The sequence below is a fragment of the Euzebya tangerina genome (assembly GCF_003074135.1).
GTDB classification, from domain to species: Bacteria; Actinomycetota; Nitriliruptoria; order Euzebyales; family Euzebyaceae; genus Euzebya; species Euzebya tangerina.
This window is the reverse complement of the sequence record NZ_PPDK01000003.1, coordinates 56204-484950: the sequence shown is the minus strand read 5'-3', so window position 1 is coordinate 484950 and position 428747 is coordinate 56204. Positions and strand designations below refer to the sequence as shown.

Annotated in this window: 400 protein-coding genes and 7 pseudogenes (1 of these 407 cut by a window edge); 234 read left to right on the top strand and 173 right to left on the bottom strand. The window is 68.9% G+C overall.

What is annotated here, in order from left to right:
* The 24 genes and pseudogenes from C1746_RS20670 to map all read left to right on the top strand — a co-directional run.
* The coding region (locus C1746_RS20670; RefSeq protein WP_476702727.1) for an EF-Tu C-terminal domain-related protein at window positions 1-157 on the top strand (157 nt) is incomplete at its 5' end.
* A gap of 168 nt (window positions 158-325) precedes the next feature.
* Window positions 326-634, top strand: coding sequence for a 30S ribosomal protein S10 (gene rpsJ, locus C1746_RS20665; protein WP_116716647.1), 309 nt, complete (start codon window positions 326-328; stop codon window positions 632-634).
* A 29-nt stretch (window positions 635-663) separates the two neighbouring features.
* Entirely contained in the window at window positions 664-1335 is a 672-nt protein-coding gene (gene rplC / locus C1746_RS20660) for a 50S ribosomal protein L3 (RefSeq protein WP_116716646.1), read from the top strand.
* Window positions 1335-2066, top strand: coding sequence for a 50S ribosomal protein L4 (gene rplD / locus C1746_RS20655; RefSeq protein ID WP_116716645.1), 732 nt, complete (start codon window positions 1335-1337; stop codon window positions 2064-2066). Before rplC ends, rplD begins: the two co-directional genes overlap by 1 nt.
* A complete protein-coding gene (gene rplW / locus C1746_RS20650) occupies window positions 2066-2356 on the top strand; it encodes a 50S ribosomal protein L23 (RefSeq protein WP_116716644.1) in 291 nt (96 codons plus the stop codon). The genes rplD and rplW overlap by 1 nt, the downstream gene beginning before the upstream one ends.
* A 2-nt stretch (window positions 2357-2358) precedes the next feature.
* Window positions 2359-3186 (top strand): 50S ribosomal protein L2, encoded by an 828-nt coding sequence (gene rplB / locus C1746_RS20645; protein ID WP_116716643.1) that lies wholly within the window; start codon window positions 2359-2361, stop codon window positions 3184-3186.
* Between the two features lie 16 nt (window positions 3187-3202).
* Window positions 3203-3490 carry a 30S ribosomal protein S19 gene (rpsS, locus tag C1746_RS20640; RefSeq protein ID WP_116716642.1) on the top strand — a complete coding sequence of 96 codons (288 nt, stop codon included), beginning with the start codon at window positions 3203-3205 and terminating at the stop codon, window positions 3488-3490.
* Window positions 3490-3966, top strand: a complete 477-nt coding sequence (rplV, locus tag C1746_RS20635; protein WP_116716641.1) for a 50S ribosomal protein L22 — start codon at window positions 3490-3492, stop codon at window positions 3964-3966. The genes rpsS and rplV overlap by 1 nt, the downstream gene beginning before the upstream one ends.
* Before the next feature lie 3 nt (window positions 3967-3969).
* A pseudogene (rpsC, locus tag C1746_RS23295) lies at window positions 3970-4973 on the top strand (30S ribosomal protein S3).
* Window positions 4974-5044: 71 nt separating this feature from the next.
* On the top strand, window positions 5045-5458 hold the full coding sequence (gene rplP, locus C1746_RS20625; RefSeq protein ID WP_116716639.1) for a 50S ribosomal protein L16: 414 nt from the start codon (window positions 5045-5047) through the stop codon (window positions 5456-5458).
* Window positions 5455-5676, top strand: coding sequence for a 50S ribosomal protein L29 (rpmC, locus tag C1746_RS20620; protein WP_414627973.1), 222 nt, complete (start codon window positions 5455-5457; stop codon window positions 5674-5676). The genes rplP and rpmC overlap by 4 nt, the downstream gene beginning before the upstream one ends.
* Window positions 5673-5975: a 30S ribosomal protein S17 gene (gene rpsQ, locus C1746_RS20615; protein ID WP_116716638.1), complete on the top strand. Its 303-nt coding sequence runs from the start codon at window positions 5673-5675 to the stop codon at window positions 5973-5975. Before rpmC ends, rpsQ begins: the two co-directional genes overlap by 4 nt.
* Window positions 5976-6023: 48 nt before the next feature.
* Window positions 6024-6392, top strand: a complete 369-nt coding sequence (rplN, locus tag C1746_RS20610) for a 50S ribosomal protein L14 (RefSeq protein ID WP_116716637.1) — start codon at window positions 6024-6026, stop codon at window positions 6390-6392.
* A gap of 5 nt (window positions 6393-6397) precedes the next feature.
* Window positions 6398-6718, top strand: a complete 321-nt coding sequence (rplX, locus tag C1746_RS20605; RefSeq protein ID WP_116716636.1) for a 50S ribosomal protein L24 — start codon at window positions 6398-6400, stop codon at window positions 6716-6718.
* On the top strand, window positions 6718-7401 hold the full coding sequence (gene rplE / locus C1746_RS20600) for a 50S ribosomal protein L5 (RefSeq protein ID WP_116716635.1): 684 nt from the start codon (window positions 6718-6720) through the stop codon (window positions 7399-7401). Before rplX ends, rplE begins: the two co-directional genes overlap by 1 nt.
* Window positions 7402-7485: 84 nt before the next feature.
* Complete coding sequence (rpsH, locus tag C1746_RS20595; protein ID WP_116716634.1) at window positions 7486-7884, top strand: 30S ribosomal protein S8; 399 nt, start codon at window positions 7486-7488, stop codon at window positions 7882-7884.
* Between the two features lie 8 nt (window positions 7885-7892).
* The gene (gene rplF, locus C1746_RS20590; RefSeq protein WP_116716633.1) at window positions 7893-8429 is read left to right on the top strand and encodes a 50S ribosomal protein L6; all 537 of its coding nucleotides are present in this window, start codon (window positions 7893-7895) and stop codon (window positions 8427-8429) included.
* A 5-nt stretch (window positions 8430-8434) separates the two neighbouring features.
* Window positions 8435-8797, top strand: coding sequence for a 50S ribosomal protein L18 (gene rplR / locus C1746_RS20585; RefSeq protein ID WP_116716632.1), 363 nt, complete (start codon window positions 8435-8437; stop codon window positions 8795-8797).
* Between the two features lie 45 nt (window positions 8798-8842).
* Window positions 8843-9472 (top strand): annotated as a pseudogene (gene rpsE, locus C1746_RS22870) (30S ribosomal protein S5); the annotation flags it as partial.
* Window positions 9473-9567: 95 nt separating this feature from the next.
* Window positions 9568-9744, top strand: a pseudogene (rpmD, locus tag C1746_RS23290) (50S ribosomal protein L30); the annotation flags it as partial.
* A gap of 300 nt (window positions 9745-10044) precedes the next feature.
* Window positions 10045-10491, top strand: a complete 447-nt coding sequence (gene rplO / locus C1746_RS20570) for a 50S ribosomal protein L15 (RefSeq protein WP_116716629.1) — start codon at window positions 10045-10047, stop codon at window positions 10489-10491.
* A gap of 97 nt (window positions 10492-10588) precedes the next feature.
* Window positions 10589-11878 carry a preprotein translocase subunit SecY gene (gene secY, locus C1746_RS20565; protein WP_116716628.1) on the top strand — a complete coding sequence of 430 codons (1290 nt, stop codon included), beginning with the start codon at window positions 10589-10591 and terminating at the stop codon, window positions 11876-11878.
* A gap of 54 nt (window positions 11879-11932) precedes the next feature.
* On the top strand, window positions 11933-12508 hold the full coding sequence (locus C1746_RS20560) for an adenylate kinase (RefSeq protein ID WP_116716627.1): 576 nt from the start codon (window positions 11933-11935) through the stop codon (window positions 12506-12508).
* A gap of 46 nt (window positions 12509-12554) precedes the next feature.
* Window positions 12555-13394 (top strand): type I methionyl aminopeptidase, encoded by an 840-nt coding sequence (gene map / locus C1746_RS20555; RefSeq protein ID WP_116716626.1) that lies wholly within the window; start codon window positions 12555-12557, stop codon window positions 13392-13394.
* 44 nt (window positions 13395-13438) lie between these two features.
* Here map and C1746_RS20550 read toward each other — a convergent pair whose 3' ends face one another.
* The 3 genes from C1746_RS20550 to C1746_RS20540 all read right to left on the bottom strand — a co-directional run bounded on the left by C1746_RS20550 (window position 13439) and on the right by C1746_RS20540 (window position 19244).
* Window positions 13439-16960: a glycoside hydrolase family 9 protein gene (locus C1746_RS20550; protein ID WP_116716625.1), complete on the bottom strand. Its 3522-nt coding sequence runs from the start codon at window positions 16958-16960 to the stop codon at window positions 13439-13441.
* 137 nt (window positions 16961-17097) lie between these two features.
* Window positions 17098-18309 (bottom strand): ABC transporter permease, encoded by a 1212-nt coding sequence (locus tag C1746_RS20545; RefSeq protein WP_116716624.1) that lies wholly within the window; start codon window positions 18307-18309, stop codon window positions 17098-17100.
* The gene (locus C1746_RS20540; RefSeq protein WP_205712022.1) at window positions 18306-19244 is read right to left on the bottom strand and encodes an ABC transporter ATP-binding protein; all 939 of its coding nucleotides are present in this window, start codon (window positions 19242-19244) and stop codon (window positions 18306-18308) included. The genes C1746_RS20545 and C1746_RS20540 overlap by 4 nt, the downstream gene beginning before the upstream one ends.
* Window positions 19245-19386: 142 nt before the next feature.
* On the opposite strand from C1746_RS20540, the gene C1746_RS20535 reads away from it, so the two are divergent.
* From C1746_RS20535 to truA, 8 genes are all read left to right on the top strand, one after another.
* Window positions 19387-20682: a sensor histidine kinase gene (locus C1746_RS20535; RefSeq protein WP_162868026.1), complete on the top strand. Its 1296-nt coding sequence runs from the start codon at window positions 19387-19389 to the stop codon at window positions 20680-20682.
* Window positions 20679-21332, top strand: coding sequence for a response regulator (locus tag C1746_RS20530; RefSeq protein ID WP_205712021.1), 654 nt, complete (start codon window positions 20679-20681; stop codon window positions 21330-21332). The genes C1746_RS20535 and C1746_RS20530 overlap by 4 nt, the downstream gene beginning before the upstream one ends.
* A 152-nt stretch (window positions 21333-21484) precedes the next feature.
* Complete coding sequence (gene rpsM, locus C1746_RS20525) at window positions 21485-21856, top strand: 30S ribosomal protein S13 (RefSeq protein WP_116716621.1); 372 nt, start codon at window positions 21485-21487, stop codon at window positions 21854-21856.
* 137 nt (window positions 21857-21993) lie between these two features.
* Complete coding sequence (gene rpsK, locus C1746_RS20520; protein ID WP_116716620.1) at window positions 21994-22395, top strand: 30S ribosomal protein S11; 402 nt, start codon at window positions 21994-21996, stop codon at window positions 22393-22395.
* 88 nt (window positions 22396-22483) lie between these two features.
* Window positions 22484-23098 carry a 30S ribosomal protein S4 gene (gene rpsD / locus C1746_RS20515; protein ID WP_116716619.1) on the top strand — a complete coding sequence of 205 codons (615 nt, stop codon included), beginning with the start codon at window positions 22484-22486 and terminating at the stop codon, window positions 23096-23098.
* 74 nt (window positions 23099-23172) lie between these two features.
* A complete protein-coding gene (locus C1746_RS20510) occupies window positions 23173-24135 on the top strand; it encodes a DNA-directed RNA polymerase subunit alpha (RefSeq protein ID WP_116716618.1) in 963 nt (320 codons plus the stop codon).
* 48 nt (window positions 24136-24183) lie between these two features.
* A complete protein-coding gene (gene rplQ, locus C1746_RS23080; RefSeq protein ID WP_116716617.1) occupies window positions 24184-24945 on the top strand; it encodes a 50S ribosomal protein L17 in 762 nt (253 codons plus the stop codon).
* Between the two features lie 270 nt (window positions 24946-25215).
* Window positions 25216-26025: a tRNA pseudouridine(38-40) synthase TruA gene (gene truA / locus C1746_RS20500; RefSeq protein WP_162868025.1), complete on the top strand. Its 810-nt coding sequence runs from the start codon at window positions 25216-25218 to the stop codon at window positions 26023-26025.
* Window positions 26026-26049: 24 nt separating this feature from the next.
* Here truA and C1746_RS20495 read toward each other — a convergent pair whose 3' ends face one another.
* Window positions 26050-26532, bottom strand: coding sequence for a winged helix-turn-helix transcriptional regulator (locus C1746_RS20495; RefSeq protein ID WP_116716615.1), 483 nt, complete (start codon window positions 26530-26532; stop codon window positions 26050-26052).
* Between the two features lie 20 nt (window positions 26533-26552).
* Window positions 26553-27050 carry a tautomerase family protein gene (locus C1746_RS20490; protein ID WP_116716614.1) on the bottom strand — a complete coding sequence of 166 codons (498 nt, stop codon included), beginning with the start codon at window positions 27048-27050 and terminating at the stop codon, window positions 26553-26555.
* A 228-nt stretch (window positions 27051-27278) separates the two neighbouring features.
* On the opposite strand from C1746_RS20490, the gene rplM reads away from it, so the two are divergent.
* The 3 genes from rplM (at window position 27279) to glmM (ending at window position 29595) form a co-directional block, all read left to right on the top strand.
* Entirely contained in the window at window positions 27279-27707 is a 429-nt protein-coding gene (gene rplM, locus C1746_RS20485) for a 50S ribosomal protein L13 (RefSeq protein ID WP_116716613.1), read from the top strand.
* Window positions 27708-27738: 31 nt separating this feature from the next.
* Complete coding sequence (rpsI, locus tag C1746_RS20480; RefSeq protein WP_116716612.1) at window positions 27739-28188, top strand: 30S ribosomal protein S9; 450 nt, start codon at window positions 27739-27741, stop codon at window positions 28186-28188.
* A 66-nt stretch (window positions 28189-28254) separates the two neighbouring features.
* Entirely contained in the window at window positions 28255-29595 is a 1341-nt protein-coding gene (gene glmM, locus C1746_RS20475; RefSeq protein WP_116716611.1) for a phosphoglucosamine mutase, read from the top strand.
* A gap of 25 nt (window positions 29596-29620) precedes the next feature.
* Here glmM and C1746_RS20470 read toward each other — a convergent pair whose 3' ends face one another.
* The 3 genes from C1746_RS20470 to C1746_RS20460 are packed head-to-tail and all read right to left on the bottom strand — an operon-like array spanning window position 29621 to window position 34421.
* Window positions 29621-30748: an ATP-binding cassette domain-containing protein gene (locus C1746_RS20470; RefSeq protein WP_116716610.1), complete on the bottom strand. Its 1128-nt coding sequence runs from the start codon at window positions 30746-30748 to the stop codon at window positions 29621-29623.
* A complete protein-coding gene (locus C1746_RS20465; RefSeq protein ID WP_116716609.1) occupies window positions 30745-31767 on the bottom strand; it encodes an FtsX-like permease family protein in 1023 nt (340 codons plus the stop codon). Before C1746_RS20465 ends, C1746_RS20470 begins: the two co-directional genes overlap by 4 nt.
* 56 nt (window positions 31768-31823) lie before the next feature.
* Entirely contained in the window at window positions 31824-34421 is a 2598-nt protein-coding gene (locus C1746_RS20460) for a bifunctional FO biosynthesis protein CofGH (RefSeq protein WP_116716608.1), read from the bottom strand.
* A 178-nt stretch (window positions 34422-34599) separates the two neighbouring features.
* Here C1746_RS20460 and C1746_RS20455 point away from each other — a divergent pair, with 178 nt between their 5' ends.
* Both C1746_RS20455 and C1746_RS20450 read left to right on the top strand, forming a co-directional pair.
* Entirely contained in the window at window positions 34600-35724 is a 1125-nt protein-coding gene (locus C1746_RS20455) for a Coenzyme F420 hydrogenase/dehydrogenase, beta subunit C-terminal domain (RefSeq protein ID WP_116716607.1), read from the top strand.
* Window positions 35725-35735: 11 nt separating this feature from the next.
* Window positions 35736-36461, top strand: a complete 726-nt coding sequence (locus C1746_RS20450) for a hypothetical protein (RefSeq protein WP_162868024.1) — start codon at window positions 35736-35738, stop codon at window positions 36459-36461.
* Between the two features lie 110 nt (window positions 36462-36571).
* Here C1746_RS20450 and C1746_RS20445 read toward each other — a convergent pair whose 3' ends face one another.
* The gene (locus C1746_RS20445; protein ID WP_116716605.1) at window positions 36572-37021 is read right to left on the bottom strand and encodes a hypothetical protein; all 450 of its coding nucleotides are present in this window, start codon (window positions 37019-37021) and stop codon (window positions 36572-36574) included.
* A gap of 114 nt (window positions 37022-37135) precedes the next feature.
* Here C1746_RS20445 and C1746_RS20440 point away from each other — a divergent pair, with 114 nt between their 5' ends.
* The 3 genes from C1746_RS20440 to C1746_RS20430 all read left to right on the top strand — a co-directional run bounded on the left by C1746_RS20440 (window position 37136) and on the right by C1746_RS20430 (window position 39507).
* Window positions 37136-38320 carry a PQQ-dependent sugar dehydrogenase family protein gene (locus C1746_RS20440; RefSeq protein WP_162868023.1) on the top strand — a complete coding sequence of 395 codons (1185 nt, stop codon included), beginning with the start codon at window positions 37136-37138 and terminating at the stop codon, window positions 38318-38320.
* Between the two features lie 69 nt (window positions 38321-38389).
* A complete protein-coding gene (locus C1746_RS20435) occupies window positions 38390-39298 on the top strand; it encodes an SPFH domain-containing protein (RefSeq protein WP_116716603.1) in 909 nt (302 codons plus the stop codon).
* Between the two features lie 20 nt (window positions 39299-39318).
* Window positions 39319-39507 carry a type II toxin-antitoxin system antitoxin gene (locus C1746_RS20430; protein ID WP_116716602.1) on the top strand — a complete coding sequence of 63 codons (189 nt, stop codon included), beginning with the start codon at window positions 39319-39321 and terminating at the stop codon, window positions 39505-39507.
* 10 nt (window positions 39508-39517) lie between these two features.
* On the opposite strand, the gene C1746_RS20425 is transcribed toward C1746_RS20430, so the two are convergent.
* Together C1746_RS20425 and C1746_RS20420 are read right to left on the bottom strand one after the other, a co-directional pair.
* A complete protein-coding gene (locus C1746_RS20425; protein WP_162868022.1) occupies window positions 39518-40657 on the bottom strand; it encodes a DUF1700 domain-containing protein in 1140 nt (379 codons plus the stop codon).
* A 40-nt stretch (window positions 40658-40697) separates the two neighbouring features.
* Window positions 40698-41033, bottom strand: coding sequence for a PadR family transcriptional regulator (locus C1746_RS20420; protein ID WP_116716600.1), 336 nt, complete (start codon window positions 41031-41033; stop codon window positions 40698-40700).
* Window positions 41034-41119: 86 nt separating this feature from the next.
* Between C1746_RS20420 and cofD the strand changes: the two genes are divergently transcribed.
* The 11 genes from cofD (at window position 41120) to C1746_RS20365 (ending at window position 52978) form a co-directional block, all read left to right on the top strand.
* Window positions 41120-42049: a 2-phospho-L-lactate transferase gene (cofD, locus tag C1746_RS20415; RefSeq protein ID WP_116716599.1), complete on the top strand. Its 930-nt coding sequence runs from the start codon at window positions 41120-41122 to the stop codon at window positions 42047-42049.
* Complete coding sequence (gene cofE, locus C1746_RS20410) at window positions 42046-43071, top strand: coenzyme F420-0:L-glutamate ligase (protein WP_116716598.1); 1026 nt, start codon at window positions 42046-42048, stop codon at window positions 43069-43071. Before cofD ends, cofE begins: the two co-directional genes overlap by 4 nt.
* A 62-nt stretch (window positions 43072-43133) precedes the next feature.
* Window positions 43134-44039: a DUF3105 domain-containing protein gene (locus C1746_RS20405; RefSeq protein ID WP_162868021.1), complete on the top strand. Its 906-nt coding sequence runs from the start codon at window positions 43134-43136 to the stop codon at window positions 44037-44039.
* Window positions 44040-44107: 68 nt separating this feature from the next.
* Window positions 44108-45940: a glutamine--fructose-6-phosphate transaminase (isomerizing) gene (gene glmS / locus C1746_RS20400; RefSeq protein WP_116716596.1), complete on the top strand. Its 1833-nt coding sequence runs from the start codon at window positions 44108-44110 to the stop codon at window positions 45938-45940.
* A gap of 6 nt (window positions 45941-45946) precedes the next feature.
* Window positions 45947-46378, top strand: coding sequence for a holo-ACP synthase (locus C1746_RS20395; protein ID WP_116716595.1), 432 nt, complete (start codon window positions 45947-45949; stop codon window positions 46376-46378).
* A complete protein-coding gene (locus tag C1746_RS20390; RefSeq protein WP_116716594.1) occupies window positions 46371-47894 on the top strand; it encodes an NAD(P)H-hydrate dehydratase in 1524 nt (507 codons plus the stop codon). The genes C1746_RS20395 and C1746_RS20390 overlap by 8 nt, the downstream gene beginning before the upstream one ends.
* 27 nt (window positions 47895-47921) lie before the next feature.
* Entirely contained in the window at window positions 47922-49061 is a 1140-nt protein-coding gene (alr, locus tag C1746_RS20385; RefSeq protein ID WP_116716593.1) for an alanine racemase, read from the top strand.
* A 94-nt stretch (window positions 49062-49155) separates the two neighbouring features.
* Window positions 49156-49929 carry an enoyl-CoA hydratase-related protein gene (locus tag C1746_RS20380; RefSeq protein ID WP_116716592.1) on the top strand — a complete coding sequence of 258 codons (774 nt, stop codon included), beginning with the start codon at window positions 49156-49158 and terminating at the stop codon, window positions 49927-49929.
* Window positions 49930-49980: 51 nt separating this feature from the next.
* Entirely contained in the window at window positions 49981-50865 is an 885-nt protein-coding gene (locus tag C1746_RS20375) for a P1 family peptidase (RefSeq protein ID WP_116716591.1), read from the top strand.
* A 50-nt stretch (window positions 50866-50915) separates the two neighbouring features.
* The gene (locus C1746_RS20370; RefSeq protein WP_116716590.1) at window positions 50916-51212 is read left to right on the top strand and encodes a hypothetical protein; all 297 of its coding nucleotides are present in this window, start codon (window positions 50916-50918) and stop codon (window positions 51210-51212) included.
* A gap of 131 nt (window positions 51213-51343) precedes the next feature.
* Window positions 51344-52978 (top strand): ABC-F family ATP-binding cassette domain-containing protein, encoded by a 1635-nt coding sequence (locus C1746_RS20365; RefSeq protein ID WP_116716589.1) that lies wholly within the window; start codon window positions 51344-51346, stop codon window positions 52976-52978.
* Here C1746_RS20365 and C1746_RS20360 read toward each other — a convergent pair.
* The 5 genes from C1746_RS20360 to C1746_RS20340 all read right to left on the bottom strand — a co-directional run bounded on the left by C1746_RS20360 (window position 52966) and on the right by C1746_RS20340 (window position 58210).
* Window positions 52966-54858, bottom strand: coding sequence for a monovalent cation:proton antiporter family protein (locus C1746_RS20360; protein WP_116716588.1), 1893 nt, complete (start codon window positions 54856-54858; stop codon window positions 52966-52968). The genes C1746_RS20365 and C1746_RS20360 overlap by 13 nt on opposite strands.
* Before the next feature lie 113 nt (window positions 54859-54971).
* Window positions 54972-56012: a LysM peptidoglycan-binding domain-containing protein gene (locus C1746_RS20355; protein ID WP_116716587.1), complete on the bottom strand. Its 1041-nt coding sequence runs from the start codon at window positions 56010-56012 to the stop codon at window positions 54972-54974.
* Window positions 56005-56562, bottom strand: a complete 558-nt coding sequence (locus tag C1746_RS20350; RefSeq protein ID WP_116716586.1) for an RNA polymerase sigma factor — start codon at window positions 56560-56562, stop codon at window positions 56005-56007. Before C1746_RS20350 ends, C1746_RS20355 begins: the two co-directional genes overlap by 8 nt.
* Before the next feature lie 33 nt (window positions 56563-56595).
* Window positions 56596-57417: a class I SAM-dependent methyltransferase gene (locus C1746_RS20345; protein WP_116716585.1), complete on the bottom strand. Its 822-nt coding sequence runs from the start codon at window positions 57415-57417 to the stop codon at window positions 56596-56598.
* Window positions 57418-57454: 37 nt separating this feature from the next.
* On the bottom strand, window positions 57455-58210 hold the full coding sequence (locus C1746_RS20340) for an enoyl-CoA hydratase (RefSeq protein WP_116716584.1): 756 nt from the start codon (window positions 58208-58210) through the stop codon (window positions 57455-57457).
* A gap of 92 nt (window positions 58211-58302) precedes the next feature.
* On the opposite strand from C1746_RS20340, the gene tsaE reads away from it, so the two are divergent.
* Genes tsaE through C1746_RS20315 form a run of 5 tightly spaced genes read left to right on the top strand, consistent with a single transcriptional unit; the run spans window position 58303 to window position 62012 of the window.
* Window positions 58303-58869 carry a tRNA (adenosine(37)-N6)-threonylcarbamoyltransferase complex ATPase subunit type 1 TsaE gene (tsaE, locus tag C1746_RS20335; RefSeq protein ID WP_162868020.1) on the top strand — a complete coding sequence of 189 codons (567 nt, stop codon included), beginning with the start codon at window positions 58303-58305 and terminating at the stop codon, window positions 58867-58869.
* The gene (gene tsaB, locus C1746_RS20330) at window positions 58869-59600 is read left to right on the top strand and encodes a tRNA (adenosine(37)-N6)-threonylcarbamoyltransferase complex dimerization subunit type 1 TsaB (protein ID WP_116716582.1); all 732 of its coding nucleotides are present in this window, start codon (window positions 58869-58871) and stop codon (window positions 59598-59600) included. The genes tsaE and tsaB overlap by 1 nt, the downstream gene beginning before the upstream one ends.
* Complete coding sequence (rimI, locus tag C1746_RS20325) at window positions 59597-60121, top strand: ribosomal protein S18-alanine N-acetyltransferase (RefSeq protein ID WP_162868019.1); 525 nt, start codon at window positions 59597-59599, stop codon at window positions 60119-60121. Before tsaB ends, rimI begins: the two co-directional genes overlap by 4 nt.
* Entirely contained in the window at window positions 60121-61146 is a 1026-nt protein-coding gene (gene tsaD, locus C1746_RS20320; protein ID WP_205712020.1) for a tRNA (adenosine(37)-N6)-threonylcarbamoyltransferase complex transferase subunit TsaD, read from the top strand. The genes rimI and tsaD overlap by 1 nt, the downstream gene beginning before the upstream one ends.
* A gap of 2 nt (window positions 61147-61148) precedes the next feature.
* Window positions 61149-62012 (top strand): GNAT family N-acetyltransferase, encoded by an 864-nt coding sequence (locus C1746_RS20315; RefSeq protein ID WP_116716580.1) that lies wholly within the window; start codon window positions 61149-61151, stop codon window positions 62010-62012.
* Between the two features lie 21 nt (window positions 62013-62033).
* Here the strand turns inward: C1746_RS20315 and C1746_RS20310 are convergent, their stop codons facing one another.
* On the bottom strand, window positions 62034-62510 hold the full coding sequence (locus C1746_RS20310; RefSeq protein ID WP_116716579.1) for a transcriptional regulator: 477 nt from the start codon (window positions 62508-62510) through the stop codon (window positions 62034-62036).
* A 338-nt stretch (window positions 62511-62848) separates the two neighbouring features.
* Here C1746_RS20310 and groES point away from each other — a divergent pair, with 338 nt between their 5' ends.
* A complete protein-coding gene (gene groES / locus C1746_RS20305) occupies window positions 62849-63157 on the top strand; it encodes a co-chaperone GroES (RefSeq protein WP_116716578.1) in 309 nt (102 codons plus the stop codon).
* An 18-nt stretch (window positions 63158-63175) separates the two neighbouring features.
* Window positions 63176-64810 carry a chaperonin GroEL gene (gene groL / locus C1746_RS20300; RefSeq protein ID WP_116716577.1) on the top strand — a complete coding sequence of 545 codons (1635 nt, stop codon included), beginning with the start codon at window positions 63176-63178 and terminating at the stop codon, window positions 64808-64810.
* On the opposite strand, the gene C1746_RS20295 is transcribed toward groL, so the two are convergent.
* Window positions 64807-65031, bottom strand: coding sequence for a hypothetical protein (locus C1746_RS20295; RefSeq protein ID WP_116716576.1), 225 nt, complete (start codon window positions 65029-65031; stop codon window positions 64807-64809). The genes groL and C1746_RS20295 overlap by 4 nt on opposite strands.
* A gap of 105 nt (window positions 65032-65136) precedes the next feature.
* Between C1746_RS20295 and C1746_RS20290 the strand changes: the two genes are divergently transcribed.
* A complete protein-coding gene (locus C1746_RS20290; RefSeq protein WP_116716575.1) occupies window positions 65137-66204 on the top strand; it encodes a hypothetical protein in 1068 nt (355 codons plus the stop codon).
* Between the two features lie 307 nt (window positions 66205-66511).
* Here the strand turns inward: C1746_RS20290 and C1746_RS20285 are convergent, their stop codons facing one another.
* Entirely contained in the window at window positions 66512-67054 is a 543-nt protein-coding gene (locus C1746_RS20285; protein WP_205712019.1) for a DUF4916 domain-containing protein, read from the bottom strand.
* Window positions 67055-67379: 325 nt separating this feature from the next.
* Between C1746_RS20285 and C1746_RS20280 the strand changes: the two genes are divergently transcribed.
* The 7 genes from C1746_RS20280 to C1746_RS20250 all read left to right on the top strand — a co-directional run bounded on the left by C1746_RS20280 (window position 67380) and on the right by C1746_RS20250 (window position 77059).
* A complete protein-coding gene (locus tag C1746_RS20280) occupies window positions 67380-68279 on the top strand; it encodes a hypothetical protein (RefSeq protein WP_116716574.1) in 900 nt (299 codons plus the stop codon).
* Between the two features lie 94 nt (window positions 68280-68373).
* Window positions 68374-70023 (top strand): PP2C family protein-serine/threonine phosphatase, encoded by a 1650-nt coding sequence (locus C1746_RS20275; protein WP_162868017.1) that lies wholly within the window; start codon window positions 68374-68376, stop codon window positions 70021-70023.
* Complete coding sequence (locus C1746_RS20270; RefSeq protein WP_116716572.1) at window positions 69983-70990, top strand: hypothetical protein; 1008 nt, start codon at window positions 69983-69985, stop codon at window positions 70988-70990. Before C1746_RS20275 ends, C1746_RS20270 begins: the two co-directional genes overlap by 41 nt.
* A 13-nt stretch (window positions 70991-71003) precedes the next feature.
* Entirely contained in the window at window positions 71004-73103 is a 2100-nt protein-coding gene (locus C1746_RS20265; RefSeq protein WP_116716571.1) for a DUF4012 domain-containing protein, read from the top strand.
* A 46-nt stretch (window positions 73104-73149) separates the two neighbouring features.
* On the top strand, window positions 73150-74892 hold the full coding sequence (locus tag C1746_RS20260; protein ID WP_116716570.1) for a tyrosine-protein kinase domain-containing protein: 1743 nt from the start codon (window positions 73150-73152) through the stop codon (window positions 74890-74892).
* A 20-nt stretch (window positions 74893-74912) separates the two neighbouring features.
* A complete protein-coding gene (locus C1746_RS20255; protein ID WP_116716569.1) occupies window positions 74913-76235 on the top strand; it encodes a UDP-glucose dehydrogenase family protein in 1323 nt (440 codons plus the stop codon).
* Between the two features lie 149 nt (window positions 76236-76384).
* A complete protein-coding gene (locus tag C1746_RS20250) occupies window positions 76385-77059 on the top strand; it encodes a sugar transferase (protein WP_116716568.1) in 675 nt (224 codons plus the stop codon).
* 5 nt (window positions 77060-77064) lie between these two features.
* On the opposite strand, the gene lhgO is transcribed toward C1746_RS20250, so the two are convergent.
* Window positions 77065-78273, bottom strand: coding sequence for an L-2-hydroxyglutarate oxidase (gene lhgO / locus C1746_RS20245; protein WP_116716567.1), 1209 nt, complete (start codon window positions 78271-78273; stop codon window positions 77065-77067).
* A 104-nt stretch (window positions 78274-78377) separates the two neighbouring features.
* Between lhgO and gmd the strand changes: the two genes are divergently transcribed.
* Genes gmd through C1746_RS20220 form a run of 5 tightly spaced genes read left to right on the top strand, consistent with a single transcriptional unit; the run spans window position 78378 to window position 83987 of the window.
* Entirely contained in the window at window positions 78378-79433 is a 1056-nt protein-coding gene (gene gmd / locus C1746_RS20240) for a GDP-mannose 4,6-dehydratase (RefSeq protein WP_116716566.1), read from the top strand.
* Between the two features lie 24 nt (window positions 79434-79457).
* Window positions 79458-80228: a WecB/TagA/CpsF family glycosyltransferase gene (locus tag C1746_RS20235; protein ID WP_116716565.1), complete on the top strand. Its 771-nt coding sequence runs from the start codon at window positions 79458-79460 to the stop codon at window positions 80226-80228.
* Window positions 80225-81457 (top strand): glycosyltransferase, encoded by a 1233-nt coding sequence (locus tag C1746_RS20230; protein WP_116716564.1) that lies wholly within the window; start codon window positions 80225-80227, stop codon window positions 81455-81457. The genes C1746_RS20235 and C1746_RS20230 overlap by 4 nt, the downstream gene beginning before the upstream one ends.
* Window positions 81454-82617: a glycosyltransferase family 4 protein gene (locus C1746_RS20225; RefSeq protein ID WP_162868016.1), complete on the top strand. Its 1164-nt coding sequence runs from the start codon at window positions 81454-81456 to the stop codon at window positions 82615-82617. The genes C1746_RS20230 and C1746_RS20225 overlap by 4 nt, the downstream gene beginning before the upstream one ends.
* The gene (locus tag C1746_RS20220; RefSeq protein WP_116716562.1) at window positions 82617-83987 is read left to right on the top strand and encodes an O-antigen ligase family protein; all 1371 of its coding nucleotides are present in this window, start codon (window positions 82617-82619) and stop codon (window positions 83985-83987) included. Before C1746_RS20225 ends, C1746_RS20220 begins: the two co-directional genes overlap by 1 nt.
* On the opposite strand, the gene C1746_RS20215 is transcribed toward C1746_RS20220, so the two are convergent.
* The 3 genes from C1746_RS20215 to C1746_RS20205 all read right to left on the bottom strand — a co-directional run bounded on the left by C1746_RS20215 (window position 83905) and on the right by C1746_RS20205 (window position 89119).
* A complete protein-coding gene (locus tag C1746_RS20215; protein ID WP_162868015.1) occupies window positions 83905-84897 on the bottom strand; it encodes a glycosyltransferase family 2 protein in 993 nt (330 codons plus the stop codon). The two genes, C1746_RS20220 and C1746_RS20215, sit on opposite strands and share 83 nt — an antisense overlap.
* 79 nt (window positions 84898-84976) lie before the next feature.
* Entirely contained in the window at window positions 84977-86554 is a 1578-nt protein-coding gene (locus C1746_RS20210) for a right-handed parallel beta-helix repeat-containing protein (RefSeq protein WP_162868014.1), read from the bottom strand.
* 153 nt (window positions 86555-86707) lie between these two features.
* Complete coding sequence (locus tag C1746_RS20205) at window positions 86708-89119, bottom strand: cell wall-binding repeat-containing protein (protein WP_162868013.1); 2412 nt, start codon at window positions 89117-89119, stop codon at window positions 86708-86710.
* Between the two features lie 181 nt (window positions 89120-89300).
* On the opposite strand from C1746_RS20205, the gene C1746_RS20200 reads away from it, so the two are divergent.
* Together C1746_RS20200 and C1746_RS20195 are read left to right on the top strand one after the other, a co-directional pair.
* The gene (locus C1746_RS20200) at window positions 89301-90854 is read left to right on the top strand and encodes an oligosaccharide flippase family protein (protein WP_162868012.1); all 1554 of its coding nucleotides are present in this window, start codon (window positions 89301-89303) and stop codon (window positions 90852-90854) included.
* Window positions 90855-90874: 20 nt separating this feature from the next.
* Window positions 90875-91765 carry a glycosyltransferase family 2 protein gene (locus C1746_RS20195; protein ID WP_116716557.1) on the top strand — a complete coding sequence of 297 codons (891 nt, stop codon included), beginning with the start codon at window positions 90875-90877 and terminating at the stop codon, window positions 91763-91765.
* On the opposite strand, the gene C1746_RS20190 is transcribed toward C1746_RS20195, so the two are convergent.
* From C1746_RS20190 to C1746_RS20180, 3 genes are all read right to left on the bottom strand, one after another.
* On the bottom strand, window positions 91762-92940 hold the full coding sequence (locus tag C1746_RS20190) for a glycosyltransferase (protein WP_116716556.1): 1179 nt from the start codon (window positions 92938-92940) through the stop codon (window positions 91762-91764). The two genes, C1746_RS20195 and C1746_RS20190, sit on opposite strands and share 4 nt — an antisense overlap.
* Window positions 92898-93869, bottom strand: coding sequence for a GDP-L-fucose synthase family protein (locus C1746_RS20185; RefSeq protein ID WP_116716555.1), 972 nt, complete (start codon window positions 93867-93869; stop codon window positions 92898-92900). Before C1746_RS20185 ends, C1746_RS20190 begins: the two co-directional genes overlap by 43 nt.
* 93 nt (window positions 93870-93962) lie before the next feature.
* Window positions 93963-94589, bottom strand: coding sequence for a class I SAM-dependent methyltransferase (locus tag C1746_RS20180; protein WP_205712018.1), 627 nt, complete (start codon window positions 94587-94589; stop codon window positions 93963-93965).
* A 54-nt stretch (window positions 94590-94643) separates the two neighbouring features.
* Between C1746_RS20180 and C1746_RS20175 the strand changes: the two genes are divergently transcribed.
* Window positions 94644-95066, top strand: coding sequence for an SCP2 sterol-binding domain-containing protein (locus tag C1746_RS20175; RefSeq protein ID WP_116716554.1), 423 nt, complete (start codon window positions 94644-94646; stop codon window positions 95064-95066).
* A gap of 89 nt (window positions 95067-95155) precedes the next feature.
* Here C1746_RS20175 and C1746_RS20170 read toward each other — a convergent pair whose 3' ends face one another.
* On the bottom strand, window positions 95156-95710 hold the full coding sequence (locus tag C1746_RS20170) for a TetR/AcrR family transcriptional regulator (RefSeq protein WP_116716553.1): 555 nt from the start codon (window positions 95708-95710) through the stop codon (window positions 95156-95158).
* Between the two features lie 114 nt (window positions 95711-95824).
* Between C1746_RS20170 and cysC the strand changes: the two genes are divergently transcribed.
* The 4 genes from cysC to fahA all read left to right on the top strand — a co-directional run bounded on the left by cysC (window position 95825) and on the right by fahA (window position 100713).
* A complete protein-coding gene (gene cysC / locus C1746_RS20165; protein WP_205712017.1) occupies window positions 95825-97228 on the top strand; it encodes an adenylyl-sulfate kinase in 1404 nt (467 codons plus the stop codon).
* Window positions 97229-97374: 146 nt separating this feature from the next.
* Entirely contained in the window at window positions 97375-97863 is a 489-nt protein-coding gene (locus tag C1746_RS20160) for a hypothetical protein (RefSeq protein WP_116716552.1), read from the top strand.
* 70 nt (window positions 97864-97933) lie between these two features.
* Window positions 97934-99475, top strand: a complete 1542-nt coding sequence (guaA, locus tag C1746_RS20155; RefSeq protein ID WP_116716551.1) for a glutamine-hydrolyzing GMP synthase — start codon at window positions 97934-97936, stop codon at window positions 99473-99475.
* On the top strand, window positions 99466-100713 hold the full coding sequence (gene fahA / locus C1746_RS20150; RefSeq protein WP_116716550.1) for a fumarylacetoacetase: 1248 nt from the start codon (window positions 99466-99468) through the stop codon (window positions 100711-100713). Before guaA ends, fahA begins: the two co-directional genes overlap by 10 nt.
* 28 nt (window positions 100714-100741) lie before the next feature.
* Here fahA and C1746_RS20145 read toward each other — a convergent pair whose 3' ends face one another.
* Window positions 100742-101212 carry a DUF6069 family protein gene (locus C1746_RS20145; RefSeq protein WP_116716549.1) on the bottom strand — a complete coding sequence of 157 codons (471 nt, stop codon included), beginning with the start codon at window positions 101210-101212 and terminating at the stop codon, window positions 100742-100744.
* A 121-nt stretch (window positions 101213-101333) separates the two neighbouring features.
* Here C1746_RS20145 and pcrA point away from each other — a divergent pair, with 121 nt between their 5' ends.
* Window positions 101334-103583, top strand: coding sequence for a DNA helicase PcrA (gene pcrA, locus C1746_RS20140; RefSeq protein WP_116716548.1), 2250 nt, complete (start codon window positions 101334-101336; stop codon window positions 103581-103583).
* A gap of 85 nt (window positions 103584-103668) precedes the next feature.
* On the opposite strand, the gene C1746_RS20135 is transcribed toward pcrA, so the two are convergent.
* The 3 genes from C1746_RS20135 to C1746_RS20125 form a co-directional block, all read right to left on the bottom strand.
* Window positions 103669-104709: a hypothetical protein gene (locus C1746_RS20135; protein ID WP_116716547.1), complete on the bottom strand. Its 1041-nt coding sequence runs from the start codon at window positions 104707-104709 to the stop codon at window positions 103669-103671.
* A 172-nt stretch (window positions 104710-104881) separates the two neighbouring features.
* Window positions 104882-105835 (bottom strand): esterase/lipase family protein, encoded by a 954-nt coding sequence (locus C1746_RS20130; protein ID WP_116716546.1) that lies wholly within the window; start codon window positions 105833-105835, stop codon window positions 104882-104884.
* Window positions 105836-106018: 183 nt separating this feature from the next.
* On the bottom strand, window positions 106019-106639 hold the full coding sequence (locus tag C1746_RS20125; RefSeq protein WP_116716545.1) for a hypothetical protein: 621 nt from the start codon (window positions 106637-106639) through the stop codon (window positions 106019-106021).
* 127 nt (window positions 106640-106766) lie between these two features.
* Here C1746_RS20125 and sucC point away from each other — a divergent pair, with 127 nt between their 5' ends.
* The 6 genes from sucC (at window position 106767) to C1746_RS20095 (ending at window position 115092) form a co-directional block, all read left to right on the top strand.
* Complete coding sequence (sucC, locus tag C1746_RS20120) at window positions 106767-107930, top strand: ADP-forming succinate--CoA ligase subunit beta (protein WP_116716544.1); 1164 nt, start codon at window positions 106767-106769, stop codon at window positions 107928-107930.
* 6 nt (window positions 107931-107936) lie between these two features.
* A complete protein-coding gene (gene sucD, locus C1746_RS20115) occupies window positions 107937-108854 on the top strand; it encodes a succinate--CoA ligase subunit alpha (protein WP_116716543.1) in 918 nt (305 codons plus the stop codon).
* Between the two features lie 162 nt (window positions 108855-109016).
* A complete protein-coding gene (locus C1746_RS20110) occupies window positions 109017-110372 on the top strand; it encodes a peptidylprolyl isomerase (protein WP_162868011.1) in 1356 nt (451 codons plus the stop codon).
* A gap of 153 nt (window positions 110373-110525) precedes the next feature.
* The gene (locus C1746_RS20105; protein WP_116716541.1) at window positions 110526-112319 is read left to right on the top strand and encodes an ABC transporter ATP-binding protein; all 1794 of its coding nucleotides are present in this window, start codon (window positions 110526-110528) and stop codon (window positions 112317-112319) included.
* A complete protein-coding gene (locus C1746_RS20100; protein ID WP_162868010.1) occupies window positions 112309-114045 on the top strand; it encodes an ATP-binding cassette domain-containing protein in 1737 nt (578 codons plus the stop codon). Before C1746_RS20105 ends, C1746_RS20100 begins: the two co-directional genes overlap by 11 nt.
* Before the next feature lie 57 nt (window positions 114046-114102).
* Window positions 114103-115092 (top strand): malate dehydrogenase, encoded by a 990-nt coding sequence (locus C1746_RS20095; protein WP_116716539.1) that lies wholly within the window; start codon window positions 114103-114105, stop codon window positions 115090-115092.
* 7 nt (window positions 115093-115099) lie between these two features.
* On the opposite strand, the gene C1746_RS20090 is transcribed toward C1746_RS20095, so the two are convergent.
* From C1746_RS20090 to trhA, 3 genes are all read right to left on the bottom strand, one after another.
* Window positions 115100-116296, bottom strand: a complete 1197-nt coding sequence (locus tag C1746_RS20090) for a winged helix DNA-binding domain-containing protein (protein ID WP_162868009.1) — start codon at window positions 116294-116296, stop codon at window positions 115100-115102.
* A 119-nt stretch (window positions 116297-116415) separates the two neighbouring features.
* Window positions 116416-117888, bottom strand: coding sequence for an adenosylhomocysteinase (gene ahcY, locus C1746_RS20085; protein WP_116716537.1), 1473 nt, complete (start codon window positions 117886-117888; stop codon window positions 116416-116418).
* Between the two features lie 295 nt (window positions 117889-118183).
* The gene (gene trhA, locus C1746_RS20080; RefSeq protein ID WP_116716536.1) at window positions 118184-118861 is read right to left on the bottom strand and encodes a PAQR family membrane homeostasis protein TrhA; all 678 of its coding nucleotides are present in this window, start codon (window positions 118859-118861) and stop codon (window positions 118184-118186) included.
* Window positions 118862-118993: 132 nt separating this feature from the next.
* On the opposite strand from trhA, the gene purN reads away from it, so the two are divergent.
* From purN to C1746_RS20060, 4 genes are all read left to right on the top strand, one after another.
* Window positions 118994-119593 carry a phosphoribosylglycinamide formyltransferase gene (purN, locus tag C1746_RS20075; protein ID WP_116716535.1) on the top strand — a complete coding sequence of 200 codons (600 nt, stop codon included), beginning with the start codon at window positions 118994-118996 and terminating at the stop codon, window positions 119591-119593.
* 112 nt (window positions 119594-119705) lie between these two features.
* Window positions 119706-121265, top strand: a complete 1560-nt coding sequence (purH, locus tag C1746_RS20070; protein ID WP_116716534.1) for a bifunctional phosphoribosylaminoimidazolecarboxamide formyltransferase/IMP cyclohydrolase — start codon at window positions 119706-119708, stop codon at window positions 121263-121265.
* Between the two features lie 59 nt (window positions 121266-121324).
* Window positions 121325-122656: a protein kinase domain-containing protein gene (locus tag C1746_RS20065; protein WP_116716533.1), complete on the top strand. Its 1332-nt coding sequence runs from the start codon at window positions 121325-121327 to the stop codon at window positions 122654-122656.
* A gap of 44 nt (window positions 122657-122700) precedes the next feature.
* Window positions 122701-123294, top strand: coding sequence for a septal ring lytic transglycosylase RlpA family protein (locus C1746_RS20060; RefSeq protein WP_162868008.1), 594 nt, complete (start codon window positions 122701-122703; stop codon window positions 123292-123294).
* A 31-nt stretch (window positions 123295-123325) separates the two neighbouring features.
* Here C1746_RS20060 and C1746_RS20055 read toward each other — a convergent pair whose 3' ends face one another.
* A complete protein-coding gene (locus tag C1746_RS20055) occupies window positions 123326-124183 on the bottom strand; it encodes a bifunctional 5,10-methylenetetrahydrofolate dehydrogenase/5,10-methenyltetrahydrofolate cyclohydrolase (protein ID WP_116716531.1) in 858 nt (285 codons plus the stop codon).
* A gap of 67 nt (window positions 124184-124250) precedes the next feature.
* Between C1746_RS20055 and acs the strand changes: the two genes are divergently transcribed.
* Window positions 124251-126212, top strand: coding sequence for an acetate--CoA ligase (gene acs / locus C1746_RS20050; protein ID WP_116716530.1), 1962 nt, complete (start codon window positions 124251-124253; stop codon window positions 126210-126212).
* Window positions 126213-126316: 104 nt separating this feature from the next.
* Here the strand turns inward: acs and C1746_RS20045 are convergent, their stop codons facing one another.
* The 5 genes and pseudogenes from C1746_RS20045 to C1746_RS20025 all read right to left on the bottom strand — a co-directional run bounded on the left by C1746_RS20045 (window position 126317) and on the right by C1746_RS20025 (window position 136129).
* Window positions 126317-131482, bottom strand: a complete 5166-nt coding sequence (locus C1746_RS20045; RefSeq protein WP_116716529.1) for a cell wall-binding repeat-containing protein — start codon at window positions 131480-131482, stop codon at window positions 126317-126319.
* Window positions 131483-131601: 119 nt separating this feature from the next.
* Entirely contained in the window at window positions 131602-134028 is a 2427-nt protein-coding gene (locus C1746_RS20040) for a putative bifunctional diguanylate cyclase/phosphodiesterase (RefSeq protein ID WP_116716528.1), read from the bottom strand.
* A gap of 11 nt (window positions 134029-134039) precedes the next feature.
* A pseudogene (locus tag C1746_RS23285) lies at window positions 134040-134144 on the bottom strand (hypothetical protein); the annotation flags it as partial.
* 154 nt (window positions 134145-134298) lie between these two features.
* Window positions 134299-135213: pseudogene (locus C1746_RS22630) on the bottom strand (S8 family serine peptidase); the annotation flags it as partial.
* A gap of 136 nt (window positions 135214-135349) precedes the next feature.
* Window positions 135350-136129 carry an ABC transporter permease gene (locus tag C1746_RS20025; protein WP_116716526.1) on the bottom strand — a complete coding sequence of 260 codons (780 nt, stop codon included), beginning with the start codon at window positions 136127-136129 and terminating at the stop codon, window positions 135350-135352.
* Between the two features lie 138 nt (window positions 136130-136267).
* Here C1746_RS20025 and C1746_RS20020 point away from each other — a divergent pair, with 138 nt between their 5' ends.
* The 6 genes from C1746_RS20020 to proX (C1746_RS19995) all read left to right on the top strand — a co-directional run bounded on the left by C1746_RS20020 (window position 136268) and on the right by proX (C1746_RS19995) (window position 144125).
* Window positions 136268-136786: a Uma2 family endonuclease gene (locus C1746_RS20020; RefSeq protein ID WP_116716525.1), complete on the top strand. Its 519-nt coding sequence runs from the start codon at window positions 136268-136270 to the stop codon at window positions 136784-136786.
* A 208-nt stretch (window positions 136787-136994) separates the two neighbouring features.
* The gene (locus tag C1746_RS20015) at window positions 136995-138128 is read left to right on the top strand and encodes a cell wall-binding repeat-containing protein (protein WP_162868006.1); all 1134 of its coding nucleotides are present in this window, start codon (window positions 136995-136997) and stop codon (window positions 138126-138128) included.
* Window positions 138129-138173: 45 nt separating this feature from the next.
* Window positions 138174-139151: a tryptophan--tRNA ligase gene (trpS, locus tag C1746_RS20010; RefSeq protein WP_116716523.1), complete on the top strand. Its 978-nt coding sequence runs from the start codon at window positions 138174-138176 to the stop codon at window positions 139149-139151.
* An 88-nt stretch (window positions 139152-139239) separates the two neighbouring features.
* Window positions 139240-140997: an ABC-F family ATP-binding cassette domain-containing protein gene (locus C1746_RS20005; RefSeq protein WP_116716522.1), complete on the top strand. Its 1758-nt coding sequence runs from the start codon at window positions 139240-139242 to the stop codon at window positions 140995-140997.
* 180 nt (window positions 140998-141177) lie between these two features.
* Window positions 141178-143046 carry a BCCT family transporter gene (locus C1746_RS20000; RefSeq protein ID WP_116716521.1) on the top strand — a complete coding sequence of 623 codons (1869 nt, stop codon included), beginning with the start codon at window positions 141178-141180 and terminating at the stop codon, window positions 143044-143046.
* Window positions 143043-144125 carry a glycine betaine/L-proline ABC transporter substrate-binding protein ProX gene (gene proX / locus C1746_RS19995; protein ID WP_116716520.1) on the top strand — a complete coding sequence of 361 codons (1083 nt, stop codon included), beginning with the start codon at window positions 143043-143045 and terminating at the stop codon, window positions 144123-144125. Before C1746_RS20000 ends, proX (C1746_RS19995) begins: the two co-directional genes overlap by 4 nt.
* A 39-nt stretch (window positions 144126-144164) precedes the next feature.
* Here proX (C1746_RS19995) and proX (C1746_RS19990) read toward each other — a convergent pair whose 3' ends face one another.
* Window positions 144165-146273 (bottom strand): glycine betaine/L-proline ABC transporter substrate-binding protein ProX, encoded by a 2109-nt coding sequence (gene proX, locus C1746_RS19990; RefSeq protein ID WP_116716519.1) that lies wholly within the window; start codon window positions 146271-146273, stop codon window positions 144165-144167.
* Window positions 146274-146385: 112 nt separating this feature from the next.
* Here proX (C1746_RS19990) and C1746_RS19985 point away from each other — a divergent pair, with 112 nt between their 5' ends.
* Genes C1746_RS19985 through C1746_RS19955 form a run of 7 tightly spaced genes read left to right on the top strand, consistent with a single transcriptional unit; the run spans window position 146386 to window position 153308 of the window.
* Window positions 146386-147081, top strand: a complete 696-nt coding sequence (locus tag C1746_RS19985) for a corrinoid protein (protein WP_116716685.1) — start codon at window positions 146386-146388, stop codon at window positions 147079-147081.
* A gap of 4 nt (window positions 147082-147085) precedes the next feature.
* Window positions 147086-147730: a DUF1638 domain-containing protein gene (locus C1746_RS19980; RefSeq protein WP_116716518.1), complete on the top strand. Its 645-nt coding sequence runs from the start codon at window positions 147086-147088 to the stop codon at window positions 147728-147730.
* Entirely contained in the window at window positions 147727-148056 is a 330-nt protein-coding gene (locus tag C1746_RS19975; RefSeq protein WP_116716517.1) for a virulence factor, read from the top strand. Before C1746_RS19980 ends, C1746_RS19975 begins: the two co-directional genes overlap by 4 nt.
* Window positions 148053-148949 carry a dihydropteroate synthase gene (locus tag C1746_RS19970; RefSeq protein ID WP_116716516.1) on the top strand — a complete coding sequence of 299 codons (897 nt, stop codon included), beginning with the start codon at window positions 148053-148055 and terminating at the stop codon, window positions 148947-148949. Before C1746_RS19975 ends, C1746_RS19970 begins: the two co-directional genes overlap by 4 nt.
* A complete protein-coding gene (locus C1746_RS19965) occupies window positions 148936-150978 on the top strand; it encodes an ASKHA domain-containing protein (protein ID WP_170124924.1) in 2043 nt (680 codons plus the stop codon). Before C1746_RS19970 ends, C1746_RS19965 begins: the two co-directional genes overlap by 14 nt.
* The gene (locus C1746_RS19960) at window positions 150975-152534 is read left to right on the top strand and encodes a trimethylamine methyltransferase family protein (RefSeq protein ID WP_116716515.1); all 1560 of its coding nucleotides are present in this window, start codon (window positions 150975-150977) and stop codon (window positions 152532-152534) included. Before C1746_RS19965 ends, C1746_RS19960 begins: the two co-directional genes overlap by 4 nt.
* A 27-nt stretch (window positions 152535-152561) precedes the next feature.
* Window positions 152562-153308 (top strand): IclR family transcriptional regulator, encoded by a 747-nt coding sequence (locus C1746_RS19955; protein WP_116716514.1) that lies wholly within the window; start codon window positions 152562-152564, stop codon window positions 153306-153308.
* A 45-nt stretch (window positions 153309-153353) separates the two neighbouring features.
* Here the strand turns inward: C1746_RS19955 and C1746_RS19950 are convergent, their stop codons facing one another.
* From C1746_RS19950 to C1746_RS19925, 6 genes are all read right to left on the bottom strand, one after another.
* Window positions 153354-153920, bottom strand: a complete 567-nt coding sequence (locus C1746_RS19950; protein WP_116716513.1) for a DUF2087 domain-containing protein — start codon at window positions 153918-153920, stop codon at window positions 153354-153356.
* A 107-nt stretch (window positions 153921-154027) separates the two neighbouring features.
* Complete coding sequence (locus C1746_RS19945; RefSeq protein WP_205712016.1) at window positions 154028-154441, bottom strand: PIN domain-containing protein; 414 nt, start codon at window positions 154439-154441, stop codon at window positions 154028-154030.
* Window positions 154428-154679: a hypothetical protein gene (locus tag C1746_RS19940; protein ID WP_116716511.1), complete on the bottom strand. Its 252-nt coding sequence runs from the start codon at window positions 154677-154679 to the stop codon at window positions 154428-154430. Before C1746_RS19940 ends, C1746_RS19945 begins: the two co-directional genes overlap by 14 nt.
* 51 nt (window positions 154680-154730) lie before the next feature.
* Complete coding sequence (locus C1746_RS19935; RefSeq protein WP_116716510.1) at window positions 154731-155720, bottom strand: electron transfer flavoprotein subunit alpha/FixB family protein; 990 nt, start codon at window positions 155718-155720, stop codon at window positions 154731-154733.
* On the bottom strand, window positions 155717-156493 hold the full coding sequence (locus C1746_RS19930; RefSeq protein ID WP_116716509.1) for an electron transfer flavoprotein subunit beta/FixA family protein: 777 nt from the start codon (window positions 156491-156493) through the stop codon (window positions 155717-155719). The genes C1746_RS19935 and C1746_RS19930 overlap by 4 nt, the downstream gene beginning before the upstream one ends.
* Window positions 156494-156499: 6 nt before the next feature.
* Entirely contained in the window at window positions 156500-159031 is a 2532-nt protein-coding gene (locus tag C1746_RS19925) for a GcvT family protein (protein WP_205712015.1), read from the bottom strand.
* A 77-nt stretch (window positions 159032-159108) separates the two neighbouring features.
* Between C1746_RS19925 and C1746_RS19920 the strand changes: the two genes are divergently transcribed.
* The 3 genes from C1746_RS19920 to C1746_RS19910 are packed head-to-tail and all read left to right on the top strand — an operon-like array spanning window position 159109 to window position 160492.
* On the top strand, window positions 159109-159777 hold the full coding sequence (locus C1746_RS19920; RefSeq protein ID WP_116716508.1) for a GntR family transcriptional regulator: 669 nt from the start codon (window positions 159109-159111) through the stop codon (window positions 159775-159777).
* Window positions 159778-159818: 41 nt separating this feature from the next.
* A complete protein-coding gene (locus tag C1746_RS19915; protein ID WP_162868005.1) occupies window positions 159819-160079 on the top strand; it encodes a type II toxin-antitoxin system HicB family antitoxin in 261 nt (86 codons plus the stop codon).
* Entirely contained in the window at window positions 160076-160492 is a 417-nt protein-coding gene (locus C1746_RS19910) for a type II toxin-antitoxin system VapC family toxin (protein WP_116716506.1), read from the top strand. Before C1746_RS19915 ends, C1746_RS19910 begins: the two co-directional genes overlap by 4 nt.
* A gap of 74 nt (window positions 160493-160566) precedes the next feature.
* Here the strand turns inward: C1746_RS19910 and C1746_RS19905 are convergent, their stop codons facing one another.
* From C1746_RS19905 to C1746_RS19895, 3 genes are all read right to left on the bottom strand, one after another.
* A complete protein-coding gene (locus C1746_RS19905; RefSeq protein ID WP_116716505.1) occupies window positions 160567-161091 on the bottom strand; it encodes a hypothetical protein in 525 nt (174 codons plus the stop codon).
* Window positions 161092-161323: 232 nt separating this feature from the next.
* A complete protein-coding gene (locus C1746_RS19900; protein ID WP_205712014.1) occupies window positions 161324-163021 on the bottom strand; it encodes a formate--tetrahydrofolate ligase in 1698 nt (565 codons plus the stop codon).
* A gap of 47 nt (window positions 163022-163068) precedes the next feature.
* Complete coding sequence (locus tag C1746_RS19895; protein ID WP_116716503.1) at window positions 163069-164013, bottom strand: methylenetetrahydrofolate reductase; 945 nt, start codon at window positions 164011-164013, stop codon at window positions 163069-163071.
* 145 nt (window positions 164014-164158) lie between these two features.
* Between C1746_RS19895 and orn the strand changes: the two genes are divergently transcribed.
* Window positions 164159-164722, top strand: a complete 564-nt coding sequence (gene orn, locus C1746_RS19890; protein WP_116716683.1) for an oligoribonuclease — start codon at window positions 164159-164161, stop codon at window positions 164720-164722.
* Window positions 164723-164740: 18 nt separating this feature from the next.
* Here the strand turns inward: orn and C1746_RS19885 are convergent, their stop codons facing one another.
* Complete coding sequence (locus C1746_RS19885; protein ID WP_116716502.1) at window positions 164741-165316, bottom strand: YceI family protein; 576 nt, start codon at window positions 165314-165316, stop codon at window positions 164741-164743.
* 206 nt (window positions 165317-165522) lie between these two features.
* Here C1746_RS19885 and C1746_RS19880 point away from each other — a divergent pair, with 206 nt between their 5' ends.
* From C1746_RS19880 to C1746_RS19870, 3 genes are read left to right on the top strand one after another with little or no spacing between them, the layout of a single operon-like run.
* Window positions 165523-166326 carry a succinate dehydrogenase cytochrome b subunit gene (locus tag C1746_RS19880; protein ID WP_116716501.1) on the top strand — a complete coding sequence of 268 codons (804 nt, stop codon included), beginning with the start codon at window positions 165523-165525 and terminating at the stop codon, window positions 166324-166326.
* A gap of 3 nt (window positions 166327-166329) precedes the next feature.
* Window positions 166330-168270, top strand: a complete 1941-nt coding sequence (locus C1746_RS19875) for a fumarate reductase/succinate dehydrogenase flavoprotein subunit (RefSeq protein WP_116716500.1) — start codon at window positions 166330-166332, stop codon at window positions 168268-168270.
* Between the two features lie 13 nt (window positions 168271-168283).
* Window positions 168284-169024, top strand: a complete 741-nt coding sequence (locus tag C1746_RS19870) for a succinate dehydrogenase/fumarate reductase iron-sulfur subunit (RefSeq protein ID WP_116716499.1) — start codon at window positions 168284-168286, stop codon at window positions 169022-169024.
* 83 nt (window positions 169025-169107) lie between these two features.
* On the opposite strand, the gene C1746_RS19865 is transcribed toward C1746_RS19870, so the two are convergent.
* The 7 genes from C1746_RS19865 to scpA all read right to left on the bottom strand — a co-directional run bounded on the left by C1746_RS19865 (window position 169108) and on the right by scpA (window position 178092).
* Window positions 169108-169722, bottom strand: coding sequence for a GTP-binding protein (locus tag C1746_RS19865; RefSeq protein WP_116716498.1), 615 nt, complete (start codon window positions 169720-169722; stop codon window positions 169108-169110).
* The gene (locus tag C1746_RS19860) at window positions 169703-170110 is read right to left on the bottom strand and encodes a DUF742 domain-containing protein (RefSeq protein ID WP_116716497.1); all 408 of its coding nucleotides are present in this window, start codon (window positions 170108-170110) and stop codon (window positions 169703-169705) included. The genes C1746_RS19865 and C1746_RS19860 overlap by 20 nt, the downstream gene beginning before the upstream one ends.
* A gap of 7 nt (window positions 170111-170117) precedes the next feature.
* Window positions 170118-170528: a roadblock/LC7 domain-containing protein gene (locus tag C1746_RS19855; protein ID WP_116716496.1), complete on the bottom strand. Its 411-nt coding sequence runs from the start codon at window positions 170526-170528 to the stop codon at window positions 170118-170120.
* Window positions 170525-173386 carry a sensor histidine kinase gene (locus C1746_RS19850; protein WP_116716495.1) on the bottom strand — a complete coding sequence of 954 codons (2862 nt, stop codon included), beginning with the start codon at window positions 173384-173386 and terminating at the stop codon, window positions 170525-170527. Before C1746_RS19850 ends, C1746_RS19855 begins: the two co-directional genes overlap by 4 nt.
* A gap of 74 nt (window positions 173387-173460) precedes the next feature.
* Window positions 173461-174885, bottom strand: coding sequence for a diguanylate cyclase domain-containing protein (locus C1746_RS19845; RefSeq protein ID WP_116716494.1), 1425 nt, complete (start codon window positions 174883-174885; stop codon window positions 173461-173463).
* Between the two features lie 31 nt (window positions 174886-174916).
* Window positions 174917-175936 (bottom strand): methylmalonyl Co-A mutase-associated GTPase MeaB, encoded by a 1020-nt coding sequence (gene meaB / locus C1746_RS19840; RefSeq protein WP_116716493.1) that lies wholly within the window; start codon window positions 175934-175936, stop codon window positions 174917-174919.
* Between the two features lie 41 nt (window positions 175937-175977).
* Entirely contained in the window at window positions 175978-178092 is a 2115-nt protein-coding gene (gene scpA, locus C1746_RS19835; RefSeq protein WP_116716492.1) for a methylmalonyl-CoA mutase, read from the bottom strand.
* Window positions 178093-178222: 130 nt separating this feature from the next.
* On the opposite strand from scpA, the gene C1746_RS19830 reads away from it, so the two are divergent.
* The 3 genes from C1746_RS19830 to C1746_RS19820 are packed head-to-tail and all read left to right on the top strand — an operon-like array spanning window position 178223 to window position 180265.
* The gene (locus C1746_RS19830; protein WP_116716491.1) at window positions 178223-179155 is read left to right on the top strand and encodes an ABC transporter ATP-binding protein; all 933 of its coding nucleotides are present in this window, start codon (window positions 178223-178225) and stop codon (window positions 179153-179155) included.
* Window positions 179155-180009 (top strand): ABC transporter permease, encoded by an 855-nt coding sequence (locus tag C1746_RS19825; protein ID WP_116716682.1) that lies wholly within the window; start codon window positions 179155-179157, stop codon window positions 180007-180009. The genes C1746_RS19830 and C1746_RS19825 overlap by 1 nt, the downstream gene beginning before the upstream one ends.
* Window positions 180010-180028: 19 nt before the next feature.
* Window positions 180029-180265: a helix-turn-helix transcriptional regulator gene (locus tag C1746_RS19820; RefSeq protein ID WP_116716490.1), complete on the top strand. Its 237-nt coding sequence runs from the start codon at window positions 180029-180031 to the stop codon at window positions 180263-180265.
* Here the strand turns inward: C1746_RS19820 and bsaP are convergent.
* Complete coding sequence (bsaP, locus tag C1746_RS19815) at window positions 180243-180455, bottom strand: biotin synthase auxiliary protein BsaP (RefSeq protein WP_116716489.1); 213 nt, start codon at window positions 180453-180455, stop codon at window positions 180243-180245. The genes C1746_RS19820 and bsaP overlap by 23 nt on opposite strands.
* Window positions 180456-180506: 51 nt before the next feature.
* Between bsaP and C1746_RS19810 the strand changes: the two genes are divergently transcribed.
* Both C1746_RS19810 and C1746_RS19805 read left to right on the top strand, forming a co-directional pair.
* Window positions 180507-181208, top strand: coding sequence for a response regulator transcription factor (locus tag C1746_RS19810; protein WP_116716488.1), 702 nt, complete (start codon window positions 180507-180509; stop codon window positions 181206-181208).
* A complete protein-coding gene (locus tag C1746_RS19805) occupies window positions 181205-182575 on the top strand; it encodes a sensor histidine kinase (RefSeq protein ID WP_205712013.1) in 1371 nt (456 codons plus the stop codon). The genes C1746_RS19810 and C1746_RS19805 overlap by 4 nt, the downstream gene beginning before the upstream one ends.
* A gap of 6 nt (window positions 182576-182581) precedes the next feature.
* Here C1746_RS19805 and C1746_RS19800 read toward each other — a convergent pair whose 3' ends face one another.
* From C1746_RS19800 to C1746_RS19780, 5 genes are read right to left on the bottom strand one after another with little or no spacing between them, the layout of a single operon-like run.
* Window positions 182582-183385, bottom strand: coding sequence for a class I SAM-dependent methyltransferase (locus C1746_RS19800; RefSeq protein ID WP_116716487.1), 804 nt, complete (start codon window positions 183383-183385; stop codon window positions 182582-182584).
* Window positions 183386-183437: 52 nt separating this feature from the next.
* On the bottom strand, window positions 183438-183878 hold the full coding sequence (locus C1746_RS19795; protein ID WP_116716486.1) for a PPOX class F420-dependent oxidoreductase: 441 nt from the start codon (window positions 183876-183878) through the stop codon (window positions 183438-183440).
* Between the two features lie 14 nt (window positions 183879-183892).
* Complete coding sequence (locus tag C1746_RS19790; RefSeq protein ID WP_116716485.1) at window positions 183893-184888, bottom strand: lysylphosphatidylglycerol synthase transmembrane domain-containing protein; 996 nt, start codon at window positions 184886-184888, stop codon at window positions 183893-183895.
* Between the two features lie 3 nt (window positions 184889-184891).
* Entirely contained in the window at window positions 184892-185956 is a 1065-nt protein-coding gene (bioB, locus tag C1746_RS19785; protein WP_116716484.1) for a biotin synthase BioB, read from the bottom strand.
* A 23-nt stretch (window positions 185957-185979) separates the two neighbouring features.
* Window positions 185980-186639, bottom strand: coding sequence for a methyltransferase domain-containing protein (locus C1746_RS19780; RefSeq protein ID WP_116716483.1), 660 nt, complete (start codon window positions 186637-186639; stop codon window positions 185980-185982).
* Between the two features lie 80 nt (window positions 186640-186719).
* On the opposite strand from C1746_RS19780, the gene ppk1 reads away from it, so the two are divergent.
* The gene (gene ppk1 / locus C1746_RS19775) at window positions 186720-188813 is read left to right on the top strand and encodes a polyphosphate kinase 1 (RefSeq protein WP_205712012.1); all 2094 of its coding nucleotides are present in this window, start codon (window positions 186720-186722) and stop codon (window positions 188811-188813) included.
* 5 nt (window positions 188814-188818) lie between these two features.
* Here the strand turns inward: ppk1 and C1746_RS19770 are convergent, their stop codons facing one another.
* Window positions 188819-189490: a phosphate signaling complex PhoU family protein gene (locus C1746_RS19770; RefSeq protein WP_162868003.1), complete on the bottom strand. Its 672-nt coding sequence runs from the start codon at window positions 189488-189490 to the stop codon at window positions 188819-188821.
* A 183-nt stretch (window positions 189491-189673) separates the two neighbouring features.
* Between C1746_RS19770 and C1746_RS19765 the strand changes: the two genes are divergently transcribed.
* The 3 genes from C1746_RS19765 to nth are packed head-to-tail and all read left to right on the top strand — an operon-like array spanning window position 189674 to window position 192395.
* Window positions 189674-190357 carry a response regulator transcription factor gene (locus C1746_RS19765; protein ID WP_116716679.1) on the top strand — a complete coding sequence of 228 codons (684 nt, stop codon included), beginning with the start codon at window positions 189674-189676 and terminating at the stop codon, window positions 190355-190357.
* Window positions 190358-190385: 28 nt separating this feature from the next.
* Window positions 190386-191606, top strand: a complete 1221-nt coding sequence (locus tag C1746_RS19760) for a sensor histidine kinase (protein WP_116716481.1) — start codon at window positions 190386-190388, stop codon at window positions 191604-191606.
* Between the two features lie 48 nt (window positions 191607-191654).
* Window positions 191655-192395 (top strand): endonuclease III, encoded by a 741-nt coding sequence (gene nth, locus C1746_RS19755; protein WP_116716480.1) that lies wholly within the window; start codon window positions 191655-191657, stop codon window positions 192393-192395.
* A 122-nt stretch (window positions 192396-192517) separates the two neighbouring features.
* Here nth and C1746_RS23280 read toward each other — a convergent pair whose 3' ends face one another.
* The 5 genes and pseudogenes from C1746_RS23280 to C1746_RS19735 all read right to left on the bottom strand — a co-directional run bounded on the left by C1746_RS23280 (window position 192518) and on the right by C1746_RS19735 (window position 205265).
* The gene (locus C1746_RS23280; protein WP_414627944.1) at window positions 192518-193108 is read right to left on the bottom strand and encodes a cell wall-binding repeat-containing protein; all 591 of its coding nucleotides are present in this window, start codon (window positions 193106-193108) and stop codon (window positions 192518-192520) included.
* A gap of 293 nt (window positions 193109-193401) precedes the next feature.
* Window positions 193402-195246, bottom strand: a pseudogene (locus C1746_RS23275) (fibronectin type III domain-containing protein); the annotation flags it as partial.
* 450 nt (window positions 195247-195696) lie between these two features.
* The gene (locus C1746_RS19745; RefSeq protein WP_116716478.1) at window positions 195697-198825 is read right to left on the bottom strand and encodes a cell wall-binding repeat-containing protein; all 3129 of its coding nucleotides are present in this window, start codon (window positions 198823-198825) and stop codon (window positions 195697-195699) included.
* Window positions 198826-199088: 263 nt separating this feature from the next.
* Entirely contained in the window at window positions 199089-202073 is a 2985-nt protein-coding gene (locus tag C1746_RS19740; protein WP_162868001.1) for a cell wall-binding repeat-containing protein, read from the bottom strand.
* A gap of 129 nt (window positions 202074-202202) precedes the next feature.
* Entirely contained in the window at window positions 202203-205265 is a 3063-nt protein-coding gene (locus tag C1746_RS19735) for a cell wall-binding repeat-containing protein (RefSeq protein WP_162868000.1), read from the bottom strand.
* Between the two features lie 198 nt (window positions 205266-205463).
* Between C1746_RS19735 and C1746_RS19730 the strand changes: the two genes are divergently transcribed.
* On the top strand, window positions 205464-207074 hold the full coding sequence (locus tag C1746_RS19730; protein WP_205712011.1) for a bifunctional AfsR/SARP family transcriptional regulator/alpha/beta hydrolase: 1611 nt from the start codon (window positions 205464-205466) through the stop codon (window positions 207072-207074).
* Here C1746_RS19730 and sigJ read toward each other — a convergent pair.
* From sigJ to C1746_RS19695, 9 genes are all read right to left on the bottom strand, one after another.
* On the bottom strand, window positions 207071-207934 hold the full coding sequence (sigJ, locus tag C1746_RS19725; RefSeq protein WP_116716475.1) for an RNA polymerase sigma factor SigJ: 864 nt from the start codon (window positions 207932-207934) through the stop codon (window positions 207071-207073). The genes C1746_RS19730 and sigJ overlap by 4 nt on opposite strands.
* A gap of 5 nt (window positions 207935-207939) precedes the next feature.
* Complete coding sequence (locus tag C1746_RS19720; RefSeq protein WP_162867999.1) at window positions 207940-208872, bottom strand: NAD-dependent epimerase/dehydratase family protein; 933 nt, start codon at window positions 208870-208872, stop codon at window positions 207940-207942.
* Window positions 208873-208984: 112 nt separating this feature from the next.
* Window positions 208985-209692 (bottom strand): hypothetical protein, encoded by a 708-nt coding sequence (locus C1746_RS22270; RefSeq protein WP_162867998.1) that lies wholly within the window; start codon window positions 209690-209692, stop codon window positions 208985-208987.
* Window positions 209693-209705: 13 nt separating this feature from the next.
* Entirely contained in the window at window positions 209706-211211 is a 1506-nt protein-coding gene (locus tag C1746_RS19715; RefSeq protein ID WP_116716473.1) for a TrkH family potassium uptake protein, read from the bottom strand.
* Between the two features lie 3 nt (window positions 211212-211214).
* Window positions 211215-211376: a hypothetical protein gene (locus C1746_RS22265; protein WP_162867997.1), complete on the bottom strand. Its 162-nt coding sequence runs from the start codon at window positions 211374-211376 to the stop codon at window positions 211215-211217.
* The gene (locus C1746_RS19710) at window positions 211373-212053 is read right to left on the bottom strand and encodes a potassium channel family protein (protein ID WP_116716472.1); all 681 of its coding nucleotides are present in this window, start codon (window positions 212051-212053) and stop codon (window positions 211373-211375) included. The genes C1746_RS22265 and C1746_RS19710 overlap by 4 nt, the downstream gene beginning before the upstream one ends.
* Entirely contained in the window at window positions 212054-212707 is a 654-nt protein-coding gene (locus C1746_RS19705; protein ID WP_116716471.1) for a potassium channel family protein, read from the bottom strand.
* A 112-nt stretch (window positions 212708-212819) separates the two neighbouring features.
* Window positions 212820-213236 (bottom strand): Hsp20/alpha crystallin family protein, encoded by a 417-nt coding sequence (locus C1746_RS19700; protein ID WP_116716470.1) that lies wholly within the window; start codon window positions 213234-213236, stop codon window positions 212820-212822.
* 116 nt (window positions 213237-213352) lie between these two features.
* Entirely contained in the window at window positions 213353-213661 is a 309-nt protein-coding gene (locus C1746_RS19695) for an EthD family reductase (protein WP_116716469.1), read from the bottom strand.
* 66 nt (window positions 213662-213727) lie between these two features.
* On the opposite strand from C1746_RS19695, the gene C1746_RS19690 reads away from it, so the two are divergent.
* The 3 genes from C1746_RS19690 to C1746_RS19680 all read left to right on the top strand — a co-directional run bounded on the left by C1746_RS19690 (window position 213728) and on the right by C1746_RS19680 (window position 217520).
* Window positions 213728-214699: a 4-hydroxy-3-methylbut-2-enyl diphosphate reductase gene (locus tag C1746_RS19690; RefSeq protein ID WP_205712010.1), complete on the top strand. Its 972-nt coding sequence runs from the start codon at window positions 213728-213730 to the stop codon at window positions 214697-214699.
* An 11-nt stretch (window positions 214700-214710) separates the two neighbouring features.
* Window positions 214711-216048, top strand: coding sequence for a hypothetical protein (locus C1746_RS19685; RefSeq protein WP_116716468.1), 1338 nt, complete (start codon window positions 214711-214713; stop codon window positions 216046-216048).
* Window positions 216049-216131: 83 nt separating this feature from the next.
* Window positions 216132-217520 (top strand): PepSY-associated TM helix domain-containing protein, encoded by a 1389-nt coding sequence (locus tag C1746_RS19680; RefSeq protein WP_162867996.1) that lies wholly within the window; start codon window positions 216132-216134, stop codon window positions 217518-217520.
* A 28-nt stretch (window positions 217521-217548) separates the two neighbouring features.
* On the opposite strand, the gene C1746_RS19675 is transcribed toward C1746_RS19680, so the two are convergent.
* The 4 genes and pseudogenes from C1746_RS19675 to C1746_RS19660 form a co-directional block, all read right to left on the bottom strand.
* Entirely contained in the window at window positions 217549-217800 is a 252-nt protein-coding gene (locus C1746_RS19675; RefSeq protein WP_116716466.1) for a DUF7218 family protein, read from the bottom strand.
* Window positions 217801-217846: 46 nt separating this feature from the next.
* Window positions 217847-218413: pseudogene (locus C1746_RS19670) on the bottom strand (redoxin domain-containing protein); the annotation flags it as partial.
* 129 nt (window positions 218414-218542) lie between these two features.
* Window positions 218543-219694, bottom strand: coding sequence for a ribonuclease D (locus C1746_RS19665; protein WP_162867994.1), 1152 nt, complete (start codon window positions 219692-219694; stop codon window positions 218543-218545).
* Window positions 219684-220559, bottom strand: coding sequence for an alpha/beta fold hydrolase (locus C1746_RS19660; RefSeq protein ID WP_116716463.1), 876 nt, complete (start codon window positions 220557-220559; stop codon window positions 219684-219686). Before C1746_RS19660 ends, C1746_RS19665 begins: the two co-directional genes overlap by 11 nt.
* Here C1746_RS19660 and C1746_RS19655 point away from each other — a divergent pair.
* The 6 genes from C1746_RS19655 to C1746_RS19630 all read left to right on the top strand — a co-directional run bounded on the left by C1746_RS19655 (window position 220558) and on the right by C1746_RS19630 (window position 224520).
* The gene (locus C1746_RS19655) at window positions 220558-220974 is read left to right on the top strand and encodes a RidA family protein (protein ID WP_116716462.1); all 417 of its coding nucleotides are present in this window, start codon (window positions 220558-220560) and stop codon (window positions 220972-220974) included. The two genes, C1746_RS19660 and C1746_RS19655, sit on opposite strands and share 2 nt — an antisense overlap.
* Before the next feature lie 10 nt (window positions 220975-220984).
* On the top strand, window positions 220985-221854 hold the full coding sequence (mshB, locus tag C1746_RS19650; RefSeq protein ID WP_116716461.1) for an N-acetyl-1-D-myo-inositol-2-amino-2-deoxy-alpha-D-glucopyranoside deacetylase: 870 nt from the start codon (window positions 220985-220987) through the stop codon (window positions 221852-221854).
* Between the two features lie 64 nt (window positions 221855-221918).
* Window positions 221919-222443, top strand: a complete 525-nt coding sequence (locus C1746_RS19645) for a GNAT family N-acetyltransferase (RefSeq protein WP_116716460.1) — start codon at window positions 221919-221921, stop codon at window positions 222441-222443.
* Between the two features lie 131 nt (window positions 222444-222574).
* A complete protein-coding gene (locus tag C1746_RS19640; RefSeq protein WP_116716459.1) occupies window positions 222575-222982 on the top strand; it encodes a hypothetical protein in 408 nt (135 codons plus the stop codon).
* 18 nt (window positions 222983-223000) lie between these two features.
* Window positions 223001-224059, top strand: a complete 1059-nt coding sequence (locus C1746_RS19635) for an HNH endonuclease signature motif containing protein (RefSeq protein ID WP_162867993.1) — start codon at window positions 223001-223003, stop codon at window positions 224057-224059.
* A gap of 86 nt (window positions 224060-224145) precedes the next feature.
* Window positions 224146-224520, top strand: a complete 375-nt coding sequence (locus C1746_RS19630) for a hypothetical protein (RefSeq protein ID WP_116716457.1) — start codon at window positions 224146-224148, stop codon at window positions 224518-224520.
* A 319-nt stretch (window positions 224521-224839) separates the two neighbouring features.
* On the opposite strand, the gene C1746_RS19625 is transcribed toward C1746_RS19630, so the two are convergent.
* The 4 genes from C1746_RS19625 to upp (C1746_RS19610) form a co-directional block, all read right to left on the bottom strand.
* A complete protein-coding gene (locus C1746_RS19625; RefSeq protein WP_116716456.1) occupies window positions 224840-225610 on the bottom strand; it encodes a cell wall-binding repeat-containing protein in 771 nt (256 codons plus the stop codon).
* A gap of 125 nt (window positions 225611-225735) precedes the next feature.
* Entirely contained in the window at window positions 225736-226929 is a 1194-nt protein-coding gene (locus C1746_RS19620; protein WP_116716455.1) for a hypothetical protein, read from the bottom strand.
* On the bottom strand, window positions 226926-227468 hold the full coding sequence (locus C1746_RS19615; protein WP_116716454.1) for a sigma-70 family RNA polymerase sigma factor: 543 nt from the start codon (window positions 227466-227468) through the stop codon (window positions 226926-226928). The genes C1746_RS19620 and C1746_RS19615 overlap by 4 nt, the downstream gene beginning before the upstream one ends.
* Window positions 227469-227530: 62 nt before the next feature.
* Window positions 227531-228154 carry a uracil phosphoribosyltransferase gene (upp, locus tag C1746_RS19610; protein ID WP_116716453.1) on the bottom strand — a complete coding sequence of 208 codons (624 nt, stop codon included), beginning with the start codon at window positions 228152-228154 and terminating at the stop codon, window positions 227531-227533.
* 172 nt (window positions 228155-228326) lie between these two features.
* On the opposite strand from upp (C1746_RS19610), the gene C1746_RS19605 reads away from it, so the two are divergent.
* The 4 genes from C1746_RS19605 (at window position 228327) to C1746_RS19590 (ending at window position 233960) form a co-directional block, all read left to right on the top strand.
* Complete coding sequence (locus C1746_RS19605; RefSeq protein WP_162867991.1) at window positions 228327-229610, top strand: BMP family lipoprotein; 1284 nt, start codon at window positions 228327-228329, stop codon at window positions 229608-229610.
* 152 nt (window positions 229611-229762) lie between these two features.
* Entirely contained in the window at window positions 229763-231334 is a 1572-nt protein-coding gene (locus C1746_RS19600) for an ABC transporter ATP-binding protein (RefSeq protein WP_116716451.1), read from the top strand.
* Entirely contained in the window at window positions 231331-232608 is a 1278-nt protein-coding gene (locus C1746_RS19595; RefSeq protein ID WP_116716450.1) for an ABC transporter permease, read from the top strand. Before C1746_RS19600 ends, C1746_RS19595 begins: the two co-directional genes overlap by 4 nt.
* A 5-nt stretch (window positions 232609-232613) precedes the next feature.
* The gene (locus C1746_RS19590; RefSeq protein ID WP_116716449.1) at window positions 232614-233960 is read left to right on the top strand and encodes an ABC transporter permease; all 1347 of its coding nucleotides are present in this window, start codon (window positions 232614-232616) and stop codon (window positions 233958-233960) included.
* Here C1746_RS19590 and C1746_RS19585 read toward each other — a convergent pair.
* The 3 genes from C1746_RS19585 to C1746_RS19575 all read right to left on the bottom strand — a co-directional run bounded on the left by C1746_RS19585 (window position 233936) and on the right by C1746_RS19575 (window position 236160).
* On the bottom strand, window positions 233936-234175 hold the full coding sequence (locus C1746_RS19585; RefSeq protein ID WP_162867990.1) for a hypothetical protein: 240 nt from the start codon (window positions 234173-234175) through the stop codon (window positions 233936-233938). The two genes, C1746_RS19590 and C1746_RS19585, sit on opposite strands and share 25 nt — an antisense overlap.
* A gap of 82 nt (window positions 234176-234257) precedes the next feature.
* Window positions 234258-235199, bottom strand: coding sequence for a sortase domain-containing protein (locus C1746_RS19580; RefSeq protein ID WP_205712009.1), 942 nt, complete (start codon window positions 235197-235199; stop codon window positions 234258-234260).
* A gap of 139 nt (window positions 235200-235338) precedes the next feature.
* Window positions 235339-236160 carry a fasciclin domain-containing protein gene (locus C1746_RS19575; protein WP_116716447.1) on the bottom strand — a complete coding sequence of 274 codons (822 nt, stop codon included), beginning with the start codon at window positions 236158-236160 and terminating at the stop codon, window positions 235339-235341.
* A 141-nt stretch (window positions 236161-236301) separates the two neighbouring features.
* Here C1746_RS19575 and pyk point away from each other — a divergent pair, with 141 nt between their 5' ends.
* Window positions 236302-237744, top strand: a complete 1443-nt coding sequence (gene pyk / locus C1746_RS19570) for a pyruvate kinase (RefSeq protein ID WP_116716446.1) — start codon at window positions 236302-236304, stop codon at window positions 237742-237744.
* 11 nt (window positions 237745-237755) lie between these two features.
* Here the strand turns inward: pyk and C1746_RS19565 are convergent, their stop codons facing one another.
* Both C1746_RS19565 and C1746_RS19560 read right to left on the bottom strand, forming a co-directional pair.
* Complete coding sequence (locus C1746_RS19565) at window positions 237756-238013, bottom strand: putative acetyltransferase (RefSeq protein ID WP_116716445.1); 258 nt, start codon at window positions 238011-238013, stop codon at window positions 237756-237758.
* On the bottom strand, window positions 238010-238684 hold the full coding sequence (locus C1746_RS19560; RefSeq protein WP_162867989.1) for an alpha/beta hydrolase: 675 nt from the start codon (window positions 238682-238684) through the stop codon (window positions 238010-238012). Before C1746_RS19560 ends, C1746_RS19565 begins: the two co-directional genes overlap by 4 nt.
* Window positions 238685-238750: 66 nt before the next feature.
* Here C1746_RS19560 and fdxA point away from each other — a divergent pair, with 66 nt between their 5' ends.
* Window positions 238751-239071: a ferredoxin gene (fdxA, locus tag C1746_RS19555; protein ID WP_116716443.1), complete on the top strand. Its 321-nt coding sequence runs from the start codon at window positions 238751-238753 to the stop codon at window positions 239069-239071.
* 94 nt (window positions 239072-239165) lie between these two features.
* Here the strand turns inward: fdxA and C1746_RS19550 are convergent, their stop codons facing one another.
* From C1746_RS19550 to C1746_RS19540, 3 genes are all read right to left on the bottom strand, one after another.
* Entirely contained in the window at window positions 239166-240602 is a 1437-nt protein-coding gene (locus C1746_RS19550) for a serine hydrolase domain-containing protein (RefSeq protein ID WP_116716442.1), read from the bottom strand.
* A 251-nt stretch (window positions 240603-240853) separates the two neighbouring features.
* On the bottom strand, window positions 240854-241969 hold the full coding sequence (locus tag C1746_RS19545) for an Mrp/NBP35 family ATP-binding protein (protein WP_205712008.1): 1116 nt from the start codon (window positions 241967-241969) through the stop codon (window positions 240854-240856).
* An 88-nt stretch (window positions 241970-242057) separates the two neighbouring features.
* Window positions 242058-244121, bottom strand: coding sequence for a GspE/PulE family protein (locus C1746_RS19540; RefSeq protein WP_116716441.1), 2064 nt, complete (start codon window positions 244119-244121; stop codon window positions 242058-242060).
* Between the two features lie 29 nt (window positions 244122-244150).
* Here C1746_RS19540 and C1746_RS19535 point away from each other — a divergent pair, with 29 nt between their 5' ends.
* On the top strand, window positions 244151-244927 hold the full coding sequence (locus C1746_RS19535; protein ID WP_162867988.1) for a hypothetical protein: 777 nt from the start codon (window positions 244151-244153) through the stop codon (window positions 244925-244927).
* Between the two features lie 8 nt (window positions 244928-244935).
* Here C1746_RS19535 and C1746_RS19530 read toward each other — a convergent pair whose 3' ends face one another.
* From C1746_RS19530 to C1746_RS19525, 3 genes are read right to left on the bottom strand one after another with little or no spacing between them, the layout of a single operon-like run.
* Window positions 244936-245523: a GNAT family N-acetyltransferase gene (locus C1746_RS19530; protein WP_116716439.1), complete on the bottom strand. Its 588-nt coding sequence runs from the start codon at window positions 245521-245523 to the stop codon at window positions 244936-244938.
* Window positions 245520-245738 carry a hypothetical protein gene (locus C1746_RS22260; RefSeq protein WP_162867987.1) on the bottom strand — a complete coding sequence of 73 codons (219 nt, stop codon included), beginning with the start codon at window positions 245736-245738 and terminating at the stop codon, window positions 245520-245522. Before C1746_RS22260 ends, C1746_RS19530 begins: the two co-directional genes overlap by 4 nt.
* On the bottom strand, window positions 245735-246163 hold the full coding sequence (locus tag C1746_RS19525) for a hypothetical protein (RefSeq protein ID WP_116716438.1): 429 nt from the start codon (window positions 246161-246163) through the stop codon (window positions 245735-245737). Before C1746_RS19525 ends, C1746_RS22260 begins: the two co-directional genes overlap by 4 nt.
* A 116-nt stretch (window positions 246164-246279) precedes the next feature.
* Here C1746_RS19525 and C1746_RS19520 point away from each other — a divergent pair, with 116 nt between their 5' ends.
* Window positions 246280-246882, top strand: coding sequence for a TetR/AcrR family transcriptional regulator (locus tag C1746_RS19520; protein ID WP_116716437.1), 603 nt, complete (start codon window positions 246280-246282; stop codon window positions 246880-246882).
* Between the two features lie 19 nt (window positions 246883-246901).
* On the opposite strand, the gene C1746_RS22625 is transcribed toward C1746_RS19520, so the two are convergent.
* Both C1746_RS22625 and C1746_RS19510 read right to left on the bottom strand, forming a co-directional pair.
* Window positions 246902-248545 carry a haloalkane dehalogenase gene (locus tag C1746_RS22625; RefSeq protein WP_162867986.1) on the bottom strand — a complete coding sequence of 548 codons (1644 nt, stop codon included), beginning with the start codon at window positions 248543-248545 and terminating at the stop codon, window positions 246902-246904.
* A 51-nt stretch (window positions 248546-248596) separates the two neighbouring features.
* Window positions 248597-249682: a hypothetical protein gene (locus tag C1746_RS19510; RefSeq protein ID WP_116716436.1), complete on the bottom strand. Its 1086-nt coding sequence runs from the start codon at window positions 249680-249682 to the stop codon at window positions 248597-248599.
* A 224-nt stretch (window positions 249683-249906) separates the two neighbouring features.
* Here C1746_RS19510 and C1746_RS19505 point away from each other — a divergent pair, with 224 nt between their 5' ends.
* On the top strand, window positions 249907-250827 hold the full coding sequence (locus C1746_RS19505) for a DMT family transporter (protein WP_162867985.1): 921 nt from the start codon (window positions 249907-249909) through the stop codon (window positions 250825-250827).
* Between the two features lie 55 nt (window positions 250828-250882).
* Here C1746_RS19505 and C1746_RS19500 read toward each other — a convergent pair whose 3' ends face one another.
* Entirely contained in the window at window positions 250883-251299 is a 417-nt protein-coding gene (locus C1746_RS19500) for an NUDIX hydrolase (protein WP_162867984.1), read from the bottom strand.
* Window positions 251300-251317: 18 nt separating this feature from the next.
* Between C1746_RS19500 and C1746_RS19495 the strand changes: the two genes are divergently transcribed.
* The gene (locus C1746_RS19495) at window positions 251318-252454 is read left to right on the top strand and encodes an acyl-CoA dehydrogenase family protein (RefSeq protein WP_116716434.1); all 1137 of its coding nucleotides are present in this window, start codon (window positions 251318-251320) and stop codon (window positions 252452-252454) included.
* Window positions 252455-252464: 10 nt separating this feature from the next.
* A complete protein-coding gene (locus tag C1746_RS19490) occupies window positions 252465-254822 on the top strand; it encodes an amino acid permease (protein WP_205712007.1) in 2358 nt (785 codons plus the stop codon).
* Window positions 254823-254824: 2 nt separating this feature from the next.
* On the opposite strand, the gene C1746_RS19485 is transcribed toward C1746_RS19490, so the two are convergent.
* Window positions 254825-255556, bottom strand: a complete 732-nt coding sequence (locus tag C1746_RS19485) for a class I SAM-dependent methyltransferase (RefSeq protein WP_116716433.1) — start codon at window positions 255554-255556, stop codon at window positions 254825-254827.
* Between the two features lie 63 nt (window positions 255557-255619).
* Between C1746_RS19485 and C1746_RS19480 the strand changes: the two genes are divergently transcribed.
* Complete coding sequence (locus tag C1746_RS19480; RefSeq protein ID WP_116716432.1) at window positions 255620-256474, top strand: PHP domain-containing protein; 855 nt, start codon at window positions 255620-255622, stop codon at window positions 256472-256474.
* Entirely contained in the window at window positions 256468-257046 is a 579-nt protein-coding gene (locus C1746_RS19475) for an FHA domain-containing protein (RefSeq protein ID WP_162867983.1), read from the top strand. The genes C1746_RS19480 and C1746_RS19475 overlap by 7 nt, the downstream gene beginning before the upstream one ends.
* A 340-nt stretch (window positions 257047-257386) precedes the next feature.
* On the opposite strand, the gene C1746_RS19470 is transcribed toward C1746_RS19475, so the two are convergent.
* The 5 genes from C1746_RS19470 to C1746_RS19450 all read right to left on the bottom strand — a co-directional run bounded on the left by C1746_RS19470 (window position 257387) and on the right by C1746_RS19450 (window position 263015).
* On the bottom strand, window positions 257387-258511 hold the full coding sequence (locus tag C1746_RS19470; RefSeq protein ID WP_116716430.1) for an NAD(P)/FAD-dependent oxidoreductase: 1125 nt from the start codon (window positions 258509-258511) through the stop codon (window positions 257387-257389).
* Complete coding sequence (locus tag C1746_RS19465; protein WP_116716429.1) at window positions 258508-259788, bottom strand: MFS transporter; 1281 nt, start codon at window positions 259786-259788, stop codon at window positions 258508-258510. The genes C1746_RS19470 and C1746_RS19465 overlap by 4 nt, the downstream gene beginning before the upstream one ends.
* On the bottom strand, window positions 259785-260378 hold the full coding sequence (locus C1746_RS19460) for a winged helix-turn-helix domain-containing protein (RefSeq protein WP_205712006.1): 594 nt from the start codon (window positions 260376-260378) through the stop codon (window positions 259785-259787). The genes C1746_RS19465 and C1746_RS19460 overlap by 4 nt, the downstream gene beginning before the upstream one ends.
* A gap of 169 nt (window positions 260379-260547) precedes the next feature.
* Window positions 260548-262098: a cell wall-binding repeat-containing protein gene (locus tag C1746_RS19455; protein ID WP_116716428.1), complete on the bottom strand. Its 1551-nt coding sequence runs from the start codon at window positions 262096-262098 to the stop codon at window positions 260548-260550.
* Between the two features lie 50 nt (window positions 262099-262148).
* On the bottom strand, window positions 262149-263015 hold the full coding sequence (locus C1746_RS19450) for a sigma-70 family RNA polymerase sigma factor (protein WP_116716427.1): 867 nt from the start codon (window positions 263013-263015) through the stop codon (window positions 262149-262151).
* A 291-nt stretch (window positions 263016-263306) separates the two neighbouring features.
* Here C1746_RS19450 and C1746_RS23035 point away from each other — a divergent pair, with 291 nt between their 5' ends.
* The 4 genes from C1746_RS23035 (at window position 263307) to C1746_RS19430 (ending at window position 265833) form a co-directional block, all read left to right on the top strand.
* On the top strand, window positions 263307-263978 hold the full coding sequence (locus C1746_RS23035) for a response regulator transcription factor (RefSeq protein ID WP_116716426.1): 672 nt from the start codon (window positions 263307-263309) through the stop codon (window positions 263976-263978).
* Between the two features lie 37 nt (window positions 263979-264015).
* Entirely contained in the window at window positions 264016-264531 is a 516-nt protein-coding gene (locus tag C1746_RS19440; protein ID WP_116716425.1) for a hypothetical protein, read from the top strand.
* A gap of 83 nt (window positions 264532-264614) precedes the next feature.
* The gene (locus C1746_RS19435; RefSeq protein ID WP_116716424.1) at window positions 264615-265403 is read left to right on the top strand and encodes a ParA family protein; all 789 of its coding nucleotides are present in this window, start codon (window positions 264615-264617) and stop codon (window positions 265401-265403) included.
* Between the two features lie 46 nt (window positions 265404-265449).
* Window positions 265450-265833 (top strand): hypothetical protein, encoded by a 384-nt coding sequence (locus C1746_RS19430; RefSeq protein ID WP_116716423.1) that lies wholly within the window; start codon window positions 265450-265452, stop codon window positions 265831-265833.
* A gap of 20 nt (window positions 265834-265853) precedes the next feature.
* Here the strand turns inward: C1746_RS19430 and C1746_RS19425 are convergent, their stop codons facing one another.
* The 10 genes from C1746_RS19425 to clpS all read right to left on the bottom strand — a co-directional run bounded on the left by C1746_RS19425 (window position 265854) and on the right by clpS (window position 274513).
* Window positions 265854-267707, bottom strand: a complete 1854-nt coding sequence (locus tag C1746_RS19425) for a DEAD/DEAH box helicase (protein ID WP_116716422.1) — start codon at window positions 267705-267707, stop codon at window positions 265854-265856.
* A 68-nt stretch (window positions 267708-267775) separates the two neighbouring features.
* Window positions 267776-268090: a rhodanese-like domain-containing protein gene (locus C1746_RS19420; RefSeq protein ID WP_116716421.1), complete on the bottom strand. Its 315-nt coding sequence runs from the start codon at window positions 268088-268090 to the stop codon at window positions 267776-267778.
* A 126-nt stretch (window positions 268091-268216) separates the two neighbouring features.
* Window positions 268217-270391, bottom strand: a complete 2175-nt coding sequence (locus C1746_RS19415; protein ID WP_116716420.1) for a cell wall-binding repeat-containing protein — start codon at window positions 270389-270391, stop codon at window positions 268217-268219.
* Entirely contained in the window at window positions 270388-270873 is a 486-nt protein-coding gene (locus C1746_RS19410) for a hypothetical protein (protein ID WP_116716419.1), read from the bottom strand. Before C1746_RS19410 ends, C1746_RS19415 begins: the two co-directional genes overlap by 4 nt.
* Window positions 270874-270889: 16 nt before the next feature.
* On the bottom strand, window positions 270890-271477 hold the full coding sequence (locus tag C1746_RS19405) for a hypothetical protein (protein ID WP_116716418.1): 588 nt from the start codon (window positions 271475-271477) through the stop codon (window positions 270890-270892).
* Between the two features lie 80 nt (window positions 271478-271557).
* The gene (locus tag C1746_RS19400) at window positions 271558-272346 is read right to left on the bottom strand and encodes a hypothetical protein (protein WP_116716417.1); all 789 of its coding nucleotides are present in this window, start codon (window positions 272344-272346) and stop codon (window positions 271558-271560) included.
* 44 nt (window positions 272347-272390) lie between these two features.
* The gene (locus C1746_RS19395) at window positions 272391-272921 is read right to left on the bottom strand and encodes a MauE/DoxX family redox-associated membrane protein (protein WP_116716416.1); all 531 of its coding nucleotides are present in this window, start codon (window positions 272919-272921) and stop codon (window positions 272391-272393) included.
* Between the two features lie 88 nt (window positions 272922-273009).
* Window positions 273010-273606, bottom strand: coding sequence for a TetR/AcrR family transcriptional regulator (locus C1746_RS19390; protein ID WP_116716415.1), 597 nt, complete (start codon window positions 273604-273606; stop codon window positions 273010-273012).
* Window positions 273607-273646: 40 nt separating this feature from the next.
* A complete protein-coding gene (locus C1746_RS19385) occupies window positions 273647-274198 on the bottom strand; it encodes a DUF2017 family protein (RefSeq protein ID WP_116716414.1) in 552 nt (183 codons plus the stop codon).
* An 18-nt stretch (window positions 274199-274216) separates the two neighbouring features.
* Window positions 274217-274513, bottom strand: a complete 297-nt coding sequence (gene clpS, locus C1746_RS19380) for an ATP-dependent Clp protease adapter ClpS (protein ID WP_116716413.1) — start codon at window positions 274511-274513, stop codon at window positions 274217-274219.
* A 27-nt stretch (window positions 274514-274540) separates the two neighbouring features.
* On the opposite strand from clpS, the gene C1746_RS19375 reads away from it, so the two are divergent.
* Window positions 274541-274999 (top strand): hypothetical protein, encoded by a 459-nt coding sequence (locus C1746_RS19375; RefSeq protein ID WP_116716412.1) that lies wholly within the window; start codon window positions 274541-274543, stop codon window positions 274997-274999.
* Between the two features lie 13 nt (window positions 275000-275012).
* A complete protein-coding gene (locus C1746_RS19370) occupies window positions 275013-275933 on the top strand; it encodes a DMT family transporter (RefSeq protein ID WP_116716411.1) in 921 nt (306 codons plus the stop codon).
* On the opposite strand, the gene ligD is transcribed toward C1746_RS19370, so the two are convergent.
* Together ligD and C1746_RS19360 are read right to left on the bottom strand one after the other, a co-directional pair.
* Window positions 275926-278553 (bottom strand): non-homologous end-joining DNA ligase, encoded by a 2628-nt coding sequence (gene ligD / locus C1746_RS19365; RefSeq protein WP_162867982.1) that lies wholly within the window; start codon window positions 278551-278553, stop codon window positions 275926-275928. The two genes, C1746_RS19370 and ligD, sit on opposite strands and share 8 nt — an antisense overlap.
* A 46-nt stretch (window positions 278554-278599) precedes the next feature.
* Window positions 278600-279394, bottom strand: a complete 795-nt coding sequence (locus tag C1746_RS19360; RefSeq protein WP_205712005.1) for a mycofactocin-coupled SDR family oxidoreductase — start codon at window positions 279392-279394, stop codon at window positions 278600-278602.
* Between the two features lie 118 nt (window positions 279395-279512).
* Between C1746_RS19360 and mftD the strand changes: the two genes are divergently transcribed.
* The 3 genes from mftD (at window position 279513) to C1746_RS19345 (ending at window position 282825) form a co-directional block, all read left to right on the top strand.
* A complete protein-coding gene (gene mftD, locus C1746_RS19355) occupies window positions 279513-280688 on the top strand; it encodes a pre-mycofactocin synthase MftD (protein WP_116716409.1) in 1176 nt (391 codons plus the stop codon).
* Between the two features lie 249 nt (window positions 280689-280937).
* Window positions 280938-282158 carry a GAF domain-containing sensor histidine kinase gene (locus tag C1746_RS19350; RefSeq protein ID WP_162867981.1) on the top strand — a complete coding sequence of 407 codons (1221 nt, stop codon included), beginning with the start codon at window positions 280938-280940 and terminating at the stop codon, window positions 282156-282158.
* A 19-nt stretch (window positions 282159-282177) separates the two neighbouring features.
* The gene (locus C1746_RS19345) at window positions 282178-282825 is read left to right on the top strand and encodes a response regulator (protein ID WP_205712004.1); all 648 of its coding nucleotides are present in this window, start codon (window positions 282178-282180) and stop codon (window positions 282823-282825) included.
* Window positions 282826-282914: 89 nt separating this feature from the next.
* Here the strand turns inward: C1746_RS19345 and C1746_RS19340 are convergent, their stop codons facing one another.
* Entirely contained in the window at window positions 282915-283550 is a 636-nt protein-coding gene (locus tag C1746_RS19340; protein ID WP_205712003.1) for a TetR/AcrR family transcriptional regulator, read from the bottom strand.
* Between the two features lie 60 nt (window positions 283551-283610).
* Here C1746_RS19340 and C1746_RS19335 point away from each other — a divergent pair, with 60 nt between their 5' ends.
* Window positions 283611-284309, top strand: a complete 699-nt coding sequence (locus tag C1746_RS19335) for an NAD(P)-dependent oxidoreductase (RefSeq protein ID WP_116716407.1) — start codon at window positions 283611-283613, stop codon at window positions 284307-284309.
* Here the strand turns inward: C1746_RS19335 and C1746_RS19330 are convergent.
* Entirely contained in the window at window positions 284299-285954 is a 1656-nt protein-coding gene (locus C1746_RS19330; protein ID WP_205712002.1) for an AMP-binding protein, read from the bottom strand. The genes C1746_RS19335 and C1746_RS19330 overlap by 11 nt on opposite strands.
* A gap of 199 nt (window positions 285955-286153) precedes the next feature.
* Between C1746_RS19330 and C1746_RS19325 the strand changes: the two genes are divergently transcribed.
* Window positions 286154-298381, top strand: coding sequence for a putative Ig domain-containing protein (locus tag C1746_RS19325; protein WP_116716406.1), 12228 nt, complete (start codon window positions 286154-286156; stop codon window positions 298379-298381).
* Window positions 298382-298477: 96 nt separating this feature from the next.
* Here the strand turns inward: C1746_RS19325 and upp (C1746_RS19320) are convergent, their stop codons facing one another.
* The 3 genes from upp (C1746_RS19320) to C1746_RS19310 are packed head-to-tail and all read right to left on the bottom strand — an operon-like array spanning window position 298478 to window position 301584.
* On the bottom strand, window positions 298478-299050 hold the full coding sequence (gene upp, locus C1746_RS19320) for a uracil phosphoribosyltransferase (RefSeq protein ID WP_116716405.1): 573 nt from the start codon (window positions 299048-299050) through the stop codon (window positions 298478-298480).
* A 54-nt stretch (window positions 299051-299104) separates the two neighbouring features.
* Window positions 299105-300334: a DUF1688 family protein gene (locus C1746_RS19315; RefSeq protein ID WP_162867980.1), complete on the bottom strand. Its 1230-nt coding sequence runs from the start codon at window positions 300332-300334 to the stop codon at window positions 299105-299107.
* Window positions 300331-301584 (bottom strand): GTP cyclohydrolase II, encoded by a 1254-nt coding sequence (locus C1746_RS19310; RefSeq protein ID WP_116716403.1) that lies wholly within the window; start codon window positions 301582-301584, stop codon window positions 300331-300333. The genes C1746_RS19315 and C1746_RS19310 overlap by 4 nt, the downstream gene beginning before the upstream one ends.
* A gap of 187 nt (window positions 301585-301771) precedes the next feature.
* Here C1746_RS19310 and ku point away from each other — a divergent pair, with 187 nt between their 5' ends.
* From ku to C1746_RS19290, 4 genes are read left to right on the top strand one after another with little or no spacing between them, the layout of a single operon-like run.
* Window positions 301772-302626, top strand: a complete 855-nt coding sequence (gene ku / locus C1746_RS19305; RefSeq protein WP_162867979.1) for a non-homologous end joining protein Ku — start codon at window positions 301772-301774, stop codon at window positions 302624-302626.
* Complete coding sequence (locus C1746_RS19300; RefSeq protein ID WP_116716401.1) at window positions 302626-303204, top strand: FxsA family protein; 579 nt, start codon at window positions 302626-302628, stop codon at window positions 303202-303204. The genes ku and C1746_RS19300 overlap by 1 nt, the downstream gene beginning before the upstream one ends.
* A 22-nt stretch (window positions 303205-303226) precedes the next feature.
* Complete coding sequence (gene rsgA / locus C1746_RS19295; protein ID WP_162867978.1) at window positions 303227-304255, top strand: ribosome small subunit-dependent GTPase A; 1029 nt, start codon at window positions 303227-303229, stop codon at window positions 304253-304255.
* Window positions 304252-305238 carry a PD-(D/E)XK nuclease family protein gene (locus C1746_RS19290; protein WP_116716399.1) on the top strand — a complete coding sequence of 329 codons (987 nt, stop codon included), beginning with the start codon at window positions 304252-304254 and terminating at the stop codon, window positions 305236-305238. The genes rsgA and C1746_RS19290 overlap by 4 nt, the downstream gene beginning before the upstream one ends.
* Here the strand turns inward: C1746_RS19290 and C1746_RS19285 are convergent.
* A complete protein-coding gene (locus tag C1746_RS19285; protein ID WP_116716398.1) occupies window positions 305226-305882 on the bottom strand; it encodes a sensor histidine kinase in 657 nt (218 codons plus the stop codon). The two genes, C1746_RS19290 and C1746_RS19285, sit on opposite strands and share 13 nt — an antisense overlap.
* A 41-nt stretch (window positions 305883-305923) precedes the next feature.
* Here C1746_RS19285 and C1746_RS19280 point away from each other — a divergent pair, with 41 nt between their 5' ends.
* Window positions 305924-306859, top strand: coding sequence for an HAD family hydrolase (locus C1746_RS19280; RefSeq protein WP_116716397.1), 936 nt, complete (start codon window positions 305924-305926; stop codon window positions 306857-306859).
* 13 nt (window positions 306860-306872) lie between these two features.
* A complete protein-coding gene (locus tag C1746_RS19275; protein ID WP_116716396.1) occupies window positions 306873-307949 on the top strand; it encodes a Fic family protein in 1077 nt (358 codons plus the stop codon).
* 6 nt (window positions 307950-307955) lie between these two features.
* On the opposite strand, the gene C1746_RS19270 is transcribed toward C1746_RS19275, so the two are convergent.
* A complete protein-coding gene (locus C1746_RS19270; RefSeq protein WP_162867977.1) occupies window positions 307956-308696 on the bottom strand; it encodes an alpha/beta fold hydrolase in 741 nt (246 codons plus the stop codon).
* Between the two features lie 77 nt (window positions 308697-308773).
* Here C1746_RS19270 and C1746_RS19265 point away from each other — a divergent pair, with 77 nt between their 5' ends.
* The gene (locus C1746_RS19265; protein WP_116716395.1) at window positions 308774-309739 is read left to right on the top strand and encodes a helix-turn-helix transcriptional regulator; all 966 of its coding nucleotides are present in this window, start codon (window positions 308774-308776) and stop codon (window positions 309737-309739) included.
* Here the strand turns inward: C1746_RS19265 and C1746_RS19260 are convergent.
* The 8 genes from C1746_RS19260 to C1746_RS19220 all read right to left on the bottom strand — a co-directional run bounded on the left by C1746_RS19260 (window position 309736) and on the right by C1746_RS19220 (window position 318134).
* Entirely contained in the window at window positions 309736-310239 is a 504-nt protein-coding gene (locus tag C1746_RS19260) for an SRPBCC domain-containing protein (protein WP_162867976.1), read from the bottom strand. The two genes, C1746_RS19265 and C1746_RS19260, sit on opposite strands and share 4 nt — an antisense overlap.
* On the bottom strand, window positions 310232-310585 hold the full coding sequence (locus tag C1746_RS19255) for an ArsR/SmtB family transcription factor (protein ID WP_116716393.1): 354 nt from the start codon (window positions 310583-310585) through the stop codon (window positions 310232-310234). The genes C1746_RS19260 and C1746_RS19255 overlap by 8 nt, the downstream gene beginning before the upstream one ends.
* A 66-nt stretch (window positions 310586-310651) precedes the next feature.
* The gene (locus C1746_RS19250) at window positions 310652-312736 is read right to left on the bottom strand and encodes an ATP-dependent helicase (RefSeq protein WP_162867975.1); all 2085 of its coding nucleotides are present in this window, start codon (window positions 312734-312736) and stop codon (window positions 310652-310654) included.
* A gap of 62 nt (window positions 312737-312798) precedes the next feature.
* The gene (locus C1746_RS23030; RefSeq protein ID WP_273701425.1) at window positions 312799-313323 is read right to left on the bottom strand and encodes a UGSC family (seleno)protein; all 525 of its coding nucleotides are present in this window, start codon (window positions 313321-313323) and stop codon (window positions 312799-312801) included.
* A 25-nt stretch (window positions 313324-313348) separates the two neighbouring features.
* Window positions 313349-314791 carry a thioredoxin gene (locus C1746_RS19235; protein WP_116716389.1) on the bottom strand — a complete coding sequence of 481 codons (1443 nt, stop codon included), beginning with the start codon at window positions 314789-314791 and terminating at the stop codon, window positions 313349-313351.
* 78 nt (window positions 314792-314869) lie between these two features.
* Window positions 314870-316519: an ABC transporter permease subunit gene (locus C1746_RS19230; protein WP_116716388.1), complete on the bottom strand. Its 1650-nt coding sequence runs from the start codon at window positions 316517-316519 to the stop codon at window positions 314870-314872.
* Window positions 316519-317412 (bottom strand): ABC transporter ATP-binding protein, encoded by an 894-nt coding sequence (locus C1746_RS19225; protein ID WP_116716387.1) that lies wholly within the window; start codon window positions 317410-317412, stop codon window positions 316519-316521. Before C1746_RS19225 ends, C1746_RS19230 begins: the two co-directional genes overlap by 1 nt.
* Window positions 317409-318134: a TetR/AcrR family transcriptional regulator gene (locus C1746_RS19220; protein WP_162867974.1), complete on the bottom strand. Its 726-nt coding sequence runs from the start codon at window positions 318132-318134 to the stop codon at window positions 317409-317411. The genes C1746_RS19225 and C1746_RS19220 overlap by 4 nt, the downstream gene beginning before the upstream one ends.
* Before the next feature lie 144 nt (window positions 318135-318278).
* Here C1746_RS19220 and C1746_RS19215 point away from each other — a divergent pair, with 144 nt between their 5' ends.
* Window positions 318279-319562: an alpha/beta fold hydrolase gene (locus tag C1746_RS19215; protein ID WP_116716385.1), complete on the top strand. Its 1284-nt coding sequence runs from the start codon at window positions 318279-318281 to the stop codon at window positions 319560-319562.
* Window positions 319563-319567: 5 nt separating this feature from the next.
* Here C1746_RS19215 and C1746_RS19210 read toward each other — a convergent pair whose 3' ends face one another.
* Genes C1746_RS19210 through C1746_RS19195 form a run of 4 tightly spaced genes read right to left on the bottom strand, consistent with a single transcriptional unit; the run spans window position 319568 to window position 322099 of the window.
* Window positions 319568-320143: a hypothetical protein gene (locus C1746_RS19210; RefSeq protein WP_162867973.1), complete on the bottom strand. Its 576-nt coding sequence runs from the start codon at window positions 320141-320143 to the stop codon at window positions 319568-319570.
* Window positions 320144-320190: 47 nt separating this feature from the next.
* Complete coding sequence (locus tag C1746_RS19205; RefSeq protein ID WP_116716383.1) at window positions 320191-321204, bottom strand: NADP-dependent oxidoreductase; 1014 nt, start codon at window positions 321202-321204, stop codon at window positions 320191-320193.
* Window positions 321205-321237: 33 nt separating this feature from the next.
* Window positions 321238-321774 carry an HAAS signaling domain-containing protein gene (locus C1746_RS19200; protein ID WP_414627943.1) on the bottom strand — a complete coding sequence of 179 codons (537 nt, stop codon included), beginning with the start codon at window positions 321772-321774 and terminating at the stop codon, window positions 321238-321240.
* Window positions 321767-322099: a PadR family transcriptional regulator gene (locus tag C1746_RS19195; RefSeq protein ID WP_116716381.1), complete on the bottom strand. Its 333-nt coding sequence runs from the start codon at window positions 322097-322099 to the stop codon at window positions 321767-321769. Before C1746_RS19195 ends, C1746_RS19200 begins: the two co-directional genes overlap by 8 nt.
* A gap of 45 nt (window positions 322100-322144) precedes the next feature.
* Between C1746_RS19195 and C1746_RS19190 the strand changes: the two genes are divergently transcribed.
* The 10 genes from C1746_RS19190 to C1746_RS19145 all read left to right on the top strand — a co-directional run bounded on the left by C1746_RS19190 (window position 322145) and on the right by C1746_RS19145 (window position 334296).
* The gene (locus C1746_RS19190; RefSeq protein ID WP_116716380.1) at window positions 322145-322600 is read left to right on the top strand and encodes a hypothetical protein; all 456 of its coding nucleotides are present in this window, start codon (window positions 322145-322147) and stop codon (window positions 322598-322600) included.
* Between the two features lie 151 nt (window positions 322601-322751).
* Window positions 322752-323093, top strand: a complete 342-nt coding sequence (locus C1746_RS19185; protein ID WP_116716379.1) for a DUF5655 domain-containing protein — start codon at window positions 322752-322754, stop codon at window positions 323091-323093.
* Window positions 323094-323143: 50 nt separating this feature from the next.
* Window positions 323144-325213: a cell wall-binding repeat-containing protein gene (locus C1746_RS19180; protein WP_116716378.1), complete on the top strand. Its 2070-nt coding sequence runs from the start codon at window positions 323144-323146 to the stop codon at window positions 325211-325213.
* A gap of 151 nt (window positions 325214-325364) precedes the next feature.
* Window positions 325365-325964: a hypothetical protein gene (locus C1746_RS19175; RefSeq protein ID WP_116716377.1), complete on the top strand. Its 600-nt coding sequence runs from the start codon at window positions 325365-325367 to the stop codon at window positions 325962-325964.
* Window positions 325964-327514: a peptidoglycan-binding protein gene (locus tag C1746_RS19170; protein WP_116716376.1), complete on the top strand. Its 1551-nt coding sequence runs from the start codon at window positions 325964-325966 to the stop codon at window positions 327512-327514. The genes C1746_RS19175 and C1746_RS19170 overlap by 1 nt, the downstream gene beginning before the upstream one ends.
* Window positions 327511-328236: an ABC transporter ATP-binding protein gene (locus C1746_RS19165; protein ID WP_116716375.1), complete on the top strand. Its 726-nt coding sequence runs from the start codon at window positions 327511-327513 to the stop codon at window positions 328234-328236. The genes C1746_RS19170 and C1746_RS19165 overlap by 4 nt, the downstream gene beginning before the upstream one ends.
* Entirely contained in the window at window positions 328233-329447 is a 1215-nt protein-coding gene (locus tag C1746_RS19160) for an ABC transporter permease (RefSeq protein WP_116716374.1), read from the top strand. The genes C1746_RS19165 and C1746_RS19160 overlap by 4 nt, the downstream gene beginning before the upstream one ends.
* 22 nt (window positions 329448-329469) lie before the next feature.
* Complete coding sequence (locus C1746_RS19155) at window positions 329470-330168, top strand: response regulator transcription factor (protein ID WP_116716373.1); 699 nt, start codon at window positions 329470-329472, stop codon at window positions 330166-330168.
* Complete coding sequence (locus C1746_RS19150; RefSeq protein ID WP_116716372.1) at window positions 330165-331526, top strand: sensor histidine kinase; 1362 nt, start codon at window positions 330165-330167, stop codon at window positions 331524-331526. The genes C1746_RS19155 and C1746_RS19150 overlap by 4 nt, the downstream gene beginning before the upstream one ends.
* Window positions 331527-331629: 103 nt before the next feature.
* Window positions 331630-334296 carry an efflux RND transporter permease subunit gene (locus C1746_RS19145; RefSeq protein ID WP_116716371.1) on the top strand — a complete coding sequence of 889 codons (2667 nt, stop codon included), beginning with the start codon at window positions 331630-331632 and terminating at the stop codon, window positions 334294-334296.
* Here the strand turns inward: C1746_RS19145 and C1746_RS19140 are convergent.
* Both C1746_RS19140 and C1746_RS19135 read right to left on the bottom strand, forming a co-directional pair.
* Complete coding sequence (locus C1746_RS19140) at window positions 334212-336311, bottom strand: thioredoxin domain-containing protein (protein WP_116716370.1); 2100 nt, start codon at window positions 336309-336311, stop codon at window positions 334212-334214. The two genes, C1746_RS19145 and C1746_RS19140, sit on opposite strands and share 85 nt — an antisense overlap.
* A gap of 29 nt (window positions 336312-336340) precedes the next feature.
* Window positions 336341-337177, bottom strand: a complete 837-nt coding sequence (locus C1746_RS19135) for a DMT family transporter (protein ID WP_162867971.1) — start codon at window positions 337175-337177, stop codon at window positions 336341-336343.
* 131 nt (window positions 337178-337308) lie between these two features.
* On the opposite strand from C1746_RS19135, the gene C1746_RS22250 reads away from it, so the two are divergent.
* Window positions 337309-337893 carry a helix-turn-helix domain-containing protein gene (locus tag C1746_RS22250; RefSeq protein WP_240599072.1) on the top strand — a complete coding sequence of 195 codons (585 nt, stop codon included), beginning with the start codon at window positions 337309-337311 and terminating at the stop codon, window positions 337891-337893.
* Window positions 337894-337902: 9 nt separating this feature from the next.
* On the opposite strand, the gene C1746_RS19120 is transcribed toward C1746_RS22250, so the two are convergent.
* Window positions 337903-338844, bottom strand: a complete 942-nt coding sequence (locus C1746_RS19120; protein ID WP_162867969.1) for a potassium channel family protein — start codon at window positions 338842-338844, stop codon at window positions 337903-337905.
* Window positions 338845-339005: 161 nt separating this feature from the next.
* Between C1746_RS19120 and C1746_RS19115 the strand changes: the two genes are divergently transcribed.
* A complete protein-coding gene (locus tag C1746_RS19115) occupies window positions 339006-340487 on the top strand; it encodes an AMP nucleosidase (protein ID WP_116716665.1) in 1482 nt (493 codons plus the stop codon).
* 40 nt (window positions 340488-340527) lie between these two features.
* Here C1746_RS19115 and C1746_RS19110 read toward each other — a convergent pair whose 3' ends face one another.
* Both C1746_RS19110 and C1746_RS19105 read right to left on the bottom strand, forming a co-directional pair.
* Window positions 340528-340998 carry a MaoC family dehydratase gene (locus tag C1746_RS19110; protein ID WP_116716366.1) on the bottom strand — a complete coding sequence of 157 codons (471 nt, stop codon included), beginning with the start codon at window positions 340996-340998 and terminating at the stop codon, window positions 340528-340530.
* Window positions 340999-341011: 13 nt separating this feature from the next.
* A complete protein-coding gene (locus tag C1746_RS19105; protein ID WP_116716365.1) occupies window positions 341012-341512 on the bottom strand; it encodes a hypothetical protein in 501 nt (166 codons plus the stop codon).
* A 115-nt stretch (window positions 341513-341627) separates the two neighbouring features.
* Between C1746_RS19105 and C1746_RS19100 the strand changes: the two genes are divergently transcribed.
* The 3 genes from C1746_RS19100 (at window position 341628) to C1746_RS19090 (ending at window position 344565) form a co-directional block, all read left to right on the top strand.
* Window positions 341628-341801 carry a CsbD family protein gene (locus C1746_RS19100; RefSeq protein WP_240599069.1) on the top strand — a complete coding sequence of 58 codons (174 nt, stop codon included), beginning with the start codon at window positions 341628-341630 and terminating at the stop codon, window positions 341799-341801.
* A 150-nt stretch (window positions 341802-341951) separates the two neighbouring features.
* A complete protein-coding gene (locus tag C1746_RS19095) occupies window positions 341952-343436 on the top strand; it encodes a glutamate-cysteine ligase family protein (RefSeq protein WP_116716363.1) in 1485 nt (494 codons plus the stop codon).
* Between the two features lie 16 nt (window positions 343437-343452).
* The gene (locus tag C1746_RS19090) at window positions 343453-344565 is read left to right on the top strand and encodes a M14 family metallopeptidase (protein WP_162867968.1); all 1113 of its coding nucleotides are present in this window, start codon (window positions 343453-343455) and stop codon (window positions 344563-344565) included.
* 2 nt (window positions 344566-344567) lie between these two features.
* On the opposite strand, the gene mca is transcribed toward C1746_RS19090, so the two are convergent.
* From mca to C1746_RS19075, 3 genes are read right to left on the bottom strand one after another with little or no spacing between them, the layout of a single operon-like run.
* Window positions 344568-345476: a mycothiol conjugate amidase Mca gene (mca, locus tag C1746_RS19085; protein WP_205712001.1), complete on the bottom strand. Its 909-nt coding sequence runs from the start codon at window positions 345474-345476 to the stop codon at window positions 344568-344570.
* 60 nt (window positions 345477-345536) lie between these two features.
* Complete coding sequence (ppk2, locus tag C1746_RS19080; RefSeq protein ID WP_116716361.1) at window positions 345537-346385, bottom strand: polyphosphate kinase 2; 849 nt, start codon at window positions 346383-346385, stop codon at window positions 345537-345539.
* Window positions 346386-346406: 21 nt separating this feature from the next.
* The gene (locus C1746_RS19075; RefSeq protein WP_116716360.1) at window positions 346407-347252 is read right to left on the bottom strand and encodes a competence/damage-inducible protein A; all 846 of its coding nucleotides are present in this window, start codon (window positions 347250-347252) and stop codon (window positions 346407-346409) included.
* 20 nt (window positions 347253-347272) lie between these two features.
* On the opposite strand from C1746_RS19075, the gene C1746_RS19070 reads away from it, so the two are divergent.
* From C1746_RS19070 to C1746_RS19060, 3 genes are all read left to right on the top strand, one after another.
* A complete protein-coding gene (locus C1746_RS19070; RefSeq protein WP_116716359.1) occupies window positions 347273-348145 on the top strand; it encodes a hypothetical protein in 873 nt (290 codons plus the stop codon).
* A gap of 225 nt (window positions 348146-348370) precedes the next feature.
* Entirely contained in the window at window positions 348371-350050 is a 1680-nt protein-coding gene (ettA, locus tag C1746_RS19065; protein WP_116716358.1) for an energy-dependent translational throttle protein EttA, read from the top strand.
* Window positions 350051-350055: 5 nt separating this feature from the next.
* The gene (locus tag C1746_RS19060) at window positions 350056-351024 is read left to right on the top strand and encodes a GXWXG domain-containing protein (protein WP_116716357.1); all 969 of its coding nucleotides are present in this window, start codon (window positions 350056-350058) and stop codon (window positions 351022-351024) included.
* Between the two features lie 86 nt (window positions 351025-351110).
* On the opposite strand, the gene C1746_RS19055 is transcribed toward C1746_RS19060, so the two are convergent.
* Together C1746_RS19055 and C1746_RS19050 are read right to left on the bottom strand one after the other, a co-directional pair.
* A complete protein-coding gene (locus tag C1746_RS19055) occupies window positions 351111-353054 on the bottom strand; it encodes a cell wall-binding repeat-containing protein (protein WP_116716356.1) in 1944 nt (647 codons plus the stop codon).
* Between the two features lie 331 nt (window positions 353055-353385).
* Window positions 353386-354270: a formate dehydrogenase accessory sulfurtransferase FdhD gene (locus tag C1746_RS19050; RefSeq protein WP_116716355.1), complete on the bottom strand. Its 885-nt coding sequence runs from the start codon at window positions 354268-354270 to the stop codon at window positions 353386-353388.
* A 76-nt stretch (window positions 354271-354346) separates the two neighbouring features.
* Here C1746_RS19050 and C1746_RS19045 point away from each other — a divergent pair, with 76 nt between their 5' ends.
* Complete coding sequence (locus C1746_RS19045) at window positions 354347-355228, top strand: haloalkane dehalogenase (protein WP_116716354.1); 882 nt, start codon at window positions 354347-354349, stop codon at window positions 355226-355228.
* A 15-nt stretch (window positions 355229-355243) separates the two neighbouring features.
* On the opposite strand, the gene C1746_RS19040 is transcribed toward C1746_RS19045, so the two are convergent.
* On the bottom strand, window positions 355244-355687 hold the full coding sequence (locus C1746_RS19040) for an SRPBCC family protein (protein ID WP_116716353.1): 444 nt from the start codon (window positions 355685-355687) through the stop codon (window positions 355244-355246).
* Between the two features lie 154 nt (window positions 355688-355841).
* Between C1746_RS19040 and C1746_RS19035 the strand changes: the two genes are divergently transcribed.
* The gene (locus C1746_RS19035; protein WP_205712000.1) at window positions 355842-356420 is read left to right on the top strand and encodes a biotin transporter BioY; all 579 of its coding nucleotides are present in this window, start codon (window positions 355842-355844) and stop codon (window positions 356418-356420) included.
* A 106-nt stretch (window positions 356421-356526) separates the two neighbouring features.
* Complete coding sequence (locus tag C1746_RS19030) at window positions 356527-357564, top strand: GGDEF domain-containing protein (protein WP_116716352.1); 1038 nt, start codon at window positions 356527-356529, stop codon at window positions 357562-357564.
* Between the two features lie 59 nt (window positions 357565-357623).
* Here the strand turns inward: C1746_RS19030 and C1746_RS19025 are convergent, their stop codons facing one another.
* Window positions 357624-357968 (bottom strand): GNAT family N-acetyltransferase, encoded by a 345-nt coding sequence (locus tag C1746_RS19025; protein ID WP_116716351.1) that lies wholly within the window; start codon window positions 357966-357968, stop codon window positions 357624-357626.
* A gap of 12 nt (window positions 357969-357980) precedes the next feature.
* Complete coding sequence (locus C1746_RS19020) at window positions 357981-358562, bottom strand: YdeI/OmpD-associated family protein (protein ID WP_205711999.1); 582 nt, start codon at window positions 358560-358562, stop codon at window positions 357981-357983.
* Window positions 358563-358724: 162 nt separating this feature from the next.
* Here C1746_RS19020 and C1746_RS19015 point away from each other — a divergent pair, with 162 nt between their 5' ends.
* The 3 genes from C1746_RS19015 to C1746_RS19005 are packed head-to-tail and all read left to right on the top strand — an operon-like array spanning window position 358725 to window position 361735.
* Window positions 358725-360326, top strand: a complete 1602-nt coding sequence (locus C1746_RS19015) for an FAD-binding oxidoreductase (RefSeq protein ID WP_162867967.1) — start codon at window positions 358725-358727, stop codon at window positions 360324-360326.
* Between the two features lie 42 nt (window positions 360327-360368).
* Window positions 360369-360929, top strand: a complete 561-nt coding sequence (locus C1746_RS19010; protein ID WP_162867966.1) for a TetR/AcrR family transcriptional regulator — start codon at window positions 360369-360371, stop codon at window positions 360927-360929.
* A complete protein-coding gene (locus C1746_RS19005) occupies window positions 360926-361735 on the top strand; it encodes a crotonase/enoyl-CoA hydratase family protein (protein ID WP_116716348.1) in 810 nt (269 codons plus the stop codon). The genes C1746_RS19010 and C1746_RS19005 overlap by 4 nt, the downstream gene beginning before the upstream one ends.
* A 6-nt stretch (window positions 361736-361741) precedes the next feature.
* On the opposite strand, the gene C1746_RS19000 is transcribed toward C1746_RS19005, so the two are convergent.
* The 3 genes from C1746_RS19000 to pdxH all read right to left on the bottom strand — a co-directional run bounded on the left by C1746_RS19000 (window position 361742) and on the right by pdxH (window position 364049).
* On the bottom strand, window positions 361742-362326 hold the full coding sequence (locus C1746_RS19000; protein WP_162867965.1) for a TetR/AcrR family transcriptional regulator: 585 nt from the start codon (window positions 362324-362326) through the stop codon (window positions 361742-361744).
* Window positions 362327-362339: 13 nt separating this feature from the next.
* Window positions 362340-363230: a crotonase/enoyl-CoA hydratase family protein gene (locus C1746_RS18995; RefSeq protein WP_116716346.1), complete on the bottom strand. Its 891-nt coding sequence runs from the start codon at window positions 363228-363230 to the stop codon at window positions 362340-362342.
* Window positions 363231-363341: 111 nt separating this feature from the next.
* On the bottom strand, window positions 363342-364049 hold the full coding sequence (pdxH, locus tag C1746_RS18990; protein ID WP_116716345.1) for a pyridoxamine 5'-phosphate oxidase: 708 nt from the start codon (window positions 364047-364049) through the stop codon (window positions 363342-363344).
* Window positions 364050-364139: 90 nt separating this feature from the next.
* On the opposite strand from pdxH, the gene C1746_RS18985 reads away from it, so the two are divergent.
* From C1746_RS18985 to C1746_RS18970, 4 genes are all read left to right on the top strand, one after another.
* On the top strand, window positions 364140-365540 hold the full coding sequence (locus C1746_RS18985) for a threonine synthase (protein WP_205711998.1): 1401 nt from the start codon (window positions 364140-364142) through the stop codon (window positions 365538-365540).
* 99 nt (window positions 365541-365639) lie between these two features.
* Window positions 365640-366758: an NDMA-dependent alcohol dehydrogenase gene (locus tag C1746_RS18980; protein WP_116716343.1), complete on the top strand. Its 1119-nt coding sequence runs from the start codon at window positions 365640-365642 to the stop codon at window positions 366756-366758.
* Between the two features lie 30 nt (window positions 366759-366788).
* Window positions 366789-367730, top strand: a complete 942-nt coding sequence (locus C1746_RS18975; protein WP_116716342.1) for an AAA family ATPase — start codon at window positions 366789-366791, stop codon at window positions 367728-367730.
* Between the two features lie 131 nt (window positions 367731-367861).
* Window positions 367862-368659 carry a vWA domain-containing protein gene (locus C1746_RS18970; RefSeq protein WP_205711997.1) on the top strand — a complete coding sequence of 266 codons (798 nt, stop codon included), beginning with the start codon at window positions 367862-367864 and terminating at the stop codon, window positions 368657-368659.
* Window positions 368660-368749: 90 nt separating this feature from the next.
* Here the strand turns inward: C1746_RS18970 and C1746_RS18965 are convergent, their stop codons facing one another.
* A complete protein-coding gene (locus C1746_RS18965) occupies window positions 368750-369052 on the bottom strand; it encodes a DUF1905 domain-containing protein (RefSeq protein WP_116716341.1) in 303 nt (100 codons plus the stop codon).
* 74 nt (window positions 369053-369126) lie between these two features.
* On the opposite strand from C1746_RS18965, the gene C1746_RS18960 reads away from it, so the two are divergent.
* The 3 genes from C1746_RS18960 (at window position 369127) to C1746_RS18950 (ending at window position 374096) form a co-directional block, all read left to right on the top strand.
* Window positions 369127-370857: a phospho-sugar mutase gene (locus tag C1746_RS18960; protein WP_116716340.1), complete on the top strand. Its 1731-nt coding sequence runs from the start codon at window positions 369127-369129 to the stop codon at window positions 370855-370857.
* A 106-nt stretch (window positions 370858-370963) separates the two neighbouring features.
* Window positions 370964-372496 (top strand): cell wall-binding repeat-containing protein, encoded by a 1533-nt coding sequence (locus C1746_RS18955; RefSeq protein WP_162867964.1) that lies wholly within the window; start codon window positions 370964-370966, stop codon window positions 372494-372496.
* Between the two features lie 22 nt (window positions 372497-372518).
* Window positions 372519-374096: a cell wall-binding repeat-containing protein gene (locus C1746_RS18950; protein ID WP_116716338.1), complete on the top strand. Its 1578-nt coding sequence runs from the start codon at window positions 372519-372521 to the stop codon at window positions 374094-374096.
* Here the strand turns inward: C1746_RS18950 and C1746_RS18945 are convergent.
* Window positions 374093-374422 carry a (2Fe-2S) ferredoxin domain-containing protein gene (locus tag C1746_RS18945; protein ID WP_162867963.1) on the bottom strand — a complete coding sequence of 110 codons (330 nt, stop codon included), beginning with the start codon at window positions 374420-374422 and terminating at the stop codon, window positions 374093-374095. The two genes, C1746_RS18950 and C1746_RS18945, sit on opposite strands and share 4 nt — an antisense overlap.
* Window positions 374423-374468: 46 nt before the next feature.
* On the opposite strand from C1746_RS18945, the gene C1746_RS18940 reads away from it, so the two are divergent.
* Window positions 374469-375155: a Rieske (2Fe-2S) protein gene (locus tag C1746_RS18940; protein WP_116716336.1), complete on the top strand. Its 687-nt coding sequence runs from the start codon at window positions 374469-374471 to the stop codon at window positions 375153-375155.
* Between the two features lie 130 nt (window positions 375156-375285).
* The gene (locus C1746_RS18935) at window positions 375286-376056 is read left to right on the top strand and encodes an SDR family NAD(P)-dependent oxidoreductase (protein WP_116716335.1); all 771 of its coding nucleotides are present in this window, start codon (window positions 375286-375288) and stop codon (window positions 376054-376056) included.
* 7 nt (window positions 376057-376063) lie between these two features.
* On the opposite strand, the gene folP is transcribed toward C1746_RS18935, so the two are convergent.
* Window positions 376064-376924: a dihydropteroate synthase gene (folP, locus tag C1746_RS18930; RefSeq protein ID WP_116716334.1), complete on the bottom strand. Its 861-nt coding sequence runs from the start codon at window positions 376922-376924 to the stop codon at window positions 376064-376066.
* Window positions 376925-376958: 34 nt separating this feature from the next.
* Between folP and C1746_RS18925 the strand changes: the two genes are divergently transcribed.
* The 6 genes from C1746_RS18925 (at window position 376959) to C1746_RS18900 (ending at window position 382624) form a co-directional block, all read left to right on the top strand.
* Window positions 376959-377285, top strand: coding sequence for a hypothetical protein (locus tag C1746_RS18925; protein WP_116716333.1), 327 nt, complete (start codon window positions 376959-376961; stop codon window positions 377283-377285).
* A gap of 9 nt (window positions 377286-377294) precedes the next feature.
* Window positions 377295-378212 (top strand): hypothetical protein, encoded by a 918-nt coding sequence (locus C1746_RS18920; RefSeq protein ID WP_116716332.1) that lies wholly within the window; start codon window positions 377295-377297, stop codon window positions 378210-378212.
* Window positions 378212-378886 (top strand): DUF4129 domain-containing protein, encoded by a 675-nt coding sequence (locus C1746_RS18915; protein WP_116716331.1) that lies wholly within the window; start codon window positions 378212-378214, stop codon window positions 378884-378886. Before C1746_RS18920 ends, C1746_RS18915 begins: the two co-directional genes overlap by 1 nt.
* Window positions 378883-380187, top strand: a complete 1305-nt coding sequence (locus C1746_RS18910) for a DUF4350 domain-containing protein (protein WP_116716330.1) — start codon at window positions 378883-378885, stop codon at window positions 380185-380187. Before C1746_RS18915 ends, C1746_RS18910 begins: the two co-directional genes overlap by 4 nt.
* Complete coding sequence (locus C1746_RS18905) at window positions 380184-381221, top strand: AAA family ATPase (RefSeq protein ID WP_240599068.1); 1038 nt, start codon at window positions 380184-380186, stop codon at window positions 381219-381221. The genes C1746_RS18910 and C1746_RS18905 overlap by 4 nt, the downstream gene beginning before the upstream one ends.
* A 77-nt stretch (window positions 381222-381298) precedes the next feature.
* Window positions 381299-382624: a DUF58 domain-containing protein gene (locus tag C1746_RS18900; RefSeq protein ID WP_162867962.1), complete on the top strand. Its 1326-nt coding sequence runs from the start codon at window positions 381299-381301 to the stop codon at window positions 382622-382624.
* Between the two features lie 86 nt (window positions 382625-382710).
* Here C1746_RS18900 and C1746_RS18895 read toward each other — a convergent pair whose 3' ends face one another.
* Complete coding sequence (locus C1746_RS18895) at window positions 382711-383718, bottom strand: stage II sporulation protein M (RefSeq protein ID WP_162867961.1); 1008 nt, start codon at window positions 383716-383718, stop codon at window positions 382711-382713.
* A gap of 60 nt (window positions 383719-383778) precedes the next feature.
* Here C1746_RS18895 and C1746_RS18890 point away from each other — a divergent pair, with 60 nt between their 5' ends.
* On the top strand, window positions 383779-384747 hold the full coding sequence (locus C1746_RS18890) for an RDD family protein (protein WP_162867960.1): 969 nt from the start codon (window positions 383779-383781) through the stop codon (window positions 384745-384747).
* Here C1746_RS18890 and C1746_RS18885 read toward each other — a convergent pair.
* Together C1746_RS18885 and C1746_RS18880 are read right to left on the bottom strand one after the other, a co-directional pair.
* Complete coding sequence (locus tag C1746_RS18885) at window positions 384731-385039, bottom strand: hypothetical protein (protein ID WP_116716326.1); 309 nt, start codon at window positions 385037-385039, stop codon at window positions 384731-384733. The two genes, C1746_RS18890 and C1746_RS18885, sit on opposite strands and share 17 nt — an antisense overlap.
* A 135-nt stretch (window positions 385040-385174) precedes the next feature.
* Window positions 385175-385948, bottom strand: coding sequence for an alpha/beta fold hydrolase (locus C1746_RS18880; protein WP_162867959.1), 774 nt, complete (start codon window positions 385946-385948; stop codon window positions 385175-385177).
* Window positions 385949-386017: 69 nt separating this feature from the next.
* On the opposite strand from C1746_RS18880, the gene C1746_RS18875 reads away from it, so the two are divergent.
* Entirely contained in the window at window positions 386018-386491 is a 474-nt protein-coding gene (locus C1746_RS18875; protein ID WP_162867958.1) for an SRPBCC family protein, read from the top strand.
* 3 nt (window positions 386492-386494) lie between these two features.
* Window positions 386495-387211, top strand: coding sequence for an SAM-dependent methyltransferase (locus C1746_RS18870; RefSeq protein ID WP_116716323.1), 717 nt, complete (start codon window positions 386495-386497; stop codon window positions 387209-387211).
* 24 nt (window positions 387212-387235) lie between these two features.
* On the opposite strand, the gene C1746_RS23315 is transcribed toward C1746_RS18870, so the two are convergent.
* Window positions 387236-387748, bottom strand: coding sequence for a hypothetical protein (locus C1746_RS23315; RefSeq protein ID WP_240599067.1), 513 nt, complete (start codon window positions 387746-387748; stop codon window positions 387236-387238).
* Between the two features lie 68 nt (window positions 387749-387816).
* On the opposite strand from C1746_RS23315, the gene C1746_RS18855 reads away from it, so the two are divergent.
* Window positions 387817-388203, top strand: a complete 387-nt coding sequence (locus C1746_RS18855; protein WP_116716320.1) for a RidA family protein — start codon at window positions 387817-387819, stop codon at window positions 388201-388203.
* A gap of 65 nt (window positions 388204-388268) precedes the next feature.
* Here C1746_RS18855 and C1746_RS18850 read toward each other — a convergent pair whose 3' ends face one another.
* The gene (locus C1746_RS18850; protein WP_205711996.1) at window positions 388269-389240 is read right to left on the bottom strand and encodes a GNAT family N-acetyltransferase; all 972 of its coding nucleotides are present in this window, start codon (window positions 389238-389240) and stop codon (window positions 388269-388271) included.
* 250 nt (window positions 389241-389490) lie between these two features.
* Between C1746_RS18850 and thrS the strand changes: the two genes are divergently transcribed.
* The gene (gene thrS / locus C1746_RS18845) at window positions 389491-390738 is read left to right on the top strand and encodes a threonine--tRNA ligase (RefSeq protein ID WP_116716319.1); all 1248 of its coding nucleotides are present in this window, start codon (window positions 389491-389493) and stop codon (window positions 390736-390738) included.
* Between the two features lie 45 nt (window positions 390739-390783).
* Here thrS and C1746_RS18840 read toward each other — a convergent pair whose 3' ends face one another.
* Both C1746_RS18840 and C1746_RS18835 read right to left on the bottom strand, forming a co-directional pair.
* Window positions 390784-391200, bottom strand: coding sequence for a DUF3052 family protein (locus C1746_RS18840; protein ID WP_116716318.1), 417 nt, complete (start codon window positions 391198-391200; stop codon window positions 390784-390786).
* Window positions 391197-391634 carry a DUF3151 domain-containing protein gene (locus C1746_RS18835; RefSeq protein ID WP_240599065.1) on the bottom strand — a complete coding sequence of 146 codons (438 nt, stop codon included), beginning with the start codon at window positions 391632-391634 and terminating at the stop codon, window positions 391197-391199. The genes C1746_RS18840 and C1746_RS18835 overlap by 4 nt, the downstream gene beginning before the upstream one ends.
* A gap of 233 nt (window positions 391635-391867) precedes the next feature.
* On the opposite strand from C1746_RS18835, the gene C1746_RS18830 reads away from it, so the two are divergent.
* Genes C1746_RS18830 through lysA form a run of 3 tightly spaced genes read left to right on the top strand, consistent with a single transcriptional unit; the run spans window position 391868 to window position 395200 of the window.
* Window positions 391868-392227: a response regulator transcription factor gene (locus C1746_RS18830; protein ID WP_116716317.1), complete on the top strand. Its 360-nt coding sequence runs from the start codon at window positions 391868-391870 to the stop codon at window positions 392225-392227.
* Between the two features lie 40 nt (window positions 392228-392267).
* A complete protein-coding gene (gene argS, locus C1746_RS18825) occupies window positions 392268-393929 on the top strand; it encodes an arginine--tRNA ligase (RefSeq protein ID WP_116716316.1) in 1662 nt (553 codons plus the stop codon).
* A complete protein-coding gene (lysA, locus tag C1746_RS18820) occupies window positions 393926-395200 on the top strand; it encodes a diaminopimelate decarboxylase (protein WP_116716315.1) in 1275 nt (424 codons plus the stop codon). Before argS ends, lysA begins: the two co-directional genes overlap by 4 nt.
* A gap of 20 nt (window positions 395201-395220) precedes the next feature.
* Here lysA and C1746_RS18815 read toward each other — a convergent pair whose 3' ends face one another.
* Both C1746_RS18815 and C1746_RS18810 read right to left on the bottom strand, forming a co-directional pair.
* Window positions 395221-397563 (bottom strand): EAL domain-containing protein, encoded by a 2343-nt coding sequence (locus C1746_RS18815; RefSeq protein WP_116716314.1) that lies wholly within the window; start codon window positions 397561-397563, stop codon window positions 395221-395223.
* Window positions 397564-397635: 72 nt separating this feature from the next.
* Entirely contained in the window at window positions 397636-398316 is a 681-nt protein-coding gene (locus C1746_RS18810) for a nucleoside/nucleotide kinase family protein (RefSeq protein ID WP_116716313.1), read from the bottom strand.
* A 151-nt stretch (window positions 398317-398467) separates the two neighbouring features.
* Between C1746_RS18810 and C1746_RS18805 the strand changes: the two genes are divergently transcribed.
* The 9 genes from C1746_RS18805 to C1746_RS18765 all read left to right on the top strand — a co-directional run bounded on the left by C1746_RS18805 (window position 398468) and on the right by C1746_RS18765 (window position 408747).
* Window positions 398468-399772, top strand: coding sequence for a homoserine dehydrogenase (locus C1746_RS18805; RefSeq protein WP_116716312.1), 1305 nt, complete (start codon window positions 398468-398470; stop codon window positions 399770-399772).
* Window positions 399773-399831: 59 nt separating this feature from the next.
* Entirely contained in the window at window positions 399832-401052 is a 1221-nt protein-coding gene (locus C1746_RS18800; RefSeq protein ID WP_116716311.1) for an NAD(P)/FAD-dependent oxidoreductase, read from the top strand.
* A 350-nt stretch (window positions 401053-401402) separates the two neighbouring features.
* Window positions 401403-402329: a homoserine kinase gene (gene thrB, locus C1746_RS18795; protein ID WP_162867955.1), complete on the top strand. Its 927-nt coding sequence runs from the start codon at window positions 401403-401405 to the stop codon at window positions 402327-402329.
* 241 nt (window positions 402330-402570) lie between these two features.
* Window positions 402571-404268 carry a transcription termination factor Rho gene (rho, locus tag C1746_RS18790; protein WP_116716309.1) on the top strand — a complete coding sequence of 566 codons (1698 nt, stop codon included), beginning with the start codon at window positions 402571-402573 and terminating at the stop codon, window positions 404266-404268.
* Complete coding sequence (locus C1746_RS18785; RefSeq protein ID WP_116716308.1) at window positions 404265-405314, top strand: DUF1385 domain-containing protein; 1050 nt, start codon at window positions 404265-404267, stop codon at window positions 405312-405314. The genes rho and C1746_RS18785 overlap by 4 nt, the downstream gene beginning before the upstream one ends.
* Entirely contained in the window at window positions 405311-406396 is a 1086-nt protein-coding gene (gene prfA / locus C1746_RS18780) for a peptide chain release factor 1 (RefSeq protein ID WP_240599063.1), read from the top strand. Before C1746_RS18785 ends, prfA begins: the two co-directional genes overlap by 4 nt.
* 87 nt (window positions 406397-406483) lie before the next feature.
* Window positions 406484-407089, top strand: a complete 606-nt coding sequence (gene wrbA, locus C1746_RS18775; RefSeq protein ID WP_116716307.1) for an NAD(P)H:quinone oxidoreductase — start codon at window positions 406484-406486, stop codon at window positions 407087-407089.
* A gap of 94 nt (window positions 407090-407183) precedes the next feature.
* On the top strand, window positions 407184-407921 hold the full coding sequence (locus tag C1746_RS18770; RefSeq protein ID WP_162867954.1) for a N5-glutamine methyltransferase family protein: 738 nt from the start codon (window positions 407184-407186) through the stop codon (window positions 407919-407921).
* Window positions 407922-407955: 34 nt separating this feature from the next.
* Window positions 407956-408747, top strand: a complete 792-nt coding sequence (locus tag C1746_RS18765) for an L-threonylcarbamoyladenylate synthase (RefSeq protein WP_116716305.1) — start codon at window positions 407956-407958, stop codon at window positions 408745-408747.
* Between the two features lie 3 nt (window positions 408748-408750).
* Here C1746_RS18765 and C1746_RS18760 read toward each other — a convergent pair whose 3' ends face one another.
* Together C1746_RS18760 and C1746_RS18755 are read right to left on the bottom strand one after the other, a co-directional pair.
* Window positions 408751-408960 (bottom strand): hypothetical protein, encoded by a 210-nt coding sequence (locus C1746_RS18760; protein WP_116716304.1) that lies wholly within the window; start codon window positions 408958-408960, stop codon window positions 408751-408753.
* Between the two features lie 91 nt (window positions 408961-409051).
* Window positions 409052-409978 (bottom strand): SDR family oxidoreductase, encoded by a 927-nt coding sequence (locus C1746_RS18755; RefSeq protein WP_162867953.1) that lies wholly within the window; start codon window positions 409976-409978, stop codon window positions 409052-409054.
* Here C1746_RS18755 and rpiB point away from each other — a divergent pair.
* Window positions 409977-410435, top strand: coding sequence for a ribose 5-phosphate isomerase B (gene rpiB / locus C1746_RS18750; RefSeq protein WP_116716302.1), 459 nt, complete (start codon window positions 409977-409979; stop codon window positions 410433-410435). The two genes, C1746_RS18755 and rpiB, sit on opposite strands and share 2 nt — an antisense overlap.
* A 74-nt stretch (window positions 410436-410509) precedes the next feature.
* The gene (locus C1746_RS18745) at window positions 410510-411772 is read left to right on the top strand and encodes a serine hydroxymethyltransferase (protein WP_116716301.1); all 1263 of its coding nucleotides are present in this window, start codon (window positions 410510-410512) and stop codon (window positions 411770-411772) included.
* Window positions 411773-412002: 230 nt separating this feature from the next.
* On the opposite strand, the gene C1746_RS22240 is transcribed toward C1746_RS18745, so the two are convergent.
* Complete coding sequence (locus C1746_RS22240) at window positions 412003-412482, bottom strand: hypothetical protein (protein WP_162867952.1); 480 nt, start codon at window positions 412480-412482, stop codon at window positions 412003-412005.
* 126 nt (window positions 412483-412608) lie between these two features.
* Here C1746_RS22240 and C1746_RS22235 point away from each other — a divergent pair, with 126 nt between their 5' ends.
* The 12 genes from C1746_RS22235 (at window position 412609) to atpC (ending at window position 422243) form a co-directional block, all read left to right on the top strand.
* Window positions 412609-413001, top strand: coding sequence for a hypothetical protein (locus tag C1746_RS22235; protein ID WP_162867951.1), 393 nt, complete (start codon window positions 412609-412611; stop codon window positions 412999-413001).
* Between the two features lie 410 nt (window positions 413002-413411).
* Window positions 413412-414629 carry a glycosyltransferase family 4 protein gene (locus tag C1746_RS18735; RefSeq protein ID WP_116716299.1) on the top strand — a complete coding sequence of 406 codons (1218 nt, stop codon included), beginning with the start codon at window positions 413412-413414 and terminating at the stop codon, window positions 414627-414629.
* Between the two features lie 130 nt (window positions 414630-414759).
* Entirely contained in the window at window positions 414760-415047 is a 288-nt protein-coding gene (locus C1746_RS18730; protein ID WP_205711995.1) for an AtpZ/AtpI family protein, read from the top strand.
* 62 nt (window positions 415048-415109) lie between these two features.
* Window positions 415110-415580, top strand: a complete 471-nt coding sequence (locus tag C1746_RS18725) for a hypothetical protein (protein WP_116716298.1) — start codon at window positions 415110-415112, stop codon at window positions 415578-415580.
* Complete coding sequence (gene atpB / locus C1746_RS18720; RefSeq protein WP_116716297.1) at window positions 415577-416392, top strand: F0F1 ATP synthase subunit A; 816 nt, start codon at window positions 415577-415579, stop codon at window positions 416390-416392. The genes C1746_RS18725 and atpB overlap by 4 nt, the downstream gene beginning before the upstream one ends.
* A gap of 78 nt (window positions 416393-416470) precedes the next feature.
* The gene (atpE, locus tag C1746_RS18715; protein WP_116716296.1) at window positions 416471-416692 is read left to right on the top strand and encodes an ATP synthase F0 subunit C; all 222 of its coding nucleotides are present in this window, start codon (window positions 416471-416473) and stop codon (window positions 416690-416692) included.
* A 12-nt stretch (window positions 416693-416704) separates the two neighbouring features.
* Window positions 416705-417247, top strand: coding sequence for a F0F1 ATP synthase subunit B (gene atpF, locus C1746_RS18710; RefSeq protein WP_116716295.1), 543 nt, complete (start codon window positions 416705-416707; stop codon window positions 417245-417247).
* A gap of 24 nt (window positions 417248-417271) precedes the next feature.
* Window positions 417272-417805 (top strand): ATP synthase F1 subunit delta, encoded by a 534-nt coding sequence (gene atpH, locus C1746_RS18705; RefSeq protein ID WP_116716294.1) that lies wholly within the window; start codon window positions 417272-417274, stop codon window positions 417803-417805.
* A 97-nt stretch (window positions 417806-417902) separates the two neighbouring features.
* Window positions 417903-419525 (top strand): F0F1 ATP synthase subunit alpha, encoded by a 1623-nt coding sequence (atpA, locus tag C1746_RS18700; protein WP_116716293.1) that lies wholly within the window; start codon window positions 417903-417905, stop codon window positions 419523-419525.
* 47 nt (window positions 419526-419572) lie between these two features.
* Window positions 419573-420457, top strand: coding sequence for a F0F1 ATP synthase subunit gamma (locus C1746_RS18695; protein WP_116716292.1), 885 nt, complete (start codon window positions 419573-419575; stop codon window positions 420455-420457).
* A gap of 35 nt (window positions 420458-420492) precedes the next feature.
* The gene (gene atpD, locus C1746_RS18690) at window positions 420493-421944 is read left to right on the top strand and encodes a F0F1 ATP synthase subunit beta (RefSeq protein WP_116716291.1); all 1452 of its coding nucleotides are present in this window, start codon (window positions 420493-420495) and stop codon (window positions 421942-421944) included.
* A 2-nt stretch (window positions 421945-421946) separates the two neighbouring features.
* Window positions 421947-422243, top strand: a complete 297-nt coding sequence (gene atpC, locus C1746_RS18685) for an ATP synthase F1 subunit epsilon (RefSeq protein ID WP_116716290.1) — start codon at window positions 421947-421949, stop codon at window positions 422241-422243.
* A 6-nt stretch (window positions 422244-422249) separates the two neighbouring features.
* Here the strand turns inward: atpC and C1746_RS18680 are convergent, their stop codons facing one another.
* Window positions 422250-422678, bottom strand: coding sequence for a PPOX class F420-dependent oxidoreductase (locus C1746_RS18680; protein WP_162867950.1), 429 nt, complete (start codon window positions 422676-422678; stop codon window positions 422250-422252).
* Between the two features lie 52 nt (window positions 422679-422730).
* Here C1746_RS18680 and C1746_RS18675 point away from each other — a divergent pair, with 52 nt between their 5' ends.
* Entirely contained in the window at window positions 422731-424809 is a 2079-nt protein-coding gene (locus C1746_RS18675; protein WP_162867949.1) for a cell wall-binding repeat-containing protein, read from the top strand.
* 46 nt (window positions 424810-424855) lie between these two features.
* Here C1746_RS18675 and C1746_RS18670 read toward each other — a convergent pair whose 3' ends face one another.
* Window positions 424856-425194 carry a putative quinol monooxygenase gene (locus tag C1746_RS18670; protein ID WP_116716288.1) on the bottom strand — a complete coding sequence of 113 codons (339 nt, stop codon included), beginning with the start codon at window positions 425192-425194 and terminating at the stop codon, window positions 424856-424858.
* Window positions 425195-425304: 110 nt separating this feature from the next.
* On the opposite strand from C1746_RS18670, the gene C1746_RS18665 reads away from it, so the two are divergent.
* Both C1746_RS18665 and C1746_RS18660 read left to right on the top strand, forming a co-directional pair.
* Window positions 425305-426237, top strand: a complete 933-nt coding sequence (locus C1746_RS18665) for a GlxA family transcriptional regulator (protein ID WP_116716287.1) — start codon at window positions 425305-425307, stop codon at window positions 426235-426237.
* A gap of 99 nt (window positions 426238-426336) precedes the next feature.
* Window positions 426337-427644 (top strand): hypothetical protein, encoded by a 1308-nt coding sequence (locus tag C1746_RS18660; RefSeq protein WP_162867948.1) that lies wholly within the window; start codon window positions 426337-426339, stop codon window positions 427642-427644.
* Window positions 427645-427740: 96 nt separating this feature from the next.
* On the opposite strand, the gene C1746_RS18655 is transcribed toward C1746_RS18660, so the two are convergent.
* Window positions 427741-428274 carry a dihydrofolate reductase family protein gene (locus C1746_RS18655; RefSeq protein ID WP_162867947.1) on the bottom strand — a complete coding sequence of 178 codons (534 nt, stop codon included), beginning with the start codon at window positions 428272-428274 and terminating at the stop codon, window positions 427741-427743.
* A gap of 293 nt (window positions 428275-428567) precedes the next feature.
* Window positions 428568-428747, bottom strand: partial view of a 4a-hydroxytetrahydrobiopterin dehydratase gene (locus C1746_RS18650; RefSeq protein WP_162867946.1) — the 3' portion only. Its footprint extends 123 nt past the window's final position; the window shows 180 of its 303 coding nt (coding positions 124-303); the start codon falls outside the window, past its right edge; it ends in the stop codon at window positions 428568-428570.

The window sequence follows — 428747 nt, the reverse complement described above, 5'->3', positions numbered from 1 at the left end:
GTTGCCGGGTGGCACTGAGATGGTGATGCCGGGTGATAACACCGAGATGACGGTGGAGTTGATCCAGCCCATCGCGTTGGATGAGGGTCAGCGGTTTGCCATCCGTGAGGGTGGCCGCACCGTTGGGGCCGGCCGGGTCACCAAGATCCTCGAGTAGTTGGTTTCGGTTGTCGTGGCTCCGGTCGGGGTCGGTGGCACTCGGCGCTCCAGCAAGGGCTTTTGAGCTTCCGCGCCTTGAGCACCACCGCCCCCTCCCTCCGCCACGACAACCTCTTCGCTAGACCGCACACGAAGACCGAACCGGGCTTGAAGAGAGAAGTAGGAAATGGCTGAACAGAAGATCAGGATTCGCCTCAAGGCGTATGACCACGAGGTCATCGACCGGTCGGCGCGCAAGATCGTCGACACGGTCGAGCGCACGGGTGCCCGCATCACGGGCCCGGTGCCGTTGCCGACCGAGAAGAACGTGATCTGCGTCATCAAGAGCCCGCACAAGTACAAGGACAGCCGCGAGCACTTCGAGATGCGCACCCACAAGCGGCTGATCGACATCCACGAGCCGACCCAGAAGACGGTGGACAGCCTCATGCGGCTGGACCTGCCCGCTGGTGTCGACATCGAGATCAAGCTCTAAGCGATCTCACCTGAAGGACGAGACTTCCAATGAGTCACGCAAACAGCACCAAGGCGATCCTTGGCACGAAGTTGGGGATGACCCAGGTCTTCGACGACGACGGACGCGTTGTCCCCGTCACCGTCGTGAAGGCCGGTCCCTGCCCCGTCGTGCAGGTTCGCACACCCGACCGGGACGGCTACGCAGCTGTCCAGCTGGGCTTCGGCGCCACCAAGAAGGTGAACAAGCCGCTGGCCGGGCACTTCGCCAAGGCCGGCGTCGAACCGACCCGGCGGCTGATGGAGGTCACGCTTGCGGGGGAGCACGAGCCCGGCGACATCGTCACCGTCTCGCAGTTCTCCACCGGCGAGTACGTCGATGTGACCGGCAAGAGCAAGGGCAAGGGCTTCACCGGTGTCATGAAGCGGCACGGCTTCTCCGGCCTCGGTGCCGGCCACGGGGTGCACAAGGTCCACCGTGCTCCCGGTGCCATCGGCGCCTGCGCCACCCCCGCCCGCGTCTTCCCCGGCATGCGGATGGCCGGTCGACACGGCAATGCCCGTGTCACCGTGCAGAGCCTGCTGTTGGCCGGCGTGGACGCCGAGCGCAACCTGCTGCTGATCCGCGGTGCCGTCCCCGGGTCCAACGGCTCGATGGTCCTGGTCCAGAACGCCGCGAAGAAGCCGGACAGCGCCGTGATCCGTGAAGGAGCTGACGCCTGATGCCAAGCGTTGACGTATACGACAGCACCGGTTCCACGTCCGGAACCGTCGACCTGAGCGATGACCTCTTCGGCATCGAGCCGAACGTCGCCGTCATGCACCAGGTCGTCACCGCGCAGCTCGCTGCCGGCCGGCGTGGCACCTCCAAGGTCAAGAGCCGAGGAGAGGTCCGCGGTGGTGGCCGCAAGCCATGGCGCCAGAAGGGCACCGGTCGTGCCCGGCAGGGCTCGATCCGCGCGGTCCAGTGGGCTGGTGGTGGGGTGGCCCACGGTCCCTCCGGCGAGCAGAACTACACCAAGCGGGTCAACAAGAAGCTGAAGCGGCTGGCCCTTCGATCAGCGCTCTCGGACCGGACGGCCTCCGGTGACCTGCGGGTCATCGACGGGTTCTCGTTCGACGAGCCCAAGACCGCCACCGCCGTCAGGTTGCTGGCCGACCTCGACCTCAGCGACCGAAAGGTGCTGCTGGTCCTGGCGCGGTTCGACGCCAACGTCATCAAGAGCTTCCGCAACCTCCAGACCGTCCACATGCTCACCGTCGACCAGCTGAACACCTACGACGTGTTGGCCAGTGATGTCGTCGTCATCGAGTCCGACGCGATCGAACTGATCGGCACCGGCCGGCGCGCGGACACCGTCGAGAGCACCTCGACCGCCGACACCGACACCGACACCAGCGCCGACACCGACACCAGCGCCGACACCGACACCAGCGAAGGAGCTGAAGCCTGATGCGGTTCGCACGAGACGTCATCATCGCCCCGGTCGTCAGCGAGAAGAGCTACGGCCTGATGGACGAGGGCAAGTACACCTTCGTGGTCCACCCCTCGTCCAACAAGACCGAGATCAAGAAGGCCGTCGAGGAGATCTTCGGCGTCAAGGTCCGCAACGTGAACACCATGGTCCGCAAGGGCAAGGCGAAGCGCTTCGGACTCACGATGGGCCAGCGCAAGGACACCAAGCGCGCCATCGTCACCCTCGCCGACGGCGAGGAAATCGACATCTTCGCAGGAGGGCTGTAAGTATGGGCGTTCGCCGCTACAAGCCAACGACGCCGGCCCGGCGTGGCATGAGCGTGTCCGACTTCGACACGGTCACCACCGACAAGCCGCTGAAGTCCCTCACCGGACCCAAGCCGAAGCAGGCCGGCCGGAACGTTCACGGGCGCATCACCACCCGCCACCGCGGTGGTGGCCACAAGCAGAAGTACCGCGTCATCGACTTCCGCCGGAACAAGGACGGCGTACCGGCCAAGGTCGCCGAGATCGAGTACGACCCCAACCGGTCCGCTCGCATCGCCCGGCTCCACTACCTGGACGGCGAGAAGCGCTACATCCTGGCGCCCCGCAACCTCCAGGTCGGTGACCTGGTCGAGTCCGGTCCCGAAGCCGACATCCGGCCCGGCAACGCCCTGCCGCTGGTCAACATCCCGGTCGGTACCTCCATCCACGCCGTCGAGATGCGGCCTGGTGGCGGTGCCAAGCTGGGTCGCTCGGCCGGCGTCAGCGTCCAGCTGCTCGCCAAGGAGGGCGAGACCGCAGCCCTGCGCCTTCCCTCCGGCGAGATCCGGCTGGTCCGCAACGACTGCCGCGCCACCATCGGCCAGGTCGGCAATGCCGAGCACGACCTCATCGAGGTCGGCAAGGCCGGTCGCAGCCGCTGGAAGGGCAAGCGCCCCAGCGTCCGCGGTGTCGTCATGAACCCCGTCGACCACCCCCACGGTGGTGGCGAGGGCCGGACCTCCGGTGGACGCCACCCCACCAACCACAAGGGCAAGCCCGAGGGCAAGACCCGCAAGCCCCAGGCCTCCGACAAGATGATCCTCCGTCGTCGCGGCAAGCGTCGCCGCTAGGGGAGAAGGAACACCCATGCCACGCAGCCTTCGCAAAGGCCCCTTCACCGACCACCACCTTGCTCGCAAGGTGGAGAAGCTGAATGAGGCCGGTCAGAAGCGGGTCATCAAGACCTGGTCCCGCCGCTCGGAGATCTCTCCGGACATGGTGGGTCACACCATCGCCGTCCACGACGGCCAGAAGCACGTCCCCGTCTTCATCAGCGAATCCATGGTCGGGCACAAGCTCGGCGAGTTCGCCCCGACCCGCGCCATCAAGTGGCGTGGGGCTGGTGAGAAGCAAGCCACAAAGGGCAAGCGATAATGCGCATCTCATCCCCCGACCAAGCACGTGCCGTGTCGCGGCACGTCCGGGTGTCCCCGTACAAGGCGCGCCAGGTGGCCACCGGCCTGCGCGGCATGAGCGTCGAGGCAGCCCAGCGCCGCCTCGAGTTCACCGAGAAGAACGCCGCGACGCCGGTGCTCAAGACGCTGAACTCCGCGATCGCCAACGCCGAGAACAACCAGGACCTCGACGCCGACGACCTCTTCGTCCTCGAGTGCAAGGTCGACGAGGGGCCGACCCTCAAGCGGTTCCAGCCTCGCGCGATGGGTCGTGCCTACCGCATCCGCAAGCGCACCTGCCACATCACCATCACCGTCGGCCTGCCGCCGCGTGATGTCACCACCACTGACATGACCACATCCGACAGCGCCGCCGACGTCACTGCTGACCCCTCCGCAGACAACGCCGACGACGAACCATCGACTCCCGTCACCGCGGCGACGGAGGAGAGCTAACCCATGGGCCAGAAGATCCACCCCTACGGCTTCCGCCTGGGCATCATCAAGGACCACAAGTCCAAGTGGTATGCCTCGAAGAAGGACTACGCGGCCTACGTGGAGGAAGACCACAAGATCCGCATCTACATCAAGGAGCGGGTCCGCCACGCCGGCATCAGCCGCGTGGACATCGAGCGCACCCGCGATCGGGTGACCGTCGACGTGCGCGCCGCACGACCGGGCATCGTCATCGGTCGTCGCGGCACCGAGGCCGACGCGATCCGCGAGGAGCTGCAGAAGCTGACCGGCAAGCAGATCAAGTTGAACATCAACGAGGTCAAGAACGCCGAGCTCGACGCACAGGTGACCGCCCACAACGTCGCCGAGCAGCTGAAGGGCCGCGTGTCCTTCCGCCGAGCCATGAAGCGCGCAACCCAGAACGCCATGAAGGCCGGTGCCAAGGGCGTCCGGGTCCAGTGCTCGGGTCGCCTCGGTGGCTCGGAGATGAGCCGGACCGAGTGGTACCGCGAAGGTCAGGTCCCGCTGCACACGCTCCGTGCCAACATCGATTACGGCTTCGACGAGGCCCGGACGACCTACGGCCGCATCGGCGTCAAGGTCTGGATCTACACCGGTCTGGTCCTGCCGCAGGGCGAGGACCGCGAAGAGCGCCTGGCCCGCGCCCGCGCTCGTCGTGAGCGTGAGCGCATCGAGGCCGAGGCCCGCGCCGCCCAGGCCGCAGCCCAGCAGGCGGCTGCCGAGCAGGTCTCGGCCCAGGTCGCCCAGCAGATGGCCGCAGCCGAGGAGCAGGCCCCCGACGGCACCACGCCGGCCGGTCCCGATCCGACGACGCCACCGACGATCGAGCTGCCGACGGACCAGTCGTTCGCCGACGTCCCCCAGGCCGGCCCCGAGAACGAGGAGGCGGCCACGCCGGCTCCGATGCCGCAGCAGGCGACGGCCGACGCACCGCTCGAGGGGACGACACCGCCGACCACCGAAGGCGCCGTCGACCACTCCGGTGAGGGCAAGGCGGTCGACACCGCCAGCACCGACGAGTGGTCCGACGCCCTGGACGAGGACTGAGAGGACGCAGATGCTTTCCCCGAAGCGAGTCAAGTACCGCAAGCCGCACCGCGGCCGCAAGCGCGGCCTGGCCAAGGGTGGATCCGACGTCACGTTCGGCGACTACGGCATCCAGGCCCTCTCGGCCGGATGGGTCACTGCACGCCAGATCGAAGCCGCCCGAATCGCCATGACGCGATACATGAAGCGTGGCGGAAAGGTGTGGATCAACATCTTCCCCCACAAGGCCTACACCAAGAAGCCCGCCGAGACCCGCATGGGCTCCGGCAAGGGTGCTCCCGAGGGCTGGGTCGCCGTGGTCAAGCCCGGCCGGGTCATGTTCGAGATCTCCGGTGTCGATGAGGAGATCGCCCGTGAGGCGATCCGACTGGCCGGCAACAAGCTGCCCGTCAAGTGGCGCTTCGTCGTCCGGGATGGAGGGTGAGAACCGTGATTGCAGAAGAACTCCGCGAACTGTCCGACAGCGAGCTCGACGAGAAGCTCGAGGAGTACAAGTCCGACCTGTTCAACCTTCGGTTCGAACTGGCCACCGGACAGCTGGACAACTACAAGCGCCTCAAGATGACTCGCCGCGACATCGCCCGCGTCATGACGGTGCAGCGCGAGCGTGAACTGCGCGCCGCAAGTGAGGAAGACGCATGAGCAACGAAGACACCACCACCGAGCCGGGGTCGATGACCGACGGGTCGGAACGGGGCGCCCGGAAGATCCGTGACGGCATCGTCGTGTCCGACAAGATGGACAAGACCGTCGTCGTCCAGGTCGAGCGGCGCGTGAAGCACCCGAGGTACCACAAGACGGTGACCAAGTCGAAGCGCTACAAGGCGCACGACGAGAACAACGACGCCGGCGTGGGCGACCGCGTCCGGATCGTCGAGACCCGGCCGCTGTCGAAGAACAAGTACTTCCGGCTGGACACCATCCTCGAACGCGCGAAGTAGCCCACGGGGCACGCGCCCACCCAAAGACCACAGGAAAGTTGAAGTCCGATGATCCAACAGGAATCACGCCTCCGTGTCGCCGACAACTCCGGCGCACGTGAAGTGCTGTGCATCCGCGTGCTCGGCGGCTCCGGTCGTCGGTACGCCGGTGTCGGCGACGTGATCGTCTGCACCGTCAAGCACGCCATTCCCCAGGCAGGTGTCAAGAAGGGGGACGTGGTGAAGGCCGTCGTGGTCCGGACCCGCAAGGAGCGTCGTCGCAAGGACGGCAGCTACATCCGCTTCGACGACAACGCCTGCGTCCTCATCGACGCCAACAACAACCCGCGCGGGACACGCATCTTCGGGCCGGTCGGTCGCGAGCTTCGCGACAACCGGTTCATGCGGATCGTGTCCTTGGCGCCGGAGGTGATCTAACGCTCATGCAGCGTGTGAAGAAGGACGACCAGGTCGTCGTCATCAGCGGCAAGGACAAGGGCAAGACCGGCCGCGTCGTCAACGTCTACCCCAAGGCCGACAAGGTCATGGTCGAGGGCGTCAACATCGCGACGCGTCACCGCCAGATCTCCATGACCTCGCGAGGTGCTCGCGAGGGTGGCATCGAGCACGTGGAGGTGCCCGTGCACCTCTCGAACGTCATGCCGGTCTGTCCGAAGTGCGACGAGCCGACCCGGGTCGGCGTCCGCTTCGTCGACGGCGAGAAGATGCGGTTCTGCCGCAAGTGCGATTCGGAGTTCAGCTGATGGCCGAAGATTCACAGACCGACGACGTGACCGAGATCAAGACCACCACGGAGACCACCGCCGACGGCGAGACGGTCCAGTACCGGCCGCGCCTGAAGGCGCTGTACAACGATGTCCTCCGCGACGAGCTGAAGGACCAGCTGTCCATCGACAACGTGATGGACGTCCCACGACTGACCAAGATCGTCGTGAACGTGGGCGTCGGCGAGGCCGTCGGTGACTCCAAGGTCGTCGAGAAGGTCATGACCGATCTGGCCACCATCACCGGCCAGAAGCCGCAGATCCGGCGCGCCAAGAAGTCCATCGCCACGTTCAAGCTGCGGGAGGGCATGCCCGTCGGTGCCCGGGTCACCCTGCGCAACGAGCGCATGTGGGACTTCCTCGACCGCCTGCTGACCTTGGCCATCCCCCGCATCCGCGACTTCCGCGGACTGCCGGAGAAGCTGGACGGCGGCGGCAACTACACCCTCGGCATCACCGAGCAGCTGATCTTCCCCGAGATCGACTACGACTCCATCGATGCCATCCGCGGCATGGACATCACGTTCGTGACCACAGCCACCAACGACGAGCACGGCCGTGCGCTGCTGGAGGCGTTCGGCTTCCCCTTCCGCCGGCCCGAAGGCGCCCCTGCTCCCGAGGCCATGCAGCGACTCGTCGCCGCAACCGCCGACGTCAGCTAGAGCGCCCCTTCCCCGAACTCCACACCAAACCACGACTGGGCAGTGGCGGGCAGGTCCCGCTAATCCCAAGGAGAAGCACCCGACATGAGCATGACCGACCCGGTCGCCGACATGTTGACCAGGATCCGTAACGCGAACATGACGCACACGGAACTGATCGAGATGCCGTCGAGCAAGCTGAAGGCGTCGATCGCCGAGATCCTCAAGCAAGAGGGCTACATCCGCGACTTCGTCGTCGAGCCGACCACCCCCCAGGCCACCTTGCGCCTGGCGCTGAAGTACACCAAGGAGCGCGATCGCGTCCTCACCGGGATCCGCCGCATCTCCAAGCCGGGCCTGCGGGTGTACGCCAAGTCCGACAACCTGCCCCGCGTGCTCGGCGGCCTGGGCATCGCCATCGTCTCCACCTCGAAGGGGCTGGTGACCGACCGTGACGCCCGCAAGGCTGGCGTCGGCGGTGAGGTCCTGGCCTACGTCTGGTAGGAACCACCATGAGTCGTATCGGAAAAGAACCAGTCGAGATCCCCAGCGGTGTCGATGTGTCGCTCGCGGGCGACACGATCACCGTGAAGGGTCCTAAGGGCACGCTGACCCAGGCAAGCCACGACCGCGTCAACATCGCGGTCGAATCTGGCCAGGTCGTCGTCACCCGGCCTGATGAGGAGCGGGACGCCCGTGCCCTCCACGGTCTGTACCGCAGCCTGATCGCCAACATGGTGACCGGGGTCACCGAGGGCTACTCGAAGACCCTCGACATCGTCGGCGTCGGGTACCGCGCTGCCATGCAGGGCAAGGGCCTGAAGCTGCAACTCGGCTTCAGCCACGACGTCATCATCGACGCGATCGACGGCATCGAGTTCAGCGTGCCGTCGCAGAACCAGGTCGTGGTGTCCGGTGCCAACAAGCAGCAGGTCGGCCAGGTGGCCGCCAACATCCGCAAGCTGCGGCCGCCGGAGCCCTACAAGGGCAAGGGCGTCAAGTACGCCGACGAACAGATCCTTCGTAAGGCTGGAAAGGCGGCAGGGTAGGAATCATGGCAAAGACTGATGCACGCCGGAGCGGACGAAACCGCCGTCACTACCGCCTGCGCAAGCGCGTGGCCGGTGACGCGAGCCGTCCTCGCCTGGCCGTCTACCGCTCCAACACCCACATCTACGCCCAGGTCATCGACGACCGCGCCGGCACCACGCTGGCCTCCGCCTCCTCCGCCGAGGGGTCGTTCGCTCCCGACGGTGACGGCAAGGTCGGCGCGGCCAAGGCGGTCGGCCAACTGGTTGCCGAACGCGCCAAGGAAGCCGGCGTCTCGCAGGTCGTGTTCGACCGCGGCGGGAACCGCTATCAGGGCCGGGTCCAGGCCCTCGCCGATGCCGCCCGCGAGGCCGGGCTGGACTTCTAGACGCGCCGCCCAGCGGCGCGACACTCCCAAAAGGACTGACACGTTATGGCTTACAACCCCCCAAACAACCCACGCGGTGGCCGCGACGGCGGCCGCGGTCGTGGCGGTCGCGGCGGTCGCGGTGGACGCGATCAGGACCGCAGCCCCTACGAGGAGAAGGTCGTCGCCATCAACCGCGTCGCCAAGGTGGTCAAGGGTGGCCGCCGGTTCTCCTTCACGGCGCTCGTCGTGGTCGGTGACGGCAAGGGCAACGTCGGTGTTGGCTACGGCAAGGCCAAGGAAGTGCCTGCCGCCATCCAGAAGGGTGTCGAGATCGGCAAGAAGAACCTCTTCGCCGTCCCGATGATCCAGAAGACCATCACCCACGAGGTCCTCGGCATCCACGGCGCCGGTCGTGTCGTGCTGAAGCCGGCCGCACCCGGTACCGGCGTCATCGCCGGGGGCCCGGTGCGCGCTGTGCTCGAGGCAGCTGGCATCACCGACGTGTTGGCCAAGTCCCTCGGCACGCCGAACGCGATCAACGTGGTCCACGCGACCGTGGCCGGCCTGCAGTCCCTCAAGCGTCCCCAGGACGTCGCCAAGATGCGCGACCTGGAGATGGAGGACTTCATGCCGCCGAAGATGTTCGAGAACCTGACGGGCAAGAAGCCGTCCTACGTCACGGCAGCAGCCGCGCAGGAGCGCGACGACGACACCGACGCCAGCAGCGGTGCCGGGACGCCCGACGGCGTTCCGACCGTGGTTGCGGGCACCGGGGCAGGTGAAGGCTGATGGCTCTGCAAGTCACCCAGGTCAAGTCCGCCAACGGCGCCAAGCGCAACCAGCTGGCGACGCTGGCCACGCTCGGGCTTCGTCGCATCCGTCACACCGTCGTCGTGCCCGACCGGCCGGAGTTCCGCGGCATGGTCGCCACCGTGAACCACCTGGTTGCGGTCGCCGAGGTCGACGACGACACCACAGTCGCACCAACAGCCAGCCGTGCCCTGACCCCCGCCGACGCCGGTGAGCCCGGCGTCGTGGGCGACGAGGGCGGCGCGTCCGCCGCAGCCGAGGAACTGCTCGAGGAGCAGGACCTGATCGGCGAGGGCGTCGACAACCCGAGCGACGTGGTCCAGAACCCGCGTCAGGCGATCCCTGACGACATGGTCGTGAAGGCGCCGACGGGCAACGAGTTGGATCCCGACGACGTCGACCCCGACCTCACACCCGCCGAGCCCTTCGAAGCCGGCGAGGAGGAGTAGCACCTCATGAAGCTCAACGAACTGAAGCCCGCACCGGGCTCGACCAAGCGCAAGACCCGCAAGGGTCGTGGTGAGGCGGCAGGCAAGGGCAAGACCGCCGGCCGCGGGACCAAGGGGACGGGCGCACGCAAGAACGTGCCGCTCGGCTTCGAGGGTGGCCAGATGCCGCTGCAGCGACGGCTGCCGAAGCTGCCCGGGTTCAACTCGCGCAACCGCGTCGAGCACACCGCCGTGAACGTCTCCGCCCTCGAGGAGGTCTTCGACGCCGGCGATGAGGTCACCCCGGAGCTGATGGCGGAGGCCGGCCTGATCCGGTCGGCCACCACCCCGGTGAAGATCCTCGGCGACGGCGAGATCACCATCGCGCTGACCGTGACGGCGAACTCGTTCTCGAAGTCGGCCGAAGCCAAGATCACCGAGGCTGGCGGTTCGGTGCAGACGGTTGGCGCATAAGGCGCCTCACGTCGTCATCAACCGTGTCAGCATGGGACGGTGTGCGCCTCCGGCAGCCCGGATGAGCACACCCGACGCCCCCGGCTAGGAGCCCTGCATGTTCCGCGCGTTCGCGAATGCCTTCAAGATCCCCGACCTCCGGGGCAAGATCCTGTTCACGCTCGGGATCATCGCCGTGTACCGGCTGGGCTCCGTGGTCCCGATCCCCGGGATCGACTACGGGGTCCTGCAGAACATCCTCGAGCAGGCCGAAGCTGGCGGTGTCGCCCAGCTGCTCAACCTTTTCAGCGGCGGTGCCCTCACCCAGCTCGCCGTCTTCGCGCTGGGCATCATGCCCTACATCACCGCCAGCATCATCATGCAGTTGCTGGCCGTGGTCATCCCGAAGCTCGAGGAGTGGCAGAAGGAAGGCGCCACCGGCACGGCCAAGATCACCCAGATCACCCGCTACGTCACCGTCGTGCTCGCGGTGCTCCAGTCGACCGGGCTGATCGTGCTCATCGAGTCCGGCCAACTGTTCGGTGGTCAGATCCCCACCACGGGGCTGATCCCGAACGACGGGTTGCCGATCCGGGCCCTCATGATCCTGACCCTCACCGCGGGTACGGCGTTCATCATGTGGCTGGGTGAGCTGATCACGCAGCGCGGCATCGGCAACGGCATGTCGCTGATCATCTTCGCGGCGATCATCGCCGCGCTGCCCGGCCAGTTCACCGCGATCTACCAGCAGAACCAGGTGCTGTTCGCCGTGTTCCTGGTCGTCGGGTTGATCCTGATCGTCGGCGTGGTCTACGTCGAGCAGGGGCAGCGGCGAATACCCGTCCAGTACGCCAAGCGCCAGGTGGGGCGCCGCCAGTACGGCGGCCAGCAGACCTACATCCCGCTGAAGGTCAACCAGGCTGGTGTGATTCCGATCATCTTCGCAAGCTCCTTGCTCTACCTGCCATCGCTGGCCGGGTCGATCATCGACAACGACCGGGTCACCCAGTTCATCAACACCTACTTCTCGACGGGGGCGCACCCCGTCTACATCCTGACCTACCTGGCGATGACGATCTTCTTCGCCTACTTCTACACCGCCATCACGTTCAACCCGATCGACGTGGCGGACAACATGAAGAAGTTCGGCGGGTTCATCCCGGGCATCCGGCCGGGGCGGCCGACCGCCGAGTACCTGGACCGGATCCTCACCCGGATCACCCTGCCGGGGTCGATCTACCTGGGCGCGTTGGCCGTGCTGCCGCTGGTGGTGCTGAGTGTGGGGAACATCCAGTTCCCGCTGGGCGGGGCAACGCTGCTGATCGTCGTCGGCGTGGGCCTCGAGACCATGAAGCAGTTGGAGAGCCAGTTGATGCAACGGCACTACGAGGGCTTCATCCGCCAGTAGGGCCGCGGGCTAGACTCTCGACTTCCCAGACGCCATCACGAAGGGAACGACGACGTGCGACTCATCCTCCTGGGCCCACCCGGAGCCGGAAAGGGCACCCAGTCGGAGGCGATCTCGGCGACGTTCGGGATCCCCCACATCTCGACCGGCGACATCTTCCGCGCCAACGTGGCTGGCGAGACGCCGCTCGGCAAGGAGGCCCAGGGGTACATGTCGCGGGGGGAGTTGGTGCCTGACGAGCTCGTGAACCGCATGGTCGCCGATCGTCTGCGGCAGGATGATGCCGAGACGGGGTTCCTGCTCGACGGGTATCCCCGCACGGTCGGTCAGGCCTTCACCCTGGCCGGGATGGTTGCGATGCTGGACGCCTCGATCGACGCGGTCCTGCACTTCAAGGTGGACCTCGAGGAGCTCGAGTCCCGCATCGCCAAGCGCCAGGAGGAGGAGGGCCGGGACGACGACTCCGCCGAGGTGTTCGAGCGCCGCATGCGTGAGTACCGCGATCAGACCACCGACCTCATCCCGCACTACGCCGGCATCGGCCTGCTGGTGGACATCGACGCCGTCGGGACCATCGAGGAGGTCCGGGAGCGAGTGCTGGCCGCCTGCAGGGAGGCGGCCGACGAGTAGTCGGGTCACCGAACGCGTCCAGCAGGGGCCGGGCTAGCCTGGTCGCATGATCATCCGGAAGTCCCCCGCCGAGCTCGAGATCATGGCCCGGTCGGGCAAGATCATCGCCGACATGCACGAACTCGTGGCCGAAGCGGTCAAGCCGGGCGTGTCGACGGGCGAGCTGGACCGTCTGGCCGAGGACTACATCCGGGCCCAGAACGCCGTGCCCGCCTTCCTCGGCTACGGCGGGGACGGCTCGCGGATCCCGTTCCCGGGAACCCTGTGCGCCTCGGTGAACGACGAGATCGTCCACGGGATCCCCTCACGGGAGCGGATCCTCGAGGAGGGGGATCTGTTCAAGGTGGACGCCGGGTGTGTGCTCGAGGGGTACTACTCCGACTCGGCCTGCACCTGGATGGTCGGCGGGGAGGACGCGGTCCCGCCTGAGGTCGCCGAACTCGTCCGCGTGACCCGCGAGGGGCTGTGGGCGGGTCTGGTCGAGGCGAAGGTCAAGCGCCGCATCGGCGACATCTCGAGCGCCGTCCAGCGGGTGGGGGAGCGGTTCGGCTACGGCATCGTGCAGGAGTACGTGGGCCACGGGGTCGGCCGCTCGCTGCACGAGGACCCGCAGGTCCCCAACCACGGACGAGCCGGACGGGGCCCGAAGATGGCTGCCGGTCTGGTCCTGGCCGTGGAGCCCATGTTCAACCTCGGCACCGAGGACACCGTGACCCTCGAGGACGAGTGGACCGTGGTGACCGCTGACGGCGGCCTCTCCGCGCACTGGGAGCACACCGTCGCCATCACCCCGGACGGCCCATGGGTCCTGACAGCGCGCAGCGACGAGACCGCCCACCCGCTGCAGGAGCCCTCGAAGATCCCGGTGGCCCTGGCTGCGGTGTAGGCCACGTCAGGGTCCGCAGGTTCACGAACCGAGGCCAACGGGGCCTAGTCCAGGAGATCCACCGCCGCGTCACAGGCGGCCTCGGAGGCCGCGCAGATCACCGTGATCTCCCGATCGGCAGCGCCGGCCAGCACCTGCTCCGTTGCATCCGGCAAGGTGTCTCCGTTGGCCAGCACGATCGGGGCGTCGAACAGGGCAGCTGATCTGGCGGCCACGAAGCCAGCCGCCCAGCCCGTGTCCGTCTGACCCTCGATGAGGATGATGGTCGTCGGTGCGCGGGTCTCGAAGCCCCGAGCGATCGACACCGCTGCCGCCGTGTCGAAGCGCGTTGCGCCGGCGACGCGCCCGGGAGCGGCGCCCGTGACCGCCTCGACCTCGTCGGCGACCGCTGCGGTGAGGGCGTCGGTGCCGCCGATCAAGACCGTGTCCGCAGCATCCTCGAGAGCATCTGCAGTTGTGGTCGAGAGGCGGTCGGACTCGGTCAGCAGCACGGGAGCAGCGTCAGCCGCCGCCCACCCGCCGGCGGCCAGCGCGTCGGCGAACGCCTGGGTGGCATCAGTCGTTCCGGCGTAGGCCCTGGTGATCAGCGGGTCGACCTCGTCGTCGCCGACCTCGGCAGCGACCGCAACCGCCGTCTCCAGCCGGGTTGGACCGGCAGACCGCTCGACCGCAAAGCCGGCAGCCTCGACCGCGGCCTGGACGTCGGCCGACACGGCGTCGACGCCACCGAGGATCCGTACGGTCGCCGGGCCCAGGCGGTTCAGCTCGGCGAGGACGACGTCGGGGAGCTCGTCGGGGTCGGTGAGCAGCAGGGGACTGTCTCCCTGCAGGGGGCCCGACGCCAGCGCGTCGGCGAACACCTCGGCCGAGGCCAGCAGCACCTCATCGACGTCCGAACCGTCACCGTCGGGGCCCGCGCCGACCCGCAGAGGGGTGGAGTCCGTCTCGGTGTCGGTGTCCGTCCACGTGTCGGTACCGGAGTCGGTCAACATCGAGAAGGCCACGGACAGCTCCGCGTGGTTGGTTCCGTCGCCCGGCTCGATGCGGATGACCTCCACCGCGTCCTCTCCGCCCGATCCATCTGGACCGGCAGTGGGCTCCAGTTCGTCCTGATCAGCCAGGAAGGACGCGATCCAGGCCATCGGGGCGTTCCAGTTGATGGTCAGCTCGTTGGTCGACCACGACTGGATGTCGTCCACGTAGCACTGCTGCGGCGGGCAGTCTGCGGCCGGGTAGAGCGAGGAGATCACCGGATCCCAGGTCTCCGAGGTGGAGTTGGGGCCACCGGAGATGACACCGGGCGGTGGGTTCGGCGAGCTGCCGACCAGCTGATCGGCCCACCACCGCGAGTGCTGGTTGACCGACGTGAAACCCTCGGCCCCGTACCCCGTCAGGTACGACCACCCCAGCGCGTTGCGGCCCAGCAGGTAGTCCATGCTCTCGGCCACAGCTGCTCGCAGTTGCTCGTCACCGCTCAGATCGAAGCCGGTCGCCATCACGATCTGGGTGTTGAGCACCGCGCTGTTGGAGCCCCACACGAAGTCCCCGTCCTCATCACCCGGGTAGGCCTGGCCGAACGGCTGGGCCGCCTGGTCGTCCGCGTAGGCGCCGGCCGCCATGACCACGGACTCGACGATCTCGTCGTGGTCAGGGATGTCGCTGTCGACGGTCGCCAGATCCATCCGTGCCAGAGCAGCGACGTCACCCCAGGCGAACCCGCCCGACACGAACGGGTCCTCGGCACCGTTCAGGTGGAACGGGCTCTCCTCGACCGCAGTCAGGTACGCCGACGCGCCGGTGGTCAGGTACAGCTCAGCCGCTGCCCAGTAGAACTCATCGGTGACGTCGTCATCGTCGTAGGGACCACCCCCGTCCTGGCCGTCCGCGGCCGTGGCGTAGAGATCCGGCACGCGGTTGGCGGCCGCCCAGGCCGTCTCGGCGGCTGCGAGCAGCTCGGCTGCGAAGTCGGGGTCGTAGGGCTCGAACAGTCGCGCGCCCTGCGCGGCAGCCGCTGCCAGGTTCAACGTGGCTGCGGTCGAGGGCCGGTGCAGCGAGCGGACCTGCGGGTCGTCGACGGGTGCCAGCGGCAGCCCCGTCCAGCCCTCATCGTGCACCTTGTGGTGGACCAGCCCGGACAGGTCCACGGCCTGATCGCCCACCATGAAGTCGGGGGTGCCGGCCGGCACCTGCATCCGCAGTAGGAACTCCAGTTGCCAGCGCGCCTCATCCAGGACATCCGGCACGCCGTTGTCCTGCTCTGGAATGGCCAGCGTTCCATCAGCCAGGGCATCCGCCTCCGTGTCGGCCGTCAGCGTCCGCTCGTGGATGCTGAGGACCTGGGCGACGGAGATGCCGCCGTTGACGACGTACTTGCCGTGGTCGCCTGCGTCGTACCAGCCGCCGATGACGTCCAGTCGGTACGCATCCGGGCAGGTCCAGAACCCCTCGTCGTAGACCGGCTGCCCGCCCTGGGTCTGGTTGTCGATCGACTGGCAGCCCACGTCGTAGTCGCCCGTGTTCGCCGTCTCGCTGGAGGGGCGCGCTGCGGGGTCCCGGTCGGGATCACCATCAGGGAGTGCCGAGCCGAGGTGACCGGCGGCGCGGCTGTAGGAGTCCCCGCCGATGTCGGTTGGCGCCAGCTCATCGGTGTCGGTGATCTCGATGCCGCTGCGCGTTGGGTAGTAGTAGTCGAGCGCGTCGGTGCGGAGTTGGTCGTACACGTCGGCAACACCGATCGCGAAGGGGTGGCTGGTCTCGCCGTCGGCGGTCAGCGTGAACCCCTCGCCGGTCTCGGAGACGTCGGAGAAGTCGATGGTGTGCACGGCCAGTCCGGCAGTCGGGTCCGTCCCCTCCGGCGTGGTCTGGCCGGAGGCGACGACCTCGTCGTCCGCGCCAGCCAGCTCCCAGGCGATCGGCCCGCTGGCATCGGTCACGACGGTCGCGTTCTTCGGCCCCTCGGCGAAGTAGCCCACCTGGTTGACCCGGACACGCGGGCCGGTCTCGGGCTGGTAGGCGATCGGCTCCGCACCACCGAGCAGCTCGACGTCGTCGACGCAGACCACGTAGGCCTCGACGTTGTCCTGCGGCTGCTGGACGATAGCCGCCAGGACGGGGTCCTGGTCCTCGGCTGCGGTGAAGGTGAAGGAGAACGCCTGTGGAGTGGTGCTGAGCTGCCCCGCGATGGCCTGCTCGGGCAGGTACTGGGTGAACGGGTCGACGTTCAGTTGGACGACCGTCCGGATCGCGTCCGGAACGCCGCCGCCCGCCAGCTTGGCCGTGAAGTTCAGCTCGTAGGTCTCACCGGCCTCCATGGCGACGTTCTGTCCGATCAGCGTCGCGTAGGCGCCAGCTCCTGCCGCAACGTCGATGCAGCCGAACCCGTCGGCGTCGATGAACGGCGCAGGGAAGGCCTCCCACCCGTTCAGGCCGTCGTCGAACCCGCCGTTGGTGATCTGATTCACCGGCTGGGCCTCGGCAGCCGGTTGTGGCATGACGGCGACGAGCAGCACCAGGGCGAGCAGCGCGACGGCGGTCCGGTAGGTGGCGATGAGGGGACGAGGGGACACGGAAGGCTCCTCCGTTCGGCGATGGGCTCGCAAGGCCGGAGCGATGTTGAGAGCGCTCTCAAGACCTTGTGCGACGGAGCATCCCCCACCCCGAGGGACTTGTCAATCCCCCGGGGGTTTACGTCCCGGGGGATTCGTCAGCGGCCCTCGACGGTGGAGAACGCCTTCTTGAAGCTCACCCGGTTGCTGAAGCTCAGCAGTCCACCGGCGTAGACCCGGGCAGCAAGTCGGATGAGCAGCCCCACGGTCAGCAGGGTCACGAGAATCGAACCGGCGTACTCGATCGCCGTGATCTCCGAGAACGCCACCCGGACAGGAACGACGAACGGCGAGATGAAGGGGACGAACGTGGTGATCTGGGCCACCAGCCCCGACGGGGAATCGAGGACGTTCAGTGACACGATGAACCCGACGATCACCACCATCGTGATGGGGAACGACACCGACTGGGCGTCCTCCATGCGGCTGACCAGCGAGCCGACCATCGCGTACAGCACCGAGTAGACGGCGTAGCCGAGGACGAACCAGACGAGCAGCGCGACCGCCGAGTCGACCGGGATGGCGGGCAACGGGAGCGAGTCGGTCACCCGGAGCAGCAACAGACCCCAGCCGACGGTCAACGCGAACTGCGCCAACCCGAGCAGCCCGATCCCGAGCACCTTGCCGGTCAGCAGGTGCCACGGCTTCACCGCGGCGAGCAGGACCTCGACGATCCGGCTGGCCTTCTCCTCCGCGATGCCCTGCAGGGTCCAGTTGCCGTACAGCAGGATCGCCATGTACAGCAGGAACATGCCGACGTAGGCGATGAGGCTGCGGGCCGCCTCCTCGTCGGCGTTGGACTCACCGATCAGGGAGCTGACCGGCAGCGGCTGACCGGACAGGGCGCCGGCGACGGTGGCTGGATCGGCGGAGCTGCCGGCCAGATCCCCCTCCAACTCCACGATGGCTGCTGCACGCTGCACGTCGTCCTGGGCGTCCGAGCCGCCGAAGCCGGTGCTGCCCTCACGCAGCACCTCCGACCCGTCGATCAGGACGAACTCGACCTCGCCGGCCTCGAGCCCGGCGACGGCCTCGTCCCGCGAGCGGTACTCCGTGACCTCCAGCGAGAAGCCGTCCTCTCCCGCGTTCTCGGCCGCGATGGTCTCGGTGACCTCGAAGATCGCCTGGTTGCCCTCACCGAGGGACCCCAGTTCGTAGACCGTCTCACCACCCCCGAGCAGGGTCGGCACCACGACGATGCCGGTGACGATCACCAGCGTGAGCCCCGCGGAGAGCAGATAGGCCTTGGTCCGGCCGCGCTCGATCAGCTCGCGGACCGTGATCAGCTTGACGATGTCGAAGGAGCTCATGCGGTTACCTCGCTCGGGGCAGCACTGGTGGTGGAGACGGGGGAGTCGTCTGACACGGCCTCGCGGAACAGGTCGGTCAGGGACGGGGTCGTGAAGACGAAGTGCGAGGATCCGGCGCTGGTGTCGACCGACCGCAGCAACTGCTGGATGTCGATGTCGTCGCGGACCTTCAGGACGTGATGGCGTCCGTTGAACGAAGACTCGAGCACACCGTCGAGCTGTCCCAGGACCTCCGCCTGCGTGCCGGTCAGGTCCAGCTCAACTCGCCGGTAGGGGGCCTGGTCCTTCAGGTCCTGCACCTCGCCGGTCCGGCGGATGGACCCCTCGTGGATGATCGCGACGTCCTCGCAGAGCTCCTCGACCACCTCCAACTGGTGTGAGCTGAAGACCACGGCCGTCCCGGCCGCGGACCGCTCCCGGAGCACCGACGCCATCGTGTCGGCGCCCAGCGGGTCCAGCCCGTTGAAGGGCTCGTCCAGCACGAGCAGCTCCGGATCGTGGATCAACGCGGCGGCCAACTGGACCCGCTGCTGATTGCCCTGCGAGAGGTCCTCGACGGGGTCACCCATCCGTTCCTCGAGGCCCAGCTTCGTCAACCACATCTCCGACGCAGCAGTGGCCTGAGCCTTCGTCATGCCGTGCAGACGGCCCAGGTAGGCCAGCTGGTCACCTGCCCGCATCTTCGGGTACAGGCCTCGTTCCTCGGGCATGTATCCGAACCGGGCCAAGTCCGCCTCGCCGACCGGCGTGCCGTTCCAGCGGACCTCACCCGAGTCAGGCGTGAGCAGGCCGAAGATCGCCCGCATGGTGGTGGTCTTCCCGGCGCCATTGCGCCCCAGGAAGCCCAGCATGCGGCCGGGACGAACCGTGAAGGAACACCCGTCGAGGGCGGTGATGTCCCCGTAGCGCTTGTGGAGGTTGTCGATCTCGAGCACAGCTGACTCTCCGTTCGTCGGGCTGAGGTGATGAGTGCACCGTATGGAGCGGTCGCTGACCTGTCCTCCCTCCCCGGGGTGATTCGGAACCTCCGCCTGACGACGGAGTGACCGCAACCGGCGGTGGACTAGCCTGCTGTGCGTGAGCGACCACGACGCGCCGCCGGTGCCGGAGGACGAACGACGTCCCGGTGTACCCGACCTGATCATCGTCGGGCTCATGCTGCTGTTCGGGTCGCTCAGCATCTTCCTGCACCAGACGAGCGAGGAGTCCGCCGACTTCGTCCCGCGGCTTCCGGCATGGGGCAACTACCTGTCCCTCGTCCTCCTCGTGATCCCGGTCGCGTTCAGGCGGATGGCGCCAGCAGCGATCTGCCTCGGCGTCGGCGTCGGATTCGCCGTCTTCCGGATCCTCGAGGTGCCCGAAGGGTTGGCGTCGTCGGTCGCCGTGTTCCTGGTCATCCACGCGGCCGGCGCGTACGTGGCGCAGGCACGGACGCGCAACCTGGTCCGCGCCGCGGCCTTGATTGCGGGAGCGGTCGCGTACGTGCGGTCGGTGGCAGCCGAGATCGAATTCGTCTCCGTCGACCTGGTGCTGGGCCTCAGCCTGGGCATCGGCATCAACATCGCCTTCTACGTGGCCGCGTGGCTGCTCGGCGATGGAACCCGTCGGCGTCGGGTCGACGCCGAGGAGTTGGCGCGGCGTGCCGCACTGCTCCAGGCCGAGCAGGCCAAGACCGCACAGCAGGCCGTGACGGAGGAACGGGTCAGGATCTCGCGCGAACTCCACGATGTCGTCGCACACCACGTCAGCGTCATGGGGATCCAGGCCGGTGCCGCCCGGCGGGTCATGGAGCGCAACCCAGGGATGGCGCAGGAGGCGTTGGAGCAGGTCGAGCGGTCCGGGCGCCAGGCGATCGACGAACTCCACCGCCTGGTCGGGTTCCTGCGCAGCAGCGGGGATTCGACCGGTGAGGTGGTCGATGCGCCGCAGCCGACGCTGGCGGGGCTCGAGGATCTGGTGGAGGCGGGCACCGCGGCAGGCCTGACCGTCGACCTGCGGCGCATCGGTCGGGTCGGATCCGTCCCGGACTCAGTCGAGCTGTCGGCCTTCCGGATCGTGCAGGAAGCGCTGACCAACGTGATGAAGCACGCCCCGGGGTCACGGGTCACGGTGGTCGTGTCGAGTCTTGCCGACGCCGTGCAGATCGAAGTGGTCAACGGCCCCTCCGATGGCACTGCCCCACCGCGCGCCCGAACAGCCGCCGGCGGCGGGCGTGGCGTGGTCGGCATGCGCGAGCGGGCGGTGCTGCTCGGCGGCTCCTTCACCGCCGGTCCCCACCGCGGTGGCTTCCGGGTCCGCGCTCGACTGCCGATCCCCGATGCCGACGCCGGTCGTCGTGCCCGCGTCGGCTCGAGCACCTCGGGTGCCCCGTGAGCGACCTCATCGAGGTGGTGCTGGTCGACGATCAGCAGTTGGTCCGCTCCGGCTTTCGGATGATCCTGGAGGCAGAGCCGGATATCACCATCACGGGTGAGGCTGAGAACGGCGAAGCGGGACTGGATCTGATCAGACGGGTCAACCCGCACGTGGTCCTGCTCGACATCGAGATGCCCCGGATGGACGGCATCGAGGTCACCGCCGCGCTCGGAGCACTGCCGGAGCCGCCGAGGGTGGTCGTGCTGACGACCTTCGAACGCGACGACTACGTCTTCCGGGCGCTGCGCAACGGCGCGAGTGGCTTCCTGCTGAAGAGTTCACCGCCGGAGCAGTTGGTCGAAGCCGTCCGGGTGGTCGCAGCCGGTGAGTCGCTGCTCGCGCCCTCGGTCACCCGACGGATGATCGAGGCGTTCGCCAGCGGCGAGGGGACTCCACCGACGCCGGATCCGGCCTTGGACCGGCTGACCGATCGGGAACGTGAGGTCCTGGCCCTGATGGCCCAGGGCTTGTCCAACACCGAGATCGCCGAGCGGCTCGTCGTCGGTGAGGCGACGGTCAAGACCCACGTGTCGAACACGCTGACCAAGCTCGGGGTTCGGGACCGGGTTCAGGCCGTGGTCTGGGCCTTCACCAACGGTGCGACGTAGGCGCACCCGCGCTACACTCCCCTGTCCCCGCCTTCTCGCGGGTCATTTCTGCTGTTCCCCGTCACGGCACGCATCAACGGGCGTCGTGCGTGGGCGCCGAGCAGCAGTGTAGACGAACGCCACATCCGAACGAACGAAAGCGCGCGCACCCGATGGCCAGAATTGCCGGAGTCGACCTGCCACGCCACAAGCGTGCAGCAATCGGCCTCACCTACATCTTCGGTGTTGGACGCACCCGCGCTGCGGAGGCCCTCGAGGCCTGCAACGTGAACCCGGACACCCGCGTCGGCGAGTTGTCCGACGGCGAGCTCCAGGCGCTGCGGACCTACATCGAGAACGAGTACCAGATCGAAGGTGACCTCCGTCGTGAGGTTGCCCAGAACATCAAGCGCAAGGTGGAGATCGGGTCCTACCAGGGCATCCGCCACCGTCGCGGGCTTCCCGTCCGCGGGCAGCGCACCCACACCAACGCCCGGACCCGCAAGGGCCCGAAGCGCACGGTCGCCGGCCGCAAGAAGGCCTAGGCAACCACCTCACAGGTCCCTGATCAGCCGGTCGGGTCAGGAACCGCACATGCACCGTCGACAGCTGTCGATGGATGAAGACCGGGGCGGATCACGTGACCGCGTGGTCCAACGGCTAACCAGGAGAACCAAGCCTCATGGCGCAGGGTAAGAAGGCCCGTCAACGCGGGAAGAAGAAGGAGCGTCGGACGATTCCGCACGGGATCGCCCACATCAGCTCGTCGTTCAACAACACGATCATCTCGATCACCGACATGCAGGGCAACGTGATCTCATGGGCCTCTGCCGGCAACGTCGGCTTCAAGGGCTCCCGCAAGTCCACGCCCTACGCCGCCCAGCAGGCAGCCGAGAAGGCGGCCCGCGTGGCCGTCGACACCTTCGGCATGCGCAAGGTCGACGTCCGGGTCAAGGGCCCGGGCTCCGGTCGTGAGACGGCGATCCGGTCGATGCAGGCCGCCGGGATGGAGGTCAGCGGCATCCGCGACGTCACCCCCATCCCGCACAACGGCTGCCGTCCCCCGAAGCGCCGCCGCGTCTGAGGCATCCCGCGGCCGACACGTCCCGCGGGCGTGTTGGTCTCCCCGCCGTTAGGCGGTCACCTGGTTTCAAGAAAGAAGGTCACCCACCATGGCCCGTTACACCGGACCAATCGCCAAGCAGTCGCGCCGTGAGCGCACTGTCCTGCACGCCAACGTCAAGTCGGCCCGTGCACTCGAGAAGCGCCCGTACCCGCCGGGTGAGCACGGCCGAGGCCGCATCAAGGAGAGCGAGTACCTCCTGCAGCTTCGCGAGAAGCAGAAGGCCCGCCGCATCTACGGCGTGCTCGAGCGGCAGTTCCGCAACTACTACGACCGCGCCAGCCGGTCCCAGGGCCTGACGGGTGAGAACCTGCTGGTCTTCCTGGAGACCCGGTTGGACAACGCGGTGTTCCGTGGAGGTCTGGCCCGCACCCGCCGTGAGGCGCGTCAGCTGGTCAACCACAAGCACTTCCGAGTCAACGGCCGCACGGTCAACATCCCCTCCTACGAGGTCAAGGCCGGCGACGTGATCACCGTCCGCGACCGCTCCCGCAACATCCAGCCGGTCATCGGTGCCCTCGAACTCATCGGCAACCGCAACCAGCCGGGCTGGGTGTCCCTCGACCAGGACAAGCGCCAGATCAGCATCCTCTCGACGCCCGGTCGTGAGCAGATCGACGTCCCCGTCCAGGAACAGCTCATCGTCGAGCTGTACTCCAAGTAAGTCCTCCCGCACCTCGGTGCGGACCCCACCCCACCCCCCCACATTCCCCAACGCCCCGGGAGGCGACCACCACCGTGTTGATCGTTCAGCGCCCCACGATCGTCGAAGATGTCCAAATCGAGGGCCTGCGCTCTCTGTTCACCATTGACCCCCTCGAGCCCGGCTTCGGCTACACGCTGGGCAACAGCCTGCGCCGCACCCTGCTCTCGAGCATCCCCGGCGCTGCCGTCACCAGCGTCCGCATCGAGGGTGTCCTCCACGAGTTCTCATCGGTCGAAGGCGTCAAGGAGGATGTCACCGACATCGTCCTCAACCTGAAGGACCTGGTCCTGCGCTGCCACTCCGACGAGCCCGTCGAGATCTTCCTGGGTGGTGAAGGCCCCGGTGAGATCACCGCCGACTTCATCACCGCCCCGAGCGAGGTCGAGATCCTCAACCGGGACCTGCACATCGCCACGCTGAACCGCAAGGGCCGCGTCGAGATGTACCTGACCGTCGAGCGCGGCCGCGGGTACGTGACGGCCGAGCGGAACAAGAAGCCCGACACCCCGATCGGTGTCATCCCCGTCGACTCGATCTACTCGCCGGTCACCCGTGTGACCTACCGGGTCGAGGCCACCCGTGTCGAGCAGATGACCAACTACGACAAGCTGGTGCTCGACGTCGAGACCAACGGCTCGGTCACCCCGGCTGAGGCGCTGTCCTCCGCCGGCGAGACCCTCAAGGACCTGTTCGACCTGTTCAGCGACTTCGAGGAGGGCGGTCCTGGCGGTCTCTCCATCGGCGCCGGCAACGTCGAGCCCGTCGGTCCGCTGTCCCCGAACCTGGCGCTGCCCATCGAGGACATGGACCTGTCCGTCCGGTCCTACAACTGCCTCAAGCGCGAGGGTGTCTCCACGGTGGGCGAGCTGGTCACCAAGACCGAGCAGGACCTGTTGGACATCCGCAACTTCGGCCAGAAGTCGATCGAAGAGGTCAAGCAGAAGCTGATCGACATGGGCCTCAGCCTGGCGGACTACGGCGGGTACGGCGGCTAGTCCGCCTCCTGCCGCCTTCCACGACGAGATCCCGAAAGCGCTCATCCCATGCCTACACCGAAGAAGGGCACCCGCCTCGGCGGCTCGCCCAGCCATCACAACATGATCGTGTCGAATCTGGCCACGGAGCTGTTCCGTCACGGCCGGATCAAGACGACCAAGACCAAGGCCAAGACCATGCAGCCGGTGGCCGAGCGCATGATCACCTTCGCCAAGCGGGGTGACCTGCACGCCCGTCGGCAGGTGCTCACGGTCATCCGCGACAAGGACGTCGTCCACAAGCTGTTCGCCGACATCGGGCCGGCCGCTGCCGACCGCAACGGTGGGTACACCCGCATCGTGAACCTGGGCAACCGCAAGGGCGACAACGCCCCGATGGCCCTGATCGAGCTGGTCGACATCACTGAGGACGAGGACGGCGAGTCCACACTGACCGAGGCGCCCACGCGCCGCTGGAGCCTGCGTCGTCGCCGCAACAACATGTCGCGTGCCGCACGTGAGCGGGAAGAGGCGATCATGGCGGCAGAGGACGCCGGGCTGGACGAGTACGAGGACCCGCACTTCGACGAGGACCTCGTCGACGAGGACGACAGCGGCGACGACGCCCTGGCGGCAGCCCAGATCACCGAGCGCGAGCTGGCAGCCCGGTCCTCCGACGATGCCGACGACGACGGTGACGGCCCCGAGGTCAGCCCGGAGGAGGTCGAGGCCCGTCTGGCTGAGACGTCCGATGAGGACGAGGAGGCTGCCGACGAGGTGGCTGACGCTGACGACGCCTCCGACGACGAGGGTGCAGACGAGGAGGAGTAGCTCTCCTGCTGCAGAACGAAAGCACGACCCCGTGACCGCTCGCGGGGTCGTGTTGTTGGTGGTGACCCGCCACGGCTTGTGCACGATCGGGGCCTGACCCGCGTATTCGCGTGTTTCTGCACGATCGTGGTCCGACGGTCGGCGGCCCTTCGGCACGATCGGGGCCTGACCCACGCATGTGCGGGTTCCTGCACGATCATGGCTACCACGCCGTCCGGACCCGAGTTCGTCCATGATCGGGCGCCCAGACCCGCCTACTACAGTTCCGGCGTGACCACCACCCGGCTGCGGATCGACCTGGCCTACGACGGCTCACCCTTCGCGGGCTTCGCCCGGCAGCCCGATCAGGTCACGGTCCAGGGGGAGGTGGAGTCGGCCCTCACCCGCGTCCTCGGTGGCGCTTCCGTCGACACCACCTGCGCCGGACGGACCGACCGGGGCGTTCACGCCGAGGCTCAGACCGTCCACGTCGACGTCCCCGTCGACTGGCCCCGCCTGGGCGACCTGCCTGGCCTGGCAACGACCCTGGACCGCATGGTCGGTCGGGCCATCACGATCTGGCGGATCCGGCGGGTCCCGGACAGCTTCGACGCACGCTTCTCCGCAACCGGCCGTCGGTACCGGTACCGGATCTGCGACGACGTGGCCATGCGGCCCCTCTGGCGCCATGACACCTGGCACGTCGGTCCTGACCGGTCGGCTCCCAGTGGTTGGCGCCTGGACACGGAGGCCATGGAGGAGGCTGGCCAGGCCCTGGTGGGGGAGCACAACTACGCATCGTTCTGCCGCAGGCGCCTGGTCCGACGAGCCGACGGCACCGAGGTCGAGGGGACGATGATGCGCCGAATCGACCGACTGACGGTCCGACGGAGCCGGCCCGCCGGCCTCGTGCTGGTCCGACTGGACGGTGCTGCCTTCTGCCATCAGATGGTCCGTTCCATCACCGGCACGCTGGTCGAGGTCGGCACGGCGCGTCGTCGACCGGCCTGGGTGGTTGAGGTCCTCGAAGCGCAGGACCGACAGGCGGCCGGACCGGTCGCGCCACCCGAGGGGCTGTCGCTGATTGGCGTCCGGTACTAGACGGGGTGTGCACGCACTCTGACGTCACGAACCGCGCTGTGCCCGTCGGTCCCGATCGGCCATGGCCGCGGCGGTCAGTGGCTTCACCGTGATGCTGCTCGGTATCGGCTCGCCGGTATTCGCGTCGACGACGAGCGGCTGGATCCGCTCGCCGGTTTCGGGGTCGATGACTTCGACCGGCGGCCCGTCCTCGGCCAGCCAGGTGTCGCCCCACCGCATGATGGCCAGCAGGACGGGAAGCGTGTCTCGTCCCATGTCGGTCAACAGGTACTCCTGACGTCCGGCATGATCGGCAAGTGGCCGTGTGGAGAGAAGGCCGTGCTCCTGCAGGTCGTGGAGCCGGCGTGACAACGTGGCGCGATTGATCCCGAGATGGTCGACGAACTGGTCGAATCGCCGAGACCCGTAGAAGGCCTCGCGGAGTATGAGCAGCACCCACGGGTCGCCGAGCAGGTCGAGTGATCTCGCAACAGAACACGGCCAGTGACCTGTCGGCGTTCTCGGCATACAGTGATGGTAGGCGCGGCCTAGGAGAAGATGGCCTCTCGCTCTGCCTTCCTGCTGGCGAGCCGCCGCTGGGCGTGGGCACGGCCGGCTTCCGGGTCGCCGAGGACGAATGACGAGATCTCGGCCAGCCCGAAGATCTGCCCGGCGCCACCCCAGGTCCCCTCTGGGATCTCGCCAGCGAACACCCAGACGCGGAGCTTGTCCCCATCGCTGTCAGGTCCCTCGGCGGCCAGAACGGCGTCGGTGACCCGGGCGACCATCGATTGACGGCGCTCGCGGTCCAGCTGACCTTCGGGGACGGAGACGTTGATCTGATAGCGCGGCCTGTCTGGAACCGAGCCGCCGACCAGTTGCAGTGCTGGACGGTGAATGCTGACCCAGGCAATCGAGCGGGCCTGCTCGTTGCTCGGGTCCGCGCCCTCCTCCTCGAGGAGGATGTCGGTGAGCTGTCGGGCGAGTGCCAGTTCCGCATCGGGATCGAGCGCGCCCTCGGGGATGTAGGCATCGAGCTTGGGCATGGTGTGCTCCTTTGAGTTTATTGAGTAAACTCAATCTCTCACACCGCATAGCTCACCGCAAGGAGCGACTCGTGGTCCCCCCCAATCCAGCGCCCGGAGATCTGAGGTCGGTTGCGGCCCGCCCCTCCCACGGGCAGACTTGTCCGTCCGCGTCGTTCGCGGCGTGACCTTGTGTTGCGCGCCGACCTCTGCCAGGCGCCGCCACCCCGATTCCCTAGGTTCCCTTACATGCGCACGTTCTCCCCAACTCCCGCCGACATCGACCCTCAGTGGCACATCATCGACGCCGATGGCATGGTCCTCGGCCGTCTTGCCACCCGGATCGCGACGGTCCTCCGCGGCAAGCACAAGCCGACCTTCGCCCCCCACATGGACATGGGTGACTTCGTCGTCGTCATCAACGCCTCGAAGATCCGCCTGACCGGCAACAAGGGCCGTGACAAGTGGACCTGGACCCACTCCGGCTTCCCCGGCGGGATCAAGGGCCAGCCGATCGGCAACGTCCTCGAGAACAACCCCGAGAAGCTCCTCGAGGACGCCGTCAAGGGGATGTTGCCCAAGAACACCATCGGCCGGAAGCAACTGCGCAAGATGAAGGTCTACGCCGGCTCCGAACACCCGCACGGCGCGCAGAACCCGCAGCCGCTGGCCGTCTGACGACGCACCGACTCCAAGAACTGAGCACTCCATGAGCAGCCTTGAATCCCTCGAGAACTTCGAGCCACTGGCCGACGACACGGCCCCCGTCGGTCGGACCCGGGACATCTTCACGGGTCGCCGCAAGCGGTCCGTCGCCCGCGTGCGCATCGTCCCCGGGAGCGGCCAGTTCCTGCTGAACGGTCGCACGATCGACGACTACTTCCCGACCGACATCCTCCAGATGGTCGTCAACGAGCCCTTCAAGGCCACAGAGACCGAGGGTCAGTGGGACGTCATCGCCCGCATCCACGGCGGCGGTGTCAGCGGGCAGGCCGGTGCCCTCCGTCACGGCATCGCACGGGCCCTGGTCGGGCACGAGCCGACCTATCGCGCCGTACTCAAGAAGGCCGGCCTGCTCACCCGCGACGACCGCATGGTCGAGCGCAAGAAGTACGGCCTCAAGAAGGCCCGCAAGGCCCCTCAGTTCTCCAAGAGGTAGAGCGCGCCGGTCGGCGCACCTCTCGGGTTCGGCCAGCGCGGCTGGTCCCGGAGGTATAACCAAGCAATGGGCCAGTACTTCGGCACGGACGGCGTCCGCGGAGTCGCCAACGAGGACATCACCCCGGAGTTGGCGCTCGGGATCGGCCGGGCGCTCGTCCGCACCCTGCGGGAAGAGGGTGCGCCTCGGCCGCGCGTCATCATCGGCCGTGACCCCCGGGCCAGCGGTGAGATGCTCGAGTCGGCCGTCGTGGCCGGCATCTGCTCCGCTGGCGGCGACGCCGTGGTCCTCGACGTCCTGCCCACCCCCGGTGTCGCCTACCTGACCGCCTCGCTGGGCGCCACGGCCGGCGTCATGATCTCGGCCAGCCACAACCCGGTCGCCGACAATGGGATCAAGCTGATCGGCCCGACCGGCCACAAGCTGAGCGACGATGAGGAGACGCGCGTCGAGGAGCTCCTGCAGCGCTTCGACTCCGACCGGCCGATCGGCACCCGGATCGGTCGCAAGCGTCACGTCGCGGGTGCGGTGGAGGGCTACATCGCCCACCTGGTCGCTGCCGCGGGGGCCGTCGATCTCCGCGGCGTGAAGATCGTCCTGGACTGCGCCAACGGTGCGGCCAGCATGGTCGGCCCCACGGTCCTGCGTCGCCTCGGTGCCGAGGTCACGGCCATCGCCGCCATCCCGGACGGCACCAACATCAACGACGGTGTCGGCTCGAACCACCCGGAGCACCTCCAGGGCGCCGTCGTCCGGAACGGTGCGGACCTGGGCATCGCCCACGACGGTGACGCCGACCGGATCGTGGCCTGCACCAGCGACGGCACCATCGTCGACGGTGACGCGATCCTGGCGATCCTGGCCGCGCACGCGAAAACCACCACGGGCATCGACGGCGTGGTCACCACCGTGATGACCAACCTCGGCTTCATGCATGCCATGAAGGATCTCGACATCCCCGTCATCCAGACCAAGGTCGGCGACCGCTACGTGCTGGAGGGGATGCACGAGTCCGGCTACGTCCTCGGTGGCGAGCAGTCCGGCCACATCATCGCCAGCGAGTACGCGACCACCGGTGATGGGGTCCTGACCGCCGTGCTGCTGCTCAAGGCCATGGCCGAGCAGGGCCGCACCCTGGACGAGTGCACAACGGTGATGACCCGGCTCCCACAGGTCCTGATCAACGTCACCGGCGTGGACAAGTCTGCGCTGGACGACGCCACCAAGGTGTGGGACGCGGTCAAGGCTGCGGAGGTCGAGTTGGGCGACTCCGGTCGGGTCCTCCTCCGACCCTCCGGCACGGAACCGATCGTCCGGGTCATGACCGAAGCCGCGACAGCCGACGCCGCCCGTTCACACGCCGAGACGTTGGCGGGCGTCGTCAAGGACGTTCTACCGGCGGGCTAGGCCCTCGCTGCAGGAACCCCCAAACCTACGGGGGAGGAGGAGGGACATCGGGGCTGCCGGTCTCGTCTGCTGCCGCAGACGGCTCGGCCACCAGCGTGGGAAGCTCCTCCGATGGCGGCGGGACCACGGCCGGGGCCTCCTCCGCAGGCGCGGCGACGATGGTGGGCTCGTCGTCGGATGACGCCGTCTCGACCTGGGCGGACTGCAGCTTCTCGAAGTCCACCACGGAGTACGAGATCGCTCGGACGGCTGTTCTCGCCCGCGCCGTCGACGCCCGGGGGAAGCCCAACCGGGGACTGACCGCACCAACGTGCCCGGGAGCACCAACAGCGGTGATCAGCTCCTCCGACCCGTCGGCCAGCTGGTTGAGCACCTCAACCTCGCCGCTCTCCAGGACGTAGACCCGGTCCCCACGCGAGCCCTGCCAGAAGATCGTCTCGCCCGGGTCGAACGTGACCGTGGTCGGCGCACCCATCGACGACGACAGATCCGGGACCATGTGCACCGTCTGGTCGGCGACGGGCACGAACCGCGGGTCATGGGTGGCAACGATCACCGTGCGGCCATCGCTCGCCAACGACTGCAGCAGTGTGATCATGGTCTGCGCGCCGATGTGGTCCAGCCGGGCCGTCGGTTCGTCAGCCAGCAGCAGCGGTGGATCGGCGATGAGTGCCCGGGCAACGGAGACCCGCCGCTTCTGTCCGCTGGACAACTCGTCGGGCCGTCGGTCCAGCAGTGACAGCAGCTCCACTCGTTCCATGACCGAGGTCGCGGACGCCAGAGCGTCGCGCCGCGGGACCCCCTTGACCAGCAGCGGGACAGCCACGTTCTCGACGGCGCTGAGTGACGGCACCAGGTTGGAGCGACGGAAGACGTACCCGACCTGGTCGTGACGGAAGACGTCGAGCTGCAACGCCGTCATGGCGGTGAGCTCGGCGTCGCCGACGCGGATGCTCCCCGAGGTCGCGGACCGCATGCCGCCGATGATGCTGAGCAGCGTCGACTTGCCGCACCCGGATGGTCCGAGGAGGATCGCGAGCTCACCGGGGCGGACCTGGACAGAGAAGTCCTCCAGCGGCGTGACCGCCGCCGCTCCGCTGTCGTAGCGGACCGTGACCGCGTCGACCGCGACGGCTGTTCCTGTAGCGGTCATCGGTCGTCGAGGGCGTCGGTTGCCCGCACGCCGAGGATGTGACGCAGGCCGACCAGGCTGGCAGCAGCGGCACTGATGACGGTGATGACCGCCAAGGTGAGGTAGTCCGCACCGTCAACCGATACGGCCATCGGGAACGCGCCGCTCAGCAACACCTCGAGCACCACGGCGATGAACGATCCGATCGTGGCGATGACCAGCGCCTGCGTCAGGACCCCGACCATGAGTCGCCGCCCGCGCGCACCGACCGCCTTCAGCAGGGCGAACTCACGACGGCGTTCCAAGGCTGAGACGTAGACGACGGCGCCGATCAGGATCGCGGCCACCAGCAACAGCAGCACCCGCACGATGGCGATCGTGTCGTTGGCGTCGGATACGGAGCGCAGGGAGTCCGCGATCACGGCGTCACGGCTGAGGACGGCGAAGCCTCTCGGTGCCGGGACGGGACGGCCGCTGAGGAACGCCGCTGTGGCGACGTCCGCCCCTTCGAACACGGCGGCCTGCACGAACGGCAGCGGGGCGATCACGATCGGCGTTCCGGCGAAGAGCGTCAGCCCGGGAACGCCGTCCGCCACGTTGGCAAGCCTCCCACCGACCGTGATCTCGCTCCCACCCTCGAAGCCCGCCTCCTCGCTGGTGATCAGCAGCTCCGATACCATCTGGCCGCCCACGATCGTCCCAACCGGGAGGCCGATCAGCACGACGTCCTGCGAGACGGCGTTCTCGTCCAGCGCAACCGACCGGGTGATGGCGGTGGGGGTGGCCTCGACGTCCGGTGGCAGGTCGCCAAGCTCGGACACGGGGAACGCCGAGGCGGACGTGAAGGGCCCCGTGACGCCCTCGGGCAACAGCCACGGGCCCTGGTGAAGCGTCGTGACGGTGTCTCGCGCGGCCGCATCGAACCCCCCTGAGATCCCGGTGACGATCAGGACCATGGTGAGGACCAGTCCGGTCCCGAGGCTGGTCAAGATGATCCGAGACCGCCGGAAGCGCAGGTCTCTCACGAGGAGCAGCCACATCGGGGCCTACGATAGATCACGCGGGACGAGGTGTTCGCCCCGACACCGCGTCCGCGTCAGGTCGGTGACACGAGCTGGTACCGAATGCCGCTGGGCTCGATGCGGCTGTAGTCGGTCGTGCGTTCGGCGGCTGGCCGGCCGGCCGCGGCGGCGATTGCTCGCAGCTCCTCCGGGTCCTTGCGGACGCCGTGGTCCGCCCCGGCCATCCGGCTGATGGTCTCCTCCATCAGCGTGCCGCCGAGGTCGTTCACCCCGGCGTTCAGCAGCTCGACCGCACGTTCGGTGCCGAGCTTCACCCACGAGAGCTGGACGTTGTCGATGGCCCCTTGCAGGACCAAGCGGGCGATGGCGTGGACCTTCACGGTGTCGGTCCAGGAGGGGCCCGGTCGGGCCACACCCGCCAGGTAGATGGGGGACTGCTCGTGGACGAACGGCAGCGGTACGAACTCGGTGAACCCCCGGTGGCCGGCCCCGTGGCTCTCCAGCTGCAGCCGGCGGAGGAGCCACAGGTGCGCCGCCCAGTGCCGTGGCTCATCGACATGGCCGAACATCATGGTGGCGGTCGAGCGGATGCCCTGGGCGTGGGCCGCCTGCATGACCTCGATCCAGGCGGACGTCGGCAGCTTGCCCTTGGTCAGCACCCAGCGGACCTCATCGTCCAGGATCTCCGCGGCGGTGCCGGGGATGGTGTCCAGGCCGGCGTCGGCCAGCTCCTTGACGAAGACGGGGATCGACACGCCCGAGCGGGTGGCTCCGGTCACGACCTCCATCGGGCTGAAGGCGTGGACGTGCATCTCGGGGACCCGGTCCTTGACGGCCCGGATGATCTGGGCGTAGTGGTCCGTCGGCAGGTCCGGGTGGATGCCGCCCTGCATGCAGACCTCGGTGGCACCGAAGGCCCAGGCCTCCTCGGCCCGGTCGGCGACCTCGTCGAGGGACAGGGTGTAGGCGTCGGGGTCGTCCCGGCGTTGGGCGAAGGCGCAGAAGCGGCACCCGACGTAGCAGACGTTGGTGAAGTTGATGTTGCGGTTGACGACGTAGGTGACGGTGTCGCCGACGCGGTCTCGGCGGACCTGGTCGGCCGCCCGGACGACGGCGTCGAGTGCCTCCCCCTCGGCTGCGAAGAGCACCTCCGCCTCGTCCTGCGTCGGTGGGGTCCCGGCGGTCGCGCGGTGGAGGATGGGCTGGATCTCGGCGAGGCTTGACGCGCGATCGCGCAGTCCTTCGGCTCTGGCCGAGGAACTCCACGATCGCGCAGAATCTCGCGGCGGTCGAGCCGCGCTCAGGGTCTCGGCCGCGATCAGCCCGGTGTCCCCGTAGACGTCCCCGGCATCGGGTCTGAGGGTCCCCTGGCCGCGGGACCAGCCGGTCACGCCGTCTCCCGCCTCGGCGGCCGTCCAGCGGTCGTCAGCACCCGCCGCCAGCATGTCCGGTGCCTGCCACGTCTGGGGAGAGGGCTGGTGTCCCGTCCGTGCCAGTCCCTCAGGCGTCGCCAAGTCCTGCACCGGCACGCGCATCTGCCCGGCCAGCCATGGGTCGGGCTTCCGCACGAACTCCGGGTAGACGCAGAGCCGCTCGGTCAGGACCTTCCCGGCCTGCGCGGTCCGGTCCGTCAGGTCGTCCAGGTGCGGCCAGGGCGCTTCGGGGTTGACGTGATCCGGCGTTACCGGGGACACGCCACCCCAATCGTCGATCCCGGCCGCAGCGATCCGCGCCTCGTCGGCCGGCGAGAGGTTGGGCGGGGCCTGCAGGTGCACCTTGGTCGGCAGCAGCAGCCGTGCAACCGCGATCGTGGCGAGCAGGTCATCCAGCGACGGCTCGGGTGCACGCCGCATCGCCGTGTCGGGCTTGGCCCGGAAGTTCTGGACGATGACCTCCTGCAGGTGGCCGTAGCGCTTCGCGGTCGCGGCCAGCGCCAGCAGGGCCTCGACCCGCTCGGTCGCCGTCTCGCCGATCCCGATCAGGATCCCCGAGGTGAAGGGGATCGCGTGCTTCCCGGCATCCTCGAGCACCTGGAGGCGGACCGCGGGAACCTTGTCGGGACAGTTGTGGTGCGGCATGCCCTTCTCGTGCAACCGCAGCGAGGCCGACTCGAGCATGATCCCCATCGACCCGCTGACCGGCTTCAGGGTCGCAAGCTCCGTCCAGGTCATCACGCCCGGGTTGAGGTGCGGGATGAGCCCCGTCTGTTCGATCACGGCGATCGCCGCGGCGCGCAGGTAGGCCAGCGTCGAGTCATACCCCCGCTCATCAAGCCACTGCCTGGCGGCCGGATACCGCTCCTCGGGCTTGTCGCCCAGGGTGAACAACGCCTCCTTGCACCCAGCGGCCTGCCCCTGTCGCGCCACCTCGACGACCTCGTCGATGGACATGAACGCGGGGATGTCGCCCTTCGGTGGCCAGGCGAACGTGCAGTACCCGCAGGTGTCGCGGCAGAGATGGGTGAGGGGGATGAACACCTTTCGGCTGTAGGTGATCCGATCACCGAATGCCTGGTCGCGGACCCGCGACGCGATCCCCATCAGCCGGTCCAGGTCCTCGCCGCGGGCGCCGATCAGGACCGCACCCTCAGCAGTGTTCAGGGTCTTGCCCGCGTCAGCCCGCGCCAGCGCCCGCCGCATCGAGTCGGGCGAAGGTAGGCGTGGCTGACTCATGGCCGACAGGCTACCGAGGTATCACCACGACGAGGAATCATGGCTGGTGTCAACAGGGGGACCTGCTGGACACCACACCCGCGGGAGCGTGGGCCCGACCAGCGAGGCGCTCGGTTCGCGCGGAGCCTCCTCGCCGTGCAAGGATTCCCGCGACGGGCCGAGATGAGGACACGAGCACATGGCAACCACACCCCAATGGCGGGAGCTGTACCACGAGGTGGTCCAGACCAACCTCTGTACCGGCTGCGCTGCCTGCATCATGGCCTGTCCGCGCAACGTGCTGGACTACCGGGTCGCCGACTACCACCCGGTCCAGATCGGTGAGGGGATGGGCACCGACGAGTGCTTCCACGGCGACCGCGGCTGCGACATCTGCACCAGGGCGTGCCCCCGCTTCCGCGCCTGGGAGTCCGAGCTGGACACCGCCCTGTTCGGCCGGGAGCGGACCGTGGACGAGGTGTCGGGCATGGACCGCTCACGCCTGCTGGTCCGGGCGCGGGACACCGAGGTCTTCAACGCCGGCCAGGACGGAGGCCTCGTCTCGGCCATGCTCATCTGGGGGCTCGAGACCGGCAGGATCGATGGTGTGGTCACGTCCAAGTTGACCGAGGGGCGCCCGTTCGATGCCGAGCCGGCCCTGGTCACGGACCGGGAGGGCGTCATCGCCACCGCCGGCTCCCGCTACACCTACGCCGCCAACCCACTGGCCATGCGAGAGGCCGATGAGCAGCGGCTGAAGCAGGTTGCCCTGGTCGGCATGAGCTGCCAGGCCTCCATCAACGGGTCGGTGCTGGCCCGCAACGTCGCGAAGTACCAGCGCAAGATCGCCCTGACCCTGGGCTTGCTGTGCTCCAAGACCTTCACCTACGACGGCCAGGCGGAGGTGTTCGCGAGCCACGGCATCGACATCGCCGACGTGACCAAGGTCAACATCAAGGGGCGGGTGATGGTGTGGCATGGCGAGGACGGGTACGACGAGCTTCCGCTCAAGGAGTTCCACCCGCACACCCGGCCAGGCTGCAAGCAGTGCCCGGACTTCGCTGCCGAGCACGCCGACATCTCCACCGGTGGGATCGGCAAGAGCAACGACTGGACCCTCACGATCGTGCGGACCGCTCGCGGGGAGGAGTGGTTGCAAGGTGTCATCGACGCCGGCCTGGTCGACGTCCGCCCGGCCGAGGAGGACGAGGTCGCCATGAACCTGCTCGAGCGGCTGTCCACGGTGTCGCGCAAGCGTTGGCCGGTGGACGCTGTGCCCGAGGGTGATCGGCGGCCGGCGCTCCTCCCGGTGGTGTCGGCGTGAGTGGTGGCGGCGTGAGTGCTGTCGGCGTGAGTGGTGAGGCGGAGGGTGGGGACGGCGGGCGGATCGTCGTGGTGACCGGCAGACAGGAGGGTGTCCTGCTCACGGTGCTCGCCGAGCGGGGTCGGCCGACCCAGGTGGTGTCCTCGGCCGTCGGAGTGACCGATTCGGCCGACGGCGTGCGGGGGATCGCGGTGCTGCCTGACGCTGCCGAGGACCTCCTCGCCGCCGCAGGGCCGCTGCTCCGGGCGTGCCACGAGGCCGAGCTCCCGACCATCGCCGTCGGCACGGCCGCAGGTGCACTGGCCGAGGTGCTGGGCTGTGCGTTCGACGGCTCCTCGGAACCGGGGCTGACCACGGTGACGGTGACCGAGCAGGCCGACGAGGACCCGATGATGGCCCCCACCCCGTCAGGTGTGGCCTGGGTGGTCCGCGGTTCGTTGCGGCCATCGGACGGCACAACGGTCCTGGCGACGGCCGGGGATGACCCGGTGGTGGTCGTCTCGGGCGAGAGCTACCTGGTAGCCCTCGATCCCATGGTGGCCGACGACGAGATCGACGCGATGGTCCAGGCCGAGACCCTCAGCGCTGCCGGCGGGAGCTTCCTGCGGGCACACGGCGCGGCGCTGCTGGGCCGCTGGGTCGACCTGGTGGTCGGGCGAACCGAGGAGGAGATGCCCTGGGGCCGTCGCGGTCCGCAACCGGTCGCCGCACCCGGGCTGAGCCTGAACCCCGCCTGACCCTGCGCGCCGGAGGCGTTCGGACACGCGGCGCACGCGCGGGCCGGCGGCTGACCGTTCGTGTCAGCCACAGGCGGTTCAACGGCCGTGGTGATGGCCGAGATCAGGGGCTACGAGGCGCCCTCTCGTCGGAGGACCGCGGTCGTGACGTGCCGCTCCCCGTCGTCGCCGCGCAGCACGTCGCCGTCTCCTCGAAGCGCAGTCGGCGTGAGCAGATCACCGTCCTGGTGCTGGCGCACCACCTCAGCCGCCTCGCGGTCCCGCCAGACGTTCACCCACGTGACCGCCGCCCGCCCCTCCGAGCCCAGGGAGGCGAGGGTCGTCCAGCAGACGGAGCATCCCGGCTTCCAGAAGACGATGACGTCATCAGGGCTGGCCTCCTCCTGAGCGCGCGAGAGCGGGGTGTGCAGCACCGGACAGAGGGGTGAACTGACGACGCCGACGCCGACCACGATCAGCCCGATGACGGCCAGGACAGGCGTGACGCCGGAACTCAGGAGGAGGCCAGCACCGATGGTGCAGGCGACCAGGCCGCTCCAGCGCTCGACCAGTTCCCGCATGCCGTCCACGGTATCCAAGTACGGCTGCGCCCGGGTCCGCGCATCGTGGGGAGGGTTGGTGTGCGGAGCGAGCGGGTGCAGGCCCGGACGGCGCCTCCGTGCCACCATCGAGACGTGCGCCAAATCCTCCGAGTCCTCGTGGCCGTCGTTCTCGTCAGCCTCCTGACCACCGCCTGCACCACGCCCGCCGAGGAGGAGACGGCGGGCAGCACCACCAGCCAGCCGTCGACCGCCCTCCCGTCGACCGCCTCTGCCGAGGAGAGCGAACAGCTCGATCTCGAGGTCCTGGTCGAGGGGCTCGAGGGTCCCACCCAGATCTCCCCACACCCCGACGGCGGATTCCTGCTCGCGGAGCTCGGGCCCGGCGGGGAGGGCGAACCGACCGGCCGGATCAGCCGGATCAACCTCGACGGCCCGGATGACCGCGAGGTGCTGGTCGACGGGATCAACACCCCGACCGGCGTGACCGCGGCTGGGGATCTGCTGTGGATCATGGAGCCCGACCGGCTGCTGGTCGCGCCGCTGGACGGCGGCGAGCCCGAGGTCGTCTTCGCCGACATGCCCAACAACGGCCGCTCGAACGGCACCATCACGACCCTGGCGGACGGGACCATCGTCTTCGACACGGCCGGCCGGCGCTCCGGCAACGAACCGGCTGAGCACAGCGGGATTCTTTGGGCACTCTCCCCGGACGATCGTGATCGGCTCGGCTGGGCTCATGACAGCTTCCCGCAGAACCCCAGCCCGGTCCCCGACGGCGAGATACCAGAAGATCCGGGTCAGCCCACGGAGGAAGGCCCGTACGGCCGGATACTGCTGGATGGCATGAAGCACGCCTACGCTGTCGCCGAGTTTCCTGATGGCCGCCTGGCCGTCACCGAGATGAGCGACGGGACCTACGACGGCGAGGGCGCACCGGACGAAGTGCTGGTGATCACGCCCGATCCGCAAGGGATCCTTCGGGGCGGCTGGCCGCGCTGCATCGGCAACCGCCAGCCGGTCCAGGAGTACGACGGCTCGGCCGAACAGTGCGAGGCCACCGTGCCCTCCCGCGCGGTCTTCGACGTTGCAGCCACACCGACCGGCGTCGCCATCGCGCCCTGGGACCCCGAGCTCTTGCTGGTCACCAACTGGACCCTCGGCATCATCCAGGGCGTCGACCTCGACCCGATCCCACCGGTCGACGCCGAGCCGCTGCTGGAGGGTCTGAACCAGCCCCAGCACCTGCTGGCTGACGGGGACCGGGTCCTCGTGACGGTCCACGGCGACGGCCAGATCGCCGCAATCACCCGCCCCTGATGACCGCCGCCTGGGGCCAGGACCTTCATGATATTGTAGTGATATCACTTTGAGATCAGATCGGAGATCATGATGCAGGTCGAAGAACGCGTTCCGGTGGTCGAGCGGGCCGCTCGAGCGCTCCCCGGTGTCCCCACGGCCATAGCCGCCGTCGTCGCGCTGTTCCTCACGGTCGTGGTGTTCATCGGCGCGGCCGCGAACTCACAGCCGGGCCTCGCCGGCCTCGCCGGCTTCGCGTTCGTGGTCATCCTCGTCCTGTGCACCGGCTTCTACATGCTGCCGCCGAACACCTCCGGAGTGCTGACGCTGTTCGGCGACTACCGAGGCACGGACGACACCACCGGGCTGCGGTGGGTCAACCCGTTCATCTCGGACCAGAAGATCTCCTTGCGCGTCCGCAACTTCACCACGCAGACGTCCAAGGTGAACGACTCCAACGGCAACCCCATCATGATCGCCGCGGTCGTGGTGTGGCAGGTCGTCGACACCGCCAAGGCTGCCTTCGCCGTCGACGACTACGTGGATTATGTGACGGTCCAGTCGGAGGCTGCTGTTCGGCATATGGCTCGCAGCTACCCCTACGACGCCTTCGACGACACCCACACCATCACGATGATCGACGACGTGGACACCGTGAACCAGAGCCTCGAGCAGGAGCTCACCGAACGTGTTCAGGCGGCCGGAGTGCGGATCGTCGAGGCCCGGCTGACCGACCTCTCCTATGCGCCGGAGATCGCCGAGGCCATGCTCCGCCGCCAGCAGGCGGCCGCCGTCGTCGCCGCACGCAAGAAGATCGTTGAGGGAGCGGTGTCCATGACACCCGACGCCGTCGCACAGCTGCAGGCCGGTGAGGACGACGCCGAAGTCATCGAGCTCGACACCGATCGTCGCGCCACCTTCGCCTCGAACCTGATGACCGTGATCGCCTCGGACCAGCCGACCAACCCGATCGTCAACGTCGGCACGCTCACGCGGTAGGAGCTGACCCAACCACCGTCATGCCATCCCGAAAGCAGTTCCCGCTTCGGATACCGCAGGAGCTCTACGACGTGTACGAGCAGTGGGCAGCCGATGAGCTCCGCAGCGTGAACGCACAGATCGAGGTGGCGCTCAGGGATGCGGCACGCCGCGCGGGACGCCAGCCACGTCGGCGGGGCGAGGACATCTCTGGCAAGACCATCGAGTGACCTCGGCGGGCTACTCGTCCTGGTCGTTCCCCGAGCGATCCGAGTCGAGATCGGGGACAACCACGTCAGGGACGGGTCGAGGTCCGATCGGGCGTTCTCGCTCGTCGCCCATCCCTCCAGTTGCCTCAGGTCCGAACGGCTGTTGGACAACGGGAGCCACCGAGTCCTCGACCTGTGGCAGCAGCGCGGGGTCCACGGTGAACTGGTCGAGCGGGTAGAGGTTCGGGATGACCCGGCCACGCTCGTCCCGCTCGTAGTCGGTGGACACGCCGAAGGTGTCGAACGGGTGGTCATCACCATCTGGTGCGATCTGCAGCGTGATCGGATTGCCGACGCCGTCGTAGAGCAGGACCCCGTCGAGTGCGTTGCCCTCTCGGTCGAAGGCATAGATGTTCGTGACCGGTTGACCGTCTGGCATCGTGAGCACCTCCGGCGGTTCCGGCGGCAACGGGTCCACGAACACCGCCTCGTCCATCGGGACCATCGCAGGCCGGTCCACCGCAAACAGCAGGAGTGACCACCCCGCCGCAGCTGACAGGACTCCCACCCCGATGCGTTGCCATCGGGTTGCGGGAGCCCGGCGTCCCGAACCGATCTCGACGCTGGCGTAGACCAGGGCCGCGGTCACGAGGAGGCCGAGCAGCGGGCTCCCGAACACATTGGGCACCAGCGCCACAGTGGCGGCGAAGGACGTGATGGCCCCCACGCCGATGGTCAGCCCGTAGCCCCGGGCCACCCACCACGCAGGCTTCAGCTGTGCCGCCCACGTGCGGAGGCGCGCGGTGCGGGACAGCGCAGCATCGGCGGCGCGCCAGATGGTCGCCAGCCTGGCACGTATCCCAGGTCCGGAGGTGCGGTCGCCTGACGATGGTGGCACGCCGGCAGACAGCAGCAGCTCTGCGGCGAAGGCCTCGGGCGTCCCGAGGTGTCGGGAGAGCGAGACATGGTCGCCCACGCCGTGGGCCATCTCCTCGACCTCGAGGAGCGCATCGATGTGAGCGACCAGGTCCTCGCGCAGTTCGTCGCGCTCCTCTTGGTCGAGGTGGCTGAGCAGCTGCTCGACCTCCGCCAGGTATCGGCGTGCCGATACGGGCCAGTCGTCAGTTCCCGGTGGGATGTCTGAGGGGGTCGGCGACTCCGGGGGGCTCAAGGTCGACATGGTGCGGTTGGCCTTTCGGGGTTGACGGGGACTAGGTCGAGGGCGGTGTGCCGGCGCCGAGGATCGTGTCCATGTGGTCGGTGAAGGCCCGCCAGCTCTTCTCCGACGATTGCAGTTGGTCCTTGCCAGTCGCCGTGAGGGCGTAGTACTTCCGGTTCGGTCCTGCATCACTAGGCACGACGTAGCTGGACAACGCCCCGGACTTGAAGAGGCGGCGGAGGGTGCCGTAGACCGAGGCATCTCCGACGTCCTCCAGGCCTGCGTCCCGCAGCCGACGGACCACGTCGTAGCCGTACGCGTCGTCCTCGGCCAGGACCGCGAGCACGGCCAGGTCCAGGACACCTCGAAGCAGTTGCGTTGTCTCCACTGTGCACAACACAGTACTACGCCTCGCGTAGTAGTCAAGGCGAGGCGTTCCAGATGGTTCCGGTCCGACCGATACCCTCCCCCACCATGAACGTCGTCGCGCTGGCAGGAGGAATCGGGGCGGCCCGCTTCCTGCGAGGACTGGTCCAGGTCGTCGACCCCGCCCGGCTCACGGTCATTGCCAACACCGGGGACGACATCACGCTGCACGGCCTGCACGTCTCACCGGATCTCGACACCATCACCTACACGCTGGGCGGCGGGATCCACCCGGAACAGGGGTGGGGACGGGCGGACGAGCACTTCACCGTCGCCACCGAACTTCGCGGGCGCTACGGGGCCCCCGACTGGTTCACCCTGGGCGACCGCGACCTGGCAACCCACCTCATCCGGACCGAGATGCTGCGAGACGGCGTGTCCCTCAGCGACGTGACCGGCCGCATCGCCGACGCCTGGGAGCTGCCCTTCACCCTGGTTCCGATGACCGACGACCCGGTTCGGACGATCATCGAGACCGACGACGACCGACGGATGCACTTCCAGGAGTGGTGGGTGGGCGAGCAGGCGGCCAGCGGCGTCGCGGGCCTCTTCCTGGACGGCGTGGCGGACGCCACCCTCGCGCCGGGCGCGGCGACGGCGTTGGAGCACGCCGACCTGGTGGTGCTCTGTCCCTCCAACCCGGTGGTGTCGATCGGGACCATCCTGCAGGTGCCCGGCGTGCGCCACCGGCTGCGCGACCGCCCCGTGGTCGGGGTGAGCCCCATCGTCGGCGGCCGCGTGGTCCGTGGCATGGCCGACAAGCTGCTGCCTGCCGTCGGGGCCGAGGTCTCCGCCGCGGGTGTCGCCGCCCTCTACCGGGGCTTCCTCGATGGCTGGGTGATCGACACCGCTGACAGCGGCGATGCGCAGCGAATCCGGGACACGGGGGTCAGCGTCGGGGTCACCGACACCATCATGTCCAGCATCGACGTGACGACTGCTCTGGCCCGAACCGCGGTCGAGCTGTTGGTGCCATGACCGGCGCCGTGCACCTCATCCCGCTGACCGGGATGGGGGAGATCCGGCGAGGAGACGACGTCGGACGCGCCATCCGCGACGCCCTCGAGCAGCACGATCCGACGACGGGGGACGGCGCGCCACACAGCCGACTGGCGGACGGCGACGTCGTGGTCGTCTCGTCCAAGATCGTGGCCAAGGCCGAGGGGCAGACCGTCACACCACGCTCGGGAGAGTCCGTCGCGGAGGCCCGCGAGCGCCTGACGCTCGAGCACGAGGTCCTGGTCCAGACGCCGTTCGTCACGGTCGTGCGGACGCCGAGCGGACTCGTGTGCGCCAACGCCGGCATCGATGCCTCCAACGTTGCCGAGGGGTCGCTGCTCCTCCTGCCGACCGACCCTGATGCGAGTGCGGCACACATCCGCGACGGCCTGGCCGACCTGGCCGACGTCGGGGTGGTCATCTCCGACACCTTCGGTCGGGCGTGGCGCGACGGACAGACCGACGTAGCCATCGGCGTGGCCGGGCTCCCGGCGCTGCGGGACGAACGGGGGAACGTCGACCGAGGTGGCCGGGTCCTGGACGTCACCCTCATCGCGCTCGCCGATCAGATAGCGGGCGCCGCCGATCTCGTCCGCGACAAGGCGGCCGGTGTCCCCGTGGTCGTGGTCCGGGGCCTCGCCGTGGACGGAGCGCCCGGCACCTCCCACGACCTCATTCGAAGTCCCGCGCAGGACCTCTTCCCGCACGGACGGGGCTGGCTCGCCCGGCGACTGGCCACCGGCGAGGGTGTCCCCGTACGGACGACAGAACCGACGGAGTGGGAGTGGGCCCTCGTCGTCCGTGCCACCGGCGGCCGACTTGAGGACCGGACCACGCTGCGGGTCACGACCGGCTACGCGGCCGGGCTGGCCGAAGCCGCGCTGCTCGACTTCGGGTTCGCCGTCGTGGTGGAGCAACACGAGCAGGTGTGGATCGTCACCGCGAGCGGTGCTGCCGGGCCGTCGGACACGTCGAACCACGGCGATACACTTCGTCGTTGACCGGGCAGCCGTGGGGGGTCGCTCGGACGAACCTACCCATCAGCCAGGGAGTCACTGAGATCGTGTCAGACGAGCAGATGTCGAAGCGGGAACGCCAGAAGGCTCGCCGCGCGGAGCGGATCGAGCGAGAGGCGCAGGCTGCCAAGAAGGAGAGCACTCGCCAGACGGCGGTCAAGGCTGGTGCCGGACTCCTGGTCGTGGCGCTGGTGGGCGGGCTGGTGTTCACCCAGATCCGGTCTCGTCAGCAGGAAGCCGAGCAGGCCGAAGAGGTCGCTTCCCGGCTGACCGAGCTCGGCTGCACCGAGGACACCCGGATGCCGGACCTCGGCGGCGGCCACATCCCTCCGGCCAACCTCGCCGCCGAGGCTCCCGACCTCATCTACACGGGCGACGATGCGATCCCCGGTCAGCCACCTTCGTCCGGACGGCATCTCGGCCAGGTCGTGGCCACGGGGGTGTACGACGTCCCTGTCGACCCGCGTCTGACCACCCACAACCTCGAGCACGGCTACATCGTGGCCCACTACGGCCCCGACGCCCCTGCGGATCAGGTGGAGGAGCTCAAGGCCTGGGCCGAGGACGCCATCGACGGTGACTTCTCCAAGGTCGTGGTCACCGAGTACTTCCAGGACCTGCCGAACGACGCCAACTTCTCCTACACGGCCTGGTTCCAGCGGCAGCTGTGCGAGACCTTCGACGCCGACGTCGCCGATGTCTTCACCCGAGCCCACTACGACATCGACGGTGAGGGCCCCGAGCGGGGGATCCCCAGCCACAGCGTCGGCGCAACCGGTGTCCTGGATCCTGAGGGTGAGCCACTCTTCCTCCCCCCCCTGGACGCCGAGTTCGGGACGGGCGTGGACCTCGAGGAGGTCGAGGACGCCGGCGATGCGACCGACGGCGACCCGGACACCGAGACCGACCTGGAGGACGCTCCCGAGGACGAGGACGCCGACACGGAGGAGTAGCTGGACCCGGCAAGGCGGACGGTGGCGGCGACAGGCCACCATCAGCCGCAGCCCGTAGCCTGGCCCTCATGTGCGGAATCATGGGTTACACCGGTCGGGACGACTGTCTCGGCACCATCGTGAACGGCCTCGCCCGGCTGGAGTACCGCGGGTACGACTCGGCCGGGGTGGCGGTCATCTCCCCGGACGCCGAGATCACGATCCACAAGAAGGCGGGGAAGCTGGCCAACCTGCGCGACACCCTGCCGGAGGGTGGCGTCGCCGGCACCTGCGGCATCGGCCACACCCGCTGGGCCACCCACGGTGTGCCCAACGACGTCAACGCCCACCCGCACCTCGATCCCACCGGCACGCTGGCCGTGATCCACAACGGGATCATCGAGAACTACGAGCAGATCAAGTCCGAGCTGCGAGAGCGACGTGGCGCGGTGTTCACCAGCGACACCGACACCGAGGTCATCGCCCACCTGGTCGCCGCGCTGTACGAGGGGTCCCTACCGGCCGCGGTCCGGGCCGCGACGAAACGCTTCGAGGGTCAGTTCGCCTTCGCCGTGGTGGACATCCGACAGCCGGACGTGATCGTGGCCGCCAAGCGGTCGGCACCGATGATCCTCGGCCATCTCGAGGACGGCTCGATGCTCTCCAGCGACGTGGCCGGGCTGATCGAGCACACCCGAGAGGTCGAGGCGCTGCTGGACGATCAGATCGCGATCCTGACGCCCGAGGGGATCACCGTCACCGACCTCGACGGTGCCGCGAGTGAGGGCCACCGCTACACCGTCGACTGGGACGTCGAAGCCGCCGAGAAGCAGGGCTACGACACCTTCATGCTGAAGGAGATCCACGAGCAGCCACAGGCGGTCTCCGACACCCTGCTGGGGCGGGTCGACGCCGACGGTCGCATCGTGCTGGACCAACTCGACTTCGACCCGGCCCTGCTCCGCGCCACCGACAAGATCTACGTAGTCGCCTGCGGGACCAGCTACCACGCCGGGATGGTCAGCAAGTACGCCATCGAGCACTGGGCCCGCATCGGCGTCGAGGTCGAGTTCGCCAGCGAGTTCCGCTACCGCGACCCGATCCTGACCCGCTCGACGCTGGTGGTCGCGATCTCCCAGTCCGGGGAGACCGCCGACACCATCGCCGCCGCGGAGTACGCCAAGGCCCAGGGGGCGCGGGTCGTCGCGGTCACCAACATCGTGGGCTCGACGCTGGCCCGCACGGCGGACGCCACCGTCTACACCCGCGCCGGCCTGGAGGTCGCGGTGGCCTCGACCAAGGCCTTCACCACCCAGATCATTGCGCTGTCGGTCCTGGCCCTGTTCCTGGCGCAGGAGCGCCGCGAGATGTTCGCCGAGGAGTGCCGCGACATGCTCGACCGCATGGAGGCCCTGCCGGCCCTGATGCACCAGGTGCTCGAGCAGGAGGAGCACATCGCCGAGCTCGCACGCCGCTGGGCAGACGCCCAGTACGTGATGTTCATCGGTCGACAGGTCGGCCTGCCACTGGCGCTCGAGGGGGCGCTCAAGCTGAAGGAGATCAGCTACATCCACGCCGAGGGGTTCGCCTCCGGGGAGATGAAGCACGGCCCGATCGCCCTGATCGACGAGGGTGGGCCCGTCATCGCCCTGGCGACGGAGGGGCACGTCAAGTCCAAGGTGGTCTCCAACATCCAAGAGGTCCGCGCACGAGGTGCGCAGGTCCTGCTCGTGGCCACCGAGGGCGACACCGAGGTGAAGGCACACGCCGACCACGTGATCTACGTCCCGGACGTCCACGAGCTGCTGTACCCGGTCCTGACCGTGCTGCCGCTGCAGCTCATCGGCTACCACATGGCCGTGGAACTCGGACGCGACGTCGACCAGCCACGGAACCTGGCCAAGACCGTCACCGTCGAGTAGCGGCCCATGATCGTCGGGGTCGGCATCGACCTGATCGAGATCGAACGGGTCCGCACTGCGCTGGCCCGGACCCCATCGATGCACGATCGGCTGTTCACGCCGGGGGAGCAGGCGTACTGCGACGGCCGCGTGAGTTCACTGGCTGCGCGCTTCGCCGCCAAGGAGGCCGTCTCGAAGTCGTTGGGGAGTGGCATACGGGGGTTCACGTTCCTCGAGATCGAGGTCACCAACGACGAGCTGCGGCGGCCCTCGGTGGTGCTCCACGGCCGCGCGGCGGAGGTGGCCGCGGACTTGGAGGTCGACCGGGTTCACCTCTCGATCTCCACCTCCGACACGATCGCGGCCGCCTACGCGGTGGCCGAACGGGACGTCGCGAGCCCGGGTTCGAGCCACGGCCTGAGCCCGGCTCGATCAGGGTCGGTGGACCGCGATGCGTGACCTCTACCTCCCCGAGCAGGTGCAGGCGATGGACCAGCGGGCCTTCGACCGCGCGGTTGACCCGGCTGAGCTGATGGACCGTGCGGCGGGGCTCTTGGCCCGGGGTGTCCTGGCGGTCGCGAACCGGCGAGCCGGACTGCGGGTCGTGCTGCTCTGCGGCAAGGGCAACAACGGCGGGGACGGCATCGCGGCGGCCAGACATCTGGCCGATCGGGAGGCGGAGCCGGTGGTGGTGCTGGTCTCCTCGCCCGACCAGCTCGGTGACGACGCCTCCCGTGAGCTGTCCACCTGGCAGGGCCGGTCGGGGGCGACGATCGTCCTGGACGACGACCCGGGGGCCGCCCTCGCCGAGGTCCTGGCCTGGGCGGACGTGGCGGTCGACTGCCTCCTCGGGACGGGCGCGTCCGGCGCGCCCCGCGGTGTGATGGCCGACGTGGTGGAGGCGCTGGGAGACTTCCCCGGTCCGGTCGTGGCCTGTGACATCCCGACCGGGGTGGACGGCGCGTCCGGAGCCGTGCCAGGACCCGCGGTCCGTGCCGACCTGACCGTGACGCTCGGTGCCCACAAGCGCGGCCTGTCGCTGTCGCCCGGGCAGGACTTCACCGGCCGAGTGGTGCTCGGCGAACTGGACGTCGTCGACGGGCAGGCGGAGCCGGTTGCGCAGGTCCTGGAGCCCGACGACCTGCAGAGCCTGCTTCCCGCCATCGGTGCCCAGGCCGAGAAGCGGCAGCGGGGCGTCGTCGTGATCTACGCAGGCGCCGAGGGAACCTCGGGGGCGGCCATCCTCACTGCTCGCGGCGCGCTCCGCGCGGGTGCGGGCCTGGTCACGGTCGCCACACCCGCCGCGGTCGCGCCCATCGTCGCCGGCGCCGTTCCCGAGGCCATGACGGTGGCGCTACCAGCCGACGTCGCCGGCATCGTGCGGATCGTTGCTGACGCCGTGGCTCGCGCTGACGTGCTGGCCCTCGGCCCGGGCCTGGGGTTGGCGGACCAGACCCAGCGAGCGGTCAGGGAGCTCGTGGCCACCGTCCAGGCGCCCGTGGTGCTGGACGCTGATGGCCTGAACGCCTTCCGCGGACGCGCCGACGACCTGGCCGACGCCGCCTCCGACACCCTCGTCGCGACCCCCCATCAGCGAGAACTGGCCCGGCTGGCCGGTGTGACGGCCGAGGACGTCGAGGCCCGCCGCGCGGACATCGCGGCGGAGCACGCGGCCAGCTGGGGTGTGACGGTGATGGCCAAGGGGCCGGCCACGGTGATCGCCGCCCCGGATGGACGGGTGTGGATCAATCCGACCGGTGGGCCGGCACTGGCGACCGGGGGGACCGGGGACGTGTTGGCCGGGGTGACCGCTGCGTTGGTCGCGGGGCGTGCCCGTCCCGAGTCGGCAGCCTGTGCCGCGTACCTGCACGGCCTGGCCGGCGATCTGGCGGGCGAGAGCGTTGGTGTGCGCGCCACCACGGCGGGCACGGTCATCGACCACCTCGGACCCGCGGCGATGACCGTCGGCGTCTGAGACGCGGCTCGCCGGTAGGCTGCCTGCATGCCCCTCCATCGACCGGTCCGGGCCGAAGTCGATCTTGGTGCGATCCGCCACAACGCGGCTCTCCTGCGAGCGCACGCCGACCCCGCAGAGCTGATGGCCGTCGTGAAGGCCGACGGATACGGCCACGGTGCGGTGCCGAGCGCGCAGGCGGCGCTGGACGGCGGCGCCACCTGGCTTGGTGTCGCGCTGGTCGAGGAGGGTGAGCAGCTCCGGGCGGCCGGGATCCGAGCACCGATCTTGGTCCTGTCCGAGCCGCCGCCGGCCGCCGCAACCGCCATGCTGGAGGCGGATCTGACCCCGACGGTGTACACCCACCGCTTCGTCCAGGCGCTCGTGGCCGCGGGGCGGGACCGAGGCTCGGGACCGGTTGCCGTGCACCTCAAGCTGGACACCGGGATGCGCCGGGTCGGCCTCATCGAGCCGCTGTGGGACGAGGTGTTCGGGTACCTCGCCCGTTCGGCTGACATCACCGTGACCGGGATCTGGTCGCACCTGGCGGTCGGGGACGAGCCCGGCAACCCCTACACGGTCCAGCAGACCAGCCTGTTCGCCTCCGGGGTCGAGCGTGCCCGGGCCGCGGGGCTGGCCCCGGACCTGGTGCACCTGGCCAACTCGGGCGGCACGCAGCTCGGGGCTGGCGTTGCCGGGGAACAGGCCGTCGGCGTCCACCACGACCTGGTCCGGACCGGCATCGCGGTGTACGGGCTGGAGGCCGCGCCCGGTATCCGGCTCGACGGCCTGCGCCCGGCGATGTCCCTGCGGTCGGAGTTGACGCTGGTCAAGCCGGTGCTCGCCGGGCAGCAGCTGTCCTACGGGCTGCGCTTCACCGCGGCCCACGACACCGTCATCGGTACCGTCGCCGGTGGCTACGCCGACGGCATCCGTCGAGGCTTGACCAACACCGGGCAGGTGTGGGTCGGTGGTCGACGCGTCCCCATCGTCGGCACGGTCTCGATGGACCAGATCACGATCGATCTGGGGCCGGAGGCGACGGACACCGCCGGTGATGACGTCTGGCTGTTCGGCGGGCCGGACGAGACCTGCGTCACGGTGGAGGAGTGGGCGAGCTGGTTGGACACCATCACCTATGAGGTCACGTGTGGCATCAGCGCCAGGGTCCCACGCGTCTACCGCTGACTCGCGGCACGATCGTGCACGTTTGGGCCGTGGCGTGGGTCAGCCCCCGATCGTGCACCAAGTACGCTGAGGGTCGAGCAGCCCAGGAGGCCCCATGACCGAGCCACTCGTCCGCACCACGCGCAGCGACTGGTACGCGACCATCACGATGGCCATACCCCAGCGGCGCAACGCCCTCTCGCTCAAGGTGATCACCCAGCTGACCCAGGCGCTCGAGGATGCGGGTGCCTCGGATCTGGCTGGGGTCATGATCGCCGGCGAGGGGCCGGTCTTCTCCAGCGGCCACGACTTCGCCGACATGGCCGGCCGACACCTGGGTGAGATGCGCGCGCTCCTGCGGGCCTGCGCCGACATGATGCTGCTGATCGGCGAGCTCCCCCAGGTCGTCATGGCCAGGGTCCAGGGGCCGGCGTTGGCTGCTGGCTGCCAACTCGTCGCCGCCTGCGACCTCGCCGTCGCCGTCGACTCGGCCACGTTCTCGCTGCCCGGTGGGAAGGGCGGCTGGTTCTGCCACACCCCCTCGGTCGCCGTCGCGCGGGCGATCGGACGCAAGCAGATCATGGAGATGGCCTTGACCGGCGACCCGATCGACGCCCGGACGGCGGTGGACTGGGGGCTGCTCAACCGAGCGGTGCCCGCAGAGGAGCTGGACCAGGCCAGCGAGGACCTGCTGGCACGAGCGACCCGCGGCAGCAAGCTGTCGAAGGCCATGGGCAAGCACACGCTGTACCGGCAGATGGACCTGGAGCTGCGTGAGGCCTACGACTACGCCACCGAGGTCATGGCCGCGTCCAGTCAGACCCGCGACGGCCAGGAGTCGATGACCAGCTTCATCGAACGCCGTCCCGCCAAGTTCGTCGAGCGGTAGCCCGGGCGTCCGGCGAGGCGTCCCGCAGCCTGCGCTACGCTGCGTGCCCGTATGGCGCTTGGTCTGGACGATGTGCTGGTCGGTCACTGGACCCACCCAGGCGGTCACACCGGCTGCAGCGTGGTCCTGCCACCCGCGGGGAGCATCGGGGCCTGCTCCGTCCGTGGCGGGGCGCCGGGAACTCGTGAGGCGGCCGCACTCGGGCCCGGCGGTCAGGGCACGGAGTGCCACGGCATCTTCCTCAGCGGAGGCTCGGCCTTCGGGCTGGCGGTCGGCGACGGCGTCGCCCACTGGTGTGAGGAGCAGGGCCGGGGATACGACCGCTTCGTCACCCCGGTTCCCGTGATCGGCGGCGCCATCGTCTTCGACCTCCGGGAAGCCGGCGCCGGTCGTCCTGATGCGGCGGCTGGCCGGGCCGCCTGCGCGGCGGCCACCACCTCCGACCCAGCGATGGGGCGTGTCGGCGTGGGTGCGGGCTGCACGGTGTCGAAGATCGCTGGGTTCGAGCACCTGCAGCCGGGCGGCCAGGGCTGGGCCGTGGCCACCGGTGGTGGGATCACCGTCGGCGCCTTGATGGCCGTCAATGCCCTCGGCAACGTCCTGGCCGAGGACGGATCGCTGCTGACCGGCGTGGACACCAGGGAGGCTTACCCCTACCGCGACATGACGCCGCCGCCGCAGACCAACACGGTGATCGGGTGCCTGGTCACCGACGCGGTGCTGACCAAGGCCGAGGCTGTCCGGGCGGTCGACCTGGCACACACGGGCATCGCCCGCAGCGTGGACCCACCGCACACCACCATGGATGGTGACGCGCTGTTCCTGCTGAGCACCAAGCGCACCACGGTGACGGCGCCGATCGACCTGGTGGCAACGCTCGGGGCACAGGCCGTGGCTGCGGCGATCCGCGCATCGGTCCGGGCCGCAGCCGCTTGAGCCGTCTCGCGCGGCCCTGCCCGCGTGGCCCATCTACTCTCGGGGCCGTCATGAGCACCGGTGAGACAGGCGACGCGGAATTGTACGGCGACCCCCGCCAGATCGATGGGCTGGAGGCCTACCCCTACGCCAGCATCCAGGCGGAGAAGCGGATCAAGTCCATCAGTGGTCTGCTCTCGGTGGTGACGGTCGGCTTCCTGGTGGCCGGCCTGTACCTCGCGCTGTTCAGCCCGCAGGTCGGATTGGGTGGGCTGCTCACGCTGGTCGGCTTCATCGGGCTCATGGTCGTCCCGGTCGTGGCCAAGCGGATGCGGAGAGCTGCCCTGGCTCGCGAGTCCGGCGGCTAGGGTTCGATCCCAGTTGGAGGTCTGCTAAGATCCACGGGGACATGAAGAACTGATCTGCCAGCGCCCGCGCCCGAGGCACCTCCTCGTCTGAGGCACCCGGCGGGCCCCGCTCCACTCAAGCCGGAGCAGCCGTGTCAGATCGTGTCACATTCAACTGCACCGACATCTCGGTGTCCTTCGGAACCCAGTTCGGCCGCCACGTCGTGCTGGACGACCTCAGCCTGGACGTCGACCGTGGCCAGCGGGTCGTGCTGGTCGGGGAGAACGGCAGCGGGAAGTCCACGCTGCTGCGCGTGCTCGCTGGAACGCTCCGCTGTGACCGAGGGCAGGTCGACCGCCCCGCAGGCCGCATCGCGATGATGACCCAGGTGCCGCCCTGGTCCCCGGACACCACCGTAGAGGCGGTGATGGACGCCTCCATCCGGTGGGCAACCAGGCTGACCACCGCCGTCGAGGAGGCCGGCGCCGCGCTTGCCGACCGGCCGGGCGACCCGGCAGCCGAGCGGGACCTCTCTGACGCGTTGGCCGCCGCAGAGGCGGCGGACGCCTGGAGTGCGGACACGACCCGTGACGCGGCCGTCGGGCACCTGCTCCCCGGCATCGACCCGGGCCTGCGCATCGGTGAGCTGTCAGGAGGTCAGGTCGGTCGATTGCAGATCGTCGACCTCCTCGCCCGGCAGCCGTCCGCTCTGCTGCTCGATGAGCCCACCAATCACCTCGACGCCGACGCCGTCGACGTCCTCGTGGGTCACCTCCGTGGCTTCGTCGGGCCGGTCGTCGCGGCCTCACACGATCGGCAGTTCATCGAGGACGTCGCCACGGGTGTCCTGGATCTGGACCCCGGCCGCGGGTCACCGAGGGTCGTCCCCGGCGGCTGGACGGCGTACCGTGCGGCCCGCAGCCTGGCGCAGGAACAGTGGCGGGAGGACTTCGCGGCCCACCGCACGGCCGAGGCTGTCGTCGGGCAGCGCCGACGCGAGGCCGCCCGCGACCGCCGGATCCCGCCCCCTCGGGACAACGACAAGTTCATACCGAAGGCCAAGGCCCAGCAGGCTGACCGCACCCGAGCGGCCCGACTGCGACGCGCCGACGTCGACCGAGCACGCCTGGCCGCCGACCGGGTCCCGAAACCGCCCCGACCGCTGCACCTCCGAGCCGAGGTGCTGACCGCAGCCGGACCTCAGGGTGTGCTGCTCTCGGCCCAGCGCGTTGCCGTCGCAGCTCGCCTCTCGGCCACCCGCCTCGACGTCACGCACGGCGACCGGATCCTGGTGGTCGGGCCGAACGGCGCCGGCAAGTCGACGCTCCTCCAGGTGCTGGCTGGCACGCTCGCGCCGAGCAGCGGCGAGGTGTTGAGGCAGCCCGGCGTCCGCGTCGGCCACCTGGACCAGGACCCTCCACCGATGGATCCGAACCTCTCACCGCGTCAGTGGTTCGACGGGGTTCGACGGCCGGAGGCCACACCGGAACTGGTCGAACTCGGCCTGATCCGGCCGCGTGACCTCGACCGGCCGGTGGGCGAGCTGTCTGCCGGGCAACGCCGTCGGTTGGCGCTCGCGGCCACGATCGCCCGACCGCCCCACGTCCTGCTGCTGGACGAGCCGACGGACCATCTCTCCCTCAGCTTGGTCGAGGAGCTGGAGGCGGCGCTGCTGTCCTCGCCCGGTGCCGTGGTGGTCGCGTCACACGACCGCTGGTTGCGGTCGCGCTGGGACGGCGAGGTCAATGAGCTCGCCCCCGCGCATTCCCGCCCTCACATCAGTTGACTGGCGACCTCGCGAAGCTCTCCCGGCTCTCCGATCATGGTCAGGTCATCACCGCGCTTGATGGTGGTGAACCCGTCCGGCGAGATGACCGTCCCGCGGCGTCGCAGCGCGAGGAGCAGGATGCCGTCGGGAAGCCGGAGATCCCGGACGGGGCGCCCATCAGCCGACGCGGCCTTGACCTTGATCTGCATGACCTCACGGTTGGGATCGGCGTGGAGGACCAGTTCAGCTGCGTCGGGTGTGCGGACGGCGTCCTCGATGAGCGCTGTGGCCGCGCTGGTCGGGTCGATGACGAGCGTACCGATGTCGTGGAAGTCATCCAGCAGGTCGGGATGGGACATGCGGGCGACCGTGCGCTCGATGCCAGCCTCGACAGCAGCACGACAGAGGTCCAGATTGGCATCATCGTCACCGCCCATGGCCACGACGGTGTCGGGGAGTTGGTCGAGATCGGCGAAGAACTGTTCGGCATCTTCCAGCACGAGGATGGTCCGGGACCGCTCAGCCTGCTCGGCCTCCGCCACGTGGTCGTGCTCGTCGTCCGCCAACGTCGTCGCCCATCCGGCAGCTTCGAGTCGTTCGGCGAGTTGGAGGGCGTTGCGGTCGACGCCGTAGATCAGCGCGCGGCGGCCATCACCCTGACCGACCTCGTCGACCCGGTTCAGGATGTACTTCAGCAGCATGGGCCCGAAGATCTCGTTCAGGACGATGACCGCGACGATGAGCGTGGCGAACGCGTCGCCGAGCGAGGGGAACTGGATCGAGGCCTCGCGCGCGAGCCCCAGGGCGATGCCGGCCTGGGTGATGAGGGCCAGCCAGCTCTTGCTGGCGATGTGGCCGGTCTCCCGGGCCAGACGCGCGCCCGTGGTCGTGCCGACCGCGATGGCCACGATGCGGACGACGAACAGGACGGCCGCAACCGGCAGGACCGCCAGCAGGGTGTCCAGCTTGAGCGAGACACCGGTGAGGGTGAAGAAGGCGACGTACACGGCCGGTGAGACCTTGTGCAGCACGTGCTCGAAGGTGTGTCGCTGGTCGGTGAAGTTGGTGACGACGGTCCCGGCGATGAGCGTTGCCAGGAGTGGCTCCAGGTAGATCTCGAAGCCCACGGCGTCCACGGACCACTCCGAGACGAAGTCGGCCGCCTCGTAGATGCCGAAGCCGATCGACAGGACCACCGCGGCGTTGACCACCAGCGGCAAGCCCAGCCGGAGGTAGGCGGCGATGACCTTGCCGACAGTGAAGCCGATGATGCATGCCAGCGTCAGGTCGAGGAGGAGGATCGGGATGAAGCTCAGTTGCAGCCCGCCGTCACCGAGCAGCGCACCGGCAACGCTGGCGGAGGCGGCAAACGCGACGACCACAACAACATCCATCACGATCGTCAGGGACAGCGCAGTCGAGGTGAACCGGCCGCGCGCGCCGACCTCCTTGATGACGGCGATCGTGGAGGGTGGGGACAGCGCAAGCAGGACGGTGCCGCCGAGAACCGCCATGGCCACGATCTCGGCGCCGCCGAGTCCATCGCCGAAGCTGGCCACGGTGGCAAGGCCGCCGACCGTGCCCCCGATGATGGCCAAACCGGCCACCGAGATGGCCCCTGCCATCGTGAGAATCGTCCGAACACGGTCGCGGAGCTCGGGGATGTAGAGCTCGCTGCCTGCCACGAAGGCGATGAGCCCGAGTGAGATCTCGTCCACGAATCGGAGTTCCACCTCCGCACCGACGGGCAGCAGTTCGAGGACGAACCCGCCGGCGACGGCGCCTGCGGCCAGGTACCCGGTGATGTAGGGGAGGCCGATGGCCGTGAACCACTTGCCGATCCGGTGAGAGGCGATGCTGACCAGCGCGAAGATCGCCAGGAGTTCGAAGGTGGTCATGACGTCGATCTGACGAAGGCCATAGAACTCACGAGTTTGCCACGCGCCGACCTGGCGGACGCCGCACCGATCCCCGGATTCGTGCGTCGCGTCAGATCAGTTCGGCTCCCAGGCTAATCGCTCGTCGCAGCGCGGATGCCCGACAGCCAGGGAATCAGGTCCCCGGCGAGGTAGTCGAGCGCGACATCCAGCTCGGGATCCGCTCCGGTGACGGCCGGGTTGCCGGTCACCTGCAGCAGCCGGCCATCCTCGAGTGCCAGGAAGAGCGGTCCGACCTCCGGCCAGGCCGGCCCACGGTTCCGCAACGCGGCGGTGGAGCCGTCCCCGACGTCGACCTCGCCCGCGCCCCGTCGGATCTCCTGCTCCACGAACGCCGCAGCGCTCTGACCCTGGGGCGGGAGGGCCAACTGGAAGGCGATGCGTTCCCCCCGGGCCTCCCACACGCTGGCGTCGGCCTCGGCAGGTGAGGGGACAGCGGCCCATGGCGGCTGCGCGGAGGCCACGATGGCCTGGTCGAGTTCCTCGTCGAGCGGCTGTGTCGCCAGCGTCGGCGGCGCAGGGAGGCCGGCGGAATCGTGCGGCGGGATCACGAGCTCCTGGCCGACCTGCAGGGGGGTGTCGCCGGCGAGGTCGTTGGCGTCCGCGATGATCCCGAAGGCGGTGGGGTCTCCGTACACGGACCTCGCGATGTCGGCGAGGTTGTCACCAGGTTGGACGACCCAGATGTCGTAGTCGACGTCCGGGCCGCCGTCGATGATCGGGAAGTCGCCGTCGGGCACACCCGGATCGAGCATGGAGTACTCGGTCCCGCTCGGTGTCGGGACCACCATGGGGGACGGCGTCGGCGCGGGCGCCGGCACCGCCGGTGCCGACATGGTCGGGTTGGGGAGGAGGGGGGTCGTCGGGCTCGGAGTGGGCTGTGTGGGTGGGGCGTGAGCCACGTCGAACTCAACCGTTGCCGATTGGTTCCCCAGGGGGCCGAGGGCGAGGACGCCGACCGCCAGCACCACCACACCGGCTAGCGCGCCGAACATGAGACGCGCTCGTCGCTGGTCGGTTAGGCGAATCTCACCAGCCCGACGGTTGATCTGGTGGATCGGAACTGGCGGGGCGTGATCGATCTTCTGGCGGATTCGCTCTCGGATGTCAGACATTCGGCTGCACCTCCGCTGCCGTTGCGGTCGGGGCGGTGGACGAGGGGTGCCAGGCCAGATCGGGGCTCGCCTGGAGCGACTGGGTCGCCTGATGGCACAGGGCCCGGACCGTTCCCGGGCGGCACCGCATCGCCGCGGCCGTGTCCGAGACCGACAGGTCACCCAGATACCGGAGCGCCACAGCCAGTCGCTGTCGGGGCGGCAGACGGCGGAGCGCGTCGGCCAGAGCCAGTCGATCGGCCACCGCCTCGTCGTCGGGCACGCTGGGCCGAGTGGTCGCCGCGCTCTGAACCGATACCGCGGGCCGTTGCTCCCGTGCCCGCCGCCGCAACGCGTCCTTGGCCGCGTTCACCCCGACCCGGTAGGCGTATCCCTTCGGCGACGCCATGCGGCTGACCCGTGCCCAGCGGGCCACCACGGTGGCGAGCGCCTCCTGCGCCGCATCCTGACCCAGAGCGTCGTCACGACACATCAGGCTCAGCGCACGGACCAGATCCGGCCACACCTCGCGGCAGAACACCTCGGGGTCCTCGCCCTGCTCCACTCCCATCACCCTCCCAACCGTCGAGACTGGCGTCGGCGTTTAGTCGGACCGCCGCAGGACGAAGAACTGATACCCCACGGCCGAGGGACCACCCGCGTCGTAGACCGCGAACTCCCGCTCGTGAGCGGCCACCGCCTCCGACATGCCAGGGTCGCCCGGGTCGGCGAGCTCGGCCACACGATCGCGCAGTGGGCTGTAGTAGGCCTCCCAGTCCGACGGGGGCAGCGAGAAGTCGCCGATCCGCCGGTACCCGGCTTGAAGCGCCTGCGCGCGCCGTCGCTGCACCGGCTGCATGTCCGGGTACTCGCTGGTCCAGAAGTCCGAGACCACCTGCGGCACGGTTGGCGCCGCCCACACCGCCTCGCTCACCGCCAGCACCCCACCGGGCCGGAGGACCTCACGCCACGCCCGCAAGGCCACGTCGAAGCCGATCGAGTAGGCAGCGGCCTCGGACCAGACCAGGTCCACGGGGGCTGGGGCGACGGCCTGTGGCTCGGTCATGTCGCCGACGACGGCCGTGACCCGGTCGGCGACCCCGGCAGCAGCGGCCCGCCGCTCCACCTCCTCGATGAAGGGTGGATGGAGGTCGACGGCGACGATGTGGGCGTCCGGCAGCGCCTCGGCCAGCGTGATCGTCTGCGCTCCGGGGCCGCAGCCGAGGTCGAGCACGCTGAGTCCACCGGATGCACGATCGTGCCCCGGCCCCGGCATCTGTGGGTCAGGCCCCGATCGTGCCGAATCGGCGGTGCCGGACGAGGCCAGACCGGTCAGTCGCAGGGCCCGGAGGGTGGACTCGGGAGACCCCGGCCCCTCCCGGTCCAACCCAGCGTGGATCCGGACGAACGCCTCCTCGGGCGTCACCGGCGACCCCCTCTCCCGCCCCACCGCGCCGACGGGATCACGAGGAGAACTTCGCCACCCACTGCTGCAGCTGCTCCGAGGTGGCCGAGGACGCCTGCGCCCAGGACTCGTACTCCAGCACCGCACCCAGGTCGTCGGTCTCCACGGCGATGCCGACCGAACGCTTGATGTGGCGGGCCAGCTGCGGGTCCACGTCGGCGAACCGGTGGGCCAGTTCGCCCGCCACGGCCACACAATCCTTCTCCGGCCCCTCGGCCAGACCGAGCTCCACCGCCTCCTGCACATCCAGCAGGTCACCGAGCAGCAACGTCCGGAGCGCTCGGGACGCTCCCATCGCCCGGACCAGGAACCAGGTGCACCCCCCACCCGGGTGCAGACCGATCTTCGCGAACGTCGCACCGAACGTCGCGTACGTCCCGGCGATGCGGATGTCGCAGGCCATGGCCAGGTTCAGGCCGGCTCCGACCGCAGCGCCGTTGACGGCAGCGATGGTGGGGAACGGCAGCTCGTGCACGGCCAGGAAGGCCTGGTAGTACCCCTGCAGCTCCTCACGCATGTCGGCGACGCCGCGCTCCGGATTGCCGAACAGCTGCGGCAGGTCGGCTCCGGCGCAGAAGCCCTTCCCCTCGCCGGTGATGACCAGGGCCCGGATGTCACGATCCTCGTGCAGGTCCGCGACGGCGGCGATCATCTCTCCAGCCATCTCGTGGCCCATCGCGTTTCGACGGTCCGGGTCGGTCAGGGTCATGGTCGCAACGCCTTGGGCGTCGACGGCAACAGTGAGCTTGCTCATGGGATCTGACGCTACACGTATGATCCGGATCCCCATCTGCTCGTGCAGGCAGATTCCGTCACCGGGCAAGAGGCACGATCACGAACGTCGAGTTGGTCACCACCAGCCCCGCACACACCCAAGCGGTTGCCGGGGTGCTCAGTCCTGTGCTGCGGGCGGGGGACGTCGTCGCACTCACCGGCGAGATCGGCGCCGGGAAGACCTGCTTCGTCCAAGGCGCCGCCGCAGCCCTCGGCGTCACCGACCGGGTGACCAGTCCCTCCTTCATCCTGCGCAAGGAGTACCGCGGGGAGCAGCTTGACGTGCTCCACATGGATGTCTACCGACTGGAGAGCCTGCAGGAGGTGCTGGAGGTCGGCTTTGCCGAGGTCGGGACTGCCTCCGCCGTCGTCTTCGTCGAGTGGGGTGATGCCATGGCCCCACTCCTCCCCGCCGACCACCTCGAGGTCGAGTTCCGGTTGCCGCCGCTGGATGAGGCGACGCCAGCGGCCTCGGCGGCGGACTGGCAGCCGGAGCCGCGCACGCTCCACGTCCGCGCCCACGGACACGACTGGGCTCGGCGTCTGATCGAGGTCCGCGACCAGCTCATCGCTGCCAGCTCGTCGGCCCAGCTGAGCGGTGCCGGGCCCGGCGCCGAGTCGACGGGGGAGGGGCAGTGATGCTGGTCCTCGGCGTCGAGACCTCGACATCTGCGGCCAGTGTGTGCCTGGCGACCCGCGACGGCATCGCCGCGAACGCCCAGATCGGTCCCGGCCTGCCGCACCTGACGCGGGCTCACGGCTCGTTCGTGGCTCCTGCCATCCAGTACTGCCTGGCAACCGCCGGGGTCGAGGCGTCCGCGGTCACCGGTGTCGCGGTGTCGCTCGGTCCCGGTCTGTTCACCGGGATGCGTGTGGGCATCGCCACCGCACAGGCCTTCGCCCACGCTCGCGGGTTGCCCGTGGTCGGCCTCGCCTCCCTCGATCTGCTGGCCTTCCGCTGGCGGCACGTACCAGGTCTGGTGTGCAGCGTGCTCGATGCCCGGCGCGGTGAGCTGTTCTGGGCGACGTACCGGGCGGTGCCGGGTGGCATCCAGCGGGTCGGGGAGTTCCACTGTGGACGCCCCGACGTCCTGGCTGCCGAGATCGAGGCCACCGCCGAAGACACTCTCTGCGTCGGTGACGGTGCCGCCCTCCACCGCGGCCTGCTGGCCAGCGCCGGGGCCGATGTGATCGACGGAGCGGCCGTGCACCCGAGCGCGGCAGCCCTGGCCAAGCTCGCAATGCCGAAGTTCATCCGTGAGGACACCACCCGTCCCGAGCTCCTGCAGCCGATCTACCTGCGACAGGCCGATGCCCAGATCAACTGGTCCAAGCGCGGCGCACTCTTCGGCGGACGGGGGGAGGGGTGAGGTCCGCACCAACCCAGCCGCTGTCGCTACGGGCGATGACGGCCGCCGACCTGGATGACGTCGTCAGCCTCGAGGCTGAGGTCCAGGTCACGCCGTGGTCGGCTGCCCTGTTCGCGCGGGAACTCGGCCAGCCTGACCGCCAGTACGCAGTGGTCCGGACCGACACCGGAGACCTGGCTGGCTTCGGCGGGCTCTGGCTGAGCCTGGAGGACGCCCACATCACGACGCTTGTCGTCGCGCCGGCTCATCGACGTCAGGGCATCGGGAGCGCGCTGGTGGATCAGCTGCTCCAGCTCGCCGTCGAGATGGGCGCCGGCGCTGCCACGCTCGAGGTGCGGGCCGGCAACACCGCTGCCATCGAGCTGTATCGGGGCTTCGGATTCGCGCCCGTCGGCGTACGGCCGCGCTACTACCCGAGCGGATCGAGCGAGCAGGACCGGGAGGACGCGATCATCATGTGGCTGCACGACCTGCCGGACCGCGACCCCGGCCGTCGCACCATGAGCGAGGAGGTGGCCTGATGTTGGTCCTCGGCATCGAGACCTCCTGCGACGAGACGGCTGTCGCCCTGGTGGAGGACGGCGTGACGGTCCGCTCGAACGTCATCGGCTCCCAGATCGACCATCACCGCCCCTTCGGCGGGGTCGTCCCCGAGATCGCCGCCCGGGCACATCTGGAGATGATGTTGCCGACCATCGGACAGGCGCTGGTCGAGGCCGGGGCGACCTACGACGACCTCGAGGGCGTGGCCGTGACCGCTGGGCCGGGTCTGGTCGGTGCGCTGCTGGTCGGGGTCGCGGCCGCCAAGTCGATCTCGCTTGCCCACGACATCCCGCTCATCGGTGTCAACCATCTCGAGGGGCACGTCTGCGCCACGCAGCTGGAGCACGGACTGATCGACCCGCCGATGCTGGCGCTCATCGTCTCCGGTGGCCATACGAGCCTGGTCCTGCTCGACCGGGAGGGAGGCTTCACCAGCATCGGCGCCACCATCGACGACGCGGCCGGTGAGGCGTTCGACAAGGTCGCGAGGTTCATCGGCCTGCCCTTCCCCGGTGGGCCGGAGATCGACCGCCTGAGCCGCGATGGCGACCCGACCGCGATCGCGTTCCCGCGGGCGATGCTGAACAGCGGCAACTACGACTTCTCGATGTCTGGTCTCAAGACCGCCGTCATCCGGGAGCTTCGACGCATGGACGCCGTGGGGGAGGAGATCGTGTTGGCCGACGTCGCCGCTTCCTTCACCGAGGCCATCACCGACGTCCTCGTCACCAAGACCATCCGGGCCGCCGAGGAGCATGATGTCGAGCGGGTGACCCTGGTCGGCGGTGTGGCTGCCAACTCGAGGCTGCGGGAGGCGCTGGCGGATCGCTGCCGCGCGGCCGGCCGTCGCCTGCTCCTCCCTCAGCCGGTGCTGTGCACGGACAACGGTGCGATGATTGCCGCCGCCGGGTTCAACCGACTTGCCGCAGGCCAGACGACTGCGGTCGATCTCGATGCCGACCCGTCGCTTGGCCTCCACGCCATGCCGATAGCCCACACCTGATCATGACCACGACACCCCGGCGAGTTGGCGCACGGCGCATGCTCCCCCAGGACCTCGGGGAGGTCATTCGCGCCGTGGAGTCAGACTTCGGCCGACTGCCGGAGGGGCTCTGGGACCCCCGCCACCACTACCTGCTGCACGCCCTGGACCGTCGGGAGGTGGACCGCTTCGTCATCTGGGGTGATGACGCCACTCGCGCCGTGGCACACATCGGGCCGACCGGCACCGTCGTGACGGCGGGGTGGGCCGAGGCAGCGACCGACCTCTCGGAGTACGTGGAGCGGGCCCGCTGGCGCATCCTCATCGGCGACGAGGCGATCACCGGGGGCGTGCTCCGAGCGTCGCAGCGGTCCTTCTTCCGCCGTCGACCGACCAGTCGGATCCAACGCTTCATGGTGCTGGACCGGGAGTCGCAGGTTCCGGGTGAGCCGCTCACCGGGTTTCGGCGTGGCTGGCGTCATGACCTCGACGTGCTCGAGGAGTTCGCGTGTCGTCTCCACGTGGAGGACGAGATGGGCACACCGCTGACCGGCAGTTCGCGCGCCGGTGTGCGACAGCGCATGGCCGACAGTGTGGACCGGGGTACCACCTGGGTGGTGCAGCGTGACCGGCACGTCGTCGCGAAGTTGGATCTGTCGCTGCACTCCGGCCGCCGGGGGGCGCAGATCTCCGGCGTCTACGTGCGGTCGGACCACCGGGGGCAGGGCATCTGCCGTGGGATGGTCACGACGCTGTGCGCGCAACTGCTCGACGACGGTCTGCCCGTGGTCAGCCTGCACGTGCGAGACGACAACGAGCCCGCGATCCAGGCCTACTCGCGGGCGGGATTCCTCCCGCGTGGACGGTGGGTCCTGGCGCTGCGCTAGTGACTCAGGCCACCAGGCCGATCAGGCCTGCGCGAGGACGCCCTCGTCCTCGAGGCGGATGACGAGGTCCTCGGGGTCGGTCCCGTAGATGACGGAGAGGGCTCGGAGGTCCTCACCCCGAATCGTCAGCACGTTGCCGTTGAAGTCCCCGCGCTGCAACTGGATGGTGTGAGCGAAGCGGGAGACGGGCCGCAGTTCCGGATCGAGGTCCGCTCGGGAGAGCTTGCGCAGATCCAACATGATCTTGGATGCGGCATTGGTGGCCGAGGTCGGCAGGTCCTCCTTCGGCAGCAGCTCCGAGACCGGCACGTTGTAGAACTCGCTCAGCTCGGCCAGCTTCGCCACCGAGACTGCTCGGTCGCCGCGCTCGTAGCTGCCGACGACAACGGCCTTCCAGCGACCGCCGGACACCTCCTCGACCTGTTGCAGCGTCAGACCCTGCTGCTGCCTGATCGCCCGTAGACGAGCGCCCAAACGCCTCTGGTACTCAGTGGCCACGCGTTTTCTCCTTGTGCCGCGCTTCGGGGGAGTTGCCCTCACGCGCTGTGACATTCGACTGGTGAAGTGTCTCCACAATAACACAGAGTTACTTCGAGAGAAACACTTTCTGTGGAGATTTCCAAACAGAATGTGTGCTTGGGGTGAATCTGAGCCCAACAGGCTAAGATCTTGATGTTTAGGCTTTGCACTGCCTTGGCTAGAGTGCTAACGTCACCGCATTGGCACTCGGGGGTACAGAGTGCCAACGCACCACACCACACACCACAGCAGATGTCGGGACCAAGGCGGCGCACACGGATGCGTCTGCTGCGGTCGAAGACACAAGGAGGCGCACGATGGCGACCGCTACAAAGGTTGCACTCCAACCGCTCGAGGACCGCGTTGTTGTTCAGGCCAATGAGGCCGAGCAGACCACGGCCAGCGGGCTGGTCATTCCGGACACCGCGAAGGAGAAGCCCCAAGAGGGCACCGTCATCGCGGTCGGCCCCGGCCGTTTCGGCGATGACAACGAACGGGTCCCGATGGATGTCGCCGAGGGCGACGTGATCATCTACTCGAAGTACGGCGGCACGGAGATCAAGCTGGCGGGTGAGGAGTACATCATCCTCAACGCCCGCGACATCCTCGCCAAGGTCAACAAGTAGGAGAGGTAGGAACACCACATGGCTAAGCAGCTGAAGTTCCACGAAGACGCACGGCGCAAGCTCGAGGCGGGTGTCAACACGCTGGCCGATGCGGTCAAGGTGACGCTCGGACCGAAGGGCCGCAACGTCGTCTTGGAGAAGAAGTGGGGCGCCCCCACGATCACCAAGGACGGCGTGACCGTTGCTCGCGAGGTCGAGCTCGAGGACGCCTACGAGAACATGGGTGCCCAGCTCGTCAAGGAGGTCGCCACCAAGACCAACGACGTCGCTGGTGACGGCACCACGACCGCGACGGTCCTGGCCCAGGCGATGGTGAAGGAGGGTCTGCGCAACGTTGCCGCAGGCGCCAACCCGACCATGCTGCAGCGGGGTATGGCCTCTGCTGTCGAGCGTGTCGTCGAGACCATCGGGACGATGTCCCGTGACATCGAGACGCAGGAGGAGATCACCAACGTCGCGGCCATCTCCGCCAACAACGACCCCGGCATCGGCGAGGTCATCGCCGAGGCGATGGACAAGGTCGGCAAGGATGGCGTCATCACCGTCGAGGAGTCCCAGACCTTTGGCCTGGAGCTTGACTTCGTCGAGGGGATGCAGTTCGACAAGGGCTACATCTCGCCGTACATGGTCACCGACACCGACCGCATGGAAGCGGTGTTCGAGGACCCCTACATCCTGATCGCGAACCAGAAGATCGGTTCGGTCCAGGACCTGCTCCCGATCCTCGAGAAGGTCATGCAGGGCGGCAAGCCGCTCGTGATCATCGCCGAGGACCTCGAGGGCGAGGCACTGGCCACTCTGGTCGTCAACAAGATCCGCGGAACCTTCCAGTCCGCCGCGGTGAAGGCCCCTGGGTTCGGTGACCGTCGCAAGGCCATGCTGCAGGACATCGCGATCCTGACCGGTGGCCAGGTCATCTCCGAAGAGGTCGGCCTGAAGCTGGACGGCGTCACGCTGGACCTCCTGGGTCGTGCCCGCAAGGTCACGATCACCAAGGACAACACCACCATCGTGGAGGGTGCTGGCTCGCAGGAGGACATCGACGGTCGCATCAAGCAGATCAAGGGCGAGATCGACAACACCGACTCCGACTGGGACCGCGAGAAGCTTTCCGAGCGCCTCGCGAAGCTGTCGGGCGGCGTCGCCGTCGTCAAGGTCGGCGCGGCCACCGAGGTCGAGCTGAAGGAGAAGAAGCACCGCATCGAGGACGCCCTGTCCGCGACGCGTGCCGCGGTCGAGGAAGGCATCGTCGGAGGTGGGGGTACTGCCCTCATCCAGGCGGCCTCCTCGCTGGACAAGTTGGACCTCGAGGGCGACTACGCCACCGGTGCCAACATCGTCCGCTCCGCGCTCTCCTCGCCGCTGTACTGGATCGCCGCGAACGCGGGCCTCGAGGGCTCCGTCGTGGTCGAGAAGGTCCGCAACATGGAGGCTGGTCAGGGCCTGAACGCGCTGACCGGTGAGTACGGCGACCTGATCTCCTTCGGGATCGTCGACCCGGCCAAGGTGACCCGCTCCGCGCTGCAGAACGCAGCCTCGATCGCTGGCATCCTGCTGACGACCGAGTCGCTGATTGCCGACAAGCCCGAGCCCCCTGCTGCGGCTCCGGCCGGTGGCGCAGACCACCACGGCATGGGCGGCATGGACTTCTAGTCCAGCCCGAACAGTCGCGCGAAGGCGGTCCCTCCGGGGACCGCCTTCGTCGTTGCTGGTCCCGAACGCACTCGGCAGGCCCGCGTGGTCTGGGGGACGGCCTTGCCATGGTGGGTGGACTTGACCTGCCTGAGGGCTGCAAGGTCCACCCACAGGGTGCCCCCGCTGCGCTGGGGGCCGTGGTGGGTGGCCTTTGCCAGCCAGGACGGTGTGAAGTCCACCCACCGGATCGTGCCCCCGGTGCGGCCGGTGACGTCCGAGGCGCTTATCCACAGGCGAGACGAGTTAGCACTCCTGAGACGTCAGCGGTCGGTCATGGTTGAGGGATGGACCCACGCGACGGCATCAGTGACCTCAGCCGGTACCGGGAACTCGGCAGGCTTGCTGAGCACCAGGCTGGCTGCATCGCCATCTGGCAGGCCTCGCTCGTCGGGTTGGAGCCGCGTCGACTGGACGAGCGGGCTCGGCGAGAGGGGTGGCGACGGCCACATCGCTCCGTCTACCTGCTTCCCGGCGTACCGAGCTCGGCACGCACGTCGCTCTGGGCCGGCCTGCTGGCGGTGGCTGACATCTCGGTTGCCGGACGAGGGAGGGCCCTGGCGGGCGATCCCCTCCGAACCGCACGGGAGAGCGTCGGCGCCTCCGTGGCCGTCACCGGCTGGTCGGCTGCGTGGGAGTACGGCTTCCGCGGACGCAAGGTCGCGGTGCCGCAACTCCTCGGGGCGCACCGGACCACGACGAGTCGCGACCGGATCCGTCTGATTCGAAGCCGTCGGGGAATCGAGGGCATGTGGACGTGGCGCAACGGGTTGCCGCTGGCCACGCCGGTTCGGGTCATCTGGGATTGTGCACACCTGGGTCGCCGGGATCCCCGTGCGGTCTCGGGCATCGTGGACCTGGCCGTGTACTTCGACAGGACTCGGACCATGTCGGTGGATGAGTTGATCCTGATGGCCGAGGACCCGACGGCTCTTGGATTCTCGCTCCGCCCCCCGCCGGCTGTACGCGCGGCCGCGAATCGGCTTCGTCCGGGCTTCTCGCACTCGCGGACCGAGGCACGAGCACGGGCGATCGCCGCCGACGTGTGCCGGGAGTTCGGCGTGACCCTCCACCCCCGTCCCTACCCCGTGCGGTCTGGCGGACGGATCGTCGCCGAGATCGATCTGGCCGTTCCCGAGTTGCGGTTCGGGGCCGAGATCGACGGTCCCCATCACCAGTCGGCAACCGCGGCGGCCTGGGACCGCACGCGGGACCGCCAGCTCCGCCAGGGCTTGGACTGGGTTGTCCACCGCTACGCCACTGGACGACTGGATGCGGCAGATGGTGCTGACTGGTTTCGAGCGTCGTTCAGGCGGGACCTTGCTCGTCGTCTGCGGATTGACAGGGCAGCCTGACCCCGTCGTATCGACCGCGACGCGTGAGCTGGTCGACCGCGACGGGTGGGCCGGTCAACCGCGACGGGTGCCCTGCTCGCTGACGGCGGTCACCAGGCCAGTGGGTGGACTTCATGTCGGTCAGGCGCGAGAAGTCCACCCACCCCACGACCGGGGCGCGCCAGGACCGGTCAGAATCGGTTCCCGGCCCTCGGCGCCCACGGCGCCGCACGTCGGGCGGGTGGACCTTGGCCATGCTCGGCGGGGTAAGTCCACCCACCGGGCCAGGCAGGCACCGACCCTCCCCCCGCTCTGGGAGTTGAGGCAGCTAAGGCAGGCAGCCCACGTGCGCCATCGCCATCGTGATCAGCCGGTCCTGACCTCCCGACATCTCCGTCGCCACCAGCGGGGACGTGGCCTCCGCGACACTCATCCAGCTGAACTGCAGCGCCTCCTGCGACGGCACGCACTCGCCGGTCACGGGCACGATGAACACCAGGCTGACCGCGTGCTGCCGTTCGTCGGTGAACCCCGTCCGGTCCGGGGTCGGGAAGTACTCCGCGACCGTGAACGGTGCGACGGTCGCCGGCACCAACGGCTCCGCATCCGGACCCAGGTCCTTCGTCAGGTGCCGCCACAACGCCTCTCGGACCGTCTCCCCGTACAGCACCCGCCCGCTCACGATCGACCGGGTCAGGGTGCCGTCCGGCCGCGCCGTCAACAGCAGCCCGACCTTCTCCACCACGCCGAGGTGGTCGGTGCGGACCGGAATCGCCTCGACGTAGACAGTCGGCACGCGCTCTCGGACGAACGACAACTCCTCCTCGGGCAACCACCGGGTGGAGGTACTCAGCGTCTCTTGGTCATTCACGTCACAGCTCGCTGTCTGGTCGGTCCGGGCGATCTTCGCGGGGAGTGTCGCACGGCTCAGGTTGGTGCTGCGACTCGGGACCTCCGAAACGGCCGTCAGGTGAGGGCCGGAGCACTCGTGGTCTGTCTCTCGATCAGCTGTTGTTCCCGCGCCCCCGCGTCACCGCTGGACAGCGCGACGCACTCATCGCTCATGCCTGCGTTCCCTGCGTCATGGAATGAGCGAGGAGTCCTTGGGTTGCGCTCGCTTGCAGGACCCGCCGTGCGGCGCAGGACCACGGGCAATCGCCGGCCAATTCTCGAACAGACCACTAGGGTCTGCACCGATGACGCGTCCGGCCGGTACGGCAAGAGCGCCCTCTCTGGGGAGGGATGCCCTGAGCGGCCGGCTGGAGACCTCCCTGCGCGACCTGGACCAGCGGGACGGGCCTGTCACCCAGTGGAAGCGGGCCTGGCTGCTGACGGCCCTCGGACGATATGGCGATGCTCTGGAGGCCTGTGACCAGGCCGCTGCCGGGTCACCTGACATCCAGGCCTGCTCCCAGATGACCCGGGCGATGCTGTACCGCCAGATCAGCCTGCACCACCTCGCCGAGGAGACCGACGCCGACGCCCTCGACCTGCTGCAGTCGGCCACGGTCCGTGTCCCCTCGATCCGCGCTGCCATCCGGATCGGCCAGGTCGCCGACGCCGTCGGCCTCGGGCTTGACGCCACGGTCATGTCCCGGCGCCTTCAGGTTGCTGCCGCCGCGGTCACGGCTGCCGGCTCATGGCGTCAGGGCGTCCGGCTGACCTGGGTCCGAGGTGAGGTCCACATGGTTCGGGGCCAGTTCAACCGCGCGGCCAGGGTCTTCGCCGGTGGCGCCAAGGTGGCCTCCGGCCAGGGGGCGGTCCGCCACCAAGCCAAGTCCATGATCTTCCTGGCGGCCGCCCGGGCTGGTGCGGGTGAGCAGGACGAGGCGCTCCGGATCGCGGAGCGCGGGCTCCAGTTGGCTGCTCGATGTGGTGCCGCCCCGCTGATGTGGCCGGCCGAGCTGATCCTCGCCGAGGTGGATCCCGACCGGGCCGAGACGCACCTGGCTCGTGCGCGGCAGTTCTTGGAGGGCATACTCGACACGCTTCCCTCCGAGCTTCGCGACGAGGCACTCCGGCAGAGCCCGGCCAACTGGCTGGTGGCCGGAGCGCCACCGAGCGGCTCGGGGCCAACCCCCGCCACCGACGCCTGAAAACCAACTCCCCCTGATCGATCCGTTGCTGTCTGACCACGCCAGGACCAGCCCCCGGGGGGCTGCCGCAGACCTCACTCGACTGCTGGACCTCGTGACCGCGATCCAGCAGGAGAGCGACCCCGACGTGATGCTCGGACAGTTGCTCACCACCGCTCTCAGGAGCTCCGGCGCGACCAGCGCAGCCGTTCTCGAGCGTGGCGTGGGGGAGACGCTTCGCCCGGTGCAGGAGGTCTGTTCGGTCCACGGAGCCGTCACGGCGACGTCGACCCTTCCGAGCCAGATCGGCATCGGCGATCTGCGGTCACCGCTCTGGACCGTCCTGCTGGGCCGGGCGACGCTGCGCTGGACCACGCCGGAGGAGGGGCCCGCTCCGATGAGCCAGACGTCCGGTTGGCACAGCGGGGTGGTCCTGCGCATGAATGCGCGCCGCGGGGCGACGCGCGTGCTCGCGCTCGGCGGGCTCCCCGAGTCCGAGGAACCCGACATCGCCCTCCTCCAAGGTCTGGGCGATGTCGTTGCCGGCTCACTCGCCGGACTCGAGCTCACGCGCGCGGCGGAGCGGTCCGACGCCGTCCTGACGACCATCACCGATCTGGCGGGTGAGCTGGGCGCTGCCGTCAGTCCCCAACAGCTGCTCGTCGCGATCACACGTGGGCTCTCCGAACTCGAGAGCGTCGACGGCGCTCGTATCTGGGAGGTCACCGCCACGGGCGAGCCACGGCTGGTGGCAGGGGAGTACGACGGCGACCTGCCCGGCAGCGAGCTCACGGAACGGCGGCTGGAGGGGTTGGCGTCCCCGGATGTCACGCCGTCGGTGCGAGCCCTGCTCGAAGCCGAGTCACGCGGCTACAAGGACGGCCCGCTGGTGACGCTCGCGGTGCTGACGTCGGAGCCGACCCGGGTGCTGGGCATCGCCCACGCCGAGCCGCTGGATGACCTGTCGCGGTCGGTCGTCCGCTCCCTGATCGGAGCCATCGAGCCGGCCATGCGCAAGGTCGGCCTGGCTGCGGAGCGCCGCTCGCTGCTGTCCCGCTACACCGAGTCGCTGATGCCGCGTGGCCGGCCCGGTGACCTCGACATCGCCGTCGAGTTGCACGCCAACACCCGTGCAACCGGATCCTTCGGTGGCGACTTCTACGATTGGTTCGAGTTGCCCGACGGGCGCGCGGCGGTTGCACTGGGCGACGTGGCCGGCAAGGGACTGGTTGCTGCCGGTGCGTCGAGCATGGCCGTGTGGTCGCTCCGAGCGCTGGTGAGTGGAACGCTCGGGATGGCGGATCTGGTCGAGACCCTGGACCGTGTCGTCCAAGATCAGCTGGACAGCGAACGGTTCGTCACGCTGGCGCTAGTGGCCGTGGACCCCACGACGTGGCACGTGGAGCTGGTGCTGTCCGGCCACCCACCTCCGATCGTGGTCGGTGGCGGCGCGGGCCACCCGGTGGAGGCCGCACCCACACCCCCACTCGGGCTGATCGGCAGACCGATCGACGAGGTCACGAGCTTCTCCCTGGAACCCGGCGAGATGCTGGTGCTCTACACCGACGGCGTCACCGATGCGACAGCGGAGAACAACCAGCGGTACGGCGCAGAGCGGGTCCTGTCGAACGCCGCGCGCCTCTCCGCCACGCCCGGGATCAGTGCCGAGGAACTTGCCGCGGAGCTGTGGTTCAGCGTGCAGACTTGGGCCGGTGGTGCTCCGGATGACGACTGCGCGCTCCTGGTCGTCGCCCGACCGGCCTGACCTCCCACCGCGTGGACGGGGATACCTGCTGCTCGTCGTCCTGGCAGCCCTCGCCGTCGGGTGTGTGCCGACCGTCGACGATCAGGCTGGTGACGGCGGCGCTGATACCAACACCGCCACGAGTGACACCGGCACCGCCACCACCCCGGGGGAGGGCGTCGTGGTCACCGTCGACTCTGGCTCGGACGACTCTGTCACCGACAGCGCTGCCGGCGGCGGCGTGGCACCGCCTGACCTCGGCGCGAGCACGCCGACGCAGCAGCTGCTGGGCCCGCCGATCGTCGAGTTGGCCGAGGTGACCCTCGACCTCGCCCGGCGAGCCGACTTCCTCCGCCACACGGTGGACCGCGGCCAGCCACAGCAGGACGCGCTGGCCGCGCTGGTCGGGGTCCAGGCCCGGCTCGACCGCGCGGTGCTGGACCTCGACGACGCATTGGCGGAGGCGCAATCGGACGCGGTCCCCGTTGCCGCCGAGGACGCCATGACCCAGTTGATGCTGGAGGCACGTGACGTGGCTGCCGATGTTCAGAGGGACGTGAACGAGCTTGATCCCTACATCGCCTTCGACGCCTCCCTGGAGAACGTCGTGACGGCGTGGGCCGCACGCGGCTCGCGCAGCGACTTCGAGACCCGACTGGAGGAGCTCGTGGTGCAGTCCGACGGCATCGCAGCGGTGGCCCGCCGGCTGCCCGCCACCCCGGATGGCTGCACGGACCTGCGGACCAACCGCATCCGCTGGGCGACCGTGGTGCAGGAACGAACGGTGGCACTCCGCGACGTCGCCGTCGGCGGGGACGGGACGGCCTATGACGAGCTGCGGGACCGCTACGACCGGGCGCCGTACGGCGAAGATCGGACGGTGGCCGACGCTGAATCCCGGGTCTGCTGGCTGGACCGCACCACCCTGCCTGAGGTGCCCACCCGAGTCGATGCGCTCCTCACGACCATCGAACAGACTCTGATGTGATGGAGGGTCGAGCATGAACAGCGAGCCGTTCGACGTGGACGAGCTCCACGAGATCTTCGACGACGACGAGGATGCAACCGACGCTGGCCCCGTCGAGCAGTTCGACATCGACGATGCAGCTGGACTCGAGACCGTCGATCTGGAGGACGACGTCGGCGATGTGGCCCCGCTGCCGTCACAGCGCGTCTACGGCGGCCAGCGGAGTTCCCGCCGACGGCGCCCATGGGGTTGGGTTGCCGCACTGGGTGCGTTGATCCTCGCCGCGCTCGGCGTCTGGGGCTGGCTGGCCTACGATGAACTCACCGGCGTTCGTGACGGCGTCACAGCCGCGCGTTCGGATCTGATCGCCGCCCGCGACGCGCTGACCGCGGGGGAGTTGCCCGCGGCCGAGGCCCGCTTCGCCAGCGCGTCGCAGAGGCTGGCTGAGGTCCCCGACGCGCTGTCGGGCCCCACGGTCGCCCCGGTCCGGTTGATCGCCACCTACCGCCGCACCCTGGATGCGGTCGGTGATCTGGCTCTGGCCGCCACGCTCGTCTCCGACGCGGGAGGAGCCGTCACCGCGCAGTTGGACGCGGGCGACGGCGGCTTGGGGGCACTGGCGCCGACCGACGGCCGCATCCCCGTCGATGCGCTCGCCGATCTTGCTCCGGTCCTCGAGGAGGCCGCAGAGGACGTGGCTGCCGCTCAGGCCATCGTCCTCGACGTGCCGAGCTCCGGCATCGACGCGCAGGTGCGCGATGCCCGCGCCGAGTTCCTGGCCCTGCTCGAACCAGCCGAGGGACAGCTGCGAACGGCGAGCGGCGTTGCTGAGGTCCTCCCGGCGCTGTTCGGGGCCGAGGGCCCCCGTCGCTACCTGGTGGTGGCGTCCAATCCGACCGAGGCCCGCGGCACCGGCGGATTCTTCGGGGCCTACCTGCTGATGGATGCCGACGACGGGCAGCTGTCCTTCACACCGACGACCGATCTGTACGAGTTGCCGTCGCTGCCGCGCGGGACGCTCGAGTGGCCCGACGAGAGCCTCGAGGAGCGCTACGACATCTACGGCGGCAGCGGTTTCCTGCCGAACATAAACATGACCCCGGACTTCCCCTCCGCCGCGACGCTGCTCGAGAACTACTTCCGCGAGAGCCAGGACAGCACGCTCGACGGGGTGCTGGCCATCGACCCGTTCGCGTTCGAGTCACTGCTCCGGATCTCCGGACCCGTCGAGCTCGAGGGCCTGGGGCAGATCGACGCCGACAACGTCGTCGAGTTCGTCTCGCACGGCGCCTACTCCGAGCTGACCGACCCGGACGAGCGCAAGCGGCTGATCGGGGCTGTGGCCCAGGCCTCGTTGCAGGGCTTCCTGGCCAACCCCGGCGGCACCTCGGCGTCGGTGGTCATCAGCTCCCTCGCCGAGATGGTGGCCCGCCAGAGCCTGCTGGTCTACGCCTCGGACTCCGAGGAGCAGGCCATCATCACCGAGCTCGGCCTGGCCGGACGCCTGTCTGACGGCGACACCGGCGACTTCCTCGGCATCTTCCTGAACTCCGGCGCCAGCTACAAGATCGACTACTTCCTGCAGCGGACCGTCGACTACGACGTCGTGCTCGGTCCCGACGGCGTGGCCGTCAGCACACTGCTGACCGGGTTCGACAACCAAGCGGTGCTGGAGGGTGAGCCGGGCTACATGATCGGGTTCGGCGATCCGCCACTGGACGTCGGCGACGCGCTGTCGTTCATCAGCGTCTACTGCGCACCGGGATGTGACTTCTTCGAGGTGCCTGACAACGGGTTCGAGGGCCTCGAGACCGAGGAGGGGATCGAGCTCGGCCATCCCGTGCGCTCGACCTGGATGCTGACCCCGGCTGGCCAATCCCGGCAGTTGGCATGGTCCTACCAGACCCCCGACGCCTGGACCTCGCGCGGGGCCGACCGGGTGTACACGCTGCGCTACCGCCACCAGACGACCATCCGGCCTGTCGAACTGCACGTCACCGTGGCGATCCCCGACGGCTTCGAGGCGTCAGAGCTCCCCGAGGGGGCCTCGGTCGAGGACGGCGCCGTCGACCTGCGACTGGACGCCACACGCGACCTCGACCTCCAGATCGTGTTCAGCCCGGTGCCGGCGTGACGTCGGGGCCGCCGCTCGAACCGCGCCCACAGGTACCCTCCAGCCGGTGAACGAATCCCTTCGCGCCGGCCCGACGCTGCTCGAATCGCTGTGGCGATATCGACTGCCGGTGGTCCTGTTCCCCCTCGTGATGGGCGTGATCGGCTTCTTCGTCACGTCGGCGCAGCCGCCGAGCTACGACGCCACCGCGGTGCTCTTCCTCACCAACCCGGGAACGCTGCCGGGCATGGGAATCGACTCCCGCCCCCGGATCAGCCCGCAGGAGTTCGTCCCGCAGCAGGCAGCACGTGCGTCCTCCCGGTCGGTCCTCGAGGCCGCCCGCGAGTCGCTCGAGAACGCGCCGTCGATCCAGGATCTGATCGACCACACCAGCATCGACTCGAACATCGAGGACCTCCTGCTGCGGGTCAACGCCACGGCGGACACCGCCGAGGAGGCCGCTGAGATCGCCAACGCGATCGCGACCGCCTACATGACCCAGAACCGCGAGCGGGAGCGAGCTGACGCCGCCGCGGCCGTGTTCGAGGTCAACGAGCAGATCAGCAGCCTCGAGGCCAGCCTCGAGCAGGTCCAGTCGCAGCTGAACGACGACCCCTCGAACCTCGCGCTGCAGAGCCAGATCCAGAGCCTGTCCGCCCGCCTGATCGAGCTCGAGTCCACGGTGTCAACGGTGGAGGCGCAGGCCCAGCTCCGCGGCGACGGGGTCGACGAGTTGGAGGAGGCCCGACCGCCCGAGCTGCCGGCTCGCCCCCAGGTGCGACTTGGTGTTGCGATCTGGGGTTTCCTGTCCGGGATCGCCGCCGCGATCTGGGCCTACTGGTACGCCGGTCGCTCGCAACGCGTCCTCAACCGCACCGACCCAGAAGACGTGCTGGGCGTCCCCCTGCTGGGCGAGATCCCGCTGTACCGCGCCGAGGCCGACGACGAGCTCACCGGGCTGCTGCAGCTGGACCCTGCGGCCGCCGAGGCCTACGAGTTCGTGCTCTCCTCCATCGAGTTCGCCCTGGGCGACACCGTGGGTGGGAAGTCGCTGATGGTCACCTCGACCCTGCCAGGCGACGGCAAGACCACCACCAGCCTGCAGTTGGCCATCGCGGCGTCACGTGACCGCCGGCGGGTGATGATGGTCGACGCCGACATCCGGGCCAGGGGTCTGACGACGGTCTTGCGGGCACAGGACCGACCGGGCCTGTCCGACATCGCCGCCGATGGAGTCAAGGTCGCTGACGTCGTGCGGCGCTACCGGTTCAGCGAGAGCTCGCAGATCCCGGTGGTGACCGCGGGGCAGCGACGTGGTGACCCCGCCGCACTGCTGCGCACCAACGTCTTCCGGAAGACGATGAACGAGATCAGGGCCTCCGCCGAACTGGTCATCATCGACTCCTCGCCGCTGCTCGCGGTGGCCGATGCGGTGATCGTGTCCGGCTCAGCCGACGGTATGGTCCTGGTGGTCAGTCACGGCACGCCGGTCAGTGAGCTGCAGAAGGTCCGTGAGCGACTCAAGTTCGTCTCGACCCCACTGCTCGGCTATGTCTTCAACCGCTCGGACGCCACCACAGCAGCCGCCTACGGGTACGGCTACGGCATTGCCGAGGACACCGACGGCCAGCGCCGCCTGCTCCCGAAGACCCGTCGCGCCAAGGAGCGCAGTCGACCGGAACCCGAGCCGCGACGTCACCTGGTCGCCCGTCCCAGTGAGCGATACGAGCCGGACGTCGAGGATGTCTCCAACAACGGTGGGTCAGAGGCAGCCGAGCGCGCACAGGTCACCGACCACGAAGAGCTCTAGATCTGGAGAGGAACAGCACAATGAAGGTCAGCGTCATCGGGATCGGCCACGTCGGTCTGGTCACCGCCGCCTGCATGGCGGAGTGGGGCCACGACGTCATCGGCTTCGACAACGACCCGGCCAAGATCACCTCGGTGGAGAACCGTCAGGTCCCGTTCCACGAGCCCGGCCTCCGCGACCTGGTCCTCACGGGGGTCGACGCCGGCCGGATCACGGTGACCGGCGACCCCTCCGTGGCCCTGGACGACCGCGATGTGGTGTTCATCTGCGTGGGCACCCCCAAGGGGAAGGACGGTGCGCCGAACCTGACGTACGTCCAGGCTGCGGCGGCCATGGTCGCGACCCACGCGACGAAGCCGACCGTCGTGGCCGAGAAGTCGACCGTGCCGGTGCAGACGGGGGAGCGGATCAAGCAGGCCCTTGGCCTCCAGGCCAAGAGCACGGGCGGGAGCACCCAACACGCCGTGGTGTCGAATCCGGAGTTCCTGCGCGAGGGGTCCGCAGTCCAGGACACCCTGTTCCCGGATCGTGTGGTGGTCGGAGCCGACGGCGAGGCGCCCCACCGCATCATGCGGGAGCTGTACCAGCCGCTGCTCGACGGCCACGACTGTCCCTACGTCGCCACCGACGTCAAGACGGCCGAGCTGATCAAACACGCCTCGAATGCGTTCCTGGCCACGAAGATCTCCTTCATCAATGCCGTGGCCCGGGTCTGCGAGATGACCGGGGCAGACGTGCACACCGTCGCCGATGCCATGGGTCACGACGCCCGGATCGGACGGGCGTTCCTCAACGCAGGCCTCGGATACGGCGGATCGTGCTTTCCCAAGGACGTGGAGGCCTTCATCCACATCGCCGCCGACCTCGGCTACGACTTCGGGCTGCTCCGCGAGACGGAGCGGATCAATCGCGAAGCCAAGCTGTGGCCGGTCGTCCAACTGCGGCGGCTGCTGTGGAACATCGGCGACAAGGAGGTCGCCGTACTCGGCCTGGCCTTCAAGCCGCACACCGATGACATCCGCGAGGCGCCAGCCCTCGAGGTCATCGAGTCCCTGATCGAGGAGGGCACCCAGGTCCGTCTGCACGATCCCGTGGCGCTGCCGCAGGTCGCCGACCGCTGGGGTGACAAGGTCCGGCTCTGCGAGACCGCGGAGGAGGCGGTCCGAGGAGCGCACGCCGTCGTCACCTGCACCGAGTGGCCGGAGTACGCCGAGATCACCGCCCCGCAGCTTGCCGAGTGGTTGGAGTTCCCCGTGGTCGTGGATGCCCGGAACGTCTGGGATCCGGAGGGCTTGGTGGCGGTGGGGATCCAGCTGGCCAGCGTCGGTCGGCGAATGCCCTGACAGTCGGCGTATACTCTCCGCGATCTGGCTGCGCGTCCTGCTGATCACCACACGGTGTCGCCCCAACCCGGCGTCCCGAATGGCTCAGCGGCGTGGACTCCATCAGCCGAACGCGCGGCTCACAACGGGACGGGTGAGACAAGACAGCCATGGCAACCACCACACGACGACATGCGACACCGGTCGTCCTGACCCCCGTAGAACTCGGCGCACCCGTCAGCTCGACCTACGTCAGGCTGGTCAAGCCGGTCATCGATCGCCTGGTTGCGCTGCTGGCCCTGATCCTGCTCCTCCCCCTCTTCGCCGTGGTCGCCATGGGGGTGTACACCAGCCTCGGAGCGCCGCTGATCTTCGGCCAGGAGCGTGTTGGACTCGGCGGACGCAGCTTCACCGTCTACAAGTTCCGCTCGATGAACGCGGACCGCCGACGGACCGCTGCCACCTTCGATGGGTTCGACCGCCGGCGGACGCACAAGAGCGAGCAGGATCCCCGCCTGACGCCCACCGGCCGATTGATCCGCCGTCTCTCACTCGATGAGCTGCCGCAGCTCATCAACGTGCTGCGGGGTGACATGAGCCTGGTGGGTCCGCGCCCCGAACTGCCCGGCATCGTCGAGGAGCACTACGCCGAGTGGATGCACCGTCGTCACGCGGTGAAGCCAGGGATGACCGGCCTGTGGCAGGTCTCCGAGCGCGGCAACGGCATGATGCACGAACACGTCGACGTCGACCTCGACTACGTCGACCAGGTCGGGTTGGGGACCGACATGCGCATCCTGGCCAAGACCCTGCCCGCGGCGCTGCACACCAACCAGGGCGTCTGATCCGGCTAGCCGAGGCGCTCGACGACCGCGGCACCGAGTCGCTCGCCGATCGACAGACAGGACGTGGCAGCAGGGCTCGGTGCGTTCAGCACGTGCAGCGTTCGAGCGGTCTCGTGGAAGACGAAGTCGTCCGCCAGTGAGCCGTCGGCGTACAGCGCCTGCGCCCGCACGCCCGCCGGGTACGGCGCGAGGTCCGTTGTCGTGATGTCCGGGGTCATCTTCTGCAGGGCCTTGACGAATGCGCCGCGGTTCAGCGACCGCCACATCTCTCCGAGACCGGTGCGCCAGTGTTCGCTCGCCAGTCGACGGAGTCCGGGGCTCGCCGCCAACCGCTTGAGGGTTGCCGGGTCGACGTCGCGCCACCGGTAGCCCTCGCGGGCCAGCCCCAGCACCGCGTTGGGCCCGGCCAGCACCCGGCCGGATATGTGCCGGGTCAGGTGCACGCCGAGGAAGGGGAAGCGCGGATCGGGCACCGGATAGATCAAGGTGCGGCAGAGCTGCTCCGCGTCCTCGGTGAGCTGGTAGTACTCGCCGCGGAAGGGGACGATCTGCAGCGGCAGGTCGGTGACGCCGAAGGCCCGCGCCACGAGATCGCTCTGCAACCCGGCGCAGGTCACGACGGCATCGGCCTCGAGATCACCGGCAGTGGTGGTGAGCCGGACGACGTCACCGCGCTCCTCACCCCGCTCCACCGCGGTGTCGGTGAGGATCGTGCCCCCGGCCTGGGTGATGGCGTCCGCCAGCGTCCGCGCGACCGCCGGGTAGTCGATGATGCCGGCATCGGGGACGTGCAGGGCTGCGACGCCGCGGACGTGTGGTTCCAACTCGGCCAGCTCGGCCAGGTCGATCGATCGCGCAGCCACACCGTTGGCCTTGCCGCGCCGCTCGATCTCGGCCAGCGGCCCCCGCTCGCTGTCCTCGGTCGCCACGATCACCTTGCCGCACAGGTCCATGTCGATGCCGTGATCGGCTGCGAAGTCGAGCAGGAGCGCGCGGCCCTGCCGGCAGTTCGTGGCCTTGGCGGACCCCGGCGTGTAGTAGACACCGGAGTGGATGACACCGGAGTTGCGACCGGACTGGTGCTGGGCGAGCTGGGGCTCCTTGTCGATCACCGTCACGCGGACGTCAGGCCGCTGGCGGCTGAGCGCTGCGGCGGTGGCCAGGCCGACCAAGCCGCCGCCGACCACAACACACCGACCCGAGGAGCTGCTCATCCAAGGCCGAACCGTAGCCCGTCACGTCAACGAGCCGTCAAGCTGACGCGACGGTGGGCCGGTTACCATGCCGGGCTGACCCGACCGCAACCGCTGGACACTCCATGACCGAACCGAAGAAGGCCTTCCTCACCGGCATCACCGGTCAGGACGGGTCCTACTTGACGGAGCTGCTCCTGGACAAGGGGTATGAGGTCCACGGTCTGGTGCGACGCGCCAGCACCTTCGGGACCGAACGGATCGATCACCTCTACCTCGACCCGCACCTGGACAGCGCTCGCATGTTCCTGCACTACGGGGATCTGTCCGACGGCAACTCGCTGTCCCAGCTGCTGCAGGACATCAGGCCGGATGAGGTCTACAACCTGGGTGCCCAGTCACACGTGGCGGTCTCCTTCGCCAACCCGATCTACACCGTCGACGTGGATGCACTCGGGACCCTTCGCCTGCTGGAGGCGTGTCGGCAGCTCGGGGACGAGATGCCCCGCTACTACCAGGCGTCCTCCTCGGAGATGTTCGGCAAGGTCCGTGAGGTGCCCCAGTCCGAGACGACGCCGTTCCACCCCCGCAGCCCGTACGGCTGCGCGAAGGTGTACGGGTTCTGGCAGACCGTCAACCATCGTGAGTCGTACGACATGTACGCCTGCAATGGGATCCTGTTCAACCACGAGTCGCCCCGGCGGGGGGAGACGTTCGTCACCCGCAAGATCACCCGGGCGGCGACCAGGATCAAGCTCGGGCTGCAGAAGAAGCTCTATCTGGGGAACCTCGATGCGCAGCGCGACTGGGGCTTCGCGGGGGACTACGTCGAAGCCATGTGGTTGATGCTGCAGCAGGAGGAGCCTGACGACTACGTCGTGGCGACGGGGGAGATGTTCTCCGTCCGCGAGTTCGCCGAGAAGACCTTTGCGATGCTCGACCTCGACTGGGAGCGCCACACCGGGACGGACGAGCGGTACATGCGGCCCGCCGAGGTGGAGCAGCTGCTGGGTGATGCGAGCAAGGCACATCGGGTCTTGGGCTGGAAGCCCCGACACACCTTCGACGAGCTGGTGGCGATGATGGTCGAGTCCGACATGAAGCTGGCGCTGAAGGAGAAGGCCCTGGTCGACGCGGGCCTGGAGACCATCGAGTGGGAGGCCGGCCGTCGGCATGAGTAGCGGTCGGGCCAACCTGGTGACGCCGTGACCCTGCTCCCGGACCGGACCGACGTCGTGGGCACGACGATCTCGGCGACCAGCTACGAGGAGGTCATGGACCTCCTGCTGCACCCGCTGCCCGACCGCGCTCGCACGGTGATGTTCTGCAACGTCCACTCCGTCATGGTGGCCAGACGGGATCCGGAGCTGCGGCGCGCCATCGAGGCGGCCGACCTGGCCACCCCTGACGGTGTGCCGTTGGTGTGGACGCTGCGGCGACTGGGGCACCCGACTCAGCAGCGGGTCTACGGCCCGGACCTGATGGAGATGGCCCTGCCCTGGGGGCGGGCACACGACCTGCGTCACTACCTCTACGGCGGGTCGCCCGAGACACTCCGGGCGCTGCAAGGACGTATCGCCGCACTGGCACCGGGAGCCGCAGTCGTCGGAGCCCACTCGCCACCGTTTCGGCAACTGACCAGCGAGGAGGAGCAGCAGCGACTGGCCCACATCAGGGACAGCGGGGCCGATGTCGTGTGGGTTGGCCTGGGGATGCCCAAGCAGGAGCTGTGGATGCACCGCGTTGCGCCCGAGCTGCCGGGGACCGCGCTCATGGGCGTCGGTGCGGCGTTCGACTTCCTGGCCGGCACCGTTGCCCAGGCCCCGGATGTGCTCCAGCGGGCTGGCCTGGAGTGGCTGTACCGGCTGCTGCGGGAGCCCCGTCGGCTGTGGAAGCGGTACGCGGTCAACAACCCCCAGTTCCTCTGGTACGTCGCGCGTCAGCTGGTCGGCCGCGACGCCAGGACGGCCCGGTGACGACCCGACAGGTCCTGATCTCCGCGTACGCCTGCGCGCCGGGGCACGGGTCCGAGGCTGAGGGTGGGTGGAACTGGGTCCGCTGGACGGCCGAGGCCGGCCACGCGGTGACGGTGCTCACCCAACCGCAGTTCGCGGGGCCGCTCCGGCATGCCGTCGGCGGGGCGGTGCGCGTGGAGGTGGCGAAGCCAGCCGCATGGGCCAGCGTCGTCCGCGGACACCCGCGGGTCTACGCCGACTACCTGGCCTGGCAGGCCAGCAGCGCCGAACTGGCCAGGCGTCTGACCACCTCCGCCACCTTCGATCTGGTCCACCACGTCTCCTGGGGCAGTCTGATCTGGGGCACACCACTGCACCACCTCGATGTCCCGCTGGTGTTCGGTCCCGTCGGTGGCGGGCAGGTCGCGCCCCCGGCGTTCAAGGCCTACTTCGGTGACAGTTGGGCCAAGGAGGCGCTCCGGACTCTGCTGGTGACCCGCGCACTGCCACGGAACCCGCGCACGCGCGCCACGCTTCGCGGGGCCGCCGTCGTCGCCGTCACCAACGCCGCGACCGAGCGCGCCGTCCGGTCGATCGGGGCCCCCCAGGTGCTGCAGATGCTCGACACCGGCCTCAGCCCGGGTGATGAGGCAGAGCCACCCGGACCAACGAGCCGGCCGCCCGGACGCATGGAGCTGCTCTGGATCGGACGGCTCCTGCCCATCAAGGCCCTGCCACTGGCACTGGAGGCCGTGGCAGCCGCCGCCCGAACGGCGGAGGTCCGCCTGACCGTCGCCGGGGGCGGCCCACAAGCACACGACGTCGAGGCGTGGACCCGCCGGTTGGGTCTGCAGGACCGGGTCTCCCTGCTGGGCCACGTGCCCCACGAGCAGATCCGACCGCTCCTGCGGCGTTGCGATGCGCTGCTGTTCACCTCCCTTCGCGAGAGCTTCGGGGCGCAGATCCTCGAGGCGGCAGCCCAGGCCCGGCCCGCGGTGAGTCTGGACCTGCATGGCGTGGGGACGCACCTGCCGCACACGGCGGGCTACCTGGTCCCCGCAACCGATAGGCGGACGACGGTGGCGGCACTTGCGGCGGCCATCGTGACCGCAGCGCTCGATCCGACCGAGCGCGCCCGTCGGGGACGGGCGGCCAGGCGGTGGGCGTTGCAGCAGCGCTGGCCGGCGCGCGTGGAGGCCATCCATCGAGCGCTGGGCAACCCAACCCGGCCGACTGGAGCCGCGTTGTGAGGGTCGGCCTGGTCGGGCCCTGGACCAGAGGGGGGCTGGGGCCGTGGCTGCCGGCCGGAGCGCCGTTGCCGGAGGGCAATCGTGGACTGGTGGTCTCGCTCTTGGCCGAGTCGCTGCTGGACCGCGGCCACCAGGTGACCTACGTGGGCCTCGACGAGGACGTGGCGCACCCGACGACGGTCAGCGGGACGTCACTCTCGGCCGTCCTCCTGCCACGACGCCGTGGCGGTCGGGGCCGCGATGCCTACGCGGTCGAACGCGGCCTGCTGCGCCAGTCGCTCGCTGCCGTGGACGTCGACATCCTCCACGTGCACTGGTCCTACGAGTACGCCCTCGCCAGCAGGGGACACCCGGCACCGCGGCTGGTCACCGTCCACGACTGGGCGCCCGCCGTGCTGTGGTACACCCCCGATCCCTATCGACTGGTTCGGCTCGGCATGTTCGTCGGTGCCCTGTGGTCACGCCCGCCACTCACCGCGCCGTCGCCACAGATGGCCCGGCGGTTGCGCATGATCGGCATGCCACACGTCGCTGTGGTCCCCAACGGGCTGGACACGCGTCTGCTGGGGCCCGGTCCGAGGGACGGGCCGGGGCCAGGCCGGCTGCTGGCGGTCGCTGACGGGTTCAGCCGCCTGAAGAACACCCGGGCGCTGATCGATGCGATGCCGCAGATTCGCGCTCGCGTCCCCGCGGCAACACTCACCCTGCTGGGGCCGCAGCACGAGGCCGATGGACCTGCCGCGGCCTACGCTGCGGCGCGTGGGGTCGACCGGTACATCACCTTCCTCGGGTACCAGCCGCACGACCGCGTCCTCCAACTCATGCGGGAGGCCGACGTGCTCGTGCACCCCGGCCGGGAGGAGTCGTTCGGGATGGTCCTGATCGAGGCGATGGCGCAGGGCACCCCCGTGATCGGTGGCCGTCGGTCCGGCGCGGTGCCGTGGGTCCTCCGCGGCGGCCGCATGGGCCGACTGGCCGACGTGCGATCAGCCGGCGCCATCGCGGAGGCGGCCACCGAACTGCTCACCGATGACGCGGCGTGGCGGCTGATGTCGCAGCAGGGATTCGAAGGCGTCGAGCGCCGCTTTACCATGGACGTCGTGACCGACCGGTACCTCGAGGTCTACCAGCAGACGATCGACCGCAGTCGCAGCTCCTGATGCGAGCACTTCTGCCCTACCTGCCCCTCGTCCTGCTCATGGGTGTGGTCGGCGTCTACCTGATCGACCAGTGGTTGCGCCGCCCCACCTTTGCCATCGAGGTCCTGACCGCAGCATCCATCGCACTCGTGACCGTCTTCGGGCTCGTCGGGCTGCTGACCGGGTCCCCGGTGACCCAGGAGAACGTCGAGCTCAACCTGCCCATGCAGCTGGTGGCAGCCGGCGGCAACGTGCTGCTCTTCGGAGGCCCACTGTTCGGTCTCATCCGGCAGGGCCCCGAAGGACCGGGCCGATTGATCTGGGCGGCGGTCTTCACCTTCTCGACCTTCGCTGGCTTCGCCCAGCTGGTCAACGACGGCCCGGTGCTGCAGGTGTTCGTGTTCCTGCCGCTGACGACGTACCTGCTGTGGCGCTCACCAGGCACCACGGTGGCCAACGTCGTGCGGACGGGGAAGGTCGGCTTGTGGGGGCTGACGCTGACCTGTCTGGCCGTCATGCCGCTGTCCACCGCCTGGCTCGCCACCGGCGGCTCGCTGATCGGCCTCGACATCCGCTTCGTCGGCGTCACACGGCACCCCAACCAGTTGGGTCCGTTCCTCGTGCTGCTGCTGCTCCTGAACGTGATCGAACCGCCGGCACGACGCTGGGCCCTGCCGGCGTGGGGCATCCCTGCCGTCCTGCTCGTCCTCACCCAGTCCAAGACGGCCGGGGCAGGGTTGATCCTGGGCGCCGCGGCGCTGTGGTGGTACCGCGTCGGGAGTGATCTGGTGGCGCGGTTCCGCTGGTTGCCGGCCGTGGCCATCGTCGCCGTCACGGGTGGCCTGGGGCTGGTCGCCACCGCAGTGCCGGCTGAGGAGGTGCTCGCGCCCGAGCGAGCCGAGGAGCTGGTCACCCTCACCGGACGGACCGACATCTGGGGCGCAGGCATCGAGGAGTTCCTCGCCAACCCCATCTTCGGTGCGGGCAGCGACGTCTACCAGCGCTACGCGGAGGAGACCGGCCAGACCTGGGCCGGACAGGCCCACAACGAGTTCGTGCAGACCATCGCCGCAGAGGGGTTGGTCGGCTTCACGGGCCTGATGGCCTACCTGGCCGTGCTGGTCTTCCTGGGCATCCGGCTGGCCCCGATCAGCGGGGGCGCATCGCTGGCTCTGACCGGTGCGTTCCTGCTGCGCTGGATCACGGAGACGCCGGCCCGCGAGGTCAGCTTCGAACAGGTCCTCGTGATCGCGCTGCTGATCGCATGGGCACGCGTGGCTCCCGAGCGGGCACGGCTGCAGTCCCTGTCTAGGGACGCAGCAGTTGCGCCATCGTCTCGTGACGGAACACCTGACGCTGAGCTCGCTCGAACGGGACCCACACGTCCATGACCAGCGCGCGGAGCATGGCTGCAGCGCCCGCGAGGTAGCGGCCGTTGGCCAAGGCCCCGCCAGCACTGCGATACAGGCTCTGGGCCATCCACGACCGCAGCAGTCGCCGGTACACCGTGGGGTGGCTCCGCAGGACATCGAGGAACTCCAGGTGGGAGAGCTCCGGCAGTTCCAGGTGACGGCGTCGGGCATTGGCCTTGACCCGCTGGGTGTTGAGCAACCCCTTGATCATCTTGTGATCGGAGACGCTGTGGCCGTGCACCCGATAGTGCACCAGAGGCTCCTCCAGGTTCAGGATCAGACCGTGCTCGGCCATGCGCGTCCACAGGTCGACGTCCTCCCCGGGGAAGTAGTCCTCCCGGTAGCCGCCGACCAATTGGAACACATCCCGACGGAAGATCGCGGAGGAGTTCAGCAGGTAGAAGACGTCGCTGCTCGCCCGGGCGTTGTCGTAGGCCGCCTCGTCGTGCAGTCCGACGTCGAAGAACCCGCGAACCCGACCCTCGGCGTTGATGTGATGGCCGGAGGAGCCCAGCGCAACCAGGCCGTCGGCGTCCGCCGACGAGGAGTGGTGCTGCAGGACCGCCATCTGCCGCTCGAGCTTCTGCGGCAGCCAGACGTCGTCGGCATCACAGATCGCCAGCCACGCCGCACGGCTCACGTCGATCGCGAAGTTGCGACCCACCACTGGACCTCGGTTCCGCACCGAGCTGAGGACCCGGACACGATCGTCCTTCGCCGCGAACGATTGCAGCAACTCGGGAGTGCGGTCGGTCGAGCCGTCGTCCCAGACGACGACCTCGAAGTCGGTGAAGGTCTGCGCGCCGATCGAACGGAGCGCGTCGAGAAGATGATCCTCCTCGTTGTGCACCGTCATGATGACGCTGACTGCAGGTGTGTGGGTTGACATGGGGCTCTGGTCGCTGTGGTCGTCCCGCGGGGCCGAGTCTAGGACGATGCCCATCTCCTCGGCGTGACAGGCATGGCCCTCACCGGACGATCGTGTCGCTCGAGACCTCTGACCACCGCACGTCGTCGACGATGCCCTCCGCGGTGGCGAAGACCAGCGTGTGCGGACCATCCAGGACAACGGTGTTGTCGGCAAACGTCAGACCCGACAGGGGGGCGGGGGAGTGACCGCCGGGCCGGCTGTCCTTGGCGCCGTAGGCACCGGCTTCCCAGCTCGTGTTGATGGTGATGTGGTTGTCCCGCACGGTGACGTCGGACAGGCCGTGCTCCTCGCCGGTGTCGACCAGGGTCAGCTCGTGCCGGCCGCCGCCCGAGATCGTGTTGGTGTGGACCTCGACGTTGGTGGAGTTCACGATCTGGATGTTGCCGAAGGACTCGGTCACGTCGCCGGAGGTGTGGTTGTCCACGACGACGTTGTCGTGGATCTCGGCGTCGAAGGAGATCTCGTAGAGGATGCCGGTCTGGCCGGAGCGCTCGACCCGGTTGTGGGCGATCGTGGCGTTGCGGTTGAAGCCGTCGAACCACAGACCCTTCGAGGCGTTGTCGTGCACCCAGTTGTGGGTCACCACGGCGTCGTGGGTGAACAGGACCTTCATGCCGCCGGCCTCGAAGCCGGGCTGGACGCCGAGCCAGGCGTTGTGGCTGATCTCGTTGCCGGTCGCGACGAAGGAGGTGTTGTCGGCCTGGCCGCCGATCCCGATGTGGCCGTTGTCGGTGATGAGGGAGTTGGTGATGGTGGTGTTCTGGCCGATGCGGATGCCGTAGCCGTGGCTGCCAGCCACGACCACGCCGTCGATCGTCCAGCGGTTGCCGCCGTAGGCATCGATGGTGCCGTGCTGGGCGGGGGTGGCGTAGTTGCGCAGCGTGATCCCGGCGATGGTCACATCCTCGGCACCCCAGCCGGCGAAGGCGAAGTCGGCCGTGGCGAAGGCCAGTTCGGTGTAGTCGCCGGCCGTGGTCAGGGCGTCCGTCTCACCGTTGTAGTGGAACGAGCCGGGCGCGACGTCCTCTGGCGCGTTGACGTGGCGCAGGCGCTGCCCATCGGCGAACAGCATCTCGGAGCGGAAGACCTCCTGCTCGTGGCCACAGATGGCCATGCCGCCCTCGAACCACGGGGCACATGAGGGCCCGGTGATGGCCGTCGCGGCGTCGGACTCGACCCCTTGGTACTGGCGCAGACCGTTGCCGGCCTCGGCGTAGCGTGTGGTGTTGAGCGGGACGGCAGCGTCGAGGACGGCACCCGGCTCACCCAGGTAGGTGTCGCCGGTGCGGACGTTGATCTCAACGGCCCGGTGCACTCCCGAGGTGAACACGAAGGTGCTGCCGGCCGGTGTGGCCGCGACGATTGCGGCGGCCGAGTCCTGCGGGGTGATCGCAATCGCGTCGGCGGGGATGTCGACGACCGCGGGCGCAGCCACGGGCACCGGCGGTACCGCCTCGGCTTGGCGGGGGGTCGGGTTGGCGGGTGGGTTGGCGGGGCGCGCAGGAGCAGCGTCCTCTCGCCCGTCGTGTGGAGCGGCGCTCACGGGCAGTTCGCCGCGGACGAAGTGGCCCTGCGCAGCAGCCGGCGTGCTGGTCAGGAGGGCGGCCAGAGCCACGAGCGCAACTACAGTGAGCGCGGCGGGCGTACGGGCGGTGAGGTGCATGCCCTGGGGTATCGGGCAGGACCCCCACAATCTTGACTACTAAATGCTACATTTCGGGCCGATAGCTGACCGTATGTAGTGTGACGGTCAGTTCGCCGTGCCCACTCAGCGGCGTAGCTCCACGACCTCGTTCGGGTGGACCGCCAGCCAGTCGTCCAGCGTGACGAGCTGGGTCTCCCAGGCGAACGGGCGCTCCGGCAGCTCCAGGATGCGAAGTCGGTTGTTCTCGAAGACGAGACCCTGCAGCGGCACGGACTGGTCGGCGCGGAGATCCTTGACGCCGTACGTTCCCTCGTTCCACGTCGTCTCGAACGTGATGTCGTTGTCGTAGACCCGGATGTTCTCCACGCCCGGGTAGAGGTCGGTGTGGTAGATCGTGAACTCCTGGCGGTTGCCGCCGCTGAGAGTGTTCTCGTAGACGTCGACGTCGACGGCATTGACGAGTTGCAGGTTGCCGTAGGAGTCCGAGATGTCGTCGGTCGTGTGGTTGTCGATCAGGGTGTTGCCACGGACCTCGCCACCGAAGGACAACTCGTAGAGGATGCCGGTCTGGCCCTGCCGCTCGACCAAGTTGTTGTTGATGGTCACGTCCCGGCACAGTCCGTCCACCCACAACCCCTTGGCATCGTTGTCGTGGACGTAGTTGTTGGTCATCCACACGCCGTGGGCGTGCGTGACCTTCACGCCGCCGACCTCGTAGTTCCGCTGGAAGCCGAGCGCACCGTTAAACGCGACCTCGTTGTTCTCGATCCGCACGGAGCTCTCACGGGCGCTGCCGCCGGCTCCCAGCTGGCCATTGTCCAGCAGGCGGGAGTCTCGAATGATGGTGTCCACGCCGATGCGGATGCCGTAGCCGTGGCCCTGTGACACCTCGACGTTCTCGATGATCCAGTTCCGGGTGTCCAACGCATCGATGACGCCCGTGCGCGCCGCGGAGCCGTACCGCCGGATGGTCAGTCCCGAGATCATGACGTCCTCGGTCTCGAAGCCGGCGAAGGCGGTCGAGATCTCACTCATCCGGACCACTTCGTCGGCTGGGTTGTCGTACATCCAGACGCGGCCGCCCTGCACGTCGTAGAACCAGGTCCCTGATCGCTCAACCCCGTCCAGTGAGTTGACGTGCCGCAGACGGCTGCTGCCCTGGAAGAGCTGTTCGCTGCGATAGATCTCCGCCTCGTGGCCGCACAGGGCGAACTGCTCCTCGTTGTCGAGCCACGACTCGCAGCCATACTCACCGGCGGTGGGAAGGTCGATGTCGATGCCGTCGAGCACCCACAATCCCCGCTCCTGACGCCACGCCGACGCCGGCAGCTCCCGCGACCCGTCGAGGATGGCGCCGGGCAGGCCCAGGTAGGTGTCCCCGGTCCTGACCACCAACTCCACATCTCGGTGCGTACCCGGGGTGAAGGCGAAGGTCGTGCCGGGCTCAGAGCGGTCCACGACGGCCTGCGGGTCGTCACCGGGCTGCAGCAGCACCGCGTCGTCGGGGACAACCATCCCATCGAGGAGAGCGCGGATCGTTTCGAGCAGTCCATCGTCCAACGCGCTGCCGGCCAGACGGATCGCCCGGATCCGGTCGCGGTTGTCGACGATGAACTGCCGGACCGGCTGATTGGAGAAGTTGGGCGAGTCGGTGAGGAACATCACCCCGCCCAGGTGCGCTGCGGCCGGGCCCGCGATCAGGGGGTCGGCGAAGTTCCCACCACTGGCCACCCACAGCTCACCGGGCTTGGCGCCCTCCTCCAGCAGCGCTGCGGTGACCGCGGCCGAGGTCTCGTAGCGGTTGCTGCCGGCCAAGCGGTCGACGAAGACCCCGAGCGCCTGCACCTCCTCAGCCACGCCCTGGCTGATCGCCGCCGTGCCACCGATGATCGTGATGCGCTCGTACCCGAGTTCGCGGATGACCTCGGCGGTCTCGACCGGCAGCCGGTCGGGGGCCGTGAGCAGCGTGGCCCGACCGGTGAAGCCGGCCAGGCTGGACACGCCGACCGCGTCGGCCCAGGCTCGCGTCGGCTCGGGGTTGCTGCCCAGGGCCAGGTAGGCGTGCAGATCCTCCGACTTCCGGGAGTTCAAGGTCCGAGCAACCGCGGCGGCAGTCGCGAACCGGTTGGCGCCTTCGGCGCGGGAGACGTCGGCCACGCCGGCGTTGCGGATGGCTTGACCGGCCTCGTCGGAGATCGCGTTCGAGCCGCCCAGCAAGATCACCCGTTCTGCGCCCAAGCGGACGATCTCGTCCAGCGTCTGCTGCGGCATGCGATCTCGGTTGGAGAACAGCAGTGGTGCGTTGTCGGTCTCAGCGAGACCGGCGGCGCTCAGGGCGTCAGCGAAGTCCTCGACGCTGGCGACGAGAACGGCGTCCGCGCCACCTGAGAAGGCGATCTTGGAGGCCTCGACGGCCGTCACGATCGGGTCAGCGTTCCCCACGCGGCTGACCAGCTCGAGCGGCTTGGCGTCGACGTCCTCCTGAGCCTGTGCGGGTGCCGCCTGCAGCAGCGACGCGAGGAGCAAAAATGCCATGGCGAAATAGGAGCTCGTTCGACGAACGGTCATCGGGTGTCATCCAGGGGAGGGGGCCAGGGGTAACTGCAATAGAGTAGTTGGGTGCCAGCCCATCCCGGTGGACCTAGGGTTGCCCCATTTGACAGGTGGCAGCGATTGACGGACCGGTATCGGTCGTGTCACGCAGAGTGGGTCGGGCGTGGCTGAGGAGGCGGAGACGAGCCTCGGCAAGCAGACCCTCGCCGGTCTGAAGTGGGTCTACATCGGCACCGCGAGCGGTCTGATCCTCCAGATCCTCTACACCTCGGTGATGAACCGGCTGTTGACGCCGGTCGAGTTCGGACTCGTTGCCAGCGCCCAGGTGGTGTTGCGCTTCGGCAAGTACGCGTCCGAGTTGGGGCTCGGACCTGCCCTGGTCCAGCGCCCCACGTTGTCGAGTGGGGACATACGGGCCGCCGTGACCTCCTCGACCCTGCTCGGCCTCGCCCTCGCCGCCGGGATGGCGGTCTGTGCCCCGCTCCTGGAGGTCTTCTTCGACAGCCCCGACGTCGTTCCCGTGTTCCGAGCGCTCTCGTTGACGCTGCTGCTCAACACGATGACGATCGTGCCGAAGTCGCTGCTCAGCCGGGCACTGCGGTTCAAGGCGCTGGCGCTGGCCGAGTTGATGTCGTTCGTCCTGGGATATCTGGGTCTCGGTCTCGGCTTCGGGTATGCGGGTGCGGGCGTCTGGAGCCTGGTGGCTGCGGCCATCGGGCAGTTGGTCATCATGGTCGCGGCCGCGTACGCGCTGACCCGGCATCCACTTCGCCCCTCCTTCGCCTTCGGCGCGGTGTCCTCGCTGTACACCTTCGGCGGCAAGGTCTCGGTCATCACCCTGATGGAGTACGGGCTGGCCGTCTCGCCGGCCGCCATCGTCGGCCGCTACAGCGGCATCGCGCCCCTCGGCCAGTTCAACCGCGCCACGCTGGTGGTCGAGTTGCCCCTGGTCAACTTCTCGCATGGGCTGTCCAAGGTGCTCTTCCCGGCGCTCAGTCGGATCCAGGACGACCGGGTCAAGGTGCGCGAGGCGTACCTCTCGGCGATGCGGACCAGTGGGGCCGTGATCGTGCCGGTGGCCGTCGGAGCGGCCGTAGCAGCACCTGAGCTGGTCGAGCTGCTGCTGGGACCGCAGTGGGACGTCGCCGCCTCCCTGGTGCCTGCGCTCTCGGCGGCTGCTGCGTTCGCGTTCATGTCGCACTACGGCGGTGTCGTGTGCGAGGCCCTGGACGTCCTGAACACGAAGCTGGTGCTGACCGCCGTGATGCTCGGGTCGCTGGTCGGCGGCCTGCTGGTGGTGCCGGACGGTGAGCTGATGGGGTACGCGCTGGTCCTCGTGGCGGTCCAGGCCGCCGGCACCCTCGCCTACGCGCTGCTGATGTCCCGTGAGCTGTCGATCACCGCGGCCGAGCAGGTAGGGGTGTACGTCCCGGCGGTGATCAGCGGCGGGTTGGTCGGTGGGTCGATCTGGCTCGTGACCCAGGTGGGGACCGCTGTCTCGCCGCCGCTCGTCGTCCTTGTGGGCCTGCAGATCATCACCGGGGCGGCGGTGCTGTGCGTGCTGGCCTGGTACGGGCCGCTCCGGCCGATGCGGCTGGATGTCCTGGACCGGATCGAGCGCGCGGGGTACACGGCTGATCAGTCCCGCGCCGTTGGCATGCTGATGGCCTTGCTGCGGATTGGCGGGGTTCCGGCCACGGTCGAGTCGCACGGCTGAGCGAGTACGGTGACCGCCAGATGAGGTCTGGTTCTGCTGACGTCGCCCCCGAGTTGCGTCGGTCCCCTGTCCGCGTCACCGCGGTGCTCACCGTGCACAACCGCAAGCCCCTCACGGTGCGGTGCTTGGACGCCCTGGCTGCGCAGCGGCTGGAGGGTGCGGTACTGGACGTCGTGCTCTTCGACGACGGGTCGACGGACGGAACGTCGGAGGCGGTGCTCGCCCAGCATCCGGGGACCACAGTGCTCCGCGGTGATGGCTCGTTCTTCTGGAACGGCGGCATGCGGGTGGCGCTTGCGCACGCGATGGCCGCTCGACCGGACTTCCTGCTGTGGATGAACGACGACACCGTCGTTGAACCGGATGCGGTCGCTCGCCTGCTGGCCGTCCACCGGTCGCTCAGCAAGCGCGGACAGCCCGGCCTGGTCAGCGCCACGGTGGTCGACCCGGACACCGGCGAGGTGAACTACACCGGTCGGCGGCAGGATCGCTGGCGACCGATGGCGTTCCACCCCGTCGTGGCCGACGCTCGGCCAGAGCCGGCCGACACGATGAACGGCAACTGCGTCCTGGTGCCACGAGTGGTGTTCGAGGCCGTCGGCAATCTCGAGCGGACGTTCCAGCACTCCATGGGTGACTACGACTACGGACTACGGGCGAGGCGGGCTGGCTTCGGTGTCTGGGTCGCCCCGGGTGTCCTCGGCACCTGCCCGAGCAACCCCGGGTTCGTCCCCTCCAAGGACGAAGATGTCCGAGCCGCGTTCGGCCGCCTCCGCGACACCAAGCACCTGCCACCGGGGGAGTGGCTGACGTTCGTCAGGCGGTGGGGTGGGCCGCTCTGGCCCCTGTTCTGGGCGTTCCCGTACCTCCGTCGCCTAGGCTGGATCGTGCGGAGTCGGATCGGTGGCTAACCCTCAGCCGGGCCGCTCGCCGCGCGGAGCAGCGCAGCGGCCGTCGCCGCGGGCGTCAGACTCCCGATGCGGCGCAGGGCAGCCCGCCCCAGTTCGTCGGGGTCGGACTCCCGGACCACCTCACCCAGACGAGCGGCGAATGCGGTGCTGTTCGTCGGGTCGACCAGGACGCCGTCCACGCCGTCGGTCAGGATCTCAGACACTCCGGCGTGGATCGAGCAGATGACCGGCGTGCCCACGGCCATGGCCTCGGCAGCGACCATCCCCCAGGTGTCCTCGAGGGTCGGGAAGGCCAAGAAGTCGGCCGCCGCAAGATGTGCACCCAGGTCGGGGTAGGCGACCCAGCCCAGCCAGCTGACCCGGCCGGCGACACCCAGTCGCTCCGCCGTCGCGCGAAGGGCCGGCTCCTCCTCGCCGGTGCCGATCACGGCCAGGGACCAGGGGGTGCTGTCGCCCAGCGCTGCCAGGGCCCGCAGCAACGGGTCGATGCCCTTGCGCGTCTCCAGCCGGCCGACGACAAGCAGCCGGGGCGCCGGTAGGTCCGCGATCGCCGGTGCGCGGTCCGCGCCAGCCGTCAGTGCAGCGACCGAGGGCACGAGCAGCGGGTGGACGTCGACGGTGTCACCGGGGGCACCGAGGTGGTCCACCAGATAGTCGCGCGAGCGATGGTTGCTGGTGATGAGACGGTCTGCCAGTCGTGCCATCACCGCACGGATCCGTGTGCGCAGGGCGGAGTCGCGGTGGTCGACGCCGGGTGAGCTGCCCTCCCACATCAGCACCACCCGCCAGCGGAGGAATGGCTTCAGCAGCAGAGCGAGAACGGTCCACAGGCTGAACCCCATCGTGTACACCGCAGCCGGTCGCAGGCGCAGCAGCGGCACCACGACCCGGACGGGCAGGACCATCACCCCCCCGCCGTAGGCCTTCGCGTCGGCATCGGTGCTGATCCGACGGGCCGTCCCGACGATCGTGACGAGGTCGGCCGTCGGGTCCTGCTGCCAGTTCGGCCAGCCGTGCGCCGTCAGGAGTCGGGCCTCTCCGCTCATCCGGTCCAGCTCGCGGATCACCGGTCCCCAGTACGCACCCAGCTCGACGGAGGGGAGCAGGACGGCGACCGGGCCGTCGAGACGGGTCACGCCGGCGTCTGCACGACGTCCCGCTGATGGGCGCGCCACCAGGCGATGGTCGCGGCGATCCCCTCGTCGAGTGGGATCTCGCTCTCGAAGCCGAATCGCTCCTTGGCGCGCCGCGTGTCCAGCTTTCGTCGTGGTTGGCCGTCGGGCTTGGAGGTGTCCCACTCGATCTCGCCATCGAAGCCCGTGAGATCCTTGATCGTCTCGACCAGCTCCCGGATCGTCACCTCTTGACCGGCGCCGATGTTGACCGGGTCGGGGTCGTGGTAGGCCTCGGTGGCCATGACGATCCCGCGGGCGGCATCGTCGACGTGGAGGAACTCGCGACTGGCCGATCCGGTGCCCCACACCTCGGCGGCGGTCGCCCCCGAGTCCTTCGCGGCCACGAACTTGCGGATCAGCGCCGGGATGACGTGGGAGGAGTGGAGATCGAAGTTGTCGCCCGGGCCGTAGAGGTTGACGGGCAGCAGGTAGATGCCATCCATGCAGTACTGGTCGCGGTAGGCCTGCAACATCACCAGCAGCGCCTTCTTGGCGACCCCGTAGGGCGCGTTGGTCTCCTCCGGGTAGCCATCCCAGAGGTCGTCCTCCACGAACGGGACCGGGGTGTGCTTGGGGTAGGCACAGACGGTGCCGACCTGCACGAAGCGGTTGACACCGGATGCTCGGCACGCCTCGATCAGGTGCATCCCCATGGCCATGTTGGCGTAGAAGTATCGGCCGGGGTTGTCCCGGTTGGCGCCGATCCCGCCGACCTCGGCCGCCAGGTGCAGGACAGCATCCGGGGCCGTCTGTGCGATGTAGCGCTCGGTCGCGTCCTGACGGGTGAGATCGACGTCGGCTCGTCGCGGTACCAGCGCCGTCACGCCCCGATGCTCCAGCCGCTCGACGACCTTGCGTCCCAGGAAGCCGGCACCGCCGGTCACCACGATCCGCTGTCCGTCCAGCGGGCGGTCCTCGGGTTGGGGCACGTCGGGTCCTTGGTGGGGCGGGGTGACGGACGGCCCTCGAGCGTACCCTCCGGCTGTGCGTCCGATCGGTCGCGACGGGGGGCGCGTCCTCCCTTACTCGACCCGGCGGAACAGGTAGGCGAAGGGAGACCTCGTGTAGGCGACGCCGCGACCCCGCTCGCGGAGCCACGCGGGCGTCAGGTCCTGCGCCGTCTTCTGGACGAGGTAGGCGTCCAGGTTCCGCGCGCTGACGGCGTACTCACCTCCGCGTGAGCGAACCACCGCCTGCAGCTCGTAGCGCGGGTCGATCGAGGCCATCGCGACGTCGCCGTGGCTCGGGTTGACCAGCAGATGGCCGCCCGGACGGAGGAACCGGGTGCAGGGGTCGGAGATGAACCCGGCGTAGAGGGAGATCAGCAGATCGAACTCGCCGTCGGCCAGGTCCAGATCAAGGTGGTAGTCGGCCTGCAGGAACCGAACCTGGCGAGCGGCCGGGTCGGCACCGTGTTCGGTGAGCAACTCGTGGACGCCGTCGACGTCGTCGAAGAACTGCTTGGCCCGTCGGTCCACGTCGACGTAGGTCACCGCCGGCCAGACGAACGATGGGGCTATGTCCACGAACGAGCCGGGGTACAGCACCCGGCTCGCGTCGATCGCCCGGGCGACGGCTGCGAACAGACGGTGCCGGTCGCCGAGGTGTCGGTTCTGCAGGTCCCACAACCGTCGTGTTCGATCCAGCACTTCAGGCCTCCTTCCTCGAGATCGTGTCGGACCCGGACTCTGTACGGTAGGGACATGAGCTCCACCTCAGGGGCAGGCGCGCCCTTTCCCAGCCTGGAGTGGATGCAGGCCTACGCCGACGAGGTCGGCAGACACCCTCGTGCCGACCAGATCGCCGCCGATCTCCAGGGGCGGTATCGCTTCATCATCGACCCGGGTGGCGGGTTTCGGCGTCGCGAGGCCTACGACTTCGTCGTCGCCGAGGGGAGCTTCGACGCCGTCACCGCCACCGACAAGCCGGCGATGATGGTGGTCACCGCGTCCTACCCCCGCTGGAAGAAGCTGCTGACCGGGCAGTCCAACGTGATGCTGTCGCTGCTGATGCGCCAGATCACCGTCGAGGGAGACATGGGCGAAATCACAGGTCTCATCAGCGACACCCGACCGCTGCTGGACTGCCTCTCACGAGTCAGGACCCACTTCCCGCACGCAGCCTGACTCTGCTGACCGCCTGACTCTGCTGACCGCCTGACTCTGCTGCCCGCCTCACTCCTGAGGGACCTCAGACCGCGCCCCACCACTCCAGCTCAGCCCGGGCTCAGGCCGGAGGTCAGCAGGTGGGCCAGGTCGGCCGCGACCTCCTCAGCGGGTCGATCGGGAGGGTGCAGGGCGTAGGAGAGCAGGATTCGAGCCACGACGTCGGCGGCCGCGTCGGCCCGACCCTCGTCGGCGACGTGGCTGCGCACGATGTCCCGGACGGCTCGTGTGGCCACGTCGAGGACGGGTGCCGTGCCGCTGATCAGGAACGGCAGCACGGCGGCCGGCTCCCGGTGCAGCAGGTGGTGCAGCAGTGGATGTCCAGCTGCCCACTCGAGCAGCGTGGCAGCGGTCGCCTGCAGCACCTGTCCCACCGACGTGGCCGTAGCCGTGGCGGCCGCGATCTGGTCGAGGAGCTGTTCCTCCTCGCGTAGCACGGTGGCTCGGATGAGGCCATCCCGGTTGGAGAAGTGCCGGTACACCGTCTGACGGGAGACGTCGGCGGCGGCCGCAACCTGTTCCAGTGTGAGACCAGACAGGCCGACCTCGCCGAGCACGTCGAACGCGGCGTCCAGAATTCGGCGGTGGGTGGTGTCTGCAGTCACGTCGCGGCGGCAGGATACGTCGCGCAGCCACTACGGTGTGGCGGCGATGAGTGATCAGGAATCCCACGGCCCGACAATCGTGCGGCTCGACCGCCGCCACGGCGGGAGTGACCGATGACCGCGCCCGCCGCCACGTGGCCGGACGTTGTCCTCTCCGCCACTGAGATCGCCTCCCTGGAGCTCTTGGCCCGGGGGCTTCTGGCGCCGCTCGAGACCTTCATGGGTCAGGTCGAGGTCGAGGCAACCCAAGCGGGCGACCCGCTGCCTGACGGATCGCTCGTGCCCGTGCCGGTTGTCCTGGCCTCCCGCGGCCACGAGGTGGGGACGACCGTCGCCTTGCGGACGCCCGAAGGTGACCTCTTGGCGGGGCTGACGATCACGGAGGTGTTCGAGGCTGCGGTCGCCGAGGCGGCAGAGGTCGAGGCGGCGGCGTCCGGGGACGGGGGCCTCCAACAGTTGGCCTCGGGTCCCCTCATCGCCCCCGTGGTGCCGACGCACTACGACCTGACCGAGCACCGCCTGCAGGAGGAGTTGCCGGTCGACGACGAACTGGCCGTCGTCATCGCCGATCGGCCGCTGGACACCGCCCAGCTCCGGTCGCTCACCCACCCCTGGCACGCCCTCGTCGGTGACCGTCTCGGCGGTCCGGATCAGGTCTCGACCGCGACGCTGGTGCGCAGCCTCGAGGCAGCCGGTGCCGCCTCGGTGACCGTGATCCCGCAGCCGCCCGGAGACCGGGTCGCACCCTGGGCTGCCGTGCTCTCGGCCAACCTCGGGCGGAGCCTGACCACGGCCCGCCCGACAGGTGAGGCCGGGCGCATCGAGGATGCGGACCTGGCCGCACATCTGGGGCGCCGGCAGCTGCCTCGCGTCGACGCCGCGGAGACACCGCTGTGGCCACCCGCCGTCGCCGAGGTGCTGGAGCAGGAGTTCCCACCGCCCGGTCGGGTGGGCTTCACCGTCTTCTTCACCGGTCTGTCCGGATCGGGGAAGTCCACGGTTGCGGCCGCGCTGGCTGCCCGCCTCCGAGGCGCCTCCCACCGCTCCCTCACGCTGCTCGATGGTGATCTCGTGCGGCAGCACCTCTCCTCCGAACTCGGCTTCTCCCGTGAGCACCGGGACCTCAACGTCACACGCATCGGCTTCGTGGCCGCGGAGGTGACCCGTCACGGTGGCATCGCCATCTGCGCGCCGATCGCGCCGTACGCCGCGACGCGGGCGACCGTGGCCCGCATGGTGGGTGCGGTGGGCCGGTTCGTGCTGGTGCACGTGGCGACACCGCTGGCGGTCTGTGAGCAACGTGACCGCAAGGGTCTGTACGCCAAGGCACGGGCGGGGCTGATCAGCGAGTTCACCGGAATCAGCGATCCGTACGAGGTCCCGGAGGCTCCCGACGTCGTCATCGACACCTCCGCCGGAACCGTCGCGGATGCCGCCAGCACGGTTTTCGACTATCTTGTCGCCCAGCAGTTCATTGACCTTCCCCGAACGACCGAGTCAAGAAGTGCGCACATATGAATAGTCCGGCACGAGTCTGCTGCCGGACAACTGGGCTATGGCACGTCAGTTGACGGGGACCTACGGGACCACATACCGTGCCCAGTCGTGACCACGTGCCGCGGAAGGGGCAGACCTCCGTGGCTGATGTTGGAGAAGTTGTTCACATGACCACAATCATCCGTCGAGGGATCATCCTGTCCCTCTCGATCCTCGTCATGCTGACGTCCGTCGTCGGTGTCGCATCGGCCCAGGACCCCGAGTGCTACCCCGTCCCGCCCGGCGGCTGCGAAGAGCCGACCGAGGAGCCCACGCCGGAGCCGACAGCCGTCTCCTGTTCCGACATCATCGCCGCCATCGGGTCCGGCGACACCGACCTCGACCAGAACGGTGATGGCGCCATCGACGCCGCGGACCTCCCCGCCGTCTGCACTTGCGCCGAGATCGAGGCGGCCGTTGCCGCTGGTGATCTGGACGAGAGCGCCTTACCAGCCGACTGCGTCGAACCGCAGAGTGACTCCCAGACCAACGAGCCGGAGCCGGAGACGTTGGCTGCCACTGGGATCGACTCCGGTCCCCTGGCGCTGCTGGCCCTCGCCGGTCTGTTCGGCGGTGTCCTGTTGGTCGCCGTGAACCGCAAGTCGGTCAAGGCCTAGCACCCCACCAGTACATCCAGCACGCCCCGGCCCTCGGCCGGGGCGCCTGTCATTCCCAGGAGATCGCCTCATGACCACCCATGACACGGTGCTCGTCCTCGACTTCGGCGCCCAGTACGCCCAGGTCATCGCGCGCCGTGTCCGTGAGGCAGGGGTGTACTCCGAGATCGTCCCGCACGACATCTCCGCCGCCGAGATCGCCGAACGGGCGCCGGCGGCCGTCGTGCTGTCCGGTGGCCCGAAGTCGGTGCACGTCCCCGACGCCCCGATGATCGACCCCGCCATCCTGGACCTGGACGTGCCCACGCTGGGCATCTGCTATGGCCACCAGGTGATCGCCCAGACCATGGGGGGCCGGGTGGCCAGGACCGATGCGCCGGAGTTCGGCCGGACCGAGTTCGTGACGGAGGACGGGTCGACCCTGCTGGCAGGACAGCCCGATCAGCAGATCGTGTGGATGTCCCACAACGACGCGGTCGTGGTGGCCCCGGACGGTTTCCGGGTCATCGGTCGCACCGCTGACGGGCAGCAGATCGCCGCCATGGAAGATCCCACCCGTCGGATGTTCAGCGTCCAGTACCACCCGGAGGTGACGCACACCCCGGAGGGGCAGCGGGTCTTCGATGCGTTCCTGGCTGCCGCCGGCGCGACCCGCGACTGGACGGCCAGCAACGTGGTGACCGAGTCCGTGGAGGCCATCCGGGCCCAGGTCGGCGAGACCGCGGAGGTGCTCTGCGGGCTCTCCGGTGGCGTCGACTCGGCGGTGGCTGCGGCGCTGGTCAACAAGGCCATCGGTGACCGCCTGACGTGTGTGTTCGTCGATCATGGCCTGCTCCGTCAGGGTGAGGCCGAGCAGGTCCAGCTGGCCTTCGGTGACCACTTCGACACCAAGCTCGTGACCGTCGATGCACGCGAGCGGTTTCTCGATGCCCTGGCGGGTGTGACCGAGCCGGAGGAGAAGCGCAGGATCATCGGTCGTGAGTTCATCCGGGTGTTCGAGGAGGCTGCCCGAGCGCACGCCGGTGACGCCAAGTACCTGGTGCAGGGAACCCTCTACCCGGACCTGATCGAGTCGGGGCACGGCACGGCGGCGACGATCAAGAGCCACCACAACGTCGGTGGCCTGCCCGACGACCTCCAGTTCGAGTTGGTGGAGCCGCTGCGCTGGCTGTTCAAGGACGAGGTCCGGGCGGTGGGTACCGAGCTGGGATTGCCGTCGGCGATGGTGTGGCGGCAGCCGTTCCCCGGCCCGGGCCTCGGCGTCCGGATCATCGGGGACATCACCGCCGAGCGGCTGGACCTGCTGCGCGCGGCGGATGCGATCGTGCTGGCGGAGCTGAAGGCGGCGGGGCTCGACCGCGAGATCTGGCAGTCCTTCGCGGTGCTGCCGACCATCCGGTCCGTCGGCGTCCAGGGTGACGAGCGGACCTACGGCCACCCGATCATCATCCGGGCCGTGACGAGCGAGGACGCGATGACGGCCGACTTCGCCCGGATCCCCTACGACGTGCTCGAGCGGATCGCCGGCCGGGTGATCAACGAGGTGCCGGGCATCAACCGAGTGGCCTACGACGTCACCTCCAAGCCGCCGGGGACCATCGAGTGGGAGTAGCTGCCTCCTGGGTGGAGGGTGCCGAGGGCTCGGGCTTCGACCTCGCCCACCTGCCGTACGGGGTGGTGCTGGTCGACGGCCGCCCGACGCCAGCCGTCCGGATCGGCGATCAGGCCCTGGACCTGCGAGCCTGCCATGAGGCCGGGATGTTGCCGGAGGGGGCGTGGACCACCGTGGGTTTCCTCGACCAGTTCGTGGCCGGCGGTGGCGACCTCTGGGCGCGAACCCGGGCGACGGTGACCCAGATCCTCACCGCTGCTCGACCTGCGGACCTGCCCCCCATGGCGGTCGTGGCACTCCGGGACCTTCCGCCGCCCCTGCTGCCGTTCACCGTGGCCGACTACGTCGACTTCTACTCCTCCATCCACCACGCGACCAACGTGGGCCGGATCTTCCGACCGGACGCCGACCCACTCCTGCCGAACTGGCGACACCTGCCGGTGGGCTATCACGGACGGTCCGCCACGGTGGTCGTCGACGGGACCGATGTGGTCAGACCCGCTGGTCAGCTCGGCCTGGGGGACGACGGGACGGTCCGGGTCGGCCCTAGCGAGCGGCTCGACATCGAACTCGAGCTCGGCTTCGTGGTCGGCGGCACGCCGAACCCGGCAGGGGTCCCGCTGACGATGGACGAGGCACGCCAGCGCCTCTTCGGCGTTGTGTTGCTCAACGACTGGTCAGCGCGCGACATCCAGGCCTGGGAGTATCGCCCGCTCGGGCCGTTCCTCGGGAAGTCGTTCCAGACGTCGATCGGGGCCTGGATCACGCCGCTGGCGGCGCTGGCTGAAGCTGCCGTCGAGCCACCGAGCCAGGACCCGCCAGTTGCGCCTCACCTCCGGGGCGACCGGCGAGGTGGTCTGGACCTGAACCTGTGGGTCGAGCTGCAGCCAGCCGGCTCGCCCGAGGCTGCGACCGTGTCACGCGTCAACGCCGCAGATCTCTACTGGACCGCCACGCAACAACTCGTGCACCTGGCGTCCAACGGGGCTGTCGTCCGCTCCGGGGAGTTGTTCGGATCAGGCACGATCTCCGGGCCGGATCGGGGAACCGAGGGGTCGCTGCTCGAGCTCACGGTCGGTGGGTCCCAGCCGCTCGACCTCGCGGGTCATCAGCGGACCTATCTGGAGGACGGCGACACCGTGACCTTGCGGGGTACCGCGCCGACTGCCGGTGGCGGCCGACTCACGCTGGCATCGGTCACCGGAACGGTGCGGCCGGCACCCGTCCTCTCGGGCTGAGCTGGCGTCAGGCGTTAGGCGTCTGGCGTCAGGTGTCGCGGTGGAGCGGCTCGGCCGCCTGACCGTTGAACAGGGTCGGGATCAGCACGACGGCAACGCCGAGGTGGAGGACGAACAGCGCCCATTTGCCCTCGACTGGCACGTCGAGCGGCAGGATCGGTGCCAGGGAGAGCACGAACACCGCAAACGCGGCGAAGGTCCAGATCCGGCGACCCTGCTCCGGACCCAGGAAGCGCTCGAGGGCCATGACGCTGAGCCAGCCGGCCAGTGCCACCACGAGCGTGACGACCGTCGTCTGGAGGAGGGGCAGGCTGACCAACGTCGTGGAGCCCGGTGACTCGGGGACCTGCACGTCGATCCCGAACGGTCCGACCAGGATGACGTGGAGGGTGGCCGCGACCGCAGGTGCCAGCAGCACCCCCGCCAGCCGGTACCCGATGGCGGCCGGTGGCGGCGGGACAAGGTCTTCCTGGGTCTGAACGGGACTGGCGCCGGCCATCGGGTACTCGTCTCTCGTCGGGCGTCGCGGGCGGCTGTCTGCTGGATGGCGACGCGGTATCGGGTCAGGACCGCCCGCAGGGTACCGCGTGTCTCACCCACCCATAGACTGCGGGGGCACTGTGACTGTTGTCTCCCTCCCGCTCGATGGCCTCAACCCGCAGCAGCACGAGGCAGTGGTCCATGACGACGGGCCGCTGCTCGTGGTGGCCGGCGCCGGCTCGGGCAAGACCCGGGTGCTGACCCACCGCATCGCCCGGCTGATCGCCGACGGGGTCCACCCCTACGAGATCCTCGCGATCACCTTCACCAACAAGGCCGCCGGGGAGATGAAGGACCGCGTCGGACGCCTGGTCGGCGACGACCTGGTGGGCATCCGCCGCGACGAGGCGGGGCAGCCGATGCGCACCCGCTGGGGCGGGATGTGGGTGCAGACGTTCCACTCGGCCTGCGCGCGGCTGCTGCGCGCTGAAGCCCCGCGTCTGGGGTATCAGAAGCACTTCAGCATCTACGACACCGGCGACTCGGGTCGTGTCATCCGCGACGTGATCCGGGACCTCGGCCTCGACACCAAGAAGATCCCGATCCGCGCCGCCCACCACGAGATCTCGCGGGCCAAGAACGAACTGCTGGACTTCGAGAGCTACGCCGAGGCGGCGAGTGGCTGGTGGGAGTCCCAGGTCGCCGACATCTACAAGGCGTACGCCGCGAAGCTGCACGCCGCCTCCGCCATGGACTTCGACGACCTGCTGGTCAAGACCGTCGAGATCTTCATGCTCTTCCCGGACGTTTTGGAGCGCTACCAGCGCCAGTTCGCCCACGTCCTGGTCGACGAGTGGCAGGACACCAACCGAGCGCAGTACGAGATGGTGAGGATGCTGGCGGCCGAGCATCGCAACGTCTGTGTCGTGGGCGACTCCGACCAGTCCATCTACGCCTTCCGCGGCGCCGACATCCGCAACCTGCTGGACTTCGAGAGCGACTTCCCGGACGCCACGCGGATCGTGCTGGACCGCAACTACCGGTCGACCCAGACGATCCTGGATGCCGCCAACGCGGTGATCTCCCACAACACCCAGCGCATGGCGAAGGACCTCTGGACCGACCTCGGCGCCGGCGAGCAGGTCGTGCGCTACACCGCCGAGAACGAGCACGACGAGGCCGCCTTCGTCATCGAGGAGATCCGGCGCCTCGAGTCCGAGCACGGCATCTCACCCGGGGACTGCGCGATCTTCTACCGCACCAACGCCCAGTCGCGGGTGCTCGAAGAGGTCCTGCTCCGCCTGGAGATGAACTACCAGGTCATCGGCTCGACCCGCTTCTACGACCGCAAGGAGGTCAAGGACGCCCTGGCGTACCTGACCGTCCTGGTCAACCCCGACGACGACGTCGCCGTCGGACGGATCCTCAACGTCCCACGCCGCGGCATCGGGGACAAGAGCGCCGGTGCGCTGGCCCAGTTCGCTGCACGGGAGCGAGTGTCCCTGCTCGAGGCAGCCCGGCAGGTCGGACGGATCACCTCGCTGACCTCCCGATCACAGGGGTCCATCGAGGGGTTCGTCGGTCTGATGGACCGACTGCGGACGGCGTGGATCGAGGAGGAGCTGTCCCCCCGAGAGGTCCTGGCCCGGGTGCTGGACGACTCCGGATACCGTGCCGAGTTGGAAGCCGATCGAAGTCCCGAGTCCGAAGGCCGCCTCGAGAACCTGGCAGAGCTGGAAGGCGTCGCGGAGGACTACGCCGCCCTGGTCGGAGAGGACACGCCCGGCGTCGGACTGCTGGCCGAGTTCCTGGAGCGGGTGCAGCTGACCAACGAGCAGGACGCCCTGAGCGACACCGGGGCCCCGGTCACCCTGATGACGCTGCACAACGCCAAGGGCCTCGAGTACCCAGTGGTCTTCCTGGTGGGGATGGAGGAGGGGATCTTCCCGCACAGCCGCACCCTCTCCGAGCCCGCGGAGATCGAGGAGGAGCGGCGGCTCTGCTACGTCGGGATGACCCGGGCGGAGCGGCGGCTGTACCTGGCGTCGGCGTGGAGCCGGACCCTCTTCGGCGGCACCCAGTCGAACCCGCCCAGCCGGTTCCTGGGTGAGGTGCCGCCCGAGATGATCGACGACCGCTCAGCGGACCGTGGCGGACCGTCCCGCCGGGCCCTGGCCACCGCAGGGGTGCGGACCCAGTACCGGCGCCGGTCCGAGCCCGATGAGGATGAGGACTTCAAGGCCGGCGACCGGGTGCTGCACACCCGCTTCGGCGAGGGTCGGATCCTGGAGATGACCGGCAGCCCGGGGGAGGAGGAGGCCGTCATCGACTTCGACGATCTCGGCCCGAAACGGCTGGTCTTGGCCTACGCCCCGCTGATTCGGGCCTGATCCCTGTCCCGGCTGCGTGTCCCCTCTGTCTGCTTACCGGGATCATGGGGACACGCAGACCTGCGGAGGCCCGTTGGTCTTCCGCTCAGGCGGCCGCGTCGCGCCGTCGCAGCGACACGATCCGATCCAAGTCGGTGGCAACCGATGCCTCGAAGTCGGTGAGGCTCTCGTCCAGCAGTTCGGTCGGATATCTCGAGGTGATCCAGTCGATCCCCGTAAGGCCTTGGTCGCGCCGTCGATCCCGCCGCTGAACGGCCAGGAAGCTGTGGTGTGGCCCGTCGATCTCGATGTCCCAGCGGAGGGACTCGATGGCGATGTCGGCCTCAGCGACGATGCGGCCATCTTTCCGGATGGGCACCGGCCTGGATGACGCGACCAGGCCACGCGCGGCGGCAACTCGCTGGACGACCTGGCGCGCCCGTGCCTCGGTCCGCGAGTGGGAGAAGCCGGGTGACAGCAACTCCGCCGTTCGCCGCAGGGCCCTCGGAACGCGGCGGGGCAGACCATCAAGGACGGGCTCGTCGACGGTGGCGAGGAACTCGGCCACGGCGAACACGCGGGTACGGTCGAGGAACACTGCGAAGTCGTGAAGAGTCTTGGCGACGCCGCCGCTCTTGCGGCCGATCCAGGCCGCGTCCCAGAGCACACGCGCTGGCGGAGCACACGGCAGGCCATCACGGAGGACGTGATCCGGGAACAGCCGCGTGCGTGTGACGTGGATACCAGAACGGGCGTTGCGCGTGTCCTGCGGCAGGAGGAGCTGTGGGCGAGCGGGAGGTGGCCGCTCGAACCCGTACAGCTTGGCCGCTGACCAAGCCGTCACCAGCGCGTGCGGGCTGAGCGTGAGACCGAGGGGTGGGTTCAGCTGGCCGGAGACCTGCGCCGACTCGACCGTCTTCCGAGCCCGCGGGGCTGCTGTGGAGAGCAGCGCTGCCCAGAGGTCACCGGTCCAGCTGCTTGGGACGCCGGGGAGCCGGTACACGCCCTCGTGGACGACGCTCCAACCGCGGCGACGGCGCTGCTCATGAACCCACTGGTTGGGGATCCCGATGACGCGGCACTGCCACGCGGCGACATGTCCACCCTGCGACGCCGCGAGCTGGGCGAGGCGCTCGTATCGATCCATGCCCGCAGGGTGCCAATCAGGACGCGATGGTCGAGCAGAATGCTGCCGTCCCTGTGGATATGTCGCCGTCCCTGTGGATATGTGTCCGTCCAACGGCCGACTCGGCGGTCCCGGAACGTGTCCGTTCAGTCCGGCTATCCGGATCAGGGGGACACGCAGCGAGGGAGACGACTCAGCCGTCGGCCGTGAGCGCCGGGACGACTCGGAGCCCGGACGGCGGGTGCGCCTCCGCCGAGGCGGCCTCGGCCATGGACGGCGGCAGTGCGGGAGGTCGGTTGAGCGTGCGGTCGGACAGGTGGGTCACCACCGCGCGCATCACCTCGCCCGACAGCAGCAGCGAGAGATGGCCGAGGTCGGAGACTCGGACGTTGTGGGCTCGAAGCGCGGGGTGGACCAGCTTGGCGTTCGCCGCGGGCAGGATCAGCAGGTCCATGTCGGAGTAGATCGCAACCCACCGCACCGCGCTCGGTCGTGCCGTCTCCTGCAGTTGCCGGAGGAAACCACTTCCCGGTCGCATCTGCGGTGCGGCCGCCCCGGGCCCGAGGTAGGCGGCGTAGGTGCCGCGGTGTGGGGTGCCGAGCGTGATGACGGTGTCGATCCGCTCATGCCCACCGAGCTGCTGGATGTAGTACCGCGTCACCAGCCCGCCGAGCGAGTGGCCCACGATCATCGCCTGCTCGGCGCCGGTGATCGACAGCACCCGCTCGACCTCGGCGGCCAACATCCCGGCGATCTCCGGGATGTCGTAGACCAGTGGGTTGTAGTCGAAGGCGTGGATGTGCCGGAATCCGTGACGACGGAGCACACGGCTGGTTCCGAGGAACGCACTGCGATTGTGGACCCAGCCATGGACCAGGATCACGGGGATGGCCGCGGTCTCGCTGTCGGCTACGAGGTCGGTCAGGTCGAGCTCGTCCGCCGCCTCCTCCTCGAGCATCGCGGTCGATCGGCGGTTGGCGTCCCGGGCGATCCCGAACGGGTAGGCGGCGGCGTGGACGGCGGTCAGCGCCACCTCCCTGGCGGTGCCGATGTAGGTCCCGGGCCGCAGGAGGCTCCGAACGGCGATGCTGGCCTGGCGGCGCAGCAACGCTCGGTCGTCGTACTCCATCTCGGCACTGAGGGTCACGCGGAGAGCACTCCTGGTCGGTGAGGCAGTTCGTCTGTACCCAGCATCAAGCCTATCGACCGTTCAAATCAAAACACTTGAGTGAATTGGCTCGGAGTGACTACTCCGCCGGCACACCGTGGCGCTGCCCACCGCCCGGGTGCTGGGACCGGTGAGCGGTCCCGGCGGGACCCATTCGTGTCCTCAGCAGCCCAGTTGCTCCTGACCCACGTTCGGCGGCAGCGGCTCGGCCGGCTCCTCGATGTTGACGAACAGCCGGTCCTCGAATGCCGAGACCGCAACGGGTCGCAGGGATGAGCCTTCGCCGACGACCAGCCGGCCCTGCACGGTCCAGGCCCGTTCGCCGTCCTCGATTCGTCGTGAGGCGGGACAGAACGCCGCCCCCTCCGATGCGTCCAGGAACGCCAGCAGGCTGCCGGTGCCGCGCACCACGAGCACCTCGGCTGCTCCGGCGTCAAGGAACGCGCTGCCGGCCGCCGGGACGGCGTCGATGGCGCCGACGTCGACGAACGGCGCCTCGGGCTCACCGCCGGAGGACAGCACCAGGGGCAGGGTGATCGCCACGATCGCGAGGCCGGCGACGACGGCGGCGATGGGCCATCCCACCCCCATCTGTTCCCGGAGCACGATCTTTCGCGCCCGCGCCGCCGCCCGCGGTGGGAGGTACCCGCCCGGTCCGTACTCTGCCTCCCCGATTGCGTCTGCCTCCCGGGCTTCGTCCCCCTTCCCAGCTGCGTCTGCTTCCCCGGCAGCGTGTGCGTCCGGTCCTGCGTCTGTCCCCTCCGGTGGGTCCACGGTCGCCATCCCCGCCAATGCTGCCCAGGCACCGGGGATCGCGCACCTCGATTGGGTTAGCGCCCCCAGCTGTGGGCTAGGCTCCCGGCGAGGGTCCTCCAGTGACCCCACGACCGCTACGAGTAAGGACAACACCGTGGATCTCATGGAGTTCCAGGGCAAGGACGTCTTCCGCGCCCACGGCATTCCCACCACCCCCCAGGGCCAGATCGCCACCACCGCTGAGGAGGCGCACCGGCTGGCCACGGAGTACGGCGCTCCGGTCATGGTCAAGGCCCAGGTCCTGACCGGCGGACGGGGCAAGGCCGGCGGGGTGACGTACTGCCCGGATGCCGCTGCCGCCAAGGAGGCCGCCGAGGCGATCCTCGGCCTGGACATCAAGGGCCACGTCGTCCACAAGGTCTTGGTGGAGAAGGCGAGCGACATCGCCGAGGAGTACTACCTCTCCCTCCTCCATGACCGTGTCTCCAAGGGCTACCTGGCCATCTGCAGCGTCGAAGGTGGCGTCGAGATCGAGGAGGTCAACCGGACCCAGCCGGAGAAGGTGGCCAAGGTCACGATCGACCCCACCGCCGGGATGACCGATGAGCTGGCGAACCAGATCCTCGACTCCGGTGCCATGCCGGCCGAGACGCGGGATCAGCAGGTCGACCTGCTGAAGACGCTGTACGACGGGTTCGTGGCGGCCGACGCGACGCTGTTCGAGATCAACCCGCTGATCAAGACCACCGACGGGCGGATCATCGCCCTGGACTCCAAGGTCTCGATCGACGACAACGCCCTGTTCCGCCAGCCCGAGATCGAGTCGCTGGAGGGGCCGGTCCCACCGGGCGAGATGGGTGACGACCTCGAGGCCAAGGCCAAGGAGCAGGACCTCCAGTACGTCAAGCTGGACGGCGACATCGGCATCATGGGCAACGGCGCTGGACTGGTGATGAGCACCCTCGATGTCGTAGCTCAGGCCGGCGGCGAGGCAGCCAACTTCCTGGACGCCGGTGGCGGCGCGACGGCCGAGTCGATGGCCGGCGGCATCGCCTTCGTACTCGGTGACCCGGCCGTGAAGGTGATGATGATCAACATCTTCGGTGGCATCACCCGGTGCGACGACGTGGCCAACGGTGTCCTCGGCGCCCTCGACATGCTGGGTGACGTCACTCAGAAGCTCGTGGTCCGGCTGGATGGCAACTCCGCCGACGAGGGCCGGCGGATCCTGGAGGAATCAGGTCATCCGAACCTGGTGTCGGCAAGCGGCATGATCGAGGCGGCCGAGAAGGCCGTTGCGCTCGCGAAAGAGGCGTAGAACCACATGGCAATCATCATCGACGAGACCACCAAGGTCCTCATCCAGGGGACCGGCGGTCAGGGCACGTTCCACGGCAAGCGCAACAAGGACTACGGCACCAAGGTCGTGGCCGGCACCCATCCGAAGAAGGGCGGCCAGAACTGGGAGGGCGTGGACGTCCCGATCTTCTCGACCGTTCAGGAGGCAAAGGACGAGACCGGCGCGAACGCCAGCATGGTCATGGTTCCAGCGCCGTTCACGAAGGACGCGATCCTGGAGGCCTACGAGGCCGGCATCGAGGTCATCGTTGCGATCACCGAGGGCGTCCCGGTCCACGACATGGCTCAGGTCTACAACACGCTCTACCACCGGAACGAGGACGGCACCTTCGACATGAGCAGCGGGCCGGTCCTGATCGGCCCGAACTGTCCCGGACTCATCTCGCCCGGCAAGTCCAACATCGGCATCATCCCCGAATCGATCACCAAGCCCGGCACGGTCGGTTTGGTGTCCCGGTCCGGGACCTTGACCTACCAGATCATGCACGAGTTGAACCTGGCCGGAATCGGCATCTCCACCTGCGTCGGCATCGGCGGTGACCCCATCATCGGCTCCAACTTCATGGACATCGTCCCCAAGTTCGCCGAGGATCCCGAGACCGAGGCGATCGTCTTCGTCGGTGAGATCGGCGGGACCGAGGAGCAGAAGGTCGGGCGCTGGATCGCCGAGAACATCCCGGACACCCCGTGTGTGGCCTATGTGGCCGGGTTCTCGGCACCCCCGGGCAAGCAGATGGGCCACGCCGGCGCCATCGTGAAGGAAGGCTCAGATGGCGGGGAGACCGCAGCAGACAAGAAGGCGGCCCTGGAGGAGATGGGCATCAGCGTCGGGATCAACCCCAGCGAGACCGCACAGCTGATGATCAAGCGCCTGAACGCCTGACAGCGGCGACTGGCCCGTCGGGTCGTCGGGGCCGAGTCATCCCGGTGCTCAAGCTGGTGGGTGGACTACGCCCCTTCAGGAGGGGGGAAGTCCACCCACCAGGCCAGCCGCGTGGTCGCCCGGACCCCTGTCCTCGGGACCGCGGCGACCTACGTTGGCCGGGTGCCTGAACCTGACGACCACGAGCCGACCAAGCCCGAGCGGACGGACGAGCCCGACCCTGACCCTGGACACGACCCTGACCACGGCGCGGTCACGGGTGAGGGTGATCATCAGGCTGCCTCCACGTCGCCGAGCTCATCGACCGTCGAGGATCCGGAGGATGAGGAGCCTTCCACGGCACTCGATCAGGCGGAGACCTCTGAGGCGTCGGACGAGCGCGATCCAGAGGCGCCGGACGAGGAGGATCTCGCGGATGAACCAACGCCCGCCTTCTCGCCACCAGCCGACGCCCACGCGTCGACCGAGCAACCGGACACCAGCCGGCGTGCTGTCCTCCTCGTCGGAGTTGTGCTCGTCGTGCTGCTCGGGGCGCTGGCTGCGGTGACCTTCCTCGGCGGGTCGACGGAGCCCGTCTACACCGTGTTCGGAGAGGAGACGACCCGGGACGAGTTGGCGGAGCGCCTGGAGGGCGTGGTGGACCAGCAGACCATCGAGGCGATGCGCGACATCGAGAACGCGTCCGCCGAGGAGCGATCGGTTCTCTCCCGCGTGATCAGCGACTTCATCACCCAGGACGCCATGACCGCGGCGGCCGCCGAGGAGGGGATCGAGATCACCGATGCCCAGGTCGACGAGCAGGTCGACGAGATCATCGAGACCGGCTTCGAGGGTGAGCAGTCCCAGTTCGAAGAGGCGCTGGAGGAGTCCGGCCAGAGCCTCGAGCAGGTCCGTGTCCAGTTCCGGACCGCGCTGTACGCGGAGGCGATCGTGGGCGAGCCCGCGGAGGTCACCGACGAGGACCTCCAGCAGTTCTACGACGCCAACTTCACCGCCCCCCTGGTATCCCACCTTCTGGTCCAGACCGAGGAAGGGGCCGAGGCCGCACTGGCGCGGATCGATGACGGGGAGTCCTTCGCCGACGTGGCCCGGGACGTATCCCTCGATGAGCAGAGCGCCATCCAGGGTGGCCGGCTGGGGCCGCTGGAGCCCGGCGGGTTCGTGGAGCCGTTCGAGGAGGCGGCCATGGCCCTGGAGTTCGGCGAGGTCAGCGATCCTGTCCAGACCGACTTCGGGTGGCACGTCATCACGACCGAACCACCACCTGAGCTCGACGCCGTCGAGGACGAGTTGCGCGCGCAGATCGAGCAGAACCGGGTGAACGGACTGTTCCTCGAGTTGGCGGCACGGCTGGATGAGGAGGCGATGATCACGGTCGACGAGGCATTCGGGAGTTGGCAGGGGCTGAACGGCGGCGGCCTGGTCCCGGCCGGCCTCGAGGTCGACCCACCCCAGCCGGTTCCACCGGTGGATCCGGCGCCGGCTGACGACCTGCCCGACGTCGACCCCTCCGAGTAGCCTGCCCGCCCCGCGGTCCGGTCCCGCCTCACTGCGGGGAGGGTTGGCGCAGGGCTCCCCGGCCGGACCGTGAGGCTCCCACCGGGGACCGTCAGGCTCGCCGACCGAGTGGCTCATGCGCGGGTTGACGCGGCGAGGTAGCGTCAACCGGCTGTGGACGCGCCGGAGGAGGGCGAGAGCACCCAGCAGCGCTCCGACCTGACGCTGCTCCTCGCGTACCTGCGCCCGGAGCGGAGGGCGCTCGCGCTGCTCACCCTGCTCCTGCTGGTCACCATGGGTCTCCCGGTGCTCGCGCCGGTTCTGCTGGGCCAGATCGTCGACGGCGCGCTGGCCGGCCTGCCGACCCAGGACCTGCTGGCCCTCGTCGCCACGTTCCTCCTGATCACCCTGACGGCGGACTCGCTGCAGCTCGTGGTCACCTACTGGTCGGTCAAGCTCGCCTGGCGGGTCGGCAACGCCATCCGGCTCGACCTGGCCGGCCACACCCTGGCGCTCGACCTCACCTGGCACGGCAGCCACAGCCCCGGCCTGCTGATCGAGCGGATCGACGGGGACATCGATGCCGTCGTCACGTTCGCCTCGACGGCCGTCCTGAACCTGCTGGGCAACGCGATCCTGCTGACCGGAACCCTGGTCGCCGCGCTCATCATCAACGTCCGGGCCGGGGCGCTGATCGCCGTGGTCACCATCGTCGCGGGTCTGATCCTGGCTCGGCTCCGCCGTGTCGCCGTGCCGGCCTACGATGCCGAGCGCGAGATCCAAGCGCAGATGTACGCCGACCTGGAGGAGCGGCTGGGGGGACTCGAGGACATCCGGGCCAACGGCGCGGCGGCCTACGTCGTCCACCGACTCCAGGCCACGCAGTCGCGCTGGTGGGACACCGCCCGGCGGGCCTCGGTCCGTGGTGAGAGCGCCTACGCAGCCGCCGCGGGTGCGTTCACCCTGGGCTCCGTCCTCACCCTGGGGCTTGCCATCTACCTCAACCGCCAGGGCCAACTCACGCTGGGATCCACCCTTGCGCTGTTCCGCTTCGCCCAGATGGTCCGGCAGCCCCTCGAGGCCATCGCCGAGCAGATCACCGAGTTCCAGCGCGCGCTGGCCGGATCCACCCGCGCCGCACGCCTGCTGGCCACCGAGCCGCGGCTGACCGACGGCCCCGGAGCGGACCTGCCGAGTGGTGCGCTGGCCGTCGACTTCCGCGACGTGCACTTCGCCTACCCCGACGAGCCCGACCGGCCGGTGCTCTCGGGGGTCGACCTCCACCTGGCGGAGGGGACGATCCTGGGTGTCGTGGGCCGCACCGGGTCGGGCAAGACCTCGCTCGGCCGGCTGCTGCTCCGCTTCTGGGACGTGACCGGCGGCTCGGTGGCCATCGGCGGCGTCGACGTTCGCGAGTTCACGCAGGCCCAGCTGCGCCGGCGCGTCGGGGTCGTCACGCAGGAGGTCCAGATCCTGCGGCAGACCCTCCGGGAGAACCTCACTCTCCTCGGCGCAGGTCCGGCAACCGATGACGACCTGCGGCAGGTCATCGTCGCGGTGGGCCTCGCGGAGTGGTTCGCCGGGCTCGGCGAGGACCTCGACGCCGTCGTCGATGGCAGCGCAGCGCTGTCCGCTGGCGAGGCCCAACTGCTGGCCTTCGCGCGCATCCTCCTGACCGACCCCGGCATCGTGGTGCTGGACGAGGCAACCAGTCGACTGGATCCCGAGACCGAGGAGTTGGTCACCCGCGCCGCGGACAGGGCCCTGGCGGGCCGGACGGTCGTCATCATCGCCCACCGTCTGGCGACCCTCGACCGGGCGGACCGGATCGCCGTCGTCGACCAGGGCCGCATCGTCGAGTCCGGCCGGCGAGCGGACCTGGCCGGCGACCCTTCATCGCGGTTCGCTCGGCTCCAGGCACAGCTTGCGCTGCCGGGTGCTGCGGCGGAAGTGCCCCGTGGCGAGTGACTCGATGCCGCCGACTGCGACGGGCACCGCCTGGCGAATCGTCCGACAGGAACCGGTCGCGTATCTGATCGCCCTCGTGGCATGGACCACGTTCCAGATCATCCCGGTCTTCGCAGGTGTGCTGCTCAAGGTCGTGCTGGACCAGGTGCAGGCGGATGGCGAGGCGCGGCTCATCATCGGCGCCCTGGTGGCGTTGGGTGGGATCGAGGTCGGGCGTTGGCTGGTCTACGTGTTCAGCGCCTGGCAGTGGTTCGGCCAGTGGATCTTCTGGCACACCGTTCCGATGGTGAACATGCTGCGATCGCTGGTGGCGGCCCCGGGGCCGGCCGCGGGACGACTGCCCGAGTCCCCCGGCGAGGCGATGAGCCGCTTCCGCGACGACACCAAGCACCTCGCCTTAGTGGCCGACGTGTGGCTGGACATGTCTGCCGTGGCCGTCTCGTCGGTCACCGCAGCCCTGATCCTGATCGCCGTGGACTGGCGGGCCGGCGTCCTGGTCATCGCGCCGGCCGGCGTCGCCCTCGCGCTGACCCGAGGCATGGCCGGCCGGCTGAAGGAGTACCGCATCGTGGAGCGGCGCGCCACGGCCGCGGTCACGGGCTTCATCGGTGACACCTACGGCGCCATCACAGCGATCAAGGCCGCGGGCGCGGAGGGCGCGGTACGAGGCCGGTTCGACGCCCTCGGTCGTGACCGTGCGGCGGCGGCCCTGAAGGACCAGGTCGCCACCCAGACCCTCCAGACGCTGTCCGGTGCGACCGGCAACCTCTCGACCGGTCTCGCCCTGCTCCTCCTCGCGCCGGCACTTGCGGCCGGGGAGGCCACCGTCGGGGACATCGGTCTATTCGCCAGCGCCGCGATCGTCATCGCGGGCGTCCCGCGTTGGGTTGCCAGGATGGGGACCTACACACGTCAGGCGGAGGTCAGCGTCACGCGGATGCAGCGGCTGATGGCGCCTGCGAGCCATGCGGAGCGGCTGCTGGACCGCCTCGATGCCCCCCTCGCGTCCTCGCTGCGTGACGGTCCCGGCCGCTTCGACGACCGGACTCGCCGGCGGAGCGAGCTGCCGCCACTGGAGACGCTCTCCGTTCGCCACCTCCGCGTCGACCTCGGCGAGACGACCGGGCTGCTCGATCCCATCGACGTGGAGATCCCCGCCGGCTCGCTCACCGTCGTCACGGGCGCGGTCGGGACCGGCAAGAGCACGCTGCTCCGGGCGCTGCTCGGTCTGGTGGACAGCGAGGGTGAGATCCTCTGGAACGGCCACCCGGTCGCGCAGCCAGCGCTCGACATGGTGCCACCGCGTGTTGCCTACGTGCCACAGGTGCCGCGGCTGTTCAGCGAGACCTTGCGCGAGACGATCCTGCTGGGAACCGGGACGGGCCTGCACGACGCGATCCACATCGCGGCGCTCGCGCCGGACCTGGCGACCATGACCGACGGACTGGACACCATAGTCGGCCCCAAGGGGGTCCGCCTGTCGGGCGGTCAGATCCAGCGGGCGGGAGCGGCCCGTGCCTTCGCCCGGCAGCCGGACCTGCTGATCGTCGACGACCTCTCCTCGGCGCTCGATGCCGACACCGAGGCCATCGTCTGGGAACGGCTTCTCGCCGCGAAGGCCCGCCAGACCCTGATCGTGGTCAGTCATCGCGAACGCATCCGCGCCGTGGCCGACCAGGTCATCGTCCTGGGAGCCGCCTCGACCGGCGACGAGGAGGCTGGGTAGGCTGCCGGGCGCCAACTCAGTTCAGCCAACCCCGTCCAGCCGAGCAGGGAGTCAACCGTGAGCAAGCCGCCCGTCCGTGTCGCCGTCACCGGAGCCGCCGGTCAGATCGGGTATCAACTCCTCTTCCGGATCGCCAGCGGCGGGATGCTCGGTCCCGACCAGCCCGTGATCCTGCAGATGCTCGAGATCCCACCTGCGATGGACGCGCTGAAGGGTGTGGTGATGGAGCTCGACGACTGCGCCTTCCCGCTCCTGGCCGGAACCGTGCAGTCCGATGATCCGGCTGTGGCGTTCGCCGATGCCGACTTCGCGCTGCTCGTCGGCTCGCGGCCACGTGGCCCGGGCATGGAGCGGGCCGATCTGCTCGAGGCCAACGGCGCGATCTTCACCGGTCAGGGCAAGGCCCTCAACGATCACGCCTCCCGCGAGGTCAAGGTGCTCGTCGTCGGCAACCCGGCCAACACCAACTGCCTGATCGCGATGAACAACGCCCCTGACCTTCCCGACGAGCAGTTCACCGCCATGACCCGGCTCGACCACAACCGGGCCATGTCCCAGCTCGCCGCCAAGACCGGCGCCAGCGTCAACGACATCACCAAGATGACGATCTGGGGCAACCACTCGGCCACGCAGTACCCCGACCTGTTCCACTGCCAGGTCGACGGTCAGATCGCCGCCGAGCGCGTGGACGATCAGGCGTGGCTGGAGGACACCTTCATCCCGACGGTTCAGAAGCGCGGCGCGGCGATCATCGAGGCGCGTGGAGCGTCGTCAGCTGCGTCGGCTGCCTCCGCGGCGCTGGATCACATGCGGGACTGGGCGCTGGGGACGCCGGAGGGTGACTGGGTCAGCATGGCCGTCCCGTCCGACGGCAGCTACGGCGTGCCCGAGGGGCTCATCTCCTCCTTCCCATGCACCACGAGCGACGGCGCCTGGAGCATCGTCCAGGGGCTGGATCTGAACGAGTTCAGTCGTGGTCGGGTCGACGCGACTGTCGCCGAGTTGGCTGACGAGCGGGACACCGTCGCCGGGCTCGACCTCATCTAGCCGCGCGCTACGCCTCCAGGCGCTTCTGCAGCGGGGTCGGATAGCGCCAGTTCACCCTGACCTCCCCGATCCAGGCCTGCAGCCGCTCGGCCTCGTCCTCCACAGCACGGCGAACTGCCGCATCGACGTCTTCCAGATACCCCACGGCCACCTGCCCGTCCGTGCGTTGGGTCCACCCGCCGATGATCCGCCCGCCCCACCAGACCGTGGGTCCGATGTTGCCGTTGCGGTCGAACAGCTCGTCCTCGAGTCGACCCAGGAACCAGTCGCGCTCCTTGCAGCCCATCGGGGTGGCGTCGAGTCCGGGCAGCAGGGCGGCCGCTGGCTCGTGCCCGACCGGCGTCAGGTCGTCCTCCGGCAGCACGTAGCCGACGGCGCCGTCCTCCCGCTCCACCTCCTCCGCCTCGATCGTGGCCAGTGCGGTCTTGACCTGCCCCTTGGGCAGACCGGTCCACCAGGCCAGGTCGACGACGCTTGCCGCCGGGAGGGAGGTCAGCCTGACGGTGAGCAGCTTGGCGAGCGACGGCTCAGGATCCGGCGTGCCGAGTCCGTCCGGGATCCAGCCCGTGACTGGCGCGTAGCTCCACGCACCTGAGGTCCAGTCCTCGCCACGAGGCCGGTTGCGGGCGATGCGCCCCTCTGCGATGAGGATCTCGAGGACCTTCGAGGTGATCCTGATCGGCTTGCCGTAGGACTTGCCCGGCGCCGGTTCGACCACGGTCCCGAGTTCCGGAACGGCCGTGCTCAGGTCACCGCCCGAGGGTTCGTCCAAATCGGTGACGGCGGCCACGACCCGGTCTTCGACCTCCGCCAGCCAGGCCGCCGCGTCGCCCTTCACGTCCGGACACGCGTCCAGCCACTTGACCAGCTGCCCTCGCAGCGTCGGGAGCATGCGGTAGTTGTAGGCCCCGTGCGCCGCGGCGGCGACGTCGGGCAGGAGCAGGTGGACGGTCCGCCGGAGGGTGGTGTGGCGGAGCAGTTCCCGATCCTCGTACAGCGCTTGGTCGATGTCCCTGGGCGAGACGTCGGCCCGGGCCGCGATCTGCAGGTAGGCGGAGGAGGGATCGGTGGAGTGCAACGGCCCCACGGCCGCCGCGACGTCCACAACCCCGCGGTCGCCCCATCCCGACGAGGCGGCTCCTCCGAGCAGCTGCCGCTCGGCCAGCAGCGCCCGTCTGCTCTCATCGCTGATGGGTCTCCGCATGCGTGAGTTGTACCGCCCTGACCGGGTCAACTCACGCATGCGTGCGGACAGCAGGCACCGAACGGGGCCTGGCACGGAACGGCCGGCCCGAAGGCCGGCCGTTGATCAGGGTCGAGGTGCTAGTAGCGGTAGGCGTCCGGCTTGTAGGGGCCGTCGACGTCCACGCCGATGTACTCGGCCTGGGCCTTGGTCAGCTCGGTCAGCTTCACCCCGAGTGCGTCGAGGTGGAGGCGCGCGACCTTCTCATCCAGGTGCTTCGGGATCGTGTAGACACCCAGCGGGTACTCCTCGGTCTTCGTCCACAGCTCGATCTGGGCGATCGTCTGGTTCGCGAAGGAGTTGGACATGACGAACGACGGGTGACCGGTCGCGTTGCCCAGGTTGAGCAGCCGACCCTCCGACAGCACGATGAGGTTCTTGCCGCCCTCGAAGGTCCACTCGTGCACCTGCGGCTTGATCTCGGTCTTGGTGATCCCCGGGATCCGGGCCAGACCGGCCATGTCGATCTCGTTGTCGAAGTGGCCGACGTTCCCGACGATGGCCTGGTGCTTCATCTGCTTCATCAGCTCGGCCGAGATGATGTCCTTGTTGCCGGTGGCGGTGATGAAGATGTCAGCGGTGTCGATGACCTCCTCGAGCGTTGTCACCTGGTAGCCGTCCATGGCGGCCTGGAGCGCACAGATCGGGTCGATCTCGGTGATGATCACGCGGGCACCCTGGCCGCGGAGCGACTCCGCCGAGCCCTTCCCGACGTCGCCGTAGCCACACACCACGGCGGTCTTGCCGCCGATCAGCGTGTCCGTCGCACGGTTGATGCCGTCCACCAGTGAGTGGCGGGTGCCGTACTTGTTGTCGAACTTCGACTTCGTCACCGCGTCGTTGACGTTGATCGCAGGGAACAGCAAGGTCCCGTCGCGCTCGAACTCGTACAGGCGCATGACCCCGGTCGTGGTCTCCTCGGTGACACCCTTGATGCCAGCGCCCATCTCCGTGAAGCGGCTCGAGTTGCTGTCCAGCGAGCGGCGCAGGAGGTCGAGGATGACGGCGTACTCCTCGCTGTCGTCCTCGTTGGTCGGTGGGACCACCCCGTTCGCCTCGAACTCGGTGCCCTTGTGGATCAGCAGGGTGGCGTCGCCGCCGTCGTCCAGGATCATGTTCGGGCCGCGAACGTCCGCGTCATCTGACGCGCTGGCGAAGTCGAGCATCTGCTCGGTGCACCACCAGTACTCCTCCAGCGTCTCGCCCTTCCAGGCGAAGACGGGGATGCCCTGCGGGTCCTCCGGCGTGCCCTCGGGACCGACCACGACGGCTGCTGCTGCGCCGTCCTCGGTGGAGAAGATGTTGCACGAGCACCAGCGCACATCGGCGCCGAGGGCCACGAGGGTCTCGATCAGCACCGCGGTCTGGGTGGTCATGTGCAGCGAGCCGCCGATGCGGGCGCCGGCCAGGGGTTGCGCCTCGCCGTACTCCTCGCGGATCGCCATCAGGCCGGGCATCTCGTGCTCGGCCAGGCGAATCTGGTGCCGGCCGGCCTCGGCCAGCGAGAGATCGGCGACCTTGTAGGTCAGGTGATTGGTGCGGTCAACGTTCATTCGTTGGTTCCTCCATCAGGTGCGGCCAGGCGATGTCAGTGCGGCCGCGGTAGCGATCGACGGGCCCGCTGTGCGGGTCCGTTTGGGTGATGGATGCGAGTGCAGCGGACGCGGATGTGATGATGCGTCTCCTCGCGATCTGTCACGGGCGGCGCGACCCATCTGGGTCTCGCACTGCGACGCCGACCGCCGAAGCCAAGAGTACCCACACCCCCGTGAACAACTCGTGGACGGTCGGGCACGTGTGACCGGCCATTGAACACGCTGGTCCCGGCCCCGACGCGCGGCCGAAAGCTTAGGCCACGTAGCGCAGGATCGCCACGTAGTGACAGACCGAGGCGGCGACCACGAAAAGGTGGAAGATCTCGTGGTACCCGAACCACTCCGGAGCGGGGTTCGGACGCTCGCGGGCGTAGACCACACCGCCGAGGGTGTAGAGCACCCCGCCGAGGACGATCAGCAGCGTGCCAGCCAGTGGCAGGCTGGCTGCGATCTTGAACATCGGGACGACCATCAGCCAGCCGATGGCCACATATCCGAAGGTCCGGAGCCAGCGGGGCGCCGTGACGGGTGAGATGGCCAGGCCGGCGCCGACCAGTGCCACGAGCCAGGCGATGATGAGGCTCCAGAACCGCCACTGCCCGTCGAGGGCGCTCCAGGCGATCGGGGTGAACGTCCCGGCGATGAACAGCACGATCATCGCCGTGTCGACCCGTCCCCACAGCATGCGCACACGCCCGGTCCAGGCCGGCACGTGATAGCTGCCCGAGATGCTGTACAGCCCGACCAGGAGCACACCGAAGACCCCGGTCGTGATCCGACCGACACCACTGGCGTTCCAGACGAGGGCCACGGCCATCACCGCGGCGACCGGAGCCATGACGAGGTGGCTGATGCCCCGCAATCGGGGTCGGCTGGCCACATACTCAGGCGTGTGATGCGCCTGCAGGCCATCAGCCTTGTCTCGTGCCACTGCCACTCCGTGGGGTCGTACCGCTCATGCACCGGGAAGACTCCCGGGTCTGCACGGCTAGGGTACGGGGCCAGGGATGATGATGTACCGGTGGGTCAGGCAACCGAGGCTACCAAACCGTCGGGTTCTGTGATGGCAAAACCACGGATCGTAGTGCTCATCAGTGGGTCGGGATCCAACCTCCAGGCGCTGCTGGACTCTCCCGACCTGGGCGGGGAGATCGTCCTCGTCGCCTCGGACACCCCAGACGCCGGTGGCCTGGCCCGTGCGGTGGACGCCGGTGTTCCGGCCACCAGCGTGCGGCTGGCTGACCACCCTGACCGCCGCACCTGGGAAGCGGCCCTCCAGGACCAGGTGGCCGCGGTCCGCCCCGACCTGGTCGTGCTCGCCGGATTCATGAAGATCCTCTCCGGCACCTTCGTGTCGACCTGGCCTACGGTGAATGTCCACCCCTCCCTGTTGCCGGCCTTCGCCGGGGCACACGCCCCCGCCGATGCGCTGGAGTGGGGCGTGAAGGTCAGCGGTGTCACGGTCCACTACGTCGATGAGGAAGTGGATCACGGTCCGATCATCGCGCAGCGGGCCGTCCCGGTCCTGGACGACGACACGGTCGCTACGCTGCACGGGCGGATCCAGCAGCAGGAGCACATCCTCCTCCCCGAGGTGGTCGCGGCGATCTGCGCCGGCCGGGTGACGCGCACCGGCCGACGGGTGACCATCGCGCCAGCCTGACGCCGCCCTACCGCCCTGGTGGGCCGCACGTCCGCCAGACACCACGCCACCACCCAGACCCACCCCTGCCACCACCCAGCCAGACCACCGCCACCCACGGAGCAGCACAGCGATGACACCCGACGCCCAGAACACCGACGTCACACAGGTCCGGCGAGCCCTGATCAGCGTCTACGACAAGACCGGCCTGGAGATAATGGCCACCAGCCTCTTCGGCGCCGGTGTCGAGATCGTGTCCACCGGCTCGACCGCCGCCCGCATCCGGTCAGTCGGCATCGAGGTGACGGAGGTCGCCGACGTGACCGGCTCACCCGAGATGATGGACGGGCGGGTCAAGACGCTCCACCCGGCCATCCACGGCGGGATCCTGGCCGACCGCGACAACGAGTCGCACCGCCAGGCCCTCGACGAGAACGGCATCACCCCGGTGGACCTGGTGGTCGTGAACCTCTACCCGTTCCGGGACACGGTCGCCGACCCCGATGTCACGCCCGCCGCCGCCATCGAGATGATCGACATCGGTGGCCCGACCATGGTCCGTGCCGCCGCGAAGAACCACCGGCACGTCGGTGTCGTCACCTCGCCGGCCGGCTACGAGGCCATCATCGCCGAGATCAACGCCACCGGCGGATTGTCGGGTGAGACGCGACGGAACCTGGCCGCCCAGGCGTTCGCGCACACCGCCAGCTACGACGCCGACGTGTCGGCCTGGTTCGCCCGCGACGTGGCGTTCCCCGAACGTCACGGGCCGGTCTACGCCAAGGCCCATGGCCTTCGCTACGGCGAGAACCCGCATCAGGGCGCCGCCTACTACGTGGAGCGCGGGCAGCCGTGGGGGCTTGGAAGCGCGACCGTGCTCGGTGGCAAGGAACTGTCCTACAACAACATCCTCGACACCGACGCGGCACTGGGGATGGCCCTCGACTTCGACGACCCCTGCATCGCCATCATCAAGCACACCAACCCCGCCGGCCTGGCCGTTGCGGACACCCTTGCGGCGGCATACCCGCTGGCCCGGGCCGGCGACCCGGTGAGCGTCTTCGGCGGCATCGTCGCCGCGAACCGCACGATCGACCGTGCCACCGCGGAGCAGATCGTCGAGGTGTTCACCGAGGTGGTCGTCGCGCCGGGGTTCGACGACGACGCGCTCCACGTCCTTCGAGGCAAGAAGAACCTGCGCATCCTCGCGGTCGAGCGCCCGACCCGCCCCGGAGGTGACCGCGTGATCCGCTCCGTCAGTGGTGGGCTGCTGGTCCAGGAGCCCGACAGTGCGCCCGAGACACCCGACACCTGGACCACACCCACGCAGGCCAAGCCGGACGAGGCGACGTTGGCCGAGTTGGCGTTCGCCTGGACCGTCTGCAAGCACGTGAAGTCCAACGGCATCGTCCTGACCAGCAACCGGGCCGTGGTGGGGGTCGGCGCGGGGCAGATGTCCCGGGTCGACTCGGTGAACCTCGCGGTCGCGAAGTCCGAGGGTCGGCACGAGGGCTCCGTCCTGGCCAGCGACGCCTTCTTCCCCTTCCGCGACGGGCCAGACGCAGCCATGGACGCCGGCGTCCGCGCCATCGTCCAGCCCGGCGGGTCAGTGCGTGATGACGAGGTGGTGGCAGCGTGCAACGAGCGCGGCATCCCGATGGTCTTCACCGGGCGTCGGCACTTCCGACACTGACCCGAACGGCGGGGCGGGACGTCGGATCGGTGCCGCCACGGCGCTACCGTCGGAGTCGTATGGAGGTCGGGCCCGGAGATGTGATCGCCGATCGTCGTCTGGTCTCGCTGCTCGGCAGCGGCGGCGAGGGGGATGTGTGGTGCGCAACCCGTCCCGACGGGACCTCGTGTGCCCTGAAGCTGGTCCGTCCTGCGGTGCTCCCGGCCCCCGAGGAGGTGCGGCGTCGGGGTGCCTGGCTGGTCCGCATCGACCACCCTGCGCTCGTTCAGGTCAGTCGAGGCGGCCGCTTCACGGCAGGCGACCTCGCTGGCTGGGGGTTCGTCGAGATGGACCTGGTCGAGGGCCCGTCGCTCCAGTCGGTTGGCCCCATCCCGGATGCGCTCGAGCGCCTGGCCCCCATCGCCGAAGCACTCGATCTGCTGCACGCCGGCGCCTGGTCCGAGGGCGTCCCGCTGATCCACCGCGACGTGAAGCCGGGCAACCTGATCGCCTCCCGGGATGGGCTGGTACTGGTCGACCCCTCCACCATGCGGGGGTTGGACACGCGGGATCTGACCCGCGTCGGCACGCCCGCCTACGTCGCTCCCGAGGTCCACTCCGGTCACTTCGGCCCGCTCGCCGACGTCTACTCGCTGGCGGCGACGGCAGCCGCGCTGCTCACCGGTCGACGTGGCGGCTCGCTCGTGCCCGTCCTCCGCGACCCCTGGGCGCACGACCTCCCTCGCGCCGTGTGTGCCGCGCTGGACCCCGACCCGGCCGCGCGGCCGCTGCGCTGCACCGACCTGACCGATCCACGGCCCGTCACGGCCGATCCCCCGACGCCGGTACGGGGCGAGCAGGACCTGGCCACCCGACTGGTGCCACCGCTCCGACATGACCCGCCGGAGCGGCTGATCGGCGGGCCCCGATGGGCGCTCGTCGCACTGACGGCCGTGACGGTGATCCCGGCGACGGTCTGGGCTGCCCGGCAGACCCAGCCCTCCCTCATCGACGCCACGCTCGTGCGGTCGGTGCTCATCGGCGCCGTTGCTGCCCACCTCCTCACCCACGTCCTGACCCGCCGGGCGGCCCTCGGGCTGTTCGCGCCGCCGTGGGCGTGGAGTGAGCTGCTCTCGGGACGCCAGGCGTACGGCGACCCGCGGGCCACCTGGCTGGCGGACGTCATCGCCGGCCTGATCCTGGTGGCAGTCGGCGGTGTGGCACTGGCCGTGACCAGCCAGGCCGCGGCCGTGGTCCCGCTGGTCGTCGTGGTGACGCTTGCGCTGATCGGCACGGCGAGACGGCTGGTGCACGTCCGACGTCGCTCGGCCTGGACCCTGGTGTGGATGATCGGCTTGATCCCTCGCATCCTCGGTGGCCTGCCACGGCTGGTGGTGACTGGCGGGGGCTGAGCGTTGTGAGCCGGTCGGGGGCTCAGCCGCTACGGTGCCGCCCTGTGATCGACCCAGACGCCCGCCGTCCTGACCTGCAGCACATCGCCGACCGCATCGAGTCCGGCGCCCGACGGATCGGTCTGGTGCCTGACGGCACCCGACTGACCGAGCGCGGCGTCATCGTCTACGCGGTGCTGCTCGTGCTCACGGCCCTGCTGGTGCTCTGGTTGCTGATCCGGGTGCTGGTCGGTGGTGACGCCGATGCCCCTGAGTCATCTGCAACCGAGTCTGGGACCGCGACCACGGACCAGAGCACCGCGCAGGGCTCCGAGGCCGCAGGACAGCGTGAGGTGGTCGAGGCGTTCGACGCCACGGCGACGGTGTACGGACCGGGCATCACGAGCACGACCACGGCCAGCGGCGACACCTTCGACCCGCAGGGCCCGACCGCCGCCCATCCGACCCTGGAGTTCGGCACCGACGTCCGCGTGACCAACCTGGCGACTGGGCTGCAGACCGTCGTCACGATCAACGACCGGCTGCCCGATGCCGGGTTCGACCGGATCGACCTGACGGTCGGGGCGGGTCAGGTCATCGGGATCACCGTCGACTCGGGACCCACGCTGGTCACCCTCGAGGTGCTGGCGCCTGGCTAGCGCGACCGTGGCGACCCGGCTCCACATCGGCTCAGTGCACGCGGCGCTCCGCGGCAGCGACCGTGTTGTTGAGCAGCATCGCCACGGTGGTCGGCCCGACACCGCCAAGACGGGGGGTGATCCAGGAGGCGACCTCGGCGACCGACTCGTCCACGTCAGGCAGCAGCTTCCGCCCCTCCCAGGTGATCCCACCGCTCACCACGACGGCGCCGGGGCGGACCATGTCGGGCTGGATGATGTTCGGCACGCCCACCGCGCCGATCACGATGTCGGCGGCACGCGTGTACTCGGCCAGGTCTGGGACGCGGGAGTGAACAACCGTCACCGCCGCATCGCCGCCCGCGCCCTTGTTGGACAGCATCAGCGCCATGGGACGTCCGAGCGTCGGGCCGCGGCCGACCACGACGACGTTCTTGCCCGCCGTGTCGATTCCGTAGTGGGTGAGCATGGCCTGGATGCCTGCCGGGGTGCAGGGGACCGGCCCCGGCTCCTGCAGCACCAGCCGTCCCAGGTTGGTCGGGTGCAGCCCGTCCGCGTCCTTCTGCGGGTCCATCCTGGCCAGTGCCGCGTTGAAGTCGAAGCCGTCGGGCACCGGGTGCTGGATGATGTAGCCGTCCACCTCGTCGTTGCCGTTGAAGGCGTCCACGGCCTCGAGCAGGGCCGTCTGACCCGCCCCCGCCGGGATCTCGATGTTGAACGAGGCCAACCCGATCCGCTCGCACGCCTCGTGCTTCTTCCGCACGTAGCCGGCCGAGGGCCCGTCGTCGCCCACGAGGATCGTCCCCAGCCCCGGCGTCACCCCCTGCTCCGCCATCTCGGCGACGCGTGCTGCGGCAGCATCGAGAACGGCTTCGGCGACCGGCGTGCCTTCCAGGAACTGTGCAACCATGCGTTTGTAGGCTAGATCACCGACCGACACGCCACTCGATCATCCAGCGATACGGAGCCGCGTTCCCATGAGTCACGAAGCCGCCATCGAGAACCTCTCCCGCGAGGAGCGGACCTTCCCGCCCACGGAGGCGTTCGCCGCCCAAGCCAACCTCAGCGACCCGGCTGTCTACGAGGAGGCGGACGCCGACTTCGAGGGCTGGTGGGCCGGCCACGCCGAGAAGCTGCGGTGGATGAAGCCGTGGGACACGGTGCTCGAGTGGGAGGCGCCGCACGCCAAGTGGTTCGTCGGCGGCACCTTGAACATCAGCGACAACTGCCTGGACCGCCACATCGAGTCCGGCGCGGGCGACAAGGTGGCCTACCACTGGGAGGGTGAGCCAGTCGGTGAGACCCGGACCATCACCTACAGCCAGCTCAAGGACGAGGTCTGCCAGTTCGCCAACGCGCTGAAGGCCCACGGGGTCGGCAAGGGCGATCGGGTCGCGATCTACCTCCCGATGATCCCCGAACTGCCGGTCGCCATGCTGGCCTGCGCCCGCATCGGGGCGATCCACTCCGTGGTCTTCGCTGGCTTCTCCAGCCAGTCATTGGCCGACCGGATCGACGACGCCGACGCCAAGATGGTCATCACCAGTGACGGGGCCAACCGTCGCGGCAAGCAGATCCCCCTCAAGTCCGCGGTGGACGAGGCCATCGAGAAGGCCTCGGGCGACTCCGTCGAGACCGTGGTGGTGGTCGATCGCACCGGGCTCGCCATCTCCATGCAGGACGGACGCGACGTCTGGTACCACGAGGCCATCGCTGGCCAGTCCACCGAGTGTGCCGCGGAGGAGATGGACGCCGAGGACGTCCTCTACATCCTCTACACCTCCGGCACCACCGGAAAACCGAAGGGCATCGTGCACACCACGGGTGGCTACCTCACCCAGACCACCGCGACCCAGCGCCTTACCTTCGACCTCAAGCCCGACACCGATGTGTACTGGTGCGCCGCGGACATCGGCTGGGTGACCGGTCACAGCTACATCGTCTACGCGCCGCTGGCGAACCAGACCACCAGCGTGATGTACGAGGGAACGCCGGACTTCCCGGACAAGGATCGCTTCTGGGACATCGTCGAGCGGTACGGCGTCACGATCCTCTACACGGCACCGACCGCCATCCGAGCGTTCATGAAGTGGGGCGCGGAGTACCCGGAGTCGAAGGACCTGTCCTCCCTCCGCGTGCTCGGGACGGTCGGTGAGCCGATCAACCCCGAGGCGTGGATGTGGTATCGCGAACACATCGGCCCCGAGGACGCGCCCATCGTCGACACCTGGTGGCAGACCGAGACCGGTGGGCACATGATCACCCCGCTGCCGGGCATCACGGCCAGCAAGCCGGGGTCGGCGATGCGTGCCTTCCCAGGGATCAAGGCCGTCGTGGTGGATGACCTCGGTGACCCGGTGGAGCCCGGGCAGGGCGGCTACCTCACGATCCAGCGGCCGTGGCCGTCGATGCTTCGGACCATCTGGGGTGACGACCAGCGCTTCAAGGACACCTACTGGGCGCGCTTCGGCGGTGACACCTACTTCGCAGGCGACGGCGCCAAGCTGGACGAGGACGGCGCGATCTGGGTCCTGGGACGCGTCGACGACGTCATGAACGTCAGCGGGCACCGCATGTCCACGACGGAGATCGAGTCGGCCCTGGTGGACCACGAGTCCGTGGCTGAGTCGGCCGTGGTCGGCCGTGCGGACGACCTGACCGGTCAGGCCATCAGCGCCTTCGTCACGCTGGTCGGCGGGTACGAGGCGTCGGATGAGCTCGAGGCCGAGCTCAAGGTCCACGTCGGCGAGCAGATCGGCAAGATCGCCCGTCCGGCGGAGGTGTATTTCACCCCGGACCTGCCGAAGACCCGGTCGGGCAAGATCATGCGGCGTCTGCTCAAGCAGATCGCCGAGGGGACCGAGCTCGGGGACGCCACCACGCTGGCCAACCCCGACATCGTGACAGCGCTGCAGGAGGCTGCGGCTAAGCGGTCCTAGATAGGGCGGGTGGACTTCCCGCCGCCTAGCGGCAGGAAGTCCACCCACTCAGAACCACAGACGGCCGCCCCGAATCGGGGCGGCCGTCGTGCTTCCGGGCGTGACTAGCTGTCGCAGCCCTCCCCGCTCAGCCGGTCGGTGAAGGCGTCCTCGACGCTCTCATCGATCGCGGCCGTACCGCCGTAGATGAAGCCGTCAGCTGGGCCGGTTCCGCAGATGTAGGCCTCCACCTCCGGGTGGAGCAGGTCGGTGGGGGTCAACAGGACCGGTCCGCCAGAGAGTGCCGCATGAGCGCCACCCGTCAGCGCGTCGGCGAAGTTGTTGCCGACGGCCAGGCCAATCGTGGTCGGGTCGTCGAAGAACTCCTCGGCGACGAGTCGTGCTGTGGCCTCCCGGCCCGTTCCGCTGATCGCGGTTGCGTCAGGGAAGACACCGGCGGCAGGCCCGCCGATGGCGAACACGTCGGTGTCCGGCCGGTCCTCCAGGTAGGCGACGACGGCGGGGTGTGCGCTGGCCTCGGGTGAGAGCAGCACCAGACCGTCGGCCTGGGCTGCCGCCGCACCACCGGTCAGCGCGTCCGGGAAGTTGTCGGCGCTGGCGATCAGGATGGCATCCGGATCACCGATGAAGTCGGCCACGTCGAGCGCGGTCTCCACACGGGTGGGACCGGACAGTCGGGTGACGTCGCCCTGCGCGGCAAGTTCGGCCTCCACCTCGGCGGAGAGCGCGGCCGTGCCACCGAGCACGATCACCTGGCCGTCGTCAGCCAGCACGCGCTCGATCTCCGCCAACGTCGCGGGGTGCAACTCAGCCGTCGGGCTGAGCAGCAGCGGGCCGTTCAGCTCCGGTGCCAGCGGCGTGGATGCGAGGGCATCGAAGGGGATGTCGGCCCGAGCGATGATCACCGCGTCGGCACTCCCGTCCTCGGGGAAGAGGTTCTGGGAGATGGCGACGGCCGTCTCGATCCGGCTGAGTCCGGCCAGACGCTCCACCTCACCTGTCGGGGGGTCGGTCGGCTCGGTCGGTGGGTCGGTGGGCTCGGTCGGGGGGTCGGTGGGCTCGGTTGGCGGGTCCGTTGGCTCCGTCGGGGGGTCCGTCGGCTCAGGGCGCGTGTCGGTCACCTCGACCGAGGCGCTGGTCGGGACCAGCTGGCTGAACGGGTCAGCCGTGTCGATCGAGATGGCCTGGTTGGTCACTGTGCCCTCCACACCCTCGGCCACCGTGGCGTCGAAGGTGAGGACCGTCGGGTCCAAGGACGGGCCCACGTAGTCGAAGCAGAAGGTCGCGCCGTCGACGATGTCATCGACGCCGTCACCCAGGCTCGAGATGGCGGTCCCGATGGTGCCCGTGGTGTTCTCGACCCCGACGGTTGCCGTCTCTGACAGGTCGCCAACGGTCTCGAACCCGATGCCGAACTCGTAGACGCCAGGGGCGTCGGAGACACCGCGGACGCCGGTGAACTGGAAGGTCGACGGGGCTCCGCCACCCGCAGGGGCGACGGTGTCGTAGTCGACGATCCACAGCGCGCCCGGCGTGTCGCCGGTCGACGCCAGACGGATGCCCGTCTGCGATCCCGGGGTCAGATCCGCCGAGACCACCAGGTCCTGCATCAGCAGCGCGGTGATGCCGTTCGGGTCCGCCGGATCGGGGATGGTGGCGCCGTCGAAGACGATGCCGTCGTAGGTGTAGTCGAGGTAACCATCGGAGGTGAAGACCACACCCGGGTAGGCGTCCTCGTAGAACGGCAACGGCTCACCCGTGGCGAAGGCGGTGAAGGCGAACAGGTCGCCGTCGAAGTCAGGACCGGGTGGAATGCCGAACGCGGTGAGGTCCAGGTAGCTGAAGTTGTTGAAGCAGGAGATCTCGAGGTCTGAGCCGGCGGGGTCACCGACCACCACCTCGTAGGTTCCGTCCAAGCCGACCAGCGTCGGCTGGGTGGGGGTCCAGGTGATGGTGTTGTCGTCGACCGACACCTCATCGCCGGGGTCTTCCCCGTCGACCTGGATCGAGTCCTCCACCAACTCCATGCCGTCGGGCAGCTCGTCGACTATCTCGTACTCGATGTCGGTGTCGGTGACGTTGTCGAGCACCTCGATGGTGTAGCTGACGGTGTCACCGGTCTCGGCTTCCTCGACGTTCGCCGTCTTGACCACGTCGTCCTCGAAGCGGTTGATCGTCACCGGGATGGTCCCGATGAGGTTCTCATCCGAGCTGAGGGTGATCGTGCCGTAGTAGCTGCGGCCTGGTTCCATCTCCTCGTCGTAGGCGACGGTCAGGTCGTAGGGGACACCCAAGTCGGGCGACTCCACGGACGGGATCACGGCGAGGTTGCCCTCGTCGCCGCCGACCAGGACGGTCGACAGGGAGTAGGCGTCCACGGCATCGGGTGCCGAGGCGGTCCAGTTCTGGACCAGGATCCAGTAGGTGCCGGCCTCCGGATCAGTCAGCTCGCAGAACTCCGCGGCCGTGGCCGAGGTCGACCGGCACAACTCCGTCTCGGCAGACGGAGTGTCACCGGTCCCGACGAAGAGGTCGAGGTCCGGCGCTTCGGAGTCCACGATCTCGGCGATGAAGCGACTGGTGCCCGCAGGTACCTCGACGACGGTGGTCTCGGTGCCGCTGTCGGTGTCGTAGATCTCGTCGTTGGTCGGGTCCTGCGGGACCGCACCCTCGGTGACGTCGCCGGCGACGAGGCCGGTGACCTCGATCTCGAGCGGGTCGGCCGCGATGGTCTCCAGGCCCTCCTCGACGACGCTGCCCGCGTCACGACGGGTGTCGGCGACGATCTCGTCCGGAACCACTCCGGCGGAGGGGATCACGGCGACGGTCAGGTGGGCATCCGGGACCGACGGGTCGTCGGCATCGAAGACGACGCGCCCGAACAGCGGCTCCCCGACCGGTGCGCCGGTCACCGAGGCGGTCACCTCGATGTCGAAGTCGGTGTCCGGTGTGGTGCTGACCTCCACGCCATCGGCGCTCGTGGTCAGGTCCAGTCCGTCATCGCTCACGACAGACACCACCCAGTCGCCCTCGATGAGCGGCGTCATGGTCCGGGTCCAGCTGCAGCTGTCCAGGCAGTCCTGGTTCGACAGCGAGGCGTGGTTGAGGTCGGTCGGGTCGCCACCCTCAGCCGGGTTGGCGTCGGTGTACTCGATCAGCGGCGCATCCATGATCAGACCGGTGTCGTTGGCAGAGTCGACGTCGACGTAGCCGGCCCCGTGGTCGTACGGATCACTCGGCGTGGCGTTGTCCTCCTTCAGGAGGCCGTCGTACCGCGCCGTCAGCATCAGAGCGGACTGGATCTCGGCTGGCGTCCACTCGGGGTGGGCGGCAGCCAGCAGGACACCAGCGCCTGCGACGTGCGGTGAGGACATCGACGTTCCCGAGAGGAAGCCCCACTCCACCGGTGCGTTGTTGGCCGCGGTGGCGATGCCGATCGCGGCGATGATGTCGACACCGGGAGCGGTGACGTCCGGGGTCAGGTAGTCCACGCCGCGGTTCGGCCCGCGGGAGGAGAACGAGGCCTGCAGCAGACCGAAGTCGTCGTCGATGACGGCCTCGGTCGGGCTGATCGTCCCCTCGACCGCGCCGGCGGCGACCAGGTCCTTCAGGGCACCACCATCGACGTCGGTCAGGTGGATGCCGGGCAGTGCGAAGGCGTCGCCGCTCAATGACGCGGAGTTGACGGGGTCGTTGACGTGGATGAAGCCGACGGCACCGAGTTCAGCGACGTTGACGCTCTTCTGGACCCGGCCGATCTCGCCGCGGTCACAGATCACGATCTGGCCGGAGAAGTCGGTGCCGGGCTCGAAGTCCTCGGGGATGCACAGCGGACTACCGAAATCGCCGGCGTAGACGATCGGTGCAGCATCGGGCAGACCGGGTGTGAAGCCCTTGCCGGTGAAGCTGTCGACCACCGTGGATCCCTCGATGACGTCGAGGGTCTGCAGGTAGGACCGGCTGTGCTGGCTGGCACCGACGCTGGTCATCCAGGGCGTGCCGGCAGGAGAGCCGACGGTCGCCGGCAGCGGTCCCGAGTTGCCGTTGGAGGTGGCGACGAAGATGCCGGCCGCGCGAGCGTCGAGGAAGGCCAACGTGTCAGGGTCCTCCCAGGGCCGAGCCGGTGCGCTCGAACCGATGGAGTAGTTGATCACGTCGACGATGCCGTCGAGCACCGTCTGGTTGATCCCGGCCAGGATCGCCGAGCCGGGGCAGCCCCCGATGTCGCAGACGCGGTAGGAGATGATGTGGGCGTGGGGAGCCACACCGGAGATGGTGACCTGCGTCTCGGTCTCGGTGTCACCGATGGTGGCGAGCACCTGATTTCCGGCGGTCGTCGAGGCCGTGTGCGACCCGTGACCGTCGTCGTCGCGGGCGCCGAACTCCGACTGGGCCACCGGTACGAAGTTCCAGGCACCGATGAGCTTGTCGTTGCAGAACGGGTCGGGCAGGTTCAGCGGGTCCGAGCTGTCGTTCGTCGGGTCGCAGACCCCGAGGTAGTCGCCGTCGTAGGTGTGGACGTAGCCGTCGCCGCCGTCGGCGACCGGGACGCTGGCCGCGAAGGAGGGGTTGGCGGGCGAGATGCCGGAGTCCAGGATGCCGGCGACCATCCCCTCACCCAACGTGCCCGTGCCGGTGTCGGTCTCGATCAGCGGCGAGACCACGTCGTCGACGTACTCGAGGGCGTTGATGTAGGAGGGACCGACATCTGAGGTCAGCTGGCGGACGAAGTCGGGCTGCACGCTGGCAACGCCCGGAAGCGCTGCGATGCTGCTGGCCTCGTTCGCCGACACCTCGACGGCGAATCCGTTGAAGGCTGCGGTGTAGCGGTAGGCCACCTCCACCTCACGCTCGAGGACATCGGTGACGCTCTCCAGCACCACGTCCTGGCGGCTGGTCAGCTGCTGGGAGTAGGCCACTGCGGCGTCGGAGTTCGCGTCCAGGCGGGCACCGTTCGCCCCCTCCTGCTGGAACTCGGCCCGCCCCTCGGCGTGGGCGGCCAACGAGTCCTCCGTCAGTCGGACGATCCACAGGCCGGTCTCGCTCTCACCTGGGATGAACTGGTTCACCCCTGCGGCGGGGACCGCACGAGCGCCGGCCTCCTCGAGTTGGTCTCGTTGATCTGCGACGGTGGTCTCGGTGCGCTCGTCTGCGGATTGCGCGGACTCGGCGAGACCGGGGATGGCAGGCATCAGAGCCAGGATCATGGCGATGACGCTGCCGAGGAGGAGCACGTGTCGATGTGCTCGGGAAAGACGGGTGTGTCCCATGCGCGAAGTGGTTCCTTCTGATCGGCGATATGGCGGCGGCTGGACAGTCGCTCCCCGTTAGGATCTGACTAGTCCAGCTGGCCGGATCCTATACACCTCGCCTGAGGAAAAACCAATCCCTAGTAGGTCGGCTCCGGCGTGGCGTCCGATGCGTTGCGGTCACGGGCTCGCGACCAGTCGGGCAGATGCTGTGGAGGCATGGGGAATGCGATGTGGAATCCCTGCCCTCGATCACACGCCATGGTCTCCAGGGTCAACTGGATCGCGGCGGTCTCGATGCCCTCCGCCACCACCTCGAAGCCGAGCTCATGGCACAGTCGCAGGATCCCGCCGACCAGCGGCGTGCTGCTGTCCGGATCGGCTGCGATCGGCAGCACGAAGGACTTGTCGATCTTGATCTCGCGAACGGGCAGCCGCTGCAGGTAGGCCAGCGAGGAGTACCCGGTCCCGAAGTCGTCGATCGACAATCGCACGCCCAACTCGGCCAGCTCGTTGAGGACGATCAACGACCGTCCCGGATCGCTGATCACGCTGCTCTCCGTGATCTCGAGTGTCAGGTTCGTGGGGTCCGCGCCATGGTGTGCCAGCAGCCGATCGACACGGCGTGGCAGCCCGATGTCGAGCAACGAGCGGGGGCTGACGTTGACCGAGACGGGGACGTCCAAGCCCTCTCGCGCCCACTCGCAGTGCCAGTGCAGCGCGTCGTCGAGGACCACATCGGTCAGCTCCTGTAGCAGGCCGGACTGCTCGGCGACCCGGATGAACTCCTCGGGCAGGACCTGACCCAGCTCGTTGTCGTGCCACCGTGCCAGCGCCTCGACGCCCACCAGTCGACCCGTCTTGAGCTCGATCTGAGGCTGGTAGGCGGCGATGATCTCACGGTCGCCCAGGGCGTCGCGGAAGCGGGTGCTGACCTCCAGCTGTCGAAACGCCCGACCGGCTGCCGCCGCGCCGAACGTCACCACCTTCTCGCTGCTGGCCTTGGCGTCGTACATGGCCAGATCCGCGTGCTTGAGCAGCTCGACCGCGTCCTTGCCGTCCTCCGGGTACATCGCGATGCCGATCGAGCCGTCGACCTGGAGGCTGTACTGACCCACACGAACCGGACGGCGCACCTCGCGCAGGATCCGCTGGGCGGTCCGACGAGCGACCGCCTCATCCCCGGCCACCAGGACGGCGAACTCGTCACCACCCAGTCGCGAGACCAGCAGCAGGTCCTCGGCCATCGGCTGGAGGCGCTTCGACACCTCGATCAGCACGTCGTCGCCGGCGGAGTGCCCCAGCGCGTCGTTGATCTCCTTGAAGTTGTTGAGGTCCATGAGGAGCGTCGCGAAGGGCATCTCGGCCGACAGGATCTTGGCTATCTCCTTCAGCAGGGCCGAGCGATTGGGCAACCCGGTCAGCGAGTCGACGAGGGCCCGGCGGGCAGCATCCTCGGCCTGTTCGCGGAGCGCAGCCGACTTGGAGGCGTTGCTGAGCGCGACGGAGGCGTGGTTCACGATCTGTGAGATGGTCCCGGCAAGGACGCTGGAGGAGGGGCCGTCGGGGTCGGTCTGGACGATCAACGTGAACGCGCTGTTCTCGCCGAGCGGCCACGTGAGCGTGGTGGTGCGGTCGGACTCCGAGATCGTCCCCTCCAGCAGGTTCTGGGCCTGCCGATCGCCGAAGTCACCGATCGTTGAGAGGACCTGCCCGTCGGCGGTGTGCGCCACGATCCCCGCTCGGTGGACGCCCCCCAGATCTCGTGTGGTGCCCAGGACCTGTGCCAGGACCGTGTCGTCCCCGTCACCGCCGCTGGTGTCCCGCGTGAAGGTGAGCACCTGACCGAGCCGCTCGTGAAGATGGATCAGGTCGATGTGGCTGCGATAGCCGAGGTACAGCACGATGACCGTGAGGAGCGGGGCCCAGGTGAGCCACGGTGACGCTTCCCAGATCGCCAGCGTCAGGAGGCCGAACGCAGCACTGGCGAAGGCGGGGCCGAAGGTCTGGTAGAGGACGGAAGCCGGCCGGATCACCTTCAGCTGTCCCCGATAGGCCGAGACGGCGGCGGACATGGCCGCCGTGCTGCCGAAGGCGGTGATGATCGCGACCAGCAGGACCACGACGGAGACGCGGAGGGCGTCGCCCACGTCGGAGGGGGCGACGAGTTGGAAGGCGACGACGCACAGGAGCGTCTCGAGCCACATGAAGGCCGCGTTGTAGGCGGCCTTGAACGGCTGCTGCCGTATCACCAGCAGAGAGCTGATGAGGACCGAGAGCACCCGTGAGACGACCAGGACGACGGGGCTGACGATGAATAGGCCGATGACCAGGGGGATCTCGCTGAGGGTCAGGCTGGTGGTCTGCTTCGCCAGTCGAATGGAGATGGTCTGCCACTCGAAGATGACGAACGCACCGGTCATTGCGGCCAGTGACAGGAACGTCTGGCTGGTCTGTGCTGGCGTCGGGAGCGTGCCGGTCCCGAGTAGGGCGACCAGGGTCAGGGCAGCGCTGAGCAGCCAGATGCGCCGTGCTCCGGCATCACCACCGCTGCTGGTCTGGGACATCGCTCCCTACATCATCGACTTGTGCGCTCGGTATCTGAGCGTACCGCCAAAGAACTAGTCCCAGCGTTGGCCGTCCCAGCGTTGGCCGTCCCAGCGTTGGCCGTCCCAGCGTTGGCCGTCCCAGCGTTGGCCGTCCCAGCGTTGGCCGTCCCAGCGTTGGCCGTCCCAGCCTAGGTCCGGCCCCTCGTCGACTGAAGATGCCCCGATGGCCGCCAGGGCCGCCTCGACATCGATCACGCCGGCCGTGCTCCCATCGATCGCCGTGCTGGTCCGGACCAACACACTGGCGACCTCGTCGGGGGAGAGCGAGGGGGCCACCTCGAGGAGCAGCGCTGCGGCCCCGCCGACGATGGCAGCCGACTGCGACGTGCCAGTCCCCCGGAACAGGCCACGTCCGCGGTCCGCCACCGGGTTGGCCTCCGACAACCACGATCCTGGCACGCCGGTCGACACCACGCGTGTCCCCGGCGCCAGAACGTCCGGTCCACGCAGCGCCGTCCCGACGGGGGAGTACGCCGCAACCGCGTCGTCGGACGCCTCGGCCGTCTGCCATCCCTCGACGGCGCCGACCGCGATGACCCGGTGGCTGCTGGCCGGATGGGACACCTCCGGCGCCTCGGCCCCATGGTTGCCGGCCGAGACGACCACGACGATGCCTGCTTCAGCAGCGGCGTCAACGGCCTCGACCAGTGCCTCGGCATTCGGATCGCGGTCCTCGGTTCCGTACGCCAACACCAACACATCGATTCCGTGGCTGGTCCGATTCGCCGTCGCCCACTCGACAGCCTGGATGACCTGCTCGGTCTCGACCGAGCCGTCGGAGGCCCCGGCCTTGATCGACACCAGTCGCGCATCGGGGGCGACGCCCGGCGCGTCAGGACGGTCCGACGTGATCAGACCGGCCAGGTGCGTCCCGTGCCCGAAGGCGTCGAGGTCGCGAAGAGCCGGAACGGTTTGATCCGATGACACGTCGGTCCCGAAGACCACGTCCTCGAGTCCCGCAACCGGGCTGACACCCGTGTCGATCAACGCCACACCGACGCCCAGACCCGTCGCGCTGCCACCGTTGATGCCCAGCGTCGTGACAACGTCAGCCGCCACGGCATGATCGTGCGCCTTGCCCACGGAGAGCCCCGGGTCCTGCGGCGGCGTGTCGCCCAGCGCAATGCCAGGACCAGCAACCATTAGTGACACTACAGAAACGACTGTCGAGAGCACTCTTAGTAGTATTGGCATGGTGCTGAATTTCGTCGAGTGAGCGCTCACCTTGAGCCCTTAAGGCCGCCGGACCACCGAGTTGAGCCGAAAGGACTAGTCGGCCCTACGCGTCTCCAACGACGTCTCGACGTGGCCGCCAGTCGGCGGTGAAGAGCTGGCGGCTGATCACCAGGGCAATCACACTCGTCGAGGTCGCGACCGCTCCGAGGACCAGGTACATCACCACGATCTGGACCAGCACCGCGTCAACCGGTTCCACGCCGGCCAGGATCAGCCCTACCATCGCGCCGGGGAGGGACACGATCCCGACGGTCCTGGTGCGCTCGATCTGCGGTGAGAGGGCATCCCGCAGGACCAGGCGCAGCATGGGTTCGACCGCTTGACCTGGCGTCATCCCGAGCGCAAGGCCGGCCTCGACCTGTCCGATGTCGCTCACGAAGCGCTCGGTCATCGTCCTCGCGGCCACGATGGTGGCCGTCATGGAGTTGCCCAGTGCCATCCCGGCCAGCGGGATCAGCGTCCGCCCCTCCAGCGGAAACACCCGGAGCCCGAAGAGGACGCCCAGCGACACCGCGGCTGTGGCGCCGAATGCGAGCGCTGCTGCCACGGTGACACCGGGGGCGTGTGGCACCCGGCTTCGGACGGTCCACACGGCGGCACCGATGATTCCGACGACCCACACCCAGCTGTAGGCGATGGGCTGCTCGGGCGCGATGATCAAGCCCAGCGCCGAGCCGACGATGAGCAACTGGACCAGCGCGAGAACGGTCGCCCCACCCAGGTCGCGGATCAGGCCCAGCCTGAACCGCCACGACACCCCTGCTGCCACGAGGATGAGCACCAGCGCCACGGCGACGCCGATGGGCTGGACGTCGCCGCTCATCGGCCTGCTCCGTGCGTCCCGGGCACCCGGCGTCGCCAGCCGACTCCGCTCCGCTGGAACGGCCCTGTGGACAACCGATCAGGCGATCGAGGCACGTGGAGTACGGTCATCCGCCCATGGAGGATACGATCGATTCCGATGCGGACAGTCCTGATCGAGACACCCCCGCTCGTCGCGGAGTGGCTCGAAGAGCGGCGCGTTCGTGGTCTGGACACCTATGACGAAGTCTGGGCGGGGGTGCGACACGTGGCCCCGGCGCCGAGCGGTGCGCATGGCGACCTCGATCACCAGCTGAGCCGGGTGCTCGGGCCACTCGCTGACGCGGTGGACCTCGTCGGGTTCGGCCCCATCAACATCGGCCAGCCCGATGACTACCGAGTGCCGGACCAGGCGTTCCTCACCGTGCGGTCGTCCGCCGTCTTTCATCCGACCGCCGAGATCGTCGTCGAGATCGTGTCTCCAGGCGATGAATCCTGGGAGAAGCTCGAGTTCTACGCTGCACACGGCGTCCAGGAAATGCTCATCGTCGATCCGCGTACGAAGGGCATCCAGTGGTTGCACCGCTCTGGGGACACCATGACCGCAGTGGGCGGGAGCCAACTCCTCGCCATCGACGGCGCCGGGCTCGCGCAGCAACTGGAGTGGCCGACGATCTGACTGCGGGATGGTTCCGACGGATCCAGTGGGAACACGGCGGCCCCGCGTGGCGTCCAAGAGACGTCGCAACCCTCCCCCTCTGTTTGGAGCCTGAGTAATGCACCCGCCGCCAGTCCACCCGCGAGGCCGGAGACCATCGGCCGCCCGATGGCGGTCACTCACCGTCCTGAGTCTGGCGGTCCTTGTACTGGCGGGCGCTGCAGCGTCCATGGCCGAGACCCGTCAGAGCAGCGACCGACTGGCGGGTGAGACCCGGATCGACACGGCCGTGGCCATCGCCCAGCGCGCGTTCCCGGACGGAGCCGATGTCGCATACTTGGCCAACGCAGACAACCCCGTGGACGCCATCGTCGGCGGAACGCTGACAGACGGCCCGATTCTGCTGGTGCCAGGCTGCAACGATCTGCCCGTTCAGGTTGCTGAGGAGGTTCGTCGGTTGGACGCCACGACGGTGATCGCCCTGGGCGGGGAGGCCGCGGTGTGCGAAGCTGTGCTGGACGAGGCGCAGGTTGCACTCCAGCCGACTCCGCCACCGTCTGCATCCGACGTGATCAACATCAGGGTCTCCATCGAACTGTTGGCGCTGGATGGCCAAACGCCCGCCGACGCTCCTTACACGGTCTCGGTCACCCGTCCGGACCGGTTCGTGGAGGGCGGTGAGGCACGGCACGATGTCATCTTCACGTCCAGCGACGGTGATCTGCTGCTGGACGACCCACGCTTCGTGGGCATCACACAAAATCGCTTCGGTGAGGGTCAACTCGTGACGTCTGGCCGAGGGTGTGGCGCCCAGTACGACCCCGAGCGCGACGAGGTGGTCATCCCCTGTACCACCGATCTTCGCTACGTCGAGCTCACCGAGGATGAGTCCGCGTCCCGCCTCGTCCGCATCCAGACCGACGATGCAGCGGTTGGTCCGACTCCGGTCTTGACGGGCCGGTACGTGCTCGACCAGGTCGTCCGCTGGGCCCGGCCGTCGACCCAAGGCGAACCTGAGTTCTCCGAGGGCGACATCGTGCGAATCACCTACGAGGTCGAAGCTGTCGATCAACCTCGCGACGGATACCTGGACCGGTGCGCCGGAGGGAGTTGGGGCATCGACGGACTACTTGATCAGGGCGGTGCATACGCCCCGGACGCGGAGACGGTGCTCCGGGAGCAACTTGAGCCGTATCGGGATACCTACGGCGGCGAGATCGTGATCTCGGCGGACGGAACTCGAGCAACCCTGGTGCTGCGGGGCAAGGAGGTCGTGCAGGCCAACGCCACGGGACGAGGGGGCGGATGGGCCGTCGACAGCGTCGCCGGTTGTGACCCGCCCGTCCCACCACTCGACGGGTAGCTACGCTCGAAAGCTCGACGCACCTCACATTCAGGAGAGACGACCGTGCCCCGCGTGTTCTCAGGCATCCAACCGACCGGCGACCCGCACCTGGGCAACTGGATCGGGGCGATCTCGCGCTGGGCCGACGAGCAACAGCCCGACCACGTCTTCTGCATCGTCGACCTGCACGCCATCACCATCCCCAAGCCGCCGGGCGAGGTGCGCGAGAAGACCCTCGACCTTGCGATGTGGCTGTTCGCAGCAGGCCTGGACCCCGAGGTCTCGACCGTCTTCGTGCAGTCCCACGTCCGCCAACACACCGAGCTGGCCTGGATCCTCGCGTGCACCACCCAGATGGGCGAGCTCAACCGGATGACCCAGTTCAAGGAGAAGTCCGACGGCAAGGATGGGGTCAGTGCCGGCCTCTACACCTATCCGACGCTCATGGCCGCCGACATCCTGCTGTACCAGACGGACGAGGTCCCCGTCGGCGATGACCAGACCCAGCACATCGAGCTCACGCGCGACGTGGCGCAGCGCTTCAACGCCCGGCATGGCGAGACCTTCGTCATCCCCAAGGCCACGATCCCAAGAGCCGGCGCTCGTGTGATGGACCTGCAGCGCCCCGAGGACAAGATGTCCAAGTCGGCCGAGAGCCAGTCTGGAGCGATCCTGCTGGCCGAGACCGAGAAGCAGACGGCCAAGAAGATCATGCGGGCCGTCACCGACTCGGGCTCGGAGGTCGTGGCCGGCCCGGACAAGCCTGGCGTGACCAACCTGCTCGACCTGCTGAGCGCCGTGACCGGCAGGGACATCCCGACCCTCGAGGCCGACTTCGAGGGCAAGATGTACGGGGATCTCAAGAAGACGGTCGCCGAGGCCGTGAACGACTTCGTCCGACCGGCCCGTGAGCGCTACGCCGAACTGGAGAAGGACCCGGCCGAGGTGAGGCGGATGCTGGCCGCTGGGGCCACGAAGGCCGGCGAGGTGGCGGAGCAGACCATGGCCGACGTCCGCGAGGCGGTCGGCTTCCTCCAGTGATGGGGGCCGTCACCCTCCCCGCCATGCCGGTAACCCTCCCCGCCATGTCGGTAACCCTCCCCGCAGGACGGGGGATCAGCGACGCCCGATGAACATCGTCAGCCTGGAGAACGTCCGGAAGCAGTACGCCGAGAAGGTCCCACTCGACGGCGTCAGCCTGGGCCTGGACGACGGCGACCGTGCCGGCGTCATCGGGATCAACGGCAGCGGCAAGTCGACCCTGCTCAAGATCATCGCCGGCCTCGAGCCCGCGGACGATGGGCGGGTCGTCCACCGCGGCGGCCTGCGGGTCCGCTACCTGGACCAGGACCCCGACCTGCCTTCCGGTCACACGCCCCTCGAGGCAGCCGGTGGCTCACGACAGGCCGAGGCCTACCTCGACAAGCTGGGGCTCGGCGACGTCACCCAGCCGGTCGGGACCCTGAGCGGCGGGCAGCGCCGCCGGGTCGCCCTGGCCACCGTCCTCGCGGACGATCCCGACCTGCTCATCCTGGACGAGCCGACCAACCACCTCGACCCCGACGTCATCGAATGGCTGGAGGGTCTGCTCCTCAGCCGCCCCGGCGCCCTGCTGTTCGTCACCCACGACCGCTACCTGCTCAGCCGCGTCGCCGACCGGATCATCGAGGTCCACGAGGGCGAGGTCTTCACCCATCACGGCTCGTACGCGGAGTACCTGGAGGCGCGAGCCACCCGGGTGGAGCAGGCCCAAGCCGAGGCTCGCAAGCGTGCGAACCTTGCCCGGACGGAGCTCGAGTGGCTGCGCCGTGGACCGAAGGCCCGAACGTCCAAGGCCAAGTACCGGGTCGATGCTGCGAACGAGCTGATCGAGCAGACGTCCATCAGGGTCGAGGAGCGCGAGCTGTCGATCGACTTCCCCTCGCGCCGTCTGGGCTCGACCGTCGCGAACGCCACCAACGCGGGGAAGTCCTATGACGGCCGAACCGTCCTCCAGGACGTCGACCTGCTCGTGGCGCCGGACGCCCGCTGGGGCTTCGTGGGACCCAACGGCTCGGGCAAGTCCACGCTCCTGCAACTCCTGGCTGGCCGGCTGGAACCCGACACGGGATCCGTTCGGCTCGGCGCGACCGTCCACGTGGGCTGGTACGGCCAGGACCCGGCCAGGCTCGCCCCGCGAACTCGGGTGATCGACGCGGTGCGCGAGGTGGCCGAGGAGGCCTCCACCATCGACGGCCTGGTCGTCAGCGCGGGCGATCTGCTGGAGCGGTTCCTGTTCACCAAGCCGGCTCAGCGGGCCTACGTGGAGGAGCTCAGCGGCGGCGAGCGGCGACGGTTGGAACTGCTGCGGGTCCTGGCCGACGCCCCCAACTACCTGATCCTGGACGAGCCGACCAACGACCTGGACCTGGACACGCTCACCATGCTCGAGAGCTACCTGGACAGCTGGCCGGGCGCCCTGCTGGTCGCATCCCACGACCGCCACTTCCTCGACCGCGTGTGCACCGACCTCTACGCCATCCAGCCCGACGGCCGTCTGCAGCACCAACCGGGTGGGTGGACTGCCTACCGCGAGCAGCAGAAGGAGCAGGCACGTATCGCCAAGCTCTCGCGGCAGGCGCACCAGACGGAGTCGAGCGGAGGCTCCGAAGAGCCCGCGGTGTCCCGTCAGAAGCTGACGTACAACGACAAGCGTGAGTACAAGCGGCTGGAACGGCGCATTCCTGAACTCGAGGCCAGACGGGAGGCGTTGGAGGCGCAGTTGGTGGACGCAGCTGATGACTACGTCGTCGCCGCGAGCCTCGCCGAGGATCTGTCGGCGGTGAACACCGAGTTGGACTCGGTCGAGACACGCTGGTTGGAGCTCGCCGAACTCGCGGAGTCCTGATTGCGCCTCACCCGCCGACCCCCACAGCCGGGACTGACGGACGACCTGTAGGCGATGTTCCACCATGTGGGATAATCCCAAAGGGTGGACCGGCGGTTTGATAAGGTCCCGCCGACTCAACCCGCCTCGGGAGGCTCAGGTCGTCCGCCGTCCTCCCGGCGTGACACTAGGGAGTGCTGGATGGCCGAGAACGATTCGCACCACGATGACCTGACAGACGAGGTCGCCGAACATGACGCCGTGGAGGCCGAGGAGCGCCACAGACGGCACGCGGCCATCCACGAGAGAGCCAAGTTCGAGGGTCTGCAGATCGATCCTGACATCGACTTCTACCCCGAGGTGGCAGACCGCGAACCCGGCGACACCAACATCGTCAAGTGGGGCTTCGACCTGCACCCGCAGGTGACCTTCTGGTCGGGCGGCATCCTCGTCGCCTTCGTCGCCCTCACGTTGATCTTCCAGGAGCAGGCGTCGAGTGCCTTCGACACCGTCCTCAACTTCGTCGGCAACACCTTCGGCTGGCTCTACATCATGGCGGCCAACATCTTCGTCCTGGCCTGCGGGTTCTTCGCCTTCAGCCGCTACGGCAAGATCCGGATCGGTGGACCGACCGCCCAGCCGGAGTTCTCCTCCGGCGCCTGGTACGCGATGCTCATCAGTGCAGGCATGGGGATCGGTCTGATGTTCTGGTCCGTCGCCGAACCGATCTATCACTTCACCGGCCCCGCGCCGCTGTTCGGGGTCGAGGGTGGCACGGGGGAGGCCGGTAACGCCGCCCTGGCCACGACCTTCTTCCACTGGGGCCTGCACCCCTGGTCGATCTACGCGCTGGTCTCGCTGGCACTCGCCTTCTTCGCCTACAACCGCGGCCTCCCCCTGACGTTCCGCTCGGTCTTCTACCCGATCCTGGGGCCGAGGATCTACGGCACGTGGGGCAATGTCATCGACATCCTCACCGTCCTCGCCACCCTCTTCGGCCTGGCCACCTCACTCGGGTTCGGTGTCGGTCAGGCCGCCGCCGGTCTCGGATTCCTGTTCGGGACCCCGACGGGTACCGGGTTCCAGGTGCTCCTGATCGCGGTGATCACCGGGATGGCCACCATGAGCGTCGTCGCCGGGCTCGATGGCGGCGTGAAGCGACTCAGCCAGATCAACATCTATCTGGCGATGGCCTTCATGATCTTCATCATCGTCGTGGGGCCGACGCTGTTCATCGCCAGCGTGTTCGTGGAGAGTCTCGGCGAGTACATCACGGTCCTGCCACGGCTGTCCTTCTGGAACGAGGCGTTCACGGCAGGCGAGTGGCAGGGATCGTGGACGATCTTCTACTGGGGCTGGTGGATCTCGTGGTCGCCATTCGTGGGCATGTTCATCGCCCGCATCTCCAAGGGGCGCTCGGTCCGTGAGTTGCTGCTCGGCGTCGTGGCGTTCCCGACACTGCTGTCGGCGCTGTGGATGTCGGTCTTCGGTGGCACGGCGATCAACCTGCAGCTGAACGGTGTCCGCGACGTCGCAGCGGCAGTCAACGAGGATGTCGCGACGGCGCTCTTCGACATGCTCGAGGCGTTCCCACTCACCTCGGTCACCTCGATCCTCGGCATCCTGTTGGTGACATCGTTCTTCGTCACCTCCTCCGACTCGGGGTCGCTGGTCGTGGACCACCTGACCTCCGGCGGCAAGCTGGACTCCCCAGTCCCGCAGCGCGTCTTCTGGGCGATCATGGAGGGGCTGCTGGCCGCGGTGCTGCTGATCGGTGGTGGCCTGGATGCCCTCCAGACCGCCGCGATCACGACCGGGCTGCCGTTCGCCATCGTCCTGCTGATCATGTGCTACAGCCTCTACATCGCCTTCAACGAAGAGCTCGACCTGCTCGGGGCGCACTACGACGCTGCGCTGCATCGAGCCCAGCACACGGGGCTGTACGAACGGGTTGACCCGGGTGGCGAGGGCGGTGTGCCGGATGGCGACGCCGCGGTGGAGTCGACTGACCAGCCCGCAGCCGTCGCCGTGGCCGACAAGCCGAGCGCCGACGACGAGAAGGACGCGTGATCACTGTGGCCAGGACGCGCTTTCAACCTGATCGCCACCTGGCAGTGCTGGTCGTGCTGCTGCTGGCGTTGGCTGGCTGCAACAGCACCGACGACGGGACTGCCGATGGCGGGCCCGCTGCAGGGGAAGGAGGTGGTGGCGCCAGCATCACGATGGCCCGTGCCACCTGGGATACCGGCTGGATGCAAGCCGAGATCTACCGTCAACTGCTCGAGGAACTGGACTATGAGGTCAGCGACCCCGCCGACCTCACCCGCGATGCCGCCACGTTCTATCCGGCTCTTGCGCAAGGACAGGTCGACCTCTGGGCCAACGGCTGGTTCCCGCTCCACGACATCTACTTGAGCCGCCCGCTCTTCACCGGGCAGGAGATCTCGGAGTCGATCGAGGTCGTCGGCACCCAGGTCGAGGGAGGAGCCGTCCAGGGCTACCTGATCGACCGGGCCACGGCGGAGGAGATGGGCATCACGTCGATGGATGACCTGTCCGATCCAGCCGTCGCGGCCGTCTTCGACATCGACGGCAACGGTCGGGCTGACCTGCAGGGCTGCAACGAGGGGTGGGGCTGCAACCTCGAGATCACCTCACAGATCGAGGAGCTCGGGTGGGGGGACAACGTCGAGCAGGTCGTCGGCGAGTACAACGACCTGCTCGAGGACGTCCAGAGCCGCGTCGAGGAGGGCGAGCCGACGCTGTTCTACACCTGGACCCCGAACTGGACGATCGACGTGCTGCAGCCCGGTGAGGATGTCGTCTGGCTGGAGTCGACGGCACGGGAGGACGTCGAGGAGTCGACCGAGGTCGACATCGAGGGTTGTGCGGGCGAGGAGCCCTGCGACCTCGGTTGGGTGGTCAACGACATCCGTGCTGTCGCCAACCCGGACTTCCTGGACGACAACCCGGTGGTGCGACGACTGCTCGAGGTCGTGGAGATCCCGTTGCAGGACATCGCCGACCAGAACGCCCGGATGAACGAAGCGGGCGAGTACACCGACGCCCAGGTCGCCCAGGACGCGGCGGACTGGATCGAGGACAACCGCGAGCTCGTGGACGGGTGGTTGGAGACGGCACGAGGCTGACGCGGCCCCGACGAGGGCGCTCACCGATTGGTCACACGATCAATCGGCGAGCGCCCCGAACCACTGGTCGTGCAGCTGGTCGTAGACACCGCTCTCGATCACGTCGAGCAATGCCAGGTTGATCTGCTCGCGGCGATCGGCGTCGTCCCCGACGGCGATCCCGTAGCGGACGTCTTCGAACACCGGCCCGACGGTGCGGAACCGTCCGCTGCCCTCCCGGGCCGCGAAGAACTGCAGGATCGGGGCGTCGAAGACGATGGCGTCGACCTCACCCTCGTCGAGCAGTTCGTAGGCCTCCGGCAGGTCTCCGACCAGCACCGGTCCGATGCCCTGCCCGTTCAGGTACGCCTCGGCCGGGGAGTTCGGGAGCGTGGCCACGACGTGGTTGGGAAGGTCTGACGGTCCGGCGATCGAGCCCTGCAACTCATCGACGGCCAGCGAGGACGTGATCGATGCGGTGAACGAGGCGAACACGAAGTAGCCGGCGATCATCCACAGCAGCGCGAAGCCCCGCCCGGCGACGCCCTTCGGTGCCTTGTCGCCGTACCCGACCGTGGTGATCGTCACCGCCGACCACCAGAAGGAGTCCCAGATCCCGCGGCCGTACAGCTCGGGGAAGTCGGGGTTGTCCCGCCGTTCGAGCCACCAGATCATGTGCGCCGCGAGGAGCAGCACGAGCACGAAGGCCAGGATCAGCCATGGCAGTTCGGTGGTGAAGATTGCCCCCGCCAGCGACCGGATGCGATCACCGATCCCACGGCCCTGGTCAGCAGGAACCAGGATGGTCAGACCGGTGTCGAACACCGGCAGGGAGAAGTCGATCCCGGCCTCCCGGTCGGCGGTGATGCTGATGCCGGAGAGGGCGAGATCGGCGGCGCCGCGTTGCACGTCGTCGATCTGCTTGGCGACGCTGTTGACCCCGTAGTACTCGACCTCGACGCCCATCCGCGCGGCGAGGAGTTCGGTCAGCTCCACCGAGAACCCGCCATAGACACGGTTCTCGTAGGTGACGAACGGTTCGAAGGTCCGCACCGCGACCTGCCAGGTCTCGCCCGTGCCAGCCGGGCCCGTTCCTCGCTGCTGGTCGAGGGGCACGGCATCCGGGTCGGCCAGGTTCAGCCACTCCTGGACGGTGGCCTCATGTTCAGCCACCCACTCCTCGGCGTGTCGGGCGATGTCGGTGCTGTCGCCCTCGCCGTCGACCATCCGCGCGTTCTGACGCTGGATGTCGGCAAGCGGGATCTGCACCTGCTCCAGCAGCGTCTCGACCTGTGGGTTGGCGTCGAGGAACGAGGCGCCGGCCACCGCCCGGATGTCGTTGGGTGCCCAGCCGGTCTGACAGGGATCATCGGCGCAACCGGGCACGTCCGCCAGCGTCATCGAGTCCAGCACCGACGGGTCCGGAGACGGCTCGGGCAGGCTGGGGAAGGGGGTCTGCAGCCAGGCGACGTCCTCGCCGGGCTCCAGGAACGCCGGGATCCAGTTCGGGGTGAACGTGTAGTACAGCACCGGCTCGCCGGCCTGGAAGCGTCGCACCGTCTCCTCCATGAGCGGCGAGTAGTCGCCCGAGACCTGTTCGACCGTGTCGGTCAGCTCGTACGCGGTCAGGTGGTGCTCGACGATCTCGTGACAGGCCCACTCGAGGTTGCAGCCGATCAGGTCGGCACGTCCGTCCTCGTCAGTGTCGAACCGCGCGGCGATCTCGGGATCGGCCAGGTCACCGAGCGAGGTGATCCCGACCTCCTCGGCCGTGGCGAGGTCAGTGAAGTACCCCTGGAGGGCACCGTCGTCCACTTGGGTTCCGACGATGCGGACGTCGTCGTCATCGCCGAGGAGTGGGCCGTGGAGCGGGAACCAGCCGTTGGCCCACAGATCGATGTCGCCACGGGCGACCGCATCGTAGAAGGCCTCGTTCTCCATGGTCTGTGGGCCGTCGACCGCGAATCCCAGGCGTTCCAGGAGGATGCGGTTGATCTCCGCCTGGAACCAGCCGGTGTCCCAGGTGGGACGCGCCAATCGCACCGTCGGCACCTGGTCGTCGGCAGACGGGGGCTGCTCGGACTGAGCCTCAGCAGGGGAGATGGTGACGATGAGGAGGCAGAGAAGGCCGATCGCCGCGACGATGTGCCTGTGAAGAGGTCGATGCACCAGTGCCTCCTGGCTCGGGCCTGAATCCTAGCTCTCGACTCCGCACGAGAGAATTGCTAGAATGCCACCTGGTAGAACAGTACCGCATAGCGGAACAACCCTGGTGGTGACGATGGAGCAAGACGACGACCTGGACCTCTCGGCGCTCGACGACGAGGAACTCGTCGCCCAGATGCACGACGACCTCTACGACGGGTTGGCCGAGGAGATCGCGGAGGGGACACAGATCCTGCTCGATCGCGGCTGGGATGCGCAGAAGGTCTTGGCGGACGCACTCGTGGAGGGCATGCGCATCGTCGGGATCGACTTCCGGGACGGGATCCTGTTCGTCCCCGAGGTCCTCCTGGCCGCGAACGCGATGAAGGCCGGCATGGAGCTGCTGCGGCCGCTGCTGGCCGAGACCGGAGCTGAACAGGTCGGCAAGATCGTCATCGGCACCGTCAAGGGCGACATCCACGACATCGGCAAGAACCTGGTGGGGATGATGCTCGAGGGCGCCGGGTTCGAGGTCATCGACATCGGCATCAACATCGAAGCCGAGACCTACATCGCCGCGCTGGAGGAGCACAAGCCCGACGTCTTGGGCATGTCCGCACTGCTGACCACCACGATGCCGTACATGAAGGTGGTCATCGAGGAGATGAAGAAGCGCGGCATCCGGGACGACTACATCGTGCTGGTCGGGGGCGCGCCGCTGAACGAGGAGTTCGGGGCGGCCGTCGGGGCCGACGCCTACTGCCGCGATGCCGCGGTTGCGGCGGAGACCGCGCAGGCACTCGTCACCGCCCGCCGACTGGCGGCTGCGTGACCTGATGGGCGGGACCGTCTCACCGCCCGACACCCTGGTGATCGCCTGTGGCGCCCTGGCACGCGAGCTGCGCGCCGTGATGACCGCCAACAGCCTGGACACGGTGCGCTTGGAGTGCCTGCCAGCCGAGCTCCACAATCGGCCGGGGGAGATCGCCGAAGCCCTGGAACGGCGGCTGCAGCGCGTGGCCGGTCCGTACTCCACCGTGTTCATCGGCTACGCCGACTGCGGCACGGGCGGTGCTGTGGACCGGGTCGCACGCCGATGGGGAGCGGAGCGTCTGCCGGGGGCTCACTGCTACCAGTTCTACGCCGGGGCGGACACCTTCGCGGAACTGCACGACGCGGAGCCGGGCACCTTCTACCTGACCGACTACCTGGTGCGGTTCTTCGACCGGTGGGTGTGGCAGGGCCTGTGGCTCGACCGGCATCCCGAGCTTCGCGACGCCTACTTCGGCAACTACACGCGACTGCTGTACCTGTCACAGGAACCCACGGAGACGCTGCTGACCACGGCACGCGAGGCTGCCGAGCGATTGGGGCTCCGATTCGAGCACCAGCACGTCGGCTACGGCGAGACGGTCCCGCAGCTCGTGGCACTGGGGCAGCGACCTCCGTCGTCGGCGCCGTCGGCCCTCCCAGCCGCATGAGCCGCCGGTCCCGGGGCCCTGAACTCACCGTGATCGAGTGGCGGGGCATTCCGGCTCAGGTCACCGCGCGACACGGGCGCGCGATTGAGAAGCTCGAACTGCCGCTGCGCTTCCAGCGCGCCATCGATGTGCTGTCCATGCGGCTCGGGCTGGACGGGACCGATGACTACCTGGACGCCTGGGAGCGGCGGACGCGGCCCTGCGGACCGGACCTGGTCGCAGAGGTCCGGGCCGAGGCCGAGCGACTCGAGGGCGCCTTCGACGCCACGACACTGCGCACGATGAGCGGCGCAACACCTGATGAGAAGGGATCACCCACCGCATGACCGACACCATGATCAGCTCGGCGACGAGAGAGACCGTCATCGGGTTCGACCGCCCGTTCGTCATGATCGGCGAACGCATCAACCCGACCGGCCGAAAGGCGCTGGCCGAGGAGATGAAGAACGGCGACTTCAGCCGGGTCGAGGCGGATGCCCTGGCGCAGGTGGCAGCGGGCGCGCCCGTTCTGGACGTCAATGCCGGAATCCCGTTGGCCGACGAGCCGGCGATCCTCGCCGACACGATCCGGCTGGTCCAGTCCCTGGTGGACGTGCCGCTGTCGATCGACTCCTCGATCGTCGCTGCCCTGCAGGCCGGGCTGGAGGCGTATGAGGGCAAGGCCTTGGTCAACTCCGTCACCGGCGAAGACGAGCAGATGGAGCAGGTCCTCCCCCTGGTCGCCAAGCACGGCGCCGCCGTCGTGGCCATCTCGAACGACGAGACCGGCATCTCGGAGGATCCGGACGTTCGCTTCGCCGTCGCCCAGAAGATCGTCAACCGGGCGGCCGACCACGGCATCCCCGCCTCCGACATCGTCGTCGACCCGTTGGTCATGCCCATCGGCGCCATGGCGACGGCAGGCCAGCAGGTGTTCCAGCTGGTGCGGCGGCTTCGCAACGAGTTGAAGGTCAACACCACCTGCGGCGCGTCCAACGTCAGCTTCGGTCTGCCGGAGCGGGCGGGAATCAACAGCGCGTTCCTCGCCATGGCCATCGCCGCCGGCATGACCTCGGCCATCACCAATCCCCTGGAACCCGAGATCGTCCGTGCCATCCGTGCCGCGGACGTGCTGGCCGGCCACGACCCGGACTGTGCGACCTGGATCAGCACCTACCGGCCAGTCGAGACCGAGAGCCGGGGCCGACGTCGAGGTGGCCGCCGACGTGCCACCGCCTGAGCCGGGCGGCGACTCGACCGTCGCGATCACGTTCAGCCCCTCGGGCCGCCGCGGCCGCGTGGCTCCGGGGACCACGGTGCTGGACGCCGCCCGGGCCCTGGGCGTGGACCTCGACAGCGTCTGCGGGGGCCGGGGGCTGTGCGGCCGCTGCCAGATCGGCCTGGGCGAGCAACCCGGCGTCGGGGCCGACCCGTCCCATCTCGGCGCGGTCACCTCCACCGAACGCGCCTATCGGGGGCGACGGCCCTTGCTCGAAGGCCGACGCCTGGGCTGCGCGGCGATCGTGGAGGGCGACGTCGTCATCGCTGTGCCGCCCGAGAGCCAGGCCCATCGACAGGTCGTGCGCAAGGCGGCCGGCGACCGACCGGTCGACGTCGACCCGGTGGTGGTCCTGCGCTACGTGGAGATACCCCCCGCGACCATGGAGGACCGTCGCGGTGATCTGCAGCGACTTCGGGATGCGCTCGCGCACAGTTGGGGTGTCGCTGAGGCAACGGTGGACCTTGCCGCCCTGGCGGAGCTCGGGCCCGCCATCGCACAGCACGGGGGCGGCGTCACCGTCGCGCTGCGCCGGGAGGACGGTGCAGCCCGGATCGTGGCGGTGTGGCCGGGCTTGAAGGACGCGGTCTACGGGGCTGCCTTCGACATCGGTTCGACCACCGTCGCCGGCCACCTCTGCCATCTGGGATCCGGGGAGGTGCTCGCGTCAGCCGGCCGGATGAACCCGCAGATCGCCTACGGCGAGGACCTCATGAGTCGGGTCTCCTATGTGATGATGAACGCCGACGGACGTGAGCGCCTGACCGCCGCCGTGCGCGGGGCGCTGGCCGACCTGGTGCAGGACCTGTCGCGCGACGCGGGTATCGACCCCGACGACATCCTGGAGGTCTGCCTGGTCGGCAACCCGATCATGCACCACCTGGTCCTCGGGCTCGATCCGACCCCCCTGGGCAGCGCCCCGTTCGCGCTGGCCACGACGGAGGCCATCACCGTGCCAGCCGCCGAGTTGCGCCTCGGCACCCATGCGGGTGCACGCGTCTACCTGCCACCGCTGATCGCCGGCCACGTCGGCGCGGACGCCACCGCGATGGTGCTGGCTGACGCGCCGGACCAGCGCGACGAGCTGACGCTGTTGGTCGACGTCGGCACCAACGCCGAACTGGTCCTGGGCAACGCCGATCGGCTGCTGGCCGCCTCCTCACCCACCGGTCCGGCGTTCGAAGGGGCCCAGATCAGCAGCGGCCAGCGAGCGGCACGAGGTGCCATCGAACGGGTTCGGATCGACCCGATCACGCTGGAGCCGCGTCTGCGCGTCATCGGCTCGGAGCTCTGGTCGGACGACCCGGGCTTCGCTGCCTCGATCCAGACGACCGGCATCACCGGCATCTGCGGGTCGGGGATCATCGAGGTCCTGGCAGAGCTGTTCCTGGCCGGCGTCATCACCGCTGATGGTCGGCTGCAGCCGCGTGACGGCGACGCCGGCCACCCCCGGCTGGTTCGTGACGAGCGGACGTGGCGCTACCGGCTGGTCGAGGGTGACCCGGGCCGGGGCCAGATGGCCGTGGACATCACCCAGAACGATGTCCGAGCGATCCAACTCGCCAAGGCGGCGCTGTACGCCGGGGCCCGACTGCTGATGGACCGACTGGGGGTCGACGCCGTCGATCGAGTCCATCTGGCTGGCGCGTTCGGCAACCACATCGACCCGCTCCGGGCGCTGGTCCTCGGACTGGTGCCCGACTGCGAACCGGCCCACGTCACCTCCGTCGGCAATGCGGCCGGCCATGGCTCGCTCATGAGCCTGCTGTCGGTCGCGGCCCGGCGACGCGGGGAGCAGTTGGCCAGCAGCATCGAGAAGGTCGAGACGGCGATCGAGCCGAGGTTCCAAGAGCACTTCGTCGCGGCCATGGGCTTCCCGCACACCACCGCCACCTACCGCCACCTGGCCGAGCACGTGGCCCTCCCGGCACCGACGACGGGTCCGCCCGCTGCGCGGACGAGCGGACGACGAACAAGGAGCAGACGATGAGCCGCGAGACGTCCTCGAGCCGCACTCCGGGGCGCAGGCGTGGGGGCGGCAGGGCTGCGCGACAGGCGGAACGCCTGGCCAAGGCCGTGGAGTCGGTTCCCTACCTGACCCGCAAGCTGGCGCCCACGGAGGTGCTGTCCACCGAGGGATTGGAGCTGATCGAACTCAACGCCGACATCCTGCTCGAGACTGTCGGGGTCGACGTGGTCGACTTCCCTGAGGCGACCGAGATCTTCGCAGCGGCAGGGGCGGAGGTCGACGGAAGTCGAGTGCGATTTCCGCGCGGGATGTGCCGGGACCTCATCACGGCGTCGGCACCCGCCGTCTTCACCCAGCACGCACGCAACCCCACGAAGAGCGTTCAGATCGGCGGAGATCACACCGTCTTCGCACCCACGTACGGACCCCCATTCGTACGGGATCTGGTGGGGGGTCGCCGCTACGCAACCTTCGCGGACTTCACCAACCTGGTGAAGGTTGGGCAGATGACCTCGGCCCTGCACCACGGCGGAGGGACGCTCTGCGAGCCGACGGACCTGCCTGTCAACAAGCGGCACCTCGACATGGTGTACGCCCACCTGCGGTACGCCGACAAGCCGTTCATGGGCTCGGTGACGGCACCTGAGCGAGCCGAGGACACGGTGGAGATGGCTCGGATCGCGTTCGGGGCCGAGCGGCTCGAGTCTGACTGCGTGCTGGTCAGCCTGTGCAACGCCAACTCCCCGATGTCGTGGGACTACGCCATGCTGGGCTCGGCCAAGGCCTACGCCGAGGCTGGCCAGGGCTGCCTGATCACACCGTTTATCCTGGCCGGCGCGATGGCCCCGGTGACCATCGCCGGTGTGGCCACCCAGTCACTGGCCGAGGCGATGGCCGGCATGGCGTTCTGCCAGATCGTGCGGCCGGGTGCACCGGTCATCTTCGGCTCGTTCGCCTCGTCCATGTCCATGCAGACCGGGGCGCCGACCTTCGGAACGCCCGAGGCCCAGCTGATGCTGATGGTCAACGCGGCCCTGGCTCGCCGACTGGGGGTGCCGTTCCGTAGCGGGGGCAACCTGACGTCGGCCAAGACGGCCGACTACCAGGCTGCCTACGAGAGTGCGATCACGTTCCTGGCCACCATCCAGGCCGGAGTCAACTTCGTGCTCCACAGCGCCGGCTGGTTGGAGGGCGGGTTGGTCATGGGCTTCGAGAAGTACATCCTCGACGCCGACCGGGTCTCGATGGCCGGCACCTACACCGACGGGGTGTCCCTGGACGACAACGCCCAGGCGATGGAGGCGCTGACCACCAACCCGCCGGGCCAGCACTTCCTGGGACACCCGCACACGCTGGCCAACTTCGAGACGGCGTTCTGGTCGTCAGCCGTGGCCAATCACGACAGCTACGAGCAGTGGGCGGAGGAGGGGGCCAAGGACGCTGTCGCCACGGCCAGCGAGACGTGGACGTCCCGCCTGGGCGAGTACCTCGACCCAGGGCTCGATGACGCCGTCGACGAGGAGTTGCAGGAGTGGATTCGCACGCGCAAGGCTGCCGTTCCTGATTCGGACATCTGAGTGACCGCAACAGGTAGCGTCGGTCGCATGTCTCTGGTCCAGTCGGTCGAGCGGGCCTTCACGATCCTGTCGGTGTTGTCCGGCGAGGCCATGCCGCTGACGGCGATCGCCGCCCAGACCATGCTGCCGAAGTCGACGGTGGCACGCCTCCTCACGACACTCGAGGCGCTGGGGGCCGTCGAGCGGGAGGACGACGGGTGGAACTACCGTGTCGGTCCGGCCATCGCCGAGATGGCCCGCGCCACGGACCTGGACGCGCGACTGGTCAGCATGGTCACGCCGCACCTGAAGAACCTGACCATGGCGGTCGGGGAGGCAACGGGCTTCGCGGTGTTGGAGGGCTATCGCGTCCGCTTCATCGCTCACGTCGAGAGCCCGACACCGGTGCAGATCCGCGACTACACCGGGACGGTCTGTCCGGCCCACGTCGGTCCGAGTGGTCTGTGCATGATGACGGCGTGGCCGGCGGAGGAGCTGTCGCGATACCTGGAGCGACCGCTCGGCGCATTCACGCCGAGCACGGTCACCGATCCGGAGGAGATCCGCAAACGCCTGGAGCAGATCGAGGAGGACGGCTACCTCTGGATCCACGACGAGTTCGCCGAGGGCATCTCCTCGGTGGCGGCCCCCGTCCAAGACACGGACGGTGTGATGGTCGGCGCGGTCCATGCTCACGGGCCCAGCTACCGGTTCCCTGCCTTCGGCCAGGCCGAGGGAATCGGTGAGGTGGTGCGGGATGCCGCCGCCTACATCCGCATCGGCGGTCGCGCCTGAGTCCTGGCCGGCGAGCCTCCGCGGTGCACACCGGACGAGACGGGTTCAGCCACCAGGCAGGCCTATGACGCGGCCGCCGCTGCGCCAGTACTCCGCGCCACCGGCAGCTGGCTGCCGGTCGAGGAAGCCCTCGTCGACCAGAGCGCGGCGCAAGGTCGACCAGTCGGTTGAGAAGGGGAGGAGCATGGCGTTGACCTCGGACTCCGGGTAGCGCCGGCCGACGTCGAACTCCAGGGCCACGCGGGCCAGCACGATGACCCGCTTGCTGCGCTGTGTCGGCAACCGCAGCAGCGTGCGACCACTGAAGTAGTGCTCCAGCACCTCGCGTTCGTCCTCGGTCATCCCGAAGCCGATCACCGGGTCCATGGGTATCTCGGCCTCAGCCTGCTCCCGGGCACCCTCCTGCAGCCGCCCGACATCGAGCTCGTACCTGCCCGCCCGCTCGTGCACGAGTCCCACCGCGCGCAGCTGGCCCAGGGACGTCAGCACGGTTCGGCGGTCGCGGCGGGAGACGTCCACCAGCTCCTCCGAGGTCATCGGGCGAACGGCCAGCGCCCCGGCGACAGCCAGGCGATCGTGGTCGAGCAGCACGGAGCCGATCGAGGTTGCCATCGGTTTCCAGTGAAGCATCTCAGTGGCGTGGCCGACTCCAGGCCAGCGCGGAGAGCGTTCGCCCGCCCGTTGCCGGGTGTGGCGCGCGGCCAGCCCGTCGAGCTCCCTCAGTCCGCGTCGAACGAGTTGACGACGGTGACACCCGAGTACGACTGTCCTGCGTTGAGGTCCTCCGAGATGACCGTCTCACAGCCCAACTCACGGGCCGCCTCGATGATCGCCGCGTCCCAGTAGGAAACCTGATGACGGGCCACCGCCTCCATGGCCGCATCGACCACCCCCGCAGTGATCGGCTGAACCGCGAACCGTTGGAACGACCGGACCAGCCGTACGGCCTGGTCCTGGGAGATGCGGTCAGCGCGCGACGGTCGAGTGGCCTGCACGTAGAACTCGCCGAGCACCTGGGTGGACAGCCCCAGATCCCGGCCGGTCAACAACTCTCGGGCCGCTGCGCTCTTCGTGGCTTCTGCGGGATCGGTCGAGATGACGTACAGGAGGACGCTGGTGTCAACGAACTGCACGGTGATGGACATCCTCGCGTGACAGCCGGTCTGCAGCCGAGAACGCGGTGCCCTGCGCCCTGACCTCGGCGATCACCTCGCCCTGGAGCGCCTGCAATCGCTCGAACTCGGCATCCCGGTCGTCCGTCCCCGCCAGGAACTCGGCGACCATGGCGCTGACCGACGTCCCGCGTTCAGCGGCCCGGATGCGTGCCGAGCGATACACCGCATCCGGCACACTCACGGTGATGTTGGCCATGTGTCACACAGTAACACAGCTTCACAGCCACAACTCTGGCGGAGGCGGACTTCAGCCGCGCGCCTTGATGGCCGCCACGATCGCCGGGACGACCTCGTGCAGGTCGGCGATGACGGCGTAGTCCGCGCGGCTGACCATGTTGGCCTCGGGATCGGTGTTGATGGCCAGGACGTGCGACGCGCCCTTCGCGCCGGCCCAGTGCTGGATGGCGCCGGAGATCCCGCACGCGATGTAGATCTTCGGTGCGATCGCCGTCCCGGTCTGCCCGACCTGGTCGGCGTGTGGTCGCCAGCCGTTGTTGGTCACCACCCGCGAACACCCGACCTTGCCGCCGAGCAACTCTGCCAACTCCTCCAGCGGCGCGAAGCCCTCGGCAGAGCCGACCCCGCGGCCCCCGCCCACCACAACTGGCGCCTCGGCCAGCGTCACACCCTCGGCCGTGACAACCCGGTCGACGACGCGACTGCGCACGAGTCGGTCGTCCAGGTGGACCACGAGGGGCTCGACCTTCGCCTCGATCGGATCGTCGACCGTGCTGGCCGCGCCGATGGCGTGGGGCGCCGTGGTCACCATCGGGACCCGAGCCGATAGCTCCGCGTGCTCTAGGAGGGATCCGCCCCACCGCACCCGCGTCAGCTGCCACAGGTCACCACTGGTGTCGCGGAACTCCGTCACGTTGGCCACCAGCGGGGCATCGGCGATCGCCGCGGCGTGGGCCATCACCTCCGACCCGCGGTCGGAGGCGGCTGCCACGACCGCAGTCGGCTCCAACGTCCGCACCGCGTCGGCAAGGGTGGCACCCCACAGCTCCGGCCCGTACTCGCTCAGCACGTCGGCACCAGCGATGTGGATGACCTCGGCGCCGTGCCGGCTCAGGTCGTCAGCGACCGGGGCGCGCTCGACGCCGCTCGACTCGATCAGCAGCGCGTGGACCGGCCAGCCATGCTCAGCCGCCACGACACGCGCCGCGGTCACGGCCTGACGGGACAGCTCGGTCAGCGCAGCGCCGGTGCCGTCCGTCTCGACGAAGGTCAGGATCATCGCAGTACCTCCAACTCCTCCAGGATCTCCACGACCCGGTCGGCAGCCTCCGGGCCGGTGCCGATGACCTCGGTCTCGGTGACCTGCTCAGCGGTCTGGACCAGCCGGACCATCCGTTGACCACCGGCTTCTGGCTGCTGTTCGGCAGACTCCACCGCAGCCTTCTTGGAGGTCAGGCGACCCTTGAAGGTCGGATACCGGGGCAGGTTCAGCCCCTCCCGGACGCCGACCGCGGCGGGCAGCGGGAGCCGGTAGACCTCGTCGGCGTCACCGGCCGGTCGGGTCAGCGTCACCTCGCCATCGCCGAGTTGCAGACCCTTGATGCCGTTCACGATGGGCCGGTCCAGCGCGTGCGCGACCCGCACGCCCACCTGGTAGCCACCTGAGTCCGCCGACTCGTTGCCGAACAGGATCAGGTCGAAGGGGCCATCGCGGTCCTCGAGCATGCGAATTGCCGCGGTCAGGGCGCGAGCGGTGGCCTGCGGGTCGGTGTCGGTGCCATCGGTCGGCACCAGGACGCCCTGGCTCATCCCAAGCGAGATGGCGTAGCGCACCTGCTCCTCGGCCTCGGCGGGTCCCATGGTGAGCGCAACGGCCTCACCGCCGTGCGCCTCGCGCAGCCGGACCGCCTCCTCGACCGCACACTCCTCGTGGGGGCTCATCGTGAAGCCCAGGTGAGCGGTCTGGACGGCCTGACCGTCGTCGGTGACGGCGATCTTGGCGCCCGGGATCGGCACCCGCTTCAAGCAGACCAGGGTCCGGAGCTCAGCCATTGCCGTCTACCCCTTCATCCGCTTGTTGTCGGGGTCGAAGGCCGGGCGGGAGCCGGCGACGGTGACGACGACCGGGAACAGCTCGTTCATGTACATGACCTGCAGTTCGCGTCCCTCGACTGCGTGCTCGGGTGGCAGGTAGGCCATCAGCAGGTAGCTGCCGAGCGATGGGGCGTTGCCGGCGGTGGTGACCCGTGAGACCCGGCCCTTCGCGTCCAGGATCCGTTCGCCGTCCAACGTGAGGATTGGCTCGTTGCCGCCCGTCGGGTACCGCTTGGTGCCGTCGGCGGCCGTGTGATCGGTCATCGTCAGGGTGCACAGGATTGCCGCCGGCTCCTCCTCCCGGGCCGCCAGGTAGGCCTCCTTGCCGATGAAGTCGGCCTGCTTGACCAGGCGTCGGGCCAGGCCGGCCTCGACCGGGGTGTACTCGCTCTCGAGCTCCGCGCCCATGAGGCGATAGCCCTTCTCGATCCGGCCGGTCGTGCCGTACACGCCGATGCCGACGGGTCGGACGTCGAGGTCGGCACCGGCCTCGGCCAGGATGTCCCACAGCGCCAGACCTTGCGGCGCGTCGGTGTAGACCTCCCAGCCGTTCTCGCCGACGTAGGAGATCCGGAACAGCGTGACGTTGATCCCCTGGATCATCGCCTGCTGCACGGTGGCGTAGGGAAAGGCGTCCTGGGACAGGTCGGTCTCGGTGACCGTGGCCAGCAGGTCGCCGGCGTCCGGCCCCCAGACCCCGATCGTGCAGATCGCGTCGGAGTTGTTGACCATCTGCACCGAGCCGTCGGTCGGCAAGTGGGAGCGGAACCAGAAGTCGTCACGGCCGCCGTCGAACACGCCGGTCACGACCCGGAAATGGCGCTCGCCCAGGCGGAGGACCGTCAGGTCGGACCGGAACCCGCCGCCGGGGGTGAGGATCGGGGTGTAGATCGAGGAGCCGACCGGCTTGTCGCACTTGTTGACCGTCATCTTCTCGATGTAGGAGACGACCCCGGGGCCGGTGAAGTCGAGGATCTGGAAGGCCGAGAGGTCGACCATCGCGACGTGGTCCCGCATGTGCAGGTGTTCGGCGGTGATGATCGGCGACCACCAGCGGCGGTCCCACTCATGGTCGCGGTCCGCCACGTCGTAGCGCTCGACCAGATCGCTGTTCGAGGTGTACCACTGGGGCCGCTCCCACACGCGGGCCCCGTAGTACTCCGCCCCCAGGGCCTCGGTGCGGGCGTGGAAGGGCGACCGCTTGATGCCTCGCTCGGAGGCCCACTGCTCCCGCGGGTGGACGATGCCGTAGGTCTTGTTGAAGTGCTCGGCGCACCGCGCCTCGATGTGGTGGACGGACCGCTCCTGCGGGTACAGCCGCGCGATGTCCGAGCCGTGCGGGTCGCACATGTGGGGGTAGCCGTGGGTCATCCACTCCGCGATCAGCTGGGCGATGCCCGGGCCCTCCTTGATCCAGACCGCGGCTGCCGACCAGAGGCCGTCGACCTCGGTGGTGGGGCCGAGGACCGGCATGGCATCCGGGGTCAGGGACAGGAGTCCGTTGATGGCGTAGCGGATCTCGGCCTCCTCGAGGATCCCGCCCATGATCTCCAGGGCATCCTCCAGTTGGGCGTCGAAGTCCTCGTCGGTGAAGGGCATCTCGGTGGGGGAGAGAGCCGCCTCCTCGTTGGAGGGGATCTCGTCCGGCCGGTGGAAGATCGGGCGGTGGGCGTAGGAGCCGACCTCCATGGAGCCGGCGGACTGCCGCTCGTACATGAAGGTGTCCATGTCCCGGATGATCGGGTAGCCGATCTCGTTGCCGGTCTGTTGCAGGATGTCGATCGGCCCGACGTCGGCCATCTGGTGGACGGCCGGGGTGAGGGGGATGGTTGCGCCCGCCATCTCGGCGATCCGCGGCGACCAGACGCCGCAGGCGACCACGACGGTCTCGGCCTCGATCCGGCCGCGGTCGGTCACCACCGCGGTGATCCGCGGACGGCCGAAGTCCGTGGGTGTGGTCTCCAGGTCCAGCACCTCGGTGTTGGCAAAGACTTGCAGGTGGCCGGCATCCTGGGCCTTCTCACGCATCAGGGTGCCGGCCCGGAGTGAGTCGACGACCGACACCGACGGCGTGTGGAAGCCGCCCAGGATCACGTCGTCCTCCACGAATGGGACCAGCTCTTGGACCTGCTGCGGCGTCAGCAGTTCCGCGTCGATCCCGTAGGTCTTGGCCGACGTCATCCGCCGTCGGAGCTCCTCCATGCGCTCCTCGGACCGAGCCACCTCGATACCCCCGCAGGTGGTGTTGACGCCCATCTCCTCGTACTGCCGCTGGCTCTCGAGCGTCAGGAAGGCCATCTCCTTGTTGTGGTCCACCGGGAAGATGAAGTTGGAGGCGTGTCCGGTCGAGCCACCGGGGTTGGGCAGCGGTCCCTTGTCGAGCTGGACGATGTCGGTCCAGCCCATGTCGGAGAGATGGCCGACCAAGCAGTTGCCGACGATGCCGGCTCCGATGACGACGCACTGGGCTTGGGTGGGGAGCTCTTGCTGGGACACGGCGGTCCTCCTGATGTTCGACTGGTCGATGACTGATCGACAACTGATATACCAGTCATGCTAGACTGCGGACCCTCATGTCGGCAACACCTGATCTGCTGTCCACTGCGGAGCCGCCACCGTCGCAGGCGCATGCGGCGTACGAGGCGCTGCGCGACATGCTCGTGACCCTTGAGATACGCCCTGGTGAGCCCATCTCCGAGGCGGTCCTGATGGAGCGACTGGGGGTCGGCCGGACCCCGCTGCGCGAGGCGGTGAACCGTCTGACCGAGGAGCGGCTGGTCCAGAAGTATCCGCGCCGCGGGACGTTCGCGGCTGAGATAAACCTGGCGGACCTACCGCTGTTGACCGACCTGCGGCGGGAGATCGAGGCGCTGGCGGCCGGGCTGGCGGCCTACTCGGCGACCGAGTCGGACCGCGAGGCGCTGCGGGCACTGTCGCCACAGGAGGGGGACGTCCGGCCCGGGGGTGACCCGGCCGAGCAGATGCGCAAGGACACCGCCATCCACCGCCACATCTACGAGGCGACGCACAACCACTTCCTGATCGAGACCGCGAGTCGGTACCACGCCCACTCGACTCGGCTCTGGTACCAGTTCACCGATCGGCTGACGGACCTCGGGTCGCACGTCGACGAACACCGTGCGCTGATCGCCCACATCTGTGCCGGCGAGGCGGATCGGGCGCGGGAGGTCGCTCGCCACCACGTCGACAACTTCGCCCAGGCGGTCCGAGACCTGATCTAGTCCCGTCCGCCAAAAGTATGTGGTGGTATGGTGTCAACACCATGAGTATTCGAATGCAGGTCACGATCTCGGAGGACGATCACCTGCGTGCTGCAGAACGGGCTGCCGCGCACGGGATTTCGTTGGCTGAGTACCTGCGGCGCTTGGTCCGGTCCGACCTGGCGGACGATGCCGAGGAGGATCGCCCGGACGTGTCTGAGCTGTTCGGTATTGGTGACTCTGGTGGATCCGACGTTGCGGTGCACAAGGACGACTACCTCGCGGACGCCATCGGGTCGGCGAAGACGTCGCCGCGCCAGTGACGCGGCGGTTCGTCGACACGTCAGCGTGGTACAGCGCGATGGACTCGGCGGACCGAAACCACAGGGCCGCCACCGCGCGTCTGGCCGAAGGAGGCCGGTTCGTCCTGACCGACCACGTGCTGGTGGAGACCTGGCGCCTGGCCGCCCACCGCTTGGGTTGGCACGTAGCGGAGCAGTTCTTCGGCACCATTCGACGTGGCGCGGCGCACGTCGAAGGTGTGACACCGGCAGACCGCGAACATGCCTGGGCGACGGGCATGGCGTTCTCGGATCAAGGGTGGTCTTTGGCTGACCGAACCTCCTTCGCGGTGATGGAGCGTCTCGGCCTCCACACCGTCGTCACCTTCGACGACGACTTCGCCATCTACCGCTTCGGACGCGATCGGGGCCTCGCGTTCACCGTCCAGCGCTGACGGCCTTGGCCCGACGCCCGACGATCAGCGCGACCGGGTCGTCAGACCGGCACCGGCCCCTTCGAGGTCGTCAGCTACTGACTGGCCCAGCTCACACCAATGATCTTCAGGCAGAGGGACACGAGGACAAGCGCGGCGGTCGGTAGGCGCCGCATCGCCCACATGGCTGAGTGATCACCGGTCGGTCGGCCGGCTCGCGCGGTCCCCAGCACGTCCACCAACAGGTACCCGGCGCCGAGAAGCAAGGAGGCGATCAGCAGCGTCGTCGATGCTCCGTCCAATCCCACAGCAATGAGGGAGGCGGCTGCGGCCACAGCGAGCACCGTCTCAGCCCCAAGGCCCGCAGCCACGTACAGCCACGCCGCATCACCGGACGGGTTGAAGCGCTGGAAGGCGGCCTGATAGCCCGGTTCGTCGGGTGATAGCCAGGTGTCACCGTCCCGGAGAGCGACGTGCGCCGGTGGGCTGGACAGTTCGACGCGAATGTGATCGGCAGGCACGCCGAGGCTGCGCCCGGCGAACACGTGGCCGTACTCGTGCACGACCACGAGGAGCCAGACGAACCCGATACCAGCCAGCAGGTTCCCGACGACGGCCACGGCTCCACCAGATCAAACGGCCAGACGCGCGTCAAGCGGCCGGGCTGGGACCTGTCGAGTCAGATCCGGTCGGAGATGTCCACCCGCAGACCGCGGGGGATCTCGCGCTTCTCGTCCTACGCGGGCAAGGTCCGTCTGGACGGCGCCCCGTGTACGGCCGTCTGTGCCTGCCACCTCAGCGTCCGTGCCGGGGCCCAGGTCATTGTCGTCGAGGCGGGCCCGCCGTGGCCGCTCAGGACAGCCCCGAGATGGTGCCGTCGTCGTCCACGTCCACGCGGAACGCCGCCGGCGAGGAGCCAAGACCGGGCATCGTCCGCATGTCGCCGCAGAGCGGGTAGATGAACCCGGCCCCGACCGAGGCGCGCACCTCGGTCACCGGCAGGCGCCAGCCCGTCGGAGCGCCGAGCAGGGTTGGGTCCGACGAGATCGACAGGTGGGTCTTGGCGATGCAGACGGGGAGGTGGCCGAAGCCGTTGGCCTCGTAGGTGTCCAGCGCCTTCGCCGCCTTCGCGGAGTAGTCCACCCCCTCGGCGCCGTACACCCTGGTCGCCACGGCCTCGATCTTGTCGCGCAGTGGGGCGTCGTCCGGGTAGAGCAGGGTGAAGTCGGACGGCTCCTCGGCCGCCTCGGCGACCGCCTCCGCCAGGTCGGTGGCTCCCTTTCCGCCGTTGGTGAAGTGGTGGGAGAGAGCCACGCGGGCGCCCGCCTCCTCAGCGATCTGCCGGATTGCGTCCCACTCCGACTCGTGGTCGGTCGGGAAGGCGTTGATGCACACGACCGGCGAGACGCCGTGCAGGCGGACGTTGTCGATCTGCTTGCGCAGGTTCGCCCCTCCCTGGAAGACCTCATCCGGATTCTCGGCCAGCAGGTCGTCGGGGAGTGGACGGCCGGCGACGATGTGATGGTTGCCGCTGTGGGCCTTCAGGGCGCGGACGGTTGCCACGAGCACCGCGGCATCGGGCACCATCCCGGACTGCCGACACTTGATGTTGAAGAACCGCTCGGCCCCCATGTCGGCACCGAAGCCAGCCTCGGTGATCAGGAAGTCGCCGGTGTGCTGCCCGATCCGGTCGGCGATGACCGATGAGTTGCCGGTGGCGATGTTGCCGAACGGACCGGCGTGGACCAGGACCGGGGTGCCCTCCAGCGTCTGCAGCAGGTTCGGCTTGACGGCATCGCGCATGATCGCCGCCATCGCGCCGGCGGCCTGGAGATCGTCGGCGGTCACCGGTTCGCCGTCGGGGGTGTAGCCGACCACGAGACGGGCCAGCCGCTGCTTCAGATCGCCCAGGTCGGAGGCCAGGGAGAGGACCGCCATGACCTCGCTGGCCGCCGTGATGTCGAAGCCGGTCTGGCGGGTGACCCCGTCCATCTTCCCGCCGAGGCCGACCACGATGTTGCGGAGGGCCCGGTCGTTGACGTCGAGCACCCGACGCCAGGTGATGTTGTCCAGGTCGAGCCCGGACTCGTTGCCTCGGAAGAGGTGGTTGTCAAGCATCGCCGCCAGCAGGTTGTGCGCGGCAGTGACCGCGTGGAAGTCCCCGGTGAGGTGCAGATTGAGCAGCTCCATCGGGATGACCTGGCTGTAGCCGCCACCTGCCGCCCCGCCCTTGATGCCGAAGGTCGGCCCCATGGACGGTTGGCGCAGCGTGATCGTGGCCCGTCTCCCGATGTGGGTCATGGCCTGCCCGAGACCGACCGTCGTCGTGGTCTTGCCCTCGCCGAGCGGGGTCGGCGTGATCGCGCTCACCACGACGTACTTGGCCCTCGGGACGTCGGCCAGCTCATCGATGGCGCGCAGCTTGATCTTGGCCAGGGAGTCGCCGTAGGGCTCCAACAGGTCGGTTGGCAGGCCCATGACCTCCGCGATCTCGGTGGGCGGCCGCAGTGTCGCCTCCTGGGCGATCTCCAGGTCACTCATCATGGCCACAGCAATGCCTTTCGTCGTGCCGTCGGGGGGTCACACGTCGTGGTCGGTCAGCCCCGCCGGCTGGGGGTGATCAAGCGGTTCTCGCGGTCGAGGCCGGCCTGTCCGGACTGGACCTCGGCCGCCCAGGTGAGTGTTCGGTCGAGGGCGCCGAACGGGAAGAAGTGGAAGGCCTGGAAGAGACTTGCTGGGTCCGCGTCTGCGGCCGAGGCCACACCGAGGACGGTGGCGTCGGGGAACTGCGGCGTCATCGACGCGAGTTGCAGCAGGCGCCGCGACTGCTTCTTCAGCACCGACAGGGACGGGCCGACCCCGCAGCGGATCCCGAACCGGATGAGCGTCTGGGCCGCGGCTGCACCCGGCAGGCCGACGTGGATGGGCAAGGAGCTGCCGGCCGCACGCAGCCGGCGCTCCCACGCGATGGTCGGCTCGGGGTCGAAGGTGAACTGCGTGACCAGGCGTACGGCGGTTCCGGTCTCGACGGCGTAGGCGTTCTTCAGTGCGATGGCGTCGGCCAGCTCGGATTCGGCGATGTCCGGGGCCCCCTCTGGATGGCCTGCAACGCCCAGCGAGGTGATCCCGTGCTCAACCAGGACCCCCTCGCGCAGCAGGTCGAGGCTCGATGTGAACGGCCCGACCGGGTCCACGCCGCCGGCGATCAACAGCACGTCGTCGACGCCTGCGTCACCGCGCAGTGACCGCAGCGCCTGGTCGAGTTCCTGGCGGCTTCGCAGGGAGCGGGCCGCGATGTGGGGCACCGGTCGGAGACCTGACGCGCGAAGCGCGACGGCGACCTCCAGTGAGGCCTCGAGTGGCTGTCCAGGGAGGTGGGTGATGTAGACCGACGCTCCGGACGGCAGCCGCCGCCGCAACACCTCGACCGCGTCCACATCGCGCGGCGTCACCTCGACGCTGGCCCCCGCCATCAGCCGCGCGAGCGCGGTCTGGATCCCCGTTGGAACCACCACGACCATGTCTTCTGCGGATGGGGCCATCGCCCTCACGGACAATTCGCCACCTCACCAATCCCAGATTCAGAAAGTCTCACCATGCGGGATAATGCCATATAGCAGAACATATCACATCCGACGGATGGCTGTCCACGGACACGTCGTGCCGCGGTCCGACTACGCTCAGGCGATGAGCGCACTGCAGGACCTGCATGATCCACTCATCTGGGTCGACCTCGAGATGACCGGACTGGACCCGGCGACGGAGGTGATCGTCGAGATCGCCGTCATCATCACGGATGGCCAGTTGGACACCCAGATCGAGGGGCCGGAGCTGATCATCAACGCACCGGAGGAGGTGCTGGACGCGATGCACCCCGTGGTGGTCAAGATGCATGAGAAGTCCGGCCTGACGACTGCGGTTCGGGAGAGTGATGTCACGGCCCGACAGGCGGAGCAGGTGGTGCTCGACTTCCTGCGCGAGCACATCCCCGAGTCAGGCGTGGCACCGCTGGCAGGGAACTCGGTGCACGCTGACCGGGCCTTCCTCAAGGCCTACATGCCAGAGCTCGAGGCGCACTGCCACTACCGCAACGTGGATGTGTCGACGGTCAAGGAACTGGCCGCCCGCTGGTTCCCGGAGGCCAAGGAGGCGGCTCCGAAGAAGGGTGGGGACCACCGAGCCCTGGCCGACATCCAGGAGTCGATCGACGAGCTGCGCTACTACCGCAAGGCGATCTTCCAGGACCGGTGACGCACCCCGTGCGGACGGCTACTCCTGACCCTGCAGCGCGGCCTGGATCTCGAGCTCGATCTTGACCTCCTTGCTCACCAGGACGCCGCCCGCCTCCATCGGCGCGTTCCAGGTGATCCCGAAGTCCTCGCGATTGATCGTGGTGGTCGCCTCGAAGGCAGCGATGGTGGGGCCCATCGGGCTCTTGTGCGTGCCCAGGTACTCGGTGTCGAGGACCACCGAGCGGGTCACACCGGCGATCGTGAGATCCCCGGTCACCCGCCACCCCGGTTCCACGGATGTGGAGCGGAACGTGATCTCGGGAAACTGCTCCACGTCGAGGAAGTCGCCGCTGCGGAGGTGGGCGTCCCGGTCGGCGTTGCGCGTGTCGACGGTGGACGCGGCGATGGCGATCTGCACGCCGGAGCGGGTGGGCTCCTCGGCCACCGTGATGGTGCCGGCGAAGTCGGTGAAGTTGGCGCGCACCTTGCTGACCTTGAGGTGGCGCACGATGCCCTGAACCTGGGAGTGGGCGGCGTCGATCTCGTAGGTCCCGACGGCCGGGAACGGCTGGCCGTCGACGCTGCGGTCGAGGGTTGCGGTGGCGGTGGTCATGACGATGCTCCTTGATTAGTTTGAAATCTAACTTGTCGGAGCTACAACGGACTCGACCCGCGGATATTCCCCCGCCTCCGAGAATCTGTGACGCCGCTCGTGAATGTCACCCGAGCCGACACGTGCGGTCGCTCGATGCCAGGCCACAGCGGCCCCGCTGATACCCTTTCGCTGTTCGGTTCCTTCCTTCCAGGAGACAGCGACAGATGAGTACGGCGACCCCTCCACGCAGCTCGATCGATCCTCTGGGCAAGGCGCCGAAGCCCAGCATCGAACGCTCGCGCTTCTGGATCGTGGACTTCTACCGGTCGGCCATGGGCAAGAAGTACGTGATGGCCCTGTCGGGCATCATCGGCCTCGGCTTCATCGTCGTCCACGCGCTCGGGAACCTCCACGTCTACGAGGGAGCCGTCAAGTTCACGGAGTACGGCGAGGGGCTTCGTGAGATCGGCGAGCCCCTGGTCCCACGCACCTTCTTGCTGTGGATCGGCCGGCTCGGACTGCTCGGTGCGCTGCTGGTCCACGTCCACGCGGCCTACACCCTGACCTGGCAGAACCGCAAGGCTCGGCCGGTCAAGTACCAGTCCGCGCGCTCCTACATCACGGCCGACTACGCCTCGCGGACCATGATCTACACCGGGACGATCCTGCTGGCGTTCATCGTGTTCCACCTGGCGGATCTGACGTGGGGGTGGACCACGGACGAGTACGTGCGCGGGGCGATCACCAACAACCTGACCGCCAGCCTCTCCCGGATCCCCGTCGCCCTGTTTTACATCCTGGCGGTGCTCGCCCTGGGCACGCACATCTACCACGGCACCTGGAGCCTGTTCCAGACGCTGGGACTGAACAGCACCCGGTTCAATGCGTGGCGCAGATATCTGGCCATTGGTCTGACCGTCGTCGTAACGGGTATCAATCTGACGTTCCCACTCGGCACCCTGTTCGGGGTCATCGAGTGCAACACCGAGTGCGAAGCCGTCGTCGAAGAGTTTGAGGAAGAGGAGTAGCCCATGACCACCCTCGAAGCCCGCAGCGTTCTCGACTCCAAGGTCCCTGACGGCCCGCTGGCCGAGAAGTGGACCCAGCACAAGTTCGACATGAAGTTGGTCAATCCGGCCAACAAGCGGAAGTACGACATCATCGTCGTCGGAACCGGTCTGGCGGGCGCCTCGGCAGCTGCCACGTTCGGTGAGCTCGGCTACAACGTCCAGGCGTTCACCTTCCACGACTCGCCGCGCCGGGCCCACTCCATCGCCGCGCAGGGCGGGATCAACGCCGCGAAGAACTACCACGGCGACGGCGACTCCGTCTATCGGCTCTTCTACGACACCATCAAGGGTGGGGACTACCGCGGCCGGGAGGCCAACACCTACCGCCTGGCCGAGGTCAGCAACAACATCATCGACCAAGCCGTCGCGCAGGGTGTGCCCTTCGCCCGGGAGTACGGTGGCCTGCTCGACAACCGCTCGTTCGGTGGTGCGCAGGTCTCGCGCACCTTCTACGCCCGCGGGCAGACCGGCCAGCAACTGCTGCTCGGTGCCTATCAGGCTCTGGCCCGACAGATCGAGCTCGGCACCGTGCAGATGCACATCCGCACCGAGATGCTCGACATCGTGGTCAAGGACGGCCAGGCGGTGGGCATCGTCACCCGTGACCTGCTGACCGGTGAGATCCGGTCCCACTCCGCTCATGCCGTGGTCCTGGCCACCGGTGGGTACTCCAACGCCTACTACCTCTCCACCAACGCGATGGCGTGCAACGTCACCGCGGCGTGGCGGGCGCATCGCAAGGGCGCGTTCTTCGCCAACCCCTGCTACACCCAGATCCACCCCACGGCGATCCCCTCCAGCGACGAGTTCCAGTCCAAGCTCACCCTGATGAGCGAGTCGCTTCGCAACGACGGTCGCATCTGGGTGCCGAAGGACGCCGACGACACCGGCAAGCCGGCGTCGCAGATCCCCGAGGCCGAGCGCGACTACTACCTGGAGCGCAAGTACCCGGCCTTCGGGAACCTGGTCCCGCGTGATGTCGCATCCCGCAACGCCAAGACCATGATCGACCAGGAGAAGGGCGTCGGGCCGCTGAAGAACGGGGTCTACCTCGACTTCGCCGACGCCATCGACCGCCTCGGCAAGGACACCATCGCCGCCCGCTACGGGAACCTGTTCGACATGTACGAGCGGATCACCGGCGAGAACCCCTACAGCCAGCCGATGCGGATCTATCCCGCCCCGCACTACACCATGGGTGGGCTCTGGGTCGACTACGAGCTCCAGACGACCGTGCCGGGCCTGTTCGCCATCGGCGAGGCGAACTTCAGCGACCACGGTGCCAACCGTCTGGGCGCCTCAGCGCTGATGCAGGGCCTCTCCGACGGCTACTTCGTCATCCCCTACACGATCGGCAACTACCTGGCGCCGAAGCTGGGTGAGTCGGTGGTACCGACCGACGACCCCGTGTTCCGGCAGGCCGAGTCCGAGGTCACCGACCAGATCGACCGGTACCTGGCCGTGAAGGGCACCCGGACGGTCGACTACTTCCACCGCGAGCTCGGCAAGATCATGTGGGACTACTGCGGGATGTCCCGGTCCCGTCAGGGCCTCGAGAAAGCACTGTCGGAGATCCCCGCCCTCCGCGAGGAGTTCGAGTCCGACGTCAAGGTGCTCGGCTCCGCGGCGACGCTCAACCAGTCCCTCGAGAAGGTCGGCCGCGTCGCAGACTTCTTCGAGCTGGGCGAGCTGATGTGCCAGGACGCACTGATGCGAGAGGAGTCCTGTGGCGGCCACTTCCGCGAGGAGCACCAGACGGAGGAGGGCGAGGCGAAGCGCGACGACGAGAACTTCGCCTTCGTGGGCGCGTGGGCCTTCACCGGCGACACCGGCGACGCCGAACTCCACAAAGAAGATCTGATCTTCGAGAACGTCGAACTCACCACACGTAGCTACAAGTAGGAACACACACCTCATGAAGCTCACCCTGAACGTCTGGCGTCAGTCCTCCCCGGACGACGCCGGCCGATTCGAGACCTACAAGCTCGACGACATCAGCGAGGACATGTCGTTCCTCGAGATGCTGGACGTGCTGAACCAGCAGCTGATCGAGGAGGGAACCGAGCCGGTCAACTTCGACCACGACTGCCGTGAGGGCATCTGCGGCTCCTGTGGCGTGATGATCAACGGCCAGGCCCACGGTCCGCAAGCCTCGACGGCGACCTGTCAGCTGCACATGCGGAAGTTCTCCGACGGCGACGCGATCACGATCGAGCCCTGGCGCGCTGCCGGGTTCCCGATCATCAAGGACCTGACGGTCAACCGGTCCGCCTTCGACCGGATCATCGAGGCCGGCGGCTACATCTCGGTCCCGACGGGATCCGCCTCCGACGCGAACCTCACCCCGGTCATGAAGGAGGTGGCGGACAGTGCCTTTGACGCGGCAGCATGCATCGGCTGCGGGGCCTGTGTCGCGGCCTGCCCGAACGGCGCCGCGCAGCTGTTCACCTCATCCAAGCTGTCGCAGCTCAACATGTTGCCGCAGGGGCAGCCGGAGAAGGCCGAGCGCACCCGCAACATGGTGGACACGATGGAGTCGTTCTTCGGGTCCTGCACCAACATCGGTGAGTGCTCGGTGTCCTGCCCCAAGGACATCTCCCTCGACTACATCGCCGAGATGAACCGGGACTACTTGCGGGCCCAGTTCACGCGGTAGCTCGGCGCAGCAGGAAGCTGAACAGCACAAGAGGTGGCCGGACGAATCCAGGCCACCTCTTGTTGTGTTCCGAGCGTGACGGTCTAGGCGACCTCGGCGACGCCGCGGGCGCGAGCCATCGCGTGACGGACGACGCTGGCGAGCGCCACCTTCACCTGGCTCTTGTCGCGGGCGTCGGTCAGGAGGACCGGGGTGTCCTCCGTGACCTGGAGTGCCTGACGCACGGCGTCGGGGGAGTGCAGCACGTTGCCGTCGAAGCAGTTGAGCGCGACGACGAAGGGGATGTCCCGCTGCTCGAAGTAGTTGACGGCGTCGAAGCACTCGGCCAGTCGCCGACTGTCGACCAGGACGATCGCCCCGACGGCGCCGGCCGTCAGGTCGTCCCACATGAAGGAGAACCGTTCCTGGCCGGGGGTGCCGAACAGGTAGAGGTACAGGTCGTTGCCGAGTGAGATGCGACCGAAGTCCATCGCCACCGTGGTGGTGGTCTTGCGCTCTCCGACGATCGAGGTGTCGTCGACGCCGAGGCTGGCCTCGGTCATCGGGACCTCGGTCGTGAAGGGCGTGATCTCGGTCACGGCCGTCACCATGGTGGTCTTGCCGACGCCGAAGCCACCGGCCACGACGATCTTGACGGATGTCGGGCCACGACGCGTCTCGGTGGCAGCGGTCGCGGTGTCAGAGGGATTCGATGCCATTGAGGACTTCCTCCAGGAGCGTTAGGTCTTTGTGCGCGGGGGCAGCTGACACACCAGCGTGAGCCGGTGTGAGAGCGTCCAGATCGAGGTTCACATCGGGTTCGTTGTCGATGCCGGTGGAGCCGGCGACGAGGTCCTCCGAGGCGAGCAGATCAGCGACGAGGACCTTGATGGTCCCGATCGGCAGCTTGAGAGAGGCGCTCAGGTCCACGGGGGACTGAGGCTCGGCCTCGCACAGCCGCATGATCTCGGTCTTCTCGGGTGAACCCGGAATGGTCGATGCCGACCCGCCAGCCTTGGACAACAGGGTGTCCAGTGTCAGTTTGGTCGTGACGTGCGTCCGTCCCTGGGTCAGGGCGTAGGCACGCAGACGACGTGGGGCACTCATTCCACACTCACCTCGGCAGCTGCGTGCGCATCGACTCGATCAGCTGCGGGCTCAGCTGGCCGCCGACCTGCTGGCCGAGTGTGGCCATCTCGTGGCCCACCAGACCGATGTCGCTGGCTGCCGCGGTCAGGACGGCCAGGACCGCACCCTCCCGCAGCGAGCTGAGAACGATGTAGCCGTTCTCGTAGGCCACGAGGACCTGTCGCAGCGACCCACCGTCGAACACGCGCGAGGCGCCTCGGGTGATCGACGCGAGCGACGATGCGACGGCAGCAATGCGGTCGGCGGTCGCCCGGTCGAGGCCGGATGATTGGGCGATCAGGAGGCCGTCGACGCTGACCACCACGGACTCGATGACACCAGGAGTCCGGTCGGTGAACGCGGTCAACAACCAGTTGACGTCGGTTTCGGTCTTCATTGCTTCTGCTCCTGCGGGGCGTATGGGGTGGACCAGGATGGGGTTGTCGAGCGGCGACGACGTTGCGGCCGCAGTTGCTTGGAGTCGGACAGGTCGGAGTCGGGCTGGTCAGGGTGGTTCGGGTGTCCGTTCTGCGGCCGAGCAGCTGATGGACCGGGGAACCCGGTGGTCATCGGTGCGGGGCTCGCTGCTTGGGTGGCTGGCTCGCCAGGAGCAGCCAGGCCGTCAGCCGGCCCACCGCTGGGGCGATGTGCGGACGGGAAGCCATCCGGACGGGCTGCGGATCCCGCTGCAGGCTGCTGCGGTGCAGTTGGCTGCCGCGGCGGTGCGCCAGCAGACGGATGCTGCGGCTGTCCAGTGATCGAGCCGAATGCTCCAGCCGCTGCCGCCAGGCCGTTCATGTCGGGACCGTTCATGCCGGGACGTGGCATGCTCTGTCCGTTCGTGCCCTGGCCGTTCATGCCTTGGCCCGTGACGGACGGCTGCCGAGTCGGCATGGGCTGCTCGCTGCCCGGAGCCTGCGAGTGCGCTGCCGCCCGGGCGGGCTGAGCAGCAGCACCCTGCGGTGCCGGAGCGGGGGCGGGGGCCTGCGGCGCTGCGGAGGGCACGTCCGACGGCGAGTCGTCGCCGAAGCTGAGTTCCTCGCCGATGCCGTTCAGGCCACTCATCAGATCGCGGATCGAGCTGGGGTCGAAGTCGACCTTCCGTCCCTTGGAGGCAGCCGACAGGCTGATGCCTCCACGGTCACCGTCGCTGGCGGGTTCTTCGGAGCGGGCGCGGGTGGGCAAGACCACCTCTTCCTTCGGCACGACCTCGGCCGGAAGTTCCGGCGGGGCTGCCGGCGAGGCATCCAGCAGCTGGCTGAGTGCCGCGAGTGCATCTCCGGAGGAGTCGAGGCTCGAGGGCAGGTTGGCGTCGCGACGGGCGGACTCGTCCTGGGCGGGCTGGCCGGCATTCTCGACGCCGTCGACGAAGGCGGTCGCGGGGATCGCGACGGTTGCGGTCAGGCCCTTGCCGGAGTCGCTGACGTCGAGGTCGACAACCAGGTTCAGGCGGTTCGCGATCAGCCCGACCACGTACAGGCCAAGGCGGCGAGACTCCGCCACCTCGAGCAGTGGCGGCGAGGCCAGCCGGCGACGTGCGTCGGCCAGGTCGCCCTGGGTCATGCCAAGGCCCTCGTCGGAGACCGCGATGGTGATGCCGTGCCGGTCGGTGTAGCCCGTGACGAGCACACGCGACTCAGGCGGGGAGAACTGGGCGGCGTTCTCGATCAGCTCGGCGAGCAGGTGCGAGAGCGGCGTCGAGGCGTAGCCAGCCACGGTGGCGGACACGCCGACGCGGACGTCGACCCGGTTGTACTGCTCGATCTCAGCCGCTGCGGTGCGGACCACGTCGACCAGGGACACCGGCGGGGCGTTGTGTGCCCCGGGCAGCTGACCGGAGGACAGCAGCAACAGGTTCTCCGCGTTCCGGCGCATGCGGGTGGCCAGGTGGTCCAGCTTGAACAACTGAGCCAGCTGGTCGGGGTCGCGCTCAGCGTCCTCGAGGACATCGAGCAGCGACAGCTGCCGTTCGACCAGGGTCTGCTCGCGCCGGGCGACGTCTTCGATCGTCCGGGCAACACCACCACGGATGGCGGCCTGTCGGGAGGCGATCTCGACGGCCTCACCGGTCGATGACTTCATCGCTCGTGCCAGCTCGCCGAGCTCGTCAGCACGGGAGGTCAGTTCTTCGGCGATCTCACCATCGAAGGCGGTCTCCTCGATCGTCTCGCCGTCGGCGATGCGGTCGACGTCCTCCTTCAGAGAGGTTCGCACGCGGTCCGCGATGCTGGTCAGCTGCCGCAGCGGCGTGACGACACCACCGATGATCGCCGAGAGGAGTGCAAGGAGGGCCAAGACGACCACACCGAGGACTGCGGTGGTACCGAGGGTCGTGACGGCGCCGTTGCGGACGGCGTCTGCAGCGGCGACGGCGTCTGCGGCGTAGCGCAGCTCCAGTGCCTGGAGGCTGCCGGCCACATCGGTGCTGCCCTCGACCATGGAGTCGACCTCGGACGCACCGTCCTCACAGCCCGATGCACCGGGCACGTCGAAGCACGCCGTCTCGGGAGTCGCGGCCTGCTCCAGCTCGTCCAGCTCCGTTGGGGTCAGGATGCCCTGGGCGATCTCGAGCCAGGTCTGCCGCTCCGAGATCTCCGAAGCCTCGATCTGCTCGCGGTTTCGCGGGTTCACGCCAGCGTCGGCGTCGAGCAGGCGGACGGCGGACAGGGCCAGCGTGGCGTCCTTGACGTTGGACACCGTCTGCAGGGCGCGGAGTTCCGCTTCGATGCGCGCGTTGTCAACCTCGTTCAGCAGGTCGCGGTCGGCGTCCAACAGCGAGCCGATCAGACTGCCGTAGTTGTTGTAGACGGCCAGGCTCGCGCCCTGTCCGGACAGGATCTGCTCGCGCAGCTCGGCGATGGTGACGACGGCGGCTTCGGCGGCCCGCAAGGACTCACGGGTCTGGTCGCTGAGGAGTTCGATGTCCGGCTGATCGCCCAGAGACAGGACCTGGGCCGCAGCGACGTCGGTGGTGGCGTGGGCGGCAGCCAGCTGCTCCTCGAGCCGGGCGGTCCGCTCGGCGTCGTCGCCACGTGAGCCGAGGACGTACTGGATCGACTGGGTTCGCTCGACCTGCAGGGCGCTCAGCAGGCCACGCCCGTCAACAGCGATGTCGGCCACGATCTCGACGTTGTTGGTGGCGCGGAAGTCCTGGAAGGCTCCGAAGGCCTGCCAACCGGCGGCGAGCAACAACAGGAGTGTTGGAATCGCGGCACCGACGATCAGTCTGGTGCGGACACTGGCGTTGCGTAACATCTGAGGGGTCCGATCAGGGGCGGATGCGGGAAGGGGCTGGTCGCTCTAGCTATCGGCTATTCGGCGGGCTTGCTTTAGGCTGTCTTGTCCAGGCTCTGGCCTAGTCCTGAGAGCACATCGGCCAGCCGTGTGGGGAGCTCTTCGATGTGATCCTTCTGCACGTACGGCACGCCGAGGCTGCGGTGGTGCCGCTCGAGTTGGTCGACCGTCGTCGCGGACCAGAACGCGAACCGTTGACCTGGCCGCTCCGCGCGAACGGCGCGGACGACCTCCGGGCCGGACACGCCGGGCATCATGACGTCGCACAGGACGATGTCGGGCTCCACCTCGATGATCTCCCTGATCGCCGACAGTCCGTCGGCTGACTCGCCGACGACGGTCATGGCAGGCGCGACGTCGATGATCCGTGAGGCCAGCAGGCGCATGGCCGCGTCGTCATCGACGATGAACACGCGGCTGACCTGGTCGGCCGGCGTGCTGCTACGCGGCGCACGGGCAGCAGACTGGTTGGGCTCGGCACGCTGCTCACCGCGACTGACCTTCCGGTCGCGCTTGTCGCCCAGCATGATCTCGTCAGCCAGGTGGAGCAGGCTGAGGTCCACGGAGGTTCCCGGCGGGGCGATGGACATGCCCAGGCTGGCCCACGTGGCGGCGGGACCCGCCGTCGTCATGTACGGCTCGTTCAGCAGGTCGCGCATTCGTTCGGCGATCGCCGTGGCGGCCGTCTCCGCCGTCTCCGGGTCGAGGTCTTCGCACAGCACCACGAACTCGTCGCCGCCCAGCCGAACCGCGGTGTCCTCGTTCCGCAGGGCGCTGCGGAGGCGGAAGGCGACCTGGACCAGGACCTCGTCGCCGGCCGCGTGCCCGAGCGTGTCGTTGACGGCCTTGAAGCCGTCCATGTCGATCACCAGCAGCGCCGTCGCACTGCCGCGCCGCGATGCTCGATCGTTGGCCCGGGTCAGACGGTCCATCAGCAGGGTGCGATTGGGCAGGCCCGTCAGGCCGTCGTAGAGCGCTTGATGGCGGAGCATGCTGGCCTCGACGATGGTCTGGCTCAGGTGCTCGATGCGGCCGGAGATGTCGGCGAAGGTCACCAGCGTCGCCTCCGCCGTCTGACTCGTGTTGATCAGGAACCACCGACGGCTGCCGTCGGGCATCTGGCGACCGAGGACGCTGTCAGGTGCCGCCTCGCCGCGGAGTGCCCGTGCGACAGGCTGCTCGGCGTAGGGAACGGGGGAGCCGTCGATGTCGCTCAGGTCGAGCCCGGCCAGGTCCTCGGCCGACATCAGCGTGAACTGGTCGTCCAGACCGAGGATCGAGCCGAGGGAGGCGTTGGTCTCCACCACCACCCCTGCCGGGTCACAGACCATGACGCCCACCGGGAGGTCCCCCAGGCCCGCGGTCGGAACCCTGGCCGGCGAGTCTGATCGCCGCCGTGCGCGCACGACGACCACGCCGACGACCGTCAGCGCACCAAGGACCAAGCCGAGGAAGAACACACCTGTTTCATCGGTCAGATGGCCTCGTTCTTTAGCGTGGCCGCCGCCCCTCGCCGACGACCGGATGCCGAGCCAGCAGCGAGCGCGCCGCTGCCGTGGGGGTGGTCCTGCCAGCGCGGACCGCCTCCTCCGCCGCGTCCATCGCCGCCCGGGCACCCGCGTCGGCTCTGAACGCCCGCAGGAGTCCGTCGTTGACCTCGGCCAGCAACCATCCGATGTTCTGCTGCCGGCGCAGTGAGGCGAGTTGACGGGTGACGCGGAGATGGTCGCGGTGCGCGCTCACGGCCTCGACCACCGCATCGATCCCGGTGCCCTCGTGGGCGGAGGTCAGGACCACCGCAGGGTCCCAGCCGGGGTGACGGCGACGCAGCAGCGCCAGTCCCTGACGGGCATCGGCGGCCGCAGCCCGTGCCGCCGGCAGCAGCGCGCCATCCGCCTTGGTGGCCACCACGACATCCGCCAACTCCATCACGCCACGCTTGATCCCCTGGAGGTCATCACCGGCCGCCGGCGGCAGCAGCAGCGCCATGGTGTCGACGATGCCGGCGACCGCTGTCTCGGACTGGCCGACGCCGACGGTCTCGACCAGGACGTGATCGAAGCCAGCGGCCTCGCAGAGCAGCAGGACCTCCCGGGTCCGTCGTGCGATGCCACCCAACGACTCCCCCGCGGGAGAGGGACGGATGAAGGCGCGCTCGTGGGCGGCGAGCTGCGGCATCCGGGTCTTGTCGCCCAGGATCGACCCCCCCGATTGGGTGGAGCTGGGGTCGATGGCCAGCACCGCGACACGGGCCCCCTCGGAGCTGATGAGGTGCAGACCGAGTGCCTGGATGAACGTCGACTTGCCAGCTCCCGGCGGACCACTAATGCCCAGCCTGACCGCCGTACCCGTGTGGGGGAGCAGGAGGTCCAGCAACTCCGCGGCCTGGTCCCGATGATCCTCGCGCGTCGACTCGACCAGCGTGATCGCCTGAGCCAGGGCACGCCGGTCGCGCTGCACCAGCCGGTCAGCAAGCTCGGAGATCTGCTCGCTCGTCGGGGTGGCAGTCATTCCGACGGGGGTCGTCTCAGCACTCGGCGGCCGCGCAGCGCTCAGCCCAGCAGCGACACGACTTCACGTGCCGCGGCTGGGATGTTCGTGCCGGGACCGAAGATGGCTGCCACCCCGATCTCGGTGAGCATGGCGTAGTCCTGGGGCGGGATCACCCCACCGACCACCACCTTGATGTCTGCTGCCCCCTTGTCGCGGAGTTCCTGGATCAGCTGTGGCACCAGGGTTCTGTGTCCGGCCGCCTGACTGGACACGCCGACGACATGTACGTCGTTGTCGATGGCATCGCGGGCCGCCTCCGCCGGCGTCTGGAACAGCGGACCCACATCGACGTCGAAGCCCAGGTCGGCGAAGGCCGTGGCGATGACCTTCGCGCCGCGATCGTGCCCGTCCTGGCCCATCTTGACCACCAGCATGCGGGGCCGACGACCGTGCGCGTCGGCGAAGGCCTCCACGTCGGCCACGACGGCCGCGAACTCCTCGTCGCCCTCGTAAGCCTGCCCGTAGACCCCGGCGATCGAGCGGATCGTGGCCTGGTGGCGCCCGAACACCTCCTCCATCGCATCACTCATCTCCCCGACCGTCGCACGGGCTCGTGCCGCGGCCACGCACAGCTCGAGGAGGTTGGCGTCGCCCCGAGCCCCCTCGCTCAGGGCCGCCAGTGCTGCGCTGGTCGCGGCCTCGTCCCGTTCCGCCCTGGTGCGCTCCAGCCGCGCGATCTGAGCCCGCCGGACCTCGGCGTTGTCGATGTCGAGGACCTCGACGGCCTCCACGTCATCGGGGACGTAGGCGTTGACGCCGACCACGACGTCCTCGCCGCGATCCACCCGGGCCTGCCGGCGGGCGGCGGCCTCCTCGATCCGCAGCTTGGGCATGCCCGACTCGACGGCCTTCGTCATGCCGCCCAGTTCCTCCACCTCGGCGAGGATCTCGCGGGCCTTGTCGGCCAGGGCATGGGTGAGTGACTCGACGTAGTAGCTGCCCCCGAGCGGGTCGATGACGCTGGGGATGCCGCTCTCCTCGGCCAGGATGAGCTGGGTGTTCCGGGCGATCCGGGCCGAGAAGTCGGTGGGCAGGCCCAGCGCCTCGTCGAAGGCGTTGGTGTGCAGGCTCTGCGTCCCACCGAGCACCGCGGCCATGGCCTCGACCGTGGTGCGGACGACGTTGTTGTACGGATCCTGCTCGGTGAGGGAGACACCGGAGGTCTGGCAGTGGGTCCGCAGCATCTTCGACTTGGGGTTCTGCGGGTCGAACTGGTCCATCAGCTCGGCCCAGAGCAGGCGGGCGGCGCGGAGCTTGGCCACCTCCATGAAGACGTTCATGCCGATGGCGAAGAAGAACGAGAGGCGAGGAGCGAAGGCGTCCACGTCCAGTCCGGTTGCGATGGCTGCCCGCACGTACTCCACACCGTCAGCCAGCGTGAAGGCCAACTCCAGATCAGCCGTCGCTCCGGCCTCCTGCATGTGGTAGCCCGAGATTGAGATGGAGTTGAAGCGGGGCATCTCGGTGGCGGTGTAGCCGATGATGTCGGACACGATCCGCATCGAGGGGCCCGGCGGGTAGATGTAGGTGTTGCGGACCATGAACTCCTTGAGGATGTCGTTCTGGATGGTCCCGGCGAGCTGGGCGTGGTCGACCCCCTGCTCCTCAGCGGCCACGATGTAGCAGGCCATGATCGGTAGGACCGCGCCGTTCATCGTCATCGAGACGCTCATCTGGTCCAGCGGGATCCCGTCGAACAGGATCTTGGCGTCTTCGACGGAGTCGATGGCGACACCGGCCTTGCCGACATCCCCCTCGACGCGCGGATGGTCGGAGTCGTAGCCGCGGTGCGTGGCCAGGTCGAAGGCGACCGACAGGCCCTTCTGCCCGGCCGCCAGCGCGCGGCGGTAGAAGGCGTTCGACTCCTCGGCCGTGGAGAACCCGGCGTACTGGCGGATGGTCCAGGGTCGGTTGGTGTACATCGTGCCGTAGGGGCCGCGGACGAAGGGCTCGAAGCCAGGGAAGGTGTCCTGGTACGGCAAGTCCGCGGTGTCCGCGGCGGTGTACAGGGGCTTGACGGCGATGCCCTCGGGGGTCTCCCACGTGCGCTCGGAGGGCGCGGTGCCGCCGAACTCCTTCGTCGCCTTGGCGTCCCAATCGCTGCGTTCGGTCATGGCCGTAGCGTAGGCGTGGCTGTCGGACGCAGTACAACCGGCGTGGTCGCGAGCGCCACGGGTGGGTCGTCGCCCGTCCGTTCGATAGTAGGACTACTCCTGATGTAGCAGGTGTGCTACATTGCCCGACATGAACGACGTGACGGTTGTGGAAGTCCGCGACCTCCGGATGCGCTACGGCACCCATGATGTCCTCCGAGGCGTCGACCTCGAGATCCGCAGGGGCGAGGTCGTCGCACTCCTCGGTCCCAACGGCGCCGGCAAGACGACGACCATCGAGATCCTCGAGGGCTTCCGGCGCCCCTCCGCAGGGCACGTCGCGGTGCTGGGCGCGGACCCCCTCCACGCCGACGAGCACTGGCGCTCCCGCGTCGGGATCGTCCTCCAGTCCTGGCGCGACCACGCCCGCTGGACGCCGCGCGACCTCCTCGACCACCTCGGCGCCTACTACGCGCCCTACGCCACCCCCGACCGCGCTCGGCCCGTACCCACCGACGAACTCCTCGAGCTGGTCGGCCTCACCGAGAGCGCCGACCGCCGCATCGCCACCCTCTCCGGCGGCCAGCGGCGCCGTCTCGACGTCGCCGTCGGTGTCCTGGGACGGCCTGAGTTGCTCTTCCTCGACGAGCCCACGGCCGGCTTCGATCCCGAGGCGCGGCGGCACTTCCACAACCTGGTCCACCGCCTCGTCGACGTCGAGGGCACCACGGTCTTGCTGACCACCCACGATCTGGCCGAGGCCGAGGTGCTCGCCGACCGAATCCTGGTGCTCGCCGGCGGGCGGATCGTCGCCGACGGGTCCGCCGACGCCCTCAGCCGGCTGGTCCGCAGCCGCGCGGAGGTCGTGTGGCTCCAGGACGGCCAGCGGATGGTCCACGCCACGAGCGACGCGACCGCGTTCGTCCGCACCCTCTTGGCCGAGCACCCAACCGGCATCGACGACCTCGAGGTCCGGCGCGCCAACCTCGAGCAGACCTACCTCGCCCTCGTCGCCGAGCACGATCGGCCGCCTCCACTCGCCTCGGTTGCCACGGCCGGTGCCCGAGCCCAGGAGGTGGTGTGATGCGCCCGTCGATCCGCGCAGCGGGCATCGGAATGCGCCGCGGCTGGCACGAGTTCGTCATCGGGCTTCGCAGCCCTTCTGACCAGGGCTTCTACATCGGCATGGGGGCGGGCGCGGTCGCGCTCCTCTGGTTCGCCGACGGGCCGCTCGAGGGCACGGCCCTCACCGCTCCCCAGGTCGCGCTGCCAGGGCTGCTGGCCGGGATCCTCGTCTTCACGATCGTCATCGGGCCCGCGTACGCCCTCGCCCTAGAGCGTGAGGACGGCACCCTCCTGCGCAGCCGCATGGCCCCCCACGGCCTCGTGGGCTACCTCACCGGGGTCGCGACGCTGACTGTCGTCTCGCTGGCACCGCTCCTCGTCGTCGTCCTCGGCGGCACCGCTCTATTGCTGCCGGGGACGATCCCAGGCGGCGCGGGCCGGTGGCTCGTCCTGATCCTCACAGCGCTGCTGGGGATCCTGGCTTCGCTGCCGCTGGGCTTCGTCATCGGCTCGGTCGTCCGCCGCCTGCAGCAGGTCACCACCTGGGGGATGCTCCCAATCGTCGGCCTCGCCTGGATCTCGGGGATCTTCGGGTCGATGGACGATCTCTGGGGGTGGGTCCAGGGGCTCGCCCAGATGTTCCCGCTGTACTGGCTCGGCCACCTCATGCGCGCGGTGCTGCTGGGCGACCCCGCCGTGGGTGGCGAGCTCGGCGGCGAGTGGCGGATCGCTCTCGGCATCGCGGTGCTGCTCGCCTGGGCGGTCATCGGCACCGGGCTCGCGGGGCTGTTGGTCCGGCGGATGGCGCGGCGCCAGTCCGGGGCCGCGGTCGCAGAGGCGCGCGAGCAGTCGGCCATGCAGTTCGTTCGCTGACGGCGAGGATCGTGCGTCCGTGAGCGACACCGTCCACAACCGCATCGCCCTGCTCCGCGCTGAGCACGGCGTGTCGCGCCGCGACCTGGCCGAGGCCCTCGAGGTGCACTACCAGACCGTCGGATACCTCGAGCGGGGGGAGTACAGCCCGAGCCTCCACTTGGCTCTGCGCATTGCAGAGTTCTTCGAGGTGCCGGTGGAGCTCGTCTTTTCCATCGAGCCGTTCCCGCGGATCAGCGACTCGCGGAGCGCCTGAGCCGCTCCCGGACCCGGCAGACCTTGCACGACGACTCGGTGCGGTCCGGGTAGACCTGCACATCGAGGCGGTGACCGCAGAGCGTGCAGAACCGGTCGGGGTCGAAGGCGTGGCGCTGCTCGCAGCGCGCCTCGCAGGTCCCAGCCGGGGCGCCGCAGCGACCGCAGAACGACGGGGTGGTCCGCTCCATCTCGGCCACGGTACTCCCAGCTGGTCTCCGCCAACCTCTAGGCTACGGAACATGAGTGACACGCAAGCCGCCTCCGCGAGGATCCTGGTCGTCGAGGACGACAAGACCGTCGCTGAGGTCGTGACCCGGTACCTGACCCGGGAGGGGTTCGAGGTCGAGCACGTCGGCGACGGCGCGGTGGCCTTGGCCCGCGTCCAGGACCTCATGCCCGACCTGATGGTGTTGGACCTGATGCTCCCCGGTGTCGACGGGCGTGAGGTGTGCCGTCGGGTCCGTGCCGTCAGCGACATCCCCGTGATCATGCTGACCGCTCTGGGCGAGACCGGCGACCGGATCGCCGGGCTCGAACTCGGCGCCGACGACTACCTGGCCAAGCCGTTCAGCCCGCGGGAGTTGGTCGCCCGGGTGAAGAACATCCTTAAGCGCTCCAGCGGCGGGCAGGCGGAGGCGACCAGTGAGGTGCTCGAGGTCGATGGCATCTCGCTCAACCGCAAATCCCGTGCGGTGACCATCCACGGTCAGTCGGTGGACCTGACGCAGCGGGAGTTCGACCTGCTTGGCTTCCTGATGGAGCACCCCAAGGAGGTGTTCCGGCGTGAGGTGCTGCTGGAGCACGTCTGGGGCTACACGTTCGGTGACACCTCAACCGTCACGGTCCACGTGCGCCGGTTGCGGGAGAAGATCGAACCCGACCCCTCCAACCCCACCTTCGTGCAGACGGTGTGGGGAGTCGGGTACAAATTCGGGGTGTGAACGAGCAGGCGCCCCGCGACACGCCACCGTCCCCCGGGACCAAGCGCAGGGCCGCCCTTGCCGGCGTCGTCGGGCTGGTTGGAGTCGTGGTCCTCGCGGTCTTCCTCGGATTGCCCCGCGAGGACCTGATCACCCTCATCACCATCGCCGGCTCCGCCGCGCTGGTGACGGGGCTCCTCGGGGCTGCGGCACTGCGTCTGCTGCGTGGGCGGTCGTTCACCGCCCAGGTCGTCGTGGTCGCGCTGACCTCCACGTCGGCGGTCACCGCCGGCGCGCTGGCCGGTTCCAGCGCCATGTTCTTCACCACACACGACCTGCAGGTCCTGGCCGTCGTGGTTGCCGTCGGCGCGGTCGTCTCGATCATCGCCGCCCTGCTGCTGGGTGAGCGCGTCGGCGCCGCCAGCCGGTCGCTGGGCGAAGTGGCCCGGCGCCTGGGGGACCTGGACGGCGACCGCCAGCCGACGGCTGACGTCGCCATGCCCGAGAACCTGATCGCGGAGTTCAAGCGGGTCGGAGAGCAGTTGGAGACCACCCGTCAGGAGCTCGAGGAGTCCCGGGCGCGCGAGCGCGCGACCGACCGGGCACGGCGGGAGCTCGTCAGTTGGGTCTCCCACGACCTCCGCACACCGCTGGCCGGCATCCGCGCCATCACCGAGTTGCTCGAGGATGGGATGGCCGAGGATCCCGAGGAGCTGCAGGGCTACTACGCCACCATGCGTCGGGAGTCCGACAAGCTGGCCGACCTGGTCAACGACCTGTTCGAGGTCTCCAAGATCGAGGCCGGTGCGCTCACGATCGAGCGCACCGAGATCAACCTGGCCGATCTGGTCGCCGACACCCTGGCCGCAGCCATCCCGGTGGCGGAGAAGCGGGGGATAACGGTGACGGGAACGGTCGAGGACAAGAATGCGTCGGTCGAGGGCGGACTCCGGGAGTTGACCCGGGTCCTGCGGAATCTGGTCGCCAACGCGGTTCGGGAATCCGAGGAGGGCGGCAACGTGACCGTTGAGGCAGGGATCGCGGAGGCCCGCGGCGGCCCGCACGCCTACCTGGCGGTGGAGGACACCTGTGGCGGCATCCCTCCCGAGGTCATGGCCCGGGTGTTCGACGCCTCCTACCGGGCCGAGTCAGCCCGGACGCCACGCAACGACGGCGGGGCGGGCCTCGGCCTCGCGATCGCTCGCGGCTTCGTGGAGGCGCACGACGGCTCGATCACCGTCGGCAACGTCGATGGCGGCTGCCGGTTCTACGTCGCGATCCCGCTCGACGGTCCGCACGGGGCGGTCGAGGCGTCCGGTGCCCTGACGTCGGCGGACCGCATTCCACCTGTTCCACTGGGCGAGCCGTCGCACGCCCGCTCGACCTAGTGGTGCCTATCCCGGCTTGCGAGCCACCATGATCATGTTGGCGCCGAGCTTCTCCAACCAGGAGAGCGGCAGTGACCGCTCCGCGGAGTGGCTGAGCTTGATCGACGTCCGGGCAGGCAGCAGCGGCTTCTTCGCCACCTGCAGCGGTCCGATCCCGTGCCCCAGCAACCCGACGACCTCGACCCCGGCCCGCTCGGCCAGGCCACGCAGCGTGGACGCCGAGAGGTACTGCCGCGGGTAGCCGGTCGGGGGTGGACCCAAGAGCCCGATGGCCACGCCGATCGGATCCAGCGCAAAGGCCAGGCGGTAGGGGTTGGGGCTGGTCACGACCATGTGGCCACCCGGCACCAGCACCCGGGCGAACTCCTCCACGGCCTCGCCCGGATCGGTCAGGTACTCGATGGCTCCCAGGCCGGAGACCCAGTCGAACGTGTCGTCCTCGTACGGCAGGTGCCGCATGTCCGCCAGTTGGATGTCCGCGGTGGCACCGGCAGCCTCGAAGGTCGCGGTCGTCGCCTCGATCATGCCCTCGGACACGTCGACGGCGCTCACCTCGTAGCCGCGCTGCGCCAAGGCCAGGGCCATCTGCCCGGCACCGCAGCCGACGTCGAGCGCCCGCCTCGACTCCTCCGAGAGCGGCTTGCCGCTGACGGGTCCCAGCGTGTCGACGGCCTCGAGACAGCGGTCCATCCGCCGCTGGATCACGTGGTCGTGGAACGACTCACCGTCGTAGATGGTCTGCCACTGGTCGACTCGGGTGTCGTAGTTCTCGCGAACCTTCTCGACGTGGAGGTCTGCGGAGGCGCTCATATGCGGTCCTTCGTGCTGGTTCAGCTTCTCGACGGGATCCGAGACCGGGTCCTCAGGACCGGTCCAGAGCCTCGGTCACGGTGATCTTGACGATCAGGTAGTCGGGCGTCGTGCCGCCGGGGAGGAGGGAGCGGACCTTGCTGAGGAGGGGGATCATGCGGCCCATGATCGGATACTGGCCGCGGATCGCCGCCACCGTGCGCTCCACGATGGGCGGATCGGTGATCAGCTCGGCGGTGCCCCGGAAGCGGGCAGCGCCGGGGGCCACGTTGCCGCGCACGTCGCACGGCGCCACCTCCACGGTCGGGTTGGCCTGAAGACGCCTGACCTTGTGGCTGTCGGCCGCGGTCATGACGTCGTAGACGCCGTCGGAGCCGCGCAGCCAGACCGGCGTGGCCACCGCACTGCCGTCCGCCCGAACGGTCGAGAGCGAGATGTAATCGGCGTCGTCGAGGACGCTGGTGTCGGGCGTGGTCTGCTCTGGATCGCTCATGGCACCGCCAGAGTCTAGATATCGGGTCGTGGTGGCGCCGACGGCCCATCGGACGACCCGAGCGACATCCGGGTCGGAGCAGCATCTGAGCGGTGGCCCAGGCGGGCCATGCCCGCATACAGCAGTTCGGCGACCAACTCCAGCAGTCGGGTGAGGGCGACCAGCGCCAGGATCGTGCCCCCCGGCAGCAGTGGAGCCAACACCACGGCGGTCACACCCTCCCGGGGCCCCAGGCCGCCCGGGGCGAACACGGCCAGCGCCCCGATGAGGTGCCCCAGGGCGAAGGCCCCGAGGACCCGTCCCCACGCATCCGTCGGGCCGCCGATGCCGACGTAGAGCGCCACGAACCCGAGCAGTCGGACCGTGAAGTTGCCCAGGTAGGCGGTGGTCAGCACAGCGGTGTCGCGTCGGGTGACCTCGAGGTCGGACGCCGAGGCAAGGCCCCCGATCCGCCGCAGCAGTGGCAGTCGACCGGCCCAGGACGCCAGCCCGACGAAGGCACCGGGCGCGACCAGGGCCAGTGCCAGCACCAGCCCGGGGACGACGGCCAACCAGGCCGCCCAGGTGAGCCCGGTTCCCGCCAGCCACCACGGCACCGTCGCGACCGCCACAAGAGCGTTGACGCAGGAGTACCAGATGACCTCGAGCAGGGTGGTCATCGCCCCGGATGTCCGGCTCATCCCGTGCCGGCGAGCCACGACGGCGCGGCTGGCGACCTGGGCCATGCCGATCGTGTAGCGGGTCAGCTGGGTGGATGACCACACCCAACGCGCGAGGGACGTCCGGAGTTCACCCCCACCAAGACGGACCAGGCCCATCCACGCGCGCACCAGGATCTCGTTGGCCAGGACGAAGCAGGCCACGGCGGCAACGATGGCCCACCAGGCAGGCAGGACGAGGTCGGCTGCCTCGACAGCGTCGACGCGCTGGAGGAAGACGCGAACCAGGACGGCCAGGACCAGGGCGTACAGCCCCCATCGCACCGCCTGTCGTGCCCGGTTCGGGCCCACGCCCTATAGCAGACCGGTCAGGGCCTTGACCGGGATCTGCAGCTCACTCAGCATCTCGATGTCCTGCTGCGGCGTGCGACCCAAGGTCGTGAGGTAGTTGCCGATGATCATGCCGTTCGCCCCGCCCAGCAGCCCGGTGCCCTGCAGGTCCCCGAGCACGACCTCGCGGCCACCGGCGTAGCGCAGCATCGCCCACGGGATGATCAGTCGGAACAGGGCCACGCCGTGGAGGGCGACGCGTGGGTCGAGCACGAGTTGCTGGTCCAGCGGGGTGCCCGGGCGAGGATTGAGGAAGTTGACGGGGACCTCGGTCGGCTCGAGCGACGCAAGGGCGAGGGCGAGTTCCGCGCGCTGCCGCGGGCTCTCGCCCATCCCGAGGATGCCACCGGAACACAGCTCCATGCCGGCGTCGCGGACGTGGCGGCAGGTGTCCAACCGCTCCTGCCAGGAGTGGGTGCTGCAGATGCGGGGGAAGAACGACTCGGCCGACTCCAGGTTGTGGTTGTAGCGGACGACTCCCGCCGCGGCCAGCGTGCGGGCCTGCTCGGCGTCCAGAAGCCCGGCGCTGACGGCGACCTCGAGGTCGGTGTGCTCGTGGATGACCTCGACCGACTCGAGGATGTGGGCCATCGCCTTGTCGTCGGGGCCCTTGATCGCCAGGACCATGCAGAACTCCGTGGCGCCGCTGGCCTGCGCGTCGATGGCAGCCTGCGTGACCTGCTCGGCACTCAGGAAGGCTTGCGGCTTCACGTCGGTGTCGAAGGTCGAGGACTGGGAGCAGAACGCGCAGTCCTCAGGACAGCCACCGGTCTTGGTCGACAGGATCGACTCGAGGCTCACCTGCTCACCGCACCAGGCCAGCCGCACCCGATGGGCCAGGTCGAGCATCCGCGCCAGGGCCGTATCGTCTGGATCCATCGCCTGGTCGGCGAGATCGGCAAGGGCATACGCCTGCTCGTCGGTGATCCGCTCCTCGCGGACCAGCAACGCCTCCTCGACATCGTCCAACAGCTGGTCCACGCTCCCGTACGAGGTGGAGTCGGACTGATCGACGGTCGGGGTGCTCATGGCGGGCACGATAGCGCAGCGCCTCAACCGAGCCTGGACAGCACGGCCCAGTGGGCCGTGCCGTGCTGGCCGGCAACACCGCCCCAGCGCCCGGGCAGCGCCGCAGCCACCTGCTCGGCCGACAGGTAGATGGGTGTGGCGGGCCCGCGGGAGGACAGCCAGAGGAGTCGGCCGTCGGGGGCGAGGACCCGATCGAGTTCGGTCGGGAACAGCAGCATGTTCATGAGGACCACGCAGGAGGCGGCGTGGTCGTCCAGGGGCAACGCGGCCGCGTCGGCCCGGACCCGCATGACCCCGTCATCGGGGGACTCGGCCAGCATCCTCGCGGACAGCTCGATCGCGACCAGCCGCGGCGCGCGTGCCGCAATGGTCGCCGAGGCGGCACCGTCCCCGGCGCCGAGCTCCAGCCATACATCGCCGCTCGCGGTCCAATCCTCGGTGAGGACGCCGCGATCCAGCGCGTCGCCCAGCGCAGCCGTTCGACCGGGGGAGTGGCGTGTGTGCCACTCGCCTGCCAGGGCGTCGAAGGTGGCTTCCACCTGCCGGGGGGTGTCCCCGGACCAGGCTCCAACCTCCGCCGCAGCCGCCATCGTCACCATCCGCATGGGGTGACGCCGTCCGGCCAGCGTCACCTCCGCATCGACGTCCTGAGGGTCGATTGGCTCCAACCAGGTGATGCTCACCGGACAACTGTGCCCCGTCACCGCACGTTCACCACCTCCGGGCTGCTCGACCGCTGCAGGACGGGGTACAACCCAGTGCGATGGATGACGCTCACGACCTGGACCCCCTGCGCCACCTGCCGACGATGCCGCCCGGTACGCGATACGGCGACCGGGAGCTGTCGCAGCTGTCGTTCAACACCCGGGTGCTGGCCCTCGCGGCCGACCCGGAGGTGCCGCTGCTGGAGCGCGTCGCGTTCTGTGCCATCTTCTCCGGCAACACCGACGAGTGGGTCCAGAAGCGCCTGCAGTTGGTGCGCGACGACGCCAGCCGCGGCAACGACGCCAGCAGCTGGCTGGCGGGCACCAACCTGCTGGCCACCGTTCACGGGATACTGGCGGACACGGCGAAGGCGCAGTCGCGGATCTGGCGCGAGCAGCTGGTCCCGGCCCTTGCCGACGAGGGCATCCACGTGGTCGACCACGATGCGTTGGATGATGACCAGCGGGCCCAGTGCTCGAGGGCGTTCGAGCGGCGCATGTTCCCGATCCTCACGCCGCTCGCGATTGATCCAGGTCGGCCGTTCCCGCACATCTCCTCGTTGTCGCTGAACCTCGCCGTCAGGGTCCGGACGGCCCGCGACGAGGAGTCCTTCGCGCGCATCAAGGTCCCCCGGACCCTCGGCCGCTTCGTGGAGCTGTCGGGCCCCGACGACACGGTGACCCTGGTGCCGACCGAGCAGGTAGTGGCCGCCCACCTGCACGTCATGTTCCCCGCGATCACCGTGATCGAGCACGGGGTCTTCCGCGTGACCCGCTTCGCGCACCAGTTCTTCGAGGAGGAGCAGGCCGAGGACCTCCTGGACGCGATCGAGACCGGGCTGCTCGAGCGCCGCTTCGACAGGGTGGTGCGGGTCGAGGCCCAGGAGGGCATGCCGGACGGCCTGCTCGGACGCTTCGTCGAGGAGTTCGACGTCGAGGAGGGCGCCATCATCACGGTGCCCGGGCCGCTCGACCTGGAGGGTGCATGGCAGATCGCCGGCCAGGACCGGCCAGGGCTGCACTACCCGCAGTGGTCCCCACGGGTCCCGGCGGCCCTCGGTCAGACCGAGGACATCTGGGCAGCCATCCGTGCCGGCGACGTCATGGTTCATCATCCCTACGACGACTTCGAGCGCTCGACGCAGGCATTCATCCAACGGGCCGCCTCCGACCCCAAGGTCATGGCGATCAAGCTGACCATCTACCGCACCACCGGCCGGAACTCCCCGATCGTCGAGTCGCTGATCCGCGCTGCCGAGGCGGGGAAGCAGACCGTGGCGCTGGTCGAGTTGAAGGCCCGCTTCGACGAGGAGGCCAACATCCGGCGTGCCAAGGCGTTGGAGGCTGCTGGGGTCCATGTGGTGTACGGCCTCATCGGCCTGAAGACCCACACCAAGACCTGCCTCGTCATCCGGGAGGAGGACGGCGAGCTCCGGCGGTACGCCCACGTCGGGACCGGCAACTACAACCCCTCCACCGCCGGGATCTACGAGGACCTCGGGCTCTTCACGGCGGACCAGCGCGTCGGCGAGGACCTCTCCCACCTGTTCAACATGCTGACGGGCTACTCCGACGCCCAGCCCTACAGCCGTCTGCTGGTAGCCCCGGACGCCATGCGCGGCGAGCTGATGCGGCTGATCGGTCGCGAGACCGAGCGTGGTGCCGCCGGGCACATCACCATCAAGTGCAACAACCTGGTCGACCGCCAGGTCGTCGACGCCCTGTACGACGCGTCAGACGCCGGCACCCGGGTCGAGTTGTACGTCCGCTCGATGTGTGCCGTCGTGCCCGGCGTCGAGGGCCTGAGTGAGAACATCACCGTCCGGTCGGTGGTCGGCCGCTTCCTGGAGCACTCACGGATCTTCCGGTTCGGACCGCCGCGCAGCGACGACGTCGTCCACCTCATCGGCTCTGCCGACATGATGGCGCGCAACCTCGACAGCCGCGTCGAGGCCATCATCCCTGTCCTCGATCAGGCCAATCGGGCCCAGCTGGACGACGTCTTCGCCATCATGGCTGCCGACACCTGGTCGGCCTGGGACCTGCGCCCCGACGGCTCCTGGCACCGCTCGGGCACCAACCCCGAGACCGGCACCCACACCGTGCTCCAACAGCGAGCGAAGGAACGGGAGGCCGTACCCGACCCGGTCTAGGCCGATCAGGTCGTGTGGCGAGGGAGCCGTTCGCCTGTGGCGACGAACCCACCCTCACGGGCGATCTTCATGGCGTGGTCGCCGATGCGCTCGAGGTGCCGGCTGACCAGCACCATGTTGATGGACCACTCGGTTGCCGCGCGGCTGCCGACCGCGTGATCGATCAGGCGCGCCGTCAGTCCGTGGTGCAACTGGTTGATCTGGCGCTCGACGACGTCAAGTGGCTCGGTCGTCACCTGGCGGTGGCCGAACAGGTCCAGGCCGGTCCGGACGGCCCGCTCGGACCGCAGCCCCAACTCGTGGAGCTGCTGGACCAGCTGCGGGGCCATGGCGTGCTCGGCGTAGGATCCGGTGAGCCGCGCGATGTTGAGGGCGCCGTCGCCGATCCGCTCGATGCTGGCCAACACCCGCTGGAGGCTGAGCAGCAACCGCAGGTCGGCCGCCACCGGCCCCTGGAGGGTCAGGAGCTCGTACAGCCGGGAGTCGAGCTCGGCAACCCGCTCGTCCACCTCGTCGTCTGCCCGCCGAATTCGTCCCGCCACGGCAGGATCCGGCCGGCGTATGCTCGCGGCGGCGCCGCCGACCATGGACTGGACCTGCCGTCCGAGCAGCAGGATGCTGTCCTCCACCTCGGTCATCGCCGAGCGGAAGCCAACTCGCAATCCCTTGACGGGCATGCCGCGTACCGATCTGGTTGCTACAGGGGGTGTACGGTCGTCCATGGTGCCTGTCGTAAGGTCATGGACGGAGCTTCTGCTCTGAACCACGCTACAACCGATGGTGAATCGTCCGTGAACTCCCGCACCCGACGCCCTGCCAGCCGTCTCACGCGCCGGCCCGGCACCTACGCTGACGAACCGATGCCCAAGATCATGGTCGTGGAAGACGAACCAGCCATCGTCGAGGCCCTGCACTTCGGGCTTGGTTCGGAGGGGTTCGAGGTCGTCGCTGCCACCGACGGCAACGAGAGCATCGACTTGTTCAGGCGTGAGCGTCCCGATCTGGTGTTGCTCGACCTGATGCTGCCCGGCATGTCGGGCACGGAGGTCTGCAAGCGGCTGCGCAGTGACGCCGCCGTCCCGATCATCATGGTGACGGCCAAGGACTCCGAGATCGACCGGGTTGTCGGGCTCGAGCTCGGGGCCGACGACTACGTCACCAAGCCGTTCTCCATGCGGGAGCTGGCTGCCCGGATCCGGGCCGTGCTCCGACGTGGCGCGGACTGGGATGTGCCCGACCTGACCTCTCCGCTCGAGGTCCAGGGCATCCGGATCGACCCGGAGCGGCATGAGGTCACCGTCCGTGGCGAACTGGTCGAGCTGCCACCCAAGGAGTTCGCGCTGCTCGAGCTGCTGATCCGCAACGCGGGCAGGGTGATGACGCGTGATCTGATCATCGATCGGATCTGGGGTGCCGACTACGTCGGCGACACCAAGACCCTGGACGTGCACATCAAGCGCATCCGAGGTCGGATCGAGGAGGATCCGAAGGAGCCGACCTTGGTCGTCACGGTTCGCGGCGTGGGGTACAAGTTCACCGACTGAGCGGGCGCCGAGCGCGCACACTGGTGACGTGGACTCAGCTGGTCGCCGCTTCACCCTGCTCGGGCTGGTGGTGCTGTCCTTCATCGGCGGCCTCGTTCTTCGCGGGCCGGCCGCGGTGGTGGGCCTCGCGATCCTGGCGATCGCGGGATTGCTGTGGTGGCAGGCAGCTACTCGGGCCAGCGATGAGGAGCTGGCTCGCGAGCGCCGGGTGTTGGGGGAGCGACTGGACAGCGTCCGCCAGGACCGTCTCCAGGTCGAGCGACTGCTCGACGCCCTGCCGACTTCGGTCCTGCTGTTCGACGCCGATGGGGTCGCCTACGCCAACCCGGCTGCCACGGAGCAGTTCCAGATGCCAGATCCCCTGGGGCTGAGTCCGCTGCGGGCCCTGGGCGTCACATCCCTGGCCGAGGCGGTCGCCGAGACCAAGGCCACCGGAGACGACGTGACCGTGACCGCCACCCGTGACGGGCGCGAGCTGTTGGCCAGGGCCGCCACGACCGGCGGCGACGACACGGCACTCATCGTCACCGACCTCACTCACCTCAGGCGGGTGGAGGAGATGCGCCGGGACTTCGTCGCCAATGCCTCCCACGAGTTGAAGACCCCCGTGACCGGGATCTGGGCGTTGGCGGACAGCCTCGAGTTGGCGCTCGATCAGGACCCGGAGCGCGCACGGGCGATGGTGTCCCGGATCCAACTGGAGGCGATGCGGTTGTCCCAACTGGTTCGTGACCTGCTGGATCTGGCGCGGCTGGAGGAGAGCGCGGATGGCCGCGGCCGCGAACGCATCGACCTGGTCGATCTGTGCCGGCGTCAGATCGACCGGCTGAGCTCCATCGCCGAGGGTCGGGACGTGCACCTGTCGCTCGAGGCAGATGGCGACGCGTCGGTGATCGGCATCCGCGATGACCTGACGGTGATCGTCGGCAACCTCCTGCAGAACGCCATCCAGTACAACGAGTCGCAGGGGACGGTGGTCATCAGCGTCGCCCGCGACGGTCCGGCGGCAACCATCACCGTTCGGGACACCGGCATCGGCATCCCCGAGGCCGATCAGGAACGGATCTTCGAGCGCTTCTACCGGGTCGACAAGGCGCGCAGTCGGGCGGCGGGCGGTACCGGCCTTGGTCTGTCGCTGATCCGCCACGCGGTGGAGCGGCATGGCGGTGAGATCACCGTCCAGAGCGTCCTCGGCGAAGGATCGGAGTTCACGCTCACCCTGCCGGTGGATGGTCAGGCCAGCGACTGACCGCAGCGGATCGGTCGCGTGTCAGCGGTGGGTCCTAGGATGCCGGATATGCCTGACTCTCCCACCAACCGACCTTTGGATCGTGACAGCGGCAAGACCTTGCGCGCCCCCCACATCCTGGCCGCCCTGCTGGATGAGTACGACGGCGGGGTCATCGAGTTGGACCACTCCTCGCCCTTCGAGCTGCTCATCGCGACGGTGCTCTCGGCCCAGTCCACCGATGTCAAGATCAACGAGATCACCAAGACCCTCTTCACGAAGTACCCCGGTCCGGAGGACTACCTGGCGGTGCCGGAGGAGGAGTTGCAGGACGACATCCGGTCCAGCGGCTTCTTCCGCCAGAAGACCAAGTCCATTCGAGGTCTATGCCAGGCCCTGCTGGCCGACTTCGACGGTGAGGTGCCGCTGCGGATGGCCGACCTGGTCACCCTGCCCGGTGTGGCGAGGAAGACCGCGAACGTGGTGCTGGCGGGATCGGCCCCCGAGGCGCTGCTCGAGGACCCGGACGCGGGCATCGCCGTGGACACCCACGTCACCCGGTTGTCGAAGCGGTTCGGGTTCACCAAGCACAGCGATGCCGTCAAGATCGAGAAGGACCTGATGCGGCTGTTCCCGCGGGAGCACTACGGCTCGGCGAGTCTGGTGATCATCCTGCACGGCCGTCGGGTGTGCGATGCGCTCCGACCGGCCTGCGGCGGCTGTGTGGTGGAGGAGTGGTGCCCGTCGTCGTTGATCGCCGGCCGTCGGGACAAGGCGAAGCAGGCAAAGAGCTTGGGCGACCCGGCCTGACTCCTACCGGGAGACGTGCACGGGCTATGCGCGGGAAACGCACCACGAGTGCTGGTCGGTCGCCAACGTGAGAGGTTGGCCGGGCTGGGCACGCCCCTCACGCCGCGCCCAGCCCGAGCCCGTCAGGGGAGGAGTGCTGCCAGTTGGTCTTCGATGTGGTCCGGGAGGGCGGCGGTGCCGCCGATGAGGACGATCTGGTCGAGGCTGTTGAGGGTCTGGAGGTACTCGACGGTCTCCTGGGGGAGTTGGTCCGCGCCGCCGACGGCGAGCAGGATGGGGGCGCCGTCGGCTGCGGCGGCGGGTCCGGCGGCGAGGGCGTCGGGGAAGTTGGTGCCCACCGCGAGGTAGACGGTGTCGGGGTTGGGGAGGGTGGCAGCGATGGCTGCCGCGGTGGCGAACCGGTTGGGTCCGGCGAGTCGCCGGGTGGTGGCGCCTCCGGCGGCCTGTGATGCGGCGGCCAAAACGTCGTCGGGGATGACGGCGGTGCCGCCGACGGCGGTGATGCTGGTTGGTGGTGCCGGGGTGTCGGTGGTGCTGTCGACGCCGGTGTCTGGCCCGGTGTCGGTGGTGGTGTCGCTGCCGGTGTCGCGGGTGATCGCGGCGGTGGTGGTGTCGGTGAGGGTGTCGGGTGCGGTGAGCAGGATGGGTGCGCCTGCGGTGATGGGTCCGGCGGCGATGGCGTCGGGGAAGTTGGTGCCCAGGGCCAGGAACACCTCGGTGGGTCGCCGCCGGCGTTGAGGAGGGCGTCGGCGATGGCGGTGGCGGTTTCGAACCGGGTGGGGCCGGCCAGTCGTCGGGTGCTGGCTCTGTCTCCGGCAGAGCCGGCTGCGGTGAGGGTCTGGTCGCTGATGGCGGCGGTGCCGCCGAGGGCGATGACGGTGTCGGGGTCCAGTTGGGCCAGGGCGGTGGCGGTGGTGTCGGTGAGGGTGTCGGTGGCGGTGAGGAGAATGGGGGCGTCAAGTGCGGTGGCGAGTGGGACGCCGGCGAGGGCGTCGGGGAAGTCGCCTCCGGTCGCCAGGAGGACGGTGTCGACGTCGTCCGGGTCGAAGCGGTCCAGGGCGATGGTGGCGGCGGTACTGAACCGGTCCGGGCCAGCCAGCCTGACGATCTCGGTACCGGTACCGGTGTCGCTGGGATCGGGATCGCGATCCTGACCCTGGTCCGGGTCGGGGTCCGGCTGGTCGGTCGGGTCCGGCCCAGGCTGGTCGACCGCCGCTTGGGTGGTGAAGGTCACGGTGGCGCCTTGGGAGTTGCCAGCGGCCGTGACCGCCACCACCGTCGCGGTGTAGCCCGTCTCGGGTTGCAGCCCGGTCAGGGTCGCGGCCGTTGCCGCGCCGTTGGTGGTCTGGGTGGGGATGTCGGGTGGGTCCAGGGTGATCTGGTAGCTGTCGGGCTGACCGGTTGTCGGGGCCGTCCACGTCAGCTCAGCCGAGGTCTGATCCACCTCAGCGGTGGTCAGGTCAGTTACGGCGGTGGGCACCAGACCGGCGGCGTACACCTCCGTGGATCCCGACGTTCGAAGGTCGCCAGCAAAGGCCACGAAGGAGGAGTCAGGCGACACGTCCACCCGGATGACGGAGTCAGACTCAACCGGCGTGTCACTCAAGGGCCGCCGCGGACCAGAGCCGTCGATCGGGACGCTGAGCAGCTGCGCCGAGCGACCGACCACCTCGATCTGCCCGGATCTGACGTCCTCGACGTAGATCAGGCTCCTGCCATCGGGGGTTATCGATGCGAATTGTGCGTCCTGCGGATCCGCCGCGTCGGACAACTGGACCTGCCCGCCACCCACGCCGATCGGGGCCGAGTACAGGTCCTCCACCCCTGGTGTTGTGAGCTCGCCATCGAAGACCACATGCGTAGAGTCCGGGGACACGAAGAAGGTGGACAGGCTCACGTCTGGCGGCAAGGGGTCGTTCAGGCGGACCTGGCCATCGGTGGCACTGACGGGCGCTGAGAAGATCTCGGTGACACCGTTCGTCAGAAGATCACCTCGGTAGACAACCGACTCTCCATCGGGTGCGAGCCGCACGAGGGAGACGTCGCCCCCGGCGACCGGATCACTGTTCAGACGAACCGATGGGCCCCCTTCGATGGGGATGCTGAAGAGCTCGTCGACCTCGTCGGTCACCTGGTCGGCGCGGTAGATCACCCGGGATCCATCCGGTGTGATGAGCGGACTGCCCTGCTCCACGTCGCCACCGGATGTCAGCTCGGTGGTCAGCCGCACCGGGTCGTCGGAGCCGTCCGTCGGAACGCTGAACAGTTCGAAGACGTCGTTCACACGGATATCGCCGCGGAAGACCACCTGCGAGCCGTCCGGGCTGATCGTCGCGCCCCCGAACACCTCGCCGCCAGACGGGGGTGCGGTGTTCAAGGTCACCTGCTGACCCCTGGCATCGACGGGGGCGGAGTACAGCTCGATGACGTTGTTCCGGGTGAGGTCGCCGTCGTAGACCACCCGCGACCCATCAGGTGTGACCTCGAAGCGTCGAACGGTTCCGCCGGCAACGACATCGTCGTTGAGCCGGAGTGGCTGGCTGCCGTCGAGCAGGACGGAGAAGAGCTCCGACCGGCCTGCGCTGCTGGTCCGGAAGACCACACGGGCGCTGTCAGGCGTGAACGTGAACGAACTGGGGACGCGGCGATCACCGGGTGCGACGTTGAGTTGCACCGCGGGGCTCGAACCGTCCACAGGTGCCACGAACAGATCGGAGGCGCCCTCCGCCAACAGGTCGCCGACGAAGGCCACTCGAGAGGAGTCCGGGCTGAGCTGGAAGACGTTTACGTCCCCATCGGCGGGGACTGGCTCAGGGTTGAGGCGGGTCGGCGCAGCCGTGCTCCCGTCCATGGGAACCGACCACAGATCGAACCGACCGGCACCCTCCAGGTCGGCAAGAAGGATGGCGTGGGTGCCGTCCGGCGTGAGTTCCAGCGCGCGGATGACGGCAGGGTCTCCCCCTGCGTCCACCACGAGAGATTGGATCCCGTACCCAGGGTTGCCGGCTGCGGCAGCCGGATCGGCCGTGATGGTGACGAGGGTGCTGGCGAGGAGGGCGGACACGAGCAACGTGACGGTGACACGTTGCATCGAGGCGATCCTGACGGCGGTTGGGCGGGGGTCCATGGCTTTCTCCGGGCGGGGGTGAAGGAACGGCGTCGTGACCGGCGTTGGCACTGACGATCACGGTGGCGGGTGTCGGTGTCAGCGGCGTGTCACGCGGGTGTCACCGCTGCCGACGCTCCCCTGTACGGAGCGCCGGGCCGGGTGGTTCGCGATCGTGTTCGATGACCGCCTAGATCAGCCCAGGACGGCATCGAGTTGCGTCTCGATCTGCTCGGGGATGGCGGTGGTGCCGCCGATGAGGACGATCTGGTTGAGGTCATCGAGGCTTTGGAGGTACTCGACGGTCTCTTGGGGGAGTTGGTCTGCGCCGCCGTTGGCGAGGAGGATGGGTGCGTTGTCGGCTGCTGCGGCGGGTCCTGCGGCGAGTGCGTCGGGGAAGTTGGTTCCCACTGCCAGGTAGACGGTGTCGGGGGTGGGGAGGGTCCCGGCGATCGCGACCGCAGTGGCGAATCGGTTGAGTCCGGCGAGTCGGTTGGTGGTGGCCCCGTCGGCGGCCAGGCTGGCCGCGACGAGGACGTCGTCGGCGATGACCGCCGTGCCGCCCGCGGCGGTGATCTGGTCGGGTGGCGCGGGTGTGGCGGTGGTGGTGTCGGCACCTGTGTCTGTGCTGGTGTCACTGCTGGTGTCGCGGGCGATGGCGGCCGTGGTGGTGTCGGTGAGGGTGTCGGGTGCGGTCAACAGGATGGGTGCGCCGTTGGTGATGGGGCCGGCGGCGATGGCGTCGGGGAAGTTGGTGCCCAGGGCCAGGAACACCTCGGTCGAGTCACCCCCAGCGTCGAGGAGCGCGCCCGCGATCGCTGCTGCGGTCTCGAATCGGGAGGGTCCGGCGAGACGTTGCGTCGCCGCCCCGCCGGCGGCCAGACCGGCAGCGTCTAGGGTCGGCTCGGCGATGGCGGCAGCGCCACCCAGTGCGATGACCGTGTCGGGGTCCAGTTGGGCCAGGGCGTCTGCGGTGGTGTCGGTGAGGGTGTCAGTTGCGGTGAGCAGGATCGGGGCGTCAAGTGCGGTGGCCAGTGGGACGCCGGCGAGGGCGTCGGGGAAGTCGCCGCCGGTGGCCAGCAGCACGGTGTCGACGTCTCCGGGGGTGAAGCGGTCCAGGGCGATGGTGGTGGCGGTGGTGAACCGGTCAGGGCCGGCCAGCCTGACGATCTCGGTACCGGTACCGGTGTCCTCACCCGGCTGTTCCGGGTCACCAGGGTCGCCCGGATCACCTGGATCGCCTGGGTCGCCCGGCTCGGCTGGGTCACCGGGATCACCGGGATCACCCGGATCGCCTGGATCTCCGGGCGCGGGATCGGCAGGCTCAGGAGCCGGGACTGCCGTGGTGGTGAACGCCACGGCGGCGTCGGCGGAGTTGCCGAGTTCGTTGGTGGCCACCACCGTTGCGGTGTAGGCCGTGTCGGGTCGCAGCCCGCTCAAGGACGCACCCGTCAGTGCGCCGTCGATGACCTGGGCAGCAGCATCCGGCGGGTCGACCGTGATCTGGTAACTGTCCGGCTGCCCGGAGGCTGGCACCGTCCAGGTCAGCTGGGCTGAGGTCGTATCCACCTCGCTGGCAGTCAGGTCGGTGACGGGAGACGGCCTTAAACCCGAGGCGTAGATCTCCGTCTCGCCGGCGCCTCGCAGGTCGCCGGTGAACAACACGAAGGTTCCATCAGGCGAGATGACGCGGTCGTCGATCCTGTCAGCCTCCACCGGCCGATCGGACACCGGCGTCCGCGGGGCTGAGCCGTCGATCGGGACGGTGAAGAGACGGGAGTTCTGGATGGTCGGCTTGATCCGTCCGATGAGGACGTCCTCGCTGTACACAACCGACAGGCCGTCAGGCGTGAAGAGGGGCAGCCTCGCCTCCTGGGGCCCCTGCCCGTCGCTGAGAAGTACCTGGTCGCCTTCGACGCCGATCCGGAGGGAGTACACGTCGTTCACACCCGGCGTGGTCAGCTGGCCCTGGATGACGACGTGTTCGGCGTCGGGCGACATCTGGAAGGTGAACAGGCTGAGTCCCTCCGGCAGGGGGTCGTTCAGGCGGACCTGACCGCCGGGAGCGTCGACGGGCGCCGAGAAGATCTCGCGCTCGTTGTCCGTCACCAGATCGCCCAGATAGACCACCGCGGCGCCGTCGGGCGTGAGCTTCGGGGAGAGGACCGCCCCGCCACCCACCGGATCGCTGTTGAGCCGGATCGACTGGCCTCCCTCCACCGGGACGCTGAAGAGCTCCTGGACGTTGTTGACGCGTTGGTCGGCCAGGTAGACCACGCGGGAGCTGTCCGGTGTGATTGCGGCGTCGAAGATGGCCACGTCGCCGCCGAACGGCAGGTCCGGGTTCAGTCGAACCGGGTCGGCGGAGCCGTCGATCGGCACGCTGAACAGCTCGTTGACCAAGTCGGCGTTGAGGTCCGCGTGGAAGACCACGCGTGTGCTGTCCGGGGTGATCTCCTGCAGCCGGCCACGCAGGACGGCACGGTCGGCGCTGGACGCGGTGACCAGCCGGACCTGTTGCCCACTGGCATCCACGGGGGCCGCGTACAGCTCATTGAACCCTGCACGCCTGCCCTCACCCTCATACACGACTCGACTGCTGTCGGGCGTCAAGATGACGGAGGAGAATCCGCCGCCGGCTGGGACGTCGTCGCTCAACCTGATCGGGTCGCCGCCGCCGACGGGGGCCGAGAACACCTCGAACTGGTCGGGGCCGGCGGTCTCTGCGCGGAAGACGACTCGCGCGCCGTCGGGGGTGATCTCGAAGTCCGTCTCGACGTTCTGACCGCCTGCTGGCCCCACGTTCAGGCGGACGGCCGGCGCCGAGCCGTCGACGGGGATACTGAAGAGCTCATTGGTGCCGTCGGTCAGCACATCGCCGACGAACAGCACTCGTGTGGAGTCAGGGCTGATCGCGAAGTCGACGATGAAACCGCCTGGGATGAGTGGGTCCGGGCTGAGCCGTGTCGGCGTCGCCGTGCTCCCGTCGAGGGGGAGGGACCACAGCTCGAACCGGCCAGGCACCTCCAGGTCGGCGCGGAAGACCGCCCTCGTGCCGTCCGGGGTGATCACTGGCCGCGACAGCTCGTTGGGCTGGTCCCCAGATTCGAGGACCAGGTCTTGGATGCCGAAGCCTGGGTTGCCGGCGGCCCCTGCCGGCACGGCAGTTCCGGCAACCAGCGTGCTGGCCAGCACTGCGAGGAGGAGCACAGCGGCGATCCATCGCTGCAGATGGCCGGGTACGTCGCGTTGCGCCGGGAGGGCGATCGTGGCTGGCGAGGTCACGGGTGTGGTCGGGCGGGTCATGGTGCGGCGGGGGGTCATGGTGTCTCCTGGCTGGGTGGGGCTCACCGAGGCGTGATGGTCGGGCGAGCAGTGATGACGGTGGAGCAGCGGGGTGTCAGGGGCGTGTCACCGGGCTGTCACGTGTGCGGACATGCCGCAGTACGGAGCTGCCGGCCGGTCGGTTCGCACAGCCCGCATGTGGATGCCGTGGCGGCGCGATCTCTCGCGCTCAGCACGTCCCCGAGGCACGGCAGGGCCGGGCGTGCCCTGGCAAGCGCGCCCGTCAGCGGGCGTGTTGGTCGCTAGCCGAGCAGTCGGGTTAGCTCATCAACAATGGTGTCGGGGATGGCGGTGGTGCTGCCGATGAGGACGATCTGGTCGAGGGTGTCCAGGGTCTGGAGGTACTGGACGGTCTCAGTGGGGAGGGTGTCGGCGCCGCCGACGGTCAGGAGGATGGGTGCGTCCTCGGTTGCGGCGGCGGGTCCGGCGGCGAGGGCGTCGGGGAAGTTGGTGCCTACGGCCAGGTAGACCGTCTGTGGGTTGGGGAGGGTTTCGGCGACTGCTGTGGCGGTGGCGAATCGGTTGGGTCCGGCCAGCCGGTTGGTGGCGGCGCCTGCGGCGGCTTGTTCTGCTGCGTTCAGGAGGCTGTCGGGGATGACCGCGGTGCCGCCGACGGCCGTGGTGCGCTGGGGCGGCGGTGGGATGTCATCCCCGGTCTCGCGGGTGATCGCTGCGGTGGTCGTGTCGGTGAGGGTGTCCGGGGCGGTGAGCAGGATGGGTGCGCCCGCGTTCATGGGTCCGGCGGCGATGGCGTCAGGGAAGTTGGTGCCCAGGGCCAGGAACACGCTCGTGGGGTCACCACCGGCGTCCAGGAGGGCGTCGGCGATGGCGGTGGCGGTTTCGAACCGGGAGGGTCCGGCCAGACGAGATGTGGTGGCCCCGTCGGCAGCGAGACCGGCGGCGTCCAGGATGGCCTGTTGGATGGCGGCGGTGCCGCCGAGGGCGATGACGGTGTCGGGGTCCAACGCCGTGAGGGCGTTGGCGGTCGTGTCGGTGAGGGTGTCGGTGGCGGTGAGCAGGATCGGTGCGTCCAGCGCGGTGGCCAGCGGCACGCCGGCGAGGGCGTCGGGGAAGTCGCCGCCGGTGGCGAGCAGGACGGTGTCGACGTCTCCGGGCTCGAAGCGGTCCAGCGCGATGGTGGTGGCGGTGGTGAACCGGTCGGCGCCGGCCAACCGGACGGTCTCGGTCTCACCACCGTCGTCATCCCCCGGGTCGCCTGGATCGCCCGGGTCGCCCGGGTCGCCTGGGTCGCCCGGATCGGCAGGGTCTCCGGGGTTGGGGGTTGCAGCGGTGATGAACGCATTTGTGGTTTCGCGGGAGTTGCCCACGTCGTTGGTGGCCACCACGGTCGCGGTGTACTCGGTCTCGGGTTGCAGCCCGGTCAAGGTCGCGGACTCCAGCGCGCCATCGATGGTCCGGTCGGCGATGTCGGGCGGGTCCAGCGTCATCCGGTAGGTGTCGGGTTGACCGGTCGTCGGGGCGGTCCAGGACAGCTCCGCCGTCGTCGCGCCGACTGCGCTGGCAGCCAGGTCGGTGACCGGCGCTGGGGACAGACCGGAGGCGTAGATCTCTTCCACGTCCGCCGTCCGCAGGTCCCCGAGGAACACCACAAAGGATGAGTCCGGGGCTGGCTGGATGCTCCGGATCGAGTCCGACTGGACCGGGACGTCGGTGAGCGGTCGTGCGGGCGCGGACCCATCGATCGGAACCACCACGGCCTGCGCGAACGCACCGGTCGAGGAGCCCTGCTGGTCGGGCACCGCTTCGGTGTAGATCACGAATCGGCCATCCGGTGTGATCAGCTCGTCATCTGCGGTCGCCGGTACGTCCACATCACTGAGCTGCACCTGAGTTCCACTGACGCCGACCTGCGCGGCGTACACATCGACCACATCCGGGGTCGTCAGCTTGCCGGGGAAGACCACACGCTCGGAATCCGACGAGAGGTCGAAGCGGGTCAGGCTCTCGCCCGGAGGCAGCGGACCGTTCAGGCGGACCTGAGCGCCACCGGCGTCCACCGGTGCCGAGAAGATCTCGCGCACCTCGTCGGTCAGCAGATCACCGAGGTAGACGACGGACTCACCGTCAGGTGTCAGCTCGAAGCGGAGGATGTCGCCCTCGCCTGCCGGATCACTGCTGAGGCGGACTGACGGGCCACCCTCCAGCGGCACGCTGAAGATCTCCTGTACCTCATCGACGCGCTGGTCGGCCAGGTACACCACCCGGGAGCCGTCGGCGGTGATGTCGAACTGGCTCCTGGTGACGTCGCCGCCAACCACCGGCTGTGGGGTGAGCACGACCGGGTCCGCCGAGCCGTCGACCGGGGCCCTGAACAGCTCCGACACGCCCGAAACTCGCAGATCGCCGCTGAAGACGACGTGTGTGCTGTCCGGTGTGACGACCAACCGGCCCTCGACATCGCCGTCAGGGGGAGGGGGCGCATTGAGACGGACCTGTCCGCCGGCGGCGTCAACTGGTGCGCTGTACGCCTCGAACACGCCGGTGGTCGTGCCGACCGCACGGTAGACCACCCGGCTGCCGTCGGGTGTCACCACGAAGGTCGAGACCCCTCCACCCTCGGGGACATCGTCATTCAAGCGGACCGGCTGCCCGCCGGTCGCGGGAGCCGAGAACAGCTCCAGAATCGGATCGTCACTCGTGGCCGACCGGAAGATCACCCGCTGGCTGTCGGGCGTGAACGCAACGGACTGGCTGACGCCGAAGCCCTCGGCAGGGCCGATGTTGAGGCGGGTGGCCGGCTTGGATCCGTCGACCGGGACGACGAACAGGTCCCGTCTGCCGTCGCTCAGCACGTCGCCGTTGAAGACGACGTGGGTGGAGTTCGGGCTGATCGTGAACCCCCCGACGAATCCACCGGCGACCGGCTCCGGGCTCAGCCGGGTCGGGGTCCTCGCGCCGCCATCCAACGGAATCGACCAGAGGTCAGGGCGACCCTCGACCTCGAGATCAGCCGTGAAGACCGCGGTGGCGCCATCCGGGGTGATCCGGACCTGTCGGACGCTCGTTGGCCGATCGGGGCTCTCGACGACGACCGTTTCCAGCCCGAATCCGGGGTTGCCCTGCGCGTGGGCAGGCAGCGCTGTGGTTGCAGCCAGCGTGCTGGCCAGCACTGCAACCGCCAGCATGGCGGCCAGCAGCCGCGGGACGGGCAGTGCGCGAGTTGGAGTGGTTGTTGTTGATGGGCGTGCGGCGGCGCGGGAAGCCATGCGGGTCTCCTGGTGGACGTGTGACGGGTTGGAGTGTGAGTTGGACAGGTGGTGTGACTGCAGGCCGGGATCAGAGGTGGTGCCGGGCGCGCCCCTCACAGACACGCCCAGCACCCATCTCTTGCGCCACTACTCGACGAGGCGGGTGATCTCGTCGGCGATGGTCTCGGGGATGGCGGTGGTGCCGCCGATGAGGACGATCCGGTTCAGGGTGTCGAGGCTCTGGAGGTACTGGACGGTCTCTTGGGGGAGTTGGTTGGCGCCGCCGACGGCCAGGAGGATGGGGGCGTTGTCGGCTGCGGCGGCGGGTCCGGCGGCGAGGGCGTCGGGGAAGTTGGTGCCGACGGCGAGGTAGACGGTGTCGGGGTTGGGGAGTGTTTCGGCGATCGCTGTTGCGGTAGAGAATCGGTTGGGTCCGGCGAGCCGTTGGGTGGTGGCGCCGTCGGCGGCTTGGCTGGCGGCGGCCAGCACGGTGTCGGGGATGACGGCGGTGCCGCCGGCGGCGGTGATGCGGTTGGGCGGGGGTGTGTCGGTGGTGGTGTCGACGCCTGTGTCTGTGCTGGTGTCGCGGGTGATCGCTGTGGTGGTGGTGTCGGTGAGGGTGTCGGGGGCGGTGAGCAGGATGGGTGCGCCTGCGGTGAGGGGTCCCGCGGCGATGGCGTCGGGGAAGTTGGTGCCGAGTGCCAGGAAGACTTCGGTGGGGTCGCCGCCGGTGTCGAGGAGGGCGTCGGCGATTGCGGTGGCGGTCTCGAAGCGGGTTGGTCCAGCGAGCCGCTGGGTGGTGGCCCCGTCGGCGGCGAGACCGGCTGCCTCGAGTGTTGGGTCTTGGATGGCGGCGGTGCCGCCGAGGGCGATGACCGTCTCGGGGTCCAACGCTGCGAGGGCGTTGGCGGTGGTGTCGGTGAGGGTGTCGGTGGCGGTGAGGAGAATGGGGGCGTCCAGGGCTGTGGCCAGGGGGACGCCGGCGAGGGCGTCGGGGAAGTCGCCACCGGTGGCCAGTAGGACGGTGTCGACTTCGTCAGGGGTGAACTGGTTCAGGGCGATCGCTGAGGCGGTGGTGAACCGGTCGGGTCCGGCCAGCCGCACGATCTCGGTCTGGGTCGCCGTGTCAGCGCCCGGATCGCCCGGCTCGCCCGGGTCACCCGGCTCGCCTGGGTCGCCGGGGTCGCCCGGCTCGCCCGGATCACCTGGATCGCCCGGGTCACCCGGGTCGCCGGGGTCGGAGGCCGCGGCGGTGGTGAAGCCGACGGTGGTGCCGGGGGAGTTGCCAGCGTCGTTGACTGCCACCACCGTCGCGGTGTAGCCCGTCTCGGGTTGCAGCCCGGTCAGGGTCGCGGCCGTTGCCGCGCCGTCTACGGTCTGGGTGGGGATGTCGGGTGGGTCGATGGTGACCTGGTAGCTGTCGGGCTGACCGGTGGTCGGCGGCGTCCATGACACCGTCGCGGTCGTCGCGCTGACCGCGTCCACGGTCAGATCGCCAATTGGTCCGGGCAGGCCCAGTGCCGAGGCATAGAGCTCATCGCCGCCGGTGCCGCGGAGTGCGCCGCGGTACAGCACGAAGGTCTGCTCGGAGGAGATGGCGAAGCCGCCGATCACATCGTCCTCGACGGGATCGTCAGAGAGCCGCGTCGGCGGCGCCGCGCCATCGATCGGGACGCTGGACAACTGGGCACCTGTGGTGTCCTGGTCGAGCTCGTCGACGACCACGGCCTCGCGATAGACCACTGACCGGCCATCCGATGTGATGGTGGAGAGCTCCACGTCCCGCCTCTCGGTCCCATCGCTCAGCCGGACCTGCGTACCCTCGACCCCGATCTCGGCCGAGTACAGGTCCTTCACACCCGGCGTCGTCAGCTCACCCTCGTAGACCACGCGTTGCCCGTCAGGAGATACCTCGAAGAAGGACGGGCGCTGCCCCGGTGGCAGCGGGTCGTTCAATCGGACCTGCCCGCCGGGTCGGTCGACAGGAACCGAGAAGATCTCGTCGACCCCGTCAGTGAGGAGATCGCCGGTGAAGACCACGGACTGCCCGTCTGGTGCAAGCCGCGCGAGCCCGACCGAGCCTCCTGGAACCGGGTCGCTACTCAGTCGGGTGACCGGACCGCCGTCGATGGCGACGCTGAAGACCTCTTCGACGGTGTTGAGACTCCGCAGGCCGGAGTAGACCACCCGGGTGCTGTCCGACGTCACGTCCACGAAGAAGCCAACTTGGGCACCGGTTGGCAGGTCGGGGCTCAGCCGAACTGGCTCGGTGGTCCCGTCGAGCCGGACGCTGAACAGCTCGGCCACCCCGTCGGTGCGCAGATCGGCACGGACGACAACGCGGCTGCTGTCTGAGGAGACAACCAGACCCCCGAGCAGGACCTCGCGTGTGGAGCTCGGCGCAGCTACCAGCCGGAGTTGCTGCCCGGTGGCATCGACTGGTGCGCTGTAGAGATCGGACCGGCCATCAGTAACGCCCTCGCCCCGGTAGACCACTCGGGTCCCGTCTGGGGTCAGACTGAGGTTGAAGAACCCCCCGCCCGTCGGGACGTCGTCGCTCAGCCGTATCGGCTCGCCGCCATCCACGGGGGCCGAGAACACCTCGAACTGCTGAGGCCCGGCCGTCGCCGCGCGGAAGACCACTCGTGCGCTGTCGCTGGTGATCGCCAAGGCCCTCGAGACAGGCTGACCCTGAGCCGGGCCCACGTTCAGCCGGACGGCGGGTGCCGAGCCGTCGACCGGGACCGTGTACAGCTCGTCGGCACCGTCGGTCAGGAGGTCGCCGGTGAACAGCACTCGGGTGCCGTCCGGGGTCAGCCTGGCGGTGGTGACATCTCCTCCGGGCGTGTCAGGCGCCGGGCTGAGGCGTGTCGGCGTTGGCGTGCCCTGGTTGAGGGGAATCGACCACAGCTCCCGCAGCCCGGGTACGTCGAGGTCCGCCGTGAAGACGGCCCGCGTCCCGTCGGGGCTGAGGGCGAGCTGACGGATGTCGGTCGGCTCATCGCCGGCCTCGAGGACCAGGGACTGGATCCCGAACCCGGAACTGACCTGGGCCTGGGCCGGTCCGGTCCCGATGACGAGGCTCAGCGTGCTGGCGATCAGCGCGCCCACGAGTACCGACGACAGCAGTCGACGCGTTCGGCCCCCGCCACGGCTGGGCAGTGGTGGAGGCGTCGTGGAGGGCGCGCCGGCTGGTGGACGGGTGGTCATGGTGGATGCTCCTGGCAGGACGGTGCGAGCGGTGAGCCGTGTGTGCTGGTGATCAGGCACGGCTTCGACGGTCACGGTGGTGGATGGCGGTGTCAGCGACGTGTCACGCGGGTGTCACCGCTGCCGACGCCACCCTGTACGGAGCGATCAGCCGAACGGTTCACCAACCGGTCACACGGGTCATCTATCGTCCGGGGCGTGAGCATCTCGGTCCTCGGGCCGGCCGGTGTCCGCCGGAAAGACGGCGCCGTCGAGCCGCTCCCATCCCGCCGCCAACGCCAGGTCCTCGTGGTCCTTGCGATGTTCGCTGACTCCGCCGGCGTCTCGCCCGAGCGGATCGCCGACCTGGTATGGCTGGACGACACGCCGAGCGACCCCCGGGCAACCGTTCGGACGGTTGCGTCCCGCCTCCGCCGCAGCCTGGTCCCCGTCGCGACCATCGAGACGGCCCCAACCGGCTACCGGCTGGTCGTTGCCGAGGGGAGCCTCGACCTCCACGAGATGGCGCTGTTGGCCCGACGCCGGCCCGACATGGACGACGCCGAGCGGCTGGCCCAATTGGAACGCATCGACGTGTTGTGGCGGGGGGATCCGCTTCCAGAGGTCGAGCATCCCGAGGTCGAGGCGCAGCGCCAGCAACTTCGGCGGCAGCGCACGGACCTGCAGCAGGAACGCGGCGCCCTGCTCGTCGCCTCATCTCGCTACGTCGAAGCCGCCGCCCTGTGCGACGACCTCGTGGCCATGCACCCGCATGACGAGGGACCCGTCGTGGTCCTGGTCGAAGCGCTCTATGGGCTTGGGCGTCATGCCGATGCGCTGGCGGAGATCCGGGCTCTGCGGGAGCGGCTGGTCGAGGACCTGGGCGTGGACCCATCGCCGGAGATCGAGCGACTCGAGCGGGCCGTCCTCGAACAGCAGTTGGACGTCGAATCCCACACCGCGCCCCCCGAGCCACTGCCGAGCGTCACGCAGCGGATCCAGTTCCACCACACACCCGACGGGGTCCGGATCGCCTACGCAACCTCCGGCCAGGGTCCTTGGCTCGTCAAAGCCGCCAACTGGATGTCGCATCTGGACTACGACTGGGCCAGCCCGATCTGGCGCCACTGGTGGACCGATCTGTCCCGCGACCACACCCTGCTGCGCTACGACGAACGGGGCAGTGGCCTGTCCTCAGCCGAGGTCGAGTTCTCGTTCGACGCCTGGGTCGACGACCTCGAGCAGGTGGTTGACGCGGCCGGCGTCGAGCGGTTCCCCCTGCTCGGCATCTCCCAGGGTGGCGCCGTGGCGATCGCCTACGCCGTGCGGCACCCCGAACGGGTCAGCCACCTCGTGCTGTGGGGTGCCTACGGCCTGGGACGGACAGCCCGGGCATCCAGCGAGGAGGGGCTCCGCGAGGCCGAGCTGAACGTCGAGTTGGCCCGCGCCGGGTGGGGGACCGACAACGCCACGTTCCGACAGGTGTTCACCGCTCAGTTCATGCCGGACGGCACGCGTGCGCAGTGGGAGGCGTTCAACGAGCTCCAACGCCGGACCTGCTCACCGGAGAACGCCGCCCGCTTCATGCGTGTGTTCGGAGACATCGACGTGCTGGATCTGGCCACGCAGGTCACTGTCCCCACACTGGTGATGCACTCCCGAGACGAGATCCGCGTGCCACCTGCAGCCTCCACCACGTTGGCGAGCCTGATCCCGGGCAGCCGACTGACCATGCTACCCAGTCGCAATCACATCCTCGCCGCCGATGAGCCGGCCTGGCCGATGTTCCTCGCCGAGCTCCGCTCGTTCGTGAACTCGACTCCGGGCTAGCGGTCTGCCCGCAGCGCAGTCAGCTTGGCGGGGTTGCGGATCGCGTGGATCGCCAGAACCAGATCGTCCTCCGTGTGCAGGACCCAGACGGTGTCGACGGCGCCGTCCTCCCGGCTGACCACGATCGCTGGTTCGCCGTTGACCTCGCGCAGGGTGATCGCCCACCCCACCGGCCGGAGCCCTGCAAACTGGTGCACCCGCCTCGCCACCAGCTCCGCGCCGCGGGCCGGATGCCGGCTGGCCGGGACCACACCGCCACCGTCTGCCACGAAGGTCACATCGGGCGCGAGCACGGCCATCAGCGCCTCGAGGTCCCCGCCATCCGCCGCTTGGGCGAACCGCCGCGCCACGGCCTCCCGGCGCTCGCCATCGCGGTCATACCGTGGCCGACCGTCGTCCAGGTGGGCCCGTGCTCTGGAGGTCACCTGCCGGACGGCTGCCGGTGTGCGCTCGAGCATCGCGGCGACCTCGTCGTGGGCGTAGCCGAAGACGTCGTGCAGCAGGAACGCTGCCCGCTCCAGCGGTGAGAGGCGCTCGAGGACGACGAGGAAGCCCAGGGTCAGGCTGTCGGCCAGATCAGCCGCATCCGCAGGGTCGGGTGTGTCAGTTGCGATCGGCTCGGGCAGCCACGGGCCGATGTAGGCCTCCCGTCGCCGTTGCGCGGACGTCAGCCGGTCCAGGCAGATGCGGGTCGTGACCGTCGTCAGCCAAGCCTCCGCATTGTCGATCGGACCATCGTGGCCGGTGTACCGCAGCAACGCCTCCTGCACCGCGTCCTCCGCCTCACCCCGCTCACCGAGCATCCGGTAGGCCAGCGCGATGAGCCGCTGCCGGTTCTGGGCGATCCTGGCGTCATCCATGACGGTTACGCACCGCTGTTGGTGTCCAGAGCGCGGAGCACGGCGCTCCACCCGTCCCGCCGGTGTCCGAACGTCGGTCGCCATGACGTCTGGTCGCGCAGCCGACGGTTCGACACTCGTTGGGATCGCGACACCATGCCGATCACCTCGCCCACGCCTCGGCCTAATCGGGCGAAGGACCTGATGACCAGGTCGGGGGTCCGACGGACACGACGGTCCAGCAGTTCGCTCAGCAGTTCGGCGTGGTCGGCGTGGGTCAGCGGTTGGTCCTCCACGACGTTGTAGGCGCCGGCCGGTGCGTCAAGTGCGGCGACGACCGCAGCGGCGGCGTCATCGACGTGAATCCAGGGTTGGTGTGCGCTGGCACGCCCGGGCAGGGTCAGCAAGCCCCGGCGCGCGGCGGCGATGAGGTCGGCCGTCTGCGCCGAATCCGCGGAGTAGAACATGCCGAAGCGCAACGCCACGCCCACTCCGCCGGCCTCGGTCACGTGCCGCGTCGACGCCTCAGCCGCGAGAACCGCTTCGGCGTAGGGTGCCGGCTCCAGTCCCGTCCCCTCGTCGATCCACCGGTCGCCGTGGTCGGGGTAGACGAAGCCCAGCGCCTCCTGCACGTACCGGGACGCACCCGTCGCGAGCGCCCCCTCGACCAGGTTCCTGGCCCCCTCCGTCCGGAGCCGGGATGTCATCTCCCACGCAGATGGCCGCAACATCGCGGAGGATGACGGGATCGCCGTCGCCAGATTCATGACGACATCGTGTCCGGCCGTCGCTGCGACCACCGCAGCCCGGTCGAAGAGGTCGACCGCCACCGGCTCGGCACCCAGTTCACGAAGGACGGCTGCCTTCGCCGGGCCCCGCGCCACGGCAGTCACCGTGTGGCCCTCGGCGATGAGCGCCGGGACGACCCGTCGGCCGAGCACACCTGTTGAACCTGCCACGAAGACCTGCACGCGCCACCCTCCGAGGGATCGACTGAGTTGGGACACCAGATCGACGAGACAGCCGACTGATCTGTGACATGACCCAGGTGAACAGTTCCCGTCACGCCCGTCAGATCCGTCGTCGACGCTCCAGGATCGTGATGCCCACGGCGCCGACGAAGGCCACGACGGCGACAGCAGCGCGGCCCGGGGCGGCCGGACGCTCCAAGAACTCCCCTTCCCGGAGCACCACCGCCTGTTCCGCCCTGATGATGGCCACCTCACCGGTGGCATCATCGATCCGTTCGAAGCGCCCGACCACCTCCACCACGTCGCCGTGCACAGCAGGGCCGCCGACCATCTGCACCTGCGCCGCCAGGTCAGGTGGGAACAGGACACCGATACCTGCGTTGCCGCCGCGGAAGTCCCGGTGGGTCGGCAGCGGAGCGCCCTGTTGGCCGTACGCGTCGTCGTTGAGCTGGATCCACACACCCTCGCCTTGGGACAACCTGGCGCCGATGGCCTCACCGGTGTAGCGCACCAGACGGTCGTCCCAGCTCTGCGGGCAGTCGTAGAGCTCGCCGGACGTCACCACCAGCGATAGCGACGGCTCTGAGGCAGCCTCCTCCCGATCCTCGCCTTCGCGGCCCTCATCCAGCTCGCACGGCACCTCCTCCCGCAGGCTGTCGATGGCGCTGTCAGCGGGCGGGGACAGCGGACTGGTCGCGGGCTGGTCGAATCGGAGCAGGTACGACAGACCGATCAGGGCGACCACGCCCAGCAGCGCCAGGACCGTGTAGGCGCCGACGGTCCGGCGGGACGGCGGTGGGGTCCTCATCGCGCCACCGACCTCACGCCTTCCCCCGGATCACGCTGACGACGTATCCGACGAGGGCGAAGATGCTGATGAACTCGAGCCGGCCGACGACCATCTGCAGGATGTACACGACCTTGAGCGGCGTCTCCAGGTCGGGTCGGGCAAGCCCGACCGACAGTCCACCGGAGCTGGCGGCTGCCACCGACTCGAACAGGGCCAGCTCGAGCGGATAGCCGTAGAACAGGCCCAGAACCGCGCCGACCGCGTACAGCGAGAGCCACAGCAGCACGAACAGGGCCGCATCCCGAACCTGTGGCGCCTTGAGGATGCTGCGTCCGCCGGCGTGATAGCTCTCCACGATCACGGCGTCCTCGGGCAGCAGGACTCGCCGGATGTCGTGGCGCAGTCCCTTGAGGACCAGGCCCAGCCGGATGGCCTTGAGGCCGCCAGCCGTAGAGCCGGCCATCCCGCCGATCGCCATGCCGGTCACGATCACGGCCGGCGCGAGGACGCCCCAGTCGGTGACGTAGAGCCGTCCTGGCACCGTGCCGAGTCCTGTTGTGGTCTGCGCGCTCACCGTGTTGAACAGGGCATGGCGGTACAGGGGCAAGAAGGTCTCGAAGGTTCCCGAGCGGACCAGCCCGATGACCATGACGGTCAGCAGCACCATCACCGAGGTGAACAGCATGCGTGTCTCGGTGTTCTTGAACAGCTCGCTCCTCCGTCCCTGCCAGAGCTGGTAGTGCAGCGCGAAGCTGAAGGCGCCAGCGACCATGATCACGAGCAGAACCGCTTCCACGGACTGCGATCGGTAGAACGCCACGGAGCTCGACTGCGTCGCGAAGCCGCCCGTGTCGAAGGCGGCGATGAACAGGTTGAAGGCGTGGTAGAGGCCGTCGAGCACCGGGAGGCCGGCCGTGGTGACTGCGGCCCACAGCAGGCTGGTACCGATCAGCGCGTAGACCAGGGCCACACGCCAGATGAACCGGGCGGTCCGGACGATGTTGGGAAGGATGACGTCCTCGCGGCCCTCACCCGTGTACAGCGTGCCGAGCCGAGCCGCGCCGGTCGAGAAGGCCGTCAGGATGATGACCACGATCCCCTGCCCACCGAGGAAGTGCATCAGGTGGCGCCAGAAGTTGACGCTGCGCGCCATGTGGTCCAGGTCGTTGGCCAGCGTCAACCCGATGGTGGCGATGCCCGACATGCCCTCGAAGTAGGCGTCGAGGAAGCTGGCGTAGTGGCCGCTCATGAACAGCGGCATGGCGCAGAACACCGGGGCCGTCAACCAGGCCAGGGACACCGTGGCCAGTGCATGGGAGGAGTCCAGACGCTTCGCGGTCTGCAGGTACAACTCGGCTGCTCGCCCGGTGATGACCGCCAGGGATCCGCTCAGCAGGAAGCTCCACCCGTCGGCGAACTCGCCGTAGATGACGGCCAACACGGCTGGCAGGGCCATGGCCAACCCGACCCCGAAGATGACGCGGCCGGTGTACAGCAGGATCAGGCGCAGATCGTCGCTGCCGGGGCGGAACAGCATGGGTCAGCCGATCAGCAGCAGCGCCGCGCCGCAGATCGCGGCAGCCAGGGCGGCGACCAGCAGCATCGCCGCCGCGACCAGCGCGATTCCGGTGAGGCCACCTTGCAGCGGGTTGTCGTCCACGGTGTCGCGGATGCCTCGGTCTCCACTCGGGCCCTGGCTCATGGGTGCGGCCGATCGGGCGCGGAGGGATCGAGGATCGCCCCGCGGAGAGCGGTCTCGAGCTCGGGCGTCGTCAAGGCGATCACCTGATCGCCCGGGGCCAGGAACGTGTCACCGCGCGGGATGACGGTGTCCTCACCGCGGAAGACGCAGACGAGCACGGATTCCTGGGGCAGCTCCAATTGGGCCACATTCCGCCGGTAGCTGGCGAAGTCGTGTGGGACGTCGATCTCGACCAGGTTCACCTCCCCAGCACGCAGGGTGTACAGGTGGATCAGCTCGCCGACGGTCGCCTGCTCGCGGATGAGGCGTGAGATCAACGTCGTGGTGGAGACGGCCTCGATGCCCATCGCCTGGAAGAGCTCTTCGTTTCGCGGCGAGTTGACGCGCGACAGGACGCGATCGACCCCGAAGGTGATGGTCGCGAGTTGGCAGGAGACGTAGTTGACGTCGTCGTTGCGCGTGGTTGCCACGAAGACGTCGGCGCGCTCGGGGCGGGCCTGCTGGAGGTACTTGACGTCGGTGGCGTCCCCGCGGATGACGAGCAGGTCGTAGAGGCGCTGCAACCCCTCGGTGCGCTCCGGGATCTGCTCGATGATGGTGACCTGGTGGCCGTCCTCCAACAGGTCCGAGGCGATCGCACGCCCCACCTTGCCGCCGCCGGCAATGACTGCGTACATCTAGGTGCCCCCGGCCAACAACGTGCGGAGCCGAGCCGCCCCGCTCCGCTTCACGGCGCAGACGACGACGTCGTCGGTCAGGAACCGGTCGTCCTGACGTGGAATGCGGCTGCGCGTGCCCCGGATGTACTTGGCGACTCGTGTGTCACCCTCGGACTCGACCTCCGCCACGCTGACCCCCCGTCCTGCTGCGGTGACCAGCACTTCGACGACCTGCACCTGATCGGTTGACTCGGCCAGGTGGACCGGGAAGGAGTCCGGCTGGATGTCGTTGCGGACCGCAGCGACGATCATCGAGGTCTCGGAGATGTAGCGAACCCCCATCTTCCGATAGGACGGCTCCCGCTGGGGGTTGAACAGGCGTGCGACCGTGTGGGGGACGTCGAAGAGGCGGCCGGCGATCTGGACGGCCATCAGATTGGCGTTGTCGGAGGGGGTGACGGCCGCGACGGCGTCGGCGCGCTCGATGCCCGCCCGGGACAGGACCTCCCGATCGGTGATGTCACCGAGGACGGTCTCGCCGTTGAAGTTGATGCCGATCTTCGCAAAGGAGCCCTGGTCGTTGTCGATGACGACGACGTCGTGGCCCTCATCGCTCAGGCGTTCGGCGAGTTCCGCGCCAACCCGGCCGCAACCTCCGACGATGATGTGCATCAGCGCGGAAGTGTAGGACCGCAGGCGGCCGGATTTGCGGAGAACCCCCACAGCAGTGCGCCCCCCACCAGCGTCTGGTGAGGGGCGGGAGACCTGCGTGGGCGCAGATGTGCTAGGCGTCGATCGCCTCGCGGCTTCGCGTGTCGATCTGGACCTTCTGTGGCTGCGACTCGGGCCGGATCGGGATGGTGACGGTCAGCACGCCGGCGTCGTAGTTCGCCGAGACGTTGCCGGCGTCCAGTCGGTCACCCAGGCGAACCTGGCGGCTGTGGGTGCCGGTCGGCCGTTCGCGGATCAGCCAGTTGACATCAGCCGGGTCCGCCTCGTGGCGGCGCTCAGCGGTCACGGTCAGGAGGCCGTGTTCGACCGTGAGGTCGACGTGCTCGGCGTCGGCCCCGGCGAGGTCGAACTTCAGGGTGTAGGTGCCGTCCTTCTCGTAGGCGTCCATCGGCATGCGGACACCCTGGTTGCGAGAGGCGTTGCCGAGGAAGCGGTCGATCTCCTCGAAGGGGTCAAGCAAGCGGGTCATGGGGTGGGACCTCCTCAGGTTGGTCGTTCAGCTCGAGTGCGCTGCCGGGATCCCCGGCGGTCACGAATGACGCCAGTATAAAACCTGATAGAGGTTCTATCAACTTGGAAATCGAGCTACTCCCCGATCATCATCTCCGCCGAATTGCCGTACTTCTGGGTCATGCCCATGGCGTGCTTCGACGCCTCCATCATCGACTCGTCCCCCATGGCCGCCTGCATGTCCTCGGCCGAATCCCACTCGGCGTGGAACATCAGGTGGTAGGCCGGTTCGGTTCGCCGTGGGGTCCCGGTGAAGACCGTCACGCTGTGGCTGGCCATGTTCGGGAAGCGCGCGGCGATCGGGACGTGGTCGGCCTTGTACTCGGCCACGAACCCCTCGGGGTCGTCGGCGGGCTTGGTGTAGAGAACGGTCAGACTCGGCATGTCGGGCTCCAGTTGGTCAGTCGACGGGGGTTCGTGGGCAGCCAGCCTGGCTACGATTGAGTACTCATGGCTGACTCCGTTCCCCGCACCATACTCCTGGCCGCCCCGCGTGGATTCTGCGCCGGTGTCGACCGAGCGATCGAGATCGTCGACATCGCTCTGCAGCACTACGGTGCACCGGTCTACGTGCGCCACGCGATCGTGCACAACACCCACGTCGTCGCTGATCTGGAAGCCAAGGGAGCCATCTTCGTCGAGGACGAGGACGAGGTTCCCGAAGGCATGCCGATCGTGTTCAGCGCCCACGGGATTCCGCCGGAGGTCCGCGAGCGTTCGGCCGCCCGTGGGCTGGAGCAGATCGACGCGACCTGCCCACTGGTGACCAAGGTTCACTACGAGGCTCTGGAGTACGCGGCCAAGGGCATGTCGATCATCCTCATCGGCCACGAGGGCCACCAGGAGGTGATCGGCACGATGGGTCAGGCCCCCGAGTCGATCAACCTGGTCGAGACGCCGGAGGACGTCGCTGCCCTGGACCTGCCCGATCCCGACCGCGTGGCCTACATCTCCCAGACCACGCTGAGCGTCGATGAGACGACCGGGATCATCGAGGCGATCAAGGAGAAGTATCCGGCCGCACGCGGTCCGAAGGGTGACGACATCTGCTACGCCACGCAGAACCGGCAGGACGCCACCAAGGTGCTGGCCGATCGCTCCGACCTCATACTCGTCGTCGGCAGCCAGAACTCGTCGAACTCCCAACGGATGGTGGAGGTGGCGCTGAACCATGGCGCACCCGCTGCCCACCTGATCGATGATGCAGCCGACATCGACCCGGCCTGGCTGGAAGGGGTGGACACCATCGGCCTGACGAGTGGCGCCAGTGCCCCCGATGTGCTGGTCAGCGACGTCATCGACCACCTGCAGGCCCTCGATCGGGGCGCGGAGGTGGAGCGGTTGACCGTCGTCGATGAGCAGATGCACTTCGCGCTGCCGGCCAAGCTGCGCAACCTTCCCATCGCGGCGGTGACTGGATAGTCTTCGGTGCGATGACGCCGGGGTTCACCCGGTGGGAGCAGCGCCTGGTTGACACTGGCCCCGCCGGAGCCGCGATTGCGGACGCAGCGAGGGCGGCCAGGACGACCGTCGACACGGTCGACGCCATCACGGCGGCCCGGCGCGATGTGACGGCCAGCGTCCTGGGTCCGGTGTTGGTCGCCTACGTCAGCTGGGTCCTCCGGCAAGCAGCAGACGAGGACCTCAGGCGACTCTTCTTCCTCTCTCGCGACGGCCAGGTGCTGCTCCAGTTGGCCAGGCAGATGCAGACCGGTCTCGAGGGCGGGGCCCGCGAATTGGACTTGGCGTACCTGCACGCCAGCCGGGAGGTGTGGGCCCTCGCCGCGCTGGGCGACACCTCACCGCAGACCCTTGCGTGGGTCCTCAGCCACAGCAGGGACGCGTCACTGGCGGGGATGCTGGACCGCCTGGGCCTACGACCGATCACCGGCTCGACCGCCGTCGCCCTGCGACAGGCCGGACTGGACCCCGGCACGCTGCGCCGACGCTTGACGCGAGGCCGCAGACGGCGACTGCTGACCCTCCTCCACGATGGCGGCCTGTCCGAATCCATCCTGCAGGCGGCACAGACCCGCCGCGGCATCGTCGGCCGCCACCTCGAACAGCGAGGGGTCTTCGCCGGCGGCGCCGCACTGGTGGACATCGTCGGCCGAGGCAATCAGCACCGGGCGGCCGTCGTACTGGCCGGTCACCTCGGTGGTGACCCGCCGCTCGGCTTCGCGGTCGGTCTCCAGCGTGATCCGACGATGCCGGAGGCGGTGAGGCGCCTGCAGCGGGCCTGGCTCTACGACGAGAACAGCGGCTGGGGGCCCACCCACCATCGGGCGCTGGATGTGCTCGCCCTGTCCGTCTGTGCGGCGGACCACGGCACGCTGCTCGGCTACGACGAGGTGGGCGATCGGACGACACCGCGGCTGGCGTCGCCGGACAACCGACCGGTGCAGGAGTGGGGGTTGCCGCTCGTCCGTCAGACGCTGCACGCGCTCGTGGCGGCACTGGACCCCCTCATGGTGCCGCAGATCGGTCAGGACCGGGCGCTGGTCGCCGCGCTGGTCCGCAACGTCGAGCAGTTCTGGGCCTCGCCCACGACGGCCGAGGCGGAGGCCTGGGGGAGCTTCCCCTACGAGACCGGCTCCGGCACCAACGCACGAGTTCGGCCCCTCGCCCCACCCGCGACCATTACCTCGGTCATTCGACGAAGCCTCCTCCGTCGCGATCGGTCCTGGGCGCACTGGGACGCTGCAGCCGCCCGTCGGGGGTCCAAGGGGGCGGCGGCCGCACGAGCCGCCCTGCACCGAGTTCGATCCTGAACCGGCGGGGAACCATCGGTCTTTCCCCGTCGACATCTTCGGGCATACGCGATTCCTCGCCCGCCGCAACCAGAGGAGCTCCGGTGTCCACGACCCTTGACTCTCCGCGTCCAGAAACGGCCGCTCGACGTCCACGAGAGCGCCAGTCTCGCGCGGAGGCCATCCGTCCACTCATGTGGCGACTCCACTTCGTCGGCGGATTCCTCGCTGCGCCGATCATGTTGTCCCTCGCCGTCACCGGCATCCTCTTTGCGTGGAACCCGCAGATGGAGCGCGCATTCCTCAGCGACACCCTCGTCCCATCCGGGCCTGCGCAGGTATCACTGGCCGGGCAGGTCGAAGCCGTCCGGCAGGAACATCCCGACGCCATGATCATCTCGGTCGAACCCGGGGACGCTGAGACCAACACCGGCGTTCTCATATCACCGGGAGGGATCGCACCCGAGGGCTTCGGTGGCCCTCCGGATGGCCAGACCGTCTACGTGGACGAGGCCTCCGGTGCGATAACCGGCACGTTGACCGAGTCGGATCGGCCCGCTCAGGTGATTCGGGAGTGGCACTCCTCCTGGGGTCTTGGGCAACCCGCCGAGTCGTTGACGGAGCTCGCCGGCTCGTGGCTCTTGGTGGCCATCATCACCGGCCTATACCTGTGGTGGCCCCGAACCCGCGCGGCGTGGCGTCGGACGAGGGGCACCTGGCTGCCGCGGATCAGTGGTCGGGGCACTCGCCGCTGGAGGGAACTGCACACGTCCATCGGCTTGTGGATGACACCGGTCCTGCTGGTGCTGGTCATCACCGGGCTCACCTGGACGGAGTACGCCGGGGACAACATCCGAGTACTCCGGGACGCATTCGCGGGGGAGGCGCCCCAATTGGATACGGCACTTGCGGCCACGAACGGTGAGACCACAACCGCCCAGGCCTCCTGGGCGAACGTCGACGGTGTGGTCGCGGCGGCACGATCAGCCGGACTCGACCAGCAACTGGTCGTGACGGCTCCGCCCGATGACGGCACTGCGTGGACAGTCGCACAGAACGACGTGGTCTTTCCGCTGGACCGGGATCAGGTCGCCGTGGATGCTCGAACCGGTGAGGTGACCTCGATGACGCGCTTCGCGGACACGCCATTGATGAGCCAACTGACGACGTATGGAATCCTGTGGCACCAGGCCGAGCTGTTCGGTCTCCTCGGGCAGATCGGCATGACGGCGTTGGCGCTCGGCGTGGTAGCCGCCATCGTCTTCGGCTACGTGTTGTGGTGGCGCCGCCGGCCGAAGGGTGAGGTGTCCCGGGCGCCGAAGGCCGGACGGCTCATCAGGACCACGCCGATCGGGATCGGGCTGGTCGCGATCCTCCTCGGCGTTCTGCTCCCAACCCTGGGAGTCGCCTTCCTCGCGTTCCTCGTCCTGGAACGGATCTACTCGGTCGTGATCCGACGCCGCGGCTGGAAGCCGCCGGTCGACCTCGCCTGACGCCGTCGCGAATCAGCCTCGGCAACCGCTACTGGTCGGAACGAAGCGCCTCGATCAGCTCGTCCTTGGTCATGTCCGAGCGCCCGTCGACGTCCAGTTCCTGAGCCCGTTCATACAACTCCTCCTTGGTCCACTCCTCGTAGGGGGGTTGCTGGCCTCCCTTGGACGCGGCGTCATCGGTGTTGGCGATCGCCGCTGCCTTGGACTTGCTCATGCCGTCGTCTCGGAGGCTCTCGTACTGCTCGTCGTCCTTGATGCTGGGTCCGTGATCTGTGGCCATGGACAGACCCTCCCCACCTGCGACCGAGCGGACACCGCGCCCACACTCAGTCAGCAGCGGCCTTCCGCTTCAGCAGGGCGGTGGTCTGCTCGATGTAGGTGTCCATCTCGGCGACGAACGCCTTCGAGTCGTCCTTGATGGACTCGTCGAAGTGGCCGTGCCGCAGCCCCATGGCCAGCGCTGCGAACCGAGCACCCTTGAGATAGGTCGGCAGCTTCTCCAGCGGCATCGCACGCTCACCGGGTGCCGCTGGCCCAACCGGCGGCGGGTCCTGTGTGGTGGCGTCCCAGCCGTGGCTGCGGATCACCTCCAGCACCTCGGTCTCGGGCATCCGGTCGGCGTAGTCGCGGCTGACGAAGCGCCACACCTCCTCACCCGTTGCGTCGAGCAGGATGAGGGCCGGCAGGGCCAAGCCGCGTGGGTCCTTCTCGTTCCGTACGTCGAGGGGCGTGATGGCCTTGGAGCGATCAGGGTCCGACAGGACGGGGAAGGGCAGGTCGAGCTTGTCGACCATGGCCGCGTTCTGCTCCGGACTGTCCACCACGATGGCGAACAGCCGCACTCCGGCGGCGGTGAACTCCTCGTGCAGCGATGCCAAGCTGACCAGCTGGCCGTTGCAGTAGGGTCACCAGTCGCCGCGGAAGGTGATCAGGAGCGCTGCGCTGTCCAGATGGTCTGCCAGCCGCCACTCGGCTCCGGCCTGGTCGGTGAGGGTGATGTTCACGAGCGGGACCATAGCCGATCAGGTGCGCGTCTTCGCCGGCGCCGCGGCGTCAGTCCCCTCATCGACGAAGACGGTGGCAACGAAGTCGTCGGCCAACAGCTCCCACTGCCAGTTGCGCAGTCCGAGGGCGGACTTGAGCTCCTCCGGCGACTGTGGATCGCTCATGACGGCTCGCAGCAGGATGCGGCTCGGGCAGAGCATCCCGGCGTCCAGGCCGTGATCCTCGGCGATGCTGGCTCGGAGGGCACGGAGCTCATCGGCCAGTTCCCGGTCGGCGTCGGATGCACGTCGCCCGTTGCGCCTGACGGGCTCGGGCTCGGCGTTGGCCCCGATCTCGAGCGCCTGGATGAGATCCTCACCGAACTCCCGAACGGACTGGCGGCGAACCCCGCGACGGCCCAGTTCACGAAGCGCGTTGGGCGGCTTCAACGCGAGGTCGACCAGCGTCTTGTCATTGACGATTCGGCCCGGCGCCGTGTCGGTGGTGCGCGCCAGGTCCTCCCGGGTGGTCCACAGCGCCTTCGCTCGTGCACGAGCCTTCGGGTCCAGTCGGCCGACGCCCTTGGTGCGCTCCCAGTCCCGTCGCTCCTCGATCGTCGGTTGGTCGCGGGTCGCCGCCAACTCCTCCTGATACCACTCGTACCGACCTGTCTGGTGCAACTGCTCTTCCACCAGCGCCCACAGTCGGGGCAGGTCGGCCACGTCGCCTGCGGCGTAGACGAGCATCTCCTCCGTGAGCGGCCGGGCTTCCCAGTCGGCCCGCTGCATCTTGGACTTGTCCGACGTCATCTCGATGTCCAGCAGGTCCGCCAGCATCGTCTCGAGCCCCATCGGGAGTCCGAGGACGGCGGCGGCAATGGCGGTGTCATGGACCACTGGCGGGTCCACGCCGAGGGCCTGGAGCGGGGCGACATCGTTCTCGAGCGCGTGGAGCAGGATCGCTCGCTCGCCCAGGAAGCGCTCGATCGGCGTCCAGTCGTCAAGCTCGAGTGGGTCCAGCAGTGCCACGCGGCCGTCCCCGCCGATCTGGACCAGTGCGGCGGATCGGTAGTACCGGTTCCAGTCCGCGCGCTCGACGTCCACGCCGATCGGATCGAGGTCGGCCAGCCATTCGAGCGCACCCGGAAGCTGGGACGGGTCGTCGATCAGGCGGTAGGAATCAAGTGGCATGCCTGCCCGATGGTACGGGTCGCCCCAGGATTCGTGCGGCCACCAGTGCAGGAGCATCCACCGCCAGCAGGTGCCCGGCGTCGGTGACCACCTCCAACGTCGCGTTCGGGAGCACCTCTGCCAGCGCCCGGCCGTGGGCCACGGGGATCAGCGCATCGTCGGCACCCCACAGGATCGTCGTCGGGGTGGTGAGCTGTCGGGCCCGGGTGAGAAGGGAGGGATCGGGGAGGTGTGGGCTCCAGCTGTGGAGCGCGGCAGCGGTCAGGTCGGCGAGGTACGGGGCGATCGCTGCGGGGTGGTCGGGCACCCGGTGGTTGCGCATGGTCGGGCCGAGCAGCTCGTCGTGGCCACCCTGACCCTGACCGTCGGCGAACAGGCCGAAGAGATAGCCCGGCGGTGAGTGCAGGCCGGCGGTGTCGAGCAGGACCAGACGCTGGACCAGTGCCGGATGGGCGAGGGCCGTCTCCAGCGCGAACCAGCCGCCCAGACTGGTGCCGACCACGGTCGTCGGTGGTGCCCCCAGGGTCACCAACACGTCGGCCAGCAGGCCGGTCATCCAGGTGATGTCCGCGCCATCTGGCACGTCGGTGCTGCCCTCGACGCCGGGCAGCATGACCTGGCATATCGGGCGGTGCTCGGCCACCATGTCCCACGCGGGTGCGTCCACGGACTCGGCTCCGGCGTCGTGCAGGACCACGACAGGAGCGCCCGTCTCGAGTGGACCGACGAAGCGGACTCGTACCCGTGACGACAGGTCAAGCGCGCTCTCTGACCACGTGATCGGCATATGTAGATCATTGCCCAGTCGCACGTTGTTCGGCGCCAGGTTGCTGCCGAGACCGATCGAACTAGCGTGATCGGTCATGGCTCGAACAGACGTGACCCCGCAAGGCTTGACCGTTTATCGCGACGAGTGGCACATGTCGCCAGGCATCATCAGCGGCGGCCTGCTCTGGCTCACCGGCATGACCGGTCATCGGCCGGAGGACAACTCGTTCGCGGATGACCCCGAGGTTCAGATCCGGGAGGCGTTCGAGAAGGTGGAAGCCGTCTTGGTCGAAGCCGGACTCACGTCCGAAGACATGGTCGAGATGACCAGCTATCACGTCGACCTACAAGGTCACATCGATGTGTTTCAGGAGGTTCGAGACGAGTTTGTCCGCGAGCCCAACCCGGCCTGGACGGCCATCGAGGTCTCAGGATTCGTCACACCCGGCGCCATCGTGGAACTGAGAGTCGTCGCCGACGCCAGCGGCCTTCCTCGCCCGGCGCAAGCCTAGACTGCGCAGCATGTCTGCTGCCCCCGGCCTGCTCGCCATCCACGCCCACCCCGACGACGAGGTCATCGGCACCGGCGGGGTCCTCGCTCGTGCGGCGGCCGAGGGCCGCCGGGTGAAGGTGCTCACCTGCACCGACGGCAAACGCGGCGAGATCGTGGGGGAGGGGATGGATGAGGAGGAGATCCGGCCGCGCTTGGCCGAGGTCCGGGCCGAGGAGATCGCCAACGCCCTCTCTATCCTCGAGGGGCCAGGGAGCATCGAGCACGAGTTCCTCGGCTACGCCGACAGCGACATGATGGGCCGCGACGGCAACTACGACCCCGCGAACTTCTGGCAGGCCGACATGCACGAGGCCGTCGGCAAGGTCGTCCGGGTCATCCGCGAGTTCCGGCCGAGCGTGGTCGTGACCTACGACGCCTTCGGCGGCTACGGGCACCCCGACCACATCCAGGCACACCGGGTCACGGTCCTGGCCTGTGAGGCGGCCGGCATGAAGGTGATGTACCCGGAGGCCGGTGCGCCGTGGCGGACGCCGAAGCTCTACCTCACCGCCTTCCCGAAGTCGCGCATCGCCGAGGCCAACCAGATGTTCATCGACCGGGGCCTGCCCTCACCCTTCGGTGAGTACACCGACCCCGACGAGATCCCGATGGGAACCCCCGACGACCTCATCACCACCCGCGTCGACGTCACGCCGCACATCGAGGTCAAGCGGGATGCGCTGCACGCCCACGTCAGTCAGATCGCTCCGGACAGCTTCTTCATGAACGTGCCGGACGACATGATGGAGGGGTTCTACGGCCACGAGTCCTTCGTCCGCCGCTGGTCTGAGGTGGGCACGCCGGACGGGGTGGAGGACGACCTGTTCGCTGGTCTGTAGCAACGTGGCGCTCTCGTGAATCCCGGCCGGCGCTCGGCCGCCGTCAGTGGGGCAGTATGACCCAATGGCCAGGTCCTCGGTGCAGCCGGCGGGGGTCCAGTCAAGCTGGTCGGCGCTGAACCGTTGGGCCGGCCGTCGTCGCCGAAGACCGCCCGACGCATCGAATGGCGAGCGCCGTTCACCGCCGGCGACGTCCACACTCCACGCCGCAGCGTTCGGTGCCAGCCTGCGCACCGAGTCCGACTGGGACTGCGTGGCTTTGGTCCACAATCACAGCTTCGGTTGGGTCACTGGCAGGATCGACGGCGTGCTGGTCGGGTTCGCCGACGTCATCACCGACCGCTTCGCCCACGCCTGGCTCCAAGACGTCATGGTCGCTCCGGACCGACAGCGCTCGGGTATCGGACTTCAATTGGTCAACCGGGCTGCCGACGAGGCCAGGCGTTCGAACTGTGAGTGGCTGCATGTCGACTTCGACGACCACGTGGCCGACTTCTACTACCAGCACTGCGGGTTCACCAGGACCAAAGCCGGGCTGAAGTATCTGCAATTATGCTCCGGCAGGCCGGCGTGCATTCATGGTGTCTGAGTTGGGCGTCTAGCGGCTGCCAACTAGCCGGAACGGTGCAGTACCTGCCCCGTCGAGATCTTCACACAGTTCCTCAGCGTGTGGGTCTTCTCGAGGTCAGGCATGTCACACCCCCCTGGTTCAATACAGTCATGTCCGCAACCGTCCTCGACCCGTCGCTGGAGCAGCCGTCCGGCTGGATTCCGCGGGTTGATGAGGTGCCGGCTGATGATGTGGTGTGGGCTGATGATGTGGTCTGGCCTGGCGCGCCGCACCCGGCCGGACCCGCGTCGAACGCCGCTCGGCCGCAGTCGGCCGCGGATCGGTTGATCGGGCTGCTCGGGTCACTCGATGCTGGCATGGCTGAGGCGATCAGGCTGGTCCGTCAGGCTCGCCGGTCGGGTGAGGCTGAGCGCCGGTCGGGTCTGCCGTTGGAGCGGCTGGTGTCGCTGGCGACGGGTCGGACCGGCACTGAGGTGCGGTTCCTCTGTCGGGCTGAGCGGGTGCTGTGCCACTTGCCGGCGGTCGACGCGGCGTTTGGGCAGGGTCGGTTGTCGTAGTCGCAGGTCCGCGGGATCGTGAGCGCGGTCAAGGGATTGCGGGTGGCCCAGATTGGCGAACTCGATGCCGAGCTGGCAGCCGAGATCGGGGTGGGGGAGCCGGACCGGATCGTGCAGCGTGCCTATGGGTGGGCTGATGTGATCGCTGCGGCCGACGCCACGGTCCACGAGCAGGACCCAGGTGAGCGGCGCTGCTTCCGGGTGCAACCGGATCTGTTCGGTGGGGCTGTCTACTCCGGGTATGACCGGCTGGACGCCGTGACCGCGATCGCCGAGGCCGCAGAGGCTGCCGCCGACCCACCCATCAAGGCCGACGCGGTGGGGGTTGATGCCGATGGGACGCCGGTTCCGGCCGAGCTGCTGCCATCCACCGTCCGGTCGGCACAACTGGCCGAGGGACTACGTCGCGTGGCTGCCGCTTACCTCGCCGGCAGCCCGCCGCCGCCGGCAACAGCCGCACCGGCCGCGTCTCCAACATCGGTCACGACCAGCAGCCTGGCTGCCAGCGGCCCGCACACCACCGGCGAATCAGACGCCCCGGCCGATGCCCTGTCCGGCGCGGCCTCCACACGCTCGGGCGGCCCCGCCGCCGAGGTCCCGGTAGCTCGGCCACCCCGGTCCTCGATCTCGATCGTCATCGACCACCGCGAGCTGCCCTCCGCGACCGGACGGGCATTGACCCGCTGGTATGGCGGCCCGATCCCGCTGACCCGCCTCACGGTCGATCGGCTCCTCTGTGACCCGCACCTGATCACCGTGGTCACCGATACCGGCCGGCCCATCGCCGTGGGAGATGCCACCTCGCCGATCACCAAAGCGCACTACCGCACCCTGCACGCCGTTGACCGTGGCTGCCGGCTACCCGGCTGTACCGCACCGCCGCAGCACTGCGACGCCCACCACATCATCCCCCGCTCCCGGGGCGGACCCACCAGCGTCGACAACCTCACTCTCCTCTGTCGCGACTGCCACAGCCGGGTCCACACCCGCGGGCTCGAGCTCGACCTGGACCGACATACCAGGGCCGTCACCCTCACCACCCCTGACGGCCGCTCCTACACCAGCCTCCCCGCCTGACCCCACCCGTCAGGCGGGTTGAGGGGCGGTCTGAACTCAGCCCTGGGCCCTTACGTCGGTCGCCGGGCTGGTCTACGATCACGCGCATGCCCAGCATCGAAACGCCGCGCAACGCCGTCACCGGCATCCTCGACGATCCTGCCAACGTGACGGCCGTGGAAGCGGCGATGGCGTCGGTCGACACCGGTGAACTGCACCTGTTCTCCGGCGAGGATGCCAAGGACATGGTCGACCCCAGCGGCCAGAAGCACGGCGTGAAGGGGCGACTGGTCAGGCTCACCCAGAAGCTCGGGGAGGAGGGGGCGATGCACGACACCGCGATGGAGGCGCTGGAGGCCGGAAAGACACTGGTCCTCGTGCAGACCGACAAGGAGCACCGGCACGACATCGCCGCGGTCCTCCGGGATGCCGGAGTCGGAGGGATCCGCTGGTGGGGCGGCGGGGTAATCGAAGAGCTCTGATTCGGCTCAGTCACCCGCTCCAGCGGAGAGGGCACCCATCGTCAGCGCCACGCTGAGCGCGGTCAGACTCAGTCCATCCGTGATCTGACCATCCCGGATCAGGTCGACCACCCGGGCGACCGGCCACCAGCAGACCTCTCTGGCCTCAGACGGGTCGGTTGGTCCTCCGACCCGCTCTGCGCCCGCGAAGGCAAAGTTGGAGACATAGAGGGATCGCGTCAGATGCCGGACCCCTCCAGCGCACCATTGTGGCCTAGCGTAGGCGCCAGGTTCAGCGCAGCCGACGTGGGCCTTGCCCGCGATCAGGATCTATGGCTGGCTACTCGCACGTGCTCGGGAACTGATAGTCCGTCACGACCAGCCGTCCTCCGATCTCGTCCAGTCGGACTTCAGACCGATCGCCATCGGACCAGATCTGCGACGTGCGCTCCTCGCGCAGGAACTCGACCCGGCGGATCGCGTCGGCCGCTCGACGGGCCTCTTCCACATCGTCCCCACCATCCTCTGCCCGCGCGATGAGTTCGTCTGCGAATCTGTCGAGGTAAGCCCGGACCTGCCGTTGCAGATCTGCGAGCGTTGCAGCTGGATCGAGTTCGACTCCGACCTCGTTGGCCACAACCAGATCCTCCGCGTAGTCCAGCGTGACCCCGGTCGTGCATGCGCCGACGATGTCGCGAATGGCTGCCACCTCAGCCTCGAGCAGAACCTGCTCGCAGACCGAGTCTTCCCCGCCCAAGGCGATGATCTCATCCGGGCGGAGGCGGTTGATCTCGTCGGCAACCGTGTCGGCAAGATCATCACAACCGGCGACAAGGAGGATCGGGCCATCGGAAAGGGTGCCGCCGACCACGGCGTCCACCGGGTTGTCAGATCGGGCGAGGTAGACAACCGGCGCTCCGGTCGGAAAGGCTCGCGAGGAGATGGCCACGGCTGTCTCAAGTCTCGTTTCACCGGCTAGACGGGAGGTGATCACGGCGGGCGCGTCTTGCGCTTGAACAGCGTCTGACGCCGACCACACCGAACCGGCTACGAGCGCGGCCACGACCGGAAGGACGAGGAGCGACCGACAACGGAAATTGTGCCTGGACATTGGTGAGTCCTTCGAGAGAGGTGTCTCGTATCCGACGCAAGAAGTGGCGCCCAGGTTCCAAAGAGCTAGAAGGCGAGAGGAACGACGTGACTGGCCCGCGGCCCTCTACCTGCGCGAGAACGGGATCAGCAAGGCCCGATGCCGGCGTTGTGCTGCATCTCAGCCTGCACCACACCGTCGGCCACGTCGGGGTTGAAGCTCGCCCGGAAGCCGACGACGTCGTCGGCTCCGGTCCGCTGGACGTTCTCCGCCAGCACGGACTCCACCTCGCCAGTCGTCAGCTCGACGCTCGGGTTGTCGCCTCCTTGGGCCAGGAGGACGGCGCCGGAGGCCATCTGATAGCGCACCGAGAGGTCCGGGTTCTCACAGATCAACTCGATCACGTCGTCTGAGGTGCCGTCCTGCCGCGTGATCTGCGCCGAGCCACCGACACCCTCAACCACCTGACCGGGTGCGTCGGGCGACAGGATCACCCGAGCACGCCACTCGACCGGCTCACCGGGCCGCGTCCCGGTCACGACGACCGTGATCTGGCCCACGTCGACACCGACCTCGACGCTGTAGGTCACGCCCTCCACCGGCTGGGGCTCAAGACCGTTCATGCCCACAGCCAGCCGGACGGGGGCCTCCAGATCGTTGAGGAGGAAGTTGAAGAAGCCCGGCTCGACCGCGTACACGAACGTCTGGGACTCGCCCTCGGCCAGGGACCCCGCGGCGGAGGTGTCGGCGCCTCCGACCAGGCTGACCGACTGCGGCGGCGCGGCGGTCGTGGGCGACGTGGGCTCCGGGGTGGGGGTGGCCGGCTCGTCGGGTTCACCGGTGGTCGACGGCGCGGCCGGAGCAGTTGCTACTGGATCCGATGAGACCGACGGTGTCGCAGTCGGTGCCGCCGTCAGCGGGGTCGCGGACTCGGTCGCCTCCGGGCTGGCCGGTTCGATGGCCTCCTCGGTGGCCGGCGTCGGCTCGTCCGTCGCCTCGTCTGAACTGGGCGGGACGACCAACTCGACGTCGGGGGACTCGATCAGCGCGTCGTCGGGGTCGTCGGTCAGCTGGGTGACCAGTACCGCGACGGCCAGGAGGGCGACAGCGGCCGTGACGAGTCCGAGCTGCATCCGAGCCCGTCGGTGGGGACGGTCGAGGCGGTCGTTGATCGTCTGGCGCAGCTGTGCGGACGGGGTGACCTGGTCCGCTCTGGCGGCCATGGCCGCGCGCAGGCGCTGTTCGAGTTGGCCGTGGGACATCGGGTTGGTCTGGCCAGGCTTCATGGTCGCCTCGTTCTCGGGCGTGGGCTCGGTGGGGTCGTGGTGCCACTCGCTCATGTCCGTACCTCCTCGCTGAGCAGGCCCTCGAGTCGTCCCATGGCTCGGTGCGTGGTGGTCTTGACCGTCCCCTCAGCGATCCCGAGGACATCAGCTGTGGCCGCCACCGAGAGGTCCTCGTAGTACCGCAGCACCAGCACCTGCCGTTGCCGCTCGGTCAGGTGCCGCATGGCAGACAGCATCTGGTCCCGGTCAGCCAGGGCGTCCGTGGCCTCGAGGTCGCCGCGGTCGTCCCCCGACCGAACGACCGCTCTGGCGCGTTCCAGGACGTTGCGTCTGAACCACGAGTTGCGCTGGTTGATCACGGCCCGCCGGAGGTAGGCCCTGGGATACTCGATCGGGCCACGTTGGAGACGCTTGAACAGCTTGACGAACACGTCCGCCACCACGTCCTCCGCCGTCGGCTGATCGCCGGTCAGCTGGACGGCCAGGCGCAGGGCGTAGGTGTGGTGCTCGACGTAGATGCGATCGAGCATCGCGCGGGCGTCAGTTGCGTCCAAGAGTGGTCCGGTCCCCGTGGCGGTCAGTGCGGTGAGCATGTCACCTCATCAGACGCGCAGGTCGCCTCGCGGGTTGACAGCACCCGCGATCCGCGTGGTCCTCAGAAGGTTCCGAAGAGGCGGTCCCCGAAGTCACCCAAGCCCGGGACGATGTAGCCGACGTCGTTCAGCTTCTCGTCGATCGCAGCGGTGACGATGCTGATGTCGGGGTCCTCCGTGGTCAGCCGCTCGATGCCCTCGGGCGCCGCGATCACGCAGACCAAGGTCAGATCTGTCGCGCCGCGCTCGCGCAGCAGGTTCGCGGCGAACGCCGCACTGCCGCCCGTCGCGAGCATGGGATCGAGCAGCAGCACGTGGGCCCCCGAGAGCTCCGGCGTCTTGAAGTAGTACTCGGTCGGCTGCAGGGTCTGCTCATCACGCTCCAAGCCGACGTAGCCCACGCCGACGTCCGGGAACATGTCGGTCACCGCAGTCAGCATGCCGAGGCCGGCTCGCAGGATCGGCACCGCGACGACCGGGCGGCCGAGACGGTGCACGGTGGTGGTCGTCAGCGGGGTCTCCACCTCCTCCGTGACCGTCGGCAGCGACGCGGTGGCCTCCAGCGCGAGCACCGACGCCAGACGGGTGGCGACCCCGCGATAGCGCTCGGGCGGTGTGCCGACGCGGCGGAGATCGGCCAACAGGTGGCCGGCGAGCGGGTGGGCGGCGACGGTGACGTTCTGCATCTCCGCGAAGGCTAATGGCTGAGTGGTTACGACACCGGTCGGAGGTCGATAGACTCATCGCTCGACGGCCCTGCAGCCCCGCCTCCCGTGGCGGACGCAGTTCTGATCCAGACAGCGCTGATCAGGACATGCACGGGTCGCGTGAACACGAACTCGAGGAGAGAACACCCCCATGACGACGCTTAGCCGCCGCATGGCCATGCTGGCCCTGCTGCTGATCCTGTCACTCGTCGCGGCCGCCTGTGCTGACGACGGTGCTGACGAGGCCGACGAGGACACCGAGCCCACCGAAGAGGCCATGGACGAGGAGGAGCCCACCGAGGATGCCATGGACGAAGAGCCCATGGACGAGGAGGAGCCCACCGAGGACGCCATGGACGAAGAGGCCATGGACGAGGAGGAGCCCACCGAAGAGGCCATGGACGAAGAGGCCATGGACGAGGGCGACGAGGTCTCCGGCGGCGCGACGCTGGAGGACGTCTGCGCTGACTACGAGGGCACCGAGGTCCCCGAGGACTTCAACGTCGGTCTGGTGACCGACATCGGCCGCATCGACGACGGCACCTTCAACCAGTTCGCCAACGACGGCATGGAGGCTGCAGCAGACTGCCTCGGCTTCGAGACCAACGTCATCGAGACCGCATCCGAGGCCGACTACTCCACGAACATCGAGACCATCCTCGAGAGCGATCCCGAGGTCGTCGTGACCGTCGGCTTCCTGCTCGCTGACACCACCCTCGAGGCCGCCAACGCCAACCCGGACATCAACTTCATCGGCATCGACCAGTTCCAGGAGGAGTACCCCGAGAACTACGTCGGGATCCTGTTCCGCGAAGACCAGGGTGGGTACATCGCTGGTGCCATGGCCGCTCTGCTGAGCGAGTCGGGCACCGTGGGCGTCGTCGGCGGTCTGGAGACCGTCCCGCCAGTGGTCCGCTTCGTCAACGGCTATGAGGCCGGTGCGCAGTCGGTCAACCCGGACATCAACGTCCTGAGCGTCTACACCGACTCCTTCACCGACCCTGCGCAGGGTGCCTCTGCTGCTGAGCAGTTCCTCGGCGAGGGTGCCGACGTCATCTTCGGCGCTGGCGGCCAGACCGGCTCGGGTGCCGTCCAGGCTGCCGCCGAGGCCGGCGCCTGGGGCATCGGCGTGGACCAGGACGAGTACTTCACCACCTTCGGTGGCGGCTCCTCGCCCGGTGCTGATCGCCTGGCCACATCGGCGATCAAGCGTGTCGACCTGGGCACCTTCGTCCAGATCGGCGAGTCGCTGACCGGCGACTTCTCGGGTGGCATCTTCACCCTGGACGCCGCCAACGGCGGCATCAGCTACGCCCCGTTCCACGATGCCGACGTCCCGGATGACGTGGCATCGCAGATCGAGGAGGTCCGCGCAGGACTGGCCGACGGTTCCATCGAGACCGGCATCGACCCGGTCACCGGTCTGCCGCAGTAGCGCCCGGCGGGGTGAGGGCTTCCTGAACGAGGCCCTCACCCTCTAGGCTTCACAGCCCGGCTCGAACACCCCACAGCAGTGGAGTCGACGAGTCGGGCTGTTTTCGGTTCGGTGGACACGAGGAGTGACAGACGGTTGAGAGGCAGTTCCCAGTGACGGAGTCCCCCGACACGCCGGTGCTCGAGGTCGTCGACGTCACCAAGGCCTTCCCCGGCGTGATCGCCAACGAGGACGTGAACTTCTCGCTCCACCGCGGCCAGATCCACTGCCTGTTGGGCGAGAACGGCGCCGGCAAGTCCACGTTGATGAACGTGGTCTTCGGGCTGTACCAGCCCACCTCCGGCTACATCAAGGTCCACGGCGAGCGCGTGAGCTTCGACTCCTCCCGTGATGCGATCGCCGCCGGCATCGGGATGGTCCACCAGCACTTCCAGTTGATTCCGGTGCTCTCCGTGGCCGAGAACGTCATCCTCGGTGACGAACGCTCACGACCGACGAAGCTGGACATCGCCGCAGCCCGGTCGCGGGTGATCGAGCTCAGCACCGAGTACGGGCTCGAAGTCGACCCCGACGACCTAGTCGGAGACCTCAGCGTGGGGGCGCAACAGCGCGTCGAGCTGATCAAGGCCCTCTACCGCGACGCGGAGATCCTGATCCTGGACGAGCCCACCGCGGTGCTGACACCTGGTGAGGTGGATGAGTTCTTCACCGTGGTGCAGACCCTGGTCGACGCCGGCAAGTCCATCGTGTTCATCACCCACAAGCTGCGCGAGGTGCTCGCGGTCGCCGACCAGGTCACCGTGCTTCGGCGTGGCCGAGTTGTGGGCAGCGCCGACCCGACGACCTCGACGACCAAGGACCTGGCCGAGCTCATGGTGGGTCGCGAGGTGTCATTCAAGGTCGACAAGGCCGCCGCAACGCCCGGTGAGACCACCTTGGAGGTGGAGCGCCTCGGCGTCACCGACGAGCGTGACGTCATCACCGTGGCCGGCTGCACCTTCGCCGTCCGTGCCGGGGAGATCTACGGGATCGCCGGCGTCGAGGGAAACGGGCAACGCGAACTGGTCGAGGCCATCGCCGGCATGAGGGACATCTCGGAGGGCCGGGTCACGATCCGCGGGACCGACATCGTCGGGCTCACACCGCGCAAGGTCGAGCGGCTGGGTGTGGGCCACGTGCCCGAAGACCGCAACAAGCATGGGATCGTCGGTGCCTTCACCATCACCCAGAACCTGGTGCTGAACAGCTACAACCGCAAGCCCTTCTCCAGCGGCTGGGTGATGAACCGGGATGCGATGGAGGAGCAAGCCGTCGAGCTCGTGGAGCGCTACGACGTCCGGACCCCCGGCACGGAGGTGCCGGCAAGCACCCTCTCGGGAGGCAACCAGCAGAAGGTGGTCATCGCACGTGAGGTCTCTCGCGACCTCAACCTGTTGATCGTCGCCCAGCCGACTCGCGGCCTGGACGTCGGCTCCATCGAGTTCATCCACTCTCAGATCGTGGGCAAACGTGACCAGGGAACCGCGGTGCTCCTCGTCAGCGCGGAGCTGGATGAGATCCTCAGCCTGGCCGACACCGTCGGGGTCCTGTACCGCGGGCACATCGTGGCCGAGATGCCGCGCAGTGAGGCCTCCCGCGAGCGTCTGGGTGTGCTGATGGCCGGCGGTGACGACCCCGGCCCACCGACCACCCCAACTGAGGACATCGAGGAGATCCCAGGATGAGTGCGCCGACGAAGGGGCCGCGCGAGGAGCCGCCGTCCTCGCGGCCGGACAGCGGTGCCCCCGACGACTCCAGCGGCGGGTCGGAGAGCCTCATTGCCCGCTGGGCCAACCTGACACAGCTGAAGGTCCTGACGTACGCCCTGCTGTGCGCCGTCCTGCTCGGCGGCGTGGTCATCGTTGCGACGGAGGTGGTCAACCAACTGCAGGGCTTGGAGAACTCCGAACTGGGGTTCTTCGGCCGGCTGGGCCAGCTCGACTACGGGGCCGTCATCGGCAAGCCGTTCGAGGCGTACTGGGCGCTGCTCCGGGGAGCTGTGGGGTCCCCGTCGCGGCTGGCGTCGTCGCTGGCCCGGTCCACGCCGTTCATCGCCGCCTCGCTGGCCGTCGCGTTCGCGTTCAAGGCGGGTCTGTTCAACATCGGTGCGGAGGGACAGGTGCTCATCGGTGCGCTGCTCGGCGGCTGGGCCGGCACCTGGGCGTGGCTCCAGGGCCTGCCGGCCATCGTGGCCCTGCCGATCGTGCTGATCATGGGAGCGCTTGGCGGAGCGTTGTACGGCGGGTTTCCCGGCTACCTCAAGGCGAAGACCGGGGCTCACGAGGTCATCACGACGATCATGCTGAACACGATCGCCCTGCGGTTGGTGGAGTGGGTGGTGCTGGGCCGTGACCCGGTCATCCTGTTGGACACGACCTCGTCGGTGCCCCACTCCCGTCCGATCGCGGAGGCAGCCCGGCTTCCGTTCCTGCCGGGCGGGAGCGGCTCGGCACTGCACTGGGGGCTGATTCTCGGCATCGCGCTGTGTGGCGTGATGTGGTTCGTGATGCAGCGGACCACAACCGGCTTCGAGATCAAGACCGTTGGACTGAACCCGTCAGCGGCCACCTACGCGGGGATGAGCGTGTCCCGCACCTGGATCCTGGTCATGGCGGTCAGCGGTGCGTTCGCCGGGTTGGCCGGGGTGGGCGAGGTGTCCGGTTCGGTCGGCTTCATCCAGCCCGGCGTGTTCCGCAACATCGGCTTCGACGCCATCGCGATCGCGCTGCTGGCCAAGGGCAATCCGTGGGCGGTCATCCCGTCCTCCCTGCTGTGGGGAGCCCTGCTCAGCGGCGCACCGCTCATGCAGTTGGAGGCCGACCTGTCGATCGACCTCGTCCGCATCGTGCAGGCGTTGATCCTGCTCTTCGTCGCTGCCGACCTGATCGTCCGGCGCCTGTTCAAGGTGGAGGGCGACGATGAGAACCGAACCGTGCTCGCCACCGGCTGGGGAGGGTGAGAGACATGTCCGCAGTCACCACAGACTCTCGACCGATCGCGGAGGACGCTGAGGCCGTCACCCTGCCGCGGACCCGACTGGTCCGGATCGGCTGGATCTACGTGGTGCTCGGGATCGGGTTGCTGGAGTTCGCCCGGCGGGTGCCCGAGAACGACGTCGCATTCACCTTCGGCATCCCGCCCGACGCGCCGACGCTGTCGCTGGACCCGGGAGGTGCCGTCCTGGGCATCGGGGCGCTGCTGCTGCTGGCCGGCATCGCCGGCGTGCTCGAACGCCGCCTCGGCCGGGTCACCTCCATCGCCCTGATCGTGGCCACCGCGGCCTTCGTGCCGTTGGTCCTCATCCTCTCCCTCGCCTACTCCACCAGCAGTCAGCAGACCAACCTCATCCCGCTGATCCAGCAGTCGCTGGTCCAGAGCACACCCATCGCGCTGGGCGCGCTGGCGGGGCTGTGGAGCGAACGATCCGGGGTCGTCAACATCGGCATCGAGGGCATGATGCTCGCCGGGGCCGGCGGGGGGTTCATGACCTACGCCGTGATGGGGCAGGCTGAAGGCGGGTTCTGGCTGTACGCCTCGGTGGTCGTGGCGGTGATCGTGGGCGGCCTCATGGCGGCGCTGCACGCCGTGCTGACCGTCACCTTTCGCACCGACCAGATCATCAGCGGCGTCGTCATCAACCTGCTCGCACTGGGACTGACGTCCTACCTGCGGCAGCAGGTCATCGTGCCGGCCGGCGTCGGCACCGGGATCCGGCCTGACGACATCATGATCCCCGGACTGCACCGGCTTCCGATCATCGGCGATCTGTTCGTGGGGCAGCCGATCTACCTCTCGATGTTCCTGCTACTGCTCGGTTCGGCCTACCTGATGTTCCGCACGCCGTTCGGGCTGCGGGTCCGCTCCGTCGGGGAGAACCCCCATGCGGCCGAGACGCTCGGGATCGACCCGGTCCGCGTGCGCTACGCCGCGGTCATCCTGGGTGGCTTGATCGCGGGTCTCGGCGGCGCCTGGTTCTCCCTCGAGTCGGTCGGTCGCTTCGAGGACAACATGACCAACGGTGCTGGGTTCATCGCCCTCGCCGCGCTGATCTTCGGCAAGTGGCGGCCGTGGCCGGCGTTCGGCGGCGCGTTGCTGTTCGGGTTCGCCAACGCCTTCGGCATCAGACTGCAGTCACTGTCGGTCACGCTCGAGGATGTCCGGTTCCTCGGCGTGCCCGTCCCCACGCTCGAGATCCCCAGCCAGTTGGCCCAGTCACTGCCGTACGTGGTGACGATCATCGTGCTCGCCGGCGTGATCGGGCGAGCCATCGCGCCGGCCGCCGTCGGTCAGCCCTTCGAACCCTCCAAGTGAGCCGTCGAACCCTCCACGTCAACCAGTGACAGGTGCCTGGGCCTGGCGGCCTCCGCACCCAGACGGATGTACGGCGGCCGCGAGCCGGTCCTGTCCTCCAGATCTCGCAGGCACTCCGAGACGATCTGCCCGATGAGTTCGTCCTTGGTGATCCCCAGCGATCGGGCGAGCGACGCGGTCGCGCTGTCCATCTGCGATTGCGGTGAGTGGTCCATGGGACTCATGCCAGCGTAGCACCAAGACGCGCAGCGTAAAGGTGCGGTTACGGACCGCTGAACGTTGTTCGGAGCCGACTGGCTAGAAGATTGCGCCGGATTCCGGGGGTGGCCGTTCCTCGACCAGCTCGGCGGTGATGATCAGGTTGCCGGTGTAGGAGCCCTGATCGAACCCCCCGTCACAGGTGATGAGCCGGAGCTGGGCGTCGTCGGTCTCGCCGTACACCAGATCGCTGGGGAACTCCTCCTTGGTGACGTTCAGCGTGCTCCGCACCGCGAAGACCGCGGAGGAGCCATCGCCACGTGTGATGGTGATCGCATCGTCGAAGACCAGCTCCTCGAGCGCGAAGAACACCGCGGGGCCGTTCACCGAGTCCACATGACCAGCGATCACCGAGGGTCCACGCTCGCCCGGTTCCGGGCCGCCCTGCCACCAACCCGTCTGGGCGAAGTCGGTCGGGACCTCCAGCTCCCCGTTCTCCATCGTGTTGAGGGGGATCACGCTGGCACGGACGCCGATGGCTGGGATCTCGATGAACGATGGATCGCCGCGCTGGACCTCGGGTGGCGGTGGCGGCGGGGCCTGCTCCGGGGTGACCTCCGCGCCGGTCAGCGGAGCCGTCGCTGTGACGCTGGGTGAGGGGTCGGCGGAGTCCTCTCGGAGCACGATCTCGCGGATGCTCGGCACATCGAAGGTTCCGGTGCCCCACAGGACCAAGATCGTCACCGCTGCACCCGTCGCGAGCCAGGACACGGCCCGCGAGACGGTGCTGACCTTGCCGGCTTCCTCGGCGTCCGGTGGCCGGTCTGCCTCCGGTGGCTGGTCTGTCTCCGGTGTGTCCTCGATCGCACGGTCGACCGCGCCGGCGGGATGCCCTTCCGTGTCCGGGTCGTCCTCGGATGAGGAGCCGCTCTCCGGGTCGTCTTCGGCTGCACCGCCAGACACCACATCGGCCATGATGGCCAGTTCGGCGTCGATGTCGGACGGCTTGGGGTCCGGCGTCTGATCGGCGTCGTCACTCATGGGTGATCACGCGTTGGGAGGTCGCTCATTTGTAGCGGCATGGTAGTTCCGAAAACGACGGTGGGCCGCCGGAGAGTTCCGACAGCCCACCGTGTGATCGAGGGCTCAGCGGCAGCTGAGCCTCAGTCTCTGCCTGGCGCTAGGCGGCGCGACGGGCGATGAGCGCACCACCCAGGGCCACGAGGCCGAGGACACCCACGGCGACCAGTGGCGTGGGCAGACCCGAGGAGGCCGTTCCACCAGCACCGGTGGCAACACCGCCGGTCGGGGCTTCAGCGTCGTCCCCGCCCGTGTCGGTCGGGGTGTCGGCTGCGGCATCGTCGCCGCCCTCGGCGTCGCCTTCCTCAGCACCGGCGTCGGTGTCGGTGGAGGTGTCCTCGCCGCCAGCAGCGGCACCGGTCACGCTCGGCGGGAGCAGCACGGAGTCGATGAGGTGGACGGTGGCGTTTGCGGTCATGACGTCCGGCACCAGGACCTGGGCCTGACCGTCGACGTCCGGCGGGGTCACGGTGATGGTCTCGCCGGTGAAGGTCTCGTACTCACCGGACAGGTCCGCGGCGGACAGCTGCTGGCCGGCGATGACGTGGTAACCCAGCACCGTGGTCAGCAGACCCGACGGGTCGGCCAGCGCGGCGTCGAGCGTCGCGGCGTCCATTGCCGCGAAGGCACAGTCGGTTGGTGCGAAGACCGTCAGGGCCTCTGCGGAGTTCAGGGTGTCCACCAGGCCGGCGGCGTCGACGGCGGTGGTCAACGTGGTGAGGACCGGGTTGTTGGAGGCCGCGGTGCCGACCGGGTCGTCAGCCATGCCCTCCAGCGTGCCCGCCTCGTCGCCACCCTGGACCGCCTCGACGATGGCGTCGGTGTCGCAGATCTCGGCGCTGCTCTGTGCGGAAGCAGCTGTTGGGAAGATGAGCAGTGCGGCCAAGAGGCCGAGCACCAGTGCTATCGAACGTGAACGCATGATGTCTGAAAGTCCTTTGGTGTAGGAACGAGGAGGCAGAAGGCCTGCCACGGGAGTGTATTCGTATCCAATTCCGCTTTGGATGATGCCAGAGATTTGTACTGTAGTCCGACACTCTCACCAACAACCCCCGGAGTCGATGTGACTCGTAGAGCAAAGATCGTTGCAACGCTGGGCCCGGCCCTCGATGACCGGGAGAAGCTGCGCGCGGCCGTCGAGGCCGGCATCGACGTCGTGCGGCTGAACTTCAGCCACGGTGACCACGACACCCACGCGCGGCGTCTGGAGACGGTCCGGGAGCTGGGTCAGCGACTGGGTCGCAACGTCGGCTGCCTCGCGGATCTGCAGGGCCCGAAGATCCGCCTCGGCATGCTGCCGGACCCTGGCATCGAGATCGTCACGGGCGGCGAGGTGTACCTCCACCCCGGCGTGGAGGAGTTGGACGCCTACGAGAGCGAGGGACTGCCCGCGCTGCCGGTGGTCTACGAGGCCTTGGCGGATGACGTCACGCCGGGCTCGTTGATGTTGATCGACGACGGCTCACTTCGACTCGTGGCGTCCCGTGTCGAGGACGGCGTCGTCCGCGCCCGAGTCGTGGCTGGTGGACTGGCGAAGTCGCGCAAGGGGTTGAACCTGCCGGGCGTGAAGGTGTCCGCGCCGTGCCTGACCGAGAAGGACATCGAGGACCTCGAGTTCGCCAATCAGCTGGGCGCCGACTGGGTGGCACTGTCGTTCGTCCGCACGCCCGACGACATCATGGACGTCCGGGAGCGCATCAAGGCCCTGAACGGCGAGTCACCGGTGATCGCCAAGCTGGAACGGCCAGAGGCGATCGAGAACCTGACCGACATCATCGACGTCACCGACGCGGTCATGGTCGCCCGGGGTGATCTCGGGGTCGAGATCGGTCCGGAGCGCGTCCCGGCCATCCAGAAGGAGATCATCGCCGAGGCCAACGCCGAGTCCCGGCCGGTGATCACCGCAACCGAGATGTTGGACTCGATGATCAACTCGCCGCGGCCCACCCGTGCCGAGGCCAGCGATGTCGCCAACGCCATCTTCGACGGCACGGATGCGGTGATGCTGTCGGGGGAGACGGCAGCGGGGTCCTACCCGGTCGAGGCGGTGCGGACCATGGCCCGCATCGTCGAGGTGGCCGAGCGGTCGCCACACCTGATCCACCCCTCGCCCCCTCCACACTCCGAGCTGAGCGTCAGTCGGGTGGTCGCCCAGTCCGCGGTCCAGGTCGCCCGAGATGTGCAGGCGACCGCGATCGTGGCGTTCTCCATGACCGGTTGGTCGGTGCAGTTGGTCAGCAAGATGCGGCCCGAGATGCCACTGGTCGGATTGACCCCATCGGCTCGAGCCCATGGGCGAACAGCCCTGATGTGGGGGACCGAAGCCGCGCTCGTCCCGATGAAAGATCGAGCCCAGGAGCTCCTGCAGGCCGCCGAGAAGGTCCTGCTTGACGGCAACTGGGCCGCCACGGGCGACACGGTCGTCATGGTGACCGGCCCACCCGGCTCGTTGGGTGGCACCAGCCGCATCTGGGTGCACCGGGTGGGCGACGAGATCATCCACTAAGCCAGGACGGATCAGCCTCGGGGAAGGGTCGGCGGAGGCGGCAGGGTCTTTCCCGCCACCATCGCGACTTCGTCCACCTCCGTGCGCTGCCCGTCTCGGCGTCGGATCACCAGAATCCCGTCAGACCAGGACTCCAGCGTGCCGACGGCGTCGGTGAACTGCGGGCCACCGGCGTCCTCGCCAACCCGCGCACGCACCGACACCCGTCGGCCGACATCAGCCGGTGTGATCCTGACGACGTAGCGTCCGCGCAAGCTGAAGTCGCTCATGTGGTCGGCGATGTGGTTGGCGATGGGGTCGCAGTGCCGGATAGCAGGGACACGACGAGGTCGGCCACCTCGGGATCACGGTCGAAGAAGAAGTGGTCCGTTCCCTCCACCACGCAGACGTCGTCGGGTCGGAGGATGCTGGTGGTCTGTGGCGGGAAGAACTGGTCGTCGCTGCCGACGATGATCGACCGGCGCGGCGGCAGGTCCTCCGGTACCAGCGGGCCGAGCAACTGCAGGCCCTCCACCTGCCGGGTCGGTGGGGCGATCCCGATCCAGTGGTCGGCCGCAGCCCCCAGTCGCAGGCCGATCATCGCCCCGAACGACCAGCCGACCACGGCTGCCCTCGCCACGGTCGGGTACTGGCGTCGCAGCCAGGCCATGGCAGCCGTCGCATCGAGGTGCTCCAGCTCACCGGAGGTCTGCTGTCCTCCTGAGTCGCCGACGCCTCGGAAGTTGATCCGCAGGCTCGCCCAGTCAGCGGCAGCAAGGGCTTGGGCGATCTGTGGGAGGAGCCAGACGTCGCGGTCGCCGCCGTACGCCGGGTGCGGGTGCAGCAGGACCGCGATGCCCGTCGGCCGGTCGCCCGCGCCTGGTGTGCCTTCCAGCGGGGTGGGGGAGCGCAACACACCCGACACCTTGGTGCCGTCATCTGCTGTGATCTGCGGGTACATGGCGTCACAAGGAGGGTATGGTGTGCACCGCGGTCCGAACATGCCACCCATAGGAGCACTACAACCATGACGTACACGATCGCCGAGCCGTGCATCGATGTGAAGGACAAGGCCTGCATCGAGGAGTGCCCGGTCGACTGCATCTACGAGGGGGACCGGATGCTGTACATCCACCCCGACGAGTGCGTCGACTGCGGGGCATGTGAGCCGGCCTGCCCGGTTGAGGCCATCTTCTACGAGGACGACGTCCCGGATGAGTGGAAGGAGTTCACGCCGATCAATGCCGAGTACTTCGAGGACTCGGTCTCTGGCGTGGGTTCGCCGGGTGGGGCGGCGAAGGTTGGTGCTTCCGGCGTCGACCACCCCAAGGTGGCTGCCTGGGAATGAGCCGGCTGGTCGGTGACCCTGACCACACCAAGAGCTGAACCGACTGGACCCGCCACCGCGGGTCCAGCGGTCGTTTTTGGGCGGTCCTGTCCGGTCAGTCCAGGCGGATCGGTGCGGTGGGCTGCGGCGTCCCATCGAACGGCGTCATGCGAGCACCGCCGACCCGGATGGCGCGGACAGCACCAGCGTCACCCCGCTCGACGGTGACGGCCTCGCCGACGGACCCGAAGCCCATCCCGCGGGTCATGAGGAAGCGGTCGTCGCCATCCGGCGTCAGCCAGGTGGCCCCGGCGAGCGGGTCGGCCTCGGTGGCGTCCAGCAGCAACAGGTCATGGCCGACCCGGGTCAGGTCGCGGACTCCCCAGACGTTGACGTAGCGACCCAGGACATCATCGGGGTCGTCGGGTGGCGTCGCCTCCCCAGACCCGGACGACCGGCTGGAGGTCGCGCCGGGGTCCGGGCTGGTGGAGGCGGCGTGGAGCAGCAGCTTGGCGGCACCCTCGGCCAACGCGCGTGCCGGCCCGTCGATGGCGGTGGTCAGGACGGCGACGGCAAACCGCTGCTCGGGATCGACCAGCAGTCGGCTGATGCTGCCGGGCCAGCCGCCGGCGTGGCCCAGCAGCCGGCGGTCGTTCACCGACGCAACCATCAGACCGAGGCCGTAGTCCAGTCCAGGGACCCCGTCGACTGGCATCGGGGTGGCGGTCATCGCGCGCTTGCTGGCCTCGGACAGCAGCGTCTCGTCGCCTTCGACGAAGGTCGCGCCCAATCGGCACAGGTCCTCGGCCGTGGAGTAGACCCCGGTCGCGGAGGCCAGCGCGTGGGTGCCGACCTGTTCGATGGGTACCCGACTGTCCGACCACGTCAGCCCCGAGTAGGCGGTGGCGAACGGCCCGCGTGCCGCGGGTGTCCAGTCGGGGCCGGTGTGGTACATGCCCGCGGGTTCGAACACCGCACCGGTCACGTGGTCGCCCCAGGTCTGGCCGGTGACGACCTCGATGACCTGTCCGAGCAGCCCGTAGCCGATGTTGGAGTACTTGAACCGGACGTCGGTGCCGAGGGTGGCAGCCTCGTCGGCGCACACCCGATCCCGCAGGTCGTCGGTGCCGGGGAAGGGGCGGTCGAGCTGCCAGTGCGAGCCATCAGAGGAGTCGCGGAAGATGCCCGCGCGGTGCCCCATCAGCTGCGCGAGGGTGCGGTCCGCGAGGGCCGTCCCCGCGATCCACGGCAGGTGCTCCCGCAGTGGGTCGTCCAGGCGAAGGCGCCCAGCCTCGGCCAGCTGCATGATCGCCGTCGCGGTGATGATCTTGGAGTGGGATGCGACCCGGATGCGGTGATCGGTGCGAACGGCCTCCCGGGTCTCCAGGTCGGCGTGGCCGTAGGCGGCCGACAGCACGATCTCACCATCCAGCCACACCGCCGCCTGCACCGCCGGAACCCGTTGATACCGCTGCTGGTAGGACAGCCACGAGTCGATGCTGGCGATGGTGGCGCCGATCGTGGTCCGAGGAACCTGGGCGGGAGAGCGCATGAGCGGACCCTACCGGCTCCCAGAAACCACGAATCCCTCCCGCGTGAGCGGAAGGGATTTGGGTGCACTCGGAGGCGACGAGGAGGAACGACTTCTCGGTCCGGAGACCTTGTCCTGCGCGGTTGACTTACATCCTCGGTGAGCCAACTCTTTGGTTGTCGGTCAAGCTCTCCGAGTGCAGGGAGGAACCTAAGACATGCACCTAAGACACCGCAAGTCCTTTTTCGGTTTTCCTGGCGTTTTCCTCCGCGTCAGAAGGAGAGGGGCAGGGACTTGCCCACCAGGGAGGTGCGGGTCTTGGCCAGGCGCGTGGCCATCTCGGTGAAGCGCTGGCTGGCCTCGGAGTCGGGGTCGCTGATGACGATGGGTGTGCCGGCGTCAGATCCTGCCCGCAGACGGGTGTCGATCGGGATCGAGCCCCATACCTCGGTGTCGAGTTCTGCAGCCAGCAGCTGGCCACCTCCCTCGCCGAAGATGCGGTACTCCTGGCCGGTGTCCGGTGCCACGAACGTGGCCATGTTCTCGATCACTCCGGAGACGCGCATGCCGGTCTGAGCCGTCATCTGGCCCGCCCGCAGTGCCACGCGCTGAGCCGCCTGCTGTGGTGTGGTCACCACGAGCATGTCCGCGTTGGGCAGCATCTGAGCCAGCGAGATCGCGATGTCGCCGGTTCCCGGCGGCAGGTCGCAGAGCAGGAAGTCCAGATCGCCCCAGTGCACGTCGGCCAGGAACTGCTGCAGGGCACGGTGCAACATCGGGCCCCGCCAGATGACTGGCTTCTCTGCGTCGATGAAGAACCCGATGGAGATGACCTTGACCCCGTGGGCCTGGAGCGGCATCACCATGTTGTTGAAGGCGACGGGACGGCCCTCGACACCCAACATCCGCGGGATCGAGTACCCCCAGACGTCGGCGTCCAGGATGCCGACGCTCTGCCCCTGCTCGGCCAGTGCGACAGCCAGGTTGGTCGTCACCGAGGACTTCCCCACCCCGCCCTTCCCGGAGGCGATGGCGACGACCTTGGTGGTGGAGTCGGACTGCGCGAACGGGATGACGACCTGGCCACCAGGCGCCTTGCCGGCGCCGCCACGAACCTTCTCGGCCAGGCTGGCCCGCTGTTGCTCGGTCATGGACCCGAGTCGGACGTCCACGGCGTCGATGCCATCGAGGTCGATCAGCGCCTTGGTCACCTCACTGCGGATGGTGTCCTTCATGGGGCATCCCGGAACCGTCAACAGGACATCGACGATGGCGGTCGTGCCCTCCATCTCGGCGGCTTCGACCATGCCGAGGTCGGTGATCGGCTGTCCGATCTCCGGGTCGTCGACGGTTCCCAGAGCTGCCATGATCTGGTCTGTTGTGGGCACAGGAGGCACGTGACCTTTCAAGTTGAGGGGGTGTGGCCGATGGTACCCGTGCCTCCTCCGGCCCTACTCCCCGTTTGCCTCCCGGTCCTCACTCCCTGTCTTCGAGCATTCGCTCCAGATCGTGCACCGAAGGCCGGTCGGCGACCATCACCTCGGTATCGACCTTGAGTGCGGACCCGGCGACCCCCTTCGGCTCAGCTGCTCCTGCCTCGATCGAGTCGGCGGCGTGGCGCGGAGACTCCACGATGCGCTCGAGTTCCTCGACCTCAACGCGTTGGAACGGTGGATCGCTCGGGACCGGCTCCTCTTCGGCGTCACCGGCGGCCAGCAGACCAGCGGAGTACGTGGCCTCCTCCTCGACGGCGGCCATGATCTTCGCGACCGCGTCGTCGTCCTCGGAGGCCAGCTCCTTCAGGATCGCGTCCTCCTCGGCGACGAGGTCGGTCGGGGTGGTCCGCATGACCTCCTCGAGTGTGGTGATGCCCATGCGAGCCTTGGTCAACCCGTCTTCGCGAAGCGACCGCAGCCCGCCCTTGCGCGCGGCGCGTCGGATCTGGTCCTCCTCGGCCTTGCGCAGCAGGGCCGTCCGGACGTTCTTGTCGACGCTGAGGATCTCGAGGAATGCGATCCGACCCTTGTAGCCGGTGCTCCCACACGCCTTGCAGCCGCGGCCCTTGACCCAGCCGTCGAACTCGATGTCCTCGCGGCTCAGGCGCAGCCGGGCGATCTCCCGCTCGGTGGGGGTGTGCGGCTCGGCGCACTTGCTGCAGACACGACGACCGAGCCGCTGGGCCACGACCATGGTCAGCGACGAGGCGATCAGGTAGTCGGGGATGCCGAGGTCGGCCAGTCGGGTGACAGCGCCAGGTGCGTCGTTGGTGTGGAGCGTGGAGAACACCATGTGCCCGGTCAGGGAGGCCTGGAGTGCGAGCTCAGCCGTGTCGAAGTCGCGGATCTCACCCACCATGACGACGTCCGGGTCCTGCCGGAGCACGGTCTTCAGGGCCGATGAGAAGGTGAAGCCGATCTTGTGGTTGACCGGCGTCTGGTTCACGCTCGGCAGCTCGTACTCGACCGGATCCTCGATGGTGATCAGGTTGTGCGAGTCGTCGGCGAGGTGGGACAGGAAGGCGTAGAGGGTTGAGGTCTTTCCGGCTCCTGTCGGCCCGGTCAGCAGACACAGCCCCTGGGGGCGCTCGATGTGAGCCAGGACGTTGTCGAGTTGCTGGTCGGAGAGGCCGACCTCATCCAACTGCAGCTGTTCGGCGCCCTTGCGCAGCAGCCGCATGACCATCTTCTCGCCGTGCAGCAGTGGGAGGGTCGAGACACGGAGGTCGACCTCTCCGGTGGCGGAGCGGTAGGTCGAGCGACCGTCCTGCGGACGCCGCCGTTCGGCGATGTCGAGCTGCGCGATCAGCTTGAGGCGGGAGATCAGCGGAGCGTGGATCGCACGAGGGAGGGTCATCACCTCGTGCAGCACACCGTCGACGCGGTAGCGGACCCGGGCCTTGTCCTTGCCGGGTTCGACGTGGATGTCCGAGGCGTTGCCGTGCAGGGCGTCGTGGATGATCTGCTCGGCCAGGCGGATGATCGGCCCGGCTTCCTCGACGGCCTCCTCGAGCTCCTCGACTTCCTTGGCCGCGGCGGACTGTGAGGTGATCTCGTCGACCAGGTCGCCGGCGCGGCTGCCGTCCGGGCGGAAGACCTGCTTCATCGCCTCCGGGATGCGGCTGGGCGGCGTGACGATGGGGCGGATGCGACGGGCGCCGGCAGAGAGCCGGACGTCGTCCATGGCCACGATGTCCGTGGGGTCGGACGTCAAGACCACGAGTGTGCCGTCGACCTCGTTCCACAGCGGCACGATGCCGTGCCGACGAGCCATGGGCTCGGGCACCAGGTCGCGGGCGCCGGTGTGCGCGGTCGGCAGGTCGTTGTTGGCGAACTCCAGACCGAACTGCTTGGCCACCGCCCGGGAGATGTCCTCCTGGGAGACGAATCCCAGACGGGCGATCGTCTCGCCCAGGCGCTCGCGCTTCCCGTCGACCACCATGCGGGAGCCGAGAGCTTCGAGCAGCTCTCCCTGGGTGAGGAGGTCCTCGGCGACCAGCCACTCACCTATCGGCTTCTTTCCGCGTCCTTCAGGCATCGTCATCGGAAGTATCGGTAGCCTGCCTTCCCATCTTGAGGAACTATGTGCTGGTCTGCCTCGCCGTCGTCCTGGTCGGGTGTCGCCTGGACATCGGACTGCAGCTCGATGTCCAGGACGATGCGAGCGGGACGATATCGCTGTCCATCATTACTGATTCGGAACTGAACCGTGCAGCGGATTCCGCCGGAGTGGATCCGCTCGGCACCATGGTCCAGCGAATCGAGCAGGCATCGACGCCGTGGGACGTCCAGGATCACATCGACGAGACGACCGGATCGAGGACCGTCACGGTGACCGCGGACTTCGACGACCCCGATGCGTTCGCGGCCCGGTACGGCGAGCTGGCGGATGCGCTCGATGCCCCCGAGGCCCGGCTGCTCGGGCCCCTCAGCCTGAGCGTCGATCCGGAGACCGAGATCATCTCGCTGGAGGGATCGTTGCCGCTGGAGGTGAGAGAGCCGGCAGCCGCTGACCTCGGCATCGATCTCGCGGCGCTCGAGGCGCAACTGCAGGACGTGGTGTCCTCGAGCTTGGCGGTCCAGACACCCGGTGCCGTCCTCTCGGTGTCGGGTGCCTCGGGGGCCGAGGCGGAGGAGACCGGGTCGGTCCCCGTCCGCGGGCCCTATCCGGACGGGCCGCTCGAGCTGACCTGGGTCGCCGACGGCCCGGGGGTCCAGACGCCCGTGGCCGCGCAGTTCGAGCCCGGCGGGGCGGACATCACCCGCCTGGTGGTCCTGGGTGGCCTCGGTGCCGTCCTGATCGGGGCGCTCGGCGCAACCGTGCTCCTACGCCGGCGTTCTGCCGGCTGAACCGCCGCCTACAGGTCCTGGGCGAACACCGACACGGTCAGCTGCGATGACGGCACGATGTCCTGCTCCAGGAGCTCGAATCCGAGGTGCTGGTAGAGCGGGACGTTGTCGCGGTTCTCGGTCTTGAGCGTCAGGCGGGTGGCGCCGGATGCGCGTGCGGCGTCACGGCAGGCGGTCATGGCCCGTCGGCCCAAGCCCTCGCCGTGCCGCGCAGGATCAACGGCCAGGACCCAGAGGTAGGCGTCGCCAGGCCGGAGGTGCGCCTCGATCATCTCATCCGCCGCCACATCGTGGGACACGAGGCGGCGCATGCCCGTCAGGGTCAGCCGGAGGGGCAGGGTGAGCATGCCGAAGCGCATAACGTCGGCGCCGGTCATGCTCAGCCGGTCTCCGGGGAGCCAGCCAGCCACGCCGGCGGCGTCGGCGACGGTCTCCAGACCGCCGAGGGCGCGGCAACGGCGAGCGGTCCCGGCGAAGAGATGGGGGAGGGCACGCGCTCGCCGGTCGTCGTCAGGCATGACATGTCGGAAGAGTGGGTCGTTGTAGAAGGCCCGGGCGAGTGTTCGTCCGGCTCGTGTGATGGTGTCGGAGGTCATCGTGGCTCTGCCGCCCGGCGACGGCGACGGGCAAGGATGCGAGGAGCTTGCCACAAGGCCAGGCCCGTGAGGCCGAGCAGCGGAACGCTCACGATCTGAACGACGGTGCGGAAGCTCTCCACGTCGGCGAGCGGCGTGTAGACGTACAGAACGAGCGCCACGGCGGGAACGAGGTGAAGAGCACGAAGGACGGCGCGAAGTCGACGGACGCTCACGACGACACCGCGGGGCTCAGGCCACGCCGCGCCGCAGCTGCCAGCAGCGGGATCACGACGACGAACCCGACGAGCAGGCCCACGCCCGTCGGCGTGAGGTCATCGATGCGCGCGAGGCCGCCGATCACGAAGACGCTCTTGTAGATGCTCTGGACCGCGAACACGCCGGCCAGGGCCCGCTGCAGCTCCGGTCGACCGATCGCGGCAGCGGACACGACGCCGATCGCGAGCCAGATGGCGCCGAGGATCATGCTCGTCGCCCCGTCGTAGGTGCCACTGCCGAGCACCGTGGTCGTGGCCCACTCGGGCGCGATGGTCAGCAGTGCGCCGGGAACCCCGGCGGCGAGGACGTTGGCCGCGGCGGCGACCGTCGGCAGGGACGGCCGGGTGCGACCGGTCACGATGGGGGTTGGTGCTGTGCTCATGTCGGGAACCTCTCTTGTCCGAAGGTTAGGTTGTCACTGTCAACCTGAGCATACGATGCAAGATTGACAGTGTCAACCTATATTGTTGACGGTGTCAATCTGCTGGAGGAGCGCCGATGCCGAACTCGACCTACTACGACGGCGATCTGCGCCGTGATCTGCTGGATGCCGCCGTTCGACAGATCGCCGTGGAGGGCCCGACAGGCGTCAGTCTGCGTGCCCTGGCCAAGCAGATCGGGGTGTCGCACGCGGCTCCGGCGAACCACTTCCGCAGCAAGCAGGCGCTCTACACCGCGCTCGCGACCGAAGGGTTCGCACGGCTGTCGTCCGCGTTCGAGTCAGCCGTCTCGACTGTCGATGCGGAGTCCGCGGTGGACGTTCTCCATGCCGGCGGGCGGGCCTACATCGACTTCGGGCTGGACAACCCCGGCTACTTCGCCGTCATGTGGCGCAACGATCTGCTGGACAACCAGGACGCAACGTTGGTCGCCGCCGGTCGCCGGACCTTCGAGTTCCTCGTCGCGGGTGTGGGGTACGCCCAGTCCCAGGGCTGGGCGGCGGGGCTCGACCAGGAGGCGGTCGCCACCACGCTGTGGTCGGCGGTCCACGGGTTCACAGCACTGTGGCTGCTGGGCCCGCTTGCGGAGATGTTGCCGCGAACGCGAGAGGAGCTCACCAACCAGCTGACGGCAACGCTGTTGAGCGTCGGGAGTTCGTGACCGCAACTCACGGGGAGATTCAGGGGGCGATGGTGCCGAGCCAGCGGCGCAGCGCCTGACCGAGTTCCGCAGGCGCATCTTCTGCGACGAAGTGGATCGCCGGCACCGCCGCCTCGGTCTGGTTCGGCCAGGTCTCGCACTCACTCGCGAACAGCGGGGTCAGCGAGCCCGGGTCCGCCCTGATCCAGAGCTTGGGGACAGCCGTGGTCCGCAGCCAGTCACGGTAGGCCACGACCCGGTCGTGGACCTCGGCCGGATCGCCGTCGAAGGGGATCTCACGCGGCCACCGGAGCATCACCCGCCGTCGCTCACCCGGGTCGACGAACGGAGCGCGGTAGACGTCGATGACCTCTGGTGGCAGGTCGACGAGGGTGGCGGCCTGCAGCCCGTGCTCGACGAAGACGTTGTCCACGAGCACCATCCGCTCGCCCTCGGGCCCGCGAAGGCGGCTGAAGAAGTCGCGGTCGTCGTCGGTCTCGGTGGCCATCGACCGTGGGCCGCAGATGGCCTCGGTGTAGGCGATACCCGTCACCCGGTCCGGATGTCGCCGGGCCCAGTCGAACCCCAGCGCCGAGCCCCAGTCGTTGAGGACGAAGACGACCCGGTCGCCGATGTCCAGGGCCTCGAGCAGGCCGTCCAGCACACGGCTGTGGCCCATGAAGGAGTAGGTGTCATCGGTGACGACCGGCGGCAGACCCGAGTCGCCCATCCCCATGAGGTCAGGCGCGACCACCCGACCCAGGTCAGCCACGTGGGGGATGACGTTGCGCCACAGGTAGGACGAGGTCGGGTTGCCATGCAGGAACACGATCGTCGGCCGCCCGCCCAGGCGTTCGGCATCGGGCAGGTCGACGGTTGCCAGCGGAACGTCCTGCACCTCGTGGTGGTGCTTGAGGTACGGCATTCTCGCCGAGCCGGTCGTGGGCAGCGAGGTGACCGGGTCGCGACGGGTGACGCAGTAGTGCAATCCGGCGGGGTCCTCCAGCACCGTCCACCAGTCGAACCGGCCGACCACGCGGGCACCCAGGTCGAGGTGCCGGTCCACCTCCGCGTCGGTGTTGTCGCTGGCGATGTCGAGGTGCGCGGGAGGCCGGTCCGGCGTGGGGAGGTCCCGACGCTGGAGCAGGATTCGGAACGGCTGCTGTACCGGACGTTCGAGCGAGAGGAACTCCGACCGGCTGAACTTGCCCGTCGACCAGCCGGTCAGTCCGACCCAGAACGCCACCTCGTCCTCGAACACGGCTGGGTCGACGTCGACGCAGACCTGGTCCAGACGGCTGCGTGACCCGCCAGGCCAGTCGATCGGCGCAGGCCGGTGGCCGGTGATGCGGTGTGGGACCGTGCAGAGGAGCACGCCTGCTGGGGAGCGGACGATCGCGAAGTCCTCGTGGTCCGCCACGTGCTCGGCACCCACGTCCACGGCCCGATCGCGAAGCGCGAAGGGATCGTCGCTGTGCAGGTCGAGGTGGATGCGGGGCTGCTCGTCGAGCACCTGGCGTTTGAGCACGGCCATGCCGGACCTCGGTTCGAGCGTGACGAACTGGCCTTGTTCCCCTCGCGCCGGGCCGGGCGTGGTAGCGGTCACTGCGGCCCAGAAGGCGTCGGTTCGCTGCCTGGCCGACGCTGGCACGTCGATCATCGCCGTGATCCAGTTGATGCGCACCCGCTCACCCCCTGTGCTGGCGTCATGTGTCACGCAGCGGCCCGGCGGTTCTCAGCCGGACTGCTGTTCCGCGAGGATCCGCTTCTTCTCCGCCCGGACGTAGGCGGCCTTGGCCTTGGCCCGAGCGACGCGTTCGCTCTTGCCCTCGGCGATGAGCTCGTCGAAGACCTCCTGGTCGATCTGCGCCTCGACGTGGATGTCGTCCTCCGGGCGCTTCGTGACCTCGGGCTTGTCCTCGGCCTCCGCCTCGGCGTCGGCAGCGGCTGCTGCCGCACCGTCGGTGGCGGCCACCCGCGGCGCACCGGCGAACTCCGGCGTCAGCGCGTAGAGCGTGCAGTTTTCGCGCCAGCGGTCGATCGCTCCCTCGCCATCGGGCAGGTTCAGCCGCTTCCCGATCCCGCTCTCCGCGGCCTTGGTCCAGCGCGGATCGTCGGTCGGGACCACCTCGACCTTGGCGGTCGTCCGGACCACGGCCGAGCGAAGGTCCTTGGAGCGAGCGACGATCCGGACCTCCTCCGTCTCCGGCGTGAGACCATCGACCTCCTGCTCCGTCGGGCCGCTGAAGACGTAGATCACACCGGAGTCGAAGATGAACCAGACCGGCTGCTGATGGTTGTCGTAGACCAACCCGCGCGGGCGATTGCGGATCTTCTTGAGACGGCTCACCTTCTCCTTCTTGGGGATCTGGATCCACATGACCGCGCCCTTGCCCAAGGCCTTGGACAACGTCTCCTCCGCCATCACGCTGGGATCGCCGCCCTCGCCGACCTCGAGGAACATGGGGATGGAGTTGACCAGATCGCCGTCGACGAAGAACGACATCTCGTGCTCGTCACCCCGGTCCAGTTGGAGTCGCGGGATGGTGGTGATGACCCGGTCCTGGAACATCTCGCCGCGGAGGTCGACCTTCCGCTCGCTCGAGCGAAAGATCTCGCTGCCGGTGGCGTCGGCCAGCGTGAAGTACTCCAGGTAGGTCCCCTGGGGTCCCTGGTAGTCGCGGAGCACGACGAACGGGTGGGTGGTCCCCGGGATGGCATCGACCCGGACGACGGGGTCGAGCAGGTCGGGGTCCACGCGGGATGCCTCCCAGATCTCACGGTCGATGGCGAGGGCGTAGTGCACGTCGGCGCGGGTCATCGCGTCTGGAGCGTCCTTCAGGGAGGGGATGGGCAGGCCGGTACCTGGCTCGGTACGGCAGGTTGGCAGTATACGGCTCGCGGCGACGGTGCCCGCGCTGGCCGGCGGTGTTCCGTTGCGCCCGGAGGTCGTTGGAGTGCGCACAGCCGAGAGGGGCGTGAGCGGCTGCTCGCCCGGCAGCCCAGGACGTGCACACGCCGGGGGGAGGCCGCAGGATGGCCGAGGTGACCAGCCCTCCCGCTGAGCAAGCGGTCGTCAGCGCCTCACCAGGTCCGTCGGTGCTCCCGGTGCACCGACTGCTGCTCGGTGTGGGCGTCCTGGCGGTCTCCTTCGCCGCCATCCTGATCCGGGTGGCCGACGCTCCGGCCGTGGCGTTGGCGTTCTGGCGGTCACTGGGTGGTGCCGTGGTCCTGGTGCCATTCGCACGAAAGACGTGGCCGGCGCCGCGGCAGGTCGGCCAGCTCCTCGCCAGCGGCGCCTTCCTCGCGCTCCACTTCGCGTTGTTCATCGCCGCGTTCGCCTACACCTCCGTGGCGGCAGCGGTGACCATCGTGGCCACCGGCCCGATCTTCGTCGGGCTCGGTGCCTGGCTGGTCCTGCGGCGCCCCCCGTCGCGGCGGACCTGGCTCGGCATGGGTGTGGCGATGGTCGGCACCGTCGTGGTCGCCGTCGCTGATGCCGGTGGCGACGCGGTGGGCAGCAATCCACTGCTGGGTGACCTGCTCGCGCTGGGCGGCGCAGCCGCGGTCGCCGGGTACCTGCTGATCGGCCAGCGGCAGCGCGACACGCTTGACGTCGCCACCTACGGCGTGTGGGTGTACGGAACGAGCGCGGTGATCCTGGCGCTGACATCGGCCGTCGTGGGGAGCCCGCTGACGGGCTTCGACGCCACGACCTGGTGGGCCATCGTTGGGCTGATCGTCGGCCCGCAGCTGCTGGGCCACACCGTCTTCAACCAGGTCCTCGGGCGGGTCCCTGCCACGACGGTCTCGACCGTGGTGCTGATCGAGCCGCTGGCCGCGGCGTTGCTGGCCCTCGTCCTGCTCGGCGAGGTGCCGCCTGCGCTCATGGCCGTCGGCGCCCCGATCATCCTGGTCGGCGTGTACCTGGCGGCGACCGGTGGGCGACACCGACCCGCTGAGTGAGCGGGCTCGCGGTGTGAGCAGTACGGCTCACCGCGGCCGACCACCCACCGCCGGCTCAGCGCATCCGATCCAGCACGCCGTTCGACTCGAGGAACTCGTCCAAGCGAGGAACCCGGGCGAGTGCTGCCAGCTCGCTCCGGTCGACCCAGGCCACGTCGGCTGCGTCGTCACCCGCCACGGCCGGCTGGCCGTCGGGAACATCGACCCAGTAGTCGTGGATCACGATGTGGCCCCGGTCGCTGAACCGCTCGGCGATCCCGCACAGGCCTTCGGCGGTGCCGCGGAGGCCCGTCTCCTCCTCCAGTTCTCGGACCGCACCCTCAGCCAGGGTCTCGCCGAACTCCAGACGGCCGCCCGGGACCGACCAGTGGCCTTCGAACGGCGGTTGACCACGCTTGATCACCAGCAGGCGGCCGTCGCGGACGACGATGGCACCGACGCCGACGATCGGCAGGGGAGGCTCGGGGGTCATACCCGTTAGGCTGCCATCATGGACTTCGATCTCAGCGACGAGCAGGCCGCGATCCAGAAGTTGGCCAAGGACTTCTGCGATGCCGAGTTGGCCCCGAATGCGCGCGAGTTGGACCGGACCGAGGCTTACCCCGAGGAGCTCGTCCCCAAGCTGTTCGAGGTCGGCTTCCTCGCCGCCACCATCCCCGAGGAGTACGGCGGGATGGGCCTGGACTACCTCTCCTACGGGCTGATCGTCGAGGAGACGGGACGCACGGACGCCTCGATCCGCTCGATGATCTCGGTCAACCTCGGGCTGGTGTCCTCCTCCCTGATCAACTACGGCACCGACGAGCAGAAGCAGCAGTGGCTCCCGCAGTTGGCGTCGGAGGGGTTGGGGGCCTTCGGGCTGACCGAACCGGACCACGGGTCGAACCCGAACGGGATGAAGACCTTCGCCAAGCGGGACGGTGACGACTGGGTCCTCAACGGCTCGAAGATGTGGATCACCAACGGCTCCCGCGGCCTGCTGACGGTGATCTACGCCCAGACCGACGATGGCATCACCGCGTTCCTGGTGCCGCAGGACTCCGAGGGGTATGAGGGCAACCCGCTGCACGGCAAGCTCGGACTGCGCGCGGGTGACACCGCCGAGGTGACCCTGACCGACGTGCGGGTCCCGGGGGAGAACGTGCTCGGCGAGGTCGGCAAGGGCCTGCGCATCGCCCTGCACAGTCTGGACAGTGGCCGGTTCTCCCTGGCTGCCGGCTGCACCGGCATCTCGCAAGCCTGCCTGGACGCCGCGCTGGAGTACGCGCTGCAGCGCGAGCAGTTCGGCAAGAAGATCGCCGGCTTCCAGCTGGTGCAGGAGTTGCTGAGCGAGATCTACCTCGACCTCGAGGCCAGCCGTGCGCTGTACTGGAAGGTCGCGTGGAAGCACGACAAGGGCGAGCGCCACACCGTGGAGTCGAGTGTGGCGAAGACCTTCTGCTCCGAGGCGGCCGTGCGGAATGCCAACCGGGCCGTGCAGGTGCACGGGGGGTACGGGTACTCCGACGAGTACCCCGTCGGTCGCTACCTGCGCGATGCCCGCGTGACCACGCTGTACGAGGGCACCAGCCAGATCCAGCGGCTGCTGCTGGGCCGTCACCTCACCGGCATCAACGCCTTCGTCTGACGTCCGGCGGGTGTCTGAGCCAATCGCCTCCGAGTCGTCGGTCTCCGACGACGATGAGGACGGCCCGGACGCAACGCCGCACGGCGAGGAGGTGACGTCGCGGGCGCCCGAGGAGATCGACCTCCGTCGGCCGGAGGACTTCGACACCGCCGACGAGGCCCCGGCACAGCGCAAGAAGTTCGGGACCTTCGGCGGCGTCTTCACCCCGACGCTCCTGACGATCCTGGGCGTGATCATGTACCTCCGCGAGGGGTGGGTGATCGGCAACGCGGGGATCGGCGGGGGCGTCCTGATCATCCTGCTGGCCTTCGGGATCACCACGGCGACCGCCTTGTCGATGTCGTCGATCACGACCAACATCCGGATCGGTGCCGGCGGGGCATACGCCATCATCGCCCAATCGCTCGGCCTCGAGATCGGCGGGGCCCTCGGCATTCCCCGGTACCTGTCCCAGGCGCTCGCCGTCACGCTGTACGTCTTCGGATTCCGAGCCGGCTGGCTGTTCGTCTTCCCCGACCACCCGGCGATCCTGGTCGACCTGGCCGTCTTCGCGGTGATCGTCGGCATCGCCTACGTCAGCGCCGGGTTCGCGATCAAGACCCAGTACGTGATCATGGTCGTGATCGCCGGCTCGCTGCTCTCGATCCTGTTGGCTGCGGCGACCGGCTCGATGCAGTACCCCCTGGAGAACGTCGGGTTGTGGGGGTCCTTCCCCGGCGAGCCGCCGGACTTCCGGGGCACCACGTTCTGGGTGGTGTTCGCCGTGTTCTTCCCGGCCTCCACCGGGATCATGGCCGGCGCCAACATGAGCGGCGACCTCAAGGATCCGCGCCGCAGCATTCCCCGCGGGACGTTGATGGCCATCGGCGTGAGCCTCGTGATCTATCTGCTGCTCGCCGTCTGGCTGGCCAAGTCGGCGACGCCGGAGGAGCTGGTCAGCAACTACAACATCATGATCGAGCTGGCCTTCTGGGGCCCGGCTGTCGTCGCCGGGCTGCTGGGTGCGACGTTCTCCTCGGCCCTGGCATCGGTCGTCGGCGCCTCTCGCATCCTGATGGCCATGGGGGAGCACAAGGTGTTGCCGTACGGCCACTGGGTGAGTCGCCGGACGGCGAACGGTGAGCCACGCAACGCCCTGCTCATCACCGCGGCGATCGTGGTGGCGGCCATCATGCTGCGGGACCTCAACGCCATCGCGCCACTGGTCACGATGTTCTTCCTGGTCACCTACGCGATGCTCAACGGAATCCTGCTGGTGGAGCAGAGCCTCCGACTGATCAGCTTCCGGCCCGCGCTGCGCGTCTCGCCACTGGTGCCGCTGCTGGGGTTGGCCGGCTCGGTGTTCGCCATGTTCATCATCGCGCCGACGCTGGCCCTGGTGTCGGTCGGGATCATGATCGCGTTCTACGTCCTGCTGCTGCGGCGCCAACTGGACGCGCCCTTCGCCGATGTTCGCAGTGGGTTGTTCGTGTCGCTGGCCGAGTGGGCGAGCACGAAGGTCGCCCGGCTGCCCGGCTCACAGGAACGGGCGTGGAAGCCGAGTCTGCTGATCCCGGTCGACAACGAAGGTGAGGTCCGGGGCAACTACGGCTTTCTCACCGCGATCGGCCGGCCCAACGGTGCGGTCAAGATCATGGGTGTGGTCGACGACGACGACGCCGAGAGCGTCGATCTGTCCCTCCAGACGACGCTCGAGGAGCTGGCCCGCAGCTTCGAGCACGAGGGTGTGCACGGGACGGCGACAATGGTCCGGGTTCCGGGCACGTCCTTCTCCGATGGTCTTATCGCCGGCATGCAGGCGTTGCGAGGGACGTTCTTCCGCCCCAACGCGTTGTTCCTGCGGCTGCGGCAGGCGGCTGACGCCCGCCAACTGGACGACGCTGACCTCCGGCGTGTGGTGGCCGAGGCGCAGAAGCAGGCGATGGGGACGCTGCTGTGGGCCCCGAACGCCGTGACCGCGCTCGGCCGGCGGCAACGGGTCAACGTGTGGCTGCGGGACCGGTCACCCGACTGGAGCATCGGGTGGGACATCGGGAATCTGGACCTGATGATCCTGATGGCGCTGAAGCTGCAGCAGAACTGGGATGCGGAGGTCCGGCTGGTCATGGCGGTGGAGGATCCGGCGAGCGAGGAGGACGCGCGCGCGTTCCTGGAGGACCTGGTGCGGCTGGCCCGGGTGCACGGCGCGGAGATCGTGCTGGGGACGGAGCGCTTCGCTGACTTCGTGACGATGGCCCCGCAGGCGGACGTCAGCATCTTCGGTCTGGGTGAGGATCCGAGGGCTGAGGACCTGCATCGACTGGTGAACAAGACGGGCTCCAGCTGCCTCTTCGTCCGCGACTCCGGCAACGAGAGTGCCCTGGCCTGAGATCATCCGTCGGTCCCGCGGCGGGCGCGGATGATGAGGCGCCCGTCCGGGCCGGTGCGGTTGCCCGACCAGTCGCCGAAGGCCTCGACGTCGTCGAACCCCGCTCCTCGCACCACCGCCAGGAGTTCGGTCGTGGCGTACACGCGGATGTGGAAGGAGCGCTCGGTGCCGTCTGGCATCCGCACGGTCCGGTTCATGACGCCGGTGTCCCAGTCCATGGCTCCGTACTCGGCTGCCCCGATGGCCGGCGGGCCGATGGGGATCTCGGCGTCCGGGTCGTAGATCTTGGCCAGCCGATCGCGGTGGTTGGTCTCGATCAGCAGCGTGCCACCCGGGGCCAGGCGGTCGTGCCACGCCCGGATGGCCCGCCGGTCCTCGGCTTCGTCCTCGAAGTAGCCGATCGAGCTGAAGAGGTTGAGGACGGCATCGAAGGGGCCGTCGGGCGGTGTTCGCATGTCGCCGTGGATGTACGTCGGGCCGGGGTGGTGCTCGGCAGCCAGGGCCAACTGGTCGGTCGAGAGGTCCAGGCCGGTCACCGCGTGCCCGCGTTCGTGGAGGGCGGCGGCGTGACGACCGAAGCCACAGGGGACGTCGAGGATTCGCAGGCCGTCGCGCTGGGGGAGCAGGCCGAGGATCCCCTCCACCTCCTCCGCGGTGCGATCGAAGGCGCCGCCAACGCGCCACAGGTCGGTGTACTCGCGGTCGAAGAAGCTCGCCCACCACGGTGTGCCCATGGCGCCATGGTGCGGCACACGGGGCCTCGGCGCTGTCACAGGCCGCGAATACCGTGACCCGTCATGCCTGCCGATCTTCACACGCACACCACCTACTCCGATGGTCTGGCTGGCCCCTACGACCTGGCCCGGATGGCATGGGCGAGCGGGTTGACCGGCCTTGCGATCACCGACCACGACACCGTCGCCCACTTCGAGGAGAGCAGCCAGGCGTGCTCGACGTTCGGCTTGGAGTGGATCCCGGGGGTGGAGTTGTCCGCCGAGGTCCCCCAGCCCGCCGGCGTGGACGGCCCTGCCATGAGCGTCCACGTCCTCGGACTGTGGGTCCGCGACGACGACAATCCCCTGACGCGGGAGCTGCGGCGGCTGCGGACGGCCCGGCGGGATCGGGCGGTCGCGATGGCGCAGCGGGTCAACCAGCTCGGCGGGGCCGTCGACGTCGAGCGGCTCCTCGGCCAGGCGGACCGTGCGACGCTGGGCCGTCCACATGTTGCCCGGGCCATGGTCCTTGCGGGAGTCGTCCCGACGGTCGGGCAGGCGTTCAAGCAGTACCTGCGGGAAGGGGGTCCGGCCTACGTCCCCAAGGGTGCACTTGGTCCCGTCCAGGCGGTGGAGCTCATCCGCGCAGCGGGCGGGGCAGCCGTCCTGGCCCATCCCACCTGGGGTGGCGTCGACAGTCACCTGCTCGACGCCATGTGTACGGCCGGACTGGCGGGAATCGAGTCACCGCGGCAGGCTTACGAGCCCGAAGCCGCCGACGCATGGGCGCGCACTGCTGCCCGACGGGATCTGATCCTGACCTGCAGCAGCGACTTCCATGGTGAGGCACAATCAGCCAGTATGGGTGCCGACAGCACGCATGATGCAATGGTCTCTGCACTACGATTCAGGGCCGGAGGAGAACTCAGCCAGTGGTAGGACCAGCCAAGCGGCTCACCCCGCTACCGATGTTCGTGGTCACCAGTGAGGGTCCCCACAAGGGGCGTGTGCTGGTGGTCGACGCCGATGAACAGATCCTGGGACGCCGGTCGACCTCTGACCTCGTGTTGGACGACCCCCACGTGTCGCGGGCGCATGCGGCCATCCGCAAGACCGCAGGGGCGGTGTTGATCGAAGACTTGAAGAGCACGGGCGGGACCTGGGTGAACGACGAGCAGGTTCAGGGGTCCGCGGCGCTGAAGCACGGCGACATGGTCAAGTTCGGCAACGTCGAGACGCGCTTCGAGGACCGCAGCGCGAACATGTCGGGCGACGACGACACCGAGGTGCTCGAACTCGAGCCCATCGAGGCCAAGCCGATCCTCTCGCCGCGGCAGGGCGAGGTGCTCGAGTTCCTCAAGGAGGGGCTGACCAACCCCGAGATCGCGGAACGACTCGGGGTGACCGAGCGCACCGTCAAGGCGCACTGCCAGGAGGTCTTCGACCGCCTGGGGGCCCGGAACCGCACCGCAGCGGTGGCCGCAGCCATGCGAATGGGTCTGTTCGAGTAGAGCGGCGCCTCGTGGCAGGGGCCCAGGGGACCGTGCCATTCGACTGGCTGCAGGCCCGGCCGGGTTGTCCTACCCTCAGGGCTGCGCCGATCGGCAGTGGTGTTCACCCTCCACAAACCCGCTCGGAGACTTTCGTTTATGTAGGGCTGTGGTTGTTGGTCTCGCCGACCGGATCGCAGGGCCGTCTTCGGACAGCCCGGGTCCCAGTAGAGGACACCAACAAGGCAACCCATACCAGCACCGAAGCCACCGAGACCCTCGTGGTCCCGGCTCGGTAGGTGCCGGAGTGGTGAATCCGCTCTGAGACGTCGCGTTATCGGAGGGTGAACGCCAGTGCCGGTCAGGCCGGGGGCCACCCGAGCGGTTGCTGTCGGTGGCCCACGACGGCCGGTAGACCGCCGACGGTGAAGAGGTGCCGCAGGTCGATGACGTCGTGCAGCAGCGGCGCCAGACGAGAGGTGAGCGGGTCGGCCAGGCTGACAGGTCCGACCTGGCCCACGGCGTGGCCGCCCCCGAGCGGCAGCACCCACCCGATGTGACGCAGCGTCTTGCGGCGCGGCGCTCGTCCCTCGGCCACCCGGACGGCGTTCTCGCCGGCCAACGCACCGGCCTGGACGGCAACCTGTGCGGTCTGGGGCAGGACCCGGCCTCCAGCACCCCGGTGTGCAGCGATGTCACCGGCCGCGAAGAGCGGGCCGTGGCCGCCCACCTGACCGCAGCGGTCAACGACAACTCGACCGTCGAGGGTCACCGCTTCCGGCAGCAACTCCGTCCCGTCGGCCATGAAGCCGCCGGTCCACACGACCGTTCCGGCGACCTCCTCCTCGTCATCGAATACGGCGCCACCTGGCCCGGCCTCCCGCAGCGCTCGTCCCGTCCGGATGACCACGCCTCTGGAGCGGAGAATCTGTTGCGCACGATGCGCCAGGGCTCGGGGGAGTGAGGGCAGGATCCGGTCCGTCATCTCGGTGAGGGTTATGACGACGTCCCGGCGCTGGGCCGACAGCTCGCCAGCCAGTTGGGTCCCGGTTGAGCCGGCGCCGACGATCACGACACGTTCGGCTCCGCGGAGGTGGTCTCGCAGGCGCCGGGCGTCCTCGGCGGACTTCAGCGTCCACCCCCACTCGGCCAGCCCCGGTATGGGTGGTGGCGTACTCGAGGCGCCGACGGACACGACCAGCGCGTCATAGGTCAGCGCCCCGTTGGTGGTCTTGACCGCGCGGCCGTGGTGGTCGATGGCGGTGGCCGTCTCTGGCATGACGCTGATGCCGTGGAGCAGCTCCGTCAGCGGCGCGTCGGCGTCGTCCACGGGACCGGCTCCCGCAGCGACCGTGGCCAGCCGGGGGAGGAACTCATGATTGCCAACCGCGTCGACGATCGTCACGTCCGCGCCGTGGTCGGCAGCCGAGCGGGCCGCCATGACACCGGCGTAGCCGCCGCCGATGACAACGATGTGAGGTGTCATGCGGGCAGCGTTCCCTCGGCCGGACTCGTCGGAACCCGGGCGCGCAGGTAGAGCGGGGCGGCAAGGGCGAGGGCGCCGGCGCCAGCGAGGATCGCGGTGTTCAGGCTCGTTGCGTCCCCCAGTGCCCCGAGGCCGATGCTGCCGATCAGGCCGCCAAGTCGTGCGGCCAGGCTGTTGGCGGACACCACGGTGGCCCGGCGCCCTGGGTGGGTCACCGCGCGGTGGAGCAATCCCTGGTGGACGGGGTTGGCGGCTCCGTGCGTCATCATCGTGACCAAGAAGGCGATGACGACACCGATCGGACCGGTGGCCAGGCCGATAGCAACCACGAAGAGCGCCTGTGCTGCCAGGAGGACCGTAGCCGCGCGCTGCGCACCGCCCACGACCCGGACGAGCCGAGGGACGAGGGCGGCCCCGACGGCGCTGGCGATCCACGCACCGGTCTGCATCGGTCCCACGATCTGGGCCGCCAGATCGGCGTCCTGCAGGATCAGCTCCAGCTTGGCTGGTGTGAACAGCTCGAAGGCCACCATGCCCAACCCCCACAGCACCTCAATGGTCACGAGGATGGTCAGCACCCGGCTTCCGCGAACGATCCCAACGGCCTCGCGCACAACAGTCGGAACCGCTCGGACGGTCTGACGGAGTGTGGCGCTCGCCTCGATCTCCGGTTCGCGCATCAGACGGATCAGGGCCAGCACCTCGATGATCATGACGACCAGCGCTGCAAGGACGGGCGTCACGAGGGGATCGACCCCGGGCAACGGCTGCCAGGCGACCAGGCCACTGGAGAGCAACGAGCCGGAGGCGATTGCGCTCGAGAGGACGACGGCGCCACGGGCCAAGGTGGCCTCGATGTCCGCCTCAGGGTCGGCTGCCTGAGCCGTGTCGACGTACCAGGCATCCAGCGGGCCGCTCTCCAAGGCTCGATACACCCCTTGGATCGCCCAGACGACGGCGAAGAGCAGGAGTGATTCGGCAACCAGCAGCAGCAGGAACGATCCGACCGAGAAGATGCTGGCGATCAGCAGTACGCGCCGCCGGCCGATGGCGTCCGCCAATCCACCGGTCGGCAGTTCCAGCACGAGTGTCGCGACACCCTGGGCGGCCACCGCCAGGCCGATGTCGGCCAGCGACAGTCCCCGGTCCAGCATGATCAGGATGAACACCGGGACGATGAGCCCGGTCGAGAGCCAGCGGAGGCCGCGCAGGATCAGGAAGCGGTGACGGGCCTCGGCGGCGCTGAGCGGCCGGTCCGAGACCGGGGGAGTGCTCACAGGTGGATCTCGGGGGCGGGGAAGGCCTCCAACAGGACCAGGACGCGGGCTATGTCGCCGTTGCGGTCGGGATCGTCCAGGGCAGCCTGTCTATGGCGCTTGACGACCTCGAGCAACTCGGCCGTCAGCGAGCGCAGTTCGTCCGGCGTCACCTCCAGAGAGATGTCGGAGAAGTCGGCCGCTCGCCGCCACTCCGTCGACCACGTCCGCCGGGTGGCCAGCCAGTACTCGCGCCAGCGCTGCTTGTTCCGGGTGTAGCTGTCCACCAGCCACTCGGCGGCCGCCCGATCGTCGGGGTCGTCGTCGAAGTCGGTCTCGTGCCACGTCGAGAAGGTGTGGGCGGAGGCCCACCAGCGCTCCCGGGCGGTCCCGAGGTCCTCGACCTCCTCCACCAGACCGACCTCCGCCAACTGCCTGAGGTGGTAGCTGGTCGCGCCGGTGTTGGTGCCGAGGCGGTCCGCCAGTCGGGCCGACGTGAGGGGACCGTCGACGCGCAGGCTGGCCAGCAGACGGCTGCGAAGGGGGTGCGCGAGACAGCGGATCTGCGCGCTGCTCAGTCGGACGGACGTGGGCTCGCGGTCGGTCGGCACGTGGTGCAGAGTACTTGTGCACAACTACTGTGCAAAGGAATTGTGCAACTCGCGCCACCGCACCGATCGACCATCGACGATGAGACCCGTTGGCGCAGCGGCCACCAGAAGACGCGCCCGGCCGTGGAGGCCGGGCGCGGTCGAGTCCTCCGCGGAGGAGGGCTTGGGCCTAGTTCCCGATGTTCGCGTCGACCGACGCCTCGACCTGGTAGGCCAGAGCCACGGTGCCGCCGTACATGACGGTGGTCTGCAGGTCCAAGCCGTCCAAGTAGGCGTCCACGCTGTCCGGCAGCAGATCGGGGGTGCTCAGCAGCAGCGGCACGCCACGCCGACCGGCGTTGGCGCCACCGGTCAACCCATCAGGGAAGTTCGTGCCGCTGGCGATGCCCGCGGCGGTCGGATCGGTGTAGCGCTCTTGCGCGACCAGGACCGAGGTGGTGAACACATCCGGGCCGCTGATCGAGGCGGCGTCGGGAACGGCAGCCGAGGCAACCGGCCCGATGGCAAGGACCTCAGCGTCCGGGTGTTCGGCCAGGTAGGCCGTGGCCGTGTCGTCCAACTGCTCGCCGTTGGAGATGATCTCGACGCCACCCTCTGCGGCGGCCAGGGAGCCTCCGACGAGAGCCTCGGGGAAGTCGTTTCCGTTGGCCACCACGATCAGATCGGGGTCGGGTCCGGAGGCCCGCGCGACCTCCACGGCCGTGGCGTAGCGACTCGGACCGGCAGCGCGTTGGACGACGTAGCCCAGCGCCTCGATCTCGGCCGCGACATCGGCGCTGAGGGCCGCCTCGCCGCCTGAGAGGTAGACCGTCCCGCCTGGCGGCAGGACCCTGGCGATCTCGTCCTCCACGATCTGTGCGACCGCGAAGCTCGGTGTCAGCAGCAGCGGGCCATTCACGGCAACGGCCAGAGGGGCGGCCACCAGCGCATCGGGGAACAGGTCAGCTCGGGCGAGGACGACCGCACCCGCCGTGCCGGCCTCGAAGTCATCCTGGCTGACGGCGATGGCGGTGTCGACGCGGGCTGGGCCGGCCAACCGCTCAACATCAGTCGGCGGGTCTGGAGCGGGGGTGTAGGGGCCGTTGTAGTCCGGGAAGATCGGCACCTCGTCGTAGAAGCCCGTGGTCGCCTGGTTGTCCACATCAGAGCCGTACAGCCCGAAGACGGCGGCGCTGATCTGGGCCGGGTCACCGATGCAGGAGGTGGGGAATCGCATGCGGTACCGCACGCCGTCGTAGATGCCGTCGCCCTCGCACACCGGCAGACCACTGCCCTGCATGTCCGGGTCGAACTCGTAGACCGCCACGCCGATCTCACCCTCGGGCAGCAGTCCGTAGTTGACGGTGTACTCCTCCACGGCGTTGCCCTCGCTGCTGAGGTCCCCACCGAGGTCGATGGCCGCACCGATGGCAGCCTCCCCAGCCCCCCAGGACGGGTCCTCCATCGGGTCGACGGCGTCCACGACGCGGACGGCGATCTCGACGAACTCCGGCGTCAGCTCGACGCACCCCGCGAGGATGTCGATGCGTGGCTCGTCCCCGAGCACCACGCCGCCCTCACCGGCAGCCGTGGCGGCGTTGTCGCGAACGTCGCCGGCAGCGTCGCCGTAGCACTCGGACTCAGCGGCGGCCGGCGTCGCCGTCACGAGGAGCGCTGCCAGCAGCAACAGGGCTCCGGCCAGGCTGCTCAGGCGTGGCAGGTCGGCTGGTGTCGAACGCATTGCATAGCTCCTCGGAAACGGTCCGACCAAGCGTATGTTGCTCCTGGTGGCTACGCGGCAGCCAATCGGTCGGCCAGTGGGCGGGGGGTCGCGGCCAGGCGCTCAGACACCTGGGACCCAGCGGCAACCGCACGATAGTAGGTCGCCTTGCGGGCGGCGACCCGGCCTGCTGGACGGGGTTCGGGTGGCAACAACGCAGGATCGAGGTTGGCCGTGATGCCGGCGTGCATCAGGCGGAGGGCCTCGCCGCGCATCTGGGACACGCGCGACTCGGTGACCCCAAGCTCACCAGCGATCTCCTGCATCGGCCGCTCCTCGAAGAAGTAGCCGACGACCACGTGCCGCAGACGGTCGGGGAGCGCGACCACAGCGTCGAGCAGGAAGGCCCGCTTCTCGCGCGACATCATCTGCTCGAGCGGCGTCGGCTCCGGGGCCGGCAGGATGTCCGCCACCTCGCCGTCGGCCAAGAACGACTCGTAGTTGAGCACCGTGCCCCGGTGGACGTCGTGGCGGATCTGCTGCACCTTGTCGATCGAGCACCCCAACTCGGCCGCCGTCTCTGCCTCGGAGGGGGTCCGGCCAAGGCGGGCCGTGAGCCGTTCCTTCGCCGCCTCAACTTGGCGTGCCGCCGCCCGCACTCCCCGGCTGGCCCAGTCACGCGAGCGCAGCTCGTCGAGCAGAGCCCCGCGGATCCGGATCATCGCGTACTTGTCGAAGTCGATGCCCTTGTCCGGGTCGAAGGCCCGCGCGGCTTGGGCGAGGCCATACATGGCGGCGCTCTCCAGGTCGTCGCGGGAGACGTGCTTGGGGACTCGACCGGCTACTTCGGCGACCCCGTAGTGCGCCAGGGGAAGGTTGGCTCGGATCAGTGCCTCCTCGGTCTCAGCACGATCCTTGGTTACGGTGAGCGGTGACATGCCAACACGATGTGATCGATTGGCCAGGTGTGGTATCCGCCGCGCGGTTGAAATCCGCTCGACGGGTGAGGTCCGAACACGTAGAAAACGTAGTCAGAAATGACTACATGACAGATAGCTATCTACTAGTTACCCTGTGTCTAGGGAGGAGTGAAGGGTTGCAACATCACTGCGGATGAGGGCCTGACGCCGAGTGAGTTGAGGCGTGTCAGCGTCGAGCGGCGGTCCGAGGACCGACGGAGGCAGGATGTCCCGGTCCCCACCGAACGGCGTCGCCAGAATCGACGCGCCATGCGGCTCGCGCCCAACAGTCGCTTCACCGGAGTCGCGGTCGTGGCCGACTCCTGGCCCCTCCTGCGGGCCGGCGTCCGACAGACGTTGCAGGGCATGTCCTTGCGGGTCGCCGCAGACGAGGCCACCTTCGAGAGCGCCAAGGCGGCTGTCGGCGACCGCCTCGACCTCGTCGTGGTGGGCAACACACTGGAGGATCCCAGAGATATCGTGGCCCAGGTCCGCCGGCTCCCAGGGGCCGGCGACTCGCCGCCGAAGATCATCTTCCTGCTCGACGCCGTCGACGCAGGTGGACTGCGCCACCTGCTCACCGACGGCGTGGAGGGCCTGGTCCAGCGCTCCATCGAGTTGCCGGATCTGAAGGCCGCCTGCGAGCGAGTGCTCGCCGGTCACCGGGTCGTGTCGGGTGGACCGCTCAGCGTCCTCGCCTCCGCCGGACTGGAGTTACGTGAGCCGGGACTCGACAGCGATGATCGTGCCGGTCTCACCCGCAAGGAGCGCGAGGTGCTGTCACAACTGGCGCAGCACGTCTCGAACAAGGAGATCGCCGAGCGCCTGCACGTCTCCGCCGCCACGGTGAAGACCCATCTCTCCAACATCTACGGCAAACTCGGCGTGACCAGTCGCCGCGAAGCTGTCGTGGTCGGCGTGGAGCGCGGCCTCCTGGCCTGATCATCAGCAGGGCGTCTGATCATCAGCAGGGTGAAACTTGGCCCGGCACCTCAAGACGCCGACCCCACGGCCGATCTGGGTCGGGATGGGCGCCATCGACACTCACCAGGGGTTGGGGACCGTCTTCGAGGATCTCTCGACGGCACTGTGGCGCCTGCGAGCAGTCACCGATCAGGCCGTGTTCTGCGTCGACGTGCTGCAGAGCCTCCTCGAGTCCGGCCGCCCTCAGCACCTGGCCCGGCTGACGGCAGATCTCGAACTGGTCAGCGACGATCTCCGACAGGTCGAGTTGGTGCGTGCCATGCTCGCCCAGATCGTCACGGACTTGCTCCTGATGCCGTCCGGTACCCGGATGGTCGATTTGACCGAGGACACACCCGAACCATGGCGGTCTGAGCTCGCCAAGCACCGCAACGCGATCAGCGGCATGATCGCCCACCTCGACCAGACGTGCGCCCGGTGGCCGGATGAGGGTGCAGAGCCTGATCTGCAGCGGGCCATGGACGCGGCTGGCTCGATCGCCCCCCCGAGCCTGCGAGACTTCCTCGAGTAGTCATGCCAGCCGGTCGGCTTCGCCTTGTCGGCTGGCCGAGCTCGACGGAGAGGCGTCGCGGACCGGCGGGTAGCGTGGCGCCAATGAGCGCTGTTGTCTACGCCGTCGCCAACCAGAAGGGCGGCGTCGCCAAGACCACCACGACCGCCAGCCTGGCCGCCGCACTCCGGGCTCGCGGCCTTGACGTCCTGGTCGTCGATCTGGACCCGCAGGCGTGTCTCACCTTCAGCCTGGGCTACGACCCGGACGAGTTGGCCCCAACCCTCCATGATGTTGTGACGGGCCGCGAGAGCCTGAAGGCCACCGTGTTGTCCCACGCCGAGTGTGATATCGCGCCCGCGAACCTCGACCTGTCGGGTGCGGAGGTGGCGCTGTTGTCGCGCACGGGACGTGAGTACGTCCTTCGGGCACAGATCGACGACCTGCGCGAGGACTACGACGTCATCTTCATCGACTGTCCACCCTCACTCGGCGTACTGACGCTGAACGGTCTGACCGCGGCGGACAAGGTGATCATCCCGGTGCAGTGCGAGACGCTCAGCCATCGAGGCGTGTCGCAGCTGCTGGAGACGATCGCCGATGTCCAGCACCTGACCAACAGGAACCTGGAGGTGGCGGGGATCGTCGCGACGATGTACGACGGGCGGACCAACCACGCGAAGGAGGTGCTGGAGGACGTGCAGAGCCGGTACGACCTCCCCGTGATCGGGGTGCCGGTCCGCAAGTCCGTCCGCTTCGCCGAAGCACCCAACCAGGGCAAGACCATCCTGACCCACGCGCCGAAGGTGCCCGGCGCAGCTGCCTACCGGGTGATCGCGGCTGAGCTGCACGGGCTGTCGGTCCCGTCTGACGACCTGGAGTTGGCGTCGTGAGCTGGCCTGTCGATGACCTCCGCTGCACACCCCCGAGGATGAGCGCATGAGCGGTTTCGATCGGATCAAGCCGCCTGAGAAGCGGCTGCTCGAGCGAGAGGAGGCACGGCAGCCAGACTCGCGGCGGGCTGACACCGCCGGTCGAGCTGGACTGTTCAGCGTGTCCGGGGAGCCGTCGACCCCCGGCGCTGGGGTTCGGTCGGCCGTCCGCTCGTCACAGGCGGCCTCGACCGGGAGTGGCGCAGGCCCCAGGCCCTTCCGCGTGACGTGCAGTCGCTGCGATGCGACCCGGTCCGTCGCGGTCGGTGACGCGCTCAAGGGCGTGCTGCCCCTGGCGCTGGTCGCGCCGTGGCGCTCACACCCGATCTTCGCGATGTGCCCGACCGGGCGTCACCGCGCCTGGTTGAAGGTGCGGCTCAGCCTGTCCTGAGGATCTCCTCGTGCCTCGGACTACGGGAGGTGCTGGACCTCCATCTTGCGGCTGAGCCGCGGGCTGCCCTCACCTCGGGCGGTGGCCGCGTCGATCTGCGTGCGCCGGCGGCCCTGACGGTCCGCGTCATTGCCGCGGACACGCTTGCTGGAGTTGCCGCCGCGGCCACGCTGATCGGCTGAGCCGTTCTTCTTGGTGTTGTCGCCTTGCGTGGTGTGGCCGCTCCCCGAGTTCCGGCCGTTGCTCCGGTTCTGGCCACCGCCTCCGCCACCCTTCCGGCTGCCGTTCTTCCGGTCGTTGGTCCGCTTCGTCGCGCGTGTCCTATCGGTACTGGACGACGTCTTGTCGCCCGACTGCGACGCGCTGTTGTCCTGCTGGGACGCTTCGGTACGTGACCTGGTCCGCTCTCGCGACGAGGAGCGGCCCTCGTTGCTGGAGGGGTCGGAACTGGTCGTCTGCTCCGTCGAACCCGCCGACGCCTCCACTGACTTGGTGCGCGTCCGGGTCCTGGTTCGGGTCCGCGTGCGGCCTCCCTCGGCCTTGCCTCCTCCACTCTTGGACGAGGTCTTGGATTCGGAGGATGACGACTGCTTCTCGCGCTTGCGGTCACGCTGGTTCCCGGCGGCGTGGTCCTTCCTGCCGGCCGAGCCCTTCTTGCGGCGCGACGTGCCTCGACGTGGCTGTGGGGGAGAGGGGACCTTCGCCTTCTGCTCGAGCGGCGGCAGGTCGAACATCTCCTCGAGCTCGGGCGAGGTGGAGAAGACCTCGGTGATCTCCTCCTCGATGTCCAGATCGCGGCGGATCATCTCCAGCCGAGGGATCTCGTTGTACGTCGCGAAGGTGACGGCGACACCCGTGGCCCCGGCACGCCCGGTCCTGCCGATGCGGTGCAGGTACATCTTGTGGTCGTCCGGGCAGTCGTAGTTGACGACGTGGGTGACGTCGTCGATGTCCAGTCCTCGTGCAGCCACCTCGGTGGCGCACAGGACCGTGGTCTTGCCGTCGCGGAACTTCCGCAGCGCACGTTCGCGGGCGTCCTGCCGGAGGTCGGAGTGAATGGCCTTGGCGGCGATGTCACGCTCTCGCAGGTCGTCGGCGAGTTGGTCGGCCATGCGCTTGGTGCGGCAGAAGACCACGCAGAGCCCGCGGTTGGGCGTCTGCAGGATCCGAGCCAACACGGCCGGCTTGTCCATGCGGTGGCAGCTGAGCAGGAACTGCTGGGTCTTCGGCGCGATCGTGATCTCTTCGACCTCGGCGCGCATGAAGGTCGGCTTCGTCATGTATCGACGCGCGAGCCCGACGATCTCGGACGGCATGGTGGCGCTGAAGAGCAAGGTCTGGCGGTCCTCGGCACAGAGCGCGACCAGGGACTCGACGTCGGGCAGGAAGCCGAGGTCGAGCATCTCGTCGGCCTCGTCCAGCACCAGGCCGGTGCAGGACGAGAGGTTCAGGTGTCCTCGGCGGGAGAGGTCCAGCAGGCGACCGGGAGTCCCGACGACCATGTGCACGCCGGTGGTGAGCGCGTCGATCTGGGGCTGGATGGCCTTCCCGCCGTAGACGGCGAGAACCTCGACCCCACGGCCCTTGCCGGCCTGGGTCAGGTCCTCAGCGACCTGCAGGCACAACTCGCGGGTGGGCACGATGATGAGGGACTGCAGTCCGCCGTCGGTATCGATCCGCTGCAGCATCGGAAGGCCGAAGCCGAGGGTCTTGCCGGTCCCGGTACGGGCCTGGCCGATGATGTCGGCACCGGTCAACGCCAGCGGCAACGTCATCTCTTGGATGGGGAAGGGTTCGGTGATGCCGACTTCTTCGAGGCTTGTGACGATCGAATCGTCCAGCGCGAAGTCGGCGAAGGTCTTGGGAGAACTCACGTGTTGGTCTTTCGGAGTAGAAGTCTTGGGGGATTCGCCAGCGGTTGGTGGCGGGAGGTGTTGGTCAGCTAGACGTACCGCGGAATGGAGGGATCCACGGTCTGGGACCAGTGGTCGATGCCTCCGCGCACGTTGCTGACGTCGTAGCCCTGCGCATGCAGGAAGTGGGCGACCTGCAGGCTGCGAGCGCCGTGGTGGCACAGGCACAGGATCGCGGCGTCGGTTGGGATCTCCTCGATGCGTGCAGGTATCTGGCCCATCGGTATCTCTAGGGCTCCATCGACACGGGCCGTGGCAATCTCAAGCGGTTCGCGCACGTCCAAGAGGACGGCACCACGTGCGACGGCGTCAGCTGCGGCTTGGGGAAGGATCTCGGGTATCAACGCACGGCCCAGGGTAGCGGGCCGGCGCACGGCCCGGCCTGGTGGGTGGAGTTGGGTGGTCTGGGAGGGGGAAGGCCACCCACCCGCTTGGGCACCTACCGTCGCGGGCTCGGAGCAGGGTCCCGCTCAGGTGCCCGGTGCGCGGACGCGGTACTCACCCGTGGGGAGCCCACCCAGCTGCTCCGCCGTTGCCGCACTCACCGCCACCGTCCCGCCGCTCACCACCAGGGCCTGCGGCTGGAGCCGCTCGATCGCCGACCGGGTTATGCCCGGGACCAGGTCGGTGCTCACCAGCAGCAGCGGCGACCCGCCGTTCGCGGCAGCGGTGCCCGCCGACAGCGCGTCGGCGAAGGTCTCGCCGGTCGCCAGCAGGATGCGGGTCGCCTCCCCATCACCCAGCGGAGCCGGATGGGTCTGGGCGACGACGGCAGCAGCGGTGTCGTAGCGCGACGGCCCCTCGATCCGGTCGATCCGAGCGTCGGTCGACCGCCTGACGTCCCGGTCCACGGCACCGGAGACAGCGGCCTGACCACCCACGATGACGACCCGCTCCGGGTTCAGGCGCTGCAGCTCCGTACGGGTGACATCGGGCAGTACGTCCGGCTCGGTGAGCAGCAGTGGTGCGCCCGCCCCTGCGGCGGCCGGGCTGGCCGACAGCGCGTCCGGGAAGTCCCGCCCGCTGGCCAGGTACACCAGCGGTACCCGCTCACCGCCGCCGGTTGAGGTGTCGGTCCCGGTATCGATTCCACCCAGCTCACCGGTGATGTCCTGGGAGACCGCGGCCGCCGTCGCGAACCGACTCTCTCCCGACAGGCGTTGGACGCTGGCATCCGGCAGCAGAGCTCGGACGTCGTCGGCCACAGCGCCGGACAGAACGGACGGACCGCCGACGAGCACGACCCGCTCGACCTCCAGACGCTCGAGTTCGGCGGCGGTCACCGACGCAAGGGAGTCGGACCCGGTGAGCAGCACCGGTCCGCCCTCGATGCCAGCCAGCACGCCACCCGCCAGGGCGTCCGGGAAGGAGTCGGCTGCCGCCAAGACCGCCATCGGCGCCCCGTCGGGGAGGGACTCCTGGGAGATCCGGATGGCCGTCGTCAGGCGATTGTCACCGTCCCATCGCACGACGTCGGCGGTCGGGGGCCACTCGCCGGCCTCCGCGGGCATCTCCACGTCCACCGGGAACACGCGGACCTCGTCCGTGGCCCGGTCACGGACCAGCGACCAGCCGGAGGAGAAGTCGATGCGCTCGCGGTTGCCGGGGCTCAGCAGGATCGCCGAGGTGGGCAGGCCCAACCAGCCATCAAGGCCACCGGTCTGGTTGTACTTGGCCTCGAGGGACCCGGAGAGCGTGAAGGCGGTTCCGTCCTCGAGCGAGTAGATGGCCCCACCCTCGGTCGGGATGATCTGGCCACCCTCGATGTCGATCGGGTCGCCGGTGACGTATCCCAGCCGTCCGTCGGGGCCGCCCTCGTCGGCGTAGAGGAGCCCCGCCGCCCCGGTCAGCACTGCGATCCCGTAGTCCAGTGAGCGGACGATCGAGCCGTTGGCATACCGACGCCACGAGCCGCCGTCCGGACCGGCCAGCTCCTCGCCAGCAGGGGCACCCAGGGCAGAGCCGACGAGGCCGAGGTCGAGGTAGACCAGCTCGATCTCCGTCGGGTTGGTGCCCGGCAGGCAGGAGGCCGAGTGGTCCCGGGTCCGCTCGTCGGACCGGACGGTCGTGGTGCAGCTCTCGTCCCACTCCCACGGCGGAGTGCAGATGATGATGCGGCAGACCACCTCCGTCGTGCCGGGGATCTGCAGGTTGCACTGCCCGTACCGGAAGTTGTTGCAGCAGATCCGACGCCGGTCGCACGGGCCGTCCGCGCAGCGGCAGGAGCAGCGGGCCGACGGCAGCCGGTTGCAGTCCACGACGTACCGATCCTCGCCGCGGCAGAAGGCCGAGGAGGACACCTTCCACCAGCCGGCCGCGTACGACCCGTCCGGGCAGGTGTTCGCCCCCCCGTTGATCGTGCAGCAGAAGGCGGTCCAGCCCTGGCTGCACTCGTTGGCCGGGCCGCACACCTGGGCGTAGGCGGTGCCGGGCCGCAGGATGAAGTCGATCGGGTTGACGGCCAGTGCGGTGCCGATGAGCGCGGCGCGCTGCACGAAGCTGCGGCGTGAGGGGTCCGTGGCGCCATCGCCGCGGCGGCGCGCCAGCAGCGTGGTGACTCGATCGACCGCGCGGACGGAGAGCGGGCGGTCGTCCCGACCGGTCGAGGCCTCGGAGAGCAGGGTGGTGGGCAGGGTTGGGGTCATCGCGACGCGATCTCCAGCCGGGGGAGGATGGTGTTGACCTGGCGGGTCAGTCGGCGCGCCTGGTGGGTCGCACCGATGACGACGTAGAGGCACAGCGGACGACCGTTCTCGGTGCAGAAGTGCTGGTAACCGGCCTGTCCGGGGATCTGTCGTTGCAGACCGTTCGGCTGGAAGTCCCGAGAGTTGAGCCGTCGCGGCATCGGGCCGGTGTCGAAGGTCGCCGTTCCGAGCACCTCGGTGCCGTACTCGACGACGGCGATGAAGGCGTCGCCGGCGGTGAGCAGGTCCACCGCACCGGATCCGAAGTCACCGCGCAGGGATGGCATCTGGGTGCTGGAGAGGTGGAGGACCGGCGGGGTCTGGACCGTCAGGCCCCGCCGGGCCGCGCGCTCGCTCACCGTCCGGCTGACCTGGCCGCTGCTGACCGCGCCCTCCCAAGGAGTGGGAAGGTCGATGCGGAACCCGTGATCGTCGATGCGCATGATGCCTATCTCGTTCTCATCCGAGGCCCAGCGTGGCTACCGCGGCCACACCGATGACGCCCTGTGCCCACGGCATGCTACGGCGCACTGACGGCCTGACCGTGTCCATCCAGCGGAGCGTTCGTCGCAAGGCTGACACTGTCCGCACGCGTCCTGCCACGACGAGTGGTGCAGCCCGGGCGGCCCCGAAGGTCAGCCCGGTGATCGCGCCGATCAGCGGATCAGCGCCGATGACCACGCCGATCCACGTGGTCAGCACGATGCTCGACGGCATGATCGTCAGGATCCCGGTGCCGAGCTGCAGCCCGAACCCCAGTCCGTAGACCCAGCCACGAAACTCCGTCAACCAGCGCTCATCGACCTGCCGGTGCAGGGTCGGCACGCCGACGGTGGCATCCACGACGACGCCGAGGATCGCAACCCCGCCGATGAGGGCGAGGCGGGTGGAGGCCGCCATCTGGCCGGGGAGCGCCTCCCCGGTCCAACCGAGGAGCAGTCCCAGCAGACCTCCGGCCACGACCGACCCGAGTACGTACGCGGTGACCGTGATACCCCACCGCTGCTTGCGTGAGATCTCCCCGACCGGGGAGATGCTGGACAGCATCGACTCCCCTCAGGGCGACCACTGGGTCTGGATGGCGGCGAGGAGGGCCAGCGCCAGCAGCGCGATCAGCACGGCGGCGATCATGGCTCAGGAGGCGTCACGTTCGCCGAGCCCGTCGGCGCTTGGTCGGCGGACTCCCCGGCGGTGTCCGGGTAGAGGGAGGGATCACCCGGCCGGATGCCCGCGGCCAGCAGTTCGGCGTCGGTGTCACGCTCGACCAGCATGTCCCGCCCCGACTTCGCGGTCCGTGGGGTCTCCTCACCTACGTAGGCGAGGTCCCCGGTGGCCTGGGACAGCAGGTTGCCGACCTGCTCCCACGAGGTCCCCGTTCCCTCGCCGATCACCCGTCCTTCGCTGCCACCGACCAGCACCGCGTAGGGAGACCCCGGGACGGCGTAGTCAGCCCACGCCTGCGAGCTCATGATGTGCTGGGCACCCCGGGTGGGCACCAACTCCGCAAGCTCGGACGGGCTCTCGGCATCCAGGTCCTTGGTGACCGCGACGGTTCGGATTCGGGAGGGCAGCCCCAGGCCTCCCGGCTCGCGCATCTGGTCCCAGAAGCTGCGACAGGTCAGACAGCCGCTGGAGAGGAACAGCAGCAGCGTGTCGTGGCCGGCGTTGGTGACCCGGATGCCCTGGGTGCCGCCATCCAGCGTCCGTCCGGTGATGTCGATGGCCGGCCGGCCTGTCTTGGCGTACGGGCCCGGCTGCGCGTCAGTGCGGTGGCGGGCGCCGGGGCCACCCTCCTCGAGCCCCGCGCCGAGTTCTTCGAGGGCTCGCAGCACCTCGGCGTTGGTGCGCAGCAGGCCGACGACCAACACCGCCAGGATGGCGACGACGATGGCGAGGAGGGAGACGACGACGGTCACGGTGATCAGGCCTTCAGGGTCAGTTCAGGGATGGTCCGACGGGCTCAGCGGGTCGCGACCAGCCGGGCAGCCTCGGCCTGGCCGGCCCGTTCGGTCGACGTGGTGACCAGTCCCACGGCGGTTGCGGTGAGCACGACGCCGGCGAGCATCCCCAGGACACCGGCCTCCGACGCGACGTCGCCCAGCGCCAGGGGCTGTGCCCACAGTCCCGCGGTGCCGGTCACGGCGAGCCCCGCGTTGACGCCGAGGTGCAGCCGGGACACCGGATAGGTCTTGACGCCGAAGCAGCCGCAGTCCACCTGCTTGGCGCGCTGTCGTGCGGCGACGACGGTCAGCGCGGTGTAGGTGATCACGGTCAGTCCCGCAGCAACCACCCCGCCCGTGATGGTGATGGCTAGGCCGATCAGGATCTCCGCCGCGCCGAGCACCCGCGCGGACACCCGGCCCGAGGGGAGCCCGAGGCTGTGCAGTCCGGCCATCGCCCCGTCCGGAACCGGGAACTTGATGACTCCGGCCAGGATCAGCAGGCCGGCACCGATCCAGGTGACGGCGGTCAGGGCCGAGGCGATCTCCACGCCTCCCACGGTAGGCAGGGGCCGCCGCATCGGCAGGGCGCGTGACGCCGACGGCCGCGACCGCTGACGGAGGACATCTGCCCTTCAGCTAGGACATCGAGGAGCGTTCGAAGCCGCCGAGGCCACGCCAGAGCAGTCGAGACAGCAGCTGGACGGCGTCGTCCTGGGCCACCTGTCCCTGCTCGACCCACCACTGGGCTCCCGCGATCGCCAAGCCGCGGACACCGGTGGCCAGCAACTCGGCGCCAGGTTGCGACAGGCCGGCATCGGCCGCGATCAGCTTCGCCACGGCCTCGGCCACCGTGTGGTGAGCACCGTCCACCAGGCTCGCGATCTCCGCGTCCGCCGAGTCGGCCGTCAGGAACAGCAGCCGGAACCGAGGGTCCTCGACGAAGCCGAAGAAGGCCCGGATGGCCCCCTCCACCCGTTCCCGATTGTCCGTGGTCCCCTCCAGTGCCTGCGTGATCTGGCGCTGCATCTCCTCCACGGCGTCCTCGACCAGCGCGACGTACAGCGCCCGCTTGGAGGGGAAGTGCTGGTACAGCACCGGCTTGGACACGCCGGCAGCGTCGGCGATGGTCTCCATGGAGAGGGCGTGGAAGCCGTGCTCCGCGAACCGCTCGCCGGCGACGTCGAGGAGTTGCTCCCGTCGCTGCTCAGCCGTCAGTCGTCCACGCCGCTCCATCAGATGAGCATGTTACTCGTGGGTAAGCCAGGGTCCCCGCCTACTCGTCGGCCTCGTCCATGTCGCCCATGAGCAGCACGACCATGGAGTGGAGGATGTCGCCCAGATAGGCGAGCACGATCTCGCTGTCGTCGCTGGGGTCCTCCAGCTGCTGCCAGTCCGACTCCTCGGTTATGCCGACGACCGTGGCCAGCACCTGGCGGCCGTCCTGCAGCACGGCCAGCCAGGCTGCCACCTGATCGCCGTCCAGATCCGCTGTCCACGGCCGGTCGGCCCCGGTCCGGCGTCCAGTGGCCGCCGTCTGTGCCAGGTCCGGGACCAGCGACTGCTCGAAGGTGTCCAGCATGGTTCGCTTGCCCTCGACCAGCGGCCCCATCATGGACTCGGCGAACTGCATCTGGTCCAGGGGGTCCTCGTAGGCACGGGGGAAGAGCCGGCCGGTCAGCTCCGTCGGCGGGGTGTCGGCGTCGTGGTCGGCGATGACCCCCCGGATGGCGGCAGCCATGTCCAGCAGGAGCGCACGCTCGACCGGCGGCAGGGTCACCCGCATGCCGCCGTCCGCAAGGCGGACCAATCGTCGGATCCGCGCCATCAGTCGTGCATGGGCGGGTCAGTCCTGCATCAACGTTGCTTGCAGTCCGTTGGCGTGCAGACGGTGCACGTCGACCTCGGCCTCGTCGCGGGTGCCGCTGGACACGATGGCCTTGCCCTCCTCGTGGACCTGCATCATCAGCTGGGTGGCCTTCTGCTCGGAGAAACCGAAGAGCTTGCGGAGGACGAACACGACATAGGACATCAAGGTCACCGGGTCGTTCCAGACGACCACGTTCCAGGGGCGGTCGTGTTCATCGACCGTGTCGGTGTCTGCAAGGTCCTCGCGTTCCGGGGCGATCAACGGAGCGGCCATCTGCACGATTGTAGGCTGTGCGGACTCATGACCGATTCCGTGTTCCGGCCGATCATCACCATCGTTCGCAAGCGGATGGACGACACGCTGATCGAGGTGACGCTGGACGACGAGGGTCGACTGGCCTCCGGCGAGGCCCAGGTGACCGACGATGATGAGCTGGCGGCGGCGGCCGAGGCCGCGTGTGCCGCCGTGACCACGATGGCGCCCTCCGGGGCCACGGTGAGCCTTGCGTGGGTGGTGGAGCACGCGGCCGTGCCGGAGCTGGACCGGTCCGGGTACGTCACGGCGGCCGTGACCGTCACCGATCAGTTGCGGACGGAACGGCTGCTCGGAACGGCTTTCGTCCGCACCGATGCGCTCGTGGCCAGTGTCCGTGCGGTGCTGGACGCCCTGCCACGACGGTTGGCACAGGTGATCGCGCAGAACCAGCCGGTGACGCCGGACGGTGACGCGGCGACGGACTTCTCTGAGCTGGACGGATAGCGGGCCGCACGCGATGAGTCCCCGCCGAGGCGGCCTGCTCCTGATGGCCGGCGCGGTGCTGTGGGGGACCACGGGGACGGCGCAGGCACTCGGGCCGGACGGCAGCACACCTCTCGCCGTCGGGGCCGCCCGGCTGGTGTTCGGCAGCGTCCTGCTGGTGGCGTGGGTGCACCTCATCCGGCGACGGGTCGGGGAGCGCGAGGGGTCGGCGGTCGGGTCCGGCCGGCGTTGGAGGATCGCGTTGCTCGGTGGTCTGGCCGTGGCCGGCTACCAGGTGGCCTTCTTCGCGGCCGTGGACCAGGCGGGGGTAGCTCTGGGCACGGCGGTGACCATCGGGTCGGCGCCCACCCTGACGGGGGTGCTCGAGGCGGTGCTGCACCGTCGTGCGCCCAACCTCCGCTGGCGGGTCGCCACGGTCATCTCGACGCTCGGCGTCGTCCTCCTCGCCGGGCCCGGAGCCGGGGACGTGGTGGTGACGGGTGTCCTGTTGGCTGTGCTCGCCGGTGCCAGCTACGCCGTCTACACGCTGTCGGCGAAGGCGTTGATCGACGGCGGCATGCCCTCGGATCTGGCGATGTCCCGCATCTTCCTGGCCGGAGGGGTGGTGCTCCTCCCGGTGCTCCTCCTCAGCGACCGGACGGGCCTTGGGACGGGGCGGGGGGTCGTTATGGTCCTGTGGCTGGCGGCGGCGACCATCGTGGCGGCCTACCTGCTGTTCGGGGTCGGGCTGTCATTCGTCAGCGCCTCGGCAGCCGCGACGCTCAGCCTGGCTGAGCCGCTGACGGCCGCGGTCCTGGGCCTGGCAGTGCTGGGGGAACGGCTGTCCGCCGCAGCCGCGATCGGCTGCGGTCTGATCCTGCTCGGCCTCGTCGTACTCGTCGCCGGTCCGAGGGTTGGCAGCGCCTCGTCCGAGCCCCGGGTCTCGGCTAGGTGATCACGTCCGTGACGACGCCGGCCGGGTCAAGATCGCTCCGCTCGTGGACGTAGGCCGGAGCCCGCAGATTGCCGTCCGGCGTCACCTCGCCGTACTCCACCTCCACGACCATGCGAGGATGCACCCAGTGGACCGGCTCGTTCGGCTTTGCAGCGGTCGTGGCGAACGGTGAGGTGTCGGTGGGCTCGAGCTCCCGGAGCAGCCGCGCCCGCTCGGCGGCGTCGAAGCCGGTGCCGACCCGACCGAGGTAGGCCAGGCCCGCACCCTCGTAGGCGCCCACGAGCAGGCTCCCCAGGTCACCGTTGCCGGTCGTGCTCTCGAGCCACCCGCCCACGACCACATCAGCTGTCCGGCGGACCTTGATCTTTCGCCAGTCGTTGGTGCGACGTCCGGGCTGGTAGGTGCTGGTCGCCCGCTTGGCGACGATCCCTTCGAGTCCCTGGGTCCGTGCCGCCTGGAACAGTGCGATGCCGGCTCCCTCGACCGGGTCGCTGCGGATCATCGCGGGTCCGGGGACGAACACGTCGTCGAGCAGTGCCAGCCGGTCGGTGAGCGGGAGGCCGGTCAGCACCTGACCGTCCAGGGCGAGGAGGTCGAAGACGACCAGTTGGACCGGGTTCTTGCTTCGTGCGAGGTCCACCCGGTCTCGCTCACGCAGGTGCATCCGGTGCTGCAGGCGGCTGAACGAGGGCCGGCCCTGCTCGTCGAGGGCGACGATCTCCCCGTCGAGGACCGCGTTGAAGGCCAGGACCCGCTCCCACAGCGGCCACAGCTCCGGGTACGCGGGTGTCACGTCGTTGCCGTTGCGGCTGCGCAGCACCGTGCGGCCGCTGTTGGCCTCCTTCGGCCCCTGGCCGGGCCGGGTGGTGGTGGCGATGACCCGGACGCCGTCCCATTTGATCTCGAAGATCCACGCCGGGTCGTCGAAGGGCTCTCCGCCAGAGCCGGCCAGGCACGGCTTGATGGTCGGCGGCTCCGGGGGGAGGGGTTGGGTGTCCGTGGCGGAGCGGACGATGAGCCACTCGCGTGGGTTGCCGACCTTCTGGCCGCCGGCGCCGCGCCGGTTCAGCTGGAAGAGGTGCCACTCGCCCTGATGGCGGATGCCGTCGAGGCGGACGGTGGCCTTCCCCTCCTCCCACTCGACGACGGAGTAGGTCCCGGTGTCCCAGATCCGCATCTGCCCGCCGCCGTACTCGCCCTGTGGGATCTCACCGTCGAAGGTCAGGTACTCCAGCGGATGATCCTCGGTCTGCATCGCGAGGTGGGTCAGCTTGGGCACCAGTGGGAGGCCCTTGGGCAGGGCCCAACTGCGGAGGGTGCCGCCCCGCTCCAGCCGCAGGTCGTGATGGAGACGCGTGGCCAGGTGGTGCTGGATGACGAATCGGTTCTGGTCGCCGGTCGGGTCGGGGACGTCCCCCGCGGGCTCGGCCGTGAGCGCGAAGTCCCGCATCGCCTGGTAGGTCTCGAGCTCACCGGCTTCGGTCGGAGCGGCCACCCCCACTCGTGGTGTGTCGGGTTCCGTGCCGTCGGCGCCGGATCGTGACACACCTCCGCCCGGCCTGTCGTCCGTGTCGGGTCCCGCGTGGACGGGCTGGGTTTGCGACACACCTCCGGGTCGAGTCGGGGCCAGCAAGGTGTGGGACGGACCCCGTCGATCCTTCTCCCGCTCCAGTCCGACCGCGTCCATGGCGGTCCACAGGTCCTGCCCGCCCGCCAGCACCTCGGTGAAGATGTCCCCGACCTCGGTCAGGCGCGGCCAGATCGACGCCATCGTGAAGTCGCCGGGTTCGACGTCGCTCTCCAGCTCCTCCCAACGAAGTGGTGTCGACACCGTCGCCCCCCGGTGGGGGCGGACGGAGTAGGCCGAGGCGATGTTGCGTCCCTCCGTGTTCATGCCGGCGTCCAGGAACACCCGGCCGTCACGGTCGGAGACCTGCCAGGCCATCGTCGTCCGCTCGGGATCGGCCCGATTGATGAGGCGACACACGCGGGTGATGAACTCCCGGACCTCCGCAAACGTGTGGACCCGGTCGATCGGCACGTAGATGTGCATCCCGGTGGCGCCGCTCGTCCGCGGATAGCCGACCAGTCCCAGGCTGTCCAGCGCCGCCTTGACCACGAGGGCCACGTCCTTGACCACCCGGTAGGAGACGCCGAACGGATCGAGGTCGAAGAAGGCGTAGTCCGGGTATCCGAGGGCGTCGACCCGGCTGTGCCAGGGGTGCATCTCGATGCAGCCGAGGTTCGCGACGTACACCAGGCTGGCGGTCCGCTGGGCCATGAGGTAGTCGATGACGTCGCCGGATCCCTCGGCGCGGATGGGGGCCCGGGGCACCCACTCGGGCACGTGGCCGGGAGCGTTCTTGGCATAGAAGAAGTCGGCGTCGGCGCCGTCTGGCATCCGCTTCAGCGTGAGCGCCCGGTCGGCCAGGAATGGCAGGATCCACGGCGCGACGTTGTAGTAGTAGGCCAGCAGGTCGCCCTTGGTGTAGCCCTCCGGTTCCCAGTAGAGCTTGGTGAGGTTCGTCACCTTCTGGGTCACCCCGTCGACGATGAGGTCCCACGAGGTCGCCCCGGTCTGCGTCACCGGCAGTGGGGTGGGGAACTGGATCGTGGTCACCGGCACGCAAGCATCATCGCAGGCCCGCCGGAGGGAGGTCAGGCGCTCAGGCGGTCATGCCGCCGTCCGCCGCCAGGTTCGCCCCGTTGAACACCGCACCGTCGGGGCCGGCCACCACGGCGACGACACGAGCGATCTCCTCTGCGGTGAGCAGACGGCCGACGGGCTGGTGCACGGCGAACTCCTCGACCGACGTCAGCCCGTACAGCGCAGCGCTCTGCGCCAAGATGTCGGTGTCGGTCGAGCCGGGGCTGACCGCGGTGGCGGTGACGCCGGTCCCGGAGAGCTCGTGCGCCAGCGAGCGGACCAGTCCGACCACGCCGGCCTTGGCGGCGCAGTAGGCGGCCAGCTGATCCAGACCGCGCGCGGCCGCGCTCGATGCCAACGCCACGAACCTCCCGTCCCGGGGAGCCGGGCGCTCGAGCAGCGCAGGTATCGCGGCGCGAGCCACGGTGATGACCCCACGCAGGTTGACGTCCAGCACCGCCTCGAGCTGGTCGTCGGCCATCTCCCACAGGGGAACACCGCCGGCGATCACGCCGGCCCCCGCGACCACGGCGTCGAGCCCGCCGAAGGTCTGCACCGACGTCCTCACCGCGGCGTCGACCGCCTCCCGACTCGTGGCGTCAGCCACGATCGCCACGCAGGACCCGGCGCGGATGGCGTTGCACGAGGCGACCGTCGCCTCCAGATCGCTCGCCGTGGCCAGTGGGTACGGGAGCCGCGGATCGTCGCCCCCGCGATCGGTGGCGACCACCGACCAGCCCTGCGTGACCAGCTCACGGCAGGTCGCTGCCCCGATGCCTCGTGCCGCGCCGGTGATCAGCGCCACGCGGCTCACGATTGACACCTCATCGGCCAACGCCCCCCAGACGGTGGTGATCCGGGAGCCCCGGATGCGGGAAGGTTCGGTCTGATCGCCACCGTGGCGTCCCCGATCGAGACTGGAGTTGCCCCTGATGGCTGGTGAGTGGTTCGAGAGCGTTGCTGTGGCCCGGAAGCGGGCTCGGCGAATCCTGCCGTCCTCGGTCTACCGTGCGCTGATCGCGGGTTCGGAGGCCGGCGAGACCCTCGATGACAACACCCGGGCCTTCCGTGAGCTCGGCTTCGCACCGCTGGTGGCGTCGGCCCAGACCAGCCGGCAGACCGGTGTGACCGTGCTGGGTCAGGAGATCGCGCTCCCCGTCATCATCTCCCCGACGGGTGTCCAGGCCGTCCACCCCGACGGCGAGGTTGCCGTCGCCCGGGCGGCCGCCGCCAGAGGCACCCTCATGAGCCTCTCCAGCTTCGGCTCCAAGCCCGTCGAGGACGTCGTCGAGGCCAATCCGCGCACCCTCTTCCAGCTCTACTGGTGTGGTACCCGTGAGGAGATCCTCGCCCGGATCCAACGGGCTCGAGCAGCGGGCGTCGTCGGCCTGATCCTCACCCTCGACTGGTCGTTCTCCCATGGTCGGGACTGGGGGAGCCCCGAGATCCCCTCCGAGCTCGATCTGAAGACCATGATCGGCCTGGCCCCACAGGTTGCCCTCAAGCCGACGTACCTGGCCCGGTACGCACGGTCGGGTGCGTTGCCGCAGTTGGAGGTGCCGAACATGGTGCCGCGCGGTCACGACGCCCCCGTGTTCTTCGGCGCATACGGGCAGTGGATGCAGACACCGCCGCCGACGTGGGAGGACCTGGCCTGGCTGCGCGAGCAGTGGGAGGGTCCGTTCGTGTTGAAGGGGATCATCCGGGTGGATGATGCCAAACGAGCGGTGGAGGCCGGGTTCAGCGCCATCTCGGTCTCGAACCACGGGGGCAACAACATCGACGGGACACCCGCGTCAATCCGGGCGCTGCCCGCCATCACGGCGGCAGTCGGGTCGGAGATCGAGGTCCTGCTCGACGGCGGGATCCGGCGCGGCAGTGACGTCATCAAGGCCCTGGCGCTCGGAGCTGACGCGGTCCTGATCGGTCGCGCGTACCTCTGGGGGCTGGCGGCGAACGGCCAGGCTGGCGTGGAGAACGTCCTCGATGTGCTCGCGGGTGGGATCGACTCGGCGATGCGAGCCCTTGGCAAGGCGCACGTCGACGAGCTGACCCCCGCCGACGTCCTGGTCCCCGAGGGGTTCACCCGGGAACTCGGTGCCTCCTGATCCGGCTGCGTCGGCCGGGCCCCTTCGGTGGTCGGGCATGCGGGTGGACTTGATCGTCCTGGGCGGGGGGAAGTCCACCCACCGACCACGGAGCCGCGCGCCGAACCGCCCCGCACCCCTTGCGCGAACCCCGCCCGCCCGGCCATGCTCTTGGTCGAGCGAGTCCACACAGCCAGCCAGGTAGAGCCAGCCCACCGCCAGCCAGGCAGAGCCAGCCCACACCGAGCCGACCCATGGAGGAGCCCCCGGGTGCACGTCCCAGCCACGGTCACCCTCCGCGCGTTGGAGGACGTCGACGGGATGGCCGACGAGTTGGCCGCCGTCGCCTCGATGCTCGACGTCGACTCGGCCCTCGACGCCGCGGCCAACGCGGTGCGACAACGAACGGGCGTCCAGGTGTCCTTCCTCGGGACCACAACTCCCGACAACTCGACCCTGCACCTGCGCCAGGCCAGTGGCAATCGGACCGACGAGCTCCTCTGCCTGGAGATACCCGCCGGCACCGGACTGGGCGGGCGTGTGCTCTCCGACGGCCGCCTCCACATCGTCGACGATTACCTGCCGGCCAAGACCATCACCCACGAGCACGATGCGGCCGTCGAGGCGGAGGGGCTCCGGGCCATCGTGGCCGTCCCGATCGAGCACGCCGGAACCATGCACGGCGTGCTCTACGGCGCCGAGCGCGCTGCCGGCCCCATCAGCGATGTCATGTGCGACGCCATCACCGAGATCGCGGAGCACACCGGACTGCTGCTCGACGCGGCGGCCCGCACCCGCGGCGTCGTCGAGCAGGCCGTCGCGAACGAACGCAGCCGCCTCGCCAGCGAGTTGCACGACTCCGTCGGCGCGATGCTCTTCACCATCGGGGCGAGCGCCACCGAACTGGCGGCTGAGCTCGAGGGCCTTCCCGAAGTCTCAAGCCGCGCCCAGGCATTGGCCGAACGAGCGTCCTCGGCCCGAGTGGCCCTGCGTCGGTCCCTGCGAGCCCTCAACCGGACGCCGAGGACGGTCGCGCTTGGCACCGGACTGTCGGCGGAGGTGGCGGCCCTACGGGATCGGGCTCCCACACTGGACGCCCGACTGATCGTGCTCTCCGAGCTGCCCGAGGTGCCCGACACCACGATCAACGCCGTCACCAGAGCTGTGCGCGAGGCCTTGCACAACGCCGAGAAGCACGCCGGCGCCAGGTCGGTGGTGGTCACCGTGACCCGCTCACGAGGGGGGATCGCCGTGGCCGTCGCAGACGATGGTCGGGGGTTTGGCCAGGTCCCCCACGACGGCTCCCGTGACGGCCCGAGCGAGGGTCCCGGTCGCAACTCCGATGCCGGCCACGACGACGCCGGGGCAGACCCCACCGGGCTCGGCCTCGAGCAAGCCGCTGTGCGGCTGGGCCGAGTCGGCGGGGACCTCTCCATGCTCGAGAACGATGAGGGCGGCGTCACCGTCCGGATCTGGACGCCGACGTCATGACCCCGAACGGAGCGCACGTATGACCACCGCCACCCGCATCCCACCCCCCGCTCGAATGGTGTCGGAGGGAGCGATGCGCGTGCTGCTGGTCGACGACCACCAGGTCGTGCGCGAGGGCACCGCCCTGCTGCTGCGTGGCGAACCCGGCATCACCATCGTCGGGTACGCCGAGGACGCCTCGGAGTCCTTGCCGCTCGTGACCTCCACCAAGCCGGATGTCGTGCTGCTCGACCTCTGCCTGCCGGACATGTTGGCGCCGGAGACCACCCGGGCGATCAAGGCCCGACGTCCTGAGGCGAAGGTCCTCATCTTCACCGCCCACGCCGAACACGCGGCGATCGAGGCGGCGATGACGGCTGGAGCCGACGGCTGTCTGCTGAAGGACGTCGACCGACAGGCGCTGGTCACCGCTCTCCGCGAGGTGGCGGCCGGCAAGCAGGTGGTAGACGAGCGGATCTCGGAGGATGGGAACGACGTCGGCCTCACCCCGCGCGAGTACGACGTCCTCCGCCGGGCGGCGATGGGGGAGACCAACCCGGAGATCGGGGCTGCCCTGGGCCTCGCCCGCTCGACGGTGAAGAGCTACCTGCAGTCGGCCATGCACAAGCTCGGTGCGCGGAACCGGGTCGAGGCGATCATGCGGGCGAGCGACCACGGCTTGCTCTGACGGTTCTGCCGCGAGGTGAGGTTCCCCGCCGCGAGGTGAGGTTCCCCGCGGTGAGGTGAGGTTCCCCGCCCGGTCAGGGGTCAGACGGCTTAGCGACGAAGGCGGTCCAGGCCGTCGAGCAGGACCTCCAGGCCGACGTCGAACTCCTCGGCGAAGTCGTAGCCCTCACCCAGCACCAGCTCGGTGACCGTGGCCGCGAGGTTGGGGTAGGCGGCGGAGAGGTCACCGAGCCCCTCGGCCACCTCGGCCATCTCCGCCGAGTCTCCGAACGGCAGGTTCGCCTCCTGCAGCGCGAAGCCGTAGATGTAGCTGTCCATGAGCGAGAAGGCATGCACCGCCTGGCGCAGCGTGAAGCCACCGGCCCGCAGCACGGCCAAGACGGCCTCGTGGTGGGCCAGGGTGGCAGGTCCGGGGTCGGGCCGAGACTCCATCAGACCCAGCGCCCAGGGGTGCTCCGCCAGGACCACGCGGGCGGCGTGGGCGCGACGACGGCAGGCCGAGCGCCAGTCCTCGCCGCGGTCGGGCAGTGGGATCTGCACGAATACCCGATCCACCAGCCCGTCCAGGATCTCGTCCTTCTTCGCGACGTGGTGGTACAGCGACATCGCCTCGACGCCCAGCTCCTCGGCGACACGCCGCATCGTGACGGCGGCCACCCCGCCACGGTCGGCGACGGTCACCGCGGCGTCCATCACACGGTCCTTGGTCAGGGGCTGGTCGGGCATCGGCTCGACGATCTCAGACTTACACTTGTATGTCTAGGCTTACAATCGTAAGGTTAGCCCATGGGCATCTCCAAGATCTGCATCGTCGGCGCCTCCGGGAAGCTGGGGCGCTACATGATCCAACACGCTCTCGACCGCGGATATGAGGTGGTCGGCGTCTGTCGCGAGAAGAGCGTCGACAAGCTGGCCGAGTTCGCCGATCGCATCACCATCGTCCCCGGTGACACCAACGACCGCGACGTCATCGAGCGGGCCGTGGCCGGCTGCGACGGGGTGCTGACCGTCCTGGTCCCATTCGGCGTCAGCGGCTACTCCACGGGGACCGCCCAGGCCGTCCTCGACTTCGCCGAGCCCGACGCCCGACTGGTGTTCTCATGCGGCTGGCACATCACGCGCGACGGCAAGGACACCTACAGCCGCAGGCTCAAGCTGGTCGTGGCCATCTTTGGACGAATTGGGAGGTGGGTCCGCTTCGCCGACCTGGACGACCAGGTCGAGGCATGCCGGCGGATCTTTGCCAGCGACCGTCGCTGGACCGTCGTCCGGGGCAGCGACCTGGAGGAGGGGGAGAGCCAGGGACTGCCCGTCTGGTCGCGGCACGTGGGCGACCCGATCCTGGCGAGCAACAAGACCCGCCGGATCGACTTCGCGCTGTTCATGGTGCACGCGTTGACCGCTGACGAGCTGGTCCAGGAGGCACCAGCCATCAACGGCTGCCAGACCGAGTCAGCACGGGCCCACGCATCCCTCAGGCGGTGACCTGCTCCTCGAGGCCCAGCTCTTCGATCATGACGTCCCGCATCTTGAACTTCTGGATCTTGCCGGTGACGGTCATGGGGAACTCGTCCACGAAGCTGACGTGGACGGGGATCTTGAACGTCGCGATCGAGCCCTTGCAGAAGTCGTACAGCCCGTCGTAGTCGAGGTCGGTTCCCTCCTTGCGGACCACCCAGGCGGCGATGGCCTCGCCGTACTTGTCGTCGGGCACGCCGAACACCTGGACGTCGGAGATGTCGGGATGGGTGTAGAGGAACTCCTCGACCTCCCGCGGGTACACGTTCTCGCCGCCGCGGATGATCATGTCCTTGATCCGTCCGGTGATGTTGACGTACCCGTCGTCGCGCATGACGGCCAGGTCGCCGGTGTGCATGTAGCGGGCGGCGTCGATGGCCTCGGCGGTGGCCTCGTCGTTGTTCCAGTAGCCGAGCATGACCGAGTACCCGCGGGTGCAGAGCTCGCCCACCTCACCGCGCGGCACCACCTGGCTGCTGTGCGGGTCGATGATCTTGACCTCGACGAAGGGCATGATCCGGCCGACCGTCGAGACGCGGGACTCGATGTCGTCGTCGGTGCCCGACTGGAAGGACACCGGGGAGGTCTCGGTCATGCCGTAGGCGATCGTCACCTCCTCCATCCCCAGGACGTTCATCGTGGCCTTCATGACCTCGACCGGGCAGGGCGATCCGGCCATACATCCGGTCCGCAGCGTGGAAATGTCAGTTTTTCCCAGGTCCTCGTGTTCGAGTACGGCGATGAACATCGTGGGGACGCCGTAGAAGGTCGTGCAGCCCTCCGCCTCTATGGCGGCCAGCGCGGCGCCGGGGTCGAAGGTCTGGTCCGGCAGCACCACGGCGGCCCGGTGCGTCAGGAACCCCAGGTTGCCCATGACCATGCCGAAGCAGTGGTAGAACGGCACGTTCAGGCAGAGCACGTCCTCTGCGGTGATCGCCATCCGCTCGGCGACGAAGTAGCCGTTGTTCAGGATGTTGTGGTGGGACAGCGTGGCGCCCTTGGGGGCACCGGTGGTGCCGGAGGTGTACTGGATGTTGATGGCGTCGTCAGGGTCGAGCGTCGCCTCCCGCTCCCGGAGGGCGGCGGTGTCGACCGCGTCTCCGCGGGCCGTGAAGGTGGACCACCCCTCAGCCCAACCCGGTGTGTCGTCATCTCCCAGGAGCACCACGTGGCCCAGGTCCGGAAGGTCACCGCGGACGTCGGCGATCATGCTGACGTAGTCGGTCTCCCGGAAGGCGCGGGCGGCGATGAGCACCGACACGCCCGACTGGCCCATGGCGTAGGCCAGTTCGTGGGTGCGGTAGGCCGGGTTCACGTTCACGAGCACCGCTCCGACCTTGGCCGTGGCGTACTGCACGACCACCCACTCGATGTGGTTGGGGCTCCACATCCCGACCCGGTCGCCCTTCGCCACACCCAGGTCCAGCAGTGCACGGGCGGCCTGCTCGGCGTGGGCGTGCAGTTCGGCGTAGGTCCAGCGGATGCCCTGGTGGCGGCTGACCACCGCCAGGTTGTCCGGCGAGTCGGCAGCCGCCGCGTCCAACTCCGCCCCGATGGTCCGGAACAACAGTGGGACGTCCGAGAGCCCGGAGACGTAGGAGAGCGCGGTCATGGTGATTCCTTCGAGGTCCTGGCCGGTGGCGGTCTGACACCGAAGCGTGAAACCGCCCTCCAGCGGCCGGCACCCCCGGCTGGGGGAGCGCGTACCGGGTCCCGCCGGGCGCGCCACTTTGCGACTTGTTGACAAGGGCCATGTGCTCTCTCGGGGATCAGCTCGAGCCAGCTGTGCCCTCGAACCAAGGACCCTCACCATGCACGCAGTCGCTACGGCCCTGACCACGAAGCGCGCCGACGGACGAGTTTTCTCGGTCCGCCTTGCCGCGATCGTGGTGGCCGTCCTCGCCGTCATCGCCGTCGTCCTACCCACCGCGATCCCGACCGCCGGCGCAGCTGAGCGAGTCGACGGTGCGATCGCGCTGTACGACTTCACGGAGGGCACTGGCTCAGTAGTCGGCGACTCCTCCGACATCGGTGCACCGCTTGACTTGACCGTTGCCGCCCCGGCCAACACCACCTGGGGCCCTGGGGGCCTGACGGTGGACGCCGCGACCACGATCCAGTCCTCGGGCAACGCCGACAAGGTGACCGATGCGATCGAGGGGTCGGGGGAGGTGACCGTGGAGCTGTGGATCGAGCCGTCCAACACCACCCAGGACGGGCCAGCCAGGATCTTCTCCATCTCCCAGTCGTCGACCAAGCGCGACCTGACCATCGGTCAAGGCCTGTTCGGCAGCCAGCCGACGACCGTCTTCGACACGCGGCTGCGCACCACGGCGACCAACAACAACGGCACGCCGTCGTTGACGACCCCCGAGGGCACCGCGACGACCAACCTGCAGCACGTCGTGTTCACCCGGGCGGCAAGCGGCACGACCACCACGTACGTCGACGGCGCCGTCGCGGCCGTGGGCTCCGCTGGTGGAACCCTGGGCAACTGGGCCAGCATGCCGTTGCTGCTTGGCAACGAGGTCGGCGGGAGCCGACCGTGGCTGGGTCGCTACTGCCTGGTCTCGGTGTACGCCTCCGCCCTGAACGCCGCCGAGGTCGATCAGAACTACGACGCCGGCTGCGAGACCGTCAATGTCCCTCCCACCGCGAACGACGATGACGCAGTCGTCGTGCAGGACGAGACCGTGACCATCGACGTGGCCGCCAACGACGTGGACAGCGATGGCTCGCTCGACCTCGAATCGATTGCGATCGTCGACCAGCCCAGCGAGGGCACGGTCAGCGTCGATGGCGGCGGCGAGGTCACCTACACCTCCACCGGCGCCCTGGGCGACGACACGTTCACGTACACCATCGACGACGACGAGGGCGAGACCTCCAACACGGCGACGGTGACGGTCACCGTCCGTGCGGCCAACGCCGCCCCGACCATCGATCCCATCGCCGACCAGACCGCCGACGAGGGTGATGAGATCGCGTTGGCGGTGACGGCGAGCGACCCGAACAGCGACCCCCTGGCATTCAGCGCCACCGGTCTGCCCGTCGACCTGTCGATCGACCCGGACACCGGGGCCATCAGCGGCACGCTGTCCCAGACCTCGGCCGGCAGCTACCCGGTCGAGGTGACCGCTGACGACGGGCTGGGTGGGACCGACACCGAGTCGTTCACCTTCACGGTCAACCCGGTGAACGTCGCACCGACGATCGTGCCCATCGCCGGCCAGCAGGTCGCCACCGGAGCCTTCGAGCTGCAGGTCGTCGCCACGGACGCGGACGGGGATGCGGTGACCTTCGCGGCCGCTGGCCTGCCCGACGACCTGGCGATCGATGCGAGCAGCGGCCTCATCACGGGGACCGCGGCAACGCCCGGCACCAGCACGGTCACCATCACCGCCTCGGACCCCACCGATGGTGAGGCCACCGAGACGTTCGACCTGACCATCCTCGCCGTCGACGTCTCACCGGTGGTCGAGTACCGCTTCGACGACGGCAGCGGCACCACGGTCGCTGACTCCTCCGGCGTCGGCACACCCCTCGACCTGACCATCCAGCAGCCGGCGAACACGACGTGGTTGCCCAGTGGTCTGTCGGTCGACGCCGCGACCACGATCAGCAGCGGCGGTGCGGCCACGAAGGTGACTGACGCCGTCGGCGCCACCGGCGAGGTGACGGTCGACCTGTACATCCAGGCTGTCCCGCAGAACCAGTTCGGCCCGGCCCGCATCCTGTCGATCTCCAACTCCTCGACGACGCGCAACCTGACCGTCGGTCAGGGCGGCGGACGCAGCAAGGACCCACAGACCACCCTGGACGTGCGCCTGCGGTCGACGGCCACCTCGGTCAACGGGACCCCGTCGCTGACCAGTCCGGCGAACGCGGTCACCGGCGACCCGCAGCACGTCACCTTCACCCGCGATGCTGATGGCAACACCGAGTTGCTCGTCGACGGCGCCGTCGTCGCGACCGGCAACGCCGGTGGATCCCTGGCGAACTGGGCCTCGACGATGCCGCTGCTGCTGGGCAACGAGTCCGGCTCGAACCGGCCCTGGCTGGGCATCTACTGCTACGCCGCCATCTACGACGAGGTCCACACGCAGGCGGAGTTGGCCCTGCGGCAGGACGGCTGCAGCGCCACCGACGACAACGCCAGCCCCGTCGTCGACCCCATCGCTGACCAGACCAACGACCCCGGAGACGTCGTCTCCCTCACGGCCACGGCAACTGACGCCGACGGGGACCCGGTCACCTTCAGCGCAACCGGTCTGCCCGCAGACCTCGACATCGACTCAACAGGTCTGATCTCCGGCACGGTGGCACCCGATGCCGGCGGTACCTACCCCGTCACCGTGACGGCCACCGACCCCGACGGCGCCAGCGGCAGCACCTCGTTCACCTGGACGATCACCATCCCGAACGTCCCCCCGACCGCGGTCGACGATGACGCCGCGGTGGTGACCGGTGGCTCCATCGACATCGATGTCGCCGCGAACGACAGCGACCCCGACGGCACCCTGGACCTCGCCAGCGTCCAGGTCGTGACCCCGCCGTCGGCCGGCACCACAACCGTGACGCCGGGAGGCCAGATCACCTACACCTCAACCGGTGGTCCCGGAAGCGACAGCTTCACCTACCAGATCGCCGACGACGACGGCGACTTCTCGGGCGAGGCCACCGTCACCGTCACCGTCCTGGCGGAGAACTCCCCGCCAACCATCACCCCGGTCGGCGACCAGACCAACGACGAGGGCCAGACCATCGCCCTGCCGGTCGAGGCCGATGATGTCGACGACAACACCCTGGCGTTCAGCGCCACCGGCCTGCCCGACGCGTTGTCCATCAACAGCGAGACCGGTGTGATCTCCGGCGACCTGTCCCAGACGTCAGCCGGGGTCTACCCGGTTGAGGTGACCGTCGACGACGGCGTCGGTGGTACGGCCAGCGACACCTTCACCTGGACCGTCCAGGCGGTCGACGTCGCCCCGATCATCGACGGCATCGCCGATCAGCAGGACCAGGTGGGCGACGTCGTCTCGGTGACGGCAACCGCCAGCGACGAGGACGGCGACACCATCGAGTTCGCTGCCGCGGGCCTGCCGGACGGCTTGGCCATCGACGCCGGCACCGGTGTGATCTCCGGCGAGATCACCGCAGCCCCCGACACCTACGCCGTGACCGTCACCGCGACCGACCCCGGTGGCAACTTCGATGAGACGACGTTCGAGTGGACCGTCCTCGAGCAGGACCTGCGTGTCGATGGCTCGGTCGTCCTGTACGAGTTCGAGGACGGCGCCGGCGCAGGCGTGGCCGACACCTCCGGCAACGGCTCACCGCTGGACCTGACCATCGACAATCCGGCAAACGTCACCTGGACGCCCGGCGCCCTGGCGCTGAACGCCTCGGTCTCCGTCGCCAGCGCTGGACCGGCCACCAAGGTCTCCGACGCCGTCACGGCGTCGAACGAGGTGACCGTCGAGACGTGGATCATCCCCGAGAACACCACGCAGAGCGGTCCGGCCCGGATCGTCTCGCTCTCGGAGTCGCCCTTCGCCCGGAACGTGACGTTGGGGCAGGGCACCTTCGGCAATGCGCCGACCGACACCTTCGACCTGCGGCTGCGCAGCACCGCCGTCGGTGACAACGGGACGCCGTCGACCACGACCCCTGCCGGCACGGCCAGCACCGACCTGTCCCACGTCGTCGCCACCCGCGATGCCAGTGGTGCCACCACGATCTACGTGGACGGGCAGGTAGTCCAGACCTCCACCGTCGGCGGCGATCTGTCCAACTGGACGGCCATGCCGCTGATCCTCGGGAACGAGGCATCGGGAGACCGGCCGTGGCTCGGCACGATGTGCCTGACAGCCATCTACGACTCGGCGCTCTCCGCGGCCGAGGTGACCCAGAACTACGAGGCCGGATGTGAGATCGCCAGCAGCGCCAGTGCGCTGCTGACCGTGAGCGACGGCTCCAACGACATCGACGCGAGCACCTTCTCAGCTGGTTCGTTCGAGTTCACCAACACCTCGACCCCGGGCGTCGAGCTGACGGCGTTCTCCCTGGACCTCTCCACGGCGATCTTCAACGACGTGGTCTTCGACCCGGATGGCGATGCCGGTGACGTCGGCAGCAAGTGCTTCGAGCCCGACGCCGCCCAGGCAACCGCAACCGGTCTGCAGGAGCCGAACGGCGGCACGCCGCCGAACTGCGACAACTCCATGTTCGCCGGCCCGCACGAAGGCGGGTTCGACGTCCTCAACCTGACCTTCGACGACTTCGACCCGGGCGAGGCCCTGAGCTTCTCCGTCGACAACGACCCGACGTCCATCCAGGGTGTCCCGATCACGGGCAACTCGGGCGCGATCTCGGGCCTGGAGTTGATCGGCTCGACCGTCACCATGACCTTCGTCGACCCGAACGGGAACACGACCAACCTGACCGGACGGCTGTTCGCGCAGGACGCCGCTGACGCCAACGGCGTCGGTGACGGTGCCTCGCAGCTGATCCTCGACCAGGCTGCGGCCGTCCCCGGCGCGCTGGACCTGGCGGTCGACGGGGTGACCCTGAACCCGACCGGGTTCTCCAGCGGCGCCACCGCGGCGGTCGTGCCCGACGCGACCCAGCAGGTCACGCTCGCGGGACCCGCAGGTGCCGACGTCCGCCTGATGGTGGTCGAGGCCAGCTACGACGAGCCCGAGGGCTTCGACAAGGAGCTGTTCGAGGCCAACCGGGCCGACGCGATCGCCGTCTACGACGCCACCCTGGACGGTGCCGGGACAGCGACCATCGAGGTGGCGCTGCCGAACGCAGTGACCACACACGACGCCAACAACGGCGACCTGTACCAGCTGATCGCGGCGGTGTCCGACACACCGCGGTACGCCGGCGCCTCCAACATCGTGATCCTGGAGCTCGACCCGAGTGCGGCACCGGCCTCACCGGTGATCGCACCGATCGGCACGGTGAACCTGACCATCGACCAGGCCGGGCAGATCCCCGTCTCGGCGACCGACGCGAACGGCGACCCGATCACCCTCTCGATCAGCTCGACGCCGGACATCACGGCTCTCGGTGCAACGTTCACCCAGCCGAACCCCGGCGTGGGCCAGGGCGTGATCGAGTGGACCCCGGCCGCGACCGACATCGGCACCTACGAGGTGACCGTGACGGCCAGTGACCCGACCGCCGAGCCTGACGCGACCGCGACGTTCACCCTGAACGTCGTGGAGGAGGCGATCAGCGGCGGATCGGCCGACGTGGCCATCGCACCTGGTGGTGGCATCGACGCCAGCACCTTCGGCGGCGGCTTCGAGGTCACCAACACCTCCACCGGTGGCCAGACGATCCAGTCCGTCACCTACGACCTCTCGACCGCGATCCTGCCTGACATGGTCTTCGACCCGGTCGGTCAGGCGGGTGACGCCACCGCCAAGTGCCTGGAGCCGTCCGCAGGTGTGGCAGCCACCGGGTACGTGGTGCCATCCGACAACTGCGTCGACCCCTTCAGCCAGCCGCACAACGGCACCGATGGCGATGAGGGCTTCGACGCCGTGACGGCCGCGTTCACCGACTTCGGCAGCGGCGAGACCTTCGCCTTCGCCGTCGACGTCGACCCGACCTCGATCAAGGACGTGGGCGGCGCCGGCAACGCGGGCAGCGTCTCCGGTCTCGAGCTGGCCGGGAGCACGGTCACCGTGGCCTTCAGCGACGGAAGCGTCGTGGTGGAGACCTTCCAGACCGGGACCAGCCCGGCCGACTCGTCGGTCACCGCTGCCAGCGACACGCGATCCGCGGTCACCCTGGCCGTCGACGGGGTCACCCTGACCCCCCAGCCCGACCTGTCGGACTCTCACAGTGCGGCTGCGGTGGCCGACGCCGCCCAGACGATCGTCGTGACCGGACCGGCTGACACCGACGTGCGGCTGCTGCGGCTCGAGTCCGCCCTCGTCCAGACCCCGAGCTACGACCCCGACCCCTTCGAGGCCAACAAGGCCATCGCGGTCCAGACGATCGACGTGACCCTGGACGGCGCGGGTACGGCCAGCGTGCCGGTCACGCTGACCGACGCGGTCACCGGTGGCGTGGCCACCGACGACACGGGTCTGAACTACTTCGCGGCCGTGGTCGGCCAGGGGACGCTCACCGGTCCGCTGTCGAACGTCGTCGTCCTCGACCTGGACCCGACGCTCGACCCCTCACCTGACGCGGTGGATGACCAGGTGTCAGCGGAGCCCGGCTCCTCAACCGTCATCGACGTGCTCGCCAACGACACGTCAAGCGTCGGGCTCGACCCGTCAACGGTCACCGTGACCAGCGGCCCGACCGGCGGCACGGTCGTGGGACCCGACGCAGCCGGCGCCCTGACCTACAACGCGGAGCAGGGCTTCGACGACAACGACGGCGACAGCTTCACCTACACCGTCGCCGACACCGACGGCAACGTCTCCAACGAGGCGACGGTGACGATCACCGACTCCACTGCCGGCGTCACCGTGGTCCACCGCATCAATGCGGGTGGACCGGCCTACACCGACAGCGAGGGCAACGAGTGGTCGGCCGACACCGGCTTCGTCGGCGGCCAGACCTTCGCGAAGCCGAACGAGCCGATCAGCGGCACGAACGACCCGACGCTGTACCAGACCGAGCGCTACGGCAACCCGTTCGCCTACGAGCTCGCCGTTGCGAACGGCACCGTCGAGGTGGACCTGCACCTGGCAGAGATCTACTTCGGCGCAGCGACGACCCCGAACGCGGCTGGTGCGGCCGGCGCCCGGGTGTTCTCCGCCACCGCGGAGGGACAGCCGATCGTGACCGACCTCGACCTCTTCGCCGAGGACGGGGCCGGCGTGGCGCGGATCGAGACCATCTCGGTCCAGGTCACTGATGGCGTGCTCAACCTGGACTTCGCATCAACCGCGGACAACGCCAAGGTGTCGGCCATCGAGGTTCGACAGATCGACGGCCAGCCACCGACCGGCGGTCAGGTCTTCGCCCGCATCAACGCGGGCGGTCCCGAGACGGCGAACCCCGGCGGCGGTCCGGCGTGGGAGGCCGACGTCAACCCTGACGGGCACCCCTTCCTCACCGACGGTGGGTCGAACGGCAACAACGGCTTCGCGGCCGTCGAGCCAGGACCGACCGTGCCAGCGGGCGTCCCCGGTGTGGTCTTCGACACCGAGCGGTGGAGCAACTCCGGGTTCTCCTACGGCATCCCCGTGCCGGCTGGAACCCAGGTGTTTGTGCGACTGTTCCTCGGCAACGGCTTCCCCGGCACCAGCGCGGTCGGAGATCGGGTGTACGACGTCTCGATCGACGGCGCCGTCGTCGAGGACGACCTCGACCTGGTGGCCACCTTCGGCAACGAGGTGGGCGGGATGCTCGAGTACCTCGTCACCTCGGATGGGTCGATCGACATCGCCTTCTCCAACGAGGTCGAGAACCCGCTGGTCAACGCCATCGAGGTCGTCTCGGCCGACTCCTCCCCGGGCGTGCTCGGGGCGGCCCCGGCAACCCTCGACTTCGGTCAGGTGCTGATCGACGGCTCGGCAACCGAGGACCTGACGGTCACCAACCTCGGCTTCGAGACCGGCGACCCGGCCATCACCATCACCGACGCCCAGATCAGCGGCGGTGAGTTCAGCACCGACCTGCCTGCTGGTGGTCTCACGTTGGCACCAGGTGCCAGTGACACCATCGGCGTGACCTTCGCCCCGACGGCGGCCGGGCCGCAGAGCGCGACCCTGTCCGTCGTCCACGACGGGACCAACACCCCCGTCGAGGTGGCGCTGGGCGGCATCGGCTCCAGCGACATCCCGGTGACATTCTCCTCCTCCGGCCTGGCCGGGGAGAGCCTGAACAATCCCACATCGCTCGAGTTCGGTCCCGACGACCGGCTCTACGTCAGCCAGCAGAACGGGCTGATCAACGCCTACACCGTGGTCCGCAACGGCCCGGACGACTACGACGTGACCGCGACCGAGGCGATCACCGACGTCCAGCAGATCGTGAACCACAACGACGACGGCTCGGTGAACAGCGGCGTCAACACTCGCCAGGTCACGGGTCTGATGACCGCCGGCACCGCAGCCAACCCGGTGCTGTACGTGACCTCCTCCGACCCGCGCATCGGCGCCGGTGGTGGCGGCAACGACTCGGGGCTCGACACCAACTCCGGTGTGATCAGTCGCCTGACGTGGAACGGGACCGACTGGGATCACGTCCAGCTGGTCCGTGGTCTGCCACGGTCGGAGGAGAACCACGCCACCAACGGCCTGGATCTCGACCCGACGACCAACACGCTGTACGTGATGTCCGGCGGGCACGCCAACAAGGGCGCGCCGTCGAACAACTTCGCGGGCACCTCGGAGTACTTCCTCTCCGCGGCACTGCTCAGCGTGGACCTCGACGCGCTGGACGCGCTGGCCCCCCAGGTCGATTCTGAGGGTCAGACCTACCTGTACAACCTGCCGACGCTGGTTGATCCGTCCCGCGACGACTCGACCTCCGATCCCTTCGGCGGCAACAACGGCCTCAACCAGGCCATCACCTACGCCGGCGAGCCGGTCCAGGTGTACTCACCCGGCTACCGCAACGCCTACGACGTGGTGTTCACCGCATCCGGTGAGCTCTACACCTCCGACAACGGCCCCAACACCAACTGGGGTGGTCAGCCGCTGATCTACGACTCGACCGGAACCCTGAAGGGACACGAGGGTCAGGCCGGCGTCGACTTCGATGCCGCAGCTGGTGACTACTGCACCAACGAGTTCAACGAGGGCGGCAGCCAAGGGCACGGCGACCCGCTGTTCCACATCACCGGCGACGGCTTCTACGGCGGTCACCCGACCCCGATCCGCGCGTTCCCGAGCGAGGCCGGCGTCTACGTCTACGAAGAGATCGGCGGGAACTGGACCGAGACGGCGTTCCACACCTTCTCTGAGCTGTTGCCCGCCGGCCTGACCCTGGCCGACTTCCCGGACAACCCGATCGAGTGCGACTACCAGGCCGACGACCCCGGTCTCTACCTGGACATCATCAACTCCTCGACCAACGGGATCGCGGAGTACACCGCCTCGAACTTCGGCGGCGGGATGCAGGGCAACCTGCTGACCGCGTCGTTCAACGGCAACATCAACCGGTACGAGCTGAACGCCGCCGGGACCGACACGGTCGCTGACGAGGTCATCTTCAGCGGCTTCGGCTCGACTCCGCTCGACGTCACCACGCTCGGCGATGACGGTCCGTTCCCGGGCACCGTCTGGGCCGCCACCTACGGCGCGGACAACATCACGGTGTTCGAGCCCGGCGACTACGACGGCACCACCGGCGGCAACTGCACCGGTGCCGATGACCCAGCCCTCGATGAGGACAACGACGGCTTCAGCAATGCGGACGAGATCGCGGCAGGGACCGACCCCTGCAGCGGTGGCAGCCTGCCGACCGACGCCGACGGTGACTTCATCTCCGACGTCACCGACCCCGACGACGACAACGACGGCGTCGACGACACCGTCGATCCATTCGCGATCGACGCCACCAATGGCATCGGAGCCACCCTCCCGCTCCTCTATCCGCTGGAGAACAACGATCCGGCGACCGGCTTCTTCGGACTGGGCTTCACCGGCCTGATGACCAACGGGACCGACACCTGGATCGACCAGTTCGACGAGGGCAACCTGGCAGCCGGTGGAGCGGTTGGCGCGCTGACGGTCGAGCAGGTGCCGGCCGGAGATGCATTCACCGATACCAACACCCAGGAGTACGCCTTCCAGTTCGGCGTGGACGTCGACGGGTCCACCGACCCGTTCATCATCCACTCACAGCTGGAGTCGCCCTTCTTCACCACCGGCGGCACCTCGCAGACCCCGACCAACTTCCAGTCCAACGGGATCTTCATCGGCAACGGCTCCCAGGACGACTACTTGAAGCTGGTCTTCGGTGGCGGTAGCGGCATCGCCCGCACCCAGGTGTTGCTGGAGACCGGCGGCACCGTCGACACCGACCTGACGTTCGACACGGCCGTGACGGGCGACTTCGTTGCCGCCAATGCGGTTGACCTCTACCTGGAGGTCGATCCGGCCGCGGGGACGGTGCAGGCACGTATCTCCATCGATGGCGGCACGACCATCACGGACCTGGGAACGCCGGTGGCGATCCCGGCAGCGTGGCTGGATGGCGCGGACGCCTTCGGCATGGCCGTCGGGATCATCTCGACCTCCAACGGGCCTGGTCCGGAGTTCGCGGCCACCTGGGACTTCATCAACATCGAGCCCGTCGTGGCCGGCAACACCGACCCGGTGCTGTCTGCGGATGACGAGAATCCGACGATCGTTGAGGGTGACACCGCGGTCGTGACGGTCACCGCCAGCGACGTGGACGGTGACACCGTGGCCCTGTCGGCCAACGACGTACCGGCGTTCGGGTCCTTCGACGACACCACCGGAGAGCTCACCCTGAGCCCACAGGCCGGGGATGCGGCTGGCAGCCCCTACGACATCACCATCAGCGGTGACGACGGCAACGGTGGAAGCGACTCCGTGCTGATCCAGGTGACGGTGGTCGAGCCGGCGACCAACGACCCCCTCGACGTTGAACTGTTCGCCTACGGCGACGCGCTGTACCGCGTGAACGCGGGCGGTCCGCAGCTGCCCGCGGCGGACGGCGGCGTGCCGTGGGGTGAGGACCAGGTGGCGGCCGGTGCCGGTGGTACCGCTGGGACCGGCACCCAGTCGCCGCAGTTGGATCCCGCCTATGCGGCGCTCCCGGACGCCGACAAGAAGGCGTTCGGGACGGCCGACCCGATCACGATCGACGGTGCCGTGCCGGCCGGTGTGCCGGAGGCGCTGTTCCAACTCGAGCGGTGGGACCCCCCCGCGAGCCTCGAGCTGGGCTACGACTTCGACGTTCCCGCCGGTGAGCTGGTGGAGGTCCGGGTCTACCTCGCCGAGGTCTTCCAGGAGGGGACACCGACGACCCCCAGGGTGTTCGACATCCAGGTCGATGGCGCGACCCGGGCTGCGGGCATCGAACCGCTGGCCGACTTCGGTCACGACGTGGGCTTCGTGGTCCCGATCCTGGTGACCTCCGACGGCACGGTGGACGTGGACTTCCTGCGGCAGTCGGAGAACCCGGCCGTCAAGGGCATCGAGATCGTGGAGCTGGTCACGGCCCGCGATGCGGAGCCCGGCGCTGACGTCGCGTTCCTGACCACCGTCACGAACCCGTCCAGCAACAGTGCCGACGCCACGCTGACGGCCCTCGACGTCAGTGCCGACGGTGGTGCGGCCACGGATGTGCTGGCCGCGTGCGGCCCGGCTGGCGGGACACCACTGGTGCCCGGCGACGCGGTGGAGTGCCGGTTCACCGAGCCAGTGTCCGGCTCGCCCGGCGACGTGCCCTCCGTCGAGGTCACCGCCACCTACGACGTGACGGGTGGAGCGGTGGGCGAGCTCTCGACCTCGAACAGCGTGGACGTCACGCTGGTCGACCCGGCGCCGCCGCAGACCGTCCGCATCAACGCGGCCGGGCCGACGGTGGCCTCGACGGACCTCGGACCTGACTGGGAGGCGGATGACGGTCCCGCCCACCCGACGCTCAGCGTGGCCAGCGGGTCGTCCCTGGGCAGCTTCCCGGTGGCAGGCCGGGATGCCGGCCTGCCGGCCTACGTCCCCCAGGACGTGTTCCAGACCGAGCGCTGGGACGGCACGAATGATGCCGCCCCGGACGACCTGACCTACGCGATCCCAGTGGCGGTCGGTGGTGATGCGACGGTCAACCTGTTCATGGCCAACGGCTGGTCCGGGACGAACGATCCAGGTGAGCGGCAGTTCGACGTCCTCATCGAAGGGGTCGTGGTGCTGGACGAGTTCGACCTGTCGGCCACGTACGGGCACCAGGTCGGCGGGATGGAGACCTTCGCCGTCACCGACACCGACGCGGACGGACTGGTCACGATCGTGTTCGAGCACGGGACCGGCCCCCAGAACCCGTTGGTGAACGCCATCGAGGTGATCCCCGACGTCGGTACCACCTGACCCCACCACCTGACCCCGGGGGTCGCGAGCCGAGGGGACCGGTCCCGCCAAGAGGGGCCGGTCCCTGGCGGCTGCGCGGCCGGAGCAGGTCGGCCGTCAGGCCGTGCCGTAGAGACGGGCCCCGGCATCACCCAGTCCGTTGCGCAGCGTGCCGATCTCTGGCGGTTCGGCGTCTATCTCACATACGAAGACGTGCGAGATCGCCGGAAGCTCGTCGAGCACTCCACAGCCGGCCTCGGAGGCGACCACCGTTGCCACGCAGATCGATTCGTAACCGGCTGACGCCAGGACGTCGGCTGCCCCGAGTGCGGTCCCACCACTGGCGACCATCGGGTCGAGGATGATCGCGGTCTGCCCGGAGAAGTCCGGCACCCGTGAGTAGTACTCGATGATGTCGCCGGTGGTCCTGTCCCGGTAGATGCCGACGTGGCCCACCGTCGCGCCGGGGGATGCGGCCAGTGCGCCGTCGACCATGCCCAGACCTCCACGGATGATCGGGACCAACACGATCTCCGCCGGGTCCTCGAGCGTGTGCAGGGCGTGGGACACCAACAGGGTGGTGATGCCGAAGAGCGCGTCACGGAAGGTCGCCCGGCCCCTGCTGGTGTCCTTCAGCTGGTCGAGGTAGTGGGCGGTGGAAGCGGTCGAGTAGACCGAGGTGCTCGCCACGACGTCAGTCCTCCTGGTTGTGGTCGTCGGATGTGGGCTGGTGCGGGCGGATGGTCAGAACACCGTTCCGTCGCTCTGGATCCTGATGGGCGGGGCGCCGTCTGCTCGTGCGTGGCGTGCCAGCTGCCGCCCCAGGGGCCAGGTCGCGGCCTCGAGCAACTCACCCATCCTGATGTCCGGCCGCTCGGGCAGGTACGGGGTGATCCGAGTCGCCAGGATGTCGAGGGCCGCCACCGTCACGGCCCGCCACTCCACGACCAGCCGGTCCTCGGGGGCAACTGGCGCCGTCGGCAGCCCCTCCCGCAGCTCGATAAGACCGAGTTGCACCAGCATCCCGCCGTTGCGGTACTCGGCAAGTCCGGTCAGCTGATCGGTGTCGGAGACCTCGATGCCCAAGTGGCGAAGCGGCTCGATCAGTGAGTAGGTCAGCCACTGGGAGAGCTTGTGGAAGGGGACCAGGCCGCTCGTCTCGCCCTCCCCGCCGGCCAGAGGATGTTCCCAGGTGTCCCCCAGGTTCCGCCCTGCGCGCTCGATGCGTCCTGGCCACAGCGGGCCGAGCCGATCGAGGATCCACTGGAGCAGGTGGTCAGCCGTGACGGTGCGCGCCGTCCCCGTCCGGCCCAGTGTGTCCCAGTCGGTCCCGAACAGGTCGTGGCAGAGCAGATCGCACAGACGGGTCTGCCCGCCGCCGTGGATCACCTCACCCAGTCCGCGGAGCAGTGCCGCACGGCCGGGCAGCCCCACGATCGGGTTGTCAGGGCGGACCTGCATCGCTGCGGACAGATCACCCTGGTCCAGTTCGCGCAGCGCGTCCGCGTCGGTCTCGAAGGGTGTTGCTGTGGCAGAGAAGAGACCCGATTCGAGGGCTCTGTAGGCGGCGATAGCGAGACCTTCGGACCGCCCGATCCGACCGGCGAGCGGGTCCTCGAACGTCCAGTCAGAGCCTGCCCCCGCATCGATCAGGACGCTGATGGCCACCGCGTCGATGAGCGCCGGCCCGCTGCGTTGGAGCAGTGGGGACGCCAGGTCCCAGGTGGGGGCTCGAAGGTGGTTCAGACGACCGTGGATCGGGATCGGCCCGGTCGGGAAGGATGCCCGAACCTGATCGGCGTTTCGTCGGAGCACCTGGTCCCAGCGGGACCCGTTGATCCGCAGATGGGTGAGTTGGTCCGCGAGACCAGCCTGGTACAGCGTTGCACAGCGATCTCGAACGGCTGTGGCAGAGAACAGGCTCTCGACAGCCCCGCCGGCGGCTCCGTGATCGCCGGGTGCGCGCCAGTTCACGGGTCCATGCGACGACCGGTCCGGCTGAGGTCGGCCTGCTCCCGCGATGAGTAGTAGCCGGCCGCCCGCTTGGCCTCGATCTCGACCCAGGCGTCGGCCGGAATCGACTCCGGTGGAATCTCGACGCGCTCGTCCACGGTGATACCTGCCCCCGTGATCGCATCGTACTTCTCGCTGCTCATCGAGATCAGCCGTGCTATCCGGTCGATCCCGAGCCACACCAGCACGTCTGGCATCAGCTGCTGGAAGCGGGCGTCCTGCACCCCAGCCACGCACTCCGTCCGGTTGAAGTACTCGGCTGCGATGTCCCCGCCGACCTGGCGCTTCCGGGCGTTGTAGACCAGGAACTTCGTCACCTCACCGAGCGCCCGGCCCTCCTTGCGGAAGTACGCAACCACGCCGATGCCACCAGCCTGGGCGTCGCGCACACAGCCGTGCACGGCCTGGATGAGATAGGGACGGCAGGTGCAGATGTCCGAGCCGAAGACGTCTGAGCCGTTGCACTCGTCGTGAACCCGCGCCGTGACGGCTGCCTTCGCGCCCGTCTCGACGTCCGGCCGCAGACGCGCGGGATCGCCGATGATGTAGACGGTCGTCCCACCGACCGGGGGCAGGAACACATCGAGATCGGGCCGGGTGACGAGCTCCGGGAACATGCCTCCGGTCTGTTCGAACAGGACACGTCGCAATGCGTGCACGTCCACGCCGAAGCGGTCGGCGATGCCCGGAAGGTGCCACACCGGCTCGATCGCAGCCTTGGTGACCGCGATCGACCCGTCCTCCATCAGGATGTCCCCATCAGGCTCCAGCGTTCCGAGCGCGATCGCGACCTCCGCCTCGGGCAGCCGCAGCCGAGAGCGGGTCACGGCAATCGTCGGCTGGATTCGGACCCCCTCGGCCAGCAGGTCTTCGAAGTCGGCGGCGACCGTGGCGCCCCAGGGATCCAGTGCCACCAGCGCTCCTGGATCGGTCCAGCCTGGGAAGGGCCCGAGCACGTCGGTCGGTGCGGTGTCGGTCAGGTCAGGGACGTGCGCTGCGTCAAGTCCCCCCGCCGCCACGGCGACGGCCCGGTAGACGCTCAGACCACCGTGGTGCGCACCGATGGCGTTCCGGCCAGGGGTGTCGGGCGGACCGGCGATGACCGGACCCCGGGCAACCGGGTCGGATGCACCCCAGCGGACCGGAAATCGTGCGGTCGTCGAGGCGTGGGAGGTGAGCCGAACTCGCCTAGGGGATGACTGCTGCGTCATGTGTGTCCATGCTGGTCGAGGGGGCTGGTCTGAGGCTGGTCTGGCACGCCGGGAAAGACTCCGAGGGTACCGCGCCGGACACCGTGCTGGCCGCCGCCGCACACATCCTCGCCCACGCGGCCCCCTAGGGGGAACCATCCACAGGCGGGGCTAGCGCGGGCCACAGCGACCCGCGATGATGGGGCACATGCCTCGCACGCTCTGGAAAGGCACCCTCTCCTTCGGGTTGGTCACCATCCCGGTGGGTCTGTACACCGCGACGGAGAACAAGTCGCCGTCGTTCAACCAGTTGCGCCGCAGCGACTCGAGCCGCATCGGCTACAAGCGGGTTGCCAAGGTCGACGACGAGCCGGTGAGCAACGATGACATCGTCAAGGGCTTCGAGTACGAGAAGGACCGCTACGTCGTCTTCGAGAAGGAGGAGCTGGACGCCCTCAAGCCCAAGTCCAGCCGCGTCATCGACATCGAGACGTTCGTCCCCCTCTCCGAGATCGACCCGATCTACTACGACAAGCCGTACTACCTGGGCCCGGAGGAGACCGGTGCCAAGGCCTACGCACTGCTCACCCAGGCCATGAAGGAGGCGCAGAGCGTCGCCATGTGCCGCGTCACCATGCGCGACAAGGAGCACGTCGCCGTCCTGCGCCTGGTCGAGCGGCCGGTCGGTGGTGACGGCGCCGACGGCGAGTCCGAGGCCGTGTTGGTCCTGAACACCATGCACTGGCCGGACGAGATCCGCGAGTTCTCCCTGGCTGACGTCGGCATCGACGAGATCCCCGAGCCGCGCGAGGCCGAAGTCCAGATGGCCCTCTCGCTGATCGAGAACTACTCCGGCAGCTTCGATCCCGAGAACTACGTCGACACGTACCGCAGCAAGGTCACCGAGGCCGTCCAGGCGAAGGTCGACGGCGAGGAGATCACCGTCGCCGAGACCGAGGAGGAGCCGGCGTCCGTCGTCGACCTGATGGCTGCGCTGAAGGCCTCCGTCGAGCGGTCCAAGAGTGCGGCGGCCGATGCCGGTCAGGAGCGTGAAGCCAGCTGATGGGATTCCTCCTGCTACTGGCCTTCATCGTCGTCCCGATCATCGAGATCACCGTGATCGGGCAGGTCCAGGAGGCGCTGGGCTGGCCACTGACCATCGCGATTCTCATCCTCGACTCGGTCATCGGCGCCTACCTCGTCAGGACCCAGGGAGCCCGTGCGTGGCGGCGGTTCCAGGAGGCGCTCGCCAGCGCGAAGATGCCGACCGAGGAGATCGTCGACGGTGCGCTGATCCTGATCGGCGGCGCCCTCATGCTCACCCCAGGGTTCGTCACCGACGGTGTGGGCCTCGCGGTGGTGGTTCCGCTCACCCGACGTCTCATCAACGCCGCCCTGCGTCGTCGGATCACGGTCCAGACGGGACCGATGGGCACACCCTTCGGCGGCATCTTCACCATGGGTCGCCCGCCCGAGGGCAGCGGTCGGCGTCGGCCGCCCGGCTTCGTGACCGGCGGCACGGCCGATGAAGGCCGGTCCGCCGGACGGCGCTCGGGCGAACAGCAAGGGGAGTCGCCACCGGGGGAGGGCGGCGTCATCGACGTCGAGGTGGTCGAGGTCGTCCGCGACGACGAGTCGTGACCCACACGACCACGCGTCAGCGGTGACCACCCTGCAGGCCGCGATCGGCTGGCGGGTCGGTGAGGCGCTCGGGTTCGACGCCACGTGGGCCGAGGACCTCACCACCAGCGCCCGCGCCGGTGGTGCCCGCCCACGTCCTGGGCGGGTACTGCGAACCCACCGCGTCGGCTTCGATGTGGCCACGCCGAGTGGACGCGAGTTCACCATCCACCAGGCTGACCGACGGAACCCGCTGACTGCTCCTGCCACGGGAGACTGGGTGGTCGTGGCGGACCTGCCCGACGTCGAGGATCCGGTCATCACGACCGTGGGCACGCGGCGCACCGCCCTGATCCGCCGCGATCCGGCCGACCGCGCGGTGCCGCAGGTCCTCGCGGCCAACGCCGACGTGGTCGTGGTGGTCCAGGGGGTGGACCGGCCGATCAGCGCCCGACGACTGGAGCGGCAACTGGTCCTGGCCCACGGCAGCGGTGCCGACGTGGTCGTGGCGGTGACCAAGGCCGACCTCCCCGACGCGGCCGACGCCATCGCCGCGGTGCGGGACGCGGCGCCCGGGCAGCAGGTGCTGGTCACGGCCGCGGCAACCGGCGAGGGGATCACAGACCTGTCGGCGCTGACGGACGGCCACGCAACGGTGGCGCTCCTCGGTGAGTCCGGTGCCGGCAAGTCCTCTCTGCTGAACGCCGTCGTCGGTGAGGCACGAGTTGACATCGGAGGGGTCCGCGAAGGCGACCGCCGCGGTCGGCACACGACCACCCGGCGCGAACTGCACGTCCTGGCCGGAGGAGGCGCCGTACTCGACACGCCGGGCGTGCGCGCCATCGCCCTGTGGCCCGGCGCGACTGGATTCGCCGAGACCTTCCCGAGGATCAGCGAGGCGACGCACGAGTGTCGGTTCTCCGACTGCTCCCACCGCCACGAACCCGGGTGTGCCGTCATCGCCGGCCTGGCGGACGGTACGCTCGACCCCGATCGGGTGGAGGCCTGGCGCTCACTGCAGGACGAGGTCGCCGAGACCGAGCGGCAGTTGGAACGCAAGGACTGGCGATGAGCCGGGACACCCCACCGACCGTGGTCGGGGGCCTCGACCTTGCCACCCTGTCGGCGTCCCAGCGACGAGTGGTCACCGACCTGCTGGAGGTGACGGACCCTCGTCCGGCCCCCGATCCAGACCGTCCGCGGCGACTCCGCGATCTGATCGAGGGGCAGCTGGCTCCGGTCCTCGAGCAACGGGCGGTCGACGCCCCGCGGATCCGGCTGGGCAAGACCCAGCTCGATGCCCTGGCGTGCGATGGGCGCTACCTGGATCAGCAGCGAACACCGTTCTCCTGGTCACGCCCGATCGTCCGAGGGCAGTTGGTCCACAGTGCCATCGCCCTGGATCACCACGTCGGCCGTGGCGAGAGCACCGCCGAGCTGCTCGCGCACGCGTGGGAGGAGTTCCGCCACAGCGGCGACGGGCATCTCGCCTACGCCGAGACGCTGACCGATCTCGAGGTCACATCCCTGCAGGCCGACGCCAGCACGGCAGTGGAGGAGTATCGCGCCACGTTCCCCCGGCTTCCCCAGACCTGGCGTGTGGTGTGGGAGCCGACCATCGTCGCCCGGTTCGGTGCGGGTGCCGTGACCGTTCGCGGCAAACCCGACCTGGTCCTCGGGCGCGTGAGCCCGGATCAGCGGCGCATGCTGTTGATCGACCTCAAGACCGGCAACCGCTCCCGAACCGACCGGCAGGACATGCGCTGGTATGCCCTGCTGGCCACGCTGAAGTACCGGACTGCGCCGTTCAAGGTCGGGACCTTCTACATCGACGAGGGCCGTTGGGACGACGAGGTCGTCACCGACGACGTGTTGGAGGCAGCAGCCAGAGGGATGGTCGGGCGCCTGATCACGGCCATCCGACTGACTGACGATCCGGTTGCGCGGCAGTTGCACGCCGGGCCGATGTGTCGCTGGTGTGGCCTGGCGGAGTCCTGCGAGGAGAAGCAACGAGCGGACGCCGAGTACGCGGCCACGACCGCTCAGCCCGGCTGACCGATGGACTGACCGCCCGAATGACCGGTCGGGTGATCCGTGGACGGGGCGTGCACGGTCACGATCGTCGCTCCCTCACGACGATCGACCTCCACGGCACCGCCGAGCGCGGCCAGTCGGTGCCTGGCGAGGTCCACCCAGACGGCCGCCGGGCCCGGACCGTCGACCACGATACGGCACGACAGCGTGGTGCCCGAGTGGGTCAGCTCGACTGCGGTCACCTCGTGACCGGCCATCACTGACCCGCCGCAGAGGTGGTGGACGGCCTGGACGACGCCGCCCAGCACCGGTGCTGGCACGGAGTCAGGAACATCGACGGTGATCGACGCACCCTCCAGCTTGGAGAGGGCCTGCGGCACGTCGACGTGGGCCATCCTCGGACGGACACCTGGCCTGGCCAACGCCCACATGATCACCCGCGACTGCTGGCTGGCCGAGGCCATCGAGGTGATCGCCCGTGCCTCCAACTCCGTGCGGGTCGCAGCCGGCATCGCGGACTCGACGAGGAGCTTGGCGGCGACCAACTGCTGGACGGGTCCGTCGTGGATGACATCGCCGATGAGCTCGAGCAGCTCGTCGACCAACCCGACCAGTCCACGTGGCTCGTCCTCGCCGTGGGCTGCCGGAGTGTGCGGGGAGGTCATGGGCCAAACCTACGCCTCGCTGGCAGACTCAACCGGGCCCCATGGATACACCCACGCACGCCCCTGACGCCGCGCCGGAGGACTCGGCAGCGATCGAGGACGCAGCCATCGAGGACGCAGCCATCGAGGACGTAGCCATTGAGGACGCATCCATCGAGGAGGAGGTGCCGAACTCCGCCGCGTTCTTCGACCTGGACCGGACGTTGATGTCGGGCTCGAGCGCCTACTACTTCGGGAAGGCGGCCTACCGAGAAGGGCTCCTGCCGATGAAGCGGCTGGTCGCCGACGGGACGTCGGCCCTCGCCTTCAGGCTCTTCGGCGCCTCGGATGAGCAGTCCGAGGCGGTGCGCGACCGGATCCTCGCGACGGTCGCCGGCGTGGAGGCGCAACGGCTCACCAGTCTCGCCCCCCAGGTCATCGAGGAGCTGCTGCCACGGATCAAGCCCGAGGCGGACGCGCTCCTCGACATGCACCGCGAGGCGGGTCGCGACGTGTACATCATCTCGGCCACGCCGATCGAGATCGTCGGCGAACTCGCGGATGCCCTCCAGATCACGGGAGGTCTCGGGACGAAGAGCGAGATTGTCGACGGCAAGTACACCGGGCAGCTGGCCGCGCCCTTCTGCTACGGCGAGGGCAAGGCCGACGTGATCCGGCTGCTGGCACAGGACCGGGGCTACGACCTGACGCGCTGCTACTCCTACTCCGACTCGGCCAGTGACCTGCCGATGATGCAGATCGTGGGCCACCCCGTCGCGGTCAACCCGGATCGCTCCCTGATGTCCATCGCGCATCGGCGGGGCTGGCCCGTGGTGGAGTTCAACCGGACGCGCAAGCTGGTCGTCCGCGGCACGGCGGTGGCCACCCTTGCAGTCGCGACCGCGGGGATCGGCATGGTCGCCGGGATCCGCATCGGGGAGCGAAACGTGCAGCGCACGCTGTCGAAGGCGTTCAGCCTGCGCCTCCCCCGCCCGTGAGGACGCCGCCGCGATGAGGGTCTCCTACAGCCATCACCTGGTGGGGCTGGTGGCGCGGGTCGAAGCCGCCAACACGCGCCTGGCAGCAGCAGACCCGGACCGACGGGCGGCGTTGGCCGAGCGGTCACGACGTCGGGCTGCCGCGCTGTCGGCCCGCCTGGACGGGTCGCCGCTCCGCGAGGACACGGTCACGGAGGTCGACGACGGTCGAGTTCCGAGCCTGGATGGCGCGGTGCCCGAGGGAGCCGGTTCTGGCTGGGTCAGAGCCGTGCGGTTGGAGTCGGGAGAGGTTCAGCGCCTCGCCGCCATCGAGTACCACAACCTGATCGGCGTCGCGGCGATCGAGGATCAACTGGCCGAGCTGATCCACACCGACACGCGCGCCGCACTGCACGCCCTGCACCAGCAGATCGTGGGCCAGTTGGTCGATCCGGACGTGATCGGACAGCCACGACGGACCGAGCAGGCCGTCCACGATGGCGCCCACGGGATGGTCATCTACGCCGCTCCGCCGCCGGACCGAGCCGCCGAGATGATGACGGAGTTGCTCGACTGGCTCGACCGGAAGGTCCTCACCGTCCACCCCGCCATTGTCGCCGGGGTCGTGCACGAGCGGATCCTGCAGGCGCAGCCGTTCGAGGCCGGCAATGGCCGTGTGGCACGAGCGGCAACTCGGCTGGTCCTGATCAACCGTGGCATCGATCCGGCGGGGGCGGCCGTGCTGGAGGAGGAGCTCATCGCCGACGCGGCGGCCTACTACGGTGAGGTGGCGGCCACGATCCGACGGTCGGACGATCTGCTGCCGTGGCTCGAACGACACACCGGCGCACTGGCCCGGGCTCTCGAACGTGCTGCAGATCAGTTGGATCCTCGCCCGCTCCCGGGGCTGCCCGAACGCGGTCGGGACGTCGTCGCGTCGCTTCCGGTGTCAGGGATGGTGAACGTGCGCAGCTACGCCACCGACGTCGGGGTGGACCTGCGGACGGCGCGCCACGACCTCGAGGCCTTCGCCCGGGCCGGGGTGCTCGCTGAGGTTGCCGGCGGGCATGGGCTGATCTTCCGCAAGGATCAGTCCGCGCCGGACCGCTGACTCAGGTCACGAGCTGATCGCGGCCAGCACTCGCGCGGCCAGCTCGGCAGGGGCGGTTCGCATGGGCCAGTGACCGGTCTCGACCTGCAGCACGGTCCACCCGTCTTCCCCGTCGCTGACCGGTGGTGCCCCGGGATCACCCGTGCACACCACGAACGTCCGGTCCACCCGCCGCCACGCGTCGGGGTCGACGCTGGCCTCCTCGGTCCAGGTCGCCAGCGGCATGGGCGTCGCTGACGCCTGCAGCCATGCCATGTCGTCGGCGTCCAGGTCGTGGTCGCCGAAGTACTGCTCGATGAGTGATGGAGGCATGAACGGCACCAGCCAGCCATCACCGTGCTCGTCGGCCAGCGCACGGATCATGCCCATGCCCTCCTCGCCGGTCTGAGCGGCCAACGAGGGTCCTGCGGTCGGCAGGGCGGCTGCGACGAACACCAGGCTGGCGAGTCGATCGGCGAGCCGTCCGAGCGCGTGGCTGGTCACCATGCCGGCGTAGGAGTGCGCGACCAGGGTGACGTCACGCAGGTCAGCGGTCTCGATCGCCGTGGCGAGGTCGTCGGCATGGGCATGAAGTCCGGTCTGCGGTGTCGCCTCATCGTGTCGGTCGGCGACGCCGGGCAGGGTGAGCGCGTGCACGGTGTGCCCGGCGTGTTCCAGATGGGGGACGACGAGGTCCCAGGCTGCGGCGCCGAGGCCGGCGCCGGCGACCAGGACGATGGTGGCGGGTGTGGTGGTGGGTGATGGCACGGCGTGACTCCTCCAGATGTGGTGCGGGACCCGGCCACCGTGCACCACATTGCGGACAGATACTGTCTTGATTACCCATGACTCTGACACCCAGTGCGACACCCCTGGCGCGAGTCCTCGACGTCCTCGACGTGCTCGAGCGTCACGGGACGGTCGGCGCCGGCGAGCTGGCCGGGCGATTCGGCGTCACCCAGCGAACCATCCGGCGAGACATCGACAGGATTCGGGACCTCGGCATCGCCGTCGAGTCAACCCGAGGGCGGCATGGGGGGTACCGGCTGGTGACCGGTGGTCGACTGCCCCCATTGCTGCTGGCGGACCACGAGGCCGTCGCCGTGGTGCTCGGGATCCGCACCGCAGTGGATCGCGGCGTGGTGGCGCCCGACGCGGAGACCGTGGCAGAGCGAATCGAGGAGCTGCTGCCGCAGGACGTACGACGGCGGGTCGGGACGCTCCGCCGGCAGTTGAACCGGCACAGCGACGAGGACCCTGCCCCGCAGAGTGATACCGGGTCGCTCTCCTCAGAGGTCGTCCTCCGGGTGGCGCAGGCCATCGAGGAGGGTCAGCGGGTTGTGGTGTCCTACCGCGATCGGGAGGGCCAGCGCACCAGCCGGGAGGTCAGCCCCCACGCGCTGGTGCGGCACGGCGACCGGTGGTACCTGCGAGCCCACGATCACCTCCGCGAGGATGGCCGGTCCTTTCGGCTCGACCGGATCCTCGGTGTCCTGCGAACCGACAAGCCAGCCACCCAGCCACCCTCCAACCCCGCGGTGGAGTTACGACACGGCTTGGTGGTCGAGTCGTGGAGACACCGGTGCGAGATCGTGGTGGCGGCCCCGGAGTCGGTGGTCAGAGCACAGCTGGGGGAGCATGTGGAGTTGAGCACCGAGAACGACGCCACAAGAATCACCGTGGGGGCCGAAGACCTGGTGGCGATGGCCCGCTTCGTCGCGTGGCTGCCGTGGCGCCTGATCAAGATCCGCCCGGAGGCGCTCCAGGCCGCCGTCCGCGCCCACGCCTCCGCGCTCCTGTCCCGGTCCTAGACCGCGCCCTGGGGAGTCTTGGTCGCCTTCGGAAGGGCCCAGTGGAACCGCCGCATAATCGCGAACTTCAGCCGAGAGCCAGTCGAGATCGATCCAGTCTCCAGCAGCAACTTGAGGTCGGAGAGGATGCCACCCCAGGTGGAGTCGATCTGCTCCAGCCCCTTGGTGTCTGACGGCCAACCGGTGTGGGTGACCGTGACGCGGGTTGTCGTTCCATCGAGGTCCTCGAGCGACCACGTCACGAGGGTGTCGGGGTCGTCTCGCATCGTCATCGAGTATGTGTGCTGGAGTCTCGTCGGTGCGTCGATCTCGGTGAACTCGCCCACGATGAACGATCGCGACCCGTCCCGGGAGGTGTAGCGCAGCTTCGCGCCGACCTCGAGCACGGTTCGGAGCACCGTGTCCATCATCGCTCGCTGCACGGTGCCGAGCTTGGTGATCTCGTCCCACACGTCGGTGATCGGGGCCTTGATGTCGATTGCCTGTCGTAGGTCACGCACTATCGCTCTCCTTGGTCTCGCGGGTCTCGAGGGTTGACTTCAAGCCGGTGAGCGCGGATGCCCAGTGGCCCTCGTAGGCGGACACCCAGCGCTCGTAGATCAGCTGGATGGGGATGACGTTGAGGTGGTTGATCCGGCGTCGACCGGCCTTGGTCACCGTCACCAGGTCCGCCTGACGGAGGACCCTGAGGTGCTGGATCACCACATCACGATCAGCATCGACCTGCTCGACCAGACGACCGGTCGAGCAAGCGCCCTCGCGCAGGACATCGAGCATGCGACGCCGGATGGGGTTGGCGAGTGCCGACCACACGTGGTCGAGGTCGTCCGCCGTTCGCTCCGTCATAGGTGAGAATTATCTCACCCTTTGAGCCTGCTGTCAACGGCCGGGTGCGTCCGGAGCTCACGTTGGTTAGGAGCGGCCTGCGATCACGGCCAACAACTCGGCGCCGTACCGGTCGGCCTTGGCCGGCCCGATGCCGCGGATCCGCAGAAGCGCCCGACGGTCGATCGGCCGATGCGTTGCCAGCTCGATGAGGGTGGCGTCGTTGAACACGACGAAGGCGGGGACATCGTCGGTCCGCGACCGCTCGAGGCGCCACCCGCGGAGCTTCTCGGCCAGCACGGGATCTGCTCCGTCGGGCAGGTCGTCCAGCGACCCACGGGTGCTCCGCCGACCGGAGTCCGGCTTCCCTCGGCGCTGGCCGGGGGAGGGGGCACCCTCACCCAGCCCGTAGAGGAATCGGCTGGGCCGCCGTGTGGTCTGCCGCCCGGATCGCGACGGACGCGAGCCGGCCCAAGTGATTGACAGCCATCTCCTGGCACGCGTCACCCCGACGTACAGCAGTCGCCGCTCCTCGTCGACCTCCTCATCGGTCTCGGCGTAGCTGATCGGCAGCAGGCCCTCCTCGGCGGCGACGATGAACACGGCGTCGAACTCGGTCCCCTTCGCCCGATGCAGGGACATGAGCGTCACGGCGTTGGCGGTGTGGTCCACCCCCGCGGCCACACGGCCGGACAGCTCCGCGGCGATGGTCGGCAGGTCCGCCCCCCGGTCCGCCAGGTCGCCGGCCTCGTCCCGGACCGCCTCGATCGCCTCCCAGCGATCCCGCTGACGACGGCCGCTGGGCGGCACCCCGGGCCGCCAGGACAGCGCCTGCGCGAAGACGCGCTCGACCTCTGCGGTGACGTTGGGGTTGACAACCGGACCGTCGGCGATCGGCGGGGCCGACTCCGGCTGGGGTTGGGTCACGGCCTGGGTCAGCGCCCGGATCGCCCGTCGCACCTCCTGCCGGTCGTAGAAGGACCCCTCGCCGCGGACCGTCACCGGGACACCGGCCTTGCGAAGCGCGTCCTCCCAGCCGGCGGCCTGGGCGTTGATCCGGTAGCAGATCGCCATCTCGTGGTAGGGGACGCCCGATTCCGCCAGCGTCGTGATGGCAGACACCACGGCGGCGATCTCGGCATCCTCGTCGGCGTGCTCGGCGATCAGCGGGCGTGGTGCACCGTCGTCTGAGATGGTCGGCCGCAGATCCGGAGCCCGGCGGCCGAGCACGCGGTTGGACAGTTCGAGGATCTGCGGGGTCGAGCGGTAGGAGCGATCCAGGCCCACGGTCTGGGTGCCGGGGAAGTGGCGGTGGAAGCGCCGGAGGAACTCGGCGTTCGCCCCGGTGAAGCTGAAGATCGTCTGGGCCGGGTCGCCGACGACGCAGACGTCGTCGCGGTCGCCGACCCAGGCGCGGAGCAGTCGCCACTGGAGGGTGTTGGTGTCTTGGAACTCATCGACGGTGAACGCGCGGTAGCGCTCCCGGATCGTGGCGGCAGGGTCGGGCAGCTCGGTCAGTCGCCGCGCCAGTCGCAGCATGTCCTCGTAGTCGATCGCGCCGCGACGGGCCTTCTCTGCGGTGTAGGACTCGATGACGCTTGCCAGGGTGTCGGGTGGCAGCACCTCGTCACGGTCACCTGCGGCGACGGCGGCGGGGTCGAGGTCGGCGCTCGCGGCCCACTCCACCTCGGCAGCCAGGTCGGCGGCGTCGACACCGATTCGCCGGGCGATGGGACCGAGGAGGGGCAGCTTGCTGGTCAGCACCTCTGGCAGGCCGCCGTGGTCGGGTGGTGTCACCACCTCTGCGGCCACGAGGTCCGGCCAGAAGTGGCGGACCTGCGCCCAGGCAGCGGCGTGGAAGGTGAGTGCGCGGACGCTGGGCGGTCGCTCGGGGGTGTCGGTGGCGAGCAGGTGGAGGATCCGGGTCCGCATCTCCGCGGCGGCGCGCTCGGTGAAGGTGACGGCCAGGATCTGGGACGCCTCGAACGCCCCCGAGGCGATCTGCCCGGCGATCCGGTGGGTGATCGTCCTCGTCTTGCCGGTCCCGGCACCGGCCAGGATGCGAACGGGCCCGGTCGGAAGCGCGGCGGCCTGGGCCTGCTCGGGGTTCAGCTGCGCGAGCAGGTGGTCGGGGACGGTTGGGCTCACGGCAGTGGAGGGGTGCGCGGACACGGTGACGCGGAGCGTATCGGCCGGGTGCGTCACCACAGCCCGGTTGTCCACAGTCCGCAGGGCTAGCTGTCGGCCGTCAGTGCCTCCACGACGGACTCGAAGATGTCGTCCGCGTAGGCCACCATCTCCTCATCCGTCCGGTCCTGGATCGGGTGCGGGGTGAACACCCGCGCGGCGGACGGGAAGCCGAGCGACGTCGACTGAGCCGCGGCGGCCTCGATGAACTGCTCCGACGCGACGAAGACGCCGGGGAGACCTCGAAGCTCGAGCTCTGCGATGTCATGCACACTGCACGACGTGCACGAGCCTCAATCAGCCAGCGCCTCGATGACGAGATGGCACTCCTCGGCGATCTCAGCCCGAAGGTCCGGTGGTGCCGGCTTGGAGAAGGTGGGCTTGCGGTAGCGACGGACGGCGACCCCCTGCTCGCCCAGCCGCTGCTCGATGCGGTCCAGGAACACGTCGCCACGAGGCTTGGAGATGTCGAGCAGGGCGACGGTCTTGCCCTCGAGCGACGCGGGTCGCGGCAGCGGTTGCCGCTCAGCGACCTGCTGCTCACCGGTCGGGTCGAGGATCGTGATCGGCATGGCCAGCTCCGGGTCGGGGACAGGGTCAGTATTGCACAGCCCGCGTGACCGGCTCCGAGCCCATCTCGCCGTTCACCCAGCCGCCGATGATCTCGCTGAACAGACCGGCGCCCCCACCCGCGTACGCGAGCATCAATCCACCGGGCCGGAACTTCGGGATGGCCTCCATCTCACCCATCTCCGCCGGGATCCCCTCGGCGATGCCGCCGGCCCCGCGGATGAGCTCCGACCCCGGTCGGGTGCAGTGGGAGGTGATGAGGTCGGTGATCTCTTCTCGATCCATCCCGGCGTCGGCGAAGACCCTGGCGTGCTCGGGCCCCATCACCAGGACGGCATCGAAGGCGATGACGAGCTTGGGGTGGTGGAGGGCCTGCAGGCTAGCCGCGAGGGACCGCGCCAGGGAGTCCGGCTCCCGGGAGATCTGGTCGACCACGCAGCGGGGCCCCTCACCGGCGAAGACGGTCACCGCATCGACGCCGTCGTCGATTCCGTGCTCCCCCGCAAGACGGCCGTACGGACTGTCACCGTCGTTCTCGGCGAAGCAGAACGAGAGCTTGCCCGGTCCACCGTGGGTCGACCGGTCCACCTCCCCGGGACGACCTCCACCGACGTTGCGCACCACCAGTTGCAGGGCCCGACCGATGGTCGAGTTGGCGCGGTTGCCCTGCCCGAGCGCGTTGCCTCCGGCGTTCATGCCGATGGCACGCGTCCCGGGGCCGCTGCAGATGATCACCGGCCCGACGGGCATCGTCGTGGCCAGGAGTCCGTGCATGTTGAAGGTGTCGTTGCAGGTGGCCTCGACCGCGGTCAGCACCCAGGGGAGGTACTCCGGCCGACAGCCGGCCATCACCGCGGCGATGGCCACCTTCTCGACGGTTACATCGACCAGATCGGGTGGGACGGTGGCGACGATCTCGGCGGGATCGCGGGCTGTGCCCTCCAGCATCGCCGTCACCCGGGCCTCGGTGGGCGGCACCACCGGCAGACCGTCGCTCCACCCGCGTGAGAACATCATCTCGATCGGATCCTCAGCCGATCCGAGCTCGATCCGGCGGGCTGCGAGGCGTGACCCGGAGAACCGCGCCCGGAGCGCATCCACGCGGCTGGGGTCGACGGACATCGAGCCGCACCCGGGCCGCATGGCCGGAAGTTCGGCACCAAGATCCTCGACGCCGCTGATGCGCTGCCACTCCTGGCGATCCCAGCCGACGGTGCGCTCGACCTCATGGCCGTCAGACACCCGGATCAAGGTGGGCACCGTCTCGATGTCGTGGTGCCAGCTGACCGAGAGGTCCTCGTCGTGGACGACGTCGGCTGCTGGCGGGAAGGCGGGGTTGTCCTGGGAGTAGATGCTCGCCCCGAGTTCAGCCTGCAGGCGAGTGAGCACACCCACCACGGTCTGGCAGGTCTCGCACTCCTCCTTGACCACTATGACGAGCCCGTCGGGCAGTGTCGGGGCGTTGGTCATCGTGGCTCCAGTCCTCAGGTGTGGGCAACACGCTAGTACGTGGTGTGGTGCGCCGACCTGCGTCAGGTCGATCCGTGCTCAGCCCCGCAGGTCCCGACGATTGAACGCCGTCACCGCGGCACCCGCCAGCAGGCCGAAGAGCACGAGCAACACCCCGGCATCGGTCCACGGGACATCACCGGACAGCGGATCTCCCCCGTTGAAGTAGTGGAAGGGTGAGAGTGCCGCGAGGGGCTCGAACGACTCGGCCAGCGGGAAGAACGACTCCATCATGTAGCCCAGGAGCCCGATCCCCGCAGCCGTGTAGATCGCCACCTTGGTGCGACCGGTGGCGGCCGCGACCAGCAGCGCGATGCCACCGTGCACCAGACCCAGCAGGGAACCGAGGATCGAGATCGTCATGATGCCGACGAGGCTGACGTCCAGACCGGCCAGCACCACCCCGACCATCGTCATTGCGGCGGTGACCACGGCCAGGGCGAGGGCGTAGGCCAGCAGGGCTCGGACGATGCCCAGCACGACCTGGGTGCGGGAGACGGGGCTGGCCAGCACCAACCCCATCGTGTGATCATCCTCGGCCCCGGACAGCGCACGTGCAGCAACCGAACCCAACAGCGTGATCGCAACCAGCGGCAACATGATCGAGAAGACCTGCTGCTGCAACCAACCGCTGGGCGTCGACACGTCGGCCCCCCCAACTGCAGCGAGCAGCGCGTCTGGTGCGTCAGCGAACGTGGCGGTGAACGACTCGGGAAGGATGGTGTACAGGGGGCCGGACGCGAGCCCCAGGTAGACCATGATCAGCGAACACGCGGTGAGGAGCGCCTGCCGGTCGGAGATGGTCTTGGCCGTCAAGCCGGAGACGCGCGTCGAGCCGGCGAGCCGCTCGGCCAGCGCCCGGGTCCGGGGGTTCGTGCGCAGCCAGTCGAGCACTGTCCGTCCCCCGCCGCCACGCAGATCTCGGCGGGCGAACCCCACGACGGCGACCACGCCGAGCGCCAGGCTCAGCGCGATCAGCACCGAGAGGTGCCCCCAGTTGATGCCGTTCAGCTCCGGCTGGCTGCTGTTGAAGTAGTACCAGGGGAACGCGCGGGCCAGCTCCGCTGTGGACGCGTTCAGCGGGAGGAGGGAGGTGGCGAGCCAGCTGATCACCATCGCACCAGCGGCTGCTCCGACCGCGGTCAGCTGACGGCCGGTGACGGCTCCGACAGCAAGTGCCAGCATCCCCCACACGAGGGCTCCGGCCGCCAGATGGGTCGACAGGGCGGCGACCTGGATCCCGGTCACGTCCACATCGAGTACGAGGGGCACGAGCCGGCCCGCCGCCCACAGCAGCACGCCGGCAACCGCCACCAGGGCCACCAGTGCTGCGATCTTGGACAGCACGACCTGGCGGCGGCTGCGGGGATTGGCCAGCAGCAACCCCATCGTCCCAGCCTGTTCCTCACCGGCCACGGCGCCGGCACCGATCGAGATGGCGACACCAGCCACCGTCATCGCGCCCATCAGGTCGTACATCGCGCCGTACGCAATGCCGCCGATGCCCCCGAGGTCCGCGGAGATGCCGAACGCCTCGAGCATCGGTGCCGGTAGTTCGTAGTAGAACGCCGTGTCGATCTGGGTGTAGACCGCCATGGTCATCAGCAGCAACACCGCGATCCCCACACCCGCGTACAGGATCGAAGTCCACCGGTCGCGCAGGCTCTTCGTGGCCATGGTGGCGAGCATCACGCCTCCTCGCGGTAGTAGGCCAGGAAGATCTCCTCCAGATCGGCTTCCTGGGAGTTGATGTCGACGAGTTGATGGGCCCCGGCCACGGCCAACAGCTCCGACATGTGCCCGCCCCAGGACAGCCTGATCGTGTGGTGGTCGACTTCCACGTCCTCCGCGCCGGCAAGCGCCGAGAACGGAGCCGTGTCGACGGGGTCCTCGAAGGTCATCTCCACCCGTCGGATGGCTTTCGACCGCAAGGCGTGGACCGACTCGACATCAACCAGGTGTCCCTGACGGATGATGCCGACCCGATCGGCTGCCCGTTGGACCTCGCTCAGCGTGTGGCTGGACAGGAAGACGGTGCGCCCGACGTCTGCGACCTCACGCATCAGGGCCTGGAACTCCTGCTGCACCAACGGGTCCAGGCCGGTGCTGGGCTCGTCCATGATGATCACCTGCGGTTCGTTCATGAAGGCTTGGATCAGCCCGATCTTCTGGCGGTTCCCGGTCGAGTACTCGCCGACCTTCTTCGAGAGGTCGGCCCCGAGGCGGTCGGCCAGCTGGTCCACGACCGCCCAGTCCACCCCGCCGCGGAGGTTGGCGAAGAAGGTCAGGGTGTCCCGGCCGGTCAGGTTGGGGTACAGCGCCAGATCACCGGGCAGGTAGCCGATGTGGCGCCGGATCTCCACGGCGTCGGCGTGCGAGTCGAGGCCGAGGATCTGGGCGCGCCCGGCCGTCGGCCTGATGAGATCCAGGATCGTTCGGATCATGGTGGTCTTCCCCGCCCCGTTGGGTCCCAGGAAGCCGAAGACCTCGCCCCGGTCGACGGTGAGGGTCAGGTCGACCAGGGCCCGGACGTCCCCGTAGTCCTTGGTCAGTCCGGTCGTCTCGATGGCGTACGCGGTCATTGCTCGGCCTCCTTGCTGAGCGTCTCTTCGCTCGATGGATCGCTGTCCCGGGGCTGCTCGTTCGGGGACTCCGCTCCCAGCACCGTCCTGATCTGGGCGCGGACGTGGGCGGGGATGAGGTCGCCGGACATCAGGTCGAGTGCGGGCAGCTGGTAGTTCCGCAGTGCCTTGGGGCTGGTCATCAGGTCCGTCGACAGCAGATCCACGCCGAGCAGGGCGTTGACGTGTTCGTGCAGGACGATGGCCCCGAGGGACCAGATGGTCAGCACGGTCGCCGCGCCACGGAGGTCCTCGACCTGCCCGATCACACCGGTCTCCTGACCTGCCTTCAGGTACCCGACGGCGTCCTCCGCCATCTCGGCCACGAGTTCGGCGACGTGCGGGCTGCCATCGGTCAGGGTGCGCGCGAGGTAGGCGAGCACGGGGAGGTCGATCGAGGTGTCCCGGGCAGCTGCCAGCGGATCCAGGCTGCCTGCGCTCATCGCACGGGTCTTGCTCCGACGGATGACCGCAACCACATGCTGGTCGCAGACCACGCGCAACCGATCCATCGATCCGAAGTGATGGATCACCAGGCCCGGTGACACGTCGGCGTCACGCGCGACGCCGCGGGCGGTGGTGTCGGCGACGCCGTGGGCCGCGATGTGTCGGATCGCCGCATCCCGGATCCGAGCAGGGGTCGATTGCTCCTCGAGTGCCGCCTCCGCCGATCTTGAACTCACGTTCAGCATACTAAACATCTGTTCAATACTCGTCAAGATCGGTCGATTGGGACGGCGACATCGACGTGCCCGCCGGTCACAAGCCCGTCCGGACACCTCGGCCTCGTGGAATCGTCCGACCGCATCACGTAGCGTCCCGCGGCGATGGCCGACCAACCGTCACGGCGAGTATTCGACGCCGACGCCGCTCACCCCAGCGTGCAGGCGCTGGTTAGCCGGTACCTGCCCGGCCGCGTGACCGATGGCACCACGAAGATCTTCCGCCTGGTCGTCGAGGACGAGCACGACGTCATCATCGGGTGCGACCACATCTCCGCGAGAGTGGTCACGCCCGGTGAGGATCCGGTGGACGCGACCATCCGGATGGATCAGCGGTCCTGGCACGACCTGGGTCGAGGTGCGGTCAGCGGCCTGGAGCTGTTCTTCCGCGGCGCCCTGCGGATCGAGGGAGACCTGAACGATGCGCTCGAGTTGGACAGCCTCTTCAGCCGCCCACCCCGGTCTCCCTGGTCCGGCTGGCATCCGCGCATGCGGACCGTCCAGATCGAGCTGCCGATGCGCAGCGGTCGCCACGTGCCCGTCCGCCTGGCGGTGTACACCGCCGGTCCGACCGATGGGGATCCGGTGGTGTTCATCCACGGCCTGGGCGCCTCCAAGGTCTCCTTGCTCCCCGTGCTCGCCCCTGTGGCGCGAACGCACCGGGTCATCGCGATCGACCTGCCGGGATTCGGCCACTCCGACGCCCCCTGGGACGCGCCCTACACACCCGAGTGGCTGGCACAGGCCGTCGTGCTGCTCCTCAGCGGACTTCGCGTTCGCGATGCCGTGCTGGTCGGCAACTCCCTCGGTGGCCGGCTGGCCGTCGAGGTCGGGCTCCGTCACCCCGAACTGCTCGAGGGTGTCTTCCTGCTCTGTCCTGCCATGGGCTTCGAGGCGCACCGTCCCATCCGCCGGCTGCTCGGCATCGCGCACAGCTCCGAGGCCGGCGCACACGACAGCGTGCCAGCGCCGGTGCCGTGGCGGACCCGCGGGTCGATCGGCCGGGCCGTGGTCGATCGTCTGCTGGCCTCGCTGCTGGCTGACCCCTCACGGGTGCCGGCAGCCAACCTGGCTGCTGCCCGTGACGACGTCCTCCAGTCCGTGGCCGCCGCCCGGCACCGCAACGCGCTCTTCTCGACGGCCAGACAGGTCAGCAAGGAGGACGACGATGCCTTCTGGGACCGGGTCCCCGGCCTGACGGTGCCGTCGTGCTGGGTGTTCGGGGACAGCGACGTCCTGGTCAACCCGACGCAGGCCGAGGTGGTCCGTGCCGCGCTACCCGATGCCGAGGTCGAGGTCTGGGAGGACACCGGCCACCTGCCACAGTTCGAGCACCGACATCGCACGGCGGAGCGGCTGCTCGACTTCCTCTGGACGTTGGGTCAGTAGCCGTCCTACCCCGTGGCGGGCGTCGGCGTCGCTCCCCGCTGGACGGTGGCGCCGCGGGCCCATCCGAGCGCAAACCCGACCAGCAGGATCACACCGGTGACCACCCAACTCTCGGGCTTGTAGATCATCACAGCGACCAGCGCAACGGACACCCCGGGCAGCGAGTGGACCGGGCCCCACAGCGATGGGGCGCCCACCGCGTTCCGGATCGGAGCGGGGACCGGGCCCTCGTCCGGCAGATCGGTCAGCAGCCCGCGGATCCGCCGCCCTCCGATCATGGGCCCGACCGGTGCGAGGAGGAGCAACGCCACGGCGCCAAGGGTGATGAAGGGGTGGGAGAAGCCGCTCCGCGCGTCGGTGGTCCACACCGCGCCGGCGAGGTGGCCACCTGTGGCGAGCGACGCCACGGCCGAGCCGAGAACGACGAAGCCCGCCACCCGCACGGCCCGCAGCCACTCCCGCAGCATCGGCGAGGTGGTGGCCTGGCGAGCCCGAGACCCGGCGTAGACCTGGGCCACGCCCCCGCCGACCATGCCGATCGCGGCCAGGACGTGGATGAAGATGGCTGTGGTGTCGATCATCCCGGCCAGGGTCGCACTCGGTCGGGTCCACCGCAGGGGCACCAGGCTCAGGGTGAGACCGAGACCACCATCTTCCCGGTGTTCGCCCCGGCCAGCATGTCGATGAAGGCCTGGGGGGCGTTCTCGATGCCCTCGACCACCGTCTCGTCGTGGCGGAGCTTGCCCTCCGCCAGCCACTGACCGGCCTCTCGGAGGAAGGCCGGACGGATGTCGTTGTGATCGCTGACGATGAAGCCCTGCATCCGCAAGCGCTTGCCGACGGCGAACATGAGGTTGGCCGGGCCGGGAACGGGGTCGGTGGCGTTGTACTGGGCGATCATGCCGCACAGCGCCACGCGGCCGAACGGACGGAGCGCGTGGATGGCGGCTTCGAGGTGGTCGCCCCCGACGTTGTCGAAGTAGACGTCGATGCCGTTGGGGGCGGCGTCGGCCAGCAGGTCAGTGGGTGAGCCGTCGCGGTAGTTGAAGGCGGCGTCCACGCCGAGTTCCTCGGTCAGGAAGGCGACCTTCTCCGCCGATCCGGCCGAGCCGATCACGGCCCGCGCGCCACGATTGCGTGCCATCTGGGCCACGACGGACCCAACGGCACCAGCGGCACCGGAGACGAAGACGGTGTCACCCTCTTTCATCTCAGCAATCGTGAACAGCCCGACGTAGGCGGTCTGGCCCGTCATGCCGAGCACGCCGAGGTTGGCACTCAGGGGAACGTCGGCCTCGGCGACCGGTTGGGTCTGAGCCGCGGGGAGGACGGCGTACTGCCGCCAGCCCAGCCCGTGCACGACGTTGGTGCCGACCGGCAGGTCCGGGCTGTTCGACTCCACCACCTCGCCGACGGCGCCGCCCTGCATGGTCTCGTTCAGCTGGAACGGCGGGACGTAGGACTTGCGGTCCCGCATCCGCCCGCGCATGTACGGGTCGACGGAGATGAACCGGTTGGCCACAACCACGTCACCCTCACCGGGCTCACGCACCGCCGACTCGACCACCCGGAAGTTCGCAGGGGTCGGCTCGCCGTCGGGGCGTGAGACGAGGTGGACGTCGAGGCTGGTGCGATCCGTCATGCCGGCACACCCTACTGGGGGTGCCGCCGGGACTCACTCCGTCGCGGCCGGTGCGGCGGGTAGGTCGGTCGTTGACCCGCCGGTCGGGCTCGGCGCCAGGAACAGACCGCCGATGATGCCGAGCACGAGCGTCGTCGTGCTGATCGCCAACGCTGCACTGATTTGCCAGGGACGTTCAGCCGTGGCAACACGGGCGATCAAGCTGGCTATCGCAGTCGCCAGACCGAGGGCCAGTGCCAGGAATGGCACGAGTGGCAGCAGAACGAGTGACAGTGCCGCGCTGCCCAGTAGCAGCCACCAGCGGGACGTCGGGGCTGCCTCCCGCACGTCGCCCGGCGGTGGGTCGTGCTCCACGTCGGCGGCGATCGCCTCAACCGGTCCTAACTCGTCCAGGATCTCGCCGACGTCCTCCATTCCGGCGGACATGGCCTGCTGGATGTGTTCGGCCACCGATCTCACGACCTCCTCGCGAGTGGACGCATCGGTGTGCATCAACGACCGCCTCAGGTCCTCGAGGTAGGCGTGGGCCAATGGGTGAGCAGACGGATCGGTTGGTACTCGGTCAGGCATCTCTTGACCCCAGCATGGTGTCGACGTCCTCGGAGAAGGGTTTCCATACCGAGCGGAAGGTCGCAATTGTCTCGTGGCCCAGGTCGGTCAGCGCGTAGTAGCGCCGCGGTGGCCCAGTGGGCGACTCCTCCCATCGGGTGCTCACCAGTCCGCGCTTGCGCAAGCGTCCAAGAAGCGGATAGAGCGTTCCCTGGGCTTGCAGCAGTGTCTCGCGCGCCATGAGTTCCTCCGCGATCTCCAGGCCATACGCCGGACCCTGCTCAAGCACCGCGAGCACGCAGAACTCAAGTGTTCCCTTGCGCAACTGGGTCAGTTGGAGGCTCACCTCGAGACACTTGAACCGACGGAACGCCAGCGGTTCGTCGACACGATGCTTTCTGCGCGGACGGAGACCACCGTCCTCGCACCAGTACCCATCGATGAGGAAGCTCGCCGAACCGCACAGATCTACGCCGCCAACGGTGAGCCGCTAACCATGCAAGCCGCCGGCTGCTTCACTGGTCGCACCAACGACAAAGAGACCTCCACGGTCGGTAACACGCTCTACACCTTCTACACGGTGGTGGCATGGTGCGCCTCCGGGAACACTGTCACGTCGGCCTCCCTGCGGGATGCCGGTGGGGAGACCCAGACCCCCGGGTGGCGCTATGAGGGGGTGACGGCCAGTGATGGCGGCGTCGTTGCGAACGAGGCCCGCGCCTACGCCAGTCACCGCTTCATCCTGGGCGCTGGGCCGTGGGACGTCATCACTGCCGATGAGTGTCTCCGGGCCAGGCGCACCGCCGACGGCACCGGGCTCTCGGATCGGACGTGCGGCATCTTCTAGCGCGCGCTCACCGAGCATCGTGGCCGGGACCATCGGGTCTCGGCCACACGTCCGTACTGGGTGTCGCAATACTGGGCGGATGCCCGAGTGGACCTGCCCCGATTGCCAGCGAACCTTCGGTCGTCGCAACGCAGGCCACACGTGCGCCCCGATGATGTCGCTGGAGGAGTGGCTCGAGACCTCCCCGGACCACGAACGGCCTGTCGCGGAGAAGCTCATCGACCTCGTCGGCTACCTGCCGGACGCGCGGATCGAGCCGGTTCAGGTCGGCCTGTTCATCAAGCGGAGCAGCAACTTCGCGCAGCTCCGCACCATGACCAAGTGGTCGTCCTTCACCATCAAGCTGGGTCGTGAGGTTCCCCGGCCGGCCCCGGACCGGAAGATCCAGCGGATGGGCAGCCGCTTCTTCCACACCTACAACCTGCACCGCCCGGAAGATCTGACGGAGACGCTGGCGGAACTGCTGGGGGAGGCCTACGACTTCGACGAGTAATCGTTCGACACGACGGTGAACCGTCATCCGCCGTCAGGCGTTCTGGCTTCATGCGAACCCTGCTTGCGCCGCTCACCCTCCTCCTCGTCGTGGCCGCGACGGTCCCAGCGACCGGCCAGGCGCCGCCACCGATCGACACCGCGCGGATCGACGTCATCTACAGCCAGGGCTTCGAGCTCTACGGCCAGAGCCTGTCCGGGGAGTACCGGACACGACTGCCCTTCCACGACGGCGAGTCCCTGATCCTCGAACGAGGGCATGGCACGGTCGATTGGCTCCCCGGCGGCGATGTGGTCGTGTACGCCGACGACGAAGGAGTGAAGAGCGCCGCCCTGGACGGCTCTCGTGAGCCGGTGCTCCTGGCGTCGGGAACGCAGTTCTTCTCGGTGTCCCCTGACGGCCGCCACGTCGCACTGGCGGGCACCGAGGTCGTCGACGGGGCGACCGAACTCGGGCTCCTGCCCCTCGACGACCTCGGCCGCCCGGATGGGCCGCTGCAGCGTCTGGATCCCACGGATGCCGTGCAATCCCTCGGCATGCCCGTGTGGGCGCCGGATGGCTCGGCCTTCGCCTTCACTCGCGGCGATCCCGCCACTCCGTACCTCGACCTCGTCGTCGCCGAGCTGAGCGTCGACCGTCCCCTACGCGTCGTCGAAGAGCGACGGCTCATGGCGCGCGAGGACTACCTGCTGGTCTCGCGGCCGGCGTGGACCCCGGATGCGACGAGTCTCGTCATCAGCGCGGTCCCACGCCTCGGTCAGATCGGAACACCACGGGCGCTCTACGAGGTCTCACGAACGGGTGGCATCCAGAAGCTGCTGGGGGGAACGATCTGGCAGCCCGACACGCCGCTCGTCAGCCCGGACGGGCAGGAGGTCCTGTACCTCCGCAACTGCTACGAGGACCGCACCATCGAGACGTGTACAGCCACCAACTCGGCGGACTCGCCGGAAGGAGGCGTGTGGGCACTGGATCTGGCGACACGCGCGGTGCGCCAGGTCGCGCAGATCGCGGGCCGTGAGTTCGGGCTCACCATCACACCCGATGGCCAGACCGCGGTCTTCGCCAGCTCCGGCGGCGGCACGTTGGAGTTCAACCTCGTCGCAGCCCCGACGTCCGGCCAGGGCGACGCACTGAGACTGCTGGATCGCGAGTGGATCTACCTCGGCAGCCCCAGCGTCAAGCCGGGCATCTCGCAGCAGGTGTCGGGCCCATCGAGAGTGGAGACGGCCGTTGCGGTCTCGCGGACCACGTTCCCGGCTGCCACCAGTGTGGTCCTGGCTCGCGCGGATGCCTACCCCGACGCGCTGGCCGGCTCCGCGCTGGCCGGCTCCCTCGGTGCTCCGCTGCTCCTGACCCCAACCGCGGAGTTGGCGACCTCGGTCGCAGCGGAGATCCGGCGACTGGGCGCCACGGATGTGGTGATCCTCGGGGACGAGACAGCCGTCTCCGCCGTCGTGGCCGATCAGCTCCGCGAGATGGTCGGAGTCATGACCATCGATCGCCTCGCCGGGCCCTCCCGCTTCGACACCGCTGCCGCCGTGGCCGCGCGGCTCGACGCCACCCACGGCTACGTGGTCCTCGGCGGGGCGTCGGATCCCCAGTCAGGCTGGCCGGACGCGGTTGCGGCCGCGGGACTGGCCGCCCTGACCGGCGAACCGCTGTTGCTCGTCGAGTCGACGCGCATCCCCGAGCCGACGGCTGCCCTCCTGGGAGCGGACGGGATCGAGGAGGTCACGATCATCGGTGGCGAGGCCGCGATCACGCCCGACGTCGAGCGGGCCCTCCAGGCACGTGGGGTGACCGTCCGGGCGCGGCTGGGAGGTGCGACCCGGTACGAGACGTCGCGCCTCGTCGCCGAGAGGACCGTCCAGTTGGTCCCCCCAGGGGGACCGCTGTGGCTGGCGACCGGTAGGGACTGGCCCGACACCCTGGCCGCGGGTCCGGCCGCAGCCATCTCTGCGGGGGTGCTCCTGTTGGTGGACGGAGCCGCAGGCGGGCCAGGAGAGCCGGCCCGCGCCTTCATCTCCGCCTACCCCGCCGAGGAGGTGTTCATCGCGGGAGGTGCGGACGTGGTGGCCCCACAGGTGCGCGTCGCGGTCGAGGCAACCGCGCCGTGATCACAGCCGATGGGCGGGGACCCGGAGGTCCTCCTCGTCGGTGATCTGGACCGGGTGGGCTGCTCCTTAGATGATCTTTAGGTGATTCGTCGGGATCACTTGATGTGCGGAGGGACGGTGTCCTTGTTCCCACCGATCAAGGAGTCCCGAGATGTCACGTCCCACCGTCCGCCGACTGGCGCTGCTGGTGGTCGCCGTCCTCGCGCTGGCCGCGTGTGGATCCGACGACAGCGCTGAGGAATCCAGCAGCGCCGACCTGGCCACACTAGATGGCAGTACCGCCAGCAGCGACGCCGACCAGGCGGACGCAACCGAACCCCCCACTGAGGAGGAGGCTGCGCTCGCCTTCGCCGCGTGCATGCGCGACCAGGGGATCGACTTCCCCGACCCCCGCATCGACGGCGAGGGTCAGTTGGACATCGACCCCCAGGACCTGCAGGGGATCGGGGAGCAGCCGGGGATCCAGGAGGCGTTCCAGACCTGCCAGTCCGAGGTCGAGGGCGCGACGTTCGCGCTGGGTGATGTGGACCAGACCGAGCTCACGGACCAGGCCGTCGCCGTCGCACAGTGCCTGCGCGACCGGGGGTACGACGCGGAGGATCCGAGCATCGGTCCACCCGGTGCCGGTGGTGGAGGCGGCGGGTTCAGCCAGATCTTCGGCCCGGACGTCGACCTGCAGGACCCCGACGTCCAGACCGACGTGCAGGCGTGCGCCGACGAGGCCGGTCTGACCATCGGCGGTGACCAGTGATGGGGCGCAACCTGACACGCCGGTCGAGCGTGACGCTGGCCGTCGCCGGCCTGCTGCTGCTCAGCCTGGCTGCAGCCGGGTGGTTCGGCAGCGACCGGGCTGACGCCGGCACGGAGGATCCCGTGACCGCCGACGACGCGAGCGCGAACGGCGATGCGGCGGAACCCGGCAGCGACACCTCGGGCGACTCGCCCGGCACCGCTCCCGTGCGCGTCACCGACCTGGTCGAGGAGACGACCCTCACGGGCTCCATCTCCTCGGGTGATCCGGTGACCATCTCAGCTGGCCGGGACGGCACGGTGACCGCGGTGGCCGGCGACGCCGATCGGCTGGAGCGGGGTGACGTGATCTACGCCGTCGATGCCGTCGATGTCGTCGCGCTGTACGGCGACCTCCCCCACTACCGTCCACTGGCCCTGGGTGACACGGGAGACGACGTCCATCAGCTGGAAGCCAACCTGCTGGCGCTCGAGTTCGACGCAGATGGGGCGTTGGATGTGGACGGCGCCTTCGACGAGAACACGCAAGCCGGGCTCGTCGCCTTCCAGGCCGAGTACGGACTGCCACAGTCGGGCGAGCTCGACCCCGGCACCGTGCACGTGATGGACGGCCCGGCGCTCGTATCGGAGAACGCGGTCTCGAAGGGCCAGCGAGTGCAGACGGGGTCGCTGGTGCTGACCGTGGTCGTGACGGATGTGGTCACCGTGGTCAGCGGCGGTCCTGACAGTGGCGTGATCACCGGCCGGATCGAGGTGGAGACCGCCGTCGAACATGGTTCGGTGGTCCTCGAGGTCGAAGGGGACCCGGTCGTCGCCGTCATCTCCCACACGCGCTTCGATCGGGAGCTGAGCCTCGACGCAGTGGGTGATGACGTGCGTGCCCTGGAGGAGGCGCTCACCTCGCTCGGGTTCGATGCCGCTGGCGATCTCGAGGTCGATGACACCTACGACGACACAACTGCCGAGGCGGTGGCGGATTGGGAGGGCTCCCTGGACCTGCCCGAGGACGGGATCGTGCAGGTCGGTCAGGTCGTGGGCGTCCCGCCCGAGACCACGGTGTCGCGGGTCCACGTCGAGGTCGGTGATGAGCTGACATCCCGGACCGTCCTGTTCGAGGAGGTGCGGACGACCCAGACGGTGGTCGCCGAGGTGCCGCTGGACGAGCAGGCCCTGGTGGCCGTCGGCGACGAGGTGCGGGTGACCCTGCCCGACGGCACCGAGGTGCCGGGGACCGTCGAGGAGATCGCCGCGATCGCGACTCGTTCCACCGTGCCCGACGAGGACGACTACGTCGAGATGACGGTCAGGACGGACCTGTCGAGCGCCGCCGGATGGGTGGATGCTCCGGTCGACGTGGACGCCGTGGAGGTCGTGTCCGAGGGTGTCATGGTCGTTCCCAGTGGCGCGCTGGTCGCGCTGCAAGAGGGTGGCTTCGCCGTCGAGGTCGTCGGTCGCGGGTTGGTTGGTGTCAGCACCGGCGACTTCGTGGACGGACTCGTCGAGGTCGCCGGCGACCTGGCCGAGGGGGACGCCGTGGTGGTGGCACGATGAGTACGCGATGGACGACCACGGAGTCCGGACCGCCAGCTCTTCAGGTGTCGGCCGTCACCAAGATCTACGGGACGAGATCCAATCCGGTTCACGCCCTGGACGGTGTCTCGTTGCGCGTGATGCCTGGCGAGCTCCTGGCCGTCGTGGGCCCGTCCGGCAGCGGCAAGTCGACGCTGCTGCACATCATGGGAACGCTGGATCGACCGACCAGCGGAACCGTCATGATCGAGGAGACGCAGACGACCACGCTGGACGACAAGGCCCTGGCGGGTCTTCGGGCCGCACGCATCGGATTCGTGTTCCAGCAGTTCCACCTCCTGGCGGGCACCACCGCCCTGGAGAACGTCGCCGCTGGACTGCTCTACCTGGGGGTCAGTGCGGCCGCCAGGCGAGAGTCTGCCGGAGAGGCGCTGGAGCGCGTCGGCTTGGGTCATCGCCTCGACCATGTGCCCAACAGCATGTCGGGCGGGGAGCGCCAGCGGGTCGCCGTCGCCCGGGCCCTGGTGGCCCGACCTGCCTTCGTCTTGGCCGACGAGCCCACGGGAAACCTCGATTCCCACTCCTCCGGCGCCGTGATGGATCTCATCCACGAGTTGCACGACGACGGCACGACCATCGTCGTCATCACACACGACACCTCGATCGCGACATCGCTTCCTCGGCGGGTTGAGCTCCTGGACGGACGGGTCGAGCGGGACACGGCCCTGGCGGTGACGGGATGACGGCTGCGACCGAGCCCGCCACCAGTCGTCTGGCCCTGCGGGACCTGCTCGGTGTCGGGACCCACGGCCTGCGGACCCGCAAGGTCCGGGCCGCGCTCTCGGCGCTCGGCATCGCCATCGGCATTGCCTCGCTGGTCGGCGTGCTGGGGCTCTCGGAGTCCTCCCGCTCGGACCTGATCGATCAACTCGACGCCCTCGGCACCAACCTGCTGACCCTCGAGGCCGGTAGTGGCTTCGGCACGGGCGACAGCGAGCTGCCCGACGAGGCGCTTGCCCGGGTGAACCGCGTCGGCACCGTCCAGACCAGCGCACAGCTGTCGGAGCTCCCCGATGCGCCGCGTCGGTCATCCTTCGTGGACGAGGGCATCACGGGCGGCATGACCACCTACGCCGTCTCGGGCGACCTGTTGGGCACCGTCTCCGGATCCGTCGCCGCTGGGACCTGGTTGACCGACGCCACCGAGCAGTACCCCGGGGCGGTGCTGGGCGCGGTCTCGGCGGAACGGCTCGGCGTCACCGATGTCCACCTCTCGACGGGCGTCAGCGTCACGATCGGCGAGGTCGAGGTGCCGGTCGTGGGCATCCTCGACCCGTTCCCGTTGGCGGCAGACCTCGACCGGGGGGTGTACGTCGGCCAGCAGGCCGCGAGCACCTTCCTGGATCCCGACGACGCGCTGACCCCGACCCGGATCTACACCCGCGTGGCTGACGGGCAGGTCGAGGCCACCCGCGAGGTGCTGGCGGCAACGGCGGACCCCGAGACGCCGGAGGAGATCCAGGTCTCCCGACCCTCCGACGTGCTCGAGGCCCAGGCGGCGGCGGATAGCCAGTTCGCGTCGCTGTTCCTCGCGCTCGGCGGCGTCGCACTGCTGGTGGGTGGCATCGGCATCGCCAACGTGATGGTCATCGCGGTGATCGAGCGCCGCTCGGAGATCGGTCTGCGCCGGGCCATCGGCGCGACTCGGGCGCACATCCGACGGCAGTTCCTGACCGAAGCGCTGGTGCTCTCCGTGGTCGGCGGCCTGGTCGGGGTTGCCATCGGCGCCGGCGTGACCGCGGGATACGCAACACTGGAGGGGTGGCGCATCATCATTCCGAGCATCGGCGTCGTCGGCGGCTTGGCCGCGGCCGTGCTGATCGGTGGCGTTGCTGGGCTGTACCCCGCCATCCGGGCGTCTCGCCTGTCACCGACCGAGGCCCTGCGGGCATGACCGCCCGACGGACCGGTGGACGATGACCCAGCAGCGTCGAATCCTGATCGTCGAGGACGCCGACAGTCTGCGGACCGCGGTCGCGAAGACGTTGTCACTGGAGGGATACACCTGTCTCGAAGCGCCGGATGGCCTGACCGCCATCGCGATGGTGGAGACGGACCAGCCCGACCTGATCGTGATGGACGTCGGGCTGCCGGGAACGGACGGCATGGCCGTCACGCGACGGCTTCGGCGGGACGGTCGGGCACTGCCGATCCTGATGCTGACGGCACGTGACCACGTCAGCGACAAGGTCGCCGGCCTGGAAGCCGGAGCGGACGACTATCTCGTCAAGCCCTTCGCCCTGGACGAGTTGGTCGCCCGCGTCCGAGCGCTGGGCCGTCGTGCGGGCTGGGTCGAGACACGCGACAGCCGCTTGCGGGTCGGCTCAGTGGTCTTGGACCGGGCGGCTGTGCAGGTGACCAGAGCGGGACAGGAGGTCGTGTTGACGCGTACGGAGTTCGACCTGCTGGCCATGCTCATGGAGCACTCGAACACCGTCCTGTCGCGCGAACAGCTTCTCGAGCGGGTCTGGGGACTGCCGCCGGGGCAGGAGTCGAACACCGCCGATGTCCACGTGGGGCAGTTGCGGCGCAAGCTCGAGGCGGGTGGCCAGTCACGCATGATCCAGACCGTCCGGGGCTTCGGGTACGTCCTGCGCACCGACCAGACGGCATGACCTACCGACGCCGACTGGTCGCATTCGTGGCAACCAGTCTGGCCGCGACCGTCGCCCTCAGCGGCGCCGTCGGTTGGGTCGTGGCCCGTCAGACGATGCTGGGCGCCGTCGACGAAGGCCTGATCACGACGGTCGAGACGCTGCGACAATCGGAGTTCGGGCGAGTGGTGCCCTTCCGACAGCCGTCGGAGGTGCCGCCGGTCCTGCCGACCGAGCTGGTCCCGATCGGTGTGGTGTCGGTCCGCCGAGGGGGACGGGTGCTCTTCGTCGCCGGCAATCAGGATGTTGCCCTGCCCGCGGTGCCGTCGTCCCCATCGGTGGCCGACGCGCCGCTGCTCGAAACCGTCGCGGGCGAGCGCACGACCATGCGCGTGGTCACGGCCGCCGTCACCGACGATGTGGTCCTGCAGGTCGGTCGTCCGATCGACGACGTCCAAGCGGGCCTGACCCGACTGGCCTGGATCGTCTCCGGCCTCACCGTGCTGGGTGCCGGACTGGGCATCGGTCTTGGTCGGCTGATCGCTGATCGAGCGGTCACGCCGCTGGCGCGGGTCGCCTCGGCCGCGGAACACGTCGCCGACACCGGTCAGCTGACGGCTCACCTGCCCGTCGAATCGGCTGGCGAGGACGACGAGTTGGTGGTGCTCGCCGCCTCCTTCAATCGCATGCTGGATCGGCTGGCGGAGTCGCGGCGAGCCCAACACCTGCTCGTGGCCGATGCCTCCCACGAGCTTCGGACCCCGGTAGCGGCAGTGCGTGCCAACGTCGAGCTCCTCAGGCGACTACCGGAGGACGATCCGGACCGCCACGCGCTGATGGACACCACGATCGGGCAGCTGGATGCACTGGCGGCGCTCGTCTCCCAGCTCGTGGACCTCGCCAGGCACCAGGGGCAGGAGCCGCCGTTCGCGCCCTTCCGGCTGGACGACGTGATCGCCGATGCCATCGCGCAGGTGCACACCTTCGACCCAGACGCCGTGATCACGGCCGACCTGCGACCGGTGACGGTCACCGGGGCGCCGGATCGCGTGCGGGCCGCGGTCGTCAACCTGCTCGACAACGCCCTGCGGCATGGCGAGCCACCGGTGGAGGTGATGGTGGACGACCGTCAGCTCCGTGTCACCGACAGCGGTGCCGGCGTCGATCCGGCGGACCTCACCCATCTCTTCGAGGAGTTCTGGCGGGCCCCGGAGGCGCGTCGCCGACCGGGTTCGGGCCTTGGTCTGGCGCTCGTGGCACAGGTGGCGGCGGGGCATCGGTGGACGGTCGAGGCGTCGAACGACGGTGGCCTGTCCTTGTGCCTCACCTTCGACGATGCCGGCGACGGGGGCTGGCGGTCTGCCACGGAAAGTCCTTAGGAAGTCCGTAGATTGCTCGCTCGGCTCCTTCAGGTACGGGGTCGACCATCAGGGAGGTCCGGACGAACCGGATCGATTCGCCACCTGACCACAAGGACCCCTGATGGATGCTGTCGCCCGCTCGCTCGCCCGACTCGTCTCGCGCCGCCCGCTGCTCACCGTTGTCGTGGTCGCGCTGCTCACCCTCGTTCTCGCCGGCTACGCCGGCCAGTCCGAGATCTCCAACGACGCCTCTGCGTTCTCGCCAGACACCGAGGAGGTGCTGGCTCAGGAGGTCCTGACCGACCGCTTCGCCGATGAGACCACGGCGGTGCTCCAGGTCGTCGTCGCGGCTGAGGAGGGCGGCGATGTCGTCTCGGCCGACGGGGCCGAGACGGTCGCAGCGGTCACCGAGCTGGCCCAGGACACGTTGGGCGAGGGTGTGGCCGGTCCGCAGGCCGTGCAGTCGTTCCTGCTGCCCGCCGAGCAGGCGGCCCGTCAGTCGGGCGAGGAGCTGTCGGCACTGAGCGACGAGGAGGTCGATCGGTACCAGGAACTCGGTCTGTCGGCGCAGCCCGGGGGCTCAGCGACGCCGGGCGGCGCCGAGGCGTTGGTCCAGCAGTTGCTGTCGGGCGAGGATCCGACGTCGTCCAGCTCTGGGATCGTGCTGCTGCAGATCGACCAAGCTGCGTTCGCTGACGACGCGGCACTCAATCAGGCCCAACAGGACTTCGTTGCGGGTCTGGAGGACGCGGACACCCCACTCGAGGCCGTCGCCTTCTCCACCTCGTTGCTGGCCAGTCCTGATGACGACTTCGGCAGTGAGATCGCTCGCCTGTTCGGGATCGCGGCGCTGGTCATCATCGTGACCTTGGCGCTGGTGCTCCGAGCACGAACCGGTGCTGCGCTCAGCTGGTTCGGCGCCCTTCGTCGGACGGCGGCCGACACCGGACTTGCGATGGGAGCTGTCCTGGTCGCGATCGTGTGGAACCAGGGCATCGGCGTCCTGCTCGGCCCCGACCACCTCGGGGTCGTGGGTGTTGCGACACCGCCCACCCAGGTGGTCCCGATCATCCTGCTGGCCCTCGGCGTGGACTACTCGATCCACCTGCACAGTCGGTATCGGGAGGACCTCCAGCGGTTCGACCCCACCGAGGCGGCGGCGCGGATCGGTCGGACGGTCGGGGTGGCACTGCTGCTGTCGATGCTGACCACCGGGATCGGGTTCCTCTCCAACCTGGTCTCCCCGGTCCCGTCCATCCGTGACCTCGGCATCCTCGCCACGACGGGCATCGTTGCCGTCTTCCTGACGACCGCAACGGTTGTACCTGCGGGACGGTTGCTGCTCGATCGACTCGCAGGTCGCCGAGGCCGTCCCCACGTCACCGCTGAGGTGGCCCCACGCGAGACGTCACTGCTGTCGCGCCTCGCAACGGCTGGCGTCGGTCCGATCACCCGGTTCCCGGGTGTGATCGTCGGGGTGGCCGTCGTCCTGACCGGTCTGGGCGGGTGGGGGTTGACCCAGCTCCCGGTCGAGTTCGACACCTCGGCGTTCCTCCCCGAGGGATCATCCACGGCTCGGGCGTTCGAGATCCTCGACGAGGACTTCGACGGCGGCCTGGGTGAGACCACCGAGGTGCTGATCAGCGGGCCTGACGTCCTGACGCCCGAATTACACAACTCGCTGGCCGACGTACCGAACGCGCTGGCCGGCGCCGACGGGATCGTCCAGTCGGGCGCGTCGGCGGATGTCCGGACACCGGTCACAGCCCTCGCTCAGGTGCAACGATCGACAGATCCCGCTGTCACCGAGGCTGTCGCCGAGGCGCAGGAACTCGGTCTCCGACCCGAGGGCACGGTGACGGCGGACGCTGACGTCGCTGCGATCTACACCCTGCTGAGCGGAGTCGACGCCGGGGTCGCGGCCACGGTCGACATCGACACCACGGGCGACGCCGCGATCAGGGTCTCCGCGCGCACGCAGAGCGCTGTTGTCGGCAGCGAGCAGATCCGCGACGCCGTGGATGCCGCGGTCGAGCCGGCCCGCTCGGCGGGCGCCTCCGCGGTCGTCACCTCCCAGCAGATCATCTCCGACGATGTCACGGCGCTGCTCGCGGACTCCGTCGTCGTCGGTCTGATCGCAACGCTCGGGATCGTGATGCTGTTGCTGGCCCTGGTCTACGGGCTCCGGTCGGGCGAGTGGCTCCTCGGCGTCATCGTGCTCAGTCCGGTCGTGTTCGTCACCCTCAGCGTCTTCGGGCTGATGTACCTGTCGGACATCCCGTTCGACATCGTGACCGCCATCATCTCGGCGCTGATCGTGGGCGTGAGCGTGGACTTCTGCATCCACCTCGGTGAGCGCTTCGTGGAGGACGTGAAGGAAGCTGACTCGGTGGCGGACGGCGTCCGCTCAGCCCTTCGACACACCGGGGCGGCGTTGGCGGGTTCGGCCGCGACCTCCACCTTCGGCTTCGGTGTCCTGACCGTGGCGTCGATCGTGCCGTTCCAACGTCTGGGCCTGGTGACCGTCTACGCCATGCTCCTCAGCCTGGTTGCGACGCTGTGGGTGCTGCCCGCCATGTTGGTGATCTACCAGCGCCGACGGACCGCCAGAGCCGTTGAGGGCCGCCCCGTGTCCGTGGACCGCTCCCCCCAGGAGGGCCGTCCCGGCGTCGTGACCACGGCGGTGACCGCCGCCGGATCGCCTCACGCGGACGGTGCCGACAGTTGGGCCGCCAACTCACCCGGCTCGGTCGTCGGAGCGTCGCAGACGAACCCACGGCAGACGTAGGCCGTCGGTTGGTCGTCGCGGGTCGGCCGGTCTCGCAGCAGCGGCACGGACGGCGGGTCCTCGCCCCCGCCGATGGCCAGCACCACGCCGGGGCGCCAGGTCTCCCGGACGACGGATGCCAACGCACCGACGTCCCCACCGACCAGCGCGACCTCGACCGGTCCGGCCAGCAGTCGCTCGGCGCCCACGGCCAGTTCCCCGTACCCGAGCGGCGCCTTCGCCAGCCGATCGCCGAAGCGGGTGACCGTTGCGACGGCGCGGTCCCGATAGGCCTGGTCCCCGGTCAGCGCTGCCAGGCGGACGTTCACCTCCACCATCACACTCGACCCCGACGGTTGGGCGTTGTCCCACAGATCGAGGGGGCGCAGCAGCAGGTCGGGCCCCGTCGGATCCCCGTCGACCCCGGTGGCGTAGTAGGCCCCCTCGCCGTCGGCGAAGTCGGCCTCGACCTGCGCGGCCAGCATCGTCGCCCAGTCGACCCACCGCGGATCGCCGTCCGCCTCGAACAGCATCAGCAGCGCACGGGCCAGCAGGGCGAGATCCTCGAGCAGCGCGGGCACCTCGGCAGCGTGACCGGGAGACCACGTGTGCAGCAGCCCGTCGGGCCGACGCCACTCCTGCCGCAGCGACGTCTGGGCACGGATGCCGAACCCGGTCATGTGGTCGGCGATGAAGTACGCCGCGCGCTGGGCGGCCTCCACGTAGGTCGACTCCTGCAGCACCGCACCTGCCTCAGCCAGCGCGGCGATGGCCAGTGCGTTCCAGCTGACGAGGACCTTGTCGTCCAGCCCCGGCGCCACCCGCAGGTCACGCCGCTCTCGCAGCGACTGGCGGACCGCGGCCCAGCGCCGGGCGAAGCCCGGATCGTCCTCCTCGTGCGCTATGACCTCATGGAGGATGTTCGCCCGAGGCGGGGCGTGCCCGTGGGGGTCGGTCCAGTTGCCGTCGACCGTCACACCCAATCGCTCGCGCCACCGGGCCGGGTCCTCACCGACCGCCACGACGGCCTCATCGAACGCCTCGGCCGTCCACACGAAGAACTTGCCCTCGACCCCCTCGGAGTCGGCATCGGTGGCCGAGGAGAACCCACCCTCGGGTTGCTGCATGTCCCGGATCAGGTACTCGGCAACATCACGGGCGACCCGCTCGAACCGAGGCAGACCGGTCATCTGCCAGGCGTGGACCAGCGCACGGAGGAGGAGGGCGTTGTCGTACAGCATCTTCTCGAAGTGAGGCACCAGCCAGCGCTCGTCGACGGAGTACCGGGCGAAGCCACCGCCGACGTGGTCGTAGATGCCACCCCGGGTCATCTTCTCCAGCGAGTGCACGGCGGCCTGGAGGGAGTCGGGGTCGCCGGTCCGCTGATGGTGGGCCAGCAGGAAGTCGATCGACATCGCCTGGGGGAACTTCGGGGCCCGCCCGAACCCCCCATGGGTGCGGTCCCAGGCGGCCACGATGCGCTCGGCAGTGCTGTCCAGCACGTCGGTATCCACCGTCGCGCCGTCACCGAGTTCCTGAGCGTGTCGGAGGTGGTCGGTGATCCGGTCGCTGCCCGCCAGTACCTTTGCCCGCTCCGTGGTCCACGAGCCGCGAACAGCAGCCAGGACTTGCATGAAGGACGGGCGGCCGTGATGGGGTTCGGTCGGCCAGTAGGTGCCGCCGTAGAACGGTCGTCCGTCGTGGGTGAGGAACACGCTCATGGGCCAGCCGCCCTGACCCGTCAGGGCCTGGACTGCCGACATGTAGACGCTGTCCACGTCGGGTCGCTGCTCCCGATCGACCTTGACGTTGACGAAGTGCTCGTTCATGTAGCCGGCCGTTGCCTCGTCCTCGAAGGACTCGTGGGCCATGACGTGGCACCAGTGGCAGGACGAGTAGCCCACGGAGAGGAACACGGGGACATCGCGCTCTCGTGCTGTCTCGAAGGCCTCGTCACCCCACTCGAACCAGTCGACCGGGTTGTCGGCGTGCTGGCGCAGGTACGGCGAGGACGATGAAGCCAGACGGTTGGGCATGGTCTGACCGTACCCGGCAGTCGGCGGGGTCAGGGCAGCGCGATGAGCACCGTCGCCATCAGCGCCATCACGACCCCGCTGACCTGGGAACGGGCCAGTCGCTCCGACAGGACGACCCACGCCAGGATGACCACCCCCACTGGGTAGAGGCTGGTGATCGCAGTCGTCAGGACCAGCAGTCCTTCCCGCGTCGCCAACAGGAAGAGGATGTTGGCGATCATGTCCAGCGCTCCGGAGAGGATGGCCGTCCGCAGGGCGGCGCCGCGGGGGAAGGTGGCGCGCCGAAAGCCCAGCAACCCACCGATCAGCGCCACGCCGGTCATGCGGGCGCCGACCAGTGGCCACAGGCCAGAGTCGTCCGGCGCCTGGTCCAGTCCGACGAAGAACAGGCCGAACAGCACACCGGCCAGCGCAGCGGTCAGCAGGGCGGTGTGCTGGCCCTCCGCCCGGGGTGTCTGGCTGCTTGGGAGGGAGACCAACACGGTTGCGGCCAGCCCCAGTCCCACACCGACCACGGCCAGCAGACCCGGCCGTTCGCCCAGCAGCAGTCCGACCGAGACCGGCAGGACGGCCCCGACCAGCGAGGCCATCGGTGCCGAGAGGCCCATGGCACCGATCGACAGGGCCCGGAAGTAGGCGATCAGCCCGCCGGCACCACCGAGCCCTGCGATGCCACCCCAGGCGAATGCGCTGATCGAGGGCGTGCCGGGCAGCACGATCAGCCCGACGGCGAGGAGGGCGAAGCCGACGACCTGCGAGACCAGGGCCACCGGGGTGGCGTCCGCTCTCCGACTGGCCAGACCTCCGAGGAAGTCAGCAGCGGAGAAGGTGCCGGCTGATGCCAGAGCCAGCAGGATCGCGGTCACCGTTGTAGCCTTTCGGTCAGCATGATGACCGAGACGGTACGCCAACCACGCCCTTCTGGCAACTCTACTGTGCTGACGGTCAGAATAATGACCAGGGGGGTTGATCGCTGGACGTAGATGCGTTGGCCGACGTGATCGGCGCCAACACCCGGCGGTATCGGCTGGCGCTGGGGTGGTCCCAGGATGCCCTGGCCACGGCATCCGGTCTGTCCAAGGGCACTGTGGTGGCCATCGAGCAGCAGCGCTCCAATCCATCGGTGGCGACCCTCTGTGCGCTGTCGGAGACCCTCGGTGTCGGCCTGTCCACCCTCATCGAGGCGCCGGCCGGCCCTCTGGTGAAGCAGCGCCGGGTGGGTGACGCGGTCACACTGTGGTCGACCGAGTCGGGCTCATGCGCCAAGTTGCTGATCGGCACGGACCCCCCGGCCGGCGTCGAGTTGTGGGAGTGGCAGCTGCGGCCCGGCGACCGCTTCGACGGCGCAGCCCACCCCCGGGGGACGACGGAGACGATCCGGGTGTCGGCGGGCGTGTTGGAGGTGACGGTCGGCCCCCGCTCGACTGAGATCACCGCGGACGACGTCCTCGTGTTCCAAGCCCACGATCGACACACCTACCGCTGCGTCGGTGACAGCGTGGTCACGTTCTCCATGTGGATCGTCGTCGGGGACGAGGGCGAGATGCCAGCACCTCACACCCTCCGACCCGGCGCCGGCTGATGGCGGGCCCTACGGGTCGCTGGCTCCGGCAGGTTCGCAGGGCCGCGCCACGATCAGTCGGTCGCCGGCCTGGAGGGAACCGGCCACCGAGCCGTACAGGAGCCGCTCGGAGCCTCGGATGATCTCGATGGCAGACACGCCGGAGGGAACCTCCAGGCTCCCGTCGGGCCCGGAGACCGGAGCCAACTCGGCGAGCTCGAGCGAGCTGCGGCCGTCCAGCAGGTCGTCGATGACCGTCAGGGCCCGCGGGGTCCGTGTCGCCAGGCCCAGCAGGCGGCCCACGGCGGCGGAGCGGTCGATCACCGAGTTGGCGCCGCTCTGCTCCAGCAGATGGACGTTCTCCCGTTCCTTCACCGTCACCACGATGTGGGCGTCGGGGTTCAGTTCGCGTGCGGTCAGGGTGACCAGGACGGCGGTGTCGTCCCGGTTCGGCGTGACGATGACGGAGTCGGCGCGCTCCACGGCCGCCTGCTCGAGGACCGCCACCCGGGACGCATCCCCCTTGATGGCGGTGAACCCGGCCAACGCCGCCTCCTCCACCGCCAGGGAGTTGGTGTCGACCACGACGATGCCATCCGGTGCGACCCCGTCGGCCAGCAGGGCGGCGGTGGCGCTGCGACCGGTCGAGCCGTATCCACAGACCAGGGTGTGATCGTTCACGCGTCGTCTCCAGCGGCGGGTTGCCAGTAGCTGTCGGTACTGCTCGGTCAGGATCTCCACGGTGGTGCCGACCACCAGGATCAGGAAGAGGATGCGGGCCGGGGTGATCAGGACGAGAGCGGCAAGTCGCGTGACGGGTGTCACGGCGGAGATGTCGCCGTACCCGGTGGTCGTGACCGTGACCGAGGCGTAGTAGAGCGTGTCCAGGAAGCTCAGGGGCCCACCCTCGGCATCGACGTACCCGTCGCGGCCGAGGTAGACGACGACGGCGATGAACACGAGCAGGCTCACAGCCAACCCGATGCGTTGGGCAACCGCCTTTCGCGGATCCCGGCGGGTTCGGGGCAGCGTGATCAGGTCGACGTCGATAGCTGTCCAAGCCTAGAGCCAGCGCGGTGTGTGCGACGGAATCCCGCCGCACCGGCCGTGCACGGTCGGGCATGCTGTGGGCCATGCTGCCCGACCCGCCAACCTGCTCGCCCGAGGAATCCGAGCCGACGCGCTTCACCGATGCGGCGGAGGCTGTGGCCGAGTTGCAGCGCCTGTACCGCGAGGCAACGACGTTCCTGCAGGAGCGGTTCTCCGACGCACTCACCGGCGCGACGCCACAGTGCCGCTTCCGCGCCTTCTACCCCGAGATCCGCATCGCGACGACGAGCTTCGCGCGGACGGACAATCGACTGTCCTTCGGGCACGTGGCCGAGCCCGGCGTGTACGCCGCCACGATCACCCGGCCCGATCTGTTCGCCAACTACCTGACCCAGCAGATCGAGTTGCTGGTCCGGTCCCACGACGTGCCGGTGCAGGTCGGGCCGTCGCAGACGCCCATCCCCATCCACTTCGCCCTCCTCGACCACACCGATCTGACGGTGCCCCAGGACGGGGTGCTGCCGTTCCTGATCCGGGACGTGTTCGACGTCCCCAACCTCGACGTCACCAACGACGCCATCGTCAACGGCGAGGCCGCGGCGGCTCCGGACGGCACGCGCCCACTGGCACCGTTCACGGCGCAGCGCGTCGACTACTCGCTGGCCCGCCTGACGCACTACACCGCAACCGACGCCACCGACTTCCAGAACCACGTGATCTTCACCAACTACCAGTTCTATCTGGAGGAGTTCCTGGCCTACGGCCGCGAGGCACTGCGGGATCCGGCAGCGGGCTACCAGGAGTTGGTCGGTCCGGCGGGACAGCGCGTCACCGTGGAGGATCCTGAGGCGCCGCTGGTCGATCCGCCGAAGCTGCCGCAGATGCCGACCTACCACCTGACCCGTGCGGGAGGGCAGGGGATCACCTTGGTCAACATCGGCGTCGGCCCCTCGAACGCCAAGACCGCAACGGACCACATCGCGGTCCTGCGCCCGCACGCGTGGTTGATGGTCGGCCACTGCGCCGGCCTGCGGAACTCCCAATCCCTCGGCGACTACGTGCTGGCCCACGCCTACCTCCGCGAGGATCACGTGCTGGACGACGACCTGCCGATCTGGGTTCCGATCCCGGCGCTGGCCGAGGTGCAGGTGGCGCTCGAGGAGGCGGTGGCCGACGTCACCGAACTCGAGGGCTACGAACTCAAGCGGATCATGCGGACCGGAACCGTCGTCACCATCGACAACCGCAACTGGGAGCTGCGGGAGCAGGCCGGGCCGGTCAAGCGCCTGTCCCAGTCGCGCGCCGTGGCCCTGGACATGGAGTCGGCCACGATCGCGGCGAACGGCTTCCGGTTCCGCGTGCCCTACGGCACCCTGCTGTGCGTCAGCGACAAGCCGCTCCACGGCGAGTTGAAGCTGCCGGGCATGGCCACCTCGTTCTACCGGACCCAGGTCAGTCGGCACCTGCTGATCGGCATCAGAGCGCTCGAGTCGCTGCGGGACATGCCGCTCGAGCGGCTGCACTCGAGGAAGCTGCGGAGCTTCGAGGAGACCGCGTTCCTCTGAGCGGCGTGAGTCTGCGGATCGACGGGGCCAGGCAGGATGGTCAGGCGTAGTAGCGGAACACGACCTCGGCGACACAGACCGGTTTGGTCCCACCGTCGCGCTCGATCGTGAGGTTCACGATCCCCTGCAGGCCGCCGGTGATCTCCTCCACACTGGTCAGCACACCGGTGGCCCGCACGGCCGTCCCGACGGGCACCGGGGCGGGGAACCTGACCTTGTTGAGCCCGTAGTTGACGGTCAGGGAGGAGCCGGTGACCTCGAGCAGCCCGCCGATCAGCACCGAGACCAGGGAGAGGGTCAGGAACCCGTGCGCGATGGTCTGGCCGAACGGTCCCTCGGCCGCTCGTTCCGGGTCGATGTGGATCCACTGGTGGTCACCGGTCACATCGGCGAAGGTGTCCACGTCCTCTTGGGTGACGTCCCGCCACGCCGTGGGGCCGAGTTCCGTGCCGATCAACGACGGAAGGTCGTCCATGGCGATCGTGGTCACGGGGGCTGCTGCGGTGCTCATGGTGGGGATCCTCTCACAGACACAGGCGCTGCACGGCGGTCTTCGCGCCATCCTGCTCCGAGCCGGCCAGCTCGAGCAGTCGTCGGACCGAGAGCAGCGCCACGGGCCGGTAGGCCGCGAGCAGCACCCGACCGGGCAGCGCCGGCCCGTCCCAGGTGATGGTCACCGTCACCTCGGCGGCACCATCACGGGCGGCGTCATCAGGGGCGGCGTCATCAGGGGCGGCGATCCGATGGCCGGAGTGGATGGTCCCGAGCGGCAGATGGGCCGCCATGACCCACGAGACGCCTTCCTCGACGGCCGTGACCTCGACCGGAACCCGGACCAGCGGCGCGATCGTGTGGATCTCCAGCCGCTGGCCGACGGTGACGGCCGCCGGGGCTCCGGCGGCAGCTGGACGTGACACGTGACGCATGTGCGGCGCCCAGGCCGGCCAGCAGGCCGGTGTCGCCAGCAGGGTCCAGAGCCGGTCGGCGGACACCTCGCCGGCCGCGCTCACCGTCATCGACGTCATTGCACTTGAATCCTAGTCCCGCACCCCGAACGGCGTCTGACCGCGTTTCAGCACAGCGTCTGCGGTCAAAGGTCTTGTTGACCAGCCAACACCAGACAGCCGAGGAGTGACCGACGTGGCCAACGAAGCCGACAAGGATGAAGTCAAGGGCCGAGTGAAGGAGGCAGTGGGGAGTCTCACCGGGGACGAGGACCTCAAGAAGGAGGGCCAGGAGGACCAGGCCGCCGCCGACATCAAGGAAGATCTCGACGAGAAGAACAAGGACAAGGTCGACAAGCTGAAGGACTAGCCCCGACTCGCTCACCGTCCTCACCTGCCCCCGGCGCCAGCCCAGCGTCCGGGGGTTTCCCATGGTCCCGATGCCGGGCAACTAGACTGCTCGCGTCCCCAGGGTGCCGGCGCGACAGGACCCTGAACAGTCCGTCAGTGAGGAGCCCGGATGGGCCGCGACATCGAGACCATTCAGTTCACCCGCGAAGACCGTCGGCTGTACCGCGAGAAGGTGAAGGCGTCTGTCCAGGCGTTGCAGCAGCTGATGGACGAGGGCCGGTTCTCGACGGGGCGGCGCACCCTCGGGGTCGAGCTGGAGATCTACATCACCGACGAGGAGTGCCAGGTCCTCCCGATCAACGCCGAGGTCCTGGGCACCCTGCCATCTCCCGAGTTCCAGACCGAACTGGCTCAGTTCAACATGGAGTTCGCCACGCCGCCCCGGACGATCATCGCCGACTGCTTCACCCACGTGGAGGACGAGCTGCGGCAGTCCCTCACCCGCGCGTCGACCAAGGCACGGGACTTCGACGCCCGGGTCATGATCATCGGCATCCTGCCGACCTTGACCGACTTCGACATCACCGAGCAGAACCTTTCGATCAATCCCCGCTACGAAGCGCTGAACAAGACGATCCTGGCGGCCCGCGGTGAGGACTTCGTGATCCACATCGAGGGTGATGAGACCCTCTCGACGGTCACCAACTCCATCGTCTTCGAAGCCGCGTGCACGTCGATGCAGATGCACCTCCAGGTGGACCCCGACGACTTCTCCCGCTACTTCAACGCCGCGCAGGTCCTGTCGGGGCCGCTGGTCAGCGTTGGCGCCAACTCGCCGTTCTTCCTGGGCAAGCAACTGCACCACGAGACCCGCATCGCGCTGTTCACCCAGGCCACGGACACCCGGACCGAGGAGCTGATGGAGCAGGGTGTGCGGCCGCGGGTGTGGTTCGGCGAGCGCTGGCTGACCGGTGGTGTGGTCGAGCTGTTCGAGGAGAACGTCCGCTTCTTCCCCTCCCTCCTGCCGATCACCGAGCCGACCGACCTGGACGCCATCCTGGCCAGCGGGGACATCCCGAAGCTGGAGGAGCTGACGCTTCACAACGGCACCATCTACCGCTGGAACCGGCCGGTCTACGACATCGCCGGTGGCCGACCGCACCTGCGCATCGAGAATCGTGTGCTGCCCGCCGGCCCGACCGTGATCGACTGCGCGGCGAACATCGTGTTCTACTACGGGTTGCTGGCGGGCCTCGCAGACACTCAGGCGCCGATCTGGCCGGAGATGAGCTTCGCGGCGGCGGAGGAGAACTTCTACACCGCGGCCCAGTTCGGCCTGACGGCGCAGCTGTACTGGCCCGACCTCGGATACGTCAGCGCCACCGAGCTGGTGTTGCGGCACTTGCTGCCGCTCGCCCGTCGTGGCCTCGAGACGTGGCAGATCGACGAGGCCGACATCTCCCGCTATCTCGGGGTGATCGAGGACCGGGTGCTGGCCAAGCAGAACGGTGCGACCTGGCAGATCGCCGTGCACCGCCACCTCACCGAGGACCACGGGATGACGAAGTCCCAGGCCGCGGTCGGGGTGACGTCCCGGTACGCCAGGCTCAGTGAGGCGGGCGAGCCCGTCCACACCTGGCCCGTCCACGACTAGCGGCGCTCGCTGGCCCGTGACCACGTCCAAGCCTGCCCTGTTCCATCGTCTGGAGGGCCGTCAGGCGATCGCAGATCTGCTCGCCGGGCGGACCGACACCGACGTGCTGGAGGTGCTCGACGGTCGTCCGGCTCTGCTGCACCTGGAGGGGGACGAGCCTGGACCGCACCGGTTGATCTCGGTGCTGCTCCACGGCAACGAGGACTCGGGCTACCGCGCGCTGCTCGACTGGCTGCGTTCCGGCGGGCGGTCGCTGCGGCCGCTGTGGCTGTTCATCGGCAACGTGCGGGCGGCCACGCAGAACGGCTGGTTCGGGGACCGCTTCCTGGATGACCAGGAGGACTTCAACCGCGTCTGGGGAATCGAGCCCGCGACGACCCGGATGCGCATCTGCGCGGCGCAGGTCCTGGACATCATCACCGCCCAGCCGCTTGAGGGGGCCATCGACATCCACAACAACACGGGCGACAACCCGATGTACGCCATCATCCCGGATCCGACAGCGGCGACCCGGTCGCTGGCGGCGCTGATCAGCAGGATCGGGCTGATCTGGGGGACCCAGGACAACACGCTCATGCAGGCCCTGGAGGGCGTCTGTCCAGCGGTCGCCGTGGAGTGCGGTCGCGCGGGGGTGGCGGCCCACGTGTCGTGGGCTCGGAGGGCCATCGAGGTGTTCATGCAAGCCGAGGAGCTCCGACCACCGGACACCTCCGGTGACGGCTGGTCAGGCCCCATGGGTGAGGGGCAACGGCTGCTGGAGGTGCGCTTCCGGGTGGAGGTCCGCCGAGAGGTGGCGTTCGAGTTCGCGCAGGAGCTGTCCGAGGCGCACGACCTGTCGATCACACCGGGGCTGGACGCGGCCAACTTCGGCCGCCTGCACGCCGGGACCCGAGTCGGCATCACCGTGCCTGGTGGGGACATCCCGTTCGTCGTCCTGGACGACACCGGTGTTGACTGCGCCCCGGCCTTCCTGCAAGTGGACGGGGAGGGGTCGATCACGCTGACGCGCGACGTTATTCCGGCGATGATGACGCGCAGCGCGGAGCAGACGCGCCGGGACTGCCTCTTCTACATCGTCGCCGACCTGGGCGGGACGGCCGGGGAGCCGGAGCCGCGGCTGCCGCTGTAGCGCTACACCAGGCCGGCGAAGAGGTCGGACTCGAGGTCGCCCTCGCCGGGCTCGTAGCCCTCGAGGGTGGTGTGGGCCAGCTGGAAGTCCTCGAAGGGGTAGATCTCGCGGACCAGGTCGTCGGGGATGGAGAACCACAGGCCCTCGGGGTCGACCTGGGTCCGGTGGGCTAGCAAGGCCTGTGCTCGCGTCGCCAAGTGGTCGCGCACGTCGATCGAGGTGGTGATCGGCTCGGGCTTGTCGGTGTCCCAGCGCTCCAGCCACTCGCCGAAGGGCGTCTCGATCCCGCGACGCTCGCACTCCGCGTGGAGTAGAGACAGCCGCTTGTAGGTGAACGACATCTGGTAGTAGACCTTCGCCGCCTGCCAGGCCGGGCCGGCCTCCGGCATGACGGTCGGGTCGGCCGCCGCGCGCCAAGCCGCCATCGTGGCGGTGTGGGTCCGGATGTGATCGGGGTGGGGGTACCCACCCTTCTCGTCGTAGGTCACCAGCACCTGTGGGCGCATCTCGCGGATCACCGGGACCAGCTTGGCCAGTACCTCGTCCATGGGAACGTTGTAGAAGCAGGTCTGCTCCAGCTCCGCGTCGGGCTCAGCCCCCGTCCCGGCGAACTCCTCGACGTACCCGGAGTCGGGGAAGCCCAGGTCGACGTGGTCGGTGACACCGATGATCCGCAGCGCCTCGGCCAACTCCGCCTGGCGCACCTCGATCATGTTGTCGAGGATCTCTGGCTGGTCCTGGAGGGCCGGATTGAGGATCTCGCCGGCGCTGCCGTCGGTGAAGGTGACGACCGAGACCCGGTACCCCTCCTTGGCGTACTTGGCCATCGTCCCCGCACCCTTGGACGACTCGTCGTCAGGGTGAGCGTGCAGGAACATCGCGTGCAGGTCACGGGAGGGTTGGGCTGGCATGGCCGCCCAGGGTAGCCACGCCCTCGACCTGGTCTCGCGCGAGTGGGGTCGGGTGGGCGGTCAGTAGCGGGCGGGGACGAAGGTCTGCTCGTCCATGGGCGGGCGCACGTACCCGCCCTGGTTCTCCGGACGGGGTGGGAGCTCGATGGGATCGGGTGTCAGGTCCTCGTACGGGATGGTGTCGAGCAGGTGGCTGATGCAGTTCAGCCGCGCATGCCGTTTGATGTCGGCGTTCACGACCATCCAGGGGGCCTGCTTGATGTCGGTGTGGGCGAACATCTCGTCCTTGGCGCGGGAGTACTCCTGCCACTTCGCCCGCGACTGGATGTCCATCGGCGAGAGCTTCCACCGCTTGGTGGGCGTGGCGATCCGGTCCTGGAACCGCTCCTCCTGGACCTCGTCGGACACGCTGAACCAGTACTTGATCAGCCGGATGCCGGAGCGGACCAGCATCCGTTCGAACTGCGGGCACGACCGCATGAACTCCTGGACCTGCTCCTCCGTGGCGAACCCCATGACCCGCTCGACGCCAGCGCGGTTGTACCAGGAGCGGTCGAACAGGACCATCTCCCCGGCGGCCGGCAGGTGCTCCACGTACCGCTGGAAGAACCACTGGGTCTTCTCGCGGTCGCTGGGCGTGCCCAGTGCCACGACCCGGACGATGCGAGGGTTGGTGCTCTCGGTGATGCGCTTGATGACCCCGCCCTTGCCGGCTGCGTCACGGCCTTCGAAGATCACCACGACCCGCTCGCCGGTCTGCTTGATCCACTCCTGCAGCTTGACCAGCTCGACCTGCAAGCGCGCCAACTCATCTTCGTAGATCGCCTTCTTCAGCCGGCCTCGCTTCTTGCTGTAGGCCTCGGGTCCGAAGACCTTGTCGGAGGCTTGTCCTGCGTGGCTGGCGGTCATGGCGCTCTCCTTGTTGCGGTGTCAGCTGGTCCAGCGCGCGGCCCAGGCCTTGCGGAGTCGGGCGCTGGCGGGGTCGGCATCCAACTCGTCCAGGTAGGTGCGGGTGACGGCTTCGGCGGCCTCGACCTGGTCGCGGGTGCCCTTCAGCCGGACGATGCACGGCAGCCCCGGGTAGGAGCCCAGATGCACCTCCGGGTACTCCTCGACCAGCCGGTCGAAGAGGGGGTTGAGCGTGGACTCCGGGTACTCGTGGGTCAGTTCGACGACGTGTTGTGGCACGCCCAGACCGTCGAGCAGTTCCGGCACGATGCCGCTGTCGAAGATCCGCTTCATCTCCGAGGGGATGCCGGGGAGGATCACGATCGTCGTCCCTCCTTTGCGGACCCCGCCGTCGAGGTCGACGGCGACACCGGGCGCCACGCCGCGTGCCCCGGCCAGGAGGTAGGCCCCCTCCGGCACTCGGGCCATCCGCCGCATCGACCGCTCGTGGTCCGGGGTGACGGTCGCTCCCTGCTCGGCGGTCCACTCCAGCGCGGCGGTGATGCGACCGTCGATCTCGGCGTCGACCACGACCGACCGTCCGATGGTGGCGGCAACACCCTCCAGCGTCAGGTCGTCGGGCGTGGAGCCGATCCCGCCCGTGGTCATGATCAGACGGGGTCCTCCGCGCTCCAACTCCATCGAGACGCCCTCGTCGATGGCCTCCATCGTGTCGGGGATGGTCTGCACTCGGTCCAGCGGGACACCCAGCGTCTGCAGACGGGTGGCCAGCCAGTGGGAGTTCGTGTCCTGCACGAACCCCCCGAGGATCTCGTCGCCGATCACGATGATTGAGGCGGCGATGGCGGCAGTCATATCGACCAGCATCGCACGTATCCTCCTGTGCCATGTACCTCAACGCCGATGACGCGCGCAGCGATTTCTTCCTGGCCGCAGCGGTGTACGTGATCGGTCCGGCGCTGCTGGCTCTGGCTCGGCAGGCGCTGCCGGTGATCTTCGACGTCACCCTGATCGACTGGTTGATCATCATCACGGCGCCGTTCCTGCTCACGGCCGCGATGCCCCTGTATCTGATGCGGTATCGCGAGGAGTCGTGGAGCGGGCTCTTCGGAGGGTCCTCGAGCGCCCTGGCTACCGGGTTGACGTTGGGAGGACTCGTCGCCGTGGGCAACGCGATTGCTGCGGTTCTGGTGGGTGTGCCGGTTGGTGAGGTCCTGACCGGGACGAGGATCGTGGTGTGGGTCGGTCTGCTGGTGCAGTGGGGGTCGCTCGCGATCCTCGCGATCTTCCTGGTCCGGCGGGGTGAGTACGCCTTCCGCGTGATCGATGAGCCCCAGTCGGAACTGGTCCGCAAGGCGGGCTATGCCTGTGTCGGGACCGCGGGGGTGACGACGGTGCTGCTGTTGCTGGCCGACCGTCCGCTGGTGAGCGTGCTGCCGGCAGCCGGCCTCATCGGCATGTTCTTCCTGGCTGAGCAGCGGATGCCGCAGGAGGGCCCGGGGGAGCGGTGGTGGGTCTACGCGCCGTTGATCACTTTGGCGTTGGGACCGCTTGAGATCTTCGCGCTCTTCTTCGGCGGGGCCAACTTCGTCGCCTCGGCGCAACAGGCGGCGATCGTGGCCACCTTCGGGCTGGTCGCGGTGATGGCGTTGCACGCACGACGTGGGGGCAAGGTGGTGCTCGGGGCGGCAATCGCGCTGGGGGTGTCGAGCCTGCTGGGCTTGGTCAATCAGACCGGCTTCGCGGTGTTCGCCGTCTGAGGCAAGGCTCCCCACAGTGAGGCAAGGTTCCCCACGGTGAGGCAAGGTTCCCCACAGTGCGGGGAACCTGACCACGTGGTGGGGAACCTGACCACGTGGTGGGGAACCTGACCTCGTGGTGGGGAACCTGACCGTGTGGCGGGGAACCTGACCGTGTGGTGGGGAACCTGACCTCCGCCGCGCCCGCCTCTGCAGCCCCCGGCCGCCTCCGTACCCTCTGGGCCTATGGCTGAGTTCGTGTACGTCATGAAGGGGCTCACCAAGCTGGTGCCCCCCTCCAAGGAGATCCTGTCCGACATCTGGTTGTCGTTCTACCCCGGCGCCAAGATCGGGGTCATCGGGCCCAACGGTGCCGGCAAGTCGACCCTGCTGCGCATCATGGCCGGGGTCGACACCGAGTTCGAAGGTGAGGCGTGGGCCGCCGACGGCGTCAACATCGGCTACCTGCCCCAGGAACCGCACCTCGACCCCGACAAGGACGTCCTCGGCAACTGCCGCGACGGACTGACCGAGACGGTGGCGCTGCTGGAGGAGTTCAACGAGCTCTCGACCAAGATGGGCGATCCTGACCTCTCCGACGACGAGATGGCCAAGGTGTACGACCGGTTCGCCGTCGTCCAGGACGCCATCGAGGCCGCAGACGGCTGGGACCTCGACCGCACCGTCGAGATCGCCATGGACGCCCTGCGGGTCCCACCGGGCGATGCCGACGTCACGACCCTCTCCGGTGGCGAGCGGCGCCGGGTGGCCCTGTGCCGCCTCCTGCTCTCCAAACCCGACATGCTGCTGCTCGACGAGCCCACGAACCACCTCGATGCCGAGACCGTCGCCTGGCTGGAGCGCTTCCTGCAGGAGTACCCCGGCACCGTCGTCTCGATCACCCACGACCGGTACTTCCTGGACAACGTCGCCGGCTGGATCCTCGAACTCGAGCGCGGCAAGGGGCTGCCGTTCCAGGGCAACTACTCCGGCTGGCTCGAGCAGAAGCAAGAGCGACTCCGGCAGGAGGAGAAGACGGAGTCAAGACGCCAGAAGACCCTCGCCGCCGAACTCGAGTGGGTCTCGGCCAGCCCCAAGGCCCGCCAGGCCAAGTCCAAGGCCCGCATCAACGCCTACGAGGACCTGCTGGCCAAGGCCGGATCGGCGCAGGATCGCGGCATCGAGCTGACCATCCCCCACACCGGCCGCCTCGGTGGCGTCGTGGTGGAGGCCGACAACGTCTACAAGGGCTTCGGCGACAAGTTGCTCATCGAGGACCTGACCTTCTCCCTTCCGCCCGGCGGGATCGTCGGGATCGTCGGGGCCAACGGTGCCGGCAAGACCACCTTGTTCCGGATGATCATGGGCCAGGACAAGCCTGACGAGGGGGAGTTGCGGGTCGGCGAGACCGTCGACCTCGGGTACGTCGACCAGTCCCGTGACGCCCTGGACCCGGACAAGACCGTGTTCCAGGAGATCACCGATGACAACGACCTGCTGATGATCGGCGGCCGCGAGGTCAACGGTCGCGCCTACTGCGGTCAGTTCAACTTCAAGGGCGCCGACCAGCAGAAGAAGGTCGGCCAGTGCTCCGGTGGCGAGCGCAACCGCATCCACCTCGCCAAGCTGCTCCGCACGGGCTGCAACATGCTCCTGCTGGACGAACCAACCAACGACCTGGACGTGGACACGCTCCGCGCGCTGGAGGAAGGCCTGCTCGGCTTCGCCGGCTGCGCGGTCGTGATCTCCCACGATCGCTGGTTCCTGGACCGCGTCGCCACCCACATGCTGGCGTTCGAAGGCAACTCCCAGGTGGTCTGGTATCCGGGCACCTACTCCGATTACTTCGCCGACTACAAGCGACGGACCGGCGCCGACGCCGACCGGCCACATCGGATCAAGTACAAGCCGTTGACCCGGAGCTAGCGGCCGTGAGCCAGCCCGATGTGGTCTTCCTCTGCCGCTCCAACCGCGGGAAGTCCCGCATGGCCCAGGCCCTTGCCGCCGCCCAACACGCCGACGGCTGGACGGTGAGCTCGGCCGGAACACACCCGGCACCGCCCGACGACCCTCCCAACGCCCAGTCGGTCGAGGCGCTGGCGGAGGTGAACGCCCCGGTCATCGCCCAGCGCCCCCGCGGTCTCGACCCGGACGAGCTTGGCGCCGCCGAGCGGGTCGTCCTGATCGGCTCGCCGTCCGAGGACCAGTGGGCAGCCCTGGCCGGGGCCGGCCTCGAAGAGTCAGCCGTCACCGTCTGGGAGACCATCGAGCCCTCCCACGACGGAATCGAGGGCCTCGAGCGGATGCGGCTGATCCGTGACGACATCGCCGAGCGGGTCGCTGCGCTGCACGTCGAGTTGACGGCCCCCGCTCGGCTCCGCGACCTGGAGGCTGGTGCCACGCTGGCCGACGTGCACACCTTCGCCGACACCCTGCCCGCGGTGCGCATCGAGCAGATGCTCGGCACCTGGCGGGGGAGTGGCCTGCCGACCGGGCACCCGCTGGACGGTCTGCTGGAGGCGTACGGCTGGTACGGCAAGCGCTTCGAGTCCGCCGACGTCGTCCATCCGCTGCTGTTCGAGAAGGGCGAGGAGAGCCTGGTGTCGATCAACCCGCGCCTCGTCCCACTGGCGCTCGTCACACGGCTCGGTGACGTCGCGCAGCACCCGGCGCTGATCGCCCTGGCTGGGCGGCTCAAGCCGCTCCTCGGCACCCGCCGACCGACCGCGCGCCTGCGCATGACCACCCACCGGGGGCTGTCCACCGCGACGATGTGCTACGACGCGCTGCCGATCCACGACGTCTTCCGCCGGGTCGACGACCACACGCTGCTCGGGCTGATGGACTGGCGTGGGTCCGACGACGAGTTCCCCTTCGTGCTCCGCAGGGTCGACGACTGATCACACCGACGCTGCGCGCCACCAGAGTCCGCCGTGTGCGACCGCGGAGACGCGTTCGCTGGCCGGCGGTGGTGGGGTGAAGGCGGTCAGCAGGAGGGGGTTGCTTCGAGGGAGTCGGAGGCGGCTTGGTCGATGATGGAGAGGTGGCCGGCGAGGAGGAGGTCGACGGTGTCGGGGTCGCAGGCCAGGGTGGCTGTCGCCGGTGGTAGCGGGTCTTGGGCGAGGGCGATGGCGGCGCCGGTGTCGGCGGCCAGCCCGGCGGCTGGTAATCCAAAGAGCCAGCCGTCAGGCCGGTAGCCGTTGATGATGACCAGTTGGCGGTCGTCATCGTCGGGGGTCTGGCCGACCAGGTCGGTGGCGATGGCGGCTGCGGTCGAGTCGCGGGAGTCGCCGGCCACTCGCCTCGGGTTGGGGACGCCGGCCTCGACCTCCGCTGACAGGGCGGCGGTGCCGCCGAGCAGGGTGGTGCGGTCGGGTGTGGTGTCGGTGAGGAAGGCCTGGACGGCGGGGTGCACGCCGTCGGTCTGGGTGACCACCGTCGGGATCTGCTCGGCCGCGGTCCAGGCGCCGACCGAGACCGAGTCGGCCCAGGCCGCCGTGGGGTTGCCCTCGACCCCGAAGGCTCGGGCGATGGCGACGTCGCTCACGTCGTCGCCGGTCAGGGCGATGACCTCCTCGGCGACGGCGACGGAGGTCTCGATGCGTGAGGGGCCGGCGAGCCGTTGGACGGTGAAGGTCCGGGCCAGGTCGTCCTCGACGGCTTGGGAGATGGCGTTGATGCCGCCGAGGAGGTAGACGGTGCCGCCGGAGCCCACCGCGCGATCGAGCTCGGCACGCGTGATGGTGGGCAGGCTGGTGGTCTCGGTGTACAGCAGAGGGCCCTGGCCGGTCAGAGCCGTGCCGACCAGTGAGTCGGCGAACTCGTCGTCGCGGGAGACCACCGCGTAGTCGGCGGCTCCCGCGTCGAAGCGGGCTTGTGACACGGCTGCTGCGTAGCCGATGGGGTCGGTGTAGTCGGCCCGTTCGGTCGTGGTGGGGTCACCGTCGAAGCCGCCTGGCTCCAGGGTGTTGTTGGTCGGTGGGGGCGGTGGCTCCGGAAGCGGTGTCGGAGCGCTATCCGGGACGGGCGCCCATGAGGAGAGGCCTGGGAAGTTGCCACGGAAGCGATCGTCGGCCGGCAGATCCGCGACCAGTTGGAGATCCGTTCCGCCCACCGCTGCGGTGTAGAGCCGGGCAACCTCATCGGGGAGCAGCGCGATGAAGGCGAGTCGTGTCCCGTCCGGGCTCCAGGCCGGTTGCATCACTCGTGTGGCGCCGGGCACGATCGTCGGGGGGATGAATCGGACCAGCCCCAGGTCCCGGTCGAAGATGCAGATGCCGCTGGAGGGCGGGTCGGTCAGCTCCGCACAGCTGACCGTGAGCAACTGACCGTCTGGTGAGGAATCCAGGCCGAACTGGTCATCGACCTGGTACTCCCGACCGTCGTAGCTCAGTGGCGTCACCGAGCGGGTCGGCTGATCGATTCGGATGCCGCTGAAGGAGTTGATCGCGATGATCTCGTTCGCGGCGGTCCAGACAGCGGCGTCGTACAGCCCGCCTGATCCGGCCATCGAGTTGGTGTACACGACATCCGGGTCGAGCCCGTCGGCGTCGTAGGTCGTGACCGTCTGACCGTCGGCCACCAGGAACCGGGACCCATCGGGAGACCAGGACACGTCGGGGCGCCCACCTCGCTCACGGGGGAGCACGGTGGTGGACGGACCCCCGGCCAACGAGATCAGCTGGATGTCCGGCGGCTCCGTCCCGACGAACAGCGCCGTCCGACCATCCGGCGAGACCTCCAGGTGGATGGCTTCCTGGTCCACGATCTCGGTGAGCGTCCCATCCAGCCGGGCGACCGAGATGCCGCCCACGTCGGTGCTGTCCAGCACGATCGGTCCGTTCTCGCCGCCGTGGGTCGCATCCGCTCCGGTCGATGGAACGAGAAGAGCGGTAAGGACGAGGACTGCCAGGGTCGCGAGTTGTCGCATCGTGGTCACCTTCCTTGGTTTGGGGGAGTGCGCGGTGCCGCCTCAGCAGGCAGGCGCCACGTCGAGCTCGTGTGCGGCCTGCTGGTCGAGGATCTCCTCCGTGCCGACCAGCAGCGGGTCGATGCTGGCACGAGCGCCACCAGCGTGGTGACGCGGAGGAGGACCAGCAGGGCGGGAAGCGCACGCACTGCAGACGGGGACGATGGCATTCCGAGCACCTCACCAGGTCGACTGCGGTCGAGTGACAGGGACGCCGTGCCGGTGACGCGTCCGAGTGAAGCGAAGCCTAGGGCACGCCACTAACAGCCCACTAACAGAGTGCGTCGAGCGGCTAGCTGATGATCCGATCGGGGCGGCTGTAGACGGTGAACTCCGGGCCGCGTGCGAAGCCGACCAGGGTCATGCCGGCGGCCGTCGCCATCTCGACCGCCAGGGATGTCGGCGCCGAGACGGCCACCACGATGGACACACCGGCGATGAGCGCCTTCGCCACGATCTCCGCCGCCACGCGGCCGGAGGTGAACAGGACCAGATCACCTGCCGGCAGCAGTCGTCGTGTCGCCAGGTCCCCGACCACCTTGTCCACGGCGTTGTGCCGACCGACGTCCTCGCGGATCGACACCACTGCGCCGTGCTCGTCGAGTACGGCTGCGGCGTGCAGCCCGCCGGTTGCATCGAAGCCGGTCTGGCCTCGACGGACCGTCTGGGGGATCGCGCTGATCACTGCGGCGGGCACGGCCAGGTCGACCGACTCCACGGCCCCGGTCACCGCCAACAGATCGGCGATGACGTCGGCCCCGCACACCCCGCACGCGCTGGACACGGGTCCGTGGCGGTGCCGCTCGACCGCTGGTCCCCGACGATCGACGGTCGCGACGTTCACCGCACTGAACTCTCCGGCGTACGGACCGCTGAGATCCGCCGCGGTCGGCGCGACCACCTCACCGGAGTCCGGCCCGCAGTAGGTGATGCCCGTCACCGCCGCCGGGTCCAGACGGCCGTCGGTCAGCGCCAGGCCGAGCGCGAGGTCGAAGTCGGCGCCGGGCGTGCGCATGGTCGTTGCGAGGACCTGCCCGTCGACGCGGATCTCAAGCGGCTCCTCCACGGCCAGCGTGGCCCGACCCCCCACGTCGGCGGCCTCCTCACCGGTCCGGTGGCGCCGGACGACGGCGCGAACGGTCGGCACTCGGCGACCGGTCGACGCGTGGTGTGGCATGGGGTCCAGGCTAGGGCGTCCCTCGTCCTGCACATGTGTAGCCGGATCGTCGCGCCGATCGGGCTAGGGTGCCGATATGCCGATCAGCCCAGACATGCCGTACTCGAAGCGAACCGTCGAGGTGGACGGGGTCGCCATGACCGTCGTCGACGAGGGCGAGGGTGATCCGATCCTGTTCCTGCACGGCAACCCGACGTCGTCCTACCTGTGGCGCAACGTCATGCCACACGTGGCCGACCTCGGTCGGGTGATCGCACCGGACCTGGTCGGGCACGGCGACTCCGCGAAGCTGCCCGACCCGGGTCCCGACCGCTACACCTTCGTCCAGCACCGTCACTACCTGGACGGCCTGCTCGATGCCCTCGGGGTCACCGAGAACGTGACCCTGGTCGTCCACGACTGGGGGAGTGGTCTCGGCTTCGACTGGGCCAACCGCCACCGGGAGGCCGTGGCCGGCATCTGCTACATGGAGGCGCTCTGCGGGACGGTCTCCTTCGCGGACTGGCCCGAGGGTGGTCAGCGGCTCTTCGAGGGCTTCCGGTCCGAGGCCGGCGAGGAGATGGTCCTGCAGAAGAACGTCTTCGTCGAGCGGGTCCTGCCGGGCAGCATCATCCGCGATCTGACGGAGGAGGAGATGGCTGTCTACCGGGCACCGTTCGCCCAGGTGGGGGAGGACCGCCGGCCGACGCTCACCTGGCCACGACAGATCCCGTTCGACGGACAACCGGCCGACGTGCACGAGATCATCGCCGACTACGAGGCCTGGCTGGCGCAGTCGGCTGTGCCGAAGCTGTACGTGCATGCCGAGCCGGGCTTCCTCTCCACCGTCTACGCCGAGCGGTGCAGGGCGTGGCCGAACCAGATCGAGGTCACCGTCCCGGGCATCCACTTCATCCAGGAGGACGCACCCGAAGAGATCGGCGCAGCGCTGCGCGACTGGATGCTCGACCGCCAGTAGGCGGGTGGTGGTCGATCAGGCCGAGCCGGCGTTGAGCAGGTCCCGGAGGCGCGCGTAGTCGCGACGGACGTTCCGGTCGACCAGACGTTGCATGACCGGATTGAGGAGGCGCTGGAGACCCTGCGGTTCGCCGCGGATCGTGGCGTGGAGCCGTGTGCCACCGTCCGGAAGCGGCTCGACCCGACGAGTGATGTCCAGCGGGAGGGTGCTCTGCGTGGTCCTGATGCGGACCATGCGGTCGGGCTCGTACTCGACCACCTCGAAGGAGGAGACGATGGGCCGGCCGAGCATCGTGGCCTGCTGATCGTAGGTGGACCCCAGCTGCAAGGGCGGCTCACTGGTCCAGGTGCAACTGGTCATGCCGCTCTGCCAGGTCGGGTTGTTGGACCAGTCCGACCAGAACGCGAAGACCTCATCGGCAGGCCGGTCGACGTCGACGGTGACTGTCACCTCGATCATCGGGGGCTCCTTCTCGTCACGGGCTGGGCTCGCGCTCACGGGTCAGGACCGCAGCGAAGCTGGCACGAAGACGGGCTCTTCGCCGGTCGATTCGTCCGGGACGCGAGACACGAATACGGTACCGAGAACACTCGATACGTCTGGAGCAAACACTGTGAGCACCCTCTCCGCCCCGCTCGTCCCTGCCTGGCGACCCTCCTGGGTCAACTCCGGCACGCGTCAGGCGGCACTGGTCCTGGCGGCCAGCGGCGCACTGGCCATCTCCGCGCAGGTCCAGATCCCGATGTGGCCGGTCCCGGTCACCGGCCAGACCTTCGTCGTGCTGCTGCTCGGGTTCCTGCTGGGGCCGCGGCTGGCCGTTGCGGCCACGCTGACCTACCTGGTCGAGGGCGCGGTCGGACTGCCCGTCTTCGCCGGGTTCGGCGCTGGTGTTGCTGTGCTGACCGGCCCGACCGCCGGCTACCTCTGGGGCTTCGTCCTGGCCGCCGGGCTCACCGGTGTGCTCGCCACCCGTGGCTGGCAGAACCGACCGGCGACGACGGCCCTGGCCATGCTGCTGGGCAACGTCGTGATCTATCTGCTCGGCGCCGGATGGCTGGCGCAGCTCACCGACGTGTCGACCGCGCTGAGCAGCGGCGTCTGGCCGTTCCTGGTCGGTGACCTCGCCAAGATCGCGCTCGCCACGGCGCTCGTGCCGGCGCTCGCCGCCCGCATCGGCGGGGCAACGGATTGAGCAGGCTCGAGCCGGGGCGCGCCGGCCACTGAGTCGAGCACTCGGGCGGTCCCGCCGGGTCCTGCCTCCGACTCAAGTCAGGTCGGTGTGCTGTCGATGGGACCGTATGGAGTCTGACACCCTCGCCTCCCTCTCCGGGGATGGACCCGACGACGAGGAGCGGTCCCACGGGTCTCTGCGAGGCACGGAGGTCCGGGCGAGGCGAGTCAAGCCGACGCCTGAGCCGGAGTCCCTCGCGGCCCACGTCGAGGCGTCCGCCCAACTGCACGATGCACTACTGGCAGCGCTGCTCCATCGCTCCCCGCAGGGGATACTCGTCGTCGACCACGACGCCAGCATCGTGGCGGCCAACCCGGAGTTCGACAGGATCTGGAACTTCGACCGCACGGCACTGCTGGCGGAGCACGGCGAGATCACCGACGACCTCCTGCTCGGTACGGCGCTGTCCCGCGTCGCCGACCCTGACGCCTTCATCGCCGGGGTCCAGCACGCCTACGACGACCCGCTGGTGCCCAGCCACGTCGAGCTGAAGATGATCGATGGTCGCACGGTCGACCGCCACGGCTCTGCCCTCTTCACGCCGGGTGGCCAGTACCTGGGGTACGTCTGGTTCTTCGAGGACATCAGTGACCGCAAGGAGCGCGAGTCCTCCCTGCAGGAGTTGGCGCTGACCGATGAGCTGACCGGTGTCGGCAACCGACGCCGATTCCTCACCCAGGCCGACGAGATCATCGCCATCGCGCGTTCGGAGGGCCAGCCGGTGTCGTTGGGGATGCTGGACATCGACCACTTCAAGGCGATCAATGACTCCAACGGCCACGACATCGGCAACGAGTTGCTGGTCAAGCTGGCGCGTGGCTGGGAGGCGGCGCTCCGGGAGTCTGATGTGCTCGCCCGCATCGGTGGCGACGAGTTCGCGGTCCTCTTGACGAACACGACGTCCTGGGGAGCCACCCAGGCCAGCGACCGGCTTCGTCGCGTAGCCCACGACGTGAGCGTCAGCGACCGGGCAGGGCACCGGATCGACGTCACCGTCTCCGTCGGCATGGTGACCGCGAGCGGTGAGGACATCGATCTCGACAGGATGTTGAAGCAGGCCGACGACGAGATGTACGCGGCGAAGCGGGAGCGCCGGGGCGACTGAGCCGTTGGATCGACGGTCTGGCACGCCCTCCGGGTGACGGCCGTTCGGCTCGCCTGCCGTCAGCGACGCGTCAAGGCCTCGAGCCGGTCGGTGTCCACATCCACGTCGGTCCGCTCCGGATGGTCCTCGAGCCACGCGGCGACGAAGGGGCACAGCGGGACGATGGCGAGCTCTCGAGCCGCGACGTCGTCCATCGCGTAGGCGACCAACCGGCTGCCGAGCCCTCGTCCCCCGAACTCCTCCGCGATCTCGGTGTGCACGAAGATCCTGCGTCCGCCGCGGTCGAGGTAGGCGGCGTGCCCAGCGGTCCGGCCATCGACGCTGATCTGGTACCGGCTGCGTTCCTCGACGTCCTCGACGACCACGTCTCCGTGGTGGTCGCTGTTGTCGTCTCTGTCGGGCATGTCGCTCTCCGATCAGCGGTCGCGCAGGCCCTTGCCGGCCAGGATCCGCGGTGTGATGGTGTCGATGCGACGCTCTCGGGTCGCGACCTGCTTGGCGGCGGAGACGTGGAGGTTGTACTCCCGCTGCCGGCCGGGGGTGAGTGAGTCGAAGGCGTCGGCCAACTCCGGGGACCCGGCCAGCCGTTCCTGCAGTTCCACGGCCAGTGACTCCTCCGGGCGCGGTGGCACTTCCGTGCCGGCGTCCTCGACGGCGACGGCCTCCTTCACATAGGCGGTGACCGTGTTCGCCAGTCGGTCGACGTCGTCCAGAGAGGAGAACATCAGCCGCCGCGCCGCGTGGCTGTTCGGACCGACCTCCTGGAGGAGATCGGCGGGATCGTCCAAGAGGATCCCCTTGAAGAACATCAGCGCCAGGTTGTCGGCGAACTCCTGCACGATGACGATGTTCGCGCCGTGGTGGACGTAGCAGGGCTTGCCCCACTTGATCTCCTCGTCCAGTCCGGTGGCCTGCAGGATCGGACGCAGCGCGACGATCTCGTCGTGCCAGCGCTCCGAGTCGGCCAGGTAGGAGTCGACGTCCGGGTAGTCCTCCATGGCCGGGAGTATGTCACCCTGCCTCACACCGATTCATGAACGGCGCGAACGTTGAGAACCGGCGCCAACCGCTTCGCATCCGGCAACGGCCGCGGTGGCCGGTTCGACGACCTCTCGAGGGGTGAACCAACGCCCGACGCACGGCCACATCAGGAGCAGCACATGACCGGATCTGACAGCCAGCACGGAGCCCGCGCGATGCACGGCTGGGGAGTTCGGTCGGCCGCCGCAACCGAGCAGGAATCCCAGGCCATGCGCAGCATGTTGATCGGGCGGTTCGGCGACGCCGTCTGGGCAGACCCACCGCCCCTCCCGGATCCTGATGTCACGGCCGCTCGTCTCACCGTGCCGGCTGCCCTCGTCGACCTGGTCTCGGTCGACCCGGCTGACCGGGCGGCGCACGCCACCGGGCGATCGTTCATGGACCTGGTTCGGCTACGGGAGGGGCCATTCCCCGCCGCGCCCGATGCGGTCGCACGTCCCGCTGATGCCACCGACGTCCCTCGCATCCTCGAGTGGTGCGCCGACGTCGGTGCGGCCTGCATCCCGTTCGGGGGTGGGACTTCGGTCGTCGGTGGGGTCAGCGCCGAGGCAGCAGGCCGTGAGCGGCCGGTCGTGACGATGCAGATGCGCCGCATGGACCGGGTGGTCGAGATCGAGCGGAGCAGCCGGTCGGCCCTGATCCAGGCCGGCGCGACCGGTCCGGTGCTCGAGGGGCAACTCCGCCCACACGGGGTGACGATGCGCTTCTTCCCGCAGTCCTTCGAGATGGCCACGCTGGGTGGCTGGATCGCCACGAGAGCCGGCGGGCACTACGCGACGCGGCTCACGCACATCGACGATCTGGTGCAGCAGATCGAGGCGGTCACCCCGGCCGGAGTGTGGGCGTCACGACGTCTGCCGGCATCCGGTGCCGGTCCCAGTCCGGACCGGGTGATGCTGGGCAGCGAGGGCATCCTCGGTGTCATCACCCAGGCGTGGGTGCGGCTCCAGGATCTCCCGACCCACAAGGCGACCCGCGTCGTGGCCTTCGCCGATCTGACCGCAGCGCTGCTGGCGCTCGGGCCGCTGGTGCAGTCGGGTCTGGATCCCAGCAACTGCCGGGTCCTGGACCCGCTCGAGGCGCTGATCAACGGCGCCGGCGACGGCAGCCACGCGGTGATGCTCGTCGGGTTTGAGTCCCCGGTGATCGACGTCACCGCCGACATGCAAGCGTCGCTCCGACTGCTGGCCGACCACGGCGGCCGCGCCCTCGAGCCACCGTCTGCACCGGGCGGCGAGGGCGACAGCGCCGCCGACGCCTGGAAGCAGTCGTTCCTGCGGGCGCCGTACACGCGCGATGTGATGGTCGATGCGGGAATGGTGGTGGAGACGTTTGAGACCGCCGTCGCAACCGACGGCTTGATCGATCTGGTCGAGCAGGTCATGGCCGCCACTGCCAGGGCCGTCACCGAGATCTGCGGCGAGGGCATGGTGACCTGTCGGGTCACCCACGCCTACCCGGACGGTGCGGCGCCGTACTTCACGGTCATCGCGCCCGGCCGCCGAGGTGCGAGGGTTCGGCAGTGGCAGGAGATCAAGGCGGCCGCGTCGGAGGTCATCATGGCGGCCGGTGGGACCATCACCCACCACCACGCGGTCGGCCGAGATCACCGGCCCTGGTACGACCAGCAGCGCCCCGACCTGTTCGCCCACTCGCTCGACGCCGTCAAGCGCAGACTCGACCCCTCGGGAATCCTCAACCCGGGCGTGCTGATTCGCTGAGCCGCTTGACAGACCGAACGTTCGGTCAGTACGCTCTTGGTCGTGTCTCGTGATGTTCTGCTCAGCACCGCGCTCGAGCTCTTCGCGCGCCGCGGCGTCGACGGGGCCTCCATCGCCCAGATCGCCGCGGCCGCGGATACGTCGAAGGCCAACGTGATGCACCACTTCCGCTCCAAGGACGCGCTGTACCGGGCGTGCCTGGAGCAGGTGGGTGACCGACTGCGTGGCACGGCGGAGGAGGCGGCGCAGGAGGTCGCAGGTGGTGCCGACCCCGCGACCGCCGTTCGCGCGGGGATGCAGCGCTGGGCGGACGATCACCCCGACGACGTCCGGCTGATGACCTACGGGTTGCTGCGGCTGCAAGAGCGCCCTGGCCCGTGGGTGCTGGATAGCGCTGTCGAGGCGCTGATGCGCGTCCTCGAGGGCACCGCCGACGAAGCGGCCGAGGTCGTCGTCTCGCAGCTGGGACTGGTGACCTACGCGGTGATCGCGGCACCGCTCGAGCGCGGCCTGCGGGCGGCGGCGGCTCGAAGCCGCCACCCCGACGACATGACACCCACCAGGACAAGCGGAACTGATACCCCTCAAGGAGCAACACCATGACCGTCAGCATCGAGAAGGACGACCACGTCTGGACGGTCATCCACGACCGGCCAGAGGCGCGCAATGGCATGGACCCCGAGTCCGCTCAGGCCCTGTACGAGGCGTTCCTCGCCTTCGACGCCGACGACGAGGCCTACGTCGCCGTGCTCTGGGGCGCTGGTGGCAACTTCTGCGCGGGCTGGGACCTCAAGTACGCCTCGACGCTGACCGACGAGAAGCTGCACCGCGAGATGGTTCGCGACCTGGCCTTCCCGACCGGGGCGAACACGCCTCCGCGTGGTGCGCTGGGACCGACCCGGCTGGAGCTGAACAAGCCGGTGATCGGTGCGGTCGAGGGGGCGGCGGTCGCGGGTGGCATGGAGCTCGCGATGTGGTGCGATGTCCGGGTCATGGCCGCCGACGCCTACATGGGTGTGTACTGCCGCCGCTGGGGCATCACGCTGATGGACGGCGGTACGGTCCGGCTGCCCCGGCTCGTGGGCCAGGGCCGTGCGCTCGAGATCGCGATGACCGGGCGGCAGGTCCCCGCCGAGGAGTGCGGGCGGATCGGTCTGGCAGAGAAGATCGTGCCGACGGGCCAGACCCGCCAGGCCGCCGAGGCAATGGCCCATGAGATCGCGCGGTTCCCCCAGATGGCGGTCCGGGCGGACCGCCAGGCGATCATCGAGACCCGCGGCATGCCCGTGCGCGATGCGCTGCGCTTCGAGTGGGCCCACGGCATGGACGCCATCCGCGAGGAGGGGGTTGCGGGAGCGGCACGGTTCCGGGACGGCGCTGGTCGCAGCGGCGACTTCGTCAACATCTGACCCGCCTCAGGTGATGATCAGCCCCTCCAGTGCGACATCGACCAGACGCGCCTCCCAGCCGGGAGCGGGGTCGGTGTGGATGCGGCCCAGGACGGTCTGGCCCAGCAGCCCGTAGAAGATGGTGCCGTGGAGCCTTGCGAGAAGCGCCAGCGGGTCACCGTCCACCACCTCTCCGGCTGCTTGGCCGTCGCGGATCACACCGACGGTCGTCCGGACAGCCCCGGCCAGCGGGAGGACGGAGGCGCGCTCCAGCCGACCGCTGTCGTCCAGGAACTCGTGCATCACCAGCCGGAGGGCCGTCGGCCGGTCCTCGCCGAGTTCGACCAGCACACCCGTCAGGGCGCGCAGTCGGTCGACCGGGTCGGTGCCATCGACCATGGCCGCCACCATCCGGTCGTCGATGTCGGCGCCGACGGCCTCGAGTACGGCGCGGTACAGGGCGGCTTTGGACGGGAAGTGGTGGAGCAGCCCCGCGTTTCCCAGCCCCGCCGCCTTGGCCACCGAGGACAGGCTGGTGCCGCCGTAGCCTGCCGCGGCGAAGCGCTGCTCGGCTTCGCCGAGGATGCGCGCGACTGACGGGGCCTCGGACACGTTGGTGGGAGGTCTAGTAGCTGAAGGCGTGGGCCGGGTCGGGCTTGCGGTCCGTGGGGGCTTGGCTGTAGTCGCCGAAGGGCCCGTCGCGCTGGATGATGCCCTCGCGGACACCCTCCTCCTGGACCTTCTCGACCCAGGCGAGCGCGTCCGGCGTGTTGCGCATCATGCCGTCGAGGATAGGTCCGAGGGTCTGCACCGCGTTCAGGCCCTGCTGCTCGTAGGCGTGGTTGACGACCAGTTTCATGGCCTGCAACTGGGACACGGGGATGCTCTTCAGCATGGTGGCGACCTCCATGACCCGGTCCTCGAGGCGGTCGAATGGCACCGACTCGTTGATCAGCCCGGCCTCAGCGGCCTCGGCCCCGGTGAAGGGCTCCCCGGTCAGCGCCCGCCACTTCGCCTCCGCCAGGCCCAAGCGGTAGATCCACATGGCCGAGAGGTAGGCCCCCCACATCCGTGAGTACGGCGTCCCGATGATCGCGTCATCTGAGGCGATGACGATGTCGGCGGACAGGGCGTTGTCCGACCCGCCGCCGACGCACCAGCCGTGGATCTGGGCGATGACCGGCTTGGACGAACGCCACATGGAGAAGAACTGCTGGGTGGGTGCCGTCAGCTCGTTGGTGGACCAGGTGAACTCCTTCCCCGGGTCCCACGTCCCGTCCGTGGCGATCCAGTCGTCCCAGTGGTGGAAGCCGCCGTCGAAGTTGTAGCCCGCACAGAACGACCGGCCGTTGCCGCGCACGACGATCACCTTCACGTCATCGTCGCGGGTTGCGGCCTCGATGGCGTGCCGGAACTCGTCGGGCATCGGCGGGACGATGGTGTTCAGGGCCTCGGGTCGGTTGAGCGTGAGGAAGAAGATCCCGTCCTCGACGCTGGTCTTGATGGTCTCGTACACAGCCTGGCTCCTCGGATCATCAGGATACCGACCAACTGGTCGGTCGGTGTCACCGTGCCTGAGATGAGCGGGCCTGTCAAGCGCCAGCCTGACCCGGGGCCGGTGGGCCGGTCAGGGAGCTAAGCGCGTGATCCGCCAGCCGTCCTCGTCCTGGCCGTCCCGCTCGTAGCGGAAGCGATCGTGCAGGCGGCTGGAGCGGCCCTGCCAGAACTCGACGGTGTGTGGGGTCAGGGCGTACCCGCCCCAGTCGTCTGGTCGGGGAATGTCCTCGACACCGTCGAAGCGGGCTGCGACGGCCACGAGGCGGGCCTCCAACTCATCGCGGTCGTCGATGGGCCGTGACTGCGGACTGGCGTGCGCCCCGATCTGGGACTCGCGTGGCCGCGTGGCGAAGTACTCGTCGGACTCCTCGGCCGTGGCCCGTCGGACCGTGCCCCGGACCTCCACCTGTCGGGCTGGCCGGGCCCACCGGAACAGCACCGACCCGTGGGCTTCGCCGGCCTCGGCCAGCGCACCCTCGATGTGATCGCCCTTCCGCGACCCGTAGTTGGTGAAGAACAGCAGCCGGCCGTTCGTGATCCGGCGCAGCAGCACGGTCCGTGCCGCCGGGCGGCCGTCGGCGTCGACGGTGGCCAGCGTCATCGCCGTCGGCTCGACCAGCTGATCGGTGGTCGAGGCGTGCTCGATCCATGCCTCGAGTTGTGCGATGGGGTCGTTGCGCAGGTCGGTACGACGCAGATCGTCCCGCCCGTAGTCGCGGCGTTGATCCAACGACGGGGCCTGGTCCGCGGTACGACTCCCTCCAGCATCATGTGCCATGAGCTCAGCCTGCCCCGATCTGGGATGTCTCATCGCGCCAAGCGACCCTGGACGTCTGCAGCACTCGACTGGTCCCGTATCGTGCCCGGGGTGGAGTCCTGTCTCACGCACCTCGAGGGGTCGCGCACCGGCGCGACCTACGACGCCGACGTCCTGCAGACCCTCGACCCGGTCGACGGCCTGCCGTTGCTGGCCCGCTACGACCTGGCACGGGCCGCCCGGACGCTGACCCGGCAGAACATCGCGGCCCGGCGCGGGAACGGCATGTGGCGCTGGCGCGAGCTCCTGCCCGTCCGCGACCCGGCCACCATGATCCACCTCGGCGAGGGGAGCACCCCGCTCCTGCCCGCTCCACGACTGGGGGACGCCCTCGGTCTGGATCGGCTCATGATCAAGGCGGAGGGTCAGAACCCGACCGGGGCGTTCAAGGCCCGTGGCATGGCCGCGGCCGTGTCGCGCGCCGTGGAGCTCGGTGCGACGCGGCTGATCGTCCCCTCGGCCGGCAATGCCGGTGGTGCGCTGGCCACCTACGGGGCTGCCGCCGGTGTGCCCGTCACGATCGTGCTCCCGGTCGACACCCCCACGGTCAACATCACCGAGGTCCAGATGGCCGGCGCCGAGGTCATCCTGGTCGAGGGGGTCATCAGCGACTGCGGCACCGTCGCCCGTCATGTGCGGGAGCGGACCGGGGCGTTCGACCTGTCCACGCTGAAGGAGCCGTACCGCGTCGAGGGCAAGAAGACGATGGGGCTCGAGCTCGCTGAGGAGCTGAACTGGACCCTCCCGGACGTCGTGGTCTACCCCACCGGCGGCGGGACCGGCCTGATCGGCATGTGGAAGGCGTTCGAGGAGTTGCAGGCGCTGGGCCTGATCGGCTCGCACCGCCCCCGGATGGTGGTCGCCCAGGCTGCCGGCTGTGCCCCCATGGTCCGTGCGATCGAGGAGGGAACCGCCGCCGCTCGTCCCTGGAAGGACCCCGCCACCCGCGCCAGCGGCCTGCGGGTGCCCAGTGCCGTCGGTGATCGGCTGATCCTCTCGGCGGTTGCGCAGTCCGGGGGGACCGGTGTTGCCGTCCCCGAGTCCGACATCGACCGGATGCAGCAGCTCGTCGCCCATCGCGGCGCCGGGTACGTCTCGCCCGAGAGTGCCACCGCGTTCGCCGCGACCGCCGTCCTGGCCGACGAGGGCTGGATCGCGCCCGACGAGCGGGTGGTGGTCTTCGACTGCGGCGTGGGCTTCAAGTACCCGCCGCCGTCGCTCGGAGCCCTCCCCGTGGTCGACGCCGACTCGATCGACGACCCCGAGGCCATCACGGCCGCCGTCCGAGGTGATCGCCGGACGACACGGCCCATCGCCGCCAGGTCGGTGGCCGCCAGGTCGGTGACCGCCGCACAGGGGACGTCGCGGCCGCCCGACACCTCGGTCGCTGCGCTGCCCCAGCCGCCGCATCGCGATCTTCCTGCGCTCGATCTGCCCGCGCCACCGCGCTGATCCACCCTCCGGCTGGGGGTGATGGCGAACCGCCCGGCTTGGAAGGCTGACGGATGCCAGTCATGCCCGTCAGCCACGCACGTCCAAGGAGCCCTCTGCATGAAGACCAAAGCTGGAGTTGTCTACGAGCCCGGCAAGCCGATCGAGATCGTCGAGCTTGATCTGGACGGTCCGAAGGAGGGCGAGATACTGATCCGGTACACGCATGCCGGACTGTGCCACTCCGACATCCACGTCGCGCACGGCGACTTCGCCGCACGGCTCCCGATGGTGCTCGGTCATGAAGGAGCCGGCATCGTCGAGGAGGTCGGTCCCGGTGTCACCCGCGTGAAGGAAGGCGACAAGGTCGTTTGCTCGTTCATCCCCAACTGCGGCACGTGTCGCTGGTGTGCCACCGGTCAGCAGGCCATCTGCGACATGGGCGCCACCATCCTGGAGGGGTACCTGCCGGGTGAGCGGTTCCCCTTCACCGGGCCTGGCCCCGAGAAGAACTACGGCGCCATGTGCATGCTCGGCACGTTCTCCCAGTACGCCACGATTCACCAGAACTCCGCCGTGACGGTCGACGAAGACATGCCGCTGGACAAGGCGGTCCTGGTCGGCTGTGGGGTCCCGACGGGCTTCGGCTCGGCGGTCAACGCGGCGGACGTCCAGCCCGGCGAGACGGTCATCGTCATGGGAGTTGGCGGCATCGGCATCAACGCCGTCCAAGGCGCACGCTACGCCGGCGCGAAGAACCTGATCGCGGTCGACCCGCTGGAGAACAAGCGCGAGAAGGCGATGGAGTTGGGCGCGACGCACGCGGTTGCCACCGGTGCCGAGGCCATCGAGCTGGCCCAGTCCATGACGAACGGCAACGGCGCCGACAAGTCGATCCTCACGCCTGGCCTGGTGACGGAGCAGATCGTCGGCGAGGCCTTCGAGGCCACCGGCAAGGGCGGCACCATCGTCCTCACCGGCCTGAACAAGCTGGACGCGGTCAACGTGCAGCTCCCCGGCTCGATCATGACGCTGTTCAAGAAGACCGTGAAGGGGTCGCTGTTCGGCGACTGCAACCCGACGACCGACATCCCGAAGATCCTCGGCCTGTACCAGGCCGGTGACCTCAAGCTGGACGAGATCATCACCAACACCTACACCCTGGAGGAAGTCAATCAGGGATATGAGGACCTGCTCGACGGCAAGAACGTCCGCGGCGTCCTCATCCACGAGCACTGACCCTCATCCAGACCCTGCGTCTCAGAAAAGGTGCATGACACCATCGCCTCCCCGGGCAACCCTGTGCCCGCGGAGGCGTTGCTGCAGGCGGTCACGGCGGTCTGCGTCGGCCGCCAGCGGGAGATCGAACTGCTAGTCGCGGCCCTCGACAGCGGCGCCCACGTGCTGCTGGAGGGGCCGCCCGGCACGGGCAAGTCGACGATGCTGCGCGCCGTCGCCGAGGCGAGCCACGTGCCCTTCGCCTTCGTCGAGGGCAACGCCGAGCTGACACCGTCGCGCCTGGTCGGGCACTTCGACCCTGCCATCGTGATCGAGCGTGGCTACGTCGACGAGGCGTTCGTCGACGGCCCCCTGGTCCGGGCTCTGCGGGATGGCGGCTTGCTGTACGTCGAGGAGATCAACCGGGTTCCCGAGGAGACCATCAACGTGCTCCTCACCGTGATGAGCGAACGGGAACTGCACGTCCCGCGGGTCGGTCGGATCGCGGCGGCGCCGGGCTTCCGCTTCGTGGCGGCCATGAACCCGTTCGACGCCGTGGGCACGGCCCGCATCTCCTCGGCCATCTACGACCGGGTGTGCCGGATCGCGGTGGACTATCAGGACCAGGCCGAGGAGGTTGCGATCACGGCAGCCCATGGCGCCGACACCGACCCCGACTTCCGCGAGCAGGCCGTCACCCTGGTCCGCGAGACCCGAACCCACCCCGATGTGCGGATCGGGTCCTCGGTCCGGGGCGCGATCGACATGGTGGGCATCACCGCATCGCTGATGGCGATGCGTGGGTCCACCGGTGACCCGCGGACCACGGCGCTGGACGCCGCCCTCGTCTCGCTGTCCGGGCGGATCCGGCTGAACGAGTCCTCACCACGGACACCGGAAGAGATTGTGACCGAACTCTTCGACCGCGTCTTCGATGCCTCGCCGGATGACGATGATGGATCCGAGGCTGGTGATTCGTCGGGGGAAGCCTGAGCCCGCCACCGGCGGGCGGACAGGACGGGGACCACAGGCACCGACGGAAGCAGGGCCCGAAGCAGCGGCAGCAGCCGCGGGCCCAGCTGGCGCGCAACCCTCGCTTCAGCGAGATCTCGCCGGAGGTGGGGGTGCTGGACACCGAGGCGTTCGATCGGGCGCTGGAGGAAGACGCCGACGACGCGGCCACGCTGCTGATGATGATGGCGCAGGCCACCGATGAGGAACTGCGGGCCAAGGCGAGGGCCCTGGCGAGCTCCGTGGTCCTGGATCTCGCTCGACGAGGCCAGCCACGGCAGACGGGCGTCGGGAGACTCCGGCGCCAGCCCGCGGAGCGCGGTGGCGATCTGGACATCGACGCCTCGATGGAGGCACTGGTGGAGGGTCGGGCGGCCGGACGGCCACCGCAGGATCTGATCAGTGCCGATTGGTCGCGGCCCGCACTCGCGCTGTGTCTGCTGATCGACACGTCGGGCTCGATGGAGGGGTCGCGTCTGGCCACGGCGGCCCTGACGGCGGCGGCCTGCGCGCTGCGCGCGCCCGGCGACCACGCGGTGGTGACGTTCTCCCGGCACGCAGAGGTGCTCCGACCGATGGACAGCACGTCCACACCGGAGTCCGTGGTCGACCGGATCCTGTCCCTGCGAGGGCACGGCGTGACGTCGGTGAGGGCGGCTCTGGAGGCGGCAGGTGCGCAGCTGGCGCGGACCCGAGCGCAGCGGCGGGTCGCCGTACTGCTGAGCGACTGTCGGTCGACGGACGACCAGGACCCGACTGCGGTCGCGGGTGCGCTGGAGGAGTTGGTCATCCTGGCCCCGGCGGAGGACCACGAGCAGGCGGAGGCGTTGGCCCGGTCGGCGGGCGCTCGTTGGGTCCCGCTGGCCGGTGCGGCCGAGGCGCCGAGCGCGCTGCGTCACCTCCTGACGTAGGGCATCGAGCCGGGTCGGGCACCTACCTGGTGGGGAACCTTGCTGTGCTGCGGGGAACCTGGCCTTGTGAGGCCAGGTTCCCCGCGGTGGTCAGATCACCAGCACCGTCAGGGTGACGTCGGCCGTCGAACCGTCGTCCAACCCCTCAGCCGTCCGGACGGCCTTCTTGATCGGCAGGACGTAGGTCGCCTCCTCCTTCGAGGGAAAGATCGACGTCTGCCACGTCGAGGAACCGATCGTCACCGCCACCTTGATCGACCCGAACCCGGCAGCAGCCCCGCCGAACGCCGCGTCGATCGCATCGGCGTCGTCCTCCGGCAGGCTGACGAAGAACCACGACGTCGATCGTGCCGACCAGCGCCACAGCGGCGCGGTGAAGGAGAAGGTGGCCACGGCTCGATCCTAGAAGCTCGGCTGGAGTAGCCTCCGACGGACCCCTGATCGCCCCGACGAGGAGCGCCCTGCACATGTCGATTGACCGTGCCCAGGTTCTGGCCTGGATGGACGAGGACCCGGACCCCGAGACCCGCGAGGAACTGCAGGCCCTCCTGGACATCGACGACGAGGCTGGCCTCGAGGACCGCTTCGGTGAGCGGCTCGAGTTCGGCACCGCCGGCATCCGAGGCGCGCTGGGCGCCGGCCCCAACCGGATGAACCGGGCGTTGGTCCGGCGGGTGACCGCCGGACTGGCGGACCGACTGAACCAGGCCGCCGGTGCCGCCGGCGCCAGAGGGGTCGTCGTCGGCCGGGACGCCCGCCACAAGAGCGATGCGTTCGCCGCCGACGCCGCGGTGGTCCTGGCCGGCGCGGGGCTTGGCGTGTGGAAGTTCTCCGACATCGTGCCGACCCCGCTCGTTGCCTACGCGGTCCGCACGCTCGAAGCCGCCGCCGGTGTGATGGTCACCGCCAGCCACAACCCTCCAGCCGACAACGGGTACAAGGTCTTCGGCCCGGGGGGTAGGCAGATCGTCTCTCCGCTGGACGAGGAGATCTCCGCCGCGATCGACGCGGTCGAGTCGCTGAACGACGTCCCCCTGGCCCAGCCCGATGACGACCTCATCTGGACGGTGCCGGCCGACGTCCCGGAGCAGTACCTGAGCCAGGTCGTGGCACTCGTCGGGGGCCCGGCCGAGCGGCGGATCACGATCGTCTACAGCGCCATGCACGGCGTCGCTGGCGCCATGTGCCTGCGGGCCCTCGACGAGGCGGGGTTCATCGACGTGCACGCTGTGGCCGAGCAGTTCGAGCCCGACCCGGACTTCCCGACGGTGTCCTTCCCCAACCCCGAGGAGCCCGGTGCGATGGACGCCTCCATCGCCCTCGCCCAGGAGGTGGAGGCCGATCTCATTGTCGCCAACGACCCCGATGGCGACCGCATCGCCGTGGGCTTCCGCACTGCCGGTGGGTACCGGATGTTGACCGGCGACGAGATCGGCGTGCTCCTCGCCGAGGACATCCTCGCGCGCGGGGCCATGACGCAAGGCCGGACGCCGGCCGTGGCCACGACTGTTGTCTCCTCCTCCCTCCTCAGCAAGGTTGCGGCCCACCACGACGCCGAGTACGCCGAGACCCTGACCGGCTTCAAGTGGCTGGCCGTCGCCGCGATCGACGCCGAGGACCGCGACGCGATCATGGTCCTGTCCTACGAGCAGGCGCTCGGCGTGTGCGTCGGGGACCTCGTCCGCGACAAGGATGGCATCAGCGGGATCGTGGCGATGGCCGACCTGGCCGACCGGCTGGCTGCGGACGGGAGGACCCTCGGCGACCTGCTGGACGACCTGACGATCCGGCACGGCGCCCACGTCACCCAGGGCCGGTCGGTGATGCTCGAAGGCGACGACGGCGAGGTGCTGGTCCAAGCGGCGCTCGATCGCCTGCGGTCCAACCCGCCCACGTCGCTCGGGGAGTCACCGGTCATCCAGGTGTGGGACCACGACGCCGGAGTGGTGACCAGCGCCGACGGGACGGTCGAGCCGATCGACTTGCCTCCCACGCCGCTGCTGCGCTACGTCGCGGAGGATGGAACCCGCGTGATGGTCCGTCCCAGCGGCACGGAGCCGAAGCTGAAGTTCTACGGCGAGGCGGTGCACCACACCAAGTCGAACGATCCGACCGCAGCTCGCCACGCCGCCGCCGGCAAGGTCGGTGCCGTCCTGGACGCCTTCATGGCTCGGGCCCAGGGAGGCGCCAAGGTCTGATCATCCGGGGCGGATGCCGCCCGAAGTTGCCGCGCCGGAATCTGTCCGGCAAGGTACGGCCCGTGGTCCGACCGAGGCCATGCACCAGAACCAACGGGGAACCCTCATGCGAACACGCTCGCTCACGTTGCTGATCGCGACGGCACTGATCACCGCGCTGCTGGCCGCTCCGGCAGGAGCCGACAGCTTCGAGTTGCGGCTCGCGGGCCAGGTGTCGGAGGCCACGTCACAGGCCAGCGACTCCTTCGCCGTGCAGGGCTGCTTCACCGACGCCGAGGGCGACACGACCCGTGGGCTCAGCGGACCGGTCGAGGCTGTCCCGCAGGCCGACATCTCCGTCTTCTGCATCGACTACAACGCGGGCGGATTGGACCTGGCCGTCACCGTTCCCGACGGCACCGATCCGAACGTCGATCCGCAGTGGGACCGCAGCACGCGCACCAGCATCTCCCTCGGATACCTGGCGGCCAACGGCGAGGAGCGCGAGGTCCAGCTGAGCGAGCAGAACAGCGACACCTTCCGCACGATCGTGCTCGCGGACCGGAACGGGACCACCGAGCTGGTCTGTGAGGCTCCCGCCACCTTCGCGAGCAGCGCGTACGTGACCAACATCCCGGCCGGTTGCCTGGGCGGGGGCGCCGAGCTCGAGATCCTGACCCAGATGCTCTACCAGACGGCGGCCGGGGACTCGGTGTACGACTTCGTCCCCGCCCGTGGCGTGTTGCTGACCGTGCCGCTTGACACACCCGCGGGTGGCGACCGGATCATGCGATTCGAAGGACCAACTCGCATCGAGACAGCCAATGCCATCTCGCAGGCGACGTTCGCTGACGGGGAGGCCGATGGCGTGCTGATCGCACTGGCCCGGAACTTCCCCGATGCGGTGGTCGGTGCGCCACTGGCCGTGGCGAACAACGCGCCGCTGCTGCTCGCCGAGAACGACAGCGTGTCGCAGTCCGTCCGCGACGAGGCCCTGCGTGCCATGGGCGGGCCGGGGGACGTGGTGCTGCTGGGTGGGACGGCCGCCCTCCAGGAGGTGGTGGCGACGACGCTCGAGTCCGACGGCCACACGGTGACCCGAGCAGCCGGGGACAGTCGCTTCTCCACCTCCGTCGAGGTGGCGCGGCAGGCCAACCCCGCGCCGGAGACGATCGTGCTGGTGTTCGGCGGGGACTTCCCGGAGGCGCTGCTGGCTGGTGCGATCGCCCCCGGTCTGGGCGGTGTTGCCGTGCTGGTCGACCGGGGCGGGGTGCCGAGCGTCGTGCAGGACTACCTGGATGCCAATCCGGACGCTCGCACCTTCGCGCTGGGCACCGTGGCCGACGAAGTCGTGCCGGATGCTGACACCTCCGCCTTCAGCCCGACGCCCTCGACCCTCTCCTCGCTGCTCCTGCAGTTGTATCCCGAAGGCTCGGCGATCACGATGGCGAGTTCGGAGGAGTTCCCAGATGGTTTGGCCGGCGGCGCCTACGCGGCACGCAACGGCCTCCCGCTGATCCTCAGCCCCGAGTCGGCCATGGAGACCCTGGTCCTGCAGGAGCTGTCGGAGTTCGGGCCGGTACCGTCGATCACCATGTTCGGCGGCAACGCCGCGCTCTCCGACACCGTCGCCGGACAGGCCAGCTCGTTCCTGCAGTGACGTGCCATAGTCCAACACCGTGATGGACCGACGCCGCCCAGCCGCGAGACGGGTGGTTCGCGGCGTCCTCGCGGTGCTCCTGACGCTCATGGCGATCGGCGTCGGTTCGGCTCAAGCAGCGAGTGCTGGCCTCGAGCTCACCCCCGGTCTGCAGACGCCGGTCATCCCACCCGCCGCGGCTCCGCCGTCCTACGCCGTGGCTGCCTGCATCGCCGACCCACCAGCCGACACGGTGCGGGGCGACGGCCGCCGCGAGGTCGTTCCCGAGGCCGACGTGACCGAGTTCTGCCTCGACTACGGGCCCGATGGACTGGCCGTCGCAGTCACCGTCCCGGCTGGCACCGATCCCGCCCTCGACCCGACCTGGGACGACTTCGGAGCCAGCATCGGGGTCCTCTACGACAGCGTGGCCGGCCAGCCGCGCGAGATCCAGCTGAGCACGCAAGGGTCGACGGACGAACTCCGCTACCTTGTGCTCGAGGGTCGGGCTGATCCGACGTTGATCTGTGAGGGGTCGGCGTCGTTCGACGACGGGGTGTACGCGGCGCAGGTGCCGACGGCCTGCCTGAACGCCCCGGAGGTGCTGCGGGCCCTCGGGCGGATGGCCTATGGCATAGCGGCCGGCCCGGACGGGCTCGTGATCGACGATGTCCCCGGCGATGGGGGGTTCGTGGACATCCCACTGGTCGCACCGGAGGGTGCCGACCGGGTGACCAGGCTGGCCGGGCCGACCCGTATCGAGACGGCCGTCGCAACCTCCCAGGCCTCCTTCGCCGACGGGCAGGCCGATGGGGTCCTCATCGCCCTGGCGGACAACTATCCCGATGCGCTGGTGGCCGCGCCGTTGGCTGTCGCGCGCAACGCGCCCATCCTGCTGAGCTTCGCCGACGACGTCCCCGCCGGCACCCGTGCCGAGGCGCTGCGGGCCCTGGGAGGCCCGGGATCGGTCACGCTGCTCGGCGGAACCGCGGCGCTCTCGGACACGGTCGTGGAGATCCTCCGAGAGGACGGGCATGCGGTGACCCGCGTGGCTGGGGACAGCCGCTTCTCCACCTCCGTCGCGGTGGCCGAGGCGTCCACCTCGGAGCCGAGCACGATCTGGCTGGCCTTCGGTGGCAACTACCCCGACGCGCTGCTGGCGGGCGCCGCCGCACCACCCACCGATGGCGTCGCAGTCCTGGTGGACGGAGCCGGCATCCCCGGAGTGGTCCAGGCCTACCTCGACGCCCATCCCGCCGCCGAGGTGGTCGCAGTCGGGCCGGTGGCCGCTCGGTGGGCGCCTACGGGTGCGGACCGGGTGAGCGATCTGACGCCCTCGGCGACGTCGGCGCTCCTGCTGCGACGTCAGGGTGCAGGCGGTGAGCTACCGGTCGAGGTGACCGTGGCCAGTGCCGATGACTTCCCCGACGGCCTGACCGGTGGGGCCTACGCCGCGCGGCGGGGAGTGCCGCTGCTGCTATCCCCGCGAGACGTGCTCGAGGCGTCCATCACGACCGTCCTGGCCGGGGAGGAGCCGCTGCAGCAGGTCACGCTGTTCGGCGGCACCGCGGCCCTGTCGGACGTGGTCGCCGGGCAGCTCGCCGCGTACCTCGTCGACTAGCCCTTGTAGCGGAAGTCGGCGTCGCCGATCTTGAGGAACCGGACGGGCTCGTCCCCCTCCAGGTGGTCCATGATGGCGGGGACGTCGTCCTCGGTGACCCCGCCGTAGTAGACATCGTCGGGGTAGACGCCCACGACCGGGCCGACGCGACAGGCCTCGAGGCACAGGGCCGCCACCACCTTGACGTCGTCGTTGCGGCGCCGGCCCTGCTCCTCCCGGAGGGCGTTGAAGATGTCGGCCCCGCCCAGCGGGAAGCACGACGGGCGGGGGTGCTCAGGGTCCCGCTCGTTGATGCAGACGAACACGAACTTCGATGGCTTGGCCATGGCAGCGATGCTATCCACGTCGGAGCGGCGGCGTAGCATCGAGGGCATGCCAGACGACCGTCCGCTGGATGCCCACGACCCACGGTTCGGGGCAACGGAGCGGGCAGCGGTCCCCGACGAGAGTCGCACCTTGGTCGAGAGCACCGGGCCGGGCATCAGCCAGGAGGACCCCAAGGTGCGGATCCTGCGGGTCGCCGTTCCGCTCCTGGCGCTCGGGGCTGCGGCGGTGACGGCGCTGATCTTCTTCACCGGGCTCAGCCCCGGCTCCTCCGACGTGGTTGTGGGTCAGGTGGACGACGTCCGGGCTGCGGTGGAGGACCGTCCCCGTCGGGTGTGCTTCAACGACGCGAACCCCTGTGCGTGGCTCACGATCGCTCGGGGGGAGTTGGTGGCCTTCAACACCAATGGCCCGCTGGCGGAGGAGTACGGCCGGCAGGGCGTCTCGTGGTGTTCGACCAGCGGCTGGTTCGGCGCGAACTCGACCGGCTCGCGCTGGGATCAGGACGGCCGGATCGTCGAGGGCCCGGCGCCTCGCTCCCTCGATCGGTTCAACACCTCGGTCGATGCCGACGGGAACCTGGTCATCGACTTTGCGGCCCTGACCGCCGGGCTGGCCGACTGGCAGGTCGGGGGGGACACCACAGCGCGCTCGGGCCCACCGTGTCAGGAGATCCCGTTCGACCGCGATCCGGATCTGGAGGTGCCCCCACCGGCGGGCTCGGCTGGGGAGTGACTCGGCGCGGACCAACCGGCGACCCCTCCTGGAATTCGACACGATCGGGGCCTGACCCGCGCAGAGGCGGGTTTCTGCACGATCGTGCAGAGTGGTGGTCGTCCCGGCTCGGGCGGTAGGGTCCGCTGCCATGGATCTGGGACTGCGCGACAAGGTGGTGGCAATCGCCGGGGGGACCTCCGGCCTGGGGCAGGCGACCGCACGCGCCATGAAGGCGGAGGGTGCCACCGTGGCCGTGTGCGGCCGCGACGAGCAGCGGGTGGACGCCGCAGCAAGCGAGGAATTCGACGCCCAGGTCTGTGACGTCACCGATGAGGCGGCGGCCCAGGCCTGGATCGACGGCGTCGCCGAGCGGCACGGTGCCCTCCACGTCCTCGTCGCCAACGCCGGCGGACCGCCGCCCGGCATGGCCACCGCGTTCGACCTGCAGGGCTACCGTGACGCCGTCGAGCTCTCGCTGCTCAGCCAGATCAACCTGACCCAGGCGGCCCTGCCTCACCTGCAGGCTGCCGGCTGGGGACGGGTGCTGTTCGTGACCTCCAAGACCGTCAAGCAGCCCCTGCCCGGCCTGGCGCTGTCCAACGTCGCCCGCCTCGGTGTCGTCGGGTACGCCAAGTCCCTCATCGCGGACCTCGACAGCCAGTGGCGCACCGCCGGGACGACCGGTCAGATCACGGTGAACGTGCTGGCCCCCGGCTCGACTCGCACCGGACGGCTCGAGTCGATGGCAGGTGACGACGTGGAAGCCGGTCTGGCCGAGATGGCTGCCGACATCCCACTCGGGAGGGTCGGGTTGCCGGAGGAGTTCGCCGCCGCCGCCACGTTCCTGGCCAGCGAGAAGGCCTCGTTCGTCAACGGCGTGGTGTTCCCCATCGACGGCGGGGACATCAAGGGCGTCTGAACGGCGCTCAGGCCATCCCGCGCCAGGCCCTCGCTGGCTCCCGCCAGCCCATGATCACCTCGGCCATCATCACCGCCCGCTTGGTCGCCAGGGTCTCGTGCACCCGGACCAGACGGGCCCCCAGCATGACCGAGGTCACGGCCGCACCGATCGACGCGTCGACCCGATCGGGCAGGTCGAGGTCCAGCGACTCGCCGATGAAGTCCTTGTTCGACAGGGCCACCAGCACCGGGTGACCCAACGCGGACAGCTCACCCAGGCGACGGGTGATCTCCAGCGAGTGCAGGGTGTTCTTCCGGAAGTCGTGGCCCGGGTCGACGATCAGCTTGGAGGCGTCGACACCGGCGGCCACGGCCTGCTCAACCAGCCCCGACAGGTCAGCCACGATCGCCGTCGTGGCGTCTGGGACGTAGTGGTTGCGGTAGGGGCGCGTCCGGATCTGGCCACCGGAGTGCATCAGCACCAGGCCCGCATCGCGAAACCGCGCGACCGTGGGGGCGAGATCCGGATCGGCCAGGCCGGAGGTGTCGTTGATGATGTCGGCACCGGCCCTCAGCGCGGCGTCGGCCACCGACGGCCGGAAGGTGTCGATCGACAGGACCGCGTCGGAGCGGTCCCGGAACCGCTCCACGAAGGGGATGATGCGGTCCAACTCCTCTTGCGCGGTCACCTCCTCGCCGGGTCCGGCCTTGACCCCTCCGACATCGAGGATGTCCGCACCGTCGGCGACATGGTCCAGGGCATGGGCGACTGCGCTCTCCAGCGCGAACGTGGCGCCCTGATCGTAGAAGGAGTCGGGCGTGCGGTTGACGATGGCCATCACGGCGACCTCACGGTCGAAGTCGAAGGTCCGGTTGCGCAGGCTCATGGGTCGCACAGCGCTACTGTGCCTGTCGAGACTTATGATTCCCATCGTCTTGGTATCCGTTGCGCTGGGGGCGGTGGTCCTCTGGGCCCTGTACGCCGACCCGACACCGCTCGAGCCGGTGTCCCGGCCTCGCCGACTGGTCTCACCACTCTCCGCTGCGGACATCCAACGCCACGACGCTCCGCTGGTCGTCGCCGGCTACGACCCGCGCTGGATCGACCACCACCTGCGACAGATCGCGAGCCTGGTCACCATGAACGGCCAGCAGCCGGTCACGGCAGCCTCGGCGGCCGACCTGGCGGCGGCCAGAGCAGCGGCGGCTCTCCACGACGATGCCCCTCGGTCGGTGCTCGATGACTGAGGGCGCGCGATGAGTGCGATCTCCCCGCCGCCGTCGCTGACGGCGTACGACCTGCACCGGGGCACGGTCGAGCTGCGGCCGCTGAGCGTCATCGACATGATCGACGGCGCCTTCTCCGTCTGCCGCGCCAACAAGCGACTGATCGCGGCGACCGTGCTGCTGATCATGGTCCCGCTGCAGCTGCTCGCGGCCTTCTTCCAACGGGACGCCATCCAACAGCTCGGAGCGGCCCTGCAGGCGCCGGGCGTCGCGACCGGGTTGTTCACCGGCGAGGGCGAGGTGGCCTCCCTGCTGACGTCGCTGGCCACTCAGGTGCTGGTCACGCCGGTGCTCTTCGGCGCGCTGACGCTGATCGCCGGTCGCGGGGCGGCCGGGGCCCCGCTCAGCGGACAGCAACTCGTCCGGGCAACCGCTCGCCGCAGCGGCGTCCTCATCGGTGCCTACATCGGACTGGGGCTGATCCGCTTCGGGCCGCTCCTGCTGGCCGGACTGGCCGCGGCCACCGGCAGCTTCGCGCTCGTGGCCCTGCTGGTGGTGGTCGGGTTCGTCTGGGCGGTGGTTCTGACGCCCTTCATCGCCACGGTCACACCGGCACTGATGCTGGAGGACCGCCCGGCCACCGAGGCCATCAGCCACGCGGTCCGACTGGCTCGTCGGGGCTACTGGCGGGTGGTGGGCCTGATCCTCCTGGGGGGCTTCGTCTTCAACCTGATCGCGGGACTGCTGGCCGGTGTGGCCAGCCTCTTCGCCGTCGCCTCGGGTCTCGGGTTCGCGTGGGTCCTGGTGGGCCTGTCCAACGTGCTCAGCCTGCTGATCCAGGGACCGTTGACCGCGGCGGCGATGGTCCTGCTCCACCAGGACCTGCGGGTCCGGCAGGAGGGACTGGACTTCGACGTGCTCATCGGGCGTCTGGCCGCGCGAGTCTGATGCGCATCACCCTTGCTCAGTCCGGACCGTCGGACCGTCTGGCCACGCCGGAGGAGATCAGGCAGGTCACAGAAGAGGTGCTGGCTCGGGCCGACTACCGGGCGGCGGACGACAGCACCTTCCTCGGGCGGGTCCTGGAGTCGTTCTTCGAGCAGCTCGGTCGACTGCTGCTGCGGGTCGACGGGACCGGCGGGTTCAACTCCGTCGTCGCCGCCGTCGGCCTGACCCTGCTGGTGATCGCACTGGTCGTGCTCCTGATCCTCTTCCTGCGGCGCTTCCGCCGGTCCGAGACAATCCAGACCGTGGTGGAGGGGCCCGTCGGCCGGCCCGCAGCCTCCTGGGCCGACGAAGCGGTCCGCTACGAGAACGAGGGTGATCTCCGCCAGGCCATGCGCTGTCGATATCGGGAGACCCTGGCACGACTGGCCGCCGCCGACCTGGTCGACGAGGTGCCCGGCCGCACGACCGGGGAGTACCGGGCCGCAACACGATCCGCCCTGCCCGCGGCGGCGCCGGCCTTCGATGCCTTCACCGACCAGTTCGAGGATGTGTGGTACGGCGGCGGCCGCGTCGATCGGGCAGGCCTGGAGCAGGCCAAGCAGCATCAGGCTGACGTCGCCGGGCACATCCCCAGCCGTCGGGGATCACGAACGACCAGTGGGGTGGGGGCGTGAGCGCGACGGGCGTCTCGTCTGCGTCGGAAACCGCCGGCACGACCTCGGCCCCCGCTGGTTCGACCCCGGCAGCAGCAGACGCACCAGCCTCACGACCGGCTCGATACCGTCGGGACGACATCGGAGGCCAGCGAGCAGCCCGCTACCGGACCTGGCGCCGCTACCTCATCGGCGCGGTCGTCCTGCTGGTCGTGATCATCTTGATCGGTCCGCGCAGCCAGACCGGAATGCCGCTTGATCCGAGATCGACGGAGCCCGGTGGGGTCCGCGGGATCATCGACGTCCTCGAGGAGTTGGGCGTTGACGCACGGATCGCTGGTGGTGCACCCCGGGAGAGCGACGGCGTGGCGTTGCTCATCCGTGACGATCTGGGCGAGCAGCAGCGGAGTGAGGTGGAGGAGTGGGTGCAGCGTGGTGGCCGACTGATCCTGGCCGACCCGCTCAGCGAGCTCGGCCCCGACGTCGTGGGACAGACCAGCATCGCCTTCACCGAGCCGACGATCGAGCCGGCCTGCGACGACCCCTTCGTGACCGGTGTCGAGCGCGTTGCTGTCTCGGGAGCACTCGTCTTCGACCTGCCCGATGGCGCAACCGGGTGCTTCCCGCGCAACGACGGCTTCTTCATGATCCGGGTGCCGGCTGGCGAGGGAGAGCGGATCGTGCTCGGGGGTCAGGCAACGCTGACCAACAGCCTGCTGGGCACCGAGGACACCGCGGTCCTCCTCGTGAACCTGCTGACACCGGACAGCGCTGCGGGGCTCCACGTCATCGAACCAGACGGCGAGGGCCTTCCGGGGGAGTCGCTGGGCGACCTGCTGCCCGATCAGGTCGGGCTGGCGCTGTGGCAGATCCCCATCGCCTGGGTGGCGCTGGTGTGGTGGCGCGCCCGCCGGTTCGGCCGTCCGGTCGCCGAGGAGCAGCCGGTCCGCATCGAGGCGTCCGAGACCACCGTTGCGGTCGGCAACCTCCTGTCCACCGCGGAGCTGGCCCCCGAGGCCGCCGCCATCATCCGAGCCCGCGTCCACCGCGACATGACCCGACGGCTCGGCATCAGCGGCCAGGCAGACGCTGAGACCTTCGTGGCCGTGGTGGCCGACCGCACGGACATCTCACCGCAGGTGCTGCGGGCCCTGCTGGTGGACCCCCTGCCCTACGACGATGCCGGCCTCGTCCGGTACGCCAACCTGGCGGGGCACACGGTGGCGCGCATCACCCAGCGCGTCACACCGCTGGGCCCACCGCCCGCTGGTACCCCGCCATCCGATCCCGACGATCCCCTCGACCAAGCGAGACCGACGTGAGCAACCTGCCAGCCGATCAGCCGCCCGCCCCCGCCGCGACGCCGCCCGCCCCGGGCTCGTCGCCGGACGGCGAGACCGACCCCCGAGCGGCGATCATCGCCGTGCGCGACGAGGTCGCGAAGGTCGTCGTCGGGCAGGAGGGAGCGCTGACCGGCCTGATCACCGCGCTGCTCGTCGGCGGTCACGTCCTGCTGGAGGGTGTTCCTGGCACGGCCAAGACCCTGATGGTGTCCGCCATGGCCGCTGCCCTGGACCTCGACACCGCGCGGGTGCAGTTCACGCCTGACCTGATGCCGTCGGACGTCCTGGGGCAGAGCGTCTACGACGCGGAGGCGAGCACCCTCCAGGGCGCCTTCCGATTTCGCCAGGGACCGGTGTTCACCAACCTGCTGTTGGCGGACGAGATCAACCGGACGCCACCGCGGACCCAGGCTGCGCTGCTGGAGGCCATGGAGGAGCGGCGGGTCACGGTCGAGGGGACACCACGACCGCTCCCGGAGCCCTTCCTCGTGGTCGCCACCCAGAACCCGGTCGAGTACGAGGGCACCTACCCGCTCCCTGAGGCTCAGCTGGACCGGTTCCTCCTCAAGCTGATCGTCGGCTACCCCTCCGCGCAGGAGGAGCAGACGGTGCTGGCCCGTCACGACAGCGGCATGAACCCCCACGACGTCACCGGGAGTGGCGTGCGCGCCGTCGCAGGAGCCGCGGAACTCCAGGCCGCTCGGGCGCAGATCAGCGGCCTTCGGACCGACCCGGCGGTCCTCGGCTACGTGGTCGCGTTGGCCGCCGCCAGCCGACAGTCGCCGTCGCTGACGTTGGGGGTCAGCCCACGTGGGTCGACGATGCTGCTGAAGGCCGCCAAGGCGTGGGCATGGCTGTCGGGGCGTGGCTACGTGACCCCGGACGACGTCAAGGCGATGGCGCTGCCCAGCCTGCGACACCGCGTGCAGGTCAGGCCCGACGTCGAGCTCGAGGGTGGAACCGCCGACACGGTGCTGCAGGGCATCCTGACCGCGGTGCCGGTGCCTCGGTAGCCGCTCTGCCGACCTCGATGTCCGACGGCGTCCCCCTCCGGCCCACGAGCCGGTCATGGCCGGTCCCGACCTGGCGGGTGGCAGCCCTGCTGCTGGCGGTCGCCGTCGTGCTGCTCCCGTTCAACACCGGCAGCACCACGGTGTTCGTGGTCCTCAACCTGCTGATCGTCGTCGCCGCCGTCGTCGACTGGGTCCTGGCGCCCTCGCCCGGGCGTGTCGGCGTTGCGCGCGAGGTCGACGCGGTCCTGCGGATGGAGGAGGGGGCGGCCTACCGCTGGACGCTGCAGAACCCGATCGGGCGTCGGCTGCGGGTCGACCTGGCCGATGCCGTGCCGGACTCCCTCCGCATCGGTGACCGCCGAGCGCGCCTGGATCTCCCGGCGCGGGGCCGACGGTTCGCCGATCGCACGGTGACCCCGGCGCGCCGGGGGACGATCGCCCTCGGGGCGATCACGCTGCGGGTCCACGGGCCGCTGAGGCTGATGATGCGGCAGGCCGACGTCGACGTCCGCGACACGGTTCGGGTCCACCCCGCCTTTCCCAGTCGCGACGACGCCGAACTCGCCCTGCGCAACGCGTTGCGAGAGGCCGAGGGGCTGCGGACGATCCGGCTCCGTGGGCAGGGAACGGACTTCGAGTCGCTGCGGGAGTACACCCCGGATGACGAGAGCCGTCGGATCGACTGGGCGGCGACCGCTCGGGCGCTGAAGCCGATCGTGCGGACCTATCGGGCGGAGCGGAACCAACGCATCCTGATCCTCCTCGATTCGGGCCGGACGATGGCGGGGCGGATGGGACGCGAGGAGGTGGCCGATGTCGATGAGGTCCGGGAGGGTGTCGCGCCGCGGCTGGAGCACGCGATGGACGCCGCGATGGCCCTCACCCGGGTGGCGACGGGGATGGGCGACCGGGTCGGGTTGGTCACCTTCTCGGGTGGTGTGGGCGCGAGCGTGCCGGCGCGCACCGGGACAGCCCAGATGACCCGGATCGTGCAGACCCTGGCCGATGTGCAGGTCGACCTGGTCGAGCCGGACTACCGCGCGGCGTTCGTGGAGGCACTGGTGCGCAACCAGCGACGGGCGTTGGTGGTGGTCCTCACCGATCTCGCTGCGGCGCCCGTGGCCGAGTCCCTCGCGCCGGCCGTCCCGCTGCTGTCACAGCGCCACCTGGTGCTGGTGGCGTCTCCGGCGGACCCGACGGTGCGGCAGTGGGCCGGAGCCGCGCCGACGGACCCTGCCGGGGCCTATCGGATGGCGGCGGCGCTGCGGTCCGAGGCCGACCGGCGTCGCAGTGCCCGTCTGCTGGGCAAGGTCGGCGCCCAGGTGGTCGACGCCACCCCGGACCTCCTCCCGGTCAGGCTGATCGACACCTACCTGGACCTGAAGTCGGCGGGCCGGCTCTGACCCGGTAGGGCCCAACGTGGCCACGATCGGGGCCTAACCCACGCACAGGCGCCTTTCTGCACGATCGTGTCGCCTGATGGCGTGACTCAGGCGGAGGGAACGCGGTCCCAGACCACCCGGTCGGCCTGTGAGAGCGACCCGGTCAGCCCGCGACGCGCGGCCCGCCGTCCCAGCACGAACCAGTACGCCAGGAAGGCCACCTCCACGATCACCCCCACGCCGACCCGGAACCAGGTCGGCAGCGGCGCGCCGGTGATGAACCCCTCGATCAGCGCGGCGATGCCGAACACCGCGATGAGACCCACCACGACGACCAGCGCGCGACTGGCCTGGACGCGCAGGGCCACACCACGGGTGCGGTCTCCGGGGACCATCCACGACCAGCCGAGCGCCAGGCCCATCCCGGCAGCCACGAAGACCGCGGTCAGCTCGATCAGACCGTGTGGCGTGATGAAGCCCCAGAACACCTCGGCCAGCCCTCGCTCGTGGAACAGCCCGCCGGCCAGGCCCACGTTGGCGGCGTTGATGATCAACACGTAGACGGTCGGCAGTCCCGCGGCGATCCCCACGGCGAAAGCCAGGAACCCGACCTGGATGTTGTTGAACCCGACCTCGGCGAAGAACTGGCCGGACGGCTTCTCGGAGTAGTACTCCACGAAGTCACCGGCGACGAGCGCCTCCTGGATGGCGGGTGGGATGGCCGCATCGAGCGCACGGGGCGAGTTCGCCACCCAGGCACCGAGCCCCACGGCCACACTCATGAAGACGACCGTCGACACCAGGATGTACCAGCGCAGGTGCCACAGGGCGGCCGGGAACGTCTCGACGAAGAAGCGCTTGATCCCCGCCAGCGTGCGCGGCCGGCTGCCGTACAGCGTCGCCCCGGACTGGGCGACCAGTTGGGAGAGCCGGGCTGTCAGGTCCGGATCCGCGTAGGTCGTTCGCGCCATCGACAGATGCGTCGACGTGCGCTGGTAATCCGCCACGAACGTCGCGATGTCGTCGGCCGACAGCGAGCCTGGTTTGCGTCTGGCGAGCTGGTCCAGGCGGTGCCAGGTCTGCTGGTGCGTCGCCACGAATCGGTCCAGGTTCACGTGGCGCCAGGCTACTGTGCTCTTGGGACGACAGAGGCGGCAGGGCCACCGGGAGGTGACGTGACAACCGATCAGGCTGGCGGGACGGCGGGGAGACGCGCCGACCTGTACACCCCCGAGGCGGTCCGTGTCGACCTGCCGCTGGCCGATCTCGGCAGTCGGAGTCTGGCCATCCTCCTGGACCTGTTCCTGATGGGGGTGCTGTACTACCTGCTGCTGCTGGCGGTGATCCTCGCCGGAGGGATCGTGGGGGCCGCCGACGCCGTGGCCGGTGGGCCGGGCTGGATCCTGACCGTCCTGATCGTGGCCTTCACCTTCGCGATCCTCTGGGGCTACCCCGTGGTCCTCGAGACCCGCCTGCGGGGTCGGACCCCCGGCAAGGCGGCGCTCGGCCTCCGTGTGGTCACGGTGGACGGTGGCCCGGTCCGGTTCCGCCACGCCGCGTTGCGCGGGCTGATGACCATCTTCGACTTCTACGCCTTCGCCGGAATCCCGGCTCTGATCACGGCCCTGGTCACCAAGAAGGGACAGCGCCTGGGCGATCTGGTCGCGGGAACGGTCACCATCCGCGACCGCGAGTCCGGGGGCACGGCCGCCCAGGCCGTCCAGTTCGTGATCCCTCCGGCACTCCTGGCCTACGCCGGGACGCTGGACGTGCGGGGACTCACTGCCGCGGACTACGCCGGTGTGCGTCGCTTCCTGCTGCGCGCCGGGTCGTTGGAGCCCGAGCACCGCACCCGGGTGGCCACCGATCTGGCCAACGTGCTGGCCAACCGGATGGCTCACCGCCCACCTGCCGGGACCCACCCCGAGGCCCTGCTGCTGTGTGTGGCCGCGTTGATGCAGCAGCAGGGCGCCGTACAGGCGGCACCGCCGTGGTCGCCCCCGTCGGCGCCGACCCCGGGTCCTGGTCCGGTCGCTCCGCCCCCTCATGCGCGGAGCGACCGTGTGCCAGGTCGTGGTCAGGTGCCGGAGACGGGTCCCGGTCGCGGTCCCGAGTCCGACGGAGGGTTCACAGCGCCGCTGTAGCGCTCAGGCTGTCGCGGCAGACCCGACGTCGGGCCTGCTCGACCCAGTTGAACAGCTGACGCGTCGCGCCGGCGTCCTGCTGCCGCCAGGTCACAGCGAGTTGACGATGGGTCTCGGGCACCGCGACCAGGGCGATCACGAGTGCAGCCTGGTGCTGCAGGAGCACGGCGAGGGGCGTGTGACGCAGGAGGCGCGTGATGGCGCGAACGGCCGCGGTGTCGCCAGTGAACAGCGCAGCGACGAGGACGGGGTCCCGCCGGGCGAAGCGGCTGAGCAGATCGTCGGATGCCATGCGCTGGGTGTCGTCGAATGACGGTCAGTCACGTAGACCATTCAGCGTGAGTAGTCTGGACTAGTTATTCCGTCGCGCCGTCCACGCAACAGCATCGTGGCCTCGCACGTGTCAGCTGCTCGATCGCGGCGCGCGTCAGGTCAGGTGCTGCAACAGCGCAGCGGCGATGGCGTCCGGCTGCTCCAACATGGCCCAGTGCCCGGCGGTCGGGATCACCTGAACCCGTGACACGGGGATCTCGGCGTGCAGCTCCTCGGTCATCGCGAGCGGCGTCGACCGGTCGTGGTCGCCGACCAGGAGGAGGGTCGGCTGCCCGATGTCCTGGCGATTGATGCGGGGCATCTTGGCCAGCGCGCGGCAGGAGTTGGCGTACGCCTTCGGGTCGTTGCGGAGGATGAGATCCCGTAGGAGTCCCACCAGTTGCGGCAGCTTGCCCTGGGTGCGCGGAGCCATGGCGCCGGGCAACCAGGTGTCGATGATGGCGTCGAGCCCGTCCTTCTCGACCAGGGCGGCACGCTCCTCGTAGGCCTTCTTCGTGTCCGGCTCGAACCACGAGATCCCACCGAGCAGGACCAGCTGATCGACGGACTCCGACTTCTCCACCGCGACGTGTTGAGCCACCAGCGATCCGAGCGAGTGGCCCACCAGGCTCACCGGAGGAAGCTCCAGCGCATTGATCAGCGCAGAGACGTCTTGGGAGAACTGCTGGATCGAGTAGCCGCCACTGCCCGCATCGGAGCGGCCGTGCCCCCGCAGATCGAGCGCGATGACGTGGTGGTTGACGGCCAGGGTTTCGCTCACCCCGTGCCAGGCATGGAGGCTGCCCCCGAGCCCGTGCACGAGGACCACCGGCGGACCCTCACCCTTCGAGACGTAGTGGTGGCGGACGCCGTTCAGCTCTATGAACATCTGGTAGGAGGACCTTTGGGGCGGAGTTGGAGGGGTGGGGGCTCGAGAGGTGGGTACGGTGAGCCAGCGATGGCCAGAGTAGAGGAACGTATCCACATCCACCGACCTACGGGTCACGTCTGGAAGATCCTGACCGACTGGGAGTCCCAGCCAGCCTGGATGCAGGACGCCAAGTCGGTCACCGTGACCAGTGATCACCGCACCGGCGTCGGTGTGACGATCGCGGTCCCCACCAACATCGCGCTCGGTCTGACCGTGATGGACGAGATGCGGGTGACCGAGTGGGTGGAGGAGCACAAGATCGCCGTGACGCACACCGGGCGGTTCATCAAGGGGTCCGGTGCGTTCGAGATCCAGCCGACCGTGCGCCCCGCCGGCGAGGAGGGGACGCTGTTCACCTGGTGGGAGGAGATCGATGCTCCGCTGGGCGCGCTGGGCGAGGCCGTCGCGACCTACGCCGCCGGGCCCTACGTGTCCTTCATCTTCCGGCGGAGCCTGCGGGCACTGAAGCGCGTCGCGGAGTCGACGGCCGTGCGCCCCTGACGGATGGCCGACGGCGGAGAGCCATCGCTGGGCCAGTTGCGTCGTGCGGGCTCGCGAGCGGTGCAGTTCAACGTACCGATGGACGCCGAGCGAGTGGAGTGGATCGCTGCGTTCCTGAACGGTGCGACGTCGATCCTCGATCTCGGTTGTGGGCGGGCTGCACTGCTCCTGGCGTGCCTGGTGCGCTCCCCGGCGACCCGCGGGTTCGGCCTCGACAACGACCCGGCGATGATCGAGCTGGCCCGGGCGGCGGCCGAAGATGCCAGGCTGGGGGAACGGGCCAGGTTCGAGCTCACCGATCTGTCAACCGGCGACCTGGTCAGCTCCGCGGAGGCAGATGCGGTGATGGGCATCGGAGTGACCCATGCGTTCGGCTCGCTCCGCGCCCAGTACCGGGCGATGGCAGCCGGTCAGGCGACTGAGGCCGTTGTCGGCGCGAGCATCTGGGAGCGACATCCGCCCGATGACCTGCGGTCGATGTTCGGCCGCCTCCCGCGGGACACCGTCGGCCTCGGGATGCGGGCGACGGCGGCCGGCTGGACCGTGGTGGACGCTGGAACCTCCTCCGAAGAGGAGTGGGACACGTTCGAGGCGGCATGGGTTGCCGGCGTTCGATCGGTCGGGACAGCGGCCGCCGCGGACTTTGCGGATCGCCGGGAGGCGCTGTCGCGGCGGTACCGCGGGACTCTCGGCTTCGGATGGCTGTTGCTGCGTCGGTGAGCGCGGGTCGCCTGCCGCCTCGATTCAGGCGGCGTCGGGACCTTCGGCGCGCACCCGCTCCACGGCGGTGAGCGCGTCACGGAGTTCGTCGATCCACTCAGCCTGATTGCGGCCGACCAGCTTGACGCACCAGGCCAGGGCCTCTGACCGTGACCGCGCCACACCCGCCTCGATCAGCGTGTCGAGGACTGCTCGCTCGGGCATGCGCAGGCGGGTCATGGCGGGGACAGCGGCCTGGGTGAACGTGGTCGTGGTGTCACCACAGCGGGCGGCCCAGGAGACCTTCCGATCGAAGTGGTGCTCCGCCACCTTGGCGATGGCGATCCGTTGCTTCCGCGTGTCCTCGCGGAACCCGTCTATGCGGGAGGCGTGCGCCACGGCGCGTGCCTCGTCGGTGGTGTCGTCGTCCAACTGGGGTGGTGCGAGCGTGCCGGTGACGATGATCTCGTCCCGATCGGCGTTGACGTGGATGGGTTCGATGAACCAGTCGTCGGGGATCCGCCCCGCGAACCAGGTCGTGAGCTTCTCTTGATTCATGTATTACATCATTACACGAGATGGCTGCACGTCAACCCGCAGCGGTTAGGCCGTGGGAAACTGATGGCATGACTCGACAGAACGTGCCGTCCGGATCGCCGTACGAAGCACCAATCGGCTTCAGTCGCGCCGTCCGTCTGGGCAACACCGTCCACGTCGCGGGGACCGGACCGATCTGGCCGGACGGCTCATGTCCCGAGGATCCGCAGGTCCAGGCGTCCCGGTGCCTCGAGATCGCGCTGTCGGCGCTGGCTGAGGCGGGCGGGGCCGCAGCAGATGTCGTCCGAACCCGGATGTACCTGACCGACGCGGAGGACTGGGAGCCCGTCGGGCGTGCCCACGGCGAGATCTTCGGAGCCATCCGCCCCGCGGCCACGATGGTTGTTGTGGCGGGACTCCTCGACCCGCGCTGGAAGATCGAGATCGAGGTCGAAGCGATCCTCGGGTCCTCGTGACCTGCGTTGGGCGTCCCGCAACGCACCTGTGATTCGGGTCTGGCGCTGCTCCACGCGCCTCCCCTTCAGCCGGCCAGCCGGATGCCGCGGTTCAGCCAGGTCGAGGTGACCTCCATCCCAACCCGCTCGTACAGGCCCAGCGCACCCGTGCGGGAGTCCGTGGCCAGGGTCGACCGCGTCGCCCCGTGCTCCCGGGCTTGCCAGAAGGCGTCGACCAGCAACGCCTGCGCCAGTCCCCGGCCCCTCTGGTCGCGGCGAACGGCCAGCTTGTCGATCCAACCCTCCTGCCCGTCGCCGGCCAACATGATCAGCCCGGCGCCGACGACGTCGCCGTCCGGGTCGACCACCACCCGAAGGTTCCACGGCTCGAACCCGGGCCGCCGCAGGATCGCCGCGTCGAACTCCTCGAACGTCGACCGGGGACGGTTCGACCACTCGCCGAAGGCGTTCTCGATGACGTCGCTGACGAGCGGGTACTCATCTGCCTCCGCCGCACGGACCGTGAAGCCGTCCGGTAGCGGTCGAGCGGGGACACTCGTCCCGCTCGGGAGTTCCAACCCCCAACTGGTGTACCGCACGTGGTACCCGAGGTCTGCGAGAAGTCGGTCGGCCACGCTGCCGGCCGGAACCGGCATCCCGATCTCCGCCTGACCGGCCTGGAGGGCCGTCGCCTGCAGCCAGCGGGCCAACCAGGTCCCGATCCCACGCTCAAGCTCGTCGGGGTGCACGGCGGCGTCGACGCGGTCACCGCCGGAGTGCTCGGCGTACCCCACGAGCCGGTCGCCCTCCACGACGCCGATCGAGCTGGTCGCCAGATCGAAGCCGGGCCGCTGCCAGTCGGCCACGATGTCGGCCTCCTCGATCATCGCCTCGCCGACCATCGCCCGCTCGGACGCGGCCATGAGCTCGTACACCGCCCGCTGGTCAGAGGGTTGGAGTGGGCGGGTTGTGAGCCCTCGGGGGAGATCAGGGGTCAAGCTGCGATCGTCGGCCATGTCATCAGTGAACTCGCTGGCGAGCACCAGGACCAGGGGCATGGACATCGTCGCCGCTGCGGATCGCCGGAAGTCCTGGACACTTCTCTCTTGATCTGGGCTGGTGACCGGACTACCGTGAAGGCAGTGATCAAGCGCCTCAGCCCACAGACGACGACGGGTTCCCACCCGTCGGCCGTCAGACGCTGAGCCATCACACTCGCCACCACCGCCCCGGGTCATCTCCGGGGCGTCGGTCGTTCTGCTGGTCGCTGGAGGAGGGTGACCCGGGTCTGAGAACCAGGAGACCCGCATGTCACCCCCACCCCCCGTCCGTCAGGATCACATCCAGCTGGGCCGCCAGTTGGACATCTTCACCACCGACCCGCTGGTCGGGGCCGGCCTGCCACTGTGGCTACCCGCCGGTGCGGCCGTCAGATACGAGCTCGAGCAGTTCATCCTGGAGTTGGAACGCCGGGCTGGCTACGAGCACGTCGTGACACCGGCGGTCGCGAAGCAGGAGTTGTACGCGCGGTCCGGGCACTGGGAGTACTACGCCCAGGACATGTTCCCGCCCATGGAGACCGGTGAAGCAGGTGAGCGGCTGGTCCTGCGCCCGGTCAACTGTCCCCACCACATCCTGGTCTACCGCCACGCCGACCGGAGCTACCGCGACCTGCCCCTCCGACTGGCCGAGCTCGGCGACATGTACCGCATGGAGCGCTCGGGCGTGGTCTCCGGCCTCAGTCGGGTCCGCGCGATGACCCTGAACGATGGGCACGTGTTCTGCCGCCCGGCGCAGGTGGGGGAGGAGGTGGCGGCCATCCTCGACCTGGTCGACGCCAGCTACGACCGGCTCGGCTTGGTCGTGTCCGAGGTCAGGCTGAGCACTCGTGACGAGGCATCCGACAAGTGGGCCGGCGATTCCGAGCAGTGGAGGTCATCGGAGGCCGCGCTTCGCGCCGTGCTCGGAGCGCGCGACGGCGCGTGGACCGAGACTCCGGGCGATGCCGCCTTCTACGGCCCCAAGGTCGACATCGACGTGGCCGACGTGCACGGGCGCGCCTTCACGCTCTCAACCGTCCAGGTCGACCTGTGGATGCCCGACCGATTCGACCTGCGGTACGTCGACGAGGAGGGGGCTCGCCAACGGCCCGTCATGGTCCACCGCAGCATCCTCTCCACCGCGGAGCGACTGATGGCCTTCCTGCTGGAGCGAACCCAGGGCAGGTTCCCGTACTGGCTGGCACCCGAGCAGGTCCACCTGCTGCCGGTGTCGGACACCCACGCCCAGGCTGCTCGGGAGGTCGCGGCCAGCCTGCGCTGTGCGGGTGTCCGGAGCGAGGTGGTCCCCGCCTCGCGCAGCCTGGGTTCGCGGGTCCGCAGGGCGGCAGACCGGATGGTTCCCGTGACCGCAGTCCTGGGGGACCGGGAGGTGGAGGCCGGTCAGGTCTCGGTGCGCCTGCGCGGTTCTCGGGACGCGGTGTCGGTGACCCTCCCCGCCCTGCAGGGGGCGCTCGAGGGGGCCGGCCGAGACCGACTGCAGATGCCAGTCCTGTGAGGCCGCTGCCCGACTGGTGGGATTCTCAGTCGACTGGTGGGATTCTCACTCGACTCGCGCCTCCTTGCGAATGACCAGCTTCAGGCCCGACCAGACCTGGTCGATCGCGCACACCTTGACGTCCACGAGGTCGTGCGGGACGGCCACCTCACGGACGGTGTCCTCGGTGATGTCGGTCGGGACCCGCGAGGCCTTCTTCGGCCAACAGATCCAGATCACCCCGTCCTGCGGGATGCGGCGGATCATCACCGGCAGCCGCTTCTCCAAGTCGCGCTTGCGGTCGTAGAAGCCGATGACCATGTCCATGTTCCCGGCGATCCGGGTGGCGAACTGCACACCCGCTGGGACCGGCAGCAGGGTGAGACCGACGAACTCCGGGGGCGGATTGTCCAGCCCTAGCCTCATGTCCTCCTCGAGGCCGAGCTTCTTGTACAGCGGTGTTCCCGAGTAGCCAGCGCTCACGATCCGGTCACCTCGAAGTGGTCGTCGGGGTCGAGTTGGCGCAGGAAGTCCCGGCACCGCTCCGGCTCCCCCGCCTCGCCGATAGCAAGCGCCGCCCGCCGCAGCGCGTTCAGGGATCGCAGGAAGCCCCGATTCGGTTGGTGCGACCACGGCACGGGACCCTGGCCCCGCCACCCGGCCTGCCGGATCGTGTCAAGACCCCGGTGATAGCCGACCCTGGCGAACGCATATCCGGCGACGGGATCCCCGCCGTCGAGCGCCCGCTCGGCCAGCTCGGCCCAGACCGCCAGGAATTCCGGGTTGGCGCTGGCCACCTCTCGGAGTGCGGCGTTGGTGTCGTCGGCTGCGAGCGCGGTGGCGTACGCCGCCTCCACCGCCTCGGGCCAGGGTGGGACGAAGGTCGGCTGAATGCCGTGCATCGGGAGTTCGGGCATGACCTGTAGGTCTACCACCTCGACGGCCTCATCGGCCGCCACCGGAAGGTGCAACTCGCATCCAGCCCCGGTCCTTTCGAACCGGTGAGCGGATGGGTCGGCCGCGCTCGCCACGGCCACGTGAGGCCTGATCCTCGTAACCGCGAGCGCGGCGGCCGACACGGCGAGTACAGTCTGTTCGTCCCGAGAAGTTCGTCTGGTGAGAGGCCGGAGGCACCGCGTTGGCACGAGTGATGGCAGTTGATGACGATCACGTCATCCGCGGGCTGCTCGAAGTCAACCTCGAGATGGAGGGTCATGAGGTCCTGACCGCCGTCGACGGAGCCGACGCACTCCGCAAGGTCGCCGAGGCCCGTCCCGACCTCATCCTCCTCGACGTGATGATGCCGAACGTCAACGGCTGGCAGGTCGCCGAGGCACTGAAGAGCGACGAGAACTACCGGGACATCCCGATCGTGTTCCTCTCGGCCCGGGCCATGGAGGCCGATGTTCGCAAGGGCAACGAGTTGGGTGTCCAGGCCTACGTCACCAAGCCCTTCGATCCGATCGACCTGATGGAGATGGTGAACCGGCTGATCGCCGAGCACACCTGAGTCTCCCATCCGGCTGCGGGCGGCTGGGTAGTGTGGCCGGATGATCGGCCCCGACCAGCTCGCCGTCCACGTTCGCAAGGCACTGTCCACCTCCGGCTTGCCTGACCGAGAGCCGGTCTTCGAACGGCCCAAGAACCCCGAGCACGGTGACTGGTCCTGCAACGTCGCGCTGACGCTGGCGAAGCCGGTGGGGCAGCCTCCCCGCCAGATCGCCCAGACTCTCGTGGAGGCGATCGGTGCCGTGGAGGGCATCGAGGCCGTGGAGATCGCTGGACCCGGGTTCATCAACTTCCGGCTGGCCCAGGACAGCTTCGGTGCCATCGTCCGTGCAGCCGTCGAGGCCGGCGAGGAGACCTACGGGCGCAGCAACGCCGGTGCCGGCCGGACGGCCAACGTGGAGTTCGTCTCGGCCAATCCGACCGGCCCGCTGCACGTCGGTCACGGTCGGTGGGTCGCCACCGGGGACGCGATCGCAGGTCTGCTCGAGGCAACCGGCTGGGAGGTCACCCGCGAGTACTACCTCAACGATGCGGGCAATCAGATCGGGCTGTTCGGTCGTTCCGTCCAGGCCGAGATGGCCGGTCCATCGGAGGTCACAGGAGGCGAGCCCGAGGGCTATCGCGGCGAGATCCACACGGCTCCTGAGGACGGCTACAAGGGGGCATACGTGGCCGAGATCGCCGCGGAACTCGATGCAGCCGGCGTCAGCTCGAACGATCTGTCCGCGGTGACCGAGGCCGCGTATCTGGCCATGGTCCAGCAGATCCGCCGGACCATGGAGTCCATCGGGATCGACATCGACGTGTGGTTCTCCGAGAAGACGCTGCACAACTCCGGCCGCGTGGACGAGACCATCGCCAAGCTGGGGGAGGACGGCCACACCTACACCGCGGACGGCGCGACGTGGCTGCGCACCACGGACTTCGGTGACGACAAGGACCGGGTCCTGGTCAAGGCCGACGGGGTCAAGACGTACTTCTCGGCCGACACGGCCTACATGGCCGACAAGGTCGGTCGTGGGTTCGACCTCGCCATCTACCTGCTGGGAGCGGACCACCACGGCTACGTCGGTCGGCTGCATGCCATCGCACGGGCCGAGGGCATCCCCGAGGGGCTGATCGAGATCATCATCGGCCAGTTCGTGAACCTCCTCCGCGACGGTGAACCCATCCGGATGGGCAAGCGCTCAGGCAACTTCGTCACGCTCGACGAGTTGGTGGAGGAGGTGGGACCCGATGCTGCCCGGTACACCTTCCTCCGCTCCTCGATCGACACCGCCATCGACTTCGACATCACCCGCGTGGTGTCGGAGGACAAGTCCAACCCGGTCCACTACATCAACTACTCCTACGCCCGCATCAGCGGCATCTCCCGCAAGGCTGCGGCGGTCGACTTCGACCCGGGAACCGTGGCAGACGCCGACCTCTCGCTGCTGGCGACCGAGGAGGAGCACGAGCTCATCCGGCGCATCGACGCCTTCGGAGAGACCGTGGCCCAGGCGGCAGAACAGCGTGCCCCGCACCGTGTGGCCCGCTACGCCGAGGACCTGGCCGATGCGTTCCACCGCTTCTACGTCGAGCGGCAGGTCATCTCCGACGACGTCGATCTGTCCCGCGCCCGCTACTGGCTGTGCGAAGCCACCCGGGTATCGGTTGCGGCCGCACTGGGGCTGCTCGGCGTGACACCACGGGAACGGATGTGAGCGGGCCGATCCCCGTCGGGCTCCTGCCCGAACATGCGACCGTCGGCGAGTCGGGCGAGCTGCGGATCGGCGGCTGTGACGTCGCGGAGCTGGCGGAGGCGTACGGCACGCCCCTGTTCATCTACGACGAGCAGGGGCTGCGCAACCGCTGCCGGGAGGCCACCGCGGTCTTCGGCGAGCGCGCAACCTACGCCGCGAAGGCGTTCCTGTGCCGCGCCATGGTCCGTCTGGTGATGGAGGAGGGGATGTCGATCGACGTCGCCTCGGGCGGTGAGCTGGGGATCGCCCTGGCGGCCGGCGCACCTCCGGAGCGCATCCACCTCCACGGCAACAACAAGTCGTCGCGCGAGCTGGCCGCGGCGATGGACGCGGGAGTGGGGCGCATCATCGTGGACTCCCTCGAAGAGATCGACCGCATCGAGCGGCTGGTAGCTCAGCGCCATCGGGCCCCGAGGGTCCTGCTACGCCTGACACCGGGTGTGAAGGCGGAGACCCACGAGTTCGTCGCCACCGGCCATGACGACTCGAAGTTCGGCTTCACCGTGTCGACCGGGGCAGCCGCCACCGCGGTCGAGCGAGCTGACGCCAGCGCGGCCATGGACCTGGTCGGCCTGCACGTGCACATCGGGTCCCAGGTCTTCGACGCGGACTCCTTCGCCAAGGCGCTGGCGGTCATGGCTGAGGTGATCGAACCCTGGGACCTGCCCGAGCTGGTGCTCGGCGGTGGCCTCGGCGTGCCGTACGTGACTGGCGAGACGGCCCCGACGATCACCGAGTGGGCGGAGGCGCTGGAGCAGACCGCCCTCGACCTCGGGATCACGGCGAAGCTCGGCGTGGAGCCGGGTCGTGCCATCGCCGCACGGGCGGCCGTCACGGTGTACCGCGTCGGGACCATCAAGCGCCTCCCCGACATCCGCACCTACGTCGCGGTCGACGGCGGGATGAGCGACAACCCCCGACCGGTGCTCTACGGCTCGGGGTACGAGGCGTTCCTGCCGCGCGCCGTGCAAGCCGCGCGCCCGCAGATGGTCCGGATCGTCGGCAAGCACTGCGAGTCCGGGGACATCCTCGTCCGTGAGGCCGCCGTCCCGGGGGATTTGGCGGTCGGTGATCTGCTGGCCACCGCGGTCACCGGTGCCTACGGCCACTCGATGGGGTCCAACTACAACAAGATCGCGCGACCACCGGTTGTCTTCTGCGCCGAGGGGGATGCCCGGCTGGTGGTGCGCCGCGAGACCTTGGACGACCTGCTGGCCGCAGACGTCGGCTGAGTGGTTCGAGGACCCGCGGCTCAGACGGGCGCGGGCTCAGCCACGACGACGCTGCGTCCGGCGTCCCGCTTTGCGACGTACATCGAGTCGTCGGCCCGACGCAGGACGTCAGTCGGGTTGTCACCCGGCTCCGACACCGTCACGCCGATGCTGACGCCCACGCTGTGCTCCTGATCATCGACCAAGATCGCGCTTGCCATGGCGGCCACGAGCGCGGCCGCCAGCTCGCGCGCTCCGGGCGCGGTGAGGTGCGGCGCCATGACCGCGAACTCATCACCGGACAGGCGTGCTGCCAGCGTTCCGTGCGATGGGTCAGACCGTTGGATCGTCGCTTGGATGCGCGCGCCCATCGCCGTCAGGACGACGTCCCCTGCGGCGTGCCCGAACTGGTCGTTGATCTGCTTGAACCCGTTCAAGTCGAGGAACATCACGGCGTAGGGCTCACCGACCAGGGACCGACTGGTCAGCTCGGCCATGAACGCCGTCCGGTTGGCCAGTCCCGTGAGGCTGTCGGTCAGCGCCATCTTCGACAGCGACCGCGAGGAGGTGGCGAGGAGTTCGGCGACGGACAGCGTCCGCAACGGCCCGGAGTCGGCAAGGACGACGAGATCTTCGTAGCGGCGGTTCCCCGACCTGGCCAGCACCGTCTTGACCGTGTCCAGCAGCGTCGCGCCCTGCCGCACACACGTGGCCGGTGAGAGCTCGAGGTCGGCGACGGGTCGCCGCCAGAAGACGGCCCGGCCGAAGCCGAGCGGGCCGGTCATGTGCTCATCGAACTCAGCGCGGGTCAGCAGGTGCGGTGTGCCGGTGGAGGACACCACCACGACGGTGGACAGTGCGGGGTGGGCCTGGAAGTGCCGCCCGACGTCGGAGCAATCCGTCGTGGCATCGATCACCACCGCCGGGACGGATAGGTGCTCGATGCCCGAGTCGATGTGGTGGACCACGTCGTCGACGAAGGTGGCTGCACCTGGTCGGGGAGTGTCCTCGTGGTCGACGATCGGCGCGGGGCCCTGACGTGGAGCCGGGGCCGCCAGATCCTCGATCACCTGTGTGATGAGTGGTGCCAGATCGCGTTCGGGCACGGGGCGCCCGAATGCCCACCCCTGACCGAGCTCACATCGCAGGTCGGCGAGTGCCGCACCGGTGGCTGCCTCTTCGATGCCCTCGGCGACGACCGGATACGGCAAGGCCGCCAGGAACTCGAGCAGCGACACGCCCAACTGGTCACCGTCGCGCACCAGGCTCGTGAATTGCCGGTCCAGCTTCACGAAGGACAGCGGAAGCCGACGGAGGTAGCCCAACGAGCTGAAGCCCGTGCCGAAGTCATCAAGGCCGATCCGCACACCCAGGCTGTCCAGTTCCCTGAGGGTGCTGTCGATCCCATGGTCCTCAGCGAGGTAGACCCCCTCGGTGATCTCCAGCCAGAGACACGACGGCGGGAGGCCGGTGGAGGCGAGCACGGCCATCACGTCCTTCACGAAGTGCGCGCACCGCAGTTGGAGTGGTGAGACGTTCACACTCACGTGGAAGTCATCGCGCCCCGTCTGCTCGCGCAGCCGCAGTGCCGCGTCGACGGCTTCGGTCAACACCCACTGACCGATGCTCGTGATGAGCCCGCTGGACTCCGCCAACGGGATGAAGACGTCAGGGGGGACGCTGCCCGCTGACGGATGCTCCCAGCGGAGCAGCGCTTCGGCGCCGCGACACCGTCCTGTCCTCAGGTCCACCATCGGCTGGAAGACGGCTCGGAACTGGTTGCGGTGGACGGCGTCGTAGAGGTCACCGAGCAGGTCGTTGCGCTCCGGGGTGTGCAGGTGGATCTCTGGGATGGCGCCAGCTGTGCCGTCGCGGCGCGCGCGAACGAGGGTCGCGAGGGCGCGGCGGACGAGATCGTCGCCTGTCGCACCGGTCCAGGTGACGGCGGCGCCCAAGCTGACCGCCTTGGGAACCTCGAGGTGGCGACCCTGCACCCGAGCCGGCGCATCGACGGCCTCACGGATGACTGCGAACTGCGCCACCAGGTCGGTCTCGTCAGTCCACTCGGGGAGGAGAACGGCGAACTGGTCGTCGCCCAGTCGACCGATCGCGCAGTGTCGGGGGACCCGGTTGACCAGATGGCCGCTGATCTGGCGCAGGAGCCCGTCACCGATGTGATGGCCCAGCGCGTCATTGATGAGCGAGAAGCCGTCGATGTCGCCGATGACCACCGCGGCGCGCGCCCCCGCATCCAGGGTCGACTGGACGACCTCGATGAACGAGGTCCGGTGCAGCAGCCCGGTCAGGGGGTCCAGCCGTCCGGGCTCCGGCGTCGGGGAGTCTGCACCGGATCGGCGACGACGACCGGGTAGCAGGGGAGGCATACACGCTTCATCGGCAACTCCGCCCTCCGCTTGACACCCGCCTGCGTGTGCCGTCGATCAGTGCTCCCTCGATCAGTGTCCGGAGCGTTCGGGTGGCGCGTTGCCGGCCGGCGGACCCACGTCGTGGGGCTGACCCAGCACTCTGTCGGCTCGGGTGGCGGAGCGGGCCACGCGTCTGGCGTTGGCTTCGTCGGACCGGTCAACCCACGCCTCTGCGTCGCGTCTGGAGCGGCCGTGACGGACGTGTCGCTCGATCAGTCGTTCCCGGCGCCGCGTGTCGTCCGGGGCGAGGTACCAGCACGTCTGCAGCAGTGGGCGAACGCCGTCCCACGGGGGCTCATCCAACAGCAGGTAGCTCCCTTCCACGAGGATCAGGTCGACCTGCGGCGGGACCATGATCGCGGCGTTGATCGGCTCCTCCAGATCGCGCCGGAAGGCTGGCACGAACACCGTCTCATCCGTGGACCGCAGTCGGCGCAGGAGCGCGACGAAGCCGGCTGCGTCGAAGGTGTCGGGTGCACCCTTCCGGTCGGCGCGCCCCAGCCGCTCCAAGACGGCCTGACCCAGGTGGAAGCCGTCCATCGGGACGATGACAGCCCTCTCGTCCAGCCGATCGATCACGGCCCGAGCCAGCGTCGACTTGCCCGCGCCAGGCGGCCCGGTGATTCCGACCAGGGTGCGCGGTCGCTGGTTGCGGAGGGCCTGGAGGTCCGCCACCAGCGACTGCAGGGTGACCTCTTCGGCTGCCCTCACCTCAGCCGGCCTCGCTCGCGCCCACGCCAGCGACCCGGTCGGCGACGTCCAGCATGAGCGGCATGGTGTAGCAGCTCAGGATGGCCGTCACGCCTCGTCCACACAAGTTGGCCGTCAACCGGCAGGGCGGGCCGACGTAGGATCGCGAGCCATGACTGACTCGCAGCGCACCCTGACGGTAGGCCTGCTCGGCCTGGGCGTCGTCGGCTCTGGCGTGGTGCAACTGCTCCGCGATCATGCTGAGGAGATCGCCGGCCGGGTCGGTGCCCGGCTGGTCGTCGGGCCCGTCGTCGTACGCGATCCGGACAAGCCGCGTGAGGTGGCCGCCGAGCTCACCACCGACCTGTCCGCCGTCGTTGGCGCCGAGGGTGTGGACATCGTGGTCGAGGTCATGGGCGGGATCGATCCGGCCCGCGGTCTGCTGGCCGACGCACTGGCCGCCGGTCAGAGCGTCGTGACGGCCAACAAGGAGCTGATCGCAACCCACGGCGCGGAGCTGCTGGCTGCGGCCCAGGAGCGGTCGGTCCGCCTGGAGTACGAGGCGGCCGTGGCTGGCGCCATCCCGATCATCAAGCCGATGCGGGAGTCGTTGGCGGGGGACCGGGTCCGCAAGGTCCTCGGCATCCTCAACGGCACGACCAACTACATCCTGACCCGCATGACGGAAGAGGGTGCCGACCTCGATCCCGTGCTCGCCGAGGCGCAGGACCTCGGGTACGCCGAGAAGCCCGACCCCTCCGCCGATGTCGACGGGCACGATGCTGCGGCCAAGGCCGCAATTCTTGCATCTCTGGCGTTCGATGCGGAGGTGACCCGGGACCAGGTGTTCACCGAGGGCATCCGCGGCGTCACGGCCACCGACATCGCCAATGCCGAGCGGATGGGCTACGTCATCAAGCTGCTGGGCATCGCGGAGGAGACTGAAGGCCCCTCGGGTGAGCGGCAGATCGGCGTGCGGGTCCACCCCGCGTGGGTGCCGGCCGAGCATCCGCTGGCCAGCGTGCGAGAGGCCTTCAACGCCATCTTCGTCGAGGCGGAGGGGGCCGGGGAGCTGATGTTCTACGGCCGCGGGGCCGGCTCGCTGCCGACGGCGTCGGCGGTCGTCGGGGACGTGGTCACGGCGGCTCGGGCGCACCTGGCGGGCGAGGAGCTCCCGCGTGTCGCGATCAGTCGGAAGCCCATACGGCCGATGGACGAGTCCATCGTCCAGTACTACGTCCTGCTCGACGTCGTCGACCGGGCCGGCGTGCTCGCGACCGTCGCGGCGACGTTCGGCGACAACGACGTGTCGATCAAGAGCGTGTGGCAGGAAGGGTCGGACGACCACGCGCAGCTGCTCCTCGTCACCCACGCCGCACGTGAGGGCAACGTCCAGGCCTGCGTCGCGGCCCTGGAGGGGCTGTCGGAGGTCAGACGAGTCGCCTCGCTTATGCGCGTCGAGGGACGGGAAGTGTGACCACCGTGCGGTGACCACCACCAGGTGACCGCCGCCGTCGTCGACGTGAGGAGGACAGCGTGAGTGTGGCCATCGTCGGGGCCGGCCTGGCCGGATTGGCCTGTGCGACCACGCTGGCGGATGCCGGCGTCGAGGTGGCGGTGTTCGAGGCGAGCGATGGCGTCGGCGGTCGGGTCCGCTCCGATGTCATTGATGGCTTCACCCTCGACCGAGGGTTCCAGGTGGCGCTGCTGGCGTACCCGGAGATGCACCGGCAGTTGGACATGGCCGCCCTGGACTTCCAGGCGTTCGACCCGGGGGCGATGGTGTGGCGGGAGGGCTCGGGGTCGGTGGTGGCCGATCCATTCCGGATGCCGGCCTCGCTGCTCGACACGGTGCAGGCCCCGGTGGGGTCGCTGCTGGACAAGGCCCGGATCGCGTTGCTGCGCCGGCGGGTGCAGCAAGGAGAGGCCGCTGATCTGCTGCGGGGCGAGGACCTTCGCACGACCGACGCCCTGCGCGATGCCGGCTTCTCGGAGACGATCATCCAACGGTTCTTCACCCCGCTGGTCGGGGGGATCCAGCTGGACCCGGAGCTCCAGGACAGCCGGCGCATCTTCGACATCATCTTCCGGATGCTGGCCGAGGGTGACTCCGCGGTGCCGGCAGATGGCATGGGGGCCATCCCGGCTCAGTTGGCCGCGCGGCTTCCCGAGGGGACGGTGCAGCTGGGTGCGCGTGTGGCGTCCGTCTCCGAGGGGTCCGTCGTGGTCGAGGGTGGGTCGAGCACTCGTCACGAGGCCGTCGTGGTGGCGACGGAGGGTCCGGCGGCGGCGTCGCTGCTCGATCTGGCGCCGGTTGCCTCCAAGGGCGTGGGGTGCGTGTACTTCGCGGCCGACGGGGCGCCGACGGACAGCAAGCTGATCGTGCTGGATGGGACCGGGCGTGGGCCGGTGCTGAACGTGGCCGTGATGAGCAACGTGTCGTCGTCCTACGCGCCGGCGGGGCGCAACCTGATCGCGGCGGCGATGCCAGGGCATGTGGAGGGGGACCTGGCCCGGGTGGCGCGGCAGCAGTTGGAGGGCTGGTTCGGCCCGGCGGTCCAGGGCTGGTCGCACCTGCGGACGTACCGCATCGCACACGGGCAACCCCGGCAGACCTCGCCGTTCAACCCGAAGCAGTCAGTGGAGTTGGAGGACGGCCGGTTCGTCTGTGGCGACCACCGGGACACCGCGTCGATCCAGGGTGCCCTGTTCTCGGGTCGGCGCTGTGCGGAGGCGGTCCTTCGGCGCGTGGCCTGACCGCTCGGTGGGGAACCTGACCTTTCTTCGGGGAACATGACCTCTCGGTGGGGAACCTGACCTCTGGGTGGGGAATCTGACCTCTGGGTGGGGAACCTGACCTCTGGGTGGGGACTCCACCGTCCTCGTGAGGGATGGCGCATCTAGAAGGGTCGGGGCAGCCCCGTCGCATCACGCGCCGTGATCCTGAGCGTGAGCGTCCCCAACTCGGCCCCATTCCGACTGACGAGAAGCGGGGCATCTCGATCGTGTCGTCGGTCGACTCCGGTCTATTCGTCGATGACCCCAGTCCGGCACCGTCTCGCGCCAGCCAGGACCCAGCGAGGCGGTGGACCTCTACACTCCCGCTGGTGACGGACCGGGGACCAGCAGTCGAGCTCGAGGGGGACGAGGTCGGCGTCGCTGTTCCCGCCACCTCTGCCAACCTGGGCGCCGGGTTCGACAGCGTCGCCGTCGCCCTCGACATCCCCTTGATCGCCGTCGTGACCGCCCAGCAGGAACGCCGGATCATCGCCGAAGGGGAGGGGGCGGACGACCTGCCGTCGGGCGATGACAACCTGGTGTGGCAGGCGTTCGGTGCCTGGTGCGACCAGGTCGGGCATGAGCCCCCTGAGGTCTCGATCACCGTCAGGTCGCAGATCCCACTCCAACGGGGCATGGGCTCGTCGGCCGCGGCAGCCGTGGCGGGGGTGATGCTCGCTGCGGCAGTCACGTCCACGGCAGTGACCCGACGGCAGATCATCGACCTGGTCAGCGGGATGGAGGGCCACCGGGACAACGCCGCTGCGGCGGTGCTCGGCGGGCTCGTGGTCTGCACTGACGACGGCGAGGTCGCACGGGTCACGCCCAGCCCGGCCCTTCGGCCCATCATCATCATCCCGAGCGACCGCGTACCGACGTCCGAAGCTCGCGCCATCCTGCCCACCCAGGTTCCCCTGGACCTCGCCGCCGCCAACGCCGCCAGCATCACCAGTACGGTGCTCGGCCTTGCCGGTCAGGGGCCCCTCCGGGCTTCCAGCATGGTCGACCGGCTCCACGAGCCGACCCGGCTCGACGTGATGCCAACCAGTCGGGCGCTGATCGAGGGCTTGCGGGCAGCGGGTGTTCCGGCGGTGCTGTCGGGCGCCGGACCGGCCGTTCTTGCCGTGGTCCAGGCGGGGGAGGAGGCCACCGGGCGGGTCAGGGATGTCGTGGGGGACGTCACCTCCGACTCGGCGTCGCGAGTCGTGCCCACGTCCTGGGACCTGGCCGGCGCTGAGCGCTGCCCACCCGCCTGAGCCCAGGCCCGCGAGTCCGAAAGGGCCTCTCCGCTGGGACACCAGTCCTCCCGGTGGGCCGTGAACCCTCACGCAGCGCGGTCACCTGCACCGCCGCTATGCTTGGCGGTCCCTTGCGACGCGTCGTGCCGTGCGGCAGATCTGCCCCGGCCCAGCGCCTCTCATCAGCTGGCGTCGCAGGCCGACATTCACGCGAGTGCGGCGAGTTCCTGTCTTGCCGCCGGACCAGGAGTACCACCGCATGGACCGCAGCGTCTTGGAACGCAAGTCCGTCGCCGAACTGCGCGACATCGCCTCAGCCCTGCAGCTGACCGGAGTCGGCAAGCTGCGCAAGGCCGAACTCGTCGACGCGATCATCAGCAACGCCGAGCAGTCCGGCGAGCAATCTGATGACCACGAGTCCGATGACAGCAAGGCCGACGACAGCAAGGCCGACGACAGCCAGGCCGACGACAACCAGGCAAACGAGAGCAAGGCCGACGACAGCGAGGCCGACGACGAGGACGAGCGGGACGACGGCGACAGCCGAACCCGCCGGCGTCGCACCCGCAGCCGTGAGCGGTCGGGCGGTGGGCAGGACGCCGACGCCAAAGGGTCGAGCGACACCGGTGGCGACGGCTCCGGCGGCGGCAACACGGGCCGCAACCAGGGTCGTGACTCAGGCGGTCGTGACTCGGGCGGACGTGACTCAGGCGGTCGTGATTCGAGCGGAGGCGACAACTCCGGCGACGATGGCCGCAACCGAGGCCGTGGTGGCAAGAGTGGCAACACCAGCGGCCGCGGCAGGAAGGACGACGATGCCGGGGAGGTTCGCGCAGGCGTCCTCGACATCCTGCCGGAGGGGTATGGGTTCCTCCGGACCACGGGATACCTCCCTGGGGAGCGTGACGTCTACGTCAGCCAGGGCCAGATCCGCAAGCAGCGCCTCCGCCGCGGCGATGTCGTCCAGGGTCCCATCCGACAGCAGCGGAGCAACGAGAAGGTTCCGGCCCTGCACCACGTCGAGAAGGTCAATCTCGAGGAACTCGAGGACAATCGAGTCGCCGATCGCCCCGACTTCGACCAGATCCCACTCGCGCCGCTGACCGCCGACATCGACCTGGGAGACGCCAACTCGATCAATGCCCGGCTGATCGACCTGGTCGCCCCGCAGGCAGACGGCCAGCGCACCGTCGTCACCGTCCCACCGGAGGCCGACGGGGCCGCCTTCCTCATCGAGCTGGCCGGGGCGCTCAGCCAGGCTCGACCAGACAGCCACCTGATGCTGGTCAGCATCGACTGCCGCCCCGAGGCCGTTCGTGCCGCTGCCGAACTGGTGGACGGCGAGGTCATCGCCTCCACCTTCGACCAGTCGGCCGAGGACCACACCCAGATCGCCGAGCTGGCCATCGAGCGAGCGAAGCGACTGGTCGAGCTCGGCCACGACGTGATCGTGCTGCTGGACTCGATCTCACGGCTCTCCCGCGCCTACGGCGTTGCGAGTGGGACAGGTGGTCGCTCGGTTGCTCCGGACATCGAGGCCGCGGCGCTCTATCCCTCCAAGCAGCTCGTGGCCGCCGCACGCGCGACGGATGACGATGGCTCCCTCACCCTCATCGGGACGCTGTTGACCGACACCGGCTCGGTCTACGACGAGGTCGTGCAGCGCGAGTTCATCCGGGTCGCCAACTCGGTTGTGACCCTCGACCGCCAGCTGGCCGCGAACGGGGCCGCGGGGATCGTCTCGGTGGTCGACTCCTCCACCTACGCTGCCGCGACCGCGAAGCCGATGGAGCGGACCGACGCCGTGAGCGCGATCCGGGAATCCATCTCGCGGGCCGGCTCGACAGAGGCCACCATGGTGGTCGTGGACCGACTGCAGGGAACCAACTCGACCGAGGCCTTCCTGTCCGACGTGCAGGCAACGCCGCTCGCGCTGCCCGGCGGTGATGGTGCGTGAGCGCCGACACCGAGGACCACGCACCACACTTCTACGGCGGGCAGGCCGTCCTGGAGGGTGTGATGATGCGGGGCCGCAACACCTGGGCGGTGGCGGTCCGGCGGCCTGACGGCGTGATCTACCTGGAGCGTCACCAGGTCAGCGACTTCCCCAAGCGGAATCCGATCTGGACCAAGCCCATGCTGCGAGGCATGTGGGGACTGGTCGACGCGCTGACCATCGGCACCCGTGCGCTGACGATCTCGGCCAACGCTGCCGTCGAGGACGAGGAGCAGCTCTCCAAGGGTGAGATGGGCGGCAGCTTGTTGGTGGCCCTGGTGGCCTTCATCGGCATCTTCATCGTCCTGCCGAACCTGGGCCTGGCGGCCATCGAGGACTCCCTGGGCGGCGGGGACACCGTGCGCTTCCACCTGGTCGAGGGGCTGGTCCGGCTGGTCATCTTCATGGCCTATCTGCTGGCCATCTCGATGCTGGCCGACATCAAGCGGGTGTTTCGGTACCACGGCGGCGAGCACAAGACGATCATGGCCTGGGAGCACGGCGAAGACCTCCGCGCACCCGACATCCAGCCCTACTCCACCAAGCACCCACGGTGCGGGACGAACTTCCTCCTCATCGTGATGTTCCTGGCGATCGTGATCTACACCACGGCGGGGATCATCGTGCCCTCACCGGATGGCGAGAACTTCCTGGCCTTCCTCGGCTATCAGGTCGGCCTGCGCGTCGTGCTCCTGCCGGTCGTCGCTGGGCTGGCCTACGAGGTCCTCCGGCTGGGTGCCGACCAGTCCAATCCGTTCCTCAAGTGGCTCGCGGTCCCGGGACTGTGGCTCCAGAAGATCACCACCAAGGAGCCTGACGACGAGATGGTGGAGGTGGCCATTCGGGCCTTCGAGGCCGTCGTCCCGAGCGGTGATCTGGACGGTCGGACGACGGATCTTCCCTCGCCCATCGAGTGGGGGGCGGACACCGCCGCGGAGGCGGTCGGCCTTCCCAAGCCCGTTGCCGCACCGGAGTCGGAGGCGGATCCGGGATCAGCGATCACATGATCGATGACGCCATGCGCAACCGGCTCGAGGACCTGGTTGCCACCCACGCCGAGCTCGAGCTGGACATGGCCAACCCCGAGGTCCTGGCCGATCAGGAGCGCTACACCGCCACGGCGAAGCGCCACGCCGAACTGGCCGAGGTCGTCGTGGCCTTCGATGAGTACTCGACGCTGCTCGAGAACGCGGCAGCTGCGGAGGAGTTGGCCGAGATGGCCGGCCCCGACGACGAGGCGATGTTCCGGGATGAGGCCCGCGAGGGACGCGAGAAGGCGGAGCGGATGGAGGACCGACTGCAGGTCCTGCTCCTCCCCAAGGATCCACTGGACGACAAGAACGTGATCCTCGAGATCCGCGCGGGGGCCGGAGGGGACGAAGCCGGGCTGTTCGCCGCCGAGCTGGAACGGATGTACGTGCGCTACGCGGAGGGCCGGCGCTGGTCGGTCAACCGGCTGAGCGTCTCCGACACCGGCATCGGCGGGATCAAGGAGGTCACGTTCGAGGTCAACGGCTCCGGTGCCTACTCGGTGCTCAAGCACGAGTCCGGCGTCCACCGCGTACAGCGCATCCCGGCGACGGAGTCGGGCGGCCGAATCCACACCTCGACCGCCTCGGTCGCGGTGATGCCGGAGGCCGAGGACGTCGACGTCCAGGTCGATCCCAACGACTTGAAGATCGACGTGTACCGCTCGTCCGGTCCGGGTGGGCAGTCGGTGAACACCACCGACTCGGCAGTCCGGATCACCCACGCCCCCACCGGGCTGGTCGTATCGATGCAGGACGAGAAGTCCCAGCTGCAGAACAAGGAGAAGGCGCTGCGGGTGCTGAAGTCCCGGCTCTTGCAGGCCGAGCGGGACCGCGTCGCCGCCGAGCGCGCGGACGCCCGAGCGTCACAGATCGGGACCGGAGACCGCTCGGAGAAGATCCGGACCTACAACTTCCCGCAGTCCCGGGTGACCGACCACCGGATCAACTTCACCACCCACGACCTCGACGGCGTGATGGGCGGGGACCTGTCGGAGCTGCTGGAGGCGCTCATCGGTCAGGAGCAACGCCAGAAGCTGCAGGCCTTGACCCAGGACTGAGGTTTGAGCGGGCCGAAGAGCGGCAAGGTTGGCGATAGTTGTGATTCAAACAACTAGTTCAATCCAACCAACCCCGGGGAGACCCTCATGGCACGCATCGGCATCATCTTCCACTCCATGTACGGCAGCACGTATGACCTTGCCCAGAAGATCGCGGACGGGATCGGTGAGGCCGGGGGCACGGCTGAGCTCCGTCGGGTCCCACGGCTCATGAGTGACGAGCAGCTCGAGGCAGCCGGTGCGCTTCAGGCGCAGCAGTCCATGGCCTCCATCACCGAGGCGACCGTGGACGAGCTGCCCGAGTTCGACGGCATCATCTTCGGGTCCCCGACCCGCTTCGGGAACCGGACCTCCCAGCTCTCGTCCTTCCTCGATCAGACCGGAAGCCTGTGGGCTGAGGGCAAGCTGGTCGGCAAGCCAGCCGGGTTCTTCACCGGGGCCTCGACCATCCACGGCGGCTTCGAGTCGACGATCATGACCATGTCGACCTACGCCTTCCACCAGGGGATGGTCATCGTGCCGATGGGGTACTCCGACCCCGCGACCCAGGTCACGCGCACCGGCGGTGGACCGTACGGGCCCAGCCACTGGTCGCCCCAGGAGGGCAAGGACGGCCTGGACGAGCACGAGATCACGATCGCCACGGTCTACGGCTCCCGCTTCGCCGAGATCGCCGCCAAGTTGGCCGCCTGATCGGCCACGTTATCGTCGCACCGACACCTACCGTGGGCCTGTGACGGGCCCGCACCACGCCCCACAGCGCCGAGTCTCTGCCCGACTCGGCGCTGTGGGCGTTCCAACCCCCGATGTCGACGCCCGGTGGCTCGTCGAGGCCTTCGGGGACGACCCGCAGGCGCTGGAGGCGGCGGTGGCTCGGCGGGAGGCCCGCGAACCCCTCCAGCTCATCCTGGGGACTGCTGCCTTCCGGTACCTCGAGATCGAGGTGCGCCCCGGCGTCTTCGTCCCTCGCCCGGAGACCGAGGTCCTGGCCGGACTCGCACTGGACCGCCTCTCAGCGGGAGCGACGGCGATCGAGCCGTGTACCGGGACCGGCGCGATCGCCTGCTCGTTGGCGTCGGAGGGCGAGCCGTCACGAGTCCTCGCAACCGACGCCGATCCAGCCGCCGTCGAACTGGCCCGACACAACGCGCGAAGCTGGCCCACGGTGGAGGTCCATCACGCCAACCTCTTCGCCGGGCTCGACACCGCGCTGCTGGGTGCCGTGGACGTGGTGGTGTGCAACCCGCCCTACCTGGATCCGTCGCAGGTGGCCGTCGCCGAGCCGGAGGTGCGGAACCACGATCCGTGGAATGCGCTGGTCGGCGGCGAGTCCGGCTGGGAGGTGATCGCCGATCTGGTGGCAGCCGCGCCCTACTGGCTGCGGCCCGGTGGCTGGGTCCTGATCGAGGACGATCCGTCACGCGTGACCCAGACCGTCCAGGCCCTCGAGCATCACGTGGGCCCGGCCTCCATCGAAGCGGATCTGACCGGCCGGCCCCGCTTCGCCGTCGCACGCCGACGCTGAGCGCTCATGTGACCGCGAGCGCTACCGTCGGGGTGTGTCCGAGACCATCTCCCTCGACGACCCCGACGCAGCCTTCGACGAGGCGGTGGCGGTCCTCCGCAAGGGGTCGGTGGTCGTGCTCCCGGTCGACGGTGTCTACGCCGTGGTCGCCGACGCCTTCCGGCCGGCCGCAACACAGCGGATCTTCGCGGCGCGACGTCGCTCCCGGACCACGCCCATCCCGGTCCTGATCCGCTCAGAGCGACAGGTGTCCGGGCTGGTCAGTGACGTCCCTGAGAGCGCCGATCGACTGATGGCCGCGTACTGGCCGGGCGACCTCACCCTGATCCTGAACGCCATCGACGGCATGAGTTGGGACCTCGGCAATGGGAAGGGGACGGTGCAACTGCGTCGACCGGTCGACGACTTCGTGCTCCGTCTGATCGGCGAGATCGGGCCGCTGGCCTGCACCTCTGCGAATCGCCCGGACCAACGACGACCGACCACGGCGCAGGACGCCCGCCAGCAGTTGGGTGTGCTGGTGCCGGTCTACCTGGACGGCGGAGAGAGCGACGGGCGAGTTTCAACGATCGTGGACGCGACGGGGCCCTCGCTCGTCGTCCATCGCGAGGGCGTGATCGCCGGGCACGACATCCACCTGGTCGCAGCCGGCGAGTTGCCGTGGGGTGAGCGGCCAGCGCCGCCCCCATCGGTCATCGACTCCGAGGACTCGGCCACGGACTCGGACTCGGCCTCGGAAGAGGGCCCGGCCGACGGCGCGGACGCACGCTCTCCCGCAGGGGACGCGTCAGACCACGTAGGAGACGCGCCGACGGACTCGGTCTGAGTGCTACCGGTCGGCGGGTTGGCGGTCGTGCCGTTGGTTCACGCCATCCTCTGACCAGCCCTTCGGCCCGAAGTCGAACAGCTTGCGAACACCTGGCTGTGACACGGAAGACGGACCGGCGTCGTAGGACCCGCTCGCCTCGCTGCGTCGCATCCAGATCCCGATGGCGATGATCGCGGCGATGAACAGGACGGACAGTGCGACGGCGAACATGAGGAACTCCTAGGCAGATCGCGTATCTGTAGATGGTGCCCGCCGCGGTCGCACGCAAACGCGCCGAGGGCCTGCACCAGTGGGCCGCGGGTCACTCGGAGGAGACCTCAGCGGCATAGGAACCATCGTTCTGGTCGGTCGGGACCAGGGCGATCTCCACCGTCGTGACCGAGTCCGGGGCGCTGATGGCGTGGACGATGGCCGAGGCGACGTCGGCTGGTGACATCCCGACCGCGGCCATCAGCCGCTGGTACCGCTCCACGGTGGCGCTGTCGGCCGTCGGGTCGTCAGGTTCGCGCTCGAAGATCTCGGTCGCGACGAACCCGGGGGAGACGGTGGTGACCCGGATGCCGATGGGCTGCAACTCCTGGCGGAGTGACTCCGAGATCGCGTGGACCGCGAACTTGGTCGCCGCATACGTCCCCCCGGTGGCACTGGGGACCCGACGGCCTGACATCGAGGAGATGTTGACGATCGTCGCGCCGCCGTCGGACGCCTGGAGGTGCGGGATCGCGGCCTGGGTGATGGCCAGCAGGCCGAGGACGTTGACGTCGAACATCGCCGCCCAGTCGGCCGGATCGGCGTGCTCGATGAGCCCCGGCCGAGCGATCCCTGCGCAGTTGACCAGCACATCGAGTCCGCCGAGTGCCTCCACGGACTGCGCGATCAGGTCCCCGGCCGAGGACCGGTCGGCGACGTCCCCGACCACCGGGTGGGCGCCGAAGTCGTCGGCGAGCTCCTGCAGGCGATCGGCCCGGCGAGCGAGGATCGCGACCGCTGCCCCGGCCTGGAGGCACGCCACCGCGGTGGCCCGTCCGATGCCGGAGGAGGCACCGGTCACGAGGACCCGCCGGCCCACGAGGGGCGAGCCTGCCTCCTGCGCAAGCGTGCTGGACGGATCCTGACCGGGGGTCGCCGTCGGGTCCTCCACGGGCCGCTCCTCCTCATCATCCGGCTGGTGCGCTTGTCGCTGGTGGGCAGCGTAGCGGAGCACTCCAGCGGCTACGGTGCTCGACATGCGCATCGCCATCGGAGCCGACCACGCCGGGTTCGAGCTCAAGGAGCACCTGAAGGCCACGATCCACCGCCTGGGTCACGAAGTCCTGGATCTCGGGACGGACTCCACGGAGCGGGTGGACTACCCGCTGATCATGGCCGCTGTCGGGCGGGCGGTCGTCGCCGGTGACGGCGACGCGCAGACAGCGGACCGGGGGATCGTCCTCGGCGGCTCGGGGCAGGGCGAGCAGATCGCAGCGAACAAGGTCAACGGCGTCCGGGCGGCACTGTGCAACGACCTGTACACCGCCCGCATGAGCCGAGCCCACAACGACGCGAACGTCCTCGCGATCGGGGCCAGGATCGTCGCGCCGGCGCTGGCGGACGAGATCCTCGAGCTGTGGCTGGCCGAGCCCTTCGAGGGGGGCCGCCACGTGGCCCGCATCGCCGGCATCCACGCGATCGAGGCGCAGCAGTAGCCAGGCTCGGACAGCCCATCCCGGCAGCCATCAGCGCCTTCCACGGCGCGGGTCCAACGTCTACTCTCGGGCGCATGACCTACTACGGCCCGAGCTGGGACCAACTTGCCGCGCAGGACCCCGAGGTTGCGGAGGCGCTCACCAGTGAGCTGACCCGCCAACGCACGCACCTGCAGCTGATCGCGTCGGAGAACCTGACGTCGCCGGCGGTGCTCGCCGCGCAGGGCAGCGTCCTCACCAACAAGTACGCCGAGGGATACCCCGGTCGGCGCTACTACGGCGGCTGCGAGTTCGTCGACGTGACCGAGACGCTAGCCATCGAGCGCGCCAAGCAGCTCTTCGGGGCCGACCACGCCAACGTCCAGCCGCACTCGGGCGCCTCGGCCAACATGGCCGCCATGTTCGCGCTGGGTGTCGAGCACGGCGACACGGTCCTCGCGATGTCACTGCCGCACGGTGGGCACCTGACGCACGGCTCGAAGGTCAACTTCAGTGGCAAGTGGTTCGACATCGCGGCCTACGGGGTGCGTGAGGACACCGAACTGATCGACCTGGACGAGGTCCGTTCGCTCGCGCTCGAGCAGCGGCCGAAGCTGATCATCGCGGGTGCCACTGCCTATCCGCGGGACTGGGACTTCGAGGGCTTCCGGGCCATCGCCGATGAGGTCGGCGCCAAGCTGATGGTTGACGCAGCCCACTTCATCGGTCTGGTCGCCGGTGGAGCCCACCGCTCGCCGATCCCCTTCGCGGATGCGACGACCTTCACGACGCACAAGACCCTCCGTGGCCCGCGGGGTGGCACGATCCTGTCGACCGAGGAGCACGCCAAGGCCATCGACAAGGCCGTCTTCCCGATGATGCAGGGTGGGCCGCTGGAGCACGTGGTGGCCGGCAAGGCCGTGGCCTTCAAGGAGGCGATGGCGCCCACGTTCGCCGACTACGCCGCGAGTGTCGTGGCCAATGCTCGGGCCTTGGCGGAGGGCCTGTCGCAGCAGGGCGTCCGGATCGTCTCGGGCGGAACCGACATCCACTACCTGCTGGCCGACCTGCAGTCCCTGGACATCACCGGGACCGAAGCCGAAGAGCGCTGTGACGCAGCCGGGATCACCCTGAACAAGAACGCGATCCCGTACGACCCACGCCCTCCGATGGTGGCCAGCGGCATCCGGGTGGGCACCGCGGCAGCAACCACCGTCGGCATGGGCACCGAGGAGATGGCCCAGATCGCGAGCCTCATCGTCCGGGTCCTCCGCGATGCATCCGAGGTCGACACGGTGAAGAAGGAGGTGGCGGAGCTCTCCGCCGCCTTCCCGGCCTACCCCGACCCGACGACCTGACCCAGGCCCGCTGGGTGGGTCTGCGCGGGCGTTTTGCCTCCGGCAGCGGGCATTCTGCCTCCGCTGCGGCGTTGAAACCCCGCGTCTCTTGACCCGGATAGGTCAGCGTGCCTCCAGTGGGAACAGGCACGGGGGAGTCTGGAGGCAGAACGCCCGCGGCGGAGCGTTGGAGGCTCCGGACGACGGGCCTCGCGAGCCCTGTACCCAGGGCCCGTAGAAGCCGAGCGCGATCAGCCCAGCGCGTGCAGCGTCCGCAGAGGCGTCAGGCGATCCGGCTGGGCTGGCACTGCTGGACGAGGCAGACGGCCGTCGAGGATGAGTTGCTCCCGCTCGCGCCGCGTCGAGTGCACCGTCGCTGCCAGTCCGGGCTTGTCCTTCAGCATGGACTTCGTGATGCCGAACATGTCGAAGCCGAGCCGACGTAGGGCGTAGGTGCGAGTGCCGTCCCGGTCGACGCTGTGCGCGTGCGCTGCCTCGCCGAGGTACTCCAAGACCATGCCGGCAGCCAGGTAGGCGTAGTCGACCCGGATGTCCGGTGCCAACCACACCTGGCAGTCCGGTGCCGGTGGGAAGGCCTGGAACACCTCTCGATAGACGGTTCGCTCCGCGACGCTCTCGTGTTCGAGGTCGCCCGCCTCGGCCATGCGCAGCAGCCGCGTGGCCCCCGCGTGCGTGAGCAACTGCCACGCATGGACGAGTTCTGCTGGCATCACCCTCAGTTGGTTCCGAACCGCGTACAGCGTTCTGCGCAACTCGTCGTCTGATACGGCGGTGCCGTCTCCGGGAACGGCGACGTCTGCCAGTGCCACCGCGGTGCCTGTCGTCCACAAACCGTGGTGCCGAAGCGCCTGGAGGTCACCAAGGTCCCGGCGCTGCCTGGTGCGGTAGAGCGGGCTGGGCAGCGCCACGCCGTTCCGGTCGACCACGACGGCGTGACGGTGGCGCGGCCGGCAGCCATGGGGCAGGAGGATGAGCGGTCGCTCGGGCGCCTCCAACTCGCAGCCCGCAAGCCGAAGCGCCTCCACGCCGGATACGAGTGCTGGGATCCCGCGGCGCCTCGCTCGGCCTGTCGCCAGGTGTGCGATCTGCCACGGGGCGCCGTCGCCGTGGGCCCGGACCCATCCCGGCGCCAGTGCCTGCAGCGCCCCCGCCATGACCAGCCGATCAATCGTCGTCCGGCCGGCACCGGGTCCCACGAGGTCGGCGCGGTGTGCGACCCGACCGGGTGACCCTCGAAGAGCTGTCAGAACATGAGGAGGCAGGACAGACATCCGACAAGCCTGCGCGATCCAGCGGATTCTCCGAGAGGAAAGTCGGGCTGGCTGTGGACAAACACGCGGGGCCTGGGTCACGCCGTACCGGTGCTCGCGGGACACCGCTCCATTCGAGTCGGGGAGGGTGGTCCTCGCGCAACCAACGGGCAGTTTGCCTCCACCCGCGGGCGAATTGCTTCCCCCGAAGCGGCGATCGCCCCGATCTCTCGGCCACGACCGGTCAGACTGCCTCCAACTCGGCGACTTCAACCGAGTGGTGGAGGCAGAACAACCCACGAGCGGCCTGCTCGGCGCCGCCGGTCGAGCCGCGACCCCCTCGCAACCTGCCACCCGAGCCGACGGGGCAGTACCGTGAGCGGTGCCCGATGGACCCCCAACTCATGGATCACCTGATCGTGGCGGGCGCGAGCTTCGTCGCGGTCGTGCTGGCGACCCCCGCCGTGAAGCGCCTGGCCTTCGCCATCGGTGCCGTGAAGCGCCCCGGCGAGCGAGACATCCACGATCGCGCCACCCCTGAGATCGGTGGGCTGGCCATCCTCTTCGGTGTCGTCATCGCCCTGCTGGCCGCGACCCGCCTGGATGCCTTCGACGAGCTCTTCCGCACCACCTCCGAGCCCGAGAGCGTGGTCCTCGCCGCCGCCGTCATCACTCTGGTCGGGCTGATCGACGACACCCGCTCGCTCGGCCCGGGTGGCAAGCTCGCCGGCCAGGTCCTCGCCGCCGGGGTCCTGGTCCTGTTCGGCCTGACGATCAACTTCGTCTACATCCCCTTCGGCGACGGCGGGATCTTCTCCCTCGCGCCCGACGCCGCCGCCCTCCTGACCATCGTGGCGGTGGTGGCGATGATCAACGCCGTGAACCTGATCGACGGCCTGGACGGCCTGGCCGCCGGGATCGTCGCCATCGCCGCCGCCGCGCTTTTCGTCTACACCCAGTTCGTCCCGCAGGGCCAGGTGGTGGTCACCCCGACCATCGCCTCCGCCAGCCTGGTCCTGGCCGCCATCATCGGGGCGTGCTTCGGATTCCTGGTGTTCAACACCCACCCGGCCTCCATCTTCATGGGCGACACCGGCTCGATGCTGCTCGGCCTGCTGCTCGCTGCCGCCGGGGTCAGCGCCATCGGCAACACCGCCGAACCGACGCGCAGCGACTTCTTCGTCGTCTCCATCCCCGTCCTGATCCCCGCCCTCGTCCTGGCGCTCCCCTTCCTCGACATCGCCCTGGCGATCATCCGCCGGTTGGTCAGCGGCCAGGGCATCGCCACCCCTGATCGCAAGCACCTGCACCACCGCATGGTGGAGATCGGCAACTCCCAGCGACAAGCCGTCATCCTGCTCTACATCTGGTCAGCCCTGCTCGCCGTGGTCGTCGTCGGTCCGGCGATGACGGACACGACCTGGCCGTTCACCGTGGCCGGGGTCGGCGCCGTCGTCCTGGTCCTCTGGACGCTGGGTCTGGCGTTGCGACGACGGCTGACCGACGCTCGCGCCGAGCAGGAGCGTCGCGCCGTGGAGGACGGGTCCAACATCCGGCGCCACCCGGGCTTCCACCGGCCGGGAGATTCCCCAGGCCACCCCTCGTGACCTGCACAAATGCCGGGTACCGCCACATTGAAACGGCACCTACCTCTCACGTAGTTGTCACCCCCAGGGACTTTGTGTACGTTTTCACAAGCGGTCGAGCGTGGTACTGGCCAACGAGGAGGAAACGCGGGTGAAACCGTCACGAGTTCTCGGGGGCACCACCAAGACCGACAGGTCATCCGAGTTCACGGCCGACCTGCTTGCCGCGATCTTCACCTGGGGTGGAGTCGGGTGGCTGGTCGACCGGTGGCTCGAGACCGGCCCGGTGTTCATGCTGATCGGCTTTGTTGTCGGCAACATGACCGGGATCTACCTGCTATACATCCGGTCCCAGGACGACGATCCTCCTGCTGATGCTGCCCCGTCACAGGGACAACCAGAGGTGCAGGAGCACGCCGACCCGTCGCCGGACCGGTGACACCAGACACGTACTGCCTCAACCGAGCCCGACCACTCCTTCAACTCGCAAGGCTGCCCCTCATGCCATCCCCGTCAGCGATCGCTGCACCCGAGGCCCGTCTGGCCCTCCGTGGTGCGGCGGCGTCCGTGGTGACAGCCGCGCTCGTGTGGGTGGGGGCTGTGCTGATCGGTCTCGACTCGACCCAAGCCCCAGCGGCAGCACTGGGTGCGGCCACGGTGGCGCTGCTGTCCCTCTCGGCCCTCCCGCTCTACCGCCTGGGTGCACGAGCGGGCAACGACGCGGTGATCGCAATGGCGATGGCGGCGCTGGCCCAGCGGTTGATGCTGGGTGTTACCATCTTCGCGGCCGTCTGGCGGTTCACCGACCTGCCGATGACCGCCTACGCCGGTGGCCTTGCCATCGGACTGGTCGCGTCCCTCGCCGGTGAGATGGTCACCGCGGCCCGAGACCCCCGATTCTTCTGGATCGACGCCACGAAGGCGTCGGTCACCAGCCCTCAACCCAGCGGTTCAGAAAGGCAGCACGCGTGAACCTGGTACTTGCAGCCGAACCCTACGGCGCAGACTTCAAAGTCCCGCCAGCAGGGGAGATCTTCAACCTCCCGCCGCTGTTCGAGATCGCGGGTGTCGGGGTGACCCGTGTCTACCTGATCATCTTCTTCAGCGTCCTGTTCGCTTCCATCCTGATGCTGCTGGCGTTCAACAACCCGAAGGTGATCCCCGGCAAGCTGCAGAGCATCGGCGAGTCGATCGTCGAGTTCGTCCGTGACGGTATCGCCGTCGACATCATCGGGCCCGAGGGCAAGAAGTTCGCGCCCTTCCTCACCACCATCTTCCTGTTCGTGTTGTTCAACAACATGTTCAAGATCATCCCGTTCGTGAACTTCCCCTCGACCTCACGCATCGCGATCCCGCTGATCCTGGCGCTGATCACACTGGTCGTCTTCGTCGGCACCGGGATCAAGTACCAGGGCCTGTCCTACTTCAAGGAAGTCGCCTTTCCGCCAGGCGTCCCGAAGCCGGTCTATATCCTGCTGACCCCGATCGAGCTGGTGTCGACCTTCATCCTCCGCCCGCTGACCCTCACGGTACGGCTCTTCGCCAACATGGTCGCCGGACACATCCTGCTGACCATCGTCTTCCTGGCGACGCACGCCTTCTTCAGACTCCCCGGGATCATCCCCGAGGGCTCCAACCTGGCCGGCCTTCCGGTCGGCATCCTGACGCTGGCCCTGGGACCGATCACCGTCGCCTTCGAGGGCTTCGTGAGTTTCCTGCAGGCCTACATCTTCGCGATCCTCGCTGCGGTGTACCTGGCCGGCGCGGTCGAGCCGGAGCACTAGCACTCCCCAACCCCCGTACGTAAATCAGATGACCGTGCAGAGTGCACGGCATCACCTGACAAAGAAAAGGACATTGACATGGAAGGTGACATCGGAGTCATCGGCGTCGGCCTGGTCTTCGGCCTCGGAACACTCGGGCCGGGCATCGGCCTCGGCATGTTGATCCGCGGCGCGATCGAGTCCATGGCCCGCCAGCCCGAGGCCGCCGGCATGGTCAGAACCACGATGTTCATCGGCATCGCCGTGGTCGAGGCCCTGGCGCTGCTGGGATTCGTGCTCGCGTTCATCATCAACGCGTAGGGGTCGGTTCCCATGCCGAACTCCGTACTGATCCTTGCTGCAGAGAGCGGGGTGGACCCCGAGCTGCAGCTGCTGCCGCCCTTCCCCGAGCTCGTCTGGGGCTTCATCTCCTTCGCCATCCTGTTCGCGGTGATCTGGGGCCGGGTCTACCCGCAGGTGAACAAGACCCTGGATGAGCGGCGCAGCGCCATCCACGGCCGCATCGAAGAGGCCGAGACCCAGCTGGCCGAGGCGGAGAAGTCGCGTCGCGACTACGAAGCCTCCCTGCAGGAGTCCCGCAACGAGGCGAACCAGATCGTCGAGGACGCCAAGGCCGACGCCGAGCGCCTGAAGGCCGACATCGTCGCCAAAGCTGAGGAGGAGGCCGACGCGATCCGCGCCCGTGCCGCCGCGGAGGCCGAGGCCGAGCGGAGTCGTGCCCTCCAGGAGTTGCGCGGTCAGGTCGCGACCCTCTCGACCGACATCGCGTCCAAGATCGTGGCCAAGGAAGTGGACCAGTCCCAGCACGATCAGCTGGTCGACCAGTTCATCAGCCAGCTCTCCACCAACAACTGACCCACCCAAGAGGAGCCCACCACCGTGGCCGATGACCTCGCTACCGCCTACGGCAAGGCGATCACGACGATCGCCCGTGCCGAGGGTGTTGCCGACCGCGTCGCCGACGAGCTGTTCCAGTTCGCCGAGGCGGTCGACACCACCAACGAGCTCCGCGACAAGCTGACCGACCCGTCGGTTCCGCTGGAGGCCCGCAGCACAGCCGTCAGCGATCTGCTGTCCAAGGCGCACACGACCACCGCCTCGGCCGTCCAGCTGCTGCTGAGCGCCAGTCAGATCCGCAACGTCGGATCAATAGCGAAGGTCGTGATCAGCGAGGCCGCGGAGGCCCGTGGTGCCAGCGTGGCCACGGTCCGCTCGGCCAAGCCGATCAGCGAGCGCCAGCGCCTGGCGCTCGGCAAGGCACTGGAGCAGCGCGAGGGCCGGCCGGTCGAGGTGAAGGTCGTCGTCGACCCAGACCTGCTCGGCGGCATCGTCGTCCAACTCGGTGACAACGTCATCGACGGCTCGGTGGCCAAGCAGCTCACCGAGATCCGCGCCACGCTCGCCAGCGCGTAGCCGACCCTGGACGCCCGACCGCCCGATACCCCGGCAGTCCGCAACCCTCACCCGAAGCCAACGCAAACCCCACACGCACCATCGAAAGACTCTTCAGATGACTGATCTGTTCAGCGCGGACGACATCACCGCGATCCTCAAGTCGAAGATCGACGCCTACCAGCCCACGGTGAAGAGTGAGCAGGTCGGCCAGGTCATCGAGTCCGGCGACGGCATCGCTCGCGTCAGCGGTCTCCCCGATGCGATGGCCAATGAGCTGCTCGACTTCGGAGTCGGCCGGGACGGCCGTCAGCTGCTGGGGCTGGCACTGAACCTGGACGAGCACTCGATCGGCGCCGTCATCCTGGGTGACCCCTCCGGTGTGGAGGAGGGCAACACGGTCAAGCCGACCGGACGGGTGCTCTCCGTCGCCGTCGGCGACGCCTACCTCGGCCGTGTGGTCGACCCGCTCGGTCGCCCGGTCGACGGCAAGGGCCCGCTGGACGAGTCCAAGCTGGACGGCACCCGTGGTCTGGAGGTCCAGGCCGCCTCAGTGGTGGAGCGGCAACCGGTGGGTGAGCCACTGCAGACCGGCATCAAGGCCATCGACGCCATGACCCCGATCGGTCGCGGCCAACGACAGCTGGTCATCGGCGACCGGCAGACGGGCAAGACCGCTGTCTGCGTCGACACGATCATCAACCAGCGCCAGAACTGGGAGTCGGGCGACCCGACCAAGCAGGTCAAGTGCGTCTACGTCGCCGTGGGGCAGAAGGGCTCCACGATCTCCGAGGTCGTGGCCAAGCTCGAGGAGCACGGCGCGATGGAGTACACCACCGTCGTCGCGGCCGCCGCCTCCACCCCCGCCTCGTTCCAGTACCTCGCCCCCTACACCGGTGCCGCCATCGGGAACTACTGGATGTACAAGGGTCAGCACGCCCTGGCGATCTACGACGACCTCTCCAAGCAGGCCGACGCCTACCGCCAGATGTCGCTGCTACTGCGCCGCCCGCCCGGTCGTGAGGCCTACCCGGGTGACGTCTTCTACCTCCACTCCCGCCTGCTGGAGCGTGCCGCCAAGCTCTCCGATGAGCTCGGTGGCGGGTCGATGACGGCCCTGCCGATCATCGAGACCAAGGGTGGCGACGTCTCGGCCTTCATCCCGACCAACGTCATCTCGATCACCGACGGGCAGATCTACCTGGAGACCGACCTGTTCTTCCAGGGCGTGCGGCCCGCGATCAACGTCGGCATCTCCGTGTCCCGCGTGGGTGGCTCGGCCCAGACCAAGCCGATGAAGCGGGTCGCCGGGACGATGCGTCTGGACCTGGCGCAGTTCCGTGAACTGGAGGCGTTCGCGCAGTTCGGCTCGGAACTCGACAAGGCCTCGCAGCAGCAGATCGACCGTGGGCGTCGGACCGTCGAGATCCTGAAGCAGGGTCAGTACCAGCCGGTGCCGGTCGGCAAGCAGGTCGTGGCCATCTGGGCCACCGGTAACGGATACCTGGATGACATCCCGGTCGAGGACGCCAAGCGCTTCGAGACCGAGCTGACCGAGTACTTCGAGACCCGCCACGCCGAGGTCCTGCAATCCCTCCGCGACAACCAGTTCGACGACGAGGTCGTTGCCTCGATGAGGAGCGGCGTCGAGGCGTTCAAGGACGGCTTCGTGCCCTCCGAGCAGGTCGAGGAGGAAGAGCACGTCACGATGGAGGACCTCGACACCCTCGCCGACGCCTGACCCCACACCACCCACCCGTTCCGACCTAGTCAGGACACACTCACCACATGCCAGGAGCAGCAGAACTCCGCACCCTCCGCCGGCGGATCAAGACCGTCAAGTCGACGCAGAAGATCACCCGGGCGATGGAGCTGATCGCGGCCAGCCGCATCGCCAAGGCGCGGCAGGCAGTGGAGTCCGCGCGCCCCTACGCCGAGGGTGTCAGCCGGGTCATCAAGGACCTGGCTGCCGTAGGTTCGATCTCGGGTCACCCGGTTCTCGAGGACCGCGAGGTGATCAAGACCGTTGCGGTCATCGTGATCACCTCCGACCGCGGTCTGGCCGGCGCCTACAACACCAACGCGCTGCGCATGGCCGAACGCCTGGTCGAGAGAGAGGAGCAGCAGGGTCGTACGGTCGAGGTGCACGCCGTCGGCAAGAAGGGCGAGGGGTACTTCCGGTACCGCCAGCGGCCGCCGGTCACCACCTGGGAAGGCGTCACCGACAAGCCCTCCTATGCCGATGCTCGCGCGGTGGCTGAGCCGATCGTCCAGCGCTTCATCGAGCGCGGGGTCGATTCCGTCTACATGGTCTACACCGACTTCAAGTCGGCGCTGAACCAGGTCCCGAGCACCGTCCAGATCCTGCCGGTCAACGCACGCATGTTCGAGGGCGGCGAGGGATTTGCGCCCGAGTTCATGATCGAGCCCGAGCCTGACCAGCTGCTCAACGCGCTGGTCCCCAAGTACGTCGAGCACCAGGTCTTCGCCGGCCTGCTCGAGTCGGCGGCGTCCGAGCACGCCAGCCGACAACGGGCGATGAAGGCCGCGACCGACAACGCCGGCGATGTCCTCGACCGGCTGACCATCCAAGCCAACCAGGCCCGCCAGGCCGCCATCACCACCGAGATCTCCGAGATCGTCGGCGGCGCCGAAGCGCTGTCGAACGGCTGATCCCGCAGCTCCCGCAGCACGAAGGACACACACCAATGAGCGACACCGCAACGAACGTCTCCTCAGCCGACGCAGCGACCTCCGAGGGTCGGATCCTGTCCGTCGTCGGACCGGTCATCGACGTGGAGTTCCCACCGGACCAGCTGCCGGAGATCAACAACGCGCTCAAGCTGGACGTCGAGCAGTTCGGCGAGAACCGCACCCTGACCGCCGAGGTCGCCCAGCACGTTGGTGACCGCGTCGTCCGCGCGATCATGATGCAGCCCACCGACGGTCTGTCCCGTGGCACCGTGGTGCGCAACACCGGTGAGGCCATCACCGTCCCGGTCGGGGAGGGTGTCCTCGGGCACGTCTACAACGTGCTGGGTGACCCGCTCGATGTCGACCCCAGCGAGATCGAGGCCGACACCCGGTGGGCGATCCACCGCGACTCCCCGCCGTTCGACGAGCTCGAGCCACAGGCCAAGATGTTCGAGACCGGCATCAAGGTCATCGACCTCATCCAGCCCTTCGTGGAGGGTGGGAAGATCGGTCTGTTCGGTGGTGCCGGCGTCGGCAAGACCGTGGTCATCCAGGAGATGATCCAGCGCGTGGCCGAGCAGCACGGTGGGTTCAGCGTGTTCGCCGGTGTGGGTGAGCGGACCCGTGAGGGAACCGACCTGCGCCTGGAGATGGAAGAGGCCGGCGTTCTGGAGAAGACCGCCCTCGTCTTCGGCCAGATGGATGAGCCCCCCGGCGTGCGTCTCCGCGTGGCCCTGTCGGCCCTGACGATGGCGGAGTACTTCCGCGACGTCGACAAGAAGGACGTCCTGCTCTTCATCGACAACATCTTCCGGTTCACCCAGGCAGGGTCCGAGGTGTCCACCCTGCTCGGTCGTATGCCCTCCGCCGTGGGGTACCAGCCCACGCTCGCGAACGAGATGGGTCAGCTCCAGGAGCGGATCACCTCGACCAAGGGTCACTCGGTGACCTCCATCCAGGCCGTCTACGTGCCCGCCGACGACATCACCGACCCGGCGCCGCACGCCACGTTCGCTCACCTGGACGCCCAGACCGTGCTGTCCCGCGCCATCTCGGAGTTGGGCATCTACCCGGCCGTGGACCCGCTGGACTCCTCCAGCCGGATCCTGGACCCGCAGACCGTGGGGCAGCGCCACTACGACGTGGCGACCCGAACCCAGGAGGTGCTGCAGCGTTACAAGGACCTGCAGGACATCATCGCCATCCTCGGTCTCGACGAGCTGACCGAGGAGGACAAGGTCACCGTCCAGCGTGCTCGGAAGGTCCAGCGCTTCTTCTCCCAGCCCTTCTACGTCGCCAAGCAGTTCACCGGTGTGGACGGCAAGACCGTGCCGATCGAGGAGACCGTCGAGTCCTTCGAGAAGCTGATTGACGGTGAGCTTGACGACATCCCGGAGCAGGCGTTCTTCAACGCCGGCGGGATCGACGACGTGCTGGCCAACGCCAAGAAGCTCTCCGAGGCGTAGAGGTGGACGCCAAGGTCGTCAGTCCCGACGAGGCCCTGTTCGAGGGTGAGGTGGTGTCCTGCTCCGCCCGCTCGACCGAGGGTGAGATCGGGATCCTTGAGGGGCATCAGCCCGCGCTGCTGCTGTTGGCCCCGGCGCCGCTCGAACTCCACCTTCCGGACGGGTCGGCCGTGACGTACCTCGTGCGCTCCGGCTTCCTCGAGTTCGCCGACGGTCAACTGACCGTGCTGGCCGACAAGGCCGAGCGGGTGGACGACAAGGACGCGGCGTTCGCCAAGCTGGAGGCTTCGCAGGCGTAGGCCTGCTCAGCCGTCGTCCAGCCGGTCGTCGAGGGTGATCTGGACGATAAGGTGCGTCTCCTCGCGATCCCCGGGGAGCAGGTCGCGGCCGCGGCGGAGCAGGCGCATGACCGTGCCCCGGAAGCCGTACTGACCGGTGATGGCCTGGACGGTCCGTGCCACGACGTCAGGGTCGGTTTCCAGCCGGGCAGTCCCGGTGAACCGTGGTGCTCCTGGGGCGATGTTGCCGCGGATGTCACAGGGTGCGACCTCAACCCGGCTGTCCTGGCGGAGCCGGCTGACCTTGTGCGTGTCGACCTTCGTCATCACGGCGTAGGAACCGTCTGAGCCGTGGACCCACACCGGTGTGGGGACGGGCGAGCCGTCCTGGCGGAAGGTGACCAGCAAAATGTAGTCCGCCTCGTCGATGGCGTCTGTATCACGGTCGGCGGCCATCGGTCTCAACTCTAGAAGTGAACCTGCCAGTCTCGCCAGGAGTTCTCGTGTCATGTCCCACGCTCGCGTTCTTGCCCTCGCGGCTCTCGTACTCGCCCTCATTGCTCCGGGCCCTGTTGGAGCGCAGTCCGAACAGGGTGACGCCGGTGTCGGGCCGATCGCCTACCTCACCGGCGCAGACCGGTTCGTCGACTACGTCCGGGGCTACCGTGCTCCGGGTCACCTGGTCGTCCTGGACCCGCCGTCAGGGCAGGAGTTCGTGCTGGCGGAGGACGCCGCCGGAGCCCTGTGGTCACCTGACGGACAGCGTCTTGCCTACCTCACCGATGACGGACTGTGGACCGTGGAGGCGGCGGAGGGAGCCCAGCCGCAACTGTGGGATGCCACGGTCGAGGGCTTTTTCGCCTGGCATCCGAACGGCCGATCCGTCGTCGCCCAGTCGCCCGACGGCATTCGAGCTGTTCGTGTGGACGGAACAGCAGACGCGGACGTAAGTCCCGCTGTCCAGATGACGCGACCTCCCGATGGCGCGGTGGACAGCACCCCCTCGTGGGGACCAGATGGTCGTCACCTCGTCTACCGCCGGACAGTGCAAGGGCAGGGCTCATCGCTCGAGGTCATCCCGGTGTCGATCGATCTTGCTCCAGGCCAGGCTCGTGTCCTCATGGACCGGTCGACCTGGGCACCGACCGGCGACATCGCGTGGACGCCGGACGGGCGGACGGTTCTGCTGGTCGCGGCACCCCGGGCGACTGGTTCGTCCCTGCCCTCTGGGATCGTGGCCGTCGACGTGAACGGCGGGCCCGTTCGTCAGGTCGCGGCGGACTCGACCGCCACGCATCCGGCGGTCTCTCCAGACGGGACCGAGGTGGCCTATCGCCGTGAGTGCCACGGGGATCCGTTCTCCTGTACCGCCGACGGGTTGGCTCGTGGCCCTGGCAGTGGCATCTGGGCGACCCACCTTGCGACAGGGGAGGAGCGCCGCATCGCCGAAACGCCTGGTGAGGAACGAACGCCGCAGTGGACGGCGGACGGACGGCATATCGTCTTCGAAGGCTTCAACCACGATTCCGGGTGCCACTGTCAGCCAGCCACGATCTGGACGGCTCCGGCAGACGCCTCGTCCCCGCCGGTCGCCGTGGCCGGCGTGGAGGCCGACGTCCGGCAGTTCCTGAACGGCCGGCTGGATCCGGTGCCAGCACCTGGCGCGACGCTCCGGGTGTCCGGTCCCACGCGGGTGGAGACGGCCGTCGAGGTGTCGCGGCGGGCGTTCGACCGCGCACCGGCGGTGCTCCTGGCCCGTGCAGATGGGTACGCCGATGCGCTGGCGGCGGCCGGACTGGCCGGCAGCCTCGGTGCACCGGTGCTGCTGACGCCGACGGCTGGGCTGCCCTCCACGGTGGCGAACGAGATCGTTCGGCTGGGGGCTGACCGGGTGGTGGTCCTGGGCGACCGGAGCGCGATCTCAGCGACCGTGGCCGAGCAACTGCAGGCACTCGATGTCGAGGTCGAACGGCTGGCGGGGACCACGCGCTATGGCACAGCTGCGGTGGTGGCGGCGCAGGTGGATGCCGACCACGCCTACATCGTCCAGGGTGCTGCCGCCGACCCGGCTCGTGGCTGGCCGGACGCCGTCGCCGTCTCCGGACTGGCCGCTCAGACCCGACAACCCATCCTGCTGGTCGAACGTGATCGGCTGCCCTCTGAGACGGCTCAGGCCATCCGTGACCGCAACATCCGTTCGGTCACGATCATCGGTGGGCCGCCGGCAGTGTCAGTGGAGGTCGAGGCGGAGATCGCGGATCTGGGCGTCGCCATCGAGCGGGTGGCTGGGGCGAACCGGTACGAGACCTCCGCTCGGGTCGCCGAGCAGGCGGTCGAGCTCGGTGCGGACCCTGACCAGGTGTGGGTCGCGATCGGCACCTTCTGGGCCGACAGCCTGACCGCAGGACCGGCGGCTGCCGCTGCAGGAGGATCGCTGCTCCTGGTGGACGGCCAGGACCTCGGTGCCTCTCCGGCGACCGCCACGGTGCTGGCCGCCGCCGCAGGTCCTGCGGTCACGCTGGTGGGTGGACCGGATGTGTTGGCCCCTTCCGTCGGCGTCGCCATCGAACGGCATGCAGCCCCGTAGTGCCGTTGGAGGTCCTCCGCGGTGCCCACGGCGACCGCTCGAGCTGTCAGACCGTCGAGGGCATGAACGCGACGACCTCGGTGGGAACGATGCTCACGTCATCCAGGAAGTTGGGGCCCTGCTCGCGCAGCCGCTCGGCGATGACGCCGTGGATGTGGGTCTGGCGGCCGTCGTCGTCGGTGAACGTGTCCAGGATGTAGAAGGTGTTCGGCCCCGACCTGACCACCATCCAGGTGAGGGTGTCGGGTTCGGCGACCGCGTCGGGGATGGCGTCCCTGAAGAAGGAGACCAGGTCATCTTCCCTACCGGGCCGCGCCGTCAGCTGGACCATGAGGCCGACCGTCGGTGCACCGTTCGGTTCGCTGTGCGTGTCACCGGTGGGCATCGGGTCCTCCGTTGGATGTGGTGTTCGTCGGGTGGTTGCACGACGCAGCGTAGAGACAGAAATCAGCGATCAGAGGTGTCCGGAACGACACGATTGCTACCATTTGCGACATGCGCGTTGATGTCGCAGTGGTCGACGGGGTCCTCGCGACCGGAGTCAGCTCAGTCGTGGATGTGTTCTCCACCGCCGAGTCCGTCCGCGGCGCCAGGAGGTCTCACGCGCCCCCGATCACGGTGACGTGTGTCGGCAGCGGCCAGTCAGTGGTCGCGAGCAACGGCATGACCATCCCCTGCACCGCTGGTTGGGACGGGCTCTCCTCGGCGGACGTCGTCGTCGTGCCCGGGTTCGGCATCGAACGCGAGCACGAGGTGGCCCCATTCCTGCGTCGCCCGGACGTGCTGGAGCTGGTCGACGCCCTCGGCGCGCTCGGGTCGTCGGAGGTCAACATCGCGGCCGCCTGTGCTGGGTCGTTCCTCGCGGCCGAAGCGGGACTCCTGGAGCATCGTCGGGCGACGACGACGTGGTGGCTCAGCCGTCTCTTCCGCGTGCGGTACCCACGCGTGGACCTCGCCATCGACGAGATGGTCGTCCGGGATGGTCCCGTGCTGACCGCGGGGGCCGCGTTCGGACATGTTGACCTCGCGCTGGCCATCGTTGCCTCGATCTCCGCGGAGCTGGCGACAACCGTGGGTCGATACCTGGCTGTCGACCAGCGCACCCGACAGGGTGACTTCATCGAGTTGGCTCATCTGACTGCCGGAGACTCGCTGGTGGCGGCCTTCGACCGGTTGGTCGTCCAGTCCCTGGCACGGTCTCCAGGGGTCAACGATCTTGCTGGCGAGCTCGGCACCACACGCCGCACCTTGGAGCGGCGAGTGCAGGCCGCAACCGGGCTTACGCCGCTCGGGTTGATCCGTCGCAGGCGGGCTGGGCGGGCGCGTGACCTCTTGGCCGAGACGGAGTGGAGCACGTCGCGGGTGGCGGCCGAGGTCGGGTATCGAAACGCCTCGACCTTGCGCCGTCTGTTGCGAGTTCACGGGTGAGGAGGCCCCGGCGGGCCTAGGCAGGGTTGGGCCCGCCGACGGCCGAGATTGGGGTCCACGGGCCCTGGAGTACCGATCGTGCGGGCAGATAGTGAAGCCATGAGACGATGTGCACGTGCGGACCATGGTCAGACCACGCTCGAGTTCCTGGGGATTCTGACGGTAATCGTCGCGATGGTGACCGCCATCGCGACCAGCGACATCGCAGCGCATCTCGCCACGACGTTCGGTGATCTTGCCTGCCGGATCACGACACATGACGCCTGTGTGCCTGGGGAGGTGGCGGACAGCGGGGGCTCCCCCCACGGGCCCTCAGCTCCTGGTGCTGTGCCGGCGGAGGACACCCGGCCTCCGCTCCTGCTCTTCGCGCGACCGACGTCGGAGTGCACGAATGCGGCGTGCCACGAGCCGGGGCCGGGGTCACCTCCCCGCCCGCCGGGTGATCGGCCGGTCCCGCCACCCCCGGTTTTTCCGCCGGTGCCGGACACGGGCTTCCCGACCGGGCCAGGTCCCGGCAACCAGGAGCCGCCTGAGCCGCCGCTCGGCCGACCGGATCCGGTTCAGTACGAGCTCGAGTTGCAGATCAACGACGCATTCGAGGCCGGTGTCGAGGGGACCATCGACGCTCTCGACGACGGGGATGATCGTCCACCCGCGCCTGGCTCGCAGGCCGAACAGGCTCATCAGGATCTGGAGGGCCAGGGCTTCGAGGAGCGACCTGACCAGCCTGGTGTCTTCGACGGCCCCGATGGGCAGGTCGCCTCGGTGTCGCAGACGGATGAGGGAACGACCACAACCGTGGTGGAGCCGGACGGCGTCGTCACGGACAAGCCAGAGACGATCACCACGACCAGCGTCGGGCCCGACGGGACCGTTGTGGAGACGACGGTGACGGTGGACTACAACGACTACGACGGCTCGGTCCTGCAGACGACGGTCAACCAGACCATCGACGGAGAGCCGCAACCGACACAGACGTATCCGGCCCCGGACGCACCACGACCGGAGAGCGACGATGACCAACCGGGTGATGATGGCGACGACCCGTTCGACGGTCCCGATCCGTTCGATGTCGACCCGGACAACGATGACGACGGCATCCCCGACACCATCGACCAGACACCGGACGGACCATACGACGATGACGATCCGGACAACGACGACGACGGCATCCCGGACTACATCGACAGCGACCCGGAGACGCCCTTCGACGACGACGATGGACCGGCCACGAACGACTCGGACTCGGACGACTCTGACGACTCCGACTCTGACGACTCTGACGACTCGGATTACGACGACTCTGAGGACTCTGATTCTGACGACTCGGATGGCGACGGCTCAGACGACTCGGATGACGGCGATGATGATGACGACGATGAGCCGACGCAGAACCCTCACCCCTGAGTCCACCTGACCGACCAAGGGTGTCGCGCACCTGCCTGACCAGGATCAGGTGAACAGCGCCCGGCCACCTCCAGGACCGGGCGCAAGGTGGACGCCCTACGGGGCGATGAGTTCGTAGCTCGATGTTCGGATGCCGGTCGCCGCGTGAACCTCGCTCCCGGTGTGCCGGGCGTGCCGGACCGCGCCACCTGGCCGCAGCAGTGGGATGCCGGCACGGAGGAGGACCGGGTTGTGCTTGAGCACGATCTCGTCGATGAGGCCGGCCTCCAGCAGCGTGGTGGCCAGTTGGCTGCCGCCGCAGAGCCAGATCGGCCCGCCAGCCTCCTGCTTCATCCGGGTGACCTCGGCAACCGGATCAGCGGTCAGGCGGACCGCCGGATCGGGGGAGTCGACCATGGTCGTGGAGACCAGCACCTTGTCCACGTCGAGGAACGGGTACGGGTTGGTCACGCCCTGGTCGGCACCGACCTCCCAGGTCGACCGGCCCATCACGATCGCATCGAAGCGGTTGAGGGATTGGAGGAACTGGGCGGCGAAGTCGTCGTCGAAGGGAAAGTCGGAGAAATCGCCGTCGGGTCGGGCGATGTAGCCGTCGAGGCTGACGGCGACGGTGTAGGAGAGGGTTCGCATGGGGGTCTCGCTTTCGTCGTGTGTGGGATGCACGCGCCAGCGGACGCTCGCCGACCCCACGGGGCCGCGTCGTCGGACCAGATCGCTTGGACCTGTTCCCTGAGACGACACGGCACACAACGCCGGTCGAGACACCCGCACAGCCACGTCGTGGCCCCGCCATGCGATCCGGTCGCCCGAACGGCGACGCTGAACCATCGGCGTGGAAGGCCGGAGTGGTGACGGGTGCTAGATCATTGCCGGGTCACCGTAGCACGGTGAGGCCCCACGGCACTGGTCACGGGCTCGGTCAGTCAATCGACCTCAATGGTCAATTGGGCCGCGACGGAGGAGATCTCCCCGGCCAGGTCGACGTCGAGCTGGGTCAACCCACCCGCGTCGTGTGTGGTCAACCGCACTATCACCGACGGGTAGCCCAACTCGACATCCGGGTGGTGGTTGGCCTGCTCCGCCAGGGGTGCGATGGCATTGAT

Coding starts and splice junctions, on each gene's coding strand:
- ahcY (WP_116716537.1), bottom strand. CDS start 117,888: ATGAACGTTGACCGCACCAATCACCTGACCTACAAGGTCGCCGATCTC.
- rpsS (WP_116716642.1), top strand. CDS start 3,203: ATGCCACGCAGCCTTCGCAAAGGCCCCTTCACCGACCACCACCTTGCT.
- C1746_RS19495 (WP_116716434.1), top strand. CDS start 251,318: ATGGACTTCGATCTCAGCGACGAGCAGGCCGCGATCCAGAAGTTGGCC.
- C1746_RS19110 (WP_116716366.1), bottom strand. CDS start 340,998: ATGAGCACCGCAGCAGCCCCCGTGACCACGATCGCCATGGACGACCTT.
- map (WP_116716626.1), top strand. CDS start 12,555: ATGATCATCCGGAAGTCCCCCGCCGAGCTCGAGATCATGGCCCGGTCG.
- rplX (WP_116716636.1), top strand. CDS start 6,398: ATGCAGCGTGTGAAGAAGGACGACCAGGTCGTCGTCATCAGCGGCAAG.
- C1746_RS19335 (WP_116716407.1), top strand. CDS start 283,611: ATGGGCATCTCCAAGATCTGCATCGTCGGCGCCTCCGGGAAGCTGGGG.
- C1746_RS18670 (WP_116716288.1), bottom strand. CDS start 425,194: ATGCCCACCGGTGACACGCACAGCGAACCGAACGGTGCACCGACGGTC.
- C1746_RS20390 (WP_116716594.1), top strand. CDS start 46,371: ATGCGTGACCTCTACCTCCCCGAGCAGGTGCAGGCGATGGACCAGCGG.
- groL (WP_116716577.1), top strand. CDS start 63,176: ATGGCTAAGCAGCTGAAGTTCCACGAAGACGCACGGCGCAAGCTCGAG.
- C1746_RS20445 (WP_116716605.1), bottom strand. CDS start 37,021: ATGCGGGAACTGGTCGAGCGCTGGAGCGGCCTGGTCGCCTGCACCATC.
- C1746_RS20460 (WP_116716608.1), bottom strand. CDS start 34,421: ATGAGTCAGCCACGCCTACCTTCGCCCGACTCGATGCGGCGGGCGCTG.
- C1746_RS20090 (WP_162868009.1), bottom strand. CDS start 116,296: ATGCGGAGACCCATCAGCGATGAGAGCAGACGGGCGCTGCTGGCCGAG.
- C1746_RS18850 (WP_205711996.1), bottom strand. CDS start 389,240: ATGCCCCTGGTCCTGGTGCTCGCCAGCGAGTTCACTGATGACATGGCC.
- C1746_RS19375 (WP_116716412.1), top strand. CDS start 274,541: ATGACCGATTCCGTGTTCCGGCCGATCATCACCATCGTTCGCAAGCGG.
- C1746_RS20000 (WP_116716521.1), top strand. CDS start 141,178: ATGGCCGAGAACGATTCGCACCACGATGACCTGACAGACGAGGTCGCC.
- C1746_RS19860 (WP_116716497.1), bottom strand. CDS start 170,110: ATGAGTGCCCCACGTCGTCTGCGTGCCTACGCCCTGACCCAGGGACGG.
- C1746_RS19665 (WP_162867994.1), bottom strand. CDS start 219,694: ATGCCACTTGATTCCTACCGCCTGATCGACGACCCGTCCCAGCTTCCG.
- C1746_RS19180 (WP_116716378.1), top strand. CDS start 323,144: ATGCGAACCCTGCTTGCGCCGCTCACCCTCCTCCTCGTCGTGGCCGCG.
- C1746_RS20175 (WP_116716554.1), top strand. CDS start 94,644: ATGAGCTCCACCTCAGGGGCAGGCGCGCCCTTTCCCAGCCTGGAGTGG.
- pdxH (WP_116716345.1), bottom strand. CDS start 364,049: ATGGCACATGATGCTGGAGGGAGTCGTACCGCGGACCAGGCCCCGTCG.
- C1746_RS19340 (WP_205712003.1), bottom strand. CDS start 283,550: ATGCCCGACCAGCCCCTGACCAAGGACCGTGTGATGGACGCCGCGGTG.
- C1746_RS19330 (WP_205712002.1), bottom strand. CDS start 285,954: ATGACCGCGCTCTCCTACGTCTCCGGGCTCTCGGACGTCCCACTGTTG.
- C1746_RS20195 (WP_116716557.1), top strand. CDS start 90,875: ATGAGGTCTGGTTCTGCTGACGTCGCCCCCGAGTTGCGTCGGTCCCCT.
- clpS (WP_116716413.1), bottom strand. CDS start 274,513: ATGGCCGCTCCGTTGATCGCCCCGGAACGCGAGGACCTTGCAGACACC.
- alr (WP_116716593.1), top strand. CDS start 47,922: ATGCCCCTCCATCGACCGGTCCGGGCCGAAGTCGATCTTGGTGCGATC.
- C1746_RS19385 (WP_116716414.1), bottom strand. CDS start 274,198: ATGGCGCGGATCCGACGATTGGTCCGCCTTGCGGACGGCGGCATGCGG.
- C1746_RS19155 (WP_116716373.1), top strand. CDS start 329,470: ATGACCCAGCAGCGTCGAATCCTGATCGTCGAGGACGCCGACAGTCTG.
- C1746_RS19700 (WP_116716470.1), bottom strand. CDS start 213,236: ATGACCCGCTTGCTTGACCCCTTCGAGGAGATCGACCGCTTCCTCGGC.
- C1746_RS19715 (WP_116716473.1), bottom strand. CDS start 211,211: ATGCTGTTCCGCCCCGGCAGCGACGATCTGCGCCTGATCCTGCTGTAC.
- guaA (WP_116716551.1), top strand. CDS start 97,934: ATGACCACCCATGACACGGTGCTCGTCCTCGACTTCGGCGCCCAGTAC.
- C1746_RS19675 (WP_116716466.1), bottom strand. CDS start 217,800: ATGGCCACAGATCACGGACCCAGCATCAAGGACGACGAGCAGTACGAG.
- C1746_RS19520 (WP_116716437.1), top strand. CDS start 246,280: ATGCCGAACTCGACCTACTACGACGGCGATCTGCGCCGTGATCTGCTG.
- C1746_RS19620 (WP_116716455.1), bottom strand. CDS start 226,929: ATGAGCGAGTGGCACCACGACCCCACCGAGCCCACGCCCGAGAACGAG.
- C1746_RS20265 (WP_116716571.1), top strand. CDS start 71,004: ATGAACAGCGAGCCGTTCGACGTGGACGAGCTCCACGAGATCTTCGAC.
- rplE (WP_116716635.1), top strand. CDS start 6,718: ATGGCCGAAGATTCACAGACCGACGACGTGACCGAGATCAAGACCACC.
- C1746_RS18660 (WP_162867948.1), top strand. CDS start 426,337: ATGAGACGATGTGCACGTGCGGACCATGGTCAGACCACGCTCGAGTTC.
- ettA (WP_116716358.1), top strand. CDS start 348,371: ATGGCTGAGTTCGTGTACGTCATGAAGGGGCTCACCAAGCTGGTGCCC.
- C1746_RS19795 (WP_116716486.1), bottom strand. CDS start 183,878: ATGAGCGATCCAGAGCAGACCACGCCCGACACCAGCGTCCTCGACGAC.
- C1746_RS19190 (WP_116716380.1), top strand. CDS start 322,145: ATGCTTTCTGCGCGGACGGAGACCACCGTCCTCGCACCAGTACCCATC.
- C1746_RS19765 (WP_116716679.1), top strand. CDS start 189,674: ATGCCCAAGATCATGGTCGTGGAAGACGAACCAGCCATCGTCGAGGCC.
- glmS (WP_116716596.1), top strand. CDS start 44,108: ATGTGCGGAATCATGGGTTACACCGGTCGGGACGACTGTCTCGGCACC.
- C1746_RS19165 (WP_116716375.1), top strand. CDS start 327,511: ATGAGTACGCGATGGACGACCACGGAGTCCGGACCGCCAGCTCTTCAG.
- C1746_RS18695 (WP_116716292.1), top strand. CDS start 419,573: ATGCCAGGAGCAGCAGAACTCCGCACCCTCCGCCGGCGGATCAAGACC.
- C1746_RS19870 (WP_116716499.1), top strand. CDS start 168,284: ATGAAGCTCACCCTGAACGTCTGGCGTCAGTCCTCCCCGGACGACGCC.
- C1746_RS20040 (WP_116716528.1), bottom strand. CDS start 134,028: ATGTCCCAGACCAGCAGCGGTGGTGATGCCGGAGCACGGCGCATCTGG.
- C1746_RS19325 (WP_116716406.1), top strand. CDS start 286,154: ATGCACGCAGTCGCTACGGCCCTGACCACGAAGCGCGCCGACGGACGA.
- C1746_RS19230 (WP_116716388.1), bottom strand. CDS start 316,519: ATGCTCGCCACCATGGCCACGAAGAGCCTGCGCGACCGGTGGACTTCG.
- C1746_RS20395 (WP_116716595.1), top strand. CDS start 45,947: ATGATCGTCGGGGTCGGCATCGACCTGATCGAGATCGAACGGGTCCGC.
- C1746_RS19960 (WP_116716515.1), top strand. CDS start 150,975: ATGAGCCGCGAGACGTCCTCGAGCCGCACTCCGGGGCGCAGGCGTGGG.
- C1746_RS18745 (WP_116716301.1), top strand. CDS start 410,510: ATGACCTACTACGGCCCGAGCTGGGACCAACTTGCCGCGCAGGACCCC.
- C1746_RS19455 (WP_116716428.1), bottom strand. CDS start 262,098: ATGCGTTCGACACCAGCCGACCTGCCACGCCTGAGCAGCCTGGCCGGA.
- C1746_RS20145 (WP_116716549.1), bottom strand. CDS start 101,212: ATGGCCGGCGCCAGTCCCGTTCAGACCCAGGAAGACCTTGTCCCGCCG.
- C1746_RS19470 (WP_116716430.1), bottom strand. CDS start 258,511: ATGACACCTCACATCGTTGTCATCGGCGGCGGCTACGCCGGTGTCATG.
- C1746_RS20350 (WP_116716586.1), bottom strand. CDS start 56,562: ATGGGAGTGGAGCAGGGCGAGGACCCCGAGGTGTTCTGCCGCGAGGTG.
- C1746_RS20220 (WP_116716562.1), top strand. CDS start 82,617: ATGCGAGCACTTCTGCCCTACCTGCCCCTCGTCCTGCTCATGGGTGTG.
- C1746_RS19735 (WP_162868000.1), bottom strand. CDS start 205,265: ATGACCACCCGTCCACCAGCCGGCGCGCCCTCCACGACGCCTCCACCA.
- C1746_RS19215 (WP_116716385.1), top strand. CDS start 318,279: ATGGCCGACCAACCGTCACGGCGAGTATTCGACGCCGACGCCGCTCAC.
- rpsI (WP_116716612.1), top strand. CDS start 27,739: ATGAGCAGCCTTGAATCCCTCGAGAACTTCGAGCCACTGGCCGACGAC.
- mftD (WP_116716409.1), top strand. CDS start 279,513: ATGGCTGGTGAGTGGTTCGAGAGCGTTGCTGTGGCCCGGAAGCGGGCT.
- C1746_RS19895 (WP_116716503.1), bottom strand. CDS start 164,013: ATGGCCCCATCCGCAGAAGACATGGTCGTGGTGGTTCCAACGGGGATC.
- C1746_RS19045 (WP_116716354.1), top strand. CDS start 354,347: ATGCCGATCAGCCCAGACATGCCGTACTCGAAGCGAACCGTCGAGGTG.
- C1746_RS19345 (WP_205712004.1), top strand. CDS start 282,178: ATGACCACCGCCACCCGCATCCCACCCCCCGCTCGAATGGTGTCGGAG.
- C1746_RS19550 (WP_116716442.1), bottom strand. CDS start 240,602: ATGCGCTCTCCCGCCCAGGTTCCTCGGACCACGATCGGCGCCACCATC.
- folP (WP_116716334.1), bottom strand. CDS start 376,924: ATGAGCCTGCGCAACCGGACCTTCGACTTCGACCGTGAGGTCGCCGTG.
- C1746_RS19595 (WP_116716450.1), top strand. CDS start 231,331: ATGAGTGCGCCGACGAAGGGGCCGCGCGAGGAGCCGCCGTCCTCGCGG.
- C1746_RS19950 (WP_116716513.1), bottom strand. CDS start 153,920: ATGGCAACCTCGATCGGCTCCGTGCTGCTCGACCACGATCGCCTGGCT.
- rplN (WP_116716637.1), top strand. CDS start 6,024: ATGATCCAACAGGAATCACGCCTCCGTGTCGCCGACAACTCCGGCGCA.
- C1746_RS20015 (WP_162868006.1), top strand. CDS start 136,995: ATGGCCGAGACCCGTCAGAGCAGCGACCGACTGGCGGGTGAGACCCGG.
- C1746_RS20435 (WP_116716603.1), top strand. CDS start 38,390: ATGATGCAGGTCGAAGAACGCGTTCCGGTGGTCGAGCGGGCCGCTCGA.
- C1746_RS18725 (WP_116716298.1), top strand. CDS start 415,110: ATGCCATCCCCGTCAGCGATCGCTGCACCCGAGGCCCGTCTGGCCCTC.
- C1746_RS19205 (WP_116716383.1), bottom strand. CDS start 321,204: ATGACGGATCGCACCAGCCTCGACGTCCACCTCGTCTCACGCCCCGAC.
- C1746_RS19585 (WP_162867990.1), bottom strand. CDS start 234,175: ATGGACCACTCACCGCAATCGCAGATGGACAGCGCGACCGCGTCGCTC.
- C1746_RS19145 (WP_116716371.1), top strand. CDS start 331,630: ATGGATGCTGTCGCCCGCTCGCTCGCCCGACTCGTCTCGCGCCGCCCG.
- rpsD (WP_116716619.1), top strand. CDS start 22,484: ATGGCCCGTTACACCGGACCAATCGCCAAGCAGTCGCGCCGTGAGCGC.
- C1746_RS19970 (WP_116716516.1), top strand. CDS start 148,053: ATGACCGACACCATGATCAGCTCGGCGACGAGAGAGACCGTCATCGGG.
- C1746_RS19685 (WP_116716468.1), top strand. CDS start 214,711: ATGACGCCGGGGTTCACCCGGTGGGAGCAGCGCCTGGTTGACACTGGC.
- C1746_RS18955 (WP_162867964.1), top strand. CDS start 370,964: ATGCGAACACGCTCGCTCACGTTGCTGATCGCGACGGCACTGATCACC.
- C1746_RS19530 (WP_116716439.1), bottom strand. CDS start 245,523: ATGACCTCCGACACCATCACACGAGCCGGACGAACACTCGCCCGGGCC.
- C1746_RS22270 (WP_162867998.1), bottom strand. CDS start 209,692: ATGAGGACCCCACCGCCGTCCCGCCGGACCGTCGGCGCCTACACGGTC.
- rpsJ (WP_116716647.1), top strand. CDS start 326: ATGGCTGAACAGAAGATCAGGATTCGCCTCAAGGCGTATGACCACGAG.
- C1746_RS20370 (WP_116716590.1), top strand. CDS start 50,916: ATGAGCACCGGTGAGACAGGCGACGCGGAATTGTACGGCGACCCCCGC.
- C1746_RS20455 (WP_116716607.1), top strand. CDS start 34,600: ATGGCAACCACACCCCAATGGCGGGAGCTGTACCACGAGGTGGTCCAG.
- upp (WP_116716453.1), bottom strand. CDS start 228,154: ATGCAGAACGTCACCGTCGCCGCCCACCCGCTCGCCGGCCACCTGTTG.
- C1746_RS18880 (WP_162867959.1), bottom strand. CDS start 385,948: ATGTTCATAGAGCTGAACGGCGTCCGCCACCACTACGTCTCGAAGGGT.
- C1746_RS19850 (WP_116716495.1), bottom strand. CDS start 173,386: ATGTTACGCAACGCCAGTGTCCGCACCAGACTGATCGTCGGTGCCGCG.
- C1746_RS19450 (WP_116716427.1), bottom strand. CDS start 263,015: ATGTCACCGCTCACCGTAACCAAGGATCGTGCTGAGACCGAGGAGGCA.
- C1746_RS19935 (WP_116716510.1), bottom strand. CDS start 155,720: ATGATCCTGACCTTCGTCGAGACGGACGGCACCGGCGCTGCGCTGACC.
- C1746_RS19055 (WP_116716356.1), bottom strand. CDS start 353,054: ATGCGACAACTCGCGACCCTGGCAGTCCTCGTCCTTACCGCTCTTCTC.
- C1746_RS19655 (WP_116716462.1), top strand. CDS start 220,558: ATGGCTCGAACAGACGTGACCCCGCAAGGCTTGACCGTTTATCGCGAC.
- meaB (WP_116716493.1), bottom strand. CDS start 175,936: ATGACTGCCACCCCGACGAGCGAGCAGATCTCCGAGCTTGCTGACCGG.
- rplV (WP_116716641.1), top strand. CDS start 3,490: ATGCGCATCTCATCCCCCGACCAAGCACGTGCCGTGTCGCGGCACGTC.
- atpE (WP_116716296.1), top strand. CDS start 416,471: ATGGAAGGTGACATCGGAGTCATCGGCGTCGGCCTGGTCTTCGGCCTC.
- C1746_RS23035 (WP_116716426.1), top strand. CDS start 263,307: ATGCGGCTCGCGCCCAACAGTCGCTTCACCGGAGTCGCGGTCGTGGCC.
- C1746_RS19940 (WP_116716511.1), bottom strand. CDS start 154,679: ATGGCCAACATCACCGTGAGTGTGCCGGATGCGGTGTATCGCTCGGCA.
- C1746_RS20495 (WP_116716615.1), bottom strand. CDS start 26,532: ATGCCGAGAACGCCGACAGGTCACTGGCCGTGTTCTGTTGCGAGATCA.
- C1746_RS19985 (WP_116716685.1), top strand. CDS start 146,386: ATGGAGCAAGACGACGACCTGGACCTCTCGGCGCTCGACGACGAGGAA.
- C1746_RS19770 (WP_162868003.1), bottom strand. CDS start 189,490: ATGCCCGTCAAGGGATTGCGAGTTGGCTTCCGCTCGGCGATGACCGAG.
- C1746_RS20125 (WP_116716545.1), bottom strand. CDS start 106,639: ATGGCGACCGTGGACCCACCGGAGGGGACAGACGCAGGACCGGACGCA.
- C1746_RS20045 (WP_116716529.1), bottom strand. CDS start 131,482: ATGGGACACACCCGTCTTTCCCGAGCACATCGACACGTGCTCCTCCTC.
- C1746_RS20135 (WP_116716547.1), bottom strand. CDS start 104,709: ATGGATCGATACGAGCGCCTCGCCCAGCTCGCGGCGTCGCAGGGTGGA.
- C1746_RS18665 (WP_116716287.1), top strand. CDS start 425,305: ATGCGCGTTGATGTCGCAGTGGTCGACGGGGTCCTCGCGACCGGAGTC.
- C1746_RS23315 (WP_240599067.1), bottom strand. CDS start 387,748: ATGAATCAAGAGAAGCTCACGACCTGGTTCGCGGGGCGGATCCCCGAC.
- C1746_RS18915 (WP_116716331.1), top strand. CDS start 378,212: ATGCGCATCACCCTTGCTCAGTCCGGACCGTCGGACCGTCTGGCCACG.
- rplD (WP_116716645.1), top strand. CDS start 1,335: ATGCCAAGCGTTGACGTATACGACAGCACCGGTTCCACGTCCGGAACC.
- C1746_RS19255 (WP_116716393.1), bottom strand. CDS start 310,585: ATGACGGAGCGAACGGCGGACGACCTCGACCACGTGTGGTCGGCACTC.
- rplW (WP_116716644.1), top strand. CDS start 2,066: ATGCGGTTCGCACGAGACGTCATCATCGCCCCGGTCGTCAGCGAGAAG.
- prfA (WP_240599063.1), top strand. CDS start 405,311: ATGATCGATGACGCCATGCGCAACCGGCTCGAGGACCTGGTTGCCACC.
- lhgO (WP_116716567.1), bottom strand. CDS start 78,273: ATGAGCAGCTCCTCGGGTCGGTGTGTTGTGGTCGGCGGCGGCTTGGTC.
- mshB (WP_116716461.1), top strand. CDS start 220,985: ATGTCTGCTGCCCCCGGCCTGCTCGCCATCCACGCCCACCCCGACGAC.
- thrS (WP_116716319.1), top strand. CDS start 389,491: ATGTCACCCCCACCCCCCGTCCGTCAGGATCACATCCAGCTGGGCCGC.
- C1746_RS19875 (WP_116716500.1), top strand. CDS start 166,330: ATGACCACCCTCGAAGCCCGCAGCGTTCTCGACTCCAAGGTCCCTGAC.
- C1746_RS19015 (WP_162867967.1), top strand. CDS start 358,725: ATGACCGGATCTGACAGCCAGCACGGAGCCCGCGCGATGCACGGCTGG.
- C1746_RS20270 (WP_116716572.1), top strand. CDS start 69,983: ATGACGACTGCGCGCTCCTGGTCGTCGCCCGACCGGCCTGACCTCCCA.
- C1746_RS18980 (WP_116716343.1), top strand. CDS start 365,640: ATGAAGACCAAAGCTGGAGTTGTCTACGAGCCCGGCAAGCCGATCGAG.
- C1746_RS18760 (WP_116716304.1), bottom strand. CDS start 408,960: ATGTTCGCCGTCGCACTGTCCGTCCTGTTCATCGCCGCGATCATCGCC.
- C1746_RS19580 (WP_205712009.1), bottom strand. CDS start 235,199: ATGAGTGACGACGCCGATCAGACGCCGGACCCCAAGCCGTCCGACATC.
- C1746_RS20215 (WP_162868015.1), bottom strand. CDS start 84,897: ATGTCAACCCACACACCTGCAGTCAGCGTCATCATGACGGTGCACAAC.
- C1746_RS20315 (WP_116716580.1), top strand. CDS start 61,149: ATGACCACGACACCCCGGCGAGTTGGCGCACGGCGCATGCTCCCCCAG.
- C1746_RS19880 (WP_116716501.1), top strand. CDS start 165,523: ATGAGTACGGCGACCCCTCCACGCAGCTCGATCGATCCTCTGGGCAAG.
- C1746_RS19745 (WP_116716478.1), bottom strand. CDS start 198,825: ATGACCCCCCGCCGCACCATGACCCGCCCGACCACACCCGTGACCTCG.
- C1746_RS19525 (WP_116716438.1), bottom strand. CDS start 246,163: ATGAGCACAGCACCAACCCCCATCGTGACCGGTCGCACCCGGCCGTCC.
- C1746_RS20545 (WP_116716624.1), bottom strand. CDS start 18,309: ATGAGCTCCTTCGACATCGTCAAGCTGATCACGGTCCGCGAGCTGATC.
- argS (WP_116716316.1), top strand. CDS start 392,268: ATGATCGGCCCCGACCAGCTCGCCGTCCACGTTCGCAAGGCACTGTCC.
- C1746_RS19310 (WP_116716403.1), bottom strand. CDS start 301,584: ATGACGCAGCAGTCATCCCCTAGGCGAGTTCGGCTCACCTCCCACGCC.
- C1746_RS19025 (WP_116716351.1), bottom strand. CDS start 357,968: ATGCCCGACAGAGACGACAACAGCGACCACCACGGAGACGTGGTCGTC.
- rpiB (WP_116716302.1), top strand. CDS start 409,977: ATGCGCATCGCCATCGGAGCCGACCACGCCGGGTTCGAGCTCAAGGAG.
- C1746_RS19800 (WP_116716487.1), bottom strand. CDS start 183,385: ATGAGCGCCTCCGCAGACCTCCACGTCGAGAAGGTTCGCGAGAACTAC.
- C1746_RS18885 (WP_116716326.1), bottom strand. CDS start 385,039: ATGGCATCCGACGATCTGCTCAGCCGCTTCGCCCGGCGGGACCCCGTC.
- C1746_RS19630 (WP_116716457.1), top strand. CDS start 224,146: ATGCCCAGCATCGAAACGCCGCGCAACGCCGTCACCGGCATCCTCGAC.
- C1746_RS18925 (WP_116716333.1), top strand. CDS start 376,959: ATGATTCCCATCGTCTTGGTATCCGTTGCGCTGGGGGCGGTGGTCCTC.
- C1746_RS20055 (WP_116716531.1), bottom strand. CDS start 124,183: ATGGTTGCACAGTTCCTGGAAGGCACGCCGGTCGCCGAAGCCGTTCTC.
- C1746_RS20025 (WP_116716526.1), bottom strand. CDS start 136,129: ATGAGCGGCGACGTCCAGCCCATCGGCGTCGCCGTGGCGCTGGTGCTC.
- orn (WP_116716683.1), top strand. CDS start 164,159: ATGAGCGCACTGCAGGACCTGCATGATCCACTCATCTGGGTCGACCTC.
- C1746_RS20250 (WP_116716568.1), top strand. CDS start 76,385: ATGGCAACCACCACACGACGACATGCGACACCGGTCGTCCTGACCCCC.
- C1746_RS19105 (WP_116716365.1), bottom strand. CDS start 341,512: ATGACGTCGATGACGGTGAGCGCGGCCGGCGAGGTGTCCGCCGACCGG.
- C1746_RS18680 (WP_162867950.1), bottom strand. CDS start 422,678: ATGGCCGCCGACCGTGATACAGACGCCATCGACGAGGCGGACTACATT.
- ppk1 (WP_205712012.1), top strand. CDS start 186,720: ATGGATGACGCTCACGACCTGGACCCCCTGCGCCACCTGCCGACGATG.
- C1746_RS18675 (WP_162867949.1), top strand. CDS start 422,731: ATGTCCCACGCTCGCGTTCTTGCCCTCGCGGCTCTCGTACTCGCCCTC.
- rpsH (WP_116716634.1), top strand. CDS start 7,486: ATGAGCATGACCGACCCGGTCGCCGACATGTTGACCAGGATCCGTAAC.
- C1746_RS19170 (WP_116716376.1), top strand. CDS start 325,964: ATGGGGCGCAACCTGACACGCCGGTCGAGCGTGACGCTGGCCGTCGCC.
- C1746_RS20205 (WP_162868013.1), bottom strand. CDS start 89,119: ATGGCATTTTTGCTCCTCGCGTCGCTGCTGCAGGCGGCACCCGCACAG.
- C1746_RS20465 (WP_116716609.1), bottom strand. CDS start 31,767: ATGTGGCTGCTCCTCGTGAGAGACCTGCGCTTCCGGCGGTCTCGGATC.
- C1746_RS19390 (WP_116716415.1), bottom strand. CDS start 273,606: ATGGAGCGGCGTGGACGACTGACGGCTGAGCAGCGACGGGAGCAACTC.
- rplQ (WP_116716617.1), top strand. CDS start 24,184: ATGCCTACACCGAAGAAGGGCACCCGCCTCGGCGGCTCGCCCAGCCAT.
- ku (WP_162867979.1), top strand. CDS start 301,772: ATGCCTCGCACGCTCTGGAAAGGCACCCTCTCCTTCGGGTTGGTCACC.
- C1746_RS20005 (WP_116716522.1), top strand. CDS start 139,240: ATGAACATCGTCAGCCTGGAGAACGTCCGGAAGCAGTACGCCGAGAAG.
- C1746_RS18755 (WP_162867953.1), bottom strand. CDS start 409,978: ATGTCGAGCACCGTAGCCGCTGGAGTGCTCCGCTACGCTGCCCACCAG.
- C1746_RS19705 (WP_116716471.1), bottom strand. CDS start 212,707: ATGCACATCATCGTCGGAGGTTGCGGCCGGGTTGGCGCGGAACTCGCC.
- C1746_RS19565 (WP_116716445.1), bottom strand. CDS start 238,013: ATGAGCGACTTCAGCTTGCGCGGACGCTACGTCGTCAGGATCACACCG.
- C1746_RS19095 (WP_116716363.1), top strand. CDS start 341,952: ATGGGCCGCGACATCGAGACCATTCAGTTCACCCGCGAAGACCGTCGG.
- C1746_RS19370 (WP_116716411.1), top strand. CDS start 275,013: ATGAGTCCCCGCCGAGGCGGCCTGCTCCTGATGGCCGGCGCGGTGCTG.
- atpF (WP_116716295.1), top strand. CDS start 416,705: ATGCCGAACTCCGTACTGATCCTTGCTGCAGAGAGCGGGGTGGACCCC.
- C1746_RS19020 (WP_205711999.1), bottom strand. CDS start 358,562: ATGGAGGACTACCCGGACGTCGACTCCTACCTGGCCGACTCGGAGCGC.
- rplP (WP_116716639.1), top strand. CDS start 5,045: ATGCTTTCCCCGAAGCGAGTCAAGTACCGCAAGCCGCACCGCGGCCGC.
- C1746_RS19300 (WP_116716401.1), top strand. CDS start 302,626: ATGGGATTCCTCCTGCTACTGGCCTTCATCGTCGTCCCGATCATCGAG.
- C1746_RS20430 (WP_116716602.1), top strand. CDS start 39,319: ATGCCATCCCGAAAGCAGTTCCCGCTTCGGATACCGCAGGAGCTCTAC.
- C1746_RS19540 (WP_116716441.1), bottom strand. CDS start 244,121: ATGACGATGCCTGAAGGACGCGGAAAGAAGCCGATAGGTGAGTGGCTG.
- cysC (WP_205712017.1), top strand. CDS start 95,825: ATGACCGCGCCCGCCGCCACGTGGCCGGACGTTGTCCTCTCCGCCACT.
- C1746_RS19210 (WP_162867973.1), bottom strand. CDS start 320,143: ATGATCGACACCACAGCCATCTTCATCCACGTCCTGGCCGCGATCGGC.
- cofD (WP_116716599.1), top strand. CDS start 41,120: ATGAACGTCGTCGCGCTGGCAGGAGGAATCGGGGCGGCCCGCTTCCTG.
- C1746_RS19590 (WP_116716449.1), top strand. CDS start 232,614: ATGTCCGCAGTCACCACAGACTCTCGACCGATCGCGGAGGACGCTGAG.
- C1746_RS19275 (WP_116716396.1), top strand. CDS start 306,873: ATGAGGGTCTCCTACAGCCATCACCTGGTGGGGCTGGTGGCGCGGGTC.
- C1746_RS18830 (WP_116716317.1), top strand. CDS start 391,868: ATGGCAGTTGATGACGATCACGTCATCCGCGGGCTGCTCGAAGTCAAC.
- sucD (WP_116716543.1), top strand. CDS start 107,937: ATGGCAATCATCATCGACGAGACCACCAAGGTCCTCATCCAGGGGACC.
- C1746_RS19150 (WP_116716372.1), top strand. CDS start 330,165: ATGACCTACCGACGCCGACTGGTCGCATTCGTGGCAACCAGTCTGGCC.
- sigJ (WP_116716475.1), bottom strand. CDS start 207,934: ATGGATGACGCCAGGATCGCCCAGAACCGGCAGCGGCTCATCGCGCTG.
- C1746_RS18735 (WP_116716299.1), top strand. CDS start 413,412: ATGGACCCCCAACTCATGGATCACCTGATCGTGGCGGGCGCGAGCTTC.
- C1746_RS19030 (WP_116716352.1), top strand. CDS start 356,527: ATGGAGTCTGACACCCTCGCCTCCCTCTCCGGGGATGGACCCGACGAC.
- C1746_RS19975 (WP_116716517.1), top strand. CDS start 147,727: ATGAGCCGCCGGTCCCGGGGCCCTGAACTCACCGTGATCGAGTGGCGG.
- rpsK (WP_116716620.1), top strand. CDS start 21,994: ATGGCGCAGGGTAAGAAGGCCCGTCAACGCGGGAAGAAGAAGGAGCGT.
- C1746_RS19430 (WP_116716423.1), top strand. CDS start 265,450: ATGAGCGGTTTCGATCGGATCAAGCCGCCTGAGAAGCGGCTGCTCGAG.
- tsaD (WP_205712020.1), top strand. CDS start 60,121: ATGTTGGTCCTCGGCATCGAGACCTCCTGCGACGAGACGGCTGTCGCC.
- C1746_RS19810 (WP_116716488.1), top strand. CDS start 180,507: ATGAGTGACACGCAAGCCGCCTCCGCGAGGATCCTGGTCGTCGAGGAC.
- secY (WP_116716628.1), top strand. CDS start 10,589: ATGTTCCGCGCGTTCGCGAATGCCTTCAAGATCCCCGACCTCCGGGGC.
- C1746_RS18935 (WP_116716335.1), top strand. CDS start 375,286: ATGGATCTGGGACTGCGCGACAAGGTGGTGGCAATCGCCGGGGGGACC.
- C1746_RS20065 (WP_116716533.1), top strand. CDS start 121,325: ATGGAGGTCGGGCCCGGAGATGTGATCGCCGATCGTCGTCTGGTCTCG.
- C1746_RS19690 (WP_205712010.1), top strand. CDS start 213,728: ATGGCTGACTCCGTTCCCCGCACCATACTCCTGGCCGCCCCGCGTGGA.
- C1746_RS19075 (WP_116716360.1), bottom strand. CDS start 347,252: ATGCTGGTCGATATGACTGCCGCCATCGCCGCCTCAATCATCGTGATC.
- purH (WP_116716534.1), top strand. CDS start 119,706: ATGACACCCGACGCCCAGAACACCGACGTCACACAGGTCCGGCGAGCC.
- C1746_RS19005 (WP_116716348.1), top strand. CDS start 360,926: ATGACCGTCAGCATCGAGAAGGACGACCACGTCTGGACGGTCATCCAC.
- C1746_RS20255 (WP_116716569.1), top strand. CDS start 74,913: ATGAAGGTCAGCGTCATCGGGATCGGCCACGTCGGTCTGGTCACCGCC.
- C1746_RS20375 (WP_116716591.1), top strand. CDS start 49,981: ATGGCGCTTGGTCTGGACGATGTGCTGGTCGGTCACTGGACCCACCCA.
- C1746_RS19285 (WP_116716398.1), bottom strand. CDS start 305,882: ATGACCTCCCCGCACACTCCGGCAGCCCACGGCGAGGACGAGCCACGT.
- ppk2 (WP_116716361.1), bottom strand. CDS start 346,385: ATGACCGCCAGCCACGCAGGACAAGCCTCCGACAAGGTCTTCGGACCC.
- C1746_RS19660 (WP_116716463.1), bottom strand. CDS start 220,559: ATGACCGATCACGCTAGTTCGATCGGTCTCGGCAGCAACCTGGCGCCG.
- C1746_RS22240 (WP_162867952.1), bottom strand. CDS start 412,482: ATGCCAGCAGAACTCGTCCATGCGTGGCAGTTGCTCACGCACGCGGGG.
- rplR (WP_116716632.1), top strand. CDS start 8,435: ATGGCAAAGACTGATGCACGCCGGAGCGGACGAAACCGCCGTCACTAC.
- cofE (WP_116716598.1), top strand. CDS start 42,046: ATGACCGGCGCCGTGCACCTCATCCCGCTGACCGGGATGGGGGAGATC.
- nth (WP_116716480.1), top strand. CDS start 191,655: ATGCCTGACTCTCCCACCAACCGACCTTTGGATCGTGACAGCGGCAAG.
- C1746_RS19615 (WP_116716454.1), bottom strand. CDS start 227,468: ATGCTCACCGCACTGACCGCCACGGGGACCGGACCACTCTTGGACGCA.
- C1746_RS19185 (WP_116716379.1), top strand. CDS start 322,752: ATGATGTCGCTGGAGGAGTGGCTCGAGACCTCCCCGGACCACGAACGG.
- rpsQ (WP_116716638.1), top strand. CDS start 5,673: ATGAGCAACGAAGACACCACCACCGAGCCGGGGTCGATGACCGACGGG.
- C1746_RS18805 (WP_116716312.1), top strand. CDS start 398,468: ATGACTGACTCGCAGCGCACCCTGACGGTAGGCCTGCTCGGCCTGGGC.
- C1746_RS20160 (WP_116716552.1), top strand. CDS start 97,375: ATGACCACAATCATCCGTCGAGGGATCATCCTGTCCCTCTCGATCCTC.
- C1746_RS19265 (WP_116716395.1), top strand. CDS start 308,774: ATGACTCTGACACCCAGTGCGACACCCCTGGCGCGAGTCCTCGACGTC.
- C1746_RS19645 (WP_116716460.1), top strand. CDS start 221,919: ATGGCCAGGTCCTCGGTGCAGCCGGCGGGGGTCCAGTCAAGCTGGTCG.
- C1746_RS19575 (WP_116716447.1), bottom strand. CDS start 236,160: ATGCGTTCACGTTCGATAGCACTGGTGCTCGGCCTCTTGGCCGCACTG.
- C1746_RS20470 (WP_116716610.1), bottom strand. CDS start 30,748: ATGACCGCTACAGGAACAGCCGTCGCGGTCGACGCGGTCACGGTCCGC.
- C1746_RS18855 (WP_116716320.1), top strand. CDS start 387,817: ATGACTCGACAGAACGTGCCGTCCGGATCGCCGTACGAAGCACCAATC.
- C1746_RS19115 (WP_116716665.1), top strand. CDS start 339,006: ATGCTGCCCGACCCGCCAACCTGCTCGCCCGAGGAATCCGAGCCGACG.
- C1746_RS19280 (WP_116716397.1), top strand. CDS start 305,924: ATGGATACACCCACGCACGCCCCTGACGCCGCGCCGGAGGACTCGGCA.
- C1746_RS20490 (WP_116716614.1), bottom strand. CDS start 27,050: ATGCCCAAGCTCGATGCCTACATCCCCGAGGGCGCGCTCGATCCCGAT.
- C1746_RS19510 (WP_116716436.1), bottom strand. CDS start 249,682: ATGACCCGCGCCGACGTGCACTACGCCCTCGCCATCGACCGTGAGATC.
- C1746_RS22265 (WP_162867997.1), bottom strand. CDS start 211,376: ATGAGCCAGGGCCCGAGTGGAGACCGAGGCATCCGCGACACCGTGGAC.
- C1746_RS19480 (WP_116716432.1), top strand. CDS start 255,620: ATGCCTGCCGATCTTCACACGCACACCACCTACTCCGATGGTCTGGCT.
- C1746_RS19740 (WP_162868001.1), bottom strand. CDS start 202,073: ATGGCTTCCCGCGCCGCCGCACGCCCATCAACAACAACCACTCCAACT.
- groES (WP_116716578.1), top strand. CDS start 62,849: ATGGCGACCGCTACAAAGGTTGCACTCCAACCGCTCGAGGACCGCGTT.
- rplO (WP_116716629.1), top strand. CDS start 10,045: ATGAAGCTCAACGAACTGAAGCCCGCACCGGGCTCGACCAAGCGCAAG.
- C1746_RS18920 (WP_116716332.1), top strand. CDS start 377,295: ATGAGTGCGATCTCCCCGCCGCCGTCGCTGACGGCGTACGACCTGCAC.
- C1746_RS19885 (WP_116716502.1), bottom strand. CDS start 165,316: ATGACCACCGCCACCGCAACCCTCGACCGCAGCGTCGACGGCCAGCCG.
- C1746_RS20020 (WP_116716525.1), top strand. CDS start 136,268: ATGCGGACAGTCCTGATCGAGACACCCCCGCTCGTCGCGGAGTGGCTC.
- C1746_RS19200 (WP_414627943.1), bottom strand. CDS start 321,774: ATGCCTGACCGAGTACCAACCGATCCGTCTGCTCACCCATTGGCCCAC.
- C1746_RS19625 (WP_116716456.1), bottom strand. CDS start 225,610: ATGTCCAGGCACAATTTCCGTTGTCGGTCGCTCCTCGTCCTTCCGGTC.
- C1746_RS19920 (WP_116716508.1), top strand. CDS start 159,109: ATGTCGGCAACACCTGATCTGCTGTCCACTGCGGAGCCGCCACCGTCG.
- C1746_RS20380 (WP_116716592.1), top strand. CDS start 49,156: ATGACCGAGCCACTCGTCCGCACCACGCGCAGCGACTGGTACGCGACC.
- C1746_RS19605 (WP_162867991.1), top strand. CDS start 228,327: ATGACGACGCTTAGCCGCCGCATGGCCATGCTGGCCCTGCTGCTGATC.
- glmM (WP_116716611.1), top strand. CDS start 28,255: ATGGGCCAGTACTTCGGCACGGACGGCGTCCGCGGAGTCGCCAACGAG.
- atpA (WP_116716293.1), top strand. CDS start 417,903: ATGACTGATCTGTTCAGCGCGGACGACATCACCGCGATCCTCAAGTCG.
- C1746_RS19225 (WP_116716387.1), bottom strand. CDS start 317,412: ATGACCGCGTACGCCATCGAGACGACCGGACTGACCAAGGACTACGGG.
- purN (WP_116716535.1), top strand. CDS start 118,994: ATGGCAAAACCACGGATCGTAGTGCTCATCAGTGGGTCGGGATCCAAC.
- C1746_RS20280 (WP_116716574.1), top strand. CDS start 67,380: ATGACGCGTCCGGCCGGTACGGCAAGAGCGCCCTCTCTGGGGAGGGAT.
- C1746_RS18835 (WP_240599065.1), bottom strand. CDS start 391,634: ATGCCCGAACTCCCGATGCACGGCATTCAGCCGACCTTCGTCCCACCC.
- C1746_RS19830 (WP_116716491.1), top strand. CDS start 178,223: ATGAACGACGTGACGGTTGTGGAAGTCCGCGACCTCCGGATGCGCTAC.
- acs (WP_116716530.1), top strand. CDS start 124,251: ATGAGTCACGAAGCCGCCATCGAGAACCTCTCCCGCGAGGAGCGGACC.
- scpA (WP_116716492.1), bottom strand. CDS start 178,092: ATGACCGAACGCAGCGATTGGGACGCCAAGGCGACGAAGGAGTTCGGC.
- C1746_RS19915 (WP_162868005.1), top strand. CDS start 159,819: ATGAGTATTCGAATGCAGGTCACGATCTCGGAGGACGATCACCTGCGT.
- C1746_RS18875 (WP_162867958.1), top strand. CDS start 386,018: ATGGCCAGAGTAGAGGAACGTATCCACATCCACCGACCTACGGGTCAC.
- tsaB (WP_116716582.1), top strand. CDS start 58,869: ATGCTGGTCCTCGGCGTCGAGACCTCGACATCTGCGGCCAGTGTGTGC.
- rpsM (WP_116716621.1), top strand. CDS start 21,485: ATGGCCAGAATTGCCGGAGTCGACCTGCCACGCCACAAGCGTGCAGCA.
- C1746_RS19980 (WP_116716518.1), top strand. CDS start 147,086: ATGGGCGGGACCGTCTCACCGCCCGACACCCTGGTGATCGCCTGTGGC.
- C1746_RS19140 (WP_116716370.1), bottom strand. CDS start 336,311: ATGCCCAACCGTCTGGCTTCATCGTCCTCGCCGTACCTGCGCCAGCAC.
- bsaP (WP_116716489.1), bottom strand. CDS start 180,455: ATGGAGCGGACCACCCCGTCGTTCTGCGGTCGCTGCGGCGCCCCGGCT.
- C1746_RS19435 (WP_116716424.1), top strand. CDS start 264,615: ATGAGCGCTGTTGTCTACGCCGTCGCCAACCAGAAGGGCGGCGTCGCC.
- C1746_RS19955 (WP_116716514.1), top strand. CDS start 152,562: ATGTCTCTGGTCCAGTCGGTCGAGCGGGCCTTCACGATCCTGTCGGTG.
- C1746_RS19710 (WP_116716472.1), bottom strand. CDS start 212,053: ATGTACGCAGTCATTGCCGGCGGCGGCAAGGTGGGGCGTGCGATCGCC.
- C1746_RS19290 (WP_116716399.1), top strand. CDS start 304,252: ATGAGCCGGGACACCCCACCGACCGTGGTCGGGGGCCTCGACCTTGCC.
- gmd (WP_116716566.1), top strand. CDS start 78,378: ATGACCGAACCGAAGAAGGCCTTCCTCACCGGCATCACCGGTCAGGAC.
- C1746_RS19415 (WP_116716420.1), bottom strand. CDS start 270,391: ATGACCCCAACCCTGCCCACCACCCTGCTCTCCGAGGCCTCGACCGGT.
- mca (WP_205712001.1), bottom strand. CDS start 345,476: ATGCCAGCCCAACCCTCCCGTGACCTGCACGCGATGTTCCTGCACGCT.
- C1746_RS20340 (WP_116716584.1), bottom strand. CDS start 58,210: ATGAGCAAGCTCACTGTTGCCGTCGACGCCCAAGGCGTTGCGACCATG.
- rplM (WP_116716613.1), top strand. CDS start 27,279: ATGCGCACGTTCTCCCCAACTCCCGCCGACATCGACCCTCAGTGGCAC.
- C1746_RS19500 (WP_162867984.1), bottom strand. CDS start 251,299: ATGACCCCCGAGCCTCCCCTGCCGATCGTCGGCGTCGGTGCCATCGTC.
- C1746_RS19410 (WP_116716419.1), bottom strand. CDS start 270,873: ATGCGCATCGACGATCACGGGTTCCGCATCGACCTTCCCACTCCTTGG.
- C1746_RS19855 (WP_116716496.1), bottom strand. CDS start 170,528: ATGAAGACCGAAACCGACGTCAACTGGTTGTTGACCGCGTTCACCGAC.
- rho (WP_116716309.1), top strand. CDS start 402,571: ATGGACCGCAGCGTCTTGGAACGCAAGTCCGTCGCCGAACTGCGCGAC.
- C1746_RS18950 (WP_116716338.1), top strand. CDS start 372,519: ATGGACCGACGCCGCCCAGCCGCGAGACGGGTGGTTCGCGGCGTCCTC.
- C1746_RS18960 (WP_116716340.1), top strand. CDS start 369,127: ATGTCGATTGACCGTGCCCAGGTTCTGGCCTGGATGGACGAGGACCCG.
- C1746_RS19865 (WP_116716498.1), bottom strand. CDS start 169,722: ATGGCATCGAATCCCTCTGACACCGCGACCGCTGCCACCGAGACGCGT.
- C1746_RS18945 (WP_162867963.1), bottom strand. CDS start 374,422: ATGGCCAAGCCATCGAAGTTCGTGTTCGTCTGCATCAACGAGCGGGAC.
- C1746_RS19175 (WP_116716377.1), top strand. CDS start 325,365: ATGTCACGTCCCACCGTCCGCCGACTGGCGCTGCTGGTGGTCGCCGTC.
- rplC (WP_116716646.1), top strand. CDS start 664: ATGAGTCACGCAAACAGCACCAAGGCGATCCTTGGCACGAAGTTGGGG.
- bioB (WP_116716484.1), bottom strand. CDS start 185,956: ATGAGCACCCCGACCGTCGATCAGTCCGACTCCACCTCGTACGGGAGC.
- C1746_RS19160 (WP_116716374.1), top strand. CDS start 328,233: ATGACGGCTGCGACCGAGCCCGCCACCAGTCGTCTGGCCCTGCGGGAC.
- C1746_RS19040 (WP_116716353.1), bottom strand. CDS start 355,687: ATGATCGAGGTGACAGTCACCGTCGACGTCGACCGGCCTGCCGATGAG.
- C1746_RS19825 (WP_116716682.1), top strand. CDS start 179,155: ATGCGCCCGTCGATCCGCGCAGCGGGCATCGGAATGCGCCGCGGCTGG.
- atpD (WP_116716291.1), top strand. CDS start 420,493: ATGAGCGACACCGCAACGAACGTCTCCTCAGCCGACGCAGCGACCTCC.
- C1746_RS19235 (WP_116716389.1), bottom strand. CDS start 314,791: ATGACCAACGCCCCGACACTGCCCGACGGGCTCGTCATAGTGGTCAAG.
- C1746_RS19930 (WP_116716509.1), bottom strand. CDS start 156,493: ATGGCTGAGCTCCGGACCCTGGTCTGCTTGAAGCGGGTGCCGATCCCG.
- rplF (WP_116716633.1), top strand. CDS start 7,893: ATGAGTCGTATCGGAAAAGAACCAGTCGAGATCCCCAGCGGTGTCGAT.
- C1746_RS20360 (WP_116716588.1), bottom strand. CDS start 54,858: ATGACCACCTTCGAACTCCTGGCGATCTTCGCGCTGGTCAGCATCGCC.
- C1746_RS19560 (WP_162867989.1), bottom strand. CDS start 238,684: ATGTACCCGCAGATCACAGCAGATGACGGCACCAAGGTGTCGGGTGTG.
- wrbA (WP_116716307.1), top strand. CDS start 406,484: ATGGCACGCATCGGCATCATCTTCCACTCCATGTACGGCAGCACGTAT.
- C1746_RS18870 (WP_116716323.1), top strand. CDS start 386,495: ATGGCCGACGGCGGAGAGCCATCGCTGGGCCAGTTGCGTCGTGCGGGC.
- rplB (WP_116716643.1), top strand. CDS start 2,359: ATGGGCGTTCGCCGCTACAAGCCAACGACGCCGGCCCGGCGTGGCATG.
- C1746_RS19640 (WP_116716459.1), top strand. CDS start 222,575: ATGTCCGCAACCGTCCTCGACCCGTCGCTGGAGCAGCCGTCCGGCTGG.
- C1746_RS18655 (WP_162867947.1), bottom strand. CDS start 428,274: ATGCGAACCCTCTCCTACACCGTCGCCGTCAGCCTCGACGGCTACATC.
- C1746_RS19070 (WP_116716359.1), top strand. CDS start 347,273: ATGTACCTCAACGCCGATGACGCGCGCAGCGATTTCTTCCTGGCCGCA.
- C1746_RS18940 (WP_116716336.1), top strand. CDS start 374,469: ATGCCAGACGACCGTCCGCTGGATGCCCACGACCCACGGTTCGGGGCA.
- C1746_RS19695 (WP_116716469.1), bottom strand. CDS start 213,661: ATGCCGAGTCTGACCGTTCTCTACACCAAGCCCGCCGACGACCCCGAG.
- C1746_RS20290 (WP_116716575.1), top strand. CDS start 65,137: ATGGACCCACGCGACGGCATCAGTGACCTCAGCCGGTACCGGGAACTC.
- fdxA (WP_116716443.1), top strand. CDS start 238,751: ATGACGTACACGATCGCCGAGCCGTGCATCGATGTGAAGGACAAGGCC.
- C1746_RS19050 (WP_116716355.1), bottom strand. CDS start 354,270: ATGCCACACCACGCGTCGACCGGTCGCCGAGTGCCGACCGTTCGCGCC.
- C1746_RS18815 (WP_116716314.1), bottom strand. CDS start 397,563: ATGCCTCCCCTGCTACCCGGTCGTCGTCGCCGATCCGGTGCAGACTCC.
- C1746_RS19405 (WP_116716418.1), bottom strand. CDS start 271,477: ATGCTGTCCAGCATCTCCCCGGTCGGGGAGATCTCACGCAAGCAGCGG.
- C1746_RS20355 (WP_116716587.1), bottom strand. CDS start 56,012: ATGTCTGACATCCGAGAGCGAATCCGCCAGAAGATCGATCACGCCCCG.
- C1746_RS19485 (WP_116716433.1), bottom strand. CDS start 255,556: ATGGGCACACCGTGGTGGGCGAGCTTCTTCGACCGCGAGTACACCGAC.